General features: G+C 56.9%; 325 protein-coding genes, 3 tRNA genes and 5 pseudogenes (1 of these 333 only partly in view). 178 read left to right on the plus strand and 155 right to left on the minus strand.

From position 1 onward, the window contains the following. Both IQ265_RS03095 and IQ265_RS03100 read right to left on the minus strand, forming a co-directional pair. Positions 1-729, minus strand: a pseudogene (locus tag IQ265_RS03095) (ATP-binding protein) (it extends 2,178 nt beyond the left edge of the window). Next, complete coding sequence (locus IQ265_RS03100) at positions 726-2,033, minus strand: AAA family ATPase (RefSeq protein ID WP_194050740.1); 1,308 nt, start codon at positions 2,031-2,033, stop codon at positions 726-728. The pseudogene IQ265_RS03095 and the gene IQ265_RS03100 overlap by 4 nt, the downstream one beginning before the upstream one ends. Before the next feature lie 437 nt (positions 2,034-2,470). On the opposite strand from IQ265_RS03100, the gene IQ265_RS03110 reads away from it, so the two are divergent. Beyond that, positions 2,471-2,692, plus strand: coding sequence for a hypothetical protein (locus IQ265_RS03110; protein ID WP_194050741.1), 222 nt, complete (start codon positions 2,471-2,473; stop codon positions 2,690-2,692). A gap of 262 nt (positions 2,693-2,954) precedes the next feature. Here IQ265_RS03110 and IQ265_RS03115 read toward each other — a convergent pair whose 3' ends face one another. The 5 genes from IQ265_RS03115 to IQ265_RS03135 all read right to left on the minus strand — a co-directional run bounded on the left by IQ265_RS03115 (position 2,955) and on the right by IQ265_RS03135 (position 10,487). After that, positions 2,955-4,259, minus strand: a complete 1,305-nt coding sequence (locus IQ265_RS03115; RefSeq protein ID WP_194050742.1) for a glycosyltransferase family 4 protein — start codon at positions 4,257-4,259, stop codon at positions 2,955-2,957. 653 nt (positions 4,260-4,912) lie between these two features. Continuing rightward, complete coding sequence (locus IQ265_RS03120) at positions 4,913-6,289, minus strand: leucyl aminopeptidase family protein (RefSeq protein WP_228037530.1); 1,377 nt, start codon at positions 6,287-6,289, stop codon at positions 4,913-4,915. A gap of 128 nt (positions 6,290-6,417) precedes the next feature. Beyond that, positions 6,418-7,605, minus strand: a complete 1,188-nt coding sequence (locus IQ265_RS03125) for a M20 family metallopeptidase (RefSeq protein WP_194050743.1) — start codon at positions 7,603-7,605, stop codon at positions 6,418-6,420. Positions 7,606-7,812: 207 nt separating this feature from the next. Then, complete coding sequence (locus tag IQ265_RS03130) at positions 7,813-9,273, minus strand: FecR domain-containing protein (RefSeq protein WP_194050744.1); 1,461 nt, start codon at positions 9,271-9,273, stop codon at positions 7,813-7,815. A gap of 512 nt (positions 9,274-9,785) precedes the next feature. Continuing rightward, the gene (locus IQ265_RS03135; RefSeq protein ID WP_194050745.1) at positions 9,786-10,487 is read right to left on the minus strand and encodes an SOS response-associated peptidase; all 702 of its coding nucleotides are present in this window, start codon (positions 10,485-10,487) and stop codon (positions 9,786-9,788) included. 86 nt (positions 10,488-10,573) lie between these two features. Here IQ265_RS03135 and IQ265_RS03140 point away from each other — a divergent pair, with 86 nt between their 5' ends. Beyond that, positions 10,574-11,566, plus strand: a complete 993-nt coding sequence (locus IQ265_RS03140) for an SDR family NAD(P)-dependent oxidoreductase (protein ID WP_194050746.1) — start codon at positions 10,574-10,576, stop codon at positions 11,564-11,566. Positions 11,567-11,702: 136 nt separating this feature from the next. Here IQ265_RS03140 and IQ265_RS28495 read toward each other — a convergent pair whose 3' ends face one another. Next, entirely contained in the window at positions 11,703-17,015 is a 5,313-nt protein-coding gene (locus IQ265_RS28495) for a PAS domain S-box protein (RefSeq protein WP_228037531.1), read from the minus strand. Positions 17,016-17,671: 656 nt separating this feature from the next. On the opposite strand from IQ265_RS28495, the gene IQ265_RS03160 reads away from it, so the two are divergent. Beyond that, positions 17,672-18,583 (plus strand): DUF5996 family protein, encoded by a 912-nt coding sequence (locus IQ265_RS03160; RefSeq protein WP_194050747.1) that lies wholly within the window; start codon positions 17,672-17,674, stop codon positions 18,581-18,583. A gap of 89 nt (positions 18,584-18,672) precedes the next feature. On the opposite strand, the gene IQ265_RS03165 is transcribed toward IQ265_RS03160, so the two are convergent. Beyond that, a complete protein-coding gene (locus IQ265_RS03165; RefSeq protein WP_194050748.1) occupies positions 18,673-18,849 on the minus strand; it encodes a DUF4278 domain-containing protein in 177 nt (58 codons plus the stop codon). A gap of 275 nt (positions 18,850-19,124) precedes the next feature. On the opposite strand from IQ265_RS03165, the gene IQ265_RS03170 reads away from it, so the two are divergent. From IQ265_RS03170 to IQ265_RS03185, 4 genes are all read left to right on the plus strand, one after another. Next, entirely contained in the window at positions 19,125-20,933 is a 1,809-nt protein-coding gene (locus IQ265_RS03170; protein ID WP_194050749.1) for an ABC transporter ATP-binding protein, read from the plus strand. A gap of 98 nt (positions 20,934-21,031) precedes the next feature. Next, positions 21,032-21,448 carry an element excision factor XisH family protein gene (locus tag IQ265_RS03175; RefSeq protein ID WP_194050750.1) on the plus strand — a complete coding sequence of 139 codons (417 nt, stop codon included), beginning with the start codon at positions 21,032-21,034 and terminating at the stop codon, positions 21,446-21,448. Further along, positions 21,436-21,771, plus strand: coding sequence for a XisI protein (locus IQ265_RS03180; RefSeq protein WP_194050751.1), 336 nt, complete (start codon positions 21,436-21,438; stop codon positions 21,769-21,771). Before IQ265_RS03175 ends, IQ265_RS03180 begins: the two co-directional genes overlap by 13 nt. Before the next feature lie 31 nt (positions 21,772-21,802). Then, a complete protein-coding gene (locus IQ265_RS03185; protein ID WP_194050752.1) occupies positions 21,803-23,575 on the plus strand; it encodes an ABC transporter ATP-binding protein in 1,773 nt (590 codons plus the stop codon). Between the two features lie 329 nt (positions 23,576-23,904). On the opposite strand, the gene IQ265_RS03190 is transcribed toward IQ265_RS03185, so the two are convergent. Further along, positions 23,905-24,393: an orange carotenoid protein N-terminal domain-containing protein gene (locus IQ265_RS03190; RefSeq protein WP_194050753.1), complete on the minus strand. Its 489-nt coding sequence runs from the start codon at positions 24,391-24,393 to the stop codon at positions 23,905-23,907. Positions 24,394-24,659: 266 nt separating this feature from the next. Here IQ265_RS03190 and IQ265_RS03195 point away from each other — a divergent pair, with 266 nt between their 5' ends. Beyond that, positions 24,660-25,394, plus strand: a complete 735-nt coding sequence (locus IQ265_RS03195) for a Mut7-C RNAse domain-containing protein (protein ID WP_194050754.1) — start codon at positions 24,660-24,662, stop codon at positions 25,392-25,394. Between the two features lie 44 nt (positions 25,395-25,438). Here the strand turns inward: IQ265_RS03195 and IQ265_RS03200 are convergent, their stop codons facing one another. The 4 genes from IQ265_RS03200 to IQ265_RS03215 all read right to left on the minus strand — a co-directional run bounded on the left by IQ265_RS03200 (position 25,439) and on the right by IQ265_RS03215 (position 28,512). Further along, positions 25,439-25,654, minus strand: coding sequence for a hypothetical protein (locus IQ265_RS03200; protein WP_194050755.1), 216 nt, complete (start codon positions 25,652-25,654; stop codon positions 25,439-25,441). Positions 25,655-25,955: 301 nt separating this feature from the next. Further along, positions 25,956-26,648, minus strand: a complete 693-nt coding sequence (locus IQ265_RS03205) for a phosphatase PAP2 family protein (RefSeq protein WP_194051106.1) — start codon at positions 26,646-26,648, stop codon at positions 25,956-25,958. Positions 26,649-27,025: 377 nt separating this feature from the next. Next, positions 27,026-27,499, minus strand: coding sequence for a TspO/MBR family protein (locus IQ265_RS03210; RefSeq protein WP_194050756.1), 474 nt, complete (start codon positions 27,497-27,499; stop codon positions 27,026-27,028). A gap of 53 nt (positions 27,500-27,552) precedes the next feature. After that, entirely contained in the window at positions 27,553-28,512 is a 960-nt protein-coding gene (locus IQ265_RS03215) for an aldo/keto reductase family protein (protein ID WP_194050757.1), read from the minus strand. 473 nt (positions 28,513-28,985) lie between these two features. Between IQ265_RS03215 and IQ265_RS03220 the strand changes: the two genes are divergently transcribed. Beyond that, positions 28,986-29,399 (plus strand): hypothetical protein, encoded by a 414-nt coding sequence (locus IQ265_RS03220; protein ID WP_194050758.1) that lies wholly within the window; start codon positions 28,986-28,988, stop codon positions 29,397-29,399. Positions 29,400-29,603: 204 nt separating this feature from the next. Here the strand turns inward: IQ265_RS03220 and IQ265_RS03225 are convergent, their stop codons facing one another. Then, positions 29,604-31,250: a RecQ family ATP-dependent DNA helicase gene (locus IQ265_RS03225; protein WP_194050759.1), complete on the minus strand. Its 1,647-nt coding sequence runs from the start codon at positions 31,248-31,250 to the stop codon at positions 29,604-29,606. A 235-nt stretch (positions 31,251-31,485) separates the two neighbouring features. Continuing rightward, positions 31,486-31,680, minus strand: a complete 195-nt coding sequence (locus IQ265_RS03230; RefSeq protein ID WP_194050760.1) for a DUF2795 domain-containing protein — start codon at positions 31,678-31,680, stop codon at positions 31,486-31,488. A 246-nt stretch (positions 31,681-31,926) separates the two neighbouring features. Here IQ265_RS03230 and IQ265_RS03235 point away from each other — a divergent pair, with 246 nt between their 5' ends. Beyond that, the gene (locus IQ265_RS03235; RefSeq protein ID WP_194050761.1) at positions 31,927-33,657 is read left to right on the plus strand and encodes a glycoside hydrolase family 15 protein; all 1,731 of its coding nucleotides are present in this window, start codon (positions 31,927-31,929) and stop codon (positions 33,655-33,657) included. A 202-nt stretch (positions 33,658-33,859) separates the two neighbouring features. Here IQ265_RS03235 and IQ265_RS03240 read toward each other — a convergent pair whose 3' ends face one another. Then, positions 33,860-35,206 carry an IS4 family transposase gene (locus IQ265_RS03240; protein ID WP_194050762.1) on the minus strand — a complete coding sequence of 449 codons (1,347 nt, stop codon included), beginning with the start codon at positions 35,204-35,206 and terminating at the stop codon, positions 33,860-33,862. A 128-nt stretch (positions 35,207-35,334) separates the two neighbouring features. Continuing rightward, positions 35,335-37,821, minus strand: coding sequence for a phosphoketolase family protein (locus tag IQ265_RS03245; protein WP_194050763.1), 2,487 nt, complete (start codon positions 37,819-37,821; stop codon positions 35,335-35,337). A 230-nt stretch (positions 37,822-38,051) separates the two neighbouring features. Here IQ265_RS03245 and IQ265_RS03250 point away from each other — a divergent pair, with 230 nt between their 5' ends. The 5 genes from IQ265_RS03250 to IQ265_RS03270 all read left to right on the plus strand — a co-directional run bounded on the left by IQ265_RS03250 (position 38,052) and on the right by IQ265_RS03270 (position 49,068). Then, positions 38,052-38,606 (plus strand): GNAT family N-acetyltransferase, encoded by a 555-nt coding sequence (locus IQ265_RS03250; RefSeq protein ID WP_194050764.1) that lies wholly within the window; start codon positions 38,052-38,054, stop codon positions 38,604-38,606. Positions 38,607-38,885: 279 nt separating this feature from the next. Then, complete coding sequence (locus IQ265_RS03255; protein WP_194051108.1) at positions 38,886-44,990, plus strand: hybrid sensor histidine kinase/response regulator; 6,105 nt, start codon at positions 38,886-38,888, stop codon at positions 44,988-44,990. Next, the gene (locus IQ265_RS03260; RefSeq protein WP_194050765.1) at positions 44,987-46,681 is read left to right on the plus strand and encodes an ATP-binding protein; all 1,695 of its coding nucleotides are present in this window, start codon (positions 44,987-44,989) and stop codon (positions 46,679-46,681) included. The genes IQ265_RS03255 and IQ265_RS03260 overlap by 4 nt, the downstream gene beginning before the upstream one ends. A gap of 5 nt (positions 46,682-46,686) precedes the next feature. Next, positions 46,687-47,139: a response regulator gene (locus IQ265_RS03265; protein WP_228037534.1), complete on the plus strand. Its 453-nt coding sequence runs from the start codon at positions 46,687-46,689 to the stop codon at positions 47,137-47,139. A 3-nt stretch (positions 47,140-47,142) separates the two neighbouring features. Further along, entirely contained in the window at positions 47,143-49,068 is a 1,926-nt protein-coding gene (locus IQ265_RS03270; RefSeq protein ID WP_194050767.1) for a response regulator, read from the plus strand. A gap of 290 nt (positions 49,069-49,358) precedes the next feature. Here IQ265_RS03270 and IQ265_RS03275 read toward each other — a convergent pair whose 3' ends face one another. After that, the gene (locus IQ265_RS03275) at positions 49,359-50,042 is read right to left on the minus strand and encodes an SDR family oxidoreductase (protein ID WP_194050768.1); all 684 of its coding nucleotides are present in this window, start codon (positions 50,040-50,042) and stop codon (positions 49,359-49,361) included. Between the two features lie 195 nt (positions 50,043-50,237). Between IQ265_RS03275 and IQ265_RS03280 the strand changes: the two genes are divergently transcribed. Both IQ265_RS03280 and IQ265_RS03285 read left to right on the plus strand, forming a co-directional pair. Further along, positions 50,238-50,816 carry a hypothetical protein gene (locus IQ265_RS03280; RefSeq protein ID WP_194050769.1) on the plus strand — a complete coding sequence of 193 codons (579 nt, stop codon included), beginning with the start codon at positions 50,238-50,240 and terminating at the stop codon, positions 50,814-50,816. A gap of 702 nt (positions 50,817-51,518) precedes the next feature. Then, positions 51,519-51,761, plus strand: coding sequence for a DUF2811 domain-containing protein (locus IQ265_RS03285; protein ID WP_194050770.1), 243 nt, complete (start codon positions 51,519-51,521; stop codon positions 51,759-51,761). 11 nt (positions 51,762-51,772) lie between these two features. Here IQ265_RS03285 and IQ265_RS03290 read toward each other — a convergent pair whose 3' ends face one another. Together IQ265_RS03290 and IQ265_RS03295 are read right to left on the minus strand one after the other, a co-directional pair. Next, on the minus strand, positions 51,773-52,474 hold the full coding sequence (locus tag IQ265_RS03290) for a hypothetical protein (protein ID WP_194050771.1): 702 nt from the start codon (positions 52,472-52,474) through the stop codon (positions 51,773-51,775). Continuing rightward, a complete protein-coding gene (locus tag IQ265_RS03295; protein WP_194050772.1) occupies positions 52,471-53,112 on the minus strand; it encodes a ParA family protein in 642 nt (213 codons plus the stop codon). Before IQ265_RS03295 ends, IQ265_RS03290 begins: the two co-directional genes overlap by 4 nt. Positions 53,113-53,330: 218 nt before the next feature. Between IQ265_RS03295 and IQ265_RS03300 the strand changes: the two genes are divergently transcribed. Continuing rightward, positions 53,331-53,951, plus strand: coding sequence for a DUF1003 domain-containing protein (locus IQ265_RS03300; protein ID WP_194050773.1), 621 nt, complete (start codon positions 53,331-53,333; stop codon positions 53,949-53,951). Between the two features lie 84 nt (positions 53,952-54,035). Here the strand turns inward: IQ265_RS03300 and IQ265_RS03305 are convergent, their stop codons facing one another. Together IQ265_RS03305 and IQ265_RS03310 are read right to left on the minus strand one after the other, a co-directional pair. Further along, the gene (locus tag IQ265_RS03305) at positions 54,036-54,398 is read right to left on the minus strand and encodes a response regulator (protein WP_194050774.1); all 363 of its coding nucleotides are present in this window, start codon (positions 54,396-54,398) and stop codon (positions 54,036-54,038) included. A gap of 232 nt (positions 54,399-54,630) precedes the next feature. Continuing rightward, positions 54,631-55,533, minus strand: coding sequence for an ABC transporter permease (locus tag IQ265_RS03310; protein ID WP_194050775.1), 903 nt, complete (start codon positions 55,531-55,533; stop codon positions 54,631-54,633). Between the two features lie 365 nt (positions 55,534-55,898). Between IQ265_RS03310 and queG the strand changes: the two genes are divergently transcribed. Both queG and IQ265_RS03320 read left to right on the plus strand, forming a co-directional pair. Next, positions 55,899-56,867 (plus strand): tRNA epoxyqueuosine(34) reductase QueG, encoded by a 969-nt coding sequence (gene queG / locus IQ265_RS03315; protein ID WP_194050776.1) that lies wholly within the window; start codon positions 55,899-55,901, stop codon positions 56,865-56,867. Positions 56,868-56,931: 64 nt separating this feature from the next. Further along, complete coding sequence (locus tag IQ265_RS03320; RefSeq protein ID WP_347404905.1) at positions 56,932-57,816, plus strand: tetratricopeptide repeat protein; 885 nt, start codon at positions 56,932-56,934, stop codon at positions 57,814-57,816. Between the two features lie 132 nt (positions 57,817-57,948). Here the strand turns inward: IQ265_RS03320 and ppk2 are convergent, their stop codons facing one another. The 4 genes from ppk2 to IQ265_RS03340 all read right to left on the minus strand — a co-directional run bounded on the left by ppk2 (position 57,949) and on the right by IQ265_RS03340 (position 63,671). Then, positions 57,949-58,905, minus strand: a complete 957-nt coding sequence (gene ppk2, locus IQ265_RS03325; RefSeq protein ID WP_194050777.1) for a polyphosphate kinase 2 — start codon at positions 58,903-58,905, stop codon at positions 57,949-57,951. A 143-nt stretch (positions 58,906-59,048) separates the two neighbouring features. Then, entirely contained in the window at positions 59,049-60,185 is a 1,137-nt protein-coding gene (locus IQ265_RS03330) for a CO2 hydration protein (protein WP_194050778.1), read from the minus strand. An 18-nt stretch (positions 60,186-60,203) separates the two neighbouring features. Next, positions 60,204-61,826 carry an NADH-quinone oxidoreductase subunit M gene (locus IQ265_RS03335; protein ID WP_194050779.1) on the minus strand — a complete coding sequence of 541 codons (1,623 nt, stop codon included), beginning with the start codon at positions 61,824-61,826 and terminating at the stop codon, positions 60,204-60,206. 9 nt (positions 61,827-61,835) lie between these two features. Beyond that, the gene (locus IQ265_RS03340; RefSeq protein WP_194051112.1) at positions 61,836-63,671 is read right to left on the minus strand and encodes an NAD(P)H-quinone oxidoreductase subunit F; all 1,836 of its coding nucleotides are present in this window, start codon (positions 63,669-63,671) and stop codon (positions 61,836-61,838) included. Positions 63,672-64,447: 776 nt separating this feature from the next. Here IQ265_RS03340 and IQ265_RS03345 point away from each other — a divergent pair. The 6 genes from IQ265_RS03345 to IQ265_RS03370 all read left to right on the plus strand — a co-directional run bounded on the left by IQ265_RS03345 (position 64,448) and on the right by IQ265_RS03370 (position 69,302). After that, positions 64,448-64,756: a carbon dioxide-concentrating mechanism protein CcmK gene (locus IQ265_RS03345; RefSeq protein ID WP_026072292.1), complete on the plus strand. Its 309-nt coding sequence runs from the start codon at positions 64,448-64,450 to the stop codon at positions 64,754-64,756. Positions 64,757-64,897: 141 nt separating this feature from the next. Next, positions 64,898-65,236 (plus strand): carbon dioxide-concentrating mechanism protein CcmK, encoded by a 339-nt coding sequence (locus IQ265_RS03350; RefSeq protein ID WP_017296879.1) that lies wholly within the window; start codon positions 64,898-64,900, stop codon positions 65,234-65,236. A 6-nt stretch (positions 65,237-65,242) separates the two neighbouring features. Beyond that, on the plus strand, positions 65,243-65,545 hold the full coding sequence (locus tag IQ265_RS03355) for a EutN/CcmL family microcompartment protein (RefSeq protein ID WP_194050780.1): 303 nt from the start codon (positions 65,243-65,245) through the stop codon (positions 65,543-65,545). 168 nt (positions 65,546-65,713) lie between these two features. Continuing rightward, the gene (locus tag IQ265_RS03360) at positions 65,714-67,675 is read left to right on the plus strand and encodes a ribulose bisphosphate carboxylase small subunit (protein ID WP_194050781.1); all 1,962 of its coding nucleotides are present in this window, start codon (positions 65,714-65,716) and stop codon (positions 67,673-67,675) included. 64 nt (positions 67,676-67,739) lie between these two features. After that, positions 67,740-68,396 (plus strand): hypothetical protein, encoded by a 657-nt coding sequence (locus tag IQ265_RS03365; RefSeq protein ID WP_194050782.1) that lies wholly within the window; start codon positions 67,740-67,742, stop codon positions 68,394-68,396. Positions 68,397-68,567: 171 nt separating this feature from the next. After that, positions 68,568-69,302 (plus strand): BMC domain-containing protein, encoded by a 735-nt coding sequence (locus IQ265_RS03370; RefSeq protein WP_278002719.1) that lies wholly within the window; start codon positions 68,568-68,570, stop codon positions 69,300-69,302. Positions 69,303-69,363: 61 nt separating this feature from the next. On the opposite strand, the gene miaA is transcribed toward IQ265_RS03370, so the two are convergent. Beyond that, the gene (miaA, locus tag IQ265_RS03375) at positions 69,364-70,257 is read right to left on the minus strand and encodes a tRNA (adenosine(37)-N6)-dimethylallyltransferase MiaA (protein WP_347404914.1); all 894 of its coding nucleotides are present in this window, start codon (positions 70,255-70,257) and stop codon (positions 69,364-69,366) included. Between the two features lie 206 nt (positions 70,258-70,463). Between miaA and gyrB the strand changes: the two genes are divergently transcribed. After that, complete coding sequence (gyrB, locus tag IQ265_RS03380) at positions 70,464-72,404, plus strand: DNA topoisomerase (ATP-hydrolyzing) subunit B (RefSeq protein WP_194050785.1); 1,941 nt, start codon at positions 70,464-70,466, stop codon at positions 72,402-72,404. A gap of 16 nt (positions 72,405-72,420) precedes the next feature. On the opposite strand, the gene IQ265_RS03385 is transcribed toward gyrB, so the two are convergent. After that, a complete protein-coding gene (locus IQ265_RS03385; protein ID WP_194050786.1) occupies positions 72,421-73,143 on the minus strand; it encodes a GDSL-type esterase/lipase family protein in 723 nt (240 codons plus the stop codon). Positions 73,144-73,237: 94 nt separating this feature from the next. Beyond that, positions 73,238-74,059, minus strand: a complete 822-nt coding sequence (locus IQ265_RS03390) for a fatty acid desaturase (protein WP_194050787.1) — start codon at positions 74,057-74,059, stop codon at positions 73,238-73,240. Between the two features lie 141 nt (positions 74,060-74,200). On the opposite strand from IQ265_RS03390, the gene IQ265_RS03395 reads away from it, so the two are divergent. Then, the gene (locus IQ265_RS03395; protein ID WP_194050788.1) at positions 74,201-75,409 is read left to right on the plus strand and encodes a methionine gamma-lyase family protein; all 1,209 of its coding nucleotides are present in this window, start codon (positions 74,201-74,203) and stop codon (positions 75,407-75,409) included. A gap of 193 nt (positions 75,410-75,602) precedes the next feature. Here the strand turns inward: IQ265_RS03395 and IQ265_RS03400 are convergent, their stop codons facing one another. The 3 genes from IQ265_RS03400 to IQ265_RS03410 all read right to left on the minus strand — a co-directional run bounded on the left by IQ265_RS03400 (position 75,603) and on the right by IQ265_RS03410 (position 76,911). Beyond that, positions 75,603-76,085: a photosystem I reaction center subunit XI gene (locus tag IQ265_RS03400; RefSeq protein ID WP_194050789.1), complete on the minus strand. Its 483-nt coding sequence runs from the start codon at positions 76,083-76,085 to the stop codon at positions 75,603-75,605. A gap of 148 nt (positions 76,086-76,233) precedes the next feature. Further along, on the minus strand, positions 76,234-76,359 hold the full coding sequence (gene psaJ, locus IQ265_RS03405) for a photosystem I reaction center subunit IX (protein WP_194050790.1): 126 nt from the start codon (positions 76,357-76,359) through the stop codon (positions 76,234-76,236). Positions 76,360-76,410: 51 nt separating this feature from the next. Next, the gene (locus IQ265_RS03410) at positions 76,411-76,911 is read right to left on the minus strand and encodes a Photosystem I reaction center subunit III (protein ID WP_194050791.1); all 501 of its coding nucleotides are present in this window, start codon (positions 76,909-76,911) and stop codon (positions 76,411-76,413) included. Positions 76,912-77,105: 194 nt separating this feature from the next. Here IQ265_RS03410 and tsaD point away from each other — a divergent pair, with 194 nt between their 5' ends. The 3 genes from tsaD (at position 77,106) to IQ265_RS03425 (ending at position 79,172) form a co-directional block, all read left to right on the plus strand. Further along, positions 77,106-78,227, plus strand: coding sequence for a tRNA (adenosine(37)-N6)-threonylcarbamoyltransferase complex transferase subunit TsaD (gene tsaD / locus IQ265_RS03415; protein WP_228037537.1), 1,122 nt, complete (start codon positions 77,106-77,108; stop codon positions 78,225-78,227). 71 nt (positions 78,228-78,298) lie between these two features. Continuing rightward, positions 78,299-78,700 carry a protein disulfide isomerase family protein gene (locus IQ265_RS03420; protein WP_194050792.1) on the plus strand — a complete coding sequence of 134 codons (402 nt, stop codon included), beginning with the start codon at positions 78,299-78,301 and terminating at the stop codon, positions 78,698-78,700. A gap of 157 nt (positions 78,701-78,857) precedes the next feature. Next, a complete protein-coding gene (locus tag IQ265_RS03425; RefSeq protein ID WP_194051114.1) occupies positions 78,858-79,172 on the plus strand; it encodes a metal-sensitive transcriptional regulator in 315 nt (104 codons plus the stop codon). A gap of 18 nt (positions 79,173-79,190) precedes the next feature. Here the strand turns inward: IQ265_RS03425 and IQ265_RS03430 are convergent, their stop codons facing one another. Next, positions 79,191-79,712 (minus strand): hypothetical protein, encoded by a 522-nt coding sequence (locus IQ265_RS03430; RefSeq protein WP_228037538.1) that lies wholly within the window; start codon positions 79,710-79,712, stop codon positions 79,191-79,193. 60 nt (positions 79,713-79,772) lie between these two features. After that, a complete protein-coding gene (locus IQ265_RS03435) occupies positions 79,773-81,341 on the minus strand; it encodes an adenylate/guanylate cyclase domain-containing protein (RefSeq protein ID WP_194050793.1) in 1,569 nt (522 codons plus the stop codon). Positions 81,342-81,771: 430 nt separating this feature from the next. On the opposite strand from IQ265_RS03435, the gene acs reads away from it, so the two are divergent. From acs to IQ265_RS03450, 3 genes are all read left to right on the plus strand, one after another. Next, positions 81,772-83,739, plus strand: a complete 1,968-nt coding sequence (gene acs / locus IQ265_RS03440) for an acetate--CoA ligase (protein WP_194050794.1) — start codon at positions 81,772-81,774, stop codon at positions 83,737-83,739. Positions 83,740-84,965: 1,226 nt separating this feature from the next. Next, positions 84,966-85,346 (plus strand): AbrB family transcriptional regulator, encoded by a 381-nt coding sequence (locus tag IQ265_RS03445; RefSeq protein ID WP_194050795.1) that lies wholly within the window; start codon positions 84,966-84,968, stop codon positions 85,344-85,346. Between the two features lie 65 nt (positions 85,347-85,411). Then, on the plus strand, positions 85,412-86,212 hold the full coding sequence (locus tag IQ265_RS03450) for a CPBP family intramembrane glutamic endopeptidase (RefSeq protein WP_194050796.1): 801 nt from the start codon (positions 85,412-85,414) through the stop codon (positions 86,210-86,212). Here the strand turns inward: IQ265_RS03450 and cbiE are convergent. Beyond that, positions 86,195-87,478 (minus strand): precorrin-6y C5,15-methyltransferase (decarboxylating) subunit CbiE, encoded by a 1,284-nt coding sequence (gene cbiE / locus IQ265_RS03455; RefSeq protein WP_194050797.1) that lies wholly within the window; start codon positions 87,476-87,478, stop codon positions 86,195-86,197. The genes IQ265_RS03450 and cbiE overlap by 18 nt on opposite strands. Next, entirely contained in the window at positions 87,475-88,092 is a 618-nt protein-coding gene (locus IQ265_RS03460) for a precorrin-8X methylmutase (protein WP_194050798.1), read from the minus strand. The genes cbiE and IQ265_RS03460 overlap by 4 nt, the downstream gene beginning before the upstream one ends. Before the next feature lie 186 nt (positions 88,093-88,278). Between IQ265_RS03460 and holA the strand changes: the two are divergent. The 7 genes and pseudogenes from holA to IQ265_RS03495 all read left to right on the plus strand — a co-directional run. After that, positions 88,279-89,268: pseudogene (gene holA / locus IQ265_RS03465) on the plus strand (DNA polymerase III subunit delta); the annotation flags it as partial. Positions 89,269-89,466: 198 nt separating this feature from the next. Then, positions 89,467-89,994 carry a DUF4168 domain-containing protein gene (locus IQ265_RS03470; protein WP_194050799.1) on the plus strand — a complete coding sequence of 176 codons (528 nt, stop codon included), beginning with the start codon at positions 89,467-89,469 and terminating at the stop codon, positions 89,992-89,994. Continuing rightward, positions 89,994-91,028 carry a GTPase ObgE gene (gene obgE, locus IQ265_RS03475; protein ID WP_194050800.1) on the plus strand — a complete coding sequence of 345 codons (1,035 nt, stop codon included), beginning with the start codon at positions 89,994-89,996 and terminating at the stop codon, positions 91,026-91,028. Before IQ265_RS03470 ends, obgE begins: the two co-directional genes overlap by 1 nt. 165 nt (positions 91,029-91,193) lie before the next feature. After that, positions 91,194-92,612, plus strand: a complete 1,419-nt coding sequence (locus tag IQ265_RS03480; protein WP_194050801.1) for a GAF domain-containing sensor histidine kinase — start codon at positions 91,194-91,196, stop codon at positions 92,610-92,612. A gap of 203 nt (positions 92,613-92,815) precedes the next feature. Then, positions 92,816-92,956, plus strand: a complete 141-nt coding sequence (locus tag IQ265_RS03485; RefSeq protein ID WP_194050802.1) for a hypothetical protein — start codon at positions 92,816-92,818, stop codon at positions 92,954-92,956. A gap of 15 nt (positions 92,957-92,971) precedes the next feature. Next, the gene (locus IQ265_RS03490) at positions 92,972-93,721 is read left to right on the plus strand and encodes a response regulator transcription factor (RefSeq protein ID WP_194050803.1); all 750 of its coding nucleotides are present in this window, start codon (positions 92,972-92,974) and stop codon (positions 93,719-93,721) included. 118 nt (positions 93,722-93,839) lie between these two features. Next, the gene (locus IQ265_RS03495; protein ID WP_194050804.1) at positions 93,840-94,403 is read left to right on the plus strand and encodes an FKBP-type peptidyl-prolyl cis-trans isomerase; all 564 of its coding nucleotides are present in this window, start codon (positions 93,840-93,842) and stop codon (positions 94,401-94,403) included. Between the two features lie 117 nt (positions 94,404-94,520). Here IQ265_RS03495 and IQ265_RS03500 read toward each other — a convergent pair whose 3' ends face one another. From IQ265_RS03500 to hemF, 5 genes are all read right to left on the minus strand, one after another. Then, entirely contained in the window at positions 94,521-95,003 is a 483-nt protein-coding gene (locus IQ265_RS03500; protein WP_194050805.1) for a peptidoglycan-binding domain-containing protein, read from the minus strand. A gap of 126 nt (positions 95,004-95,129) precedes the next feature. After that, positions 95,130-96,671, minus strand: a complete 1,542-nt coding sequence (locus IQ265_RS03505) for an ABC transporter ATP-binding protein (protein ID WP_194050806.1) — start codon at positions 96,669-96,671, stop codon at positions 95,130-95,132. 25 nt (positions 96,672-96,696) lie between these two features. Continuing rightward, complete coding sequence (gene cobD / locus IQ265_RS03510; protein ID WP_228037540.1) at positions 96,697-97,797, minus strand: threonine-phosphate decarboxylase CobD; 1,101 nt, start codon at positions 97,795-97,797, stop codon at positions 96,697-96,699. Positions 97,798-97,804: 7 nt separating this feature from the next. Next, positions 97,805-98,098 (minus strand): HU family DNA-binding protein, encoded by a 294-nt coding sequence (locus IQ265_RS03515; RefSeq protein ID WP_035984599.1) that lies wholly within the window; start codon positions 98,096-98,098, stop codon positions 97,805-97,807. Between the two features lie 298 nt (positions 98,099-98,396). Further along, positions 98,397-99,431, minus strand: a complete 1,035-nt coding sequence (hemF, locus tag IQ265_RS03520) for an oxygen-dependent coproporphyrinogen oxidase (protein WP_194050807.1) — start codon at positions 99,429-99,431, stop codon at positions 98,397-98,399. Between the two features lie 440 nt (positions 99,432-99,871). Here hemF and IQ265_RS03525 point away from each other — a divergent pair, with 440 nt between their 5' ends. The 3 genes from IQ265_RS03525 to rodA all read left to right on the plus strand — a co-directional run bounded on the left by IQ265_RS03525 (position 99,872) and on the right by rodA (position 103,012). Further along, positions 99,872-100,360, plus strand: coding sequence for an SRPBCC family protein (locus IQ265_RS03525; protein ID WP_194051120.1), 489 nt, complete (start codon positions 99,872-99,874; stop codon positions 100,358-100,360). Between the two features lie 201 nt (positions 100,361-100,561). Then, complete coding sequence (locus IQ265_RS03530) at positions 100,562-101,626, plus strand: Mrp/NBP35 family ATP-binding protein (protein ID WP_194050808.1); 1,065 nt, start codon at positions 100,562-100,564, stop codon at positions 101,624-101,626. Positions 101,627-101,752: 126 nt separating this feature from the next. Next, positions 101,753-103,012: a rod shape-determining protein RodA gene (gene rodA / locus IQ265_RS03535; protein ID WP_194050809.1), complete on the plus strand. Its 1,260-nt coding sequence runs from the start codon at positions 101,753-101,755 to the stop codon at positions 103,010-103,012. A 46-nt stretch (positions 103,013-103,058) separates the two neighbouring features. Here the strand turns inward: rodA and IQ265_RS03540 are convergent, their stop codons facing one another. From IQ265_RS03540 to IQ265_RS03560, 5 genes are all read right to left on the minus strand, one after another. After that, positions 103,059-103,376 carry an AzlD domain-containing protein gene (locus IQ265_RS03540; RefSeq protein ID WP_194050810.1) on the minus strand — a complete coding sequence of 106 codons (318 nt, stop codon included), beginning with the start codon at positions 103,374-103,376 and terminating at the stop codon, positions 103,059-103,061. Next, complete coding sequence (locus tag IQ265_RS03545; protein ID WP_194050811.1) at positions 103,373-104,050, minus strand: AzlC family ABC transporter permease; 678 nt, start codon at positions 104,048-104,050, stop codon at positions 103,373-103,375. The genes IQ265_RS03540 and IQ265_RS03545 overlap by 4 nt, the downstream gene beginning before the upstream one ends. A gap of 174 nt (positions 104,051-104,224) precedes the next feature. Next, positions 104,225-105,046 (minus strand): AraC family transcriptional regulator, encoded by an 822-nt coding sequence (locus IQ265_RS03550; protein WP_194050812.1) that lies wholly within the window; start codon positions 105,044-105,046, stop codon positions 104,225-104,227. 519 nt (positions 105,047-105,565) lie between these two features. After that, positions 105,566-105,853 (minus strand): hypothetical protein, encoded by a 288-nt coding sequence (locus IQ265_RS03555; protein ID WP_194050813.1) that lies wholly within the window; start codon positions 105,851-105,853, stop codon positions 105,566-105,568. A 352-nt stretch (positions 105,854-106,205) separates the two neighbouring features. After that, complete coding sequence (locus IQ265_RS03560) at positions 106,206-106,619, minus strand: hypothetical protein (RefSeq protein ID WP_194050814.1); 414 nt, start codon at positions 106,617-106,619, stop codon at positions 106,206-106,208. A 292-nt stretch (positions 106,620-106,911) separates the two neighbouring features. Between IQ265_RS03560 and alaS the strand changes: the two genes are divergently transcribed. After that, the gene (alaS, locus tag IQ265_RS03565; protein WP_194050815.1) at positions 106,912-109,566 is read left to right on the plus strand and encodes an alanine--tRNA ligase; all 2,655 of its coding nucleotides are present in this window, start codon (positions 106,912-106,914) and stop codon (positions 109,564-109,566) included. Positions 109,567-109,709: 143 nt separating this feature from the next. Here alaS and topA read toward each other — a convergent pair whose 3' ends face one another. The 5 genes from topA to IQ265_RS03590 form a co-directional block, all read right to left on the minus strand. Next, positions 109,710-111,917, minus strand: coding sequence for a type I DNA topoisomerase (topA, locus tag IQ265_RS03570; protein ID WP_194050816.1), 2,208 nt, complete (start codon positions 111,915-111,917; stop codon positions 109,710-109,712). Between the two features lie 140 nt (positions 111,918-112,057). After that, the gene (locus IQ265_RS03575) at positions 112,058-112,822 is read right to left on the minus strand and encodes a hypothetical protein (protein WP_194050817.1); all 765 of its coding nucleotides are present in this window, start codon (positions 112,820-112,822) and stop codon (positions 112,058-112,060) included. 319 nt (positions 112,823-113,141) lie between these two features. Next, complete coding sequence (locus tag IQ265_RS03580) at positions 113,142-113,699, minus strand: hypothetical protein (RefSeq protein ID WP_194050818.1); 558 nt, start codon at positions 113,697-113,699, stop codon at positions 113,142-113,144. A 109-nt stretch (positions 113,700-113,808) separates the two neighbouring features. Continuing rightward, positions 113,809-114,378, minus strand: coding sequence for a type 1 glutamine amidotransferase domain-containing protein (locus tag IQ265_RS03585; protein WP_194050819.1), 570 nt, complete (start codon positions 114,376-114,378; stop codon positions 113,809-113,811). Between the two features lie 427 nt (positions 114,379-114,805). Next, a complete protein-coding gene (locus tag IQ265_RS03590) occupies positions 114,806-115,315 on the minus strand; it encodes a DUF1499 domain-containing protein (protein WP_194050820.1) in 510 nt (169 codons plus the stop codon). Between the two features lie 601 nt (positions 115,316-115,916). Here IQ265_RS03590 and msrA point away from each other — a divergent pair. Further along, positions 115,917-116,372: a peptide-methionine (S)-S-oxide reductase MsrA gene (msrA, locus tag IQ265_RS03595; protein WP_194050821.1), complete on the plus strand. Its 456-nt coding sequence runs from the start codon at positions 115,917-115,919 to the stop codon at positions 116,370-116,372. 5 nt (positions 116,373-116,377) lie between these two features. On the opposite strand, the gene gshB is transcribed toward msrA, so the two are convergent. The 4 genes from gshB to IQ265_RS03615 all read right to left on the minus strand — a co-directional run bounded on the left by gshB (position 116,378) and on the right by IQ265_RS03615 (position 119,099). Further along, the gene (gshB, locus tag IQ265_RS03600) at positions 116,378-117,337 is read right to left on the minus strand and encodes a glutathione synthase (protein WP_194050822.1); all 960 of its coding nucleotides are present in this window, start codon (positions 117,335-117,337) and stop codon (positions 116,378-116,380) included. Between the two features lie 75 nt (positions 117,338-117,412). Next, the gene (locus tag IQ265_RS03605) at positions 117,413-118,027 is read right to left on the minus strand and encodes a Uma2 family endonuclease (protein ID WP_194050823.1); all 615 of its coding nucleotides are present in this window, start codon (positions 118,025-118,027) and stop codon (positions 117,413-117,415) included. Positions 118,028-118,154: 127 nt separating this feature from the next. Next, entirely contained in the window at positions 118,155-118,544 is a 390-nt protein-coding gene (locus IQ265_RS03610; protein WP_194050824.1) for a RidA family protein, read from the minus strand. 117 nt (positions 118,545-118,661) lie between these two features. After that, complete coding sequence (locus tag IQ265_RS03615) at positions 118,662-119,099, minus strand: NUDIX hydrolase (RefSeq protein ID WP_194050825.1); 438 nt, start codon at positions 119,097-119,099, stop codon at positions 118,662-118,664. A gap of 108 nt (positions 119,100-119,207) precedes the next feature. Between IQ265_RS03615 and malQ the strand changes: the two genes are divergently transcribed. Continuing rightward, a complete protein-coding gene (gene malQ / locus IQ265_RS03620; RefSeq protein WP_194050826.1) occupies positions 119,208-120,716 on the plus strand; it encodes a 4-alpha-glucanotransferase in 1,509 nt (502 codons plus the stop codon). A gap of 49 nt (positions 120,717-120,765) precedes the next feature. Here the strand turns inward: malQ and IQ265_RS03625 are convergent, their stop codons facing one another. The 3 genes from IQ265_RS03625 to IQ265_RS03635 form a co-directional block, all read right to left on the minus strand. Beyond that, the gene (locus IQ265_RS03625) at positions 120,766-121,164 is read right to left on the minus strand and encodes a CBS domain-containing protein (RefSeq protein WP_194050827.1); all 399 of its coding nucleotides are present in this window, start codon (positions 121,162-121,164) and stop codon (positions 120,766-120,768) included. A gap of 720 nt (positions 121,165-121,884) precedes the next feature. Further along, the gene (locus IQ265_RS03630) at positions 121,885-122,478 is read right to left on the minus strand and encodes a peptidoglycan-binding domain-containing protein (protein WP_194050828.1); all 594 of its coding nucleotides are present in this window, start codon (positions 122,476-122,478) and stop codon (positions 121,885-121,887) included. A gap of 4 nt (positions 122,479-122,482) precedes the next feature. Then, positions 122,483-123,487 carry an AEC family transporter gene (locus IQ265_RS03635; RefSeq protein WP_347404906.1) on the minus strand — a complete coding sequence of 335 codons (1,005 nt, stop codon included), beginning with the start codon at positions 123,485-123,487 and terminating at the stop codon, positions 122,483-122,485. A 194-nt stretch (positions 123,488-123,681) separates the two neighbouring features. Here IQ265_RS03635 and IQ265_RS03640 point away from each other — a divergent pair, with 194 nt between their 5' ends. From IQ265_RS03640 to IQ265_RS03650, 3 genes are all read left to right on the plus strand, one after another. Continuing rightward, complete coding sequence (locus IQ265_RS03640) at positions 123,682-124,488, plus strand: M15 family metallopeptidase (RefSeq protein ID WP_228037541.1); 807 nt, start codon at positions 123,682-123,684, stop codon at positions 124,486-124,488. 290 nt (positions 124,489-124,778) lie between these two features. Next, positions 124,779-128,078: a DUF748 domain-containing protein gene (locus IQ265_RS03645; RefSeq protein ID WP_194050830.1), complete on the plus strand. Its 3,300-nt coding sequence runs from the start codon at positions 124,779-124,781 to the stop codon at positions 128,076-128,078. 98 nt (positions 128,079-128,176) lie between these two features. Continuing rightward, positions 128,177-128,875: an ATP-dependent Zn protease gene (locus tag IQ265_RS03650; RefSeq protein WP_228037542.1), complete on the plus strand. Its 699-nt coding sequence runs from the start codon at positions 128,177-128,179 to the stop codon at positions 128,873-128,875. 110 nt (positions 128,876-128,985) lie between these two features. Here the strand turns inward: IQ265_RS03650 and IQ265_RS03655 are convergent, their stop codons facing one another. Further along, entirely contained in the window at positions 128,986-129,579 is a 594-nt protein-coding gene (locus IQ265_RS03655) for a PAP/fibrillin family protein (protein WP_194050831.1), read from the minus strand. Between the two features lie 133 nt (positions 129,580-129,712). Between IQ265_RS03655 and IQ265_RS03660 the strand changes: the two genes are divergently transcribed. From IQ265_RS03660 to IQ265_RS03685, 6 genes are all read left to right on the plus strand, one after another. Continuing rightward, a complete protein-coding gene (locus IQ265_RS03660) occupies positions 129,713-129,964 on the plus strand; it encodes a DUF3134 family protein (RefSeq protein ID WP_194050832.1) in 252 nt (83 codons plus the stop codon). A gap of 178 nt (positions 129,965-130,142) precedes the next feature. Beyond that, positions 130,143-131,237 carry a phospho-N-acetylmuramoyl-pentapeptide-transferase gene (gene mraY, locus IQ265_RS03665; protein WP_194050833.1) on the plus strand — a complete coding sequence of 365 codons (1,095 nt, stop codon included), beginning with the start codon at positions 130,143-130,145 and terminating at the stop codon, positions 131,235-131,237. A 43-nt stretch (positions 131,238-131,280) separates the two neighbouring features. Then, positions 131,281-132,057, plus strand: a complete 777-nt coding sequence (locus IQ265_RS03670) for an isochorismatase family cysteine hydrolase (RefSeq protein ID WP_194050834.1) — start codon at positions 131,281-131,283, stop codon at positions 132,055-132,057. A gap of 262 nt (positions 132,058-132,319) precedes the next feature. Further along, on the plus strand, positions 132,320-133,021 hold the full coding sequence (locus tag IQ265_RS03675) for a hypothetical protein (protein WP_194050835.1): 702 nt from the start codon (positions 132,320-132,322) through the stop codon (positions 133,019-133,021). A 163-nt stretch (positions 133,022-133,184) separates the two neighbouring features. Beyond that, positions 133,185-133,523, plus strand: coding sequence for a P-II family nitrogen regulator (locus IQ265_RS03680; protein ID WP_017297513.1), 339 nt, complete (start codon positions 133,185-133,187; stop codon positions 133,521-133,523). A 536-nt stretch (positions 133,524-134,059) separates the two neighbouring features. After that, positions 134,060-135,409: a folylpolyglutamate synthase/dihydrofolate synthase family protein gene (locus IQ265_RS03685; RefSeq protein WP_194050836.1), complete on the plus strand. Its 1,350-nt coding sequence runs from the start codon at positions 134,060-134,062 to the stop codon at positions 135,407-135,409. Here IQ265_RS03685 and IQ265_RS03690 read toward each other — a convergent pair. Further along, a complete protein-coding gene (locus IQ265_RS03690; protein WP_194050837.1) occupies positions 135,393-137,261 on the minus strand; it encodes a metallophosphoesterase in 1,869 nt (622 codons plus the stop codon). The two genes, IQ265_RS03685 and IQ265_RS03690, sit on opposite strands and share 17 nt — an antisense overlap. A gap of 168 nt (positions 137,262-137,429) precedes the next feature. On the opposite strand from IQ265_RS03690, the gene IQ265_RS03695 reads away from it, so the two are divergent. The 12 genes from IQ265_RS03695 to IQ265_RS03750 all read left to right on the plus strand — a co-directional run bounded on the left by IQ265_RS03695 (position 137,430) and on the right by IQ265_RS03750 (position 148,728). After that, positions 137,430-138,305 (plus strand): hypothetical protein, encoded by an 876-nt coding sequence (locus IQ265_RS03695; RefSeq protein WP_194050838.1) that lies wholly within the window; start codon positions 137,430-137,432, stop codon positions 138,303-138,305. A 91-nt stretch (positions 138,306-138,396) separates the two neighbouring features. Then, positions 138,397-139,359, plus strand: a complete 963-nt coding sequence (locus IQ265_RS03700) for an RNA polymerase sigma factor, RpoD/SigA family (RefSeq protein WP_228037543.1) — start codon at positions 138,397-138,399, stop codon at positions 139,357-139,359. Positions 139,360-139,601: 242 nt separating this feature from the next. After that, the gene (locus tag IQ265_RS03705; RefSeq protein ID WP_194050839.1) at positions 139,602-140,186 is read left to right on the plus strand and encodes a hypothetical protein; all 585 of its coding nucleotides are present in this window, start codon (positions 139,602-139,604) and stop codon (positions 140,184-140,186) included. A gap of 469 nt (positions 140,187-140,655) precedes the next feature. Further along, positions 140,656-140,919, plus strand: coding sequence for a hypothetical protein (locus IQ265_RS03710; protein ID WP_194050840.1), 264 nt, complete (start codon positions 140,656-140,658; stop codon positions 140,917-140,919). Beyond that, positions 140,916-141,344 (plus strand): type II toxin-antitoxin system VapC family toxin, encoded by a 429-nt coding sequence (locus tag IQ265_RS03715; protein ID WP_194050841.1) that lies wholly within the window; start codon positions 140,916-140,918, stop codon positions 141,342-141,344. The genes IQ265_RS03710 and IQ265_RS03715 overlap by 4 nt, the downstream gene beginning before the upstream one ends. Positions 141,345-141,356: 12 nt before the next feature. Next, positions 141,357-144,101, plus strand: a complete 2,745-nt coding sequence (locus IQ265_RS03720) for a COR domain-containing protein (RefSeq protein ID WP_194050842.1) — start codon at positions 141,357-141,359, stop codon at positions 144,099-144,101. After that, positions 144,094-144,420 carry a DUF4258 domain-containing protein gene (locus IQ265_RS03725; RefSeq protein ID WP_194050843.1) on the plus strand — a complete coding sequence of 109 codons (327 nt, stop codon included), beginning with the start codon at positions 144,094-144,096 and terminating at the stop codon, positions 144,418-144,420. Before IQ265_RS03720 ends, IQ265_RS03725 begins: the two co-directional genes overlap by 8 nt. A gap of 1 nt (position 144,421) precedes the next feature. After that, positions 144,422-144,622 (plus strand): DUF2283 domain-containing protein, encoded by a 201-nt coding sequence (locus IQ265_RS03730; protein WP_194050844.1) that lies wholly within the window; start codon positions 144,422-144,424, stop codon positions 144,620-144,622. A gap of 12 nt (positions 144,623-144,634) precedes the next feature. Continuing rightward, positions 144,635-145,345, plus strand: coding sequence for a DUF4926 domain-containing protein (locus IQ265_RS30450; protein WP_194050845.1), 711 nt, complete (start codon positions 144,635-144,637; stop codon positions 145,343-145,345). A 158-nt stretch (positions 145,346-145,503) separates the two neighbouring features. Further along, a complete protein-coding gene (locus tag IQ265_RS03740; protein ID WP_194050846.1) occupies positions 145,504-147,723 on the plus strand; it encodes an AAA family ATPase in 2,220 nt (739 codons plus the stop codon). 250 nt (positions 147,724-147,973) lie between these two features. Then, entirely contained in the window at positions 147,974-148,243 is a 270-nt protein-coding gene (locus tag IQ265_RS03745; RefSeq protein ID WP_194050847.1) for a UPF0175 family protein, read from the plus strand. Between the two features lie 92 nt (positions 148,244-148,335). Continuing rightward, positions 148,336-148,728, plus strand: coding sequence for a DUF3368 domain-containing protein (locus tag IQ265_RS03750; RefSeq protein WP_228037544.1), 393 nt, complete (start codon positions 148,336-148,338; stop codon positions 148,726-148,728). 30 nt (positions 148,729-148,758) lie between these two features. Here IQ265_RS03750 and IQ265_RS03755 read toward each other — a convergent pair whose 3' ends face one another. Next, positions 148,759-150,453, minus strand: a complete 1,695-nt coding sequence (locus IQ265_RS03755; RefSeq protein WP_194050849.1) for an ATP-dependent DNA ligase — start codon at positions 150,451-150,453, stop codon at positions 148,759-148,761. 35 nt (positions 150,454-150,488) lie between these two features. Continuing rightward, on the minus strand, positions 150,489-151,454 hold the full coding sequence (locus IQ265_RS03760; protein WP_194051128.1) for a succinylglutamate desuccinylase/aspartoacylase family protein: 966 nt from the start codon (positions 151,452-151,454) through the stop codon (positions 150,489-150,491). 310 nt (positions 151,455-151,764) lie between these two features. Here IQ265_RS03760 and IQ265_RS03765 point away from each other — a divergent pair, with 310 nt between their 5' ends. Next, on the plus strand, positions 151,765-152,310 hold the full coding sequence (locus tag IQ265_RS03765; RefSeq protein ID WP_194050850.1) for an NAD(P)H-dependent oxidoreductase: 546 nt from the start codon (positions 151,765-151,767) through the stop codon (positions 152,308-152,310). Positions 152,311-152,742: 432 nt separating this feature from the next. Here IQ265_RS03765 and IQ265_RS03770 read toward each other — a convergent pair whose 3' ends face one another. The 3 genes from IQ265_RS03770 to IQ265_RS03780 form a co-directional block, all read right to left on the minus strand. Next, positions 152,743-155,658 carry an EAL domain-containing protein gene (locus IQ265_RS03770; RefSeq protein WP_194050851.1) on the minus strand — a complete coding sequence of 972 codons (2,916 nt, stop codon included), beginning with the start codon at positions 155,656-155,658 and terminating at the stop codon, positions 152,743-152,745. Then, positions 155,655-157,055, minus strand: a complete 1,401-nt coding sequence (locus IQ265_RS03775; RefSeq protein ID WP_194050852.1) for an extracellular solute-binding protein — start codon at positions 157,053-157,055, stop codon at positions 155,655-155,657. The genes IQ265_RS03770 and IQ265_RS03775 overlap by 4 nt, the downstream gene beginning before the upstream one ends. A 253-nt stretch (positions 157,056-157,308) precedes the next feature. Next, on the minus strand, positions 157,309-160,047 hold the full coding sequence (locus IQ265_RS03780) for a glucosidase (RefSeq protein WP_194050853.1): 2,739 nt from the start codon (positions 160,045-160,047) through the stop codon (positions 157,309-157,311). Positions 160,048-161,054: 1,007 nt separating this feature from the next. Between IQ265_RS03780 and IQ265_RS03785 the strand changes: the two genes are divergently transcribed. The 6 genes from IQ265_RS03785 (at position 161,055) to IQ265_RS03810 (ending at position 165,348) form a co-directional block, all read left to right on the plus strand. Then, positions 161,055-161,888, plus strand: coding sequence for an alpha/beta fold hydrolase (locus IQ265_RS03785; RefSeq protein ID WP_194050854.1), 834 nt, complete (start codon positions 161,055-161,057; stop codon positions 161,886-161,888). A gap of 156 nt (positions 161,889-162,044) precedes the next feature. Beyond that, complete coding sequence (locus IQ265_RS03790) at positions 162,045-162,671, plus strand: hypothetical protein (protein ID WP_194050855.1); 627 nt, start codon at positions 162,045-162,047, stop codon at positions 162,669-162,671. 194 nt (positions 162,672-162,865) lie between these two features. After that, positions 162,866-163,354, plus strand: coding sequence for an SRPBCC family protein (locus tag IQ265_RS03795; protein WP_194050856.1), 489 nt, complete (start codon positions 162,866-162,868; stop codon positions 163,352-163,354). Between the two features lie 155 nt (positions 163,355-163,509). Continuing rightward, positions 163,510-164,061: a hypothetical protein gene (locus IQ265_RS03800; protein WP_194050857.1), complete on the plus strand. Its 552-nt coding sequence runs from the start codon at positions 163,510-163,512 to the stop codon at positions 164,059-164,061. Between the two features lie 235 nt (positions 164,062-164,296). Next, positions 164,297-164,794 carry a GNAT family N-acetyltransferase gene (locus IQ265_RS03805; RefSeq protein ID WP_194050858.1) on the plus strand — a complete coding sequence of 166 codons (498 nt, stop codon included), beginning with the start codon at positions 164,297-164,299 and terminating at the stop codon, positions 164,792-164,794. Positions 164,795-164,964: 170 nt separating this feature from the next. Then, positions 164,965-165,348: a nuclear transport factor 2 family protein gene (locus IQ265_RS03810; protein ID WP_194051130.1), complete on the plus strand. Its 384-nt coding sequence runs from the start codon at positions 164,965-164,967 to the stop codon at positions 165,346-165,348. Positions 165,349-165,501: 153 nt separating this feature from the next. Here the strand turns inward: IQ265_RS03810 and IQ265_RS03815 are convergent, their stop codons facing one another. After that, positions 165,502-166,293, minus strand: a complete 792-nt coding sequence (locus IQ265_RS03815; RefSeq protein ID WP_194050859.1) for an IS5 family transposase — start codon at positions 166,291-166,293, stop codon at positions 165,502-165,504. A gap of 1,439 nt (positions 166,294-167,732) precedes the next feature. Between IQ265_RS03815 and IQ265_RS03820 the strand changes: the two genes are divergently transcribed. The 4 genes from IQ265_RS03820 to IQ265_RS03835 all read left to right on the plus strand — a co-directional run bounded on the left by IQ265_RS03820 (position 167,733) and on the right by IQ265_RS03835 (position 174,582). Further along, complete coding sequence (locus IQ265_RS03820) at positions 167,733-172,139, plus strand: PAS domain S-box protein (protein ID WP_194050860.1); 4,407 nt, start codon at positions 167,733-167,735, stop codon at positions 172,137-172,139. A gap of 227 nt (positions 172,140-172,366) precedes the next feature. Next, the gene (locus IQ265_RS03825) at positions 172,367-172,945 is read left to right on the plus strand and encodes a GNAT family N-acetyltransferase (RefSeq protein WP_194050861.1); all 579 of its coding nucleotides are present in this window, start codon (positions 172,367-172,369) and stop codon (positions 172,943-172,945) included. Positions 172,946-173,133: 188 nt separating this feature from the next. After that, entirely contained in the window at positions 173,134-173,964 is an 831-nt protein-coding gene (locus IQ265_RS03830; RefSeq protein WP_194050862.1) for an alpha/beta hydrolase, read from the plus strand. 66 nt (positions 173,965-174,030) lie between these two features. Continuing rightward, complete coding sequence (locus IQ265_RS03835; protein ID WP_194050863.1) at positions 174,031-174,582, plus strand: GNAT family N-acetyltransferase; 552 nt, start codon at positions 174,031-174,033, stop codon at positions 174,580-174,582. On the opposite strand, the gene IQ265_RS03840 is transcribed toward IQ265_RS03835, so the two are convergent. The 5 genes from IQ265_RS03840 to IQ265_RS03860 form a co-directional block, all read right to left on the minus strand. Next, positions 174,583-175,962, minus strand: a complete 1,380-nt coding sequence (locus tag IQ265_RS03840) for an SGNH/GDSL hydrolase family protein (protein WP_194050864.1) — start codon at positions 175,960-175,962, stop codon at positions 174,583-174,585. It abuts the gene before it with no gap. A 362-nt stretch (positions 175,963-176,324) separates the two neighbouring features. Beyond that, complete coding sequence (locus IQ265_RS03845; RefSeq protein ID WP_228037546.1) at positions 176,325-176,813, minus strand: GAF domain-containing protein; 489 nt, start codon at positions 176,811-176,813, stop codon at positions 176,325-176,327. A gap of 190 nt (positions 176,814-177,003) precedes the next feature. Further along, positions 177,004-180,117 (minus strand): efflux RND transporter permease subunit, encoded by a 3,114-nt coding sequence (locus IQ265_RS03850; protein WP_194050866.1) that lies wholly within the window; start codon positions 180,115-180,117, stop codon positions 177,004-177,006. 147 nt (positions 180,118-180,264) lie between these two features. Next, complete coding sequence (locus IQ265_RS03855; protein WP_228037547.1) at positions 180,265-181,374, minus strand: peptidoglycan-binding protein; 1,110 nt, start codon at positions 181,372-181,374, stop codon at positions 180,265-180,267. Between the two features lie 159 nt (positions 181,375-181,533). After that, positions 181,534-182,868 (minus strand): efflux RND transporter periplasmic adaptor subunit, encoded by a 1,335-nt coding sequence (locus tag IQ265_RS03860; protein WP_194050868.1) that lies wholly within the window; start codon positions 182,866-182,868, stop codon positions 181,534-181,536. A 176-nt stretch (positions 182,869-183,044) separates the two neighbouring features. Here IQ265_RS03860 and IQ265_RS03865 point away from each other — a divergent pair, with 176 nt between their 5' ends. Next, positions 183,045-183,587 (plus strand): PadR family transcriptional regulator, encoded by a 543-nt coding sequence (locus IQ265_RS03865; protein WP_194050869.1) that lies wholly within the window; start codon positions 183,045-183,047, stop codon positions 183,585-183,587. A 123-nt stretch (positions 183,588-183,710) separates the two neighbouring features. Here the strand turns inward: IQ265_RS03865 and cobA are convergent, their stop codons facing one another. Together cobA and IQ265_RS03875 are read right to left on the minus strand one after the other, a co-directional pair. Further along, positions 183,711-184,511 carry a uroporphyrinogen-III C-methyltransferase gene (cobA, locus tag IQ265_RS03870; protein WP_194050870.1) on the minus strand — a complete coding sequence of 267 codons (801 nt, stop codon included), beginning with the start codon at positions 184,509-184,511 and terminating at the stop codon, positions 183,711-183,713. Between the two features lie 156 nt (positions 184,512-184,667). Continuing rightward, positions 184,668-185,597 carry a sirohydrochlorin chelatase gene (locus IQ265_RS03875; protein ID WP_194050871.1) on the minus strand — a complete coding sequence of 310 codons (930 nt, stop codon included), beginning with the start codon at positions 185,595-185,597 and terminating at the stop codon, positions 184,668-184,670. A 366-nt stretch (positions 185,598-185,963) separates the two neighbouring features. Here IQ265_RS03875 and IQ265_RS03880 point away from each other — a divergent pair. Both IQ265_RS03880 and IQ265_RS03885 read left to right on the plus strand, forming a co-directional pair. Next, positions 185,964-186,034 (plus strand) — tRNA-Gly (locus IQ265_RS03880). 179 nt (positions 186,035-186,213) lie between these two features. Further along, positions 186,214-187,446: a site-specific integrase gene (locus IQ265_RS03885; RefSeq protein ID WP_194050872.1), complete on the plus strand. Its 1,233-nt coding sequence runs from the start codon at positions 186,214-186,216 to the stop codon at positions 187,444-187,446. 112 nt (positions 187,447-187,558) lie between these two features. On the opposite strand, the gene IQ265_RS03890 is transcribed toward IQ265_RS03885, so the two are convergent. Together IQ265_RS03890 and IQ265_RS03895 are read right to left on the minus strand one after the other, a co-directional pair. Beyond that, positions 187,559-188,605: a ParB/RepB/Spo0J family partition protein gene (locus IQ265_RS03890; RefSeq protein ID WP_194050873.1), complete on the minus strand. Its 1,047-nt coding sequence runs from the start codon at positions 188,603-188,605 to the stop codon at positions 187,559-187,561. Then, positions 188,602-189,387: a ParA family protein gene (locus tag IQ265_RS03895; RefSeq protein ID WP_194050874.1), complete on the minus strand. Its 786-nt coding sequence runs from the start codon at positions 189,385-189,387 to the stop codon at positions 188,602-188,604. Before IQ265_RS03895 ends, IQ265_RS03890 begins: the two co-directional genes overlap by 4 nt. Before the next feature lie 257 nt (positions 189,388-189,644). Between IQ265_RS03895 and IQ265_RS03900 the strand changes: the two genes are divergently transcribed. The 4 genes from IQ265_RS03900 (at position 189,645) to IQ265_RS03915 (ending at position 194,740) form a co-directional block, all read left to right on the plus strand. Then, positions 189,645-190,694, plus strand: a complete 1,050-nt coding sequence (locus IQ265_RS03900; protein WP_194050875.1) for a replication initiator protein A — start codon at positions 189,645-189,647, stop codon at positions 190,692-190,694. A 1,412-nt stretch (positions 190,695-192,106) separates the two neighbouring features. Next, on the plus strand, positions 192,107-192,871 hold the full coding sequence (locus IQ265_RS03905) for a hypothetical protein (RefSeq protein ID WP_194050876.1): 765 nt from the start codon (positions 192,107-192,109) through the stop codon (positions 192,869-192,871). Positions 192,872-192,955: 84 nt separating this feature from the next. After that, on the plus strand, positions 192,956-193,915 hold the full coding sequence (gene radC, locus IQ265_RS03910; protein ID WP_347404907.1) for a DNA repair protein RadC: 960 nt from the start codon (positions 192,956-192,958) through the stop codon (positions 193,913-193,915). Positions 193,916-194,551: 636 nt separating this feature from the next. Continuing rightward, positions 194,552-194,740 (plus strand): hypothetical protein, encoded by a 189-nt coding sequence (locus IQ265_RS03915; RefSeq protein WP_194050877.1) that lies wholly within the window; start codon positions 194,552-194,554, stop codon positions 194,738-194,740. Positions 194,741-196,364: 1,624 nt separating this feature from the next. Here IQ265_RS03915 and IQ265_RS03920 read toward each other — a convergent pair. The 5 genes from IQ265_RS03920 to IQ265_RS03940 all read right to left on the minus strand — a co-directional run bounded on the left by IQ265_RS03920 (position 196,365) and on the right by IQ265_RS03940 (position 200,468). Then, on the minus strand, positions 196,365-197,366 hold the full coding sequence (locus tag IQ265_RS03920; protein ID WP_194050878.1) for a hypothetical protein: 1,002 nt from the start codon (positions 197,364-197,366) through the stop codon (positions 196,365-196,367). A gap of 115 nt (positions 197,367-197,481) precedes the next feature. After that, entirely contained in the window at positions 197,482-198,345 is an 864-nt protein-coding gene (locus IQ265_RS03925) for a hypothetical protein (protein ID WP_194050879.1), read from the minus strand. A gap of 275 nt (positions 198,346-198,620) precedes the next feature. Continuing rightward, positions 198,621-199,142: a GNAT family N-acetyltransferase gene (locus IQ265_RS03930; protein WP_194051134.1), complete on the minus strand. Its 522-nt coding sequence runs from the start codon at positions 199,140-199,142 to the stop codon at positions 198,621-198,623. Positions 199,143-199,399: 257 nt separating this feature from the next. Next, on the minus strand, positions 199,400-199,858 hold the full coding sequence (locus tag IQ265_RS03935; protein WP_194050880.1) for a DUF6876 family protein: 459 nt from the start codon (positions 199,856-199,858) through the stop codon (positions 199,400-199,402). 94 nt (positions 199,859-199,952) lie between these two features. Further along, positions 199,953-200,468 carry a hypothetical protein gene (locus IQ265_RS03940; protein ID WP_194050881.1) on the minus strand — a complete coding sequence of 172 codons (516 nt, stop codon included), beginning with the start codon at positions 200,466-200,468 and terminating at the stop codon, positions 199,953-199,955. Between the two features lie 981 nt (positions 200,469-201,449). On the opposite strand from IQ265_RS03940, the gene mobF reads away from it, so the two are divergent. Continuing rightward, positions 201,450-204,002, plus strand: coding sequence for a MobF family relaxase (gene mobF, locus IQ265_RS03945; protein WP_194050882.1), 2,553 nt, complete (start codon positions 201,450-201,452; stop codon positions 204,000-204,002). A gap of 140 nt (positions 204,003-204,142) precedes the next feature. On the opposite strand, the gene IQ265_RS03950 is transcribed toward mobF, so the two are convergent. Then, a complete protein-coding gene (locus IQ265_RS03950) occupies positions 204,143-207,214 on the minus strand; it encodes a hypothetical protein (protein WP_194050883.1) in 3,072 nt (1,023 codons plus the stop codon). After that, a complete protein-coding gene (locus tag IQ265_RS03955) occupies positions 207,201-208,724 on the minus strand; it encodes an ATP-binding protein (protein WP_194050884.1) in 1,524 nt (507 codons plus the stop codon). The genes IQ265_RS03950 and IQ265_RS03955 overlap by 14 nt, the downstream gene beginning before the upstream one ends. Positions 208,725-208,971: 247 nt before the next feature. Here IQ265_RS03955 and IQ265_RS03960 point away from each other — a divergent pair, with 247 nt between their 5' ends. From IQ265_RS03960 to IQ265_RS04010, 11 genes are all read left to right on the plus strand, one after another. Continuing rightward, positions 208,972-209,439, plus strand: coding sequence for a hypothetical protein (locus IQ265_RS03960; RefSeq protein WP_194050885.1), 468 nt, complete (start codon positions 208,972-208,974; stop codon positions 209,437-209,439). Positions 209,440-209,460: 21 nt separating this feature from the next. Further along, positions 209,461-210,174, plus strand: a complete 714-nt coding sequence (locus tag IQ265_RS03965; RefSeq protein WP_194050886.1) for a mobilization protein — start codon at positions 209,461-209,463, stop codon at positions 210,172-210,174. After that, on the plus strand, positions 210,171-210,614 hold the full coding sequence (locus IQ265_RS03970) for a hypothetical protein (protein WP_194050887.1): 444 nt from the start codon (positions 210,171-210,173) through the stop codon (positions 210,612-210,614). Before IQ265_RS03965 ends, IQ265_RS03970 begins: the two co-directional genes overlap by 4 nt. A 76-nt stretch (positions 210,615-210,690) precedes the next feature. Next, positions 210,691-211,182, plus strand: a complete 492-nt coding sequence (locus IQ265_RS03975) for a hypothetical protein (RefSeq protein WP_194050888.1) — start codon at positions 210,691-210,693, stop codon at positions 211,180-211,182. Between the two features lie 7 nt (positions 211,183-211,189). Continuing rightward, entirely contained in the window at positions 211,190-213,190 is a 2,001-nt protein-coding gene (locus IQ265_RS03980) for a type IV secretion system DNA-binding domain-containing protein (RefSeq protein ID WP_194050889.1), read from the plus strand. Between the two features lie 445 nt (positions 213,191-213,635). Then, positions 213,636-213,971 carry a hypothetical protein gene (locus IQ265_RS03985; RefSeq protein ID WP_194050890.1) on the plus strand — a complete coding sequence of 112 codons (336 nt, stop codon included), beginning with the start codon at positions 213,636-213,638 and terminating at the stop codon, positions 213,969-213,971. A gap of 56 nt (positions 213,972-214,027) precedes the next feature. Then, complete coding sequence (locus IQ265_RS03990) at positions 214,028-215,287, plus strand: hypothetical protein (protein ID WP_194050891.1); 1,260 nt, start codon at positions 214,028-214,030, stop codon at positions 215,285-215,287. Next, the gene (locus IQ265_RS03995; RefSeq protein ID WP_194050892.1) at positions 215,280-216,023 is read left to right on the plus strand and encodes a hypothetical protein; all 744 of its coding nucleotides are present in this window, start codon (positions 215,280-215,282) and stop codon (positions 216,021-216,023) included. The genes IQ265_RS03990 and IQ265_RS03995 overlap by 8 nt, the downstream gene beginning before the upstream one ends. A 474-nt stretch (positions 216,024-216,497) precedes the next feature. Beyond that, positions 216,498-217,200 (plus strand): IS1 family transposase gene (locus tag IQ265_RS04000; protein ID WP_194050893.1). Its coding sequence is split into 2 segments (ribosomal slippage): positions 216,498-216,830 and positions 216,832-217,200, totalling 702 coding nucleotides; the frame shifts between segments, so codons are not numbered across the junction. An 836-nt stretch (positions 217,201-218,036) separates the two neighbouring features. Further along, on the plus strand, positions 218,037-219,698 hold the full coding sequence (locus IQ265_RS04005; protein ID WP_194050894.1) for a hypothetical protein: 1,662 nt from the start codon (positions 218,037-218,039) through the stop codon (positions 219,696-219,698). Between the two features lie 167 nt (positions 219,699-219,865). Then, entirely contained in the window at positions 219,866-220,708 is an 843-nt protein-coding gene (locus IQ265_RS04010) for a hypothetical protein (protein ID WP_194050895.1), read from the plus strand. Here IQ265_RS04010 and IQ265_RS04015 read toward each other — a convergent pair. Then, a complete protein-coding gene (locus IQ265_RS04015; RefSeq protein WP_228037549.1) occupies positions 220,625-221,842 on the minus strand; it encodes a DNA cytosine methyltransferase in 1,218 nt (405 codons plus the stop codon). The two genes, IQ265_RS04010 and IQ265_RS04015, sit on opposite strands and share 84 nt — an antisense overlap. Positions 221,843-221,855: 13 nt before the next feature. Next, positions 221,856-223,886 carry a TaqI-like C-terminal specificity domain-containing protein gene (locus IQ265_RS04020; protein ID WP_194050897.1) on the minus strand — a complete coding sequence of 677 codons (2,031 nt, stop codon included), beginning with the start codon at positions 223,884-223,886 and terminating at the stop codon, positions 221,856-221,858. Positions 223,887-224,033: 147 nt separating this feature from the next. Here IQ265_RS04020 and IQ265_RS04025 point away from each other — a divergent pair, with 147 nt between their 5' ends. Together IQ265_RS04025 and IQ265_RS04030 are read left to right on the plus strand one after the other, a co-directional pair. Continuing rightward, positions 224,034-224,249 carry a helix-turn-helix transcriptional regulator gene (locus IQ265_RS04025; protein ID WP_194051136.1) on the plus strand — a complete coding sequence of 72 codons (216 nt, stop codon included), beginning with the start codon at positions 224,034-224,036 and terminating at the stop codon, positions 224,247-224,249. A 296-nt stretch (positions 224,250-224,545) separates the two neighbouring features. Continuing rightward, positions 224,546-225,061: a tyrosine-type recombinase/integrase gene (locus IQ265_RS04030; RefSeq protein WP_347404908.1), complete on the plus strand. Its 516-nt coding sequence runs from the start codon at positions 224,546-224,548 to the stop codon at positions 225,059-225,061. A gap of 60 nt (positions 225,062-225,121) precedes the next feature. Here the strand turns inward: IQ265_RS04030 and qatD are convergent, their stop codons facing one another. The 4 genes from qatD to IQ265_RS04050 all read right to left on the minus strand — a co-directional run bounded on the left by qatD (position 225,122) and on the right by IQ265_RS04050 (position 229,687). Next, on the minus strand, positions 225,122-225,850 hold the full coding sequence (qatD, locus tag IQ265_RS04035; protein WP_194050898.1) for a Qat anti-phage system TatD family nuclease QatD: 729 nt from the start codon (positions 225,848-225,850) through the stop codon (positions 225,122-225,124). Beyond that, positions 225,847-227,166 (minus strand): Qat anti-phage system QueC-like protein QatC, encoded by a 1,320-nt coding sequence (qatC, locus tag IQ265_RS29805; protein WP_194050899.1) that lies wholly within the window; start codon positions 227,164-227,166, stop codon positions 225,847-225,849. Before qatC ends, qatD begins: the two co-directional genes overlap by 4 nt. Further along, positions 227,148-227,771 (minus strand): hypothetical protein, encoded by a 624-nt coding sequence (locus IQ265_RS04045; protein ID WP_228037550.1) that lies wholly within the window; start codon positions 227,769-227,771, stop codon positions 227,148-227,150. The genes qatC and IQ265_RS04045 overlap by 19 nt, the downstream gene beginning before the upstream one ends. Positions 227,772-227,899: 128 nt before the next feature. Then, positions 227,900-229,687: a KAP family NTPase gene (locus IQ265_RS04050; protein WP_194050901.1), complete on the minus strand. Its 1,788-nt coding sequence runs from the start codon at positions 229,685-229,687 to the stop codon at positions 227,900-227,902. An 835-nt stretch (positions 229,688-230,522) separates the two neighbouring features. Between IQ265_RS04050 and IQ265_RS04060 the strand changes: the two genes are divergently transcribed. After that, positions 230,523-231,437, plus strand: a complete 915-nt coding sequence (locus IQ265_RS04060) for a tyrosine-type recombinase/integrase (RefSeq protein WP_194050903.1) — start codon at positions 230,523-230,525, stop codon at positions 231,435-231,437. 95 nt (positions 231,438-231,532) lie between these two features. On the opposite strand, the gene IQ265_RS04065 is transcribed toward IQ265_RS04060, so the two are convergent. The 3 genes from IQ265_RS04065 to IQ265_RS04075 all read right to left on the minus strand — a co-directional run bounded on the left by IQ265_RS04065 (position 231,533) and on the right by IQ265_RS04075 (position 234,089). Further along, positions 231,533-232,153 (minus strand): hypothetical protein, encoded by a 621-nt coding sequence (locus IQ265_RS04065; protein ID WP_194050904.1) that lies wholly within the window; start codon positions 232,151-232,153, stop codon positions 231,533-231,535. Positions 232,154-232,362: 209 nt separating this feature from the next. After that, complete coding sequence (locus tag IQ265_RS04070; RefSeq protein ID WP_194050905.1) at positions 232,363-232,746, minus strand: DUF6876 family protein; 384 nt, start codon at positions 232,744-232,746, stop codon at positions 232,363-232,365. A 266-nt stretch (positions 232,747-233,012) separates the two neighbouring features. Next, entirely contained in the window at positions 233,013-234,089 is a 1,077-nt protein-coding gene (locus IQ265_RS04075) for a PDDEXK nuclease domain-containing protein (protein WP_194050906.1), read from the minus strand. 195 nt (positions 234,090-234,284) lie between these two features. On the opposite strand from IQ265_RS04075, the gene IQ265_RS04080 reads away from it, so the two are divergent. After that, positions 234,285-234,866, plus strand: coding sequence for a hypothetical protein (locus tag IQ265_RS04080; RefSeq protein ID WP_194050907.1), 582 nt, complete (start codon positions 234,285-234,287; stop codon positions 234,864-234,866). Here the strand turns inward: IQ265_RS04080 and IQ265_RS04085 are convergent. After that, positions 234,853-235,053, minus strand: coding sequence for a hypothetical protein (locus IQ265_RS04085; protein ID WP_194050908.1), 201 nt, complete (start codon positions 235,051-235,053; stop codon positions 234,853-234,855). The genes IQ265_RS04080 and IQ265_RS04085 overlap by 14 nt on opposite strands. 511 nt (positions 235,054-235,564) lie before the next feature. Here IQ265_RS04085 and IQ265_RS04090 point away from each other — a divergent pair. The 3 genes from IQ265_RS04090 to guaD all read left to right on the plus strand — a co-directional run bounded on the left by IQ265_RS04090 (position 235,565) and on the right by guaD (position 240,148). Then, positions 235,565-236,308 (plus strand): hypothetical protein, encoded by a 744-nt coding sequence (locus IQ265_RS04090; RefSeq protein WP_194050909.1) that lies wholly within the window; start codon positions 235,565-235,567, stop codon positions 236,306-236,308. Between the two features lie 13 nt (positions 236,309-236,321). Then, on the plus strand, positions 236,322-238,049 hold the full coding sequence (locus IQ265_RS04095; RefSeq protein ID WP_194050910.1) for a pentapeptide repeat-containing protein: 1,728 nt from the start codon (positions 236,322-236,324) through the stop codon (positions 238,047-238,049). Positions 238,050-238,783: 734 nt separating this feature from the next. Continuing rightward, positions 238,784-240,148, plus strand: a complete 1,365-nt coding sequence (gene guaD / locus IQ265_RS04100; RefSeq protein ID WP_194050911.1) for a guanine deaminase — start codon at positions 238,784-238,786, stop codon at positions 240,146-240,148. Between the two features lie 48 nt (positions 240,149-240,196). Here guaD and kaiC read toward each other — a convergent pair whose 3' ends face one another. The 3 genes from kaiC to IQ265_RS04115 all read right to left on the minus strand — a co-directional run bounded on the left by kaiC (position 240,197) and on the right by IQ265_RS04115 (position 243,406). Next, on the minus strand, positions 240,197-241,753 hold the full coding sequence (kaiC, locus tag IQ265_RS04105; protein WP_194050912.1) for a circadian clock protein KaiC: 1,557 nt from the start codon (positions 241,751-241,753) through the stop codon (positions 240,197-240,199). Positions 241,754-242,141: 388 nt separating this feature from the next. Further along, positions 242,142-242,456, minus strand: coding sequence for a circadian clock protein KaiB (kaiB, locus tag IQ265_RS04110; RefSeq protein ID WP_017301921.1), 315 nt, complete (start codon positions 242,454-242,456; stop codon positions 242,142-242,144). An 86-nt stretch (positions 242,457-242,542) separates the two neighbouring features. After that, complete coding sequence (locus tag IQ265_RS04115) at positions 242,543-243,406, minus strand: circadian clock protein KaiA (protein ID WP_228037551.1); 864 nt, start codon at positions 243,404-243,406, stop codon at positions 242,543-242,545. A 223-nt stretch (positions 243,407-243,629) separates the two neighbouring features. On the opposite strand from IQ265_RS04115, the gene IQ265_RS04120 reads away from it, so the two are divergent. After that, on the plus strand, positions 243,630-245,687 hold the full coding sequence (locus IQ265_RS04120) for a histidine kinase dimerization/phospho-acceptor domain-containing protein (RefSeq protein WP_194050913.1): 2,058 nt from the start codon (positions 243,630-243,632) through the stop codon (positions 245,685-245,687). Between the two features lie 175 nt (positions 245,688-245,862). Continuing rightward, positions 245,863-249,612, plus strand: coding sequence for an EAL domain-containing protein (locus IQ265_RS04125; RefSeq protein WP_194050914.1), 3,750 nt, complete (start codon positions 245,863-245,865; stop codon positions 249,610-249,612). Positions 249,613-249,633: 21 nt separating this feature from the next. Here IQ265_RS04125 and trpA read toward each other — a convergent pair whose 3' ends face one another. The 4 genes from trpA to IQ265_RS04145 form a co-directional block, all read right to left on the minus strand. Next, positions 249,634-250,422 carry a tryptophan synthase subunit alpha gene (gene trpA, locus IQ265_RS04130; protein ID WP_194050915.1) on the minus strand — a complete coding sequence of 263 codons (789 nt, stop codon included), beginning with the start codon at positions 250,420-250,422 and terminating at the stop codon, positions 249,634-249,636. Positions 250,423-250,628: 206 nt separating this feature from the next. Then, complete coding sequence (locus IQ265_RS04135; RefSeq protein WP_194050916.1) at positions 250,629-250,934, minus strand: DUF3007 family protein; 306 nt, start codon at positions 250,932-250,934, stop codon at positions 250,629-250,631. A gap of 5 nt (positions 250,935-250,939) precedes the next feature. Continuing rightward, a complete protein-coding gene (gene ndhL / locus IQ265_RS04140; protein ID WP_194050917.1) occupies positions 250,940-251,185 on the minus strand; it encodes an NAD(P)H-quinone oxidoreductase subunit L in 246 nt (81 codons plus the stop codon). Between the two features lie 191 nt (positions 251,186-251,376). Next, positions 251,377-251,883: an MOSC domain-containing protein gene (locus tag IQ265_RS04145; protein ID WP_194050918.1), complete on the minus strand. Its 507-nt coding sequence runs from the start codon at positions 251,881-251,883 to the stop codon at positions 251,377-251,379. 402 nt (positions 251,884-252,285) lie between these two features. Here IQ265_RS04145 and IQ265_RS04150 point away from each other — a divergent pair, with 402 nt between their 5' ends. From IQ265_RS04150 to IQ265_RS04165, 4 genes are all read left to right on the plus strand, one after another. Next, positions 252,286-253,212, plus strand: coding sequence for a hypothetical protein (locus IQ265_RS04150; protein ID WP_347404909.1), 927 nt, complete (start codon positions 252,286-252,288; stop codon positions 253,210-253,212). Then, entirely contained in the window at positions 253,209-256,943 is a 3,735-nt protein-coding gene (locus IQ265_RS04155) for a TonB-dependent receptor (RefSeq protein ID WP_194050919.1), read from the plus strand. Before IQ265_RS04150 ends, IQ265_RS04155 begins: the two co-directional genes overlap by 4 nt. After that, positions 256,940-259,018 (plus strand): OmpA family protein, encoded by a 2,079-nt coding sequence (locus IQ265_RS04160; protein ID WP_194050920.1) that lies wholly within the window; start codon positions 256,940-256,942, stop codon positions 259,016-259,018. Before IQ265_RS04155 ends, IQ265_RS04160 begins: the two co-directional genes overlap by 4 nt. 61 nt (positions 259,019-259,079) lie before the next feature. Then, on the plus strand, positions 259,080-260,765 hold the full coding sequence (locus IQ265_RS04165) for a DUF11 domain-containing protein (protein WP_194050921.1): 1,686 nt from the start codon (positions 259,080-259,082) through the stop codon (positions 260,763-260,765). Here the strand turns inward: IQ265_RS04165 and IQ265_RS04170 are convergent. Beyond that, positions 260,762-261,388, minus strand: coding sequence for a peptidase C15 (locus tag IQ265_RS04170; protein ID WP_194050922.1), 627 nt, complete (start codon positions 261,386-261,388; stop codon positions 260,762-260,764). The two genes, IQ265_RS04165 and IQ265_RS04170, sit on opposite strands and share 4 nt — an antisense overlap. Before the next feature lie 99 nt (positions 261,389-261,487). Here IQ265_RS04170 and hisH point away from each other — a divergent pair, with 99 nt between their 5' ends. From hisH to IQ265_RS04185, 3 genes are all read left to right on the plus strand, one after another. Then, on the plus strand, positions 261,488-262,132 hold the full coding sequence (gene hisH / locus IQ265_RS04175) for an imidazole glycerol phosphate synthase subunit HisH (protein WP_194050923.1): 645 nt from the start codon (positions 261,488-261,490) through the stop codon (positions 262,130-262,132). 3 nt (positions 262,133-262,135) lie between these two features. Next, positions 262,136-262,684 (plus strand): 16S rRNA (guanine(966)-N(2))-methyltransferase RsmD, encoded by a 549-nt coding sequence (gene rsmD / locus IQ265_RS04180; protein WP_194050924.1) that lies wholly within the window; start codon positions 262,136-262,138, stop codon positions 262,682-262,684. 150 nt (positions 262,685-262,834) lie between these two features. Then, a complete protein-coding gene (locus IQ265_RS04185; protein WP_194050925.1) occupies positions 262,835-264,097 on the plus strand; it encodes an MFS transporter in 1,263 nt (420 codons plus the stop codon). A gap of 104 nt (positions 264,098-264,201) precedes the next feature. Here IQ265_RS04185 and IQ265_RS04190 read toward each other — a convergent pair whose 3' ends face one another. The 4 genes from IQ265_RS04190 to IQ265_RS04205 all read right to left on the minus strand — a co-directional run bounded on the left by IQ265_RS04190 (position 264,202) and on the right by IQ265_RS04205 (position 266,985). Beyond that, on the minus strand, positions 264,202-264,417 hold the full coding sequence (locus tag IQ265_RS04190; RefSeq protein WP_228037581.1) for a UPF0175 family protein: 216 nt from the start codon (positions 264,415-264,417) through the stop codon (positions 264,202-264,204). 62 nt (positions 264,418-264,479) lie between these two features. Then, positions 264,480-265,841 carry a tRNA (N6-isopentenyl adenosine(37)-C2)-methylthiotransferase MiaB gene (gene miaB, locus IQ265_RS04195; protein WP_194050927.1) on the minus strand — a complete coding sequence of 454 codons (1,362 nt, stop codon included), beginning with the start codon at positions 265,839-265,841 and terminating at the stop codon, positions 264,480-264,482. A gap of 183 nt (positions 265,842-266,024) precedes the next feature. Continuing rightward, entirely contained in the window at positions 266,025-266,516 is a 492-nt protein-coding gene (locus IQ265_RS04200) for a transposase (RefSeq protein WP_194050928.1), read from the minus strand. A gap of 127 nt (positions 266,517-266,643) precedes the next feature. Then, on the minus strand, positions 266,644-266,985 hold the full coding sequence (locus tag IQ265_RS04205) for a helix-turn-helix transcriptional regulator (protein WP_347404910.1): 342 nt from the start codon (positions 266,983-266,985) through the stop codon (positions 266,644-266,646). Positions 266,986-267,013: 28 nt separating this feature from the next. On the opposite strand from IQ265_RS04205, the gene IQ265_RS04210 reads away from it, so the two are divergent. After that, positions 267,014-267,262: a hypothetical protein gene (locus tag IQ265_RS04210; RefSeq protein ID WP_194050929.1), complete on the plus strand. Its 249-nt coding sequence runs from the start codon at positions 267,014-267,016 to the stop codon at positions 267,260-267,262. Positions 267,263-267,414: 152 nt separating this feature from the next. Here IQ265_RS04210 and IQ265_RS04215 read toward each other — a convergent pair whose 3' ends face one another. The 4 genes from IQ265_RS04215 to IQ265_RS04230 form a co-directional block, all read right to left on the minus strand. Beyond that, positions 267,415-267,594 (minus strand): DUF4278 domain-containing protein, encoded by a 180-nt coding sequence (locus IQ265_RS04215; protein ID WP_194050930.1) that lies wholly within the window; start codon positions 267,592-267,594, stop codon positions 267,415-267,417. A 280-nt stretch (positions 267,595-267,874) separates the two neighbouring features. Continuing rightward, positions 267,875-270,010, minus strand: coding sequence for a cation:proton antiporter (locus IQ265_RS04220; RefSeq protein ID WP_194050931.1), 2,136 nt, complete (start codon positions 270,008-270,010; stop codon positions 267,875-267,877). Between the two features lie 469 nt (positions 270,011-270,479). After that, the gene (locus tag IQ265_RS04225) at positions 270,480-270,887 is read right to left on the minus strand and encodes a hypothetical protein (protein WP_194050932.1); all 408 of its coding nucleotides are present in this window, start codon (positions 270,885-270,887) and stop codon (positions 270,480-270,482) included. Positions 270,888-271,287: 400 nt separating this feature from the next. After that, positions 271,288-272,562 carry an alpha/beta hydrolase gene (locus IQ265_RS04230; RefSeq protein WP_194050933.1) on the minus strand — a complete coding sequence of 425 codons (1,275 nt, stop codon included), beginning with the start codon at positions 272,560-272,562 and terminating at the stop codon, positions 271,288-271,290. 281 nt (positions 272,563-272,843) lie between these two features. On the opposite strand from IQ265_RS04230, the gene IQ265_RS04235 reads away from it, so the two are divergent. The 3 genes from IQ265_RS04235 (at position 272,844) to IQ265_RS04245 (ending at position 276,552) form a co-directional block, all read left to right on the plus strand. Then, entirely contained in the window at positions 272,844-273,614 is a 771-nt protein-coding gene (locus IQ265_RS04235) for a sterol desaturase family protein (protein WP_228037552.1), read from the plus strand. Positions 273,615-273,792: 178 nt separating this feature from the next. Then, entirely contained in the window at positions 273,793-274,578 is a 786-nt protein-coding gene (locus IQ265_RS04240; protein WP_194050935.1) for a transglutaminase family protein, read from the plus strand. A 390-nt stretch (positions 274,579-274,968) separates the two neighbouring features. After that, the gene (locus IQ265_RS04245) at positions 274,969-276,552 is read left to right on the plus strand and encodes a B12-binding domain-containing radical SAM protein (RefSeq protein ID WP_194050936.1); all 1,584 of its coding nucleotides are present in this window, start codon (positions 274,969-274,971) and stop codon (positions 276,550-276,552) included. Between the two features lie 17 nt (positions 276,553-276,569). On the opposite strand, the gene IQ265_RS04250 is transcribed toward IQ265_RS04245, so the two are convergent. The 5 genes from IQ265_RS04250 to IQ265_RS04270 all read right to left on the minus strand — a co-directional run bounded on the left by IQ265_RS04250 (position 276,570) and on the right by IQ265_RS04270 (position 282,090). Next, the gene (locus IQ265_RS04250; protein WP_194050937.1) at positions 276,570-277,892 is read right to left on the minus strand and encodes a diguanylate cyclase; all 1,323 of its coding nucleotides are present in this window, start codon (positions 277,890-277,892) and stop codon (positions 276,570-276,572) included. 59 nt (positions 277,893-277,951) lie between these two features. Beyond that, entirely contained in the window at positions 277,952-279,076 is a 1,125-nt protein-coding gene (locus IQ265_RS04255; protein ID WP_194050938.1) for an EAL domain-containing protein, read from the minus strand. Between the two features lie 143 nt (positions 279,077-279,219). Further along, positions 279,220-279,462, minus strand: a complete 243-nt coding sequence (locus IQ265_RS04260; protein ID WP_194050939.1) for a hypothetical protein — start codon at positions 279,460-279,462, stop codon at positions 279,220-279,222. Between the two features lie 84 nt (positions 279,463-279,546). Beyond that, positions 279,547-279,924, minus strand: a complete 378-nt coding sequence (locus tag IQ265_RS04265; protein WP_194051144.1) for a response regulator — start codon at positions 279,922-279,924, stop codon at positions 279,547-279,549. 87 nt (positions 279,925-280,011) lie between these two features. Next, positions 280,012-282,090, minus strand: coding sequence for a response regulator (locus tag IQ265_RS04270; protein WP_194050940.1), 2,079 nt, complete (start codon positions 282,088-282,090; stop codon positions 280,012-280,014). 547 nt (positions 282,091-282,637) lie between these two features. Between IQ265_RS04270 and IQ265_RS04275 the strand changes: the two genes are divergently transcribed. The 3 genes from IQ265_RS04275 (at position 282,638) to IQ265_RS04285 (ending at position 292,916) form a co-directional block, all read left to right on the plus strand. Beyond that, positions 282,638-286,876, plus strand: coding sequence for a response regulator (locus IQ265_RS04275; protein ID WP_194050941.1), 4,239 nt, complete (start codon positions 282,638-282,640; stop codon positions 286,874-286,876). Between the two features lie 96 nt (positions 286,877-286,972). Continuing rightward, positions 286,973-288,100 (plus strand): ATP-binding protein, encoded by a 1,128-nt coding sequence (locus IQ265_RS04280; RefSeq protein WP_194050942.1) that lies wholly within the window; start codon positions 286,973-286,975, stop codon positions 288,098-288,100. Between the two features lie 43 nt (positions 288,101-288,143). Then, a complete protein-coding gene (locus tag IQ265_RS04285) occupies positions 288,144-292,916 on the plus strand; it encodes a PAS domain-containing protein (RefSeq protein ID WP_194050943.1) in 4,773 nt (1,590 codons plus the stop codon). 70 nt (positions 292,917-292,986) lie between these two features. Here the strand turns inward: IQ265_RS04285 and IQ265_RS04290 are convergent, their stop codons facing one another. Together IQ265_RS04290 and IQ265_RS04295 are read right to left on the minus strand one after the other, a co-directional pair. Beyond that, complete coding sequence (locus IQ265_RS04290; protein WP_194050944.1) at positions 292,987-293,850, minus strand: DMT family transporter; 864 nt, start codon at positions 293,848-293,850, stop codon at positions 292,987-292,989. Positions 293,851-293,885: 35 nt separating this feature from the next. Then, positions 293,886-294,521, minus strand: coding sequence for a class I SAM-dependent methyltransferase (locus IQ265_RS04295; protein WP_194050945.1), 636 nt, complete (start codon positions 294,519-294,521; stop codon positions 293,886-293,888). Positions 294,522-294,591: 70 nt separating this feature from the next. Here IQ265_RS04295 and IQ265_RS04300 point away from each other — a divergent pair, with 70 nt between their 5' ends. After that, positions 294,592-296,157: a metallophosphoesterase gene (locus tag IQ265_RS04300; protein WP_194050946.1), complete on the plus strand. Its 1,566-nt coding sequence runs from the start codon at positions 294,592-294,594 to the stop codon at positions 296,155-296,157. A 107-nt stretch (positions 296,158-296,264) separates the two neighbouring features. On the opposite strand, the gene cobU is transcribed toward IQ265_RS04300, so the two are convergent. From cobU to IQ265_RS04315, 3 genes are all read right to left on the minus strand, one after another. Beyond that, on the minus strand, positions 296,265-296,813 hold the full coding sequence (gene cobU / locus IQ265_RS04305) for a bifunctional adenosylcobinamide kinase/adenosylcobinamide-phosphate guanylyltransferase (protein WP_194050947.1): 549 nt from the start codon (positions 296,811-296,813) through the stop codon (positions 296,265-296,267). Between the two features lie 19 nt (positions 296,814-296,832). After that, entirely contained in the window at positions 296,833-297,423 is a 591-nt protein-coding gene (locus IQ265_RS04310) for a Uma2 family endonuclease (protein WP_194050948.1), read from the minus strand. Between the two features lie 78 nt (positions 297,424-297,501). After that, a complete protein-coding gene (locus IQ265_RS04315) occupies positions 297,502-298,914 on the minus strand; it encodes a serine/threonine-protein kinase (protein WP_194050949.1) in 1,413 nt (470 codons plus the stop codon). A gap of 237 nt (positions 298,915-299,151) precedes the next feature. On the opposite strand from IQ265_RS04315, the gene mgtE reads away from it, so the two are divergent. The 10 genes and pseudogenes from mgtE (at position 299,152) to IQ265_RS04365 (ending at position 312,445) form a co-directional block, all read left to right on the plus strand. Then, on the plus strand, positions 299,152-300,558 hold the full coding sequence (gene mgtE, locus IQ265_RS04320; protein WP_194050950.1) for a magnesium transporter: 1,407 nt from the start codon (positions 299,152-299,154) through the stop codon (positions 300,556-300,558). Positions 300,559-300,952: 394 nt separating this feature from the next. Next, positions 300,953-301,726 (plus strand): DUF502 domain-containing protein, encoded by a 774-nt coding sequence (locus IQ265_RS04325; RefSeq protein ID WP_194051146.1) that lies wholly within the window; start codon positions 300,953-300,955, stop codon positions 301,724-301,726. A gap of 109 nt (positions 301,727-301,835) precedes the next feature. Beyond that, on the plus strand, positions 301,836-302,510 hold the full coding sequence (gene nusB, locus IQ265_RS04330) for a transcription antitermination factor NusB (protein WP_194050951.1): 675 nt from the start codon (positions 301,836-301,838) through the stop codon (positions 302,508-302,510). A 305-nt stretch (positions 302,511-302,815) separates the two neighbouring features. Next, on the plus strand, positions 302,816-304,495 hold the full coding sequence (gene ftsY / locus IQ265_RS04335; RefSeq protein ID WP_194050952.1) for a signal recognition particle-docking protein FtsY: 1,680 nt from the start codon (positions 302,816-302,818) through the stop codon (positions 304,493-304,495). A gap of 238 nt (positions 304,496-304,733) precedes the next feature. After that, complete coding sequence (mfd, locus tag IQ265_RS04340) at positions 304,734-308,279, plus strand: transcription-repair coupling factor (RefSeq protein WP_194050953.1); 3,546 nt, start codon at positions 304,734-304,736, stop codon at positions 308,277-308,279. Between the two features lie 15 nt (positions 308,280-308,294). Next, positions 308,295-308,573 (plus strand): annotated as a pseudogene (locus IQ265_RS04345) (BrnT family toxin). Beyond that, the gene (locus IQ265_RS04350; RefSeq protein WP_194050954.1) at positions 308,554-308,784 is read left to right on the plus strand and encodes a hypothetical protein; all 231 of its coding nucleotides are present in this window, start codon (positions 308,554-308,556) and stop codon (positions 308,782-308,784) included. The pseudogene IQ265_RS04345 and the gene IQ265_RS04350 overlap by 20 nt, the downstream one beginning before the upstream one ends. Positions 308,785-309,187: 403 nt before the next feature. After that, on the plus strand, positions 309,188-310,291 hold the full coding sequence (locus IQ265_RS04355; RefSeq protein WP_194050955.1) for a DNA topoisomerase IB: 1,104 nt from the start codon (positions 309,188-309,190) through the stop codon (positions 310,289-310,291). 7 nt (positions 310,292-310,298) lie between these two features. Next, complete coding sequence (locus tag IQ265_RS04360) at positions 310,299-311,561, plus strand: sulfotransferase (RefSeq protein ID WP_194050956.1); 1,263 nt, start codon at positions 310,299-310,301, stop codon at positions 311,559-311,561. A 5-nt stretch (positions 311,562-311,566) separates the two neighbouring features. Then, on the plus strand, positions 311,567-312,445 hold the full coding sequence (locus IQ265_RS04365) for an S-methyl-5'-thioadenosine phosphorylase (protein WP_194050957.1): 879 nt from the start codon (positions 311,567-311,569) through the stop codon (positions 312,443-312,445). 48 nt (positions 312,446-312,493) lie between these two features. Here IQ265_RS04365 and IQ265_RS04370 read toward each other — a convergent pair whose 3' ends face one another. After that, on the minus strand, positions 312,494-314,200 hold the full coding sequence (locus IQ265_RS04370) for an SUMF1/EgtB/PvdO family nonheme iron enzyme (protein ID WP_194050958.1): 1,707 nt from the start codon (positions 314,198-314,200) through the stop codon (positions 312,494-312,496). Positions 314,201-314,517: 317 nt separating this feature from the next. Between IQ265_RS04370 and IQ265_RS04375 the strand changes: the two genes are divergently transcribed. Then, the gene (locus IQ265_RS04375; protein ID WP_194050959.1) at positions 314,518-314,787 is read left to right on the plus strand and encodes a hypothetical protein; all 270 of its coding nucleotides are present in this window, start codon (positions 314,518-314,520) and stop codon (positions 314,785-314,787) included. Between the two features lie 109 nt (positions 314,788-314,896). Next, a complete protein-coding gene (locus IQ265_RS29810) occupies positions 314,897-317,461 on the plus strand; it encodes a ligase-associated DNA damage response DEXH box helicase (protein ID WP_194050960.1) in 2,565 nt (854 codons plus the stop codon). A 60-nt stretch (positions 317,462-317,521) separates the two neighbouring features. Here IQ265_RS29810 and IQ265_RS04385 read toward each other — a convergent pair whose 3' ends face one another. From IQ265_RS04385 to IQ265_RS04400, 4 genes are all read right to left on the minus strand, one after another. Beyond that, on the minus strand, positions 317,522-318,043 hold the full coding sequence (locus tag IQ265_RS04385; protein WP_194050961.1) for an NAD(P)H-dependent oxidoreductase: 522 nt from the start codon (positions 318,041-318,043) through the stop codon (positions 317,522-317,524). A gap of 99 nt (positions 318,044-318,142) precedes the next feature. Next, positions 318,143-320,038, minus strand: a complete 1,896-nt coding sequence (locus tag IQ265_RS04390; protein WP_194050962.1) for a GTPase — start codon at positions 320,036-320,038, stop codon at positions 318,143-318,145. Between the two features lie 275 nt (positions 320,039-320,313). Further along, on the minus strand, positions 320,314-320,862 hold the full coding sequence (locus IQ265_RS04395; protein ID WP_194050963.1) for a GNAT family N-acetyltransferase: 549 nt from the start codon (positions 320,860-320,862) through the stop codon (positions 320,314-320,316). Between the two features lie 12 nt (positions 320,863-320,874). Next, on the minus strand, positions 320,875-321,744 hold the full coding sequence (locus IQ265_RS04400; RefSeq protein WP_194050964.1) for a class I SAM-dependent methyltransferase: 870 nt from the start codon (positions 321,742-321,744) through the stop codon (positions 320,875-320,877). Positions 321,745-322,252: 508 nt separating this feature from the next. Between IQ265_RS04400 and IQ265_RS04405 the strand changes: the two genes are divergently transcribed. Then, entirely contained in the window at positions 322,253-322,756 is a 504-nt protein-coding gene (locus IQ265_RS04405) for a GNAT family N-acetyltransferase (RefSeq protein WP_194050965.1), read from the plus strand. A 61-nt stretch (positions 322,757-322,817) separates the two neighbouring features. On the opposite strand, the gene IQ265_RS04410 is transcribed toward IQ265_RS04405, so the two are convergent. The 5 genes from IQ265_RS04410 to bchI all read right to left on the minus strand — a co-directional run bounded on the left by IQ265_RS04410 (position 322,818) and on the right by bchI (position 325,615). Further along, the gene (locus tag IQ265_RS04410; protein ID WP_194050966.1) at positions 322,818-323,222 is read right to left on the minus strand and encodes a hypothetical protein; all 405 of its coding nucleotides are present in this window, start codon (positions 323,220-323,222) and stop codon (positions 322,818-322,820) included. A 96-nt stretch (positions 323,223-323,318) separates the two neighbouring features. Further along, on the minus strand, positions 323,319-323,531 hold the full coding sequence (locus IQ265_RS04415; protein WP_194050967.1) for a hypothetical protein: 213 nt from the start codon (positions 323,529-323,531) through the stop codon (positions 323,319-323,321). Positions 323,532-323,537: 6 nt separating this feature from the next. Further along, positions 323,538-323,990, minus strand: a complete 453-nt coding sequence (locus tag IQ265_RS04420) for a tetratricopeptide repeat protein (RefSeq protein WP_194050968.1) — start codon at positions 323,988-323,990, stop codon at positions 323,538-323,540. A 9-nt stretch (positions 323,991-323,999) separates the two neighbouring features. Next, positions 324,000-324,500 carry a crossover junction endodeoxyribonuclease RuvC gene (gene ruvC / locus IQ265_RS04425; protein ID WP_194050969.1) on the minus strand — a complete coding sequence of 167 codons (501 nt, stop codon included), beginning with the start codon at positions 324,498-324,500 and terminating at the stop codon, positions 324,000-324,002. Between the two features lie 8 nt (positions 324,501-324,508). Further along, positions 324,509-325,615 (minus strand): magnesium chelatase ATPase subunit I, encoded by a 1,107-nt coding sequence (gene bchI / locus IQ265_RS04430; RefSeq protein WP_194050970.1) that lies wholly within the window; start codon positions 325,613-325,615, stop codon positions 324,509-324,511. A 389-nt stretch (positions 325,616-326,004) separates the two neighbouring features. Here bchI and IQ265_RS04435 point away from each other — a divergent pair, with 389 nt between their 5' ends. Next, positions 326,005-326,454 carry a MarR family transcriptional regulator gene (locus IQ265_RS04435; protein ID WP_194050972.1) on the plus strand — a complete coding sequence of 150 codons (450 nt, stop codon included), beginning with the start codon at positions 326,005-326,007 and terminating at the stop codon, positions 326,452-326,454. Positions 326,455-326,535: 81 nt separating this feature from the next. After that, complete coding sequence (locus tag IQ265_RS04440) at positions 326,536-327,318, plus strand: SDR family oxidoreductase (protein WP_194050973.1); 783 nt, start codon at positions 326,536-326,538, stop codon at positions 327,316-327,318. A gap of 294 nt (positions 327,319-327,612) precedes the next feature. Here the strand turns inward: IQ265_RS04440 and IQ265_RS04445 are convergent, their stop codons facing one another. Then, complete coding sequence (locus IQ265_RS04445; RefSeq protein ID WP_228037555.1) at positions 327,613-327,951, minus strand: hypothetical protein; 339 nt, start codon at positions 327,949-327,951, stop codon at positions 327,613-327,615. Further along, complete coding sequence (locus tag IQ265_RS04450; RefSeq protein WP_194050975.1) at positions 327,933-328,988, minus strand: ParM/StbA family protein; 1,056 nt, start codon at positions 328,986-328,988, stop codon at positions 327,933-327,935. The genes IQ265_RS04445 and IQ265_RS04450 overlap by 19 nt, the downstream gene beginning before the upstream one ends. A 291-nt stretch (positions 328,989-329,279) precedes the next feature. Between IQ265_RS04450 and IQ265_RS04455 the strand changes: the two genes are divergently transcribed. The 10 genes from IQ265_RS04455 (at position 329,280) to IQ265_RS04500 (ending at position 339,557) form a co-directional block, all read left to right on the plus strand. After that, a complete protein-coding gene (locus IQ265_RS04455) occupies positions 329,280-329,669 on the plus strand; it encodes a hypothetical protein (RefSeq protein WP_228037556.1) in 390 nt (129 codons plus the stop codon). Between the two features lie 23 nt (positions 329,670-329,692). Beyond that, complete coding sequence (locus tag IQ265_RS04460; RefSeq protein WP_194050976.1) at positions 329,693-331,051, plus strand: DUF4912 domain-containing protein; 1,359 nt, start codon at positions 329,693-329,695, stop codon at positions 331,049-331,051. A 275-nt stretch (positions 331,052-331,326) separates the two neighbouring features. Then, positions 331,327-332,616, plus strand: coding sequence for a glucose-1-phosphate adenylyltransferase (locus IQ265_RS04465; protein ID WP_194050978.1), 1,290 nt, complete (start codon positions 331,327-331,329; stop codon positions 332,614-332,616). A gap of 34 nt (positions 332,617-332,650) precedes the next feature. Next, entirely contained in the window at positions 332,651-333,169 is a 519-nt protein-coding gene (locus tag IQ265_RS04470) for an AAA family ATPase (protein WP_347404911.1), read from the plus strand. Between the two features lie 77 nt (positions 333,170-333,246). After that, the gene (locus IQ265_RS04475) at positions 333,247-334,974 is read left to right on the plus strand and encodes a peptide ABC transporter substrate-binding protein (protein ID WP_194051154.1); all 1,728 of its coding nucleotides are present in this window, start codon (positions 333,247-333,249) and stop codon (positions 334,972-334,974) included. 134 nt (positions 334,975-335,108) lie between these two features. Further along, positions 335,109-335,396 carry an MSMEG_0570 family nitrogen starvation response protein gene (locus IQ265_RS04480; protein ID WP_194050980.1) on the plus strand — a complete coding sequence of 96 codons (288 nt, stop codon included), beginning with the start codon at positions 335,109-335,111 and terminating at the stop codon, positions 335,394-335,396. Positions 335,397-335,483: 87 nt separating this feature from the next. Then, positions 335,484-335,557: transfer RNA gene (locus IQ265_RS04485), tRNA-Asp, on the plus strand. 263 nt (positions 335,558-335,820) lie between these two features. Beyond that, a complete protein-coding gene (gene ftsH, locus IQ265_RS04490; RefSeq protein WP_194050982.1) occupies positions 335,821-337,725 on the plus strand; it encodes an ATP-dependent zinc metalloprotease FtsH in 1,905 nt (634 codons plus the stop codon). A 563-nt stretch (positions 337,726-338,288) separates the two neighbouring features. Next, the gene (locus IQ265_RS04495) at positions 338,289-338,636 is read left to right on the plus strand and encodes a hypothetical protein (RefSeq protein WP_194050984.1); all 348 of its coding nucleotides are present in this window, start codon (positions 338,289-338,291) and stop codon (positions 338,634-338,636) included. A 108-nt stretch (positions 338,637-338,744) separates the two neighbouring features. Beyond that, a complete protein-coding gene (locus IQ265_RS04500) occupies positions 338,745-339,557 on the plus strand; it encodes a Nif3-like dinuclear metal center hexameric protein (protein ID WP_194050986.1) in 813 nt (270 codons plus the stop codon). Positions 339,558-339,742: 185 nt separating this feature from the next. On the opposite strand, the gene ftsH3 is transcribed toward IQ265_RS04500, so the two are convergent. The 3 genes from ftsH3 to IQ265_RS04515 all read right to left on the minus strand — a co-directional run bounded on the left by ftsH3 (position 339,743) and on the right by IQ265_RS04515 (position 344,164). Further along, entirely contained in the window at positions 339,743-341,584 is a 1,842-nt protein-coding gene (gene ftsH3, locus IQ265_RS04505; RefSeq protein ID WP_194050988.1) for an ATP-dependent zinc metalloprotease FtsH3, read from the minus strand. Positions 341,585-341,805: 221 nt separating this feature from the next. After that, positions 341,806-342,621, minus strand: a complete 816-nt coding sequence (locus tag IQ265_RS04510) for an aminotransferase class IV (RefSeq protein ID WP_194050990.1) — start codon at positions 342,619-342,621, stop codon at positions 341,806-341,808. A gap of 7 nt (positions 342,622-342,628) precedes the next feature. Continuing rightward, complete coding sequence (locus IQ265_RS04515) at positions 342,629-344,164, minus strand: N-acetylmuramoyl-L-alanine amidase (RefSeq protein WP_194050992.1); 1,536 nt, start codon at positions 344,162-344,164, stop codon at positions 342,629-342,631. A 140-nt stretch (positions 344,165-344,304) separates the two neighbouring features. Here IQ265_RS04515 and IQ265_RS04520 point away from each other — a divergent pair, with 140 nt between their 5' ends. Beyond that, positions 344,305-345,534 carry a DNA double-strand break repair nuclease NurA gene (locus IQ265_RS04520; RefSeq protein WP_194050994.1) on the plus strand — a complete coding sequence of 410 codons (1,230 nt, stop codon included), beginning with the start codon at positions 344,305-344,307 and terminating at the stop codon, positions 345,532-345,534. A gap of 748 nt (positions 345,535-346,282) precedes the next feature. Further along, positions 346,283-347,320, plus strand: a complete 1,038-nt coding sequence (locus IQ265_RS04525) for a WD40 repeat domain-containing protein (RefSeq protein ID WP_194050996.1) — start codon at positions 346,283-346,285, stop codon at positions 347,318-347,320. Between the two features lie 87 nt (positions 347,321-347,407). Here IQ265_RS04525 and IQ265_RS04530 read toward each other — a convergent pair whose 3' ends face one another. Further along, on the minus strand, positions 347,408-348,151 hold the full coding sequence (locus tag IQ265_RS04530; RefSeq protein WP_194050998.1) for a succinate dehydrogenase/fumarate reductase iron-sulfur subunit: 744 nt from the start codon (positions 348,149-348,151) through the stop codon (positions 347,408-347,410). Positions 348,152-348,320: 169 nt separating this feature from the next. Between IQ265_RS04530 and IQ265_RS04535 the strand changes: the two genes are divergently transcribed. Next, positions 348,321-348,677, plus strand: a complete 357-nt coding sequence (locus tag IQ265_RS04535) for a translation initiation factor (protein WP_194051000.1) — start codon at positions 348,321-348,323, stop codon at positions 348,675-348,677. Between the two features lie 14 nt (positions 348,678-348,691). Next, positions 348,692-350,740: a family 10 glycosylhydrolase gene (locus IQ265_RS04540; RefSeq protein WP_194051002.1), complete on the plus strand. Its 2,049-nt coding sequence runs from the start codon at positions 348,692-348,694 to the stop codon at positions 350,738-350,740. A gap of 1 nt (position 350,741) precedes the next feature. Here the strand turns inward: IQ265_RS04540 and IQ265_RS04545 are convergent, their stop codons facing one another. Next, positions 350,742-351,152: a cupin domain-containing protein gene (locus IQ265_RS04545; RefSeq protein ID WP_194051004.1), complete on the minus strand. Its 411-nt coding sequence runs from the start codon at positions 351,150-351,152 to the stop codon at positions 350,742-350,744. A gap of 315 nt (positions 351,153-351,467) precedes the next feature. On the opposite strand from IQ265_RS04545, the gene IQ265_RS04550 reads away from it, so the two are divergent. Then, positions 351,468-351,752 carry a DUF3493 domain-containing protein gene (locus tag IQ265_RS04550; protein ID WP_194051006.1) on the plus strand — a complete coding sequence of 95 codons (285 nt, stop codon included), beginning with the start codon at positions 351,468-351,470 and terminating at the stop codon, positions 351,750-351,752. 9 nt (positions 351,753-351,761) lie between these two features. Beyond that, the gene (locus IQ265_RS04555; protein WP_194051008.1) at positions 351,762-352,754 is read left to right on the plus strand and encodes a ligase-associated DNA damage response exonuclease; all 993 of its coding nucleotides are present in this window, start codon (positions 351,762-351,764) and stop codon (positions 352,752-352,754) included. A 48-nt stretch (positions 352,755-352,802) separates the two neighbouring features. On the opposite strand, the gene IQ265_RS04560 is transcribed toward IQ265_RS04555, so the two are convergent. After that, positions 352,803-353,417, minus strand: coding sequence for a hypothetical protein (locus tag IQ265_RS04560; RefSeq protein ID WP_194051010.1), 615 nt, complete (start codon positions 353,415-353,417; stop codon positions 352,803-352,805). Positions 353,418-353,538: 121 nt separating this feature from the next. After that, a complete protein-coding gene (locus tag IQ265_RS04565) occupies positions 353,539-354,513 on the minus strand; it encodes a DUF4349 domain-containing protein (protein WP_194051012.1) in 975 nt (324 codons plus the stop codon). A 152-nt stretch (positions 354,514-354,665) separates the two neighbouring features. Between IQ265_RS04565 and IQ265_RS04570 the strand changes: the two genes are divergently transcribed. From IQ265_RS04570 to IQ265_RS04580, 3 genes are all read left to right on the plus strand, one after another. Continuing rightward, entirely contained in the window at positions 354,666-354,944 is a 279-nt protein-coding gene (locus IQ265_RS04570) for a hypothetical protein (RefSeq protein WP_194051014.1), read from the plus strand. 11 nt (positions 354,945-354,955) lie between these two features. Next, positions 354,956-355,240: a MoaD/ThiS family protein gene (locus IQ265_RS04575; protein WP_194051016.1), complete on the plus strand. Its 285-nt coding sequence runs from the start codon at positions 354,956-354,958 to the stop codon at positions 355,238-355,240. 225 nt (positions 355,241-355,465) lie between these two features. Further along, positions 355,466-355,951, plus strand: a complete 486-nt coding sequence (locus IQ265_RS04580; protein ID WP_194051018.1) for a hypothetical protein — start codon at positions 355,466-355,468, stop codon at positions 355,949-355,951. A 272-nt stretch (positions 355,952-356,223) separates the two neighbouring features. On the opposite strand, the gene IQ265_RS04585 is transcribed toward IQ265_RS04580, so the two are convergent. The 3 genes from IQ265_RS04585 to IQ265_RS04595 all read right to left on the minus strand — a co-directional run bounded on the left by IQ265_RS04585 (position 356,224) and on the right by IQ265_RS04595 (position 361,721). Next, positions 356,224-358,041 carry an ABC transporter ATP-binding protein gene (locus IQ265_RS04585; protein WP_194051020.1) on the minus strand — a complete coding sequence of 606 codons (1,818 nt, stop codon included), beginning with the start codon at positions 358,039-358,041 and terminating at the stop codon, positions 356,224-356,226. Positions 358,042-358,163: 122 nt separating this feature from the next. After that, positions 358,164-358,802 (minus strand): DUF1294 domain-containing protein, encoded by a 639-nt coding sequence (locus tag IQ265_RS04590; RefSeq protein WP_194051022.1) that lies wholly within the window; start codon positions 358,800-358,802, stop codon positions 358,164-358,166. A gap of 123 nt (positions 358,803-358,925) precedes the next feature. Beyond that, positions 358,926-361,721 (minus strand): PAS domain-containing protein, encoded by a 2,796-nt coding sequence (locus IQ265_RS04595; RefSeq protein WP_194051024.1) that lies wholly within the window; start codon positions 361,719-361,721, stop codon positions 358,926-358,928. Positions 361,722-362,316: 595 nt separating this feature from the next. On the opposite strand from IQ265_RS04595, the gene cheB reads away from it, so the two are divergent. The 7 genes and pseudogenes from cheB to IQ265_RS04630 all read left to right on the plus strand — a co-directional run bounded on the left by cheB (position 362,317) and on the right by IQ265_RS04630 (position 372,111). After that, entirely contained in the window at positions 362,317-363,387 is a 1,071-nt protein-coding gene (cheB, locus tag IQ265_RS04600) for a chemotaxis-specific protein-glutamate methyltransferase CheB (RefSeq protein WP_194051026.1), read from the plus strand. A gap of 370 nt (positions 363,388-363,757) precedes the next feature. Then, on the plus strand, positions 363,758-364,597 hold the full coding sequence (locus IQ265_RS04605; protein ID WP_194051028.1) for a pentapeptide repeat-containing protein: 840 nt from the start codon (positions 363,758-363,760) through the stop codon (positions 364,595-364,597). Positions 364,598-364,600: 3 nt separating this feature from the next. Further along, positions 364,601-366,139, plus strand: coding sequence for a protein-glutamate O-methyltransferase CheR (locus IQ265_RS04610; RefSeq protein ID WP_194051029.1), 1,539 nt, complete (start codon positions 364,601-364,603; stop codon positions 366,137-366,139). Between the two features lie 457 nt (positions 366,140-366,596). Further along, complete coding sequence (locus tag IQ265_RS04615; protein ID WP_194051031.1) at positions 366,597-367,622, plus strand: chemotaxis protein CheW; 1,026 nt, start codon at positions 366,597-366,599, stop codon at positions 367,620-367,622. A gap of 76 nt (positions 367,623-367,698) precedes the next feature. Next, positions 367,699-369,156, plus strand: a complete 1,458-nt coding sequence (locus tag IQ265_RS04620; protein ID WP_194051033.1) for a methyl-accepting chemotaxis protein — start codon at positions 367,699-367,701, stop codon at positions 369,154-369,156. A 55-nt stretch (positions 369,157-369,211) separates the two neighbouring features. After that, a pseudogene (locus tag IQ265_RS29815) lies at positions 369,212-369,442 on the plus strand (Hpt domain-containing protein); the annotation flags it as partial. A 393-nt stretch (positions 369,443-369,835) separates the two neighbouring features. Beyond that, positions 369,836-372,111 (plus strand): annotated as a pseudogene (locus IQ265_RS04630) (hybrid sensor histidine kinase/response regulator). Positions 372,112-372,258: 147 nt separating this feature from the next. Here the strand turns inward: IQ265_RS04630 and IQ265_RS04635 are convergent. Further along, positions 372,259-372,657 (minus strand): response regulator, encoded by a 399-nt coding sequence (locus tag IQ265_RS04635; RefSeq protein ID WP_194051036.1) that lies wholly within the window; start codon positions 372,655-372,657, stop codon positions 372,259-372,261. Positions 372,658-372,851: 194 nt separating this feature from the next. On the opposite strand from IQ265_RS04635, the gene IQ265_RS04640 reads away from it, so the two are divergent. From IQ265_RS04640 to mtnC, 3 genes are all read left to right on the plus strand, one after another. Further along, a complete protein-coding gene (locus IQ265_RS04640) occupies positions 372,852-373,487 on the plus strand; it encodes a methylthioribulose 1-phosphate dehydratase (protein WP_278002716.1) in 636 nt (211 codons plus the stop codon). Between the two features lie 62 nt (positions 373,488-373,549). Further along, positions 373,550-374,101, plus strand: a complete 552-nt coding sequence (locus IQ265_RS04645) for a cupin domain-containing protein (RefSeq protein ID WP_194051039.1) — start codon at positions 373,550-373,552, stop codon at positions 374,099-374,101. Continuing rightward, a complete protein-coding gene (gene mtnC / locus IQ265_RS04650) occupies positions 374,088-374,801 on the plus strand; it encodes an acireductone synthase (protein ID WP_194051040.1) in 714 nt (237 codons plus the stop codon). Before IQ265_RS04645 ends, mtnC begins: the two co-directional genes overlap by 14 nt. Positions 374,802-375,119: 318 nt before the next feature. On the opposite strand, the gene ndk is transcribed toward mtnC, so the two are convergent. Together ndk and IQ265_RS04660 are read right to left on the minus strand one after the other, a co-directional pair. Continuing rightward, on the minus strand, positions 375,120-375,569 hold the full coding sequence (ndk, locus tag IQ265_RS04655; protein ID WP_194051041.1) for a nucleoside-diphosphate kinase: 450 nt from the start codon (positions 375,567-375,569) through the stop codon (positions 375,120-375,122). A 128-nt stretch (positions 375,570-375,697) separates the two neighbouring features. Further along, positions 375,698-376,279 (minus strand): hypothetical protein, encoded by a 582-nt coding sequence (locus tag IQ265_RS04660; protein WP_194051042.1) that lies wholly within the window; start codon positions 376,277-376,279, stop codon positions 375,698-375,700. Between the two features lie 253 nt (positions 376,280-376,532). On the opposite strand from IQ265_RS04660, the gene IQ265_RS04665 reads away from it, so the two are divergent. The 3 genes from IQ265_RS04665 to IQ265_RS04675 are packed head-to-tail and all read left to right on the plus strand — an operon-like array spanning position 376,533 to position 381,702. Continuing rightward, a complete protein-coding gene (locus tag IQ265_RS04665; protein WP_194051043.1) occupies positions 376,533-377,048 on the plus strand; it encodes a hypothetical protein in 516 nt (171 codons plus the stop codon). A gap of 52 nt (positions 377,049-377,100) precedes the next feature. Further along, a complete protein-coding gene (locus IQ265_RS04670) occupies positions 377,101-378,012 on the plus strand; it encodes a PHP domain-containing protein (RefSeq protein WP_194051044.1) in 912 nt (303 codons plus the stop codon). Between the two features lie 6 nt (positions 378,013-378,018). Then, positions 378,019-381,702 carry a CAAX protease gene (locus IQ265_RS04675; protein WP_194051045.1) on the plus strand — a complete coding sequence of 1,228 codons (3,684 nt, stop codon included), beginning with the start codon at positions 378,019-378,021 and terminating at the stop codon, positions 381,700-381,702. 357 nt (positions 381,703-382,059) lie between these two features. On the opposite strand, the gene IQ265_RS04680 is transcribed toward IQ265_RS04675, so the two are convergent. Beyond that, positions 382,060-382,482: a hypothetical protein gene (locus tag IQ265_RS04680; RefSeq protein WP_194051046.1), complete on the minus strand. Its 423-nt coding sequence runs from the start codon at positions 382,480-382,482 to the stop codon at positions 382,060-382,062. Positions 382,483-382,854: 372 nt separating this feature from the next. Here IQ265_RS04680 and IQ265_RS04685 point away from each other — a divergent pair, with 372 nt between their 5' ends. Together IQ265_RS04685 and IQ265_RS04690 are read left to right on the plus strand one after the other, a co-directional pair. Then, positions 382,855-383,490, plus strand: coding sequence for a DUF2726 domain-containing protein (locus tag IQ265_RS04685; protein ID WP_194051048.1), 636 nt, complete (start codon positions 382,855-382,857; stop codon positions 383,488-383,490). A gap of 134 nt (positions 383,491-383,624) precedes the next feature. Further along, positions 383,625-384,887, plus strand: coding sequence for a lipid-A-disaccharide synthase-related protein (locus IQ265_RS04690; protein WP_194051050.1), 1,263 nt, complete (start codon positions 383,625-383,627; stop codon positions 384,885-384,887). On the opposite strand, the gene IQ265_RS04695 is transcribed toward IQ265_RS04690, so the two are convergent. Beyond that, positions 384,857-386,203 carry a D-alanyl-D-alanine carboxypeptidase gene (locus tag IQ265_RS04695; RefSeq protein WP_347404912.1) on the minus strand — a complete coding sequence of 449 codons (1,347 nt, stop codon included), beginning with the start codon at positions 386,201-386,203 and terminating at the stop codon, positions 384,857-384,859. The two genes, IQ265_RS04690 and IQ265_RS04695, sit on opposite strands and share 31 nt — an antisense overlap. A 285-nt stretch (positions 386,204-386,488) precedes the next feature. Between IQ265_RS04695 and IQ265_RS04700 the strand changes: the two genes are divergently transcribed. From IQ265_RS04700 to IQ265_RS04710, 3 genes are all read left to right on the plus strand, one after another. Next, positions 386,489-387,154 (plus strand): Fe2+-dependent dioxygenase, encoded by a 666-nt coding sequence (locus IQ265_RS04700; protein WP_194051052.1) that lies wholly within the window; start codon positions 386,489-386,491, stop codon positions 387,152-387,154. 338 nt (positions 387,155-387,492) lie between these two features. Beyond that, complete coding sequence (locus IQ265_RS04705) at positions 387,493-388,779, plus strand: imelysin family protein (protein ID WP_228037559.1); 1,287 nt, start codon at positions 387,493-387,495, stop codon at positions 388,777-388,779. Beyond that, positions 388,776-390,185, plus strand: a complete 1,410-nt coding sequence (locus IQ265_RS04710) for a di-heme oxidoredictase family protein (protein ID WP_194051053.1) — start codon at positions 388,776-388,778, stop codon at positions 390,183-390,185. Before IQ265_RS04705 ends, IQ265_RS04710 begins: the two co-directional genes overlap by 4 nt. Before the next feature lie 59 nt (positions 390,186-390,244). Here the strand turns inward: IQ265_RS04710 and IQ265_RS04715 are convergent, their stop codons facing one another. Then, the gene (locus IQ265_RS04715) at positions 390,245-390,979 is read right to left on the minus strand and encodes a GAF domain-containing protein (protein WP_194051055.1); all 735 of its coding nucleotides are present in this window, start codon (positions 390,977-390,979) and stop codon (positions 390,245-390,247) included. A gap of 308 nt (positions 390,980-391,287) precedes the next feature. On the opposite strand from IQ265_RS04715, the gene IQ265_RS04720 reads away from it, so the two are divergent. Next, positions 391,288-391,506, plus strand: a complete 219-nt coding sequence (locus IQ265_RS04720; protein ID WP_194051057.1) for an NblA/ycf18 family protein — start codon at positions 391,288-391,290, stop codon at positions 391,504-391,506. 187 nt (positions 391,507-391,693) lie between these two features. On the opposite strand, the gene IQ265_RS04725 is transcribed toward IQ265_RS04720, so the two are convergent. Continuing rightward, positions 391,694-392,485, minus strand: coding sequence for a hypothetical protein (locus IQ265_RS04725; RefSeq protein WP_194051059.1), 792 nt, complete (start codon positions 392,483-392,485; stop codon positions 391,694-391,696). A gap of 303 nt (positions 392,486-392,788) precedes the next feature. Here IQ265_RS04725 and IQ265_RS04730 point away from each other — a divergent pair, with 303 nt between their 5' ends. Next, entirely contained in the window at positions 392,789-393,862 is a 1,074-nt protein-coding gene (locus IQ265_RS04730; protein ID WP_194051061.1) for a Fe(3+) ABC transporter substrate-binding protein, read from the plus strand. A gap of 165 nt (positions 393,863-394,027) precedes the next feature. Here the strand turns inward: IQ265_RS04730 and IQ265_RS04735 are convergent, their stop codons facing one another. The 4 genes from IQ265_RS04735 to IQ265_RS04750 form a co-directional block, all read right to left on the minus strand. Then, the gene (locus IQ265_RS04735; RefSeq protein WP_194051063.1) at positions 394,028-394,420 is read right to left on the minus strand and encodes a hypothetical protein; all 393 of its coding nucleotides are present in this window, start codon (positions 394,418-394,420) and stop codon (positions 394,028-394,030) included. 131 nt (positions 394,421-394,551) lie between these two features. After that, on the minus strand, positions 394,552-395,022 hold the full coding sequence (locus IQ265_RS04740) for a hypothetical protein (RefSeq protein WP_194051065.1): 471 nt from the start codon (positions 395,020-395,022) through the stop codon (positions 394,552-394,554). Positions 395,023-395,170: 148 nt separating this feature from the next. Continuing rightward, positions 395,171-395,350: a hypothetical protein gene (locus IQ265_RS04745; protein WP_194051158.1), complete on the minus strand. Its 180-nt coding sequence runs from the start codon at positions 395,348-395,350 to the stop codon at positions 395,171-395,173. 412 nt (positions 395,351-395,762) lie between these two features. Then, positions 395,763-395,849, minus strand: a tRNA-Ser gene (locus IQ265_RS04750). Positions 395,850-396,026: 177 nt separating this feature from the next. Between IQ265_RS04750 and IQ265_RS04755 the strand changes: the two genes are divergently transcribed. Continuing rightward, complete coding sequence (locus IQ265_RS04755; protein ID WP_194051067.1) at positions 396,027-397,331, plus strand: TldD/PmbA family protein; 1,305 nt, start codon at positions 396,027-396,029, stop codon at positions 397,329-397,331. Here IQ265_RS04755 and nei read toward each other — a convergent pair. Continuing rightward, a complete protein-coding gene (gene nei, locus IQ265_RS04760; RefSeq protein ID WP_194051069.1) occupies positions 397,318-398,148 on the minus strand; it encodes an endonuclease VIII in 831 nt (276 codons plus the stop codon). The genes IQ265_RS04755 and nei overlap by 14 nt on opposite strands. Positions 398,149-398,152: 4 nt before the next feature. Further along, positions 398,153-399,331: a tetratricopeptide repeat protein gene (locus IQ265_RS04765; RefSeq protein ID WP_194051071.1), complete on the minus strand. Its 1,179-nt coding sequence runs from the start codon at positions 399,329-399,331 to the stop codon at positions 398,153-398,155. A 217-nt stretch (positions 399,332-399,548) separates the two neighbouring features. Here IQ265_RS04765 and IQ265_RS04770 point away from each other — a divergent pair, with 217 nt between their 5' ends. Beyond that, a complete protein-coding gene (locus IQ265_RS04770) occupies positions 399,549-399,716 on the plus strand; it encodes an isochorismate synthase (RefSeq protein WP_194051073.1) in 168 nt (55 codons plus the stop codon). 65 nt (positions 399,717-399,781) lie between these two features. Here IQ265_RS04770 and IQ265_RS04775 read toward each other — a convergent pair whose 3' ends face one another. Further along, entirely contained in the window at positions 399,782-400,099 is a 318-nt protein-coding gene (locus IQ265_RS04775; protein ID WP_194051074.1) for a DUF2442 domain-containing protein, read from the minus strand. Positions 400,100-400,247: the final 148 nt, after the last annotated feature.

A 400,247-nucleotide genomic window follows, 5' to 3' on the forward strand; every position in this document is an offset into this window, starting at 1 on the left:
ARGKSGKANGYSKKCRACGKMKWKRKCGYTSMRRCMSAAGRYGNCGCGGCCCCGGAGAAAATCGAGACTGGCTTTGAGTTCGTCGCCCAGGCTGGTGTGGGTCTGGGCAATGTCGGCCACGGCAAACTCTAGCTCGGTGCGCAGGGCCGACCCCGGCTGATACTCAAAGGCCCCGGTGTGGTGGGGGCTGTCATCTCCCAGGGTGAGCATGGTGGCAAACAGAGCGTTGGCATTGGCGTGCAGCGCGTAGATTAGCTCGCCAGGTGGATACTCAAAGGGAATGGGAGCAGCGGCAAAGCTCTTGAAGTCGGGGGCGTTGCGGGTGAGACTGGCCAGGGTGCGATCGCTCACCCACAGCACTACCGGAAACGGCAGCGCTTTGGGAAAGGCGTTGCGGCCCAGATTGGCGGCCTTAAACACCGCCGCGACATTCTGCACCTGCTCTAGCCCGGTCACCATTAGGGCAAAGGGTGGGCTACCCAGGGGCTCGGCGGTTAGCGCCTGCAGCAGGGTGGTAACCTGGGCGGGCAGCGATCGCTCGACGACCGGGGCAGCGGTTTGCAGGTGGTCAACCACCAATCGCTGCAGGCGCGAGTAGTTGCACCGGGCCAGCACCAGCGAAAAGCGGTTGGGCCGCAGGGTAATCGCCCGCCGTAGCTCTGCCAAAGCGGCCTGGTTATGGGCCAAAATTTCGTCGGGGCTGGCGCTGCTGGGGGTGACGCTGTTCATGGCCGGGGCTGCTGGGCCTGCCAGCTACGGTAGCGATCGGCTTCAGCCAGCAGCGGGTTGAGGCCAAACCAGCGCCCCTGGGCGTCGCGGTACTCGTACAAAAACAGGCTGCGCACCAAAATGTTGTAGTCTTCGTCGCCCTGCACATCCTGGCGGGAGACCGCCTGCAAGAGCAGATCCCACTCGTGGTCGCTGACCAAGCCCATCAGGCTGTCGCGCTCGTTGCGAATCACGGCCTCCAGGGTGGCCCGCAAAAAGGGCGGGTCTTGCTTGCGCAAGCAGCCGTCCAGCAGTCGAATCAGGTTGCGCATGTGGCCGCCGCTGACCTGGCAGAGGCGATCGAGGGTGGCCATCTCATCAAAAACTTCGCCCACCGCATCGATCCGCTGGTTCACGTTCAGCTCAGGAAAGGCGCGAATCAGCACCATCTGCCGCAGCAGGGCCATGCCCGCCTCGTCAGAGTTGCCTTGGCGATCGCGTACGGGCACCATGGGCAACACCATGGGGTTAGTGCCAAACCGATTCGAAAGTCGCACCAGATCGTTGGAAAACATCAGCTCCAGCGGAATGGTATAGACCAGATGGCAGCCGAGCTGCTTGAGCTGTTCGCCGCGATCGACAAAGATGTACTCCGACTGCAGCCGCCCCTGGGATCGCAGGGCGCTATCGATGCGATCGAGGTTGTCCATAATTACCACCAGGCGGTTCTTGCCCTGCTGCTGAAGGCGATCGTTGGCCGGACTCAGCAGCTCATCGTTAATGGCGGTGATAATGCTGCGGGTGCGCGGCTCCAGGTATTGGCGCAGCTGGCTGCGCATATCGGGGCTTTGCTTAGCCGAAGCGGTAATGCTGGCAAGGCCCGCCGAAAAGCTCACGTCGGAGATTTCCATTGGGGTACGCAGGGTATCAGCCAGGTTTTGAAACAGACCTTGCAGATAGGTCGGCCTGGTGACAATGCCGATTTTGTCGAGGTGCTCACTAATGTTGTGGGCAATGCTGAGCAAGATGTCCGAGATTTCCACATCGGCCATCTCCAAATCGCGGTCTGACTCAAAATAGATCACCTCGTAGCTGCGCTGCGCTAACTTATCCTGCAGGCGAAACAGCTCCGTCGATTTGCCGCAGCCAATGTGGCCGGTAAACAGCTGCGTGGTGGGGCGATTGCGGGCCAGACGAGCGATCTTGCGCTCTAACTCTTGCACAATGTCGCCACCGCGCACGGTCGAAAAATCAATGTAGTAGCGCTTGCCCCGCAGCGGCTGGGTGGGGTCGCAGGCATCGTAAAACTGCTGTAAATCCAGCATGGGTCATGGCCGTAGGGTTGCCTACAGGGTATCGCACCGATGGTGAGAGCGGGCAATGTCTCAGCCAAGATATTGCTCGCCCGCAGCTGCTTTACTCACGACACCAACTCCGTCGTGCTTCTGTCGTGCCAATTTCTCCAGCGCCTCAAGCGGCTGCCAGCAGGTTGACTAGATCTGCTTTTTCAGGCTTTGAGAACCCCTCGATATCGCGTTCTTTGGCCATTGCCTTAAGCTGTTGCGTATTGAGTGACTTTAACAGGGCGCGATCGGTAACCCCCTTAGGGAGAAGCTCTGGGGTCAGGTGAAAGGTTTACTCTATCGCACTGAGCTTCTTACCAGCGGTGATACAGCAGCCAGGTTGGTAATTGGTTGCAGAGCCTTAGTTCACCAATCTAGTGCGGTAAGATGAGCCAGGTCAGTTACCCTTCATCAACTTCATGTCTATTTCTAAAACCGAGGCCAAGCAGCTGCTGGAGCGGATGATTTTTGATGCCACCGACCCCCAAGACTGGGTGCAGGATGTGTGGGGACTTAGCCCGCTGATGGGCGACAGCGCCGCCAAACTGCTAGAAGCCTTCTACATCCTGATCGACTGCTGCCCCGACGAGCAGCTCGATAATATGATCAAGGGGCTGTATCGAGATCGTCTAAAGTTTTAGCCGTCTAGCGCGGGTGATCTAACTATCCGCAAAGTACGTCTTTGCCTCGCATGAAACGCCGACTCTAGCCTCCAGCGTGCGCTGGGCTTTGACTTCTGGCCAGTCTCTGACCATCGCCGCAACACACCCTAGAGCATCGCTTAATTGTGGTTCCCTACCTATAGCAATCCGAGTTGATTCGTAAAGTTAGAACAAATGAATCGCCTGCACGGACAAGATTCCCGTGCAGGCGATTTTTCATACTGTAGCCAGGATCACTCCATTATTTTCGAGGCAGAACCGGCTCTGGCTTAACAGTCAACGAGGATGGGTGAGCTGCTTCCCGTTTGTAGTTACTAAAATCCAGGGTGTCTTTGTAATCCGAGGTGTTTCTACAGATCTTTTGAACGACGCTTTCCACCTGGGCCTGCCAACTCTTGGAATACGAGAAAAACTGCTTCCTGAGAGCCACAGCATTTTTCTGCTTTTGCGCATAAAAATCTTTGTCTGTCGCCAACCTCAAAATGGCATTGAAGTATTCCTCTACGCTGTCAGGAGAAACTTCCACTGCGGCCTCTCTAACCACAGACAGCGCCGGACAGACAGAAGAGGTAACAATCGGTCGCCCCACGATTACACCCTCCGCCACAACTTTGTTAAATCCTTCGACAAAGTCTTTGGTTGTTGGCACCACCACCACATGAGACGTTTCGTACATCTTGCGAAGCTTATCTCGCTTGCAGTGACCATGTACAATAAATTGATTGGCAATACCGGCTTTCAGCGCAGCAGCCTTGAGGTTTTCTACCTCGCCACCTGTACCACAGACGTTAAAAACACAGTTGGGCTTGGCCGCTATAAACTTTTTGGCAACGTCTAGAAGCAGGTAAACCCCTTTACTTGTCTCTACTCTGCCAGCGAACAAAACCTTAAAGGTATCGGTTTCAGAATTGTAGCTCTGAATCTTAATATCGTTTAGAAAGTCTTCTCTGTAGGTAGGCACAAATGTCCGAATAGGACGGCTTCTACCGTTGGTAATCTTGATAATCTGGTCTTTAATATCTTCGGAGACGACGCAAATTTCTACACAGCCATACTGAAAGAACCAGCTGTTCAGCTTCTGAATAATTCGTTGTACAGTAGTGAGCCGCTTGTACTTAGGCCACAGAGTACAGTGGATGGTGGGAATAATTTTGATGCCAAGCAAAGGAAGAATCCCTAGAAGAAACCAAAAAGTTCTATCCTGGGTGGCAATTAAAATATCAGCTCTAAACAAAATTGCTGAAACGATCAGCCTCAAGCCCGACCAAAACTGACCAGCGAAGTAGGCAATGCTACTTCTGAAATGATGCTTCAGGGATCTAAATTCAATTTTGAAGTTTTTGTCCTGAATCAAACCCTTCTTATCTCTAGATGAGATAAGCCAGGATTTCGCGTTGAATTTACTTGCCAACTCATAAAAATTTTGAGCATAGGTGATCGCAAAGTGAGAAGGATCATCCTGACCTAAAACCCAATGCATGTAGACGCTTGTGGCATCTACAGGACCTGAGGAGTAAAGTATTCTCAACTGTTTGTCAGAATTCATAGGGGCGATGGGGCGAGTTTTATGGAGGACTTTTATGCTACTACCTACGCAAATGCCGGTGTGTTAGCCATATAACATTTGGAGTTCAGTAGTGGCTTGCAGATTAGCACCTCGAGCAAGGCGATTTGACTGAAAAGCTTAATCTGGACGATTAGGTTCTTATTAAGCGAATCATAAAGTAAGGTTGACCTAACTAGAATTACTGCTAGCTGTGTTCAATAATATACAAAGCCTTGAAGACTACCATATATCTTTAGATAGGGCTTTGCATCTAGCTACAACATGACTCCGCTACTCTCATTGAGACCGACCAAGGACAACCTTTTTAAAGAGTAACGGTGAACCAAAGTGCTCCAACTTTTCTACCGCGTAAGCTTCTCAGGTTCTAAAGATAAAACCCGACGCTATAAACCAAATGACGGCTACTAAGAGGCAATGTTCGCCTACATTGACCACTTTACAATACTTCAAACTTTAGGTAAATAGTCTGTAAACATAACTGCCTCGCCTGCACTATCAGCCTCATTTGAGCTATGCAGCCCCCACGTTTTGGCCAAAGTAGGGGCTTTAAACTGCAGGGCTGTGGGGGGGCTGGGCGATGCTCTGGCCCAGCTTGATTGACCTACACATACTCCACAGTGCTCACTACGGAGCTAGGTTTGGGATGTGCTCTTTGCTACCTGCTGTCGAATTAGCTCAAACACGGCCCGTATCCCCATTGCCTCACCCCCCTCGGGGCGACCGGGCAAGGTGCGCACGTTCCAGGCCATCAGGTCGAGGTGCACCCAGGGAATTTCGGGTCGGGTAAACTCCTGCAAAAATAGGGCAGCGGTAATCGACCCACCAAAGGAGCTGTTAGAAATATTCGAGAGGTCGGCCACAGAGCTGTCTATCATGGCGCGGTAGGGCTGGTGCAGAGGCAGTTGCCACAGCGGATCGTCCACAGCCAGACCGCAGGCTAGTAGGGTATGGGCCAGCTCGGGTCGGTTGCTGAAGCAGGCCGGTAGCTCGGTGCCCAGGGCAACGCGGGCGGCTCCGGTGAGGGTAGCAAAGTCAACGACAAGTTGGGGAGCAGGGTCTTCGCAGACGGCTTCCCAGAGGGCATCGGCCAGCACCAGGCGGCCTTCGGCGTCGGTGTTGCCCACCTCTACCGTCAGCCCCCGACGCGAGGGCACTACATCTAGAGGGTGAAGGGCGTTGCCAGCAATGCTATTTTCGACAGCAGGAATTAGCACTCGCAGGCGCACGGGTAGCTGAAGGCCCATAATCATTTCCGCCAGGCCCAGGGCGTTGGCGGCACCGCCCATGTCTTTTTTCATCAGCTTCATGCCGGCGGCAGGTTTGATATCGAGGCCGCCTGTATCGAAGCAAACGCCCTTGCCCACTATGGTTACCTTAGGTGCATCGGGGTAGCCCCAGCCGATGTCGAGCAGCCGGGGAGCCTGGGTGTAGGCTCGGCCCACGGCGTGGATCAGGGGGTAGTTTTGGGCGAGCAGGTCTTCGCCGACGGTGACGCTCAGGTTGGCGGTGTGGCGATCGCACAGTTTCTGGGCCGCCGCCTCTAGCTGCTCTGGCCCCATATCGCCAGCGGGGGTGGTGATCAGGTCGCGCACCAGGGTGGTCGCGGCGGTGGTGGTAGTCACATAGGCCGCATCGGCCCCAGGGGGAGGGACCAGTTCGGCGATCGCAGGCGCAGACTGGTGCTTGTATTGGGCAAAACTGTAGCGGCCCAGGTTCCAACCCAGCCAGAGCTTAGTGGCCAGGTCTGCTGGCCACTCGTCGGCCAGGGTGTAGGTGTGGGGCGGCAGGGTTTTGGGCAGATTGCCCAGGGTCCAGGTATCCACCGGGTCGGGCTGACCAACTAAGACCTTAGCCAGGTTGCCCTCGGCGCTGGGCACCAGACAAACGGTGTTGGGGTCGGCCTTAAACCCGGTGGCCTGGGCCCAGGCCTGGCTGTCGGCATGGTCTTTGGCAAAATTGGTCTGGTTTACCAGATAAATGGGAACTGGTGTGAGAATCGGCGTTGACAACGGTTATCCTCCGGGAGTGGCACCCAAATCAATCAGTCTATCCGAAGTTTTGGCGCGGGGCGTAAGTCCAGTGCCGAACGGCCCTACAGGGTAGCGTAGACGGCTTAGCTCGGCCTGTGGCCTGACGGTTAGGAGACATCAGGCAGCTGCCAGTAGCGATAGCTGGTGTAGGCCATGGTCAGCACTCCCGCGACGATCGCCGATTCGTCGACTTCAAACTTGGGGTGGTGGAGCGGGTAGTTAATGGCGCGATCGGTAAAGCCCACCCCCAGGCGAAACATGGTGCCCGGAGCGTGCTCTAGGTACAGCGAAAAGTCTTCGGCCCCCAGCGACGGCTCGTGAATAATTTGCAGGTACTCGTTGCCCAGGGCCTCGCTGGCGCAGCGCGCGGTGAGTTCAGTCAGGGTGGGGTCGTTGAGCACCGAGGGCACCCCCCGGCGGTAGTGAATCTCGTACTTAGCCCCGTAGGCCTGGCAGACCCCCGCGACCACTGACTCAATCCACTGGGGCAGGTGGTTGCGAGTCTCAGGATGCAGCGATCGCACCGTGCCCAGCAGCCGAACTGTATCGGCAATCACGTTGGGGGCACGCCCGCCCTGAATTTGTCCAATGGTCAATACGATCGGGTGCAGCGGGTTCTGGGTACGGCTGATCGCCTGCTGGAGAGTAGTGACCACCTGAGACGCAATCCAGATGGCATCGATCGCCTCGTGGGGGCGGCCTCCGTGGCCCGACTCCCCCACAATCACAATCTCCAGATCATCGGCGGCGGCGGTGAGCGCGCCGTAGCGAATGCCAACGGCGCGGGCGGGCACCGAGGGGTACACATGCAGCCCCAACACCGCCGAAACCCCCTCCATCACGCCGTCTTCAATCATCCAGCGAGCGCCCTGGGCAGTTTCTTCGGCAGGCTGAAACAAAAACCGGGTGGTGCCCGGCAGCGGTAGATTTAGCTGGGCCAGCACCATGGCCACGCCCAGCCCAACGGTGGTGTGCACGTCGTGGCCACAGGCATGCATGATGCCCGACTGGGTCGAGGCAAAAGGCAGATCTACCCGCTCGGCAATGGGCAACCCGTCCATGTCGGCTCGAATGGCCAAAATTCTAGAATCTTCACCCCCCGGCAGCTCGGCCACCACGCCGGTTTTGCCCACCAGCTCCTGCACCCGCAGCCCACAGGATGAAAGCACTCCCGCTACGTAGGCCGCCGTTTTATACTCCTGCCCGCTGAGTTCGGGATGGCTGTGAATGTGGCGACGAATCTCAACTAAGCGAGGCGAAATGGCCTCAACAACGGATTTTATCTGGCTCAGCATGGGTTAGCACTGTCGGTAATGGCCACGTTTAGCCTAAAGCAGACCAGAGTTGATGTATAACATCAAACCAACCTGGTTTGCCGTGGCCAATTAGCCCAGACGCTCAGAACCCACCCGACAATGCCCTAGGTTCCTTGACCTGTGGCTTCAGGAACGGGGGTTTTGGATGAGTTCTTAGCTTAATCACTAACCCAGCTTAACCGGCCTCTATTTGTCGGGAGGGAAAAAAGGCCCAGGCTCGGCAGGTGGATTTGCGGGCACTCCACCGTTAAACGGCGGCGGATTGGCATTGCCAGGGCCATTACCAGGATTGCCAGGGCCGTTACCAGGGCCATTACCAGGATTGCCAGGGCCATTACCAGGATTGCCAGGGCCGTTACCAGGATTGCCAGGGCCGTTACCAGGATTGCCTGTGTCAGGGCCAGGATTTGTAACAGGGCCAGGATTCGTGACAGGACCAGGATTCGTGACAGGACCAGGATTCGTGACAGGACCAGGATTCGTGACAGGACCAGGATTCGTAACAGGGCCAGGATTCGTARCAGGGCCAGGGTTCGTAACAGGACCAGGRTTCGCAACAGGGCCAGGATTCGTGACAGGGCCAGGATTCGTAACAGGGCCAGGATTCGTAACAGGGCCAGGATTCGTAACAGGGCCAGGATTCGTAACAGGACCAGGATTCGTAACAGGGCCAGGATTCGTGACAGGGCCAGGATTCGTGACAGGACCAGGATTCGTGACAGGACCAGGATTGATAACGCCGCCACCCGTGACCGGTGGCTGAATGGACGATGGGCTTACCGGCTCGGTGGGAATAGCGGTAACCAGGCCATCCCCAGGGGTGAGTACCCCTCGGAGAATGGAGATGGGAGCAGCACCCGAGTTGGCGGGAGACAGAACCCAGGGTTGTTCACTGGCGATCTGGCTGGTGCTGTCAAGACCAATCAGATCAGGATTGAGGGTAACGGCGTCTGTAAAGGGGGATTGCTCCTCTAGCGCCTGCAGGGTCTCTTGGCGAACCTGCTCGAGGGCAGGGCCAAGGGGGGACTCAGCATTGGGGTTGTCTAGCTCCAGCCCTTCAACTAAGGGGCTGGTTTGGTAGAACATGGGGAGGTCGAACTCGACCACCTGCACCTGATTGTTTTGAATCAGGGCCATCTGCCCCCCATAGAGGGAGTATTCGGTGCCACCGCAGGCGGTGCTATCGCCGCCACAGCTGTTGGCGGTAATGGTCATTGGCCCGGCGGGGTTGTTGGTGAGGGCCATGACAACGGTCAGGTCGCTGTCTGGAATGTAGCGCACAACCACCGCCGAGCCTTGAATGCCGGTTACGGCGCTGGGGGTTTGAATGTTGGTGCGGCCTCGTCCGGGTGGAATGAGGAGCAGCACGGTGCCGTTGCTGAGCCGAAAGTTGCGAGTATTGGGCACAAAGCGGAAGGTCGCCCGTTCACCCACGCGGGCCAGCGAGCCATCGTTGAAGCGCAGGTCGGCCTGGGAAGCGGGGGCCGTACGCAGGGCATCGCCCACCGCCAAAATGTCCGACATTCTGGCCGTTCGAGCTTGCTGACCACGGGGGATGAACTCGACCCGGTTACGCAGCGCCTCAACATCGGCTCGAGTTAGGGTCACACTAGCCTGGGCGGGCAAGCTGACCAGCACCAGTGCCATGAGGGAGGCTAACCCAGTCACTCTGGAGGCAAGGTGGCTTGGGCCTCGTCGGACAAATTGGCTGATGTTCAGCATGGCATAACCGCAGTAACAGCTTTTTATTCTCTCAACACTCTCTACCGAATGCGATCGCACCGAAGAAAGCCACTATGGATGACGCTAGAGACACAACCCTTTTGACAGTCAGCAGAAACTCTACGTATATCTACTAGTGCTTTAATAACAGATCCGTGAGATTGACATAAAGTTCCTGACCAGAATTTTACTTCATCTTCATATACAGACTGCTCAGTGGTTGTATGTAACTATTTACACTTCTGTGAACAAGCCTGGTTCGTGAAATTCAGCCAAATCACCTAGCTTTAGCCTGCTGTTGCTGGGCCAAAGCTCAGTTCAAGCCCAGCAGTAAAACTCTGCCGAGAGAAAACTCCGAATCCCAAGCAGGGAAGGGATTAGAGCCTGGGTCAAAGAGCCAGTTTTCTACTGTAGAGATGCAGGTCAGCCCGCAGTTCTCAACCCAAATCGCCGTCCTCAGCATCTAGGGGTTCGATGCAGGCCGGAGTATCGTGCTGAGGTTTGTTGACCACTTTTGATACCGGATAGCGATCCATCGCCTCCGCTTCGTAGGGGCGCAGCATGGCCTGGAGAGCTTGGGGCTGGTAATAGCTGGGATCTAGCCAGGCAACATAGTCTTCGGGGGGCAAAATAACCGGCATGCGGTTGTGTATGGGCTCCATAAGCTCGTTGGGGTCGGTGGTTAAAATGGTGCAGGTTTGCAGCTCGCCGCCGCCGACTGGGTCTTGCCAGTGCTCCCAAAGCCCGGCGAAGGCAAAGGGCTGGTGATTTTTGAGAAAAATATAGTGAGGCTGCTTGGGTTGCTTGTCGCCCTGCCGCTGCCATTCGTAGAAGCCGTCGGCCAAGATCAGACAGCGCCGCCGCTTAAACGCCGCCCTGAATGAGGGCTTTTCAGCTACGGTTTCGGCCCGCGCGTTGATCATCCGGCTGCCGATCGCCGGATCTTTGGCCCAGCCTGGAATCAGGCCCCACTGCAAGAGGTGAAAATGCGGCTCGGGGTGCTCTGCGGTGGCAACCACTGTGGCCACGGGCTGGGTGGGGGCAACATTATAGCGGGGAGCTACGGGTGGAACGGCCTTGAGGTGAAACGCCGCCGCCAGATTCTCCCCCGTTTGATTGAGGCTAAACCGTCCGCACATGGGCTTTTTCCTCCACAAACCCCGACCATCTCCGTATCATCAAAGTGTAGCAAGCGCCCTTGGGAAACCACCTCTGGGAAAGTATCTTGAGAAACCACTTTGAAAAACCGCTGGTGGGCACTATTGCCCTGGTTACCGGAGCCACCCGGGGCCTGGGCAAGGGCATTGCCGTTGGCCTGGCAGAAGCGGGGGCCACGGTCTACCTGACGGGGCGCACCACCACGGCAACCGCCGAGTCGATGGGGTCGCTAGAGGAAACCGCGGCGGCGGTTACCAAGGCGGGCGGGGTAGCTCTGCCGGTGCAAGTTGACCACAGCGACGATGACCAGGTGCGCGCCCTGTTTGAGCGCATTGAGAGCGAGCAGGGGGGGCGGCTCGACCTGCTGGTCAACAATGCCTATGCTGGGGTGTCGGCGCTCAAGGCCGCCTACGGCAAACCCTTTTGGGAGTCTGAGCCCGATTTTTGGGATGCCTGCAACACCGTGGGGCTGCGCAGCCACTACGTCGCTAGCGTCTACGCGGCCCGCCTGATGGTGCCGCAGCGGCGTGGGCTGATCTGCACGCTCTCGTCGTGGGGCGGGCTGTCGTACATTTTTGGCGTGCCCTACGGGGTGGGCAAGGCGGCCTGCGATCGCATGGCGGCCGACATGGCCGTAGAGCTGAAAAAATATCAGGTTACGTCACTCTCGATCTGGCCCGGCATTGTCGGCACCGAGCTGATGACCCAGTTTGCCGCCGAGATGGGCCTGGGGGCGAACTCTGGGGGCGGGGCTCCGGCAGACTCAATCAAGGCCAATTACAACTGGGAAACGCCCCTGCTGACGGGCCGCGTGATTGCCGCCCTGGCGGCAGACCCCGAGGTGTCACGCCGCACCGGACAGGTGCAGATTGTGGCCGAACTGGCCCGCGAGTATGGGGTGGTCGATGCCGACGGGCACCGGCCCGCCTCGCTGCGATCGCTGCGGTTTGTGCTGCCCTCGGCGGTACCGGGGCTGCAACCTCACGCCGACCTGGTGCCCGACATTGAGCTGCCCTGGCCGTTTTTGCTGCTGGGGCCGCTGGGTTCCCCCAAGGTATAACAAGCCACGATTACAGCCCCAGCGATACGACCAACAAAACCCCCACCATACCCGCCAGCCACAGCACCGCAAACAGGCGCAATTTCAACGGCGAACCCGTAGGGTTAGATATGGCGAGCAGCAGACTCCCCAGGGATTACTGCAGCAACCCCACCAGCGCTTGAACTAGGGCGGCGGGCTGCACCGGCTTAGGAATGTGGCGCTGAAATCCAGCGGCTAGGGCTTGCGCCTGATCGGACTCACGGGCGTAGGCGGTAAGGGCAATCGCCGGAATTTGGCCGCCCTGCTCGGCGGGCAGCGATCGGATCTGGCGCATCAGCATGTAGCCATCCATCTCGGGCATGCCAATATCGCTGATCACAACCTGGGGCTGAACCTGCTTGAAGGTGTCGAAGGCGGCATTGGCACTGGCGGCCGAGCTCACCGTGGCCCCCGCCTGCTCCAGCAGGAAGACAATAAAATTACGGGTATCGGCATCGTCGTCGACCACCAAAACGCGGGTGCCGCGCAGATTCAGCACAGGTTCTTCAAGGCCGGCACTGAGGTCGGCATCAGGCTGGCTGGCCAAAGCCGGTAGGGTGACGGTAAAGGTCGCCCCCAACCCTTCGCCAGCGCTATCGGCTCGAATGGTGCCGCCGTGCAGCTCGACCAGATGGCGCACGATCGCCAGGCCCAGGCCCAGGCCGCCAAACTGCCGCGTCGTGGCGCTGTCGGCCTGGCGAAAGTAGTCGAAAATGAGGGGCAGAAAGTCGGGCGCGATGCCCTTGCCGGTGTCGGTGACGGTAATTTCGGCCTGGTTGGCGGCATTTCTGGCCAGCCGCACCACAATTTGGCCCCCGGCAGGGGTGAACTTGACTGCGTTAGACAACAAATTCCACACCACCTGCTGAAGGCGAGTGGCATCCCCAGAAACCAGGCCGATGGTGTCGTTTAGGTGCAGGTCGATGCGAATCGATTTGGCCTCTGCCGCCAGCCGTACGGTTTCGACGGCAGCGTGAATGGTAGCGGCCAAATTGACGGTGGTAGCGTTGATCTCAAGCTTGCCCCGCAGCATGCGCGACACGTCGAGGAGGTCGTCGATTAGCTCGGTTTGCAGTTTGGCGTTGCGCTCAATGACGGCCAGGGCCTGCTTGGTTTTGGCCTCGCTCAGGGTGCCGCTCTGCAGCAGGGTGGCCCACCCCAAAATGGGGTTGAGGGGCGACCTGAGTTCGTGGGAGACCACGGCCAAAAACTCGTCCTTGGTGCGGCTGGCGGCTTCGGCGGCGGCGCGGGCCGCTTGCTCCTGCAGCAGGAGCTGGCTGCGCTGGTGTTCTAGCTGCTTTTGGTCTTCGATATCGGTGGCGGTGCCAAACCACTTGATCACCTGCCCGTCGGCGTCTTTCATCGGTACCGCCTGGTGCAAATGCCAGCAATAGACCCCGTCGGCCCGGCGCATGCGGCCTTCGGCCTGGTAGTTGATGCCCTGCTGCTGAGCGATCGCCCAGTTTTGGGCCAAGATCGGCACATCGTCGGGGTGAATGACCGTCTGCCAGCCCTCGGTTCTCACCTGGTCGAGGCTCAGCCCGGTGAAGGTCAACCAGCGCTGGTTGGCATCGACAATCACCCCCTCGGCACTGGCCGTCCACACCAGCTGAGGAATAGATTCGGCCAGGTAGCGGTAGCGCTCTTCGCTCTGGCTGAGGGCGATTTCGGCCTGTTTGCGATCGCTCAAGTCGGTAATCAGGGCCACAAACCCCTCCACCCGGCCCTGGTCATTGAAGCGGGGCACATAGGTGGCCGTCAGGTAGCGAACATAGCCGTTCTTGAACTCGACCGAGCGCTCAAAAGTAACCTGCTGCCCAGCCAAGACCTGTTCCACATAGGGGCGAACCCGAGCATAGGCTTCCTCCCCCACCACCTCCTCAATGCGCTTGCCGTAGAGAGCTGAGGCAGGCTGGCCAAACCAGTTCTCGTAGCTCTGGTTGTTGAAGCGGTAGCGCTGCTCGGCATCGACAAAGGCAATCAGGGCAGGTACGGCGTCGGTCACCAGCCGTAGCTCGGTTTCGCGCTGGCGCAGGTTTTCCTCGGCCTGCTTGCGATCGTGAACATCAAAACACGAGCCGATATAGCCCAAAAATTCACCATCTGGTGAAAAGCGCGGTTCGCCTACATCAAAGATCCAGCGGTGAGTGCCGCCTCTGTGCCGGAGCCGGTACTCCATCTGAAACGAGGTGCGGGCGTTAAAGGCATTGGTATAGGTGCTTAGGCAGTGTTCAAAATCGTCAGGGTGAATGCCCTCAGTCCAGCCGTCGCCCATTTCTTGGTCGATGGTGCGGCCCGTAAAGGCCAGCCACGAATGATTGAAGTAGGTACAGCGCTTATCGAGGCCAGAGAGCCACACCATCATCGGGGCGGCATCGGTCATCTGCCGAAAACGGGCCTCACTCTCGCGCAGATTAGATTCGGTGCGCTTAAGCTCGGTGATGTCAACGGCGGCGGCGTAGAGCAGCTGCTCAGTGGGGTAGGGCTGAGCATTCCAGAGAAACCAGCGGTAGGAGCCGTCTTTGTGGCGGTAGCGGTTTTCAAAGGAGAAGGTCTCGCGGCCCACCGCAAACAGGCTGGCGTTTTCGGTCGCGGTTCTAGTCACGTCATCCGGGTGAACAAAGTCAATCCAGGGTCGAGCCGTCATTTCGGCGGGGGTCCAGCCCAAAATGCGCTCCAGCGTGGGGCTAACCCACTTAAAATAGCCATCGCTGCCGCTGACCACCTGCAGGTCTGAGCCCACTGCGAGAAATCGCTCGCGCTCGCGCTCGGCTTTCTGGCGTTCACGCAGGGCAGCCCGCTGCTCGCTGATATCGGTAAATAAAATGGCAAATTTGCGGCGCTGCGGGTCGTCTAGGGCAAAGGCACTGACGCTAAACCAGCGGCCCAGGGCCGCCGCCTCGTGCTCAAACCGACAGGGTTCCCCGGTTGCCAACACTCGGCTGTAGGTCTCAACCCAAACGTCTTCCAGATTGGGCACCAGTTCTTTCGCCGTTTTGCCCGCTATTTGCTGCATGCCGCTGAGGGTTTCAAAGGCTGGGTTAACCTCCAAAAAGCGGTAGTCTACCGGTTGGCCGCTGGCATCAAACAGCATTTCGCAAATGCCAAAACCCTCCTCCATCGACTCAAACAGGGTGCGGTAGCGCTCTTCACTGCGCCGCAGGGCCACCTGAGACTCCTGCCGCAGCTGCGCCAGTTTGAGGGTGGCCTCTACCCGAGCCAGCAGCTCGCGGGCCGAAAAGGGCTTGGTTAAATAGTCATCGGCTCCTGCGGCCAGCCCCTCCAGGCGAGCCTCTTCGCCGGCCCGCGCCGACAGCAAAATAATTGGTAGCTCTCTGGTTTGCGGGTCAGCCCGCAGCTGCCGCAGCAGTTCAAAGCCATCGATATCAGGCATCATCACATCGCTGAGCACCAGGTCGGGGGGCTGCTGCTGAATGGCCGCCAGCGCCGCTCTGCCGTCCCGCACGGTTTCTACCCCATACTGCTGGCTCAGCAGCCGCTTGAGGTAGTCGAGCATGTCGGCATTGTCATCGACGAGAAGAATGCGGGGAGAGGAGGAGAGGGGAGGGGAAAGTGAGGGGGAGGGGGAAGGTGAGGAGGAAGGGGAAGGGGAGGACTGGTTTTGGGGCCAGGTGAGGATGTCGTCTAAGTAGGGGGTAGATCCGATCGCGGTTGAGGTTTGGGTGCGGGGGGCATTGATGCGATCGGCGGGTAGATGGGCCAACCCGGTGGGCAGGGTGACGGTGAATTGAGTGCCCTGGCCCACCACGCTGGTCACGCCCAGGGTGCCGCCGTGCAGGTTGACCAAATCCTGCACCAGCGACAGCCCAATGCCCGAGCCTTCGTGGGTGCGGCCCCTGGCTCCCTGCACCTGGTGAAAGCGCTTAAAAATGTGGGGCAGTTCGGCGGCAGGAATGCCAATGCCAGTGTCGCGCACCTCCAGCAGAATGTGGTCTTGGCTGGGGCGCAGCACCACCTCGATCTCGCCCTCGAAGGTGAACTTAAAGGCGTTGGAAAGCAGGTTGAGCACAATTTTTTCCCACATCTCGCGATCGACGTAGGCGGGGGCGGGCAGGGGAGGGCAGTTGACCACTAGTCGCAGCCCGGCCTGCTCGATCGCGGCGCGAAATACCCCGGCCAGATCGGTGGTCAACAGGGCCAGGTCGGTGGGTTCGTAGACGGCCTCAATGCGGCCCGCCTCAATGCGGGAGAAGTCGAGCAGGGTGTTGACCAGCTTTTGCAGACGCAGGGCGTTGCGGTGCACCATCTCCAGGCGATCGCGCTGGTCGTCGTCCTGGGCCGCTCGAATGGCGTCTTCCATCGGCCCCAGCATCAGGGTCAGGGGGGTGCGAAATTCGTGGCTGACGTTGGAGAAAAAAACCGTCTTGGCGCGATCGAGCTCGGTTAGATACTCGGCCCGCTGTCGCTCTTCCTCGTGGGAGCGGGCGTTGGCGATCGCGGTAGACAGCTGGGCCGCCACCTGCTTAAAAAAGTCGCGGTAGGAATCATCTAAGCGACGGCGAGGGCTGGCCACCGCCACCAGCACCCCCGCGATCGGGGTTTGCCCCGGCACCACCAGCGGCAGGACCAGCGCCTCCTGGGGGGGCTCGGGCCAGGGGCTGCCGGGAATGTGGCCAAAGCGGCTGGCCAGATCGGCCACGGTTTGGGGCTGCCCCGTTTGGGTCACCAGGGCGATCGGCCAGCCCTGGCTATCGGCATCGAGGCTGACCTGCGCTGGGGCATAGGGCACCGCTGCGGCTGGCTCAGTTCCCTTGCAGAGGTGGGCCGTTTTGGCGTCGGCGTCGGCAATGTAGAGCAGCGCCAGTGGTATATCGGCCGGGTCTGAGCCCAGCACCCCTGCCACCAGGGCGCAGGTCTCCTCGACGGTTTTGGCGGCGGCAGTCTTGGCGGCAAGCTCGCGCAGCAGCTGGGCACGGCGATCGCTCAGCACCCGGTACGTGGTCTCGCTCACCACGTTTAGAATTCCCTCCACCCCACCGCTCTCCCCCTGAATGGGGTTGAAGGTGTAGTCGAAAAAGCATTCTTCGGTGTAGCCAAACCGATGCATCGCCAACAGCTCATCGCTGTGAAAAATGCCCTCCCCGGTGGCAAAGACATGGGCAAACTCAGGCCCAATATCGGCCCAGATTTCGGGCCAGACCTCCTGGGCTGGGCGACCCAGCGACCAGGGGTGCTTGTCGCCGACAATCGGTCGCCAGGCATCGTTGTAGAGCAGCAGGCAGTCTGGCCCCCAGTAGATGGCCATTGGAAAGCGGGAGTTTAGGCAAATGCTCAGGGTCGATCGCAGACTTTGAGGCCATTGTTGAACCGCACCAAAGGGTGTTTTTGACCAATCGTGGGCACGCACCAGCGCCCCCATTTCACCGCCGCCGCCAAACAACTGGTCAGCCACCTGATGCTGCGTCATCTACCTGGTTTCTCCCTTCTTCACCCACCCATGAGCTCTAAGCATAAAGGTCGTTAGCATTCAGTCGCCTCAAATCGTAGAAGCAAGACATCGAGGGAAAACAGCTAGCCTGTGGCTGCCCTGACCAATTTGCCGGCAGTGCCAAAGACCGGAGTGTGCTTCTAGGGAATCGCCAGGAGCGGCGCAGCCGAGAAGTATAGACGCCGAGCCAACTGACTCTAGAGCAACCCTAGAGCCCGCCGCGCTAACCCTAGGGTCAGCGGTCTCTAAAGCCAGAGAAGTTGGCACCATAGCCTTGTTCTCCCAGCGTTCAAGGGTTGAATGACCTCTCGCCGCTCTGCTGGCCAATGGCGGGCGCGAGTGATAGAGTTTGCGCGAGTGGTAACTGGTGCAGCTCACCCATAGGACAGCCAAACTTCAGGTGTTCCAGTGGCAAGGCTGCCCGCAGCACCATACCCCAATATCCCTTTATCGGCGGGGGCCGCTAATTGTAACGAAACAATTCTCAACCCAACTAAAGAAACAGGAATCTGCCTGGGGAGGGATAAGTGAATGGCCTACCCGCTATAGGCCAGCGCCACCGTAGGCCCCAAGCATCCCCTAGATCGAGAACTCATCTCAAATCACTGCCCTTAAACCCTCAGTTTGGAGACGCTATGCCTAACCGATGGCCAGATCTAGCTTTCGACGATTGGCAGGACACCTGCACCACGCTGCACCTGTGGACTCAGATCGTGGGTAAAATTCGCCTGGTGCAAACGCCCTGGATCAATCACTCCTGGCACGTGCCGCTCTACCTGAGCGCGTGGGGGCTAACCACCGGCCCCATTCCCCACCGTGACCAGATCTTTCAAATTGACTTCGATTTTATCGACCAGCAGCTGCGCATTGCCACCAGCGAGGGCAACCTGCGCACCGTCGAACTGCGCCCCCGGTCGGTGGCAGACTTTTATCGGGCGGTGATGGCCGCCCTCGCCGAGCTGGGTCTGGGCGTCAAGATCAATACCAAACCCAACGAAATCCCTGACCCCATTCCCTTTGAGCAGGATGAAACCCACGGGGCCTACGATGCCGAGGCGGCCCAGCGATTTTGGCGGGTGCTCTTGCAGAGCGATCGCATTTTTCGCGAGTTTCGATCGCACTTCAGCGGCAAGGTTAGCCCGGTGCATTTCTTTTGGGGCAGCTTTGACTTGGCAGTGACGCGGTTTTCGGGGCGATCGGCCCCTGAGCATCCCGGCGGTGTGCCCAACCTGCCCGACGATGTCGCCAGAGAGGCCTACTGCCAGGAGGTGAGCAGCGCCGGGTTTTGGCCAGGCACAGGGCTGGGCTATCCGGCTTTTTATTCCTACGCCTACCCGGTGCCGGAGGGATTTAAAGACGAACCCGTGCAGCCCGAAGCCGCCTTTTTCCACGACGGCCTGGGCGAGTTTGTGCTGCCCTACGACGCCGTGCGCCAGGCCGACGACCCCGATCAGGCGCTGCTGAGCTTTCTGCACAGCACCTACGAGGCCGCGGCAAAACGGGCCCAGTGGGACACCGCCGCCCTGCGCCAAACCTGGTTCAAGTAATTGATTTGGGAGGGCTGCAACAAAAAACCTCGCTGGCGACAGCGAGGCAGGAGGAAACACTGAGGTTGTCTGAGCGGAAAGGTTGGACTCTACCGGACGTAGCGAGTGCCGCGATAGGTCAAGGTGGCGGGCTGCTGGCGCTGGGCCACATCAAACTGCCTGCGGACGTAGGGCCGACCGAGGAAGGTGGCGGTTTCGTCGCTGGGGGCAGAGGCGATCGCAGGGGCAGAGGTTTCGTAGGGTTGGCCGCGATAGGTAAGCTGCATGGCTGTGGCTCCTGGTAGGGGGTGGTTTGGCTGACAACATTACTATCCCCCGTCTGCTTGCTTCGGCGGGTGACGGCGGTAGGGGCTGGGCAGTGATAGTTTGAGGCGGCGGATGTGATGCGATCGGGCCCTGGCGCTGACGGAGATCACGAGGACAGCCACAGCCGTTCCCTGAGCGGGGTTGTTCCCTTCGACTCCGCTCAGGGAACAACCCCGCTCAGGGAACAACCCCGCTCAGGGAACAACTCGCTCAGGGAACAACTCCGCTTAGAATGATGCAGACGCTGGAGGAGCAGGCGATTGTGCAGTCTCATCAAGACAATCAAGACAGGTCGTCTCTCAGTCACCTACAGCGGGTGTTGGGCAGTCTCAAGCGTTACCCCTGGCTGACGCTGGGGGCTTTGGTCAGCGCGCTACTGCTGGTGGCGGCCTACGCGGTAACGCCGCAGCTGTTTCGCTGGGCCATCGACCAGGGCATTGCCCAAAACAACCTGACGGTGGTGCTGCAGAGCGGGGCGGCGCTGGTGGCGGCAGCCCTGGCCCGAGGGCTGTTTAACTTTGGTCAGAGCTTCTGCGCCGAGGCCATGTCGCAGAGCGTAGTCTACGACCTGCGCAACCGCATTTTTAGCAAGATTCAAATTCTCAGCTTTAGCTACCACGACCAGTCTCAGACTTCGCAGCTGCTCACCCGCGTCACCAGCGATATTGAGCAAGTTCGCACCTTTTTAAGTACCAGCCTGGTGCAGGTGATTAGCGGCGTGGTGACGCTGGTGGCGATCGCCACCATTCTGCTGGTGATGAACTGGCGGCTGGCGCTGATTAGCCTGACAGTGGTGCCCCTGGCGGGGTGGCTGATGGCGCGATTCTTTAGCCAAAACAACCTGCTGTTTCGCCAGGTGCAGGAGCAGCTCAGCGACCTGAATGGCGTACTGCAGGAAAATTTGCTGGGGGTGCGGGTGGTCAAAGCCTTTGTGCGGGAGGAGGTGGAGCGCGATCGCTACACCCAGCTCAACAACGGCTTAATTGCCGCCAACATGAAAACCATTGTGGCGATTCGCAACACATTTCCGTTTATCTTTTTGGTCAGCAACCTGGTGATCGTGGCGGTGGTGGGCTACGGCGGCGCAGCGGTGATCGGCGATCGCTTTTCAGTTGGCGAGCTGGTGGCGTTTAATGCCTACCTGCTGCTGATTTTGCAGCCAATTTTGCTGATTGGCTTTGCCGCTCCGGCGATCGCCCAGGCGGCCTCCTCCGCCGAGCGGGTCTACGAAGTGATCGATGCCGCCATCGAAATTCGCGATCGCCCCCGCGCCATCCCCTTCACCACCTGCGGCGGCAGAATTACCTTTGAAAATGTCTCGTTTCGCTACCCCGGTGCCACCAGTCCGACTCTGTGCGACATCTCCTTTGAAACCAAACCCAACGAGCTAGTCGCCATTTTGGGCATGACCGGCTCGGGCAAAAGCACCGTCACCAACCTGATTCCCCGCTTTTACGATGTCACCGCTGGGGCGGTGCGCATCGATGGCCGCGACGTGCGCGACTTTACGCTAGAGAGCCTGCGATCGCGTATCAGCACCGTTTTTCAAGAAACCACCCTGTTTTCGGGCACCATTTTCTCCAACATCACCTACGCCAAACCCGAGGCTACCCTGCAGGAGGTGATCGAAGTGGCCAAGGCCGCCCAAATTCACGATTTTGTGGCCAGTTTACCCGACGGCTACGACACCATCGTTGGCGAGCGCGGGGTAGGGCTGTCGGGGGGGCAAAAGCAGCGAGTTGCGATCGCCCGCACCCTGCTGACCGATTACAACATTTTGATACTCGACGATAGCACCAGCGCCGTCGATGCCCAAACCGCCGCCCAAATTCAGGCCGCCCTCGACGACCTGATGCGCCGCCGCACCTGCACCGCCTTTGTGGTCGCCCAGCGGATCAGCACCGTGCGCACCGCCGATCGCATTCTGCTGATGGATAAAGGCCGTCTGGTCGCCCAGGGCACCCACGACCACCTGATGGCCACTAGCCCCCTCTACGGCGTGATTTTAGAATCCCAGGTCGGCGCTACTCCAGTTCTCACCTAAACTTGCCTGAATAGTCAACCCAGCAGATTTCTAGTGCCTCCCATTCCTGGCTCTACAATTGGAGGGCGTGATTTCCTCAATTGCCACAATCACCAGTAATGCCAGCCAGAGACCTCTTTCACGATGCCGTCCGTATAGCCCTGGAGAAAGACGGTTGGGTGATTACAGCTGACCCGCTTGTCTTAACCATAGGCTTACGCTCTGTATTTGTTAATTTGGGTGCAGAAAAACTTATTGCGGCTGAGCGTGGCTCAGAGAAAATTGCCGTAGAAATTAAAAGCTTTTTGGGGCCTTCGCCGATCAGTGATTTAGAAGTTGCTTGGGGCCAGTTTTTCCTCTATGCCAGAACGCTACAGCGGCAAGAGCCCGATCGAATGCTGTACCTTGCGGTCAATGAGACTGTATTTCAAACCGTATTTGCAGAAGAAGCTGGGTTACTCTTGCTAGCGGAGCCTGGTTTTCATCTGCTTGTATTTGATCCAATCACTGAGGAGATCATTCAATGGAAACCTTAGATCAATGGCGCACAACTCTAGAAGAAACTCTCCAGTACTACGCCGAGCTTTCTTGTGCTAAAGGCAATGTTGAGACCTACGTTATGGTCAGCCGCGACGGCAACCATTTTCTTTTAATGCACGAAGGCTGGCAGGGCAATAGGCGCATTCATGGCATCGTTGTACATGCTGAAATTCGCGATGGCAAAATCTGGATTCACTACGATGGCATCGAAGGCAGTATTACAGAAGAGCTTGTCACCGCTGGTGTGCCCAAAGAACGCATTGTGCTGGCGTTTCACCCCCCCTACGTTCGAGAGCATACGGGCTATGCGGTTGCATAGGTCTAGAACTGCCAGTGAGGAATGACTACCGATGACTCTTGCTACAGCTGCCCAGTCCCCAGCGGACGCTAAACCCAAGCTTTCGACGGTGGGGCGTTTTTTGCAGTATTTTGCGCCCTACCGCCAGGAGCTGCCTCTGGCGCTGCTGCTGGTGGCGATTGGGGCTACTACTCAGGCGATCGGGCCGCTGCTGATTGGCTGGGCGATCGACAACCTGATTTTGCAGGGCAACCTGGCGGGGCTGCTGTGGATGCTGGCGGCACTGACGGTAATTTACATCGTTGGCGTGTGGGCCATTCGGGGCCAGATCTGGCGCATGGGGGGCATTGTGCAGAAGCTGCTGGGGCAGCTGCGGCAGGATATTTTTGACAAAATTCAGAGCCTCCCGGTGAGCTTTTTCGATCGCAGCGAAGCGGGCGACCTGATGAGCCGCCTACTCAACGACGTAAACACGGTGAACCAGGCCTTTGGCCTGACGATTCCCCAGGTGCTGGGTCAGACCTTCAGCTTGGTGGGCATCATCATCGCGATGCTGTCGATCAATTTGCAGCTGGGGCTGCTGAGTAACCTGGTGGTGCCGCTGATGATTTTTACCACCGGGTTTTTCTCCCGCTGGGCCAGGGGGCGGTTTCGCGTCACCCGACAGACCATCGGCGACCTGTCGGCCAAGCTCGAAGAAGACATCGGCAGCGTGAAAGAGGCCCAGGCCTTTAACCGCACCCAGCTCAACATTGAAGAGTTTGACAGCCTCAACGCCGCCAACCGCAGGGCCAACGTGCAGGCGGTGGCGGTAACGGCGGCGTTTTTGCCCTCCATCGACTTTCTCAATACCCTGGCCACGGCGGGGGTGATGGCCTACGGCGGCTACCTGGCGGTAACCGGGGTGATGACGGTGGGCACGGTGACGGCGTTTTTGCTCTACGTGCAGCAGTTCTTTCGCCCGATTCAGATTCTCAGCCAGTTTTATACCCAAGCCCAGTCGGCCCTGGCGGGGCTCGATCGCATTTTTCTGCTGCTAGATGAACCCGCGACCCTGCAAGACGCGCCTAACGCTACTGAGATGCCGCCCATTGACGGGGAGGTGCGGTTTGAGGCGGTGGGGTTTGGCTACACCCCCAACCAGCGGGTGCTAAAGGGGGTAAACCTCTGTGCTCAGCCGGGGCAGATGGTCGCCCTGGTGGGGCCAACCGGAGCGGGCAAAAGCACGATCATCAACCTAATTATGCGGTTTTACGATGTGTCGGAGGGGGCCGTCAAGATCGACGGCATTGATGTGCGCGATGTCACCCAGGCCAGCCTGCGCCGCCAGATTGGCATTGTGCTGCAAGATAATCTGCTCTTTAGCGGCACCGTGGCCGAAAACATTGCCTTTGGCGCACCCCACGCCACCCAGGCTGACATTGAGGCGGCGGCCCAGGCGGCGAACGTACACGAGTTCGTGCGATCGCTGCCCCAGGGCTACAGCACCCGCCTGGGCGAACGGGGCGCGCCGCTGAGCCAGGGCCAGCGCCAGCTGGTGAGCATTGCTCGCGCGGTGCTGATTGACCCGCGCATTTTGGTGCTCGATGAGGCCACCAGCAGCATCGATACCCGCACGGAGGGGCTGGTGCAGGATGCGATCGCAACCTTGCTAAAGAACCGCACCAGCTTTGTAATTGCCCACCGGCTCAGCACCGTCACCCAGGCCGATCAGGTGCTGGTGATTCAGCAGGGCGAAATTGTCGAGCAGGGCACCCACGCTGAGCTAATGGCCTACGAAGGCATCTACGCCAATCTCTATGGTCTGCAGTTGGGTGCTGATTGAAGCCGGCGCTGAATCACTCAGGGCGTTGCTGAATTGAGGCAAAAATTTAGGCAGAGGCAAACGGTTGTTTATTCCCTCGGAGAGACATTGACTTTTTGACTCATATTGCAAACGTCCACGAATGAGGAAGGTTCAGCGTAGGGGCACTGCAGTGCAGTGCTCCTACCGAAGGGTTCCGCCCCTTGAAAGTGTCCTAACTCAATCGACTGCGGCCGTATCTGTGTACAGCAATTTCCAATTCAGCAGCGCAAAAAAAAGGACTGCCTCCGTGGAGACAATCCCTCTAGTGAGTGAAGCTAGTTAAGCGAGTTTTTCACCCGACGTTAAGCCTATACGCCAGAACCGCTGGCGGGCTCGCTGCCCATGCCTTCGGCGGCACTGCGCAGAATGGTGATTTGCTCTTCAAAGCCCATGGTTTTGAGGGCGGCCAGCAGGTCTTTGCCCTGGTCGGAGAATTCGTAATCGTCGGGCATGGGGATAATTTCGCCGCTGGTCATGCCCTGGGCCAGAAAGTACCAGAAGGCCAGCTTGGTGTTGGCGGCCAGAGAGCCATACTCCCGGCTGATTTGGTTGGAGTGGTCTTTGCGGGCGATCGCGCGCATGGTCTCGAGCTGCTGCTGCTGTTCTTGCTCCTTGACCTGGTTGTAGAGGCCGGTAGCAATTTCTGGGGAGGCCGAGCCAGGCGCAGCCGGGGTAACTGAGTCGCCCATCTGCTCATAGACGAACCACAACAGCGCTAGCTGATCGTCTACATCTAAGCGTTGAAAAACGGATATGGCTTGGTCAGAGTTGTTGACGGCGGCTGTGTAATTGGTCATAAAAAATCCTTTTTTACAATTGAGTAGCAATAGACGATAAGAAACACGTTTGACTATGCGTTCTGCGCCTTGACTGGCTGTGTGTAACTTAAGTTAATATTTGCAAGATCCCCTCTGTCGGGAGCAATAAACACGGCTAACCCATAGACAGGGAAAGCATCAGCCACTTGGGCATTAATCGCTTGAATTGAGTTGGTTCTGTACCGCTAAGACACGATTTTCATGGGATGGTTACGATGGTTGAGGTGCAGTACACAGGGATCTAGATGCAGCGGCTAGTCTTTCGGTTCTACGCCGAGCTAAACGACTTTCTATCGCCAGAGCAAAAACAGGCGGAGTTTGCCCACTGGCTGAAGGAACCGGCCTCGATAAAAGATGCGATCGAAGCCCTGGGAGTACCGCATCCAGAAGTAGATTTGATCCTCGTCAACGGAGTATCGGTGGGGTTTGACTATTTGACCCAGCATTGCGATCGCATTGCCGTTTATCCTCTCTCCAAAGCGCTTGAGGTCGGGTTTACGTCGCTGGTGCGCCCTGCCCCCCTGCCCCAAATTAAATTTGTGCTAGATGTGCATTTGGGTAAACTCGCTACCTACCTGCGATTGCTCGGGTTTAATGCCCTTTACCGCCGCGACTACGACGACGCAGAACTGGCCCAGATCTCCAGCCAGCAGCAGCGAATTTTGCTCACCCAGGACCGGGGGTTACTCAAGCGCAGCGTGGTTACCCACGGGTACATTGTGCGTTCTCACGTACCCGAACAGCAGGCCAAAGAGGTGTTAGATCGGTTTCATCTACACGATGCTGTTGCGCCCCTAGAGCGGTGCCCCCGCTGCAATGGACAGCTTGTTGCCGTCGATAAAGCCGAAATTAGCGATCGCATTCCGCCCCTAACTCGCCTCCACTACAACGAGTTTTCGCGCTGCCAAAGCTGTAGTCAAATCTACTGGAAAGGTGCCCACTACGATCGCATTCAGCAGCTCGTCGAGCGCGTCACTTGAGCAGCGGCCACGAGCATTTAGGCAGGCAATTACTAACTATGAGTTTAGGGGCTAACCGTAGGAGCGACGGTTTTGGCGGGGCTGGCTTGATTGGCCAAACGCTCCAGGGCATCGGCCTGGCGCTGCAATTGCTCGGTCTGTTTGTGCATCTCGTCAATTTGGCGCGTTTGAGACAGCGCGCGACTGGTATCGGGGGTAAAAAACTCGCAACCCGACACCAAAAAACAAACGAATAGCCCAACAATCAAAAAAATTCGCATACAGATTAGTTTTGCTTCAATTTGAGCTAAACCCATAGACCCAGCTGAGCGGCTATGGCGCTAAGCTCTAGGTTCAGCGTGCAGCAACTCGGCTTCGGTGAAACCTATCGTTGGGTTAGATCTGGTGAGTTTGGCCCGTCTTTGTGACCTGCCTCTAGGGGCTGTCATCAAATAGCCGCTGATGCTCCAAGAATCGGGGGTACAGCCCCTAGCCCTTTTTTGGGTCGGGCGTGGCAATGCTGATGGCATCAGGACTTTAGCCAGAATTGATGACACGCCCTGGAGCCATGGGGAGCGGGCGTTAATTTTTGAGCAGACGGGGCTTGATTAGGAGGGCTACGCCGACGGCCCAGGCGATCGAGGCCAGCCAGCCAGCTACGATATCGCTAGGGTAGTGCACGCCCAGGTACAGGCGGGTCCAGCCGATGGCCAACACAAACAGTCCGCCCAGGGCGGCCACCAGCCAGTTCCAGCGGCTGCCCCACAGCAAAATGACCAGGGCCGCCACAAAGGTCATGCTCGACATCGCATGACCACTGGGAAAACCGTAGTCATACTCTGGGGCAGGCGACTCCCACAGATTGGGGCGTACCCGTTGCAGCAGCAGCTTAGCGGAGACGTTAATGATGGCAGAACCGATCAGGGTGGTGAGGAAGTAGACGAGCGATCGCCAGTGGTGTCGCCGCCACAGCACCAGCGCAATGACGATCGAAGCGGGCGCTACCCCCCACCCAACGCCTAGCTGTGTTAGGTAGCTGGCAAAGGTGTCGAGTTGAGGGGTGGCCGTAGCGTGAATGCCCAGCAAAATCGGCTCATCCCACGGGAAGCCCCCTTCATTTTCCCAAACCTCTTCCGCCAGTTCACCAAAGATTTGGAGGGGAAAAAAGACCCCTAGCAGCAGCAGCAGCAGCAGCGATCGATAGTGGCCAATGAGCAGCGCTTTGACATAGCCAAACAGTGACTTGAATCGATCGCGTACGCTGGCCTGCTTCATCGGTGTGGTTTCGGTTAGCTGCTGGGGGCGGGGCCGCATCCTGCTGGCATTCCCCAGAGTTGACTGGACGAAAGCGCAGCGCCTCCAGGGTTGATGGCAATCGACCCTAGTGGATTGATCTGGAATGGGGCTTAGGGGCTCGCGCTGGAGCGCAAGCGACTCTACAACTTTAACTCAAGGTTAAGAGCGCCCCCAGTTTAACCCCGCCAGCAAACCTTAGAGGATTAAAGCGTCTTACTTTCTGTAGCGGACTTGGAATACCATCAAATTCCCCTTGAAAAGGGTGACTTTGTGCCCCATCTTTGCAAGGGGGCCAGGGAGAGCGGCAGGTGCAAAAAGCTACACCAAATCACTTTCTAAGTCCCCTCTTAAAGGCCCTAGCCGGCGTCGGGGTTGAGTTCTACCATTTGCCCAGTGGTGTAGGTGCCGACTGGGCTCCAGACTACATAGGGCAGCAGCAGCAGCGCGGCCAGCCCTGAGATCGGTAAAACCGTCAGCGCCAGCACAGTGCCCAGTATGACCCCAATGCCGCCAAGCACGGTGCCCACTTTGAGGCTTCTAAGCCGCAGCGTGACCGGAATGTAGGCGACGGTAATCAGCTCCACCAGCAGGTAAAAGCCCATCAGCAGCCAGGTTTTTGAAGTGCCGGGTTCGTCCTGCCAAACGAGGTTGGCCGAGACCGCGCCACAGGCAAAAATTACCGTCCAGATTACGGGAATGGCCGGTTCAAAAAACAGCCACCGGGGCCGATCGAGCCGCAGCCCCCAGGAGACATCGCGGGGCCGAATTAAGCTGCCCCCCAGGGCCACCAAAAAGGCGATGCCGCCAATGATCATCCAGCTTTTGAGCATGTTGTAATCCCAAACTCAACTACAGTAAATGGCTCCGGGCCGCCGCTAGGTGCCTATCGGGCGGCCACCTGATTGAGGGCTGGCCCCAGCACCATATCGATCTCGCGCAGCATTGGTTCATCGAGGGAGATGCCTGAAGCAGCGGCGTTGTCGACCACCTGCTCGGGGCGGCTGGCCCCCACGATCGCAGCGCTCACCCTGGGGTCGCGCAAAATCCAGGCCAGGGCTAGCTGCGCCATCGAGATGTTGAGCTGGTCGGCCAGGGGCTGCAGGTTTTGAACGGCGCTGAGCACGCGATCGCTCCTGAGATCCTGCATGAACCCGTTCATTTTGTCGTTGGCGGCGCGGGAGTCGGCGGGGGGTGCGGCACCGGGCTTGTACTTGCCCGTCAACACCCCCTGGGCCAGGGGTGACCAGACAATCTGGCCAATGCCGTTGTCGGCACAGAGGGGAAATACCTTTTCCTCGGGCTGCCGCCACAGCATGGAGTACTGGGGCTGGCTAGAGACAAACTTCTCCACATTGGGCAACTCTAGCGCCGCCTGAATCTGGGCCGGGTTCCATTCGCTAAAGCCGATGTAGCGCACTTTGCCCTGCTGCACCACGTCGGTCAGGGCCGCCATGGTTTCGTCTAGGGGGGTGTTGCTGTCGTAGCGGTGGCACTGGTAGAGGTCAACGTAGTCGGTGCCCAGGCGCTGGAGCGAGGCGTCGAGCTGCTTGTAAATTTGCGCCGCCGACAGGCCCTGATCGCTCTGCGACATGGGGAAGAAAACCTTGGTGGCCAGCACGTAGGAACTGCGATCGATGCCCTGCAGCACTTCCCCAAGAAGCGATTCGGCGGCACCGCGCCCGTAGACGTTGGCGGTGTCGATAAAGTTGATGCCGACGTCAAACGCCTTGTGTACACAGGCTTCGGCCTGCTGTCGCTCGACCCCGCCGCCGTAGGTGAGCCAGGAGCCCAAAGCAATTTCTGAAACGGTCAGGTCGCTATCGCCGAGCTGTCGATACTTCATAGCCAATCCCTATAGGTCTATATGCAAAAAAAATGATGCGGCACCGTGGCCCAAGGCCTAAACCTGCCGTCGTTCATCCGTCCCCCATTGAACTGCCACAACGTAATCGATTTGGTCTGCGCTTCGCATCGGCCTTCAGGGGCAACTGTTAACAATGCACGCCCGCTTCCCTAGGTGTGGCCCAAGTACCCCTCTCGAATGAGTGGGCCTCTATCGACAGCAGGGGTGACGCGAATGACTTTATCTCCTGCGAAAGAAAGAGACGATTGCGCTGTAAATCTGTCCCAAAGAGAGGGCTCATAGATAGCCCTATTGCTCCACCCTTAAAAATAGTATTGCAACGCCGCACCTAAGCATCTGCTATGACACTCGCCATTGGGCAGAGTGAGCAACCTGGAGTGGGCTAACCAATCCATCCCTCTAGATATAGGTTTAGCCGTTAGCGCACAGTTTCAATGAACTAAGCAAGCCCCATGAAAGCCCAGAAAACGTTTCCTCATCCCACTCGTTCCGCAGAACATTTTGGTAATCAAAGCTCTCAAAATCAATATCTGATTCAGGTGTCTGACCGAGGAAAGGCAGAAACGCAGGTCAAGCCACCCATCCAAGATAATGCCCCTGGCGGAGTTTTAACCATCTTAGGTCTATTTACCTTTGCCCTGGTGTTTTTCGCGATTAAGCATCTTCAGGGTGCTGAAAAGGCTAAAAACGGCTTAGATGATAACCCTCAGCTTCTTTTTTCCGCTCCTTGTTCAAAGTGTCGCTTCTTCAACAAAAACCCGTACCTCAAATGCACCGTTCATCCTCAGATAGCCAGCAAAATAGATGCAAAAAACTGCACTGATTTTTGGCCTGTTGATCAAGATAAGTTTCACAAAAAATGGTAAGGCTATTCTGCTGGCAAGGCCAGATCGGTCTTTGACAACGACCCTCGGGCTTGAGAAGATGCTTGATACCGGCGGTGTCCCACAGCCCAATGGTCGGACGTAAGCGGCTTTGGGCTGCCCTAACCGCATCTTGTTAACAGTTCAGTTGTGCCCGTGCGTCCTCTTTTGGTGGAGATAAACCGCGATCGCCAGCGCCCTTGCCAATTACTCGACCGGCTCCAGCAGGTGCTGCTCGGTGGCTAGCTCAATGTCAAGCGTCTTGTAGCCAACCTGGTCAAACAAAATTACAATCTTGTCGCCTTCGTAGCGCATCACCATGCCCTCGCCCCAGGATGGGTGAACCACCTGGCTATTCATAGCAAAGGGTTGGTCAACCCCTTCGTCGTCAACCACAATGCCCGCTTTACAGTTGTCGCAAAAGCCGCAGGGTTGATCGAGCGTTTCGCCAAAGTAGTTGAGCAAATACTCGCGGCGGCAGTCGCGTACTTCGGCATAGCCGCGCATCATTTCGAGGCGCGATCGCACGTGGTTATGGTACCGCTCCTGCGCTTGAATCGCTGCCTGGGCCGCTTCGTTGACATTGGGTGCGGCTTCACTCGCCACCGCTTCGCCCGTCGGCAGCATCTCAACCAGCCCCACCTCCACCAAGTGATTGAGGGCGGTGGCTACTTTCGACTGAGAAAGCCCCGTTTGCTCCTTCACCTCCTGGCGCTTTAGCGGTTCATTCTGGGCCTGAATAACGGTTGCCACCTGTTCTACCTGCTGCTCATCGACCTGGCCACTGCTAGCTAAAAAGCGGCGGATATTGAGGTCGTCAGCACAGTAAAACAGCAGCGCAAAGGCTTTATTGTCATCGCGCCCAGCCCGGCCAATTTCTTGATAGTAAGAATCGAGCGAATCGCTGATGGTGTGATGAATGACAAAGCGCACGTTGGGCTTGTCGATACCCATGCCAAAGGCGGTGGTGGCAACAATTACTTCCGCCTCATCATCCATGAAGGCAGCTTGAGCCTCCTCGCGATCGCTGGTTTTCATACCCGCGTGGTAGGCGATCGCCTTTACGTCTCGCTCTACTAGGGCATCAGCGATCGCTTCCGTTTGCTTGCGGGTGGCGGCGTAGACAATGCCCGGCTTCTTAGCCCGCGCGACCTGGTCAATTAGGGCAGCTTCCTTCTCGGCCTCAGCCTCAAATCGTCGTACTTCCAGCCAAATATTGGGGCGATCAAACCCCTGCACGACGACTTCAAAATCGCGCATATTCAGATGGTTGACAATCTCTTCTCGCACCGCTGGGGCGGCTGTTGCCGTCAACGCCAGCACCCGAGGATGACCTAGGCTGTCAATGACCGCTCCCAGCCGCAGGTAGTCGGGGCGAAAGTCGTGGCCCCACTCGCTAATGCAGTGGGCTTCGTCAATTACAAAAAGCGAGGGTTTGGCCTGTTGCAACCGCTCTAAAGTCTCTGGGTTGTTGAACTGTTCTGGAGCCAGAAAGATAAACTCCAGTTCGTCGTCGGCCAGCGACTCAAAGGCCTCTTTTCGCTCGGCACTGGTCACCGTAGAGTTGACCGCTACGGCGTCACCCACCGATTGCTCACCGATCGATTCTACCTGGTCTTGCTGGAGGGCCAGCAGGGGCGAAATCACCACCGTCGCCCCTGGAATTAGCGCTCCAGCCAGCTGATAGATAGCCGACTTTCCCGACCCGGTGGGCATGACGGCCAGCACATCGTGGCCCTTGAGCAGAGCCGCGATCGCATCTTCCTGCCCTGGCCTGAGTGAGTCGTGGCCCAGCTTAACTTTTGCCGTCTGACAAATTTGTTCCCTCGTCACCGATTCGGGTTGCAGGGCCATAGGGTGTAAAACTGTTTTTGTGGTTTGTTAGGTTTTGAAAAATGGCTTTAAGGAAAAGTAAGAGTGACTGTTTTTAGTGCAGCGTCAATCCTAAAAATTAGGGTTCATGTAGGTTGGGTGCAACGAAGGGTTCGCGCAGCGTCTTCAGAGGAGAAACCCCAACAGCAGCAAACCTCTGTTGAGTTCTGCTGGCGCTCCACCCAACCTAAAAACTCTATTGGTACACTTTCAGGCCTTACTCAATTTCGCCAATGGCTTTGCTGACATCGGCGGGCGTTTCAAACTCGTCTTCAGGCATATCTTCTAGGGTTGAGCAAACATTTTCGTCTGCGCCCTGCTGTTTGGCATGGTCAATCACATCCTGCTTGCTAGCCGGATACTCCATACCTTTCAGGAATTTTTGAACCTGAATTGGGTTAACCTTCGCCATGGTTATTCTCCTTATTTTCTATTGACACTGGTGCTGTTGTTTGTGTTTTCAAGGTACAGAATGGCTGACTTAGGTTCCCTCCCGCCAAAGGCACAATCTCTGGCTTGGTCGCCGCATCTTTTGACGTATGGCGAGCCAAAGCAGAGGGAATATGTCTTTGGTTGGAGGAAAACAGGAAGGCAGGCCCTTTAGGCTGGTGTCGTAGGACAGAGACGGATCGGTGCAGTGGATGGGGTAGGAAGCAGAGTGGGGGACTCCAGGTTTCCTGCAGTTCGAGACTTAGGCCTGATTGGCGATCGCCGCACGGCCGCCCTGGTCACTACCACTGGGGCGATTGTCTGGTACTGCCCCGGTCGGTTTGACTATCCATCGCTGCTGGCGGCGCTGCTCGACCCAGAGCGGGGCGGCGACTGGACCGTGCAGCTGCCCAACGCGACGGCCTCAGGGCGGCGCTACCTAGAAGACAGCGGCATTTTAGAAACGACTCTGGCCACCCCGGCGGGCGCGTTGGTTATCACCGACTGGATGCCGATGGGACACGGCACTCCCTGCGGCCTGTGCCGCCAGTTTTCAGCTGCCCCCGCCGATATGGCCGTTACGCTGTCGCCAGCCCCCGACTACGCCCGGCGATCGCCCCAGCTTCAGCCCCAGGGCCAGGGCATTCAAGTTGACGGGCAGCACTACCTGTACGCCTCCCATCCCCTCGCCATTGATGGAGCAACCGTTAGCTGCACCATTCCCCAGGGAGAGACCGGCTGGTGCCTGTTGGTCGCTGAGCCCCTGCACGGGCTCAGCGAAGGCGAAATCAAAGGCTGGCTGGGGCAAACCCTGGAGCGCTGGCGCGACATTGCCGCCCACGCCACCTATCACGGCCCCTACGAAAAGCAGGTGGCCGAGTCTATTCGAGCGCTGCGCCTGCTCACCTTTGAGGACAACGGCGGCATTATCGCCGCCCCCACCACCTCGCTGCCCGAGGTCATTGGCGGCGAGCGCAACTATGACTACCGCTACGTCTGGCTGCGCGATGCCGGAATGATTGTCAGCGCCCTCACCCGAGCGGGCAGCGACGGCACCGATGAGCGTCGCTTTTTAGACTTTATCTGCGGCTACGATCGCGATTCTGACCACCAGCCGCTAATGCCGTTCTCTACTCTAGATGGTGAGTCGCCCAGCTCAGAAACACCCCTCGATTTGGTTGGCTATCGCCACAGCGCCCCGGTCATGATTGGCAATGTGGCCAAAGACCAGCTCCAGCTCGACGCCTACGGCAACGTGCTGCTGGCGGCCAAGCTGATCTACAAGCACTTTGACACCCGCGAGCACTGGTCGCTGGTGGCCGAAATTGCCGATTTTTTAAGCGACCATTGGCACGAGCCCGACTACGGCATTTGGGAGGAGCAGGAAAAGCACCAGTACACCTCTAGCAAAGTAGTGGTGGCCTGCGGCCTAAGGTTTATCGCCGATGTGGCTGAAAGCGACGCCCAGGCCCGCCGCTGGCGCGAGGCAGAACAAGCGATTCGAGAGTTTGTGGCCCAGCACTGCCTCACCTCAGAGGGAGCCTACGCCGTTGTGGCTGGGGGAGAAGACGTCGATGTTACCGCCGCCCTGTTTCCGGTGTGGGCCTACACCGCAGCCGATAGCCCTGAAATGGTGGCGACGATGAAGGCGTTAGAGCGCGACTACGCCACCGGCCACCTCTATCGTCGCCATCTCAAAACCTTTGACTCTCAGCGGGAAGGAGCCTTTTTGGCCGGTACCCTGTGGGTGGCCCAGTACTGGGTTATGCGGCAAGATTTGCAGCGAGCCCAGGCAATTATGGATGCCGCTTTGGAATTTGCCAATGACCTGGGCCTATTTGCTGAAGAAGCCGACCCCCAAACCGGGGCCATGCTCGGCAACTTTCCGCAAACCTTTGTCCACGCCGCCTTTATTGGAGCCGCGATCGATCTCAAAGCCGCGATCGAACAAGCCCACTAGAGACGATCCGTAGGGTGGGCAATGCCCACCACCCCTCCCATTTGCCGACCACTAACCCTCATCACAGGCATGGGCAAGGTGAGATGGATTTGGGGTTTTCGATTAGTGGCTAGGGTTGATGGTGAGCAGTGCCCACCCTACAGGATGTCCTGCGAAAAGCTGGGGAGGGCAAACGACCGTCATTGGTGTCAACTTAAGCGTCTCAAGGTGGGACAACAGGGCAACAGCCTGGGACGTTTCCCCAAACTTCCGCCCACTGATGCTCGTATTGGCGATGACGTTTTCGCGTCGCTTTGACCAACCCTAACAACTGATGATGCTGTTGATAAAACGGAATTAATTCGGTGGTGTCATCGTGTAAACGGGCTCGACTGTAGTGATACAACCCCCGAAACACCATCTCGAGCGAAATCTTTTCTATCGGTTGGTGCAACGCGATGGCCACTTGGGCACAGAGGTCATTGAGCACTGCATAGAACATCCAAGTCGCCACGATTTGAATTTGAATGCCATTAGTATCACCGACCCAGACGTAGGCCAATCCCAACAACCGTTTAGTCACACAAAAGGCCTCTTCAATCCGCCATCGCCGACGGTAGAGGTCGCAGACCTGTTGGGCACTGAGGTGCTCTGGGTCAAGGACATTGGTCAAATAGCGATACCACGTGGTGCCCCACTGCACCGAGACCATCCGTACCGGATGACGGCAGGGGTTCGACCGGTACTGCCCCATGACGATAATTTCGTCACAGTAACGCTCTCCCCGACTCAGCACCCGCTGTCGAGTATGGGCCGTCTTCTCCCGTTGCCGGGTGACAAAATAACGCCCCGTCTCGGTGAACTGGTCAAACCAGGGAAAGGCGAAAAATCCCAGGTCAAAGACTAATAAGCCACCCACCGGCAGGGTCGTTAGCAGCCAGTCACCAAAGGCTTTGTCATTGGCTTTGGCCTTCTCGTCATACTGCATCGCCACCGGGCGATGGCTGAACAACTCCACCACCATCATCAGTTTGCCGGCCAGGAGGGTCGAGGGGTGCCCGCGCCAGGCTTTGAGTTGGCGACGCAGTTCTTCTAAGGTCGAGCCGTCGGCTATCCAAATCGCGGGAAATCGGCTCTGCAAGGCTTGCCACGGTTCCGACAGCACCGTCCCCGTCGGACGCGTCGCCAGTTGAGCCTGCACCTGAGTCAACAACTGACTCAACAGCGACACCGGCAGGGAGCGAAACCGTTTATCCAAGGCGGTTCGGCTGAGCGCCATGGGCTCAACCCACAACAACCCCTCCATCTGTAGCACTCGGAGCAATTCGCTCAGTCCGTTGATTTGCCGGTACACCAAACTCAAGACCACTGCTACCATCACCGGCAACGTCAAGATCCGGTTACGGAGTCGTTTATCGTCGGTGTTGCGTACCCCCGTCGTCGGTTTGAACGTGGCCGGCGAGAGCCATTGCCAAAGCTGGCGTTCTACCTCAGCAACAGGCGGACTGGGACACTGCGGGCGGCGGCGTAAGTCTGGATTGGCATCACTAAACGGGCGACTCTTGGCCATGAACTCAAGTCCATTCACAACCTACATACTCATCGTTATACTCCCTAGTCCCGCACTAAGAACCTTAAGTTTGCTCAATGACGGCCGTTTGCCCCTACCTAAACTTATGCTTCAATTCGGCAACCCACTCAGCTGCGGGACTGGGCGGCACCTTCGGCTCCCTTTTGGGCAGGACTACTGCTGCGATCGCTGGCTCTATCACCATCCTCCGATCGGCCGCTATCGGCGCTGTTGTAGTACTGCCAGGTCCAGTCCTCGACTTCGGCGAGGTCTTTGCCGTGGGTGGTGATGTAGTGCTTGTGTTCGATCAGCTTGTCGCGAATCATTTGTTTGACGTAGGCACCCGTTTTCTTCAGCTTGGGCACGCGATTGATCACATCTCGGGCCAGATTAAAGCGGTCTAGCTCGTTTAGCACCACCATATCGAAGGGGGTGGTGGTGGTGCCCTCTTCTTTGTAGCCGCGCACGTGGAAGTTGGCGTGGTTGGTGCGCCGATAGGTGAGCCGGTGAATCAGCCAGGGATAGCCGTGAAAGGCAAAAATGACGGGTTTGTCGGCGGTGAAAATCGAGTCAAAATCCCAGTCGGAGAGGCCGTGGGGGTGCTCGCTCTGGGGTTGCAGGGTCATCAGGTCAACCACATTCACCACCCGAATTTTGAGGTCGGCAAACTGCGATCGCAGAAAGTCTACCGCTGCCAGGGTCTCCAGGGTGGGCACGTCGCCCGCGCAGGCCATTACCACATCGGGTTCGCCGCCCTTGTCGTTGCTGGCCCACTCCCAAATGCCGACCCCAGCGGTGCAGTGCTTGATGGCGCTATCCATATCGAGCCACTGCAGCTCGGGCTGTTTACCGGCAATAATCACGTTGACGTACTGGCGGCTGCGCAGGCAGTGGTCGGCCACCGAGAGCAGGGTATTGGCGTCGGGCGGCAGGTAGACCCGCACCACCTTCGCTTTCTTATTGGTGACTACGTCGATAAAGCCGGGGTCCTGGTGGCTAAAGCCGTTGTGGTCTTGCCGCCACACGTGGGAGGTGAGCAGGTAGTTGAGCGAGGCGATTGGTCGCCGCCAGGGAATGTCAATACAGCTTTCCAGCCACTTGGCGTGCTGGTTAAACATCGAGTCGACGATGTGGATGAACGCCTCGTAGCAGGAGAAAAAGCCGTGGCGACCCGTGAGCAAATAGCCCTCCAGCCAGCCCTGACACATGTGCTCGCTCAGCACCTCCATCACCCGTCCGGTGGGGGCAACGTGGTCATCGGTGGGCAAAATTTCGGCGGTGGAGACGCGATCGGTGACCTCCAGCAGCGCGTTTAGCCGGTTAGAGTTGTTCTCGTCGGGGCTCATCACCCGAAAGTTTCGGCTCTCGGAGTTGCGCTGCATCACATCGCGCAAAAACTCGCCCAAAACGCGGGTTGACTCGGCCATTTCGGTGCCGGGGTTACTTACCTCTACGGCATAGTCGCGAAAGTTTGGCAGGTGCAGGTCGCGCAGCAGCAGCCCGCCGTTGGCGTGGGGGTTTGCGCCCATGCGCCGCTCGCCCACAGGAGCCAGCTCGGCCAGTTCTGGCACCAGCTGGCCCGCTTCATCAAACAGGTCTTCGGGCTTGTAGCTCTTCATCCAGCGCTCTAGCAGCTGAATGTGCTCCGGGTTACTGGCCATAGCCGAGAAGGGCACCTGGTGCGATCGCCAGTAGTCTTCGGTTTTTTTACCGTCTACCGACTCTGGCCCGGTCCAGCCCTTGGGCGATCGCAGAATGATCATGGGGTACAGCGGCCGCTGCTGAAACCCGTGCACCTGGGCCTCGCGCTGGATTTGCTTGATGTCGGCGATCGCCGCATCCAGGGTGCTGGCCATCAGCTGGTGCATGGCCTCAGGCTCAGACCCCTCGACAAAGTAGGGCTGGTAGCCGTAGCCGATAAACAGGCTTTCGAGCTGGTCCTGGGGCAGCCGGGCCAGCACCGTGGGGTTGGCAATCTTATAGCCGTTCAGGTGCAAAATCGGCAGCACGATCCCATCGCGGGCCGGGTTGAGAAACTTATTCGAGTGCCAGCTGGTCGCCAGAGGCCCCGTTTCGGCCTCGCCATCGCCCACCACACAGGCCACAATCAGGTCGGGGTTGTCGAAGGCGGCTCCGTAGGCGTGCACCAGGGCATAGCCCAGCTCGCCCCCCTCGTGGATTGACCCAGGCGTTTCGGGGGCGGCGTGGCTGGGAATGCCGCCCGGAAAGGAAAACTGCTTGAACAGCTGCCGCATGCCCTCGGCATCTTGCGAAATATTGGGATAAAGCTCGCTGTAGGTGCCCTCTAGATAGGTATTGGCCACCATGCCCGGCCCGCCGTGCCCCGGCCCGGCAATGTAAATCATGTTCAGGTCTTGGGCTTTAATCACCCGGTTCAGGTGAGCGTAGATGAAGTTCAGCCCCGGCGTAGTGCCCCAGTGGCCCAGCAGCCGGGGCTTAATGTGCTCTAGCTTTAGCGGTTCGCGCAGCAGCGGATTGTCTAATAGATAGATCTGGCCTACCGATAGGTAGTTCGCTGCGCACCAGTAGGCATGTAGCTTTTGAAGTTGCTCGGCAGTCAGGGGCTGTTGCTTGCTGGGCGTGGCTGCGATCATGCTAAATGCTCCTTGTAGGGCGACTTGGGGCGGCTATTTCTGGGCTATTTCCTGAACGGCAGACTGCTCCACCTCTACGCTCGGCCGATGCGGCTCCTCACAGGGTACAAAGCTGAACTCCTCCCTTCCTCCTACCGATGACAGTGTTGTGACCTAAAAATATCTGCTGCTAGATAGAGTTGTGCGAGGGCCGCCTCACCCAACCAACGTTATCAAAGGCTTTTGGGAAAATGCTGATACCAAATTATCAAATTCGTTCGGCTCGGCGCGAAGAGTTACCTCAGCTGGCGGCGATCGAGCAGTCAGCCGCTGCGCTGTTTGCAGATACCCCCTACGCCTTTCTAGTCGAGGCCGCGCCCCTGCCGTTTGAGGTTGTGCTGGAGCGGTTTCAAGCCGGGCAGGTGTGGGTGGCGATCGCCGATCAGGCGGCCGTTGTTGGTTACGCCGTCACTCAGCCGGTTGATCAAACCCTGTACCTGCAGGAGATTGACGTCGACCCAGCCCACGGGCGAAGAGGGATTGGTTCTGCGCTGATCAGCGCGGTTAGCCTGTGGGCAAACCACCAGGGCTACCCTGCGCTATCGCTATCGACTTTCCGCACCATTCCGTGGAACGCGCCGTTTTACGCCAGGCTAGGGTTTCAGCCCCTCGATGAGGCGGAGCTGTCGGCGGGTTTTCAGCACATTCGAGAGCAGGAGGCCCAGGCCGGATTACCGATCGGCGATCGCGTTATTATGCAGTGCCGTCAGCTGCCAATATTGCTTGAGAATCGCAAAGATACGTAAAAAAGCCTGAATTAAAGGCGGCCATCGGGTAGGCTTTGGAATTCCAACTATTCCCTTCCAGCTAATTCTAACCGTCCCGATTCAAGCCTAATTGCCCTCCATTCTCGCGAGATTAACCCGATGATAAAATTAGGGCAAGCCCTGTATTAAAAAGCTTACGTTGAGAGATGCCAAGCGTTTTGCTCTAAAGGTTTCTTAAAGGTTTCTTGGCCTGTTTTGCAGCAGCTCGACCCAGTGGGCGATCGCGATTTCTACCTATAGATAGGTGCTTTGAAGGTTTTGAAGAAAGCAGCGGCTAGCTATAGCCTCCAGCGGGTTATTCACGAAGGGGTTCACACCAGAGTTTACGCTGGAGTGAGGCTACAGAATCAGCAACCCGTCATCGTTAAGCGGCTTAGGGATGACTACCCGTCGCTCGAAGACATTACCCGGCTCAGGCACGAGTTTAAGATTTTAGACAGCTTAAACCACCCCGGTATTATCAAGCCATTGGGGCTAGAAACCGACCAAAATGGTCTGGCGCTGCTTTTAGAAGACTTTGGCGGCGTTGCCCTAAAAGACTATTTAAGCCAGCACTCTCTGGCGATCGCCGAGTTCCTTGCCATTGCTCTGCAGCTCGCCGATGCCCTCATCAACCTGCATCAAAACCAGATTGTTCACAAAGACATCAATCCCCAAAACATTTTGATTCAGCCCCAGAGTAGGCAGGTCAAAATCATCGATTTCAGCATTGCCTCTCGCCTCTCGCAGGAAAACTCGGCGGTCAGCAACCCCACGCTGCTCGAAGGCACGCTGGCCTACCTGTCGCCCGAGCAAACCGGCCGCATGAATCGCGCGATCGACTACCGCAGCGACTTTTATTCCCTGGGCGTCACCTTCTACGAAATGCTGACCGGGCAGCTGCCGTTTCAATCGACCGACCCGCTGGAGCTGGTGCATAGCCACATTGCCAAAACGCCCGTGGCCCCCAACCAAATTAATAGCGCCGTGCCACTGCCCCTGGCCGATTTGGTAATGAAGCTGTTGGCCAAAACCGCCGAAGATCGCTATCAGAGCGCGTCCGGTCTGAGGGCCGATCTGGTGAGCTGTCAAACCCAGCTGGAGCAAACTGGCGCGATCGCCGCCTTTCCTGTAGGGCAGCTCGATTGTTTTAGCCAGTTTCTAATTCCGCAGACGCTCTACGGTCGAGAAGCTGAAGTTGCCGCTCTGATGACGGCCTTTGAGCAGGTGAGCGCCGGGGCCACTGAGCTCATGCTGGTCAGCGGCTACTCAGGCATTGGCAAAACGTCGCTGGTGAATGAGGTTCACAAACCGATTTCTCGGCAGCGGGGGTATTTTATCAGCGGCAAGTTTGACCAGTTTAAGCGCAACGTGCCCTACGCGTCTCTGGCCCAGGCCTTTCAAGAGCTGACGCGGCAGCTGCTAACCGAAAGCGACGATCGCATCGCGGGCTGGAAAGCGAAATTGCTGCAGGCTTTAGGCCCAAACGCTCAAATTATTATCGACGTAGTTCCCGAGCTGGAGCGAATTGTGGGGCCGCAGCCCGAGGTGGCTCAGCTGGGGCCATCGGAGGCGCAAAACCGCTTTAATCGAGTCTTTCAACAGTTTGTTCGGGTGTTTAGCCAGCCCGACCATCCCCTGGTCATTTTTCTCGATGACCTCCAGTGGGCCGATCTGCCGTCGCTGAAACTGATTGAGCGGCTGGTGACCAATCCAGAAAACGCGTATCTACTGCTGCTGGGCGCTTACCGCGACAACGAGGTGAGCCTGGCGCACCCCTTGATGCACACCCTGGAGCAAATTCAGGCGGCGGGGGCGAGCGCCCGCAGGCTGGTGCTGCAACCCCTCGATCTGCCCCAGGTCAATCAGCTGGTGGCCGACACGCTGCACACCAGCCAGGCCCAGGCCCAACCCCTGGCCGAGCTGGTGTTTCGCAAAACCCAGGGCAACCCGTTTTTTCTTACCCAGCTGTTGAAGTCGCTGCATCAAGACCAGCAGCTCTGGTTCGATTTTGACCAGGGCCAGTGGCGGTGGCAGATGGAGGTGCTGCAGGGCATCGCCATCACCGAGAATGTCGTTGACCTGATGATCGCTCAGATTCAAAAACTGTCGGCTCAAACCCAGCGGGTGCTCAAGCTAGCGGCCTGCATTGGCGATAAGTTTGCCCTCGACGTGCTGGCCATTGTCAACCAAGCTTCCCAAACCGAAACCGCCGCCGATCTCTGGGAAGCCCTGCAGGCAGAATTTGTGGTGCCCCTCAACCAGTTCTACAAAATTCCGCTGGCGCTCGATGTCGAGACCCGTGCTGTAGAACGTTTCGAGGATCTCTTGCCCTCTGGCCCCGACGTTGCGATCGCCTATCGTTTTTTGCACGACCGGGTGCAGCAGGCGGCCTACTCGCTAATCCCTCAGTCGCAGCGGCAGGAAACCCACCTCAAGATTGGTCAGCTGCTGCTAAAAAACAGCTCACCCGAGGAGCGCAACGAGAATGTTTTTGCCATTGTCAACCAGCTCAACTACGGGGCCGACTTGCTCACCGCCGAGGCCGAGATCTACCAGCTGGCCGAACTCAACCGAGTTGCAGGCCAAAAAGCCAAAGCCGCCGCCGCCTACGACTCGGCCCTGCGCTACCTGCGGGTGGGGCTAGACCTGCTGCCCGCCAGGAGTTGGCAACAGCAGTACAACCTGACCCTGGCCCTGCACGAAGCCGCCGCCGAGTCGGCCTACCTGAATGGCGACTTTGAGCAGATGGAAGCCTGGACCGCCCTGGCCCTGGAGCGGGTGCGATCGCCCATCCACACCATGAAGATCTACGAGGTCCAAATTCAGGCCTGTATGGCCCAGGTGAAGCAGCTCGAAGCGGTCAAAATTGGGCTAGAAGCGCTGGCGCGGCTGGGGGTGACGATCCCTGAGTCGCCCAGCGAGGCCGATATTCAGCAAACCCTGGCCCACACCGCCGCCACACTGGCCGACAAGACTCCCGCAGATCTGCTGCATCTGCCGCCGATGACCGACTCTGAGAAGCTAGCCGCCGTGCGCATGCTCACCAGCCTAGGGTCGCCCTGTTACCAGGCGGCCCCGCACCTGTTTCCGCTGGTGATCTGCAAGCAGGTCAACCTATCGGTCGCCTATGGCAGCTCGCCCTTTGCCGCCTACGGCTACGTGTGCTACGGCGTCATTCTCAACGGCATTTTGCAGAACAGCGAGCTGGCCTACCAGTTTGGCAGCCTGGCGCTTCAGGTGGTAGAGCAATTTAGTGCAGTAGAGCTGAGGGCCAGCGTCAGCTTTGTGGCCGGGGCCTGCACGCTGCACGGCAAGGTTCACGTGCGCGAAACGCTGCCGCTGCTGTGGGATGGCTACCAAAGCGGTCTAGAAAACGGCCAGTTTGAATACGGGGGCTATGCGGCGATTCAGCACTGCCACCACGCTTACTTGATGGGGCAAGACCTCGGCCAGCTGGCCCCCGAAATGACCGCCATCAGCGATAACCTGGCCCAGCTCAAGCAGGACAATACCCTGGGCTGGAATCAAATTGTGCAGCAGGCGGTGCTGAATTTAACCAGTTCAGCAAAGCATCCCAACCTGCTGCAGGGCGAGGTCTACCAGGAAGCCGAGGCTCTGCCCCTGCTCAAGGCCGGCAACGATCGCACCGGGCTGCACTACCTCTACCTCAACAAGCTGATGCTCAGCTACCTGTTTGGCCAGTACGAGCAGGCCCTGGCCGATGCTGCCGAGGCCGAGCAGTATTTAGACGGGGTGAAGGCCTTTTTGGTGGAGCCCACCTTCTATTTTTACAGTTCGCTGGCCCACTTGGCCCAGTCGCCCGAGCGGCTAGACGTAGCGCTCAGCAAAGTTGCGCAAAATCAGGCGCAGCTGCGGCGCTGGGCCGACCACGCCCCCATGAACTTTCAGCACAAGTACGACCTGGTGGAGGCCGAGAAAGCGCGGGTGCTGGGCCAGCCCTGGCAGGCGATGGAGCACTACGATCGCGCCATTGCCGCCGCCCGCGAGCAGGGTTATAACCACGAAGCCGCCCTGGCCAACGAACGGGCCGCCGAGTTTTACCTGGGGCAAGGTCGCGATCGGGTGGCGCAGGTGTATCTGGCCGAGGCCTACTACGGCTATCTGCGCTGGGGGGCGATCGCCAAAGCCAATCAGCTAGGCGATCGCTACCCTCAGCTACTGGCCCAAACCGCCGAGCGAGAGGCGATCGCAGTGCCCGCGCGGATCACCCACACCAGCTCGACCAGTGGGCTACAGGGCTTTGATTTGGCCGCCATTATGAAGGCGTCGCAGGCGCTGTCGAAGGAAATTGTGCTGAGCGACCTGCTCACCACGCTGATGCAGATCGTGCTCGAGAACGCCGGGGCCGAGACGGGCCTGCTGCTGCTAGAGACAGCCGGGCAGCTGGTGATCAAAGCCTCAGGAACGGTGGATGAGGACGCGATCGCCGTCCACCAGAGCGACCTGGGGGAGGCCGACGCAGCCAAGGCCTTGTCCCTGCCCCTGTCGGTGGTCAACTACGTGGCCCGCACCCGGTTGGCCCTAGTGCTCAACGATGCCCACGAGGAAGACCTCTTTGCCAGCGATCCCTACGTGCAGGCGCGGCAGCCCAAGTCGGTTTTGTGTGCCCCCATTCTGCACCAGGGCAAGCTGACCGGCATGCTTTACCTGGAGAACAACCTCACTGCCGGCGCGTTTACCCAAGACCGGCTGGAGGTTCTGCAGCTGCTGGCCGGTCAGGCCGCTATTTCAATTGAAAACGCCCGGCTCTACGCCGATTTAGAAGAGGCCAACCGCACCCTGGAAGCCAACGTCGCCGCCCGCACCCTGGAGCTACAGCAAAACAACATTCACCTGCAGCAGGAGATTCAGGAGCGGCAGCGGGCCGAAGAGGCGGCTATGGTGGCAAGCCGCGCCAAGAGCGAGTTTTTGGCCAATATGAGCCACGAGCTGCGCACGCCGCTAAACGGCATTTTGGGCTACAGTCAGGTGCTCAAAAAACACCAGACCCTCACCGAGCAGCAGCAAAACGGGCTGAACGTGATTCATCAGTGCGGCGAGTACCTGCTGACGCTGATCAACGACGTGCTCGATCTCTCTAAAATCGAAGCGCGAAAAATGGAGCTGCACCCCAGCCGGTTTCACCTGCCCCCGTTTCTTGAGAACGTGCTGGAGATCTGCCGCATTCGCGCCAGCCAAAAGCATATTCCGCTCAACTACGAGGTGCTCTCGGCCCTGCCCCAGCACGTTGAGGCCGATGAAAAGCGGCTGCAGCAGGTGTTGCTCAACCTGCTGGGCAACGCAATTAAATTTACCGAGACAGGCGGCGTTACGCTGACGGTGGGATACGCCCACCTCTGGCCAACCGACGGCGATCCCCGCGAGCCCGAGGGGCAAAACCAGCCGGGCGATCGCTCGACAGCCAGCCCCCTGCGCTTTCAAATTAAAGACACCGGCATTGGGATTGCCCCCGAGCAGCTAGAGCAGATCTTTGACCCATTTCACTGCGCCCCGGCACCCAATCGCCGCAGCGAGGGCACCGGGCTGGGGTTGGCAATTAGCCGGCAGCTCGTACAGTTAATGGGTAGCGACATTCACGTAACCAGCCGCCCAGGCCAGGGCAGCCGGTTTTGGTTTGATCTCCACCTGGTGGCATTGCAGCCCAGCGACCGGGCAGCGGCAGCGGCGCAGCGGGCGATCGCGGGCTACCGGGGCGACCCACGCACCATTCTGGTTGTTGACGATAAAGACTACAACCGGGCCGTGCTGATCAACTTTTTAATTCCGCTGGGCTTTAGGGTGATTGAGGCGGCCGACGGTGCCGCTGGACTAGAGCAGGCCCGGCAGCATCGGCCCGATGCGGTGCTGGTCGATCTGGTCATGCCGCGGATGGATGGCTTTGAGATGACCCGCCGCCTGCGGCAAAGCCCCGAGCTACAGGCAATAACCGTCATTGCGGTGTCGGCCAGCGTGCTAGAGCTAGACCAGCGCCTGAGCCAGGCCGCCCAGTGCGACGCCTTTTTGCCCAAGCCCGTGCAGGAGGCCGCCCTGCTCCAGACGCTCCAGACCCACCTCAAGCTAGATTGGGTCTACGCCCCCGGCACGAACAGCCCCGTCGCCAGCCAGGGTGCCGCGTCCGACTCCGCCGCCGTTTCCCTCATCGCCCTGCCGATCGCGGCTATTCCGCCCGCCTCAGACCTCGACGCTCTGCTCGATCTGGCCCAGCGGGGCGACCTCAAGGGCCTGGTTGCCTACACCCAGCAGCTAGAGACGCTCAACTCGCAGTGGACACCCTTTGCCGCTCAGCTGAGGCAGTTGGCAATGAGCTATAAGGGAAGACAGGCGATCGCATTGATCAAACGCTACCAACCATCGACATGAGCGAGGACACCGCCAATACAGGCACCATTCTGGTGGTAGACGACACCCCAACCAACCTGGAGGTGCTGTTCGATTTTTTGAACAATGCCGGGTTCAAGGTGCTCTTTGCCGAAGACGGGGAAAGCGCCCTCGAAAAAGCTCACTATGCCGCTCCCGATCTGATCCTGCTCGACATTCTGATGCCGGGTATGGACGGGTTTGAGACCTGCCGTCGCCTCAAAGGCAGTCAGTCAACCGCCGCGATTCCGGTGATTTTCTTAACCGCGCTCACCGATACGCCCGAGAAGGTCAAAGGGTTTGCCCTGGGCGCGGTCGATTTTATTACCAAGCCGCTCCAGTACGAGGAGGTGCTGGCTCGGGTTAAGACCCATCTGCGCCTGCAGGCGCTGACCCAGCAGCTCCAAGACCAAAACGCCCGCCTGGAGCGCGAAGTGCAGGAGCGCACCCAGGCCGAAGCCGCCCTGCGCCAGCAAAATCAGCGATCGCAGCTGCTGGCCGGCGTCTCCCTCAAAATTCGCCAATCGTTGCAGATCAACGACATCCTGCAAACTTCGGTGACCGAGGTCAAAGCCATTCTTCAGGCCGATCGGGTGCTCATCTACCGCCTCTGGCCCGACGGCACCGGCAGCGGCGTGGCCGAGGCGGTGCAGCCGGGTCTGCCGGAGGTGATGGGGGTTGTCTTTCCCCAGGAGGTGTTTCCCCCGGAGTCTAGGGAGCAATACCGCCAGGGCCGCGTTCGCATGCTGGCCGACGCTAACCGGGATCAGCAGGTCGCCGCCTGTCTGGTCGATTTTTTGCGGCAGTTTTGGGTGCAGGCCAAGCTGGTGGTGCCGATCATCACCCAGGGCGACCTGTGGGGGTTGCTGATTGCCCACCAGTGCTCAGCCCCGCGCCACTGGACCACCTTCGAGAGTGAGCTACTCCAGCAGCTCGCCAACCAAATGGCTATAGCGCTCACCCAGGCCCAGCTCCTAGAGCAGGAAGTGCTCCAGCGCCAGGAGCTAGCCCGCTCCAACGACGAGCTGCAAAAATTTGCCTACGTTGCCTCCCACGACCTGCAGGAGCCGCTGCGCATGGTCACTAGCTACCTGCAGCTCCTAGAGCGCCGCTACAAGGGTCAGCTCGATGCCGACGCCGACGATTTTATCCAGTTCGCCGTCGACGGTGCCCTGCGCATGCGCACGCTAATTAACGACCTGCTCACCTACTCCCGCGTGGGTACCCAGGGGCGGGCCTTTGAACCCACCAGCAGCACCCAGGCGGTCGAGCGGGCGATCGCCAATCTCAAGGTGGCGATCGAAGAAAGCGAGGCCACCGTGACCTATCATGGGCTGCCCCAGGTGCAGGCCGACCCCACCCAGCTCACCCAACTTTTTCAAAACTTAATCAGTAATGGCATCAAGTTTCGCAGCGAAGCACCGGCCCGCGTTGCCATTGAAGCCAGTCAAAAGGAGGATGTATGGTTATTTTCTGTCCAAGATAATGGCATTGGCATTGACCCCCAATATGCTGACCAAATCTTTGTGATTTTTCAACGGTTAAACAATCGAATCGCCTACCCAGGTACAGGCATAGGGCTAGCGGTTTGCAAGAAAATTGTTGAGCGACACGGTGGTAAAATTTGGGTACAGTCTAAACCAAATCAGGGATCAACCTTCTACTTCACAATTCCAGCAGGGGGCATGAGCTGATGGTGATGGTTAAATCCGTTATTGAGTCCCTGAATCCCATTGAAATTCTGCTGGTCGAAGACAATCCTGGCGACATTCGGCTCACCCAGGAGGTGCTAAAAGAAGGCCAAATTTGCAATCACCTCAACGTGGTAGACGATGGCGAAAAGGCGATCGCCTTTTTGACCCACACTGCGCCCTACAGCCACGCACCCAACCCACACTTGGTCTTGCTAGACCTCAATTTGCCGCGTCGCAGCGGTCTAGAGGTGCTCGAAACGATCAAAACCAATGAGACGCTCAAGCACATTCCGGTCATTGTGTTTACCAGCTCCCACGCCGAGGAAGACATCATGAGCGCCTACAACCTCCACGCCAATTGCTACATCACTAAGCCAATTGACCTGGAGCACTTTACAAGAAGCATCAAATCCATTGAAGATTTCTGGTTATCTATGGTCGAGCTACCCTCGGAGTAAGCCATGGATTCCCAAGCCCCCATCCGCGTGCTGCTGATTGAAGACAACCCTGGCGACAGGCGTCTACTGCAGGAGCTGCTGCGGGAAACCGTCTCGGTTCACATTCAGCTCCACCACGCCGACAGCCTGAGCCAGGGCATACAACACCTCAAGGAAGCCCCCTTTGACATCGTGTTGCTAGATCTGTTTTTGCCCGACAGCCGAGGGTTTGCCACCTTTGAGCAGCTGCATCAGCAGGAGCGCAACGTGCCCATTGTGGTCACCACCGGCCTAAATGACGAAACGCTGGCGCTCAACGCGGTTCAGGCCGGCGCTCAAGACTACCTGGTCAAGGGCCAAATTACCGGCGAGCTGCTGGTGCGCTCAATTCGCTATGCGATCGAGCGCAAGCGGGCTGAGCAAAAAATTCGTGAGCAGGCAGCACTGCTCGATATCGCCACAGACGCCATTCTCGTTCGCGATGTGCAAAACCAAATTTTGTTTTGGAGCAAGGGCGCAGAACGGCTGTACGGGTGGACCAGCGCAGAGGCCCTGGGCCAGAAAACGACTGACCTTCTGTACGCCCTAGACGATTTAGAGCGAGTTCATCCCGCTCAGCAGCAGCTCATGCTTGAAAACGAATGGCAGGGAGAACTCAACCAGATTACTAAAACCGGCCAAAAAATCATTGTGGAAAGCCGCTGGTCTCTGGTGCGCGACGATGACGGCCAGCCCCAGTTTATTCTGATCGTCAGTACCGATGTGACGGCCAAAAAACAGCTCGAAGCGCAGTTTTTTCGGGCCCAACGCATGGAGAGTATCGGCACGTTGGCCAGCGGTATTGCCCACGATCTCAACAATATTTTGACCCCTGTGCTCACCACCGCGCAGCTTCTGCAAATGAAGTCTAGCAATTTAGATGAACGCAGTCTGCACATGCTGCAGGTGCTCGAGACCAACGCCAGACGGGGAGCCGAAATCATCAAACAGGTGCTGTCTTTTGCCCGTGGCATTGAAGGTAATGATACCGTCCTTCAGGTGGGGCATTTAATTCGAGAAATTCAACAAATCATCCGAGAAACTTTTCCCAAATCGATCGAATTAGAGGTAGATATTGCCCGCGACCTCTGGACTATTTCGGGTAACCCAACCCAAATTCACCAGGTGCTGATGAACTTGTGCGTTAACGCCCGCGATGCCATGCCCCAGGGAGGAAAGCTCGAAATTTCAGCCGAAAATTTGACCCTCGACGAAAACTACGTGCGCACAAACCTAGATGCCAGGGTGGGTAAATATATTGCCATTACCGTAGCCGATACCGGCTGTGGCATTGCCCCCGAACTGCTCGATCGCATTTTTGAGCCTTTCTTTACCAGCAAAGACATCGGCACTGGCACCGGGCTGGGGCTGTCAACCGCTCTAGGCATTGTTAAAAGCCACCGGGGCTTTATCACCGTGGTGAGCTCGTCAGAGTCTAGCTCGGCCGAAAAAGGAACCCAGTTCAAAATTTTTCTGCCGGCCGTGATTGCGACCCACCGCTCCGATATTGGTCCGTCAGAGGCCCTGGTTGGCAATCAAGAGCTGATTTTGGTTGTAGATGACGAACCCCCCGTTTGTGAGGTTACCAAAGCATCCTTAGAAGCCTACAACTACCGCGTTTTAACCGCCTGCGATGGTCTAGATGCGATCGCCCTCTACGCCCAGCACCAAAGCGACATCCAGCTGGTAATTATGGATATGATGATGCCGTCTCTAGACGGGGCGACCACGTTTCGAGTGCTGCAAAAAATCAATCCTCAGGTGCAGGCTGTTGCCGTCAGCGGGTTGCCCTATCACAACGCCAAACTGACCTCCATTGCCTCCCTTAAAGTTCAGGGTTTTCTACCCAAGCCCTACACCATTGAAGAACTGATTAAAGTCGTGCATACCGCTCTGCAACCAGACGCCTAAACGACCCGCTTACCTATTCGCTCCCTTCGACTCCGCTCCCTTCGACTCCGCTCAGGGACCAGACCGGCACGCATCGACTCCCTTCGGCTTCGCTCCCTTCGACTTCGCTCAGGGACCAGACCGGCACGCATCGACTCCCTTCGACTCCGCTCCCTTCGACTTCGCTCAGGGACCAGACCGGCACACATCGACTCCCGTCGACTCCGGTCCCTTCGGCTTCGCTCCCTTCGACTTCGCTCAGGGACCGGAGCGGCACCCATCCACCCGCCTACCCTCCCACTCCCTCACCCCTACCCCGGCACCGTCAGCGCCCGCCCATTGTCTCCAGGCTGAATGCTTAAGATGTACGGCACCGCCGCCTTGACCCAGGCCGCGATGGGGGTATAGGCAGCGGCATCCTCGCCGTAGCAGGTTTCCAGCATGGCGGTGTGAATGATGCCGGGGTTGAGGGCCACTGCCGCCATTCCCGGTGGTAAATCCTGCGATAGAGCCTGGGTCAGCCCCTCCACGCCCCACTTAGTCGCGCAGTAGGGGGCCACCCCTGGCGAGGTCGATCGCCCCCAGCCCGAGCTAAAGTTGACAAAAATGCCCGATCGCCGCTCGACCATAGGCGGGGCAAAGTGACGAATGACGTTGCAGGTGCCGCTGAGGTTGACGGCAATAACGGCGTCGCACTCGTCTGCGGGTACGGCCCACAGGGGGGCAGGACGGTTGACCAGCCCGGCATTGTTTAGCACCAGGTCGGGCAGGCCGTTGGCCGCCATAACGGCCTCAGCCCAAGCTGCCACCGCCCCATCGTCGCGAACATCGACAGCGCTGAACAGATGGGGACTGGGGTACTGGGTTGCCAGCTCGGCTACGGCCTCGGCGCGGCGGGCACAGCCCGAAACTCGATGCCCCTCAGCCACAAAGCCATCGACCATCGCGCGGCCCAGCCCCTGGCTTACCCCAGTAATAACGATGTGTTTGCCCATAAAGAAGAGATACGTATGGAAGAAATACGCGATTAGAAATACAGGTGCGTTCAACCCTAGTGGAATTGGCCCGGCTGCTAGATCCAGGCACTCAGCTATGGCTGAGCATGCCTTAATCTGGCCAAGGGCGCAAGGGGCGGCGATGCATCCATGGCAGGATAGGATGAACCGTTGGTCAAGGCAGGGCTAGGCCCCATGGCAGCAAAGACAATAGCAGCAAAAACAGTTAATAACTGGGCCTCCAGACTGCGGCGAGTGCCGGTAGTGCTGCTGCTCTGTACGGCCCTGCTGGGGCTATGGGGCCTGAGTTTGCCCGGTCCTAGCAGTGTTCTGTGCGATCGTGCCGCCCCCGGTCAGGTTTACTGCCGGGCTGTGCGGTCTCAGCTCTGGGCCTGGCTACCCCGCGCCCAGGGGTTTGCCCTGCAGGAGATTGCCATTGCCTCAGACCTGTGCGACAACACACCGCGCGGTGGGGTGCGCTTTTGCCATCGCCTCACGCTGCTGGGGTCGGGGCGGCAGCTCACGCTGCCCGAGGTACGCACGCCCCTGTCTGCCACCGCCCTGAGCGATCAGCTGCATCGGTTCATGGCCGGTGAAGGCAGTCCTCAGCTGGTCTGGTCGGGCGATCGCCCCATGTTTCCGTGGCGCACCCCCGCCATTGCCCTGCTGCTGGCCGCTGCCACCTGGGCCCTGTGGGATGTACGCTGGCCGCCCCTTTCGCCCTCACCCCTGGCCCTAGACGGAGCCAAGGGCAACACTACAACAAAAGACTAATCTGGTCCCACCGCCTCAGCCCTGCCGTTACGGCCTAGGGCAGTACTTTGGCTAAACGTCAATCCCTCTTGGCCAAAAACGTTACAAAACAAAATTTTTTCGCCTATTTTTCCCCGGCTTTTCCCCAGGCCTGCCGAGGTTTTCCCCAGGTTTTCCCCAGGCACTGACGGTGAACCAGGGCCTAGCACCGCTCTGTGGAAAACGGCACTCCAGCCTCCAGCGATCGCTCGATACCCAGCGATCGCCCCCTGCGCTCTGAAGGAATCTCCAAAACCCCCATCCCGCCGTAGGCACCCTGCACTACTAGCCCAAACGCGCTTCTAAAGCAAGATTGACAGCATCCGGAGAGTTCGGCAGAATGATGCGACTGGCACAGCCAAGACCCTTACTCAACGGCCTCTAAGACCCGACCTTAGGTCATCAACGGCGTGGATTGTAGGGCGCTGGCTTAGCCACGGGCAATGGTCGGCCCCAGGGTTTCGCTTCTAACGTTTTTACAAATTGACTCTACGTAAACATCGCGCCTAGGTGGGCAGGAGTTGTTAGCTCCCCCGCCAGTTTTCTGCGGGCAGTGGCGGCGAAAACCGCTCACAGCTCCTGCGTCAAACGGCCTTGGCCCGCTCCAAAAGTGCATTTATACTACCCCGTTTCACCCTTCAGGCTCCTTCCCGGTCCGCATCCCCTCAACAAAGGCAGCGCCCTATGACTCGCGACGTAACCACGCCCAAAGTTAGCCTCATGGCCGAAGTGCCCGAAGAACTGTACGAGGCGCTGCAGGTGTACCTAGACAAAAACCCCGCCTGGAACCAGCACCGAGTCTTCTGCGCAGCCCTGTCGCTGTTTCTGATGCAGAATGTCAGCGGCAATGGGCCGCGATCGACCGCTAAAGGCCATCGCGACGTCAACCGCATCTACCTCGACGCCCTATTCGACTACACGCCCTAGCCGCCGCTCAGCTAATCAACCCAACCAATGTCGGCATCGGTCAGCATAGGGTTGGGTTGCCCTTTTTGAATGGCATAGTCAGGTACGCCCCGGTGGTAGGCAGGTCTGTTGGCCTTAGGCTCCACCGGGCGGCGGGGCAGGATGTCGACCCCAGAAATGCGGTGGGGCGCTGGGGCTGCCGTTTCGGTCAGCTTCAAAATCGTTTTTTTCGCTTCGTCCAGCTCAGCCTGGGTTTTGGTCAGAGCGTCGGCCTTCGCTTTAGCAGCTGTCTCGGCCTGATCGAGGCTGTCTTTGAGTTCAAACAGTCGGCCCTGCTGGGTTTCTAGGTCTTTTTGCAGCCCGGCAACGGTTTTCTCCAGCTGGGCTTTATCTTTTTGGGCGGCTGCGAGGTCTTTTTCTAGAGCGCTGAGGCGATCGGCCATATCGTTAGCCGGGGGCTGGGGAGCGATCGCCGCTGCAGGCTGGTCTGGAGCGATCGGCTCAGCGGCGACCTCTGGCTCAGGCTGTGGCTCAGGTTTTGACTCGGGTTCTGTCTTAGACTCTGGCTCTGCGGCTGGTTGAGAAGTCGCCTTAGTGCGGCGGCTAGTTGCCGTACGCCGAGCCGAAGACGCGCGGCGGCTGGGCTGGGGAGCTGCTTCGGCCTCGGCGGCACCTGGGGCATCAGCCTTAGTCACTTCTTCTTTGAGGAGGTCGGAGAGGCGTTTTTTAGTCATGGCTGGTTCCAGTCTCGCTGTAGTTCTTCGGCAACTCGGCAGTAGTCAGAACGGGCCTCCTGGTTATTTTTGCCGCGCCACTTGAGGATGGACAGCCCCTCTAGGGCAGCCCGCTCGTGAGCTTTGTAGGCGCGAATAAACGCATTGCAGGCCGGAATTCTTAGCTCCAGCAGGGTGTTCTGAGCTTCAATGGCTTCGCCGACGCTGCGGGAATCCACCTTCGTCAACAATACTCGATGGGATACCCCGCTGGGCGCAACCGCTTCATTCACTGTAGTAATCAAAACGGCTAAATCCATCGGTGCGGGGGGCGTTGGCAACAGCAAATAGTCAGCCGATGGAATCACCGCTGCCAAAATCGCCGAGCCCAGCGCCGGGGGTGTGTCAACAATAATTAGGCTGTGGTCGTGCTCCTGACCTAACCGAGCCAGGCGGGCCGGGTTTGTTTGGGCCTTGACCTCAAAGCCCAGGTCAATTGGGCTGCGCCCGGTCCACCACAGGGCCGACCCCTGGGGGTCAGCATCTACCAGCAGCACCGAGTGGGTTTCGGCAAACACCGCCGCCAGGTTAACAGCGGTGGTGGTTTTGCCCACGCCGCCCTTGCCGTTAAACACCGCTAGCACAATCGGGCGAGCCAAAGTCACATCTCCCAAAGACTATTAGCAGGGCTAGATAGTCGCGCCATTCTCGTCTGAGCGGCTCTCGCCAACGTCCCAACCTACGGAATAGTACTCCAAGCCTGCGCCAATGACATCACCAAATCTCCCCAGTTTTTTCCCACCCGCCACATCTCCCTCACCCGCCCCATCTCCCTCACCCCTCATCCCTCCCCCCTCCCCCTGATAAAATACAAGCCATGGCCAACCCTACTTCACCCGCCGCCTCAAAACCGTCCGCCCATCAATCCAAAGGATGGTTTCGCCGTCCTAATCGGCGACGCATTTTAACTGCACCGTTACCGGACCCCATTGCTGAAAATATTGAAGCCATTATTGCCATTCACCGCCAGGAGTCTGAGGACCTCGCCCTTCCGGAGCGGGTGTTGGAGGTGGTGGCGTCGTGGTTCAGTCGACCCACGTTCCTATACCTCCTGCTGGGGGGGCTGGGGCTATGGCTGGCGGGCGACTGGCTCAACCATACAGACCTGCTACCGATCGCCCTGCCTACCTTTACCTGGGCTGAGCAGGGGCTAGATGCCGCCGCGCTGCTGATCTCAACCGGGGTACTGATTCGCCAAAACCGTCAGGAGAGTTTTGCCGAACAGCGCACTCAGCTGATGCTGCAGCTCAGTCTGCTGTCTGAGAAAAAAATTGCCAAAATTATTGCGCTGCTGGAGGAACTGCGCGAAGACCTGCCGGATATGGAGCAGCGCTACGACCCCGAAGCTGCCATTATGCAGCAGTCAGCCGACCCCCTGACCGTGCTGGAAGCGCTGAAAGAAACCCTGGAAACCGAAATATCGGCAGAGACCGAATAGTGTTCTGTCAAGCTTAAGTTTGTCGGTTGAGTGACGCGGAGTGTCACCCAACCGACGGGAACTATTTAGAATCGATGACAGGCCCTAGCGCAGCAGCTGCTTGACGGTGCTGATCATATCGGCTGGGCGAAAGGGCTTAGTGATGTAGGCGTCGGCCCCCTGCTTCATGCCCCAGTAGCGGTCGAACTCTTCGGCCTTGCTAGAGCAAATAATGACGGGAATATTTTGGGTGGCGGCGGTGTTTTTGATCCAGCGGCAGAGTTCGTAGCCATTCATGTTGGGCATGACAATGTCGAGCACCACCAGGTCGGGAGGGGTGGCCTGAATCATTTCCTGGGCTTCGACGCCGTCTTTGGCTTCTACTACCGTTAGGCCAGCTTTGAGCAACAGCCCGGCAATCATTTCTCGCAGGGTTGAGCTGTCATCGACAATTAGCACTGTACTCATTCTGATGCCTCGCTGACGGTAAGCAGACCGCCCATTGCTCCGTAGCTATTATGGCCAATTTGCGCAGACTCTAACACTTTCTCAAAACTATAGTGTGGGTCGGGTCGCTGTAGAGGTAGTGAACCGGTAACTCGACCTAAGGGGATACTGTTTCGATTGCGTTTTTGATCGTAATTGCTGGACCTAAAGCGCCCTTGTGGCGTAGCTTAACCAAGGCGGCGATGGCGCTATGCTATCGCAGCGAAAATTTGCGTACCGCTAGCAAACTGCCCATCAGCCCCACCAGGGTGCCCAGCCCCAGCAGCGAGGCTGGCAGCAAAATCAGCTGTTGGGGAGTAAGTCTTAGACCCTGCACCACAAACTGAATAAAATCGGCCTGCTGGGCGGCTAGCTCGGTCAAAAATCGCTGAATGGAAAACAGCAGCCCCCAGGCTACCGTAGCCCCCGCCAAACCAAAGGTAGCCCCCTGCAAAATAAACGGCAGGTAAATCCAGATTCGGGTCGCGCCTACCAGCTGCATAACCTCAATTTCGCGACGGCGGGCCAGTACAATTAAGCGAATGGTGGTGGTAATTACAGCGGTGGCGGTGAGCGTCAAAATAGTAATCACAAACAGACTGGCCCACCGGAGGCCGTCGTTGAGCTGAGCCAGGCGAGTGACGGCCTCATCGACGTAGCGCACTTCGTCAATGCCTTCAAGAGCCTCAAGCTGACTGGCGATCGCCGGTACCGACTCAGAATCTTTAGCCTTGACCTTCAGTTCATCAACCAGAGGGTTGCCCTTGAGCTGGTCGGTAGCCCCGGCAATGTCCGACAGGCCCAAATCGGCTACCAGCTCGGCCCAGGCCGACTCTTTGGTCACAGGAGTAACTGTGACCACATCGGGAAACGCTTCGACCACGGGCTTGAGATCGCTGGCTTGAAAGCCGCTTTGCAGGTAGGCCGACACCTCTAGCTGGCTGCCAAACTGGTTGAGCAGCCGCTCTAGCTGCCAGGTCGACTGCAGGCTGATGCCAAACAAAAACAAAAGTACGGTAATGGTGCTAATCGCCGCCCAGTTCATCCAGCCACCGCGCCGCAGCCCCAGCAGGGTTTCGCGCAGCAGATAGTCAGACTTGGTTAACAGCTTAAACATAGACACCCTTGCCTGGGTAAGTTGAGCCGATAGTAGCAGATATGGGGGTTAGCACCAGACCTAAACGCTAACTATGGCGCGATGCAGGTTAGCTAACGGCAGCATGGTACAAACTATGCCTAGATCCGATCCGTGTCAAGGGAAGTTTTTGATTCGCAACTTACGCAGCCCCTGTAAGCTAGCCTAGAACTGACCTCGGTCTGCCCTGAATCAAAGAGCAAATACTGCAGAATTTGTGGAACAGTCGTTCCGGCTGTCCACAGCCAGGCCGGATGCCTAACCCGCAGGAGTTGGATCTGGTTCAATTTTTAGGCAGGCAGGTTGCCAGGACAAGGACAGCTTACCAGGATCAAGAAACGTTACCGATGGCAGAATCCGCTGGTTCACCCGATCGCCAGGCCGTCATTGACCATGCCCTTGAGCTGGGGTTTGATTTAGTCGGCATTGTGGCCCTAGACGAATCCCCTAGCCACCAGGAAACGGCAGCGGTGGAGCACCTGCAGCGCTGGCTAGACCAGGGCTACCAGGCCGATATGGGCTGGATGGGCAACCCCAAGCGCCAGAACATTCGCCAGGTGCTGCCGGGGGCGCGATCGCTCGTCTGTGTCGCCCTCAACTACTACACCCCCCACCGCCACTCTGACGACCCTAGCCACGGCAAAATTTCCCGCTACGCCTGGGGCCGTGACTATCACCGCATTCTGCAAAAGCGGCTCAAACCCCTGGCCGACTGGATTACCGCTAGCGGCCACGGCGCTCGCTACTACGCCGATACCGGCCCCGTACAGGACAAGGCCTGGGCCCAGCAGGCGGGCCTGGGCTGGGTGGCCAAAAACGGCAATCTAATCACCCGCCAGTACGGCTCCTGGGTGTTTTTGGGTGAGCTGATCACGACCCTGGCCCTGGTTCCCGATTCGCCCCACATGCCCCACTGTGGCACCTGCACCCGCTGTCTGGAGGCCTGTCCCACCGGGGCCATTACCCAGCCCCACGTGGTCGATGCCAACCGCTGTATCGCCTACCACACCATCGAAAACCGGGCCGAAACGCTGCCGGAGGCGATCGCTCCCCATCTGAATAACTGGGTGGCGGGCTGCGACATCTGCCAGGATGTTTGCCCCTGGAACCAGCGCTTTGCCCAACCCACCGCCGTCGATGACTTTCAGCCCTACCCCGAGAATCTGGCCCCAAAACTGACTGATTTAGCTACCCTATCAGAAGCCGAGTGGGACCAGCGGTTTCGGGCTTCGGCCCTGCGGCGCATCAAACCGGCTATGTGGCGGCGCAATGCTCAGACGGCCCAAGCAGCCGCTCAGCAAAATCACCCCGGCTGATTTTTCAGCGTCCGCAACCGACGTACACTCTTATAGACTCGCTATTCACCCTACCGATTCTGCTGTGCTAAAACGCCTCTCTCTTCTGCCGCTGCTGACCCTCTGCGGACTGTTGGGCAATGCCCTACCCGTCCGCGCCCAGGCGCTCACTCCCTACGTGCTGCCGCTTGACTACGACCTGATGACCGAGCAGGGGCTGTTTTTGGCCAACGAAGCCCAGCAGCTGGCCGAGTTTCAGCAGTATGGGCGGGCCTTGGCCCTGGCTCAGCTGGCGGCTCAGCTCGCCCCCAACGACGGCCAGGTGTTGGCCCTGCTGGGCGGTCTCTACCTGCAAAACAGCGAGGTCGACAAGGCGCTGCCGCTGCTCGATCGCGCCCAAAGCCTGCTGCCTGAAAACCCACGGGTGCTGTTTGCTCTGGGGTCGGCCTATCTGCAGCAGGATGACCCCCAGCGCGCCGCCAGCTACCTGGAGCAGGGGCTAGCGCTAGAACCCGACAACCCCAGCGCCCTGTTCGACCTGGGCAACGCCTACTTTAAGCTCGACCAGTACCCCCAGGCGATCGCGACCTTTGAGCGATCAGTGGCCGCCGAGCCCGAGTTTTGGCCCTCGGTCAACAACATTGGCCTGGTGTTCTACGAGCAGGGCGACGCACAGAAGGCGGTGGAATACTGGCGGTCTAGCCTGGAGCTAGCTGCCAACGAGCCCGAACCCAAGCTGGCGATCGCCGTCGCCCTGCACGCCCAAGAAAACTGCGGTGTACCCGTGGTTAGAGCCACCAGCGCTGCCTGTCAGGAAGCCGTACGCCTGGGCACCGAAGCGCTGGAGCAGGACAGCCGCTACGCCGACCTTGAGTTTCTGCGCACCAACCTCTGGGGCGACAAGCTGATCGACTCCACCACCGCGTTCTTTGAGATTCCCGACATCAAGACCCTGCTGAGCGAGCTGTAGCTTCGACTCCGCTCAGCTACCGAGCTTCGACTTCGCTCAGCTACCGGTGGCTGAGCGGAGTCGAAGCCCCAACCATCAGTCGAAGCCCCAACCATCAGTCGAAGCCCCAACCATCAGCCGAAGCCCCAACCATCAATAGCGTTGGGGCACAAAAAATTGCTCGTTAATGGGCGATCGCACGTAGTCGTCTGGGGCACTGCGGCGCGGCGGCAGCTCTAGCGGCTCGGGAGTCATATCGACGTAGTCAATTTTGCTGAGAATGTGGCTGATACAGTTAAGCCGCGCCCGCTTTTTGTCGTCGGCTTCGACCGTAAACCAGGGCGCTTCGGGAATGTTGGTGTGGACGAACATGGCATCTTTGGCCTGAGAATACTCCACCCAGCGATCGCGCGACTCCAGATCCATAGGGCTGAGCTTCCAGCGGCGGGCCGGGTCGGTCAGGCGCGACTGAAACCGCCGCTCCTGCTCCTCGTCGCTGACCGAAAACCAGTACTTGAGCAGAATGATCCCAGATCGCACCAGCATGCGCTCAAACTCGGGGCAGGTCTGCATAAACTCGTCGTACTGCTCGTCGGTGCAAAAGCCCATCACGTGCTCAACGCCGGCCCGGTTGTACCAGCTGCGGTCGAAGCAGACAATTTCGCCAGCGGCGGGCAGGTGGGCAACGTAGCGCTGAAAGTACCACTCGGTTTTTTCGCGATCGCTTGGCGTCCCCAGCGCCACCACTCGGCACCCCCTTGGGTTGAGCGGCTCAGTAATGCGCTTAATGGTGCCGCCCTTGCCCGCCGCGTCGCGCCCCTCAAACAAAATTACAATTCTGGTACCGGTTTGCTTGACCCAGTACTGCATTTTTACCAACTCTACCTGCAAACGAGCCAGCTCTTTCTCATAAAATTTACTGGTTAATTTCGAGCTGCCTTCGGACTCAGACAGGTAGTGAAAAATAGGCCGTTCCAAGGCCTTAAGAGCCTCCTTTTTGAGCTGCTTAGTTTTAGACCTCTTTTTAGCGTTCTTTTTGCCTGGCTTTTGATCCAGATCTAAGGAATCATCCTTAGCCCCAGAATTGGCTTTACCACTGCGTTTGCTCATAGTCATATCCTACGTTTGGCGCTGCTACATTAACCGCTGCACTAAGCCATTGAGGCAGTAGTGAAGCATGAGTAGCTGTCGAAGCGGTATGACGACATAAGATCAGCATCAAACATTCAGACCCCGCTTACGCTAACCACCCCTTAGAGCTGAACCACCTCCAAGCGAGAGGTTGCTAGCCGATCCATCCATGCAGCCAAAAATTTGTGGTTGGCGGCCTGTTCTGCGGTATGGGTCGTATCGGCGGGGTGAGGCAGCAGCCCCTGCAGCGAAGCGCTAGTGACGCAGAACATCGATTTTTGAAAGCTCTGGCAAATTTTGACCCGCACGTCATCGAGTCCGCGCCCTTGGGATTGGTAGAAAGCGGTCAGGTAGTCGGGCAAAAAGTGGCGCATGTCCTGCATCAGCAGGGTGGGAGGAATCCCGGCCCCGCCGATCGGTAAGGGGTCGGCGTAGAGGGCACCGTAGTCAAAGCGACCCTGGTCGACCGAGATCTGGTTGGCCTGGGCGTTGTAAGAGACCGTGCCTAAAAACGGGGTGCCGCGAAAGAATACCGCCTCCACGTAGGGCACAGCCACATCCATCAGAAAGGTTAGCCCCGCCGCCTGGGGCAGCAGATCATAGCGCTTACCGCCGATTTCTACGGCGTAGGTGATTGGGTTAGCGGCAACCGCAACCAGCCCGGCTTTGATAAAGGCCACTACCTCAGGAATGGTTTTCACCTGGCCCGCGTCGTAGGCGTCAGACAGATCGATAAACAGGTCGCTCATCACCCGCCAAAACTGCCCTAGAGCGCTGTAGTAGGCGAGCTGGCGCACCTGCTCAGGCAAAAAGTCGGGAAAAAGGCCGTGCAGCCCTCGCATAGCTGGGTTAGATTTGATTTTGGCCGCGATCGCAGCCCCGCACCGCTGCAAAAAATCGTCGCTGTCGAGGTAGGCATCCATCTGGCCACCGCCGTGCCAGAGCATGGTTTTCATGCAGTACTCGGCGTACTCAAAGTTGATGCGATCGTGCCACCAGTGCCGCAGCAGCTGGGGCAGCGTAACCTTGCCATTAAAGTACTTAAAGAACGGAAACAGCACCAAAAACTGGTGGTCGGCGATGTAGATCAAATTTTTGGAGTAGGCGTCGAGCACGACCCCGTAGCTCTTGAGAATGCCGACTACCTCCAGCACGTTGGTCTCAGAGTCGGGCAGCAGGGCCTCGGCCCTCAGCAGCTTTTGAATGAAGGGCTCTAGGGGATGGGTGGGGGCGCTAGCCAGGGGCAGAGTTTTGGTCATGGCAGGGGGACCTGAGCGTTAGGGGTCAACAGGGACAGAGGCCGTCGGCAAGGGCAGAGTCAGGGTCGGGGCGATTAACGCAGTATCGGCGGCCAGGGCATCAGCCAGAGTGGCGGGCGGGCGAGCGGGGGCGAACTGAGTTCTGGCCTGCACAAACCCCTGGTAGGGCTCATGGAGCACCAGGGTAATGTGTTCGCTCCAGCGGGCGAGCCAGTTGGGCTGTAGGCCAAAGGCTACGATCAGGGCGGCCAGACCCAGGGCGGGGACGCGATCGCGCCAGCTGACCTGGGGCAGCACCAGATCAATCTGGGGGGTAGAGGTAGGGGGGGCGATCGCCAGGCGACCGAAAAAGGCCCGGTTGACCAGCAGCAGAAAGTACACCGCCGTCAGCCCTGAACCAACCATGCACAGCAGCGTCTGCACCGGAAAGATCAAAAAGCTGCCCCGAAACACCAGAAATTCCGAAATAAAGCCCACCATACCGGGAATACCCGCGCTGGCCATCACCCCCAGGATCATCATAGAGCCGACAAAGGGCAGGCCCCGCTCAGGGTTGAGCAAGCCGCGCAGTACCGTCAGATCGCGGGTGCCGGTGGCTTTGTACACCACCCCCACCAGCAAAAATAGCAGCGCCGAAATCAGCCCGTGGCTAATCATTTGAAACACCGTCGCCACAATGCTCAACGGGGTTGAGGCGGCGGCGGCCAGCAGCACGTAGCCCATGTGGCCAATCGAGCTATAGGCCACCATTTTTTTCATGTCGGTTTGGGCGATCGCCGCCAGCGACCCGTAGAGCACGCTCACGACAGCCCAGGTTGCCATCCAGGGGGCCAAAGCCATCCAGGCGTCGGGCAGTAGACCCAAGCCAAACCGCACGACGCCATAGGTGCCCAGCTTTAGCAGCACCCCCGCCAGCAGTACCGAAACTGGGGTTGAGGCCTCGACGTGGGCGTCGGGCAGCCAGGTGTGAAACGGAAACAGCGGCACTTTAATACCAAAACCCACCAGCAGCGCGACCAGCAGCGTCACCTGCTGAGCCAGGGGCAGGGCGGCCGCCAGACCGCTGTCGTAGTCAAAACTGGTGTTGCCCGACAGCCACACCAGCCCCAAAAACGCGCCCAAGATCAGCACCCCCGACAGGGCGGTATAGATCAAAAACTTAGTGGCCGCATAGCCGCGCCGCGCCCCGCCCCAGATCGCAATGAGCAGGTACAGCGGAATCAGCTCCAGCTCATAGAAAATAAAGAACAGCAGCAGGTTGGCGGCTAAAAATGCCCCGGCGACAGCGCTGTTAATCACCAGCAGCAGCACGTAGTAGAGCCGCACCCGATGCAGTTTGGGATCAGTAATGTAGATGGCCACCAGGCCCAGCAGGCTATTCACCACCAGCAGCGGCAGCGACAGACCGTCGAGGCCGAGGCGATAGCTCAACCCCAGCGGCTCCACCCAGGGCAGCAGCTCCTCAAACTGAAAGCCCGGTGTCGCCAGCTCAAACTGGGTCGCCAGCAGCCCCACCCAGCCCAGGGTAAAGGCTAGGGCCGCGCCGCTGATCAGCTTAGCGGTCTTCGACTCCAGCTTGCCGGGCCACAGGCACAGCACCAGGGCACCCACCAGCGGAATTAAAATTAGCGTGCTTAGCATGGCCAACGGTTACCAAAGCGTCCAGGTCATAAAAATTCCGAGCAGCCCTACTCCAGTGATAATAGTCAGCAGATAGAGCTGCGACTGGCCAGAGGCGCTGTATTTAAGGCCCTCACCCCCAAACAAAGAGGCTAAACCAACGCCGTTCACCAGTCCATCGACCACGTATTGGTCAAACCAGTTGCTCAACCGGGCCAGGCTTGATACGGCGGCCACTACAGTTTTGTCATACAGCCGCTCGGTGTAGAAATCGTAGGCCAGCAGGTCTTGGGCAATGCGCAGGGGACGGTTTAGCGATCGCGCCAGCGACTTCGACAGCGACACCCTAGATCCTGCGGCTACCCCTACCCACCCCGATACCAACATCAGGGCTGTAACCGGCGGGTTGATATATTCCCAGGGAGGCAGCAGCGTCAGCTTAGCCATGATCAAGGGCACCAAAAGCGTTACCACGGTGAGGGTGACCATGGGCACCGCCATCGGCCAAGGAACCTCCGGAGCACGCCGGGTCTTGGGCTGGCTATTGCCTAAAAACACCAGGCGAAATACTCGAGTCAGATTAAGGGCGGTGAGACCGTTGACAACAAAAAATACGCCCGCCAGCACTGGGTAGTCGCCGCTGAGAAAATCGGCCCCCATCCGCAGGCCCCAAAAGCAGCCCAGCGGCAACACCCCAACCATCCCCAGCGCACCGGTCACGTAGGCCAGGGTAGTGGCGGGCATTTTGCCACCCAGCCCGCCCAGCTCGGTCAGGTTTTGGCAGTTGGTCGTAGTGATAATTGACCCCACTGCCATAAAGATGAGAGCCTTGGCCACGGCGTGGGTAAGCAGCAGCGTAAACGCCACCCCAGGCCACTCGGTACCCACCGCAATAAAAACCAGCCCCAGGTAGGCGCTGGTGGAGTAGGAGAAGGTGCGTTTGAGATCCACCTGGGCCAGCGCCACCAGAGAGGCCCCGATCGCCGTCACCGTACCAATCACGATCAGGGTGCCTAGGGCCACGGGCGACAGCACCACAATCGGCTGCAGTCGAATTAGCACGTAGGCACCGCAGGTGACCACCACCGAATTTCTTAAAATAGAGGCGGGATTAGGGCCTTCCATGGCTTCATCGAGCCACAGGTGCAGCGGAAACTGAGCGCACTTACCGATGGGTCCAGCAATTAACGCCAGCCCCAGCAGGGTAGCCATCGCTGGCGAAAGCCCCTCCACCTTGACCCATTCGTACAGGTTGTTGAAGCTGAGGCTGCCCGCCAGCGAGGCCAGAGCCACCACCCCCATCAACAGCAGGACATCGCCAATGCGCTTAGTCAAAAACGCATCGCGGGCAGCGGTGACCACCAGGGGCTGAGCATACCAAAAGCCCACCAGCAGATAGGTCGACAGCGTTAGCATCTCCAGCAGCGAGTAGGAGACAAACAGCGACCCGCTCAGCACCAGCCCGCTCATAGCGGCCTCAAAGAAGCCCATCAGGCCGTAGAACCGGGCCAGGGCCCAGTCCTTTTCCAGGTAGCCCAGAGCAAACACCTGAGCCAGCAGGCTCAGGCCGGCAATCAACTCCAGAACACCTAGGTTGAGCACCGAAATATCAAGGGCCAGGGTAAGGTGCAAATCGGCAAAGTCAAACCACGAAAACAGGAGTTCCTGGGGCCCCTGATTCCAAATACCTCGAAAGGCCAATAGCCCGTGGCCAAACGCCAGCAGGGTCATGGCGATGTTTAGGTAGACCGCCGGACGGGGGCCAGTGCGGCGCACCAAACCCGTCGACCAGGGCAGCGATAGCAAAGCCCCGATCAGGCCATAGACGGGTAGCAACCAGCTGGTTTCTACAAAAAACTGGGTTATTCCGACGCTCTCTGACAACACCTTACCCTTTGCCCACCGGCGCTATTGACGTTCTCAATCCCAAGCTTTAACTCGAGCTCTACCTTGGGAGCCACCCTAGCTACAACCAGGGTGCTGTAGCCAAAATAAGCTAGACAACCCAAGAGCGAGCGCCCCCAGCCGCCCTGCCGCAGCAGACCGTTTCCACCTTCAAAATCTTCTAAACCAAAATCTTTTGGCAGAATCTCCGGCGGCAACGGCCGCATTACCAGGCTGAACCTTATCTAGCCTGGATGCGGCGAAAACACTGCAACCCGGGCCTCCAAGTCCGCTCTGACAACGCTTTGTTTGACATTCTACCTGATTCCCAATCGGCCTCTTGGCCCAAAAACGGTGAGTTTTTAGCCAATCTATAAAAATACTTAAAGTCAGCGATCGGTGAGCAAAACCCACCCGCAGGGGTTGACAAATTAAATCTTCCTAGGAGGAGGGCAAGTCTGAGAGTGATTGCTCACTTTCATCTGGTTGTGGATAGATTACGACAAAAAAAGCTTTGCGTCATAAGCTTTAATAATATTCAACATTAGCAACAATCATTGGGGCTTATATTGCAAAAGTGACTACGGACACCTATGCTTAATCTGTCATCAAGAATTTTTGGGCAACCCAGCGTTTTTGCTTTCCAGAGGCGATTCCCGGTTTTTTAATTTTTCGGGAGCTGTTTTTCGTGCCCGAATAACTGGTAAGACGTGTTAGGTAAACCCAGGGTTGTCTAAATATATAAGGAGATTTCGACTATGCCAATTGCTGTTGGAATGATTGAAACGCTCGGTTTTCCGGCGGTGGTAGAAGCGGCTGACGCGATGGTAAAAGCGGCTCGGGTAACCCTGGTGGGCTACGAAAAAATCGGCAGCGGTCGCGTTACAGTAATCGTGCGAGGCGATGTATCTGAGGTTCAGGCCTCTGTATCGGCAGGCGTTGAGTCAGCCAAGCGCGTCAACGGTGGCGAAGTGCTATCCACCCACATTATTGCCCGTCCCCACGAAAACCTCGAGTTTGTACTGCCCATCCGCTACACCGAAGCAGTAGAGCAGTTTAGAACCTAAGCTCTAGAGCGCTTCTTCAGGGTTTCAGGTTCGTGGTCCAAACGATATTTAGGTCTGCTCCAGTACTCAGAGCTATAGACAGCAGGTCTGGCTCGGCAGTCCATTAGGCGTCTCTTTCTCTAAAACAAAGGATACAAAAGAATGGCAATTGCTGTTGGCATGGTTGAAACGTTGGGCTTTCCCGCTGTGGTAGAAGCGGCTGATGCGATGGTAAAAGCGGCCCGCGTGACCCTAGTGGGCTACGAAAAAATCGGCAGCGGCCGCGTCACCGTTATCATTCGCGGCGACGTGTCTGAGGTACAAGCCTCGGTTGCGGCTGGCATTGAGAACGTCAAGCGGGTTAACGGTGGTCAGGTGCTTTCCACCCACATTATTGCCCGTCCCCACGAAAACCTCGAGTTTGTGCTGCCCATCCGCTACACCGAAGCGGTAGAGCAATTTAGAGAGAGCGTCAGCGGTATCCGCCCCTACGGCAGATAGGTCGCTATGCTCTTGGCTAAGGTTCGCGGCACGGTAGTCAGCACCTGTAAAGAGCCCAGCTTGAGTGGCACTAAGTTTTTACTGGTGCAGTTGATTAGCGAAACGGGCGACTTGCTGCCCGACTACACCGTTGCCGCCGATGTGGTGGGGGCTGGGCCTGGCGAATGGGTATTAATTACCCAGGGCAGCGGGGCCCGCCAGCATCACGGCTACGAAAATCGTCCTGTGGATGCGGCTGTTATTGCAATTGTTGATACCGTTAGTCTCGACAGCGGTAACCTCTACAACAAGCGGAATGATTTTAGCTAGACGCATTTGGGCATTACTTGGGAGCATCGCTCGGGACTGCTCAACGTGCTCTCAGGTATTCCAGACCGGGCTGGTCCGGTTGAATGGTGATTAGGCTAGCTCTTTGACTGCTTCGTTCGGGTACCGAATGCCCGATCGCTCAAGGGTTCTTTTGGAGGATGTGTAGCAATGGCGATCCGCACTCCAGCGGCATCTCCGACCCAGACGGCACTGGCACCTCGGATTCACCCTCTAGCCCAGGTACATGGGCAGGTGATGGTAGATCCAGGGGCCACGCTGGCGCCAGGGGTAACGGTGCAGGCCGACCCCAATGCCACAGTGCGGCTCGGCTCCGCCAGCGTTTTGCAGGAGGGAACCACGGTCTATGGTCGTACCCAGGGGCGAGTGCTGGGCGACGACCGCGTGTCTTACGCAGTCTGGGTGGGCGATCGCGCCTTTTTGGCCTACAAAGTCCTGGTGCAGAGCCCGGTCTACATTGGCCCCGACTGCTTCATTGGCTTTCGCTCAACGCTTTACAACGCCCGTCTGGGGGCTGGCTGCGTCGTAATGATGCACGCCCTGGTCCAGGACGTGGCCGTACCGCCGGGCAAACTGGTGCCCTCCGGGGCGGTAATTACTCAGCAGCACCAGGCCGATAGCCTACCCGATGTCAGCCCTGGCGATCGGGCACTGGTCAACGAGCTTTCAGAAACGTCGGGCGTTGCGACCCCGACCGCACGGCGCGAGCCCACCAGCTCCGCTTCCTCCTACCGCGCAGCAGACTCAAACGAACGTGATGGATTTGGCACTATGACTTCTCAACTGCTACCCCCCGACGTTGTCCAGCGGGCCCGTCAATATCTGGCCCAGGGCTTGACCATTGGTACCGAGCACGCTGACTCTCGCCGCTACCGCAGCGGCGTTTGGCAGACCTGCAGCCCCATTCAATCCAACCGAGAGTCTGAGGTGATGGCCGCCCTAGAAGCCTGTCTATCTGAGCACGCAGGCGAGTACGTGCGCATGTTTGGCATTGACCCCAGGGCCAAGCAGCGGGTTGCCCCGATCACAATTCAGCGGGCTGACGGTAAACCCGTAGCGGCTAACGGTAGCAGTTCGATAGCAGCGCCCTCCAGTCATGGGGGTTACCGTCCGGCTCCGGCTTCGCCGTCGTCCGGCGGTTCATCGTCCAGCGGCCCCCTGTCGCCAGAGGTGGTGCAGCAGGTGCGTCAGTACCTCAGTCAGGGTTACCGCATTGGCACCGAGCACGCCGATGCCCGCCGCTACAGTAGCAACGTGTGGCAAACCTGCTCTCCCATTCAGTCCTCCCGCGAGGGTGAGGTGTTTGGGGCGCTAGAGCGCTGCCTCTCGGAGCATTCTGGCGAGTACGTGCGTCTGTTTGGCATCGATCCCCAGGCCAAGCGCCGCATTGCTCCAATCACAATTCAGCGCCCCGACGGCAGGCCGGTTAGCGTAGGTTCGCCATCGGGCAGTTCATCCAGCTCTTCCTATGCTTCGGCTGGCTCTCACGGCGGTTCTGCCAAAGCCTCGGGCGATGTGGCTCAGCAGGTACGCCAGTGGCTCAACCAGGGATTTCATGTTGGAGCCGAGCACGCCGATGCTCGCCGCTACAACAGCAACGTGTGGCAGTCTTGCACCCCCATTGGCAGCACCCGCGAGGGCGAGGTAATGGCGGCGATCAATACCTGCATCGCCGAGCACCCCAATGAGTACGTGCGGGTCTTCGGCATTGATCCCAAAGCTAAGCGTCGAGTGTCTGCCGTTACCGTCCAGCGTCCGGGGTCTAAAGCTGCGCCTGTTGGGTCTTCTGGGCCGTCCTATTCGGCTCCGGCATCGAGTCCGGCATCGAGCAACGGCTCCGCGCCGATGGGTGGCCTTTCTCAAGATTTGGTGCAGCAGGTCAATCAGCTGGTTAACCAGGGCTACCGGCTCAGCCTAGAGCACGCTGACGTGCGCCGCTACCGCAGCGGCGCCTGGCAGACCGGTGGTGCTCTAGAGGGTAACCGAACTTCAGACGTGCTGGCGGCCTTAGAATCCCAGCTGCGCAATCACTCAGGTCAGTACGTGCGACTGATTGGCATTGACCCCAAGGTGAAAAAGCGCGTGCTCGAAGCGACTATTCAGCGCCCCTGAGGCCCTAGCAGTTCCTAACGTCAGTACCCCTGACACCCCACAACGCCCCATAAGGTAAAGATCGTTGACCGTGGTAGTACCCGCCCAGGCCAGTAACCCGTCTACCAACGGCCATATCCAAGGGAATGTGGATTTGGCACCGGGGGTAGCGGTGGCCCCCGGTGTGTTGCTGGGGGCAGCGCCGGGCTGTCGTTTGATCATTTCGGCCGGGGTCTGCCTGGGTGCTGATGTTGTGGTACAGGCCAGCCGGGGCGACCTGGTGCTTGAGCCTGGGGTGAGCTTGGGTAGCGGCGTGCTGGTCGTTGGCCACGGCTCAATTGGGCAGCACACCTGCATTGGCTCGAACAGCACGCTCATTAACCCTAGCTTGGGGGCTTCTCAGGTGGTGGCACCGGGCTCTCTAGTGGGCGATCCAAGTCAGCCCGCCCCAGACCCGCTACAGTCTTCTCGTAGCGGGCTTGGCGTTGGCGCGGCCTTTCCAACGCAGAATGGCGCTTATGTCGCCAGCGGATCGGGTAACGGTAGTCAGCCGGCCGGTACCCAGGGTGAAAAGGCTCACTATGGCGGTTCTAACGGCAATACCTCTAACGGCAACACCTCTAACGGCAGCCGCCTGAATGGGTCCTCGGTCTACGGCAAAGCCCAGGTAAATCACCTCCTGTCTACCCTATTTCCCCATCGTCAGGCGCTCAATGGCGCTACCTCAGAAGACAAGCCGTAGAATGGAGAAGCAGACACCCCTGTGCAGAGGCACCCTATGCAATCCGACGGCAAACTAGCCTCGCCCCTTGACCTCAAGTCTGGTGCGCCCAAACGGCTCACCCTGGCAACACCCGCCCCCAGGCCAGCGGAGGCCCAGCGGCGCGATAAGTATCGCGGGGCCGCATTAGGAATGGTGTCGACGGAGAGTTTTCCAGCGGTGGTGGGTACAGCCGATGCCATGCTCAAAGCCGCCGATGTGCTGCTGGTGGGCTACGAAAAAACCGGCGGCGGTCACTGTACCGCGATCGTGCGAGGAGGCGTTGCCGACGTGCGCATGGCCGTTGAGGCTGGCGTTGAAACCGCCCAGGAGTTTGGTCAGTTTGTCTCGTCGACCCTGATTCCCCGCCCATTGCCCAACCTGGAGGCGGTGCTGCCCATTTGCGCCCGCTGGGATGAACTGCGCAGTGAGGCCGGGGGCAAACTGGGTAGCCAGGCCATTGGTTTACTCGAAACGCGCGGTTTTCCGGCTATGGTGGGGGCCGCTGACGCCATGACTAAAAGCGCTGATGTGCAGCTGATGTCCCATGAGGCGATTGGCGAAGGGCTCTGCACAATTTTGATTCGAGGGTCGCTGCCTAATGTGGCGATCGCGATCGAAGCCGGTATGCACGAAGCCGAGCGCATTGGCGAACTCCATGCCGTTATGGTCATTCCTCGCCCCCTCGACGACCTGGTTGAGTCGCTGCCGGTTATGGAGCAGGAGCAGGAGCAGCCCGAACCCCTGCGCATTCCCCTCAACCTGGACGTCAAGCAGGAAGAGGTCGAAGCCGAGCCGATGCTGATCGAAGCCACAGAAGCAGAGGCCGAACCGATTGCCCTGGAGCTGACGGTAGAAGAGCGAGACTTAGCCGACGAAGAATTATGAGGGAGACGATAAAGGGATGAGGGAGTGCTCTTACCTGCCTTATCTTCCTAATCTTCTTTACCTACCCTATTGTCCTCGCCCATTCTTGCAACCTCTCCCATACCCGATTCACCAAATCTACGGCGTCGGCATCAAACCACTGCACTGCCGCCCGGTTGCGAAACCAGGTGCGCTGGCGCTTGGCAAACTGGCGGGTGTGCTGCACAATTTCGGCCTGGGCGGTAGCTAGAGAAACCTCTCCCTGTAGGTGGCGCAGCATTTCGGCGTAGCCCAGAGTTTGCAGCAGAGGTAGCTCGGGGCCATACTTCTCCACAAGGTGCCTTACTTCTCCTTCAAAACCAGCGTCGAGCATCGCTTGAGTACGTTGGGCGATGCGACGTTCTAGAGTTAGAGGGTCAGAGTCGAGGGCCAGATAGAGCACTGGGTAGGCGGGAGGGGCTTCCCCCTGGAGAGCGGTCATTGGCTGCCCGGTGACGTAGTACACCTCCAGGGCGCGAGCCGTGCGCACCGGGTCATGGGGATGAATGCGCTGAGCCGCCGCCGGATCTAAGGTCTTGAGCAGGGCGTAGCAGTGGCACTGGCCCAGGTCAGCTAACTGCTGGCGCAGGGCAGGCTGAGGAGCCACAGGCGGAATGCGCAGACCTTTGACCACCGCATCGATATAGAGCCCGGTGCCGCCTACCAGCACGGGTACAGTCTTTTTCTGATGAAAGGTTTGAATGAAATCCTGGGCCTGGCGCTGGTATTGGGCCAGGGTCAAGGTTTCGGTGGGGGCGCAAATATCAATTAAATAGTGGGGCACCTGCTGGCGATCGCGAGCCGAGGGTTTTGCGGTGCCAATATCAAACTCTCGGTATACTTGTCGAGAGTCGGCGCTGAGGATGACGCCTTGCAGGCGCTGGGATAGAGCGATCGCCAGGGCCGATTTGCCGGTGGCCGTAGCCCCACCGATCACCAGCAAAAATGGTACTATTGAACTATTGACACCGCTATTCAGGGACAATGAGTCTAGCTGAGAAAATTTTGGTGGTTGCATCCCTACTTCATTCTTCGCCTGCAGTTGCCTTAGAAACCTCTGTGGCCGCTTTGTGCTATAATTTTCTAGCGTTTTAGCCTGTCGGGCCGTCAGGCGGCTTGAAGCCCATTTTTGGAGCGTACAACATGACAACCGATTACGGTGCTGATCAGATTCAGGTGCTTGAGGGGCTTGAGCCAGTTCGCAAGCGCCCAGGCATGTACATCGGCAGCACTGGGCCTCGGGGTCTTCACCACCTAGTGTACGAGGTTGTCGATAACTCCGTAGACGAAGCCCTGGCGGGCCACTGCGATCGCATTGATATTTCTCTCAACGCCGACGGCTCGGTCAGTGTAACTGACAACGGGCGCGGCATTCCCACCGACATTCACCCCCGCACCGGCAAGTCGGCCCTCGAAACGGTGATGACCGTGCTCCATGCCGGGGGCAAGTTTGGCGGCGGCGGCTACAAGGTGTCAGGCGGTCTGCACGGCGTCGGCATTTCGGTAGTGAATGCCCTGTCGGAGTGGGTAGAAGTCACCGTATGGCGCGAGGGCAAGGTGCACAAGCAGCGCTTTGAGCGTGGTATCCCCGTTGGCGAGCTGGCGGTGGAGAAAATTACCGAAAAGCGTCAGGGCACCTCGGTCACCTTTCTACCCGACACCGAGATTTTTCACAACGGCACCGAGTTCGACTACGACACTCTGTGCGGGCGACTGCGAGAGCTGGCCTACCTCAACGCTGGCATCCGGGTGATCTTTACCGACTACCGTCTAGATGTAATTAAGGCTGACCAGCCCAAGGTGTCGACCTACTACTACGAGGGCGGCATCAACGAGTACGTGCAGTACATCAACAACGACAAGCAGCCCATCCACGACGAAATTATCTACATCTCCTCAGAGCGCGATGGGGTGCAGGTAGAGGCCGCCCTCCAGTGGTGTGTCGATGCCTACTCCGACAACCTGCTGGGCTTCGCCAACAACATTCGCACCATTGACGGCGGCACCCACCTGGAGGGCCTCAAGGCGGTGCTCACCCGCACCCTCAACACCATCAGCCGCAAGCGCAACAAGCGCAAAGACGCCGACTCCAACCTGGCGGGAGAAAACATTCGCGAGGGGCTGACGGCGATTATCTCGGTGAAGGTGCCCGACCCCGAGTTTGAGGGCCAGACCAAGACCAAGCTGGGCAACACCGAGGTGCGCGGTATTGTCGATTCGCTGGTGGGCGAAGCGCTGACCGAGTACCTCGACTTTCACCCCAACGTGGCCGACGCCATTCTTGAAAAGGCGATTCAGTCGTTCAACGCCGCCGAGGCAGCGCGGCGGGCGCGGGATCTGGTGCGCCGTAAATCAGTGCTTGAGTCGTCGACCCTGCCCGGCAAGCTGGCCGACTGCAGCAGCCGCGACCCCAGCGAGTCTGAAATATTTATTGTGGAAGGGGACTCGGCGGGCGGCAGTGCCAAGCAGGGGCGCGATCGCCGCTTCCAGGCCATCCTGCCGCTGCGGGGCAAGATTCTCAACATTGAGAAAACCGACGACTCTAAAATCTACAAAAACACCGAAATTCAGGCTTTGATCACTGCCCTGGGCATGGGCATTCGCGGCGAAGAGTTTGACTCGTCGCAGCTGCGCTACCACCGCATCTGCCTGATGACTGACGCCGACGTCGACGGTGCTCACATTCGCACCCTGCTGCTCACCTTTTTCTACCGCTACCAGCGCGACCTGGTCGATCAGGGCTACGTCTACATCGCCTGTCCGCCCCTGTACAAGGTGGAGCGAGGCCGCAACCACTGGTACTGCTACAACGAGCGCGAGCTGCAAAATCTGATTACTAACGAGTTTCCGGCCAACGCTAACTACACGGTGCAGCGGTTTAAGGGTCTGGGCGAAATGATGCCCCAGCAGCTGTGGGAAACCACCATGGACCCCACCACCCGCACCATGAAGCGAGTGGAGATTGAAGACGCCGCTGAGGCCGATCGCATCTTTACAATCCTGATGGGCGATCGCGTTGCCCCCCGCCGTGAGTTTATCGAAACCTACGGTCCCCGCATGAAGCTCGAAGACCTCGATATCTAGGCGGCTTGCCCCCCACTCAACGGGGCTGCCAATCGGATAGACTAGCGGGCCGATTGGCTTGCTCCAGCAGCGGCTGCAACCCTTCGGCCACGCGATCGGCCAAGATTTGGTGGCCAGCCTGATTGGGATGAATTTGGTCGTACAGATAGCGGGTGTCGTTGAGGCCTTCCAGCACCCCAGGGATGAGGTAGGCCTCAGTCTCGCTGGCGACCCGCTCATACATAGCTTCGTAGTCGCCGTTGAAGGGATAGACATTCATGCCCAGTAACACCACAATCGCTCCCTGCTGCTGGAGGTGGGTCACAATCTCACGCAGATTTTGCTCGGTTTGAGCGAGGGGCACCTGCTGTAAGAAGTCGTTGCCGCCCAGTCCTACCATCACCAGCCAGGGGTCGGCGGCGAGCACATCCCGTTGTAGACGGTCTAAGGCCGTTGCGGTAGTGTCGCCCCCTCGCCCCAAATTGACGATGGGAAGACCTAGCCTTTGGCTAAGCAGGCTGGGGTAAGCCGCCTGTGGCCCCACTCCGGCCCCCGCCGTGATACTGTCGCCAAAGGCAACCACTTGCGCACCAGCGCCGCGATACAGGTTGTTGACATCCGCCCTAGCGGCGGTGTCCTGCTGTTGTAGCTGGGGTTGAGCGACGCGTTGGTCAGACGGCACTCTGGGGCCATCGCACCCAGTCAGCACCAGCAGCCCAAATCCCCCCATTACAAACCAGACTTTAAGTATCTTTCGCATCGGCAATTAAGTAATCGGCTAAAAAAATAGGACACCATGCCATGAGGGTGTCCTAAACTGGTTGACGACCGCTAGCGATTAGATTAGCTAACCACTAGCTATCGGTAGTGCCAGCCAGTTTTACCTTTTTAGCTAGACCTACCGTTTCTAAAAACCGAATGGTCATCCAGGTCATGTCAACTTCCCACCACTTCAGGCCGTGACGGGCCGAATACTGGTAGGCGTGGTGGTTGTTGTGCCAGCCTTCACCGTAGGTCAGCACAGCCACCCACCAGCAGTTGGTCGATTTGTCGTCGGTTTCGTGGCTGCGGTAGCCAAACTTGTGGGTGGCGCTATTCACCAACCAGGTGCAGTGATACACCGCCACCAGGCGAACAAAGATTCCCCACAGCACAAAGGGCCAGCCACCCAGGGCGTAGAGCACAACCCCCAGGCCAACTTGAAGCAGCAGAAAATACTTTTCGCAGAATAGATAAAACGGGTCGTCTTTAATGTCGCGGATGAAGCGGTCAACATCGTGTCGCGCGGGCACATCCCGCAGCATCCAGCCCATGTGGCTCCACCAAAATCCCTTGTTGGAGTCGTGGTGGTCAAGGTTTTGGTCAGAGTAGGCGTGGTGGTGCCGATGTAGGCCCACCCACATAATGGGGCCGTGCTGGCAAGCCAGGGTGCCACAAAAAACAAAGAAGTATTCTAGCCACTTGGGCACCGTAAAGCTGCGGTGGGAGACCAATCGGTGCCAGCCCAGGGTAATGCCGAGGCAGCCAGTAAACCAGTGCAGCAGCAGCGCCACACCGATCGCGGCCCAGGAGAAATTGCCGGGCAAGAACGCCAAAGCAGCAATACTGTGGACAGCAATCATAAATAGGAGAGTGACCCAATCGCGGGACAAACGCTCAGTAGTTACAGCAGTCATGCAAAAGTCTCAGAATTTGGACAGGAGCCCGAGCAAGAACTTTGGACAAGAGTTTTGCTCAAGCAGAGTAAATTTAGGGGACAATAATTACCCCTGTTTATTAACGAAAAAATTTAACCATTGCAACAATCAAACCCCAAGATGCCGCCAGAATCCATCCTCCTTCCGATTTTTTATGGAATTGACGCCCAGGTCAAGCAGAACCTAGCGCGGGTGCTGGCAGCGTTTCGGCGACACCGGGTAGGGAGTCACCACTTCAGTAGTGTATCGGGCTACGGCCACGACGACATCGGCCGAGATACCTTTGACCGCGTGGTTGCCGATGTTATGGGAGCGGAGGCAGCTCTGGCCCGATCGCAGTTTGTCTCTGGCACCCATGCGATCGCCTGTGCCCTATACGGCGTTCTTCGCCCTGGCGATGAAATGCTGGCGGTGGCAGGCACCCCCTACGACACCCTGGAAGAAGTAATTGGTTTACGCAGCGCAGGCCAGGGGTCTTTGGCCGAGTTTGGGGTGTCCTATCGAGAGTTACCGCTAAGCGCCACCCACACAATTGACTGGTCTGCCCTGGCCCACGCAGTGGGGCCAAAGACCCGACTGGTACATATCCAGCGATCGTGCGGCTATAGTTGGCGCTCAACCCTCACCATAGCGGAAATCGAGAAAATCGTGCGGGTAGTTAAAGATCAAAACCCGGCCACCGTCTGTTTTGTCGATAACTGCTACGGCGAATTTTTAGAAGACCGAGAGCCCACCGCCGTCGGGGCCGATTTAATCGCCGGGTCGCTGATTAAAAACCCTGGCGGCACGATTGCCCCTACCGGCGGCTACGTAGCGGGCCGCGCCGACCTGGTGGCGGCTGCCGCCTGTCGCCTCACCGCCCCCGGCATCGGAGCCAGCGGCGGCTCTAGCCTCAACCTCAACCGGCTGCTCTATCAGGGGCTCTTTCTTGCCCCCCAAATGGTGGGCGAAGCGATGAAGGGCAACTATTTGTTAGCGGCCACCTTCGAGGCTTTGGGCTACCCCGTCAACCCCGTCCCCAGCGCCCCCCAGCGTGATGTCATTCAGGCCATTCGCCTGGGTTCACCCGAAAAACTGATCGCCTTTTGTAAGGCCGTACAGCAGCATTCTCCCATCGACGCCTACGTAGAACCTGTCCCTGCCGCCATGCCGGGCTACGACAGCGAACTGGTTATGGCCGGTGGCACCTTTATTGACGGCAGCACCTCAGAACTCTCCGCCGACGGCCCCCTGCGAGAGCCCTACATTGTCTACTGCCAGGGGGGCACCCACTGGACCCATGTGGCCCTAGCCGTGGAGGCCGCCGTGGAGGCGATTGGCCCGTTGTAGAACGGCTTTTAGCCGTAGAGCGGGCAGACCCCGTTTTGCCCGACCCCAGGATTCAGCGTAAAAAAACCATCGGGAGCACAACCGCCCCAACAGACTACGCCTGACTGTCCATATTGCACTTAAAAGCGCCAGGGGCGATGGATTGCAGTCCACCACCCCTGACGCTTACAGAATACGGATTGCAGAGGCAAGCTTAGCTATGACCACCGCTAACTAGGGTAGTCAGAATAGGCAAATTAGCCGCCAGCAGGTAGGCGAAGGTAGCTCCGCCAATGCCGCCGATTAAAAAGCTGCCGGCAAACTCGCTCCAGCCCTCGTCCGTTTCGAGGCTAGCGGGAGGGGGGAATGGGCTGGTGGCTCTAGTAACGGAGTGGTTAAGGCCAGAACCTGAGTAAATTGAGAGGCAGGCGGTCAAAATGACGATCAGTCCCGCGGCGCTCAGCAACCCGGCCAAGCCAGGAATGTCAGAATCGCGCAGGGGGCCGAGCAGAGCAAAGGGACCGTAGAGGAAATAACCGTGGGCCATGCCAATCTCTAAACCGCGCCGCTGGGGGGAAAGCCCCTTCCGGTAGGCGGGCAGATTGCCAATGAAGGCTTTGGAAAATCCAGAGGAATTAATCGGCGTTTCTAAGTTGCCGATTTGTGGATCCCCAGCGGGCTGAATAGCTTCTGTCATAGGGGGTTTCTCCAACTCAAATAAAGTCACAGCAAATGGAAAAGACGGTTTTTAGACGCCGCTAAGTCTCCAAAAACCATCTTTCAAGCAGCATACTCAAAGTGACCGCAAAGCGTCCTGAGCAGGACGACTGAGCAAAATCTCTACCCTAAGGATGCAGCAGCAAATCGGGAAAGAAGCGGTTGAACTCAATCAAAATACCGGCAGTAATCACCAACCAAACGGTGGCGAGCACCGGAGCAGCCGATAGATACCGAAGCAGGTTGTTGTCCATGGTCTAATTAGTTCTCCTGGAGCGTTGTTCTGGGAGCAAGCGAGGGGTTACCTAGCGAGGAGATACGGTGATCTCGTCGTCTTTGGCAAACATGGCCCCACTGACAATGTCTTTGAAAGCGGTCAAGGGCCAGGCAAACCCAGTCAGAGCAGTCTTGATGGCCAGGGGCACATCAATAATGATCTCCTTGTCTTCGGGGTTCTTCTGACCACGTACCGTGATCAGGTAAGCCCGACCAACCCAGCCAATCCAGCCCGCGATGTACAGAAATAGCAGGCTAGGAATCAAAAACTCTCCGGCATGGGCCAGGTCGCCGTCTACCACCAGGTGGGGCAGACCGTCGCTGCCGCACAACAGAGTAGAGCTACCGTAAAAGTCGAACCGAGCCTTTGCCGAATCTGTTTTGGCATTGGCGGCCCGCTTTAGAAAAGCTTCATTTTGGCCACAGGGGGTGAGCCCGGCCACATTGTCGCCAGCTAGGCTAGCGGAGGCCGGGGGGGCAAACCCGAACCAGAGAAACACTACAAGCGCTACAGCAAAAAACCGTCGCATAAACTGTTCCTTTTAATTACCTAAGAAACTAGGGCGATTTGAACGCAAAGTTAAGTTTTTTGAACAAAAATTCACCCAACTTGGTCGCCATAATACCGCGCAGCCGAACCACCGTAAAGCTAAGATCGATGGGGTGTTTACATCTCTACAAATTACAACCCGGCTTACGTTAGTTCCTCCTGAGCGGCAATCCAATGGCGACAATCTTAGCTCTAGAAACCAGCTGTGACGAAACGGCCGTGGCGGTGGTGCGCGATCGCACTATTCTGAGCACCGTCGTCGCGTCTCAAATCGACATTCACCAGCCCTATGGCGGCATCGTGCCTGAGGTGGCCTCGCGGTACCACGTCGCCACCCTGGGCGAGGGTCTGCGCATGGCGCTGGAGCAGGCTGGGCTGGGCTGGGCCGACATCGATGCTGTGGCCGCCACCTGCGCACCGGGCCTGGTGGGGGCGCTGCTGGTGGGGCTGACCGCCGGCAAAACCCTGGCTATGGTGCACCACAAGCCGTTTTTGGGGGTGCACCACCTGGAGGGGCACATCTACGCCAACTACCTGGCCAGCCCCGACCTCCAGCCGCCCTACCTGTGCCTGCTGGTATCGGGAGGGCACACCAGCCTCATCTACGTCAAAGCCTGCGGCCAGTACCAAACCCTGGGCCAAACCCGCGACGATGCAGCGGGCGAAGCCTTTGATAAAGTCGCCCGGCTGCTGGGGTTGGGCTACCCCGGCGGCCCCGCGATCGATAAACTGGCCCAGGCCGGTAACCCCAAAGCCTTTCCCCTGCCCGAAGGCAACATTTCGCTGCCAGAGGGAGGCTTTCACCCCTACGACTCCAGCTTTAGCGGGCTAAAGACGGCGGTGCTGCGGCTGGTCGAAAAACTCAAAGCCGAGGGGGTAGACCCGCTGCCCGTCGCCGACCTGGCCGCTAGCTTTCAGGCCACGGTGGCCCGCAGTCTGACTCGGCGAGTGGTGGCCTGTGCCCAGGCCTACGGCCTCACCACGGTGGCGGTAGGCGGTGGAGTGGCGGCCAACAGTGGCCTGCGCCAGCAGCTCCAGCAGGCGGCTGAGGCCCACGGCCTGCGGGTGATCTTTCCGCCCCTGAGTTTGTGTACCGACAACGCCGCCATGATCGGCTGTGCCGCCGCCGACCACCTCAACCACGGCCATCGGTCGAGTCTGGGGCTGGGAGCCCAGTCGCGACTCGACCTGGCGCGAGTGATGGAACTCTACGGTTCCAACCCAGAGTGCGCATCTGGCGGCCCATTGGCGGGGCTTGGCGCTACACTGGGGGAGCAGCGGCGCGTTGCCCTATAGCGCTACGGGTAGCGCTGGCCCATAGTGTTGATCACGGCGTTGAGTTTAGGTTCAGCATTACGATGAGTTCTATGGTTCAACTTCATCCACTACGGCGCTGGCCTCACGCTGTGGGGCTAGGCGGCCTTGCTTTAACGGCGCTCGCATTTGGGTGTAGCCCCAATTCCCCAAATGCCGCTGACCCTAGCAGCTACGAAGCCCAGCTGGCCCAACACCTAGAGGCCACCGACGGAGTCATGTATGGGGCCTACTGGTGTCCCCACTGCGCCGACCAGAAGGCTATGTTCAAAGCATCTGCCGAGCGGCTGCCCTACGTAGAGTGCGCCGCCGATGGCGATAACCCCCAGCCCGAGCTTTGCCAGCAGAAGGGCATTCAGGGCTACCCTACCTGGGAGATCGGCGGTCAGCTGTACCCTGGGGTGCGATCGCTCGATGAACTGGCCGAGCTGTCAGGTTTTTCGGCCCCTCCCTAGGGTTTTGCGATCTCGGCAGGCCCCTCGTCAACCCATCGATAGTTTTAATTAACCCTGATCTGCCGCTGTCACTCACTCCTCATCACTCACTCCTCTATAGTCGCGTACCGAGCCCATACAGCCGTTGCATAACCCTAGCTCCCATCCCCACCCGCACCTGCACGAGGTCGATGTCACCGCTGACAGCAGCGCTCATCCCCACGTGCACGACCCCGAGTCGCTGCGACGCATTGTCAACCGGCTAGCCCGCATTGAGGGCCACATTCGCGGCATTAAAACGATGGTGCAGGAGAGCCGACCCTGCCCCGACGTGCTGGTGCAGATAGCGGCAGTGCGGGGAGCGCTCGATCGCGTCGCCCGGATCATTCTCGATGAGCACCTGACCGAGTGCATTGGTCGCGCCGCCGTAGACGGCAACATTGAAGAAGAAATTGCCGAGCTAAAGGCAGCCCTCGATCGCTTTTTGCCCTAGCCACCTAAGCAGGTACACCTAAGCGGGTACAAAGCGCCCGTGCTCGCGCAGCAGGCGACGCTCAAACTGACGCACCCAGTGGCTAAAGCGATCGCTCTCCTGGGCCGTAGCAAAGGTCAGCGGCTGGCGCAGCAGCAGGGCAACGTATTCTTCTTTGGTCCGCACTACGACGGCGGTTTGCTGCTCTAGCTCAATGCAGATGTGCGAGAAGCCGTCCAGCTTGAGGGATGACATCAGCAGAGACTTTAGCCCTAGCGCCTGAAATACGAGCTGCACCCAGCTGGTGCTTTCGTTGTCGGCGGTCACAAAATACTCCTGGGGTAGACCGCTGAAGTCAAAAATTGCCACCCCAACAATGTTTTCCAACATTGCCTCCTGAGCGGAGAGGGAAGACGCGGGCTGCGCCGGTACAGATGCCTTAGCCGTAGTCATAGACCCATGCAGGTGACATAAGAATACTGAGCGAAACAGGTCAGTGAGGGCTGAACTGTAGAGGAACCCCAACAGGCTTAGCATACCCGGCTGAGCCTTCGAAATCATGGTTAAAAATGCGGTTTGGAGAACTCAAGCGCCGCTAACCGGGCACGGTGGGTAGGGCGATCAGCCATACTGCGGTGTCGTGACCAGACTCTTTTGGCGCAAAAAATAGGTGCGCATGTGCCCTTTACCCTTGACCCACACCTCCCCACGCGGGTCGAGGTCGTGGGTGTCTTTGAGGCAGCGGTAGGTGGTCTCAGTCACCTGAATCTGCTCGGCCACCCCACAGGCCTCCATGCGGCTGGCGGTGTTGACCGTGTCGCCCCAGAGGTCGTAGATAAACTTTTTGGTGCCAATTACCCCGGCGACCACCGGCCCAGTGTTGATGCCAATGCGCAGCCGAAAGGACTGGCCCGTGCGATCGCTAAAGGCCTGGGCCATGGCCTGCATATCGAGGGCCATGTCGGCCACGGCCTGGGCATGGTCGTCGCGCTCGTGGGGTATGCCCCCAACCACCATGTAGGCATCGCCAATGGTTTTAATCTTTTCGAGCTGGTGCTGCTCGGCCAGATGATCAAACTGAGAAAAGATATCGTTGAGCAGCGCCACCAGGTCCTGGGGACTGAGGTGCTCGGAGAGCTGGGTAAACTCGACAATATCGGCAAACATTACCGTGACCTCGGCAAAGTGGTCGGCGATGGTGTTGCGCCCCTGCTTGAGTCGAGTGGCGATCGGCAAGGGCAAAATATTCAGCAACAGCTGCTCCGATTTTTCTTTTTCCTCCTGCAGGGCCTGACGAGCCTGCTCGCGCTCGGCCACCACACCCGCCAAGATCAGCGCCGTAAATGTCAGCACGCAGATGTAGGCCTGCAGGTGCAGGAGGGCCAAATTGTGACCTGGAGAAGACCCAACCGTTTGAACGATTCCCCAGGTGGCAATCACGGTAACTGCAGCGGAACCTAGAGCAGCCCAAAAAGGTCCTAACCGCAGCGCTGCCCACATCACTACCGGAAAAAGCACGTAGCTCAAGTCGTACTGGCGATCGGAGCCGTAGAATACATACCAGCTCAAAGCGATCAAGACGACCAGCCATAGCCCAACTAGAGGTGGCGCGTAGAAATTGCGAACCCGCTGTATACCTTGGTGCCAGGTAATCATCAGGGGAGTAATTAAAACGGCCCCGGTCACGTTGCTAATCCACCAGCTAAACCAGGCTGTGGGATAGGTCGCCCAGAGCATAGGGGTCATGAGACAAAAGTAGGTGATGCCTACCGTAGCGCTGAAAATGGCCGGAGCCACAGCCCCCAGGCCAATGAAAGCTCCGACATCTTTAATACGGGTGAGAGTGGTAATGAAACCGACCCGACGCAGCAGCCAGAGCCCAATCAGCGGCTGGAGCGTATTGTTGGCGGCAGCAACAAAATGCCAGTGCCAGGCCAGTTCGGAGGGGGAGGTAAGGGTAAACAGGAGTGAACCCAGGGTTATCCCCGGTGCCAGGGTAGCCCCCATTAGCAGTGCAACACCCTGGCTATAGCCCGCTGGCGGCCAGATGGGCAGGACAGGTTCCCCATCACCAAATAGAAGGCTGAACTGAAGGCTGAGTCTGGCGACAATGAAATACCCTACCGCCACGGCTAAAATCCTGGGCCACCCTCGTCCGAAGCGCTCGACCGACGATAAAACATTAGCCATTGATAACCTTAATGGAAATTACGACCCCTTCAGACGACTGGCTCCGGTCCACTGGAGCGCTTCGGCCTTTAGCTGGTTCAACAGTGGTAATAATGACTTTGATTAAATCAGTAGCGGGGCCAAAATCAGCCGCTCTACATTAAGTCTTAGTGTTATCTGTTTTAGGATGAGCTTTAGCCGTTGGGTCTTCAGCCCGCCCGCCCCTGGGTCTACCTTCACCGAAGTCGGATTAAACTTCGCATTGGTTTAGCTCTGTGGCCCCAGGAGCAAGGCTTTTTCTAGCTTTAGGCTGACAGGCCAAAAAACGTTAAGGAAACCATAGTCGCTGTTCAAAGGGTCGCTAAAAATCGTATGGTTTTCACAGGACACCGCCCCTCTACAGCGGCTTTCATCTACCCTATTTGTGTTCGTAAGCGACTCAGCACTGTCTATGGCTTCCCCCACCATCGAATCGGTTCTACACGAAAACCGCCTCTTTCCCCCATCCGATGGGTTTGTACAAGATGCCTCGATCAAGGGCATGGAGGAGTATCGGGCTCTGGCTGAGCGGGCGGCGGCAGACCCTGCTCAGTTTTGGGCCGATTTGGCCAGTCAGGAGCTGCACTGGTTTAAGCCTTGGGATACGGTGCTCGACTGGCAGCCTCCCTTTGCCAAGTGGTTTGTGGGCGGCAAAATCAATATTTCCTACAACTGTTTAGACCGCCACCTGACCACCTGGCGGCGCAACAAAGCCGCCCTGATTTGGGAAGGGGAACCGGGCGACAGTCGCACCCTCACCTACGCGCAGCTGCACCGGGAGGTGTGCCAGGTAGCCAACGTGCTGAAGGGGCTGGGGGTGCAAAAGGGCGATCGCGTCGGCATCTACATGCCGATGGTGCCCGAGGCGGCGATCGCTATGCTGGCCTGTGCCCGCATTGGTGCCCCCCACACCGTTATCTTTGGCGGCTTTAGCGCCGAGGCCCTCAAAGATCGCCTCAACGACGCCGAGGCCAAGGTAGTGATCACCGCCGACGGCGGCTTCCGCAAAGACAAGGTGGTGCCGCTCAAAGCCGCCGTCGATCAGGCTCTAGAGGGCGGCGGCGTACCCAGCGTCTCTAGCGTGCTGGTGGTGCAGCGCACCAAAGAAGATATCTCGATGGTGGAGGGGCGCGACCACTGGTGGCACGAGCTGCAGGCCACCGCCTCGGCCCACTGCCCGCCTGAAGAAATGGACGCCGAAGATCTGCTGTTTATTCTTTACACCAGCGGCACCACGGGCAAACCCAAGGGGGTGGTGCACACCACGGGCGGCTACAACCTCTACACCCACACCACCTTCAAATGGGCCTTCGACATCAAAGACACCGATGTCTACTGGTGCACCGCCGATGTGGGCTGGATTACCGGCCACAGCTACATTGTCTACGGCCCGCTGTCGAATGGGGCGACCACGATGATGTACGAAGGGGTGCCCCGGCCCTCAAACCCCGGCTGCTTTTGGGATGTGATTGAGAAGTACGGTGTCACCATTTTCTACACCGCGCCTACGGCCATTCGCGCCTTTATTAAAATGGGCGACGCGCTGCCCAAGGCCCGCGATCTGTCGTCGCTGCGGCTGCTGGGCACGGTGGGCGAACCGATTAATCCCGAAGCCTGGATGTGGTACCACCAGGTGATCGGCGGCGAGCGCTGCCCGATAGTTGATACCTGGTGGCAGACGGAGACCGGCGGCTTTATGATTACGCCGCTGCCAGGGGCGATCGCCACTAAACCTGGCTCAGCCACCCTGCCCTTCCCCGGTATTTTGGCCGACGTTGTGGATTTGGAAGGCAACCCCGTGGCCCCCGGCGAGGGCGGCTACCTGGTGATCAAGCACCCCTGGCCCAGCATGATGCGCACGGTCTACGGCGACGACGATCGCTTTCGTCGCACCTACTGGGAGCACATTGCCCCGGTCGATGGCCAGTATCTCTACTTTGCTGGCGATGGGGCGCGTAAAGACGCCGATGGCTACTTTTGGGTGATGGGCCGCGTAGACGACGTGATCAATGTGTCGGGTCACCGCCTGGGCACCATGGAAGTGGAGTCGGCGCTTGTCTCGCACCCCGCCGTGGCCGAGGCCGCTGTGGTGGGCCGCAAGGACGAGGTCAAGGGCGAAGACATTTTCGCCTTTGTCATTTTAGAGGGCCAGTACAGCCCCAGCGACGAGCTGAAGCAGACCCTCAAGCAGCACGTGGTGAACGAAATCGGCGCGATCGCCCGCCCCGGCGAAATTCAGTTTGCCGATGCTCTGCCCAAAACGCGATCGGGCAAGATTATTCGCCGCTTTTTGCGCAATTTGGCCAGCGGCGAGGCGATCGCAGGCGATGCCTCCACCATGGAAGACCAAAGCGTGCTCGATCAGCTGCGCCAGAGCTAACGCTGGTGTCCTGAGCCTTTTGGTCAGAACTGATGACCTGTACAAGCGCGAGTTGTGCCAAACCCAATTGATATTGGGATTAGCTCCGGTGCGTCGCGCCTGGCGGTGACGCACCCCACCAATCATTGAAGGTACCAACCTAACCAACCTAGCGACACCAATCAGGGGGGAAGTATTGGTTGAGAACTGCCCGTGAGAACGCTCTGCGACAGAACTTGATGCGAGGGTGTTGACAACGCCAACCCGCACAGTAACCGCCTCTGCTCAGGCTTGGGGTTTGTGGACGAGCAATTCAAATTCGATGCCTCAGTTCATCCCCAAGAAGCAGTTTGTCAGGCGTTCAGCTAGCTCCTGAGCAGATTGCGAGTGCTTAAACAAAACTTGGGAGTTTTCACGGATGCCGAGCTGCTCTTGGTGTAGATACCCGTGATCGACCAGCTGAATTTCCCTTTAGAGAAAAGCGCCTGCGATCGCGCTTCTATAGCCTGTTTCTCTAGAGCCGCTCCAACATCGTCAGGCGACAAACTTGCTTTTGGCAGTAGCGAAAGGCCGCCTCAAAACGCTGACAAGTTAACCTTAGCCATCTTTGATCAACAGATCTACGCCTTAGGATAGATGCCGCTGTGCCTGCCCTAGAAAATTGAGTCTTTGAAACCTGATTACTGCAGAAACATGATATTGACCTCTCGCCGAAAATTTTGTTGGGAACGATTGACTGACGCCATCAATGCCATTGACTTAAAGCTCAACCCCTGATGTTTAGAGACCGGATAGCTTAAGCAGAAAGCCACTTCTGACCGGAAAGCAGCTCAACAGCTATGAAATGAAGAATAGAGCCAGAGCTACTAGATTGGGCCGCTACTGCGTACAAATCAGTTCAGTACTGGTCAACCCGAAAAAATTTGAGCTGACTCAGCATTTGCCCTGCCGCTGTAGGGCAAACTAACGGTGCTATGGCCGCATTCAAGCAGAAGCTTTTCTCAAGTCGTCTAGCCAAAGGAAAATCAATGGTATGTGGAGATAATCAGCAAAAGCTCGTCAAAACTATTTGTTATTTTCGGGTGACAGCTTTTGACGCTATGACTATAATTGGTGGTGTGAACGGGCAGATTTGTTTGCTAATATTCATTTGCTATTGCTTACTGGTTGTTAACCTTATTTGCGGGTTGACCCACTATTTTTCATTTTCTAGCTTCACGTCTTACCATAAGGATTTCTACTGAACAATGGCCGAAAAACCCACACCCCTGACCGGTAAAGCACTGCTGCAGAAGGTCAAGGACCTTTCCAACCTCACCAAGCGCGAAACTGCCAAAGCATGTGGTTACTACACCCTTACTAAAGACAATCAGGCGCGGGTCAATCTGTCTGGCTTTTACGATGCGCTGCTAGAGGCCAAAGGCATCAATCTTGATCCTGAAAGCAGCAGGGATGGCCGAGGGCGCGAACCCACTTATCGGGTGAGTGTCCACAAGAATGGTCAAATTGTTATTGGGGCTACCTACACACAAGAAATGGGCCTCAAGTCTGGCGATGAGTTTGAAATTAAGCTGGGCTACAAGCACATTCACCTCAAGCAGCTTGATGCCGACTCAGACGAAGAATAGTACGGGTCTACTATGCTGAATTTGACGGTGAACATGTTGGCGATCGCCCATCTAATTGTTTTTTTTTGAGCTGGATCGCCCTGGGCATTCCAGCTAGTTTGCTGGTTGCTCGTATTGGTCAAATTCCGCTGACGTATCCGGTTGCGCCTCAGCACAAGCTGCCCCTGCTGCTGCCGCTATACCTATTAGCGCCGGTAGCCGTCGAGGTGCATCGCCGCCTGGAGGCGGGGGCCTGGTCTGACTACGGCATTGCCTGGAATCAGTCCTTTGGCTGGTTGATGGTGGTGGGCTTTGCGATCGCGGCAGGTGGCGTAGTTGCGCTCGTCGCGCTACAGCTGAGCTTAGGCTGGCGCAGATGGCGATCCCCAATTGCTCCACCACATTCTGAGGTGCCAGGGCCTAACCCCGAAAGTGCAGGTCCTTCGCCGGGGGTAGTGCTGCTTGCAGTGCTGCCCCTGGCGCTGTTTGTGGGCTGGATTGAAGAACTGGTCTTTCGGGGCGTGCTGGTGAATGGGCTGGCGCAAGCTTGGCCCGTTTGGCTGATGGCGATCGCCGTCAGCCTGATTTTTGCCGTCTCTCACCTGGTGTGGGATGGCCCCGCCGGAGCACCTCAGCTGCCCGGCCTAGCGGTGATGGGGGCGGTGCTGCTGCTGGCCCGCTGGGTAGCTGGGGGCAGTCTGGGACTGGCCTGGGGGCTGCACGCAGGCTGGGTGTTTGCGATCGCCGCGATCGATGCCCTGGCCTTGCTCAAGCCCGGTCAAGACGGCCCCCTGTGGCTGGTGGGGCTACCCGACCAGCCGCTGACCGGGGTACTGCCCCTGGGGCTGCTGGGGCTGACCGGACTAGGGCTATGGCTGTTTGGGTGACAGCGAGATCAGCGTAATCGGCGTCAGCGGCTGCCAGCGGGTGAGCGAGCCAACCCGCACACCATGCTGGACCTGAATTTGGCGCAGTTGAACCGACCATGGCTGTGGGCTGGTGGCGGTGCCATCGGCCCAGGCGAGTACCGCGCCTATGTGCTCCAGGGTGGCCAGGGCCAGGACGATGTGCCCCTGAGGCCGGAGGCGGCACGCCCCCAGGTCGAGAATGTTGCTCAGGTGACCGCCGCTGCCGCCGATAAAAATGCGATCGGGGTCGGGCAAAGCGGCTAGCGCTGCGGGCGCAGCACCATAGATGGGGTGCAGGTTGGGGCTGCCCAGGTGGCGCTGGTTCTGCTGAATCAGGCTGTGGCCAGCGGCGGTTTTTTCGATCGCATAGACCTGGGCCGTAGGGCAGAGCCGACTGAGTTCCACGCTGACAGAGCCGGTGCCCGCGCCAACATCCCAAATCACCTGCTTGGGCCTGGGGTCTAGGTCGGCCAATATTTGAATGCGAATGTCGCGCTTGGTGATTAAGCTGGGGCGATCGCTAAAGGTGGCAAAGGCGCGATCGGGCAGACCCACCAGGGGTAGATCGTCCTGGTCAAAATCGACCTGCCACCGCTGCAGCACCACGACATTGAGGCGGGCAAAGGTTGCTGAAGCAGCCTCCTCCAGCGCAAACTCGCGCACCTGTTCGTCGTCACCACCCAGGTTTTCGCACACCCACAGTCGGTAGGAACAGGGCAAGTCTAAACCCAAAACGAGCTGCCCTAGGGCGGCTGGGGTATGGGTAGGGTCGGTCAATACCGCAATCAGCTCGTCGCCTCGGCGCAGGGCGGCGATCAGGGTGTCGGTCGAGCGGCCATGGGCGCTAATTAACGTGGCTCCCTGCCAGGGCAGCTTGAGCCGACCAAAGGCCAGCTGCACCGCGCTCAGGTGGGGGTGAAAAGCGAGACTTTCAGGAGGCAAGTGTTTTAGCAGGAGCCGTCCCAGGCCAAAAAAGAGCGGGTCGCCCGAGGCCAGCACCACGGCAATACCGGATTGGCCGCTGGTCAACCACTGGCGCAAGCGGTCGAGGGTGCTCTTGAGGTCGTTGAGGGGCCACCGCTCGGCCTGCCCATCGGGGAAGTAGCTGAGCTGGCGATCGCTCCCTACCAGCACCACCGCCCGTTGGACTAGGGCCAGGGTGACCTGAGTCAGCCCCGCCTGCCCATCGAGCCCCACCCCGACCACGTGAATTGTAGGCGCTTTTGAGTTATCCGCTGAGGTCATGGCTGCTGCTCCCAAGCCAGCACCAGCAGGGCATTGAGCATAGCGGCCGCCACCGCTGAACCACCCTTGCGCCCATCGACACGAATTTGCGGCACGGCGGTCTGAGCCAGCCGCTGCTTGGAGGCCTCCACCGCCACAAAGCCGACCGGAGCACCGATCACCAGAGCGGGCTGGGCCTGGCCAATGTCAATGCGATCGCACAGCGCCATCAACGCCGTGGGCGCATTGCCAATCACCACCAGCGCGTTGGGGTACTGCTCCAGACACCGCAGCAGCCCCGTCTCGGTTCGGGTGCGCCCCGACTCCGCTGGCTCGCCCACCGCCACCGCCGTCAGCAGCGGATTTTGAAACGTGCGCTCCACCATCCCAACCACCCCCTGGCGCACCATCGTCACATCCACAATAATGGGGCCAGCTGTGGAAAGATGTTGGAGGGCAGCGGCGATCGCTCCCTCGCCAAACACCACCAAATCCTTAAATTCAAAATCAGCGGTACTGTGAATCATCCGCCGCACCACCGCGTACTCCGCTGGGGTAAACCTATGCGCCCCAAACTCCTGGTCTATTAACGCAAAGCTTTCTTCTAAAATTGGGCTTTGTACCAGCTCTGCCATAGATCCAACAATCCCGTCTTTAGAACTGCTCCCCGCAGGAGGTTTTATCATCCCACGATGCCCSGCRSGAASARRAATRSWWKGTTCAANAANTTYKSRRTYMRRRATKNNNTYGANNASYTTGMAKTYSTCSYCYATYMRSNCAYCKCSYYCYTYRSYMAYYSWYYCANCCWYYYYCTYYSMRYGCCCGCCTACTACTTCTGGGGCGACGACGACTTTGCCCTCCAACAGGCTATCCACGACCTGCGCCAGCGCACCCTCGACGAGGCCTGGGCCAGCTTCAATTACGACATCATTTCTGCTGACACCGCTACTAGCCCCGCCCAGGCGCTGAATCAGGCAATGACACCCCCCTTTGGGCAGGGGCAGCGGCTGGTGTGGCTGCAAAACACCGGCCTGGGTCAGCGCTGCCCCGAGGCGGTGCTGGCGGAGTTTGAGCGCACGCTGCCCCAGCTGCCCGACACCACGGTGCTGCTGCTCACCAGCACTGCTAAGCCCGACGGGCGAGCCAAGTTCACTAAATTTTTTAAGACCTGGGGTGAGATCCGCGAGTTTGCAACTATTCCGCCCTGGAAGACTGACCAAATTCGCCAGCAGGTGGTAACTGTAGCTCAGGCCCGAGGGATGTCTCTGGAATCTGCCACCGTCGACCTGCTGGCCGAGGCAGTGGGCAACGACACCCGACAGCTGCACCTGGAGCTAGAGAAGCTGGCTCTCTACTGGGGATCTCGCCTGCATCCCATTCCACCGACCGTAGCGACAGAATTGGTGACCATTTCTACCCAAACCAGCCTGAAGCTGGCCCAGGCGCTCAAACAGGGCGATACCCCCACGGCCCTGGCTTTAGTCAACGACCTGCTCGATCGCAACGAGCCTGCCCTGCGAATTGTCGCCACCCTGGTCAGCCAGTTTCGGCTGTGGCTGTGGCTGAAGGTGCTGATTCAGGCCGGAGTGCAGAGCGACGCCGAGGTAGCCGCCGCCGCTGAGGTGGCCAACCCCAAGCGCATTTACTTTTTAAAGCAGGAGGTGCGATCGCTGAGTTTGACCCAATTGCATCGCAGCCTGCCTTTACTACTAGAATTAGAGTCTGATCTAAAGCAGGGCCGGGATGAACGCGCTACTCTACACACAAAAGTCATAGAACTCTGCCAAGGGCTAAAGCCTGGGGGTGCATAGTCTAAGACCTGGAACTAGTGCGGGTGCTGCCCCGTCTGGGCTGAGAGCCCGTCCAGATTAACTATCTAGGCGACATACCGGGGTCGGCACTTCAGAGCCCAAGCAGATGTTTTCAATCCTTAAAACACGGTTATTGGAGCACGGTCATTGGAGCACGGGGCCATTCTGGTTAATACCAGCACAGGAGAAAAACACATAATGATTCACCGATTTATTCACCGTTTACCACTTGCAAACCCCGGCCGCAGTGCCGTTATTGCTGCGGCTGTGGCCAGTCTCAGCCTGCTAGCGGGGGCAGGGGCGCAACTGCCAACGGCGGCGGGCAACATTACCCTAGGAGCCGCCTGGGCTCAAGATAGCGGCATTCCCCAGGAACAGGTGATTGGCTACGCCACCTCGATCTTGGAGATGGATACCCCCCGCAACGAGGCGCTGAGCCAGATTCGAACGCTGCTAACCGGCACCGGGCAAGACCTCGCCAGCATCGATATGAGCTGCACTGGCACCGCCAACCTCAACCAGCTGCCCCGCAATCTGCGCAACAGCGTACGCACCATTGTGGTCAACTACTGCAACAAGGCCAGCGACATTGTAGAAGCCAACGGGTTAACGGCACGTCAGTTCAACGCGATTACAGCCGCCTATCCTCAGGATCCGGCCCTGGCGGAGCAAATTCGAGCGGCCATGATTGAGCTTCAGCAGTCTGCCAACGGCGGCACCCAGTAATGCAATTTATCGATCAAGCTGAGGTTGAGGTCATTGCGGGCGACGGCGGCGATGGCATTGTGGCGTTTCGGCGCGAGAAGTACGTGCCCGCCGGGGGGCCAGCTGGAGGCAATGGCGGCCCCGGCGGTTCGGTGTACCTAAGGGCCACGCCGCAGCTGCAGACCCTGCTCGATTTTCGCTACGCCCATCGGTTCAAAGCCGACAACGGCCAGCGAGGTGGCCCCAAGAATATGACCGGGGCGGCCGGGGCCGATCTATACCTGGAGGTACCCTGCGGTACGGCGGTGTATGACGTTGAGACCGACGAGCTGCTGGGCGACTTGGTCACTGCCGACCAGGTGCTCTGTGTGGCCGAGGGGGGCAAGGGCGGGCTGGGCAACCGCCACTTTTTAAGCAATCGCAACCGGGCTCCAGAGCACGCTCTACCGGGCTTACCGGGCGAAGAGCGCCGGCTTCGCCTGGAGCTCAAGCTGCTGGCGGAGGTGGGCATTGTGGGCCTACCCAACGCAGGCAAGTCAACCCTAATTTCAGCCCTGTCGGCGGCTCGCCCCAAAATTGCCGATTACCCGTTTACTACCCTGGTACCTAACCTTGGGGTAGTGCGCCGCCCTACCGGCGATGGCACCGTTTTTGCCGATATTCCTGGGCTAATTGAGGGGGCACACCAGGGGCTAGGGCTAGGGCACGAGTTTCTGCGCCACATTGAGCGCACCCGGCTACTGCTGCATGTGGTTGATGCCACTGCCGAGCACCCGCTTGACAACTTTCACACCATTCAGCAGGAGCTAGAGGCCTACGGCCGCGACCTCAGCGATCGCCCCCAAGTGCTGGCCCTCAACAAAGTGGATGCCCTCACCCCTGAGGTGCTAGGCGAACTGATGGGCCAGTTTGAGGGGCTGGTGCCAGGGCCAGTGTACGGCATTTCGGCGGTGGCCGGTACGGGGCTGGGGCCAATGCTGCAGCAGATCTGGACCCTGCTCGACCAGATGCCGGTGGAGGCCGTCACCTCCGAATTGCCCCAGGCCCTGACCTAGACTCGCCCACAGGGTACGACTCAGGCCGCAGCGATCGGATCGAATCATAGATAGCCAATTCTCTAGCTGGCTAATAAAGATACCGTTCGCTGCCGCCTGCCGTTACTTGAGCTGCAGTCTTAGGGCACCTTAAGCCTGTGTATCAGCAGGGGTTAGGCGTTGGCCATGGGCGTTTCTGTATTTCCGGTGCAATCTGAGGGGGAAGCCGCAATGGGCGACGATCAGCCCGGGGAGGCGATCGTTTCGCCAGGCCCCGCCTGCCCGCTTGGTCTGGCCTGGGGTGAACGGCTGCAGCGGCGCAGCCAGGCGATCGCAGCGCTTCAACTAGACCAACCCCGCAGCATTCCCGCCTGGGATGAAGCCGCACAGGTGGCCGCTCGTTTTTTGGGGGTGCCGCTGGCCGTAGTAACCGTGGCCAACGGCTCTGCTGAGCAGATCCATGCCGCCGTTGGCCTGTCGTCGCTGGGGGTAGGGAACCCTCTGTCGCAGCATCGACAGCTGCCCCTCAGCAGCGGGTTGGGGGTCTACATTCTCGACAGCGAACAGCCGTTGGTCGTGCCCGACACCGCCGAAAACCCGGTCTTAGCCCAAAGCGAATTGGTGGGCACCTACGGCATTAGAGCCTACTGTGGCGTGCCGCTGATGACGGCCCAGGGCATCTGCCTCGGTGCCCTGGCGGTTATGGATGTGCGCCCCAGACGGTTTAGTGGGCAAGACCTGGGATTTTTGGCCATGGCGGCCCGCTGGGGCATGAGCGAATACGAGCGCCAGAGCGCAACCGCCAGAGCAGTCCTGGCCCCGCCCGGCCCAGCAGGGCCAGTGGGTCTAGAAACCATTGTCGATCGGGTGCGCCTCAACCTGCTGACCCAACTCACTCAGGAGCTGCGCAGTCCACTGACGACGGTGCTGGGCATGAGTACGATGCTGAGCCGGGAGATCTATGGCCCCCTAACCCCCAAGCAGCGGGAGTACACCGACATTGTGCACCGCAGCAGCCAAACCCTAATGACCCTGGTCGATGAGCTCATTGACCTCAACCCCACAGAGGCGGAACGCGCCGAGCTAGTGCCTACCGCCGTCGATATTGAAGCCCTTGGACAGCAGGTGGTTGCAGCCCTCACCCCGCTGGCCGAAAAACACGTGCAAACCCTCACCTTGACCGTGGAGCCAGGGGAAACCCACTGGATACTAGACCAGCGGGTGGTTAAGCAGATTTTGTATCACCTAATGGTTAGCATGATGCAGGGAGCTGGAGACAACAGTACCCTGCGCGTTCACGCCTGCCGACGGGGCCAGGGCCTGGCCCTGGGTCTGTGGTTGTCTAACCCCTGGTTGGGGGAGGGGCTACCGACGAAGGTGGTTGAGATCCTGCATGCTTCGGCGGCCCCATTCGCCCCTGGTAAAATTCCTCGTCCCCTGCTGGGGCTGCTGCTGAGTCAGCACCTAGCCCAGCGCCACGGCGGTCAGATTAAGGTGCAGGGCAGCGGCGACAGCAATCGACTGGAGGTGCTGCTGCCCATGCTAGACGCCGCTGCAACTCGCCCAGACGCCAGCCGCGATGCCGAAGCAGGGGCGACACGTTAGCCCAGGGCCGGCGAGTTTACGTAAGCTTAACCAGAATCCGATGTTTCCTTAAGCTGAATCCGACACCATTAACGATTAGTGCAGACCTTAGGGCGCTGGCGGTGGCCATAGCCAAGGGCCAGGGTAGCGTCAAGTCGATCGCCCCCATGAAAGAGCCTGGAGGGGATGTATTGCCTTGGCTCGGCAGCTGAGGACGTAGGTTAATGGCTGAAAAGCTCAAACTGGGACGCTACCAGGCGCGCCAGCGTCCTGCCGAAGCCGACGTTTGGTGTAAAGCCGACGGCGATGGAGGCGATCGCCTCTGCGATCGCCAGCGCTTTGGGGTCTGCCCGAGTCGTTATTAGGCGCTTGGCCCTGCTGTGCAAAACGTAACCCCTGCTCTATCACCGCTGTCGGGCGGGCAAGAGCGCATTTTGATCATCGACGACGAAGATTTGATTCGTGAAACCGTGGCCATGGCGCTCAACGAGCAGGGCTACCAGGTAATTACGGCTGAGTCGGGCCAGCGGGCCTTAGAGCTAATTTTTCCGGCCGCTAAAGAGGGTCTGGCGGGGTTGAGGGTTGACCTGGCAATTGTCGACCTGATGTTGCCTGGGGTAAACGGGCTCGATATTTGCCGCCTGATGCGTCACCACAACCTGGATATTCCCATTTTGATATTGAGCGCCAAGGGAGCGGAGATGGATCGGGTGGTGGGGCTAGAGGTGGGGGCCGACGATTATCTGCCCAAACCCTTTGGCATGCGAGAGCTAATTGCCCGCTGTCGAGCCCTGCTGCGGCGACAGCAGTGGTCAACGGCCAAACCCGATACCGCCGTCTTGACCTACAAAGACATTGTGCTGTGTACCACCGAGTTTAGGGTAACGGTGGCGGGCAGAGAGGTGAGTCTGTCGCCCAAGGAGTTTCGCATTTTAGAACTGTTTATTCAGAGTCCTAATCGGGTCTGGTCGCGAGAAGAACTGATTCAGGCGATTTGGGGCACAGATTTTGTCGGCGATCGCAAGACCGTAGATGTGCACATTCGCTGGCTGCGAGAAAAAATTGAGGTTGACCCGGCCAATCCGCAGTACGTGACGACGTTGAGGGGATTTGGGTATCGGTTTGGGTAGGCGTGTGAGTGGGAGGATGGATAAGTGAGAGGGGGGATGGGTAGATGGGTGGGGGAGTAGGGGAGGGGGGATTGCTATATGATCGGGGGAAAGACAATGCTTGGATGGGAGGTCAATTGTGCGAGAGATTTTGATTAGCCTGGGGGTTTTAGCAGCCTGTTGCGTGGTGCTGCTAGTGGCTCAGTTTACCGGCTCTCAACCTGAGGCGATCGCCTCAGGCCTGAACCGCGCCGAGGTGGCTGAAGCCGCCACTACCCTGAGTGAGCCGGTGGCGCAGATTGCCCAAGCTGCCGCCGATTTAGCTCCCGACATTACCCCTGAAACCGCTATGCCCGCAGAAGATTTAGTGACTACCGACTCCGGTCTTCAGTACGTCGATGTGGTCGAGGGCACCGGGGCGATGCCGCAGCCGGGGCAGCGGGTCACCGTACACTACACCGGCACCCTCGAAAACGGCACCAAGTTCGACAGTTCGCGCGATCGCGGCCGCCCCTTCACCTTTCAAATCGGCGTTGGTCAGGTCATTAAGGGCTGGGATGAAGGCGTTGGCACCATGCGAGTGGGCGGTCAGCGCAAGCTGGTGATTCCCGCTGAGCTGGGCTACGGTAGCCGGGGCGCAGGCGGAGTCATTCCACCCAACGCGACGCTGCTGTTTGACGTTGAGCTGCTGCGCATCGGCTGATTTATACCTCTATAGGGGCATAGGTCAACGGTGGAGGCGATCGCAATTCATGCGATCGCCTCCACCGTCCGTTTTAGCCATCGCTGGTGGACCGAGCACAACGACGGTGCCCCAGATCTAACAGCCCGACTCTAAAGACTGCTGAAAATTGCGCAGGGCGCGCTGGGTCTTAGGCCCGGCTACGCCGTCTACGGGGCCAGGGTCGTAGCCGCGCTTGGCCAGCTGCTGCTGCACCTGGCGGGTGCCCTCGGTCAGGCTTTCGTCGAGTTCTTCGAGCAGCTCCAGGGCCTTGTCGCCGGGGTTTGCGGCATGGGTCAGATCGAGCAGCTCCCGCAGCCGCGACTTCAAGTTTTCGTTGACGGAAGCGTAAACCCGAGTGGCGCTACCCAGCCCAATGGCGTGGTCGATAAAATGGTCAGCTTCGTTGATCCAAAAGTCGAGGCGACCGTCGGTTTCGGCCATGGCCAACAGCTGATCGAGGCGCTGGCTTTCGGCATCGCTCAGGCTGGGACGGGCCGCTAGCTGACAGTATTCGCGCACCAGGGCCAGGCAATCGGCGTCGGCAATTCCTGGAATTTGAGGCGTTAACGGTTCACCCATGATCTGACTCGCGTGTTTCGGGACGGTATCAATACGATCTGTACAGCCTGTACAGCTTATTCAGGGTTGGATCTGTAGTTTACCCGCTGAGAGGCCAGGGTAGCGAGGGGGAAATCCCCACAAACCCTAGTGCCCAGCCATTTTGTGGCCAATGTCGGTAACGTTAGCCTGCTCAATGGGGCTGCTATAGACAAACTGCCCCTCGCTAATCACCAAAATGCGATCGCTGAGGGCCAGCAGCTCATCGAGGTCTTCGCTAACCAGCAGCACCGCCACCCCCCGGTTGCGGGCCTCCACAATGGCGTTGTGAATCTGATCGACAGCGGAAAAATCAAGGCCAAAGCAGGGGTTGGCGGCAATCAGCACCCTGATGTCGGGCGCAGACAACTCCCGCGCCAGCACCGTGCGCTGCACATTGCCCCCCGATAGGTTTTGAACTGGGGTTTCGGGGGAGGGGGTTTTGACGCGAAACGTTTCAATCAGCCGCTGGGCCGCCTGGCGAATTGCGCCGAGCCGCAGCCAGGTCCAGCGGGCCTGGGGCGGGCGATCGAAGGTGCGCAGGGCTAGGTTTTCGGCCACGCTCATGCCGGGAACGCAGGCGTTGCGCAGGGGTTCTTCAGGCAGGGCACAGACCCCGTGGCGCACCATTTCGGTGCGGGTGGCGCGGTAGGGTTGGCCAGCTACACAAATCTGGCCCTCGGTGGGCGATCGCTGCCCGGCTAGCACCTCCATCAGCTCCCGCTGGCCGTTGCCTGAGACCCCAGCAATACCGACAATTTCGCCGCTGTGCACGGTCAAATCGAGGGGGCCAAAGGCGGTTAGACCGTTGTCCTTTAAGGCCCCTAGCCCCTTCACCTCCAGCCCTGCCCGCCGCGCCACCACATCGGTTTTAACAACGGTTTTAGTGGCGCGCTCGGCCCCCAACATCAGGCGGGCCATATCGGCCACGGTGAGGTCGGCCACGGCCCCGTGGCCCGCCAGCTGCCCCCTGCGCAGCACCGTCACCTCGTCGGTAAAGGCCAGCACCTCGCGAAACTTGTGGGTAATCAACAGCACGCTGAGGTGGCCCGCCTGAACTTCCTGGCGCAGCAGCCCCAGCACCTCGTTGGCCTCGTCGGGGGTGAGCACCGAGGTCGGCTCGTCGAGAATGAGAATGCGGCTTTGCAGGTAGAGCTGCTTGAGAATTTCGAGCTTTTGCTTTTGGCCCGCCGCCAGCTGCTCCACGGGCAGGTCGAGGTCAACTTGAAAGGGCGATCGCGCCATGAAGGCGCGCAGGGCGGCGTACTCCTGCTTCCAGTTAATCACCGGGGTGCGATCGTAGCGGCTGAGCACCAGGTTTTCGGCCACCGTCATGGCGGGTACCGAGGTAAAGTGCTGGTACACCATCCCAATGCCGCAGCCGTGGGCATCCTTGGGGCTTTTAATCGGGTAGACCCGGTCGTCGATCAGCACCTGCCCGGCGGTGGGGGCGTAGAAGCCCATAATGCACTTCACCAGCGTGCTCTTGCCGGCTCCGTTCTCGCCCAGCAGGCCGTGAAAGGTGCCGGGCTTGAGGGTGAGGGTAACGTCTTTGAGGGCCACCAGGCTGCCAAACCGCTTGGTCATGTTGACCACCTTGAGTTCGGGGGGTGGTTCGAGGTGCAGCAGCGGTGGGACAAGGGTGGTCATGGCAAAGGCTGTGCGATTGCGAGCATCATACCGCTATCCCCTGGCTCAGAGCTGTTAGCAAACGGGCATTTTCGGCCTCGGTGCGCACGGCAACTCGAAAATAGGCTGGCCCCAGTTCCGCAAAGCTCAGGCAGTCGCGAATCAAAACCTGGTGGTGACGCAGCAGCAGCCCCTGAAGCAGCGGGGCTGGGGTCGTGGTTTTGACCAGCAGATAGTTGGCGGCCCCCGCCAGCGGTGATAGCCCAGGCATAGCCTGCAATCCGTTGAATAAAGCCTTTCGAGCCGGGGGCAACCACTCCCAGGTGCGCCGCTGAAAGGCAATATCGCCCACCGCCGCGATCGCCGCCGCCGCCGCTAGAGCATTCACCGGCCAGGGGTCGCGCCAGCGCTGCCAGCGGAGCAGGCGATCGGGGTGCCCCAGAGCATAGCCCAGGCGCAGACCGGGCAGCGTATAGAACTTGGTCAACGACCGGAGCACGACCAAACTGGGGTAGCGGCCTAGATAGCGAATCACGGACGGCTGCTGGTTAGGGGGCACAAAATCCATAAAGGCTTCATCCACAACCACCGTGGCATACCGCTCTAGCAGCGGCTCCAGCTCAGCCAGTGTGAACAAACGCCCGGTGGGGTTGTGGGGATTGTTGATCAGAATGCTGGTGTCCTTAGGCTCAGGCCAGGACATCGCCAGATCGAGGCTATCTATTCCCTCTAAGGACAAAGGCCAGGGCCGGACAGCAACGTCGAATGCCGCCAGGGCACGCCCGTAGTCACCGAACGCGGGGGTAAGCAGATGACAGTCTGTGCCTGCTTCCGCCAGATCGCGGGCGGCCCAGGTTAGCAGTTCGGCCGCCCCATTCCCCGGCAATACCCAGTCGGGGGGCAGCTGGTGATGGTCGGCCAGGGCGTGGCGCAGATTGCTATAACTGGGATCCGGGTAGTGGCGCAGCTGCCCCAGAGCCTCGGTCATCGCCTGCATAACCGACTCGGGTGGCCCCAGTGGGTTAATGCTGGCCGAAAAATCAAGTAAAGAATCGGGGGAACAGTCAGCGATCGCCGCCGCCCAGGCCAAATTTCCCCCGTGAACAGGTCGATTTGAAGGTGTGTGAGTAGACGATGTTTGAATCAAGAGGCGTTTACTTAGCCACCTTTTCCTTGAACAACTTGCCCGCCGAAAACGCAGGCACCTTCGTCGCCGGAATCACCATGGTGTCGCCGGTTTTGGGGTTGCGGCCTTCCCGCTCTTTGCGCTCGCGCCGTTCAAAGGAGCCAAACCCTACCAGGGTGACTTTTTCGCCCGCCGCTACGGCTTCAATGATGGCGTCGATGGTGGCAGAAATAACCAGATCTACCTCCTTCTTGGTCACGGGCTTGTCGCTACTAGAAGAGGCCTTCTCAGCCACCGTATCAACGAGTTCAGCTTTGTTCATACCTGTCTCCTATGGGCAAAAAACAATGGGATCCAGTCGCATTCCAACGATAGGCCCAGGGCGTAAACAACAGTCCCGGCAGCCAGAATGGCTGAAACCCCTGTCAATCCAGAATTTCACTGCCTCATTCTAAGGGCAACCCCCAAAAAGTGGATCGCCAAAACCTTTAATTTATGTGGATTACGGGGTTTTTTAAGAAAGTTAAACAACTGAATGCCCCAGGCCGTCTATCAAGTAGACCACCTGGGGCAAGGGCTAAACACCTTATTAGATAAGGCGTTCATAGCTTTTGGCTGATTTAGCCCGCCGGGCCACCGGCCCAGTTAACCCAGTCCTGAGGCTTGAGAAAAACGTCGTATAGCCGCGCCTCCGGGCTATCGGCAGCGGGGGTGTAGCCGTACTCCCAGCGCACCAGGGGGGGCAGCGACATCAAAATCGACTCGGTACGGCCATTGGTTTGCAGACCAAAAATGGTGCCCCGGTCATAGACCAAGTTGAACTCCACGTAGCGGCCCCGGCGGTAGAGCTGAAACTGCCGCTGGTGGTCGCTGTAGTCGGTACCGTGGCGACGCTCCACAATGGGCACGTAGGCGGGCAAGAAGGCATTGCCGCAGTCGCGGGCAAAGTTAAACAGGTCGTCCCAGCTGCGCGACGGCAGTTCGCCAATGCCCTGGCTGGTCTGGTCGGCGGCTTTGCCCGCGTCGGGACCGCGATAGAGCATGCCCTGCCCGTCCTGGTAGTCGAAGAAAATGCCGCCTACACCCCGAGTTTCACCGCGGTGCTTGAGGTAGAAGTATTCGTCGCACCAGGGCTTGAATACGGAGTAGTACTGAGGATTGTGGCGATCGCAGGTCTGCTTCAGCGTCTGGTGAAAGTGCACCACGTCTGCGTCGAAGGGGTAGTAGGGGGTGAGGTCGATGCCACCGCCAAACCACCACACCGGACCAGCCTCAAAGTAGCGATAGTTGAGGTGCACCGTGGGCACGTAGGGATTGCGGGGGTGCAGCACCATGGAGGTGCCGGTGGCATAGAAGCGGTGGCCTGCCGCCTCGGGGCGCTGCACCAAAATCGACGGCGGCAGGTGGTCGCCCCACACTTCAGAAAAGTTTACGCCACCCTGCTCAAATATATTGCCCTGCTTAATCACGCGCGATCGCCCGCCGCCGCCCTCGGGCCGCTCCCAGGCATCCTGCTGAAACTGAGCACCGCCGTCGAGGGCCTCTAGCCGCTGGCAAATGCTGTCCTGGAGCTGCTTCAGCATGGCGCTGACGCGATCGCGAGAATCTGCCGGAGGAGCGGTGGTAATGGGCTTAGAAACAGGGGTAGTGGTCATGGCATCGGGAAAACAATACGTTATGTCGGCACCGGGTTGAATATGTCACACTGTGGAATGGCTTTTATGCGGAGCTTAGGATCCATTTTTTCGCCGTCGCTGGATTTTTCGCCCTGGTTAGCACCCCTAAATAATGAGCTGCAGGCCCAGGCAACACCATCGACTGTACCCAGTTTTCTCACGCTACCGTGAAACCATACCCAACACCCAAATCATCCATCAGGTTGAGAAAAATGTTTAGAAACGCAACGCTCTGTAACGAAAGTCCCGGTTAGCCCAACCCCTTGTCGCCCCGCGACGTCTTGTCCCCTTGCCCGCCATGTTTTTTTTGCCCACGTCCCTAATTCATCGCTGCTGTCAGGTGCTGACCTGGGGACCTCAGCCTGGAGGCTGCTGCCGTGTTTAGAGCCTGGTCCTTTCCCCGTCCGTTTCTCACCCTGATGCAGCTGATTCAGCACTGGGTACAGGTGCAGCAGCAGCTCGAAAAGTCTTACCTTGCCGTCAGCAGCGCCTCGGTAGACGTGCTCTGGCAAACCATTATGAACCTGGCCGATGTCTCCTGGCATCCGCTGCTGACCAGCACCAACGCGCCCCGAGGGCTGAAACCCAAGCCAGGGCTAATCTACCGGGCCTTTACTCGCTTCTGCCCGGTGCCGGTGGACATTTTTGTGGAGCGGGTGCAGCCCCACGAGCTGATCAGCGTGCGGGTGTTGCCCATCCCAGGATTAGAGGAACGGGTCACCTATCACCTCAAGTCGACCGTGCGGGGCACCCAGATTTCCTACTCGGTGACCCTGCGGGGGTGGCTGTCGCCCCTGGCCTGGTCGCTGCTGCGCCCCTACGCGGCCAGAGTGGCTTCGGCCCTGGCCGAGGCAGCTGAGCACCCCGATCTTTTAGATAGCCGCAATTCTCGCTCCCAGGCCTGGTAAGGCTCAGGCCTAAGCACTTGTGCTCAAGGGGGACAGTGCGGCTTAAGATAGTGAATGGCCTACGTTGACCTTGCTCGGGCGAGGTGGTGGGCCTTGCCCACCCTGCGGCATCCCTGGACGTCGATACCCCAAGGGGTCGCCAATGCTGTCTGCCTTTTCCGCTGAACATTGCCCTGTACCCGGCCCAACTCCCCCAACTCCATGAGCCTAACCCTCTCCGAAGTTTCTGTTCTAGACGTGCTGCGCCCCGTACAAGACCCGGAGCTGCAAAAGAGCCTGGTGGATCTCAATATGATCCGCAACGTAGCGATCGATAACGGCACCGTGAGCTTTACCTTGGTGCTGACCACCCCAGCCTGTCCCCTGCGCGAGTTTATTGTGGAAGACTGCGAGAAAGCGGTCCGTACGCTGCCGGGGGTTGAGACGGTGAAGGTGGATGTCACAGCTGAAACACCCCAGCAGAAGGGTCTGCCCGATCGCACTGGCATTGGCGGCGTCAAAAACATCATCGCGGTTTCTAGCGGCAAGGGCGGCGTGGGCAAAAGCACCGTAGCGGTAAACCTAGCCGTAGCGCTGGCTCAACTGGGCTCAAAAGTTGGCCTCATCGACGCCGACATCTACGGCCCCAACGCGCCGATTATGATGGGCCTGAGTGAGGCCCAGGTGGTAGTTAAGCAGGGCGAGGTACTCGAACCGGCCTTTAACCACGGCGTCAAGCTGGTATCGATGGGCTTTTTAATCGATCGCGATCAGCCGGTGATCTGGCGTGGCCCCATGCTCAACGGCATTATTCGCCAGTTTCTCTACCAGGTGGAGTGGGGCGAGCTAGATTATCTGGTGGTCGATCTGCCCCCCGGTACGGGTGACGCCCAGCTCACCCTGGCTCAGGCGGTGCCCATGGCCGGGGCGGTGATTGTCTCTACCCCCCAGTCGGTGGCGATTTCAGACGCTCGCCGAGGGCTGAAAATGTTTCAGCAACTCCAGGTGCCGGTGCTGGGCATTGTCGAAAACATGAGTGTGTTTATTCCCCCGGATGCGCCCGACAAGCGCTACGACATTTTTGGCTCCGGCGGCGGCGAGCTGTTGTCGAAGGAGCTGGGGGTGCCGGTGCTGGGCTGCATTCCGCTAGAGATGGCGGTGCGCGAGGGGGGCGATGCGGGCATCCCCATTGTGGTGCAGCACCCCGACTCAGAGAGCGCTAAGGCTCTGCGAGCGATGGCTCAGCAGGTGGCGGCTAGGGTATCTGTGGCCGCGCTAGCGTCTTAGATGCAGAGTTTAGGGTAGAAGGTATAGGGGTTTCAAGGTTGTCCCCTGCACCTTAAACCCCATACCTTGCACCTTCTACCGCTTGTTCTTGGCATAATCGATTGGGTGAACGGGGAGTCAACGGCGATGTTTTTAACCGATGTGCAGAAGCAGTGGCGATCGCTGCTGGTGGGCTGGCAAGGCGTTGACTGGGTACTGTTTGCCCTACCCGTAGTGCTGACTGTGTTTGGGGCAATCGTGATTCACAGCACCCAGATCAACACAGACAATACCGGCTACGGCCTCAACCACGCGGTGCTGGGGGCAATGGGTCTGGGCGTAGCGCTTTGGATTGCCCGCAGTCGCTACGAGTACCTGCTCAACTGGCAGTGGATTATCTACGGTGTCATCAACGTGCTGCTGGTCGCGGTGATGTTCATTGGCACTGTGGGAGGGGGTGCTCAGAGCTGGCTGGGCGTGGCTGGATTTTATCTGCAACCTTCAGAATTTGCCAAACTCAGCATCATCATTACCCTAGCGTCTTTGCTGAGCCGCCGTGATGCGTCTAGCCTATGGGGCTTGGCCAGCGCACTGTCAATATTAGCGCTGCCCTGGGCGCTGGTGTTTATTCAGCCCGACCTAGGCACATCGCTGGTGTTTGGGGCGATTACTCTGGCCATGCTCTATTGGGCCAACTGTAACCCCGGTTGGCTGGTGCTGCTTGTGTCGCCCCTGGTGGCGGCGATTTTGTTTCACCTGATGCTGCCGAGCTGGCTGGTATGGAGCCTGGGCATGGGGCTAATTGCCTGGTTTACGCTACCCTGGCGCTGGTTTAGCACCGTAGTGGCAACGGCGGTCAACCTGGTGGCGGGCAAGCTGGGTGATATTTTCTGGAATCTGCTGCAAGACTACCAAAAAAACCGCCTGGTGCTGTTTCTCGACCCCGACAAAGACCCCTTGGGCGGCGGCTATCACTTGATTCAATCGCGCATTGCGATCGGGGCTGGCAAAATTTGGGGGCAGGGACTGGGCCAGGGTTCACAAACTCAGCTCAACTTTATTCCTGAGCAGCACACCGACTTTATCTTTTCGGCGATCGGTGAAGAGTGGGGCTTTGTAGGGTCGATGGTGGTGATTGCCGTCTACTGGCTGCTCTGCTTTCGCCTGGTGATTATTGCCCAAAACGCCAAGGATGACTTTGGTTCTCTGCTGGCGATTGGCGTGCTGGCGATGATTGTGTTTCAGTTAGTAATCAACATTGGCATGACCATCGGGCTGGCTCCGATCACGGGCATTCCGCTGCCCTGGCTGAGCTACGGGCGAATGGCGCTGCTGACGAACTTCATTGCCCTGGGCATGGTGGAGTCGGTGGCCAACTTCCGCCATCGACTGCGGTTTACGGATTAGGGTTATGGGGAGGGGCGATCGCCTGTAGCTAAGTCAGGTTTTGCCCCTAGGGCAAGCCATAGCTAGACACCAGCCCAAAAGCAGCACAACCTAGAGCGATACAAACCACCAGCGGCAGTTGCTTGAGGTTGGCCGCCACCACAACGGTGCTGGCGGCTACGGCGGCAAGCGTTGTCTGCCCTGTCCCTGACTGTCCTATGCCCGTCAGGCTCGAAACACTGCTCACCGCCATGACCAAAATCACCGCCAAAGGCAGGTAGCCCAGCCAGCGCAGCTGCACCACCTGGGCCGATACCCAAAGGCCAGTGCTGCGCATGGCGTAGGTGCCCAGTCCGGCAAGAAAAATGACCCAGCCCATCGTCATGGCCGATCCTCCGATAGAGTTTGCAGGCCCGGCAGTCGCGAGACCACCAGGGCGATCGCCACAATCGCCAGCAGCAGCCCGGTAGAGCCGAGGGGTTGGGCGATCAGAGTGATGGCTATGCCTACGGCGATCGCAATGGCGGCATCCCGGTTCCAGTGGCCTTGCAGACCGCCGCACAGCAGACAAATAAACAGGGCTGGCAGGGCAAACTGGAGCCACCGCTCGGGCAGCTGCAGCCCCACCCAGCAGCCCAGAGCCGTGCCCGTCACCCAGGCTCCCCAGCACGACAGGTGAATGCCCAGGTAGTAGGGGAACGGGTGGGAGCGATCAGATAGCTCTAGGGCGAAGGTTTCGTCGATCATCCCGTGGGTCAACAGCCACTGCTGCCAGCGGCCAAATTTGCCGTAGAGCTTTTGGGCCGCCAGGCTCATGGGAATATGGCGCAGGTTGATGATGAAAATGGTGAGCAGAATGCTCCAGCCCGACAGCCCCTGGCGAAAGGCTTCGACGGCGGCAAACTGCGCGGCCCCAGCAAACAGCCAGGCCGACATGCCCAGGGCGGCGGTAGCGGGCAGCCCCGCCTGCACCGAGATCGCTCCAAAGCTCATGGCAATGGGCAAAAAACCGGCCACAATGCCCAGGGCGCGGCTGCACCCCTGCAAAAATTCTTTCATAGCGCTGATAGGTAGGTGGGGGAGAATAGATAGAAGACGTTGGGGGGGACAGTGCAAGGTCTACGGTGCAAGGTCTACGGTGTACGGGTGCAAGGCCCGAAACCCAAAACCCGAAACCCAAAACCCACAGACCGCAAACCGTTTGTGGGCTTAGCCTATCGCCGGTTGATCGCTCTAATCTTGAACAAAATTGCGCTGTTGGTACTGCCCTGGCGTCACCCCCCAGGTGCGTTTAAACTGCCGAGTCAGGTGGCTCTGGTCGGCAAAGCCGGTCAAGTGGGCCACCGTTGCGATCGCCCTGCCCTGGCCCAGCAAGCGCTTGGCCTGCCGCAAGCGCACCTGGTTGAGGTAGCCGTGGGGCGGCAGCCCTACCTGCTGGCGAAACACTCGCAAAAAGTAAAAGGGGCTGAGGTGGGCGATCGCCGCCAGCTCGTCCAGCGAGACGTTCTCGCTATAGTGCGCCTCTAAGTATTCGCGCGCCTGGGCGATCGCGCGGGTTTCGCGGCCCGGCGATCGCCAGCGGGGCTGTTGGTCTGCGTGGCGGGCAACCAATTGGGCAAAAGTCCACAGCAGGCGCGAGTCTTGTTCGAGCCGGGGGACATTTTGCTCTAGGGCCTGGTGCGATCGCAGCATCCACCCCCGCAGAGACGGGTCATGCACCACTGGCTCTGGAAAATAGATTGCGCCCGCCACAGTCTCCGCTATTGAGCGCTGCAGCAGACTGACCGCCGGGTAGAGCATGCGATAGGTCCAGCCCGAGGCGTCGGCCGCGTGGCCCGTGTGGGGTTCGCCGGGGTTGATCAATACCACGCTGCCGGTCGGTGCCCTATGGGTCGCCCCACGATAGGCAAACACCTCCGTGCCCTGCTGAATCACACCCACGGCAAAGGTGTCGTGGGTGTGGCGAGCAAAGCTGTGGCGAATGTAGGTGGCCCGCAGCAGCTCCAGATCGTCGGCCTCGGGCACCTGCCAAAACTTCACCGTTTCTCGAGTCATCGATGCTGCCCCTGCTGCGATCGCGGCGTTCCTATAATCTTGCCTACAACGATCTGACCTGGCAATCCTCGCAACCCGCAATCGGCGGTCAAAATAGAAGTTCAGGTAAGGTTAATTACTCCCCTTGCCCTGAACAGCTAGCTACTTTGGCGAAGATCCACTAAATGGTGCATCGCTCGTGGTTGCAAATGCGATGGCTGCAATGGCCGCAAGCACACCAAGACTACTGACATCGATCCACTGACTGGCGAAGCTGTTGCTCTGTTTAACCCTCGCCAGTAAGCCTGGCATGAGCACTTTGTCTGGGATATAGATGCCGCCCAAGGGGTAGGGCAAACCTCTTGCGGTCGTGCCACGATTAAAGCCCTATCCCTAAATCGCCCAGGCGTCGTGAACTTGCGGAGACTTTTAACCTCAGCGGGTTTACACCCTCCTGTACAGATGAGGCTTACTTGACTAAAAGCTTGTCATCGGACCCCCAGAGTATTCGCAAACCTGAGGGTCTGGTTGATTGTCAGTCTACCTGTCTATCTGTCTATCGCGCCTCAGCAGACTAAACACTTCGCCTTGCTCTGGAGTAATCAGAATCCCAGACGGTGGGATTGTCACGAACTGGCTCCACTCTCGCTGCTCGGCGTACTGGAGCAGATGCAGGTAGTTGATAACCCCTCGCACCCCCTCGGGTGAGCCAATCACCAAATGGCGCAATCGCTCGCGCCCTAGCTGGGTTTCTGGATTTGACAGCAGCAGTGGATTGGTCGCCTCACCCCGACGGGCCGACGACACCAGATAAGGTAAACACAACATAGTTCAGGGATTCCTTTTCTAAGTAGGTAAGGAATCCCAAAAACTTGGCCGCCCCAGACATGTGCAGTTCGGGGCGGCCAGGTAAAATTTACCTTAGCCTCCGAGACTGGGTGATCAGTCGACGGGGTTAGCCGCTGGTTGGTGTTGGTAGCACCTTCCAGTGGCGTTAGACCAAATTTTTGGGAAGCTCAGACTGCACGCACACAGCCATAGCTGAGTAACGTACTCCATTCAGGTCTCTAAATCAAGTCAAAATTGCTACAGAGCTTGAAATTCCAGTTCAGTATTCGCCACCTCCTCGTTCCAACGCAGAGCACTGGAACGAGGGACAGCAAAGCGTTGGCCATCGCCCTCAGCGCTCCCCAATCTGCCCACCCTCGATCTTAGCTTCCATCAGCGCTATAGCTGGCTCGTAAAGTTGCAGCCCTAGCAGCACCAGGCGCACCAGCATTTGGTCGGGGTAACGCTGGCTTTTTGTCGCTAGCTCCACAATGCGATCGGTCGGAATGTATGGATTAAACAGGATCAAGTTGGCCTGTAGCTCGCTCAGCAGCGATCGCTGCTGAGCTTGGGCGCTGGCTCGCAGGTGCTGCCCAATATCGCTGGTCAGCAGCAGCTCCAGAATTTCGGCCACAAAGGGCGATCGCTTGCGGCCCCCCTCTACTTCACACTGGGCCTCAATGGCCGCCAGCAGTTCTGCTGACATGTAGAGCGTGGGGCGACAGCCGCCCTCTAATGCATTTGGCTGGGCTTGGTCGTGGGACATGGCAGTAAATCGCTAGCTAGCGGCCTGGTTAGGGCGATCGCGTGACTCAGTTACACAAATATCTACTCCAGTTATCTTCGCAATCCGCAATCATCGGTCAAAATAGAAATTCGGGCAGAGTTGATTATTCAACCTAAAAGTTGATTAAGTCAGATGAGGTTGATCCTTCCTGCCCTAAACACATTCCTTGGCGAAGATCCACCAGATGGTGCATGGCTGCGCTAATGCACCCTACGGTTAACCGACTCGCCTACCCATCCACCCCCTACCCATCCACCCCTTCCCCCGTCCCATGGCAAAGTCCCCCAGCTCAATCTCCACTAAAATGACCGGCGCGCAGATTCGCCAGACGTTTCTGGAGTTTTACGCGGCGCGGGGCCACGCCATTAAACCAAGCGCGTCGCTGGTGCCCGAAGACCCCACCGTGCTGCTGACGATCGCGGGGATGCTGCAGTTCAAGCCCATCTTTTTGGGCCAGCGGGCGGCAGATGTCGATCGCGCCACCACCTCGCAGAAGTGCATTCGCACCAACGACATTGAGAACGTGGGCCGCACGGCGCGTCACCACACCTTTTTTGAGATGCTGGGCAACTTCAGCTTTGGCGATTATTTTAAGGAGCAGGCGATCGCCTGGGCCTGGGAGCTGTCTACCGAAGTCTTTAAGCTACCGCCCGATCGCCTGGTGGTCAGCGTGTTTCGCGAAGACGATGACGCCTTTGCTATCTGGCGCGACCAGGTCGGCATTCCCGCCCACCGCATTCAGCGCATGGATGAGGCCGACAACTTCTGGGCCTCTGGCCCCACCGGCCCCTGTGGCCCCTGCTCGGAGATCTACTACGACTTTCATCCTGAGCTAGGGGATGACAAGATTGATCTCGAAGACGACTCGCGCTTCATCGAGTTCTACAACCTGGTGTTTATGCAGTACAACCGGGATGCCGAGGGCAACCTGACACCGCTGCAAAACCAGAACATCGACACCGGGTTGGGACTGGAGCGGATGGCCCAGATTTTGCAGCAGGTGCCCAACAACTACGAAACTGACCTGATCTTGCCGATTATCAAGACGGCGGCGGATCTGGCTGGGTTGGATTATGCCAAGGCTGACGAGAAGACCAAAGTTTCGCTCAAAGTGATTGGCGACCACGTGCGGGCGGTGGTTCACATGATTGCCGACGGCATTACCGCCTCCAACGTGGGCCGGGGCTACATTTTGCGGCGGCTGATTCGGCGGGTGGTGCGCCACGGGCGGCTGATTGGTATTGAGGGCGGGTTTATTAGTAAAGTGGCTGAGACGGCGATTCAGCTTGCGGAGGAACCGTTTCCCAATACGCGGCAGCGCGAGGCCCAGATCAAAGCCGAACTCGATCGCGAGGAAGCCCGCTTTCTGGAAACCCTGGAGCGGGGCGAGAAGCTGCTGGCCGACATTCTCAAGCGCGAGAGCGGCTCGAAGACCAAGCAGATTGCGGGCACCGATGCCTTCGTGCTCTACGACACCTACGGCTTTCCGCTAGAGCTGACCCAGGAAGTGGCCGAAGAGCAGGGGCTCACGGTCGATGTGGCCGGGTTTGAAACGGCGATGGAAGAGCAGCGCCAGCGCTCCAAAGACGCCCATGAAACCATTGACCTGACCGTGCAGGGCAGCCTGGACAGCCTGGCGGAGCACATTCACTCGACCGAGTTTTTGGGCTACAAAGACACCAGCAGCACCAGCACAGTCGAAGCGCTGCTGGTCGGCGGCGAGTCGGTGCAGGCGATCGCGGCGGGCCAAGAGGCTCAGGTGGTGCTGAACCAGACGCCGTTCTACGCCGAGTCGGGCGGTCAGGTGGGCGACCGCGGCTACCTGTCGGGTGACGACCTGCTGATTCGGGTCCACGATGTGAAAAAAGACGGCGATTTCTTCGTCCACTTCGGCAAAGTTGAGCGGGGTTCGCTGAACGTGGGCGATCAGGTGTCGGCGCAAATCGATCGCGCCTGCCGTCGCCGCGCCCAGGCCAACCACACCGCCACTCACCTCTTGCAGGCAGCGCTGAGGAAATTGGTTGACCCCGACATTTCGCAGGCCGGTTCGCTGGTAGCCTTCGATCGCCTTCGGTTTGACTTCAACTGCCCCCGCGCTCTGACCCCTGAGGAAGTGCAGCAGGTGGAAGAGCAGGTCAACACCTGGATCGCCGAGGGCCACCAGGGGGATGTCACCGTGATGGCGCTGGAAGAGGCTAAGGCTAAGGGCGCGATCGCCATGTTTGGCGAAAAGTACAGCGCCGAGGTGCGCGTGATCGACTTCCCCGGCGTGTCGATGGAGCTGTGCGGCGGCACCCACGTCAGCAACACCGCCGAGATTGGCCTGTTCAAAATCATTTCCGAGACCGGGGTGGCCTCAGGCACTCGACGGATTGAGGCGGTAGCTGGCCCCGCCGTACTGGAGTATTTGAACGTGCGCGATGCGGTGGTGCGCGATTTGAGCGATCGCTTTAAGGCCAAGCCGGAGGAACTCAGCGATCGCGTTACCATCCTGCAAAGCGACCTCAAGACCGCGCAGAAAGAGCTGGAATTGCTGAAGTCGGAGCTGGCGGTGCTCAAGTCTGACCAACTACTGGCCAGTGCCGAAGCGGTGGGTGCCGTCAAAGTTATTGTGGCGGAGCTGGAGGGGGTCAGCGCCGAAGCACTCAAGACCGCCGCCGAGCGCCTGCTGCAAAAGCTGGGGGCCGGGGCCGTGGTGCTGGGGTCTGTACCTGAGCCCGAGAAGGTTAGCCTGGTGGCAGCCTTTAGCCCTGAGGTGATTGAGCAAAAGCTCCAGGCGGGCAAGTTCATCGGCGGCATCGCTAAAATCACGGGCGGCGGCGGCGGCGGGCGACCTAACCTGGCCCAGGCAGGCGGGCGCGACGCCAGCAAGCTGCCTGAGGCGCTGGAGAGCGCTAGGGCACAGCTGCTAGACGCCCTGGGCTAGGCTCGGCTTCTTTCAACAGTCGATTTAGTTTGGATACTCTGGCAGGCGGAATCCTCTGGTAGGGGCGTAGCATGCTACGCCCCTACAGAATTTTTGGTTATGGAGTCGGGTTTACCAAATCGGATTTCCATAACTCCTGTGCGCTAGTCCAGGCGTCGCTTCCCTGAAGGAGCGGCTGTAGCGTCAGGCTCGGCTATGGTCAGGGTGCCAAACTTGGGCGACCAGAACTCGCCTCGGCTCTGGAAAAAGGCGACCTCTTTGCACTTGCCGCGCCGATTTTCGAGCAGCGAGCAGCGCAGCATGACTTTGTCTTGCCCGTCTTTGGTATAGGCGTAGCGCTCTAACAGGGCACCGCAGATGGGGCAGGGGTTATCGGTAAACTGAGCTGGTTGGGTAGCCTGGCGCGGCAACTCGTAGCGCTTGGCTTTGGCATTCCAGAACATGACGGTGCCGCAGCCGGAGCCAGAGCACTTGAGAAAGTGCTTGGTCTTGAGCTTTTTGGAGCGCGACGGCACTTTGTTCATCGCCTCCCCACAAGTGGGACACTTAGTTTTGGTAGGCTTTGCGCTGGAGGATGCGGGTTGAGCGGCGGGCTTTTCACCGGGGGTGGGCGGCTTTTCGGCAAAGGTGGGCAGGGAGAGCAGCTGCGATTTGGCTTGGGCGATCGCAGGCCCAAAGTAGCTCCGGTTCCAGCCGATCAGGTAGGTTTGCCACTCCTGCTCGCCCGCTGCGATCGCATCCAGGGCCGTCTCCATCTGGGCGGTAAACTCTGGCTGAATTAGGTCTGGCAGCAGCGTTGCCAAAGCGCCGTCTAGCTCTAGCCCCAGGGCGGTCGGCTGCAGCTTGCCCTGGAGCAAGTCTACGTATTCTCGCTGGCGCAGGGTTTTGATGGTGGGGGCGTAGGTGCTGGGTCGGCCAATACCCTTCTGCTCCATCAGCTTCACCAGCTTGGGTTCGCTGTAGCGGGGCGGCGGTTGGGTTTGCTTGGCATCGGCCTGAGCCTGCTCTAGCTGCAGCGACTGCCCCTGGGTCAGCGCTGGCAGTACAGAGTCAGCGCTGAGGTTGTTCCAGTAGCGGGTGTATCCGGCGAACTCCAGCACCTGCCCTCGGGCTTCCCAGTAGGCCTGGCCCGACTGGGTGACAATGCGGGTCTTGCGGAGACGAGCCGGGGCACACTGAGAGGCCACCGCCCGGTTCCAGATCAGCTCGTAAAGGCGAAACTGCTCGGCGGTGAGGTCGCGCTGGAGCTGCTGGGGCAGGTGGTTAACGTCGGTGGGGCGAATCGCTTCGTGGGCCTCTTGCGAGCCTTTTACCGCCCGGTGCTGAGTGGTCTGGCGCGGCACGTTGGTGGGGTCGTGCTGCTGGAGATACTGCTGCACCGAGGCCCGAAAGGGGGCCGAGAGGATTATAGAATCGGTGCGCATGTAGGTGATGTGCCCCTTTTCGTAGAGGGCCTGGGCCACCTTCATAGTGTGCTCGGGGCTGAAGTGCAGCTTAGAGCCCGCCGCCTGTTGCAGGGTTGAGGTAACAAACGGGGGCGGCGGCGATTGGGTGGCTTGCTTGCCCTCAATTTGGAGCACTTGGTGAGGGTGGTTTTGAGCGATCGCCACCAGTTCATCGGCCCGCTGCTGGGAAGTCACCCGTTCCGACTCTTTCTCGGCTCCCTTCTCAAGCCCTTTCTCGTCGGTTTCCGAAGCCGACTTTCGCTGCGGCTTGGGACTGCTGCGGTAGAAGGCTTTGAACCCCTCGCGGTAGCTTACCCAAACGCTCCAGTAGTCTTGGGGCGTAAAGGCCTGAATCTCACGCTCGCGCTTGCAAAGCAAATGCAGGGCCGCACTCTGAACTCGACCCATCGATTTTGCCCCGTTGTGCAACGGCCACACCACGTGACGACTGCCGGTGTAGCCAACTAGCTTGTCGAGGCAATCGCGGGCGCGACCGGCATCCACCAGGTTTTGATCGAGGGTGCGAGGCCGGGCGATCGCGGCTCTCACCGCTTGGGGCGTAATCTCGCTGTAGACGACGCGCTGGGGATGGCGCAGGTTAAGCGCCTGCTGCAGGTGCCAGCCGATGGTTTCTCCTTCGCGGTCGGGGTCGGTGGCGATGTAGACGCGATCGGCCTTTTTGACCGCCTGGCGCAGCTCAGCCAGCACCTTCTTAGCGCGGTCGTCGCGGGGCTGGTAGCGACAGGCGATTTCGGTTGCGCCCAGGTCAAAGCCCAGGGCATCGTCACCGTCGTTGGCCAGTTCGCGGATGTGCCCCATGCTGGCCTTAATCACCCAGTCTGGGCCTAGAATTTGCCCCAGCTTCTTCAGTTTGCCGGGGCTTTCAATCAACAGCAGGTTTGACATGGCCACCTCATCTTGACCCTCAGGTTCAATAGTACACTTGAACTTGAGTTTTTTGGTGGTGTCTCCTAGGAGCCCGGACAGAGGGGCGATCGCGATGGAGCGGTCAGAAATTGCGCGCCCAGCCCCCACACTAACCTCGCCTAAATGGCCAGCAGCAGCATGGTGTAGCCCGCTGCCCCAATCGCAAAGGAGCCGAAGTGGCTTTTGCGCTCTTCCGGCAGTTCTTCTTTGAGCACGTTGAGAATAATGCCGCCCGCCAAGAAGGCAAAGAGAACCGCAAGGGCCGCCTGGTGAATCTTGGTACTCGCCCCGATCGCCCAGCCCACCAAAATAGCCGCCGCCAAAACCCACCGCCCGGTGTGGTCATAGTTGTGCCTGTGGTCCTGCCGCAGACCGTAGTCATTGACCACAAAATGCAGCCCCATGGCAATGGCAAAGGTAAACAGACTGGCCAGATCCGGACTTTCTCGATGTATCAGCAAATAGCCAATCAGGGCGTTGTACAGAGCAAAAGAGGCCATATGAATGCCGAAAACATGGCGTTCGGCCACATCCCCTTCTCCCTCGGCTTGATTTTGCTGCCGCGATTGCTTAATCAGCCGTTCCAGCCCATAAAAGACAGCGACCCCCAGCAGAGCAATCAAGTACACGTGGTTTTCTACAAATAAAAGCTGTCGATTCAGCGTTGCTTGAATGGATTCTTGCTGTTCGTGGAGTTCAGGCAAAATGTGAATGAAAACATAGGCCACCGACACGCCGCTGCCAAACGAGAGCCAGCGACTGCGAGGAACCGCCCGTAAAAACCGCAGATTTTTAGCCAACAGGTGAACAACCGCTAGCCCAGCTGCAGTCAGCCCTGAGAGGGTGACGAGGCTCACCTCTGCGCTAGTAACGTCTGGCGGCATGGCTTATCCTCTTTTTTCGCCTTGACTCGCGCAATGAGTCCTGTATAACGTTTGGTACCAGATCCTAATATAACTACCCCCGGTTGGTAGGGGCGTTGCAGTGCAACGCCCCTACGAGGTACCTATTTTGGATCGGGGTTTCTCATACCGGATGGGATAAACCGTGGCTCTGGTTTTGCCGGCCCTCAACAACGACGGTAGTGCAAGCACAAAGGCTTTTTCTAAAACTATTGAATAACGCTGGGAATTTTTGCCTTGTCCCCTAGCCTTATTTTGCACGGTTAAACATCTGTGTGCTTAACGCGTCTACTGCCCAAGGCTAGCTATTCAACAGGCTTTGAACCTGCTGAATCAAAATTTGATTGCCTATCTCTTGGGCAATGCTCAGCCCGGTTTGGAGGTACCCCTGAGCCAGAGCCGATTGCCCCAGCTGAGTCGCCACCTGACCGGCGCTAACCAAAGCTTCAACTTCAGCAGCTCGGTTAAACCCAACGGCGAGGGCGTCGATTTGCTGCTGGTAGTAGCTAAGGGCAGCGGCTAAATTGCCGCTCTCCAACGCCGCATTGCCGAGTTCTGCGTAGACAAGGCCCAAAAAGGAAGCCGTTTGCTGAATTTGATTTGGATCAGTGCCCTGTAAGTAGGCCGCCAGCGACGGTTCGAGCAGGGCCGCGGCTCCCGTCAATTCTCCCCGGTTGTAGAGAAGGGCGGCTCTTTGGCGCTGTAGTGCGGCCTGCTCGATAGGCGTCTGAGCCAGTAGCCCAGGCGCTACCTCGGTAAGAACCACCCTAGCTGGAGTGCTAGCCGCCTGCGCGGGCCAGGCGGTCACCAAACCAACGAGCGGAAAACACATTGCGATCGCAGCTGCGCCATTGACCATTTCGACAAACTCAACTCAGCATCAATAACCATACCTGTTGTTAATGCTAGCTCAGCACCAGTTTGTGAAGGTAGCGCAAGCCGATGACTGTGGTTTAACCGCAGAGGCATTACGCCGACTGGGCCTGGGCCAGGTGTTTGCCCTCACAAAATTCCTCCACGATCTTGCTGTTAAAAGCGGGCAAATCGTGAGGGTTGCGGCTGGTAACTAAACCCTGATCGACTACAACCTCTTGATCCACCCAGGTGGCACCGGCATTGCTGAGGTCGGTCTTTAAGGAGGGCCAGGATGTTACCCTACGCCCCTTAACAACGTCGGCTTCAACCAGGGTCCAGGGGCCGTGGCAAATTGAGGCAACGGGCTTGCTGTCGGCAAAAAACGCCCGCACAAATTGAACCGCCTGCTCATTGGTTCTAAGCTGGTCAGGATTCAAAACCCCACCCGGTAGGACGAGCGCGTCGTAGTCACTGGCTTTGACCTGATCAAGGGTGCGATCGACCGTTACTTTGTCACCTTTGTCGTGGTGGTTCCAGCCTTGAATAGAGTCTCCCTCGGGAGCAATAACGTGAACCTGGGCTCCGGCGGCTTCTAAAGCCTGTTTCGGCTCGGTTAGTTCTACTTGCTCAAATCCATCGGTGGCTAGAATCGCTACCCTGCGGTTTTTAAGTTGTTCAGCCATGCTTATTCTCCTTGAATATCGGGTTTAGATTTCCAATGCTCTCGGTTTAGCTTGCTTCGGTTCACGCCTTCGACAATTGACGGGTTTAAGCTATCGAACGCATCCTTGCGGCTACAGTTCACTGCTTGGTTTAAAGGCAGAAATTCTGTGACATCTACCAACTTGGGTACTTAGGTCTACGCTGACCCACCACTCACGTCATTGGGCTAGAACCGGCAGTGTCAGGTTGAGAGCCACTTTTAGCTTAGGCAACCAAACCGGGAGTAACGTCTAGCCCTAGGTGGAGTTGCTTAGTACGGCGTCAATCGGTACGGCCACAGGTTGCTCCACACTGTGCTGGGGCATGCCAACTTCACCGACTCCACTATGGGCCAGCTCAGCGTCCCTCTGGGCCTTTACCCTTGGGAGAGCGCAACCGCAATCCTGCTTAGATTCCTAAATCTTTTAGTGCAAGCCGAATTTGCTCTAGCCGTCGCCGATTTACGCCCAGGTCAGATTCTCCTAACCGCGCGGCCGATCGCAGGTGAATGAGATGCTCTTCTGAGGGCAAATAAAACTCCAAATCATCGACAAACCCCAGCAGACGACTGGTTGATTTGGCGCGAATGTAGTCATCGGTTTGCGCCACAACCTCAGTTCGAGGCACGACCTTTAGCACCTTGAGCAGCAGGTCGCGAGCCGTGGCGCGATCGCCGGTATAGTCAATGGGCGCGATCGCATGGGCTTCATCAGCACCCTGGCTTACCCAGCAGTTGGGAGTTTGCGGGCAGGGCGACAACTGGCCATTCTGGACGCCTAATTCTGGCGTTTCGCCAGCAAACTGTAAGCCTGGCAATGCCCCTAACTCTGGAGCTACGGGGGTTGCAGCCGCAGCGGGCATGGCTACTGGCGTCAGCCATAGGGCGATCGCGAGCAAGCCAGCAAAAATAGTAAACATAGGAGACCTAAACGCACGGTGAGCTGTTTCCTAGCCCATCTTACGGGACATGAACGAAACGAGTCATGCTTTGTCAGTGTCCTTAGAACTATGCTGGCTGAGCAGAATCATTACATGAAACATCTCTTGAAGGGAGAAAGCCAAAACCGACCCGAGGTATCCCCTTCGACTCCGCTCAGGGGGCGGTTACCATGCTTTTTCCCTAACCCCCGCCCCTGGCTCCTTTGCGGAAAGAGCGGCTCGATGGCCCTACTGTTTCCAGGGCATCCAAAATAGGTTTACCACTGCAATTGAGATGCCCAAGATGGCACTAAACATCAAAACCAACTGCGGGGCCTGTAACAAAACAAGCCCAGTTGCCAGAATGACAAGAACGAACGAAATTCTATCCATGATCACAACATAATGTAGATTCTTCAGGAGAGGCATGGGTGATAACCCCTACGGTTTTATTAGGACAAACCTATAGGGGAAAAACAGAAGTCGCAAGCAAGCGAGTTAAAGACCGTAATTGTGGGGGAGCTAAAGCTTCTTTGCTGCAGTTAAAGGTGGCAACTAAAGGTGGATTAGACGTGAACGTTCTTCTAAAGGTTCTAAACCGATGACTGCTACTGTTGAACTCGCCACCTTTGGGGCCGGGTGTTTTTGGGGAGTAGAAGCCGCTTTTCGCAAGCTCGACGGCGTGGTCGATACTTCTGTGGGCTATATGGGCGGCCACTTCGAGCACCCCTGCTACTTGGATGTGCTGTCGCGCATTACTGGCCATGCCGAGGTCTGCCAGGTGCAGTTCAACCCCGCCGAAATTTCCTACGGAGCGCTGCTCGATACCTTTTGGCGCATCCACGACCCCACCAGCCTCAACCGCCAGGGGGGCGATCGCGGTGAGCAATACCGCTCGGTAATTTTTTACCACACCGCAGAACAGGGCCAAGCGGCTCGCCTGGCCAAACATAAACTGCAAGACTCAGGCCACTACCCTAAACCCATCGTCACCCAAATTGAACCCGCCAGCGCCTACTGGCTCGCCTCAGAAGAACACCAGCAGTACTTTGGCTAATACACTTACCCCTGCTCGACCCAGGCGATCACCTGGTCGCCCAGGCGCACGTCATTGAGGCGATCGATTTCGCGAATGCCGGTGGGGCTGGTGACATTGACCTCGGTGAGGTAGCCGCCGATCACGTCGATGCCCACAAAGTAGAGGCCGTCGCGAACGAGGGTGGGGGCCAATTGGCGGCAGATATCAAGTTCGCGATCGGTGATGTCTGCCTTGGCTACCCGACCGCCCACCGCCATATTGCCGCGAAACTCGCTGCCGGTAGGAATGCGATTGACCGCGCCAATGGGCTCACCGTTGAGCAAAATAATTCGTTTATCGCCGTCTTTGGCAGCGGGTAGGTAGGTCTGCACCATCACCGGCTCTTTGCCCTGCTGGGTGCTGATTTCGACCATGGAGTTGAGGTTGCGATCGCCCGCCTGCAAAAACAAAATGCCCTCTCCAGCCTTGCCGCCAAGGGGCTTGAGTACCGCCGACCCCCACCGCTCCACAGTTTCGCGAATCACCGCCTTGCTCTGGCTAACGATCGTTTCTGGAATGGCCTCGGTAAATTGCAGGGCATACATTTTTTCGTTAGCCGCCCGCAGCCCGCTAGGGGCGTTGATTACCTTAGTTTTAGCCGGGTCTACGTAGTCGAGAATGTAGGTAGCGTAGAGGTAGGGCACCGTCACGGGTGGGTCAGTGCGCATAAACACTGCATCCATATCTTCCAGCGGACGCTGTACCGCCTCACCCAGCTCAAACCAGGGAGTGGCAGCGGCCCAAAGCCCGTCGACAAGCTGCACGGGAGTCAGCTTTACCGGCTGCATCAGCGCCAGCGCTTTACCAGCCACCACGCTGAGAGCACTGGCCGCCATAATCCAGACGTCGTGGCCGCGCACCTGGGCCGCTTCCATCATGGCAACGCTGGTATCGTGGCCGGGGTCGAGGCGGTGAATGGGGTCGATAATGAAGGCAACTTTCACAGGGGATGCTCAATACTCCAAGTAGAGTTCTAGCATCCCACGCACCAGTTAAGCATAGGAAATGGCTGATTGATGCTACTCGGCTCCCAGCGCAAGCAGCTCATCGACGGTCAAATCTAGAGTTGGAAAACCCGACGACTTGATCCGCTGCTGCCCCTGAAACGATCGCCCTCGGTAGCCATCCTGCGGTACCCGCGCCAGCACAGTGACCTCAGCGGCGGTGGGGTCTACAATCCAGTATTCGGGAACGCAGCGCTGCTCATACTGCTGGCGCTTTTCGATGTAGTCGCGCCGATAGTTGTCGTCGCAGGGGCTGGGGTAAGCGCCAACGACCTCGACCACCAGCAGCGGATTTGACATCTCAAGGGTAATGGCGGTGCGTTTGCCCTCTAGCTGATCGACCAATTCGGGGGTAAGCACCATCAGGTCAGGAAAGCAATTTGAATGGGAAGTGTCGGGTAGGGTCTGCACCTGAAGGGTCAAGTCGTGGGTGCGAACCAAATCTCCATCGACCTCCTGTTTAAGCCGTTTGGCCAACCCCAGGGTAAGGGCGACGTTGTCGCTACTGTCATTGCGTTGGGGAAGCATCTCAGTGGGTACCTCGTGGGTCGGCTCCTGGCGCAGTTGGGCAGGGGTAGCCTGAGCAGAGTACTCAGCAGAGGTTAGAGGTTGGCTTTGACCTGAGAACATGGCAGAGAGCCTGCTGAGCCTACCTCTAGCAGCCTAAACCTTAAAAAGTCTCAAGGGCTCTGTCGTGGGTATGGCTCTCGGCACACCCAGGGCTGGTTTTTGTTTTGTTGCAATGGCGGTACTTGCCCTACAGCACCGCAATGCATTCAATCTCGACGGCGACATCTTTGGGTAGGCGCGATACCTCGACGCAGGCGCGGGCCGGAGCGTTATCGCCGCCGAAATACTTGGCATAGACCTCGTTGACGGTGCCAAAGTCATTCATGTCTTTGAGAAACACCGAGGTTTTGACCACATTGTCGAAACTGGCCCCCGCAGCGGTGAGAATGGCCTTCAAATTGGCGATCACTTGCTCAGTTTGAGCTACCACATCGCCTTCACCCACCAGCGCACCCGTGGCTGGATCGAGGGCAACCTGACCTGAGACAAAGAGCATTTGCCCGCTCACGGCCACGGCCTGGTTGTAGGGGCCAACGGGAGCGGGGGCGGTGGGGGTGTTGATGATGGTGCGCTGCATGGGGGTGGGAGGGTAGGTGGGTGGATGGGTAGGTGGGTGAAGAATGCAAAATTCAAAACGGGAATTGGCTGTGAATTTTGCACTTTGCACTTTGAATTTCGAACTAATTAGCTGCCATTAGCTGCCAAACTGGGGCCTGCGCCCGTAGAAGCGGTACTGCCAATAATCTCGCAAAATGCGATCGTGATCAAAGCAAAGATTTTTGGGCGTTTCCCAGGGGTTGATGATGGCGGCGGTTTTGGCGTCATCGCCCGCGACGGGGTCGGTGGTGGCGGTGGCTAAAAAGACCACGCTGAGGGTGTGCTTGCGGGGGTCGCGATCGGGGTCAGAGTAGACGGCAAACTGCTCAACTAGCTCGATGGTGAGACCGGTTTCTTCTTGGGCTTCGCGGCGGGCGGCGGTTTCGACGCTTTCGCCGTAGTCGACAAAGCCGCCGGGTAAGGCCCAGCCCAGGGGCTCGTGGTGGCGCTCGATGAGCACGATGGGGCGGTGGGGGTGGTGCAGTAGCTCAATAACTATATCGACGGTGGGAGCAGGGTTACGGTAGGCGGTCATGAAACAGTGACCTTATATAAAATTCGTTGAACCTAAAATAACTCTCTGGGTAGCCGTCTTGCCCTTGAAGGCCGTGTTAAAGTCAACTGGAATTTCACCGAGGGAGCTATGCCCTTTCCCAGAGCCAGCGGCATTTTGCTGCACCCCACGTCGCTGCCCAGTCGGTTTGGTATTGGCGACCTAGGCCCAGAAGCCTATCGTTTTATAGATTTTTTAGCGCATACTCGCCAGCAGCTCTGGCAGGTGTTGCCCCTGGGGCCGACGGGGCACGGCAACTCGCCTTACCTGTGCTATTCGGCGATGGCGGGCAACCCGCTGCTGATCAGCCTGGAGGTGCTGTGCGATCGCGGTCTGCTCTATCCCGATGAACTCCACGAGCTGGAGCACCTGCCCGCTGAGTGGGTGTCATTCGATGAGGTGATTCCAGCCAAAACGCGGCTGCTAGAGCGGGCTGCCAATCGGTTTAAGGAAGTCGCCTCCGACGAAGACCACGCGGCCATGGCTCAGTTCAGCGAAGAGTGCCATTTCTGGGTCGATGAGTTTGCGTTCTTTATGGCCCTGAAAGATGCCCACGGCGGCGCGGGCTGGACGGAGTGGCCCAGCGCCCTGGCGCGGCGCGAACCCGAAGCGATGGATCAATGGCGCGAAAAGCTGGCCAACGAAATTTTTTGCCACAGGTTTTTGCAGTTTGAGTTTTACCGCCAGTGGCAGTCGCTGCGGCAGTACGCTCGCGATCGCCAGATTCAGATCATCGGCGACATTCCTATCTATGTGGCCCACGACAGTGTCGATGTATGGGCCTACCCCGACAACTTCATGCTCGACCAAGAAACGCTGGCTCCAGCGCTGATGGCTGGAGTGCCCCCCGACTACTTCAGCGAGACCGGGCAGCTCTGGGGCAACCCCACCTACAACTGGGACGTGCTGAAAGAACGAGAGTTTAACTGGTGGATTCAGCGCGTCAGCGCGCTGCTGGGCTATGTAGACATTATTCGGGTTGATCACTTCCGGGGCTTACAGGCCTACTGGGGCGTGCCCGCTGGCGAAGAGACCGCCATCAACGGCCAGTGGATTGAGGCCCCCGGTACGGAGCTGTTTGAAACTGTGCGCCAGAAGTTCGGCACCCTACCGGTCATGGCCGAGGACCTGGGCATGATTACCCCTGAGGTCGAGGCACTGCGGGACGAGTTCGAGTTTCCGGGCATGAAGATTCTGCACTTTGCCTTTGGCGGCGACAGCACCAACCCCTATCTGCCCTTTAACTACGTGCCCAACAGCGTGGTCTACACCGGCACCCACGACAACGACACCACTGTCGGCTGGTTTGAAAAAATGCCCGACCACGAGCGCGAGCGCCTGATCGAGTACATCGGCTGTCTCAGCCCTGAGGGCGTTCACTGGACCCTAATTCGCCTGGCGCTGATGTCGGTCTCTAACCAGGCGATCGTGCCCCTGCAGGACGTGCTGGGCTACGGCAGCGACTGCCGCATGAACACCCCCGGAAAGTCTGACGGCAACTGGGGCTGGCGCTACCGGGCTGAGGTGCTAACCGATGAGGTGCGCGATCGCCTGCGGTGGCTGACGGAGCTGTCCAATCGAGTTCCATTAGAAGGGTAGGGCAAATGAGGCCGTAATCTCGGCCTCGTCTGCCCTACCCTTTTCCTTCCTAGTGGCTTAGGGTCAGCACCGGAATGCCCCGCATCAGAATATCAGTGACAGAAATCACCCCCAGCAACTCGCCATCCTGAACGACCGGGGCGCGCTGTACCCCAGTGTCGGATAGCACCTGAGAGGCTTCTTGAATGCTGAGGCCGGGAGTTAACGAAATGCAGGGCTGGCGCATAATATCTTGCACCAGCACCTTTTCGGGGTCGTGGCCGCGGGCGACAACGGTGTAGACAATATCGCGCTCGGTTACCATACCCAAGGGCATATCCTGGGCGCGGTGCTCGACTAGGAGCGATCGAATCTGCCGATGCTGCATCAGGTGTATGGCCTCGGCCACAGTGGCCCCGCTGGCAATAGTGGTGACGTGAGGGGTCATGATGTCGGCAACGGTCAGCATAGGACTCTCCAGGAAACAGTAGATAGGGGTGAGAAAGTAAACCCTGCAACATTCTGCACGGGTAGCGCAGACGGCAGATAGGCCTTAATACAGGCAGAGAGTAAACGTTCAGCACTTAGTCAGAACCTACCGATCGCGTGCCGTCCAAGGGCGGTCAACCAAGGATCACTACGGCGTCGCTTGGCGGCGTATCTTTGGCCCGGTCAACTAGACGGTGAATCGGCGCATAAATTCTGCTCAGCCGGCATTGCTATGCTGACCTATTTGGTCAAATTGGCGAGCTATCTATAGGTTTATCTATGGGTTATAGATCAACCCAAGCAATGCCTGAGCCTGTATCAATCCTATTCATGGTGACCTCTGGGGCAGGGCACCCCCCTCATTTTTGTACCTTTTCTTTAGATTTGGCCCTCGGGCCAGCCAAGAGTATTACGGGCGATTCGTATCATCTGTAACAAATTTCATTCGGTTGAAATACACCGCAATACTCCCCTCTACTTTTCTCATCTAGGGAGATACAGAGTGAAACTTGGCCAGCTAGATACCGAGGAGATCTAGAACTCGGCAAGGGTATACCCCATACTGAATCCGCTTTGGCTAACCCCCGGTTGGGTTGGGCAAACGCCGTTTGCCCCTACGCAAGCCGCCTGTTGAGAACGGCGAATACTAGCCTGCCATGCCTGTCCTGCTACCGCTGCTTGTTTTCAAATTCGAGAGAATTTACTGAGGCCCCTTACCAGAGCAGGAGGGCTGGGGGGGCCGTCGCCGTCGGGACAGCCGCTGCCGAAACACCTGCTGGTGCTTGAGGCGTCGGTGCAGGTAGGTTAGGGCACCACCCGCGATCGGCACCAGGGGCATAAGCGCCAGCCACAGAGCAGATGGAGGCGGTGCAGGCCGGGCTACCACCAGGGGAGTAAAGGCGAGGGTTTGAGCCCCGAGTGCCGGACTGGGCAGCGTCAAAATGCTCTGGCGCAGAGCGGCATTTAGGACGGGCCAGGTTTGGGCACCCATAGTGCCGTCGGCGGCAATGCCCTGCTGCTGCTGTAGCGATCGCACCGCTGCAGCCGTATCGGCCCCGTAGAGACCGTCGATTGGCCCCGAGTAAAGCCCTAGATTTTTCAGCTCTCGCTGCAGCTGGCTAACTCGATCGCCGCGATCGCCTGGCCGCAGCAGGGGCCGGGGCGATGCGTCTTGCACCTGAGCCAGACTAGGCGCTGCACAGCCCAGCGGCACGTTGCCCCAGGCCATTACCCCAGCCAGGGAAAAAACCAGCAAGCCGCTCCGGCAAGCGGGCGTTGGCCATCGGGTGGTCATGGTATTACTCCCCAGAAAACGCCCACAGCCAGAGGGGCAAGGTCAACAGCAGACTGGCCGAACTCAGCCCTACACAGGTCACCGACAGATCGCGATCGAGGTCGTAGGCCTCGGCCAGCACTAGGTTTGAAAACGCGCACGGCATACCCGCCTGCAAAATCATCACCAGCCGGGGCGGGCCATCTACCCCCAGCAGAGTGAGGCCGATACCCACGGCCAGGGGCAGTACCAGCATCTTAATCGCCACCGCCACGGTTGCCAGGTGCAGGTGGTGCCATGAGCTAAGCTGCTGAATCCGCAGCCCCATCAGCACCAGCGACAGCATCACGATGGCCCAAGCAAATTGGTATAGCCCCTGGTCGAGCCAGGCGGGTAGGGCGATCGCTTTTAACCCCAGGCCCAGGCCAAAAGCCAGAATAATTGGATTTTGCCCCACGGCGCGTAGCCTGGTTAACCATTGCCGCTGCCGAAGCTGGGCCGATAGGTACCGTTGCCCGCCCATCTCGGAGGCCAAAATCGCCCCTAGCCCGTAGGAGCCGAGCAGGGTGCCCAGGGCGTCATAAAACAGAGCCCAGCCAAACACCCCCACCCCCAGCTGGGGCAGCAGCAGCACCACCGGGTAGCCGATATAGCCCGTATTGCCCAGCATAGCCGCCAGCGAAAAGCTGCCCTGGGTGGGCGGTGGCCACTGAGCCTGAGGCGTACGGCGAATCCACAGACGGCTACACAATAGCCCCAGCAAAATGGCGGCCCAGGCCACTACCGGAGCCAGGTACAGGTTGCCCGACAGGTCGGCCCGCCGCATAAACCCAACAATGCTGAGGGGAATGCCCAGCCAAAACAAAAACCGCCCCAGCCGCAGGGGCACCTGCTGATATAACCCCAGGGGGTTTGCCGAATCGGGCGAATCGGCGGCAAAGCGCTGCAGCAAAGCCCCCAGGGCGATGCCAGCGCAAATGCCCGCTCCAATTGGCCCATACAGACGCATCAATACCTCAAGCGATGGCACAATAGCGGCCCTCAATAACTCCGGTTACTCTGCTGCACGTACGTTGCCCTCGACCTCTGCACCCACCCTGTACCCACACTCTGCCCTGCGATTGTGACAGGTGAGGCCGGAGTTTGGCGTCAGCCTGACTCAAGAGGTTGCGATCGCAGCGTTGCGGGCCATAATGGGTAGAGCTTTGCCGGAAGCGAATGACCATGTCTCCCCTTGACGATATTCCCCAAGCGGCCCGCGACGTACCTCTATACTCTACGGAGTCAGAGCAACCCTCCTGGCTGCGGCGCACTCGACTGCTGCGCCGAACCCTGGGCCTGGCTCTGCTGGCTCTGGCCGCGGGGGGTCTGGTGGCCTGGTACCAGACCAGCGGGTTTTCTGCCGCTGAGTTTGCTCAGCCTTTCGAAACCATGATCAATCGCTCCGCCGCCGAAACAGACGGAGCCGCCCCCGCCGCCAGCGACCTGGAGGAAAACCGCGCTGTTGCCACACAGCTGGCCCCCTCTAGCCGCACCCTGCTCAACCACCGCGCCTACGACGAAGCTCCTGCCGAAGAGCTCGTTACGCTATCTGCCAACGCCAGCATTCGGCTGCGCTCCACGGCGGCGGCCGAGTACGAGGCCATGACCCGCGCCGCCGCCCGCCAGGGAGTCAGACTGGTGCCGCTGTCAGGCTTTCGCTCCCAGGCGGAACAGGAGCAAATATTCTTTGGCCTCAAGGCCGAGCGCGGTCAGGATGCCCAAACCCGCGCCGAGGTGAGTGCCCCGCCCGGCTACAGCGAGCACCACACCGGCTACGCTATCGATATCGGCGACGCCAACCAGGCGGGCACCAACCTCAATGCCGACTTTGAGAACACTCGCGCCTATGAGTGGCTGGACACCAACGCCGTGCAGTACGGCTATGAGCTGTCGTTTCCGCCCGACAACTTTCAGGGGGTGGCCTTCGAGCCCTGGCACTGGCGCTTTGTAGGCGATCGCATCAGCCTGGAAACCTTCTATCGCGAGTAACGCGAGTAGACCGCGAGTAAACTGGCGTCAGTAGATCTGTAGATTTAAACAGCAAATCAACTGGCGCCGTCAGCCTACCGCAACCGTCCCCTGCGCGAAGTCGCTGGCGAAGCCACCCCAGAAGGGCCAGGAGACAACTCAAAAGGGCGTTGGCTGAGCGGAGTCGAAGCCAGTGTAGGGTCAAGGACGCTGACGTTTCCTGTGGCCTAGGGATGGTCTGGGCCTAAAGGTTTTACGGCATTTTCAACTGTCACTGACATAGTTTTAGCTATTCTGCCTGGCGCTGATATATGACCCTTGCACGTCAAAAATTTTCTGGGTATAGGCCAGCAGAATGGTTAAAAACAACGGCAAAGGCGGTAGCCCCCTGGGCCATCATTGGCGCTGTTCTCAGTGGGGTCTTGGGGCTTAGAGGCCTTCACTCCACAGCAGAACAAACCCTCTCAGACGCCCTCGGGCGATCGGTTGAGCTGGGCGGCCTGCGCGGCGTTTCCCACCGCGGCCTCTGGTTGGGCAAAACCGTTATTCCCCCGGCCGAGGCCGAGGCGCTGGCTGGGCAAATCGACGCGATCGCGATCGCCTTTAACCCGTGGGTACTGCTGACTCGGCGTGAATGGCAGGCGGCGATAACCCTGGTGCGGCCAGAGTTTTCGGTGGTGCTGTCCGAAGATGGGGCCTGGCCCAGCCTGAGCCAAGACAGCGGGGCCGCCTCCCATCGCTCGGTCAGCCTAGAGACTCTCCGGATTGAGTCGGGCGCGCTCACCCTACACACCTCCAGACCAAACCCCACGGCCTCCGGCCAGCGCTTGTCCCTGACGCTGCAACAAATTCAGGCCAGGGTTCGCCGTTCTGATCGGCCCCAACCTGGTCAGGTTGCTTTTGAGCTGGCTGGGCAACTTGGGCCGGGCCAGGTTCAGACCAGCGGTACGGTTGATCTGAGGCAGCGATCGCTCCAGGCCAGTGTGCAAACGCAAAACCTGCCCCTGGCCAGTCTCAATCTGGCCCTGCCCTCGGCAATCACCCTGCGGGCAGGGGCGCTCAACAGCGACGTCAGCCTGTCTACCCCTCTGCCCAATGCCGCCAAATCTCCCCTGGCCGCCCTCAACCTGGAGGGAACAGTGGTGGTGCAGGATAGCCAGGCCCAGCTGGGCCAGCTATCAGCCCCGGTTGACCCGCTACACACCACGCTGACGTTTCAGGGCCAGCGGGTGAGCCTGAGCGACACCCATCTGCAAATCGGCCCCCTGACGATCAGCGCAGCGGGTAGCTTAGACTCTAAAACCGGCTACGACCTAAGCGCTCAGGTGCCACCCGTGGCTAGCGACCAGTTGCGGGCCGTTGTGGGCGATCGCCTGCCCGTAGACCCCAGCCAGCCCTGGCAGTGGCAGGTCTGGATCACAGGGCCATTTGATGAACCTACGGTGGTAGTGCAGCCCGACCCGGCCCTGACGCCGCCCGGTCGACTGCCGATCGACCTGGGCCTGACGGCGGTGACGCTGGGCATGCAGGCCCAGGCGCTGCCCACCCGCGACTGGATTGGCCCAATTGAAGGGGCAACCTATGAGTTTCGCAACGATGGGGCCTGGTTTACCCTCAGCGATGGCACGGTGGTGCCGCCTTTGTCTGAAACCGCTTACCAGCGGGCCAGCGGAGCTCTGGGCAGTGGCCTGCGCCCCGCCCTCGATCGCAAGTTTTTTTGGTTCTTGCAGACCAACCCCTACGTCACCGCGATCGCTGCCGACCTGGCCCAGAACCAACTGCTGGGCTACCGCCAGGGCAGCCGCTTCGACACCGATCGCTTCTTTTTAGATTATTTTGTGCCGGTCTACGCCGAGTCGAGCCAGGCGGCAGGGCTCGACCCTGGCGAGCCCCTGTGGATGCTTGACCACTCCCTGCGCACCCTGCACGACCCGCTGCTGCGCCACCCCGATGCCAGCCCCATTACGGCGGGGTCGGGCACCGTCGGCTCGTTTTGGGCGGGTGAGCAGCTGTTGTCGATGCAGCAGTTGCTCACCCGCCCGCTGCTGGCGCAGCCAGGGCAAACGGGGCAGCTGGCCCGTCTAGCGGTGCTCAAGCAGCTCAATGCCTCCACCTCGCTCGACAGTCGGCGGCTGTCGAGTAGCCCAGAGCTAATGTCCAAGATACCCAACGTCACCTTCGGGGCCGAGGAGGGGGCGATCGCCCTGGCCCTGGGCATGATGCGGTTTGAGGGCGAGGGCATTTACCCTGAGTCGTTGCGATCGCTAGCCGCCTCGATTGAGCAAAACGAGCTCGACAAGCACGCCCTGCGCACCGCTATCACAGGCAAAATGCGAAGCTTAGCCACCGAGAACCGGGCGGCCCTGAGCTTTGCCCTGCTGCAGTTTAGCGATCGCGACTGGGCCGCTGTGGGTATGGGCAAGCAGCTGTTTCCTGGCGGGGCAGGCCACCTCACGGGCGGCAACACGCTGTCGGTGCTGGTGTCTCGCCAAGAGAAGGCGGGCTACAGCCTGGCTGCGGCCTACCAAAACAGCCGCCTGCTGCTGCTCGAAATGCTGTCTGGGGCAGACCGGGCAGCGGGGGGCGATCGCATGGTGTTTGCGGTGCTCAAAGACCACGCCTTTAGCCCCCGCTTTTGGCAAATTTTGGCTCAAAAAGAACCGCTGCTGGCCGCCCGGCTGGGGGCGATCGCTACCGATATCAGCGGCTACCGGCAGCTGGCCCAGCAGGGGGCCACGCTGCACGAGGCCTTCTATGCTGCGCTGGTTACCGCCAACCAGGATATTGGCGTCAGCGCTACGCTCAAGCAGGCCGTGGGGTTTCAGGCCCACCTGGCCCGCCTGCTCGACCAGGCCTTTGCCCCCGCCAACCCCAGCGATTTGCGCTACCGTGCCTTTCGCCGCAGCCTCGCCATCTATCTCAGAGAAGCCCCCGATATTTCGGTCTATGGGGGCAGCGAGGGGGCTCTGCGGGCCTACGGCCAGGAAACCCTCAACGTGCAGGAGCTGATCGCCGTCGATGTGGCCGATGCCCCTCGGGTTCGGGCGCTGGCCCGCCTGTACCAGGAGGCTCTGGCCAACGGCCTAATCACGGAATGGGACGCCGCCGGGTTTCAGCGCATTTTGCTGACGGGGGCGCTGCTGGCGGCGGGGGTAGAGCGCCCCGCATTACCCGCCGAGCTGCGGGACGTGGGCTTTCCCAGCGCCCAGTTTCGCCGCGACCTGCTGTTTGTGGTGGGGGTAGAGGGCATTCAGGTGGAGGCGACCCGGCTGGGCATTCAGGCCCACGACCATCGGGTGGGCTTTCAGCCGGTGGCCCGGCCCAACTATCGCGCTCCTGGGTTGAATGGAGCCGATTCAGCCAGCTGCCCCACTGAACCCTACGTGGCCGCGATCGCCCTCGGTGCCGCCAGCGCCTTCGTTTGGGATGCCGAGGCCCAGCGGGTAATCCTGCGGCGGGGTAGTACCCGCTGCCCCCTGCCCGCAGACTGGACGGCGCTGTTCTTCCCAGCCCTGCTGGAGAGCATACCGATTGAGCACTCGGAGTCGGGGCGCGATCGCCTCCAAACCAGCCTGCAGACCGCCAAACAGCTAGAAGCCGGGATCTTCTGAGTTCTTGGCCCTCGCTCCCCATCCTCGCTACCATAGAGCAACGCCGACCAGCGGCAGATGCTGCTGGGGCCTATCCATACGTATCGATTGATGGAGTGATGGGAGACGACATGCGCGACACCACCCTCAACACCATTGCCATTGTCATCTTTGGGGTGACTATGGCCAGCCTGCTGGGGCCGATTATCGACCTGTCGCCAGGCGTGGTGGCGGTGTTTGCCGCCGTGGGGCTAGGGGTATTTAGCCTCGATCAGCTGGGCCTAGGTGGCCGCATCGGCGATATTTTGATGGATACGGTGGCCTGGGCCTCGCCTGAACACCGCCAGCGGGTGCTACACCACGAGGCTGGGCACTTTTTGGCGGCGGTGCTGCTCGACATTCCGGTTGAAGCCTACACCCTTAACACATGGGAAGCCTGGAAGCAGGGCATTCCCGGCCAGGGCGGTGTGGTGTTTGGCCCCAGCGACCCAGCGGCCTTGGCCCGCCTCACCCCTCAGAGCATTGACCGCTACTGCCAGGTGTGGATGGCGGGCATTGCCGCCGAGCAGATGATCTACGGCGACGCCCAGGGGGGCGGCAACGACACCGCCACGCTGGCCCTGTTTTGGCAGACCCTGGGGCGATCGCCCGCCGAAGCCCCGCTCAAACAGCGCTGGGCCGCGCTTCAGGCCAAAACTCTGCTGGAGAAGCACCGCGACGCTTTCGATGCATTGGTAACGGCTATGGGCGATCGCGCCCCCGTAGCCGACTGCTGTGCCCTGATCGAGCAGCACCGTGCTCAGCTAGAGGCAGCTTAGGCGACTTTTGCCAAGGAGTTTTTCAATGGTGGGCAGTGTCCACCCTACAGCGGCTACAGTCGCTGGCTTTAAGCTGGTATCTTCCTCACCGGAAATCCTGCTAGCTATGGTTATACCTTTTGCAGTACAAACAGGCTGCCCTGGTTGCCGCGCCCAATTCGCAGATCGTCGTCGAGGTAGGTGACCTCCAGCCAGCCCGACTGGCGATCGGGGTTAATGCTGAAATCGATGCCCTGCAGCAGAGAAAACTTAGGGGTGGTTTGCATGGTCTCAATAAATTGGGCCACCGATTGGTAGCCCAAAGCCTGCCGCAGGCCCACAACACCCCGCACAAAGCGCACATTCACCCGTTGGGTAGAGACTGGCTCTAAGCTGGCGGCCACCGCCACCAGGCCCGACAGCAGGGGCGGCCCGTTTACCTCAGCAATGTTGTAAATGCGGTTTTCGGCCAGGCGAATCGACTGGTAAATGGGACCAAGGGAGGCCAAAGGCACGCGATCGATGTTCAGCAGCTCGCGGCTAGTGGTATAGAGCAAGCGCCAGTCGCCGCTGAGGCGATCGCTAGCCTGCAGCGGCTCAGGCGTAGGGTTGCGGCCCTCCAGGGTAGCGGCAGCGGCCTGAATTGCAGCGCGATCGCCAGGGCTGCCATTAATACCTCGATTGATCCCAGCGACAGCGTCTAGTAGCTCAGCTTTGCCCAACATGGCCCCAGTCCCCCAGCACTATCTCCGCAGCCAAGAGGCATGATACGGCAAAACTCCAAGCGCAACAGAAAGGGCGGCAGGCATAATGTCTCTGCTAGGATGGAATGTCTGCGTCTTGCTATAGGCCACCGCTATGTCTGAAAAGTATTACAACCCCTCTTTGCGCCAGGTGCCCCGCAGCGCCAAGGCTCCCATTCTGCCCTCCTCCGGTAACTCCTCCATTCTGCACTGGCTAGAAGACATTGGCCGTCTACGCAGCCGCGATGTGGTCGAAAATATCCCCGATGAGGCCGAAAACGAAGAAATTTCAGATCTGATGGGCAACGACGACAGCTTTGAGGACGATGACGACACCGATCTCGCCCTCGACGAGGACGACGACTAGCCGCCGCTCCCAAATAGACGCCAGTCAAATCTGTCGTTAAGTGTTGTTAAACTTCGCGTCTTAGTGAGACCATTCATTTAGACTTCCTGACTATTTCCTGCCGCCAGTCGTAGTCAATTGGAAGATCATCCAGTAGACTCCTGTTGGTGTGTGGTGTGATGCAATTGAGGAATTGTTAGTGGATGCGAAGTTTTTGGCATCGAAGCGGCTGTCTCTAAACGGCCAAACGTTATTTTGGCTGCTGGGCCTCGGTCTCAGCGCCGCTGCCGTCGGTCTAGACAGCCTTTTTGGGAACGCCGTTAGCCTGGGTGCGTCTATTACCGTGCCCTTTATCGTGGCGGCGCTGGGCAGCAGCCTGCTGGGGTTTACGGCCGTTCCCCTGCTGCGGGCCCTCAAAACCGGCCAGTTTATTCGCCAGGAAGGCCCCCAGGGTCACCTTAAGAAAGCGGGTACTCCTACGATGGGGGGTGCCTTTTTTGTGCCCGTCGCGATCGCGGTAGCCCTGTTGGCGACGGGCTTTGCCCGCGATGCCGTCGCCGTGTCGCTGCTGACGCTGGCCTACGGAGCCATTGGCTGGGTTGACGACTGGCAGGTGATTCAGCGCCGCTCGAATAAGGGCATTTCTCCCCGTGCCAAGCTGGGGCTGCAGATTGCGGTGGCCGTGCTGTTTTGCCTGTGGGTGCTGACCAGCCAGCCGATTAGCCTAACCACCGTAGCCCTGCCCCTGGGCCTGGGGCTACCCCTAGGGTTTTTGTTCTGGCCGCTGGCCGGGTTTGTGCTCGTGGCCGAAAGCAACGCCACCAACCTCACTGACGGCCTCGACGGGCTGATGGGCGGCACGGGCGCGATCGCATTTATGGGTCTGGCGGCCATTGTGGCCCCCACCCATCCCGATTTGATGGTCTTCTGCGCCGCAATGGCCGGGGCCTGTCTGGGGTTTTTGCTGCACAACCACAACCCCGCCCGCGTTTTTATGGGCGATACGGGGTCGCTGGCGCTGGGCGCGGCCCTGGGCGCGGTGGGCATTCTCAGCGGCAACCTATTTGCTCTGCTGGTGCTCACCCTGCTGTTCTTTGCCGAAACCCTGTCGGTGATCATTCAGGTGGCCTACTTTAAGGCCACCAAAGGCCCCGATGGAGTGGGCAAGCGCTTCTTTAAGATGGCTCCTCTGCACCACCACTTTGAGCTATCCGGCTGGTCTGAAATTCAGGTGGTGGCGGTAGCCTATGCCGTCACAGCAGGGCTGGCGCTGCTCGCCCTTCAGCTGCTCTAGCCCACCGCGCTCTACCAGTCGGCCGCCCCCAAACCAGGTCGCTATGGACATTTCAAACCTGCGTCCCCTGGGCAGCCCTCCCAACGCCTGGTGGGTCAACGACCACCTTGCTGATATCAGCCGCCAGGAGCTACAGCCCCGGCTAGCGGTTTTGACTACCCAAACCAAGCAGGTGCGGTTTGACCTCAGCAAAACGGCCTGCCTGGTGGTCGATATGCAAAACGACTTTTGCCACCCCGACGGCTGGCTAGCCAGCATCGGGGTCGATGTTACGCCAGCGCGTCAGGCGATTGTGCCGCTGCAAACCCTGCTGCCCCTGCTGCGATCGGCCCAAGTGCCGGTGGTATGGGTTAACTGGGGCAACCGCGCCGACCTTTTAAACATCAGTGCCGGGCTGCGGCACGTCTACAATCCCACTGGGGCAGGGGTTGGTTTGGGCGATCCACTGCCCGCCAACGGTGCCCCGGTGTTGACTAAGGGCAGTTGGGCAGCGGCGGTTGTCGATGAGCTGAAGGCCCAGCCCCAAGATATTTGGGTCGATAAGTATCGCATGAGCGGCTTTTGGGATACGCCCCTCGACAGTATTTTGCGCAACCTGGGCAAAACCACCCTGCTATTTGCCGGAGTAAACGTGGACCAGTGCGTGATGGCAACCCTGCAAGACGCCAACTTCCTGGGCTACGACTGCATTTTGCTGCGCGACTGTAGCGCTACCACCTCGCCCGAGTACTGCGCCCAGGCCACTATCTATAACGTTAACCAGTGCTTTGGGTTCGTGGCTGACAGTGCTGCGATCGCCGCTGCCCTAGGAGTCAGCTAGTCAGCGCTCGTCGCTCGAGCTGACTGGCAAAACCGCAGGCGGTGGCGCATCTTCAAGTAATACACGTAAACTATGAGCAGGGAACGGGCCAGAGCCGCTCTTTCCCAAACAGTCGTGTTTGCCCTGATATATCTTCACCTGCAGGCCCAGCGGCAAAACTTTTTTTGATTCAGCTGGTGCACTCGCGCTAAATTGAACTACCCTTGGGCAGACCAATTCTCACCCTTGTTTTTCAGTCTTCAACGCCCCTTCTACCGTCATCATGAACGCACCTTATTCTTCCGAATCTGCTTATCCAGGGGTGGTTGCCCCAGAGGTACCCCAGGGCAATCGGCAGGCTCCGTCAGTACCTATTTCGGTGTACCGCGAGCTCGCCACAGAACTGCGGGCCACCCAGGCGATGGTCGACTCGCTCAATCAACAAAACCAGCAGCTTACCCAGCAAAACCAGGTGCTGCGCCAGGAAATGATTCGCTTTGCCGACTCGGCGGCCCGCCTCAAGCAAGCCATCGAGGTCAGCCAGCCCCAGCCGCTCGATATGGCGAGCGGTGGGCGATCGCCCCTAGAGTCCCACTTCAGCGCCGAAGCCCAGGCGATGGCCCCTGCCTACCCAATGGCCCTGCCGTCAATGCCCGATGACGACGAAGCCACAGCGTCACTGCCGGAACGGCTGTCTGAATCGGTAGGGGAAGGGGTTTCTACCCTGGCCAGCCAGATCACCCAAATTGTGAAGAAGCCCAAGGCTAAGAAGTCGTCTAAAAAGCCACCTCAACGGCCACAGGCAGGCGTGCCTCAGCGGCTCTACACCGAAGAGCGCCTCGACCCCAACCGCCCCGGACAGCTGAGCCAGCGCCCCTCAGACCTGAGCGGGCTGTGGCTGGCCGCAACCATTTTGCTAATTGTTATTAGCGCCTTCGGGGCCGGTTTTCTGATCATGAAACCGCTGCTGAATACGTCGCGCTAGAGCCTCGCGCTAGGGCTTTGCCGCTGAATAGGCCAACTGTTGAACCCCAGCCACCGCCGTCTCTTCTACAATTTTGTAGCAAGCGATGCAGTATTCTAGGGGGCAAGCCCGATACACATAGACCGAAGCTAAACGAAAACCGCTGAAGCACCCAGTTTGATCTATGAAAAAAATAGAAGCTATTATTCGCCCCTTTAAGCTAGACGAGGTCAAGATTGCCCTGGTCAACGCTGGTATTGTCGGCATGACTGTTTCGGAGGTGCGCGGCTTTGGTCGCCAAAAGGGACAGACCGAGCGCTACCGGGGCTCAGAGTACACCGTTGAGTTCCTGCAAAAGCTCAAGATTGAAATTGTGGTCGAAGAAGCCCAGGTCGACATCGTCGTTGACAAAATTATCTCCGCCGCTCGCACAGGCGAAATTGGCGACGGCAAAATTTTTGTTAGCCCCGTAGACGAAATTGTCCGCATTCGTACCGGCGAGAAAAACACCGAGGCCGTCTAGCCCGCCTGGATGCCCCAACTTGTTGAAAACGTCCCTAGGCGCAGCGAGGTGCTGCGCCTTTTTAGTGAGGATGCGGATTAAAAGATTTTAGGCAGTTGCTCGATTCACCTTCTCATACCAATCGTTCATGCCGTAAGCCCGGCCCCCCAACGATAAGAAACCATAGCCATCCCTAGCCCCTTTGGGGCGGCTTCGCCAACGACTCCGCTCAGGGAACGGTTATTGTCAAGGCAAATCGGATCGTATGACTCCAACTCTAAAGAGGCCAAACTGTAGAGGCAAATGCCATTTGCCCGATCTCGTATCGGTTTCCCGTCAGGGTTTCTAAGCTGGACTTAGGATTAGAAATATGGGGTGTTGCTGAATTGAGGCATGAATCTGGGTAAGGGCGAACGGCTGTTTGCCCCTACGAGAGATGTTGCATTCCTGGTTTATACCTGTATTCAACCTTCAATTACCTTCTCAAGGTTTGGATCGAGGTGTTGCCTGCGATTTGGTAAACTCTCTACTCCAATACAAATCCAATACAAAAATTGTTGCCCGTGGTGCAATCCCCAGGTTTTCTACTAGACCAACAGATTCAAGCGCTGCTCGACCCCTTTGGGCGGTTTGGGGTCGAGCTGGGCCTAGAGCGCATTCAGCGCCTGCTGGCGGCCCTGGGCGACCCTCAGACCCAGGTTCCGCTGGTGCATGTGGCGGGCACCAACGGCAAGGGGTCGGTATGTGCCTACCTGGCGGCAGTGCTGCAGGCGGCGGGCTATCGGGTAGGGCGCTACACCTCGCCCCACCTGGTGAGCTGGCGAGAGCGAATTACGGTCAACAACACGCCGATTCAGAGCCAAGATCTAGTTCAGCGGCTGCATCAGGTGGTGGCCGCCATTGACCCAGCCCAACCTTCACCCACCCAGTTTGAGGTGTTTACTGCCGCTGCCTGGCTGCACTTTGCCCAGGCTGGGGTTGATATAGCGGTGATGGAGGTGGGCCTGGGGGGGCGACTCGATGCCACCAATGTGGTGGATGCCCCCCTGGTCAGCGTGATTACCTCGCTGAGCCGAGAGCACTGGCAGCGCCTTGGCCCCACCCTGGCCGATATCGCTTTTGAGAAAGCGGGGGTGCTTAAATCGGGGCGTCCAGCAGTGATTGGCCCCCTGCCTCCCGAAGCGGCGGCGGTGGTCAAGGCGCGCCTGGCTGAACTTGACTGTCCGGTGGTGTGGCCCGCCCCAGCGGTACCGCTTGAGCACGGCCGAGCGCGCTACGGCAGCGGTGATGATGCTATCACCTACCCATTGCCGCTGCTCGGTGCCCACCAATTAGTCAACTCGGCCCTGGCGATCGCCGCCCTGCACAGCCTGCGCACCCAGGGCTGGCAGATTTCAGATGAAGCCATTGTTCAGGGCATGGGCCAGGCTCGCTGGCCCGGACGCTTGCAGTGGGTGACCTGGGGCCAAAACTCCGCAGGCTACCCGCTGCTGCTCGACGGTGCCCACAACCCCGCCGCCGCCGAAGTACTGCGCCGGTATGTCGATAGCTGGTGGGCTAGCCAGCCCGCGCAACCTGAGGGAACGCAATGGCTAATGGGTATGCTCGCCACTAAAGACCACCGCGATATTTTTGCGGCCCTGCTGCGCCCCGGCGACACCCTGCACCTGGTGCCCGTGCCGGGGCACGAAACGGCAGCACCAGAAGATTTGGCGGCGATCGCGCGATCGGTCTGCCCCAACCTAGCCCGTTGTGAGATCCACAATTCCCTCAACGACGGGCTCACCGCCCTGGGGCGAACCCCCAGCCAGCTCAGGGTGCTGTGCGGCTCACTGTATCTGATCGGCCACTTTCTGGCCACCGAACCCTACCAAGACCAGCCCTGGCCTTTCACCGACCCAGCCTAAACTCATCAAATTTCACTACCGCCGAGTTTGGCTGCCGGGTGTCGAAGTAGTAACTGCTGACGGTGCCCCTCTCGGTTTCAAACACGCTAAAGACAGTGATGTCGTTGCTGGCGATGTAGGGCAGGGGTTGGCCGCTGTCGTCGCGCAGGGGGGCGAGGGTGGGCACCACGGGTCCTAAGCCGTTGGGGTCGCCCTGGGCCACGTAGTCGGTGGGGGAATAGGTCACGGTCGAACCCTCTATAGCTTCAGGCGGCACTGGGCGAGCGGCATCTTTCCAGAAAGCCCCGTAGGAGTTGCCGACGTTCGAGGTTTCGAGGTAGTGGGTGCCCTGGGGCGACACAAAGCGGTTCCACAGGTGTGAGTGGCCGTAGAACACCAGGTCTACCCCCGCCTGCTCCAACAGGGGTACCAGGTCGCGGGCAATGTAGTCGTCGGCGCGGGGGTACTCGTAGCGCACGGCGGTAAGGCGACCAGCCCCGTCGCGATCGTAGCGGCGCACCGGATTGGTAAAGGCGGGCACAATGTTGTCGCCCAGGCTGTGGGGCGGGTGGTGCATCATCACCACCTTGTACCTGGCCTGGCGAAAGGCCTCGCTGGCCAGCTCTTGCTCTAGCCACTGGTACTGCAAACTGCCCCGCTCGATCGGTTCAAAAATGTGCTGACCATGGCCCCAGTTTTGTGGGGTGCCCAGGTCGGCTTCGCGCTCCTGGTAACGGCCCCGAGTAGTGGCATTAAGCTGGTAGGGCCGCCAGATCTGGGTGACATAGAGCGACACCAGGCGAACGTCGCCCAGGGTAATGGCGTAGTAGCGGCTGGTGGTCTCGGGGCGATCGGGGTTGGGCACCTGGGTCACCGGCAGGCTAAACAGGGCCTCGTAGGTCTCACTGTTGAAGGAATTGTCAACAATCCACTGGCGGCGCAGCTCGGGGTCGCCGCTGGGGTTAAACAGGTCGGCATTGGCCTCGTAGAGGCTAACCGCCGCCTGGCGGGGCACGGGCTGGTTAAACTGTTCCCCCAGCGGGGCGGTGGCGGCAAAGCGTCCCATTATTTCGTGGTTGCCCAGGGTTGGAAACAGCGGCGCGTGCTGAATAATTTCGCCGCCTCGGTAGCGCACGGTGCGACCATTGCGCTCCAGGGCATAGCTGGTGTTGCCCTGCAAACAGGGAAAAAAGCCGCAGCCCCGGCTGTCGTCAAACCACTCAGAGGCGCGATCGGGAATGTTGATCAGATCCCCCGCAAAAAACACCGCGTCCACCCGGCCCAGGGTTTCCTCCACCTTTTGCAGGTTGGCGGCGGTCATGGGCATGTTCTGGTGGTCAGAGGTGAGTAAAATTTTGAGCGGCTGTCCGGGGATGGGGGCTCCAGCCAGGGTAAAGACGCGGCTTTCGGCCACAGTACCGTCTGCTCCGGTGCTGGCCACACGGTAGGGCACCCGCTGCCCTGGCGGCAGCCCGCTCACTTCGGCCTCGTGCCGCCAGATCGGCCGCTGCACCGTTTGCTGCAGGTCAGCAAAGTTGGGGTGATCGAGCCGAGACTGTCCATCTTCTCGGGTGCGGGTCAGCTGGGTGGTGAGCGCTGGGGCCTGGTTGGGTAAGTTAGCGTCAGGGCGCTGATCGGGTACCCCCCACCGCACCTGGTGGTCTTGGCCCTCAAACTCGGTAAACCACACCACCCGCACCGTACCGGGGGTGGGGTACTGCAAAAATGGGTCGGTCAACAGCTGGGTGGGCACGGCAGTAACCTCGGAGGATGGAACAACTGGCGATACGCGAGGCTCTAGGGCAATCAAAAGAATGGCCGTTAGCACTAGCAACAGGCCCGCTGTCAGTAGGGTCAGGTCTTCTCGTCGCATTGTTCTGAGCCTTTTTTGCTAGAGCCTTGACAGCCCTAGGTTAACGGCAAATAACGACAATATAAAAACTGTCTGTCCACTGTTAACGCCACTGAAAAGTTGTGCCACCTTTAGAGAGCCTAAAAGAGCAAACGCTGACTATACTGGCGCAGAGCAACGGACATGACTATGGCATTTCCTCTCAAATTTAGGGCGGGCAAGCGCTTCCTCCGCTGGTCGGGCGGGGGAGCCCTGGCCGTAGTCTCGATAGGAATGCACGGCCTGCTGCTGGGGATGCCGATGCCTGGGAGTGCTCCCGAAGCCAACGACGACCTGACCGAACTCAGCGACCCAGCGGCAGTTATGGATGTGGTGCGTCTGCCCGCATCCTCAAAATCGATCGCTGAGGGGGGAGCGCTGGCCCCAGTGCCCGCTACCCCAGCCGCTCAAGCGTCTCAACCGGCGCGATCGCCTGTGGCCTCTGCACCTGCGGCCCCTGCACCTGCAGCACCTGTGCCTGCCACTCCGCCTCCAGCCAAACCCCAGACGGCTCCGCCGCCCCAGGCCGCCCCGGCTTCGCCCCCAGATGTTTCGACCCTGCAGCCCCTGCCCGCAGAGCCACCCCCGCCTACCCTAGACGATCGCCTGCGCGACCCGGCCCAGTACCAGTTCAACCAGCAGGCCAAATCACTGAGCACCGATGACGTCAATTTTCACCTGGCCGTTGTGCCGCACTGGCTCGAAACCGAAAGCCAGGGCCTCAGCGATAGTCAAGTGCCAATCCTAGGCCAAAAACTGGCCCCCCTGCAGGTTCCCTATGCGCTCAGTACCTGCCTGGTGCCACCGCCTGCCGAGGGCCTGGTGGGCGTGATTGTATCGGCCACCGGAGAACTGGTGAAAGAGCCCGTGCTGCTCGACAGTACAGGCTATACGGTGCTGGACGAAAAGGCCTTAGAACTGACGTTACAACGCACCTTTGAACCCCAGTCTGGGGCATTGCCCAACCCCCAGGCCCACTGGCTGCCGGTGCAGGTGCAGTACGACGGGGTCAATTGCACGCCTTAAGGAAATCTTTAGCCCCCCCTCAGGGTAGAGGCACCGAAGCTCAGACATTGTCATAGTGGCATCTAAGTCGATTGCCGCTACTGATGTTCCCATGGCTCAAGCTATTTCTACCTCCAGTAATTCTGTTCAGGCATATCTGAAGGAAATTGGTCGCATTCCCCGGTTAACCCGCGATGAAGAAATTTCTTTGGGCAAGCGGGTGCAGCGGTTAAACCAGCTCAACGCGATCGCCGCTAAGCTGGCTAAATCGTCGACCGACGAACCCTCACTAGAGGATTGGGCTGCTGCCGCCAACCTGTCGGTGGACGACTTGAATCAGGATTTAGAGGCTGGAGAGGCGGCCCGTCGCCGCATGGTAGAGGCCAACCTGCGCCTGGTGGTCTCGATCGCCAAAAAATACACCAAGCGCAACCTCGACCTGATGGATCTGGTGCAGGAGGGCACCCTGGGCCTGCAGCGAGGGGTAGAGAAGTTTGACCCCACCAAAGGCTTTCGCTTTTCGACCTACGCCTACTGGTGGATTCGTCAGGCTGTCACGCGGGCGATCGCAGAAAAAAGCCGCGCCATTCGCCTGCCTATTCACATCTTTGAAAAGCTGACCAAAATCAAGCGCGCCCAGCGCCACCTGGCCCAGGAGCTAGGCCGCACCGCCACCCTTGAAGAAGTGGCCAACCATCTAGACATGCCCATTACCCAGGTGCGCCAGTTTTTGTCGCAGTCGCAGCAGCCAATGTCGCTCAATGCCATGGTGGGCGATAAGGGCGACACCGAGCTAGCCGATATGCTGGAAGACGACCAGGGGCGATCGCCGGAAGACTACGCGGCCCAAAACAGCCTTCAGCAAGACATCTTTCGCATTCTCGATCGCCTCACCCCTCAGCAGCGTGAGGTACTGGTGTTGCGCTTTGGCCTCGGCACTGGCGAAGGGCTGTCGCTCTCGAAGGTGGGCCAGCAGCTCAACGTCAGCCGCGAACGGGTGCGCCAGATTGAGCGCGATGCAATCAAAAAACTGCGCTACGCCCGCCACGATTTGAAAGCCTATCTGGCTGGCTAAAGGTCCAGCTTCGATCGACCTAATTGATGGGCAAGGGACATAGTCTCTTGCCCATTTTTGCGATCGGCCCATTTTTGCGATCGGATAGTCTTACCGTATCTCAGGCAACCGCTAACTCATTCAGGTTAAATACCTAAAGAATGTTAACTTTACGCCACTGCTTTTTTGTGGCTGATATTTGCATCTTAAATGGGGGATTACTAGAGAGCAACATTTTCTAGAAGCCGGAGCTGTTATAGGGTATGCAATATCCCTTAGAGATTACGTTTAAGATTTGGACGATCGCGCCTAAGATCACCGTTACAGATGCTAACGGAAACGTTGTATTCTTTGTTAAGCAAAAGTTATTTAAGCTAAAAGAAGCGATTGGTGTGTTCGCGGATGAGGCCCAAACTAAAAGACTTTACGACATAAAAGCCGATCGCATTATTGATTTTTCGGCTCGCTACAATTTCACAGATAGTAACGGCGCAGTAATCGGGGCCGTTAAGCGAAAGGGAATGCGATCGCTGTGGAAAGCCCATTACGATATTTTTAACTCTGTAAACAGCGACCTGCACATTCAAGAAGAGAATCCCTGGGTTAAGGTGCTCGATTCGCTGTTTCAAGAAGTGCCTATTCTAGGAGCTTTGAGCGGCTATGTGCTCAACCCTAAATACCTGGTAAAACGCAGTGATGGCACTGTTGTTATGCGGCTCGAAAAGCAGCCGTCGCTTTTGTCTCGCAAGTTTATTGTTAAGCCGATCGATCAACTGTCGCCTCAGGAAGAAACTCAGGTGCTGCTCAGCCTAATCATGATGATTCTGCTGGAACGGGCTCGCGGTTAAGGCTTTAGCTGTCAATAGGTTCAAGTGGCGCACCCACCCATAGCGAGAATCTCGTTATGGGTGGGTGCGTTGCGGCTTAGCGGCAGTTTGTTGACCATCGACCTGGTTGATTTACCCGTGGTTGCTAGACGGATCTGTATGGGTGGGCAATGGGTTACGACGGGACGATACGTTAACGGCTGGTGGCATGAGAGGATGGTTGCCTAACCAACCCTACAAATAGCATCTTTCTAACAATAATCTTGTACCCCTTCCACCCTACCCAAATGGCGGCTATAAAAGGGGAGACCCCCGCCTGCTCAATCCAAATTTTAAAATCATCAATCTAAAATCGCCATGACCCAGGACGAGCTGCTGCAACTGATTGACCAGGCGGCCGCCGAGGGTTGGACAGAGATGGACCACTCCGGACAGGGTGTCTTCAGGTTTGGGTAGCTCCTACAATAGGTTTAGTAATTGTACTCCGCCCATGAACACCAAGCTGGTAAACTCCATTCTCCAGGTCATTGAGTCTCTCTCTGAAGCGGAGCGGCGCTTGCTGTACACTAAGCTGGATCGCAAAGCAGCCTGGAAAGTTAGCCAAAATCGTTTGCGTCACTTGCATCAACGCCTACGACAAACCAACGGTGGCGATATGGCCGATCTCCCCATTGCAGATTTGCTTCATCAAGAACGCCAACAGCGTGAGCATATATTGCTCAACAGTGTCTCTCCAGAGCCTAATGCCCCATGAGTCTGGGTAAGGTATGTGTAGATGCTAGCTTTGTGGTGCGGTTGCTGGTTGTAGATCCTGACGAATCCCCCTATCAAGCACTTTGGGATAGCTGGGTAGAAGCCGGTGTGGTAATTACAGCGCCTACCCTCATTCTGTACGAGGTTACGAATGCCCTGTATCGGTTGGCTAAAGCAGGACAGTTTTCTATAGAGGTTGCCTATGAGTTTTTGGAGATTGCCCTGGGTCTAAACATCGAGCTTTATGGGAATGCCAATTTACATGGACGGGCTTGGCAAATCACTAATCAACTCTCGCTGCCAGCAACTTACGACGCTCACTATTTGGCCCTGACTGAGATATTAGCTGCTGAGCTGTGGACGGCGGATCGCCGCCTTGTCAATGCAGTGCGCGATGTCTACGACTGGATTCACCTTGTTGCCTAAGGTACAGCCCCCATGACCCAAGACGAGCTGCTGCAACTCATTGACCAAGCCGCTGCTGAAGGCTGGACAGAGCTAGATCTCTCGGGCCAGGGGCTGACGGAGTTGCCCCCTGAAATTGGCAAACTCACCCAGCTTGAAAGCTTAATTCTGGGAAAGGTTGAAAAATGGAGTAATCCAAAGGGGCAACCGACTCCCAAGCTGCTTACCAATGCTCTCAGTTCCCTACCATCCACACTAGCGAATTTGAAGCACTTGAAAGTGCTAGATTTGAGCGGTAATCCTCTAGAACAGTTGCCAGAGATTATTTTTCAGCTCAAATCACTCACGGACCTTACCGCGATCGCTGTTAATTTATCTAAGATTCCCGATTGTATCCAAGGGCTCACCAACCTAACGACACTTTCCCTCTCTAGCAATCAAATCACGGCAATTCCTGAGCACATTGGAGCACTCACCAGTCTGACGACACTTTCTTTCTCTAGCAATCAAATCACGGCAATTCCAAAAAACATTGGAGCACTCACCAACCTAAGGGAACTTTTCCTTTATAGAAATCAAATCACGGCGATTCCTGAGTGCATTGGAGCACTCACCAACCTGACGGCGATTTATCTCTACAGTAATCAAATCACGGCAATTCCTGAGTGCATCGGAGCACTCACTAACCTGACGACACTTTCCCTCTCTAGCAATCAAATCACGGCAATTCCTGAATACATCGGAGCGCTCACTAACCTGACGATACTTAATCTTCACAGAAATCAAATTACGGTCATTCCCGAGTGTATGGAGGCACTCGTTAATCTCACGCAACTTTCCCTCTCTAGAAATCAAATTACGGCAATTCCTGGGTGCGTGGGAGCACTCATTAATCTTACGCAACTTTATCTCTCTGACAATCAAATTAGGGTCATTCCTGAGTGCATTGGTCAGCTCTTGAATCTTGAAAAGCTAGACCTTGAAAACAATAAAATCGAAACTTGCCCTGATTGGTTAGAGAGGTTGTCCCAGCTAAAAATTCTAGACTTGCGCCGTAACCCTCTACCCATTTCCCCAGAGATTTTGGGGCTAGCAGAATCTAGTGATGCTCCTGGTTCCGTTGAGGATATTTTTAACTATCTGCGCAAACTTCGTGGCGGTGATGTTCGACCTCTCAACGAAGCCAAGCTTCTCCTAGTTGGCCAGGGCAGCGTTGGCAAAACGTCTCTAGTCAAGCAGCTGATGGAGAGCACATATAACCCCAATGAGCCCCAAACCGATGGCCTTACCGTTTGCACCTGGGGTGTCCACGTTAACAGCAAAGACGTGCGCCTCAACGTGTGGGATTTTGGCGGCCAAGAGATTTACCACGCCACCCATCAGTTTTTTCTCACCAAGCGCAGCCTGTATGTGCTCGTCTGCAACTGCCGCACTAGCGAAGACGAAAACCGCATTGAATACTGGCTCAAGTTGATCCAAAGCTTTGGCGGCGAGTCGCCCGTTATCATTGTCGGCAACAAAAAGGATGAGCAACCCTTCGACGTCAACCGCAAAGCCCTTCGCGAAAAATATCCCAACATCTGCGCCATTCTCGAAACCTCTTGCCAAACCGGCGACGGCATCGATGATTTGCGGGCTAAAATCACTGAAGAAGTAGGCAAATTGCGCGATGTCTACAACCTGCTGCCCCTCTCCTGGTTTGAGGTTAAAGAAAAGCTCGAAGCCCTAGACAAAGACTTTATTAGCTACAGCGAATATATCGGCATCTGCTACCAGAACAATATTCCCGAAGAGCAAAACCAAACCCAGCTCATCGACCTGCTCCACAATCTGGGCCTGGTGCTCAACTTCCGCGACCACCCCATTCTCCACAGCACCAACGTGCTCAATCCCGACTGGGTTACCCAAGGTATCTACACTCTGCTCAGCGACGAAACCCTCAAAATCCAGGGGAAAGGCATTCTCGACTACGACGACCTGAGCCGGGTGCTAGAGCCAACCCGCTACCCCCCCGAGCGTCACCGCTACCTCACCGAACTCATGCAGGAGTTTCAGCTCTGCTTTGAGCTGCCCGACTGCCCCTGCCCCCGCTTTCTCATCCCCGGCCTGCTTCCCAAAGACGAACCTGAAGACACCGGGTTAGAGGGCGACACCCTAGAGTTTCAATACCACTACCGCATTCTGCCCGAGAGCGTACTGTCGCGGTTCATTGTGCTCAGCCACGAAAAAATCCACGAGCAAACCTGCTGGCGCAGCGGCGTCATGCTGGAATATTGCGAAGGCGACGAGATCTGCAACATTGCCCGCGTCAAAGCCGACCCAGAAGACAAAAAGATTTTCATCTCTATTAGTGGGCGCGAAACCACCCGCCGCATTTTTCTCGCTCTCATCCGCGACACCTTTACCAAAATCCACAAGAGCTTTGCCGATTTAGAAGTCACCGAATGGGTGCCCGTCCCTGGTCATCCCGACCATCCCCCCCTCGACTACCAAGAGCTGCTGGGCCTGGAGGCCATGGGCGAACAGACTGTCACCATCGGCAAACTGCGTCTGCGCCTCAACCTGCGCCAGATCCTCGACGGCTACGAACCCGTGGAAGCCCGCCGCCAGCGCGACCTTAAAGAACGCGGCCTCGACATCGAAGAGCGCTACGGCGATATTCACCTCAACATTCACCAGGGCAATCGCGCTACCCATCAGCACGGCAGCGGCGATAATGTAGCAGGTGACCTGGTGCAGGGCGACAAACGCACCCACCCCAAGGGTGCGTATGTCTGAAGCCTCGGCGTTGCCTACGCTTCAGACATACGCCAAAGCAAGCAGCAGCAGACTTACAGGCCCCATACAAATTTTCTGGACCAAGCACGCCAAGGAACGTCAACAGCAATGGCAACAGCGATTAGGCATTACTCGCGAGGAAGTTGAAGCAGTTGTAAGAAACCCACAGCAGATCGTTATTGAAGATGATATTTCTGTTGCTCAAGCAATGCGAGGCAAGGGGCTATTGCGGGTTCCCTTCGCTGATGTGGCTGGCACAAGACGCATCATCACCCTGTACTGGACCAATCAAGTCAATCGCTACTGGCAGGAGAACTAGCATGAACGTCAAATACGATGCCGAAGCCGATGTGCTGATTTTCATTATGAAAGATGTGCCACCCTGCGACGCTATCTCTGAACCGGGGGGAGTAATTGTTAGCTACGACGAAAATGCTGAACCAGTGAGCATCGAGTTTCTTAACGCTTCAAAGCGCAAACTCTTTAACCCCAGTGAGACTGTTCTTCAAGTTCTTAGTTGAGCGATCGCAGTAATGCCTACATCTGTATTTCAATTTCAACTGCTGGATGTGGTTGCTCTCAAAGAAGACCTACCTGCCCATCACCTAGCGGCTGGCCAAGTCGGTACCCTGGTCGAGAGCTTGGCCCCCGATGTCTACGAAGTTGACTTTAGCGACGATGATGGCCAAACCTACGCCATGGTGCCTCTACACACCAGCCAACTGCTCAAGCTCCACTACGCTCCCGACAACACTTCTTTAGAGGCTTTGATCATGGCAAACACCATTAACCAGCACGGCAGCGGCGACAACATCGCAGGCGACAAAGTTATGGGTCAAAAAATTGGCACTCAGGTCAACGGCGGCAATATCGGCAATGTAGTCAACGAAGCCGGTGGTAATGCCCAAGTTACCGCCGCAGGTTTTACCCAAACCAATGGCACCAGCACCGCCGAGCTGCTGCAACTGATCGCTAGCCTGCGCCAAACCGCCGTTCAGTTGCCTCCTGCTGTGCAAGAGGACATTGTTATTGACATTGACGATGTTGAAGCCGAGATCCAAAAGCCTGTAGACCAGCGCAGCATACCTCGACTAAAAAAGCGATTGACGGCCCTTCTGGCAGCGGCCTCGATGATTGCTGGGGGAGTTACGGCGGCTAACACCTTTGCCGACGAGGTAATAGAGCTAGGTAGTAAAGTCGGCATTGAGCTACAACTGCCCGCCGCCCCAACAGACCAGCCGTAGGGATTCACGGCCCAAGGGTCGTGCTGTAAAAGAACCAAGTCTTCACCAGGCCGCACTGCACTGTCTACCGATAAGTCATAGCCCGCAGTCCCGGCGGTACCATAGAGCAACGGTGCGGCGCGATCGCCGTCCGGGGTGTTTCGCCAGCCCTGCCTTGCATGGATCTCTTCGACCACAGCCGCCAGGCCCAGATCGCCCGCGATGCGCCCCTAGCGGCGCGGCTGCGACCCCGCACCCTTGATGAATTCATTGGCCAAGATGCCGTGGTGGGGCCGGGGCGACTGCTGCGGCGAGCAATTCAGGCCGATCAGCTTTCCTCGCTGATTTTTTTTGGTCCACCGGGCACGGGCAAAACCACCCTGGCCCAGATCATTGCCAACACCACTAGCGCCCACTTCATTGCGCTGAATGCGGTGCTGGCGGGGGTGAAAGATATTCGCGAGGCGATCGCAGCCGCCCAGGACCTGCGCGGCCAGTACGGCAGGCGCACGATTCTATTTGTCGACGAGGTACACCGCTTCAACAAGGCCCAGCAAGATGCGCTGCTGCCCTGGGTCGAAAACGGCACGGTGATTTTGATTGGGGCGACCACCGAGAACCCCTTCTTTGAGGTCAACAAAGCGCTGGTTAGCCGATCGCGCATTTTTCAGCTCAAGCCGCTGGAGGCCGCAGACCTGTACCGAGTGGTGGAGCAGGCGCTGACGGACAAAGAGCGGGGCTACGGCGATCGCCCCGTTCAGCTTGACCCCGATGCGATCGACCACCTAGTGAATGTGGCCAACGGCGACGCCCGCGCCCTGCTCAACGCTCTGGAACTGGCCGTCGAGACCACATCCCCCGACGAATCGGGCCAGATCACAATCACTCTAGCGGTGGCAGAAGAATCGATTCAGCAGCGGGCGGTGCTCTACGACAAAGAGGGCGACGCCCACTTCGACACCATCAGCGCCTTTATCAAAAGCGTGCGTGGCTCCGACCCCGATGCGGCCCTGTACTGGCTGGCCCGCATGGTCTACGCGGGCGAAGACCCCCGCTTTATCTTTCGCCGCCTGGTAATTTTGGCCAGCGAAGATATTGGCCTAGGCGACCCTCACGCCGTCACCGTGGTAACTAGCTGCGCCGCCGCCTTTGACCGGGTGGGCATGCCCGAGGGCCGCTATCCCCTGGCCCAAGCCACGCTGTATCTGGCCACTGCGCCCAAATCCAACAGCACCATGGGCTTTTTTGACGCCCTGGCCGCCATCGAGCAGGAGCGCGAACGTGAGGTGCCCAACCCCATGCGCGACGGCAACCGCGACAGCAAAGGCTTCGGCCACGGCAAAGGTTACCTGTACCCCCACGCCTACCGCGACCACTGGGTCGAGCAGCAGTATTTGCCTAGCGGCTTGCAGGGGCAGGTGTTTTACCAGCCGTCAGACCAGGGCTACGAGGCGTCGATTCAGACCCAGGTGGCCCAGCGGCGCGAGGCCCAGCTGGCGGCGATGGTGGATGGCGGCGGCGCGCTGCCCGAAGCGCTTACCTACAGCCCCGACGACCCGGCCCGCGATCGCTGGCTCCAGCGCACCCTCAGCCAGGCAGGTGAGCAGTTGGGGGAAGTGCGCGATCGCATTTTTGCCCTAGCCCTGGCCCAGCGCCACCACCGCGTGCTCGACCTCAACGCCCGTACCGGGCTGCTCACCTGGGAGGCCCTGCGTCAAGTGCCCGAGGGGGGCGTCTACGCCCGTGTGCATACCGCTCAGGATCAGGCAGCGCTCGAAGAACAGGCGGCCCAGCTGCCCGAACTGATTCGTCCTGTGTTTGTGCATGCTGACTACGAAGCGCTAGCCGCTTACCTCGCCGCCCACACCCCAGGAATCAGCTTTGAGCGCATTGTGGGCCGCAATGCCTTTGGCCAGGTAGTAAATCGAGATAGATTCATCGACATCGTGCAGCAGTTGCTAGCTCCCGATGGCGTGGTGGTGCTGGCCGAAACCATCCCGCGCCACAGTCAGCGCATTTCGGCTTTGGTAGATGTCACAGGCTTGAGCAAAGCCCTGGTCAAGCGCTGGCACCAGGCCGAAGATGCGATCGCCACCTCCACCACTGACCCCCGCTTTAACTGGCAGGCCGACACTCTACAAACCCTCTTCCGCAAAGCGGGCTTTACCGTTCAGCTGACGGAGGATGTTTTGCACAGCAGCATCTATGTGTCGGCGGCGCTGTTGCAACGGTGGTTTGTAGTGGGCGGCACCCCGCCTAGCTATCGCGATCAGCTGGCCGAGCACCTGCCTGAAAAAGATGTGGTGACTATTCAGCAGAGTTGCCAGCGGCAGTTGCAGGGAAAGACGGTGCAGTGGCGATCGCCCCTGGTCTACCTGGTAGCTAAGATCAGCCTATAACGTCAGTGGTAGTCAACGATCGATTTTCAGCAACTCCTCAGTCGACTCTAGCGTATCGGCTGCGATCGCAGGTTTATACTTTCGCCAGCGCAGAAATGCGAGGAAAGCGCACTGAAATGCCCGGTTTGTGATGAGTCATTGCGGTAAGGCTTGGATAAGAATGCACTTCTCTTCTCGTCCTATGGGGAGATGGTCTGAAAGCTATGCTAGTAATGACTCCCCTATCCTCCACTGCCAGCTAGGCTTACCCATGAATATCACTATCCCCGTTCCTAGTGACATTGAGCAGCGGCTGCAAGCGCACCTGGGTAGCCTATCGCAAAAAGCTCTAGAAGCCGTAGCTGTTGAGGCTTACCGTTCAAAGCTCATCAGTGCAGCCGAAGTCCAACAGATGCTTCAACTGCCGTCAAGGCTCACTACTGATGCCTTGCTTAAGAAACATGGAGCTTACTTACACTACACAGAGGCCGACATAGAGCACGATTTAGAGGCTGTCGATCGCGCTTTGACCAAGTCCTAATGGTGGTTTGCGACACGTCACCGATCTGCTACTTAATCTTGATCGGTGAAACCGGTCTACTGCCGCAGCTCTTTGATTCAGTAACGATCCCTATGGGCGTTAAAGATGAGCTGATGGCAGAGCAAAACTATGTCCTGATCCAGTCGTGGATTGCTGCACCGCCTGACTGGGTAACTATTCAGCTAGTGCCCCAATTGCTCGACAATCTGCCAGCCAAACTGGGTCGAGGTGAGCGAGAAGCTATATCCTTGGCGGCCAGCCTGCAAGCAAGCCTGATGATTTTGGACGATTGGGAGGCCAGGCAAGCTGCATTAGCTCAGGGCTTGACGGTCACGGGGCTACTGGGCGTCTTGTTCAAAGCCGGAACAGAAGGGTTGCTAGACTTTCCCAATGCCATTGGCCGATTGCAGCAAACGTCCTTTCGAGCTTCGCCCATCTTGATTCAACAATTCCTGGATCGGTACGCTCAAGTGATGGGGCAGTAATCGTAAATGTGCATCCAGGGATGGGGCTGTTTACCGAAAGAATGCTAGCAACTCCTGCGCCGACTCTAGCGTATCGGCTTCGATCGCAGGTTTGTCCTTCCGCCAGCGCAAAATGCGGGGAAAGCGCACCGAAATGCCCGACTTGTGGCGAGTCGATTCTGCAATGCCCTCAAAGCCAATCTCGAATACCTGAATCGGCTCCACCGATCGCACTGGCCCAAACCGCTCCGTAGTGTGGCGGCGAATCCACTTATCGAGCGCGTCAATTTCGGCGTTGTCTAGACCGCTGTAGGCTTTGGCGAAGGGCACCAGGGTCTCGCCCTGCCACAGCGCAAAGGTGTAGTCGGTAAACAGGTTGGCCCGCTTGCCGCTGCCCGCCTGGGCGTAGATCAGCACCGCGTCGAGGCTCATGGGGTCGACTTTGTACTTCCACCAGTAGCCGCGCTTGCGGCCCACCAGGTAGGGGCTGTCGATCGCCTTCACCACCAGCCCCTCGGCTCCCTGCTGGCGAGAGTTTTGGCGTAGTTCTGCCAGTTCCGCAAAAGAGTGAAACTCAAGGGGGACAGACTGGTGCAGGTTGGGGGCGGTATGTACCCCCAGCAGGGCGGTGAGGGATTGGGTGCGATCGCCCCAGCTTTTCTCCCGAATGTCAATGCCGCCGAACTCCAGCAGGTCGTAGGCGATGAGGTGCACCGGGCTTTCCTCCATCACCTTTTTGCTGACTTTCTTGCGGCCCAGGCGCTTTTGCAGGTGGTTAAACGACAGCGGCATGCCGTCCTGCCAGCAGAGAATCTCGCCATCCATCACAATGCCGTTGGGAAAGGTGGCCATCATCGCCTCGATCTCTGGGAATTGCTCAGTGACCAGGTCTTCGCCCCGCGACCAGACAAAAACCTGGTCATCCCGCTTAATCACCTGGGCGCGAATGCCGTCCCACTTCCACTCCGCCCGCCAGCGATCGAAGTCTTCGCCCTGGAATTTTTCCTCGTCCAGGGAGGTGGCTAAAAAGAACGGGTAGGGCTGGCTGGGGGCATTCTGCGTCGCCTCTTCACTGGTGAGGGTGGTGTAGAACTCGACGGTGGGGCTAAAGTCGCCCATTAGGCGGTGGGCCAGCACCGCTTCAGAAACGCCCGTGGCGGCGGCGAGCCCCTTGATCACCAGCTTTGCCGATGCGCCAACCCGAAAGGCCCCGGTGAGAATTTTGTTGAGCACAAAGATCTCGGTGTTATCGAGCGCTGCCCACCAGGAGACAATTAAATCCCGGCGTTCTTCATCGGTCTCCATCGCTTTGAACATTGGGATCACCTCCTCCATCCACTGGTGCAGGGGGATGGAACTGGAGGAATGGGATTGGGAATCGCCATCAACCTCGGTAGGGGCAAACGGCCGTTTGCCCCTACAGGGAATAGCGCTATTTTTAGGGGACTGTCCCGCCAAATCTACATCGCGCAGCAGGAGGGCGATCACCTCTGCCGAATCACCTACCTGGGCGTAGCAGTCTTTAAACAGCCATTCAGGAATGTCAGAAATTTGCAGAAATACGTCCCGCAGCACCCGTGAGGTCACCGTGCGGCGGCGGGTTTTGCCCAGCAGCAGGTAGAGCGCCCAGACTTTGTCGGCGGGTTCGGCCTCTTGCGCTTGAAAATAGGCTTGCAGCGATCGCACCTTTTCATTGGTCGAGGTGGTCGCATCGATATCTTGAAAAAGCTGGGTAAATCGCTGCATGGCTGGGCGGATGGGCAGGCGTCGCTTTGCTCATCCTACTGTTCTTGCTCGATCTCTGCCCTCACGCTGGCGACGTGGACTAGGGCATCGCCCTGGTTGACCAGCGGGTTTTGGCCGTGACCGATGACGATGCCCGCCATCGGGCTGCGCACCTGCACCGGCTTGTCGCCAAAGGTATCGCTGATAAAGCCCAGGGGCTGGCGCTGCTTGACCTCGTCGCCCAGGGCGATCGCTCGGTGCCAGATGCCGCCGCGCGAGGCGCGCACCCAGCGGGTTTCCCGCACCTCGAGGGTGGGCGGTTGATCGGTGGCAGGCGGGGTGTACATGCCCAGGTGAGCCATCGCCCGGTAGATGCCATCGACCCCGGTTTGAATGGCGACTTCATCAAACCGCAGCGCTTCGCCCGCTTCGTAAAGCAGGGTGGGAATGTGGCGCTTGGCGGCGGCCTGGCGCAGCGAACCGTCGCGGTGGGAGGCGTGGATCATCACCGGAGCCCCAAAGGCTTTGGCAAAATCGTAGGTGGCCGGGTCGTGCAAGTCAGCCCGCACCTGGGGCAGGTTGATGCGGTGAATCGCCGCCGTGTGCAGGTCAATGCCGTGGGTGCACTGGCTGACCACCTCGCGCATAAACAGGGCCGCCAGCCGACTGGCCATTGAGCCCCGCGCTGAACCTGGAAACGAGCGGTTGAGATCGCGGCGATCGGGCAGGTAGCGCGACTGCTCTAGCAGGCCAAAAATATTCACCACTGGCACCGCAACCACTGAGCCAGCCAGGCGGTTGGGCCGCAGCGCCTTCGCTACCCGGCGAATGATATCAACCCCGTTGAGCTCGTCGCCGTGGATAGCGGCGCTGAGCCACAGGCGCGGCCCCGGCTGTTTGCCGCTAATTACCGTCACCGGCAGCGACATCATGGTGCCGGTGGTCAGGCGGGCCACCGGCAGGTCGAGCCGCACCCGCTTGCCCAGGGGAATGGTCTCGCCCCCGRTGGTAAGGGGGGCCAGGGGAACGGCGGCAGGGGTAGTCAACGGCGGACCGGCGACTCCGATGCGCTGAAGAGAATCTGGTGAGGGTTTGCCCAAGGGAACCTCCGCCGGAAGGAGGAGTAGCTTGCCGTCACTATAGCCAATTAGCTACAGGATAAATAGGGAATTGAGGAATTGGCCGCAGGATTTTAGCGTCAGCACCCCAGGGCGAGGCCCGACCTTCGCTTTGCGGACGGCGAGACCTTAACTCAGCTTCCCTTGACAAATTGCCACAAAACTTATTAAGTTGAAGTCATAACGAATACGACTAAGCAGCTAGGAGGTCTTTATGGTGAAGTTTGTGGGCATTGCCGGCAGTTTGCGACCCAATTCCTATAGTCAGCTGGCGCTGGGGCTGGTTTGCGATCGCCTGCGCGCCCTGGGGGCCGAGGTTAACCTGCTCGATCTGCGCGAGATGAACCTGCCCCTCTGCCACGGCGGCAACGACTACCCCGACCACCCCGATGTCGAGCGGCTGCGCCAGGCCTTTCTGGAAGCCGACGGCTTTGTGCTGGTAACGCCCGAGTACCACGGCAGCGTCAGCGGCGTGCTCAAAAATGCGCTGGATTTGATGAGCTTTGACCAGCTCGATGGCAAAGTGGCCGGGGCCGTCAGCATTCTTGGCGGACAGTCGAACAACAACGCCCTCAACGACCTGCGCACCATTCTGCGCTGGGTACACACCTGGGTAGTGCCTGAACAGGTGGCGATCGGTCAGGCCTGGCAAGCCTTCGACGACCAGGGCAAAATCGTCGACGCAAAACTCTCCCAGCGGCTAGACAGCCTCGCCCAGAGCCTGTACGACAACACCCGCAAACTGCGCGGAGTTGACTGAGACCAAATCCTGTCTGTATACCCCCGATTTGTAGGGGCATTGCAGTGCAATGCTCCCTACCAGGTACCGGTTACGAATCGGGGTTGTGTGACTCGGATTTGCTCTATAAATAGCCGTCCCTTCGACTTCGCTCAGGGATCGGCTATCGCTGTTTTTATCGTTGGGGGTGCCGCGCTAGCGGCATGGACGATTGGTATGAGACTCAACCCTACCAGCCCAGGAGGGCCGTGACTCCTGGGCGAGAGGGGGCTAGAACCTGACCGGCATCCTTACAGATGCGGAAGGCTTTGACCTGAGCCAGCGCAGCCCGCCTGCGGAGGTGGTGTCGCGGTACGCCTGGTCGAAGTTTTTGCCCTGGCGATCGCGCCCTGGGGTGACATCAGTGCGATCGGGGTATAGCCATTGGCTACGGTAGTCGATAATGGCGGCTGTTCAGGCAGATCTATGGCCCTGCCGCTGTATAAACAATTCGGCCTGGTCTGGGGATAACGGCGACGCAATCCAGTAGCCCTGAATAGCGTCACAGCCCAACTGCCCCAGACAGTGGCGCTGAAACTCAGTTTCGACCCCTTCGGCAACCACCTTCATGCCCAGCGACCTGGCTATTTGAATAATTGCTTTGACGATGCTGATATCGTCGTGGTCAATGTCAATATTTTCGACAAACGACTGGTCAATTTTTAGGGTGTTGATCGGAAACTGCTTGAGGTAGCTGAGGGATGAATAGCCGGTGCCAAAGTCATCAATGCTAATGTCAATGCCGTACGCTTGAAAACTGGACAGCGTCGACAGTACCCCCTTGACGCTCAACAACAGCAGGCTCTCGGTCACCTCTAGCCCAAGGTTGGTGGCGGGTAGCGATGTCCGCTCCAAAATGGCCTTGATCTGCTCAAAAAACTTGGGTCGCTCAAACTGCGCCGCCGCCACATTCACATTCATCTTCAGCCCCTCAACCGCCGGAAACTGGCGACGCCAATCGGCCATTTGACGGCAGGCCGCCTCAAAGATCCACTCGCTGAGCGGAATAATCAGCCCCGTTTCCTCCGCCAGGGAAATAAATTCGCCGGGGTGAATCAAGCCTCGCTGGGGATGCACCCACCGAACAAGCGCCTCAAACCCCAGCAGCCGCTGGGTGGCCAGGTGGACAATGGGCTGGTAGTGGAGAATGAAGTCTTGGTGCTCTAGGGCCTGACGCAGCTGCGTTTCTAGCTCAAATAGCTGAATCGCGCTGGCGTGCATGGTCGGGTTAAAAATTTCATAGCCCGACGACTGCCCCCGAGCCTTAGCCCGATACATGGCGTTGTCGGCATCGCGCAGCATATCTTCGCCCCGCTCATAGCTGGGGCTGGCCAGGGCTATACCCAAGCTCACTGAGGTGAAAACCGTGTGGCCCATCAGCGTAAACGGCGCTTTGACATCGGCTTGAATGCGCTCGACCACGTGGATAGCTTCCATTAGGCTGGTAATGTGCTCCAGCAGAATTACAAACTCATCGCCGCCCAGCCGGGCAACCGTATCGCTGGCCCTGACGTGGCGCTGCAGAATGTGGGCAATCTGCAGGAGCAGCTGATCGCCCACCAGGTGCCCAAGGCTGTCGTTGATTACTTTGAAGCGGTCTAGATCGATAAACAAAACCGCAAACAGCTGCTCAGGGTAGCGCCTGGCCCGCTGCACCGCCTGCTCCAGACGCTCGGTAAACAGGGCGCGGTTGGGCAGGCCCGTGAGGGCGTCGTGCAGAGCCTGGTGGCGCAGTTCTTCTTCGGCTAATTTGCGATCGCTGATGTCGATAAAGGTCACCACCACCTGGGTCAGCCCCTGAGCTTCGTCAAAGGTAGGAAACGCATTGACTAAGACCCAGGTGCAGTCCTGGGTCTGGGGAGAACAAATGCCCAGCACGAGGTTTTGCAGCGGGCGTTGGCTAGCGATCACCTGCGTCACGGGGTAATGCTCGGGCGTTAACGCTGCGCCAGCTTCATCCACAAAGGCCCAGGGGTAGTCAGTCTGCTGGCCCACCATGACCTCCATCGGCATCCCCAGCAGCTGCACCGCCATCTGATTACACATCACAATGCTGGTGTCGGCGGCGTGGACAATTACCCCAGCGTGGAGATGGTCGACCAACAGGCGATAGTTGGCCTCGCTGTGGCGCAGTTTTTGCAGGGCAATCTCTAAGGATTGGGTTTGCTGCTGCAGCGTTTGATTGGCGGTGGCCAGGGCCGTGGTGCGCTCGTCGACCCGTTGCTCCAGGGTGTCTAGGGTTTGCCGCAGCTGGCTCACCATGTGGTTAAACGCCTGGGCCACCGCCGTAAACTCGTTGTCTCCCCTGAGCCGCAGGGGCTGGCTGAGGTCGTGCTGGGCAATGCGCTCGGCGGCGATCGCCATCAGCGTTAGAGGGGTCATAATTCGCCGCCTCAGCACAACGCTGGCCCAGATGGCCAGGGCCAGGGCCGTGAGGGCCGTAGCCAGAAGGGCCGCACTGCTTTGGTTAGCGGTGTTGTCTAGCTCGAGGCGGGCCGCAGCGGCGCGGGTGGCCGAGCGATCGCTAACGGTTTGAATAATGTCGTTGATGTCGCGATTGACGTTGGCCGCAATGATGCGGTTAACCTGCACCTGCTGATCGAGAAACAGCAGGGTGTTAAGGGAGAGCATATAGGTTTGAATTAGCGCCTGGGCCGCAGGGTCTAACGTTCCTGCTGGCAAGCGATCGAGGGTAGCACCCAGCTGGTCTAGCCCCGATTGCAAGTCGTCGAGATAGGCTGGGTCTTGGGTATTTAAGTAGGCCTGCTGCTCGGCCATTAGCTGCCACACCAGCCCCCGCAGAACCGCAACGCCTGAGGCCTGGCTGTCGCTTGGCAGGGTGGCGATCAACTCCTCCAGCTGCTGGTGAATTTTATGGTTGAGGCTATCCTCTGCAATTCGGCGAGTGGTGGTTTCAAAGGCCGACTCGTAGTTGTCAAAGAGCGAGTCTAGCAGGGCAAATTCTTCGGCCAGCTCAGGGTTTTGCGCCTCTAGTGCCCTCAGGTCGGCTAAATTTTGGCGGGCCTGGGCCAGGTAGGCCTGGTTGGTCTGCACATGCACCTGGGCGGTAGCATCCATATTGCCCCCTTGCCAGGTATCAAAGAAAGCTTCCTCAGCCTGTCGAGCCAGCAAAAAATTGGTTTTTAACTCCAGGCTCCACTCCCGCAGCTGCGCGGCGTTATCGAGGGTGGTCTGGCTGCGGGAGCGAAGCCGTTGCAAACTGCCGTAGCCAATGGCGGCACTGAGACCGTGGAGCAGCAAAATCACGCCAAACCCCAGCGTGAGCTGGGCTCGAATGGTTTTGAACCACCGCAGGCGACCAACCCTCATGGCGACCCCTCAACCTGAGCGATCAGCTGCACCACGGTGGTTTGCAGCTGGTCGACGGCCAGCTTGGGCTCTGCCCCATCGTAGATCTGGTGAATGGTTGCGGCAATGGCCAGGGCCATCTGGTTCCAGCGGGGGTGCAGCACCACGGTCGGGCGGGAGGTCTGCATGGCAGTTTGCACCGCCAGGGCGTAGTCAAAGTTGATGGCCTCGGTGTAGACAGACGGTGTCAGCCAGCTCGAAAACCGCGGTGCCCCGCCGGTGGCAACGGCAATTTTGGCCTCCATCTTGGGGCTGGTGGCCCACTGAATAAACAGCCAGGCGGCCTGGGGCCGGCTGGAGCGCTGGGGAATGCCGAGCCCCCACAGCCAGTGGCCCGTCAGGCTTTGGCGGTGAACCCGAGGCAGTACGGTGTAGCCCACCTGACCGGCGATCGCAGAGGTATCATCCTCGAAGTCAGGCCCAAACAGACTGGCATCGATGTAAAACGCCGCTTTCCCCGCCTGAAAGAGCTGGGTGGCCTCGGGCCAGTCCATCTGTTTAATGTCGGGTGGCCCTGCCTGCATCAGTCGGGCATAGGTGGTCAACCCCTCAACAATGCGAGGATCGGTGAGGCGGGGCTTTTGCCAATCGCCGTCAAACCACAGGTTAAAGGGCAGCGAGGTCGAGTCGGTGCCCCAACCGTTGAGCACAATTCCCGTCACCGTATCGATAATGGCGTCAGAGCTAACCCCGCGCATCACGGCCCCAAAGGCCCGCCCGCTTTTGTTGATTTGACTGGCGGCCTGCACCAGTTCAGCCATAGTTTGGGGCACCTGACCCGCCAGCAACTGACTCACCAGGCGTTTGTTGTAGAACAAAATGTACGCCTCAAAGGTGGCGGGAATGCCGTATAGCTGCTGGTCGTCACTCGCCGGTGGGTACATGGCCGCCAGCCGAAACCCTTCAGGAAAGTCAAACAGGTTATAGCCCGCCGCCGTCAGGGTGGGGTCGTTGATAAAGGGGGTCAGCGGCAGCAGCAGATCGTCTCCCCACAGGCGGTAGGCGGTAGAGTCCATCGGCAAAAAGAAGGCGTCTGCCGACATCGGGCTAGCCCGCAGGGTGGCTTCCATCTCGATGAAGTACTCTGGTTCCGCTACGATGCGAGTCTTTAGGGTGATGCCGGTCAAGGCCTCAAACTCTGGCAGGTGGGGCTGCAACCCCGTAGTCCAGGGATGGTCGTCTAGCAGTAGTGCAATCTCAGTACCGGCAAACCGACGCCAGTCGAAGGGGGTGCCAGAATTAATCGCAGATTCATCGGTAGGGGGGCGGGCCGCTGGACGGCAGGCCGCAGGCAGGCTTGTCAACAGCCCCGACGCTGCCGCCAACTGCATAAACCGGCGGCGACGGAGAACACCCATGGACCGAGCAAATGACTCTGGCATTACAGCAGCGATTGAAAGGAACAATGATCACGATGAGGTGCACTCGGCTGTTTCCTTAAGCATGCCCCCAAGCTGGCCAGTTGCAGAACCCGAACGGACAGGGAGCAAAAGATGAGACCTGGGCGATCGCCGCCAGTCAGCAATAGCCCCCTAACCGGATAACCAGCTAGGGGGCCTATTTTTTCACAAGGGTAACCCCAGTCGGGGAAACGTTAAGTTGATTAAACTCTTACCGAGACGCCGGGTCAGAGTACAGGGCTAGCTTTCCGGGCGCAACGGTGTTGAGCACGGTTTCGGGAGTAAAGTAGCCCAGCGCCTGAATGATGCGGGCAATGCAGCCCGTCCAGCCGGTCTGGTGGCTGGCCCCAATGCCCGAGCCATCGTCGCCGTGGAAGTATTCGTAGAACAAAATTAGATCTCGCCAGTGGGGGTCGGTTTGAAACTTCTCGGCCCCGCCGTAGACCGGGCGGCGACCGTTTTCATCCTTAGTAAAGATGCTGACCAGGCGCTCGCTGATGCACTGGGTAATTTCAAACAGGGTTTTGTAGTCGCCCGACCCGGTGGGGTACTCCATCTTGAAGTCGTCGCCGTAGTAGCTGTAGAGCTGCAAGAGCGCCCGAATCAGCAGCAGGTTGACGGGCATCCAGATCGGCCCGCGCCAGTTGGAGTTGCCGCCAAACATACCGGAGGTGGAGTCGCCGGGCACGTAGCCAACTTTGTACTCCACCCCGGCGTGGTAAAAGCAGTAGGGGTGTTCTAGGTGGGTGCGCGACAGGGAGCGAATGCCGTAGTCGCTCAAAAATTCGCCCTCGTCGAGCATGCGGCTGAGCACTCGGCGCAGCTTGTCTTCGTTGAGAATTGAGAGCATGAAGCGGTGGTTATAGCCCTGCTTGACGGGCAGGTGCACGTTGCCCACCAGCTCGGGGTGGCGAGCGATAAACTTGTTGACCCGCTCCCGCAGCCGGGGCAGCTCGGTAAAGGCCTCGCGAGGAAAGACGGCGACGGCCATCAGTGACAGCAGACCCACCAGCGATCGCACCTTCAGCCGGGTCGAGTTGCCGTCGGGTAACCGCAGCACGTCGTAGAAAAAGCCGTCTTCTTCGTCCCACAGCTCGTCGTGGTGAATGCCGATGCGATCCATCGCCCCGGCGATCCACATGGTGTGCTCAAAGAACTTGATCGCCAGGTCTTCGTAAAGGTGGTCGTGCAGAGCCAGCTCAATGGCAATCTGAAACATGCGCTGGCTGAAGAACACCATCCAGGCGGTGCCGTCGGCCTGCTCTAGCCTGCCCCCGGTGGGCAGCGGCGAGCTGCGGTCAAACACGCCAATGTTGTCGAGACCCAAAAAGCCGCCCTCAAACAGGTTGTTGCCGCCCTCGTCTTTGCGGTTGACCCACCAGGTGAAGTTGATCAGCAGCTTTGAAAAGGCGTACTTGAGAAACTCCAGGTCGCCCTGGCCGTTGTTGCGCTCGCGATCGCGCACGTAGATCTCCCAGGTGGCAAAGGCGTGCACGGGCGGGTTGACATCGCCAAAGTTCCACTCGTAGGCCGGAATCTGGCCGTTGGGGTGCAGGTAGTCTTCGCGCAGCATCAGCATCAGCTGGTCTTTGGCAAAGTCGGGGTCAATCAGGCTGATGGGGATGACGTGAAACGCCAGATCCCAGGCGGCGTACCAGGGGTACTCCCACTTGTCGGGCATCGACACGATGTCGTCGTTCATCATGTGGAACCACTCGTTGTTGCGTACGTGGCTCTTATCGATCACAGGCGTCCAGGGGGTAACGCCGCGCTCCCGCAGCCACAGGTCGAGGTCGTAGTAGAAGTACTGCTTGGTCCACATCATGCCCGCCAGCGCCTGACGCATGACGTTGGCGCGATCGCCATCGGCCATCACCGCTGGCGGAATCACCGTGGCGTAAAACTCGTCGGCCTCGCGCAGTCGGGCCGCAAACTGGTCGTCAAAGTAGGCCCCAAAGGGGTCGCCCACCACCTCAGGGCTGCTCTTGGTCAGCCGCAGCTTCACCACCACCGTTTCGCCCGCCCCCACGGTGAGCTGGTAGTGGGGCGACACTTTCGTGCCCACCCCATCGGGGTTGACCAGCTCGGTTTTGCCGTCTACCACGTAGTTATTGATGCCGTCTTTGACGTAGGGGCTGGGGTTTGGCTGGCCAAACACCCGCTCTGCGTTGGTTTCGTTTTCGGTAAACAGCAGCGGCACCTCGGCATCGCAGTAGAAATAGTAGTCGCGCATCAAGTCGGTCAACTCTGGGTTGTTGACGTGGGCCTGCACCACCCCATTGCCCAGGGCCTTTAGCACCGACTTGTCGCCGGTTTCGGTCCACGACCAGGTGTTGCGAAACCACAGGGTGGGCAGCAGGTGCAGCGGGGCCGCCTCCGGCCCCCGGTTGGCCACGCTAATTTTAATCAGCACGTCCTCGGCATCGGCCTTGGCGTACTCTACAAACACGTCGAAGTAGCGATCGTCGTCAAAAATGCCCGTATCCAGCAGCTCGTACTCTAGCTCGTAGCGGCTGCGGCTGCGGTTGGTGTTGACCAAATCTTCGTAGGGGAACGCCTGCTGGGGGTACTTATAGAGGTACTTCATGTAGGAGTGGGTCGGCGTGCTGTCGAGGTAAAAGTAGTACTCCTTCACGTCTTCGCCGTGGTTGCCCTGGCTATTGGTGAGGCCAAACAGCCGCTCTTTAAGAATGGGGTCTTGGCCGTTCCACAGGGCGAGGGCAAAGCACAGCAGGTTGTGGTCGTCGGTAATGCCGCCGAGGCCGTCTTCGCCCCAGCGGTAGGCCCGCGATCGCGCCTGGTCGTGGGGAAAATAATCCCAGGCGTTGCCGTCGGGGCTGTAGTCTTCGCGCACGGTGCCCCACTGGCGCTCGCTCAGGTAGGGTCCCCACTTTTGCCACGGGGCGAGTTGGGCACGGGTTTCTGCTAGGCGATTGGCTTCTGCGCTCACGGTGCTGTCCTGCCTGACGAAAGTAGCTAGATTTTTGCCTGATTCCCTGGGGCGCTTGAGAAATCTCAAAAAAATTTAAGCCCCAGGGTAGAGGCTTAGAGCCATATTCCCTAAACTTTCTATGAATCTTCTATGGCTGATGTATGGCTGATGGGGTCGTCTCCGTAGGCAGCCCTATTCAAACCAAAAAGAAGCCCCCAAAGATAGTCTTCGGGGTGATAGCGCATCTAATTTCAGAGGCAGTGATTGCCAGCTGTGCCTGTTTAACGATCAGAGGGTTGTGTTTAGCGATCGCAGGGCGCAGATTACGACCAGGGGCGCGCGTTCAAGGTATTCAAGCATCAGTTCTGTTTCCTTTGTTGTTGTAGAAGAAAACAGAACGCGAAAACCCAGCCAACCGCAGTCAAAGTGCAAACTGAGGGAGCTAGGGTACCATGAGCCTAACCTCGCAATCTGCGTGTGAGATTTGCGGGGTTAGCTGTCTGTTGGTGTTGCAACCGCCCTCAGACAGCGCCAAGATTTTTGAGTTCTGTGAAGTCACCGCTCTGCTCGAACGGCTTAACGTAAAAGAGTACTGATACAAACGCTCCCCGTCAACCGTAGAGCGGCAGAGGCATTGCTGATGAAGATTTTCTTAAAGCACCTGAACAACACCTCTGAGAGATCCTAATTATGCCAATCAAGATCTGCATAACACCCCATTTCAGGGAGATAACCTGATTAGGTTCTGCATATCACCCCGTTTTAGGGAGTTATACAGATAATTTTCGGCATAAACCCCCTCCTGGAGCCGATATTCAACTCAAGTTCTGGCTAATTACCCTAATCAGGGGTGTTATGCAGAGTGCAGAGGCAGAAATCGGGCTAAACACAAGTTAGGTAGCTTAAGTTTCTGGTGAGGGCGTGGCTGAGAGCTATCTATTAGCGTCTGAAATCGAAGCAATCTTAGAAAGATTGATAAAAGCGTAAAATTTGGGAGTACACGTTACAAGTTTAGCAAGGTCGAGATGGATCGAACTGAGCAATTGCAAGACCAGTATGCCAAAGTTGGGGCTGTAAACACGCGGTATTGGCAAGCGGGTGGTTCGGGCAACCCAGTCATTTTGCTTCATGGTGGTGGTGGCTACATCGAGTTGTGGAAGCACAATATTTTTGAATTAGCCACGCATCATCGTGTTTATGCGTTTGATATGGTCGGTGCGGGACGGTCCGATAAACCGGATGCGGATTATACCTTTGATTCCATGGCTCATTTCACGCGGGATTTCATGAAGGCTTTAGACATCCCGAAAGCGAGTTTGCTTGGAACTTCTGCGGGTGGAGGAGTAGCACTCACCTTTGCACTGAACTTTCCAGAGTTAATCGATCGACTGATTCTGGTTGGCAGTGCTGGTCTGGGTAAAGACATCAATTTTCTGTTGCGAATCTCAACGCTTCCAGGTTTAGGCAAATTATTTAGTTCGCCAAGTAAATCAGGCGTAGCAATGTTGTGTAAACAGGCGGTCTATGACTCAAACCTCATTACCGATGAAATTGTCGAGGAGTTTTATCAAATGGCGACACTTCCTGGTGCGGCGGAAGCAACTTTAAGCGTTGGTCGTTCAAACTTCAACATTTGGGGACAATTTCACCAGTCGATTACTGAAAGATTAGGGACTATTGTGGCTCCGACCCTAATTGTTTGGGGTAGACAAGATCCGATGGTTCCTGTAACCCATGCTCAAAATGCCGCTAAACTCATCCCAAATGCTCGGTTGGAAATTATTGAAGAGTGTGGTCATTGGAGTTCGATTGAGCATCCCCAAAAATTCAACCAACTAGTTTTAGGGTTTCTGTCGTGATTTGTAGATTGGTTGCTAGTTACCAGCTACCTAACACGTCATGGCAGCGGACAGGCGAAAGCCGCTGGTGCTGATTTTAGGTTATCTGCCGCCGCTACATTTTGCCGTTGGCCTGCTCAGCCGATAAAATGTAGAGACTCTATGTAGGAGTGGACTATGAAACGCTATGCTGTGGTCACAGACATCCGCACTGGGGAAGTTGTTAGTAAAAATCCTGTTCCTGATTTAAACAACTTTATAAAATCTAAGCAAGTTGAATACCCTGAGCCACAGTACAGTCTGTCTCTTGCCGAAGAATATCCTTCTAAAGAATCGCGTACGTTTATTGTTGTCAAACAGCTTGGAGAGGTTATTTACCGAGCTTGGTACTGCCCACAGAACTGGACTTATGTACAAAGCAGATATCCAACTCCCATCTACAACGTTCAGGTTATTGAGGAGCCAGCGGAAACTAAGTGTACTTATCTGCTAGTTACAAACACACAAACTCAAGAGGTCGTGAAACAATTCCTGGCTGACAGCTGGACCCAAAATGGTCAGCCCAAACTTGAACATTTGGCAAAACGTTATCCACCTCTACACTATAAAGTCAGAGTTCTTGAGGAAGAGCCTACAGGTTCCCGCTCCTACCTAGTTATTGCTGATACTCAAACAGGATCCATTGTTCAAAGAATTGATATTACAAACGGTAATTTTCGATCTATTTATGAGGAAGGGCTTGAACTAAAAGTACAGTACCCAGAACCTCGTTATTGTGTGGATGATGTAGTTGATGTTAAGTAGTGCGATCGCCGATCTTGCAGCGATTGTGTCGTTTTTGCGGCTTTAAGGACTAACAACCTTGGTGCAGCGAATGAGCTCAAGCCTCTTGTAGTGTTGCAAAGATTCTGGCGACCGCTGACCAAGATCGTTAGCCTGCTCCATGCTTGAATTAAAAGAGATGGCGATTGCTGCGTTGTTCTATATCATGGTTCAATATGCAGATCCAGACCGATGCACAAGTCATTGTAAATGCAAGGATTGAAGCCGTTTTTGATGCGTCAACAGATTGCCAGAATCTACCGAGGTTCTTCACTGGCTATAAGGAGATCCCTGCGATCACTAGTGCGAAAACTGTAGATGGACTGCCCCTTCATGAAGGAAGCATACGAATTGTTGATAACAGTGATGGATCATCTATTGAGGAAGTTATTGTCTCATTGAAAAGGCCTAACACGCAGAGATATGAGCTAGTCAAAGGATTTAAGCCACCATTTTCTTGGTTAGTCCGGGTTGCATCTGGAAATTGGTCATACGAAACTCTAGATACTAAAACAAGGGTTGTATGGAGTTTTTATTTTGAGATTCCTAATATTTTTGCTTATCTCGTGTTTCGCTTGGCAGTGCAACGCCCATTTCAACAAGCCCAAGAAATTTGTCTTAGAAACTTGAAGAAGTATGTTGAGGATAATGGGGATAGCATATAGGCTAACAACCCAGATGGAGCGGACTTGCAAGACTATCTATGAATGATGAAGTATGCTTTGTAGCTGCTCATTTGGAACGTTAGGCTGCATCGTTTAAGTTTTTCACACAAAGTCACGGAGAACGCCTATGGATCATGTGTCGCTGCTGTCCACTAGTGGCTCTAAAAGAATACAGAATTGACCGTACTGCCTATCTTTATGAGACTATTAAGTACTACTTTGACGAGCCAGACGCTATTTTTGTCGGTGAGTTCAATGGCTGTCTGGTTCTTATCCATCATGAGCTGACCTGGTTGCTGTTAGAAGAATCGCTGGGCGATCGCGCAGTCAGAATCATTAACTTTTTCAAAAACTCTGAGATAGTCGCTATTGCGGAAAACGGAACATCCTACAGTTTTGGATATGCGTTAATCCGCAATCAGCAACGCATTCGTCTCAAGATTGGTGATGACGGCGAAATTTTGGAAGATGTTGGCACAGCACTTGACGCCGAGAAGAAATTACTTGCAGATATGAACAAACGCGGACAGTACCAAGGGCTAGTAGAGGAAAATTTGTATGAAGGAGACACAATCGAGCAGGCTCACCAACTCGCTCAGTTTGAAGTTTGTTGGCGAGTGCCCAACGTTCTCTTTGAGCAATACCTTCATCAAAAGCTTGACTGGCTGTCAGATAATCTTATATTGACCCGGTGCTTACCAACTTAGAGTGAAAAATCAGATTTTGTTATTAGACTGCCCTGGAGAAGCAAGCGATCGCAATATAACAATCTCATGCACCGGAACGATTTAGTATGGTTGGCTAGTAGCAAAGGTTATCAGCATTCGGTGATTGCGAACGCTGGGCTGCTCAATGATCGGTAGAGACAGCCCTTAAAAGCTATTTGTGAGCCTCTAATGTTAGGTTGGTTCTAGTTTTAGTGACGTGATATCCTGGTTTCTGATGCAAGCTAACTTTACGATTCGTACTGCTAGGCCTGAAGACCGACCAGTTCTTGTCACATTAATGGAATTGCTTCAAGATGCTGAGCATGAGTTGCATCTTAACAGATCACTGGGTGCTGAGATTGGTGATGCCCACTTTGCGTATCTTGAAGAACTTGTTAGAGAACAGAATGGTCAAATATATGTTGCAGAGTCCAAAGAAGGCATTCTTGGTTTTGTTGTTTGTTTCGTTGAGAAATACGATGAGGGGGATCTGCATGTTGTCGAATCAGAGCGAGAATATGGTTACATTTCCGACTTGTATGTTGTTTCGACAATGCGAAAGCGCGGAGTTGCTGCTGCTTTGATGCAGGCGGCTGAACGACATTTTCTGAATTTGAATTTGAAAGTTGTTAGAGTTGGTTTGTTATGCAGCAATGAACCCGCAGCCAAGTTCTATCGGAAAGCTGGATATCAACCGTATGAGATTTTGTACGAAAAGCGGTTCAATGAGTAATCGCAGCACAACAACGCTGTTGCAGCGAACTAGCAGGTTCACTTGGTGTTGCATTAGGTTGATCAGCTGCCGCTGAACAGCAATGGTTGGCCTACTGCGCGGTTGAATGCGATCGCTGTACACACTGCAATCAATGTTAGGCTTTGTCCAACCTCATGCATTCACCTCCTATGTTCGATCAATCGGCACCAGAGATCGAGCCACTACGCGCAGCGTACGCAGCCTTTAACGCGCACGACATTGATGCCGCCCTTGCCCTCATGACCGCCAATGTAGCTTGGCCGAAAGCATTCAAAGGCGGCTTTGTCCGTGGCCCCGAAGCAGTCCGGGCTTACTGGACGGAGCAGTGGAGCGAGATCAATCCCCATGTTGAGCCAGTGGCCTTTCACCGAGAAGATGATGGGCGGGTCTTGGTCGAGGTGCATCAGGTTGTGCGCGACTTGGCCGGTACTGTGCTGGCCGATGAGCACGTTGGCCACCGCTTCACCCTTGAGCACGGCTTAATTCAGGCGATGGAAGTTTGTCCACTGCCAGCATCTAGCCCTGGTGCCTAGCCACGCGCTTTAGCGAACTACAGATGAGTTGGGTTTTCTCTTTCAGAGCGATTGTAAATTTCCTGTAGATACTGTTTAGGCTACTAGGCGTTTGGAGACGGCATCGTTGAGAAGCTTTAGAGGACGTTTGAAAAGGGGTAGGGGTGTAGCCAATTAGGCCAAGCGCCTAAGCATGATGCGAATCATGGCAATTTGGAGCATGGCCTCAGCGTTTTCAGGCAACTGCTCATAATCCTGAACCAAGCGACGCGACCAACGCCACCAGCCAAAGGTGCGCTCGACCACCCAGCGTTTTTTGAGCAGAACGAAGCCCTTTGATTCCTGAGGTCGCAATACAACGTGAACGATCAAACCCAAGGTATCCATCGCCCATTGCAGAAAGTTGGGGCCGCTGTAGCCGCCGTCAACCCAGACTAGATAGACCCGCGCCACGGTTTTACCCAGCTGATGGAGCTTGTGCAGTACCTGTTGACCACCCRCCCGTTCAGGAACACTGGCGGCGGTGACCACAACGGCCATCATCAAGMCCAGAGTATCGACCACGAGATGCCGCTTTCGTCCTTTAGTCGCTTTTGCTACGTCATAGCCCACCGAGCGATGCACCATCGGTGCGGTGGCCACGCTTTGACTGTCCAAAATGACTTCCGATGGGCTCTCGGGACGGTCATGAGCCGCGCGAGTCCACCCTCGCAACCGCTCATGGAGAGTGTCCCAGGTGCCGTCTTTGACCCAGTTACGGTAGTAGGTGTACACCGTTTGCCAGGCCGGAAAGTCGCCGGGCAAATCCCGCCAACTACACCCTTGAGCTACCAGATAGAAGATTGCGTTGAGCACGGCCCATAGACAGACCGTTCGGGGGCGCCCTCCCGGCTTCGCTGCTGGCAGCAAAGGCTCAATCAACTCAAACTGGTCATGGGTCAAATTGCTGGTGTAGGCTTTACTCATCGCTCTCACAGGGCTGTAGTGTTCGTAATCTCAGCCTAGACCGTGTGAGCTTTTTTACTGCCCAGTCAACTTTTCAAACGTCCTCTTAAACAAGAGGCGATCGCTACAAGCAGCGGTATTGGTTAGACCGCCTCAGAGCAAGGGATGAGTTTAATGATGAAAATTTGGTTATGAGCTTATCTGTGGAGCAACAATGCCTCTCACGGCTCGTCTACAGTATCGGTAGCCTATAGACTTGGAGAGAAATACTGTTTATGCAAACGACTCTTCGGCCTCGTACATTAGCCTTAATAACTGCATTTGCATCACTTGCGCTCGTAGCTTACGTCCTTGTGGTTAGCATTGTTCCACGGCCCACAGTTAACAATACTGATGTAATTTCTGGTCGAGTAACCAAGATCATGAATGGCGGCATCAACGATGTCGTTATCTCTCTCGAAGGTGATAACCGTATCTACTACATCAACCGTGGGCTAGAACGTGGAATCGACTTCAACCAATTCACCCAGCAACTCGAAGGAGAGCAAATCGAGTTACACGTAATTCGGCTGAAGTGGTCTCCTCTTAACCCCTCCCGTCAGGTAGTACCCATTGGGCGTGTGACACTTGGACAAAAGGTTTTATTCACAGACTTTTAAGAAGCGATCGCGTAGAAGGTCAGCTGCGTAATTTGCCCAAGCTTTCGGGTTTTCCTGCTGATTTTGGAAAAACCCTGGGCCACGTTAGAACTGCCGTCGCGGGTTAAGTTATCTCTGGCTCATCCTTAACTTGAGAAGAGGTGAGATAGGTAGGCCATGAAGCCGTGATTGCTTCGCAACGCTGCACGAACGTTAAACGCAGCCGTCCCTAGTACTTGGCTAGTGAAGCGAAGTTGTGAGCCTTTCGGCGGGCACCGCCAACGGTTTGGCGTTCTCCCTCTAGAGAACGCCAAACCGTCTACAGACCGATCCCTAACCCCGCTGGGGCGGCTGCGCCAACTCTGTTCGAGGGACAGTCACTGTTAAGCTGTCAAGTCAGAGCGCTAAAGCTCGATCGCTCAAAGGCGCACTCTGCCGCCTGCTGCCAAACTTGACCTACCCGCAGCCAGCGAACCTGTGCAAACTGCCCAAAGGGATAGCTATACTAATTTTCTCTACCCTTTCTTTACGCTACGGATTACGAAGACACTTTAGCTCTTTGAGTATTTGTACTGGTTCAAAATTCTATACAAAGGTAAATCATATTCTTTAGAGTCTTAACGTTGCGCAATATGGCTGCCAAAATATTGGGATACTGAGCTTCTAGGCCGCTCCAAAGAGCATGATACGGCTTAACCTGTCCACTCAGTCTAACGGAGCTGATACAATCCTAATTAATAAGACTGACTAATCGCCATTATAAATCTTCAAATACCGCACTTTGCCGACTTGCCGCTATTCCTGAAAACTGGATTTCTACGTATGTCAATTCACCGCACTGTCTTGGTAATTGCTGACTCAGAGAGGAGCAGCAACGACTACGGAAGGCAGCTGCAGCAGGATGGGAATGTGGCCTACAAGATTTTATCGGAGCAGTCTACGCTTCCTCAGCTTTCTCAGCAGATTGACGGCATTCTTCTAGAGTTTTGCTCTCCTCAGTCCAACCGAATGCGGCTGCTGCGTCAGCTTAAAGAGCAAATGGGCGATCGCTGTCCGCCCATTGTTGTAGTCGACAGCGGCGACACAAAAATTGCCGTTCAGGTGTTCAAGAGTGGCGCAGCAGATTACCTGATTAGAGATCAGACTACTCCCGATGATTTGCGCTTGGCTATGCGCAGTGCGATCGAAAATGCCGAGCTGCGACGAAAACTGCAGCGCAGCCAGGAGCAGTTTCAGGCCTCCGTTGAGACCATGCTCGACTGCTTTGGTATCTTCTCGGCCATCCGCAATGAGGCGGGGCAAATCGTAGACTTTCGAATTGACTATCTCAACCGGGCCGCGTGCGAAAACAACCGAATGTCCAAAGACATGCAGCTGGGGCGAGGGCTGTGTGAACTCTTGCCCGCCCATCGCGAATCGGGGCTGTTTGACGACTACTGTCGGCTAGTCGATACTGAAACGCCGCTGATCAAAGAGGCGCTGCTCTACGAAGACACCTACACTGGTGGGCAGCGGTTGGCGCGGGCGTTTGATATTCGGGCAACCAAACTGAACGATGGCTTTGTGGCCTCCTGGCGGGATGTCACCGATCGCAAGCAGTTGGAGCTAGAGCTGAGCCAAACGATCGCCGATTTGCAACAGCAGCAGCAGCGCTCACAGCGGCTAATTGATACCGCTCCCATTGGCATTGGCGTGGGCAGCGCCGACGGAAAGGTGAGCGTGGTCAACAACGCCATGCTGCACCTGCACGGGCTAACGCGGGAAGAATTTGAGCACCAGGGCATGACCCTGCGGAGCTTGATTCCGCTCCAGCAGGCTGAACCGAGCGACCAGGGGGCGCAAACACAGCCCCAGGGCTTTACACCCCCGGTAGAAAAGGAGCTGCTCCGTCACGATGGAACGCGGCTGCCGGCCTGGATTAGCAGCACCCAGGGGCTCGATGGCACGGGTGAACAGGTCGCGTTTGCGATCGATTTAAGCCAGCAAAAACAGGCGGCTGCCGCCATTCAGCAGCTCAATCAGGAATTGACCAACCGAGTTACCGAGCTGCAAACCCTGCTGGAAGTGAGCCCGGTCGGCATTGCGATCGCCACCGATGCCGCCTGTACTCAAATGCAGAGCAATGCCTACCTGCGGCAGCTGCTTGGGGTAGAGCCCGAGAACAATGTTTCAAAGAGTGCGCCCGACCCCCATCAACCGCCCTATCGCACCTTTCAGGCGGGCCAAGAAATAGCCCCTGAGAACTTGCCAATGCAGATTGCTGGCAGAACCGGGGTAGAGGTGCGCGACGTAGAATTTGACATTTTGCTGCCCAACGGCACCCTGCACCAGCTGCTGTGCTATGCCACGCCCCTGCGGGACGATCAAAACCAGGTCAGGGGTGTGATCGGCGCTTTTCTAGACATCACCCACCGCAACCAAGACGCGGCCGAACTCAAAGCCAGCCAGCAGCGGTACCGAGAGCTGGCCGAAGCAATGCCCCAAATGATCTGGACAGCCGACGCCGCCGGAGTGGTCAACTACCGCAATCAGCGCTGGTACGAGTACACCGGGCTGAGCGAAGCGGAGTCGATCGGCACGGCGAGAGCAAATGCCGTTCACCCCGATGACCGCGATCGCGCCCTGGGGCAGTGGCGCGAGGCGATCGCCCAGGGAGAATCTTTTGAAACAGAATGCCGCTTTCGCCGCCGGGACGGCCAGTATCAGTGGTTTATCTGCCGAGCCGTGCCCACGCGAGACCCCCAGGGGCACATTACCGGCTGGATTGGCACCATTACCAATATTGACGACATCAAGTGCAGTGAGGCCCTGGTACAGCGGCAGCTGGCGGAAATTGAAGCTATTTATAAATCGGCCCCCGTTGGGCTAAACGTGCTCGACACCGAGCTTCGCTTTGTGCGCATCAACCAGCGGCTAGCCGACATCAACGGCCTGCCCATTGACGCTCACATTGGGCACAGCGTGCGAGAGCTGTTTCCTGAGCTAGGGCGCACCGTTGAGGAACTGCTGTACCCCATTCTAGAGACGGGCGAACCGCTGCTAAACGTCGAAATTCAGGGAGAAACGCCCGCGCAACCGGGTGTAAAACGCACCTGGCTAGAGCACTTTTTCCCTTTGAAAGCTGGCCAGCGAGTGATTGGTATCAGCACGGTTTGCGAAGACATTACCGAGCGAATTCAGGCAGAAGCGGCCCTGCGCCAGAGTGAAGAGCGCTTCCGCGATATGGCCGACAACGCCCCGGTCATGATCTGGGTAACCAACTCCAGCGGCCACTGCACCTATCTCAATCGGGGCTGGTATGAGTTCACCGGGCAGATCGAGGAAACGGCGCTTGGGTTTGGCTGGCTCGACGCGGTGCACCCCGCCGACAGCGAATCGTCTAAAGCTATTTTTTTAAGCGCCCACGCCCGCCGCGAACCCTTTCGCTTAGAGTATCGGCTGCGCCGTCAGGATGGTGAATACCGCTGGACGATCGATGCGGCCAACCCCTGGTTTGACAAGGATGGGGAGTTTAAAGGATACATCGGCTCTGTGATCGACATTAGCGATCGCAAACGTGTAGAAGCCGCCCTGCACGAAAGTGAGAACCGCCTGCGCCTGACTATGACCTCAGCCGAACTTGGCACGTGGGACTTTAACCCCAGCAGCCAAACCCTAAAGTGGGACGACCAGTGCAAGGCCATGTTTGGGCTATCGCCCAGGGCTGAGATTAGCTGGGAGGTTTTTTTGGCCGGACTGCACCCGGAGGACCGCGATCGCGTTCATCAAGTTGTGCTGCAGTCATTCAACCCCGAAAGCAACGGGGATTACAACATTGAGTACCGCACCGTCGGCCTAGAGGACAACATCGAACGCTGGGTCGCAGCGAGGGGCAAAGCATTCTTCAACTCAGCCGGAGTTGTCACCCGCTTCGTCGGCACTATTCTCAACATTACCGACAAAAAGCGGGCTGAAGCCGAGCGAGAACAATTGCTGCGGCGCGAGCAAGCCGCCCGAGCCGCCGCCGAACGCGCCAATCAAATCAAAGATGAGTTCTTGGCGGTGCTCTCCCACGAACTCAGGTCGCCTCTGAACCCCATTCTGGGCTGGACGAACCTGCTACAAACGCGTCAGTTTGATGCCGCAAAAACCGCCGAAGCCCTGGCCATTATTGAGCGAAATGCCAAACTACAGACGCAGCTAATCGATGACTTGCTCGACGTTGCCAAAATTTTGCGGGGCAAACTCAGCCTGACAATGACCTCGGTCAATCTATCTGCCGTAGTCGATGCGGCGATCGATACCGTCAAAACAACGGCTGTAGCCAAGGGCATCTCGCTTCATGCTCAACTACCTAACGTGGGTCAGCTGTCTGGAGATGCCGCCCGTCTGCAGCAAATTGTTTGGAACTTGTTGTCTAACGCCATTAAATTCACGGCCAGAGGCGGACAAGTAGACATTCGGCTAAAGCACATCACCCTTCACAACGAAGCCCCAGACCAAGAGAACTCTTCAGCCTCAGGGGCCCATGCCCAGTTTCCCTACGCCCAAATCACCGTAACTGACACCGGTAGGGGCATTTGTCCAGACTTTCTTCCCCACATTTTTGAATCCTTCCGGCAGGAAGACGCCTCCATTACTCGCAATTATGGCGGCCTAGGGTTGGGCCTGGCGATCGTTCGTCAGCTGGTTGAGGCTCACGGCGGCAGCATCGTGGCTGACAGCGCGGGGGAAGGCCTGGGAGCCACCTTTACGGTTCGATTGCCCTTGCTAAGTGTTGAACCCAAAACCCAGCCGACCGCTAAGCTACTCCCACAGGATCTCAATCTCTCCGGAATTCGAGTTCTGGCCGTTGATGATGACCCCGATGCGCGCGAGCTATTGACGGTTTTACTCACCTACTACGGCGCAGACGTGCTGACCGTTACCTCGGCGGCGGCAGTGCTGGCAAATATCGAGTCGTTTCAGCCCGATGTGTTGGTCAGCGATATTGGCATGCCTGGAATCGATGGCTACACCCTGCTCCAAAAGCTGCGGGCTTTACCCGCCACAAAAGGAGGACAGATTCCGGCGATCGCCCTAACAGCCTATGCCAGAGAAGACGACCACCAGCGCTCCATCAGCAGTGGGTATCAACGGCACGTAACCAAGCCCCTTCAGCCAGAACAGCTTGTTCAGGCGGTAATGGCACTGGCACACCAACCACGACACCAACCCAACCCAGAGCAGCACTCGGGGCCTGCCACCTAACTCACTGTGCCCCATCGCTAAACCGTAGCGCTAGCGATGGGGCACAGTGGCCGAGCCGACAAAACGTACGACGAGGCACGCATAATCGCTCAATAGAAGAAGCTACGCAGATGGCAACGATCCAATACATTGTTATCCTGCTTCGTTCCTTGGCAGGGCATTCCTATTAGCCCTCAACATCAATCTACTTGCATAACGAATTCGCTTTAAAGTTATCAATCAGTTAAATGGCGATTTTAAAACCCTCAACACAGTTTTTGGCGAGTGGGGCGGACGTAACTATTCGGAGTGCTGCGCCAAAAGATGCAGCTGCCACACTGAGCCTGTTTCGCTCGATTGTCGAAGAGAAGGTCTATACATTGGCGGAATTAACCGAGTTAACGACGACGGTTGAAGACGAACAAGCTGCGATCGCTGAAGACCAAGCCTGTCCAGGAAATCTTTGTCTAGTTGCAGAAGTTGATGATGAGATTGCCGGGATGATTCGCGCCGAATCAGGGGCATACCGACGAACACGGCATTTTGCCGATATTGATTCAATGTGGGTGAGAGCTAGCTGGAGAGGATGCGGGATTTCAGATCTATTAATGTTTTCTCTACTAAAGTGGGCAGAGCAACATTCCGTTTTGGAGAAGCTTGGATTATTTGTGTTCTCAACCAATACAAGAGCAATCAAGTTTTATGAAAAGCACGGTTTCGTCATTGAGGGAAAATACTCACGCGATATGAAGTTTGGCGAGGGTAACTATGTGGACACAGTTGCAATGGGACAGTTAATCAAGCCACGTGATGTGCCAGCAAAATAACAAGCCGTTGGAGCAGCATATTTAGTCTCTTCGCTGCGTTGACAATTCTCTTGCTGCCGCACAACTTGGTCGTTGGATAGCAAGAACTAAGAAAATTACGGTTAGCCGTAGCGCTTATCTCTCTTTAGAGAGTCCCGTGAAGTATTAAGGCTTGTTACAGTCACAGGGATGGTGAGAATGGCAAGCGCATGTTTTTCAACCAGGCTTCGGCATCGCGATTTCAACTGGATGAACATTCTGTTGAGCTAGAGAATTGCAGTATTTTTTATACGCAGGGTGGGCTGAAGTCAGATTCAGTTCCCATTCTGTTTCTACACGGCTGGGGAATCTCTGCCGTGCCTTATCACGAAGTTTTGAACCTGCTGGCGCAGCACCATTTCGTAATTGCTCCTGATTTGCCCAGTTTTGCGCGATCGCCCTACCCCAACCTGATTGCAGACTACGACGGCTACGCCAAATTTTTGCTTTCGTTTCTAGACGCTTTGAATCTTCAACAAGTACACCTAGTAGGGCACTCGCTGGGAGGAGGAATTGCCATTACTCTATCTGCGCTTGCTCCAGATAGAGTAAAAAGCGTGGTTCTAGTAGATAGTACGGGCATTCCGACGGTATCTATCCCGGAGATAGTACCAAGAAGAGCAATTGAAATGACAGCCCAGTTGCTTCTGCCAAGGCTAAGATTAAAACTGGTTGATATTCCTCAAGTCTTCACCTACAACCTTTTGTTCAATACAGGAAATGTCATTCAAGCGCTGCTGCTTTCGCTACAGGTAGATTTGAAACATCTGTTGCCAAAAATCGAAGCTCCTTGCCTGCTGCTATGGTCAGAAAAAGATCTAACCGAACCAATGAGTGTCGCGCGGGAAATGGCGGCATTGATTCCAGATTCCAGACTAGCGATCGTAGAGGAAGGCTGGCACGAATGGGGGCTTTGGTATCCCCAAAAATTTACATCGCTCATACTTGACTTTGTTCATCAAGTCGAGCGGACTGATGCAGTTGCAATGGGTCGTTTTTAAGCAGGGAGCAGTCAGGATTTCGCTAAGTACAGCTGTTAAGTTTGCCGTGCTTCAGGAGTATCAAGCTTGGAAGTAATCCAAACCGAACGTCTGGTGCTCCGCTGGCTCTCCACAGAAGACGCCGAGTTTATCTACGAGCTGGTGAACGATCCCGAGTGGCTTCGGTTTATTGGCGATCGCGGCATCCGAACGCTCGAAGCTGCTCGCCAGCACATTCTGCAGGGGCCGATCGCCATGTACGGCCAGCTCGGTTTTGGGCTGTACCGGGTAGAACTGCGGGAGAGCCAGGTCCCGATCGGCATTTGCGGATTGATCAAGCGAGACTCTCTGGAAGACGTGGATTTGGGTTTCGCGTTTCTTCCACAGTTTCGTTCCCGTGGCTATGCCTACGAGGCTGCCGCCGCAACCCTGGAATACGGAAGGCAGCGACTCGGCCTCTCTCGGATTGTGGCGATCGTTTCCCCAGACAACCATGTCTCGATGCAGCTTCTACAGAAGCTCGGCCTGCAGCTGGAGCGAAAAGTCCAGCTGGCAAGCGGTGTTGAGGAGGTGTGCCTCTTCGGTCCGACTCTGACACAGCCTTCTGCGTTAGGAGCGGACAAACCGCCTTCGTTATGATCAAAGCCCGTAGGGCTGGGGCTGCAGGGCTACCTGACTGGCGATCGCCTCGTAGAGCCGGTCTGATATGAGCGTATAGGCTTCATCGGTTAGACCCGCTGGGCTTTGAAACGCTTGCCCCGCAAAGTTTTCGTAGATGGGGTAGAAGTTTAAGACCTGAGCATTGGCCGATTGCTGACTGGCCTGATTGGCAACGGTGGCTAAGCCTGCAAACCCGGTGCGCATTTGCTCCAGGTAGGCATTGTCTAGCTCGGCTAAAATCGCCGCTTCTTCTGGCGTTATCGACTCTTGCTGACGAGTCGAGATTTCGGGCTCGATGCCGATGATCAAGCGCTTTTGATTAGCCGCCGCCCAGCTCACCATCTGCCGCACGTGGCGACCGTAGCGATCGATGCGCTGTTCGAGTTCGGCCTGGTCGGCGGGGAGGCGATCGCTCAGAGTGGCATCCAGCGTGGGTGAGTAGAGGTTGAGCGGTGCGGCCTGGCGCGGCGCGGCCTGCTGCCGCTGCAGAGCGTAGCGCTTAACGCCCTGCACCACGTAGAGCTGATCAAACCAGGCCTGCGTTTGCTCACTTAGCTGCGTCCCCAACGACTGCCTTTCGCCGGTCAAATATTGCTCCAGGCCCGGCACATCGCTGCCCCGGTCAGCGCTGGGCAACATCAAGTCGGCGTAGCCCCCCATCACCACCACAAAGTCTGGATTGTAGGCGGCCACCCGCTGGGTCAGCATGGCCAGATCATTGCCCGAGGCGTAGCCAGGTACCGCCGCATTCACAACTCGGTACTGCCCATCGCGAATACGCGGCGGCAGCGCCAGGGCTTCTTGCACCTGGTCGGCCCGAAAGGGCAGCGCACTGGGCTGAAACTGACTGGGGTTGGCCCGCTGCTGGGCAACTTGATCGTTGAGGCGGGTTTCTAGCTTGCTGGCAAAGGTGGTCTGGTTGTTGGAGCTGAGCTGGCCAAAGGCCGTCGAGCCGCCGAGCACAAAAATTCTGATCTCTCCTGCTGGCTTGGTGCTGGGCACGGCTTCTTCGTCTCGAAACCCGCTGTCGTTGATTTGCCAAAAGCTGCTCTGTTGGTTACCCGCCAGCCGGTAGCCCAGCAGGGGGTCGCGAACGGCGTTTAACTCGCCGTCGTCGGGCAGACCCGTGTAGGGCTGGCCGGTTCGGCTGATAAACCGCAGGTGGTAAGCATCTCTGACATCAGAGGTTTGACTGGCGGTAAAGCGATCGCTGGTGCCCGTAGCGTGGGTCAACACCCGCGTGAGAAACTCAATGCCAACAGGAATGCCAATTAGCAATAGAAGAAACAGCGCCCACCGCAAGCGGCGACGCGGTGATTTTCTCTTGTATTGGTAACTGCTGTACATAAACTCCGCCACTCTCAAGTCCGATACATCAACAGGCAAATTAGCAAATTGATTGTAGGCGATCGCTGCCCATTCACCCTGATGCCCCTCAAATTACGTTTCGACTGGCTCCCATTCAGACGTGCAGCCAGCCGCGTAAAAAAACTAACCCCTTAACTAGACCTAGAAGCCGAAGGGGCAATTTATGTTCCGCCAGGGATCAAATTGCTCAAGATCTACACAAACCCGGCACGGCTCAAACCAAATCCTGAATGAATACCCTCGATTTGTAGGGGCGTAGCATGCTACGCCCCTACGGAGTGCCTGATTATGACTCGGGGTTCACCAGATTAGATTTCCTATCAGTGGCCCACCCTGCCCAGTTCCGGAGACGGCTACGCCTCTACACCGCCCCGCACCGAGGGAGCGATGGCCAGCGTTTCTGCCCCCTGCTGCATAGCGGCGATATCGGCCTCAGACCAGGGGCGAACCGACTGGCAGTGATGCGCGACGAGCAACCCCCACAGGCCCTGGGGAATGAGCACGGGCACTACTAAATTGGCCCGTACCCCCATGCTGCGCAGAAAATCACGGTGACACTCGGCAATGGGTTCGGTCTCAATATCTGCGATCGCCCGCACCCGCCCGGCCAAATACAGCGCGGCATATTCGTCGTTGAAGCATTCATCTGGCCCGGTAGCGCCAAAGATAGAAAACTGCGGATCGCTCAAAACTTCGAAGGTGACCCGCCCTTTCCACTGACTGTAGAAGTAATACAGGAGCACTCTGTCAACCCCCAGCTTTTGCTGCAGATCGCTCGTCACCTGTCCGACCAAGTCGTCGCGCTCAAGGGTTGTATAGATGCGGGCAACTACTCGCCGCAAGCCCGAACTCGCCCGTAGTTCTGCATCAGAATTCAGTTTTTCTGGAAAGGGGGGTTCCACGAATCGAGTTACTGTAGCGGTCGAAGCAATTGTATCGATAATCTGAATAAGCTTGGCCCAGGGCTAACTATAACCTCTAGTAGACCGACCCAACAGCCTCAACCTATCCGAATCAAAAGCCCTGGGGCAACTATCCGTTAGACATACTTTCTGCTGCTGTAGGCACTAGCTCAGCGGGAGCTTTAGTGACGGGGGCCGGGCTCCAGCGGGTCAGCAGGCGGTACGCCGAGGGAATGTAGTAGAGGGCCAGCAGGGTTGCGCCGCCGAGGCCGCCTGCGATCGCGATCGCCAGCGGGGGCCAAAACCCAGTGGGGTCAATCATCAGCGGCACAAAGCCAATGATGGTGGTGACGGTGGTGGCAATCACGTGGCGGGTGGCGTGAAACACCACGGCTTCTACCGCCTGGGGATGGCCTAGCTTGGCTTCGGGGTGCTCACGCAGGGCGGCCAGCACCACAATCGAGTCATTGATCGCCAGGCCAATCAGCCCCAGGGTGCCAAGGATGGCGGTAAAGCCAAAGATCGAGCCAAACAGCTTCAGCGCCAGGGCGGCAAGACCCACTGAGAGAATGGCAACCGTGCCAATTAGCGCCGCCAAGCCAAACGAGTTGAACGACAGCACCAGGGTGGCGGTCATCAAAATCATCAGCACGCCAACGGTGGAGAGCAGGTTGCCAACGGCGGTGCCGCGGGCGTCGGCCTCGCCACCGTACTCGATGCGGTAGCCGGGGGGTAGCTCAAACCCCTGGGCAGTGAGCCGCTGCTGAAAGGCGGCCAGTACGGTACTGGGCAACGAACCAGCGGTAATAAAGCCCTGCACCGTGTTGATGCGCTGGCCGTTGCGGCGGCTAATGCTAGCGATGTCGGGCACCAGGTCGAGGGAGGCGATCGCATCCAGGGGCAGATTGCCTGCGGTGGTGACCATATCGAGCGAGGCGATCGCCCCCAGATCGCCCTGCTGGTCTTCCGGCACCCGCACCCGCACCGGAATGTCGCGGGTGCCATCCAGCACCGAGCCGCCCGTTCTCCCATCGAGAGCGGCATTGAGCTGGCCCGCAATACTCTGATTGTCGAGCCCTAATCGGCGGGCCTGGGCTTCATCCACCATTAGGGCCAGCTTGGGCAGCGCCTCGGTCAGCGTGGCGCGGGTGTGCACCACGTTGGGCACCTGGGCTAGTTCGGCGCGGAGGCGATCGCCCAGATCCCGTAGCCCTGTTAAGTCTGACCCATACACCCGCAGCTCAATCGGCGCGTCGAAAGGTGGCCCCTGCTCTAGCTGCTTCACCAGCACCTGAGCCTGGGGAAAGGCCGCATCCATTTCGCGCTGTAGGGTTTGAATGGTTTCTCGCAGCCGCTCCGTGCCCGCCAGCTGCACAATGCCCTGGGCGTAGTTTTGGGCATTGCGGCGATTGTCGAGCACGTTGTAGAAAAAGGGCGGCGCGCTGCGGCCTAAAAACCAGTGCACATCGTCAATTTCTGGATGGGTCAGGGCCAGCTCCCGCGCCTGGCGAATTTGGGCCTGGGTCGCGCTCAGCGCAGTCTGGGTGGGCAGCTCAAATTCAATTTGAAACTGGTTGCGGTTGGTGGGCGGAAAAAACTGCTGGGGCAGGGTGGCAAACACCGCAAACCCCATCACCGGCAAAATCAGCGACAGACCCACCCCCAACCAGGGGCGGCAAAACACTGCCCGCAGCGTCCACCGATAGCCGTTGGCCAAAGCGACATTGGAAAACCCCTGCTCCAGCCAGGTCCAGCGCTGGGGCAGCGGGTTCCACTGGTGCAGTCGGCCCGCCAGCGCCAAAATCACCGTCAGCGACAGAGCCAGCGAACTCAGCAGCGCCAAAATCACCGTGAGCCCGATGGTGCCAATGAACTCGCCCACGCCCCCTGGCGACGTGGCGATGGGAACAAAGGCCAGCACCGTGGTCAGCGTGCTGGCCAGCAGCGGTACCAGCAGGTGCCGCACCGTCTGCGCCACGGCCTCGGCGGGCGGCATGCCCTGGCCCAGCCGCCCCTGCACCTCATCCACGGCAATGATGGCGTTGTCGATCAGCAGCCCCAGGGCGATGATGATGCCCGTCACCGACATCTGGTGCAGGGGCACGCCGAGCACTTTCATGGTGCCAAACACCATCAGCGTGGTCAGCGGCAGCGCCAGCCCCACCAGCAGGGCCGACTTCCAGCCCAAGATCAGCAGCGATACGCCAATCACCAGCACCGACCCTGTGATCAGGTTATTGACCACGCCGTTGAGCCGCTGCTGCACGTACTGGCTCTGGTCGAGCACAACTTGCAAATCCAGCCCCTGCGGCAGTTCGCGGCGAAAGTCATCCAGTACCCGCTGCGCCTGCACGGCCCACTGGTCGACCCGCTGGCCCGACTCCACTTTGGCCGCCAGGGCGATCGCCGGGTGGCCGTTTACCAAAGCCAGATCCGGCGGCGGATCCTGCACCGCTCTGGTGACGGTGGCCACATCCCCCAGTCGCGCCACCTGCCCCTCGACCCCAGCCCGAATGGGAATGGCGCGAATCTGCTCCAGGGAGCTGAGGCTGCTGTCAACTTCGAGCAAAAATTCGCTGCTGGCGCTGCGGTACTGCCCCGCCGAAACTTTGGCATCGCTGGCGGCAATCTGCTGAGCCAGCCCCTGGGCCGTCAGCCCCAGTTGCGATAGCTCCGTGGCGGCAATATCCACCCGAATTTCTTCGTCCGGTTCGCCAAACACATCCACCGTCTCGGTGCCAGGAATGGCTCGCAGGCGATCTTCTAGAGCTGCCGCCAGCCGCCCCAGAATCGCGTAGTTGGGCGCGTCATCCCGCGTCCAGGTCAGGCCCACAATCAGGGCGCTGGCCTTGGTGGAGCTGTCGGCGTACTCGGGCACCGAGGCGGCGGCGGGCAGATCGGCCACGGCATCGTCTACCTTGCTGCGCACCTTAGCCCACACCGGGTCTACATCGGGGATGGTCTCCTTCAGTTCTACCGTAATCACCGAAATGCCGCTGCCCGAGGTCGATCGCAGCGACTCAACTTCCTCCAGCTCAAACAGGCGATCCTCAATCTTTTCGGTCACCAGGGTCTCGACTCGCTCTGGGGTAGCTCCCGGCAAAAAGGTGGTGACGCGAGCAAAGCGCTGCACAATCTCAGGGTCTTCTAGGCGCGGCAGGGTGAGAAAGGCCGAGAGACCCCAGACGACGATCAGTACCAGGGTGAGCAGCAGCAGCTGGCGGTTGCGGTAGAAGAGGTCCATGGCGGGGTGGATGGGTGGGAGGGTGGATGGGTGGGAGGGTAGGAGGGTGGATGGGTGGGGGCAGACGGTGTTTGCCTGGGTTTCTTAGCGGGTGGGGGGTGTACCCGTGTGGCCGTGCTGGGGAAATAAAAGAAAGATTTATGCCATTCAAACCCCTAGGCTGGCGCGGGTGCGGGAGCCGACAATGCCATCGACGGTTAGGCCACGGCTGGCCTGAAACTGGCGCACGGCGCGATCGGTGGCAGGGCCGAAGCTGCCGTCGGCGGCAAGGGCAATTCCAGCGCGGGCTAGAGCCTGCTGCACGGCGCGCACATCTGCCCCGGTGGTAAGGGGGTTGGTGAGCCGCAGCAGCCGATTGGGCGACGGTGCGGGCGACGGCGGCGCAGGTGGAGTCGGCTGCCGCTGCAGAAAGGCCCAGGTTTGGGGGCCGACAATGCCGTCGGCGAACAGGCCCTGCGATCGCTGAAACTGTTCTACCGCCTGCTTGGTGGCTGGGCCAAACACCCCGTCGGGGGTAATCTGTGCTCCCCAGCGCACCAGGTCAGCCTGGAGCTGCTGCACATCCTGCCCGGTTAGGTAAGGGTTGGCCAAGGCCAACAGGCGAGACCCTGGAGTCACGGCAGAGCTACCGCCGCCGCCCCCCGAACCGCCGCCCGTACCGCCTGCCGATACGGTAGGCCGATTGGCCAAATAGGTCTGGGCCTCGCGGCTGAGCCTAGAACCAGGCACAGAAGTCCGGCCGCCGGCTAGATATCGTTGCCCGGCGGCGCTGAGGGCCACCCCCGGCGTACCGGCCAGAAATACGTTGGCCTCCGAGAGACGGCGGCGCAGTAGCCCCTCTTCCACATTGGTGCCGGGGTTGCGGTAGAGAATTAGAGCTGCTTCAACGTTCTGCCAGTCCTGATTGCGCAGCACCCGTGAAATGGTTTCAAAGCCGCTGGCTCCGTAGAAATTGGCCCCCAGATTGTAGGCGAAGCTCAGAATTGCGCCCTGCTGGTTGGCGTTCAGGTTGCTCCAGCCGGGAATGCGCTGCTGGGGCGGCAGGTAGGTGTTGGCCACCTGCGTGATCAGGAGTTCGTCGGCTTCTTCCCGGCTAATGCGATCGCCCAGCTTAAAGGGCTGGCCATTGCGATTGCGGGTCGAACCCCAGCCGATGGTAATGGGCAAGTTGCCAGTTTTAGGATCTGGGTAAGCTTGCAAACTCAGGCCCTCAAAGGTTTTGATCAGGTCTAGTCCTGGCGTTGGCACCCCGGCCATAGCATTTACCTCGCGTAGAAAGTTGTACGAACTTACCGCAAGTGTATCGGCTCTCTGCAATGTCCTACCGCCGTTCGAAAGTCGGAAAAAGCGCCTGGGGGTTGACCTACCGAGTAGCCCGGTGCGGCCGGTTACAGAAGCTGGCATAGGAAAATGCCCTTAGTTAGAAACGCTGACCGCCTGACCGGGCACCACCCGATGGGTGCCAGCGGTAATGACGCGATCGCCCGCATCGACCAGCCCCTGCACCAGCACCCGATTGCCCTCGGTGTGCACAATCTCCACGGGCTGGCGAGCCACTGCGGCGGCATCTTGGCTGGGTTCAGCCACATATACTGACCACAGCCCTTGCTCCCCCTGCACCAGGGCGGTAGAGGGCAGCCAGAATCCGGCGGTGGGCTGGGTGTCTTGTAGAACAAGTCGGGCGGTTTGGCCCAGGGTGAGATCCTCGGCGATGTCTAGCTGCAGCACGACCGTCACCGTGCGACTGGTCGCTTCCAACTCGGGCAGCAGGGCCGTGACGGTTGCCGGGAAAGTACGGTTGCCCACCTGCACGGTCTGTGCGCTGCCCACGGCTATGGTTTGAGCGCGATCAGCAGGCACCCCAATGCGGGCCTCGGGTGCCTCCCCTTCGCTGAGCTGCAGTACGGTCTGGCCGCCGCTGACCACCACGCCTTCGTCGATGGGGCGATCGCTGATTCGACCGCTAAAGGGGGCCGTAATCACCGTTTTTGACAGGTCCACATCCACCGATTGAATCTGGGCCTCTAGCTGGCGCAGGCGGGCGGTCTGCGCCGCAATCTGCTCGGGGCGAGTGCCAGCCAACAGCTCGTTTAGCTCGCTTTGGGCCTGGGCCAGCCGGTTTTCTAGCGCTCCGGTGCCAAAGGTTTGCTGGTCGAGTTCTTCACGCGAAATCGCCCCTCGGTCGTAGAGATCGACGCGGCGATCGCGCTGGGTCTGCGATAGTGCTAGCTGCTGCTGCAAGTCGCCCACCGCTGCCTGGGCCGCCGCGATCGACTGTTGGCGGGGGCCATTCTGCAGTTCGTTTAGGGTGGCTACGGCCTGGTCGCGCTGGGCGACGAGCTGCTGGCGCTGGGTTTCTAAACTGCGGCGATCGAGGCGAGCCAAGGGTTGACCAGCGACAACGCGATCGCCCTCCCGCACCAGCACCGCCACCACCGTACCGCCCTGCTCAAACCCCAGAGCGCTACTGCGCTGAGCCACAAGTTCGCCCGTGTACTGGCGCTCCACGGTATAGCCCTCGACCGGCACGAGCGCGACGGTCTCGACCGGCAACGGCGGGGCATCGGCGATCGCGTCGGTCGGGCTGAGCTGCCGCAGGCCCACCCCCACCGCCAGGGGCACCGTCACCAGGGGCACCACCCACCAGCGCCGCCGCCGCCACCCGCGTCGCCTGACTCCATCGTTGGCCGTAGCTGGAGCGGGGCGAGGCTGGGCAGAGACTAAATCAACTGAAGCGGGAGCGTCGGTCATGGCGGCACCTTTGACTAGAGAGGTGAGCAAAATGCGGAGCCAGGTGTGCCCTAGACAACAGAGCACTATTCAATAAGTAGGTATTCAACAAATAGATATTCAAATTGTTGAATACTATGCCCAAAGGGTATACTCAAACAGTTGAGTATGTCAATGGGCAAACAAGCCCCTACCCCATGGCCCTGTCCCACACGATTTTGGCGGTGCTCTCCCGTGAGTCTCTCAGCGGGTACGACATCAGCAAGCGGTTTGAAGAAAGCGTCAGCTGCTACTGGCAGGCCAGCCAGCAGCAGATCTACCGCGAGCTGAGCAAAATGGAGCAGCAGGGCTGGGTCACCCACGAAACCGTGCCCCAGGTGGGCAAGCCCGACAAAAAAATCTACGGCATTACCGACCCTGGCCGGACTGAGCTAGCCCGCTGGTACGCCGAGCCCAGCGAACCCACCCCCATTCGCGAAGACCTGCTGGTGAAGGTGCTGGCCGCCCCCTTTGTGTCAGAACCCCTTCTCATTCAGGAGCTGCACCGTCGCCGCCAGCTACACGCCGCCAAGCTGGCCGAGTTTCAGGCAATGGAGGTGTTGTATAAGGCGATCGCCCACCCGCCCAAGACCGAGCAGTTCCGCTACCTCACCCTGCGGCGGGGTATGCGCTACGAGCAAGACTGGATCGACTGGTGCGACGAGGTGCTGGACTTTTTGAAGGCCGCTGAACAGCCCTAGGGGCTGTTTTTAAGTAACTGCCGATAGCCTACGAATCAGCGGTTACAGCCCCCAGTCTGTTCTTGGGGTCAGACGTGGCCACGCTGATAGGGTAGAGACTGTAGCGATAATTGATGACACGACCTAGGGCCAAATGGTGCCGGTGGGGCGGCAGTGGTTAAATACCTCGTGCCAGCTGACGACATGGCCAATTACCGCGATCGCTGGCGCTTCAAAGCCGGTCTCAGCCACCTGGGCCACAATTGTCGCAAGGGTGCCAATCAGTGTTTCCTGGTGAGGGTAGGTACCCCAGCGGATCAGGGCAACGGGCGTATCGGGGCTGAGGTCGGCGGCCAGCAGTTCGGCGGTAATGGTGCCGAGGTTGTGAATGCCCATGTACACCACAATCGTTTCAGACCCCTGAGCCAGGGCGCGCCAGTTGACCTGCGGGCGGTACTTGCCCGCCGACTCGTGGCCGGTGACAAAGGTCACCGACGAACTCTGGCTGCGGTGGGTTACCGGAATGCCCGCGTAGGCCGGTACCGCCACCCCAGCAGTAATGCCTGGCACCACCTCGACCGCAATGCCAGCCGCGACTATGGCCGCCATTTCTTCGCCACCGCGCCCAAACACAAAGGGGTCGCCCCCCTTTAAGCGCACGACCACGGCATGGGTTTTGGCCTGGTCCACAATTAGCTGGTTGATCTCCTCCTGGGCCAGGGAGTGACGGCCTCGGCGCTTGCCCGCATCGATGACAGTGGCCTGGGGGTTAATCATCGCCAGAATGGGAGCGCTGACCAGGGCATCGTGAATAACAACATCGGCCCCCTCCAGCAGCCCCTTACCCCGCAGCGTAAACAGGCCCGGATCGCCAGGGCCAGCTCCCACCAGATATACCTTGCCGTAGGGTTGGCCCCTATGAGGCCCAGAAGCGGCTGACACCATAAGCGTGCTTAGAACTCAACCAGTAGTGACGAAAGGGACGGCGCGATGCCTTAACTATTTCTTAAGAATAGACCGTTGTTGGCTAGGGGGCGATGGTCCAAGACCAGCCACTTGGGACCATCACCCCCAGTAGCGGGGCTCCAATCATGTCTGGGCCTATGACACCATTGAGGAATGAATTCCGTGGCGGAAGGCCACTCGCTGCATCGGAACCGGGGCCTGCTGCCCCCAGGCGGGCACCCGGTCTAGGGCCAGGTCGATGACCAGGCGGGCGAGTTCTGGCGAAGGCCCCAGGGGCGGCAGCAGGTGAAACCCCATCTTCGGAAAGCGCTCGGCCAGATCTTCGGTAAGGTGGGTAATCGCATCGGTGGTGGTACCCGCAAACAGGAAGTAGGGCAAAATTGCAACCCGCTGTACCCCAGTCTGCATGTGGTGAATGATCTGAGCCTCTAGGCTGGGGGCAACGGCCCAAAACGCCGCCGTTCCTCCCAGCGCCTGGGCCATGGTACAGATGGCGTCGTTGCCCCCTGGTCGGCGGCTGCCGTGGGCCAGCAGAATGGGAGTTTTGATCGCCGTTGTCTGCAGCTTTTGGCGCAAAAGCCCTTTCAGGCCGGGGTGGCTGCCCAGGTGGGAGCAAACCTCCAAAGTCACACTCGGCAGCGCCTGGCGAGCCTGCTCGACCTCAGCCGGAATATCCTCCATAACATGCACCCCGGCCAGCAAAAACAGGGGCACCAGTCGCACCCGCTGCGCCCCGGCGGCACAGGCCCGACGGCTAAACTCAACAATTTGTCGGTGCAGGGGCAGCGCCTCGGTCTCTAGGCAGGCCGTTCCGACCAGTGGCCCATTCACTGCGTCGGGCACCGACACCTTGGCCCGGTAAAGGCCAGCTGTGCCTAAGAAAGAAACGTCTTGGCCCGGTTTCTCCCCGTCTGGGGAAGTACTGCGCCGCAGCAGCAGCGATGCCTCACCGCTGGCCAATCGGGCGGAGGCAGAGCGTCGGCTATCGCTGCGGTCTTTAGATCGGCTGCCGGTTCCCCAGAGCCCGGCCTCCTGCGATCGCACGAAGTGAGCTAAGCGCTCCATGGCCTGCCCGGGTCGGGGGTCGCGGCTACCGTGAAAAACCAATAAATATGCTGTCGATGCAGATGCAGACACAGGCAAACCCTAACTTGTTAAACAACAGCAGCCAACCAGTCCCTACCACCCAACCTAACCCTGAGACATTGCTTGTCCCCTCGTTCACCCCTTAGGACTCCGTTGACCGAAGACAACCCGTCCCGTCACTAGCCGACGGTTAAGTGCCCCATTATAAAGATTTAGCCCAAAGCATCCGGTATCGTATCCATCAAAAGGGGCTGAGATGGTTAGCCTACCCGCTATCTCAGTCCATCGGTGGGGCGTCACAAACGCTCAGCGGGCAGATACCTGTGGTAATATAACAACTGGTTCGCGGGTGTAGTTTAGTGGTAAAACCTTAGCCTTCCAAGCTAATGATGGGGGTTCGATTCCCCCCACCCGCTTTAACTATTAAAACCCCTGAATGCTAAGGCTTTCAGGGGTTTTAACGTTTTTAGGCCCACCAAAAAGTTAGTGCCATTGTTCTAGTTTTTGCTTGACGTTGGGCAGGGTTGGGCAAGGTTGACTAGTTTATTGGGGTAGGATTGGGGTAATTCGCTCCATCCCCTACCCCATTTCTCCCATGTCGTTCAATACTTCTCACCAAGGCCCTCCGAGTGGTTTAAGGAACGCTGAACCTCGTCGGCGCAAATCTTCTAAAGGAACCGTTCAGGTCAAAACCTCTAATGGCCGTTTGCAGCTGGTCTTCACCTACCAAGGCAAACGGAGATACCTATCGCTCGGGTTTGAAGATACCCGCGAAACGCGGGAATTGGCGCAGATGCGAGCCAATCAAATCCGGCTCGATATCATCTCGGGAAACTTTGATGAGACCCTGGCTAAGTACAAGCCAGCTTCTGCCCTTTCAGTCAATGAACCTGAAGATGAGGATCCACTACCGGTTCCGTCCCTAATGGAGCTTTGGATGCAGTATGTGGAGTACAAGCGGCCCCAGTGTTCGCCCAACACCATGTATCACGTCTATGGCACCTACACCGGCTATCTTGAGCGCATCCCGACCCACGAACTTAAGAAAGCTGCTGAGATCAGGGATTATGCTCTCCAGCAAATTCCGGTTGAGTCTTGCAAGCGATTTATCGTTCGCTTGAATGCTTGCTGTCGGTGGGCGCTTAAGTCAGGCTCTATCACTGAGAATCCCTTTGAGGGTATGGCTCAAGAAATTAGGCCTCCTAAGGCCCAGAAGAATGATGAAGACACGGACGTCTTCCCGTTTAGCCCCAAGGAAAGAGACACGATTCTCCAAGCGATTGAGGAGAACGCATTCTGTAACAAACACTCCGGGTATAAGCACTCCTTCTACTACGGTTACATCAAGTTTCTCTTCCTGACAGGGTGTCGCCCAAGTGAGGCGATCGCGCTTCAGTGGAAGCATATCAGTAGAGACCTGAAGACTATTACCTTTGAGCAAGCAATCATCAGCACGAAGGAAGGGCAACAGCTGCGCGAGGGGCTAAAAACCCAGGAAAGAAGACGGTTCCCCTGTAATGGGATTGTTCAGCAGCTCCTGGCTCAGATAAAGCCACAGGGTTCGGATCCAGAAGCCTTGATATTTCCAGGCTACTCTGGAGGCATATTAAATACGCCATCATTTCGAAAGACGGTGTGGAAGCCAGTCCTCAAGGGACTCGGTATTGAGTACCGTAAGCCTTACCAGACCCGCCATACCTTCATTACTCTCGCTTTAGAGAATGGACTTGATGCGAAAGATGTAGCTCGTTTAGTGGGTAACTCGCCCGAGGTGATCTACCGCCATTACGCGGGTAATAAGCGCGAACTCTTTGTGCCCGAGTTCTGAGAAAGTGGCCGAAACCAGTGCCATTAGAGGAACTGCGTCCCGTAATTGAGCCCTTGCCTTAAGTGATAGCACCCTTCATCCGACTCCTCGCGGTCACGACGCTTCTTCGGAGCTACGTCGCTCCGGATTCCCCAAGCAGTGTCTCTATCTCTCCCAGCAGTCGTTCCAATTGTTTCCTCTTAAGAGATCGCTCTGGCAGATTAATTCCTGTTTTCAGCCGCTTAGCTATACCAGCGAGCCTTTTTACAAGGGAGTTCTCCCCTACCCCTGCAAGTGAGCTTGATTCATCCGAATCCACCATCGCTGCTTTTACGCGATCACGGATTTCTCTAAACGACAGCTTTCCTTTGAGTGCTTTCTCAAGGAGCAATTTTCGATTGGAGGCGTCTTTGACCTTGAGTAGTTCCAGGGCAACAGAGTATGAGAGCCCTCGCTCCAGATGAGCTTTTTTGAGGTCATCGGGCAAGGTAAGCGTCCGTAAATTTTTGGTTCGGAATGTTTGAAGCTCTACCCCAAAAGACGAAAGCACCGCCTCTATCCTCCCCAGCTCATCGCTCGGAGCGACGTCGCTCCGAAGGCCACGCTTATCGGAGTGGCCCTCTGTTCGGATAATGGCGAGTACCCTTTCCTTTGGGATTTTTAACTTCACCTCAATGAGCTTCAGGATCCCTTCGGTCTCCTCGAGCTTACTTAGGTCTTCTCTCTGAAGGTTTTCGATGAGGGCAAACTCAAGAGCTTCTTCGTCAGTGTACTCATCAACGATGCAGCGAACTTCGGTCAGCCCAGCGAGCTTCGCCGCTCGCCATCGTCGCTCGCCAGCAATGAGTTCCCAGGATCCATTGCCCAAAGGGCGAACGTTAATCGCGCCGCGAAATCCCTGCTCCGTGAAAGAAGTAGCGAGATTAGTGATACCTTCCTCTGAGAAGAACTGGCGGGGCTGAAAGACTCCAGGCCTTATCGCGTCCACAGGAAGCCACCGGGTATCTCTATCGTCATTCGTGGTGGCACCAGGTTTAGTAGCTTGCAGCGGCTGAGCTTCATCCTGCTCTTGCGCCCCAGGTGGCGCGGCGTGGGCCAGTGAACCAGAAACGAAAGAGGAGAGAATCCCTCTACCAGCCAGACTAAATGAACCGGTATCCGCTTTCTTCTTATTCTTCATAGGCTGCTTTTCACCAACGCTTTCGCGATCACTTCCAACGGTTCGAGGGCGGGATGTCGAGGAGCATACTGGGCAAGGGGTAGGTGTTCGGCAGTTGCGTTGGCAAAGTCAGTGCGTCGTGGAATAGGGGGAAATACCCTTGCTCCCTTGAAACTTGGATTGTCTTGTAGGGAAGCGAATACCTCTTCAATAGTTTGTAGTGCTCGTCTCGATTGAGATGTTCTTTCGTCATACATAGTCGGGATGGCACCAGTTACCTTGAGGCTGGGATTAACTTGCCCCGCAATTTCATGCGTGGTCTGAAGCAGGTTAATGGTTGCCTCAACCGACTTGTACTCGGTCTGGATCGGGATCAAAAGAAAGTCTGCCGCGACAAGGCAGTTAACTGAAAGAAGCCCAAGGGAAGGGGGGCAGTCGATCAAAACAAAATCGTAGCGAGACGCTTTTTTTGTGATCAAGTCGGACAGCTTGTATTCACGCCGAAGTTCTGAGGCAAGCTGCAACTCAGCTTGTGCAAGAAAAATGTTTGCAGGAACAAGATCGCATCCACAAATATCTTTTTGTATCGGCAACGGCTCACGCTTAAGTAAGCTGTGATAGATCGTTTTTTCAAGGTCAAATGGAGCGATGCCTGTGAACGTTGTAAGTGATGCCTGAGGATCCATATCAATCAGGAGCACCCGCTTCTTATGCTCAACCGCGAGGTGGTATCCAAGATTCATGGTCAATGTTGATTTTCCAACCCCACCAGACATGTTGAAGAGGGCAATTATATGCGGCATTGAGGCCCTGTTGCTTGGCACATAGTCTCGTGGGGTTGGGAATTTGAAAACACCACTGGGGTAAAGAGATCGCTCTTCATCAATTTCTTTTTTCGTTCGGAGCGACGTCGCTCCGAAGATTATGTCGCTGACAAACTATAGTGGTTCTCTATTGAATCACCAATAGGGATAACCATAGCTTTAGAGATTTCGTGGTTCCGGTTACAGTGATAAAATAGCTTGAGGATTAAAGAAAAGTAAGCTACAGGACGGGGTCTATGGCACTACGCAAGCCCCCTCAGCAAGATGCCCAGCTAGAGCTTTTCTCGGCGGTTTTTACCGACATTGTGACCCGAGATATTCAGGACGCAATGGAGGTTCCGTTTCTTAGTCTCTCTAAAAAGCCTCGGGTAGCTCCCATTATCTATCGCGGGAAAGGCGTTGAGATTACCGTTACTGGTGGAGCACCGTACGGTATCGCAAACATTTGGGATTGGGATCTCATTATGTGGCTTTTGTCACAGGTCAGAGAGGCAATTGATAAAGGGCAAGCAGTCTCACGACAGGTCAGATTTCACCGCCATGCTTTCCTTAAAAGCGCCAGGCGAGATGCAGGAGGAATACAGTACAAGCGGTTAGAAGATACAATTGCTCGCCTCAAGAACACCAACGTAGTTACGACCATTCGGTCATCTGAACGACAGACCGTCATGTTTAGTTGGCTTGATTATGTTCATATTGATCGAGACGATCGCGGTCGGCTCAGAGATGTGACCGTAGTGCTCCCCGAGTGGCTCTTTGAGGCAGTACGCGACCGCTCTCTTATTCTTTCACTTCACCCTGATTACTTTCTGCTTACGGGGGGCATTGAGCGCTGGCTATACCGCTTTATCCGCAAGCAAGCAGGAAATGGCGCTCAAGGATGGAAGTGGCGGCTTGAAACGCTCTATGAACGCTCAGGAAGTTCTCAACGCCCATCCGATTTTGCAACAGCCATTCGAGATATTGCAAAGCAAGGGAAGCTTCTTGATTACGAAATACAAATTCAAAAAACGAATTCTCAAGAGCTTCTTTTTGCTCGTAAGGAAGGGACTCCTGCGAAGGCTATTCCTGAGACCCTGCCTTTACCTCAAGCACAGTTTCTCTGCTTGAAGACAACCACGTATGAGAAGGCAAAAAAGATTGCCCCAGGGTATGACATCTACTCGCTTGAAGATGACTGGCGACAGATGACTAAGAAAAACGACATTGTGCTCAATGACCCTGACGCGGCGTTTCTTGCGTGGTGTAGGAAGGTGGCACAGAAGCCTGTTCGGGTGGCTCGATAAGGACTCGGAGCGATGTCGCTCCGAGATACAGAAGCAGTTTTATTAATCTCGACGTAAAAGGCCTTGCTTTAAAGCATTCATGTTATTTGTTCTTCTTCATACCTTCCTCTCAGATTCTTCTGGAGGGAAACGCATGGCTACGTTCACCGTTTCGAGGTTTTCTAGCGCCGTTCTTGATGAGCAGTTCTTTCGCGTAGTACTCAAGCCGGTTAGCTTCTAGTGGGTACCTACACTTTGCCCACTTTTTACGCGGAGAGACGTCGCTCCGATGCTTGCTTCATGGTGCACGGCACGGTCTATTACCCGCACATTAAAGGGCTAATAATAGTCACCTGCCATGACACAAGCTGACCATCTTAAGAAACGACAAAAACGTTGTTCCAATGAGAGAACTTAGGCCACGGCTCCTGTGGATAACCTCAGATCACGATACGGTCTATCACCCGCATTCAATACGGTCTATTACCCGCAAGAACACGGTCTATTACCCGCACAGACACGGTCTATTACCGGAAAAAAGCGGTGTATTCGATAATGAAATCAATCAGTTGCTGACCCTTAAACTCTCTTAAACATATTAAACTATCTTCTTAAACGGGCTAGGCCCCTGTGGATAACTTCGAGGGAGACGGCCCTCAAGTAAGTAAGATTTTTTTATTTTTCGGAAGATAGGGGAAAAAGACAGCCTGAATGAGGAAAATCTTTGAACACAAGAACTTTGGAACAGAAAATTCAACGTATCTCTAAGTTATGCTTCAGGGTTATCAAGTTCTTTGCTTTTAGAAACGCTAGAATGCCTCTTAAGGCGCTCTAAAAGAGAGCTGTTAGGGGTGAGGGTAGGGATGAACGTGAATCACAAGCCACAGCGCTTCTGAGCGCCTCCCTGAACATTGGCCTTTTTTGAAGAAAACACGGTCTATTACCCGCACATTACTCCCTATGTATTACGTTGTAGGGATCCAAGCTTCTCCTGATGCTCCTCAACATAACTAATCACCAGTACAAAGAAGCGCTGAGGAAATGAAATTAACGTACTTTTGGCATTAAAGAGACGCTAAAATGATGTTTTTGTATTTCTATGGATCGAATTCTGTTGCCAGTAGGCACGGTCTATTACCCGCAAAGGCCATGTTTATTATCACCTGGGAAACACGGTCTATTACCCGCAAGCGTGAACTTTCTGCCAAGGATGGAAAGCGTCTACAAGCTGCCTAATTCGAGACTGTTCCACACCTAAATAATGTCTTAAAGTGAAGGCGGTTTTAGTCAACAAGGAATTCCGCAAGAAGCTAATAAACATGAAAAAATTTACAAAACATCGGTTTGAAGTTTGATTTTTTTACTTGCTAGCTTGTGGAACACTCACTAATTTTGACGCAAAATTACTTTGTCTGTGCAGCGTTGTCCTTTAGATGAAAGAAGGAGTTCAACACGCAGTTTTAACACTTAGACAGCGAGGGCTTTCCACCCCTGAAATCTGTCAGCAACTATCCCTTGATAGCGATTCGGTCATAGAAATTCTGCTTCAGGGACCGGTTGTTCCCAAACCGGTCACGGTTACATCGCTCAAGCGACCAGTTGGTCGACCGCAGAAACTTAAAGAGCGTGATCTACTTGCGAGCATCACAGAGGCAATAGTCGGCAGGAGAAAAGAGCCCGACTACCTTTGGACATTCCCCGACCTGCTTCAGGTTGTACGGCGTACCCTTCAGATAGATATCTCTCAAGACACGCTCCGTCGATATCTCACCAGCTTAGGTTTTACGTTTGACCACCAACTCAAGCAGGTCGTTGGTTCTTTAGTGTCTCCCGACGAGATAGCCGCGTTCCCAAAAGGAGCAATGCTCTATGTTGTGAGCCACCAGCTCCACCAGCTAGGCGAAGATGTGTCGAGTCGCCAGACGGCAACGCTTATTATTGGGGTCACTGCGTTTAATCGTATTGCTGTGATGGCAAGGCCTCAAAGCCGACTGTCACCAGGAATGTTGGCCGCGTACTTACGCGGGTTATTAGCCCTCCATCCCGACCGCAACATCGCCGTAATTTTAAGCGGTCAGGGAGTGTACCGAAGTGTCATGAGCGATCGCGCTCTCCTTCAAGAGCAGCGTCTTAAGCTCTATCTGGCCAAAAAGGGCCGGGCTGGAGCGTTCCCGATGTCTAGCCTTAAAAATAACTAGGAGAAGGGGCCAAAGTTTGGTAATAAGCGCTCTAGCAGCAAGGTTTGTACCTAATCCGTACACAGGAATCCTTCACCTAGCTATATGCCAGAACCGTTGGCACCAGACAAAGAGGGCCGCGATCAGGTTGAGGAATGGAGTCAGCTTTCTTTTTTTGGTGAAGAAGAAAGTTCATCTGAGGGATCTACTCGTTACGCTGCAACAGAACTGTCAGGGCCACGCGAGCACTCCCTTCGTATCCAAGACATGTACGAGGAGGATCGCCCTCGGCAACGGCTCGCCGCTTATGGCCCTAAGGCACTTTCAAATGCCGAACTCCTCTCAATTTTGCTCGGCAGTGGGCATCACAGCACGGGGCTTTCAGCAGTTGACTTAGCGCATTCGATTTTAGGGGAGTTAAGCCAGGCAGGTGAGGACGCCCTAAGGAGGCTTCAGCATCTCTCGATGGAAGAGCTTCTGGCCATGCGAGGAGTTGGGCCAGCGAAGGCAGCAATAGTGATTGCGGCAATTGAATTAGGAAAACGAGCTTTCATCCAGCCCACTCAGGTGCGAACCCGTGTTGATGATCCGAATGTTGCTGCGTCCCTGCTTTCCCACGATCTGATGTGGGAAACAGAGGAGCGGTTTGCTGTACTCATGCTCAACGTCAGGCATCACTTTCTGGCCAAGCGCGTTCTTACCATCGGTTCTCAAACAGAGACCCTTGCTCACCCACGAGATATTTTCGGGGAAGCACTCCGACATCGGGCGGTTCGAATCATTGTGGCCCACAACCACCCTTCGGGTGCTCTCGAACCGAGCCCTGAAGATTTAGCCCTCACTAAGCAGCTGCTTCAGTGCGGCAAAATTTTAAGCGTCCCAGTGCTCGACCACCTTATTCTGGGGGATGGTCGGTTTCAGAGCTTGCGGCAGACCACAACACTTTGGCAGGACTACCCCCAAGAGAATACCGGAGAGGATCACTCATCCATTCACGAGCGTTGGGGAAGTTTGCTTGATGAAGGAATGAGCATCCCACCTGGTTCCACAGTTAATGACGATTAAGGGGAGGCCTGCCACTCGCCGCCGCTGGTTTACCGCCTTCACCAGATCTCGGAGCTGCCCTATCACTCCTGGGAAGCGATAGAAGGGGAGGGCGCTTAACCTTGATTCCAAAGTCGAGCGATCGCTTAAAGCGTGTAGGTGGATGCGCTTTGAGATAGCAAGCCACACGTGCTGCCTTATCTGAACAACGACCACTCGCGATCTATCCACCCCGATCGCATAGGCTCCGATGTGAAGCGGTGCTTCTCTGGCATCGTAGCTGCGGAGCTTACCAAATTGCTCATGAGTTCCCTCAGTAGCAAGCAGTACAAAGGTGTGTTCCCACCGCACATACTGCACCACGGCCAATCCGCGTCGCCGTTGCCTCATCCGGGTGGTTCGGCAGGCAGTGACGCCGTAAGCTTCCCTGAGCTTGGCATCGAGCGTTTGTGGATCGCGCTCGGGTGGAATAAAACGAAGTGCCCATCGGTAATAGCCGTAGCGCATGTAATCGATCGCTATCCGCCGTAAGAAGAAGCCGAGTGTTGGCACCGCCTGTTTCATCACCACTTCAAAGCCTCCACAAAGTGAGAACTCTTGGTTAGGAAGGAACGGACTGATTAAGGGCTCAGTCCGCAAAGCCAAAACCCTTCGTGTGTGAATCCTTCTAGCAGCGCTACCGTTTATATCTTTCAAAACCCTTTCCGCTTGTTTCCGAGCGGCGTCGACGTTTCTAAAACCTTTTCGCCAGCACTCCACGAGCGCACGACGGATGTGATCATCAACATCGGCATTGCTCAAAAGTTGAGAACCGCGCAGACAAACCGCCGCACCCACCTTCCATAAGCTGTAACAGTTACTAAAAATGCAGGTACTTAGTTAGCGCATCGAAAAAACCATCGTTGTTTACAAATCAACTACAAAGCTGCACGAAGTAATTAGCTAGCCGCTGGGCTGTATTTCAGGCCCACCGGCTAGCCCACAAAAAAAGTTCAACATGTAGAGAGGTAAAACCTCCTCAGAGCTTTCGTAGTCACACGTGTCGCTAGATCGGAGTCACCAACTCGATCAATAAATCTCGACACCGTGAATGCCCTTGGGACTGCCTTGCCCCGCGTGCACCTTAGCCATTTATAAAGGCCAAGCACCTACTTGCTCCACACTCCCAGTCTGGTCATTTTGAATCACCTGAGTGACAAATTGCTCAGGCACCGAATGAGCCACCATCCGGCCTGCCAGACTTTCCCCGATTAGCACAAAAGATTGCTTGAAGAGTCACGTTGGTAGTGGATTGCTATCCACAGGGCTAATACTACACGGGCGAATTGAATCCGCTCCCATTTCAGGTTTCCTCGTGCGGAAGGCAGAAGTGACCACGAATTACCATGTAGCGCCTTTTCCACGGTTCGGCATCGTCTCTCCACAAACTTACCGACAAGGGTTTTCACCCCTTTCACAGTTGAGCTATTCGCCGTCGTCATTTCTGGCGAACGCCGGAGGTGTCTTCCTCCGATTGGCGTCATCGCTGAAGCGCCAAACTCCCTGCGCCGGATAGGGTTGCCCACCATGTGCTGCGTTTTTAGCAGCATTTAGGCCAAGCCCCCCTATGGGGATTAGTTAATCAACATCACCCACTTTCTCTTGTACGGCCTCACCGTTTTATTTGGTGAGGTTTGTCTCGGTCGCCCTACTTCCTTGAAACCTGTGTAAATGGCATGGGATAGAACAATTGGATTGCCCCGTTTTTGGCAAACGGTATTACTCAACTGAGCCTCCCTCGAACTGGACAAACAAGTCTCCTCGTATCCAGCTCCAAGAGTTTCGACAACGGTACAGGTGGCTACCTGTCTTCTTTTATCGAGGGATGGTTAGTCCCTTAACCGAAGTGTTGCCGTTACCCTCTACATGACGTGCACTTCTTAACTATGTTTAGCGAAAAAGTGCAGCTTCGCTTGTCGAAATAATGAAATTTAAGCGAGGGCGCAATAACTTTTTTTGAAACGGTGATTTGAAGTGTGTTTCAGAGAAGACGCTCACAAGCACGAAAAAAAGCCGCCCTTTGTGAAAAGGCGGCTTTGGGGAGCAAGGGTCTGTACTCACTCGGCATAAGCACTACATCAAAGTCCGGGGTTATATACCTCAGGTTTACCGAGCGGCACCATCACAGGATCGGTAGCTGTTTTGTTGTCACCATTTTCAGGCGTTGGACGATTACTGAGGACTCGGACAAAGGTAGTTCGTTGTGAACCAAGGTTTGCACGCGCTGAGTAGCGATAAAGCCGCGAAGTGTAATTCTTGGTTTGTTTTCGCAGCGAATGCGTCTAGAGTTGTGATTTCAAATGGCAGGGTGATCTTACACAGTGCCATAAACGCCGCCGATATGACGAACAGGCTTGCAAACTGAGTATCAATTTAGGAAAGAAGGCTTTCGGATGGCAAGGTAAGCTCCTGAGAGGGGGTAACGGCAAAGCTAATGGGCGGATGGAGGCTTACTAGGGCCGGAAGCCGTCCTGTTAAGCGATAAGTTAGATCCTAGAGGTGACAAGATGACAATTCGCCCACCTATACTGCTAACTGCTAATTCAAGTCGCTCCATATCGCTCGGGGCATCTGGTAAGAAGAGGACAATGCCGCATTTAATGCCGCCGACAAGTAAGTACTGTTCTACTTGAGCAACCGCATTTGCATAACTCTGACGCAAAAGGCGTCTCTTGAGTTCAATTACAAGACGTTCCTCTTCACGGGCAACCAATAGATCGGCTCTAAAGTGCTTCTCTGTGTCTAATCGTGCCTCCGTTAGTACGCTCAGTTCTGGCGCAGCAGAAGCCAGGAACCCATGGAGCGCGCCAATTACTTGTGATTCAGTCGGTTTTCCGGATAACGAATTAGAGGAGGGCAGATGAATAGCACAGAACTGAGCAAGAAGATCTGTCACACGTACTAAGAGATCGGCATTCATCGTTTCTGCAAGGTTAGCTGCCAGTTCCACCTTTTTCGCTTCTGCTTCCGCTTGAGAACGTATATATGCCAAACGCTCAGCAATCTGATCTAGGAGCAGGCATGCGAAAGCAGAAACGGAGACTATCGCGAGGAATGCTTCGCTTTCGTCGAAATCCAGCTTGTAGTCGTGTGCAGAAGGGTTGCGCCACTCAGTACGGTACGTCGTTAACTGACGTAGAACTCGGCTACGAAATATGTTGTTCTTCTCGAGATAGTTTTCAATATCGTACGGGCGCTTCTTTGCTGGGTTTTGTCCTGCAAGTACACGGTATGCCTCTTTGACACTTCCTTCGAACGCCTGATTGGTTCGATAGATAGCGTCAGTAAAGGCAGTATCATCGTCACTTTCTTGCCCACGCGCGAGATGGCGAAAGGCTGTCTCTATGTGCAGTAGAACCGCCTTCAGTCCGGGAATGTATTCACCTTCTTCAAGAACAACAATCTTCTTTCTCAGTGTGTCTACGAGATCCATGGATTCTGAGGTCTAACTGTTCTGATCGTCGGTTGCTAACATCTTTGCATCCTACCCAAACTGATTCGGTCAATACGCTGCACCAAGATTGTTAGGCCTTGGGTACAATCCATCTTCATAGTCGTTTAGGCGGCCAACCCTCAGGTGACCAAGGTCTAGATTCACCATACTTGCGCATATTTCGTTCGTGCTTATAGTCAAAATATGATGAAACTACACTCACATATTTACCTTTGTGAAACTTCCACTTTGGCTTGTTATCAAGCACTTCAACAAAAATGTCTCCAGTCATCGACAAGTCATAGCCATGAAAGTACATGGTAAGCGCAACGTCATAAACACGAAACATTAATCGCCCAATTTTTTGTAATTCTTTGGCGGTTTCGAATCCAAGTGAACGCCCTCTCTTAACCATATCCAACCGCTCTTCTATTTGTCTGCGAGATAGGTGAACATAAGCGCAACAATCTCGATAAATATCATATATTTCATCAATAAACTGCTTTGCATCATCTGGATGAAGTGCGGATAGTTTTAACTCTTCTCTCACATCGATTGAGGAGTTAACATTTGTCTCTAGAAAAGTTAAGCGCTCTGATAGCTTTGCGAGAGACTCTATACCTTCTGTATGCTGATCGACGTAGAGATATTTAACTGAACTCTCAATTATATATCGCAGTTCACGTTTAACGGGGTTAAGCATTCCTTGTTGAACTAAATTCCATATAGCCAAGATTGATTGGGCTAGATCATCGGTAGAGCGGATAGTCAGCGAATTCTCGGAGTACTCACCTGCTCGACCGCTGTACATCAAGCAAAGGCGGAGCAACGTAATGACATCGTTAGTCATCCTCTCTATGAAAGATAGCTCACTTTGATAAGTAGGTGACGCAACCAACTCTTCTTGGGCTTTTACCTTGACAGCGTATTCTGCCTGTCTTTGCTCCCAAAACTCATGAAGTGGATCGGTTTCAGACATTCTTGAGATCCTAATAAAATCTATTCGATAATAGACAAAGAAAAAGAGGACTAGCGAAGTCCTCCAATTATAGCAATCCGAATTGATTCATACAGGCGGAAGGAGCCTCTTGCCTGTGCAGGCGGGACACATGCACTACGGATTTTCAAGATCCACGCAGGATCGCTATATGTATTAAGCGTAAGATTTGCTAGGTAAGACCTTACACTAGTATGAGATGTTAACTATTTCTACACCAAAATGAGTGCAGTGAAGAGGTTCACTGCAACGTCTTGTTAGCCGTCGACGGGCTCCGCCGGGGTGTCGATAACAAGCTGATAAAAAGCAAGATCAAGCCACCGATTAAACTTGAAACCCACGTGTTTTATTGTACCTGCATGCGAAAAGCCAAGCTTCTCATGTAGAGAAATACTTGCAAGATTCGTGGCATCTATGCCCCCAACTATTACGTGATACTGTTGGCTTCTTGCTTCTTCAATCAAACGCTGCATAAGCGCCATGCCGAGACCTTTTCCACGATGCTCTTTATGAATATAGACCGAGTGTTCTATAGTGTACTTGTAAGCGGGCCAACTACGAAAAGCCCCATAACTGGCAAATCCCAGCAGTTGATTGCTATCGTCGTGAACACCAATTACCGGGTATGAACCTGCGTCCTTCGTTTTGAACCACGAGACCATGCTCTCAAGAGTGCGTGGTTGGTAGTCGTACAATGCTGTCGAATTAACTATTGCCTCATTCAATATGTTGAGGATTGCTGGTGCGTGCATATCATAGGTGCAATGTATGTAACGCATCCGTGCCTCAGAATAGCTAACTTTGAGTTGAGTGCCAGATATGCTAGACGAACCCATTCACTCCCAGCATAATCCAGTACATCTACCAGACAATACATAGTTTTAAGGCATCAAGCAGAATGTTTGCTGTATAACACCCGTCATATTTGGATTATCCAGCATCTGCCTGTACCACTGTCCCAACCGCCATGATTGCTCAATCGAGCAGGCACAAAAAAGCCGCCCTTAGTGAAAAAGGCGGCTTTGGGGTGGAGTGGCTAATACTCGCTTGGTAGAAGCAGTATTCCGTAGTTGGCATTGCCGCGTGGCCCATCCTGCACAGGATCATAGTTCCAATAGTTGCCTACATGAGCGAGATAGAGCCGAACTTCTTTCAGTGGAAAGTCGGTGTAGGGGATCTTTTGTCTCACCACCACATCGTCTGAATCTCGTTCACAGATAGCAACTGCTGATGAATTCTCATGTACCGTAAGAGTCCAAAACTGCATTTCAAGGAGCACCGGATCGTTTCTTACCGCAGGCTCTATTTGCCATGAGGCAATAAGATCAAGCAGCCAATAGGCTTCACCGTGTTGGGCCAGATACTGCACTCCGTCGGTATAGAGGAACGGATGAAACGGGCTGCCGCTTCGCCAATACTGCATGGTTCCTGTGAACTGACGTAGATCGTTCTCCGTAAGAAGCGTGGTGTCTCTTCTTGGTTTATTCGTTGTCATAAGTGCTCTCCTTCTTCTACAAAAAGAGGGCGAGACAACCTGCATCATGCAGATTGCCTCACCCTCGGTTACTCATTTTTTTGGGTTGGTTTATTCAGGCTTCGAGCTTTTGGCGCTTGTCGCTCTCAAACTCGCGATAGCCATATTTTGTTGCTAGTTCGCTAAAGTCGCCGCCGCTGTGCCGATGGCGGTAAGAACCTGCGTGCCAGTACCATTTCGCTCGCTTGTTGTGCCACCGGAGGCCGTGGGACTTAAGGCTGTCTTTAACCGGTTTTGTTTCGCCGTCGATCCATATCCATGTGCCCACAAGCATGACTCGAATGTTGGGCAAGCTTAGTCCAAGGATCTCATCGAGCTTGTCTATGACTGCCTGCTCGACTGCCTGGTTGTAGTAGTAGGTGTGCTCTCCTTCTTCTCCTCCGGCGGTCTTTTGTGATGTGGTACCGTGACATTTGCGAAGCGCTTCGTGGTACTCGCGGTTAAGCACCTTCATCGCTTCAGCGTCACCGCCCCGGTCAGGATGGAGATTCATTGCGAGACGGCGGTAGCGAGCTTTGATCTCTTCGACGGTGGTTGCACCGACGAAGTATTTTGTATTGCAGTTATTCATAAAATTTCCTTTGGGATTAAAAATAGAAATGGGGCATCCACTCCGGTTAAAGAGTGAAAGCCCCATTTGCTTTACGTTGTTGGTTTGTGGTGGTAGCGAGGAAGAAGAACTAAGGCCTGTCTCTTTTGCTCCTCCAGCAGAGATGTTAAGCCGTGCCGATTGCGCGTTCTCTTAAGAACCGAAGCAGAATCAGGAGTGATTCTCCAATGTGGTTCTCAGAGGCAGTTCCTTCACACCGCGCGAATTCGTACTCCTCCAAATCATCTGCGAGGTAGTGAAGAATCCTTTGCAATGCTTCAAATATTTTCGTATCGTCCATATTGATTCCTATAAAAAGGAGCTATCAACTAAGGGGTTAGTTGATAGCTCACGGGGTTATTGTGGGGTTGCTATTCCATTTTTATGTGGGGTAGCAACTTTTTTTGTATCAGCATCAAGAAGCCTTACAAGAAGTCTCTTCATATCGTCGATATCAGAGTTCATTCGTGTTGAGCGTTCTGTCAGTGAATCAATACGTCGTTCAATACCTCGTAGGTTTCTTCCGGGGAAAACGCTTCGAGCAATGCTACGAAAGCGTCTTGACCACCGAGAAAACCAGTGTGGCATAAACCACCGAAGTACTATTCCAACAATCATTCCAGCTCCAAAAATCAGAGTCCGGTGCATGACGGTTGCTGTTTCTATTTCCATCTTTCTCTCCATTAAACGGAATCCTGACCACATCCTTGTGAAACAAAGACTCCAGTTGTTTTTCTTCACCTCCATGCGAAGAATCTTTTTCTAAAACTAAAATGTGAACCAGTTGAGTGAGTTCCTCAGGAGAAACCCTGGGAATTGCCGAGAGGAATATCTAATCGGAGCTAAGGCAAGTGATGCTTTTTGGGAACGGATTCCTCTCAAATGATGCAATCGATAGCGAGGCAAAAATAAGCATCACAGAAACGTCTTTATTCTAGCAGCGAGCGTTACGATTGTGGGAAATTGCGACAATGTTTTGTCATGCTTTCAATTGCAAAGATGGGACGCAAAAGTAAGTACTACTATGTGAACCTCGCTCAATCTTCTTACGAGGCATCGAGTGCTTTGCCTGGAGAACCCCCAGCAGTGTGGGGAGGCGATGGGGCGCGGCAACTAGGTCTATACGGGGCAGTGAATCGCGCAGAGTTCTTTTTGTTGTTTGATGGGTTTTCGCCTGACGAGGAAACAAAGCTTGTTGAGAATGCTGGAGGCAAGCGGCGTGTACCGGGGTGGGATCTGGTCTTTACCCCGCCTAAGAGTGTTTCAATCCTATGGGTTGTTGTGGATCCAGCACTCCGTGCTGCTATAGAGCGTCTCCACCACCGAGCGGTTGAGGCTGCGATCGCATACCTTGAAAGCCGCGCCCGACTGCTTACCCACGATGCGCCTCCAGCGGGGCTCGTGGTTGCTTATTTTGAACATGGTTCAAATCGCGCAGGGGAGCCTAATCTTCACACCCATGCTCTTGTTCTCAACGATGGGGTGGCCCACAACGGAGCGACAGGCCCCATCAATTCAAGGGTGCTCTATCAACACAAGATGGCAGCAGGTGCCATCTACCGAAGTGAATTGGCGGCGCTGCTGCAAGCAGAGCTTGGTCTTGAGCTTGTGCGTTGTCAGAGCTGGTTTGAGCTAACGGGGTTTTCTCGCACCGAGGGGCGATACCAAACGCTTATGAACCTATGGTCGAGTCGTCGTAAGGCAATTGAAGCGATGGCTCCGTCTACCGCTGCTCAGGCCCAGGCCGTTGCCTACATGACCCGCGAGAAGAAGGGGTATGTCCCGCCACGGGATGAGTTACTTCAGATGTGGCAAGAGGTCACGGTCCAGCACGGACTAAGCCAGCGCAGGGCAATGAGGTTTATTGTTCCTGAGGGAAAGAAGCAGATGACGCTATGGCAGCGGTTTCAGGAGTGGCGCACGCTCAGGGAGGCGAGAAAGATAGTGGTCATGCACCAGAGCCACTTTAGCCGCAGAGATTTAGTAACCGCGATTGCCGTTGCGGCCCAAGCCCGAGGGCTAAACAGCGTTGATGTTCTACGTCTTACCGATACCTGCCTTAAGCACCGGCAGGTGATGTCTATTGGGGTAGTCAAAGATGAGGAACGATTTACCTTCAAGCGGCTCTACCGCCTGGAGCAGTCGCTCCTTAGTCAGGCTACTAAATTGGCTGTGACTCCTGGAATGCGCGTGTCGCACCGCCAGGTGGAACGAGCAGGAACGGGTGAAAGATTGAGTGTGGAACAGCGGCGAGCCCTTCACACGCTTACTGAAGGCGGGAAACTTAAGGTGCTAAGCGGCATCTCCGGCACCGGGAAAACCCATACACTCATTGCGGCTGCCAAGGCGTACCGGAATAGCGGCTACACCGTGGTGGCGGTATCACCATCGAGACAGGGGGCGGAACACGTAAAGGAATCAGGGCTGGAATCACAAGGGGTACTCTCAAAGCTCTTGTACGGAGAAGTTGCGCGAAGCATAACTGTGTACAAACTCTTCTATGTAATTGATCGGGCAAAAGAAGGTAAGCGGCGCTACGGGAGTCGCGCCTATGCAAAGGATCCACTCTCACGCAAAACCGTGGTCATAGTCGACGAGGCGCAGGCATTAAGTGCCGCTCAGATGCTTCGGCTGCTAAAAGAGGTAAGCCGTGCTGGTGGGAAGCTCATCATCAGTGGTGATATAAAAGCGCCCCAAGCATTTGAGCACAGTGGTGCCTTCAAAGCCCTGGCCCAGAAGATTTCATCCGCAACAGCTACTCTGACTGAGATTAAGCGGCAGGATCCGTCACTATCACAAAATTTAGTTCAAGGTATTGGAACTGGCAAAGTAGCCACGGTGGCTAATCTCCTGCGGGATGAGACGATCTTTCATCTCTCAGAAACGAGGGACGAGGCACAGGCAAAGCTTATTGCTGATTGGTTGACGCAAGCGACGGCTTCCCCGAAAGACAATCTGATCATTGTCGATACTAAGGAAGAGGCAGCAGACTTAAACACTATGGCGCAGGCAGCACTTCGGAAAGTTGGGGTGCTGTCAAATACGGCGATAAAGACAAAGGCTTCATACTTTCGGGTGGGCGATCGCGTGATGTTCCATGAGACATCGCCTACATACGGAGTTACAAAAGGGAACACGGGCACCATTGAGCGCGTGGAGTTACTCACCAAGGTTGCGGTGATACGACTTGATAGTGGAAAGACGAGGCTGCTTAATCTCAGGCACTACAAAAGTCTCACGCTTGCCTATGCTCTTACCCCCAGTGAGGCAAAGCATAAGGAGGTGCGCCGCAGTTTCGTACTTACCCAGGGGCGAGGACAGGATGTTTCTTTGGTTCAAGTGTCACGGGCAAAGGGGTCTACTCAAATCTACTCCTATGCACCGCAAAGGATCGATGAGCCGAATGCCCCGGAATGGGAACTCGGACGAAAAATGGTTTACCAGAAGGAGAATGAGCTTTCGATAATTGCTGAGAAGGAGGCTAGGAAAGAGTCGTTGGGCCAAGGGCAGCGGTAGGGTAGCAAACCTTTGAGGTGATCCTTAGAGTTTTATTAGGATCATTGTTCGACTTTTCGAAAAGCTCATCCAACTTGAAATGGTCAACAATCTCTAAATAGGGCTTCTCAAAAATTACACGCTACTCTCTATAGCTGAGCTTAGCTTTGCTTCCTGCGTGAAGCCCGGAATACGGCGGCAACTTCTTCATACGGATTACCAAAGCCCGAGGTTGTTTTTGGCCAAGAAGTTAATGATTTAATGATTAAATCACCTTTAACCATACACTCCATCGCTTCCCTGCTTTGACCAGATTGGCGAAGAACATCCTCAAGGAGATCATATGTAACAGCCAACTCAAAGTTGAACCGTTGCGAAAATCTTTCTTGACTATTTATTGTCCAGAGTAGCCATTTCACAGAGTCATCAAAGTCGCCTCTCTCTAAAAGGAACTTGCCTATCTCCCGAACCAAATAGGCGGTATCAGGGTGTCTCATCCCAAACAACTCAATTTTTTCTTCCAGTGCTTCTAGATATGATGAATTTGCCTGAGAATACTTTTCTTGCTTGGCATAATTGCGAGCTTGCTGAAGTGAGGAAATTAAAGGTTCGACTCCCTCTAACTTAAGGAAATGAACTTTGCCTGACTCTTCTCCAACTAAAATAGAGACCCCATCAGATGCTATAGCACAACTAAGCAAACAACCATCCTCTTTGAAACTGGTAATAGCCTCACCGGACTCTGTGTTCCAGACTTTAACTGTTTTGTCCCATGAAACAGATATTAGAGTTTGATCATCGGGAGCTAAAGCAATTGCATTTATTCCAGCGCTGTGGCCATAAAACGTAGTTAATTCTTGTCCACTATCTAAATCCCAGACCCTAATCGTGCCATCTTGGGAAGCGGTTATAGCACGTCTACTGTCAGACGTAACTACTACAGAACTGATACTTTTAGTATGCCCGGATAGAGTACGGAGTTCTCTTGTAGAGTATAGGTCCCAAACCTTTACCGTGGTGTCGTCGGAACCAGAGAGGATTGTTTTCCCATCCAGAGTTGCCGCCACAGATCGCACAGGTCCCTTATGCCCTTTAAGACGACGTACAGATCCCTGCGCAAGATCTAAAATATGTACGAAGGGCACATCAGCATAAAGGCCTTCTTGAATACCTGATTCAGTGGTAGATCCACCAAAGAAATTATTAAGTTCAAGTTCAGGAAAAGACATCCCAATAACAAGTAATAGTCCATCTCTAGTAACGCAACAGTCTTCAACCGATGCGTTGTGAATTCCATTTTTATATCGATAATTAACTATCGTTGAAGTTTCATTCTTTTTTGAGAGTAGTTCACACGCTAACACTCCACCACTTACGGAGATAATAACAGATCTGTCATTGGGAGTTGTTGCAACTGCGCGTATAGGAGGATTTCCCCTACCGCCTAACTCAATTTTTCTACCAAAGTAGCAAAGCTCAGTGATGCTCCTACCACTCTGCTCAATTTGCTTACTCATTTCCCTTGTAGAGAGAACTGACGAAAAGGAACGCACATCGGTCTCTGCTAATGCGGTGCCAATTGGACCAATATCGCTGATGAACTGGCCATTCCTTGCATTCCAGATTTTTACCTTATTATCCCAAGAAACAGAAAAAGCCCTTTCACCGTCATCAGCTATTTTTATGGCTGTAACCTTATTTCCATGTTCAACACTACTAGGGTCGAGCCCAGGCATCTGTGAGAAATTCCATATTTTAATGACTCCATCGGCGGAGCCAGTAATGAGAAGATTAGAATCTGCACTCAGACATAGAGCATTGACGTAGGTATCGTGTTTTGGAAAGGCTTTTATCTCTGTTTTAGAATCCAGATCCCAGATCCTTACAGTTAAATCATGGGAACAAGAAATAGCCTTATTCGCACCAGACGAAATTGCAAGCCCATATATGGTTCGTGTATGTCCTTTCCAATCACCTATGAAAGTTGTATTGAGGGTTTTGCCATCCTCTAACTTCCAAACCTTTATAAATAATCCAGAATTCGAAATAAGAGTTCGTCCATCTGGGCTTACAGCTAACCCCCAAGTATAATCATTGTGCCCATTTTCTAATGAGCTTAATTCAGCCCCTGTTTCTAAATTCCATATTTTGATTAAAGTCGGCCTATCGTCTTGCAAGCCTATAGGCTCACCGCCGAGATCATAACTGACCGAGATATGTAGTGATGAACGTTTAAGATGAGCCTTAGCATTTATTTGGGGTGCTCTAGAAATGCCGGTGTTAAGCATCACTCCATCTTTGGAAATATTTGATATTCCCTTCGCCTTTCCTTCGGCAGAAATAATGTATTTATTGTCAGGAGATACTGCTACAATATGAACGCTTTTTTCATGGCCACTCAATTTTTTAATTAAAGTACCATGCTCTAAATCCCAAACGTTGACAGACCCATCGCTTGAGCCGGAGATGGCTTTGGTGCCATCAGATGTGATTGCTACTGAGTTGATTGAACTCACGACAATTTCTTGAAGTTGCGAACCGCTTTCAATATCCCAGACTTTAATAGTTTCATCACTCGAAGCTGAAACTAATTTTTGATTGTCGGAAGTTACCTGAAGTGAGTGAACAATTCCTGTGTGTCCTTTGAGTGTTCTTAGTTCTACGCCAGCTTTAATATCCCAGATTTTTATATCGGTATCCCAAGATGCTGATATAAGCCGAGCTCCGTCCGAGGTTATAGCAAGGGCCTGAATCATATCCTTATGCCCTGTAAGTGTACGCATTAAGGGGCTATCTGCTTGAGGCAAAGAAGGAGTTTGATGCCTTAACCAAGGATTACCCTGTAAGGTTTTTTGCCGTTCTATGTCAGCAAGAAGCAATTGGATATCTGGACCATTAGAGGTTATTAATCGGCTCAAAAGTTGTCCTGCAAGGCTTTGCGTGTCTTCATTAACTATGTCAGCGGACAGTCGTAAGGAATTCTGAACTGCCAAAAGGTTCTCGCTCCTTTGGTTAGGCAACGAGAGAGCAACTGTAGACATCAGGTCGTAATCATCGATTAAGGGTTGGACACCCTCCTTTTCGGCCTTGAGCTCGATGAAGGCAAAGTCTGTAAGGATTTTGTAGAGCCCTTCAGCCTTTTTTGCTTTGGCAAGGAACTGGGGGAGAGCTCGAAGAGTGACTCGTTTTTCACTAGCGGGTAAGTTTTCGAAACGATCTCTAAAGCTGCTCATCTCCGTATACGCCTTCCCATAAACTATTAGTAATTTGGAGCATGATCTCTTCAAGCATTACCCCTGCTGCTTGAACAATATCTTTTCGGTAAAGGAAATCAGAAAAACTTAAATGGTAGACTGAATAGCAAAGCTCATCTTCGATGTTCTGGGTGAGAAGAAATTGCCGAAAATCGTGCGTTAACACCTCCTGGACCGTGAGCACATCATCACCAGAAATTCTGGATATGTGGTCTATTGAAACAGCCTGCTCGATTGTCGCTAGAACGTAAACGATTCTGATTTTCGAACGCGGCAGTGGTTGTGCAGTCATACCCATAAGCTGCCAGTGAGTTTCGTAGTAATTCTCTAGCCCTGATGGCAGATGCTGGATACTGAGATCTTGGTATCTTCCCTGTTCAATATCTCCTAGAACATAGAATAGATACATAAAGTTGAGTTCGCTCTTGAGTCTCAACTGAGTGACGAAATCCTCCTTGTCTAGTGCTTGGAGGTGAAGCCAGTGTTGTATGGATGTACGCTCAGATTGAGCTCGAATATAGAGTTCAATATCCTGAGAGGATTCTGCTGTATATTCCGAGCCCATTAAATCAATTATCTTATGCGGCACGAATACATGAAACGGAAGTGGGACGTCGCTACGTTGTGTCAAAAGGACGTAAACATTAGCAGGAAGGTATTGAGGAAGATAAAGAACGTTAGCGCCAGAAGATTGACTAGCTAAATTGACCTCATCTAAAGCATCAATGGCAATGAATACTGGGGATTCTGGAGCCCTTTGGGCTGCCTGTTCTAAAAGATGATTAAGAAACCGTCCATCCTCAGTTGCGCCTGGCGGCAACGGCAGATTGTTATTAACGCCATATCTTTCAATCAGCTGAACACAGATGCTTTCGAGGAACTGCTCGGTACGAGTAATTCCGTCAGGTCTTGAGTTGAAATGAGCAATACAGCCAGTACGCTTGACATATTCGGCAAGAATAGCACTTTTCCCAACACCAGGCTTGGCTTTAATCGAGATGTATCCGCAGGGATTTGCAGTAAAAAAATCGTCTATCGCATCAAATATATATTGCCGACCAACGAATTCCGATGTCTTCCTCTCAACAAGAGTGCGAAAGATGCCCGATATATAAGGATCAATCTTACCCCAATCGTGATCCTTGCTTTCCTGCTCTGCAGATTCGTAGTCTGCTTTTTCAAGCACGAGTTTCATTGCCAAAAAGAACCCTTTCAAGGAGCTATAGTCCACGGGTTTATATTTGAGAATCCGAGTGATAGTTGACTGGGCAAGGCTAGAACCTTGCTCCTCACAGTAACGAGTGACCTCAGCCCCGGTCGTTTTCAAAATTTCTTCCGAGCGAAGCAGCTGATCGAGGCGAGCCGTTAGACGATCTCTACCAAACTTACTAAGAATTAGCCCACGTCTTCGTTCCATGCCGCATAGGTCAGCGAAGGTACCTTTCATATCTTCAGCGGGGACGGCGAGATTCCGGACACCAATTGTCAAGGTATGGAAGGTAAAGGGGTATTCGGAGAAACCCCTAAGCAGTGGGCATCGGAATAAGGGAGGTGTGAGTTAAGTGATTAAAACTCAGTCAGCTTACTCACCTAACTTAATTCTACGAGCACCGTAGTTGTGGATCTAATAGGTTCATGCCACCAATACGTTCCTCCCCTATTCCAGGGAGTGCTTCTTCCCCAGGTGGCGTGAATCGTTTCAGTAGTTCAGTCACAGGAGACATGATCCGCATGCTATGGACAAGAATTCAGACGCCCTTCCCAATGGCAGTCAGCACAATGAACATCTGTTTATTGAGGCGCTGGCAGCGCTGCCAGAGAAGCCAATGGTACGCCGGAGGCAGAACACTGCCTATGACCTGGTGCTCCGCTGCTATGCGTCTCTGAAGCAGGCAAAGATGAAGGGCCACTCTTATGAGGACCTTGCAGCGCTGTTTGAAAGAGATCTAAGCAGGACAATAACTCCTGGAACGCTTAGGAAGTACATGAACCGGGCAGCAAAAGTCCTAACTGGTGAGAAGGTGCCGGATCCAGGAGAGGCTGATCATGCTAGCACGACAAGCTCTGTTCCAATCAAGCATGCTCCCCAAAGCGTTCCGCTACCAAAGCGTGCTGAGCCAAAGCCAGCAACGCTGCCAAGACCAGCACTGTATGGCCGAGATCCTCGTGCCCAAGCGAGCGAAGACGAGTTTGAGAATCTGTAGTCACGTGATGGAGGTGGACCTATGGTTCCACGGTTTAGTAATTCACGCCTCCACTTTGTGGGAGGCCGTAAAGGGGGCGTCGGGAAGAGCTTCTATACCCGTCTGTTGATTGAATCCCTTAGAAGCAAAGGGCGGGAATTTACCATTGCTGAGTGCGATCGCGTGAATCCTGATGTTGGCCGCATTTACAAGGAGCTAGAGGAGGTCATCCTTGCCTATTTCAGCGAAGATGAACGAAAGCGCAGTAAGGCCGATGCGCTCTTTGCTGAAGCTCAGAAAAAAACCGTCGTTGCCAACCTCCCTGCTCAAGTGCACCAGGCAATGCTTGCCTGGTTTACCGACGATGCACTGTATGAACTAGCAGAACGTGAGGGGGTATCGTTCTGTCACTGGTACGTTTCTAACGGCGGGTACGACTCTGTTCAACTTTTCTACAAAACGGTTGCTGACCTGGGCGAGTGGATGCCCCACGTATTCGTGAGGAACTGGGGGCTCTGCGACGACTGGTCACATGTTGATCAAGATCCAAAGTTTCAGGCACTCATTGAGGATCATTCGATCCCGGTGATCGATCTGCCGAAGTGTTCCTATCTGGAGCGAAATTTCATTGAAGCGCACCAGCTAACTCTCTCCGGAGCGGAGAGTCACAAAGACCTGACGGTGGTATCGCGACAGCGCATCAAGCACTTTCTTCGGCAAACGTTTCAGCAGATTGAGCAGGCGGGGATGTTATGAACCATAAGCCTCTTGGTGATATTCCCGATGAAGAGCTCGCTACCCTCGACCTTGTGCTTGAAGGCGTTGATCTAGACACCAAACTGAAGGTGTACCGGATCCTGGAGAAAACCCAGATTGAGGCAGGTGATCCAATGTTCCTTGTGCTGCTTTCGCTCACCCATGCACGGGTGGCGATCGCACCTATCCCGGATGATCTACGAGGTCTGGTGGACGACGTAAAAGCCCATCTAGTCACGCTCCAATCCCTTAACCGGAGGCAGATTGAGGATTGTCTGGATGTGGCAGCTGAAATCAATGTGACAGCTAAACGACTCAGCAACCAAATGGTGCAGCACGCATCTAGCGGTACCTCCTCGCCAGTATTTTCCTTCCAGTGGGCCTTCTTTGGAGCAGTGAGTGGAAGTGTGCTGATTTTCGTGCTTCAGCGATTTTTGTAGCGCCTGTCGATTCGGCGCAAGCGACGGCTTGCGCCCAACATTCTTCTAGCTATTCCCGAATTATTAAGGAGGTCTGATGTTTGCACATGTCATCAGGCGGGCGCTTTTCGTGGCCGGAATGCTCCTGCTTGCCTATTACGTCTACCCCCGCATGGGCGGGTTTACCGAAGGCCTTGCCCTGACAGAAGGAAAGCTTTTTGGCTTTTTTCCCCTCATGTGGCTCGATAACCAATGGGTGCATGGAGCACTTCTGCTGTTCTGCGCCCTCTGGCTCTACCGATACCTTGAAGGGTTTTCAGAAGAACTCGCGATCGCTCGATACCGCTCGTTATCTCAAGTCATCAGCTGCGCCGCGCGGTGGCTTATTGCCATGGTGCTCTGGCTAATTCTTGTGCTGCTTGAACCAGTGCTGATGTTTCAGGCGCTCACCACCTGGACCACGCTCCCGCTGTGGCTTGTGTGGGTGATTGTCGTTGTCTTTTTTTTCTTAGCCACGGGGCTTGGGCTCCGTTACCCGGCCTACATCGTGGCGAGTGTTCGCGAACAAATTATCCGAGAAAGGTTGTAACACTATCATGCTCAAACTAATGGTGTGGCTGCTGACAGCTGGTTGGCTCTATATCAGTACCCCCAGGCTCTACGATCTCTGGGTTCTGTGGATAAGCAAAAGCCTCAACAACGCAGATTTAGCGATGTGGAACGGGGGAGGATGGATCTCCCATGCTTGTGCCCTGATGATTACGGCCCTCTACATCGGCGGATTGTGTGAGGTGGTTCATGTTGGACTACTGAAAGGTAGAACCAAAGTAATTTCTGAGATTGAAAAGATACTCCTGCCGTTTCTGGTGCTGCTGCTGGGATGGTGGGGAACCCAGTTTGTCGTTCGTCTATTAATTCAGGGGGTACCTGCTTCTCTAAGCTTTCTGATAGCAGCTTTTGTGACGGCCCTTGTCGGTAGTGTCGTGCTCGTGCCTGCGCCACTGCCGTTATTAGCGTCAGGAACAGTTCGAGGCCGATCGCTACGGCAATCCGCAGAGCTTCAGCGAATGTGGAAACGCCGGGGACAAAGGCAAGTTAAAGGACTTATCCCTTGGGGAGGAGCGTTTATCGCTAAGGAGAACGAGGCGCTCCACTTCATCCTGATTGGTAACACCGGAGCCGGGAAATCTACCTGGCTTGAGGTGATGATGACTAAGACCTTGGCTGGCATTGGCTTTAACCCAAACTACCGAGCCATTGTGGTCGATGCTAAGGGTAACTTGCTTCCCTATTTAGAAGCCCTGGGGCTTGGAGTCGGGGAGGACGGGCCACTCTATGTGATTTTGAATCCTCTTGATAAGCGAGCCGCTCGGTGGGCGATAGGCAAGGACATTAATTCTCCTGGCAAAGCTCACGAGTTTGCCCGCACTGTGATTCCGGAGGCGAAAGGAGATAACCAGTTTTTTCCCCGAACTGCTATGGCACTTCTGGTCGCCGTCATTGTCTCACTGCAACGGGCTAAAGGGGAAAGGTGGACACTGCGAGACCTCATCAATGCTTTCTCAACGGCTGCGATCGCTCACACCTTGATCCAAAGATGGAATCCTCGACCTCAAGACCTAGACGATTATTTCAAGGTCAAAAAGGGCGAGCGCAATGACATTTTCATGTCAGTTCGGGCTGAACTTGATCAGTTTCATTTGATTGCAGCCTGCTGGGAGGTAGCGACTAGTGAGTTTTCGATCACAGAATGGATACGCGGTGAATATGTGCTGGTGTTGGGCTCCGATTACGAATACCCCGATGCCCTCAAGACGATTAATGCCTTACTGTTTTCTTCCATTGCAGCTCGGCTAAAGCAGTTGCCCGATGATCCGGAACGGCGGGTATGGCTCTATATTGATGAGCTAATTGCTACCGGAAAGTTAGTCGCCCTTGAACAACTGCTCCAATTGGGACGATCGAAATCGGTCTGTATGGTGAGCAGTGTGCTAAACATGGCCTCTTTTGTTGAGGAGTTTGGCGAGAACATAGCCAAATCTATCTGGGGGCTGTCGCGGCACAAGGCGATGTTTCCAATGGATAGTGATTCTGCAAAATACATCAGCGATGCTATTGGTAAACACGAGGTGATTCAGACCACCTACACACCCCAGGTGCCGAATCCAGATAAACCACCCTCAAGCAGCGGTGTCTCCTACCAGCGCTCAGAGCGCACAACCATATTGCCGCAGGAACTAGATGAACGAGAGCTTCCTATACCGGGGCCAAAAAACGGCTTGAGTGGTTATTTTAGCCTTCCTGGAGAGGGTATTCACTACCATACCTATTCTTGGCAAGAAATCACGAGAATGCGGCCAGAGCGGCTAGGTGATGATGATGGTGGTGTGGTTGGCTATGACCGCATTGATGAGCGATTTGTCGCGACTATTCCGACTCCGTGGACTAAAGAAGAACTGGCACAACTTAAGCTAAATCCTCCAGACACAGCAGGTGGAGATGCGCCGCGATCTACCAAACCACGTGGGCCACAGAAGCCTGGAGATAATTCAGGAGCCAAGCCTCCACGGCCCATCAAGAAAAAGCCTAAGGAATAGATTCGTCAGGCATTGGAATTGGAAACCGGAAGATATTTGGGAATGGTAGAAGAGCTTTGTCAGCTCTTCTGGCGACACCTAAAAGGAGCATGTAAATAAGGAAACGGGGGCGGAAGTTAACTGACTTAAGTTAACTCCCCTAACACGAGGCCTCTAGCTATTCACCTATGAGATTCTTCTCTCCATGCCACCAAAAGGTGCATCTAGCTACGGTCAACATGAAATTCCCTTCTCTTAAGCCACTTCTAGTAAATCATTCTGAGAGGACGCCCCATGGAATAATTCCGAACAATATTTTCAGAAATTTCCGGACACCTGATAGTTCTCGAAAGAACGCTTAAAAAGCCCGCTATTCCTTCACTCTAACGATTTTGGTGCTGCCTGCGATTATGGGGCAGCAAAAGCTCAACCATGCTTCTGACAACACTTGTAGAAGTTTGCAGCCATGAAAAAGACAATTTCATCGGAAACGATCAGCTTTCGCATTGATAGTCACTTAGCCGATGAGGTGAAGCGAAAAGCCACAGAGGCAGGAGCATCGAGCATTCACTTTTATGCGAGAGAGCTGTTCTTATCTGCACTAGCAGACCTCGCCATTCAAGACGAAGTTCATCAATTGCGCGAGGGCCTTAGTGAAGTATCGCAGGAGCTTTTAGAGCTTCGACATGACCTCCAGCTTCTTCTTGTGCGAGTCGTCTTTGTGCTCACTGAACTTTCAGTCGAGGAGGTCGAAGGAGCGCTGTTTTCCGACTCGCCGCTAGGGGATGAGTCAGAAGCATGACGAAAAGTTTTCTACCCGTCGATCGCTAGTTGTTCCTATAAATTCAGAGGTTCCCCATGACAGATAGAGATAGATCTGGTTTAGCGTTTTCATCGGATGGTGATAGTTCCAGTCAGAATGGCCATCACCCTGTACAGAGTGATCAGGCGCTTGAAAGTAACGGCTCAGATACTGGTGATGCTCGGTTTGTTGAGGCGCGTCTCGATTCTGAGTTTCGAGATAAAGTCAGGAATTTAAAGGCACCCCGTTTGGCTGAGCAAGGCCGAGAGGCGTTGCTCCAGCATCTCTGGGTGCGGTCCAGTGAACTGCACGGGCGAGCATCTACTAGGGAGATTCGAGAGCGCTCAGATCTCACCGGGGCGTTTGGTACCGGGGCGAATTTGATCAATCTTATTCTTACCCAACCATTTTTTGTTGCCCTCAGTGGTCCAATAGTGGGTACCGCGATTAGCGTTGGAGTCTATTGGTTATCCAATCTCAGTCAGAAAATAGCGGTCAGAACTGCGGATGAACGGAGGCCGTGGGGTAATCGAGGGTACCTGGGCTTTGTGCTGCTGAGCATTTTGCAAACTGGTTTAAGTCCTTGGGGGACAGCCTTACTCCTGTTTCGATCGGATCTGAACAACCAACTGGCAGAGCGTGTGGTTGTAGAGTTTGTGAACTCGGACGTGCAGTTTGAGGTAGAGGCGGCTAACGAGAAGAAGGAGCTTGCTTCGGATAAACAAGAAGAATGTGATGACCTCCTTAAGGAGTACAACCAGAAGAAGAACGCTGGTGATCTTGCCTATGACAGGCCTTACATTCTTGCGCTCGGCAAGTATATGGCAAATGAACCTGCCGACCGATGGGACGGAAAGCCAATTGCCTCACTTCCTGCCTGCCCAGCAGCGAGGCGGTTAGAGCTAGAGGCTAATGCTCAAATGGAGCAGGCCCAAGAGTTAGTAAGCAGGCGTAACGCTGAAATGCGAACAACCTACGGTGATAGCTACGTTACCTATCTGAAGGTTGAACGGCCTGATCTATTTGAAGCGTATTTTAATAACTCGCTACTTGGTACCCGCATTCGATCAGGCGTTACCGAGTTGGCAGAGGCCCAGGCGTTGGTGGTTTCGGGCAAGTCTGGCCCAACGCTCGTCATGATCGTGTTCACATTATTAAGCGCCATTACGAGCTACACCGCTTTAACGCTTACGTATCACCACAGCAAGGATCCACTGGTACGCCAGTCATGGTCTGCGCTTGCACTAAGCAGACAGCACCAGGTTGTGACTGGACAGAAAGAGAACAGCCTCAGCAGGAGCGATCGCCATGAATAGCAATAACTCGATGCAAACGGACAGCCCAGGTGATGAGGCCTTGCTTGAGCAGGTTCTCATTGAGCTGGTGAATAAGAGCAGTGCGAAAGGCGGAGTGTTGGATGCTGACATAGTCGAGGCCTACTACCGAGAGGGCTATATCCCTTCTGCTAATTGTGATCGGATGTTGGGTGAACTTCTTTTGGAGGGGCCAGGGCAATATCTAGGCGTTATTGTCAGAGGGCTCAACGAGCGATGTGATGCGTTTAAGTGTCAGTTGTTGGCGCTCAGGGATGATCCAGACCGGAGAACAGCAATCTCACGTTTGGGCGATATATCAAAGGGGCGCTACTGGCTGCTTCAGTTATTTCTGAAGGGCTACCCTCGACCTCCGTTCTCGATTATCCAGCACGTGCTGCCAGTCCGATACGAGGTAATAGTGCATTTTTGTTCGCAGCGCCCGGAGAAGCAGATTCAGGGGTATCTGTGCGATCTGATTCTAGAGCTCCCTGCGATCGAGGAGTACTTGATGCAGCCAGAGGCTACTCCTTACCGAAATCCGATCTCGCGGTTTTTCGGCAGCCGCTGCCAGGCAGCAAAACGGCGACGATTCCTACGTTCTGTTAATCGGCTCATTGTCGCTTCAGAAAGCCTGCGCGGCTATCTCATCACCTACCTCGAACCCTACCTACTTACCCTGCACTTTCAGCAGGAGTACCAAGAACACTCAGACCACCTCATCAAGGATGAGTTTTAACCCGTGTAGTTCTGGTCAGTAGGTTACAAGCCAACAAGGTGCATTCAGTAGCGTGGGGCAGTTGCTTACTGCCCCTACGCTTTCCATCACATCCCATTGGGGCAAGGAAGAAGTTGCCATGGGCAAGCATCCACAGAATTTACGTAATACGAAAAGTTCAGCCGCAGAGCTAAAACCAGTCTGGGTAAAAACGGCAGACGCGGTAAAGCTCGTAGGGTTATCGTCCTCCTGCCTAAAGAATTACCGATTAAGACAGGGCTATCTGATCGAAGGGATCCACTGGGTCTATACGAACTCAGGCCGTCGCATGATCCTCTACAACGTGGAGCTACTCTGCGATTGGGTGGCTAACAGAGCTTGTCCAGAGATTCATCTTAAAAAGATCGAGGCGTACTTAAAGAAACAGAGTCGTAAGAGATAGAGAGGATAAAATTCGGCGTTGCATAATTGAGAGATGAGTTAGGGTAATCTGCGATGCAATGTCCAGACTGTGGAGCCACTCACATCCGTAAGAATGGCAAGAGGAAAGGTAAACAAAACCACATCTGTGTAGCCTGCGGTCGTCAGTTTGTTGAGGCCTATGAGCCTCACCGAGGGTACTCGGATGAGGTCAGACGCGAATGCCTCAAGATGTACGTTAATGGCGCTGGGTTTCGAGCCATAGAACGGGTCAAAGGGGTGCACCATACGACGGTCATTACTTGGGTGAAGCAAGTGGGCGAACGCCTCCCCGATGCTTACGCCCCTGAAACGACCCCAGAAGTCGGCGAACTCGACGAGTTAGAAACCTTTGTAGGCTCAAAAAAACAAGATTTGGCTGTGGACCGCCGTTGACCACTTCAAGCAAGGGATTTTGGGTTGGGTCTTAGGTGACCATAGTGCCGAGACGTTTCAACCGCTCTGGACGCTGGTAGCTCGTTGGCAGYGCTACTTTTATGTCACRGATGKGTSGACGGTSTACCCCARCTTTATTCCAGCGGGCGATCAGATTGTCAGCAAGACCKACATGACTCGSRTCRAGGGAGAGAMYWCYCGATTACGGCACTATCTAGCCCGCTTGCATCGCAAAACGCTTTGCTACTCCAAGACCGTGGAAATGCTGGCTCACTCTGTTCGATTGTTACTTCACTACCTCAAGTTCGGCGATGTCCCAGTCCCGTCAAGATTCATCTCTTGATTCAGCAACGCCTAAAATTCACTCATTTACTAGCAATCTGAAGCTCTGTGAGCTGATTCAATCATGGCTGGAATAATCAACGATGAAGATATGGCTAACGAAGCCTTATTTGAGCAACAAGTATGTTAAGGCGCTTATGCGAGGACAAAAATACTGAGACCAGCGAAGGATCAAGAATCAATCAGTTGCGAACTCTGAATATAGCAAGACGAGGGAACAATAAGCCCATTTCGGTTAAGCGGCTTACCCTTGTTAGCGAAAATTTCCACCCCATTTTATAGTTAAGGGTCTCATCATCTAATGAAGTGCCTGTGTGTTTAATTTTGCAAAATGTAAAAAGTACTTTTAGATCTAGCAATATGGTGAGTCCTAAAGCGCTTTGGTGGGTACCTTAGAGATGCAGTGCGGTGGAACTACCATACGTAAACGGCCCTAATGGATGTAGTTGATGCGTTAAGAATGGTTAAGCCGTCATCTAGTACTAAGAAGTATTAGTGCTTGGTGCACTTGTAAACCGGATGTATGACACTCGATATCTTCATAGATGAAAGTGAACCTTAGAGATAAATTTTCCATCACTCAATCGCCAATAAATTTGTATGCAAAGCTTCTCCAATTTAGCAAACAGTCAAAGATTATGATTGTTTGCGACTAACTCTTTCAATTGCTAAACACTGGTGATTTGGGAGTATCAGTCAAGTCCGTTTTTATGGCCTAGATTAATTTTTGCCTATTCCGCGAGAAATTCCAAAAACGATTCTTACTACTAAAGGTTAATCATGCCATCGCATATGTCTGTCCAAACAAATGCAACTGTACGAAATCAGCAAATTGAGATGCTGATTTCCTTTATAATGAATAGATTTGCTGACCAATTAAAGGAATCTGGCCGCATTATCAGCTATGAACCTTGTATTCGGCAAGTGCTTGTTGAGAGGGAAGATTGTAAGGATATTTTCGATTTCTTATTAGAAATAGAACTTGAGGATTCTAGCTCACAATCTGCGGTAAAAATGGAACTCTGGGGACAAGTGACCTGCTATAAGGGTAACAAATTAAGAAAACCAGAGCCTAATAAAACATATGAAATTCGTGAAACCATTGTTGAAGGTTTAGGATTACGTAGGTCGCTTCAAGAACAGCAGGCTTCCTTTCGAACGATCCATATAACGGTAGGACCAACTGATTATACATACGGCTGGTTTGCAGACGCAAAACGTTCTGCCTATGACTTATCTTTGTATCCCAGTGCTCAAATAGACAGTCAGGCCTTATTTAAAGAGATGAATATACTTTCCAGTAGTTCTCGAACGGAGGAGGATTATGACCTTTTACTGGCTAATATTATAGATAACTCTGACTCACAGGTTGGGAAGTTTATAGCAGAAACTCTCAATGAGTTATGTAACTGGTTTAATCTAGGAATGCCGATTAGCCAGATGGCTGACGCTCAATCGGTTTTGCTAGACCAATTATATCAATCTACAAAGGCGAAGGTGCTGGAATCCATTTCAGCCTCGAAGAGGGGTGGAAAGGGTATTAAGGATACAGCAAAAAAAGTTCTGTTAGGTGAAGATACCGCAGATCCATTGATGTTAAAAACGATGAGTAGGCTGTGGTCTGGCAATCCATTTCTTCAAGCTTCCCTTGAAGCTGAATCTAGTTGGGAGAACTGGGTCTCTAAGGAAATCCCTGAACCAGAACCGGGGCAATTATTGGAGCAATATATATGCACCTTGTGGCGTAGGGTTGATAGTTCTCGATTAATCCTTAGAAGACTTCTTCTCAGGATTCACTCCAAGGATACCATTGAGTACATTCAGGATACTGATATAACTGGATTGACAGAGCACAATTTATATGGTGGTGCGCATAGCGCAAGCCAATCATATCTTATTTCTTCCTATATTGCCACGAAATTTCTGAATTCAGGGATAGATTCTCCTGAAAAACTAAAAGACATACTAAAATCCAGAGAGTCAGTAGCCTTACTAAAAGCTTCAAGAAGATTTGAAGCAGGAAATGGAACAAATATTAAACCAAGCTTCTTCTATGTAGAGGAAGCTCTTTCTGATCAATATGACGTGGTTGATTTTGAAAGAACAAACCTTGAAGCCCCAATATCCTATTATAAAGAGTTTGGATCTTCTAGCGTCAAGCCTTATCAAAACATGAAAGTAATTTGTGACAAACGAAGATGCCACCCTATTGCTATATTGAAAGCTAAATACTTTAGAAATCAGGAGTTTGCAAGACGCGCAAAGGAAGAATCATTTGTAGGTATCACTACTAAATATAAGTATGTTGAAGGCGAGTTTTTAGAGCGCTATCAGAATATTCCACTAATTATGTTTGTTGATATGTCTCAAGAACTAGTTCCTCCAGCTTATGCTGTATGTCGTCTAGTCACAGCGGGATGGGACGTCTATTTTTCAATTCAGGAATTGAAAAATTTCTTGTCACAGTTGAACTCAATTCCAGAGGAAAAAACGGACTAAGATCCAATTCTTCTTTATTACCTCCAGATTAGACGGCGAATGTCAAAGAACCTCCGGCTTAGTTGTGGCTAAGCTCTCACGGTTTGGCCTTTTGGGAATCGGAACTATAGAATTTGGATTTGGTATAGGGTCGCTCTTTTAATAGGTTAAATGCTGGTAAAGGTCTGATGGAAAATGGATTTCTTGCAGAGGTTGCTTCTGCTCTCGTTCCAAATTATTTGGAACTATTTAATTGGGGCGATATTTGGACAAGGCCTTTAGAAGAGGGAAGCGCTTTTGAGTGGACTGCTTTAGCAGCCATAGTTTCGCAGGCCGAGAAAAATGGTTGGAAATATTCATTCCCAATTCTTAGATATTCCTGGGGTCGAGACTTCTTTACAGTGCGGAATCAGATTCCAAAACAATTTGGAGCACAGCCTGGGTATTCTAGCCAACTCATAGATCAAAATCTAAAATATCGGTTTCTTCAGTCATTGGTTCCAAAGGTGGAGCTTTCTAAAGCAAATTTGTTTTATAGTTTATTCCGCGAAGGTTGCTCTTATCATGAGGTGATGAGCAATCAGGACTATAATGAGCGACCAGATATTATGTTTATTCCTGGCCGCCCAAAAAGTGATTTCCCAATGCTTATTAGGAGAGATACTTGCGTCGATTTTCAATTTTGTTTCAATGACGGATTGGAAGTTTTCGGTAAGCTAAGAGTTTTACAATCACCGATAGTACGTTGCATAGAGAGACACCCAGAAGGGGCCTCTGTACCTGTTCATGGAATTGTTGAGTGCAGTGTTAATAAGTCATTGGCAGTCGCGACTGGTCAGCTCGAAGGGTATATCAATCTCTTCTCAACTCCCTTGACAGAATCATCTGTATTTCTAGTAACTGGTAATGAATTACCTGAGTGTCGGTGGAACAAATTTTCAATTCCTTTATACACTGCTGACACTTTGCTGATAGAGAACAGTTTTCGAGGATTTGCGGATGAAACTCTGTCGCTCTTTGGGCTTATTTAAATGAGCAAAGATTGCAGAAAATAGCTGTTTAGCAAAAAATGGCGGCACCGCATTTCCAATTTGCTTACCCTGTGCATACGGGTTTCCTGAAAATTCAAACCAGTCAGGAAACGATTGTAGTCTAGCTTGTTCGCGAACTGATAGACGACGTGTGCCTATTAGTTTTTCTATAGGCCTATTAACTACAGGTGCTTTTTTGAAATTCTGGATCCATTGAGGGGGCGCTTCTCTCATCAACTCTTGAAAAGGATTGCTAGTTAGTCGGTAGCAAAACTCAACTTCAGGAACAGGACCAGGAGAAAAAGCACCATCAGCAGGAAATTCGCAGATAGCAAACTCATCACCTCGGATACGAAGTGTGAATGCAGGATCAGTGTAAATATTGCGATTTCTAGGACCGCGCATTTGTGAATTTGCTCGATGAGAAAAATAGTTTCCCATAGGCCAGGGAAGGTCACTTAGTGCATCAAACACAGATATGTATGGTTTATTTAGTTCTATAAGGGATAACTGATTTGTTCTCTTTGAACTTAATACTTTCTTACTCGAAGCATGGTTTGCATCAGGCCACTTAAAGGAGATTCCTAACCGATTACCCACAAAAATCGCCCTTTTCCTTGACTGCGGAACTCCATAGTCAGCCATATTTATTACTTTGCAATCTAGCTCATAGCCAATTTTCCGAAAGTCCTCATATATCTGCTGTAAAACAACTCCCCCTCCAATGTTGGTTATTCCTTGAACATTTTCCATAACTATCCAAGGCGGTTGAAAGTGATCTACAAGTCGGATGAAGTGTTTATACAATTGATTACGTGGATCATCAACAAAACGAAGGCCGCGTGCTAATGAAAAACCTTGACACGGGGGACCGCCAATAATGACATCAACCTGGTCTATGGCTGAACTAGGATGCCACTTTTCGATATCGTTGCAGCTCGCTTCTTGGCAGATGGGAAACATCTGTCGGTAAGTTGTGATGAATTGGTGATCGCAGTCAACAGCAGCTACAGGGATACCACCTGCTTGACAAAATCCAAGAGTCAAGCCACCTGCTCCGCAAAATAGGTCTATGCATGTTGGGGCATACTTTTTGGAGTTGATCGAATAATTCGGAGAGGTTGTTGGGTGCATTTGAATTGGGACTTCAGATAATTGACAGAAAAGAAGCTGGTACAGAATAAGCCGTCAACACCAGCTCATCTAAGCATTCTAAGTTTCTTCTTGAGCGCTGTCCTAGAACTATTTCTTGTGTTAAGACTTGTATTTTTTCTCTTAGTGTTCTGGAACATCTATTTTCATCAGGAATCGGAAATTTTTGAACGTACGTTTTTTTGAATCGAAGACGACCACCGTTTTTAGGGTTGCCAATTCTGTTGCATTTTTGCCGGAAATAAAAATGCCCCACGCTACTGTTAAGTAAACCGAGAAGAAAAAAGTCAGCTGATGGAATGAAAAAAGCACCATCTGGAATTATAAAGCCTTTATCGTCGTAGGCAAATCTACAGTCTGAGGAAATGTCAGGAAAGAGGATCTTAGGCTCAAAGAAAAGCTTGTAATAACTGCACTCACGGAGACCATACCAAGTTGAATGGCCTTGGACATCACTTCTATTCTTTAGGATTTCCTGATGACTTTTAAGGTAATTCATCAGCTCGCTTTTTTTGGGAATCTCCTCATCTTTTCTAACAATAATTATATGTGAATTATCCCAGTCAGAAGACCATTTTCGGATACTTTTAGGTTCTAATAATGGCTTTATAAAAGGAGAGCTTAGATTGTCACTTAAAAGTCTTGAGGCAACATCTTTGTCTAAAATGTATGCTTTTCTATAACCTGTCTTAATGCCAGATAAAATTGCATTAGTGTATCGTCCTAAAGGAATACTGGACTTCTCCAAGAAGGAGACAAAATCCAATGCCTTTGAGTCTCCTATATTCCAACTTTCGGAATTTGCATTTGTTGAGTGTAGTTTTCGGTGTTTAGTTAATCCAGTTAATATGGGGGCTTCCTCTGGAAGTTCTGTATACTCAAATGCCTGAAAAACCTCGTCTCCTTTTTTTTTCGAAAGGGCATAAATAGAAGCGTGAATATTAATAGCTGGAAATATAGGAAGTTCACAAAAGTCGAACAAATATCTTAAGGAGGCGTTTTCGGCAATGAAGCTTCTTATCTTATATCCTTGCTTACTCCTCTGAAAGCTTGCAGGAGAAATATAGCATAAGACTCCTTCCTCTTTAAGGGCAAGGAGTCCATGCGCTATAAAGTATATGTATAAGTCAGCAGCTCCATTGCCAACTGATGGATAAACCTCTTTGAGTGATTTTTTGAGAAGTTTTTCAATTCGATCTCCTCTGACATATGGGGGGTTGCCAACAACAATATGCGGTGGTTTGATACGATTATTCGTCTCTTTAAAGATAGTTTCTTGCTCTTCTACAAGTTCAAGAGCATTTGCAGTGAAGTATTTAGGGCCAATTTCTTTTGCGGCCTCAAAGGAAATATTAAGTTTTCTGCAGATTTCAAGATTTGTTCTTATTGAAGATGCGACAACAGCCAAGGGATTATTGTCAACTCCTTGAATATTACTTAGTAGTGCTGTTGATATTGGAATATCTAGTTGTGTGAGCAGATGAATGATTGACAATGGAAATACTCCGCCACCAATGCATGGGTCATACCAAATAGTAGCTTCTAAGATTTGGTTTGCTGTTCTTTTAGTACTCTCTTTGTATGACTTCTTGTTCCATAGATAATCTATAAGCTCTTCTTCAGGCACATTGGATGACTCCCTCAGCCAACAGAGTGCTGATAGACGTACCATATCCAGTGCGACTACAGGGGGAGTGCTTACAAATCCGTTCTCTTCAACGTGCCCCTCAATTAAGCTGATTTCGTATACTAAGCGGCTAAACAGGTTAGGGGTTAGTTCACTATTGCTGGTTGGGAAAAGAATATTGGTATTTAAGTTTTTGAGTGATGGAAATTGTGTAAGAAGTTCAGACACCTCTTTGCTTGGCTGTTCTCGGTTTGCTGAGAAGCGAGCAATCTCCTCCATGAGTTGGGTTATTTCTTGCGAAGAAAAATTACTTTCCTTGCAGAGCTTAGCTATTTGCTGAGCCAGTGTTATTTCTGATTGTGAGGACTCGATCCAATTCACTCTTGAAAACGTCTTCATAAGCCAATACTTAAGAGCTACCACGCTTGATGGCAGTTAGGCAGTATAACTAGATATGGTGTTGTCAGTATACCACTTAACTATCTAGTTGTGAAGCTAACATCGCAACTAGCTAACAAGGTAAGATTATTGTGGCTACTTAAATTTATGAAGGTAATTTGCTATTTGGCGAAGTTAATGGAGGAAAGAGGCTTGAGTCAGGCAAGCCTAGCGGAAGCTACCGGACTGAGTCCCAATACTGTAGGGAAGTTATATCGCAACCAGTTCAGCCGAATTGATATGGAGACTATTGTGACCTTATGTAAATACTTAGGTTGCCAAAGCATCAGTGAACTTATCGAGATTGAAGCTGCTGACCGCTAAATCCTTTTGATAGATTTAGGAATTGGATGCAGCTTGCTAGTAATAGCTGTGCGAACTCGGCAGTTCCTTAAAGAGTTGAAGCTTTACTTTCCATAATTAATAGAGATCTATCCGGTGCAGCGTGACTGAACACGACGTATGAGTAGGTAGTAGGGAAGCCGTTTATTCAGGTGAATCGGTGATAGGTTGGGATCCCAAGGCTAGAGAGTGAAGCATCGAGTGAAGCGCGATAAGACGCCGGTGCTCAGCGAGAGGAGGGGAAGGAGCTTCTCTCAAGTATCGACACCGACCACATTGTGGACCTGCACGATCGAGCGCTTATTGCAGCAATGTTTTTTAGCTTTGCCCGAGTTAGTGCTGTGCTTGGGATGAACATTAGTGACTATTTCTCAAAGGGCAAGCGGTACTGGTTCCGGCTCCACGAAAAAGGCGGCAAGTACCACGAAGTGCCGGTGCATCATACCGCTCAAGAGTACCTCGATCTCTACATGGATGAAGCAAATCTCTGGGAAGAGAAAGTTACTCCCCTCTTCCAAACTGCACCCCGACGCTCTCGCACACTTACTGGTGTTCGGTTACAGCGTCAGGAAGCCTGGGCAATGGTGAAGCGCCGTGCGCTTGCAGCTGGAGTCAGCACTGAGGCGTGTAATCATACGTTTCGTGCGAGTGGTATCACCAATTTCCTGCGTAACGGTGGCAGCCGCGATAATGCTCAGAAGATAGCAGCGCATGAAGATATTCGGACGACTGCGCTCTATGATCGGCGAGAGGATATGATTAGCCTCGATGAAATAGAGAGGATACGACTTTAGTTTAGGGTAAAGGGTTTATCGATATGTTACTTAGATGACCGACGCGCTTTTTAATAACAATTAACTGCTGCAAAGAAGGCTTTTGAAATTATTAAAAATAACCTCTCTTGATTCTTCTTCCCTAAGTTTCCAAATATCAGAAATCTGTTTAATTGATAGCTCAGCATCCCAAGGGAAGAGTGGTTTTCTGGATATTTTAGCAAAAGGACCATCAGTTTCTGTTAATACATGATCCATTGGTATTTCCGAGACTAAAGACATACCTTTTTTTGTGGCCAGCATGGCAGGACCAACCGAAAACCAACATCCCATGTCGATGGCTCTTTTTAATTCTTTCTTGGTACCACTAAACCAATGCAAAATCGGAGTTCCTGCTATTCCTTCTAATTCATCAAGTACAGCATTGGCGCTTAAACGACTATGGATACTCATGTAGCGGCCACCTTCACGATCTATACTCTTAAGAATATGTCGAAAAACTTTAAGCTGAATATTCCAGTGTTCTTTATATTCTTTGCTGCCATCTAAGCCTATTTCGCCTATGTACTTAGTGCTAGGAAGCAGGGCATCAAATAGCTCAACCTCGTGAGCACGTTGGTGAGCTATTTGAGGGTGTAATCCTAATGCAGTACGAATTCGCTGACTGTCCTCAGCTAGTTTGCTTGTTCCATTCCAAGCTTTGGGAGTGGTAGTGACTGATAACACATAGATTCCTCTCTCTTTGCATTCGGCTGCAACTTTATACGGATCTGAATACAGATCTAGGTGACAATGCATGTCAATAATCATGCTATACCCTCTGCTTGTAGAAGTGATTCGACTTCATGAAGTCCGTTCAAAAAGACTTCTTGAAAGGCTGTAAATTCACTAGGAAGTAAAGGGCCGCTATCGGCAATCCAGGAACCTAAATTTTTATTCGATTTTTGCGCGATCGCAATTGATATCGCTAACAGATCGTCTCTCCGATTAGTTTCACCCAAGACATCTTTAAGGTTCTTAAACGTATACTCATTAGCCTCATTGAAATTAATTTTATGCAATGCTGATCGACGAATTATACAAGGCACGCACACTCCGCACTGCTGATTCTTTCGCTTCCAATGACTGCAAGACACTGTAATATCAATAATATTCGCTAGCAGTCTTTTGTTGAGACATTCTGCTGCCATTTCGCCTTTTGTTTTGAATTGGTAGGGATTGCTAATACGACAGGGTATTTCTGCTTCATCGAATAGCTTTTGAATACATGCAATAAAATATGGATGCGTTGTTCGTGTGCTAAGAGAACCAATCCGTCTCGACGTCAATGGAGCGTTCAATGAAATAAAGCCATTTTCAGGAACAATTAATTCAACGCTTTTTTGTTGATTTACAGCCTTTATTGCAAAAGCACCAACAGCCCCAAGTGCAAGAAAATTAAAACTCCGTGTTCGCATTGTGATGTCGGTCTTGCCATTAAATGATATCGGGTTTGCATTGACTGCAAATCGCGAGTATCGGCCAGAAAAAAATTGAGCAATTTCTTCCTGGCGGCTCTTATCGCCTGTGTAGGAATGGCTCACCAATAATGGTGCTCTTCTTTGCTCAAAGAGATCTATAGCACCTATAGCTGAGTCTAGACCGCCTGAGAAAAGGCAAGCACAATCTAAATTCCTCAATTTCACAAGATGAAACCTGTCGCGCCGACGGTAGGGAAATGGTGGTGAATATCCGCCATTCTGGAAATTGAATTTCCAAATATCACCGCTCAAAAAATGGAGTGCTGATTGAAGCTCTCCTTTTAATGGCTGCCATCGATCAGGCTCGCACAGTGGTAGATGAATAGAAATATCCCGTGTCCATCCATCGGCAGAGTCACTGCGTAGGACAAACGTATCTGCGGCTGTTACAGCTAAAGCAATGGTTAGAAAGTCCATAACTTGAGCGGGTATTCTCACCCCGAGACGCTTGACCTTTTCAGTAACCTGATTGCCTATGACAGCGACATCGCCTCTCCCTCTTCCACTCAATCCATACATTTGTACTGGCAGCAGCTTCTCACTTGCAGGGGGTAGCAAGCTAAGGTCATGGTGAAAGACTAATAGTGTCACTGGTAGTCCTCCCATTCCTTCCAGGCGTCAATAATGGCCTGCCGCTCAATCTGAACCATTTGCTGCCGGGAAAGTGACCTAATGTTGCCAGCGAGCCTCGGGGCCATATGCTTATCAACTACTACTTTTATCAATTCGCGTAATTCTATTTCTGCACGAATTGCTTGAATCGGAGTGTCAGCTTTATTCCAGGCTTTACCAGCATTATGTACTATCTGCAGGAAAATACTTTCTGCTAGATAGCCAATCATTGTATTGACGATCACATCATCGGTGATGGACGCAGGATCGAATGTTTCCACTCCATCCAGAGCTTCCGCTAGGGCGTGATTTATTGCGGCACGAATTTTTTCGGAATCCCCATCTACTGGAGTTAATGCCTGAGCAATGGTAGAGATTGCTAATTCACAGGGAAGACCTGTCAGGTTCCTGAGATCAACGGTGCGTTCGCCTGGTTCAGCAGGTGCGCCACTTAATGTGCCGTAAAGTCCGCCGCCAGCCCGTGAGACACTACCCATGCGCCTAGCAGCACTTCCGCTACCACCAGTTGCTTCGCGGGCATAGTGACCTAGGGCGTGCTGCAAATCGTTGCGGTTGCCACTGGACACAAAGCTGCCCATGGCTTGTCTAAAAGGTTTAAATCTCGCGTCTTGCGGTGCAGGTACAGGTTGTCCTGGTTGGTCATCTGCCCAAGGTGGCACTAAAGGAGATCTGCCACCTGGACCTGTGCTTGATTGTGACGTTCCCACTAACTACCCTCACTGAACCATCTTTCATCCTTTAGTGACGTTTTCATCCACGCTGGCGGCTTATTACCTGACTCCAGTTCACCAAGATATCGAACAAATATTTTGGCTGTCTCGGGTGAGTGCCTTGCCAAAAGACAAGCCCCAGCAAAACCTTTTGGCTTGCGTGACCAGTCGGAGACTTTCCTTAAGTGGGTAATTACGCCCTCCATAACCGGTATCTGCTCTTCCAATGGCAAGGTGCCAAGGACATCTCCTGCTGTTGGTGAGCTGGTATTCTCAGTATTCACGAGTACGCTAAGAACTTCACTTCCTACAGGAGACAGTCCAACTACATAAGCACCAATGGGCATGGTTTCTCGGCACAAGTAGATGGCGGCTCGCAAGTCTACCTCACTCAACTTTGGTTCGAGCTGAGCCCACTCAGCGATAAAGGCTTCTGTAGTCGGATTAGCAATCCACGTCTTGGGAACGTCACTTGGAATTTTACCACCCTCTTCTTCGAGCTGTTTAAGTATGGTAGGCTTGCCCTGTTCAGCGTCTACTAGACGATAAAAATCTGCGGTTGCACTTGCGCCTACACATCGCTCAAAGATTACGAGCTTTGTGATGATTGCTTCTTCTAAGGGCATAGAACGGCGACGAGCAATTTGAGAACGCATTTTTACGACGTTCAGTAGACGTTTTACAATCCTTGGATTCCCATGGATGATTGGAGAGTTAGCTAGCAGCGGGGCTATCCGGTCTGCACGGGCGAATGCCTGAGCTAGATCCCCCTCCTCTGACTCGCCAGTCAACCTTAAGGCATCCTGCCGTGAGATAGGGGAATTTTTCCACGACTGTTGTAGGTCTTTCTCAAGTCCATCGCGGAGGGATTTCAGTCTTTCCTTAGCAAGACCATGGTCTATAGCGAAGAGCATGAACAAGTAAGAACGAACTTCTCGTAATCCTGCTTTAGGTACTCGGATGGGAACCTGAATCAGCTTGTCCAAATAATCAATTTGGTGTCTATCAGATGCTCCCTTAAAGTGATCGGCTACGGTTGAGCGTATCATTTCCTCGTCAGCCGCGATGATGAACGCGGTGTTATCTAGGAACAAGAACAACCTTATGGCTTCAAGAGTATGAATGGTGTTAGTGGGTAAGCACCGATCAAGGTTGTCGATAATCACTACTAAAGGTCTGCCAAGCTCTTTAAGAATCTCACTGTATTCTTTTCGAAAGTCATCGATCTGCTGAGGGGGACTCTTTTTGTCCGTGGCGCTTAACAAACCTCCCACCTGTTCTTTTGCTTCGTTGGCAATATTGCCAAGATTTTTATATTCGTCTTGGGTCTGAATCCCATCAGATGCATCGCCAATTGCAGCAACGCCACGAGCCAAAAGACCACCGGTCGGAATACCAGCAAGAAAGGCCGCACCTTCAGCCAGCAGAGCCATTGCTCTAAATCCGTTCACGCGAGCGAGGAGACTGCGGGCCTTTTTGAATACGGGTTCATTTCCTGCAGCAGTTTTGGTCAATGCCGTTGCGATAGCCTCTAGCATCGCGGCTCGGACATCGTCATATCCCTGGTACAACCAGACATCGAACCTAATGACGATCCAGCTTTCTTCGTCCTTTGCTAAGCGATGTTCTATCAAGTTCAAAAGGGAGGACTTACCTGCACCCCAGTTGCCGAACACTCCTATTGAAACTGGCAACATGCCGTCTGAAGTAAGAATATCGACTGCTAGCTGGGAGACTTCGTCGAAATTAAGGTAATCTACTTCGGTTTCCTTATCTGACCACAAAGCTATTTCTCCCTGTAATGATTTGCTCTATGTCTCTATATAGTCAGTGAGAAGTATTCCACCTAATATATTGTTGTTTGCTTAGTCTGCAAACTCCGCCGTCACCAACTCACTCTCTAACTGAAGCTGCTCAACCGATGACATGCTCTGCTGAAGCGCTTCCGGCAGCGCATTCCCATCTCATATGTCGCTACCCTGATGGCTGACTTATACCCCATAGCGTGTAATGGACAAGCGACTGCTTCCGAGGTCGGCAGAGCTTAATTCAATGGAAAGCACTATAGCAGCCCTGCATAAGCGTTCCCACACTCTGGGCAAAACTTTGCTCTCAGCAGCACCGGCTCCCCGCAACACTTGCATGCACAGGTAAGTCCCTCTCCGCACCGCAGACAGAACTTGGCATCAGCAAAACCCCACCTGCTATCGGGCGAAGTACCAGGTGTCCAGCACCTGAGGCAGACCTTGTTGGAGTGCGGTGCCTCGACTGAAATCCCCAAACCGGCAGCCCGAAGATATTCAACCGGCACGGCAAGTGCGGTGGCGATTCGCTCGACAACCTGCCCTTTTAGTTTCTGCCCCTTCACGGTGCCATTTTCCAAGCGAAGAATGGTGGTGAGGTGCACTTGTGCACGGCGAGAAAGCTCGGTTTTGTTCATGCGCCGGGCTTTGCGCACTCGCTCCACATATGCCCCGAGGGTTTCCCTTTGAGGAGGAGTAAGCGTGGTGGTAGTTGTGGGTACTGCCATGGGGGAGTCTCACCGCCGATGTGGAGGAATTGCGCTTTCTACATCGCTCTACATACGGCATACTCACTCCACCATCAAGGGGGATGTTTATGGCCACACCTCGCACCGTGGCGCGGGTCGCACGTGAGCTGCTTGATAGCCCCGATCTTTGTCCACGGACTAGGAAGCTCTATGAGGGAATCCTTGCAGGGCTTGTGGCGCAGTGCGGCAGCATCTGGATAGGACAGGTCACTCGCGAGCAGGTTGAAACATACCTGAAGAGCCTAACCCGCTTAGGCGTGCGCACCCATCACCTCCACCAGACGGTGATTCACCGGTTGTTTAGTTTTGCCATCGAGCGAGATTTCTCAGAGAAAAACCCGGTCATGCTTATCAATCGCCGTAAGCCCGATCCAACCAAGGGCGAACACCGAAGTGACGAGGCAGTAAAGTACCTCACCCAAGCGCAGCTTAAGACCCTCATACGTGCTGCAAGCACAAACCCTCGACTCTCCGCTCTCCTATGGATCCTCTATGAAAGTGGTGCTCGAATCGCAGAAATACTCGCATTAAAGCTCAAAGACGTAGACCTGGCGGAGCGCCAATTTGATGTGATTGGCAAAGGTAACAAAAAGCGGTTGTGCTTTTACGGCAAACGGGCAGCCAGTGCACTCAAAGGTTACATTGAGCGCGATCGCCACAGCCCATCCCCTGCGCTATTCACAGAACGACTCACGCGATCGTGCCAGGTGCGCCCCCTCTCCTACGCCACCGCTTACCGAGACTTGAGAGAAGCAATCGACCAATACGAGTCACTCAAAGGCACCCGCTTCCACGACCTACGCCACACCTTTGCTACCGAGCGAGCCCAGATAGTCCCATTGGAAATCTTACGGGCGCTCCTTGGGCACGAGAAGATTCAGACGACGCTTATCTACCAAAAAATCACCTCGCGAGTGGCGAGGGAGAGCGCCGAGGAGGCGCTTCAAAAAATAGCGAAATCATGGAGCGGTACCGCTGCCTAATGTTGCGTTATTGAGAAGGCTTGCACGGACCGCAAGACTATGGCCAATAGTCTACAAAATAGGGACGAGGTAGGTGCGTCGCCTGCTACAAGCTATCACCGTCCATACTCCGTAATGACCTGCTCCAAAGTTGATTCCACTCGCTTTGGAAATCCCACTCCGTGCTTCTTCTCATCGGCAAGGTAGACAAGGCACCGCCGTTCATCCGAGGGAATAATCGCAGCGTATTTATCGAGCCATTGGTTGAGGTGTAGGTCGAGCTGATGGAGATCCTCGGCGAAGTCACGTCGGGCCTGAGTGCTGGTGCTACTGCTATGAAGAAATTGGCCGTTAGCATCGATCCACCGTTGCATGTCCTCATTCACTCTGTGGAGCGAGTTCATAGTGGTGCTCCGCAAAATAGCGTGTAGCTCGCGCTCCTCCTTCTCCATATGTTGGAACGCATCCGTAAACGCATTGTCGTAGCCAATGCCACGAGGAACGCTATTTTCTCCAAGCCGTAGGCGCAGGAGCTTGAGAAGCCGTTTAGCTTGATAGTTTTGACTACGGAAGATGCTGCCTGCCTCACGGAGAAGGTTTCTCAACGACTCAAGTTCGCGTAACTCATGCTGCCCAGCTGATCGACGGGCTTGCCACTCATCCCAACCATACTTTGCAAGAAACCCGAGCATTCCTGCAATCGCTGCAACCAGAGCTTCACTTAACCAATCGGGCATACCCGCACCTTCTGCCTGTGTAAGCAGTTATTGTAGAAGCTCTGTTCTTGAGAGAAGCACGAATCAATACACTTGGCAGCCCTAGGACTTTCTAATCATTCAACGATAGGATTTCAGGTACAGAGTCAAAAATCATGCAGGGCTAGAATCCAAAAACCTTTTGGCTCGGCCACGCCCTGCATTGTGTTTATGATCCTAATGAACCTCATCTAGTACTCAGAAGGCAGTAAAATCACGCCGTCCTGGCAATAGAGGGTGATTGAATTGAGCGGAAAGTCAGTGAACGGAATGTCCAATGTAATTGCCACATCATCTGAATCGCGCTCACAGATAAGCACCGCCGATCTATCGGTATTGACGGTCAGCCTCCAGAATTGAATTTGCTGGAGCATCGCATCATGGAGAATGCGAGGGTCAAACTGATAAACCGCGATTAGATCAATCAGCCAGAATGCATTTCCTCGCTCAGCTAGGTACAGGACTCCATCGGTGAGCAACACCCCCAAAGGGTGGGCGTACCATTGTGACGTACCTGTAAACTGTCGAAGATCACTTTCGGTGAACCGATACTCACTACCTTCTTCTTGGGGCATGGAAACTATCTCCTCCGTAGATAACAGTGTCCACAGAGGGCATGGAGAACCTTTGGTTCTAAACCATTGGCACTTTGCCCTGCATGGTTTCTATTCCATGCACAAGCACCGTCTACCCATAGCTATTTACTATGGAGCCTATGGAAAAAATCTGTGAGTCTTCAAGATAAAATTTTACTCTCGGCAAAAATACTAGCCCTTTCAAATCATACAGAGGTTTAATTTGAAAGGTTCTTACAGAGTGGGTAGCCAGGAGCTACTGCGTATTATTCAGGTAATGTTTCTGCTCCGTCTTCTTCTTTCTTCTCTTCAAATCGTGCGGCCACCGCTTCTAGCTCATTCTGGAGTTGTTTGACGGAGGGAAGCTCTCGGCTCACTGTTTCTGGGAGTGTGTCGGTAAGGGCGTATGTAGAGACTCCAATTGGTTTGGTCATTCCCTGGAGCGCATAGTGGACAACTGCCTGCCTATGCGAGCGGCAAAGGATGATGCCGATAGTTGGATTATCATTCGGGTGGCGGAAGGTGCCATCAATAACGTTTACATAGAAGTTGAGTTTTCCTGAATGCTCCGGTTGAAACTCTGTTGTTTTTAGTTCTATTACGACGTAGCAACGGAGGCGCACATGGTAGAAAAGAAGGTCAATTAAAAATTCATCTCCTTCTACTTCGATGCGATACTGACGCCCCATAAAAGCAAAGCCGACTCCAAGTTCGAGAAGGAATTTTTGTATATGATTAACGAGGGCTTTTTCTAGATCTCGCTCGGCAGCTTTCTCTTGAAGACCTAGAAATTCAAGATTGTATTCCGACTTCAGTAAACTTTGTGCGAGGTCAGAGTGTGAAGGTGGAAGCGTTTCGGAGAAATTGGTAATTGCTCCTCCCTGGCGAGCAAAAAGATTACTCTCAATCTGGTGGATTAAAACGTTTCTGCTCCACCCGTTCTCAATCGTCTTTTGGATGTACCAGACTTGTTGCTTATGGTCCTTGACCTTGTCGAGAATGGTGCAGTTATGGAACCAGGGGATTTGTGCAGCAAGCTGCTGCACAATTGCTTCATCGGGGTAGTTCTCCGCAAATGAGCGCATATATTTGAGATTTCTGGGAGACAATCCTTTCATCTCTGGGAATTCAAGTTTCAGGTCGAGTGCTAGTCGCTCGATGACCTTGCTCCCCCACCCTTGCCCTTTCTGACGATCCAGAATCTCTTGCCCAATATGGTGATAAAGGAGAACAAGCTCCTTATTGACGGCTAGAGCGGCTTTAATCTGTCCCTGGCGAATCCGCTGCTTGAGGCCCGTTAGAAAAGCTTCATACCCTTCAATGACCAGATCAGTTTCGCTCACGGTCTCGTTCCCTGGTTATCACTTTTCAGTCTTCTTCTCTCTTAACGGTGTTGGAGCAATATGCCAATCTTTTGTAGCGCATTCCCACCTCGCCCCCCTCCTTGGCAGGTGGTCGATTTTTGTTGACGGCAAATTCCTATACTTTACTCTTGAAGGCCTAAAACGCTCTATTACCAACCAACCAGCGCGAGTGGCATGGGTAGTGGCATAGTACAACCCGGAGATTTTGCTGACCTCTTGATGGTCGCGATCACGTTTATCGCCACGGTGGCTAACATCCTGCTGTGGTTTACGACTCGGGCGACTTTGAAGGTGTTAGTTGAGCAAGTACGGCACCAGTTTGCTACTAGCTATAGCGTTGCCCAAGGAGATGTTATCAGCGCCCATCGGGAACTTTTCTTCGGCATCCTCAATAACCCACCGCTCTTGGAGAGCTTCACGAAAGCAAACGGCCTCGATACGAAAGCATGGGAGATTGAGAAGATCTCAGAGTTCCTCATCAACCAGGTGCTTATCGGCTACGTCAATTTTAAGAATGCGATCATCAGCGAAATCTACTTTGAGGGCTTCAAGCAAGATGCGCGATCGCTTTTTCGATACCGAACCGTGTGCCAACACTGGGCGCGGGTAAGCAACGTTCATTCAGACGACTTCCGCCAGTTTGTAGAAAATGAGCTCCTTCTACATGAGAGTGTAGCCAAGGAAAAAGTGGCTCCCCCAAGTACGGAAGAGCCACTCAGCAGTAATCAAGAGCTTTTAATCGTTAGCCACGGATAAACGCGATGAGCTCTGGGGTGAGTTCAACTACATCCTCATGGCCAGCAAGAGCAAGGCTGTCTCGGGCAGCGCCACTGAGGCGATTCCCTTGCACGAACATCCGACCTTGCTCGTCGCTGTAGAGCGCGGGACACATGCCACTGTTGCAGGGAACAAAAAGGGTTGAAAGTTGCTGCGAACCAGACATAGGAATTCCTCCTGGGAAAACGTGTGAATAACAAACGAATACAGGATCCGGAACTGGCCTATTTCTCCTCACTCAGGGCCAGAGGTTAAGGCGGGTCGCCTTGTGGGCCATGATAGCACGATGGCATCAAGTGGATGCCAAGTGAATCCAAAAGCATCAAATGCCTTCCTGCCGTAGCTCAGGGATACCATGGTGTTGAGCTGTACTATGGTCAATGCTTTGTGAGTCAGCGCGATCGCATCTCTGTTGATGTCAGTGATATTCGAGAACAAGTTGAGACATGCCGCGACGATGTGGCTTGGACAGAACTTCCACTTGCAGCAAAGCTCCGTGTTCTCATCAAAGAGCGGCTAGCTCAGTTGGTAGATGAGAATCAGGGGAACTCAGAAGTTAATGTTCGGCAGGAACCATAATATTTTCATGAGTGTGTAATCTAAGACTTTGAGTGCTTTTACTTACTTCTGGTAAAATTTAATGGTTGGTACAGATTAAAGGGATGTTTTTTCTGCCCATGAATGTTCATGGCTTGACTGAGAATCGTTGTGCTGACTGTCTCTTTTTGGCTTTGCGAGTGGACAAAGCCGATACCTCATCCGCATGGGAAGTTCCCCTCCATCTAACTCTTAACTTTAATGAGCAGTGGGAGAACATTGCTTTAGGTCGAGTGAAATTTGGCTTAAGAGGCGGAGAACTAACATTAACCGTTAACAACGGTCGTGTTCCTTATAGCTCAAGATTTTTAGTACAGGATCTTGTTGTGTCTATAAAGAAAGGCTTAACTATATCTAGCAATATTGAAACTCAATATGATGGTGAGGGAACCCTTTCAAAGGAAGGAATTGTAGCTCGGTTGAGTTCCTCTACTAAGAAGAACTCCAGCAAAGTTGAGGTTGAGGAAGTCAATTCATGCCAGGTTTCTACGAAAGGATCTGAAAAACAGCCTAAATGGTCTTTTCGGTTGAGATCGCTGGATGAATTAGTCTTACTAGGGCTCATCGAGAACTCCTTATGCTATGTCCACATAGAAGATGAACCTTGCAATGTTGAAGCTCGATTCGAGGTTTCTAAATGGGATGTCTGGATTTTGGACGCCGAAGGAATATGGCCACGAGATATCAGTGCTAACAAGAGAGCATTTATAGAAAGAGAGATTGTTTTTCATCTCCTTAGCTCCAAACTTCAACCATATCTCAGCCGCATAGTATTACCCTTAGTAAACTCCCTTCCTGAGAAAGATCTAGAACAGTCCTATTAGAAACTGTCGAACTATGGATGAGCAGCTATTCAACCGTATTCAAAACATAATTGCTGCGGAAACAGATAACTTCTTGGAATTGGCAGCTATAGTCGATAGAGATCCTCTGAAAGATTTTGCAGGGGCAAATTTAGAGGGGGTGAATCTTCAAGGAGAGAACCTAGAGGGAGCCGATTTTTCGAAGAGTAGACTCTCTGGAGCGAATTTACGTGGTGCTAACCTTCGGAGAGCAAACTTGGAGGGAGCCTGCCTCATACAAGCAAATTTAGAGTCTGCTGATCTGAGAGGCGCGAACTTATCAAATGCAGATTTGACTGAAGCTAATCTCCATGGAACCTTTTTGACTGCTGCAAATTTGGAAGGAGCAATCCTACCATTAGTTAGCATAATCACAACAGAGATAAATGCCGAAGGTGAAGCTTCAGATTTAGTAGGTGCAGAGGTTGTGCAATCAGGGAATACCCTTCGTGTTACTGGGGGACGCTCTTGGGACTTATTAGAGGATTCGTCGCATTTCGAAAATCTCTCTCCTGCGTCTTCTGAGAATATTGTCTATCAGCATCTTCAGTATTGGCGAAAACAAGAATCTCCCAGTCAATTGATTAATCGTTTTCGCCAATTGTTTTTTGATACCAATAATTATCCCGATGCTTTAGTAGCTCAAGCTTTAATCGATCTATCTAAGAATTCTTCATCAGATCGAGAATTCAAATACATTATCAATCGCTGCTTCTACACTTTGATTAACTTTTGGTACACCAGGCCAGAGGACCACTGGGCTATATCAGAACTAATTAGTTTGCTTGAGGAGCCTATTAAAGTTTCATATGTACAGGACAATGATTCTAGATTGAAGAGCTTAATTCGTGATTTTACATTGACGGAGCAGTACTCGGCTCTGGTTCGGTTGCAACAGCTCTTTCTCAATAATGGGCTGGAACAACCTACCCTTACATCCATTGAGAGTAAGCCTTTGTTTTATTTGCTAAGTCACTATCCATTCCTCTACGACAGCACATTGCTCACCAAAGACAGCGGTCAGATTCAAAAGCAACATATTGCTGAGATGCGCCGTAAGGTAGAGCTTGATTTGAGTATTCAACTTGCTCGGTTTCATTCCTCGCAAATTGGCCAAACTAGGCACATTAGTATTCGCAATCCTACTCTTTTAGAACCATCAGCTCTGAACGAAGCGCTTACATATTACACAAGTAAGTTTGACGGTACTCGTAGCATTAAGGATGAGTCGCGTTATTTTGCTGCATACAGTAAAACAACTCGATCCTTCCGTGACTTCAAAGATGAATTTGTTGATTACTTAATCAACCCCATTGCGGCCGTAGAGTCCAAGTACAACGACAACCACTTTACCCGTAGTCTCCGTCAGTATTTAAGGGAAACCCTTTCGGAGTTCGACGCTCAACAACTCAACAGTTTTATTTTGGTAGAAACCTGCCGCCGTCTTCTCAATTTCTTAGTAGTCGACAGCCCGCAACGGCCAGTATTTCGTAACTTCCGACACTTGCTGAATGATATTGGCTATGTTTTGACTACAGGCATGCTGCTACGGGTAGTACTCTTTTGTTCAGCAGTTAAACCGTGGCTTGAGCGCTGTTTCTCGATAATCTTTAACATTCATGAGAAAGAAAAATGCCAGTCTGTCCCTTGGGTGGTAAATAGTCTAGAGCATACTAATATTGCTTTAATTGGTAACTTTGGGAATGCTGGCCTCCAGTTTTAGTGTTTAAAGGTATGGCATAAATCAGCATGGGCTCGGATTATACTCCCCAAAAAGCTATTCTACGCTTATGATGCAGCGCATAAGACTTGGTCTATAGCGCATCCTAGAGGGCACATAATTCTTAACAAAAACTATTGGGGTAAAATTGGGGTAATGGAAATTTCCGAACCCTGAAATGCTTGAAAATCCGTCATTTCACGTAGCCTTCCAAGCTAATGATGGGGGTTCGATTCCCCCCACCCGCTTTTTCATTTTTGCCTAGGCTTATTTAGGCAGGTTCAGGCCATCAGTTCGGTAATGGCTGGTTGCTCTAGTGGGCCTACCCGCTGAGACATCGGTTGTGCTCAACCCTGGCGAAGCGATCGCCTAGCTTTCTGCGTGAGTAGGCAGCATATCCTTAAATAATTCTTGGTTGGGTTAAGTGAACCTTTTGAGGTATTTGCCAACCCCTCGCCTATGATTTTAGTAACTGAAAAGCATTGAAAGAATGAATGCTTTCATTAGCTTTTATGCTTGATTTCAGGCAGTCAACCAGCGCACACTGAGGGGTAGTTCACGGTTTCTGGCCCAATAACGTCTTTCGCAAAAAACACATTCAATCTGCTAAAAATCAGCCAAACATTTCTTTTTAAGATTTCACGTCTGAGTTCAGTGAAAGATGAACGAAAAATGCTTTGGCATTGATGTAGGGTTAAAGCGCGGCACAAAACCGGCAGTAGAGGCTGAAAATATCTATGGGGCAACCACTGGCATCATCCGGTTTTCGAGGCGGCACTGTGGCTGTCAGAGGCGCACTGCTAGACTTTGTGAATGACCCCTTCTACGAGTCTGAGGCCGAGGCGGTGCGCTACATTGCCGACGGGCTGCTGCTGGTGCGGGAGGGAAAAATTGAGGCAGCGGGCAGCTACGCCGATTTGGCGGCAGACCTGGGCGATCGCCCCCTGATTGACCACACTGACCGCCTAATTACCCCAGGCTTTATCGACACCCACATCCACTACCCCCAGACGGGCATGATGGCGGCCTATGGTGAGCAGCTGCTGGAGTGGCTCAACCGCTACACCTTCCCGACCGAGCGCAAGTTTGCCGATGCCGACTACGCGCGGCAGGTAGCCGAGCTATTTCTCGATGAATTGCTCAAGAACGGAACCACCACCGCCCTGGTGTTTGCGGCGGTGTTTCCGGCCTCAGTGAATGCCTTCTTCGAGGCTGCCGAGGCCCGCCACCTGCGCATGATTAGCGGCAAGGTGATGATGGATTGCAACGCCCCCCACTACCTCCGCGATACGGCCCAGTCCTCCTACGACGACTCCAAAGCGCTGATTGAGAAATGGCACGGACGGGGGCGGCTGCTCTATGCTGTCACCCCACGGTTTGCGGGCACTTCTACCGAAGCCCAACTGAAGCTGGCGGCAAAACTGTTAGACGAATTTCCCGATGTCTACCTGCACACTCACCTGTCCGAGAACGTCAGCGAAGTCGCCTGGATTCAAGAGCTGTTTCCCCAGTACGCCGGATATCTAGACGTGTACGACCAGACAGGGCTGGTGCGGGCGCGATCGCTGTTTGCTCACGGCGTGCAGCTCACCGATGCCGAGTTTCAGCGGCTCTCCGAGGCCAAGGCGGCGATCTCCTTTTGCCCCACCTCTAACCTGTTCCTCGGCAGCGGCCTGTTTCGCATCGAGCAGGCCAAAAACCCAGAGCACCCGGTCAAAGTGGGCCTGGGTACCGACGTGGGGGCAGGTACCAGTTTCTCAATGCTGCAAACCACCAACGAGGCCTACAAGGTGGCCCAGCTGCGGGGCCAGAAGCTCTCGGCTTTTAAAGCGCTGTTCTTAGCTACCCTGGGCGGGGCCAGGGCGCTATGCCTGGAAGATACATTGGGCAGCTTTGACCCCGGCAAGGAGGCCGACTTCGTGGTGCTCGATCCCCAGGCGACACCGCTGCTAGCCCTGCGCAATCAGGGGGGGATGCCCGAGACGCTGGCAGCATTGGAGGACTTGCTGTTTTCGCTGGTGATTATGGGGAGCGATCGCGCTGTCACCGCCACCTATATTTTAGGAGAGCAGACCTACCCGTCTAAAGTTGATAGCCTCTAAAAAACATTTTTGTGGGATAGCCGTCCGGCTGTCCAACTCCCTACCCCTCTACAGTTCCGAGTCGCCCTGTACGCCCTGAATAATTCGCGAGAGCTCGCTCTTTTCATCCACCGCGATGCGAGTGGGCGAACCGCTGATAATCCGCTCCAGATTGCGGAAGGAGTCCTTAATATCCGGCCCCTGGCTGTTGATGGTGTACTCGCGAATGCCCTTGTCGTGCCACGAACCGCGCATTTTAAACACGTTGATCGCCCGCGACAGTTCGCCCCGCACCTCCACGTACTGCAGCATCAAAATGGTGTCGGTAATGGTCGAAATGTGCGACTCGGTAATCGAGTGCAGCCCCATAAACTGCTCAGTGGTGTTGGTGAAAAAGCCGGTAATTTCTTCCTGCTTGGCAAACCCCGTCACCCCAATCACAAACTGCCGAAAGGAGTTGTTGCTGACGCCGCGATCGAGGGCTGAGAGCGAATCGATTGCCACCCGCGACGGCTTGAACTGAGAAATTTCGGTTTTGATAATTTGCAGGTGGTCTTCTAGACCCGCCGACTCGGGGTAGGCGCAAATAATTTTTAGTAGCCCCTGCTCTTCCATCGCCTCAAAGTCGACCCCCCAGGAGTAGGCGTTGCGGGAGAGCTGGGCACGCGACTCTTCGTAGGCAAACAAAATTGCCCGCTCGCCGCTCTTGCAGCCGTCCACCAAAAACTTGCTGACCAGCAGGGTTTTGCCCGTGCCCGTCGCCCCGGTAGCCAGAATAATCGAGTCTTTGAAAAAGCCGCCGCCGCACATTTCGTCTAGGGTGGGCACCCCCGACGACACCCGCGCATTGGACGATCGCTGAGTCAACTGCATGGCCCCCAGCGGGAAGATATTGACGCCGTCATTGGTGATGGTGAACGGGTACTCCCCCTTCATGTGGGTGGTGCCCCGCAGCTTAAGAATCTCAATGGTGCGGCGGCGGCGCTCTCCCTCCAGAGCGTTGCGCACGATCACCACGTTGTCAGAGACAAACTCTTCCACCCCAAAGCGGGCCACCGGGCCGTACTCGTCGAGGCGTTCAGTGGTCATTACGGTGGTCACACCCATCAGCTTCAGGCGGGCCACCAGGCGAAAGATCTCGCGCCGCACCACTGAGGCCGCGTCGTACTGCTGAAACACCGCCGTCACCGAGTCGATCGAGACCCGCCGGGCCTTGTACTTGCGAATGGCGTACTGGATGCGCTCAATCAGCGCCGACAGGTCAAAGTTGCCCACCACATCCTGGCCCTCGGGGTCGGGGGAGGCGTCAAGAATAAACAACTTGCCGTCGTCGATCAGGCGCTGCAGGTCCCAGCCAAAGCTGTAGGCGTTTTGAATAATATCTTCGGGCGACTCTTCAAAGGTGACAAACACCCCAGGCTCGTCAAACTCGGTGATGCCGTTGTAGATAAACTGCACCGCGAAGAGGGTTTTGCCGGTACCCGAGGTGCCACTCACCAGGGTCGATCGCCCCGCCGGCAGGCCCCCGTGGCTGATATCGTCGAAGCCCTCTATGGTTGTGCGTATCTTCTGCACGCCGACGGGCCGCACAGAGGTCTGCAGTTCGGTCTGGTCAGAGTCTGTCATGGGAGATGGTTACAGATATCGGGCAGAGTGACGGCCCTTAATAACTTACAGGACATCCTGAGGATCAAGCATACCCTGAAGCGGCTACCCTAAAGGATTTTGAGCCTGTTGGGCGATCGCCTTAGACGACGATAGTAGGCCACCTGCGGGGAGCAAACGGCTGATCTCGGCAGCTACCTTAACTCTAGAATTCGCTACTCGATCTGGGGTTCCCTAGCCTGCCTACGCTCCCGCGTCAAAGGTGTTTAGAGGGCTAGCGGCAGCCGGTTACAAAACGCCGTGGTTGACTTGACCCGTTGGCCCACCCGAGCAGCAGCATCCTTCAGGGTTAAAGGGAGGCAGCCTGGCTCCAGGTCTATCCCCTAGAGCGCGGCCGTGCTGTCGACGGCTACCCGTAGATATCGTCTTCGCGCAGCTCATCGTAGAGCAGGTCGAGGCCAATCAGCACCCGTTCGCGGTCAGACAAATCGCCGATGATTTTGCGCACCGGCGGCGGCAAAATTTTGGCCAGGGTTGGAGTTGCTAAAATCTTGTCTTCTTCGGCCAGCTGTGGATTCTTGAGCACGTCAATAACCTTCAAGGCGTAAACTCCCTGAAATTCTTCTTCCAGAATGTTGTTGAGGGTTTTGAGGGCGCGAATGGAGTTAGGAGTGTTGCCCGCAACGTAGAGCTTGAGAATGTAAGTCTTTTTAACGGAGCTCATGGAACGCTTTGGTTGACAGGGACATGGATGATTGTATCGGGCGGGAAGCATTGGGGTCGCATAGCCTTTCACTTCAGGCTTACGAGTTAAGATTCACGGGGAATCGATCGCCGGTACATTTCGCAGAGATGGGCAATCACATCGATCAGGGTGAGACGGTAGTCAAGCAGAATTTCTTCGCTCCGCCCCTCCAGCTTAAGCTGCTTGGAGAAGCTATCCATCAGCTCCATGTGAATTTCAACAATTTGGGCCACCGAGATGTCGGACATAAAAGCCTGATCGACAAAGTCATCGATCAGCTGGTTGAGGTTGAGGTTGTGGTTGGTGGCGAAGTAGGCCAAGACAATTTTGCGGTAGTCGCTCTTGAGTTGGGCGAGCAAAGTCTGGCGGTCTTCCCGGCTCAGGTGGCGCAAAAACTGGCTGGGGTTGCGTTTGTAGTAAACCCCCAGGTAGCCTAGCCGGGCCTTGAGTTTTTCGGTGAGCTGGTGTTGCTGATTGCTAAGGCTGGCGGCCAGAGGGCTAACCTGGTCGGCAGGTGCAGCGTTGGAGGCAGCTGAGTCGGGCTCCGGCAGGCGTAAAAACTCCTGAATGGCGGCCTGAATGGCGCGCTCGACCTGGGGCAGCGCCCCTAGGGAATGGTGCACCACAGTGCCCGGATAGTGGTCTGACTGGGGCACAGGTCGAGCGATCGCTTCTGGATCGGTAACCAGTACCACCACCGGCAGCACCAGCTTGAGTTCTTGCAGGGCGGGTCTGAGGGCGTCTTGCCAAGCCTGCTCGTCAACCACCAGGCAGTCGGGAGGCTCAGGACGGCTCTGGAGCCAGTCTAGGGCATCGCCAATCAGGGCCGTCGGATGTACTACGTATCGGCTCGGATCCAGATTTAAATCGGGAGCCTGCTGATCCTGATCACCGTGGGTCAGGCGATAGATCTGAAGGGGAGAAACCAAGGGGGAACAGGTAATGAGCAGGACAACGGAAAGAACAGTAGGGTGACACACCCTAGGGTAACCAGCGACAGTGTTTCTCAAGCCGTCGTCTAGACGCTGGTGAACAAAGGCAACACTGCGGTGAGAAGGTGAGCAAAAACCGGGATATTGTCAATTGTAAAGGGTGGTTGCCAGAATACAGCCCGCCCCCAAATTTGGAATCAAACCCCTAGGGGATTAGCCCATGGCGCTGCCGCCCCTCAACTACTTTTTAGCCCCTGTTCCAGCCTACGGCCTGGTCACCCCCCTTGGCGAGATTGCCCAGGCTTTGGGGCAACCCACAGGAGCGATTCAGGGCGGCGCGGCGGCACCCAGCCACATCATTGTGGTTGACGACGAGCATCGCCCCTTGGGTGCGGTAGCCCTAGGGCAGCTGTGGGCCAGCCATCAGGGCCAGAGTATTTCGTCTGAGGCCAGTGCTGAGCTGCGGCTGTTTGACTGCCAACCCTGGCTAGAACCAGTAGTCGAAGTTTTTACCAACCAGACGTTGGATCTCGCAACGCTGAGCAACCTGGGGCGACTGGCCCAGGGCATGCCCTCGCGGCCTTTGGTCGTGGTCGACCCTGACGGCCAGTATGTGGGGGTTTTAAACCCGATTCGGCTGCTCGGCTGGCTGGTTGAGGCTGAATCGGGCTCGCCCGAACCTGGGCTAAACAAGACCAAGTCGGGTAAGACCCTAGCCCCTGACTCGGCTCGGGGAAGCAGTGGGCAGCGGGCCTGGGTGCTAGAACTGAGCCACGCCCTCAAGACCCCCATGACGACGCTGCTGGGGCTGTCTACCCTGCTGCTCGACAGTCGGGTGGGGGCACTAAATGAACGTCAGTTTCGCTACGTCAGCCTGATTCAGCAGGCCATTCGTAAGCTCACCGGCCTGGTCAACCTGCTGATCGACTGGATGCGGCTGGAGGCGGGTCAGATTAGCCTCAACCTGGAACGAGTCTACCTCCAGCCCCTGGCCGACGAGCTGGTGCCCAGCTTTTTGAGTGCCCAGCCCGCGCTCAAAGCCTCGGCGACCTGGGCCGAAGACTTTACCGTTTGCCTGGCTACCGCTGAGGGTTGGGTGCAGGCCGACCCGCTGCGCCTGCGTCAGAGCCTGCACTACGTCTTGGGCTACCTGATTGCCCACGGTGCGCCGCCGGCCGGTCTGATCGTCGAGCCGTGGGGCAGCTGGCTGAGCCTTACCCTCTGGAGCCCGACGGCGATCGCTAATCCAGGGCCACCCCTGGGGGCAACAATGCCTGCTGAGGGGCGATCGCAGCCCGCCCTGCAGCCCGACCCTGAATCGCTGGAGGGGCTGGGTCTGGGTCTAGCCCGTCGATTTAGCCAGCTCCAGGGTGGGGAGCTGAGCGGCCACAGCACGCCTAGCTGGGGTAGCCGCATTACCCTGCTGCTGCCTGCTCCGGCGGCTAGCATCAGCGAAACCGTGCTGGTACTGCTGAGCAGCACCAACGAAGCCATTATTGAGCAGATCTACAGCAGCCTGCGAGGTAGCCCCTACCGCCTGGCGGTCGCCCCCAGCTGCCAAACGATGGCGGCCCTGCAGGCTCGCCTGGCTCCCCCCTGTACCTTAATTCACTGGGAGTCGCTGGCCGACACTCCAGCGGCCCCCGCCGATTGCCTAGCTCTGGTGCAGCGTTTAGCCCCGGCTGGGGCAGTCAGTCTGAGGTCGGCCAGGGTAGACCCCGACAGCAGCCCCGGTCTCGATTCAAAATCTAATTTGGATCAGGCGGCGACCCCTGGGGCAGCCTTGACCAAGACACTCTTTACCGAAACCCTGGCTCAGGGGCTCAGGCCGACCCTCGATCAAATTTGCCTAACTCCGCCCGTTTCGCTGTCGGCTCTCAAGGGGCTGACCATGCTGCTGCTGCGGCCAAGTGAGGCAGAGGGCGTTTTGCCACCGCTGGTGCAGACCTGGCTGCAGCGGTACCACTGTCGCCTGCTGCAGGTCGATGATCTGCAGCAGGCCAACTTGCTCAGTCGGGTATGGCAGCTCCAAGCCGTTATTTTGGATGGGGCGGTGCCGGTCTCGATCGCCTACCTGCAGGCGCTGGCCCGCCAGCCGGACCTGGCTCGTCTGCCCTTGGTAGCCCCAGTGCCTCCCGTCGATTGGGAAGCGGCCCAGGAGCTGAATCTGCCCCTGGTGGCCTGCCCAGAATTACTCACCCAACCGCTACCCGAGGCCCTGGTGAGTCTTATGCAGGCGATCGCGCTGGCCCGCCACAGTGACTTGAGCGGTGCCTAGATTGACCCAGACTGGCCAACGCTGCAACGCCACCTGACCTGATGCAAGCCCTCAGCAATGGCCTTTGGTGGTCGGTAACGGTCGCTAGAGTACAGCCAGACATCGTTCCTAGAGGTAATTTGGGGCATATTAAACCAACAACCGTGGGGCACCGAACCCACCCTGCCGATGACCTATGCACGATTCTGAATCTCGTTGCCCTGACGCCACAGTTGGTAATCGTTCGGCTCGGCTTACTTCCACCCCCGATTGTGGGCTGTACTGGCTTATCCTGGCGCTGCTGGGCCAGGGTCGTTTGCCGTCTGGCAACCCCGCTGCTCCCCAGCGCCTAATCGACGTGATGCCGGGGATTGTGTTTCAGGCCGATGGGGATGCCAACTGGTCAATGCGCTACCTCAGCGCCGGGTGCTACCCGCTGACCGGTTACCAGCCAGCGGAGCTGCTCAGCCCAGACAGCGCGGTATCTTACAACACAATTACCCATCCCGACGATCTGCCCCAGGTGCTGGAAAGCATTCAGCGGGCGAGCGAGTCTGGTCAGGCCTACGAGGTGGAATACCGCATTCGCACCCGCAGCGGCGAGGAAAAATGGGTGTGGGAAAAGGGAGCCGCCGTTGTGGGCGACCAGGGCGAAATCATTGGCATTGAAGGCTTTATTACCGACATTACGCCCCTAAAGCAGTCGGAGGCTGCCCTGCGTCGGGTAGAGCAGGCCCTAGAGGCCCGCGAAGACCTGCTAGAGCTGGTGCTCGACAGCATTCCCCAGCCCCTCTTTGGGAAAGATAGCCAGGGCTACTACCTGGGCTGCAACCAGGCCTTTGCCGAGGCTGTGGGGCTAGCGGCCCCGGCCGATATTGTTGGCGGCACCGACGGCGATTTGCCCTGCCTCAGTGCCGAAGAAGCGGCCTACCGCAGCGCCCGCGATCGCCTGGTGATGACCCGGGGCATGGCTGACCTCCACGCCATTGAACCTCAAACGCACCCCAACGGTCAGCTGGGTTGGGTTGACTGCAGCCGTCTGCCCATGCGCGACTCCACAGGCACCGTGATTGGCGTGCTGTGCACCTTTGAAGATATCACCCAGCAGATTGCCGACCAGGAAACGCTCAAGCGACGAGAGCAGGTTTTGGCCACCCTGGCCGAAATTCAGCGGCAGCTGTTGGCCTGGCAGTGGGGCTGGCAGGAGCGCCCCATCACCCACATTTTTGCGGCCCTAGGCGAGATCTCGGGGGCCAGCCGGGTCTACTACTACGAACTCAAGGAAGGCTACGAACCTCAGGGCACCTGCGAAGCGCCGGGGAGTCAGTCATCGCGGTCTTTGACCCTGGTGCAGCGAGTCGAGTGGTCGGCTCCTGGCATACCGTCTACCGCCAGCGATCCCAGATTTCAAACGATGCCAGTCGAGCCGGTCTTTGCCGACTGGCACACCACCCTGGTGCAGCGGCAGGTCATTAACCTGGTTGAGGGCGACTTTTCTGATCTGCAGCGCCAGGTGCTGACCGCTGCCCCCAGCTACGTCAAGTCGCTGCTGCTGCTGCCCCTGGTGATTCAAAACCAGCTGCGGGGGGTGATGGGTTTTAGCAACTGCACCACCCCCCGCCCCTGGAGCGACGCTGAGGTTGACCTGCTGCGGGTCGTGACCGCTGACTTGGCTCTGGCCCTGGAGCGACGGCAGACCGAGCTGTCGCTGATGCGGGCCGAAACTAAGTATCGCAGCATTTTTGAAAACGCCGTTGAAGGCATGTTCCAGAGCACGCCCCAGGGCCAGTATTTGACCGTAAACCCCATGCTGGCGAGGCTCTACGGCTACCATTCGCCTCAGGATTTAACTCAAAATTTGACCGACATCAATCAGCAGCTCTACGTGCAGCCCGGTCGTCGCCAGGAGTTCATCGATCTAATCTGGGCCAACGGGTCGGTGCTGGGGTTTGAGTCTGAGGTGTACCGCAAAGACGGGGCCGTGATTTGGATTTCGGAGTCGGCGCGGGCCATCTACGACGATCGCCAGGTGCTGATTGGCTACGAGGGCACCGTCGAAGACATTACCGATCGCAAGCGGGGAGAGGCAGCCATTTTGCGCCGCGATCGCCTGCTGCAGGGGGTAGCTGAGGCCAGCCAGTGCCTGCTTACCACCGCCGACGTGCAGCAGGCGATTCCCCAGGTGCTGGCCCGCCTGGGCCAAGCCGCCACCGCCGATCGCGCCTACGTCTACACCCACCATCCCCAATCGGTGACGGGCGAACCGGCCATGACCCTGCGCTACGAGTGGACCACCCCTACCACGCCCTCTGGCCTGGGCCAGCCCTACCTGCAAGACCAGGGCTATCGCACCCTGGGTCTAGAGCGTTGGCTGTCTCTGCTGCTACAAGGGAAATCAATTTGTTCTCTGACCCGTCACATGCCTCCCGCCGAGCAGGCCGTGCTGCTGAGAGACGGCATTCTATCTGTTTTGATGGTGCCGATTTTTATCGATGCTAAGCTGTGGGGCTATATTGGCTTCGATGCCTGCCAGCAGGAGTGGGAGTGGAGCGCCAGCGACGAGTCGATTTTGGTAGCGGTGGCGGCGAGTCTGGGCGGAGCTATCAAGCGCCAGCAGACCGAGGCGCAAATGTGTTACCAGGTGTACCACGACACCCTGACCGGGCTGCCCAATCGCGCCTTTTTTGACCAGCATTTGCCCCAGGCGATCGCCCGCACCAGCCAGAGCGAGCAAATGCTGGCGGTCATTTTTCTGGACCTCGACCACTTCAAAACCATTAACGATACCCTCAGCCACGCGGTGGGCGATCTGCTGCTGCAGCAGGTAACCCAGCGCATGAGCACCGCCCTGCGCACCGAGGATATTGTGGCCCGCTGGGGCGGCGATGAGTTTACCCTGATTTTGCCCAACCTGACCAGCCCAACCGATGCCGCCAAGGTGGCTCAGCGCATCGCCGACCAGCTAACCCCACCCTTTTTGCTGCAAAACCACGAGCTACACGTGACGGCCAGCCTGGGCATTGCCCTGTTTCCCCAGGACGGGCAGGATATGACTACCCTGCTGCAAAACGCCGACGCCGCCATGTACCGGGCCAAGCAGCAGGGCCGCAATAACTTCCAGTTTTACACCCAGGGCCTGAGCACCGAGGCTGCCCAGCGGCTCAAACTAGAAAGCTTTTTACACCACGCCCTGGGCCGCGACGAATTTGTTCTCTACTACCAGCCCCAGGTGAATGTGGCCACGGGCGAAGTCGTGCAAATGGAGGCCCTGCTGCGCTGGCAGCACCCCAAGCTGGGGCTGGTGGCTCCCTGCCAATTTATTCCTTTGGCCGAAGAAAATGGCCTAATTGTCCCGATTGGCGAGTGGGTGATGCGCACCGCCTGCACCCAGGTCATGGCTTGGCATCGGGCCGGGCTGCCCCTGGTGAACTTGGCGGTAAACCTGTCGGCCCGGCAGCTGCAGCATCCCAACTTGGTCAACAGTGTGGCCACCGTGCTGAAAGAAACCGACCTGCCTCCCACCTACTTGGAGCTAGAAATTACCGAGACCGCCGCCATGGCCGATATGGCCACCTCCATTGAGCGGCTGCAGGACCTGCGTCGGCTCGGCGTCAAAATCTCGATGGATGACTTTGGCACCGGCTACTCCTGCCTCAGTCACCTGAAACAGTTTCCCCTCGACGGTCTCAAGATCGATCGCGCCTTTGTCAAAGACCTGCCCCACAGCCCCGTAGACCAGGCCATGGTCAGCGCCATTATCGCTATGGCCAGGGGGCTTTCGCTCAGCCTGGTGGCTGAGGGGGTAGAGACCACCGCCCAAAGCCTGCGTTTGCATGACTTGGGCTGCACCGGCATGCAGGGCTACCTGTTTGGGCGACCCCAACCCCCTGAGACGGCGACGACCTATCTGCGCCCTGCCTATGCCCAGACCTGGCAGCGGGCGTAGGGGCGATCGCAGTACAGCAGTCTAGGCCACAGCGGCCTTGAGGCGACGGCAGAAGTCACCGATGGTGGATAGGGCGGCCTCTGGGGTATCGCCAGCCAGCCGCTTAACAAAGGCGCTGCCCACAATCACGCCGTCGGCTCCCCAGGCTTTGAGCTGTTGGGCCTGGTCGGGGTCTGAGACGCCAAAGCCCACGCCAATGGGCTTATCGGTAGTTTGCTTGAGACCGCTGATCAGGTCTTTAACCCGGCTTTGCAGCTCGCTGCGGGTGCCCGTTACCCCAGTGACGCTGACCAAATATACAAACCCCTGGGCCTGGGCTGCGATCGCCTGAATGCGATCGGGCGGTGAGGTGGGGGCCACCAGCAGGGTGACGTCGATACCTGCCGCCGCCGCCGCCGTCAGCAGCGCCTCGACTTCTTCTAAGGGCAGGTCGGGAACGACCAGTCCGGCTACCCCCGCCGCCGCCACATCGGCCATAAAGCGATCGATGCCCCGGTTGAGAATGGGGTTGTAGTAGGTAAACAAAATTAGCGGTGCCTGCAGCTGTAGCCCCTTAACCATCGAGAGCACGGCATCGAGGGTGACCCCTTTCTCAAGGGCGCGGGTGGCGGCCGCCTGAATCACCGGGCCATCGGCGAGGGGGTCGGAGTAGGGCACCCCCAGCTCGATGAAGTCGGCCCCGTTTTGATCCAGCACCCCCAGGGCCGCGGCGGTCGTTTCTAAATCGGGGTCGCCAGCGGTAATAAAGGGAATCAGGGCGCATTCGCCCCGCGCTCGCAGGTCACGGAAGCGATCGGAAACAAGGGCCATAGCGGGGTACCGAAGACGTAGTCCTAAGAGAGGGGCCAAAGGGCTGGGGCAAATAATTCACCCAATACAGCACTCTAGGGCAAGAGTGGCACCGCGTCTATGGTTCAGGGCTATGGTCGGGGAGTGGCTGAGCAATAGTGACCCAAAACCACAGCGGAGGACTGGCTCGGTAGCGAGGTCAGATCCCGAAACTAGCCCCAAACCCTCTACTTGGCATTCTCCTGGTCCAGCTTTTCCTGCAGGGCGGCCAGCTGCTCTGGGCTCAGCTCGTCGAGCTGGCGCTGGAGCACCGCCGACTCGTAGTCATCCATTTGCTGGTTGAGGGTCATGTTGCGGGTGACCACCCGCAGCAGGTAGCTGGCCAACCAGGCGACCACACCGCCCACCATTACCGCCTGACTCCAGATACCAGCGGAGATGCCGTCGAGGCCAAACAGCCGAAAGCCCAAAAACAGCCCACCCCCGGCCAGAAAAATGCCGAAGCCAACGGCAATTACGTCGATGCGTCGCATGCTGCCTAGGCCTTAATATCGCGCGGCTGGGGGCGGAAGTTTAGAAAGGGGCTAAACAGCAGCATGCCGGGGAAAAAGACAAACACCAGCCCGTACAGCAGGGTGCGCTCGATAGACCCGGCAATGTACCAGCGCCGCCGCACGTAGAAGAGCAGAGCCAGGGGCACCACCAGCAAATAAACTCCGACGACGCCAGCGTACAGCCCCGCCGTCAACAAAAAATCGCTCGATAGCGCCGTTGGTATGGTCATGGTGATTAATCGCTAACCCAGCTGAGTGTCATGTTTGCAAGGGTGGGATGACCGAAATCCCGTCCACCTTAAATCATAGGGCTTGTGAAGCCACAACTAAAGCCCCATATCTAAAGCTCCCTATCTAGCCATTCTATAGGGGTTCTTAGCAAAGGAGAACGGCTGGGGCAGACATGGACACAGACTAGACCCTAGGAACCAGTACCCAATGGCCTAGACCGCAGCCCGGCGCTCGTCACCGTGACGCAATCGCCCGTAGTCAACTGGCCCGGCAGCAGCACCCGTGCGTACAGCCGACTGCTGCCGGGGTGGTGGGTTTGGCTAATGCGGCTGTAGCGGCGATCGCTAAACCACCGCATGATAGTGCGGCAGGGCGGGGCGTAGTCGGTAACCTCAACCCGCACCTGTTCTCCAAGCTGAAGCTGGCTACCTGGCCCCAGAGCCGCCCAGTCTAGCCCGGCCAGGGTGAGGTTTTCGCCAGCGCTGCCGGGGCCAATGGGGTGACCTTCTAGGCGCAGGGTTTCGATCACCTCCAGCGACCACAGGCACAGGGCGCGATCGGGTCCGCCGTGAAATTTAAGATTGCGCTGCTGGTCGCCGCTGAGCCCAGCGGCGGTAGCTTGGGCCGTAGCGATCGCCAGCTTCGGCACCCCACCCGGCGAAACATTGATCTGCGCAATTCGACCCGTGTAGGTCATGGCGTTATGCCTCAGCGTTAACGGTAGGATTCTGGGCCAACAGGGGTTTAAGCCTGACATTAGCAAAGCATAGCCAGAGCTGCTCTTATGAATTCCATATAACCTCTGTGATAGTTTCTAGCTCAACTTGCGACGGCCTAGGGCCAAGGCTGCCTCGGCGGCCTTGGCCCTAGGCCCTGCGGGGCGCATTGAGCAAATCCGGACCCAATTAAAAAACTTAACAGAGAATTTATGGGTATTTACGGATGCGCTTGGTATGATTTGGCGAGTTTGACGACACGAAGTATTCCTTTTGGTCGTTGACGCAAGGGCTTAAAGCCCACCAGGAGTGGATCGAAGGCACAGGTGGGCCAAGCCCAACCGGGGTGTCAGTGGTGTGACGAGTAGTCTCAGAGGGGTGGTGTGAGACGTAATCAGCGACAACTGTACCGGGGGCTGCTGTTCTTGCTAGCCCTGGTTTTGAGCTATTGCCTGAGCCATGCGGGGCCACCATCAACGGTGGCGCAGGCTCAGAGTCGAGTATTTGTTAACCAGGCGACGGCCCAGTTTGACGGCCCTGAGGGGCCAGTGACCGTCACCTCCAACGAAACCCGCGTTGGCGAAGACATTGTGCCCCTGAGCATTGTTAAGACCGCCGATCGCGCCGCGGCAGAGCCTGGGGATGTGGTGGTCTATCGGCTGCTGGTTACCAACCCTTCGAGTCGAGCGGCAACCCCGCTAACGATTACAGACCAGCTGCCCCGGGGTCTGATCTACGTGCCCGACTCGGTGCAAACCACACCCCTGCAGCCCACGCAGCAGGTGACCACCGACAGCAGCCTGACGCTGACATTCCCGTCGCTTGAGCCGGGGGCCTCGGTGTCGATCGCCTACGGGGTGCTGATTACGCCCGACGCGGTGCGCGGTGATGGGCGCAACGTGGCCCAGGCCTCAGCCCCAGGGTTTGCGCCGGTATCGGCACCGTTCCAGCTGACCATTCGCCCTGGCATTGTGTCCGATTGCGGCACGATCTTGGGACGGGTATTTGTGGATAAAAACTTTGACGGGCAGCAGCAGCCCGGTGAGCCTGGAGTACCTAACGCCGTTGTCTTTATGGATGATGGCAACCGGATTTTGACCGACCCAGACGGGTTGTTTTCGCTGGCCAACGTGCTGCCGGGCTACCGGGTTGGCACCCTCGACCTGTACAGTCTGCCGGGCTACACGCTGGCCCCCAACCTCTACCGGATTGAAGACAACAGTGCCTCTCGCTTTGTGCGTCTGTCACCGGGTGGTCTGGGCCGTATGAACTTTGCCGTTACACCAACCTTTGGGGAGGAGCAGTCATGATGCCTTTGGCTTCTCGTTCACTGGCTTCTCGTTCGCTAGGTTTGGGCCTGCTGACAACCCTGGCCGGATCTTTTGGGCTGATGCTACCCGGCCACGCTGCCCCCGACACCTTGGGTACAGCGGCAGATCTAGACCTCTCTGGGGGATCGGCGGCCGTGGTTGAAACTCCGGTCGGAGCGTCTGCCCCGGAGCGTTCCACGCTAGAAAACCTCACGCCAGAAAACTCCACCACCGAAGTGGTTCCGGGCAACACCCTGGAGCTGACCCTGCCCAGGCCAGCGGTGACGGTTCCGGCGGCAAAACCCGCGATCGCATCCCCAACCTGGGCCGACCCTGAGGCGGCGATCGCGGCGGCTACTGTACAGCCCCAGGGGCAGCTGCCCGCAGTCTTAGAGGCGGAACCCGGCGGGGCAGTGCCGCTGGCCAATCGGCGCGAAAATGCCGAACTCTTTGACTTTCGCTTTGGCGGTGACCAGCTACCGCTCAACCCGCCCTCGACCCAACCCCTGACGCCGGTAGGGCCTGGGGCTGAGGCGATGTACACCCTCACCCTGGCTCCCGAGAGCGAGACCCAGATTCCGGCCAACGGGCGATCGACGCTCACCCTGGTGGGGGCGGTGACGACAGATGAGGGCAATCCCCTCGCCGATGACGTGGTGGTGACGCTAACCAGCACAGCTGGGGAGTTTGTCGGGGCCGACTACGATGCCGATCGCGGCGGGTTTCAGGTGCTGGCCCGGCTGGGGCAGTTTGAGGCTCAGCTGCGATCGCCGCTCGATGCTCGGCCAGCCACCGTGCAGGCCTTTGTCAGTGCGCAAACCCTGCGGGACATCGACCCCAGCCTGGCCCGAGACTATCCCACTCTAGAAGCCACCACCCAGGTGAGCTTCTACACCGATCTGCGCCCCACCATTATTTCTGGGGTAGTTGATTTTCGCGTGGGCCGGGGTGGCACCAACTTCCTGGGCAGTTTTAGAGACTTTCTCAACCCCGATTCCCTCAGCGATGACGTGGAGGTGAGCTTTACCACCGGGCTATTTGCCACCGGGGCCGTGGGCGACTGGCTGTTTACCGGGGCCTACAACAACACGCGCGGCCTCAACGATCGCTGCGATGGCAGCAGCCTCTACCGCGATGTGCAGGCCTGCGACCAGACGTATCCGGTCTACGGCGACAGCTCCACCACCGACTTCCTCACCCCCTCCATCGATAGCCTGTACCTGCGCTTTCAGCGCGACTCACTGGTGCCCGACGCTGAGCCAGACTACTTTATGTGGGGCGACTACGGCACCCAGGAGTTCGCTGGCGAGTCGCAGCAGTTTACGGCCACCGTGCGAGAGCTGCACGGCTTTAAGGGCAACTACACCTTTGGCAACGGCCTGCAGCTCACCGCCATGTACGCCGACAACGTGCGGCCCTTTCAGCGCGACACCATTGCCCCCGACGGCACCAGCGGCTACTACTTCTTGTCGCGGCGACTGGTACTGCGGGGCAGCGAGAATGTGTTCATCGAGGCCGAGGAGTTTAACCGCCCCGGCACCGTGCTCGAACGCACACCGCTGTACCGCGGCGTCGACTACACCATCGACTACGATCGCGGCACGCTGCTGTTCAATCAGCCAGTTAGAGCCGTCGATCTCAACCCCTTAGGCGTTACCCTGGTGCGGCGTATTGTCGTCACCTACCAGGTCGAAGATGCCTCAGCACGCGGCAATCTCTATGCCGGTCGCCTGCAGTACCGTCCCAACGGTGACGACGGCGGTGTCGTCGGGGCCACCCTGCTCAGCGAGGACCAGGGAGCCCAAGACTTTACCCTCTACGGCTTTGATGTGCTCTGGCCCCTGGGTGATCTGGGCCAGGTGACTGGAGAATTCGCGCGATCGACGTTCAACGCTGGGGCCACCAACAACCAGGGCAATGCCTACCGCATCGAGCTCAGCGGTACCCCCTTTGAGGGGGTGACGGGGCAAGCGTTTTACCGTTCCACTGACAGCGGTTTCAACAACACTGCCACCAGCACCTTTCGCCCTGGGCAAACCCGCTGGGGCGGTCAAGTGCTGGCCCAGGTCGGGCCTCAAACCCAAATTCGCGCCCTGGTCGATCAGGAGCGTAACCTGGGCACCGCCACTGCCATTCAAACCTCCGCCGCTGGGCTTCTGAGACCGGGCCAAACCGCCATTCAGGGCGGACAAATCGACAACACTCTAACCGAGCTGCGGGCCGGCATTGTGCAGCAGTTTGGCAGCGCCACCCTGGGCATTGACTTCGTCAACCGCAACCGCGACGATCGCATTGCCAATACCTCGGCCAACGCCAACCAGCTGGTGTCGCGGCTAAACCTGCCGCTGACCGAAACCCTCAGCGCCCTGGCCCAGAGCGAGCTGAACCTGGGCACCACCGACCCCCTCTACCCCACCCGCAATACGGTGGGCCTGGAGTGGGCAGTACAGCCGGGGGTGAGTTTGCGGCTGGCCCAGCAGTTTTTGTCGGGGGGCAACGGGCCGAGCTCGATTACCAGCCTCGACACCCTAGTCGACTACGAGCTGGATGACAACACCACCCTAACCAACCGCTACTCACTGCTGGGGGGCTACAACGGCATTACCGGGCAGGGGGCGATCGGCCTTAACCACCGCCTGGTGCTAGCCCCCGGACTGCGGGCCACCTTCGGCTTCGAGCGCATCTTTGGCGATGGCTTTAATCTCACCGGGGCGGGCCAGCAGTTTGCCCAGCCCTTCGCCGTCGGCCAGGGGGGCTCATCGTCCCTGGGGCTGCTGGCCTCTACCGTTTACTCAGTGGGGCTGGAGTACACCGACAACCCCGACTGGCAAGCCAGCGGCCGCTTTGAGTATCGTGATTCGCCGGGGTCAAGCAACATTGTGCTGGGGGCAGCGGCCGCTGGCAAGATTACCGACTCGCTCACGGGTCTGGCCCGGTTTGATCTGGCCAATTTTGCTAACCAGACCATCACCGATGCCCTGGGCAACTCCAGCAGCCTGCGCCTGGGGCTAGCCTACCGCAACCCGGTCAGCGATCAGTTCAACGGCCTGCTCAGCTACGAGTACCGCCGCAACCCTGGCAGCACCCCAGACAGTATTCTGCAGGGCACCAGCTCCGAGGCCCAGGACCACACCCTGTCGCTGGAGGGCATCTACGCCCCCAGCTACCGTTGGGAATTTTATGGCAAGTACGGCCTGCGCTACAGCACGGCCAACCTGGCCGAAGACTTTGGCTTCTCCAACAGCATTCACCTGGCTCAGGCGCGGGCGACCTATCGGTTTGCCTACCGCTGGGACGTTGGAGCTGAGGTGCGCTGGCTGGGGCAGCCCGCCGTGGGCTACAACGAGACTGGCTTTGCCCTGGAGGCGGGCTACTACCTCACCCCCGATGTGCGGCTGGGCTTGGGCTACAGCTTTGGCGGTGCCAATGACGGCTCGTTTGTGGGCGGCGGCGGCTACCGCTCGGCCAGCGGTCCTTACTTTGGCATTACCGCTAAGGTCAATCAGTTGTTTAACGGCTTTGGGGTGCAGCCGGTGTCGCCGCCCCAGCAGCAAGACTCTTACGTAGATGAGGCAGCCCTAACCGACATCCCCGAGCCCCCAGTAGGCGAAACCGAGGTGCCCGAGCCCGGCGTAACGCCCGAGGCACCCCCCGATGTGTTTCAGCCCGAGACCACGCCCGAGGCACTCCAGCCCGAGGCAACAGACACGGCCCCAGGAGGTGAGGAATGAAGCAGCAGTGGTGGATAGGATATGGTGCCGTCGCCCTGACTGTGCCGGGGCTGGCCCTAACGGTGCCCCCCGCAGTGGGGCAATCGGCGCTGGCGGGCTACAGCGTGCGGGTCACCAGCGCGGGCGATGGGCCGGTGCAGCCCGACGAGGGGCTGACGCTGCGGGAGGCCGTCGAGCTGGCCAACGGCACCCTCACCCCTGAGCAGCTGAGCGAGGCCGAGCAGGCCTTTGTGCAGCCCTTGCCCACGGGACAGGGATCACGGATTGGCTTCGATCTGCCAGCGGGGCAGACCACCATTGCCCTGGTGGACCTGCTACCTGAAATTATCGCCCCGGAGCTAGTGATCGACGGCACGACCCAGGCAGGCTACGACGCCAGTGCCGGACTAGATCCTAAATTTCCGCCTGCGCCTGTGGTCAGTCTGACGGTGGCTGAGGGCAGCGAAGTGGCTCGCGGCCTGACCATTGCCGCCGATGGCGTAACCGTGCGAGGACTTAGCCTCTACGGATTTCGCACCAGCGATCGCGCCACCCAGACCACGCCGCCCGCCGATATTTTCATCAGCGCCCTGGCCCCGCCGGTCGACTCAAGCCCCCTCAGCCCGGCGCTGGAGCTGTTTCGCATAGAAGATGCCGAAGCCGCGCCCAGGGGCGTGGTGATTGAGCAAAATTGGTTGGGACTGCCCCCCGACGGCGAGTTTCCGGCGGTGCCGTCGGCCTTTGGGGTGTCGGTATTTAATGCGGTAGAAACCACCATTCGCAATAACCGAATTCAAAACCACGACGGTAGCGCCATTATCACGGGCTTTCGGGCCGACGGGCTGCAGGTGAGCGAAAACGCCATCATCGGTAACGGCCTGGCTGGTATGCCCGACGCCATTCGCCTGGAGGGGGCGATCGCCAGTAGCGCCATTACCGACAACCTAATCTGCGCCAACGACGGCAGCGGCATCTATTTATTTAAGACAGAGGGGGCAACCCAGATCACAGGCAATGCCATTCAATACAACGGTCGGCGGTTTGAGCGCGCCGCCGTGTACCTGATGGGCAACGACCACCAGCTCAGCGACAACTTCATTGGCTATCAGCCGGGGCCGGGGGTAGCGGTGACGGCCTACCCGCTCAGCCTCCGCAACCAAATTCGCGGCAATCGCTATGCCGGACTCGACGGGCTCTCCATTGACCTCAACACCCAGGGCAATACCGGGGTGCAGGACTTTCAAAAAGGAGACGGCCCCAACCCGCCCCGCAACTCTTACCACCGCCGACGCGAAACCGGCAACGCGGCCATCAACTCCCCCGAGTTTGACGCCTATAGCTTTGCCAGCGGGGCCGCCGAGGTCACCCTAACCGGTACGGCCGACCCGGGCACCGAGGTTGACCTCTACCGCATTGCTGAGGAGGGCTTCCCCTATAGCCCCTTGAGCGAGTCCCTGGGCACCGTGACCGCCAGCCCTGAGGGCACCTTTAGCGCCAGTCTGGCCCTGCCGCCAGGTACCAGGGTGAGCGCGATCGCCTCCGACCCCGAGTGGGGCACCTCAGAACCGGCTCCTGTCGCCGCCGTGCTGGCCGCCGATGGCACCCTGCCCGATCTGCCCGCCACCCCGGTCGAGCTGCCCACCTGCGCCGCGCCCGTGCCGCCCCCCGCACCCGTCGAGCCGCCGCCGCCGCTCGAGCCGCTGGTGTTGACCGTACCCCGCAATATTCACTTCGCCCTCGATCGTTCAGACATTAGCCCTGAGAGCGCGGTAATACTCGATCAGATCGCAGCGGTCATGCTGGAGTATCCCTTCCTGACGGTGGAGCTGCACGGCCACACCGACCCCCGCGCCAGTGCCGCCTATAACCTGGCCCTGAGCGAGCGCCGCTCCCTCGCCGCCCGCAACTATTTAGTTCGCCAGGGCGTGCCCCCCGAGCGCATGCGAATTGTGCCCTTTGGTGAGACCCAGCGGCGCAGCCAGGGCAGCGGCCGAGTCGAGTACGCCCGCGATCGCCGGGTGGAGTTTGTCTTTACCGACCTGCGCGGCCTCGACATCATCTTCCAAGACCAGGAGGCCGACCTCCAACTGGAGTAGGCTCAGCAGCGACCGCCAAAGCTCTGCCCGTTTTATTTCATGCTCGCTATCTCTACCTGTTATGCGTCAGTTCTTTGAGCTTATTTTTCAGTCCTCTACGCCACGCCGCCGTCTGCGGCGCTGGCTGAGCCTGGTGCTGGTCTTAGTTTTGGTAACGGTAAACTTGGTGGGCTGGCCCGCCCCAGCTCAGGCTCAGGTTGCTACGTCTCTCGACATCAATGGGCTATTTACAACAACCGTGCCCGGCACACCATCCAACTACAATCCAGCCCCTTTTGCCGACCCCTGCACCTCCTCTGCTGCCCAGGGATTTCCAGGCTGTGCTGGAGCAACCACCAATTTGTCCTTTGGGCAAGGGAATGAGCTTGTGTTGCAAGCGGTTACTGCTGGGCCTGGGCGAGAACGCTTTGAACCCGCCACCGAGATCATCCCTCCAGCCGGCTTACCCCAGCGGATTGTGTTTCGTCGCAACGGTGCTGTACCCATTCCGCCACCGCCAGCTGCACCTACAGGAACACTAGGTTCAAGAGAGCAACTTTTCTTTGAGGCGATAACGGCGACGACGGGCACCATTAGTCTGGCCCCTTCGGAACCTCCGCCTGGGCCGGGAGGAACAGAATTTGCCATACTCAGTCGGGTCATTAACCGTGGTATTGACAACGTGTTCAATAACATTGGTTTTGTTGACCAAGACCACCGCAACAATATTGAGCGCGTTGACTATCTGATTGGCAATCCCGGTGTTACCCTCACAGCGGAGGAGGCTGATAACGTTGGGTTTTTAATTCTGGAACGGGGAGGCAATGATGCCTTTGGAATCGCAGCAGTTACGGGTTTAGATGCCGGCGGAAACCCTACCAGTTATGGCCCATTGAGGAAAGCTGCCCCAGGTGATTGGGGCCCACCAGGTGTCAATGTTGGTGTGCGATATCCATCAGTAGTTTTGCGTAAAGATACTCCAGCAACAACCAACCCTGACTTCCGACCTAGCCACCAGGTGGAGGAGCAGGACGTTCGCGGGATTGTATTCCCAATCAGCTTTCTTCTACCCCCTGGCCAAAGTACCCAGCCGTTCTTTGGGTACTCTCTCTTTGCCAACGATGTAAACGGTACCCCTGACCAGCTCGTAGACTTTACTAACCAGGCCGTATTCCCCCTTGGTACCGGGAGTGGTAGCTTAGCTGGAGGGCTGGATCTGGTTGCCGGGGGCTTTGGTTTAGTACGGCGAGTGACTTCGACTGTGCCAGCGGGCAATCTAGCCCTGCTGAAGCGCATTACCAACTTGTTTGGCCCTGCGCCATTGCCCGACTTCAATCAGGTAGTCGGCGATGGTACAGCGCTGACACTGCTGCAAAACAACGGCCTGGGCCAGGGCCTTGACGTCATCGATGACCCCCCGGTACAAACGAGCAACGGCATTGAGTACACCGTTTACTTCGCTAACCCTGGAGCTGGGAATGCTAATAACGTCGTGCTGTGCGACCAAATTCCCATTGGTACGACCTTCAACCCCAACAGCTTTGGAACTGGTCAGGGCATTCAGGCGATCGCCTCTTCGGCACCGGCTGGCCCTGTGGTTAACTACACCAATGCCAATGACGGTGACCCTGGCCAGTTTGTTGCCCCTGGGGCGGCATTGCCACCGTTCTGTGGTACCAACCAGGGTAACGGAGCTGTCGTGGTCAACGCGGGCACCATTGGCAGCAACCAGGTGGGGCTAATTCGGTTTAGAACCACTGTCGACTAGGCTGTTTTTCTAGATTCATCACATTTTAGGTTTAAGCGGCTGGTCAGCTTGGCCAGCCGTTTTAGTATCAGCGCCAGGTCGTGGGCCAGCAATGGCTGAGTCGCCGAGGTGAGCGGCGGAACATGTACAAAGAGGGCCTGCATGGGCCAACGGTACTGCGCGATCGCCCCCAAAAGCCGATAATACAGGTGGTTGCAGACGTAGGTGCCCGCACAGTCGCTAATGCCCGTGAGGTGGGTGCCCGCCATTAATTCCTCCAGGGGCAGCAGGGTCTCTAGAGCCAGGTCATTCCCCTTGCCGTAGCGCTCCAGGTGCAGGTGGCTGCGCCCCTCGGCCATACCGCAGCACACCACCACGGGCGACTGCAGCTCAACCAGCTTGGCCATCACCCGAATCGGGGCCAGCTCAAAACTGACCGGAATGTGGCGCAACACAGTAGTGCCAGAGGGAATTTGCTGGCACTGCTGCAAGTGGGCCACCAGATCATCGGCAGCATTGGAGGGCTGGTGGGCGCGCCAGGGGGCGAAGGTGGTGAGGAGCATGGGGAGTAGATGGGTAGATGGGTGGATGGGTGGATGGGTGGATGGGTGGATGGGAAAGTCTGCTGGTTCAACGTTAGCCAAAATCCAAAGTTCAAAATCCAAAATTCWCCCAGGTCTGCCAGGTAGGATAGAGGCTGAACGAACCCCACGCCTTAGAAATAGAACAGAGCAGGAGAGTGTATGGCTAACATTGCCGTAATTGACTATGACATGGGCAATCTGCACTCGGCTTGCAAGGGGCTGGCGCTGGCCGGAGCGACGCCGACCATTACCGACGTGGTGGCTGACTTGGAGGCTGCCGATGCCCTGGTGCTACCCGGCGACGGGGCCTTTGACCCGGCCATGCGGCACCTGCGCGAGAAGGGGTTGATCGAGCCGATTAAGCGAGAAATTGCGGCGGGTAAGCCTTTTTTGGGCATTTGTCTGGGTCTGCAGCTGTTGTTCGACGGCAGCGATGAGGGAGTCGAGCCAGGGCTGGGGCTAATTTCGGGCCGTATTCGCAAGTTCAAAAAAGAGCCAGCTATCACCATTCCACACATGGGCTGGAACCAGCTGACCCTGACCCAGCCCGACTGCCCGCTGTGGCAAGGGGTTAAGGATGGCGACTGGGTCTACTTTGTGCACTCGTATTATGCTGAACCTACCAACCCAGCGGTGAATGCGGCGACAACCACCCACGGTACTCAGACGGTAACGGCGGCGATCGCCCGCGACAACATCATGGCCATGCAGTACCATCCCGAAAAGTCGGCCCCCGCTGGCCTGACCATGCTGGCCAACTTTGTCGCCCTGGTGCGGGCTCAAACCCCTGCGGCTGTGGGCTAGCCTATGCTGCGCATCTACGGCAACCGCGCTCTCAAAACCCTGCCCGGTAACGATACTCGGCCCACTGCGGCGCGGGTGCGCGAGGCCCTGTTTAACATCTGGCAGGGGCGCATTGCCGACTGTCGCTGGCTCGACCTGTGTACGGGCAGCGGGGCGATGGGGGCCGAGGCGCTGTGTCGCGGTGCGGCAGAGGTCGTGGGCATTGAGAAGTCGCCCGAGGCCTACGCCATTACCCGCGAAAACTGGCAAAAGGTGGCTCAGCCCGACCAAACCTTCAGCCTGTTTCGTGGCGATGTGGTGAAGCAGCTTTCGCGGCTACACGGGCAACCCTTCGACTGCATTTACTTTGACCCGCCCTACGACAGTGAGTTGTACATGCCGGTACTGGAGCGGCTAGTGGCCCTAAACCTGCTCCAGCCCACGGGAGAAATTGCGGTAGAGCACCGCCCCGATGCCTGGAGGCCCGTGGCGATCTCTGGCTTGGATCTGGTGCGGCAAAAGCAGTATGGCACTACGCATCTGGCGTTTTACCGACCGGACCTGCTCCCCTAACGCTAAAGCAGCCTGCCGATCGAGCGTGAGGTCGGGCGGCGTTGCCTTGTAGATAGAGGGAAACCTTGGTAGACTCTACTCGTTGCGCAAAGTCAAGATTTCTTGACTTTTGGGGCGCTGCGGTCACGGTCTTTCACCTATTTCAGTTTCATGGCTAAGCACAATTCAGGCAACTCGGTCTTTCCCCATTGGGAGGAGGCCGACCCAGCGCTGCGGCTGCGGCAGCACAACCGCCTCTTCACGCTACTGGCGATCGCCGCTGGGCTGGTCTTTCTTCAGGGCTATATGATTGCCCCCCTAATTCCTCGCCTGGCCGAAATTTTTGATGTCTCTGCCCAAGAAATTGGCTTCATCGTGCCTGCCTACATGCTGTCCTACGCGGTGGCGGCGCTCTTCTACGGCATTCTCTCCGATCGCTTTGGTCGCTGGCCGCTGATTCGCATTTCGCTAATTATTTTCATTGTCTGCACCGCCCTCACCGCTACCGCCCAAACGGCAGGTCAAATGAGCTTTTGGCGGTTGCTCACTGGCCTGGGCGCGAGCGGGGTCATTCCGCTCACCTTTGCCTTAGTTGGTGATCTGTTTCCGTATAACCAGCGCGGGGCCAAACTGGGTTTGATATTTGCGGCGATGGAAGGAGGCATGGCCGCCGGGTCTGCGGGGGGCGCTATTTTAGAACCCTTTGTGGGCTGGCGAACCCTGTTTTTGGGCACGGCTACGGCGGCAGCCCTGGTGCTCTGGCGGCTGCGGCGCTATGGTGCCCTGTTTGATGAGCCTAAAATCGCCAAGCTGCCTGCGATCGCCACAATTTTTGCCGGGTACCGGGCTGTATTGTCCAATTTTCGCGGCGCTCGCACCTACGCCTATGTCCTGTGGAACGGGGTCTATCACTCCGGCGTTTACACCTGGCTGGGCCTCTACATGACCCAGCGCTACGACATGGATGCTCTAAGTATTGGTCTGACTATTTTGGGCTACGGCATTCCGGGGCTAATTTTTAGCCCGCTGATTGGCAAGGCCGTCGATCGCTGGGGCCGCCGCTGGCTGATACCCCCAGGCTTGGCCATGGCCGCCTTGGCTGGGCTGTCGATGATTCCCTACATTCCTCCCATCGGGACGACCACCGCGATTCTGGTGCTCTCGCTGGGCTACGACCTGACGCAGCCGCTGTTTGTGGGCATTGTTACCGATTTGGGCGATGGCAAAAGCCTGGGGCAGACCATGGGGCTCAAGGTTTTTGCCCTGTTTACGGGCTTTGGCCTGGGCAGCCTGCTATTTGGCGAAGCGCTCCGCTGGGGGTTCACGCCCGCCCTGGCTATATTTGCAGGCTTGCAGCTGGTGGCCGCGATCGCGGCCATTCCCCTATTTTGGCCAGAAAAGCCTCAGCCCATATCTCAGCCAGCCTCAGATTAAAGGCCAATCGGTGGCTGCGCGTGTAGTCTGTCGGTGAGGCTATAAAGCCAGTGTTTTGGGTAGGGGCGGCCCAGAATTATCACTAACGATGATATCCGGAGCCATTAGGCACTTAGCTCAATATCAAGATTTTCGGCACTATCTACCAATGCCGAAAACCCATACTGGGGCAGCAACTCATCGAAAGACCGACGCGTCATGTTTAGAATTTGGCATGCCTGGTAGGCCGACACTTTACCCGTTGAGTACAGCACAGCCACCAAAGCTTCTTTGACATACCTTTGATCCACGTTCACCGGGTCCGGCCGTTCAAGCTGCATCTGCACAGAAGAGTATCCCTACTTGAGCCATCCAGCCCTTATGACTAATCACCCCGCTCAACTTAGCCAGCAGCAACTAGTGTCTGAATCGGTTCCCCAGTGAGGCTAAAGGGGCGCACTTCGGTAATTTTGACCTGCACTAGCTCGCCTTTGAGCGCAGCAAAATCGCCCGCGAAAAAGGCTAGCCGGTTGCCGCGGGTGCGGCCCATCACCTGGGTAGGGTTTTTGGGGTTGATGGCTTCGACCAACACTTCTTCGATGCGGCCCGCGTAGCGCTGCGATCGCTCTGCCGCCTTCGTATTCACCAAATGGTTGAGGCGCTGGAGGCGATCGGCCTTGACCTCTTCAGACAGCTGGTTGTCCCACAGGGCGGCGGGGGTGCCGGGGCGGGGCGAATAGGCCGCCGTATTGAGCTGGTCAAAGGCGATGTCGTTGACCAGATCCAGCGTGTGCTGAAACTGTTCCTCAGTTTCGCCGGGGAAGCCCACGATCGCATCGGCGCTGATCGCCGCATCGGGCATGTAGCGACGCACGGTATCGATGATGCGGCGATATTTTTCGTGGGTGTAGCCCCGCGCCATCGCCTTCAGCAGGTCGTTGTCGCCCGACTGAAAGGGAATGTGGAAGTGCTCGCACACCTTGGGCAGCTCGGCGCAGGCGCGAATCAGTCGCTCGGTAAAGTAGCGGGGGTGGCTGGTGGCAAAGCGAATGCGCTCAATGCCGGGCACGTCGTGGACGAAGTACAGCAGGTCGGTAAAGGTGTGCTGGTGCCGCCCGTCGACGGTGGAGCCGGGCAGGTCGCGCCCGTAGGCATCGATGTTTTGGCCTAGCAGCGTCACTTCTTTGAACCCCTGGCGGCCCAGTTCTTCCATCTCGGCGCGGATGGCCTCTGGCGTGCGCGACTGCTCAACGCCGCGCACACCGGGCACTACGCAGTAGGTGCAGCGCTCGTTGCAGCCGTAGATCACATTCACCCAGGCGGTAATGGTGCTGTCGCGCCGGGGTTTGGTGATGTCTTCCATAATGTCGACCTCTTCGGTGGCGACGACCTGGTTGCCATCGAGCACCTGCTCTAGCAGGTCTTGCAGACGGTTGGCGTGCTGCGGCCCCATCACCAGGTCAAGTTCGGGCACCCGGCGCAGCAGGGCTTCGCCTTCTTGCTGGGCGACGCAGCCAGCCACAATCAGCGTCAGGTCGGGCTTTTCGTGCTTGCGCTTGGCCTGGCGGCCCAGGTACGAGTAGACTTTTTGCTCGGCGTTGTCGCGAATGGTGCAGGTGTTGTAGAGCACTACATCGGCATCGTAGGGGTCGTCAGTCCAGGTGAGGCCCATGGTGTCGAGAATACCGGCCATACGCTCGGAGTCGGCTTTGTTCATCTGGCAGCCGAAGGTGGTGATGTGATATTGACGAGCAGAACCGGCCATAGGTTTGGGCTTAAGCAGCAACAACGCAGTTTCCCATTTTAGCGCTATGGCTCTGCATCCTTTCGCCTGTAGGAGCGATCTGAGGCAATAAGGGCGCTTATGATGCCTGGACTAGGTCGCCATCAGGCAAATGCCAACAAGTTTGTAGGGTGCATTCGCGCAGCAATGCACCACTCAGCGTATCTACCGCTCCTCTTGCGAATACCGATGCACACTTGAAAACGCCCAATCCGTTGGGCACTCTACCAACCCATGCTTCACCGGGTTGTTGTGAATGTACTCACAATGGCTCACAAAATCCTGCTCATCTCGAATGCAGCTCTCCCAATAGCGCCGCTGCCACAAATTCCCTTCCCTACGCCGCTCCCCCGATGGGCTTTTCTCAAATGGCAGCGCTAACTCCTGGCCGCAAGCTTTTGTCACCATCAGCTTGATCAACCGCCACCGCTTAGCGTAGTCGATGTCCTTGTCAGGCAATGTCCAAATGCAGTGGAAATGGTCGGGCAAGAGCACAAAAGCATCAATGGTAAAAGGATACTTCTGCCGTACTGTGATGATGGCGTGACGTAAGGACTGCCTGCCCAAGCCGGTGCAGAGCCAGGGATAGCGTTGATAGGTAACGTGGGTGAAGAAGAAGCTGCCGCCGGGTTGGTGGCAACGTCGGTAATTGGGCATGGAAGCGGGGGATGCACTTTGTATCAAGGTGCCCAACGGTAGGCGAAGCCTCAAAGTGGTGCATTGCTGCGCGAATGCACCCTACGGTTGGTGGAGATTGCGGAGCCTTGCCTGAGTGCTACGCACCCTAGAGCTGATCGTGGTCTTGGTTTTTGAGCATATTGCCCAGATAGAGGTGGACGAAAGCTTTAGCAGCCTCGCTGTTTAAGCCTTTAAGCGCTTCTACAATATCGGCTACGGTCTCGGCAGTGGGATCGCGTTCTTCGTGGAACCATTTGTAGATGGCCGATCGCTGCAAGCCCATTTTAACGGCAAGGCTATTTTGGCTAATGCCGTACTGCGTTAGGACTTCTCGTAGCGCTTTGCCTGCTCTTCCCATGCCCCCATCGTCCCAAAGGAGCAGAGCATCGTAAATGTAATCGCAAGAGATGACATTCTCTAGAGAGGTGCTGTATGATGCGATTGTCATCTTAAGCGATTACATCTAGGGTATTCTTATGCCGCAAGCGTTCATTCCTTCAGCGCTGTCTAGCCCTGCACTGCAAGTCACCATTGAGCCTGCTGCCGAGCCGGGACGTGAGGTCATTCGCATATTGGTTGTCGGCAGCGCCCACGGCGTAGAGCGCCTCATCCACGAACTCTATCGCCTCGGCTTTGCCGAAGTGCGCGAATGGAGCAAGCCCGAGCCCACCGGGCGCATCAACGAAATCATGCGCGTGCTCACTCGCTATGTATTAGCGGACTAAAGCAAATGGGCCGAGGTCAGCGTTGCTCGCCCCAACGCCCTTAGCCAACCAAATGGTTGTTAAGAGCGCCCAGGGCACGGTTGAGCAAGTCGTAGCAAGCCAACAACGATGGCGCGTCGCCTACGGCTGTTGTACAAGCTAGAGCTAGAAAACTAGCGGGTATAGCGATGTCCCATGAAGTTTAATTCTTCGGTGGGCTGTTGTCGCTGAGTAACATTGAACTGCTTAACCCGAGAAGAACGACCGAGAAAGGTAACGGTTTCTTGGGTTTCGGTAGTAGCGATCGCGGGAGTGCTAGCGGTGTAGGTTTTGCCGAGAAAAGAGAGTTGCATTGGGGGCTCCTGAAAGGTTACTGGTAAGTGCAATAGGAAAGCAGCGAGGAAATTGATCGTTGTCTCTCTGCCGCTCTATTGAAAGAAACAGCCCAGTGCCTTTGTTTTTCTCAAGAAAATGAGTGTTCTGCGTTGGCAGAACAGGTGACTCGAATCACACAGACGGTGGGATAAAATGCTGCCGCAAAAGTCGACGGCAGTGCTCACTCTGCAGCCAGATCTCCCTACTTTTGATTGGCGTGCCTACCGATTCTTTTGAATGCGCCTCGGGCTAGCGGCTTTAGGTCGCGGCGGGTTTAGAGCGCAGCTTGAAAGCAGCGCGATCGCGGGGAACAGGGCGATCGCTGCGCTGTGGATGCGGCTCACCGACCAAAATGACCGAGCCAGACAGCTGATCGACCAGGGGCGTGGTGCTAGCCCCAACGGTGAGTCCATTGCCAACCCGACGACGCTGCAGGCGCAGCATGACCAAATCGTACTGCGACGCCGTCTTGACGATCGTAGATACCACGTTGTCGCCTGCCAAGAGCTGAATCTCGATTTCAACATCGGTGGTCGGCAGGCGCTTGACCAGCAGTTCTAGCTGTTTGGCCAGGCGGTTGCGCTGCAGCTCCGACGCCCGTGAACCATGTACGTGGAGCAACGTAATTTTGGCCTGATTGCTGCTGGCCAGCACCTGGGCAAACCGCAGCGTGCGCAGCGCCGCCGGAGACAGGTTTTCAATGGGCAGCAAAATGTTCTTGCAGTTGGTAAGCGACCCTAGCAGGCGGGCGACGACCACCGGGCAGTGGGCCGACCAGAGAATTTCATCTTGAATGTTGCTAAACAACCGCCCTCCCAGCCGCGATCGCGTGCCCATACCCAGCACAATCAGGTTGGCATTCTCTTCGCGGCTGAGGTGAGAAATGGCCTGGGCCACGTTGTACTCAATTCTCAGGCGAGGGTCAATCTCAGCCTCCAGGGTGGCGCTAATAGACTGGGCGGCCTCCAGTCGCTGGCGGCCGTGGGCGATCGCTCGACCCAGCTGCGGCGAATCCATTTGGGGCTGCGCCAAAGCCACCGCCAGCGGGATAATGCGCCCGTTTTCGTAGCGGGCGACGGCGGCGGCTAGTTCAATCAGCCGCTGCTCGGTCTCAGGGTTATAGACCGGCACCACCACCGTAAACGACTCGGGAATTTCGCTCGGCGGGGGCAGCCAGTCGAGCACCTCGGTTTCGATTAGAACGTCTTCTTCAATCAGCCGTTTGCCCGATCGCGCGGTGACCAACGGACCGACAATAGCCGTGACCAACATCAGCAAAATAACGCTGTTAAAAACTTCCGAATTAATAATTTCGGCCTCATAGCCCACCAGCGCCGCCGCCAGAGTTGCCGCCACCTGAGGAATCGACAACGACCACATCGTCAGGGTTTCGGCCCAGCTGTAGCCGTAGAGCATGCGAGCACCAAACGAGGCCAATCCTTTGGTCAACAGCAGCATGCCAACGACGATCAGCGGTAGCTCAAACGATCGCAAAATGTCGCCAAAGGCCTGCAGGTCGAGCAGCAGCCCCATGGCCACAAAAAACATTGGAATAAACAAGACGCTGCCCAAAAATTCTGTTTTTTCCTTCACGGGGCCGTCGCCAATCACGCTGTTGATGGCAAGACCCGCCAGAAAGGCCCCAATGATGTTTTCGACCCCAATTAGCTGGGCCACCAGGGCGCAGAGAAACACAGACAGCATCACAAACAAAAACTGGTTGCCCTCGTCTTTGCCCGTTTTGCGAAAGAACAGCTTGCTGAGCTGTTTGAGGCCCACCAGCACCGCGATCGTGTAGAGGGCCAGCGAGCCCAGCAATGTCGCCAGCTTAAGTGCCGAAAAATCGCCCTGGTTAACCCCCAAACAAATGGCCAGCACCAGCAGCGACCCAATATCGGTAAAGATGGTCGCCCCCACGGTGACCGTCACCGCTTCATTACCCACAATGCCCAACCGCTGCACGATGGGGTAAGCCAGCAGGGTGTGGGAGGCCAGCAAAGAACCAATTAGGACCGCCGCCAGCCAGCCAAAGTTAAACAGCAGCCCGATCGCAATACCGCCCGCCAAGGGAATGGCAAACGTCAGCATACCAAAGGCTAAGGAGCGATCGCGGGTGCGCTGAAACAGAGCCATATCGATTTCGAGACCGGCCACAAACATGAGGTAAATTTTGCCAATCTCTGCAAACAGCGACATGATCTCGGAGTCAGGGTTGAGCCACCCCAACCCGCTGCCGCCAAACAACACCCCAGCCATAATCAGCCCGACTAGGCCCGGCAGCCTGAAGCGCTCAAACACAGGCGGCGTAACCAGCACGATCGCCAGCAGCAGCACAAAGGTCGTAATCGGTTCTCTAAGCGTTTCAGAAACAGGTTCTACCAGGAAAAGCGCCATAGTGCTGCCTAACATAGAGAGAGCCAGGCCTCTAGAGACCTGGCTGCGGGGGTTACGTTTGATTGAGGTTGTTCTACTAAGATTCGGGCTCCCCAGCTAATCTGTCTCTCTACCCAAAGAAAGACTTTTGCCGACTGGGTTCCCGGGGCCAAGCGGCCCCATTGGCACCGAGAAAACGATGCCCTTTAAGAGGGGTAGCGTTTAATGCAAGGTGCGGGAGCCGCCAAAGTTCGCCCGCTGTACCAACCGCCGAGCGCCCAAACGTTTGCCATGTCGCTTGCCATTTCGCTATCGGTAAGCCCCCTTGCCCACGACAATTTCAACGCTGCTGAAGTGGGTGTAATTCAGTTCACACGCTTACCACCATGACAGCATAAAAAACACGCCCAGTGGTTGCCAAACTTAGCGGAAACAGACCACTGGGCGCAAGCGCAGAGTAAGAATTGGTTTAGACCAGCCGAGGCTATCCCTACTTGTTGTAGGGAGGCGTCAAATCGTCTACGATTTCGTTCTCTTGAGTAATTTCTTCTAAGTTGAGCTTGTCTTTAACCTTTTCACCAACCGAACCTTCTGCCTCAATTTCTGTGTCGGCATTGGCCGACACTTCACTTTGCCACTTGCGACGCTGTTCGCGCATTTCCTCAAGCCTCGATTCAGAGATCTTCGGTTCTTCGCCATCAAACGAGGCTTCGGCCGCAAAGCGAGACGACGCGGCTAGCGCGATCAGGGGGCTGGAGTTTGGTCCCAATTCTGGAGTCGTAGAATTTGCCAGCGCTGCGGTTTGGGAAAAGCCAAACAGCACCATTACACTCACCAACAGCACAGAAAGGCGTTTGGCAATAGCTTTCAGCGAGGCATAAAACGTACGATCTGCCATGATTTTTTATCCTTCCAAAAAAGAAATTAGGTTGAGGTTAACGGGTCATCGGCCACCAGGATTTAATCCGCAAAGGAAGCTGCCTCCCATGCAGGCAAAACCCTGTTTACGAGAACGATATCAGCCATTTTTTGCGAAAACCAGTTTTCGCAGGGCACAAAGCGAGTTCGCTAACTCTCCGATTTCAGTAGCGTAAGCAAAAGCGTTAAATCTAACGTCCCTCTCCAGATAGACCCAACCCCCAAACCAGTCACACATAACGAGGCAGAGAAAAACCACCTCTGAGGTCGAAGTTCTACTGAAGCTGTTAAATAGGCCGTTAGACCAAGCTAAGTTTATAAATTAGAGCAAAAAGTTAAAGCCGACTTAGGACGTTGCGAGGCCTGTGAGTTGGGTTGATCTATGTAGGGTTGGCATAGAGTGCCCAGGCTAAAAAACGCTCGGTGTAGTAGAGGGCCAGCTGATTGCCAACGCCGCTAAACAGGATGTCAAAGGCATGCTCAGCCCAGGGAATCTCAAGCCAAACGGCTTGATTGCCGGTGGCTCGAAGCTGGCGATACAGCTGATAGCCATACTTAGCCTGCACCACATGATCGCGCCCCGCGTAGACCAGCAGCGTGGGGGGCAAACCAGGCTGCACATAGCGAATCGGCGACGCCTGACGGTAGAGGTGAGGAACCTGGTTGGGGGTGCCGCCCAAAAAAGCTCTGAGTACGGCACGGGTATCAATGGGATCTGGAATTGGGGGCTCTGCGTAGCCGACGGTCAGGTCTACCGGGCCATAATAGTTGATCACAGCTCGAATCGGTAGGATAGGGGGCTGTTGGTAGGCGGCGATCGCGGCCAGCTGTGCCCCAGCCGATCGGCCTAGCAGCGCCAGGCGGGTGAGGTCAGCGCCCAGCTCTGCCCCGTGGGTTTTCAGGTAGGCGAGGGCCGCACGCACGTCTTCAATTTGAGCAGGAAAGGGATGCTGCGGCGCATGGCGGTAGTCAATCGCGACTACCGTATAGCCCTGGGCCGCCACGTAGCGGCTAAAGATCTCGTGGCTGTCGGGGCTGCCCCCCTGCCACGCGCCCCCGTAGATGACCACCAGGGTAGGGTAGGTGCTCATTGCCGATGGTCGGTAAACGTTGAGCCGCAGCGGAACGCCATCCGGGGTAGCAAATACCAGTCCCCGCTTGATTGAGAGGGGTTCGGGGGCAGGGATAATACCCCTAAAAACATCCTGAAGCCGAAAGGGCCGGGGGCGAAGCTTTTCCTGAAGCGGCGGCGGAATTTGAGCCAGGTAGTTTGGCCCCAAAACTGCCCGCATTTCAGCCGCGATCGCATCACTGGTGCCAGCAACCTGCATCAGCGGCAGCAGGCTCAAGATCAGCGCAGTGGCGCAAAGGCCCAGGGCGATTCGCAAAGCAATCCCTGCCGAAATTGCAGATGCTCTTGTCCGGCGATGGGTAACCCAGACAGCTATGGCGGCGATCGCGCTCAAACCCGCCAGCCAGGGGCTAACCTCCGGTGCCCCCACGCCCAGCGGCAGCAGCCATCGGGTGGGCGCTGGCACAACAATCCAAAGGCTCAAGCCAAGACTGACCCCGACCAAAAGCCAGGCCAAGACTCGACCGCCACGGACAAACCATGGGATTGACCGCTGCTGAGCGGCTCGCTGGGCGGCAGGCATAGGTTTCTTTCACATTCCTTCGCAACTAAAGGCTCTCACAACCCAGGGCTGCCAGTAATCTCAGTTTGGAGGGGAATGGCCGTATTTTCAATCCGCTGCTCAGTCAGCTGCCCAAGCGGAGCGAATGAGGTTACGGGTAGATGATTATCGCGATCGCCTGCCCGAGTCGATATGTACCCACGCCCCCTCCATCGAGAGAATTTGCGCCCAGCTCAAGAAAATTGCTGCATTATGCACTAGTAAGAGACATTTGTTACGCGCACAGTAAGGAACAAAAGCGGTTGAGAGAACGCTCCTTTGAGTTTTACAGCATTGCCCTGTGGGGAATAATTTTGTGCCGCTACTTTCTTGTGGCGGGACTCGCCTACTGGTTTTTTTATTCACCGATTGGTCGAGCGTTTAGTCGCCCTAAACGCCAGTCGCCATCCTGGCAGGTAATCTGGCACGACATCAAGCTCTCTGCGATCGCGGCGGTGGTCTTTGCCCTGGCCGCGGCCTTTGTTCTCTCCGCCTATCAAGAGGGCGCAACCCGTCTCTACGTCAATCCGCAAGACTACGGGCTGTGGTATCTGGGGGCTAGCTACGCCGCAGCGCTAGTGCTGCAAGATACCTACTTTTACTTCACCCATCGGCTGTTTCATCACCCCAAGCTATTTGCCTGGCTGCACCAGGGACACCACCGATCGCGCTATCCCACCCCCTGGACCTCCTTTGCCTTTGACCCCCTAGAAGCCGTAGCTCAAGCCCTATTTTTGGTCGGCATTGTCTTCGTGCTGCCGCTGCATCTCATCACCTTGATTGCGGTGATGATCACCATGACCCTGTGGGCCGTGCTCAACCACCTCGGCCCCGACCGCCTGCCGACAGTTTTTCCGCACCACTGGCTGGGGCGCTGGGTTATCGGCCCAGCCCACCACTCCGTACACCACCTCAAGTACACCGTGCACTACGGGCTGTACTTTACCCTTTGGGATCGGCTGCTGGGCACCCAAGACCCCAGGTATGTGCAGATGCTAAACCATCATTTACCCAATAGCCCCGACGCCCACTAGCGCCCCCCCTCTTCCTCTGCCCACGCCGACAACGCGGTTGTTGAGAACGGGTCGGACGAAAATCTTTAAAACCCGCCATACTCTAACTAGCCATCTCGACAAGTTGGGTATCGTCCGTGTGAGCAGCGGTGGCTTACCCTTGGCGCGATCGCAATCATACTATGCTGCTGGAGAGCCAATGCGACTAAGTGCAGGATGCGAGCTTTTGTATGAGGCGACCGAGCCTGCCCCGCTGATCCTGATGCTGCAGCCGCGCAGTGGAGCCGCTCAGCAAGTTATCTCCGCTGACTGGCAGCTAGAGCCCCAGGTGTCGATGACCGACTACATCGATAGCTACGGCAATTTGTGCCAGCGGCTAGTAGCTCCTGAAGGACAGTTGCGAATCAAGAGTACCGTGACGGTTGACACCGCCGATGCGATCGATGTTCAACCCGGAGCGGCGTTTGTGCCGGTGCAGGACCTACCCGACTATGTGCTCCAGTTTCTCCTGCCCAGCCGCTATTGCCAAGCCGATTTACTCGGTGAACTGGCCAACCAAATTGTTGGCGATATTGAGCCTGCCTACGACCAGGCAGACGCTGTTCGCCACTGGATTCACAGCCACATTGAGTACCGTTACAATACCAGCGACGCCTCCACCTCTGCGATAGACACTGAAAAAACGCGCGTGGGCGTTTGCCGTGATTTTGTTCACCTGGGCCTGGCCCTATGTCGTAGTTTGACGATTCCCGCCCGGATGGTGGTGGGCTATCTCTACCAACTCGACCCAATGGATCTGCACGCCTGGTTTGAGGCCTTTGTGGGCGATCGCTGGTACACCTTTGACCCCACCCAGCCCACACCCCGAGGTAACCGCATTGCGATCGCCTACGGTCGAGATGCCGCCGATGTTGCCCTTGCCACTCAGTTTGGTCAAATTAATCTGACCGAAATGAATGTTTGGGTAGAACCAGCTCAACAATAGCCAGTATTAGTAAATATTTATTGCCCTTCAGCAAAATTTATTTGAGACGGGTTTATTCACTACAAAAATGTGGCCAAATGTTCTGTACTTGTGGGCACAACCTCAGTCAGTAGTGGCCATTATTTTTCTTTTTCAAAAATATTTGAAACTTACTTTTTGCCTCTGTCTTTTGATAGGTGCTCACAGCTAAAGAGCCCCCTTAATCTACTGAGGCATGCGCAAAAATTCGCGGCTAGCAGCCTGTGGCATAGCCAAATTCTTCTTAGTAGGTTAAATAACTTTGTTGCAGTGAAAGCCACGGCTGAGGACGGTATTAAGCAACCAGGATTAGCCCAGGCCGAAGCATTCAGCGCCACAGCCCTAGGTACTCTTACCCCACCTCATAAACCTATGAAAGCACTCCTGCTTTACCCTAAATTTCCTCAGTCCTTCTGGTCCTACGATCGCTTTATGGAACTGGCCGGGCTAAAGGCCACCATTCCGCCGTTGGGTATTATCACAGTTGCAGCGCTGCTGCCCACCGACTGGGAAATTCGCTTTCGCGATCGCAACGTCACTCCCGAAACCGATGCCGACTGGGCCTGGTGCGACCTGGTAATTATTTCCGCCATGCTGGTGCAAAAATCAGACTTTCAAGCGCTGATCAAAACGGCGGTGCGGCTGGGCAAGCGCGTGGCGGTGGGTGGCCCCTACCCCACTTCGGTGCCCCAAGATGCCCTCGACGCGGGCGCTCATTTTTTGGTTTTAGACGAAGGCGAAATGACCGTGCCTCAGTTTTTGGCGGCCCTGGAGCGGGGCGAAACCGAAGGCACATTTCGCTCCCTCGAAAAGCCCGATGTTACCCATAGCCCGGTGCCCCGTTTCGACCTGCTGGAGCGAGATGCCTACCTGATGATGGCGATGCAGTTTTCGCGCGGCTGCCCGTTTAACTGCGAGTTTTGCGACATTATTTCGCTCTACGGCCGCAAGCCCCGCACCAAGGAGCCAGAGCAGGCCCTGACCGAGCTGCAAACCCTCTACGATCTGGGCTGGCGCGGCTCGCTGTTTATCGTTGACGACAATTTCATTGGCAACCAGCGCAATGTCAAGCGCTTTTTGCGCGCGCTCATTCCCTGGATGCAGGAGCATCGGTATCCCTTCACCTTTATTACTGAAGCATCGGTCAATTTGGCCGAGGACGACGAACTGCTTCAGCTCATGGGCGAAGCCGGATTTTACGCTGTCTTTCTTGGCATCGAAACTCCCGATCAAGACAGCCTGCAGGTGACGCGCAAGGTGCAAAATACCCGCAACCCGCTGGTTGAAGCCTGCCGCAAAATCAACGATGCGGGCCTGCTGATCTACGCCGGATTCATTCTGGGCTTCGACGGTGAGCGGGCCGGAGCAGGCGATCGCATTCAGGCATTTGTCGAGCAAACCAGCATTCCCCAGCCCATGCTGGGTCTGCTGCAGGCTCCACCCAATACCGCCCTTTGGAACCGGCTCAAACAGGAGCAGCGGTTGCTCGACGAGCACAGCCACCCCACGGGCGACCAAAACACCTTGATGAACTTTATTCCCACCCGCCCGGTCGCCGAGCTAGCCCACGACTATGTCGCCGGATTTTGGCAGCTCTACGAACCCAGCCGTTACCTAAACCGCTGCCTGCAGCAGTGCCTTCAAATTCGCTCTCCCAAGCGCCGTCAGCAGGTCATGCACTTTCCCGTCCACAAAGGGCTACCCCTGTTTGCCAAAATTCTTTGGTACCAGGGCCTTCGCCGGACCGAAATTCGCCGCCAGTTCTGGCACCAGCTCTGGATCATTGTGCGCCGCAAACCGCAAATGCTCAATATGTATCTGGGGCTGTGCGCCGCTGGAGAGCACTTTTGGGAATATCGAACCCTGGCTCGCCAGCGCATCGCTGAACAGCTAGGCTACGATCCGCTGCAAGCGCCCAGGGTAGAAACTCCAGCCCTGAGCCTGGTCAGCCAGTGACGGGTTGCCTGCCTGGGTTAGGCCAGCGGTGACTCGTCTAGGGCGGGGTCAAACACCGCGTACTGCGATCGCCCGGCGGCCTTGGCCCGGTACATAGCCCGATCGGCATGGTGCAGCATGGCCTCAACGCTGTCGTACTCGCCATCGCTGTAGGCAATGCCAATGCTGGCGCTAGACAACACTTCGCGATCGTCGAGCCGCAGGGGTGTCGCCAGGCTCTGCTGAATCTGGTTGGCTAGCTCAGCGGCGATCGCCACCGACGAAATGTCGTGCAGCAGAATGGCAAACTCGTCACCCCCCAGCCGGGCTACCGTATCGTAAGCGCGCAGCCCCGCCTTAAACTTGAGCGCGATTTCAATGAGCAGCTGGTCACCCACCAGGTGGCCCAGGCTGTCGTTCACCACCTTAAAGTTGTCGAGGTCAACAAACAGCACCGCAAAATTGTAGGTGGCGCTGCTCTTTTTGAGTGCGATGGCCTGGGCGGCTTTTTCCATAAACGCACTGCGGTTGAGCAACCCAGTCAAACTGTCGTGGATGGCATCGGCCAACAGCGCCTGCTCCAGACGCTTGCGCTCGGTAATGTTGCGAATAATGGCGATGTGCTCCCCCGGCCCGGCGGGCACCAGCCTAACTTCGCAAAAAAGCGGCTGGTTGTTCAGGGTAATGGCGGCTTCAAAACTTTGCAGCGATCGCGTCTTGGTGGCCCGCTGGCTGTAGCCAAACAAATTGACAATAAAGCTGGCGTCAAAGCATTCGGTCAACAGCTGGCCTACGGCGCAGGTCAACCGACACAGGTCGGTGTCAATAGAGGCCTGAACCTCCAGGACGCGGCCACTCGTGTCAAAGCGCAGAATGAGGTCAGGGAAAAACTCGATCAGGCCGCAGCTGGGCTGCCCCGCCTGCCTCCCAATCGCCTGGGGCAGAAAAGACAGGGNCACCGGGGCGGGCGGGGGCGACGCCGGGGCGGGCCGAACCGCGACCAGCCGGGCGCGCACCCCCCGACCAAAAACAATCGAGTCGCCGGGACTGAGGTGGCCTGCCACCAGCGGTTGGCCATTGATGGTCAGGCCGCTATCGCTGAAGTTTTCGCCCCCGTCGCTGGTTTGAAGGTCGCTGGTTTGAATGAAGTAGTGATCGCCCAGCCACACCAGGCTAGCGTGGTAATGAGAAACGCCCTGGGAGGCCAAACGAATATCGTTGTAGCAGTCGTGGCCGATGGAGTAGTAGCACTTGTTCAGCGGCACGATTTGACGGCGTTTGCCATCTTGAATCAGCAGGGCCAAATGCGGTCGTTCTGTCGTCGTTCCCTCGCAGGGCGTCTTGCGGGCGTTAGTCATCATGGCGGTAGAGCACAGGGAGAAACAGCACTTAAACAACGAGGCTTGATTTGAGGTGATGACTAACTCGAAACTGAGGCTGGGCTAAGCGGTGCCAGACAAAGTGGAGCCGTGCCGTTTAACGCCTGACGCAGCAGCAGCCCGGTCATGCTGGTGCTGTCGAGGGGTTTTGAGAAGTAGTAGCCCTGCATTTTTTGGTAGCCCAGCTCCTTGAGGCAGATCAGGTCTTCCAGGGTTTCAACCCCTTCGACAATGACGTCGAGCTGCAGCCGCTCGGCCAGCATCAAAATGGCCTCACTCATGGCCCAGTTTTTGTTGCGAATAAACGACCGATCGATCTTGAGGGTATCGAAGGGCAGATCTTGCAGCCGCCCCAGTGACGAGTAGCCAGTGCCAAAATCGTCGATATAAAGCTGAATGCCGAGCTGCTGCAGCTGGGCTAAGGTAGCCAGGGCCAGGGCCTTGTTCTCTATCAAAGCGCTTTCGGTCACTTCGAGCTTGAGGCTACTGGGGGTGATGTGGTTTTGCTGCAGAATGTGGCTAATGTGGTCGACCAACTGCGGCTGGAGCAGCTGCACCGCCGACAGGTTAACGCTCACGCTCAGGGGCAGCAGACTCGGAAACTGGGTCTGCCAACGGTGCAGCTGCTGGCAAGCCTGCTCCAGCAAAAACAGGCCAAGGCCATTGATCAGCCCCGCCTTTTCGGCCAGGGGAATAAACACCTCGGGAGAGATGGCCCCCCGCTGGCCGTGCTGCCAGCGGGCCAGGGCCTCAAAGCCAATAATTTGGCCTACCTCATCGTGTTTGTCGACGGCCACAATTGGCTGGTAGGCCAAGTAAATTTGCTGCTGCTCGACGGCCTGGTGCAGGTCGTTTTCAAGCTGAAGCAGCTCCATTTCGGCGGTAGAGAGCAGGGTGAGCAGCGGCGCGGGCTGGCTCTCCAGGGCATTGGCCAGGCGGGTCAGGCGGTCGGCGTTGTTGATGGCGATCGCCAGCAGCCTCTGGCCATCGTCGGAGAGTGAGCCCGACTGCTGATAGCCCAACAGCTTGAGCGCCCCCTGAATTGAGGCGAGGGGGGTGCGCAACTCATGGCAGATCAGCAGCGAGACGTCGTCAAAGGGGGGCGTTGAGCAGTCGGCAAACTCACGCAGGTCTTGACTGGATCGGGCCGGGGTAGGATGTGCCATGGAAGATGCTCAACACCATAAAAAATATAGATTTAGGGGGCAGGAGACAGACCAGACTAAAACGGTCTAACGCTTCGGGGGAGAAGCTGTGAGGGCCAGGGGGAAGGCTTTGTGAAGGAAGGCTTGGCGGGAGAAAAAGGGGACTAGTTCAGATGCGATCGCATTTCGACCCATACCGTGTAGTGTGTCTTTGAGACAGTCACGCACACCTTAAAACCCTTATTGCTTTCCTGAGTAGCGCGGTGGTAGGCCTCTGAGCGATCGGCCAGGGCAAACTGGTATCGGCTGACATAGAAGTCATTGCGGTAGAGCATGCCTTCGTGGATGCCCTCATTCCAGAATTTGAAGGCCGAGATCAAATCCTCGACCACGATCAGAGGAAGCATGGGGCGTTAGGGAAGACGTCTCTCTTAACATAGAGGTGGAATGTGGCAACTCTGTGAACGCCACCGCCCGGTTCGAGGCAGCGGTTATTGCCACCCCAGCACCGACTCAATTTGCCCCCCCAACAACCCTGGATCAAAGGGTTTGACCAGCACCGCCCGCGCCCCTGCCGCCACAAAGGTCTGCTGGGTAGCCAGCCGCAGGGTGGCGGTTAGTAAAATCACAGGAATGTGGCAGGTATCCGTATTTTTGCTGAGCTGCTGTAGGGTGGCTAGACCGTCGGTCTTGGGCATTACCACATCCAGCAAAATAGCATCGGGGTGATAAGTCGATGCCAGCCTGACTCCCTCTTCTCCCGAAGCGGCGGTGGTAACCTCCCACTGCCGGGTAATTTCTAGGCTGGCCTTGGCAATCTCGCGCACGTCGGCTTCGTCGTCGATGATCAAGATGCGTTTGATGGTCATGGTAAAACGTCCTAAAAACAAGGCCAGCGGCCGGGGCGAGGTGGGCAGTAATGGGGCAATCATGGAGCAGCAGGTGAGGGGCTAGCTCTACGAGGGCTGCCCTCTGGGGTTGGTGAGCGGCAGAGAGCCCCGCCGCTGACAGGCCATTTGGTAAAGCTCGGCGAGGCGGCAGCCATCTTCAGGATAAGTAGCCCCGCTCAGGTAAAGCCCAGAGCTAGCAGACCTGACCCCAATCGCCGTTGCCAGGGCCGACTCAAGGGCGGGCCTCAGCTGTGCCTGGGTGGTGGTTAAATCGGTATCGAGTACGCCGACTAAAATCTCTGACTTGCTCCAGCAGGCGATCGCATCGCCGCTGCGCACCCGGCCTACCAGGGCCTGGCCCAGGGCGCTGAGCAGGGGTTGGGCCAGGTGGGCGGGCTGGGCCACCTCAACCCGTACCAGGCTGAAGGGCTGTCCGTAGCGCTGGGCCAGGTGCAGCAGCAGGTCCAGCTCAATTGTGCCCTTTTGGCGGTTGGCTAGGCCGGTGGTGGGGTCGGTGCCCGCTAGGGTTTGCAGCAACCGCCCCCGCTCCAGCCGCTGAAACAGGCGGTTGATTAGTTCTGGCTCCAGAATAGGTTTGGGCAGATAGTCGTCGGCCCCCGTTTGGTAGAGCCGGTAGATAGTGGCAGGATCCCGACAGGCGGTGAGGAACAAAACCGGCAGGGTCTGCCAGCGATCGCCCTGGCGCAGCTGATGGCAAAGGTCTAGCCCGCTCAGGTGGGGCATGTCGAGGTCGAGCAGCACCAGGTCGGGGGGGCTCGCCTCCAGGCTGGCCCAGAGCTGGCGCGGGTCGTCTAGGGGCACAACATTGAGGCCCCAGGGCGGCAGCAAACGCTGCAGCTGGGCGAGAATAGCGGGGTCGTCGTCAACGGCCAGCACCCGGTAGCGATCGCCCGAGGCGCGATCTAAGCCGTGCAGGGACAAGCTGCCCACAGGGGTAGACGCTGGTGCTGGGGCGACCCCGCTAGGCCCCGCCTGCACCTGCTGCTCAAGCTGATCAACCAGGGCAACAAAGAGTGCTCCCTCAGCTAAATTGGGTGCTTGCAGCCAGTCCTCCAGTCGACGGGCCAGGTGCGAGCCCTCCATAAATCCAAATAGACCCAGCGACCCGGCCAGTTTGTGGGCGGCGGTGCGGGCGGCGGCCTGCACCGGCTCTGACAGGTGGCCAGCCCTGAGGGCAAAGGCCGCCTGACGCAGAGCCGCCAGGCGATCGTCAATGGCAGGCCGAAATCGCTCAAAGGCGGCGATCGCCGCTGCCCGTGCCGCCTGTTCCTGCGCTGCCCTGTCTAGGTCGGGCGCAGCCAAGATCGGGGCTGGTGCTTCAACGGGGGCGGGCACGGCAGGCCGATTGATTACGCCCTCTGGCACCCCCTCTGGCACCCCCTCTGGCACCCCCTTCGGCGGGGCTGGGGTGGCACTCTCAAACGTCTCAGCTGTCTCCGGAGCCATTTCGGGCGGCAGGGGTCTGAGACGGTAGCCCATGCTGTAGACATTCTCAATGACGTCGTCGCCTCCGGCCTGCTTGAGCTTACGCCGCAGCCGCTTAATGTGGGTACGAATGGTCTCTTCGCCAGGGGCTTCGTCAGCACTCCACAGCCGCTCCAGCAGCACCGTGTTGCTAAAAATGCGGTCTGGGTAGCGCAAAAACAGCTCCAGCAGGCCATATTCCTTGGGTGAGAGCACCACCGGTCGATCGGCTATGGTCACCTGGCCTGCGTTGGGGTTAAGCTGCAGCGATCCCCAGCGCAGGCTGAGATCGCACACCGCTGGGGGACGGCGCAGCAGCGCCCGGATGCGAGCCGTCAGCTCCCCTAGGGTGTAGGGTTTTACCAGGTAGTCGTCGGCCCCGGCATTTAGCCCCTGCACCTTATCGGTGCTGCTGCTGCGCCCTGTCAGCAGCAAAATTGGCCCAGCGTAGCCCGTCTGGCGCAATCGCTGGCAGAGCGAAACCCCATCGAGGCCCGGCAGGTCGATGTCTAGCACAATCAGGTCGTAGGGAGCAGCCGTGGCGTATTCCCAGCCCAACAGCCCGTCGCCAGCGGTATCGACCACATAGTTTTGGCTGGCCAGATCGCTGGTAAGTTGTCCGATTAGAATATCGTCGTCGTCAACGAGAAGGAGTTTCATGGCGGCATCAGGCCCTAGCGTGGGCAGCCCAGTGGCGAGGTATTAGCCCAAGTTTCCTGTCCAAATGTTTTCTTCCGGATTGTTCTGGCCCAGGCCATAGGAGTGTCTGGCTGGCAGCCCTGACCCAACTCCAGCGACAGTTCCCGTCTTGCCCCAGCGGCAGCTCCAGTTGCTACGGTTACCACCCTGGCCGACGCCTATCACAGAGCGCAAACCCTGCCGGGCTGACCCGTCACAGCTATGTCACAATTGTTCGCCACAATGAAGCAATCCTTACAGTTGAAGCACTGAGTTAAATCATTGTATAAGCGGTCAGAAGTTCCTGACGGTTCAAAGCGTGGTCTGTAGTTGTGGCTATGGCATTCCCTATGTTGCCCTGGTTACTCTAAATACTGGCATCCGATGTTCAATCTGGCATTGTCACGCTTGCCCTCTGCCCTTTCATCCACCTGTTGGTGGGGCGGCTGTCGTTTAACTCGACGCTTTGGGCAAACGTAGGCTAAATAGGGAATGTTGGCTACATGATTACTGATCTCACCCCTACTCCATGCTGCGTCCTGCCCCTGCTCCGTCCGCGCCCGATCGCGCTGCTGCTGGCGTCACGCTGCTAATCGTAGACGACTCCCTCGAAAATCTTCGGTTTCTGGCCCAAACCCTGGCCGGACAGAGCTATGGGGTCCGCTGCGCTAGAAGTGGGGCCATGGCCCTGAGGGCGGTCAAAACCACCCAGCCCGACTTGATTTTGCTCGATATCCGCATGCCGGAGATGGACGGCTATGAGGTGTGCCAGCGGCTCAAGGCGGACCCTAGCACCGAGGCGATTCCGATCATTTTTCTCAGCGCCCTCGACGAAGCTCTCGACAAGGTGCGAGCCTTTGCGGTGGGGGCCGCCGACTATTTAACCAAACCCTTCCAGGTAGAAGAGCTGCTGGCCCGCGTTGCCAACCAGCTCACCATTCGTCATCTGCAGCAGCAGATGACGGCCCAAAACCAGCAGCTGCAGCAGGAAATCTGCGATCGCAGCCAGGTTGAGGCCAGCCTGCAGCAGATGACGGCGCGACTGGCCACGCTCATTGAGCACCTGCAGGTGGGGGTAATTTTAGAAAATTTGGCGGGTCAGGTGGTGATGGTCAACCAGCCCTGCTGTAGCTTGTTTCGTCTGGCCATGCCCCCCGCTGCGCTGGTGGGGGCCAGCAGTCAGGCCTTTGTGCAAAACAGCGTTGGGCTGTGGGGGGACCCCGTCGCTTTTAATAACCGCATTGAGGCACTGCGGGCCGCGCAGCAGCCCTTCGTCGCCGAAGAAATTGCCCTGGCCGATGGCCGCACCCTAGAGCGCGACTACGTGCCCCTGATGGGCGATCGCGGGCTTGAGGGCCACCTCTGGCAGTACCGCGACATCACCGCTCGCAAGCAGGCCGAGCAGATTTTGCTCAGCAACTCCCAGGCGCTCAACCACTTTAGCCAGAGCCTGAAGCAGCTTCACCGCCTGAGCCTGACTCAGTTTGACAGTTTTGACGCCCTGCTGGCCGACTACCTCGACACCGGCTGCCAGGTGCTGGGGTTTACCGGGGGGCTGGTGGGCAAGGTTGAAGGTCCCGMCTTTGTCGCCCAGGCCATGGTGGCCGACCTGCCAGAGCTAGGGCCAGAGCTGCGCTGCCCCCTCGACGACACGCTCTGCAGCCTGGCTATTCGACCGCAGCAGACCGTCAGCTTTACCGACATTAGCAATCGCCCCGAGCTGAGCCAGCGTCCGCTGCCTCGGGCGCTGCGGCTCAAGTCGTACCTGGGTACCCCCATTGTGGTCGAGGGCGAGGTTTACGGCAGCCTGTGCTTTTTTAACCCCGCGGCCCGTCCCCAGGGGTTTAAACAGCACGAAAAAGAGATTATTGAGCTGATGGCGCAAAGCATTGGCAAGGTGATTAGCACAAACCGCCTGGAGCAGCAGCGGCAGCGGGCCAAGGCCAAGCTCCAGCAGAGCGAGGAGCGCTGGCAGCTGGCGATTCAGGGCAGCAACGCCGGCATCTACGACCTCGACTTTCGCAACCAAACGGCCTTTTTTTCAGAGCGCTACAGAGTACTCCTGGGCTACACCGACGCCACCGACGCCACTGCGGATCACAGGGGGCTCAGCGATGACGACCTGCGTTGGGAGTCGCGCATTCACCCCGACGACTTAGATCGGGTGATGGCGGTGCACCATGCCTACCTGATTCAGCGCACCCTGCCCACCTACGAAGTCGAGTATCGGCTGCGCTGCCGCGACCAGAGCTACAAGTGGGTGATCTCGCGGGGCCAGGCCCTCTGGGATGAGCAGGGGCAGCCCATTCGGCTGGTGGGCTCAACCGGCGACATCAGCGATCGCAAGCAGGCAGAGGCGGCCCTGCGCCAGAGCGAAGAAAAATTTCGCCAGCTGGCCGAATACATCGACAGTGTTTTTTGGATCTACGACCTCGAGCCCCGGCGGTTTAGCTACGTGTCGCCCGCCTACGAGAGCATCTGGGGACGCCAGCGCAACGACCTTTACGCCCACCCCGCAGCCTGGCTGACGGCGGTGCACCCCGACGATCGCGATCGCGTAGTTCGTCGTCTGCCCCGCAGCCAAACCGCAGCCAGCCTGGCCTACTTTAGCTACGACGAAGAGTTTCGCATCGTGCGGCCCCAGGGAGAGTCGGCCTGGGTGCGGACGCGAGCGTTTCCCATTCGCAATGACCAGGGCGAGGTGTACCGACTGGTGGGGGTAGCCGAAGACCTGACCCAGGTGAAGCGCCAGGAAGAGTCGCTGCGGCTGATTGTCGAAGGCACCGCCGCCAAGACGGGCCGCGATTTTTTTGAGTCGCTGGTGCGCTACCTGGCCGATATTTTGCAGGTGCGCAACGCCATTGTCACACAGCGATTGCAGAGCGATCCAGCGCGAGTGAGTACGCTAGCTTTTTGGCAGGATGGTCGGCTGGGCGATCGCGTAGAGTACAGCCTGACGGGCACCCCCTGCGAGCGGGTGGTCGCCGGTGAGGTCATCTATGTGCCCCAGCGGGTGCAGGCCCTCTACCCCAACGACGCCGAGTTGACGGCGCTGCAGGCCATTAGCTTTTTGGGCATTCCCCTAGTAGATGCAGCTGGTCATGTGATTGGTCACCTGGCCGTAATTGACGACAAGCCCATGGTCGAAGACCATACCCGCGAGCTAATTTTGCGCATTTTTGCCGCCCGGGCAGCGGCGGAGCTAGAGCGTCAGCAGGCCGAAGATGCCCTGCGCCAGGCCCGCGAGACCGCCGATGCCGCCAACCAGGCCAAAAGCACCTTTTTGGCCAACATGAGCCACGAACTGCGCACCCCCCTCAACACCATCATTGGCTTTGCTCAGCTGATTACCCGCGACTGCCAGCTCGAGGCCCAGGCCCAGAACTACCTGGCAATTATTAGCCGCAGCGGCGAACACCTGCTGGCGCTGATCAACGACGTGCTCGAGATGTCAAAAATTGAGGCGGGCCGCATTTCGCTGCACGTCACCACCTTTGATTTGTCGTACCTGCTGGCCAGCCTGGAAGCCATGCTCACCCTCCAGGCGGAGGCCAAGGGGTTGAGCCTCAGCTTTGACTGCGACCCAGCGATCCCCGCCTACATTGCCACTGACGAGGGAAAGCTGCGCCAGGTGCTGATTAACCTGCTGGGCAATGCGATCAAATTTACCCAGGCTGGCCAGGTCAGCCTGCGGGTAAGGAGCCTGCAGCCCGTGCCCGCTGCCTTAGCCGCCGCCTACCCAGAGACCAACGGGGCGCTAGAGTTTGCCGTCGTCGATACCGGCCCCGGCATTGCCCCCGAAGACCTCAACCGGCTGTTTGAGCCGTTTATGCAGAGCGCGGCGGGGCTGCAGTGGTCGGCGGCCAGTCCGGGGTCGCCACACCAGGGCAGCGGTCTGGGGCTGCCCATCAGTCAGCAGTTTGTGCAGCTGATGGGGGGAGAACTCACCCTCGATACTCAGCTCAACCAGGGGACGACCTTTACCTTTGCGCTGCCGGTGCAGCGGGTCGAGCGCTCGGCGGTGTTTCCGGCCACCGATGCGGCTCCGATTTTGGGACTGGCCGAGGGGCAGCCCCCGTGGCGACTGCTGGTGGTCGAAGACCATCCGGCTAACCGCTATTTGCTGGTGCGCCTGCTCACCTCGGCCGGGTTTGAGGTGCAGGCCGCCGCCGACGGCTACGGGGCCGTGGCCCAAACCCAGGCCTGGCACCCCCACCTGATCTGGATGGACATTCGCATGCCCGGCCTCGACGGCTATGCCGCCACCAGCCAGATTAGGGCGCTAACCCTCGATCCGGCCCCGGTGATTATTGCCCTCACCGCCAGCCCCTTTGAGGAGGAGCGAGCTAGAATTTTGGCCGCTGGGTGCGATGATTTTGTGCGCAAGCCCTTTCAAATGCAGGGGCTACTGCAAAAAATTGCCGCCTATCTGCCGGTGCGCTACCGCTACGCTGAGGTCGTAGATGCGGCGGTTTGCTACCCTGAGGGGCCAGAGGTGGCGCAGCCAGCCACCCCCCCGCCCGAGCGTGCTGAGCTGCGGCTATGGCTACAAACCATGGCCGCCGACTGGCAGCGGGCTTTGGGTCAGGCCGCGATCGCAGGTTCCGACGATCGCCTAATTGAGCTGCTGGGGCAGATGCGCGATGCGCCAATCAGCGTCACCCAAACCCTAACCAGCTGGGCTCAAAACTTTGAATTCGACCGCATTCTCGGCTGTTTGCACGCTGAAGTTGATGATCCTTCACCGACAGCGCCAGGGAATAAATAAACCGTCAAACACCAGAGCTGCGGCGCGGCTGGGGTATGCGCAGCGCTACAGCAAAGGAATCAGACCATGCTTACGAGGCAGACACAGGAGACCAGTATGAACTCCCCCACCGATGCGGGCGTTAAGGGCGATATTTTAATTGTGGATGACACCCCCGACAACCTGCGGCTGCTGTCGGCCATGCTGGGGCGGCATCAGCTGGGGGTGCGCAAGGCGCTGACTGGGCAGTGGGCGATCGCAGCCGCCCGGGTGGCCCCCCCCGACCTGATTTTGCTCGACATCAAAATGCCGGAGATGAGCGGCTATGAAGTGTGCGAACGGCTCAAGGCCGACCCTACCACCCAGGCCATTCCAATCATTTTTATCAGCGCCCTCGACGATGCCATTGACAAGGTCAAAGCCTTTGCCGCCGGTGGGGCCGACTATATCACCAAGCCCTTTCAGGAGGCCGAAGTGCTGGCCCGCATTGCCCACCAGCTTGACCTGCGACGGCTCCAGGGGCAGCTGGTGGCCCAAAACGAAGAACTGGTGCGCTCAAATCGAGAGCTGGAGCAGTTTGCTTCCGTGGTTTCCCACGATTTGCAGCAGCCCCTGCAGAGTATTTTGGGCTACACCAAGCTGATCGGCCTGGCCTGTCCAGAGATCCAGAAATCGCCTGCCCAGCCCTACCTGGAAAATATTTTGGATGCCAGCGGCCGCATGCAGCAGATGATTCAGGACTGGCTGGCCTACGCCCAGGCGGGGCAGGCTCAGCCCCTGATGGCTCCAGTCGACGGCAACGCCCTGCTCGACCAGGTGAAGCTCAATCTAAAGGTAGCCCTTGCCGAGACCGGGGCCGACCTCGTCTACGGCGACCTGCCCAGGGTGATGGGCAACGATGTGCAGCTCATGCAGCTCTTTCAAAACCTGATCAGCAACGCGCTCAAGTTTACCCAGCCCGACACCCGGCCCGAGGTTAGCATTTCGGTAGAACCCCAGCCCCAGGCCTGGCGATTTGGCGTTCACGACAACGGCATTGGCATTTCGGCCGAGCACCTGGGGCAAATTTTTGAGGCCTTTCACCGCCTCCACGACACTCGAACCTACCCCGGCAGCGGTATTGGCCTGGCCACCTGCCAAAAAATTGTGGAGCACCACGGGGGCCGCATTTGGGCTGAGTCGCAGCTGGGCCAGGGCACTACGTTTTACGTTGTTCTACCAGCCGTCCCTGGCGATGTCAGTTAAACAGCCGCTGGCACTCCCCTACCCCTTGCGCTAAATTTTTCCCATGAGCACGCTCACTATTCTCTGCCTTGTCGATGCTGCTGCCCCACTGCTCGATCAACTGACCACCGAATTTTCAGACTGTAGCGTGAGGCAGGCCGCGACGACGGCGGCGGCAGCCGCCTGTGTGGAGCAGCTGATGGCTGATGGCGGCGAGGTGGCGGTGGCGATCGCCACGTCGGCGTGGCTGGGAACCAGAGCGCTTCAGACCGTCTGTGACCACTTTCCCCAAGCGCTGGTAGTGGTGCTAGATGAGGGATCTGAGGGTTCTGAAACCGCCGCGCCCGCCGTAGCCCAGCCCGCCGTCTACCGCCGCCTGGGCTACCCCGGCTCTGAGCCCGAGCTGATGTTTACGGTGACGGCAGCCCTGGGCTACTACCGTCAGGGGCAACAGCTGGCTCTAGGACAGGCCGCCCTGGCCGAGGCCAACCGACAGCTGATGGCGGTGCAGCGACGGATGTCGGCCCTGGCGGTGCAGCTCGACTGGGGGGTGTCTAGTCTGGGCGATCGCGCCCAGGCCGAGCAAACCCTGCGGCGCAGCCAGAGCAGCCTGGCCGAGGCCCAGCGCATCGCCCACCTGGGCAGCTGGGAGTTTGACCTGGCCAGCCAGAGCTTGACCTGGTCGGCGGAGCTGCTTCGCATCTACGGCCTCGACCCGACCCAGCCCGTCCCCAGCTATGACCAATGGCGACAAAGCATTCCCGCCGCCGACTGGCCACCCCTGCAAGCGGCCATTGAGCGGGCAATCGCCACCGGGGCGGCCTATGAGGTTGAGCACCGCATCGTGCGGCCCGATGGCGCTGTGCGCTACGTCTTGGGCCGAGGGGAGGCCGTCTATGACGACCAGGGCCAGGTGGTGCAGCTGCGGGGCACGGGCCAAGACCGCACCGATGCCCGCCTGGCCGAGCTGGCCCTCAAGCAAAGCGAAGCCCGCAACTGGGCCATTCTCTCGGCGGTGCCCGACCTGATGACTGTGATGAGTGCCGAGGGCAAGTACCTCGATTTTTCGGCCAATGGCTTTACGGGGAACCTGGTGCCGCTGGCGGCCCGAGGGCCAGTCGGCGCTACCATTGCCGAGGCGCTGCCCGCCGAGGTCGCGCGCCAGTGGCAAGAGACCATTGCTCAAACGCTGGCCACCGGCACGACCCAGTTTTTTGAGCAGCAGCTCAGCTTTGGCGATCGCACCCAGTACGAGGTGGTGCGCATGGTGCCCTACCAGGCCGACCAGGTGCTGGTGCTGGTGCGCGATATTAGCGATCGCAAACGCGCGGAGGCGGCGCTTCAGCACAGCCAGGAGCAGCTCAGCCTGGCCCTCAACCTGGGCCAAATTGCCGTCTGGACCTGGGATGTAATCAGCGATCGCCTCAGCTGGAGCGACATCGCCTACAATCTGCTGGGCCGCAGCGTCAGCTCCCTTGAGCTTACCTACCAGGACTGGCTGGCGGCGCTGCACCCCGACGACCGCGCCGCCAGCCACGCCGCTGTAGAGCAAGCCCTAGCCAATCGCCAGCCCTTTACCATCGAGTATCGAGTGCTGTGGCCCGACGGGACCGAGCGCTGGATGGCCGATCGCGGTCAGGCGGTGTATGGCGAAGGGGGCGAGATTGTGCGGGCGGCGGGGGTAATGTACGACATCACGCCGCGCAAGACCGCCGAGGCCGCCCTTCAAGCCAGCGAAGCCCGCTTCCGAGAGCTGGCCGAAACGGTGCGGGAAGGTTTTTTTGTCTTCGATGCACTAACGCTGCGCTACGAGTACGTCAACCCCGCCTACGCCGCTATTACCGGCGCTGCGCTAGAGACTATTAACAGCCAACCGCAATGGCTCACGCGGGTGCATCCCGACGATCGCGATCGCATTGCGGCCCTCGCGGCCCGAGAGCTGCAGGGGGAGGCGATCGACTGCGAGTATCGCTTTTTGCACCCCAACGGGGAGCTGCGCTGGCTGCGCTGCCAGGGGTTTCCCCTGACCGATGACCGGGGTGTGGTCGTGCGCATTGTCGGCACCATCGACGACATCACCGAGCGCAAGCGCACTGAGCTAGCCCTAGAGCAGGCCGAAGAGCGCTATCGCCGCGCCACCCATGCCGCCAGGGTAGGCGTGTGGGAACTCAACCTCGCCACCAACACAGGCTACCTCGACCCCAGCGTCAAGTCTTTGCTCGGGTACCGCCCCGAGGCGGTTGATGACAACCTAGACCAGCGGCTCACCATGATCCACCCCGAGGATCGAGACCCGCTGCAGGCAGCCATTCAGGCCTGCCTGCAGGGTGAGACAGCAGAATTTGTCTTTGAGTACCGCATGCTGCATCAAGACGGATCGGTGGTCTGGGTGCTGTCGCGGGGGCAGCTGCGCCACGATGCCCAGGGCCAGCCCGTAACTTTTTTAGGCACCACCACCGATATCACCCCGCTCAAACACGTAGAGCTAGCCCTCAAACAGCTCAATGAAGAGCTAGAACAGCGGGTGCAGCAGCGCACCCAGGAGCTGCAAACCCTGGCGGCGGTGGTTGAAAACAGCACCGACTTAATCGGCACCGCCAGCCTCAGCGGTACCGCGCTCTACCTCAACCGGGCTGGCCGCCGCCTGGTGGGGTTAGAGGATGTGCCCGTGGACGGTCAGCTCATTAGCACACTTCATACCGCCGAAACTCGGCTGCGGCTGGAGCAAGAGGTGCTGCCTGCGGTGATGAGAGAGGGGGTGTGGCGGGGCGAGTCTGCCTTTTGCCACGAGCAAACCGGCGAGGCGATCGCTGTGGAGCAGGTGGTGTTTTTGGTGAAAGATCCCGACACCCAGGTACCCCTATGTCTGGCCACCATCTGCCGCGATATTCGCGATCGCAAGCGCAGCGAAGCCGAGCGGAAACAGGCCGAAAACCAGCTGCAGGAACAGGAGCAGTTTCTGCGCAGTATCTATGAAGGCGTTAACCAGCCGATTTGCGTTTCTGAAATTGCGATCGACGGCACGGTGAGCGTTTTGGGGCTCAACCCAGCCGCCGCCCAGCTCTTTGGCAAACCCAGTGCTGAGCTGGCCGGCAAATCGCTAGAAGCGGCCTTTGGCCCCGACGAGGCCGCCAATATCTTGCAGCGCTACCGATACTGCATTGCCACGAACCAGCCCCTGACCTTTGAGCGAGCGATCGCGGTCGAGGGCCAGGTGCGCTGGCTGGTTGGCACCTACAACCCAATCTCCGATGCGTCGGGTCGGGTCTACCGCATTGTGGGCAGCATGTACGACATCACCGACCGCAAACGAACCGAAGAAGCACTCAAAACCCTCAACCAGGAGCTAGAGCAGCGGGTGCAGGAGCGCACCTGGGAACTGGAGCAGGCGGTTGCCATCTCGGAGGCGGCCAGCCAGGCCAAAAGCACCTTTTTGGCCAATATGAGCCACGAGCTGCGCACCCCCCTCAACGCCATTTTGGGCTTTGCCCAGCTAATGGCCCGCGACCCTACCCTCAGCGACGACCACCATCGGGCGTTGAGCATTGTTAACCGCAGCGGCGAGCACCTGCTAATGCTGATCAACGACATTCTCGAAATGGCCAAAATTGAAGCTGGCCAGGTCAACCTCAGGGTTTCTAGCTTTGACCTCGACGCCCTGCTGAGCACCCTCAACGATATGTTTTTCCTGCGGGCTCACGACAAAGGACTGACCCTGACCCTCGATCGCCACCCCGCCCTACCCCGCCACTTCAAGCTTGACGTGGCCAAACTGCGCCAGGTGCTGATTAACCTGCTGGGCAACGCCATCAAATTTACCCCCCAGGGGCAGGTGACGCTGCGGGTCGCGCCGACCTACGCCATTGCGGCTGCGCCGCCACCCGGCACCATTCTAACGGTGACCTTTACCGTCAGCGATACCGGCATTGGCCTGGCTGCCGCCGATCGCGATCGCCTGTTTGAGCCCTTTGTGCAGGCCAGCCGGGGGGCGGTGGGGGGCACCGGGTTGGGCCTCTCAATCAGCCGTCAGTTTGTGCACATGCTGGGGGGCGATATCACCCTTGAGAGTGAGCCGGGGCAGGGGTCTACCTTTGCCTTTACCCTGCCCATGCCGGTTGTTGAGGCGACGACTGCGGTCCCCACCCCGGCCAGGACACAGGTAATTGCTCTGGCGGCGGGGCAGCCCCGCTACCGGCTGCTGGTCGTCGACGACTACGAAGACCATCGCTACCTGCTCAGCCAGCTGCTGCAGTCGGTGGGCTTTGAGGTGCGCGAGGCCACCAACGGCGCAGAGGCGATCGCCCTCTGGCAGAGCTGGCAGCCCCAGCTGATTTGGCTCGATATGCGGATGCCCGTGCTCAGCGGCTACGAGGCGGCCCAGGCCATTCGTGCCCAGGAGCAGGCCCAGGAGCCAGACAGAGCCCAGCCCCGAACCATTATTATTGCCCTGACCGCCAACGCCTTTGAGGACGATCGCGCCCGAGCCCTCGACAACGGCTGCGACGATTTTGTGCGCAAGCCCTTTCAGGCCAACCACCTGCTGGCCAAGCTAACCGAGCACCTGGGCGTGCAGTACACCTACAGCCCCCCGGCGCTGAGCGAGCCTCAGCCCCTATCGACCTCCGAGGCGATCGCCCTCTTGGGCACACTGTCTAGCCCTCTGCTAGACCAAATGCAGCAGGCCACCCTCCAGCTCGATGGCGACCAGCTGATCCAAATCATGGCTCAGTTCTCTCAACCCCAAACGCCGCTAGCAGCCTGGCTGACCCAGCAGATTGACGACTTCGCCTTTGACACCATTCACGATGCGATTCAGCAGGCCAAAAGCGAGGTGTAGCTGCCCCATTCAGCGTTGAACCAGGGGGCCAACCCAACAATGGAATGGCTCTACTGATCGATCCCACGCCCTAGCGGTTGGTCAAAACCACCCCGGCAATGACCAAACTGCCGCCCAGCAGCAGCGATGAGGTGGGAGTTTCGTGCAAAAACAGGGCTGCCAGAGCGATCGCAAACACTGGCACCAGGTTAATAAACACGCCCGCCCGCGCTGGCCCGAGCTGGCGCAGGCCGTCGTAGTACCAGCTAAACCCCACCGCCGAGCCGAGCACCCCCAAATAGACCAACCCGCTCCAGGTGGTGACGGTAGCGGTGGCAATCGCGCCAGCTAATCCCTCCCCTAGCGCTGGCCCCAGCAGCATGACGGCCCCGACCATACAGGCGTAGGTGGTGGCCGCAAAGGGTGAGAGTTCGGCCATCACGGCTTTGCCCAGCAGGGTGTAGCTCATCCAGCTGATCACGCAGCCCAGCATAAATAGCTCGCCCAGACCCACATCGCCCCGCAGCAGTTTTACCGGGTCGCCGTCGCTGATCACCACCGCCGCCCCCAGCAGCGAGAGGCCAATGCCCGCCAGCTTGGTGCGGGTCAGAGGGTCTTTGAGCCAGAGGGCGGCCCCGAGGGCGATCGCCACCGGGTTGAGCGCAATAATCAGCGCCGCCCGCCCCGCCTCGACGGTCTTTAGCCCCGAAAAGAAAAACACGTTGTAGGCAAAAATGCCCGTCAGCCCCAGCAGCGCGATCGGCAGCCACAGCTTTTTGGGAGGCCGGGGCAGAGAACCTTCGATGACATAGGTGAGGATGAGCAGGGCTAGGGATGCGATCGCAAAGCGACAAAAGGCAGCAGAAAAGGCCCCCATATCCTGCACCACCAGCCGCCCCGCGATGAAGGTGCCGCCCCAGAGCGCCATAGTAATCAACAGTTTCAGGTAGGTCATAGACAATGCTGCTCGGCAACCTGCTGGCCCTATATTCAATCGGTCATGCCCGGCGGCTGGCACTTGGTTGCAACGCCTTGATAAAAGTAGCCTGCCACCTTCGGTATCTTCTCGGCGTAACCAGCGTCTAGTTCCACCTGGTCAAACTGCTGCTCGATCAGCTGGCGCATGTTGCGGTTAATGTGGCACCCTCCAGCAATACGTTTTTGCAGAGGCGTTAGCCGGTTTTGCCAGGTTTGAATGCCGGGTTCAGGGCTGAGGCCGTGCTCAACAAAAAAGAACCGGCCACCGGGCTTGAGCACCCGATGAATTTCGGCTAGGGCCTGCTCAATATCAGGAATGCTGCACAGCGTGAACGTGCTGACTACACTATCAAAGGTGCCGTCTGCCATGGGCAGCGCCTCGCCGCTCAACATGCGATGATCGACCGTAATGGGTGAAGCCTTGATGCGCTTTTGGGCCAGGTGGTGTACCCCTGGGCTGGGGTCTACGGTGACGATCTGGCGCACGCGATCGGGATAGTAGGGTAAATTTAACCCGGTGCCGAAGCCGATTTCGAGCACCTCGCCGCTAACCTCGGCCAGCACATCTCGCCGGTAGCGCTCCAGCGTAGATCCAGTCATGGACAAGTCGATCAGGTAAGGCAGAATTCTTTCGTTGTAAAGGCCCATTGAGCTATGCTCCTGTCGGTCTAGCGCCATCCATGCTACGGGGTTATTCTACACACCGCACCTAAGCACTATGTCTTTCAAACTGATCACTGAACCGTCGATTGAAACTAAAATTCGCTGCATGCAGCAGCGGGTGCGATGGCAGCATCCCCAGCTAGTCGAGCGAGGTATTGACCAAACCCGCCTGGTCATCGACGATCGCGGCGTAGATGACGACACCTTCTCGTTTTTGGTGGTGGGCGACAGCGGCACCGGGCGGCACCGCCGCAGTAGCCCCCAGCGGCAGGTGGCCAAGCAGCTGCTGGCCTATGCCGACTCGGCCCGGTTTATGCTGCACACGGGCGATGTGGTGTACCTGGTGGGTTCGCGCGACCAGTACCAGTCAAACTTTATTAAGCCCTACCGGGAGTGGCTGGTGGGGGGCGACGACTACCGGCACTTGCCCTACGATCGCATGGTGTTCAGTAAACCCATCCTGCCGGTACTGGGCAACCACGACTACTACGACCTGCCCACCGTAGTCGGGCTGCTGTCGGGCATCACTGGGCCACTGCGCTTTGCCCTGCGCTCCTACCTGGACCTAGACGTGAGCTGGCGCGGCTCTCACCGGGGAGACGCCTACGCTAGAGCGTTTTTAGACTATTTAAAGGCGGTGCCGCAGAACGGTTTGGGCAAGCATTTAGATACCCACTACACCAGCTCTGTAGATGACCCGGTGGGGGGCAGCCGCGCGCTCACCTATCGCCCTGGCGAGTTTACCCGGTTGCCCAACCGCTACTACACCTTTCGCTACGGCGGCATCGACTTTTTTGCCCTCGACTCCAATACCTTTAACCAACCCCTACCTGTTGTTCACGACCGGGCCAGTCGTCAAGAGCTGCAGCAGCAGTGCCAGCAGCTTGAGGCCAAAAAGGCCGACCTGCTGCGGCAGGCCGGGGCCGAAGTCCTCAGCCTCGACGGTGAAGATCCTCAAGAAGACATCACCGAAAAGATCGAATCGATTGACGAGCAGCTCAACGACATTGCCAAGCAGCTCGACAGCGCTCGCATTTCCACTGTGGATGCTGAACAGCTCGATTGGGTGCGCGATCGCCTGATTGCCTCCTGGCAAAACCCAGCCGTGCGGGGGCGCATTGTGTTCTTTCACCATCCGCCCTACGTCACCGAAGCGACCAAGTGGCCCCAGGGACAAACTCTGGCGGTGCGCCACCACCTGCGCCAGGTGCTCAACGCCGTCGCCGCTGAAGTCGGCGATATCGCCCAGGGTCGTCCCCTGGTCGACCTGGTGCTCAATGGCCATGCCCACTGCTTCGACTATGTGCGTACGGGCGACACCGGCCACGGCGATGCCCACATACCCTGGGTAGTCTGCGGCGGCAGCGGCTACAGCCTCAGGCGGCAGCGCCCAGAAGGCCCTGAGCTCACCGAAACCGTTGACGGCACCGCCCGCACCATCGCCAAGTCACACCTATACCTGGGCCGCAGCGGTAAGGGCAGCCAGCTCAAGCGGCCCTACTCGGGCCTGCGAGTGGAGGTATCGGGCGGCAGCCCGCCGAAGCTGACTCTAACGCCGCTGGTGGCGGAGAAGTTTGACGGCCATTGGAAGGGGTTTGAGATGGAGGCGTTTGAGGTGTGAKGGAGTGGATGAGTGGGCGGGTGGATGAGTGGATGGGTGGGCGAGTAGGCGAGTGGGCGGGTGGATGAGTGGATGGGTGGATGAGTGGATTGGACCCTCCTACCCTCCTACCCCCCTACCCCCCTACCCAGCTGCTTCACATCCACGGCGTACCCCGCGACGACCAAATACACGGCTCCAGCGGTGGTGCCTACCCAGCGGGTGAGGTGGCCGAGGCGATCGCGGAACAGCCGCCCAATGGGATAAGCGGGCACCACGCCCCAGCCGGTTTCTTCGGAGACCAGCACGACGGTAGCGGGGGTCTGCCGCAGGCTCTCGATCAGGGCGTTAACGGTGGCTTGCCAGGTGGCATCGTCCTGCTCCAGCAGATTGGCCAACCAGGTGCCGAGGGAGTCGATTAGCAGGCAGTCTTGGGCGGTGGCGGCAAGAATGGCTTCGGGCAGGGCAACGGGCACTTCTCGCAGGTGCCAGTGGGCGGGGCGGCGATCGCGGTGCAATTCCACGCGCTTTTGCCAGTCCAGATCCGCTGGGTCAACGCTGGAGGTGGCAATGTAGGTGACTGACTGGCCCGACTGGGTGGCTAGGGCTTCGGCCCATTCGCTTTTGCCCGATCGCGCCGGGCCAGTGACTAAGAAGATGCGATCGTTTGCGGTCAATGGGAGTACTGTTTCTAAATTAGGCTAGGGACGCTGAAAGTATCTGTTGAGCTGTGAGAGTCAAGCCTGGTAGCACCGAGCATTGAACGGTCTGGCTGCCCGTGAATACTTCATCGTCGTAGCGGCCCGATTGTAGACGGCCAATCGTCACTTGATTTTGTAGGGGGTCAACAATCCAGTATTCAGGAATATCTAAAACGCTGTATTCGCTGTGCTTAGTGCGGTAATCAGTGGCAACGGTAGAGTCGCTGACCACTTCCACCACCAGTAGCGGGGGTGGGTCAGTCAGCTCAATCACGGCTTCCTTGGCTCGCAAAGCCTCCCATTGCGCCGTCGGTAGCAGCACTACGTCGGGAATGCGAGAGGTATCCCAGCGAGTGCCACGGGGAGAGCGTACTCCAATGCGCATATCCTTGGCTGTCCAGGGTTGGCCCAACCGCTGCGCTGCGGCTTTGAACTGCTCAGTGAGAAACTCTGCGATCGCTCCGTGCAGCCCAGTACCTATACCCATGGGCACCAAATCCCCATCCACCAGCTCGTAGCGGGTGCCACTGCCATCGGCGTAGGCCAGGTAGTCTGCAAAGGTTAGTTTCTGAGTTGTAACCGCCATGGGTGATGACCTAGAGGCGCTGGTTTCAGTGTAAATCAGCGAGCGCGGGACGATTCCTAAACGGCAAGATCCCAGGCGCTACCCCAAATCCCAGGGTCCTTGAAGAACTCTGGGATTTTGCTCAGCCTGGTGCAAAAAAGCGTCAATTTCATCCACTAGCCAGGCTTTTTCTACCTCCGTTAGGGGAGTGCCAAACTTGTGCTGGTTGAGGTCGTCTAGCAGGGCGATGGTATAGACGGGGCGATCGCCCTCGGCCTCCACGCCAGAGCCAGAATGCCCTGTTCTCACTTCTACCCTTACCAGGTCGGCGGTGTTCCCCGTCATCTGGTGTCGCCAGTTCCACAGGCGACGGGTGAGGGAGAAGCGCTGCTGGTCAATGCTCAGACGCACGTGAGCCATCAAAGAATTTACAGCGGCGGAAATCAGGCCAAAACCCAAAACCCCAAAGGGGGCCACCAGCAGCAGCACAAAACCTTCTCCCTCTAGAATCAACGCTCCTAAAACCAGCAGTACGAACCCGTTCCAAAGCAAGCTGAGCAGAGCTAGCCCAGCGGTTTTGCCGCGCAGCCCCGGCGGTGGGATAGTAATCACTAATTCTTTTGGAGACTTGTACACCTGCACGCGAGTGCCCGCTGGAGGGCGAAGGTCGAGGGGCCGAGGCGCGGCGGCGGTAGCCAGGGAGGCAGGCTGGGTCAGGGCCGCCAGCGCCACCTCAGCCGAGGCAAAGCGGTCTTCGACCAGGGGGTCAATCAGCTGGTCGAGCCAGTTGGCAAAGGCGTTTGATACCGATACATAAGGACGAAAGTTAATGCGCAGGCGCTCCTGGGGCAGGTCGGCGGGCGACTGGTGGGTGAGCAAAAACAGCAGCGTTGCCCCCAAACTGTAGAGATCAGTAGCGGGTACGGCCTGGCCGCGAAACTGCTCAGGAGCCATATAGCCGTAGGTGCCTACCACCGTGCTGCCCTGGCTAAGGCTATGGCGGTAGACGGTTTGTACCGCGCCAAAATCGACCAGATAAATGTGGCCATCGTCGCGGCGAATGACGTTTTGGGGCTTAATGTCGCGGTGAATGACGGGCGGGCTGAGGCCGTGGAGATACACCAGCACCTCCAGCACCTCGGCGGCGATGCGGCGGGCTTCGGCCTCATCGACCCGGTTCCCGGCCTCAATCCAGTCGGCCAGGGAGGTGCCATTGGCCAAATCTTGGGCTAAATAAAACCAGCGGTTGTCGGCAGTATCGACCTGAAAAAAGTCGATGTACTGCGGAATAGCAGGGTGGTTGAGGGTTTTGAGAATGCGGGCCTCGCGCTCAAACAGCTCAATTTTCTTCCAGTCCTGCAGGCCGCGCAGGGAGAGCGCTTTGAGGGCAATGGTCTGGCCCGTTGCCAACACCTCGGCGGCATAAGTGGTACCGCTGCTGCCCTGGCCCAGGGGTTGCAGAATGCGGTAGCGTCCGTCAATGATTTCGCTGCTGGCTCGGGCGAAGGTCATGGTGGGGGTTTGGGTTTAGAATGGCCTAGGCCTATTATTATGCCGCTGGCCCAGATTATGCCGCTGGCCCAGGCTGGCCACTGCTGGAGCACATTCCCTGGCTAAACCAAAACAGGTCAATTGCAGCCCTAAAATCTCTGTTTGCCAGTGTTTAATGGGGCTGAGAGAATAATCCTGCTGGTTTAGCTTCTCTGGGAGACCGGGGGCCACTAGACTAGTGGCAGTTGTTTAGCCGAGATGCAGTCGTTGACCGATGCGCAAACTACACCACTTCCCCTCACGGTAGACCGCAGAGAGCTGCAAGAGCTGGTGCGATCGCAGCTACAAGTACTGCTGGAGCAGGGCAACTTGCCAGGGGCCAAAGCCCTCCTGGTGCCGGTGCAGCCTGCCGACATTGCCGAGGCCATTGAAGAGCTGCCCGAGGCCATGCAGGCGATCGCCTTTCGGCTGCTGGGCAAGGGCGAGGCGATCGAGGTGTACGAAAACCTCGACACCAGCATTCAGCAGGCCCTAATCGAAGACTTTAAGCGCCAGGACGTGCTCGACATCGTCGACAAAATGTCGCCCGACGACCGGGCCAGGCTGTTTGACGAGCTGCCCGCCAAATTTGTGCGCAGCCTGCTGGCTCAGCTCAGCCCCCAGGAGCGCGAGGCCACCGCTCAGCTGCTGGGCTACGAGGCCGGCACCGCCGGGCGCATCATGACGCCGGAGTATGTCGCCCTCAAGGAAGGCTGGACGGTGCTGCGCGCCCTTGACTACATTCGCAGCCGTGCCTTCGTCAGCGAAACCATCTATTACCTGTTTGTCACCGATGCCGCCCGCCGCATGACCGGCATTCTCTCGCTGCGGCACCTGGTCACGGGCCAGCCCGAGCAAACCATCGGCGACCTGATGACCCGTGAGGTGATTTCGGTGCGCACCGACACCGACCAGGAGGAAGTGGCGCGTCTGGTGCAGCGCTACGACTTTTTGGCGGTGCCCGTGGTCGATACCGAAGAGCGTCTGGTAGGCATTATTACCGTCGACGACCTGATCGACGTGCTCGAGGCTGAAACCACCGAAGACATCTACACCCTGGGCGGCGTGCAGAGCGGTGGCGACAGCTACTTTCAGTCAAACCTGTTTGATGTGGCCCGCAAGCGGGTGGTGTGGCTCTCAATTTTGCTAGTCACCAACACCGTCACCACCGCCGTCATTCGCAGCCAGGAAGACATTTTGCAGCAGGTAGTGGCCCTGGCGGCCTTTATTCCACTCTTGATCGGCAGCGGCGGCAACGTGGGGGCGCAGTCGTCTACGGTGGTAATTCGCGGTCTCAATACCCAGGAGATTAGCTCTAAGCAGGCGCTCTCGGTGATCCGGCGGGAGGCGATCGCCGGTACTGTGCTGGGCCTTATGCTGGGGGTAGTGGTCACGGTGTGGGCCTACCTGCTCCAGGGCGATCTGTTCGTGGCCATGACCGTGGGCATTAGCCTAGTAGCCATTTCTATTTTGGCTTCTACGGCTGGAGGTGCGTTACCCCTGCTATTTGATGCCCTAAAATTTGACCCGGCCCTGATGTCGGCCCCATTTATTACCACCATTGTCGATGTGCTGGGGGTGCTGCTCTATCTCACCCTGGCCCGCCACCTGCTGGGGCTAGCTTAGCCCGGGGGTTGAGGCAGGAGAGTTAACGGTCAGTTCTGGTGCTTGAGTCCTGCCCCGTCTGGTTATGTTAGCCTCGCTACCCATTTATCCTAGGATAGAGGCACAGTGGCTGATTTCTGGCCCACAATCTGATCACGGAGCTGTACTTTTTACCCGCTTTCCGATACAAATGTTTACAATGCTTGGGTAGGGCGATCGCGGTTCAGGTCGCCTGACTGCCCATACTCGATAAACACCTTTTACTCACTTAAATTAAACCTACTAAAAGCTCAGCCGCCGTTCTACGTTTGTAGCCTCAGCCATCCCTAGACATCATTTTGGGATTATGGATTTAAACGGTTCGCCTACCCTGAATAACCCACCGCTATCGAGCCCCGATCACCCCGAGCCCTCCGTGCTGCAAAAGATCAAGCAAGACCTCAAAAACGATCTCATCGCCGGGCTGCTGGTAGTCATTCCGCTGGCCACTACAATTTGGCTGACGATCACTATTTCGGGCTGGGTGGTGCGTCTGCTGACCCGTTTTCCCAAGCAGCTGACCCCCTTTGACGGCCTCAACCCGGTACTGGTCAACTTCATCAACCTGCTGATTGGTCTATCGGTGCCCCTGCTGGCGATTTTGATCATTGGCCTGATGGCCCGCAACATTGCGGGGCGCTGGCTGCTGGATGTGGGCGAGAAGGTGGTGCAGTCGATTCCGCTGGCGGGGTCGGTGTACAAAACCCTGCAACAGCTGCTCCAGACCGTTTTCCAAGATTCCAGCACCCGCTTTCGTAAAGTAGTACTGGTGGAGTATCCCCGCAAGGGCGTTTGGGCGATCGCCTTTGTGACTGGTGCCATGACCGCCACCGCCGCACCTAGCGCCTCAAACATGCTGAGCGTGTTTGTACCCACCACCCCCAACCCCRCCAGCGGCTGGTACGCCATCGTGCCCGAAACCGACGTGGTGAACCTTTCCATCTCCATTGAAGATGCTTTTAAGGTGCTGCTCTCGGGCGGCATTGTTGGCCCTAACCTGGCCTCAGCTGTGCCCGCCGATCGCGCTATGGCCCTGGTCAACGAAGGCGATAGCCCTATTTCTCTAGGCCAGGGCGACAGCGAAATGGACTCTGAGCTAGCCGACTACCCCCAGCAACTTTCCGTCTTGCCGATCGAAGAAGATTGCTAAGATATAGCCTGGCTCTAGCCTGGCCACCCCTTGCTGCGCCTAAAACTGCCGCCAGGGCAGCTTTGCCGGGGCCAGAATTCTGCACCGCCGCTTCTGGGAGACATTGACTATGCAAGCTCGCCGTATGGCTCGCGAGTTGGCCCTGCTGGGCCTGAGCCAGCTTTCTGAGCAGACTGGCAAACTGGTCATGCAAGACTTCGAGAAGCTGCTGCTGGCCGCCATTCAAACCCTGACCGCCGAGGCTAAAGACGCCCTCGAAACCGCCTCCGACGAGCTAAAGCGGGGCAACCAGTATCTGGTCGACAGCGGCACCCGCGCCAGCGATGTAGAAAAGGGGCGGACCATGGTTGAAGATGCGATCGCCCTTACCCAAACCGCCATCAATCGGTTGGCCCACGCTGTAGAGCTGCCCGAGTTTATTCGCCTCAGCAACCAGTCTGAGATCGAAGCCTTTGCCCTGGAGCTGCTCAGCAACACGGCTAAACACCAGCACGATGTCGATACCGTGCTCAATGAGGCGATGGTGGCCTGGAACCTCAAGCGCCTGGCCCGCATCGATCGCGACATTTTGCGCCTGGCCGTGGTCGAAATGAACTACCTGGGCACCCCCGACCGGGTCGCCATCAACGAAGCGGTAGAGCTAGCAAAGCGCTACAGCGACGAAGACGGCTATCGCTTCATCAACGGCGTGCTGCGCCGGGTGGTAACCCGTGGAGAGGCGGCAGGGGTAGAGCATGAGGGCGTCGAAGAGAGTGGAGCGACGATGGATGGTTCGGTAGTGTAGGCGCGTGAATAGATGATGGTCCCTGAGCGAAGTCGAAGGGATGGTCCCTGAGCGAAGTCGAAGGGATGGTCCCTGAGCGAAGTCGTTTGTCCTGTGGACAGGCTTCGCCAACGCGCTAGCGTCTCCCGTAGGGAGAAAGGGGGTGGGGATGATCCTTGAGCGGAGTCATTTGTCCTGTGGACAGGCTTCGCCAACGCGCTAGCGTCTCCCGTAGGGAGAAAGGGGGTGGATTGGCGAACCCTCTGGTTAGGCCCTCAGGACGATACTATTAAAAACAGTAACGACATCCGCAAGGTAGCTCTGATATGTCTGGGTTCAACTGGTTTCAGCGCAGTTTCGACAAGTCTAAAAGCGCCGAGGCCGACGCTAAAGCCGCCGAAGCCAAGGCCCCAGAAGCTGAAGCGCCAGAAGCCGCGAAAGAGTCTGCCGCTGCTGGCCCGCCAGTGTCGTCAGAAGACTACCTGAAGTGGGCTAAAGCCGCCTACCAGAATATTCAAAAGCAGCAGAGCGAAGCAAAGCCCAAGGAAACCTCTGAGGAGCCATCGCCTGAGCCTTCGGTAGCGGCGGCTGGGGTTGAGGAAACGGTTGCTGCCCCAGTGGTAGACCCTGAAGCGGCGGCTGCGGTGGGCGAGGCCGAAATCGCTGAACCCCCAGCTGTGGCTGAGGATCCGGTGATCGCAACAGCGGCAGTCCCTGCAGAAATCGCTGTAGAATCTTCCGAACCCATTGCTTCCCCTGACGTCGAAGTTCCTGCTGCTGAAACCACAGCTGAAACCACAATGGGCGAGGCAGAAGCACCCGCTGTCGAGGCGATCGCACCCGATCCTGCCGCTCCTCGTCCCTTCTGGGCCCAGGCGGAGGAAGAACGCCAGCAGCGCCTGGCCCAGCTGGAGGCCACTGCGATCGCAGAACCCGAGCCAGAACCCGAGCCCGTCGCCGTCGTTGCGCCCCCCCCGGCCCCCATCCTGCCCGATATTGACCTCGACGAAGCCTTTCTCTGGTCGGCGGAGGTGCTTGCTGCCCAAGGCCGACGACCCGACGAGGTTTCGGCTGAAGAAATTACCTGGCTCAACAAGCTGCGCCAGGGCCTCAACAAAACCCGGCTCAGCCTGGTCAACCAGCTGAAGGCCATCGTCGGCCAGGGGCCGCTCAACGACGATGCGGTGATAGAAATCGAGGCTCTGCTGCTGCAGGCCGACGTGGGTGTCGCCGCCACCGACAAAGTAATCGCAGCGCTGCAGGAGCGGATGCGCCAGGAGGTGCTGCCGCCCGACCAGGCGATCGCCTACCTGAAATCCATTCTGCGCGACATGCTTGACGCCCCCCTGGGCAACACCCACAACCTCACCTTTACCCCCGAAAAAGGCAGCTTCAACATCTGGCTCATGACCGGGGTCAACGGAGCGGGTAAAACTACCACCATCGGCAAGCTGGCCCACATTGCCAAAAAGTCGGGCTACAACACGCTAATTGCCGCCGCCGATACTTTCCGGGCCGCTGCTGTAGAACAGGTCAAAACCTGGGGCGCGCGCAGCGGTGTCGATGTAATCGCCAACCCAGGCCAAAACACCGACCCGGCGGCGGTGGTCTACGACGCGATCGCGGCCTCCCAATCCCGCAACATTGAGCTATTGCTGGTTGATACCGCCGGACGTCTGCAAAACAAAAAGAACCTGATGGATGAACTGGCTAAAATTCGCCGTATTGTCGACAAAAAAGCCGCCGATGCCCAGGTCGAAGCTCTGCTTGTGCTCGATGCCACCCTGGGCCAAAACGGCCTACGCCAGGCCGAAGTCTTTGCCGAAGCCGCCAACCTTAGCGGCGTGGTGCTGACCAAACTCGACGGCACCGCTAAAGGCGGCGTTGCCCTGGCGGTAGTTGAGCAGCTCGGTCTGCCAATTCGCTTTATTGGTGCCGGCGAGGGCATCGAAGACCTGCGGCCCTTCTCCAGCTACGAGTTTGTCGAAGCGCTGCTGAGCGGTTGAGCCTTTAGCGGCGCGGCCACAGAATTTTTGGTGGCTGTTCGCTTGTAGCCCATCCCTTTGCAGTGGCTAAGGCTTTTGCCCACGGGCAGCGCGCTATTCAAGGGAATCGGCTGCCATGATAGGCTGTCGATTATTACAATAGGTAAACGTGAGGCGGGCTTGTCATCGCCGCTCGCATATCCCCTGACTGCAAAGTTGAGGGGTACTTGTGCTTCCATTTTTTCTGGCGCTGCTGACCATGGCTTTCTCTTCTGTTACCCGTGCCCTCCAACGCTCACCCCTCACAAGCGAACTGCTAACCAAGCTCGACCAGCAGGGAAAGCTGGTGCTCAACGGCGTCGCCCGATTGCCCAAGGGATTAGTTTCCTCTGCCCTGGCCCAGGCCCAAAGTCGCCCTCTGCTGGTGATTACCGCCACCCTCGAAGAAGCCGGACGCTGGGCCACGCAGCTCGAAGCCATGGGCTGGGACACGGTGCACTTTTACCCCACCTCCGAAGCGTCGCCCTACGACCCCTTCGACCAGGAGTCGGAAATGACCTGGGGCCAGCTCCAGGTGCTGGCGGATCTGTTGGCGCTAAAATCCTCGGGCGAGGGTTCTCGCAAGCTGGCGATCGTTGCTACCGAACGCGCCTTGCAACCCCATCTGCCGCCGGTCTCCGCCCTAGAACCCTACTGCCTAAGGCTGGAGCTAAAGCAGGAAATCAACTTCAAGGAACTGGGCCAGCGGCTAGCCACCCTGGGCTACGAGCGGGTAACGGTGGTAGAAACTGAGGGCCAGTGGGCGCAGCGGGGCGACATTATCGACGTGTACCCCGTGGCATCGGAGCTGCCGGTGCGGCTAGAGTTGTTTGGCGACGAGCTAGAGCGACTGCGGGAGTTTGACCCCGCCACCCAGCGATCGCTCGATGCGATCGACCACCTGGTGCTTACCCCCACCCAGTATGGCCCAGTGATCATTGAGCAGTTGAGGGCGCAGGGCAAGCTGGAGGGACTACTGTCTGAAGCAGCCCAGGAAGGCTTAGAAAGCGGTATTTTGCCTGAAGGCACTCGCCGCTGGCTGGGGCTGGCGTTTTCAAACCCCGCCTCGGTGCTCGACTATCTGCCCGAAAATACTCTGATGGCGGTGGATGAGGTAGACCAGTGCCAGGCCCACAGCGATCGCTGGCTAGAGCACGTCGAAGATCATTGGCAGGAGGTCAGGGGTGGGGAGTGGGGAGATGGAGAAGATGAGGGTGATGGAGAGGATCAATTCAAAATTCAAAATTCAAAATTCAAAACTTTAGAACTCCCCAAAATCCACCGCTCCTTCACTGACGCCCTGGGCGACGCCGACGTATTCCCGCGCATTGACCTATCCGAAATCGCCGAGGCCAACAATGGCCTAAACCTGGCCAGCCGCCCGGTACAGGCGATTCCCCACCAGTTTGGCAAGCTGGCGGAGACGATTCGCAAGGAGTGCGATCGCAAGTATGCTGTCTGGCTCGCTTCCGCTCAGCCCTCGCGATCGGTGGCGCTGCTGCAGGAGCACGACTGTCCGGCCCAGTTCATCCCCAACCCCAGGGATTTTAATGCGATCGACAAGCTGCACGCCCAGCACGTGCCGGTGGCGGTGAAGTACTCAGGCCTGGCGGAGCTGGAGGGCTTTGTGCTGCCCACCTTCCGCATTGTGGTGGTCACCGATCGCGAGTTTTTTGGCCAGCACACCCTGGCGACCGGCGGCTACGTGCGCAAGCGCCGCCGCGCCGCCTCCAAACAGGTCGACCCCAACAAGATGAAGCCGGGGGATTTTGTCGTCCACCGCAGCCACGGCATCGGCAAATTTCTCAAGCTCGAAAGCCTGGTGCTCAACAACGAAACTCGCGACTACCTGGTCATTCAGTACGCCGACGGGCTGCTGCGGGTGGCCGCCGACCAGGTGGGCTCCCTCTCCCGCTACCGAGCGGCCAGCGGTCAGGCCCCGGTGCTCAACAAAATGACCAGCACCGCTTGGGAGAAAACCAAGGGCCGGGCCAAAAAAGCGATTCAAAAAGTCGCAGTCGACCTGCTCAGGCTCTACGCCCAGCGAGCCAAAATGGAGGGCTACGCCTACCCCGCCGACATGCCCTGGCAGCAGGAGCTGGAAGATTCCTTCCCCTACCAGGCCACCCCCGACCAGCTTAAAGCCGTGCAGGACGTGAAGCGCGATATGGAGAGCGATCGCCCCATGGATCGCCTAGTTTGCGGCGACGTGGGCTTTGGCAAAACCGAAGTTGCCCTGCGGGCCATCTTCAAAGCCGTCACCGCTGGGCAGCAGGTGGCCCTGCTGGCCCCCACCACCATTCTCACCCAGCAGCACTACCACACGCTGAAGGAGCGCTTTGCCCCCTACCCGATTCAGGTTGGCCTGCTCAACCGTTTCCGCACTCAGAACGAGAAAAAAGAGATCTTGCAGCGGCTCAAAACCGGCGAGCTCGACGTAGTGGTGGGCACCCACCAGCTGCTTGGCAAAGGCGTATCCTTCAAAAGCTTGGGCCTGCTGGTGGTCGACGAAGAACAGCGCTTTGGCGTCAACCAAAAAGAGCGGATCAAATCGCTTAAAACTCAGGTGGATGTGCTCACCCTCAGCGCCACCCCCATCCCCCGCACCCTCTACATGGCCCTGTCTGGCGTGCGCGAGATGAGCCTGATCACCACGCCGCCGCCCTCGCGCCGCCCGATCAAAACCCACCTGTCGCCCCACGATCCCGAAGCCATTCGCACCGCCATTCGCCAGGAGTTAGACCGGGGTGGTCAGGTCTTCTACGTAGTGCCCCGTGTTGAGGGCATTGAGGAAACCTCCGCCAAAATTCGCGAGATGGTGCCCATGGCCAGAATTGCGATCGCCCACGGCCAGATGGACGAAGGCGAGCTGGAATCGACGATGCTTACCTTCAGCAACGGCGAGGCCGAAGTGCTGCTTTGCACCACCATTATCGAGTCGGGCCTCGACATCCCCCGCGTCAACACTATTCTCATCGAAGACGCCCATCGCTTTGGTCTGTCGCAGCTCTATCAGCTGCGGGGCAGAGTCGGGCGAGCAGGCATTCAGGCCCACGCCTGGCTGTTTTACCCCAAAAAATCCCTCACCGACAAAGCCCGCCAGCGCCTTCGCGCCATTCAGGAGTTCACCCAGCTTGGCTCCGGCTATCAGCTAGCCATGCGCGACATGGAAATTCGCGGCGTCGGCAACCTGCTGGGGGCCGAGCAGTCAGGTCAGATGGATGCGATTGGCTTTGACCTCTATATGGACATGCTGGAAGAAGAAATCGCCGAAATTCGCGGTCAAGACATTCCCAAAGTCGAAGACACCCAGGTCGATCTCAACGTCACCGCCTTTGTGCCCAACAACTACATCCCCGACCTGGAGCAGAAGATGGGAGCCTACCGCTCTTTGGCCTCAGCCAGCAGCAAGGTAGAACTCGTGCAGATTGCGGCGGATTTGAGCGATCGCTATGGCCCCATTCCCCACGCCACCGAGCAGCTGGTGCGCATGCTGGAACTTAAGCTAGTCGCCAAAGCGGCAGGCTTCTCGCGCATCAAGCCCGAGGGCAAACAGCACGTAGTGCTGGAAACGCCTATGGAAGAACCTGCTTGGAAGAAAATCAGCGAGAAACTGCCCAGTCACCTGAAGTCGCGCTTTGTCTACAGCGGCGGCAAGGTGGTGGTGCGCGGTCTGGGCGTGCTCAAGCCCGAAAAACAGCTGGAGAGCTTGACCGAATGGCTGGGATATTTGCAGGGGGCAGTGCCAGAGCCGCTAGCTAGCTAAACTGAGGTTGATGCTATGGAGTTTGAGTAGGATTCGCCCAAAGCAGCTAGCAATCTTCAGAAGCACGGTGTTAGCTTTGAGGAAGCCCGAACTGTCTTCGCAAGTTCTCTAGCCGTCATTTTCGAGGATGAAGCCCACTCAGTTCATGAGCAGCGTGAGATTACCATTGGCCATTCCCAACGGAACCGATTGCTGCTAGTTGCCTTTGCTGAACGACCGGGAAAGATTCGTATCATTAGTGCCCGTTTAGCCACTCGATCAGAGCGTGAGGATTATGAACGAAATGGCCTCTAACCCTATGCCAAGTTCTGAAGATGTTCTGCAGCCGGAATATCGCTTTGACTATCCAAAAGCGAAGCCCAACAGATTTGCCGTTGGGAACGATGTGAAAAAGCTTAAAGTTGTTGTTTTAGATGACGACGTAGCCCAGGTGTTCACGACCCCTGAAGCTGTTAACAAAGCACTTAGAGCGTTTATTGAAGCGATGCCGCAGCCACAAACTTAGTGATTGAGTTGAATCAAGCAAGTAGCTGCCAGTGCCTATAGTTTAAGCACTCCGTTATTTTATGGAGGGGCGAGGCTTGATGCAGTTGTATTTAGCGCTGCTAAATACGATGAGGCTCAAACCTGGCTGCTGGAAGATGAATACGAGTCAGTTGAAGGACGACTTGCTGCATCAGAATTACAGGTTTGTTCAATTTTCCACCCAGTCATTGAGCATCACCTACGCCCCTGCAAAAACCTCAGCATCGCCCCCCTTGCTAAGTGGTGGAAGTCATTTATCCTCCCTTAGAACTGAACTCAAGCTAGAGCCAACCAGCCTTTAGCCCCTTCTAAGCTAAGGGAAATGCCTAACCAGTGCGTTTGTAGCTGGTAGGAAATGATTCTTTGCCTGGTTTAGAACCTACATGGTTAGCGCTTCGCGTCAGCTTGCAGATAGTGCAGATGCCGATTTGGCATTGCCTCCAGTCATTATTGAAGAACCGGCCCAGGCGGCTAAATCGGCTGGGCTACGCTACGTCAGCGACGATCGCCCTGGGTTGGGGCGACGGCGGTGCGGCAAGGGGTTTACGTATTTAGACCGCAAGGGCGATCGCATCTCCGACCCCGACGAGCTAGAACGGCTCAAAGCCCTGGTGATTCCCCCGGCTTGGGAGGAGGTGTGGATTTGCCCTTACCCCAACGGCCATCTGCTGGCCACTGGGCGCGACGCCAAAGGTCGCAAGGTGTACCGCTACCATCCCGACTGGCGTGAGGTTCGCAACAAGACCAAGTTCGACCGCCTGATTCCCTTTGGCTACGCCCGTCCGCTAATCCGCGAGGTGACCGATCGCGATCTGCGCCAGCGCAACCTAACGCGGGAAAAGCTGCTGGCCATCGTGGTGCAACTGCTCGAGGCCACCGTCATTCGCATTGGCAATGACGAGTACCGCGAGCAAAACCAGTCCTTTGGGCTAACCACCCTGCAACAGGAGCATGTGGAGGTGGGCTCAACCACAATTAGCTTTCACTTTATTGGCAAAAGCGGGGTAGAACACGAGATTGAGCTGAGCGATCGCCGCCTGGCCCGAGCGATCAAGCGCTGCCAAGAACTTCCCGGTCAGCAGCTATTTCAGTACCTAGATGACGACGGCGAGCGTCGCACCATTGACTCTGACGATGTCAATCGCTATATACAAACGATTACCGGCGAAGACTTCACCTCTAAGGATTTTCGCACCTGGGCCGGCACCGCCTACACCGCCAAAATTCTCAACGAACTGGGCGAAGCTACCTCCAAAACCCAGGCTCAAGCCAATATTCGCGAAGCCATCAAAGGGGCCGCCCAACACCTGGGCAACCGGGTTGCTACCTGCCGCAAATTTTACGTGCACCCCACCGTGATCAAGGCCTATGAGGAAGGCTGGCTGCTGGAGGTCTGGCAGGAGGCGGCCCAAGCCCCCAGCGATTTTGACCTCACCGACGATGAAAAAGCCCTGATTGCGGTTCTGGGTCATCCTCAGCAGCAGTAGGTTAGCGATGGATGCGTCTCAGTCGCCTATTTTTATTGTCGGTGCGCCGCGATCGGGAACCACGCTGCTGGCTACAATTTTGGCCAGCCACAGCCAGATTAGCTGCGGACCAGAAACTCATTTTTTTCCGTATTTAGAGGCGAACTATCAGCACTTGGCTGCGGTGCTTGGGGATGCGAACTGGCCGACGAAAGCAGCTAAGTTTGTGGGTGCGATCGCCGTTGAAGATCACCCCATTGCCGATCTGTTTGGCGTCACGCCCGAGGCCATCTATCGCTATTTGGCCACTCGCAAACCTTCGCTTCAAGCTCTCTTAGAAAGCTTGACCGAGCAGCACAGAATAACCCTGGGCAAGCATCGCTGGGCCGAAAAAACCCCTAACCACATTCTGCATTTGGCCACCCTGCGGCGGCTATACCCAACCGCAAGGGTAGTGCGCATTATGCGCGACCCCCGAGATGTCGCGCTTTCGATGGCGGCAAAGCTACCCTGGACCAGTGACGTGCCTCTGCACAGTGCCTACTTAATTGAGCGCTGGTATCGCCAGAGCAAGGCTTTTTTTGAGCGCGATCGGTTGGCCTATACGCTGCAATACGAAACCTTAGTTGCTCAACCAACCGAGACGCTGCAGCAGCTGTGCCGCTTTCTGCAGGTACCGTTTGAATCGGCTATGCTCAACACTCAAGCCGCCGCCCAGCACACCGCCCCCGCCCATGAAACCTGGAAAAATCAGGTGGCCCAGGGGCTAGACTCATCCCGCTGTTTGGCCTGGCAACGGTGTTCGCCCCAAAGGGCGGGCCTTGGACCATCGCCCGACGCTTCCCTGCAAGCCATTAGCGCTGTCTGCCAGGAGATCATTCAAGACTTTAACTATCGCCCGCTTGAATGTGGCTTAACGCAAATTTTTGCCCAACACACTAGCGAGCGCTTTGTGCGCGATCGCCATCAGGAAATAGACCGGCTTTTGGCCCACAATCAGCTTTTGGTGCCCTGCGATTCGCTTAAATTATCTGTCGGCGATCGAGTGATCTACTGTGATGTGCCGATTAGCGGCTACAACCACGGCAAGAGCGTGAGACGATGTTTGCAGTTTTGCCTGACGCTGGTGACCCTGCGGCTAAAGGGCGTATCGATAGAATTCTGCAGTTTTGGCCCTGGCCCTGTAGCCGAAAAAAATTGGTTTGGCCAACTGGCGGCGCACCTGCTCAAGCGTCTGGGTTCGCCCACAGAACTGTTGGCTATGATAGGGCAGTCCAGCTCTCGACAGTAACTACCATGGCGGCACAGGCTCAGATTGGCATCATCGGCGGCAGCGGCCTCTATCAAATGGAAGCCCTCACCGACATTGAAGAAATTCGCATCGATACCCCCTTTGGCGCACCCTCCGATGCCATCATTTTGGGCACGCTGGACGGCACTCGCGTGGCGTTTTTGGCTCGCCACGGGCGCGGCCACACGCTAATGCCCACCGAACTACCCTTTCGGGCCAACATCTACGCCATGAAATCGCTTGGGGTGGAATACTTGATTTCCGCCTCCGCCGTGGGTTCGCTTAAAGAGGCCGCCAAACCGCTGGATATGGTGGTGCCTGACCAGTTTATCGATCGCACCCGCAACCGCGTCAACACCTTCTTTGGTGAGGGGCTGGTGGGCCACATCACCTTCGGTGACCCGGTATGCAACGCTCTAGCCGGGGTGCTGGCTGATGCGGTCGAAAGCTTGGATCTGCCCGATGTAGATTTGCACCGGGGCGGCACCTACGTCTGTATGGAGGGGCCAGCGTTCTCCACTAAAGCCGAGTCGGAGCTGTACCGCAGCTGGGGTGCCACCATCATTGGCATGACCAACCTGCCCGAGGCCAAGCTGGCTCGCGAGGCCGAGATTGCCTACGCCACCCTGGCCCTGGTTACCGACTACGACTGCTGGCACCCCGACCACGACAGCGTCACCGTCGAGATGGTGATCGGCAATCTGCAAAAGAACGCCGTCAACGCCCAGCGGGTGATTCGTGAAGTGGTCAACCGCATTGCCGCCAACCCGCCCGAGTCGGAGGCCCACTCGGCCCTCAAGTACGCCATCATCACCCCGCTCGACAAAGCGCCCCAGGCCACCCTCGACAAGCTCAGCTTGCTAATCAAGAAGTATCTGCCCTGATGCAGAAACCCGGTTTTTTTAGAAAAACCGGGTTTCTTTAACTCAACGCTAGGCGGTTTCGCCAACGATGCGAAAGCCCACCTCGTTGCTGCGAGTATCGGCCTTGCGGCCCGATCGAAACGCCGATCGGCACTGCTGGGGCGGGCTTTGCCACGAGCCACCCCGCGCCACCTGCCAAGTGTTGTCTGCGCCGTCGCGACCGACCGAGCACCATTCCAGCACGTTGCCGTGCATGTCGTAGAGACCAAAATCGTTGGCTTTGCCAAAGGCCCCCACTGCCGTGGTGGTGCCACGAAACTGGCCCGGTGGCTCTTGGCGGTAGGGCTGGGTGCCGTTGTAGTTGGCCAAGTCGGTGGTCAGAGTTTGGCCGGTGTGGAAGGGAGTGGTGGTTTTGGCGCGGCAGGCGTATTCCCACTCGGCCTCGGTGGGGAGGCGGTAGCGCTGTAGACCGGTGGCAGTGGGAGAGGCGTTAACCAGCTGATTGAGCCGATCGCAGAACTCCACCGCCTCAGACCAAGATACCTGTTCCACCGGGCGATCGTTGCCGGTAAAGTAGGCCGGGTTGGGGTTGAGATCCAGATTGACCCTGGGTAGCTGCGCCACCGCCCGCCACTGCCCCTGGGTAATGGGGTGTACGCTCATCCAAAATGACTCGACGGCGGCAATGGTTTGAGAGGGCTGCGAAGGGTCATGGCCTGGCTCGGTGGCGGGAGCCCCCAGCACAAACTGCCCCCCCACAATCGACACTAGCCGCAGGGTGACTGGGCCAATCGGGGTCTCTAGCCGCAGGGCCTGGTGGGAGGGGGTAGAAAATTTAATCTGCGATCGCCCCATGCCAAACTCGTCAACGCTCACCGATTCATAGCTGTACAGCTCACCCGAATTCCAGGTTTCCAGGGCAGGGGGCTCTGGGTCAGGAGTTGCTAGCTCAGGGGGCTCCAAGTCAGGGGTTGCCTCCAGGTCTAATGGTTCTGGGGCCAGCTCTTCCCCTTGCTCTAGAGCCTTTTGAATGCGATCGGGCAGAGCGGCCAGGGTGGGTAGAGCCTCAGAAACATCCCTGGGGGTTAGGGCCTGTAGGGCTGGCACCTGCTGACGCACCGCCATTGCCGTGCCGCCTCCCAGCAGCCCTAACCCTGCCATTCGCAGCCAGCGCCGCCGCCCCATAGGTCGAGCCGCCGCCCCTTGAGCGGTTTTATTAACGGTAGCCAGGGCGGCGGCCAGCTCATCGACCAGGTTGGGCACTGGCTTTGACGGAGTAGGTGGGGTGCTGCCCACGGCCAAACTGCCAAACACGCCTTCAATGCGCTGAATCAACCGATCCATGTCGTGGTGAAAGTCGGGATCACAGCGAACCACCGTGCTCTGGCGATGCACCAAACCTCGCATCCCATCGGGCAGGGCGGCATCTTCGGGCAGGGTAGCCCCGCCTACCAGTACCGGAATGACAAGGCGATCGCGCCGCAGAGCCGCCTCAATTTCCATGCGTACCCAGTCGGAGGAATTGGCCAGTTTAGGTCTGCCGTGGGCATCGGCAACCTCTAGCCACTGAGGGTCAATAATGGCCAATAGCACCGGACAATGGCAGACCTCTTGCTCTAAATGGTGGCGAAAATTCACCCCAAAAGGAACCGAATTGACATCTTTAAAGACGCTATTTTCGCCAAAGCGAGCCACTAGCCGATCATAGATTCGCCCTGCAATATCAATGCTGGTCAGCCGACGGTAGGAGATAAAAATAGACTTGGCGTTAGTCATAGGACATTAGTTGCCGAAGGAAGATTGCACACCTGGAAGCTAGGATGAGCGCCGTCAGCAAAAAGATTCCCGCCTTGGGAGGGTTGTCAAATTCCTCACACAGCCGGCGCTGATATGTAAATCTTTTACGGTAGCCCCAGGGGTAAGACCCCCTACGCGCAGCGGCAGAGGAATAGCTTGACTACGTTGAAGCACCCTGTTTTTTCTACCTGTTGCGCCAAATCTAGAGTTGACGACTCAACCCTGGGGCCGATTGAGAAGCCTCGTGAAAACAGAACAATCAAGGTAGCCCAAGCAACCCGACAGGGGGACGTACCATGACTGCTAAAAATCGCGACAGCAACAGCCAAGAGAGTGTTGGACTAGACAGCGCCATGAAGCCCCTCGACCCCAATGCGGCTCGTCAACCTCTGGGCGACGACGTGCTAAACGAAATGCAGCCAACCCACGAATCTAACCCTTCCGAAGATGAAATAGGGGAAACCCCAATAGAAGACATCGATGCGATCGCACAAGAAGGCAGTGGCTCAGGCGATCGCGACGTTTTAGATCGTCAAGTTACTGCGGCCAATCGCTCTGCAAGCTAGTGGTCAGTGGCCAGAGCAAGCTTCTAACGGTTGCGTCAGTGAGCGATTCAGTCTCGACGCCGGTGGCTGCCTTACAATCGGTAGGCTGCCCCGCTGCTAGGAGCCCGCTGTGACGGCTGATCCGCGCCTTTCACCCATTGCCCAATACTTCACCGTCCGTGGCTGGCAGCCCCTCACCTTTCAGGCTGAGACCTGGGCTGCTTACCTGACGGGCCGCAGCGGGCTGGTGCAGGTACCCACCGGGTCAGGCAAAACCTACGCCGCTGTCATGGGGCCGATCGCCGAGATGGTCGCCCAGCCCAAAGAGGGCTTGCAATTGCTCTATATCACCCCCCTGCGTGCCCTGTCTCGTGACATTGAGCAGGCGATCAAAGCGCCGATCGAAGCAATGGGCTGGGGCATCACCGTCGAGTCGCGCACGGGCGATACTAGCTCGTCGCGCAAGACCAAGCAGCTCAAGAACATGCCCAATATCCTCATCACCACGCCCGAGTCGCTAGCGGTGATGCTGTCTTACAAAGACGGAGCTAAGCGGTTTAGCACCTTACAGGCGGTGGTGCTAGACGAGTGGCACGAGCTAATGAGTTCAAAACGGGGCACCCAGGCGGAGCTGTGTCTGGGGCATTTGCGATCGCTCCAGTCTACCCTCCGCACCTGGGCCATCTCAGCCACTTTGGGGAACCTGGAAGAAGCGGCTCAAACCGCCGTGGGACTGGGCACCGAACCTGTAATCATTCGCTCGAACCTGAAGCGCGACACGGTGATCAAAAGCATTCGCCCCGAGTCGGTCGATACCTTCCCCTGGGCGGGGCACCTGGGGCTGCGCATGTTTGAAACCCTGGTGGAGGCGCTCGATATCAAAAAATCTACCCTGATTTTTACCAACACCCGCAACCAGGCCGAGCGGTGGTACCAGGCGCTGCATTTTGCCCTGCCGGAGGAGAGCGATCGCATTGCCCTGCACCACGGATCGATTGATGTCAAAGAGCGGGAGGCGATCGAAGCCGGGGTAAAATCTGGCGACATTAAATGGGTAGTCTGTACCTCATCGCTGGATCTAGGCGTCGATTTTCAGCCGGTGGAGCGGGTGGTGCAGATTGGCAGCGCTAAGAATCTGGCGCGGCTGTTGCAGCGGGCAGGGCGCAGCGCCCACGTGCCCGAAGGGACCTCAGAAGTATTCTTTTTGCCCACCAATGCCCTAGAACTGCTGGAGATCTCCGCCTTTCGCCGGGGGCTAGAGCTGGGCGATATGGAAACCCGCCGCCCCCAGTACAAGCCCTACGACGTGCTGGTGCAACACTTGGTCACCTTGGCGTGTGGCGATGGCTTTGAGCCGCAAAAGACCCTGGAAAATTTGCGCCAAACCGTCGCCTATGCTGACCTCACTGACGAAGAATACCAGTGGATTTTAGATTTTATCGAAAACGGTGGCCAGTGTTTGGGGGCCTATCCTCGCTACAAAAAAGTGGTGCGTGAGGAGGGGCTTTTCAGAATTAGCGACGCGAAACTGGCCCGCATTCACCGCATGGGCATTGGCACCATTACTTCCAACACGCCGGTCAAGATTGTCTATACCAACCGTAAGGAAATTGGCACCGTCGAAGAATCGTTTGTGTCGCGGCTGAAGCAGGGAGACGTGTTCTTTTTCGCCGGGCGACAGCTGGAATATTTTCAAATGAAAGACATGGTGCTTTACGTAAAGGGCACTCGCAAAAAATCGACCGTGACCCCTACCTGGGGCGGTGGGCAACTGGCAATTTCAGATACGCTCAGCCATCATTTGCGCCGTGAGGTGGAATGGGTGCGATCGTCGCTCTCTAGAGATTCTAGCGGTACAGCTTTCTCCAAGTCAGTGACGGGCACCACTGGCAGAACTCGATCCCCCCAGCCTCTCGCCACGGACGATTCCTCCAATACCTCCTTTAGAACGGGGGGCAGGGGGGATTTGCAGGAACTTCCCAACGACGAAATACTCACCATTACCCCCATTCTCGAAGCCCAGCAGCGGCTTTCTACCCTGCCAACCGCCGATGAGCTACTAGTAGAAAGCTGTAAAACCCGCGAGGGACAGCATCTCTACGTATTTCCCTTTGAGGGCCGCTTTGTTCATGAAGGGCTGGGGTTTCTCTGGGGCTACCGCTTTGCCAAGCAAAAGACGGCGACATTCACAATTTCGGTCAACGACTACGGCTTTGAAATTCTCGGCCCTAAGGGCTATCCCTACCAAGATCTTTTCTCCAGCGACTTCTTCAGTCTGGAGAATTTGGAGGACGATATTCGCGCCAGCCTCAACATTTCGGAGCTGACCCAGCGCAAGTTTCGCGGCGTGGCTCAGGTGGCGGGGTTGGTGTTTAAAGGCTATCCGGGGTCGCGCAAAACCTCTAGCCAGCTTCAGGTCAGCACATCGCTGCTCTACGAAGTATTTACTAAATACGAACCCAACAACCTGCTGCTGAAGCAGGCGGAGCGGGAGGTGCTGCAAGACCAGCTGGAGACCCACCGATTGGCCAAAACGCTCAGTCGACTAGATCAGCGATCGGTGGTTTGGAAAGACACCCAGCGTCCCTCACCCCTGGCCTTCCCATTACTGGTGGAGCGGCTGAATTCTCGCATGTCAAATGAGACGCTGCTAGAGCGCATTCAGCGCATGAAAGAGCAATGGGATAAGAAATAACTGGCTTTGACTCCTTCGGAGCATAAGCTGCTGCTTGTCCCTAGCCCTGTGGAGTCGGCTCTAGACCTTGGCAGGGACTCCCACGTAGGCAGATTCGAGGGCGCTAAGCTGGCTAACTAGGGCAGTGATGGTCTCGGGATTGGCAGCTTTTTGGGACGTAGACAGCAGTTCGCGACCCAGCACAGTGCAGCCCAGATGGGAAAACTGCAGGCGCATAGCCACTAGCAACTTTTGGCCACCGCCACCGCTGTGGGTTGCCAGGGCTACGGGCCGATCATTAAACAACGCTCGAAAATCGTCGGTGCTGACCGATAGCCAGGCGATCGCATTACTTACCACCGGCGGAATCGAACCGTTGTACTCCGGGGCGCAGATCACGAGGCCCTTATGTTGCCTCAGCGCCTGAGCCAGCTTAGATAGGCCATCGCCGGGGCCATTGGCTTTATCGAGCGAGTTGTACAGCGGTATTTGCAGATCGGGCAGGCTCATGACCTCTGCGGTTAGGCCCTGGTGGGTCGCTTCGGCCTCAAAAGCGTGAGCCAGTTCAAGGTTGTTGCCGTTGGTGGCAGATAAGATCAGCATTGTTCTTAAAAGGCGAAGGGGCAGAGGGATGCGTTTTCAATTTACCACCGGCGCTAGGTCTCTTCATCGGTTCAAAGGTAAGTCAGGGCGAATTGCGGTTCAGCGGGTGTCGTACTGCCCCAGATAGTGCTCGACTCGCTGGCGGGTGGCATCCACCGGCAGCCCCTGGCTCCAGTATTCGACCATGGCGTGGCCAAAGGCCCAGGCGGCGCGATCGGGCTGGTCGTTGTGGTCGAGCAGCAGCGGCCATAGGGCGAGTAGGTCTAACTGAGCCTGGTCGGGGCCGATCACCTTAAACAGGTCGTAGGCGAGCTGGAGCTTGCCCAGCACTACGGGCAGCTGCTCCACCGGAATTTGCTCGGCCAGCAGGTAGGCCAGGGCCGGGGAGCCAGTGGTAAGGGTGGCAAGAAATTTCAGCACCGGGCTTTTGAGAAAGGCGGTCACCCCCTGGGTGGTGCTCATCTGCAGGCGGTAGCGATCGATCAGGCGGGCCGAAGCTGTGATCTTGGTTTCGCGATCGCGCAAAAACCGGGCCAGCCGCAGCTCCTTAGCCGGGTCGATCAGATCGACTAGGGCGGTGGACAGGGCATCGGTGTTCCAGGCGGGGCGATCGCCGTCGCGGGTGACCAGGGGCAGAATGCGATCGCACAACTCCCCCAGCTGCTCCTGCCGGTAGCGGGTAGCCTCACGAATGGAAACTTCCTTAGGGCGACTGCCCCACTGCCAGTCGTAGGGGGGTTGCCACTCCCGCAGGGGCCGCAGCCGATCCACCTGCGTTAGGGCCGTAATGGCGGGCAAATCGGGCACCTCTTCGCGCATGTCGTGGAGCAGATCGGCATCCATTTGCAGGGCCGGGTCGAGGGCGGGGGTGACCAGCAGCAGCAGGTCGGCCTCGCGGGCGCAGTCGAGCAGCTGGTCGCGGTAGTCGGTGCGATTCACCTGCTCGTAGCCCGGAGAATCCCACAGGGTAAGAGTTTCGCCTCCATCGCCTTGCCAGCGGTAGGTGCTGATGGTGTCGGTGCTGGGCAGCACATCCACTTCCGCCAGGTCGGCGTCAAACAGCGTGTTGATTACGCTGCTCTTGCCCGCCCCGGTGCGCCCCACCAGCAGAATGTTGACGGGCTTGATGGCCACGGCCTCCACCGGCTCGGCCTGGTCAAGGATCTCCCGCAGGGTTTGGGTCTGGGCTGTCGGTAAGGGTTTGGCCGGGCCTGGCATCGTCGGCAGTTCGCCGCCGTAGAGAGCCACCGACTGGCGGTACAGGTTCCGCAGGGTGGCCTCTCGCAGTAGGGCGTTTAGATTGCCCAAGAGCTGCTGGTTGGCCAGGTTATTGGTCGGTTCGCTCAAGGTGCGGGCGGCGGCAGCGGCGGGGTTGATCAACCACTGCGCCCAGTTCCAGGCCTGCCACAGCTTGCGGGCCGAGGGTTCCACCTGGCGGTAGACCTCATAGCCCTGCACCGCCTGGCCCACGGTCACCTGGCCCAGCACCGGGGTGAGGGTGTCAATCCAGCGATCGACATCATCTACGGTGCCCCGCAGCAGGCCGTAGGCATCGGGCAGATAAATATTCAGCAGCGGATACTTTACGCCGGGATGGTGGGCGTTGGCCACCGCTGTCACCACCTCGCGGCAGCGCTCCCAAAAGGGGTTCCAGTCTTCCCACACCGGGGGGTCTTGCTGGGCGGCAACAAGAATGTCTTCCAGGGCGGCGGCGGCGGCAGCGGCGTTAGGGATGCCGACGGGGGCTTCTGCCTCAGTCACCTCATCCAGCTCCTGCTGCACCTGCTCCAGGGCCTCTTCCATTTGCTTGAACACGGGCTTGGTCCAGCGGGCCAGCAATCCTCGCCACAGCACCAGCATGAGGATGATCACGCCCCAAATCCAGTTCAGGCCCCAGGCGTGAATTTGTACACCTGCTGCGGTCAAGATAAATCCCGCGATCGCCACCACGGGCAGCGCCAGCACCGCCCACTGCCAGGTTTGAAGTCGCACCATGGCTCTGTCCCTACCTATCCAACGTCTTTAGTGTAAGCAGGGTGCGCTAAAACCCAGCTCACACATCACCAAACGTTAGCCAGAGCGTGGGGGTTTACAACAAATCCGAATTGCATAACCCAGATTCCAAACAGGCGGTTTGCGTAGGGGCAAACGGTGTTTGCCTAGCCTAACCGGGGCTAGCCAAGACGGACTCAGTATTACACCTGTCTTCTCAATTGGTTCAAGGCTGGACCAGCGGCGGCTGAAGGCTTACTCTAGCCAGCTTCTGGAGATTATTTAGTGGGTTGCAGAGCGTAGTAGAGCAAGGGGTGATCATTGACTACGGCTTGCCCTGTGCGCACCATCCCCAAACGCTCCAGAACCTGAATAGAGGCGATGTTGGGTTCATCAACATCAGCCACCACCTGCTCAAGTCCTAACTGATCGAAGGCGTAGCTCAAAACCGCCGCCGTTGCTTCTGTGACATAGCCTCGGCCCCAGAGCTGAGGTCGGGTGCCAAAGACAAGGCTGGGCGGCTGATCGGGAACGGCGATTAGCCCAGAGAATCCGGCAATCGTCAGGGATGGGTCTGAGGGAGCGATCGCCTCCCCCGATCGCTCAAGCAACGGGCGCTCAAAAAACAGCCACAGCCCGTAGCCCTGCTGGGCAAAGCTCTCATCGCTGGCCACCAAGAAGTCGCTGGCCTCCTGGCGGGAAAGGGTACGATCGTCAAAGAGAAACCGCCGCACGGCTGACTCGTTCCACAGCGATCGCACCAAGTCGAGGTCGGCCACAGTACTGGGCCGCAGCATCAGGCGCTCAGTGTGCAAAACCTGGGTCATGGCTTCTGCGGGCTAGGCGGGTTGAGGCAGGGGGAGGTCATCGGACTGGCGCTCGCCCTCGGGCTGCTCTATGCGCTCCGCCACCGGCAGCGGCTTGCGGCCATAGCTCAGCTGGTTGAGCCAAAACACATCCTCCGTGCGCACCCGCTCAAACCCGGCATAGCCAAGCCAGGCATCCACATTGCCCTGGCCGTAGTCGCGAATGAAGGGTTCCTCAAAAATGGTGCTGAGCCAGTCGGCGGCCCGCAGAGTGCGCTGGTTGCCGTCGAGCACCAGCATTTGCCCCCCAGGGGTCAGCAGCCGAAACGCCTCTGAGAGAATAGTTTTGGCCACTGCCGGGGGCGTTTCGTGGAAGAGCAGCGTGGCGCACACCACATCAAAAGAGGCCGCAGGCAGCCCCGTAGCCATGGCGTTACCGTGGCGAAATGCCACATCCACTGCCGCAGCCTTAGCTTTGTAGTCGGCCATCACCAGCATCTGGGGCGACAAATCCAGGCCCATCACCTCCGCATTGGGAAAGTGCCGCTTCAGCATTAGCGTGGTGGTGCCGGTGCCACAACCCAGGTCTAAAATTCGCCGAGGCTCACCGTTGATAGCCTTGACCAGACTCTCGCGCACCCAGGTCTCGCCGGGGGGCAGCACGTATTGGGTAATGGGGTCGTAGGTGAGGGCGGCATCGACATTTAGGTAACCGTTCTTGATGCCGTGGAAGTTGCTGATTTTGTAGTAGTTGGGGTACACCACCTGGGGGTTGGTAAACTGGGCCACCCCGGCCTCCCAGTCGATACTGTCGCGCAGCCGCAGCAGGGCATCGCGATCGACCAGGTGCGAAAAGATCGGCGCTAAGAACTGCTCAAACAGGGTTTTAGACTGGGATGTCATAGGTCAATATCAACGCCGCGCAAACTCCCCTCAGCCTAGCAAGTTCGTTTCTCGCTGGCCAGGGTAAAAGATACAAGCCAATCCACCACGGACTTTGCTCAAAAAGCCCTAGGGCTGTGGAAATGTCATAATTTGAGGCACCAGCGGTACTGATATGCCATGGCCACTACTACCCAGCGCCCGACCCTATTGGACATTCCAGAATATTGGATTGTAGACCCGCTGTTGGATTAAGTTGACCATCTGCATCTTTCTGGAGGGACGGTACGAGGCCACAAAATACCAGGGCCAGACTGTAGTTCAGCCGTCAATTCTTCCAAAGCTAACCTTAACCGTTGAGAGCATTCTGGAAGGCTAGCTTCGCCTGATCTGATAAGTGCTTGAATATTGCGTTGGTCTGGTAGCTGAGGACATAAGCTGATAGTTGAAAAGCTCAGCGCTGGGACACTACCGGCGCGCAATTGTTTTATATAAAGCCGGTGCTCACTATAGTCTGTGTCGAACGTCCATGGAGCAACATAATGTCTTTGCGCTACCGGGCTATAGGTTGAGGGTAGGTTCTAGCCTCGATCGCGCCACCGTGGTCAAGTTCATGGAGCGCACCTACAGCGAGCTGAATCCCCACCAGCCAATTGGCCACCTTGCTGACACCGTCGATCGCTTTCTCAGCCGCGCTACCCCCCTCTGGTGGATCGACGAGGCCATTGCTGACCACGCTGCTGGCCCGGTGGCGGGCCTCTGGCTGGGGCAGGCCACTGACCAGCGCACGGGGTTGCTCCATCCCTACGCGTTGCTGCTCTACGTGGTTCCCGCCCATCGACGGCGTGGTTTGGCTACGGCCCTGCTCAAGGTGGCCCACCATTGGGCACAGCAGCAGGGGCACAGGCAGATTAGCCTGCAAGTCTTTAGCGACAATCAGGCGGCCCAGGCGCTCTACACCAGCCTGGGCTACCAGAGCGAAGCGATCCTAATGAAGAAGGAGCTGCCCGAGGAGAAGGTGGAGGAAACCTGAATTTGCTGTTTGCGATCGCTCAGCCCATCTTGCATTATGAAAAGCGTATTACAAGGAAGATTTAGCGAATATCTGCTTGCCCTTCCACCAAAGCTCGATATATGTTTTTGCGAGAATTCCCAGATTGGCGGGCCTGGTCAATATTTTCAAGTAAATAGTTAGTGATTGGCTTGCAGGACGGAATCAACTGAAATAACTTGTTACTAAATTCTTCATTTGGCCGGTTCGACAGAATCTCAAAGTCTTCCGGTGACAAAGAATAGCTGCCATCATTACTTGAACAGTACTCAAGATCGCGACTCAAGTGCTTAACTCGCAACAAGCTAGCTTCTTTATGCGATACGACTCTCATCGATTCCCACATAGCTCTTTCAGAATCGTTCATCAGCAACATCGGATCATTACACCCTGAGGTAATGATCGCGAGCGAAAATACCACTGGGGTAAAGGACAACGCTGAAGTCATAAGAGACGCAAGTTCATCTAATTGTCTTATTCATTTAAGCACAATTCACTTGCTTCTCCTGTCCTTTAGCCACTCTACGAAATCTTGATGATCCATCTAGCCATAACTTCGACTAACGCTATCAGGATTTTCATCAACCCAGTCTAATTTCTCTTGAACAGAACCAAAAAATTCACTCTCTTCATCATTTAGAGCAGAGTTTGGTACCTCATCAAGATAAAAGTCATAATAATCTTTCTCAAATTCAGGAACACCATACTTGCCAGCTACTAAGGTATTTATCATAGACAATAATTTATATTCATTCATGGCTTTCTATTCAACGTTTCTCATAAAAGCTTTGAGGTATTCATAGTATTTAGGATTTTCGTCTTCGAAGATTTCTTTGCCGCCACCCAAGTATGCTCTCGCTAGTTCGTCCCTTGCTTTGTCAAGGTTATTTAACTCAAATAACGCCTGTCCCAACCTTAAGTGTATAAATGCATTGCCAATTGCTTTTGGGCAATACATTGCCTCCTCTAAAGCACGTAGAGCATTTATGTAGTCTCGTGCAAGAAAATACGTGTCTCCGATTGCGGTCAGCAACCAAGTGGAGGCTTTGTAGTTCTCAAAGGGTTCAGGGATTAAGTCAAATGCTTTGTGATACTGCTCTATGGCCTTTGAGTACTCTTTTTTCTCTAAGTAACTATTGCCTATCTCTGACAACTCACGGATATGTTCATAAATATCATTATCGATCCCACCATTAGCAGCCTCGTCACCATCCATAGCACCACCCTAGCGCTGATACCAGGCCGCCAGCGCCAGCGCCAGCCCATCCGCCGCATCGTCAGGGCGAGGGATGCGGTCTAGACTCAGCTCACGGGCCACCGCCTGCTGCACTTCAGCCTTGTCGGCATTGCCGTAGCCCGTTAGCGCCTGCTTCACCTGGGCTGGGGTGAACTCAACAAAGGGTAGGCTGTGCTGGGCCAGCACCAGCATCACCACCCCCCGCGCCTGGGCGACCAAAATTGTGTTGCCCATGCGATAAAAAAAGAATTTTTCGATCGCCACTAAATCCGGCTTGTACAGCTCTAGCAAGCTGTGCAGATCGGTGTAGATAGTGCAGAGGCGATCGCCTACCGGAGTCTTGGCCGGGGTTTCAATCACGCCAAAATCGACCACTGCGGCTTCGGCATGGGTGCCAGCGGCTTGGGGGGCCGAAAGATCGGCCCCGTCGATTACCCCAAACCCTAGAATGGCTAGCCCTGGGTCAAGCCCGAGAATGCGCTGACCCACGGCGATGCTTACCGAGCCCCCACGGGCTGGCGACCGTTGACCGCCGCTTCGTCAGGGTCGGCCAGGCCGAAGACCTTGCAGAACACTTTCTCAACCTTGTAGCCCGAGTCGATGCTCTCTAGGGGGTCTTTGCGCAGGCGGTGGCGCAGGCAGAGCACAATCACCCGCTTGATGTCGTCGAGGGTGACTTCAGTGCGGCCCTCGTAGGCAGCGATCGCCTTAGCGGCCCGGTTGGTAACGATGTCGCCCCGCAGGCCGTCCACGTCCAGTTCGGCGCAGACTTCGGAGATGCGCACCCGGTCCTCGTAGTCGAGGGTGACTGAGGGCAGGCGCTTTTGGGCCTCAACCAGCTTGGCCTGGAGGGCTTCCTGCTCGGCCTGGTGCTTGGTCAGGTAGGCAGCGGGGTCTTGGTCAAACTCCGAGCGCTGCTCCACAATCTGCACCCGCAGCTCGGGGTCGCGCACGGTGCGAATTTCGGCGTGCATCCCGAAGCGATCGAGCAGCTGGGGCCGCAGTTCGCCTTCCTCGGGGTTGCCCGAGCCCACCAGCACAAACTGAGCCGGGTGGCGAATGGAGATGCCCTCGCGCTCCACGGTGTTCCAGCCCGAGGCGGCGGAGTCGAGCAGCACATCGACGAGGTGGTCGTCGAGCAGGTTAACCTCGTCTACGTAGAGAATGCCGCGATTGGCCTTGGCCAGCAGACCCGGCTCAAAGGCTTTGACCCCCTCAGAGAGGGCTTTTTCGATGTCGATGGTGCCGCAGACCCGGTCTTCGGTAGCGCCCAAGGGCAGATCGACCATGGGCACTTTTTTGAGCGCTACGGGCAGGTCGTCGGTGCCGCGCTCGGCCCATACGTCACGATCCTGGGGTGAGCGGCTGAAGGGGTCATCGGCTACGACCTCGATCTCGGGCAGCAGGTCGGCTAGGGCGCGAATGGTGGTGGATTTGCCGGTGCCGCGATCGCCCATGATCATCACCCCGCCAATTTTGGGGTCGATGACATTCAGCAGCAGGGCCAGCTTCATGTCGTCTTGGCCGATCACGGCGGTGAAGGGAAATACCGCGCGGCGGGCGGGGGCAAAGGAGGCCGAAGGGGTCGCAACAGTAGAATTCACAGGCGTTTCAAAAGATGACGGCAAATTTTTAGAATAAATTCCATTGTGCCACAGTACCTGCGCCCCTTCGGCCCAGCCCGACGCACAAAGAGCGATTGCTTACCACTATTGGCCATAGGCCGACCGGGAGGACTGTTGTGGATGCTGCCCGCAAATCACATACAAGGCGGCCGAAGCTCAAGAGAACTTGAGCCGCTGAACCCAGGTGGACAGGTGGTTAGACCGCCATAGGCCTGCCTTATCATTCGTATGAGGAATATTCGGGGGAAAGTTTTCCTCTAAATACAAGTCATGCCTTGAAAGAAGTTGCAGCACGAGGTTGACAACGACAAATTTTACACATAGAATTGAATAGTTCATAGATTGAACTTTTTAGATTCTGAAGCACTGTGGGCAAAGCAGACGAGTTAACGAAATATATTGCCACTCTTGCTGACCTCTTCGAGGTGGCGCAGGAGAGTTCAGGTGGAGCGGTTAACCTTAATAAGCAAGAATGTCGTGTCATTAATGTTGTTGGGCAGGCCCAGCCGCTTATGATGCGTGAGATTGCTGAAAGAGCCAAACTCAGCATCACTAACACGACTGGAATTGTGGATAGGTTGGTCAAAAGAAAGTGTCTGCGCCGCGATCGCTCTGACGAAGATAGACGAATAGTCAAAGTTTCTCTTACACCCGAAGGAGAGAAGATTTATGCACTAGAGATTGAGAATTATCGGAGGGTTAGTCAAGCTATTCTTGATGGTTTAGATGACCCAGAACAACAAGAGATGCTGCGGATGATGCGAAAAGTAGCAGTACATCTCAATCAGCAAAAAGCCGATCTGCTGAGAAGTTTTTAGTTTTTTTAACCATAAAGTTCAATTTTTGAACTTTTCAACAAATGAACTTTATGGTTCATCAATCAAATTAGGAGAAAAACCATGCAATATGTTGGAAAAACTGCTCTTATTACTGGCGCATCCAGTGGAATTGGAGAATCGTTTGCTCACGAATTAGCAGAACGAAAAATGAATCTTGTTCTTGTAGCCCGCTCGGAAGGCAAGCTACAGGCTCTAGCAACCCAACTTCGCGATCGCTACAGCATCAATGTCGAAGTCATTGCGGCCGATCTCAGCCGCGAAGGAGAAGGCTTTCGGGTTTATGATCAGGCGCAAGCAAAACAATTGCATGTTGATATGCTCGTTAATAACGCTGGCTTCAGCACTCACGGAGCGTTCGAGTCGATTTTGCCTGATAAAGACCATCGGCAAGCCATGCTCAACGTGGTTTCTATCGTTGATTTAACTCATGCGTTCATTCCAGGCATGCTGGCGAAGGGTGAAGGCAGCATTATCAATATTGGTTCGACAACAAGTTTCTACCCACTACCTCATCAAGCCGTATACGCAGCCACTAAAGCATTTGTCCTTTCATTCAGCGAAGCATTGTGGATTGAGTACCGCAAACGAGGAATTAAAGTGCTAGCTTTATGCCCAGGTGCAACAAATACAGATTTCTTCAACGCAATGGAACGTGATGTTGTGGCTGGGAAACATTCCCCGCAGAAAGTCGTTCGCGTTGGACTATCTGCTTTGGAGCACAATAGGCATTATGTGATTCCCGGTTTTAAAAATTCCATGGAGTCAAACATTTTGCCGCGCCTACTGCCGCGTGCGGCGATGGCGACTCTAGTTGAAAGTGTAAGTCAACGTGCCTTTAAGTAAATCGCCGACAAAGGCCGCATAACAATCCGGTTAGAGCGGACTTTAGAAATAAGGTAATTCTGTAGCAAGAGTTGTCGGCAGTCGCTCAACCGGAACGTTAGAACGAAGAGTTTATTACTCGATACAACAGTTTGGCGTTTCTAGCTCTTTCTTAGATTAAAATGCACTATCTGTTGAACAAACTGTCGCATTAAGCACTGGATTGCCTCAACAAGAGCACAAAAAAGGTGCGCCAGTATTCTCCATGACGCACCTTAATAGATGAACTGAATTGTTACCAGCATTCTGCTAATTTCAAAGCGCTAACAGTTGATCCAACGCATCTAGCGCCTCGCACTTAGGAGTATTAGGGGTCGATCGCCTGGTCTGAGGGGGTTGTGTTTCACCATAGTTGGGAAGAGTAGCTTCCCGAACGGCAAAACTATCTCCCCCTTCGGCGGGGCGACCGTAAAGGTAGTCGTCGCAGTAGCGGCGAAACACGGCTTCTACAGCAGCGCGAGCGTTCTTAAGGCCCCACTCGGCAGCGATGCGATCGGCTTTTTCGAGCACATCCGGGCTGAGGCGAACTTTGTTGTCTTGGCGGGTGCGGTGACTCGCCATAGGAATGTTTTGGGCTACTTGGTGGTCATGCATAGTTGAGTGTCACCGGTCATCAAAAACAAGCCGCGAACGTTGGCAAATTGAGGGTCGCCCATGACGGCGAACAGATCGTGCCCCTGGAGGCGATCGGCGATCAGGTGAGAACCGCCGCCGGTTACTAAAAAGCGGGTGACCCTGGGCATGTAGGGGGTGTACTGGGCTTTTACGGTTTGAAAAATGCCCTTAAACCACGGGTCGAGATACTCGTCGAGCCAGTCGGCCCAGGCCAGGCCGGTATCGGCGTAGGCGTGGTCAAAGCGAAAGCCATCCATGACAATGCAGGGGTCGGCGCTGCTGCCCAGGTGGTCGGTGAGGCGGTGGTCGAAGCTGATGGCGGTGGCCAACTCATAGGTGCCGCCGCGATCCATGATGTTTTCGTCGATCACTTCGCCGTCGGCGTCGACCAGGCGGGTGAGCCAGGTGCCGCCGCCAATATCGACCACAATGGTGTAGCCCTGGCCGGGGATAATGCCCTGGGCCTTAGCGTAGTGGTAAGCGCCCATGCCCTCGCGGCCCACCTCGACCGATTCCACATTGACGCGAAACTCGACGTCGTTGCGGACGAACTCGTGAACGCCGAGCAGCTGAGCCTGAATGTCTTCGCCATTGCGGGCCGGGTCAGGGGTAGATACGTGGAGATTGAGGCTGTAGTCGGCTACGTCGCCGGGCAGGGGCTCCAGGCAGGCGTAGAGGTGCAGCTTGGCCAGTTCTACTTTGTTTTCAATCACGGTTTGCTGCTGACGGCGGTACTTATAGGCCTGGGCACCAAAGTGGTAGCGACGGCCATCGGGCAGCTCGATCAGGGGAGAAGCTTCCGAGAAGCTAACCGCATCGCGCCCCTGGGGGAGCTGGTAGCGCACCGAGCGAATGGCCTTGGGATGACCGCTGCCGGTAAAGAATTTGAGGTCGTAGTTGCCGGCATCGAGGGCGAGCACTACGCCAGTGCCAGCCGTTTGAGTGCCGCGAGCCTTGGCCGAAGACCGGGTCGCACCAGCGGCGGAACGGCTGCGGGGGGCGGTAGTCGTGGTCATAGGAAACTCTCGTGGGGGTATCAGGACAGCGGGGTTTTGGGTTACCGTCTTAACCGTTGCCCGGTTGTCAAAAACAGAGCGATCGGGAACGGTTGTACCCATAAGTACGCATGAACCAATATTAATGCACCTGTACTGTTCTGGCAAGGGCGTGTTTAGATTTAAAACAGGTCAGCATTCCTTAAAAGTTTTGGGGTGTTTGTCGGCGGTTCGGGCGATCGCCCTACAGTCTCTATAGCAAAACCCCTCTCGTTACTACCCTTCCCTCGTTTTTTAATGGAGGCCCTGGCCATGGACGGGTGCACAGTTACGGATCTAACGGTTCATAGCAAGCACAACTGCCTGCAATTCGGTCCTGAGCAGATGGAAGCCCTGCAGCGAACGGGGGTGTCGGTGCGTTTAGAAGCAGGCACCAACATTGTCAAAATTCGCTCGGGTTCCTTTGGCTACGGGGCAGACGATCGGCGCAATGAGCCGGTGGTGCTGCTATGGATCTACGGCGGTAGGGTAATCAACCAAAAAACCAACGTAGCGGTAAGCGCCACCTGGGTTTCGCTCAACGGGTATGACGATGCCCTGGTCATGGAAGTGGTAGAACCAGCTACCCTCTGCGCCTTTTTCTTTGACACCTATCTAGAGGACAACGACGAAGAACTGACCCTCTCGATCGTGCGAATTTAATGGAGTGGAGAGGGAGAATCACGATGGCACCTCGATCGCTTGCTTGGGCCTTTTCCCTGGCTCAGGCCGGGGTGCTGCTGGTAACGGCGACAATTTACCCGACCACAGAGCGGGCACTGACCCAGGGCGATCGGCTCCCCGCCGTTTTGTCTATAGGGATTGAGCTACCAGCGGAGGTGCCGTGTTGCTCCCGTGCATTCAGTGAATCAGTGGCAGCAGAGCGGCTAGGGTTGGGGCAACTGGGGAATAAGGTTCTAGACCTAGCGGTGTCAACGGTGATACCCCCAGCGGTGGCCGCCTCAACTCCACCTGCGATCGCCAGCCAGGAGTCTGCCGCTACGGCTAGCCCTGCGCCAGAGACGGCTCCGTTCTGGTGGCTGCTGGGCATACCCGCGTTGGGCGGCCTGCTGTGGTGGCTGCTGAGCGATAAAGGTGCTCCGATCGCCGCCGCTTCGGCCTCCCCTTTAGCGGCTGCCGCTGATCTCCCCAGCCGCATTGTTCTCACCCCGCGCACCTGTCGCCGCGCCTACGCCTACTGGGAAGTCGCCGATGAGGTGCAAGCCGAGGCCCGCGATCGCGGTGGCCGCGACCTGATGCTGCGCCTGTATGACGTCAGCAATCGCGACGCCGATCGCCACCCCCCTGCCCGCATCGAGCAGTACCCCGTCAGCGAAGACCGCCAAGACCTGCACCTGCCCATTCCCCAGGGCGATCGCGACTACCAAGTCGAGCTGGGCTACATAACCGGCGAAAACCACTGGCTGCCCCTGGCCAAGTCGGCTCCGGTGCGGGTTCCGGCCTGTCTGCCGGGTGAAGACGCAGGTACGGCGATTCCGGCTGCGGTCTCGGCCCCAGAATTGACGACGGCTGCTCCCATGCCTCTTGCTGAGGCTGCCGTCGCCGGATTGGTCGGCATTGCGGCGGCACCCGCACTGGTGGTTCCTCCCCTATCTGAGGATGCGGTTGAGGATGGGGACGCTGATGCTGGCCCTGCCCTCTGCGCGATCGAAACCGTGACGGTGCACAGCCACCGTAACGCCGTCTCGCTCCACGGCGGCCAAATGCAGTACCTGCAAGATCAGGTTGCCGCCACCTACAGCCTCGACCCCGGCTCCTACATTCTGCGCATCAAAGCGGGGGCGTTTAGCTACGGCGACGACAGCCAGTCCGGCGAGCCCTTGGTGCTGCTGTGGATCTACGGCGGTCGGGTCTCCAACCTCAAAACCAATGTCTGGGTAAATGGCACCTGGTCTACCCTCAACGGATACGCCGACACCCTCTCTTTAGAGGTAGACGAACCCGCCCATCTCTGCGCTTTTTTCATCGATACCTTCCCCGACAACAACACCAGTGCCGTTACCCTCTCGGTTATTCGGCTGTAGGTGCAGAAATGCGATCGCAGAGCCAATTGACTGGACCGTTCAAACCCTACAGCCGCTCAGCCCACATCTCCCTCCACTGCGCCCTCGGCAGCCCAGGGCTCAAAGTTAAGCCCAGCCTATCAGGATTATCAAAAACCACTATCGTGTTGCAGGTCACATTTCAGCACAATCTTTCCTGATCCCCCTTGTCAAGTGGTACCCTCGGGCTCACACTGTAAATGTGAAACAGAGTGGCGTAAAACAGGCCAGTTTGTGGGGCTTATCGAGGAAAACTTGTGAAATCAGTTCTGGCTATTATTCTCGGTGGCGGTGCCGGCACCCGCCTTTATCCATTAACTAAATTTCGGGCTAAGCCAGCGGTTTCTCTGGCGGGCAAATACCGTTTAATTGATATTCCCGTCAGCAATTGCATCAATTCAGACATTAACAAAATTTACGTGCTGACCCAGTTCAACTCCGCCTCGTTGAACCGACACATCAGCCGCGCTTATCAATTTTCACAGTTTACCGAAGGCTTTGTAGAGGTTCTGGCTGCTCAGCAGACACCTGAAAGCCCCAGCTGGTTTCAAGGCACCGCCGACGCCGTGCGCAAGTACCTGTGGCTGTTTGACTCCTGGAACGTAGAGGATTTCATCATCTTATCTGGGGATCACCTCTACCGCATGGACTACAGCCTGTTCGTGCAGCGCCACCGGGCCACCAACGCCGACATTACGCTGTCGGTAGTGCCCATTGGCTACAAACAAGCCTCCGATTTTGGCCTGATGAAGGTCGACGGCACCGGGCGCGTGGTCGACTTTAGCGAGAAGCCCAAGGGCGAGGCTCTAGAGCAGATGAAGGTCGATACTACCTCCCTCGGCCTCAGCCCAGAGCAGGCGGTTGAGAAGCCGTTTATCGCCTCTATGGGTATCTACGTGTTCAAAAAGCAGGTGCTGATCGATCTGCTGCGCAAAAATCTTGACCAAACCGACTTCGGCAAAGAGATTATTCCGGCCTCGTCCTGTGATTACAACGTGCAGGCCTACCTCTTTGATGGCTACTGGGAAGACATCGGTACCATTGAAGCCTTTTACGATGCCAACCTGGCGCTGACTCAGCAGCCCCACCCCGACTTCAGCTTCTACCACGAAGACGCGCCCATCTACACCCGCGCCCGCTACCTGCCGCCCAACAAGCTGCAGGACTGCCACATCACTCAGTCGAGCATTACCGAGGGCTGCATTCTCAAAAACTGCCGCGTGCACCATTCGGTGGTTGGCCTACGCCAGCGCATCAACGCCGACTGCGTGATCGAAGACTCGCTGCTGATGGGGGCCGACTACTACGAGCCGCTGTCCGAGAGCAGCCAGCACCTGACCCGAGGCAAAATTCCGATGGGCATTGGCGAAGGCTCGGTGATTCGCCGCGCCATCATCGACAAAAACGCCCGCATTGGCCGCAATGTGCAGATCGTCAACAAAGAGAATGTGCAGGAGGCCGAGCGCGAAGATCTAGGCTTCTACATTCGCAGCGGCATCGTCGTCGTGCTGAAGAACGCGGTAATTCCCGACGGCATGATTATCTAGTATCGGCCATGCGGTGACGCACAACGCGATCCCTGTGCCCCTGTTGATGCTGGTGGGTATTCCCGGCAGCGGTAAATCAACCTGGGCCAGGGATTTTGTCTTGGCCCACCCTCGCTACCGCATTGTCTCGACCGACGCTGTGCGCGCCGAACTCTACAGCGACGAAGCTGTACAGGGTGACTGGCGGCGAATCTGGCGGCAGGTCGTGGCCCAGTGGCAGCAGGGCGTGGCGGCGATCCAGCGAGGAGAGCTAGATGGGGTGATTTACGATGCCACCAATGCGCGGCGGCGAAACCGGCGAGAGGCGATCGCCGCCGCCCGCCAAATCGGCTTTACCTCCATCACCTTGGTCTGGTTTGATGTGCCCCTGAGCCTAGCGATCGATCGCAACCGGGGGCGATCGCGCCAGGTACCCACCAACATTATTGCAACTATGCATCGCCAGCTTCAGGGCGCACCGCCATCGGTAGCCGAGGGGGTCGAGCAGGTTCTGCTTTTGCGGCCAGGTTTGTATCCTAAATCACTCTTTTCATCCTCCGACCCGCTACGCTAATGCCTGGGGATCGCGGAATTGCCCAGGGCTTGTCGCTCCGAGTTTCGCACCACCTCAAAATGTTACTGGGTTTGCTGATGAACGCTCGCGCCGTCGCCGCCGCTGGTCTGTGTTTGCTGCTGTTTACCGGGTGCCGTACGGCTCCAACCCCACCCCAAACCGAGGCTGGAACCGAGACATCCGCCGCCAGCGACGACACCCTGCGCCTGCTCTACTGGCAGGCTCCCACCATTCTTAACCCCCACTTTTCGAGCGGTTTCAAAGACTCTGAGGCCAGCCGCATTACCCTAGAGCCCTTGGCCAGCTTTGATGCCGACGGCAACATGGTGCTGTTTTTAGCCGCCGAAGAACCCACCCTCGACAACGGTGGCGTAGCTGCCGACGGCACCTCCGTCACCTGGAAGCTCAAGGAAGGCATCACCTGGTCAGACGGCACCCCCTTTACCGCCGAGGATGTGGCCTTTACCTACGAGTTCATCGTCAACCCTGAGGTAGCCACCGTCAACGCCGGTACCTACGAGCTGGTCGAGAGTGTAGAGGCCGTGGATGATACCACCGTTCGGATCACCTTCAAAGAGCCCAACCCAGCCTGGTACCTGGTCTTTACCGGCACCGAGGGCATGGTGCTACCCAAGCACATGTTTGAGGCCTACAACGGCCCCAACGGTCGCGAGGCCCCCGCCAACACCATGCCTGTGGGCACCGGGGCTTACCGGGTTACCAGCTTTACCCCCGGCGATGTAATTGTCTACGAGGCCAACCCCAACTACCGCGATGCCAACCAGCTTGCCTTTAGCCGGGTCGAGCTCAAGGGCGGCGGCGATGCCACCTCGGCGGCGCGGGCGGTGCTACAAACCGGCGATGTCGACTACGCCAACAACCTCCAGGTCGAGGCCGCCATTCTCGAACAGCTAGAGGCCGCCGGGCAGGGGCAAGTTGTTACCAACTTTGGCTCGCTGGTCGAGCGGATTATCTTTAACTTCACCGACCCCAACCAGGCCACCGCCGACGGTGAAACCTCCAGCGTAGAGTTTCCTCACCCCATGTTTAGCGATCGCCTGGTGCGCCAGGCCATTAGTTTAGCCATCGATCGCGACACCATTGCCGCCCAGCTCTACGGCCCCACCGGCCAGCCCACGACCAACTTTTTGGTGGCCCCCGGCCCCTTTGCTTCAAGCAACACCAGCTACGACTACGACCCCGAAGCCGCCGAAGCCCTGCTCGATGCCGCCGGCTGGATCGACAGCAACAACAACGGCACCCGCGACAAAGACGGCCAGGAGATGCAGGTAGTCTTTCAAACCTCGGTCAACCCCGTGCGTCAAAAAACCCAGGAAATTGTCAAGCAATCTCTAGAGCAAATCGGGGTCGGGGTAGAGCTAAAAAGCATTGATGCCAGCGTATATTTTTCTGGCGACCCGGCCAGCCGCGAAACCCTCGATCGCTTCTCAGCCGACCTGCAAATGTTTGCCACCGGCAACACCAACCCCGACCCCGGTGCTTACATTCAGACCTACACCTGCAACGAAATTGCCCAAAAGGCCAACAACTGGTCTGGCAGCAACTACGCCCGCTACTGCAACCCCGAGTTTGACGCCCTCTGGCAGCAGGCCGCCGCCACCCTGGACCCCGAAGAGCGGCAGGACCTCTTTATTCAAATGAATGATCTGCTGATCAACGATGCAGCGGTGCTGCCTATTGTGCACCGCGCCGATGTCTCTGGCGTGAGCAATCGCCTCACCGGCATAAACCTCACCCCCTGGGATCTCAGCACCTGGAATATCGCCGACTGGAGCCGACCCTAACCCTCCCTTCGACTCCGCTCAGGGACCGACTCCTCCCTTCGACTTCGCTCAGCCCCCCCCTTCGACTTCGCTCAGGAACCGACCCCCCTTCGACTTCGCTCAGGAACCGACCTTCACTCATCCACCTCCCACCCATGCCCGAAATTCGCTTCCAAATCCAGTGGCCCGATGGCAGCCAAGACACCTGCTACTCACCCTCTCTAGTGGTGAAAGACTACTTCGCTCCGGCTACCACCTATCCACTGGCCGACTTCGTGGCGCGATCGCGCACCGCCCTGACCATTGCCAGCGATCGCGTGCAGGCCAAGTACGGCATGCCCTGCAGCCTGGCCTTAGGGCAGCTGCACCAGATCGAAGCTACCGCCAGCCGCTATGAGCACCTGCCCACCCCCACGGTGACAGTGCTGCAGTTCGTCGAATAACGGGTTGCAGAGAAAAATTTTAGAAATTCCCCAAAAGCGTTTGACAAAAGCCCCCCCAGGCCGCAATATAGAGATTGCCCAGCGCAAGGGCCTGTAGTTCAATTGGTTAGAGCACCGCCCTGTCACGGCGGAAGTTGCGGGTTCGAATCCCGTCAGGCCCGTTCTAGTTACAAATTCACCCGCAACTGCTGCCGGAACGGCGGAAGTTGCGGGTATGGGCACAACCCAGGCTGCGCCTACGAATCCCGTCAGGCCCGTTTCTCAATCAAAAAGTAGTGCGGTGTAAATGTACATTTATACCGCACTACTTTTTTAAGCTAAGGCTGGGCGGTCATTTCAGAACCGGGAGGTTAGACTAAGGAAAAGCCTATCCGGTATCTGAGGATACTAGCCCTGGGTATAGTCTCGCTGAGTTAAACCGTCTATGTCCCTACGTTTCTCTGGTCAGCAAAAGTCCCTGCGTCCGCGTGCTGGTGCCGCCGCCACTGGTCTGGTCACTGTTGGCTGGGTCTTGCTGCAAAGCCTGATGCCTTTGCCCCCTGCCCTGGCGCAAGCCGAATCGGAAGGGCTGTCCTACGGGCAGTTTTTAGAAAAGATTGAGCAGGGCGAAGTTGAGCAGGTTGATTTAGACGAAACTCGGGGCATTGCTTACGTACGACTAGAGGGCGACGCCGAAGACGCCGAACCTCAGCAGGTAGCCCTGTTCGCCGGAGAGCGCAACGCTGAGCTGATTCGCCGTCTGCGGGCCAACGATGTCGATGTTGAGATTCGCGACTCATCGGGCAGTGGGGCGCTGGCCTGGTTGGCGACTAACTCGCTGCTGGCCCTGATTTTAATCTTTGGTCTACTCATGCTGCTGCGGCGCTCGGCATCGGGAGCAGGCAACGCCATGAGCTTTGGCAAGTCGAAGGCTCGCTTTCAGATGGAAGCCAAGACTGGCGTAGTATTTGACGACGTAGCGGGCATTGAAGAGGCCAAGGAAGAGCTGCAAGAGGTTGTTACCTTTCTAAAAAGCCCAGAGAAGTTTACGGCCATTGGCGCGCGCATTCCCAAGGGGGTGCTGCTGATTGGTCAGCCTGGCACCGGTAAAACGCTGCTGGCCAAGGCGATCGCGGGTGAAGCCAGCGTTCCCTTCTTCAGCATTTCGGGCTCAGAGTTTGTCGAAATGTTTGTGGGTGTCGGCGCATCGCGGGTGCGCGACCTGTTTCGCAAGGCTAAAGAAAACGCTCCCTGCATTGTCTTTATCGACGAAATTGACGCCGTTGGTCGCCAGAGAGGGGCGGGTATTGGTGGCGGTAACGACGAGCGCGAGCAAACCCTCAACCAGCTGCTCACCGAGATGGATGGTTTTGAGGGCAACAGCGGCATTATCGTAATTGCGGCTACCAACCGGGTAGACGTGCTTGATATGGCGCTGCTGCGTCCGGGCCGGTTTGACCGCCAGGTGGTGGTCGATCTGCCCACCTACAAGGGGCGGCTGTCGATTCTAGAGGTTCACGCCCGCAATAAAAAAATTGAGCCCGAGGTTTCGCTGGCTGCCGTAGCGCGCCGCACTCCTGGATTTTCGGGGGCAGAGCTGGCTAATTTACTCAATGAAGCCGCTATTCTCACCGCCCGCCGCCGTAAAGAGGCGATGGGCATGGTCGAAATTGAAGACGCGATCGATCGCATTACCATTGGCCTCAGCCTCACCCCGCTACTCGACAGCAGCCGCAAGCGCATGACCGCCTACCATGAAGTGGGCCATGCCCTGCTGACCACCCTGCTCACCCACTCCGACGAGCTGAACAAGGTGACGATTATTCCGCGATCGGGAGGAGTCGAAGGGTTTACTCAGTCGCTGCCCAACGAAGACATCATCGACAGCGGACTCTACACCCGCAACTGGCTCATCGATCGCATTACCGTAGCCTTGGGGGGCTTTGCCGCCGAGGCCGAAGTCTTTGGCGACGACGAAACCTCCACTGGAGCCAGCGGTGATATTCAGCAGGTCACTAACCTGGCCCGCCAGATGGTGACCCTCTACGGCATGTCTGAGCTTGGCCCCGTGGCCCTAGAGAGTATGGATAACCAGGTATTTTTGGGCCGCAACCTGATGCCCCGCAACGAGGTGTCAGAAGAAATGGCCAGCAAAATTGATGCCCAGGTGCGCGGCATTGCCCTGAAGTGCCTCGATCGCGCCCGCGCCCTGCTGCGAGAACATCGGGTTTTGATGGATCATCTGGTGGATGTGCTGCTAGAGCGCGAAACAGTTGATGGCGAAGAGTTTCGCCAGATTGTCAGTCAGTACACTCAGATTCCTGAAAAGTTTCTGGTCAAAGCTGGCTAGTCGGCGTCAACACTAAAACTTAGGGTTCTCGTAGGTTGGGCAGAACGAAGTGTTCGCGCAGCGTCTCCAGAGGAGAAAACCCAACAGCAGTCAGCCTTGTTGGGTTCTGCTAGCACATCATCCAACCTACAAAGTTAGTTTTGACAGACCACTAGGCTGCCGTTTCGGCTGTAATACCAAACCCTAAATGAACACCCCCGATTTGTAGGGGCGTAGCATGCTACGCCCCCACGGGGTTCCTGGTTGTGAGTTGGGGTTTACCAAATCGGATTCCGTACAAAACGCTGCTGTCTACTGCCAACCTCAGCCGCTCTGGCTGAACAGCACCGCTTACGACTTAATGTAGGCGGTGCTGTGGCGTTGCGCTTAACCCCCTATTTTGCAGACCTCTCTCTCCTTAGAGAGACTTATCCTTTCAAAATCTACACCCTGCTTCTATTTCTGAAGAACGATTCACGACCGAGGAGAAAACCGGTAAAAAGGTGAAGCTCTGGCCCGCAGGTGTTGCTAAACAACGCTTGCCTCTATCAGGGCCGACTTCTCTTCCGATTAGGAGACTGATGATGAAATCCTTTGTTTTGGCTATGTCTTGGCTCCGTAAGGCTGCGATCGCCTTGGCCTGCGTACTGATATTGTTAACCGCCACCCCCGCTGCTTTGGCTAATAGCAGCACCCCGAGCCGTCCTGACGAGGGCACCGCACCGCTCAACGGCATCTACAGCGAAGCGGAGAAGTCTGTACAGCCCGAGAATGCCCTCGACGGCGACAAGATGATCGACCGCGCCAACAAGGGCCTGAACGAAGTACAGAAAAATGCCGATACTAACCAGATGAATCGGCCTGAGAACTCTGGCCAGGCTACGGCACCGATCGAGAAAATTAAGGATGCCCTGAGCAACATAGTCAACTAAAACGCTGACCTTTTGCAAACCTGACCGATGCCGTTGGCCAGAGGGTAGCACGGTAAACTGAAAGGGTTTCCTTTCAAACCTTAGCTACTCTGCCCAGCGGTGTTTTTTATGGCCCTTGCGATCGCAGACCTGATTGCCAAACTCGAAGCCTGGGCCAACCCGGCCTGGCAAGAAAGCTGGGACAACTGCGGTTGGCAGGTGCAGCCGGGGGTGCTAAACGCTCCCGCCAACGTGCTGGTGTGTCTCACCCCTACCCTAGCGGTGATGGCCGAAGCGCTCAAGCTGCGCGAGCAGGGCACTGGCATCAACCTGATTTTGGCCCACCACCCGCTGATCTTTAGCCCGCTCAAGGCCATTACCCAAGGCGACCCGGTAGGAGATATGGTGCGCCAGGCGATCGCCCACGGCATTGGCATTTACACCGCCCACACCAACTTTGACCAGGTACAAAACGGCACCGCTGACCTGCTGGCCCAGGTGCTGCACCTGCAAAATTCAGAACCCGTGGTGCCGACCCAGGCCGGGTTGGGCTACGGACGGGTGGGCGATCTGACGCCTGCGGTGAGTTTGAAAGAGCTGCTGGATCTCATTCAGGCCAAGCTCTCGCCGCCTTGCCTGATCTACTCACCTGCAGCTGACCTAAGCCAAAAAATTGATCGATTAGCGGTTTTAGGCGGTTCTGGAGCTAGCTTTATGGCGGCGGTAGCCAAGACTGGAGCCCAGGCCTACCTGACCTCCGACTGCAAGTTTCACCAGTTTCAGGAAGGGCGCGATCGCAACCTGGTGCTGATTGACGCGGGCCACTACGCCACCGAACGCCCCGCCTGCGATCGATTGGTGGAGATTGTGCAGCAGTGGGGTGCCCCCTGGGCGCAGCTCAGCGGGCAAGACGAAGATTTTCGCCAATTTTGGCGCAATTAACCAAATTCAAGTTCAACTACCCCGGCTTAAAACAGGTATTCCGTGGGAGCAAACAACCATTTGCCCTTAACCGTCGGGGCTAGACAACCAGGCTGTAGCAGGAATTACTCACAAAAAAGGGGATGCCCAGTGGACATCCCCTCTTTTGCAATTGAGCAGGCTTCAGCGTGAACTACACGTTTGAATTACACAATTGACGCCATGCTGACATCGTTGGTAGCCAGCAGATGTTGCAGCTCTTCCGAATCCACAGTTTCTTTGTCAACCAGCATGGTAGCTAGCTGATCGAGCACGTGGCGGTTGTTGACAAGCACCTGCTTGGCGCGGGTGTAGGCCTGGTCAACCAGACCCCGCACTTCGGAGTCGATGGTGGCGGCGGTTTCTTCAGAGAAGTCGCGCTCGGCGGTGATGTCGCGCCCCAGGAACATGTTGCCCTGCTGACGACCCAGAGCTACCGGGCCGAGTTTGTCGCTCATGCCGAAGCGGGTAACCATCTGACGGGCGACGCGGGCGACCTGCTGCAGGTCGTTAGAAGCCCCGGTGGTGACTTCTTCTTCGCCAAAGATGATCTCTTCAGCGATGCGGCCGCCGAGGGCAACGGCCATCTGATTTTGCAGGTAAGAGCGGGAGTAAAGGCCCGACTCTAGACGATCTTCGCTGGGGGTGAACCAGGTTAGACCACCAGCGCGACCGCGGGGGATGATGCTGATTTTCTGTACGGGGTCGTAGTCAGGCATGAGCGCGCCAACTAGAGCATGACCGGCTTCGTGGTAAGCCACCAGCTCTTTGCGCTTTTCGCTCATCACGCGGTCTTTTTTCTCGGGACCGGCCAAAACGCGATCGATCGCATCGTTGACCTCATCCATCGAAATTTCGGTGAGGTTGCGGCGGGCGGCGAGAATGGCGGCTTCGTTCAGCAGGTTAGACAGGTCGGCTCCGGTAAAGCCAGGGGTACGCCGAGCAATCTTCTGCAGATCGACATCCTTAGAGAAAGTTTTGCCGCGAGAGTGAACGTTGAGAATTTCGAGGCGACCAGCGTAGTCGGGGCGATCGACCACCACCTGACGATCAAAACGACCGGGGCGCAGCAGGGCTGCATCGAGCACGTCGGGGCGGTTGGTGGCGGCAATAATAATGATGCCGGTGTTACCCTCAAAGCCATCCATTTCGGTGAGCAGCTGGTTGAGGGTCTGCTCACGCTCGTCGTTGCCGCCGCCGAGACCTGCACCCCGCTGACGACCAACGGCGTCAATCTCGTCGATAAACACGATGCAGGGAGCGTTGGCCTTGGCCTGCTCGAACAGGTCGCGGACGCGGGAGGCCCCCACACCGACAAACATTTCGACAAACTCAGAACCAGAGATGGAGAAGAAGGGCACCCCTGCTTCGCCCGCAACGGCTTTAGCCAGCAGGGTTTTACCAGTACCGGGAGGGCCAACCAGCAGCACACCCTTGGGAATTTTGGCTCCGACGGCGGTGAAGCGATCGGCGTTCTTGAGGAAGTCAACGACTTCAGTCAGCTCTAGCTTGGCTTGCTCGATACCAGCTACATCACCAAAGGTGACCTGGGTCTGAGGCTCCATCTGCACACGAGCCTTGGATTTGCCAAAGTTCATCGCCTGGTTGCCGGGGCCGCTCTGGGCCCGGCGCAGCACAAAGAACAGCACCCCCAGCAGCAAAACTGGAATCAGCAGGGTGCTAAAGGCCCGCACCCAAACGCTATCGTCGCTCTGAGGCATGACGACGATATCGACATTGTTGGTTTCCAGGGTGCTGATTAGCTCCTGGTCGTTGGGCAGGTTAACAATTACCTGACCGTTGCCTTCGGGGTCGGTAAAGCGAGCGCGAGTGCGATCGGCGCTAATGCTGACGCGCTCGATCTGGTTGTTTTGCACCGCGTCTAGAAACTGGCTGTAACGCCAGGTCTGGGTTTCAGGGCCAGAACCATCAAAAATAGCGGTCGCCAGCGCAATCACTACAACGACCAGCAGGGCGTATAAACCTGCATTTCTCCACCGTTTGTTCACCGGGCTATTGCCTCCACTAACTTCTTGGGACGAACCGTTTCTAAGAAACGGCTCTTTAAGGCTGAATCTTAAACAAGCCGTATTAATTAGAAGGATATTAACTTATGTTAACGTCATCTGTCGGAATGGACCAACTAAACCTAATCCAAGTCCAGAGCGAAGTTTGCCGGTTGGCGTAGGGCAATTTCGCGCTGGACCTGGTACAGATGTGAAACCAGACGCTAATTTTCCCGAAATGCAGCCCGCAAAGCCTCTAGGACTGGTTGCTGTGGGTTAATTTCCAGTCTACTGCGATCGCTCAAAACTGTGTGCCCCAGCACGGTGTGGATCGGCACCACCTGTACCGCTGAGTTGCTGTAGGCCAAGGCCTCAAAGCGCTGAATTACCCCCGGTGGCCAGGGGGATTGGTTGACCTGTTCTCCCCGCTGCTTGAGGTGCTGAAGCAGGCGGGCGCGAACGATGCCCGGCAGCAGCCCCGCCCCCAGACCAGGGGTATGCCACTGGCCATTGGCCCAGCCCCAAAGGTTGCCGGTGCTGGTTTCGAGCCACTGGCCCCGCGCATCGACCAAAATGGCCTCGCGAGCACCGTGCTGCTGGGCCGCTTGTAGAGCTAGCCAGGCACCAAGGTAGTTACCGGTTTTGTAGCTGGGCACAGGCCGCTGATATCTCTCTCCACGGGCAACCCAGACCGTAATGCCCTGGCTCTGCATCTGGTCTAAATCGGCGGGTAGGTTGCGCCCGGTCACCAATTCACGGCCATCGGGGAAGCCGGTGATTCTTAAAATAGGACAGTTCTCTAGTAAGGCTTCGGCTCCCTGGCGCACTCGGTTGCGATCGGGGGTGGGCCAGCCAAAGGCCGTAGCAGCCTCCACAATGCGCTGCCAGTGAGCGACCCAGTCGGTAAGGGGATGATCTAGCCTGCTGCCGTAGACTCGCAGGGTAGTAAACACCGTGGCTCCGTAGAGTAAAGCGGGCTCATTTGTGGGTAGAGCAATCTCACTGCCATCCCAGAGCCGCCCGTCGAACCAGTAGGTCATCTGCTCCCTACAGCCCCTGCTGAATGTATTGCAGAATGCCGTTGGCGATCGCCTGGGCCATGGTTTCGCGCCAGGCGGGGTCGGCCAGCCGGGGAGCATCTTGAGCGCCGGTGACAAAGCCGACTTCCACTAGGGCGGAGGGCATGTTGGTGGCCCGCAGTACGTAGAAGCGGGCCTGTTTAACGCCGCGATCGCGCATTCCCGTCGCTGCCAGCATACTGGCCTGGAGGGCCGCTGCCAGTCGCCGCCCGCTCTCGGATGAGTAGTAGGTCTCAATGCCATTGACATCGGGGCGGCTCATGCTAATGGCATTGGCGTGAATACTGACGAACAGGTTGGCTTGGGCCCGGTTGGCAATATCGGCTCTAACTTGGAGATCCAGCGTCGTATCCTGCTGACGAGTCATTACCACCACCACACCTTGGGCTTCGAGCAGCGCCGCTACCCGCTGGGAAATCGGAAAAATTACCTGCTTTTCCTGCAGACCGCCGATGCCGACTGCCCCAGGGTCGCGACCGCCGTGGCCGGGGTCGATGGCTACCACCACCCGGCCACTGGGTACCGAGGGCAGTGCGGGCGGCTCCACAGAACGGGTGGGAGGGGGGGTAGGGGTAGCCGGGGGCGGGGTTTGAGCTGGCGGTGGTGGAGTCTGGGCCTGAACCGTAGGGGCTGGGGTGCTGGGGGCGGTAGCTAGGGGTGGCGGCTCGTCGGAGACACTGCCAATGGGCACGCCGCTGGGGGGTAGCACAATGACGCCGCTGTTGTTGCGCAGGGCGCGCCAGTCGGGGCTGGTGGGGCCAAGCTTGAGCGTAATGCGGGTAGAAGGCGGGTTAGTTGTCTGCTGGGCAATATCCCAGGCGATGATGCTGTAGCGGTAGTTGGGCAGGTCGTCGGCCCGAAGGGTGCTGGCGACGGTGGTGTTGGGCAGGTCGATGATGGCAAAGCGATTGTCGGCATTGTCGTTGGTGAACTGCACCGTGGGCGTTGGAGCGGTGCCGCTCATCCTAATCAAAAAGCCGTCGCCAGTGGTAACGATGCCCGTGAGGGTGGCCGCTGCTCCGGTGCCGGTATTGCCGTCAACCCGGTTAGCCGTCGCCGTTGGCGCTGGAATGGCACCTGTGGGGGCAGCTGCTCCCTGACTGGGGGTGGGCAGCTGTACCGCCCATTGGTTGGGGCGAATGCCCTGCACTCGCACATCTTGGGGGTTAAGGCTGTAGCCTGGGGCAATTTCAATCACTAAGCGGGCCGTCTGGCGATCGAACTGTCCTGCCCGCACTTCACGAATGGCACCGCCTACGGCCTGACTGGTGTTAGTGCTGCCTAGCTGAGTGTTGGGCAGGTCAATCACGATTCGGGTGGGGTTGACCAACAGCTGTGCCTGGGGCTGCACCTCGCCGTCGGTCGTAAACACCAGCTGATTGGTTTGGGCATCAAACCACCAGTACTGAAGGGTTGCGGCCCTAACTGGGGCCGCTACAATCAGCGCACCGAGGGTTGCTAACGCTCCTGAGGTGACCCCTAAGGTGAGCCATCTTGACGCCATAAGCACGACCACAACACAACCAACACACAAGCCACACGACAGTATACCGATGGGGGACAAAGTGGCATCCGTAGGCCGCCGATTCTAACGAAAAATTCTGGCAAGAGGTGCTAGTATAGGCGTACCAAATTTTCCATACCATGCTCGACCTGATGAAGCTGGCCCGGCAGATGCAGGGCATTAGCCAGCACCTCAGCCAGGAGGCCGCCGCCGCCCAAGAGCGAGTAGCGGCGGCCCGTAGGTTGCTGGCGATCGCCGCTACCCGTCAGGCCGAGCTACTGACTCAGGCCGAAACCTGGGGCGATCGCGCCCCCTTTACCGCCGCTCAGCCTACCGAATCGCTTCAGCTTCGCGCTACTGTAGCCGCCGCCCCCGAGGCCCACACGGTGCTAGCCACCGACGGGTCGCAGATCTCCCCCAGCCACCACGAGATCGCCTACTGTTATTTGATCAACGTGGGTCGGGTGGTGCTGCACTACGGCCAGAGCCGATTTCCATTGCTCGACAGCCTGCCAGAGGTGGTGTATCGGGCCGAAGACCTCTACCTGTCGCGCCAGTGGGGCATTAGCACCGAGGAGTGGATGGGCCACCGCCGCACTGTGGCCGAGGCGGTGGTGCTGGCCGAACTGGGGGAAGCGGTTCACGACAGCTTAATGGTCACCGGGTCTGGATCGGAACTGGTGCCGGTGCTGGCCCTGGTCGACGGGTCGCTGATCTACTGGTTTTTAGAGGCGCTGCCCGCTGAGGCGCGCGATCGCATTCTGCCGCCCATTCTCGACTCGTGGGAGCGACTGCGGCGGCAAAACATTCCCCTGGTGGGCTACCTCAGCGCTAGCCGCAGCGGTGAGGCGATGAACTTTTTGCGGTTCGCCGCCTGCCCATTTCTGCAGCCCGACTGCCAAACCCACTGTAGTAACGGTGGGGACGGCGAGCACAAAAACCAGGCCGACCGCGCCCCCTGCGGCAGTTTCTTGCCCTTGCGCGATGCCACCTTTTGGGCCACCGAGCTAGCCCCTGGGGAACGCAGCCCCTTTTGGTACAGCACCGCCAGCATTCTGGATCTCTACGGTGACCACCGCGTCTCCTTCTGCTATTTAAATGTTGGCCCCGAGGTAGCACGGGTGGAGGTGCCCCAGTGGGTGATGGCAGATGAGACCCTGTGTGAAACGGCGCTCAGTATGGTGCTAACCCAGGTGCAAAAAGGCTACGGGTATCCGGTGGCGCTGGCGGAGGCCCACAATCAGGCGGTGGTGCGGGGGGGCGATCGCACCCGCTTTTTTGCCCTACTTGAGCAAGAGATGATCCGCGCCGGACTCAAGAATGTTGGCACCTCCTACAAGGAGGCCCGCAAGCGCGGCAGCATTGCCTGAGCCTAAACCATCAGCGCAGAGTATCCGTCTTCAGGAGCAGCTTCGCGATCGGCGGATGTAGCAAGCGTCAGCTTGATCAAGACGGCTGCGCTTCTGATAGCATCTCCAGATTGAATGTGTTGAGCTTTTTAGCTATCGACTGATGTCTTTGGCTACTGGACCAAGCAATATATCTCATGATTTTCTAACTGTAAGACGGTATCCCAAAGATAGATTTAAGGGTTGATCCTTACAATTTTTGTATAGCTCCTGAACGAGCTTTACAGCAGTTTTGATGGCTTAATTTTAGCTGTACTAGACACCTAGCGTCCGTAAGATGCTCAGCTTGTTTTCGTACTGTACTTAGTCAAACTTGCGGTTAGGTTTGTAACAATTCGCACTTCCGCAATGCCTTTGTCTAGAGGCTACGCACCCCTACGGTCGCTCCTAGGCAGGCAACAAGCACAAACATTTTGCGAACTTGAGCCACAAATCTCGTCAGCGACTAAACCCTTGGGAGTAGACCGAGTTTCGCGTACGTCAACCCTGCCGGAAGTGTGTCTTTTGAGATAGGGCTAAAACAATACCAGGAAGATTAAATTATGAATTTAGTGCCTCGACTAGCATCTGAACAAGTAAGTAGTCCAGATATTAAGCAGCATTTCGGAATAGGATGCTGACAGGGTGTAGTCGACGGTGGTTTTTGCAGGCCAAGATTAATTTGCGCCTAGGTTCACCGTTGTTAACGACCGATAGAGCCCCTATGTCGATGCGTACCCTTGTCATGCCCTCTCAGCCCCCCGAATCTTTCTTTCAGGGTGGATCGAATCGTGATCCAGCCACCTTTGAACTGGTGGATATGGCCACTGCCCTCAACCGGGCTGCCGAGGCTTCGACTCGCTCGGCCTCGGCCCGTACCCCCAAGTGGGGTTGCAGCCGGGTGTTAACGGGCCACAGCAGCTGGGTGCGATCGGTGGCGGTGAGTGCCGATGGCAACTTTGTGATTAGCGGCAGCGGCGACAAAACGGTGCGGGTCTGGAATCTGGCGACTGGCCACACTATGCAGGTGCTCGACAACCACCGGGCCTGGGTGCGGGCGGTTGCCGTCAGCCCCGATCGCACCTGCTTCGCCAGCGTCAGCAATGACAATACCGTTCAGCTGTGGGATTTCACCACTGGGGAAGCCCTGGGGCAGCTAGAAGGCCACAGCAGCTGGGTGCGGGCGGTGGCCTTCAGCCCCAGCGGCAAATACCTGTTTAGCGGTAGCCAAGACCACAAAATTTGCGTCTGGCGGCTCAGCGATCAGTCTCTCATTCATCAGTTCAATGGCCATACCCACTGGATTCGTGCGATCGCCGTTAGCCACGACGGCACCACCTTGATCAGCGGCAGTCAGGACAAAACCCTGCGCCTGTACCGACTGAAGGGCAAAGGCAGCAACCACGTGCTCAAGGGCCATACCGGCGAAGTGCTCTCGGTTGCCGCCAGCCCCAACAACTGGCTACTGGCCAGCGCCAGTGCCGACTGCACCGTGCGCTTTTGGAAGCTTAACAGCGGCCGCCAAACCACCTGCTTTAAAGCCCACCCGGCCCCGGTCAACAGCATTGCCTTTAGCCCCGATGGTCAGCTGCTGGCCACCGCCAGCAACGACAGCACTATTCGCCTGTGGGATATGCAGCAGGGCCGCCTGGTCACCATTCTGACCGGGCACCAGGGCTGGGTGTGGGGGGTCGATTTTGCCCCCGATGGCAAAACTCTGGTCAGCGCTGGCTGGGACGGCACCGTGCGCGTCTGGCAGGAAGAGTAGCGTTTTGAATTTTGAACTTTGAATTTTGAACTTTGAATTGATTAGACAAGCCGAGCGCTCAACCCTTAAAACTTGCTCTTCTTGCTTCTAAAAACCCGTTACGGCCCGCAGGTACTCGCGGCGCATGGCAGCGATCGCATCGATTGAGATTCCCTTCGGGCACACCGCCTGACATTCGCCGTGGTTTGAGCAGTCGCCAAAGCCCTCGGCCGCCATTTGGTTGCCCATTGCCAGCACTCGTCCCTGCCGCTCGGGGTGGCCCTGGGGCAGCAGGGCCAGGTGGGCCACTTTGGCCGCCGTAAATAGGGAGGCCGAGGCATTGGGGCAGGCGGCAACACAGGCCCCGCAGGCAATGCAGGTGGCGTAGTCAAAGGCGGCATCGGCGTTGGCTTTGGCCACAGGGATGGCGTTGGCCTCCGGGGCCGACCCGGTTTTGACCGAGATGTAGCCGCCCGCCATAATGATGCGATCAAATGCCGCCCGGTCAACCACCAGATCTTTGATCACCGGAAAGCCCTTAGCCCGCCAGGGTTCGATGGTGATCTCGTCGCCGTCTTTGAAGTGCCGCAGGTACAACTGGCACGTCGCCGTTTGGGGCAGCCCACCGTGGGCTTTACCGTTGATCATGACGCCGCACGAGCCGCAGATACCCTCACGACAGTCGTGGTCAAACTCCACCGGGCTGGCCCCAGCGTGGATGAGCTGCTCGTTGAGCACGTCGAGCAGCTCCAGAAACGACATGTCGGAGTGGGCATTGGCTACAGTGTAGGTCTGAAACTGGCCAGGAGTATCGGCATCAGCCTGACGCCAGACCTTGAGGTGAAGGTGCATAGGGGTGGGGTAAACGGCCTAATTCTACTTACAGTGTAGCGATCGCAGGGGAGGGATTTAAGGTTTCAGGTGCAGGGTTTTAGGTGCAGGCCGACCTTAGGCCTACAGCCCTGAACGTTAGCCCCACTTCCCCCGAGATGTTATAAATCAGGCAGTCTACTGAACGGTTATGGCTAAGGGTAAGTCTAAATCTGGGGCAGGTTCGGGGGCGACCGACCGCCACGTCTACCGCGAGTTTGGCCCCGCCGACCCAATGGCGCGGGGAGTGCCCGATCGCCCACCCAATCAGCAAACGGTGCGGGTACAGGTCAGCCGCAAGGGGCGCGGCGGCAAAACCGTGACGGTGATCACGGGCTTTCAGCACAGCCCGGCCACCCTGACGGCTTTGGCCAAGCAGCTCAAGGCCCAGTGCGGCACGGGCGGCACCGCCAGGGAGGATACCATTGAGATCCAGGGCGACCACGCCCAAAAACTAGTTGAACTCCTGGTGGCGAAAGGTTATCAGGCTAAACGGAGCGGAGGTTGAGGGGCATGAGGTGGATGGGTAGGGGATGGATGCGATCGCTCCTGTGTTTTGGAGCGACCCTGCTGCTGGTGCTGGGCGGGCCGGGGGTGCTGCCGCTGCTGGCGAAAACGGACGGGGCAGCTGTGCCCGAAACGCCCGCCGCCGCAACCAAGCAGATTTTGCCTAGGGAAAACCCCAGCGAAAACCGGCCCCTGATTCCCCCACAGCGGGTGATTCCGGTTGACATTCAAAACCACTGGGCCAAAGACTGCATCACCGCCCTGGCTCAGTTGGGAATTGTTACCCCCGATCGCAGCGGCCTGTTCTACCCCGATGAAGCCATTCTCTGGGGCGACTACGTAGCTCTGCTGAACCAAATTAACCCGCCCRCCCAGCCGGGCAGCTGGGCCAACCCGCTGGAGCGAGCCCTGGGCCTGGAGACGGCCCCCACGGTAGCCGCCCACTACCCCGACCAGTACTTTCAGCGCGATCGCCCCCTGGTGCGGGCCGAGGGCATCATGGCGCTGGCAGCCAAGCTGGGAGCCAATTACGAGCTAGCCGCTAATACCACCATTAACGCCAGCCTAGAAGACGGTCGCCAGGTGCCCGAGTACGCCCGCGAAGGCGTTGCCGCCGCCCTCACCCAGGGCGTGGTGGTGAACTACCCTCAAGCTAACCGCCTCAACCCCACCCAACGGCTAACCCGGGGCGAAGCCGCTGCCCTGGTGTGCCGTGCGGCCTCAAACCCCACCCTGCGCCAGGCCATTGACCCCGCCTGGGTGGCCCAGGCCCAAGCGGCGGCGGTACCCTCGCCGCTGCGAGAACTGCGCGGCGTCTGGTTGACCAACATCGACAGCCAGGTGCTATTTTCAACCGAAGCGCTGCAGTCGGCGGTGAACCGTCTGGCCGACCTCAACTTCAACACGATCTATCCCGTCGTGTGGAACTACGGGCATACCCTCTACCCCAGCGCGACGGCCAAGCGCGAGCTGGGGGTGAGCCAGCACCTCTACGGCGACCTGCGCGCCCCCGGACCAGCCTCCGAGAGCGATCGCGACATGATGCGGGAGGCGATCGAGTTTGGCCACGCCCGAGGCATGGCGGTGGTGCCCTGGTTTGAGTTTGGTTTTATGGCCCCGGCCAACTACGAGCTGTACCGGCGCCATCCCGACTGGTTTACCCAAAAACAGGCCGCCTCGGTTTCGGCCCTGCCCAAAGCGGGGGCAAAACCCTCGGCGTCGGCCAAGCCTGATCCCCAAGAACAGCTCCAGGCCGGTGACCTGGCCCGCGAAAAACACCGGGCCGACCAGTGGCTTGCCCAGGTGGACGAGTTTCTGCCCGACGACGTGCCCCTGGCCGACCCCGGCATTTGGATGGAGGGCAACGTCATTCCGCGCCGCTGGATGAACCCTTTTCACCCCCAGGTGCAAAAGTTTCAGCTGGAGCTGATCAATGACCTGGTTACCAACTATGAAATTGATGGCTTTCAGTTTGACGACCACCTGGGCCTGCCGGTCGATTTTGGCTACGACCCCTTCACCATCAACCTCTACCGGGCCGAGCACGACGGTCGGGCTCCGTCGAATAACCCCCAAGATCCCGAATGGATGGCCTGGCGGGCCAATAAAATCTCCGACTTTCTAGGAGAAGTGTACAAGCTGGTCAAGGCCCGCCGCCCCAACGCGGTGGTGTCGATTTCGCCCAACCCCTACCCCTTTGCCTACGCCAACTACCTGCAAGACTGGCCCACCTGGGTGAATCGAGGCATTGTCGATGAGCTGGTGGTGCAGGTCTACCGCAGCGACCAAAACCGCTTTATGTGGGAAATGAACAAACCCTCTATGCAGGCCGCACGGCGCAAGATTCCGGTCAGCATCGGCATTCTCAGCGGGCTGCGGGCCGCCCCGGTGAAAATGGACTTTATTACTAACCAGATGGCGGCGGTGCGCGATCGCGCCTACGCGGGCATGTCGTTCTTCTTCTACGAGTCGCTGTGGATTTCGCCACCGCCCGAGACCGCCACCCAGCGGGTTGAGCAGCTCCAGCAGGTCTTTGCCAGCCAGGCGGGCCGCCCTGGTCGGTAGGCTACACCGAGTACAGCACCACATTCTCCTGCTCGTTGGGGTCGTTGCGGGCCACGATCGCCTGGGCGGGTTCGGTGTCGCTCAGGTTAGTGGGCTGGTGGGGCACCCCCGGTGGAATGTAGAGGAAGTCGCCCGCCTCGTTGACGACGGTTTTTTGCAGCCCTTTGCCATAGGCCGTTTTGACCCGGCCCTTGAGGATGAAGATGGCGGTTTCGTAGTCTTTGTGGAAGTGGGGTTCTGCGGTCGCCCCCGGCGGAATAATCACTAAATTCATCGATAGGCCCTGGGTACCGGCCGTAGCGGCAGAAATGCCGACAAAGTAGGGCAGTTTTTGCACTGTGGCGGTGTCGTGCTGGGGCCGCACGGTAACAATCTCGGCATCGGCTGGAGTCGAGGTAGCTGAATCAGCCATGGAAGTCTCCTTTAGAAGGTAAACCAGACGGGCAAGCCAACGTCAGTAAATCAGTAAACGGCAGGCTGATGAGAGCTTAGGTTTAACCATGCCGTCACCCTGGGCAAAATCTACTTCTAATGGTGAGGTGAAACGTCGTGGGGTAGCGAACTACCCTAAAGGTTGCCCAATCGGTCGGTCTGCGGCTTGAGCGGCACTAGAAACGTCAGTGCTGCGGTATGCACAACTAACAGTCTGGGGGGTGCCCCAAAAGATGCATCGAAAGATGCCCTGTAGGATGGTAGATACGTCTTAACCTTGAGCGATCGCTACCCGATGCCCCCCAAATATAGCCGACCTGACCAGCTACCAGACCAGCCCCCCGAAGGCATGAGTCCAGAAAAATATGCCCACCTCAGGGCCGAAGCCCAAGCACCCTACAAAGGCTTGCGCAAGTTTATCTATGGGGCCGTGGGGGCCTCGGGAGCGATCGGGGCCTTTGTCTTTTTCACCCAGCTTTTGGCTGGGCGGGATGTGAGCAGCGCATTGCCCAACCTGGCGGTGCAGCTGGGGGTAATTGCCCTGGTGGTGGTGCTATTTCGGTTAGAGAAAAAAGACTAGCGGGTTGTTATGGCGCTGATTACCGTGCGCCCCGAGGGGCTGTACTGCGAAAAAGGTGACTTCTACATCGACCCCTGGCGATCGGTGCAAACGGCGTTGATTACCCACGCCCACAGCGACCACGCCCGATCTGGCTCTGTGCAGTACCTGGCGACGGCTCAGTCGGAGGGCATTCTGCGCAGGCGGCTGGGGGACGATATTCAGCTGCAGGGGCTGACCTACGGCGATCGCATCAAGCTGGGGGAGACCTGGGTATCGTTTCATTCGGCAGGACACGTGCTGGGCTCGGCCCAAATTCGAGTCGAGCACAAAGACGAAGTGTGGGTGGTATCCGGCGACTATAAGCGCTGTGCCGACCCTTCCTGCACCCCCTTCGAGGTGGTGGCCTGCGACACGTTTATTACCGAGGCCACCTTTGGTTTGCCCATTTACCGCTGGGAGAGCGGTGCCGAGACGGTGCGCCGCATCTACGACTGGTGGCAGGCCGACCCGGAGCGGCCGTCAATTTTGTTTTGCTACGCCTTTGGCAAGGCCCAGCGGGTGCTGAGTGAGCTGACCAAGCTGACCAATCGCCCCGTCTACGTCCATGGTGCGATTCACGTGCTGACCGAAATTTACCGCGAGCAGGGGGTGGCCATGGTGCCGACGATCTGCACGTCCGAACTACCCCGCAGCCACGAATTTAGGGGTGAGCTAGTTCTTGCGCCCCCCTCGGGCCACCGCTCCACCTGGATGAAGCGCTTTAAGCGTCCGCAAACCGCCTTTGCCTCGGGCTGGATGGCGGTGCGCGGTGCACGGCGGCGGCGGGGCTATGAGCGCGGTTTTGTGCTCTCGGACCATGCCGACTGGCCAGGGCTAATTCAAACGGTGAAAGATACCGGCGCTAAAACGGTGTACGTCACCCACGGCCAGTCAGACGTGGTGTCGCGCTATCTGCAAGAATCGTTAAACCTGGAGGCAATGCCTCTAACCACCCTGTTTGCAGGAGAGGAAGACATCTAGATGGAAGCAACCCCCTGGCTCGATGCTGCGATGGGCGGACTGGCCCTGCTAATTTTGCTGGGGGGTCTGTGGATGCTCCTGAGCGGCGTGGGCGATATGGATCGGTGAGGGCGGTCGACCCAGGGCTTTGGTGTAGGTCACTAGCTTACTCGCGCCATAGAGAGCGGTGATTGCAAACATGCCCACCGCCACCCAGTTTTGCAGGTGCTGGGCAATCCACAGGCAGGCCAGAGTCAGGGCGATCGCATCTAAGCTCAGCACATCGAGGCGCGATCGCCAGCCTGCCGCCTGAATCGGTTGGGAAGCGGTCGGCTCCAGCCGCAGGGTCGCCACCAGGTTAAAGCTAATGACGCTGAGCAAAATGATCGCCATGCCCCAGCCCAGGTATCCGATCGCTGCGCCGTAAAACCCCACCAGCTGGCCCGCAACAGTCCAAATGACCACTTGCCTAAACCGTTTGAGACGCGGATCGCTTAGGCGCTGCTCCACCGCCTCAACATTTCGTAAGTCGACTCGGGCCATGTGGGCCTGCTCAAAGATGGCCAGCAACAGCGCGATCGCCAGCACCCGGTGGGGCCAGGGGTGAGGCTGCACCGCCTGGTAAAGTAGCCCCGCCGCCGCAGGCATAAACAGCGCCGCCGCCAGGGCAGGAGAAAATTTCATCGTCAATGCACCACCCGGTGGAGCGTTTCACCTGAACGGGTTCAAGCATACCGCCAGATCCAGCATTTATGCTTAGCCCCTGGGCCTATTTTTCATCCGGTTTACTCCAAAAAGGGAATTTTTAGCCATTATCGGTCTCAGCCACACTGGGCTGAGCCAGACGGCTGTGCCAGAGACGGTAGCTGCCATAGCCCACCGCCGCCAGCAGCGCCCAGTAGGGGCTAAAGGCTAGTAGCCACAGCCCTAGCTTTAGCCCGCTGACAGTAAAGGTTTTCACCGATTGAGTGGCGGCTTCCCAGGTGTTGCCCAAGGTTTCGCCCACGGGCCGCAGTGGGGTGACCTGAGTGACCGGGCTTTGCAAGACCAGGTCAATCTGCGAATAGGCCACCTGACGCTTGAGGTTTTGCTGCTGGGCGGCCATCCGCTCAATCGATTCGCGCACCGTACTAAGTTCCCGCGCCACCTCCAGCACGTGGGAAATTTCCCCCGATCGCTCCATAATTTGCAGCAGCGCTGATTCCGACTGGCGCAGATTCTTCAGTCGGGCTTCGAGATCCACCAGCTGGCTCGATACATCCTCGGCGGTAAGCGACTGCTGCTGCACGGTGCCAAGGGGGCGCAGGGCATTGAGCACCGGATCTAACTCCGCCTGAGGCACTCGCAGCGTCAGTGAGACCTGCTGGGCAGCCCCTTCAGGAGACCGGTGATCTTGCAGACTCAGCACATCTCCTTTAGCCTGCTGAACCGTAGTTCGCACCTGGTTTACAGCTGCGTCAATGTCGGTCAAGACCAGGGTGAGGCTGGCCTGCTTGACCAACTGGGGGGTGGGTTGGCCAATATCGCTGGGAACCGGCTCAATGATGCCGCTCTGCTTAGCCATGTCTGCAGCACCGGGTGCTACAGTCGAGGCGATCGCCTGGCTTTCAGCAGAAGGCGCAGCCCCGCCCATCGCCACATCGGCCTCGGTGGACATGGCCTCTTGCCTGAGCACAATTTCGGGTACCTCGGCACAGCCGCCAATGAGGGTGGCCCCCAGGGCGATCGCCAACAGGGCAGCACGATGGGTACGCAGTAGAGGTAATGCAGAGCGGGTCATGGGGTTGCCTCAGCCAAACTCGAATGGTCTTACTATCACCTGAACCCAGTAGGGCCAAGAGTGACGTTACCAATACTGAAACCAGAGGGAATGCTGGGGTCTGCCACTCCGCTAATACTTGATTTAAAATTTGAACCATACCAGGAGCATCTATGACCACAGCCCCCGATCGCGAGCCTACCTTAGCAGACATTGCCCAACAGCTGAGCGATCTACAGCGGGAGCTAGAGAGTAGTCGTCAAGACTTAAAAGCCGAAGTTCAACGTTGGGACGAGCGCTTCTTTCAGTTTCAGCGGGATAATCTAACCACGGCGCGCACCATCATTGTTACGGCGGGAAGTGTGGTAATTTTATCGCCGGTGCTCCAGGCCTTTGCTCCGGCAATTCAAACAGTAGTGTCTAGGCTGGCCGGGGTGGATGTCGCCCAGTAGTGCTGGGCAAGATGTTTAGGACAGGAGCGATCGCCCCAGTGCCAGACCCCATTACCGTCACCGTCAAGCTCTTTGCCATTTACCAGGAGGCCTACGGGGTAGCTGAGGTGCAGTGGCAGTTTCCTGCTGGGTCAACGGTAGGGGCAGTGCGCGATCGCGCCCTAGCCGAGCACCCTAAGCTAGAACCCTGGCGCGATCGCACTCGCCTAGGCCTCAACCTTCAGTTTGTTGCCGATGATACTCTGCTGCACGACGGCGACGAGGTGGTGCTGATCCCCCCCGTGAGCGGCGGCTAGCGCTAGTACAGGCGACCTAGCGCAAATTTCCTGTTTTGCAAAAAATACTTCAAAAAACGTTAGAGTCGCCGCATCCGGTGCAGGGCAGGCGATCCCCAATCTTTTTGTTTTTAAAGAATTGCAGAAAGCCCAAAAAGGTTCATCGCACTCCGGACATTTCCATACCCATAGCGTAGAGTAAATCGTATAGCCCCCACATCTAGCGTTTGTGTTGGAGCGCTCGCCATGGATTGGTTTCCTCGCCGTCACGCCGTTGTCTTAGCCCGCAGCAGCCCCGGTCGCCTCGCCTACCTCGAAAAAACGGGGGTTGTCGTACCCCAGCGCACGGGCCAGTCGCCTCGATTGGAGGTGCTTTACTCCTGGGAACAAATTCTGGAAATTCGAGCCATTAGTCGTCTGCGACAGCATTTATCGTTTCAAACCATTCGCAAAATTCTACAGTACTTTGACGACCACGGCGTCAGCCGCACCCTGCGCGACAAGCACCTGGTGATTAACCACCACGGGGTCAGCTGGGTACAGCCGGGTGCGATCGCTCCCCCCCAGGTGATTCATCTGGTCGGCCACGGGTGCAGCTTTATGGGGCAGTTTGTGCTGGCCCCCGTTGAGGCTGACGCGTCAGAGCTAGGGGTTGGCGGCGAAGCTGCTAGCCCTACTGCCCCTAAAGTAGTGAACATTGAGCATTTCAGGCAAAAGGTGCGCCCGCGCTAGCGCCGGTTTGGGGTTGGTAGACGTTTCCCAGCAGCCTGTAGGTATGTTTAGGGCAGCCATCCTGTTCACCACTCAAGCTATGAAAAAGCTTGAACGGCTTGGGAGTTATGCGTGCGATCGCCCTCTTGCCGGTGGGTCACCGCAGCAGTTGGCCTATTGTTTGAGAATTCCTGTGGAATAGCCATCCCGGCCGTTCACTCCTCACTCACCTGTTGCCAAAATTCAACCTATTGCTGAAAAGCCCCTGGATGAATTCACCCAGGGGCTTTTGCTTAGCTGACCAGTTCGCCGGTTTCCTGCAGCACGTGCAGGCGGTGGTAGATGCCGCCGTGGGCCAGCAGCTCCTCGTGGTTACCCACTTCGGCAATGCGGCCCTCCTCTAGCACTACAATCTTGTCGGCCTCGCGCACTGTACTGAGTCGGTGAGCGATAATCAGCGTGGTGCGGGTGCCGAGAATCGATCGCATCGCCAGCTGAATCGATCGCTCCGACTCGTAGTCGAGGCTAGAGGTGGCCTCGTCAAATACCAGCACGTCGGGGTTGACCAGCAGGGCGCGGGCAATGCCCAACCGCTGCCGCTGTCCGCCCGAGAGGCGTACCCCTCGTTCCCCCACCACGGTGTAGTATCCCTTGGGCAGACGGTGAATAAACTCATCCACCCGAGCAATGCGGCTGGCTTCATTCACCTGTTCCATAGTGGCGGTGGGGTTGCCGTACCTGAGGTTGTCGAGCAAGGTGCCGTTAAACACGTCCACTTCCTGGTGCACGATCGCCAGCCGCTTGCGGTACCCCGTCACATCTAGGTGGCGAATGTCTTCGCCATCGATCAAAATGCGGCCGCTGTGGGGGTCGAAGTAGCGAAACAGCAGCTTGACCAGGGTCGACTTACCGGAGCCAGAGCGCCCCACCAGCGCTACGGTTTGGCAGGGTTCGATCAGCAGATCGATACCTTGCAGCACCGGCTTTTGATCGTCGTAGCCAAAGCTTACCTGGTCAAAGTGCACCTTGCCGGTGAACTGGTAGGTGGGCAGGCTTTCCGGGGCATCGGTCAGATTTACCGCGTCAGCGCCCAGGGGCTCTTCCATAAACTCGTGGAAGTGCAGCATTGAGGCGTAGCGGCGGGCAAAGACTTCGGCCACTTCGCTAATCGGTTCTAGCTCCGAGTAGGCCATACTCGACACCGTCAGGGTGGTGATAAAGTGCCCCAGCGAGATGTGACCCTGCAGGGTCGCCAGCAGGGTCATCACCAGCAGGCCAAACACACAGCTTTGGATGATGAGATCCTGCCAGGTACCGAGAATGACGTAGCCCTTGTGGATAACGCGAATCACCACAGCAAACTCGCGCTGCAGGCGCTGACTCTGCCGCCGCAGCTCGTCACTCTCCGCCGCAAAGGCCTTCACCGTTTTGATGTTGGTGATGATCTCCGAGGTGCGGCTTTCGGTGTTCTCCATGTAGGTATCGAGGGCCTGCTCCTTTTTGTTCAGGCGAATCAGATCCTTCAGGCTGAAGCTAAGAATGCCGATAAACGACACCAAAAAGACCAGGGCAATACGCCAGTCAATCCACCAGATCAAGACAAAAATGCCGGTAATGCGTACCAGCTTGGGAATCAGCTGTCCGGCGATTTCGGGGTAGGTCCAGGTGTGGTTAGACAGTCCCCGCGCTACCCGCCCCGAGATCCGGCCGGGGTTGTTCAGGTCGTAGAAACCCAACGGCAGGGTGAGCAGCTTGCGAATTACCGTGTGGGTATGGTCGCGCCGGGTGCGCAGGGCAATATCCCAGTGGAACCAGTCGGCCAGCCAGGGCTGAATCGGGGCGCGGACCACGGTGGCGAAGAAGATAATGCCCAACAGGAGGGCGATGGTCAAGCCAGGCCCAGCCGGGTACCTCACCACGGCCGCTACCCAATCGACCACCCCCTGACTAAGGGGATCGATGGGCTGTTGGGAGAGCACGTTGAGAATTTGGCCAATACAGTAGGGCACCGCCAAATCTACTACCTGAAACAAGCTGCTGGCGGCAATGCTCCAGATCGCCGCTCGGCGGTAGCGACTGTAGTATCGAATGACCTGTCGAAAGGAAGCCATGACGGTAACCGTCCTGCGATCGAGTACATTGTAGTATACATACTACAACACAGGATTACAGATTCTGCAAGGCCTTCTTGATTGGCAGATCGGGTTAATGGCCCTGTTTGGCCACACGCTAGCTACTTGAGGCCAAACCCCAGCCAGACCAGCCATGCGAACTGGTGCAGCACAACAATTAGCCAAAACTCAAACTGATATGACGGCTTTATGCTCTTATGCCGCAGAACTCGCTGGGCGACATACCCACCCGGCCAGCCGCCAGCCAGCTCACAAACATGCAGCGTTTGTTCAGAGGTGCGCCATATTTTTTGCCTAGCGCGGGTTTTGTCGTCGGCGTATAAAACGAAAGTAAACACACTCATTACGGGGTAAAGCAACAGCGGCCAGTAGTTTCCAGTGACCCAGTTAAAATGGGTTGCCCCCGCCAAAGGCAGGCTCAACAGCAGCAGCAGCTTGACGAGCAGCAAAGCCAAGCCGGTTTTGGGGCCAGGCTTATCGCCAGGTCTAGGTTTCTTTAAAGGCGGCTCCGATCGCTTTTTTAAGCCCCGTATAGAAGCATTGACGGCACGGGTTTTGCCGTCCGAATTGGTTGTGCAGTAGTAATAAATAGTGTCATTAATGCGCGGGCGGCGGGGTGAGTCTTTTAGCTCAGAAATGTGTAGAAAAACTTCTTTACCCCCGTCATCGGGCTGAATAAAACCAAAGCCGCGATCGTCCTTCCATATTACTAGCTTGCCGCTGTATAAATCAGCATTCATAGTTGAACAATTTCATAGCTTCCCTCGTTAGCGCTACGGCTGCCCCTTTAATTAGGCTGAAACAGTATTAAAGGTGAATTTAAGCATTTAACATAGGCGGCATAATTTAGCTTCTTTAACCGCTCAATTCGAGCGTGGTACCAGCGCCAAAACTGCCTCAATCAGCTCAGCGACTTCCATGGGCTTGGGTAAGTGCTTTTGAAACCCGGCGGCAAAAATTTTTCGGCGGTCTACTTTAGTAGTGTAAGAGGTCAATGCGATCGCCGGTACCTGACCGACGTGGGGCATGTCTCGCAGCCGCTGCATCAGCATGTAGCCATCCATGCCGGGCATGCCAATATCACTCACCAAAACATCGGGCCGGGTTTCAGCGATCGCGACAATCGCGTCGGTAGCAGAAGATAAAGCCGTCACCTGAGCCCCATACTGCTGTAGCGTTGCGGTGATTAAATGGCGGCTGTCGGCATCGTCCTCAACAATCATGACGTGAATGTTGTGCAGGTCATCAAAGCCAGCCCGTTGGGGAAGGGGGAGAGGCTCCTCGACCGCGTTCAGCATCACCGGCAGCCGCACGGTAAAGTCGGCCCCCTGCCCCTCACCCAGGCTTTCGGCGTGAATAGTGCCGCTGTGCATTTCAACAATTTGATGGGCGATCGCAAGCCCCAGCCCCAGCCCGCCAAAGTCGCGGGTGGTGGTGCTATCGGCCTGTCTAAAGCGGTCAAAAACGTGGGGCAAAAAGGCTGGGTCAATCCCTTTGCCGGTGTCGCTAACGCAAAGTTCAGCCCAATCGTCAGCGTAGGCTAACCGCACCATCACCTGGCCACCCTCGGGGGTAAATTTCACCGCGTTAGACAGCAAGTTCCAAACGACCTGCTTAAGCCGGTTGGGGTCGCCCAGCACTTTTAAGGGAGCCGCATCTAGCTCAGCTTGAATCTGCACGCCCTTGGTCTCGCCCACGGAGCGCACCGTTTCGAGGGCATCGTCGATGATGGCGGGTAGCGAGGTGGGCAGACTATTTAAGATCAGCTTGCCGCGCAAAATGCGCGAGACATCCAGCAGATCGTCAATCAGCTGAGACTGCTGGCGGGCGTTACGCTCAATGGTTTCGAGGGCGTATTCGGTCTTGGCTTCGCTTAGCTGAGTGGTGCGCAGCAGCTTGGCCCAGCCCAAAATTGGATTGAGGGGCGACCTGAGTTCGTGGGAGAGCACCGCCAAAAACTCGTCCTTGATGCGGTTGGCGTTCTCAGCGGCTTCGCGAGCCACGCGTTCTTGTTCGAGCAGCCGGGCGCGCTGGTCTTCGAGGTGCTTTTTGTCGTCTACATCGGTAATGGTGCCCACCCAGCGGGTAACTTCGCCGCTGCTGTCCTGCACCGGCAGCCCGCGATTGATAAACCAGCGGTAAACGCCGTCATGGCGACGAATGCGCTGCTCGAGGTCAAACGCTTCGCCCTTTTCTAGGGCCTGCTGCCAAAGCTCCATCGCGCGCTGCTGCTCATCGGGATGCACCGTCTGCGTGCCGGCCGTGCCCAAGGCGGTATTCCTGGGCAGGCCAGTGTAGTCGTACCAGCGCTGATTCCAGTACTTCACGCCGGTTCGATCGGCCATCCAAACCATTTGGGGCATGGCCTCAGCCAGCACCCGGTAGCGTGCTTCACTCTCTCGCAGGGCATCTTCGGCCTGCCTGCGAGCCGTGATATCAATGCCAACCATTGTCACAATCCAGCAGTTTTGGGCCTCATCTCGGCGAGAGGTGAGGCTGTCTGCTATCCACCGCACCGTTTCATCTTTGTGCAAAAACCGATACTCCACCGTGATCGGCCGCTGCTCAAACACAGCCGCAAACATCGCCTCGGCATTCGCCGCCCAGTCCTCAGCAAAGGTGCGGGCCATCCAAAGCTCGGGGGTCAGCTCGTCTAGGGTATAGCCAGTCAGGGCTTCGCACCCCACCGAGCGGTAGTCTAAAACGTAGGTGCGGTCGGCAAAAAAGCGGCACCGAGCAATGGAGGCGGGGGCCGTATCGAGCAAACTGTCGAGCTGGTCCTGGGAAGCTTGCAGGGCTTGCTCTAGCGTCTTGCGATCGCCAATGTCAACCCGCAGCAGCGACACCCCATCGCCAAACGGGTAGACCCTATTTTCGAGCCAGCGCCCCTCGTCGGCGCAAAACAGCTCAAAGCTAGTGGCGGTTTGCGCCTCGACCGCCCCGTGCAGCTTCTGGTAAAACGGCGTGGCCACCGCCTGGGGAAACACCTCCCAAATCGATCGCCCCAGCAGAGCCTGCCGAGGGGTGTGCAGGGCGGTGACGGCGCGATCGTTGACGTAGGTAAAACACCAGTTTGAGTCAAACATCATGAACTCATCGCTGATGCTGGTTAAAACATTCTCCAAACTCCTGGCAATCGTCTGAGCCTCTGCCCGCAGGGTCCGCTCGCGGCGCTCACCCAAAATCTTTTGCGTTGTCTCATTGATGGCAATAAAAATGCCGCCCACCCGGTTCGACTCATCCCAAATGGGCGTATAGGAAAAGGTGAAATACCCCTCCTCAGGCTGACCGTTGCGGTTTAAAACCAGAGGCTGATCCTCAGACCAGGTGGCTTCGCCGGTTGCCATCACCCGATCGAGCAGCGGCCCCGCAAAATCCCACACCTCCCGCCAGCAGTCGGCCCCTCGCTGGCCAATGCCTGTGGGATGCTTATTGCCCGCGATCGGAATGTAAGCATCGTTATAAAACTGAATGTATTCAGATCCCCACAAAATCTGCATGGGAAACTTGGAAGCAAGCAAAATTTGCAGCGCCACCTTAAGACTCTGCGACCATCCTTCGATTGGCCCCAGTGGGGTATCCGCCCAGTTAAATGCCTGAATGAGCGATCCAGTTTTTCCTCCATTGCGCAGGAAGATTAACTTGTTGGATGATGTCATCTTGTGAACTGCAGCGGCTTTGAGGTTTGCAGGTTGGCAAGATAGAAGGCGGCGATCGCGCTTCGACTTGTAGTGATTATTGTAGAGATTCAGCCCGCTCTATAGAGCCACCCGTAGTTAGCACAGGCTTACTACAGACAAACTATACCCAGCTTAGAGAATCCTGCTCACCAACCGAATGGCTAGATTACAGTGCTCAAATTAACTATTGTTTTACTGCATCAAGAATTACAACACCTATCTCAACCATCACCACGGTTATCGAGTGCGGCCTCTCCTGTCGTCCTTTTTTTAACCTTAAAGAGAATCGGGAAAAAGTCTTTGCTCAGGATAGTAAGCCCAAATCTCTCACGTCCTGCGCATACCATTGAGATTGATTTTATAGACGCTTGTTAATAATCGATAGTCTATCGCAATCCTCCGGGCCTATCTGCCTCTTCCCAACGGCCGCTGCTCAACCGCCCCCGTCTCAGCAGCGAGGTAGGGTGCAGGGGGGCGAAGAAAGCTATATGCTTTAGAACCCCACTGAGCTGGATTAACCCTGGCCTCCAAACGCTCTAAAAGCGACCCCCCAAAGATATTTAGAGATATTTAGATGCCCGCTGGCCCGATTCGGTTACTGCTAGTAGAAGACTCGCCCGTTGCCCTAGCTCTTTTGCAGCGCATTTTTCGAGATGCCCCCGATATGGAAGTAGTCGGTGTGGCCCGCAATGGTCAGGAGGCGCTAGACATCATACCGACGGTCAAGCCCACCCTAATTTGCACCGATTTACACATGCCCAAGATGAACGGGCTAGAGCTGACCGAGGAGGTGATGGCCCGTTTTCCCTGCCCCATCCTAGTGATCAGCGCCTCAGTGCAGCCAGAGGACACCCAGACTGTATTCCGTATTCTAGAGGCTGGAGCGCTCGATATTTTTCCCAAACCCCGTACTGGCCTGGCCTCAGAGTACGAAAAGGCCAAAGCCAATCTACTGGCCAAAGTTCGAGTGCTGGCAGGGGTAACGGTCTTTACCCATCGGCGGCGCAGTGCTGCCGCTGCCGCGCTGTCCCTGCCCCCTCAGCCAGCGGTTCGCCCCATCGATATCCGCACCCCTCGGCTACTGGCGATCGGGGCCTCAACCGGCGGACCCCAGGCGCTGCTGGCCATTCTGCAGCCGTTGCCCAAAACGTTTCCGGTCCCGATTATCTGTGTGCAGCACATCAGCAGCGGGTTTTTGCGGGGGCTAGTCGACTGGCTCGACAGCAGCTGCGCCCTGCGCGTGACCATTGCCAACCCTGGCGATACGCCGCAGCCCGGCGTGGTGTATTTTCCCCCCGAGCAGCACCACCTGGAGATCAATGCCAGGGGGCAAATAGTGCTCTCCCAGGGTACGCCAGTGGCCGGGCACTGCCCCTCGGTAACGGTGATGTTTAAATCGGTGGCGGCCCACTACCGGCGGCAGGCAGTGGGGGTACTGCTGACGGGGATGGGGCGAGACGGGGCCGATGGGCTGCAGTCCCTCGCCCAGGCGGGGGGCCTTACCATTGCCCAAGATGAAGCCAGCTGCGTGGTGTTTGGTATGCCTAAGGAGGCGATCGCCCTGGGGGCCGCCCAGCGGGTACTGCCGCTGAGCGCGATCGCACCCTACCTGCTGAGCCAGGCCTTTCTAACCCTGCCTGGATAGATCGGCGGTCTACCGGTGAAGGCGATCGCAGGACAGGTCTAACAGCGTAGTTTCACCAGGGGTCTGAGGAAATTACGCAACTATGTAAATAAGTGTTAATAAGCCCTCCTTTTGGGGAAAGTTGAGTGCGAGCTAGGCTTCCATCGCACCGTCCTGGGTGCGGGTGCAGAGTCTAATTCAGGGTCTACTCGCTTCACCAAGAGACTGGCTATGCTCTTGGCGGGCAGGAAATGGCCTAGAGGCCCCTCAACCGCTCATGGGTTCAGTGCACCGCTGAACACTCCCGGTCAAAGGCTGTTCTGACATCGTCACGCTACGCATGGCCTTTCTAGCCAGCCGTCACTATGCGTAACTTAGGGAGCACTAACCAATGGCAAACACCGAGCACTTAAGCATTCTAGAGAAAGGAGTTGAAACCTGGAACGCCTGGCGCATTCAGAACCCCAGCATTCGCCCCGACTTTCAGGGGGCAGATTTAGGCCGATTGCATCTGCCCGGTGTCGACTTTCGCCACGCCAACTTCTACGAAGCCAACCTGAGGGAAAGCGTTTTTACCCGCGCCAACTTTGAGTCGTCGACCCTGTACCGCTGCGACCTCTGTATGGCCGATCTCAGCAGCGCCAATCTCAGCATGGTGGACTTCTACAAAACGAACCTCTACACGGCCAACCTCAGCCACGCCAATCTGCGGCACTCGCACTTCTACAAAGCCGACATGCAGGAAACGCTGCTGACTGATGCCGATCTGGGGGAATCTAATTTTTATGAAGTCGATATGCGAGAGGCCATTTTGCAATCGGCCAGCCTGGTCAGAACGACGTTTTACTACTCCAACCTCTGCAACGCCAACCTGTGCCAGAGCAACCTAAACTGCGCCAGCCTGATGGGGGCCAACATGGCCAAGGCCAACCTGCGCCGGGCTAGCTGCGTGGGCACCAACCTGTTTCGAGCGATATTGACCGGGGCCGACCTGACCGAAGCCGACCTGCGCGAGGCCGTTTTGCGGCTGGCCGACCTCAGCAATACTTCACTCGAAAACGCCAACCTGTTTCGGGCCAACCTATCCGAAGCCTGCCTCGACTACGCCCAGCTGGCGGGGGCCAACTTTAAGAAAACCAACCTGTGGCGCGTCAATCTGGGCCAGCTCATTTTGACCCACCCCGGCCACGATAGAGACGCCATCACCATCGACTCTAGCGCTTTGAACTAAGCCATGGATGACCTGATTCTCAAGCGCATTAGTGGTTTAATCAGCCAGCACTCCGGCATTCACATTCGCGACCAAGACTATAGCTCCCTTGCAGAAAAGGTATGGCGGCGGGCCAACAGCCTGCACCTAACGTCGCTGGCTGACTATCACACCTACCTGCTCAACGAACTGGAGAACGGCAAGGGCTCATTGGTCGGGTCAACCGTAGGAGCAGTTTCCACTTCAGAGTGGCAGGAGCTGTACTCGATTTTGACCATCAACGAAAGCTATTTCTTTCGTGACAGCAACCAGTTTAGGCTCTTAACCGAGCGCATTCTACCCGACATCATCAGCCGCAAACAGGCGGCAGCAGGTCCAGGGGCTAAGCCCAGTTTGCGCATCTGGAGCGCGGGCTGCTCAACCGGAGAGGAGCTGTATTCGATTGCGATCGCCCTCGACGAACTCAACTTTCCGTGGGACCACTGGGATACGCTGCTTATCGGCACCGACATCAGCAAAGCCGCTGTGGACGGCGCTTGCCTAGGACTCTACGGCAACTGGTCCTTTCGGCAAATGCCCGCCAACCTACAGCAAAAATACTTTCATTCTCATCGCCAAATTCATCAGATTTGCGATCGCCTGCGGCAGCGGGTTACCTTTCAGTGCGGCAATCTGCTCAGCGACCCCTGCCCCCACCCGGCCAGCAGTTTGTGCAATATAGACCTCATCTTTTGCCGCAACGTGTTTATTTATCTCGACAGTCAGGCGATCGGTCAAATTATTCAAAAGTTTCACCGGGCGCTGGTGCTTCAGGGCTACTTGTTCACCGGCCACACCGAGCTTTACAGCCAAGATACTAGCCGGTTTAAAACCCTCAGTTTTTCAGAATCTATCGTTTACCAAAAGCAGCCGGAGTCGAGACTAGCTCCCCCTCAGCCTGTTCAGGCCGCAACAATTCCTGCTCTAGAACCGCAGCGAGCGATCGCTGCCCTCAAAGCCAAAAGTCTAGCTCAAACCACGCCTCGCCCCGAAGCTGGGGTTACACACCAAACCCAGGTCGACCTAGAAAAAGCGCTGCGACAAGCCGAAACACTGCTTGAGCAAGAGGCCTACACCAGCGCTATTTGTAGAGCCGAAGCCATTTTTAAGGCCCATCCTAGGTGCGATGCTGCTCGCAAAATTGCCGCCCGCGCCTACGCCAACACAGGCCGCCACGAGCAGGCCAAGCACCTATGCCTCCAGGTCATTCGTCGCCACCCTTTGAGCGTAGAGATGCACTATTTGCTGGCCCAAATTGCTGAAGATCAAAACGATCTAGACGGGGCAAAAGTACACCTCCGCAAAATTATTTACCTAGACGCCAGCTTTGTTAAAGCCTATCTCGACTTGGCCAGCATCTACGAGCGTGAAAAACAGCCCGACAAGACCCAAAAAATGCGCAGTCACGCCCTCATGTTGTTAGCCAAACTGCCCCCCGAGGCTCGGCTAGACCATTACAGTGATACAACCGTTGCCCAGTGGCAACACCATCTAACCTCAAAAATTGGCAATTCAGAAACTTGACCCTGTAAAACATCCTCAACTGTACTCAGCTCACTGCCCTAATGGTGGGCACGCGCTGTTTTGCCCATCCTACGCAGATTCTAGGTTTAATTGTGCTTTCCTACCTATAGAAACTTGGCTTGATTAGGGTGCTAGCTCACCTGGTAGCGTTCCACTACCGCACTTCTTAGCTATTGCCTATAGCCAACGTCAGTAGGGTTAGGATGGGCCAACGTTTCTAAAGCAATGGCTATACGCCAGCTCGCCACTCAAGTTTTCGCTCCTGACGGTTACCAATGTTCTGAATGAACTGGCCGCCGCTGTACCTCCTCAACTACCGAATCAGCGCAGTGTATTGCTGCTGATCTGCCTTCTGCGGGAATGCTAAGCCCGGCGACCCTGCTTCCTTGGCCGGACATTGGGCTCGCCGCCTGTGCTTCATCGCTCTGTGCCGCATCTTCTCGCTAAGTCATCTGTCATGAACTCTACCTCCTACCTGCTTTTTGCCCTAGGCGATACCCCCTACGGACTGGCGGCCGAAGTAGTACAGGAAATCTTTTTGCTGCCCGCCCTGACCTCGGTGCCTGAGGTGGGGCCAGAGGTCGTAGGCGTGCTCAATCTGCGGGGCCAGCTGCTACCCGTGTTAAACCTCAGGCTGTTTTTGGGTCATCCCACTCAGCCCAATAGCCTGGGCCAGGCCGTAGTTCTGGTGCAGCACCGGGGTCAACGGGTGGGGCTGGTGGTTGACCACATCCAAAACGTAGAGGCGATCGCCCCCCACAGCATTACTACAACTCTAGAAACCCCCTACATCGGCAACACCGAGCACTCGCTGACCGCTGGATTAGCGCAATACGCCGACAGCGTGATTATTCTGCTTAACCCGGCGGCGCTAGTGCAGGGCGCAGCAGACGTGGCCCCCGCTGGTGCAACGCCACGGGCAGAGACAGAGGGCACAGCCAACCGATTTATGGCTCAGTTCGAACCGGTTGAGCAACAGGTATTGCGAAGGCGAGCAGCCGAACTGGCGCAGCTTTTAGCCACAGAAAACGCCTCCGACCAATCGGCCCTGGCCATTGTCAGCCTGGCAGGAGAGCAGTTTGCCCTGGGGCTAGAAACGGTGCACGAGTTTACAAATGTTTCGCAAGTAACACCCATTCCCTGCTGCCCATCGCACATTGTCGGCAACATGAATTTGCGTGGTGAAATTTTAACCCTAATCGATGTGCGGCGCTTCTTAAACCTGCCTCCTGCCGCTGCTGCGCCGCCGCACAAAGCCGTCGTTATGCGGTTGGGTTCGCTGGTAGCTGGGGTGGTTGTCGACGATGTTTTTGATGTGGTCTATGTGAATGCGTTAGAGGTGGCGGTTATGCCCACCGCTGTTCACTCCAACGAAACCCCCTACCTCAGAGGCGTAGCCCGCTACGGCGATACCATGATGAGCCTTTTAGACTTACCCACGCTGCTGACCCAAGGTGAGCTAGTAGTCGATCAGTCAGGTTAAATCGACTCTCTCAAGCGATTGACCATTTTTATTGTTTAACGTACGCCTGCACTTGCCACCCCTACGGAGATACACCATGAAAAAACACAAGATTTGGAAACTACGCCACTGGATTGTACTGGGCTACTCGGTACCCGTTGTGGCGCTGATCCTCTCTGCGGGCATCACGGTGGTTAATGTGCGTCAGCTGGCGACGACTCTTGAGGAAGTGAGACGGGCCAGGGAAATTAAGGAAAGCGTTGACCACGTCAACCTCAATGTTCAAGTTATGGCCCGCGCCACTCGCGGCTATTTGCTGCAAAGAAATCCTACGTCTCTACTAGATTTTAATAAGGCAAAAACCGACTATGCAGCCCTAATTGAACAGCTGAATACTCAGATTATCCACGACGCTCAGCGGCAAAACTTGACCGAAGTAGACGCGCTTATTAAGCAGTTTATCGAACTGCATCAAGGCATGATCAACTTGGTCAACGAGAACCAGAGCCAGGCGGGCGTACAAGCCTGGCGAGAGAGCAACGGTCGCGCCTTAACCAGCGAAATCGACAGCTTGCTCACGGCTATGGAAGAGCTAGAAAATGAGATTGTGGCCACTGACGAGGCCAGCCAGGCTGCGGCCCTACGGCGATTGCAGCTAACGCTAATTGGTGCGGCAGCCCTGTCGGTGATTTTGTCGACGCTGATTGGCACGCTGATTGTGCTCAAAGCCTCGCGGCTGATGAACCAGGCCGCTGGCGATATTGCCAGCTCGGCCAGCGAGATTGCCGCCAGTGTTGAGCAGCAGGAGCGCACCAGCAGCCAGCAGGTAGCCTCGGTGAGCGAAACCAGCACCACCATGGATGAACTGGGGGCCTCGTCGCGGCAGTCGGCAGAACAGGCTGAAGCCGCCGCCGCCGGAGCCCAGCAGGCGCTAGCGCTGGCTGAAGGAGGCACTCTGGCGGTTGAGCGTAGTTTAGAGGGCATGACCGCCCTGCGGGAAAAAGTGGATGCGATCGCCGATCAAATCCTTCGGCTCAGCGAGCAAACCAGCCAGATTGGCGGCATCTCTGGCCTGGTGAGCGACCTGGCCAATCAAACCAACATGCTGGCCCTTAACGCTGCCGTAGAGGCCGTGCGAGCCGGAGAACACGGTCGGGGTTTTGCCGTAGTGTCAGGTGAAATTCGCAAATTAGCTGACCAGAGCAAGCGGTCAGCCGAGAAAATCAACGCCCTGGTAGCCGACATTCAAACCGCCATTAACTCGACGGTGATGGTGACCGACGAAGGCACTAAAAAAGTAGAAGAAGGGGTCAAAATTGCCGCAGAAACCGCCGACGCCTTTGCTGGGGTCGCCGATGCCGTCAACAATGTCGTGCTCAACAGCCAGCAGATTTCCCTCAATATCAAGCAGCAGGCCGTGGCCATTCAGCAGGTGGTAAGCGCCATGAACAGCCTCAACATAGGCGCACAGGAAACCGCCAGCGGCATCGGCCAAATCAAAATTGGTACCCACCAGCTCAACGAGAGCGCCATTCAGCTCACGGTAGCCATTTAGCCCCAGCGCCCCATCAGGGCTTCACATAGACACCAGAGGGAAGCACCCTACCATGATGATTGATGACGTCGAGCTGCGCGATATTTTTAAAGTCTCTAGCGCCGAGCGCCTGCAAGCCCTCGACGACGGCCTGCTGCGCCTCGAAAAACACCCCGACGACCAAGAGGTCTTAGCCGACCTGATGCGCGAGGCCCACTCTCTGAAGGGGGATGGGAACATGCTTGGCGTTACCGACCTGGGCAAGGTGGCCCACCAGTTTGAGCACGTGCTGGGAGCCATTAAGCGGGGCGAGCAAACCCTCTCCTCAGACCTGTTCGATCGCTTAGCCCACGGCCTGACGGCTATGGGGCAAATCGTTCATGAAGCGGTTACCGGCGAACCGGCCCAGGTCAAGGTGTTTTACGTGATTGCCGACCTGATGGGAGCCGAGCTAGCCTCCTCCTCCACTGAGACCGAGCACACCTCAGCCGGTGAAGCTCCCCAAAATACCCCCCAGAATACGCCCCAAAACACGACTAGGAATGCGACGGATGGCACTGTTGACGACATTGTCGATGTCATTTTTGTTAGCCCTGAAGTGGCAACCGATCGCGACATTGGCTGGCCTGTTGGGATAGCGGATGAGATCGCCAGTGGGGCGATCGCCCTTGGGCAGGCCACAGACCGCAGCGATCGCTACATTGACGACGACGAACTGCGCAGCATCTTCAAAAGCACCAGCGAAGAGCACCTGCAAGCCCTCGATGACGGTCTGCTGCACCTCGAAAAATACCCCGACGACCAGGCCCTGCTCGAAGCCCTACTGCGCGATGCCCACTCTCTCAAGGGCGACAGCACCATGCTGGGCGTTGGTGATTTAGGCAAAATCGCACACCAGATCGAGCACCTGCTCGGCCTGGTCAAGCGCAACGAAGCGCCCCTGTCGGCCGATCTGTGCGATCGCCTGGCCCACGGCATGGTCGCCATGAAGCAGCTTGTCCATGAAGCTACCACTGGCGAACCCACCAACGTCAACGTCTTCTACGTACTCGCCGAACTCATGGGCGCATCCCAANNGNCCMSCCAMYSNCRCSMTMSSYYNCCWCWYCWSSSMTARCMWMMMYACCTCCCTCACCCTCACCCCCCGCATGCTCCCTCACCCCCAACCCCGACACCCTCCTCACTGAAACCTCTAACTACCGCATTGATACAATCCGGGTACCCACCCACAACCTCGATTTGTTGATGAACGACAGCGGCGAGCTAACGGTGGCCAAAACCCGTGTTGCCCACCGCCTGACCGAGATCGACGCCATCACCAACCTGTGGGAAGAGTGGAGCCGCGATCTGCTCATCAATCGCTTTTTGTTCCACGAGGCGCAGCAGGGCAAACCCGTGTGGCCACAGCTCGAAGGCTTCCACCACCGTGCCGAGCAGCGGCTAGAACAACTGGGCACCCTGGCCGCTCAGATCAGCAGCGCCCTGCACGAAGACACCGATCGCCTGGAGCGAATCACGGGCCGCCTGGAGGAGGGCATTCGCACCCTGCGACTGATGCCGCTATCGACCATCTTTAACCTCTTTCCCCGATTGGTACGCGATCTCGCTCGTCAGGAAGGCAAACAGGTAGAACTTGTCATCGAAGGCGGCGACACCCGCGCCGACAAGCGCATTCTCGAAGACATGAAAGACCCCCTGCTGCACATGATTCTCAATGCCATTGACCACGGCGTTGAACCTCCGGAGGAACGGCGACGACAGGGTAAGCCCGAGGTCGCCACGATTACCCTGCGCGGCTCTCAGACCGCTACCAGCATTGTGCTGGAAGTCAGCGATGACGGACGCGGGCTCGACCTCAACTCTATAAAACAAACCGCCGTGCGCCGAGGGCTATACCGCCCCGAAGAGCTAGAACTACTGACTCCCAACCAAGTTCGATCGCTGATTCTCAGCCCCAGCTTTTCGACGCGTACCAGGGTGACTGAGATCTCAGGCCGAGGGGTGGGGCTAGACGTACTGCGCACCAACGTCGAGCGGCTGAAGGGCACCATTGAGGTACAGTCTACGCCGGGACAGGGCTGTACCCTGCGCGTGCAGTTGGGCACCACCCTGACAACCGCCCACGTGCTGCTGGTGGGGGCGAGCGGCCAAACCTTCGCTCTCCCCGTAGAGTTTGTGCAGACCACCTGCCTGGTGCAAACCAGCGATGTTTTTACCCTGGAGGGCCACAGCACCATTGTCTACGAAGACCACCCCATCTCGGTAGTGTGGCTGTCTGATCTGCTGAATCTAGCCAAGCAAACCGCGCCTGAGGCCCCTTCCCGTCGGGCGCACCAGCGGCTTTCCTGCATTATTGTGCGGGTGGGCCAGGACCGCCTGGGCGTTTTTGTCGATGCTCTGATCGATGAGCAAGACGTGGTACTCAAGCCCCAGAGTCAGCTGCTCAAGCGGGTGAAGTACATTTCTGGGGCCACCATTTTGGGGACCGGCGACGTGTGCCTGGTGCTCAACCCTCAAGATTTGATGTCGGCCGTGCGTCACCGGGCCGGGGCTTCAGCCTTGCCGCAGGAGGCTCTGACTCCGGTTGACTTACCCAGTGAGCCTCGGCCCAAGCGCATTTTACTGGTCGAAGACTCGATCGCGACCCGCACCCAGGAGAAACGCATTCTTGAATCGGCGGGCTATGAGGTTGTCACCGCTGTAGACGGCATGGATGGCTTTAAAAAGCTTCAGTCGCGGGACTTCGATGCCGTTGTCTCAGATGTGCAAATGCCCAATCTCGACGGGCTGGGGCTAACCCAGCGCATTCGCCAGCACCGGGAATACAACGAGATTCCGGTAGTGCTGGTAACGACTTTGGCCAGCGATGACGATCGCCGTCGAGGAGCCGAGGCCGGGGCCAATGCCTACATTCCCAAGGGCAGCTTTACCCAAGATCTGCTGTTTGAAACGCTGAATCGGCTGATTTTAAGCTAGTTTTGGGCCTTTACAAAGGCCATTGAAAAGCGATCGCTGATGTGGGGCAAGCGGTGTTTACCTCCATATCAGCGATCGCCCAGTTGAGTTCAATTGAGTTCGGTGAAAGACGACCCCAGCAGGCCAGTGCCAAGACCAAACAGAACGCTAGTTGTCGTCCAGCGATTGCGGCAGCAGCCTGCCCATAACGGCCTTGAGCCGCTCAGGTTCGCAGGGCTTGGTGAGGTAGCCTGAGGCTCCGGCCATGCGGGCCTCTTGGCGGTCGGCCTCGGTGTCGCGGGAGGTGACCATAACAATGGGCAGGTTCTTAAACCGGGGCAGGCTGCGTACGGTACGGCACAGCTCAAAGCCATCAATACCGGGCATCGAGATGTCGAGCAGCAGCGCTTCAACCGCTTCTTGATAGATCACAGAGAGGGCATCTACCGCGTTGTCGGCCAAGAGCACCCGGTAGCTGGTATCTAAAGCTCGTTTTATCATTTGCTGGCTAATTAAGCTGTCATCTACCGATAAAACAGTTTGCTTTGTGGCAACACAGGTGGACATAAGTCGAACAACCTCTTGGGGTCAACACGGGCGCTTACCTATAGTTATGCCCAAAAACTCCACCTTTTCATAACGTACTTATACTTAATGGCACAGTATTTAGCTGAGTATCTCAACATTCCCCAGCCGCCACAGTCTTTATCGTCAAAACTTTGGTGTTATAGTGCTGATTTTGCAGAATTGGGAAGGATCGGTTGAGCATGGAGTTTGACGCGATCGCGCGATCGCTAGCAGAGGCGGGCCGCTACTTGGCCAGCCAGGGTTGGGCACCGGCCACCAGCGGCAACTACTCAGCCCGACTAGACGATGGGGCGATCGCCATTACCGTGTCGGGGCGCGACAAAGGCCAGCTCACCCCAGACGACATTATGGCGGTTAACCTTGAGGGCCAGCCCCTCAGCCCCGGCAAGCGGTCTTCGGCAGAGACGCTGCTGCACACCAGCCTGTATCAGGTGTATCCAGCGGTGGGGGCTGTGTTGCACACCCATTCAGTCAACTGCGTCAGCCTGTCGCGCTGGCTGCTGAGGCAAGGCCACAATAGCCTGGTATTGACTAACTACGAATTGCTCAAGGCCTTTCCGGGCATTACCACCCATGAGGTAGAGGTTGCCGTGCCCATTGTGGCCAACAGCCAGGATATGGTGACCCTGAGCGATGCGGTACTGGCCCAGCTTGAGGCTTTGACAACCCCGGTGGGGTACATCATTGCGGGCCACGGGCTGTATAGCTGGGGGGCGACGGTGGCCCAAGCCCGGATGGCGACCGAAGCCCTGGAGGTACTGGTTAGCTGCGCCCTTCAAGACCTGTTACTTAGCCAAAAACTGAGTTAGCACCTTTAAACTTAGAGATATAGCCAATTCTCTAAACCACCCTCTGACCTAAAGGACAACTGATGACCCTACTCCGCATTTTTAGCGACCAGGATGGTGCGACACTGCTGGACGAATATCGGGATGCCGAGGCGATCGCCTCGGCCCTGGCCAGCGCTGGCGTGCGCTTTGAGCAGTGGCAAACCCAGTCGCCCCTGCCCCAGGACGCCGAACCCGAAGCGATTTTGACCGCCTATGCCAAAGACATCGATCGCCTCAAGGCCGAGAGCGGCTACATCACCGCCGATGTCATTCGCATGCACCCGGAGCATCCGCAAAAAACTGAACTGCGACAAAAATTTCTCGAGGAGCACATCCATAAAGAAGACGAGGTGCGCTTTTTCGTGGAGGGGCAGGCCGTTTTCTATCTGCACCTAGGCGATAAGATCTATGCCACCCTCTGCACGGCTGGCGACCTGATCGGCGTACCCGCCAACACCCCCCACTGGTTTGACATGGGCGAAGCCCCGCAGTTTGCCGCCATTCGCCTGTTCTGCAACCCCGAGGGTTGGGTGGCCCATTTTACCGACAGCCCCATCGCCAAAGGATTTCCTAATTACCATGCCTTTGCTTGACCAGCAGCCCCTAGGGGCAATCGTACTGGATATCGAAGGCACCACCACCGACATTGCCTTCGTCAAAAACACCCTGTTTCCCTATGCCGAAGCGCGGCTAGAAGCTTTTATGGCCGATTTAACGCCCACGGCTGAGGGGCAGGCTATTTTGGCCCAGGTGCGAGCCGAGGTTGGCAACGAGGATCTGTCTATTGACGACTGCATTGCTCAACTTCTGACCTGGGCCAGGGCCGACCAAAAAGTAACCCCGCTCAAAGCGCTACAGGGCATGATTTGGGATGAGGGCTACCGCACCAAAGCCTACTACAGCCATATCTATGACGATGCCGCTGCCTACATTCAGGAGTGGCATCGGCGGGGGGTGCCGCTCTATATCTATTCGTCAGGTTCGATCGCGGCGCAGAAACTGCTGTTTGCCAACACTATCGTCGGCGATCTTACCCCCTGCTTTAGCGGCTATTTCGACACTACCACTGGCGCTAAGGTAGACCCTAATTCTTACCAGAAGATTGCCGAAACTTTAGGAATACTTCCCCAAGAGCTGCTGTTTTTGTCGGATCATCCCGGCGAGCTGGCGGCAGCGCGACAGGCCAGTTGGCGAGTCTGCGCGGTACAACGCCCCGGCACGCCCGATTTTGAGCCAGACCTACAGGCCATAAAGCACTTTGGAGAACTGCCGATCGCCTTTAGTGAGGCTTAATGCTGAATTCACGTTGGTTAGCCCACGGTTGGGCTGGGCAAACACCGTTTGCCCCTACGTAAGCCGCCGACTTAGAACCTGGTTTATGCGATTCGGATATGCTCTAGCTTGCTCTAAAAATAGCCGTCCCTTCGACTCCGCTCAGGGAACGGCTATGGCTGTTTTCATTGTTGGGATGCCGCACTAACGGCATGGGTAATTGGTATGAGACCAGCTTTTCAACCAGGATCCGATACGCGTTAGAAAAAAACATCGCAATGCCTGGAAGGAACACTGCGATGTTTTGGGCCTGATCGTTCTAAGTCAGGATTGTTTTGACTACTCGTAGAGCCAGCCCTTAGCGGCGGGTTCCCAGCTGACCAGCTCGGCATCGCTAAACCACAGGGCAATCTCGGCCTGCGCGGTTTCGGGCGCATCGGAGCCGTGGATGATGTTGCGGCCGACGGTGACGCCTAGGTCACCGCGAATGGTGCCGGGTTCGGCCTCTAGGGGCTTGGTTGCGCCGATAATTTTGCGGGCGGAGGCAATTACGCCCTCGCCTTCCCACACCATGGCCACAACCGGGCCAGAGGTGATGAAATCAACCAGACCGGCGAAAAAGGGGCGCTCGCGGTGCACGTCGTAGTGTTTTTCGGCCAGTTCGCGCGAGACCGCCATAAACTTCATGCCGACCAGGGTAAAACCTTTGGTCTCAAACCGGCCGATGATGTTGCTGATCAGGCCGCGCTGAACACCGTCAGGCTTGATCATCAAAAAAGTGCGTTCCATAGATACCTGTTCCTAATGCGTGGTGAAAGGGTTGGTTGCGAAAGCGTCTGTGGTTGAAAGACCTTTTCTATGCTGGGAAACGGTGGCCACTTTGTAAAGGATTTGGCCAAAGTTTTATGGTTTGAGCCCTAGGCATTAAGGTTGGGCCAGTAGCGATCGCGCTCTGCATCATACCGCCAGCCGCAGCCGTCGGGGTCGCGATCGCGGCTCCACTGCCCAAAATGGGGCTGGCTGTGATGGTTGACTACATCGGTGACGGTGCAGCCCAGCCGCTGGGCCAGGTCGGCGGCGGTCAGCGAGAGGGCGAGCGGGGCGGCCCTGACCGCCGCTGTATTCGGCGAGCGAAAGGTGTAGAGCACGTCCCCGGTGGAGGTGGGCTCAAAGTCGCCCCAAAACTCCTCGGCGCGCTGGTCGAGAAACTGGCGGGCTTCGCGGCCGGTAATCTGGGCTGCGATCGCAAAGTCGAGCACGCTCAAGCGGCCCTGGTGAGCAGCAATTTGAGCATAAAACACCCGGTGCAGCGCCTTTTCTCGCGCCTGCCGCCGCCGCCAGAGCCAAACTGCACCACCTACGAGCCCGCCGACCACGAGCCAGGGCAGCAAGAGCTGAATCAGCAGTACCGTGGCCAGGGCGGCCCCGGCCATGATTAGGGCCATCAGCAGGCGATATTCGAGCCCGGCACCGGAGCTGTGGAAGGGCCGCAGGGGCATACCGTCCTCAGAATTGGTTTAGAGAGCAAAGCGGGTTTGCCCAGTAGTGCAAACCCAAGTAGTGCGGCACTTCAGTAGTGTGGCCTTTGATTTTAGCCACCGGAGCAGCCTGGGGTCAGCTAAAATGCTGTCACGTCCAGTTGCACTGGGTTTACCTGCTGGTTTTGCCAGACCGTTTTGGCCGACCGCTCGGTTTAAGTCAGCCGGGTAAAGCCGCCCTGGTGTTTCTTCCTATGCTGCCACAGCCGCCCCCATGCTGACCTTTGCTACCCCTACTGACGAAGCCCTGGCTGCCCAGCTCATGCAGCCCTGCCTAATTCGTGTAGTCGACAATATTCGCAAGCACACCGAAACCCTCGACTGGCGCAGCGACTACCTGGAGCAGGTGCGCTGGCCGGGAGATACCACCGCCGCCCAGCGGCAGCAGGTTCGCGATCTGGCCGCCCAGCTAGAGGGAGCCTCCCCGGCAGAAGCAGACGCCATTCGCCAACAGCTCGGTCAGCTACCCACCCCAGTGCCCGGCTACGAGCTGCAGCTCACCCAGGGCGCTGGCGCAGCGGAGGAGCCTCGAACCGCTACCCTTGACGTGTGGGAGCTGTGTTTTGCGGTGTGCTTTAGCGACTACCGCCCCGACCAGCCCGTGACCGTTGATCCGGCGCTGCTCGACCCTGACGGCGAGATCAACTGGCTCACCCTTGACGAAAAGGCGAAGGCCCTGGTCGAGCAGACAATTGGCCAGGCTATTGGTCAGGCCAGAGCCACGGCGTAGGCGGGCCATACGGCACAATGGAAGATATACCCCGACGCCTAGTGCTACTACAATGCTCGACCTGCACAGCCACACCACGTTTTCAGACGGCACGCTAACCCCAACCGAACTGGTGGCAGCGGCGATCGCCGCCGGGGTAAAGGCGCTGGCGATTACAGACCACGACACCCTGGCCGGGTGGGATGAGGCTCTTGAAGCATCAGAAAAGGCATCAAAAGAGGCATCAGGCGAGACCCTGGAGGTGGTGCCAGGGGTAGAGCTAAGCACGGTAGAAAACGGGCGATCGCTGCATATATTAGGCTTTTACCCCAACCGCACCCGGTTAGAGCCGCCCCTGAGCGAACGCATTGCAGGTCGCCGCCGCCGCGCTCAGCAAATGGCTGATAAACTTGCTGCGCTGGGCTACCCCATCGAACTGCCTGCAATGTCGGGCAGCATGGCCCCAGGCCGCCCCCACCTAGCGACAGCGCTGGTCAAGGCTGGCCACGCCACCACCAAGCGAGAAGCCTTTGACCGCTGGCTGGGCGACCACGGCCCCGCCTACGTGCAGTACGAAAAATTTTCGGCCGCCGAGGGCATTCAGCTGCTGCGAGACTGCGGTGCGGTGCCGGTGTGGGCACACCCTTATTTATTTAAAGGGTCGACTGTAGATGCCCTCATGCTCAAGCTGGTAGAGGCGGGGCTGATGGGTGTTGAGGTGTACCATCCCCACCACAGCCCCAGCGATGTGCGGCGTCTAGAGGAGTACTGCCACCGCTACGGCCTGCTGATGACCGGCGGCAGCGACTACCACGGCCCCTCAGAGTCCAAATCTTCAAAATCTGCGGGCAAGGGCGGCGCTAATGCCAAGCAGCCATCTAAAAAACAAACCGATGCTCCTGTGGGGTTAAACCACCTGCAGCTTCCTCTGGCGCTGCTAGAACCGCTGAAGCAGGCCGCAACGGGTTTGGCCTACCATAAATGACCCGATATGAATGACCTGACGTTTGACACCCTGGGTCGGGCGCTGGCGGGCATCTTAACCCTCGACCCTGAGGCATTTTTGGCCCTACGCCGGTTTCCGACCGATACCGTTGACGCCCTGGCGCTGGCGGTGGTGTTTGTGGCCGGGCTGTCTCAGGCGGTGGCTCAAAGCATTATTTTGTTTGTCAATCGGGTGAAACCCCTGCGGTTTGGGCTGAGTCTGGTGCTGGCGGCGCTGCTGTTTGTGGCGGGCTATCTGTTTTGGGCACTGAGCATTTGGCTGGCCAGTCGCTGGTTTTTAGATCAGGCCATTCCGTGGCAGGCGGTGACCGACAGCCTGGCCTTTAGCTACCTGCCGCTGGTATTTAGCTTTTTTGGCGCGATGCCCTACCTGGGGGTGCCGGTGCTGCGGCTGCTGCTGGTGTGGAACCTGCTGGCGGTGGTGGTGGGCTTTGCGGTGCTAGCCAATCTCACCGCCATTCAGGCGGTGAGCCACGTGGTGCTGGGCTGGGTTGTGCTGCTGGTGCTGCAGCAGACCGTGGGGCAGCCCGTTGTCAACCTGGGGCGGTGGCTTACCAATCGCACCGCCGGGATGAAGCTGGTGGTCAACCGCGACCAGCTCAAGACCTTAATTGCGGCTTATTCTCCAGTGGTAGAGCCGATGGAGACCATAGACGAAGATCGCTCTGGCAAATCGATCGCGCCACCGACCGTACCGAGTTCTGCTGAGGCGATCGCGGCGAATCCATTGTTGCCTGCGGCCCTAGAAGAACTCTCTCAGCGGCGATCGCGGCGGCTAGACCTGCTGTGGATTTACCTGGGGCTGGCCCTGCTGGCCCTGCTGGTGGCCCTGAGCCTAGAACCCCTGCGAGCGGTGATGACCACCTGGCAGGGGCAGAGCCGGACGGCTCGCTGGCTGGCCGACTTGCTCTGGATCGGTGCGATCGCGCTGGTGGTCGCCGCCATGCTGGCCCCCCTAGAAGCCCTGGGCTGGTGGGCTGGCTGGTACGGCGATGGGGTCGATACGCTCAGCCCCGAGCCGGTGAACGAACCAGATGGTGGCCCGGCCTACCCGCGCCGGTTTATTGTCTACCTCGACGGCATTAACCAAGCTACCGCCGATTATCAGCCCGCCGTCGCCCGCTATCTCGACGAGCTGAGCCACCACCTGCCCGCCAATATTGCCCTGGTCAAAGGGCTGATTCCCTACTCGGTGCTGAACCGATCGCTGACCCAAGACCGACCCCTAGCCTTCTTTTGGCGCGGCATTGAGTCGTTGACCAAGCGCCTCGGCCCCTGGGTTGGGATGGTGATCAACCTGCGCAACATTTTGATTGTGGCAGTGTCTGCAGACCAGCGCTTTGGCCCCATCTATAACCAAGGAGTGGCCCAGCAGGTCTACGAAAGCCTGGTGCAGGCTGGTTACCCCACCGCAGGCGGCATTCCCCTGACGCTGATCGGCTACAGCGGCGGTGGCCAGATCGCCCTGGGTATTTTGCCCTTTCTAAAACAGGCCCTGGGAGCACCAATTGAGGTTATTTCTCTGGCGGGGGTGATCAGCGGCAACGGGCGCGCCACCGAGGCCGAGCAGATCTATCACCTGGTGGGCACCAAAGACCCCGTCGAGCGCCTGGGGCCTGTCATGTTCCCCCGCCGCTGGAAGGTCGTGCCGCTGTCTTACTGGAACCGGGCCAAGCGCAAGGGCAAAATTACCCTCATTAGCCTAGGACCGGTGGGCCACCAGACACCGGGGGGCGTACTGGACGACCAGGCAATTTTGCCCGATGGTCGCAGCCACCTGCAGCAAACCCTCGATCTCACCCTCAATATTTTGGTGGGCGACCTGCGCCAGCACCTGAATATTCAGCGAATTCAGGTGGTTAAGCTGGGCAATTACTACCACTTTCAAAGCGCGGCCTTTAACCACCCCAGCTACTACCCGGTGCAGCAAACCCTGCCCGCCCCCTGGTACCGCCCCGTGGGCGACTGGGTAGGACGGCTAGTGCTGCCCGAGCCGGAACAACGTCCCCATCTAGACGACGTGTGGATCGAACTGCTGCACACGCCGCCCGCCTACCGTGCCTGGCTAGGCCAGCGAGTGCCCCTGCGTTGGCAGGGTGAAACCGATCTTAAAAAAAGGTTTCAGGCTGTTACCCGCGACATTCACTTCAGCGCTGAAGCCGAGGATTCTCATCGTCAGGGGCTAATTTTGCCCACCCGCCTCAACCATTGGCGACTGGTCACCCCCCTCGAGTCGCTAGCAGGGGCTCACCCCATTGATGACATTATTATCAAACTGCCGGAGCCCGTGATGGTAGACCAGGGCTTGCCCCCTCATCCCCCCACCGTCTCATCTGCCTCGCCCACCCAATCCCTCACCCTCACCATCGTCTACGAACCAATCCAAATCTCTGGCTCCTATACTGCTCTGGTGCAGTTTTTAGGCCCAGCCGATGATGCCCTAGAGCGCTACCGGGTGGTTCACTACAACACAGCCACTCATGCCTTTGACGGGCTAAGCGAAACGGTGCGGCTGCCTACGGTGGTGTCCGACGACAACGGAGTAGCCCCCTTTACCAACGCCGGGCTGGAGCGATCGCCCCAAAACAGCACTGGCTGGTATATCTATGGCGCTCAATCCCACGATGGCGAGTTTGTGGTGCAAGCGCTGCGGCCCCGGCATCTGTTTCAGCTGCAGCCCGATCGCATGATTACTAGCGATCGCCAGGGTCGGCAGTACCTGCGCCGCGAGTCGTGGAGCAATCTAGAGCAGAAAAAGGGCACGGCCGAGTCGATATTAATTGACCCCAAAGCCCCTACTGAGCGAGCTGCCATTGCCCAGTGGCAGGAAGGCGATCGGGCGCTGCTGGTGCATGTCTACGGCGGCATTGGTGGCCAGAAGCGTGAGCCCGCTGCTCAGGGGCCCATCTATTTTGGCCACTTCGCCTACGGCATTGCCACTGTGGTGCGCGACCCCCTGGCCAACGAACTACAGTTCGACATCCACTATCACCAGGTTTACACCCACAACCGGCGCGGGCTGGTGGCGGGCACCCTAGACTGGTCGCTGTATATGGGCGATCGCCAGTGGGGTTTTATGGGCACCCGGCCCGTGTCGGATATTTTGATCAAGCTGCCCGCCTATACACAGCCCTTCGACTTTGGCGGTCGGCCCTGGTCGGCGCTCGATGACCTGCGCCTGGAGCTAGAGCTGATGACGGCCCGCTACCGCACGGGCGATGGCACGGGCGTCACCTATGTTGGCCCCGCCAACAACTGCGCCCAAGACTCTAACCAGGCCATGTATGCCAGCGCCATTCATATAGAAGCCGCAGTCATTGCCCACTGCGCCACCCTCAAAGCCTGGGAAGCCCAAAACCCCGACCAGGCCAAGCAGTTTCAGCAGCTCCTTAAGCTGCGCCGCAACCTTCAGCAAAAGCTGTTGCCCTTCGGCAGCGCCCGAGCTGACTGGGCAGACGAGCAAGAGTCTTTGGGCAGCAACCTGTCAGATTTCCCGCTTAAAACCCTGGGGCGAGGCCTCCTAAGCTGGCGCACCATGCTGCCCCGCAAAGCCAGTGACACCATGACCCAGCTCTGTCTAAGTCATGGAGCCGCCCTCTGGGTACTGCGCACAAACCAAATTGGTGGCCACGATCCCGATATTTCACCCCTGGCCCCGTTTACGCTGTAGGCCTAAGGGAACCAGGTACGAACTATCGCTAACCCATCCTACGTTTGAATTGGCCCACCCACTTTAATACGCAGGTCGTTCAGCACATACAAACGCGGCTTATTGGTAGCAGTGTCCGCAACGCGTAACTTGAGATTGCCACTGACACAGCCTGCCCTACTAATTCGTCATAGCTCTTCTGACTTGCCTCAGTAGGTTATTCATCCATCTCAAATCTTGTTGCTTTCAAAACGACCCAGAGGTAACTCAGCTATTTAGGATATAGCCATCGCCTAGAATGTGTTCACGACACCAGTTCTTTTGAACGGTGGCAGAAAATCGATCGCTGCTTAACGGAGCACAGCACAAGATTGAAGTTTATTGGCTCATTTCAAAGCGACTTCGCAACAGGGCTTGGAGCCCAATCAGCTCAAAGACCATGAAACTGCAGACAGCTATAGCACCTGAAACAATCAATGTGACTCCTATCCAAGAGAGCGCATCTCTAATCCAAGCTAATAGCAACAGGCTGCCAACTATCCAAAAAACCTCAATTCCGATCACTAGCCAAACTGCAATAGGTACAATTTGTCTCGTGCAGGCCACACCACAAACATACAACCCAATGCCTAGTACACACAGCCCTAAAACTCTAAGTGCCTCTTGTGGCGAATAACCAAGTAAAGAAACAGCATTGTTCATGAGGACGTGAGCCAGCGAGTCTGCAGCAACTGTTAATATCGCTCCATAAGCAAAGCATACAGTGCTGTCGATGAGAAGAATAGTTCTGAGAGACGGCATAAACGAACTCCTTTCTGCACCTTCAATTGCCGAGTCGTTACCGAACTTATATTCACAGTAAATTCTAGCTTCTAAAAATTTGACTGACTCAGCAGGTAGTTCTGTAACGATGTTTCACACGGCTAATGAGGCAAGCTGCCTATATGCTAAGCGCTGGCCCTACTAGATAAGCCCCCATACTTTCTGCAACCTCGCAGAGCAGTTTAGCGCTGCAAAGCAGACTGCACTTTTAGGTCACCCATGTGGGGCTGAAGTCTACCTCCAGAGCAGGGCAGATCAAGACCTTCGGCTCCTTATTAACGGGATTGGGCAGCCCAAAGCGCTGAACCTGGGCATTCTAGCCTTGCCATTTGTATAGAGGGGTTGCCCAAGGTGTCGTTATTTATTGTCTTGCTGGTCATTGGTGCAGTGGTTGTGGCCGGGTTCTCAGTGCTCGTCAGTAGCCAGGGCGCAACGACAAAATCATCTGCCCCTGGGCAACCCGCCTCCGCCTCAGAAACCGGAACCGCCCAGACCCACACCTACAGTCGTCAAAAATTTCTGTTTACCAAAGCCGAACTCAGCTTCTACCGTGCTCTACAGGCGGCGACGATGGAACAGTATCAAGTTTTGGGCAAAGTGCGCGTGGCCGACGTACTCAAGCCCCAGACCGAAAACCGAGGTGACTGGCAACGGGCATTTAACAAAATCTCAGCCAAGCACTTCGACTTTGTGCTGTGCGATCGCGACAGCTTCAGGGTCTTAGCCGCCGTGGAGCTAGACGACAGCAGCCACCAGCGTGTTGATCGCATCAAACGCGACGACTTTCTCAACCAGGCCGTCAAAAGCGCTGGGCTACCCCTGATTCGCTTTCCAGTACAGCCCGCCTACGAGCAAGAGGCTCTTCAGCAGCACATCGCCCAAACCCTAGGACTACCCCAGCCCGAGAAAGTCAAGCCAAAGACCAAGCTAGCAACGCCCACCGCCAAACCAAAGCCAAGACCAAAGACCCCTCCCACTCAACCCTAACCCCAGCCCCCCACCTACCCATCCACCCATCCACCCGCCTACCCATCCACCCATCCACCCACCTACCCATCCACCCACACCCTGCGCCCTATACATTTTCTGTTAGGGTTGTGGGTGGCATTGAATCCGCAATGATGAAGCTACTCTGCATTAGCAACGGCCACGGCGAAGACGGCATCGCAGTTCGCGTTCTCAAACAGCTGCGTCAGCTGCCGGGTTCGCCCAGCCTGGCGGCCCTGCCCATTGTGGGTGAGGGCCGCGCTTACGAAAAAGCAGGTATTCCCATTCAGGGGCCGACCCAGGCCATGCCCTCCGGCGGCTTCATCTATATGGATCGCCACGAGCTGCTGCGCGACTTACAGGGGGGGCTGGTGGGGCTAACGTTGGCCCAGCTTAAGACCGCGCGGCAGTGGGCCAAAAGCGGCGGCAAAATTTTGGCGGTGGGGGATATTGTGCCGCTGGCGATCGCCTGGCAGAGCGGGGCCGAGTACAGCTTCATCGGCACCGCCAAGTCAGAATACTACATTCGCGATGAGCACCACCGCCTGCCCGGACGCCCGCTTTTGGAGGGTTGGTCGGGCTCGGTATACGTGCCCTGGGAACGGTGGCTGATGGCGCGTCCTCGCTGCCAGGGGGTGTTTTTGCGCGACCAGCTCACCGCCGATACGCTGCGATCGCTGGGGGTGCCCGCCCACTACCCCGGCAACCCGATGATGGATGAGCTAGAGACTCGCGCTGAAAAACTGACTCAAATCACCGCCACCTTTCCCCCGGCTCCGGCGCGGCTCACGCTGGCGCTGCTGCCCGGCTCGCGTGCGCCTGAGGCCTTTGACAACTGGCAGCGCATGGTGGAGGCGATCGCGTCGGTAATGGAGACCTTTGGCGATCGCCAAATTCGGCTGCTGGCCGCCCTGGCTCCCTCGCTAAACCTGGCCGCCTTTAAAGACGTGCTGCTCGACGCAGGCTGGCAGCCGGTCGCGGGCGAGTACCCCACATTTCAGCGCGGCAATGGAATGCTGGTGCTAACCACCAACGCCTTCGCCGAGTGCCTGCACCTGGCCGATGCGGCCCTGGCTACCGCAGGCACCGCCACCGAGCAGGCCGTGGGTCTGGGTAAACCCGTCGTCACTTTCCCCGGCTCCGGCCCGCAGTTTACCTACGCTTTTGCCGAAGCCCAGTCCCGGCTGCTCGGCCCGTCTATTCTGCTGCTCAGCCAGCCCAGCGAAGCGGGGGCTGCCCTACAAAGGTGCCTGGCCGATGCCCCTCGGCTGCAGCAAATCGCTGAGAACGGTCGCCGTCGCATGGGACCACCGGGGGCGGCGGGGGCGATCGCTGAAGCCCTGCACCAGCACTACGCCCAGCCGCCCTATTCCGACGCCACCTCTTGGGCTGCCTGATTGCGGCTGGGGTCGCCGTAGCGAAACGGTCCGGTCTGCATTCGCACCTTGGTACGCAGTTCGGCGGGCGCTTCGGCGGCTCCCCAGTGGGCCTGAATCGCCTGCAATAGCTGGTCTTGCTGCACCCGCAGGTCAGGAATATCCCAGCCTTTGTTGATAATGGCAAACCAAACCGGCCCTTTCTCGGCGGTGGGCACCATTCCTGCCAGGGCGCTGACCTCGGCCAGGCTGCCGGTTTTAACGGCGGCAGTGGGGGGCAGACGGCGATCGATCAGCGTGCCAATATCCTCCCCCGCCACTGGCATCACGTCTGCGACCGAAAAGCCCTGGGCACTTAGCTCGCGCTGCAGCGCCACCGTCATCGCCACCGCCACTCGGGCCGACATCTGGTTCTCAACCCCCAGACCCGAGCCATTGGCCAGGCTGAGTTCCCCCGCCGGTAGTTCGGCCGCTGCGATCGCCTTCGCCATTACCTGCCCCGGCCCGCCCGCCAGCTCACCCACCAGTTCAGCCATCACGTTGTTGCTGTAGATATTCATCGCCTTGAGAATGGCCACCAGCGGCAGCGACTGGTGCCGCACCACCCACTCGATCGGCACATTCTCCAGATCAGCCGCCGGAATCCAGCGCGCGTCGCCGTCGATTTGCAGGTTGGGCTGGGGGGTGCCGGGGGCCAGGTTGCCGTAGGCCTGCCGAGCTTCTCCAGTCCAGGTGGCAACCGACATAGCCTGCTTCAGGTCGGCCAGAGAATCGGCCCGTTCCTCCTCAAAATTCATGGTGAATGGGCCAGTCACCAGGACTTCCCCCGTCACTCGCTGAATACCCAGCTCCTGTAGGCGGTTGGCCAGCGCAATGCCTTCTTCCCACACAAACAGCGGGTCGCCGCTGCCCTGGATGACCAGATCGCCGTTGAGCACGCCATCACTCTGCAGCGTGCCCCGCAGGCCAACCAGGGTATCGAAACGGTGGTCGAGGGGCCAGGTCTGCAGCGCCGCCAGCGTGGTGGCCAGCTTGGTCAACGAGGCGGCGGGCATGAGTACGCTGCCCCGGTGCTCGGCCACCACGCTCTGGCCCACCTGAATCCAAATGCCCTGGTCGGGCACAGACCACCCCTGCCGCCGCAGTCCGGCAACATAGTTAGCCACGATCGCCTCTACTACCGGGTCGCGAGCCAGTTCGGCAATCCACGGCGACTGCCACTCAATTTGCAGGGCAGTGGGGTTAAGGCCCGAGGGCTGCAGGGGCTTGGGTTCTCCCGTGCCCAGCAAAATCGAGAGCAACCCCAGGGGCAGGGTCAATAGCGGTAGGGCAGCCACTGGTTGCGAGTCCTCCACGCGGTTATGGCCAAAGCGATCGGCCGGGGTTCCCCGACTAAGATACACCAGTTGGTTGGAAGTGGATGGGTAGGCGGGTAGAAGGGTGGATGGGTAGGCGGGTGGATGTGAGTAGCCGTAGGGTGAGCAATGCCCACCAGCTTTAACCCTGTGCTATTCGGATTAGGCACCGCCCACCAGCCTTAACCCTGTGCCATTCGGATTAGAGTGTTAAACCTGTGGTGTTTCAGGTTCTCATACCCTAACCATTTTTAAGCCGGTCTTTCTATGATTGTCTGCATTGCTGACCTGTTGAGTGCCGATGAGGTAGCCCGCCTTAGGGATGGCCTGGCTCAAGCCGAGTTTGTGCCAGGGGAAACGACGGCGGGCTGGCACGCCAAGCTGGTCAAGCAAAATGAGCAGGCGGCGAAACAGGCGGCGGTTGAGCCGTTAAAGGTGATGGTGCGGCAGGCACTGACCCGCAATGCGCTGTTTCAGGCCGTGGCCTGCCCCAGGATTGTGCATTCTCTACTGTTTAGCCGCTACGGTGCGGGCATGAGCTACGGGCGGCACACCGACAACGCTCTAATGGGGGGCGCTAGCTTTTACCGCTCCGACCTGTCGTTTACGGTGTTTTTGAGTGAGCCCGAAACCTACGACGGTGGCGAACTGGTCATTGAGGGGGCCGACAGTGAGCAGCCCTACAAGCTGGCGGCGGGGAGCGCCATTGTGTACCCCTCCACCACGCTGCATCGGGTGGAGCCGGTGGTGACGGGCGATCGCACTGTGGTAGTGGGCTGGGTGCAAAGCCTGGTGCGCGATGCTGCCCGCCGCGAGATTTTGTTCGATCTCGAAACGGTGAAGCGCACAATATTTGCCCAAACCGGCAAGACCCCTGAGTTTGACCTCTTAAGCAAAACCACCGCCAACCTGCTGCGTCGCTGGGCCGAGTAGGGGTACAGAGCAATCGCCCTCGACTCTACAGGAACCATTATCAATAAAAAAGCCTGCGATCGCGCACTGCACCGGGGTGATGTACATCACGAAGCTTCCCCCTGCTCTCTTTTACAATGCGGAGCTTGGGCAACCAAAAGCTGCGGGAATCTAAAACCTCAGCTCGGTTGTATTGCCAACGTCCACTGGGTTAGAACAGGTTCGACGCAGGGGTATTGCACGGCAATGCCCCCACCGAAGGACTTTGCCTGACAACAGGTCTTGCCTTAGTTCTATTTGACAGTGATTTGCATTTGAAATACAGTCTAAGACTATCGTTTCAACTTGATCTGGGTTTTATGAACGCTCGATACAAGGCTGTAGACCTGTTTTTGGCTGCGGGGTTGATAGTTGCCGGAGCGCCAGCGGTCGCAGGCGCAGAGGTTATGCCGGGGGCAACCTCTGCGAGCAGCCGTGCCGATGCCACTCTGGTGGGCCAGGGTGCTGTCTGCCAACCCGTTGCTATAGATGGCGGCGGTGAAGGCGGCGCTGAGGGTAGCGAGGGCGGCGAGGGCGGCGAAGGCGGCGAAGGCGGCGAGGGCGGCGAGGGCGGTGCCGCAGTACCCGCTGAGGCCGTGGTGCTAGCGCCCGAAGAGCAGTTCAGCGATCGCCAGATCATTACCGACTTTGTCGATGCCTTAGTTGTCCCCAACTACGAGCAGCTCACCGAGCGATCGGGCGAGCTGTCTGAGGCCATTGCCGCCTTTGTAGAAGAGCCCACCGAGGAGACCCTGACCATCGCCCGTCAGGCCTGGTTGGCGACCCGCCAGCCCTGGGAGCAGAGCGAAGCCTTTGCCTTTGGCCCCGCCGCCTCGCTGGGGCTCGATGCCGAACTCGACGACTGGCCCCTCAACGAAACCGACGTGCAGGCGGTGCTAGAGAGCGAGAATGCCCTCACCCCCGAGTACGTAGCCGGTTTGCAAACCAGCCAGAAGGGCTTCCATGCGATCGCCTTTCTGCTGTTTGGCACCGATGCCGACAAGCCCCTTAATGCCTTTACCGAGCGCGAGCTAGAGTATCTGTCCGCCATTGGCCCAGTGTTCGACCAAACCGCCAACGCCCTGCTCACCAGCTGGACTGAGGGCATCGACGGGTTTCCGGCCTACCGCAGCGAGTTCGTCGAGGCGGGTGAAGACAGCGGTGCGTACCTGAGCGTGCAGGCCGCCGGAGAAGAAATTGTGCAGGGCATTCTCGGCATTTTAGACGAGCTGGCCAACGTCAAAATTGGCGAGGCGCTAGACACCCAAAACCCGTTCTTGCTAGAGGCCCGCTTTGCCCAAAGCTCGCTGCAAGACTTTCAAGACAACCTGCTGAGTGCTCAAAATGCCTACACGGGCAGCTTCGCGGCGGGCGATACCCAGGGCAAAGGGCTACAGACATTTGTGGCCTCGGTCAATCCGGCCCTCGATGCCGAGATTCAGGCCCAGATGGAAGAGGCTCAGGCGGCGGTGGCCGCTATTCCCGGCCCGATCGAAACCACTCTGTGCGACCCCAGCGCTCGGCCCCAGATCGAAACCGCCCAGGACAGCATTTTGGCGCTGTTTGAAACCTTCGAGCAGCAGGTGCTGCCCCTGGTACAGCAGTGATCTACTCCTGGCTCAGCCCTCGATACCGGGGGCAAACCTGGCATCGTCAGCTAGTCCTTGGGTTAGTGGCCCTGGTCGCGGGTGTTACTCTCTCGGCCCTGCTGCGATCGCCCGCCTATTCCCAAACCCCTCGCCCCCAGGCGGGCGGCGACACTACCGTCTACAGCCGCACCTCCCGCGCCTTTGAGCAACCCGCCCCTAACCTAGATGCCTACTGGGCCGAGCGCCACGCCGTGGGCGATCTCGCCTTTGAGGCCGCCTTTGTCACCGCACCGGCCCAGGTCAACCCCGGTCTTGGCCCGCTGTTTAACGGCACCGCCTGTGCCGGGTGCCACATCAAAAACGGGCGCGGTCTGCCAGAAAAAGGGCAGCGGGCCGTGCGTGTCAGCCAGCTGGAGCCGGGCCACGGCACCGTTACCGATCCCTTCACCCAGGAGGCCGAGTCACCGGGTGCCAATACGCCTGCGGTGCCCGGCATTGGTCTGCAGCTGCAGGAGCAGGGGGTGTACGGCCACGCCCCCGAAGCCATCGTGCAGCTAGACTGGCAAGAGCAGACGGGCACCTACGCTGATGGCAGCGAGTATCGGCTGCGATCGCCCCAAATTACCCTGCTGCACCTCGACGACACCCCCTGGCCAGCGGGAATTGCGATCTCAAACCGGATTGCACAGCCCGTATTTGGGGCCGGTTTGCTGGAGGCGGTGCCCGAGGCCGAGATTGTGCAGCGGGCCGACCCGAGCGATCGCGACGGCGACGGCGTATCGGGTCGCCCCAACCGAGTGTGGAACGTGGTAGACCAGCGCCCCACCCTGGGCCGCTTTGGCTGGAAAGCCAATACCCCTACCCTGTTGCAGCAGTCGGCAGCGGCCTACGTCAACGACATGGGCATCAGCAACCCCCTCTTTCCCGAGGCCGATGGCCAGACAGACATTGACACAGACACCCTAGAAGCCGCAGAAGCCTACGTGCAGACCATTGCGGTACCCGCCCGCACCCTCCTAGATGACCCGAGGGTGCAGCAGGGAGAGCGCTTGTTTTCAGCGGCCAACTGCACCGCCTGCCACCTGTCCGAACTTCGCACCGGCACCCACAAAATTCCGGCCCTAGCCAACCAAACCATCCACCCCTACACTGACCTGCTGCTCCACGACATGGGGCCTGGGCTGGCCGACGGGCGGCCCGACTTCGAGGCCACCGGGCAGGAGTGGCGCACGCCACCGCTGTGGGGCGTGGGGCTAACCCAGACGGTGCTGCCCTTCGCGGGCTTTTTGCACGACGGTCGCGCCCGCACCCTAGAAGAAGCAATTCTCTGGCACGGCGGGGAGGCCGAACGGGCAAAAGAAACCTTTCGGGCCATGGCCGCCGCCGATCGCGCCGCGCTGATTCGGTTTCTGCGATCGCTCTAAGCTAAGCGTCAATGCAGTTGTCTTCGCCTTCGCTAAAATGAATCGGGCAGCCAGCACGCCTACTCCTCGATAAAGGTGTCTTCTGCCTCTAGGTCGGGTAGCAAAACGCTGGCCACCTCGGGAAAATGCCTTTTCATACAGTTGTCGCAGACCCCGTGGGTAAAACCGACATCGGAGTGTTGTTGAATAAACGCCTCCACGGTTGACCAGTAGCCCTGATCGCTGCGGATGCCCTTGCAATAGGAGCAAATGGGAATCAAGCCGGCCATGGTCTCCATTTTTTCCAGCGCCTCGGCCAGTTGTGACGACACCCGCTGTAGCTCCAGCTGCATCACCACCTGACGGGCTAGAGCTTCTAACGTTTTGATTTGATAGTCGTTTAGGGTTCTGGGTTTGCGGTCGATGACGCACAGCGTACCCAGGGCCTGACCACCGGGCGAAATCAAAGGAACGCCCGCATAAAACCGAATGCCAAGCTCACCCGTCACCAGCGGATTGTGGGCAAACCGTTCATCCTCGGCGGCATCATTCACAATCATGATGGCCGGGCTCAATATGGCATGGGCGCAAAACGAAACGTCTCGGTGGGTCTCCTGCGCGACAAGACCCACCTTAGATTTAAACCACTGCCGCTCTGCGTCAACCAGGCTAATCAGGGCAATGGGTACATCGCAGATATAGGCGGCCAGCGAGGTGATGTCGTCGTAGGAATGCTCAGCAGGCGTATCTAAAACCTTGTACTGCCTGAGCGCCTCGAGTCGATCAGCTTCTTGGGTTGGGGTTTTGGCTCTCATCGAACTGCCGCACTGCCTTATTTGATTTTATAAACGTCATTTTAGAAAGCTCCCCCAGGAGCATGTAGCTTATAGACGAAGACTTGACAGTGCTTAACGTGTGTCGCTGGGCTGACCTCACTCCGGCAAACTTAGCTGCGAAGAAGCCTGCGCTTAGAGAGCCGATCAAACGGCGGCACTATGGCGTCGAAAGCTTAAAGGAGGAGGGGCAAGACCAGCCTGATACCACGCAAGACAGAGATATCTACAGAACCTTTAATAAAGTGTTACATTCATAGATATGAAGTCCCATTAAAAGGAATGTCACCATGGATATTCGTCAAGAATTGCCCCTGGAGCAACAGTTTGAACTTCAGGTATTTGAGCAGCAGGTGCGATCGCTCTCCCAAGAAGATGCCCAAACCCTGCTTGTGCAGCTAAAAGAGTCAATGCTGTACCAAAGCACCACGTTTCGGGAAATTCTTAAAACCACCTGGGGAATTGGCAAAGGCCCTGACTTCGGGCAAGAAGCATTGGCAGAAGGATAATTGCCTAGATTAGAAACACCAATGTTCTCAAAGCAACTTATATTTGGGGCTCCCACTAGTCACTAGCCCGGCTTTCTTCAAGCACTTGAAAAAAGCCGGGTTAATAATTTTGGGTTGAGCATCGAATTGCTTTTCGGCCTAAGGGGTAGACCTAATTGTCAGTATTCGATTGTTATATTAAAACCAACTAAGAGCGCTGAAGGGCCAGCACCTCGTCCGAGGTCATTGGCTCGGCAGTCATGGTGTAGAGAACGCCGTCGCGTACCGACACCAAATTTAAGTAGTAGCTAGCTTCTCCCGGTTTGCTGACGGCGTAGACTCTGACGCCAGAGTCGATGGAGAGCACGTCGCCCGTTACATTGCTGAGGGTGTAGCCCTGGGCCTCTAGCCGCTCTTGGAGAGCACTGGCAGCCCCACGCCAGCTGCTGCTAACGGGGCTGCGCCAGCAGTCGGCCATCCCTTCGCAGGCGGCCTGAGCGCCCTCTAGGTGAGGGAAGTTGGGGTAGGCAGCAGGKGTTTCGGGTTCAGATACGGTTGGCGGCGGCGGTGGGGTAAACGCGGCGGGTTCGGGGGGAATCGCCGTAGGCGAGGCCGGGGACGACTCTACTGGGGCGACCGGCTGAGGGGCAACTGGCCGAGGGGCGACCTGAGGGGCGGGCTGCATCCTCGGTGCAACGACATCGGGCTGAGCCGGTGGCTGGGCTAAATTTTCGGCGGGGGGTGCTTCTGCCGTGGCAGATTTGGGCAGCACCGTTACCGCAACGTCTTTTAATTCGGCAGGCGCTTCATCTGTGACAGCGACAGGCTGGGGTTCGCCCGTGGGGCCTGGTACCACGAGCACCAGCAGCACACCGTGGGCCGCTAGAGAGGCGAAAACACACAATGGCCCCAGCCAAGCGCGCGCTTCGCGAAGCGATCCATGCTGTTTAGCAACGGTGCGGCGTAGGGTAAAGGTCGAGGGAGCCAGTCTGGGAGCCATTGTCGAAAGGGTGCGATCGCAGGTGCGGTTAAGCTAACAGGACTTATTCTTCTTAGGCCATTCTAAGGCTATTCTTCCATTGTCTCAAGTTCCTGCTTTTGAGGCAGCTAGGCTGGCAGAGAGGCCAGTCATCAACGGCAGGAGTGTCAAAACTGTCCACTACAGCGTTGGCTTTAAACTCTAGCTTTATCAAGAAAGGCTTTCAATAAGCTGTACAATGCGATCTGACTTCTCAATAGTTTGAGGCGTTCGCCTGAGGTGCCTGAGACTCTGTTGAGACTTAATTTTTTGAGGTAACACCCTATGAAACTAGGAAGACGTACATTTTTGGGGGCGGGTGCTGCCGCTACCGCTGTCGCCCTGGGTCAGCTGCGCCAGCGCCCCGCCAATGCTCAGTTTGGTTTTGGCCGGGGTCGAGCCGTCAATCTTTACTCGGCCCGCCACTACGACACCGACGACCAGCTTTACGAAGGGTTCCGTGAGGCCACGGGCATTCGCGTCAACCTGGTTGAGGCCGAAGCCGACCAGCTAATCGAGCGGATCAAGAGCGAAGGGCAAAACAGCCCCGCCGACATTCTCATGACCGTCGATGCCGGTCGCCTCTGGCGCGCCGAGCAGGAAGACCTGTTCCAGCCGGTCACCTCCTCAATCTTGAACGAGGCGATTCCTGAAAACCTGCGCCACCCCGATGGGCTGTGGTTTGGCCTCACCAAGCGGGCGCGAGTGCTGGTATACAACAAAGCTACCGTAGACCCCGCCGAGCTTTCCACCTACGAAGACCTGGCCGATCCCAAATGGCGCGGGCGCATTTTGGTGCGTAGCTCGACCAATATCTACAACCAGTCGCTGGTAGGCTCAATAATTGCCGCCCACGGGGCCGAAGAAACCGAGGAGTGGGCACGGGGCCTGGTGGCCAACCTTGCCCGCAATCCGGAAGGGGGCGACACCGATCAGATCAAGGCGGTGGCGGCTGGTTTGGGCGATATCGCGATTTCTAACACCTACTACTTAGCCCGCTTGGCCAAGTCTGACAAGCCCGAGGAGCAGGCGATCGCTGAGCAGATGGGCGTATTTTTCCCCAACCAGGGCGATGGTCCTAACGGGCGCGGTACCCACGTCAATATCAGCGGGGCCGGGGTGGTCAAGACCGCACCCAATGCTGAGGCGGCGGTGCAGTTTCTAGAGTACCTGGCTAGCCCCGAAGCCCAGCGCATTTTTGCCGAAGGCAACAACGAGTACCCTGTGGTTGAGGGCGTGGCGGTTGACTCGGTGGTGGCCGGTTTTGGCGACTTCAAAGAAGACTCGCTGAATGCCTCGGTGTTTGGCCGCAACAACCCCGAAGCCCTGCGCATTACCGATCGCGCTGGCTGGGCTTAAGGGCTTCAGGGGTCAGGTGCCTTGCTAGATCCCAGGGGCTTTGCTTCTCATCGGACAGGCACTTGGCCCCTTCAACTAAACCTCTTGTCGCATCAGTCTCTATTAAAAATAGAGACTGATTTTTTTATTGAAGAAGGTTGGGCTGCGATCGCATTGATTACCCCTCTAAATCTCAACGCGAAACCACAGAACGACGTCTGAAAACATGGCCGACCCTAGCACAACGCGAAAGTCAATGAGGTTTTCAAGTGATTCACCGGGAATAAACTTATTGCCGTCAACGGCTTCGTGCAGCGATCGATAGACCTTTTGATCTAGCGTTCTAGATTCAACTACCTTACTGGAAGGGATGTTTTCGTCGCCCTGAAGATCGTTAAGGGCAATGATATATTTAACCGAAGTAGAAAGGGGCAGCACTTTGTAGGTCAAAATCGGTTTTGCTAGCAGGGTGCCTTTGACAAAATTATTGGGCAATTCAAATTTACGCACGCGCTTGACCTGATCAGCTTTTAATTCAAAGGGCTCGTCTTCAAGCAAAATGTAATTTGCAACTTGCATAGCTCGTCCTCAATGTATGGGCTTGTATGAGCTAGTTACACCGAGCGATCGCCCCATTCCGGACGGTCTTTTATTGTTAAGAAATTACCCACCTATCCGAGCAAAATTGTGGCGGCGGTGGTTTTAACAATTCAGAAAAGCCACTCAATGCGGTCAGGAATTGCGGGCCGGGCGGCTTGATAGTGGGTTTCGCAGAGGAGGTAGTCGCTGGTGTAGGTGGGCATACGCTTGAGCCCGAGCTGATGATGGTGAGGATCTGCTTCGCGTAGAAAGGCGTGTAGGGCCAGAATGCCGAAACGCTCGGCTTCGGTGAGCAGACTATCCTTCAAACGATCGAGTTCGGCACCAGAAAATTCGCCCTCAAGCAGAGTGCCGGTGGCGGCTTTCATGGCATCCAGGGATTGCTGGATGTTCCAGTCGTTCATTGTGGTTTCGCCAGAGTAGAGGTTGGTCGCAGGCACGGCGAGGGGCGGCACGGTTTTTAGCACCCGCGAGACGCGGTTATCACAGGGCGCAACTTTGATCACCCAGTCGCAGGGAGCTTCAAACTCATAAACACCCACATCGGGCTGATGAATTCGGTGCTGGCATCGGCTTCGCACCAGAGATGCAGGCGATCGCGCTGGTCAAAGAGCTACCGTCAGTTGCCGTCAGTGGGTTCTAGGGTAAATAGGCAAAGGCCTGCTTTGGCTTCGTTGGCGATCGCCCGCATGATGCCCATTCCAATTCACCTCATGAGCCATGTGCTGTTCACGCTAGCGGCAGCTTTGCTGCATCCAGGCCGGAGGTGGCGATGCCGTGCTTCTTTCCCGTCGCCGGGTCTTTCTTCGCCAGCCACCGCTTCCGATCCATTGAGCAAAAGCCGTAGGTGAGCAGGAAGCGATCGCGCAGCCTCTCCAAAGGAGAATCGCGCCCAAATTCATCGATCACCGGGTCACTGAATAGCCTGAATGGGAGAAACTTGGCTTGGGCAATTCTTGGGCAGTCCTGCACTCAAATATCCGAAAGCCTGACAAAACAATTCTTTTACGTTATAGAAACTGTCTCAAAAAAACTACAGCATTTCCAGTAAGCCAGGGCTAGCCGAGGTTCAGACAGTGGCTAGAGTGGAGCTATAGCTGTTTGAGCAAGTATTAGACCTCAGCTATGCCTTGTTCTGAAGCCCCATCACCCGACAATATTTGTCATCCTAGGTGTCCTGCTCTCCCCAGGCTGATATATGGTCTTTGCAGGGCAACAGAATAGCCCATAGAAGGTACAAACTACCCACACTCAGCTTAATTTTTCTAAGCTAAGTGAGGCAAGGGGAATGCCGCAAGTTTTTACGGGAGCTGGCGCTCAACGGAGAGGGAGGGATTCGAACCCTCGTGAGGTGTGACCCCCAAACAGTTTTCGAGACTGCCGCATTCAACCACTCTGCCACCTCTCCAAGGGGCTTTGCTATTCTACCGCTGAATCGGATCTACAGACGACTCTACGGCAAAAAAACGGTAAAAAAGGCAGCCTCAGAGGCCGTTTGGCAGGTTGTTTGAAGCCGCGCCCTTTGCAGGGGTACCGCAATCCGGGAAGATGAAGTAACTCTGTTCGCCCCCGTTAACGGACTGCTATGGTGCCTGGTCTTTCTGACGATTTGCTGGCTGAGAAACTGATCGACCTGGCCCTAAAGCGGGGAGCCGAAGCGGCGGAGGTGCTGCAATCGCGATCGCGATCGCGCCCCGTATTTTTTGAAGCCAATCGCCTCAAGCAGCTCGAAAGCTCGGCTGCTCTGGGCACGGCCCTGCGGCTGTGGGTGAATGGACGACCGGGGCTAGCCGTGGCCTACGGCAATGTGGACCCCGAGGCGATCATCGATAAAGCGCTGGCCATCAGTGCCCTCAACGACCCTGAAACCGTTGATCTGGTGGAGGGCAGCCGCCGTGCGTACCCGGATATGGGCCAGGAGGTGCCGGTGGAGCAGCTGATCGAGTGGGGCCAGGGCATGATCGATTGCATTCGCAGCGCCTACCCCGAAGTAATTTGCGGCGTTGACGTCGAGTGCGATGTCGAAACCACCCGCATTCTCAACACCAAAGGGCTCGACTGCCGCTACAGCGACGCCACCCTGAGCAGCTATTTGTCGGCAGACTGGGTGCGGGGCGACGATTTTTTGAGCGTGAGCGACGGCCAAACCCAGCGCGATCGCCTCAATGTCGAGACACTGACCCAGCAGGTGTTGCAGCGGCTGGCCTGGGCTGAGCAATCGGCGGAGGTCGAAACCGGGCGCATGCCCGTGATCTTTACCGCCAAGGCTGCCGACATGCTGTGGAGCACGCTGCAGTCGGCGCTCAGCGGCAAACGGGTGCTGGAGCGATCGTCGCCCTGGAGCAATGCCCTGGGCGAGCAGATGACATCGTCGCGCATCACCCTGCGGCAAGACCCCGAAGCGGGGCCGTTTAGCTGCCCCTTTGACGACGAGGGCACCCCCACCCAGCGATTGGTGTTTATCGACAAAGGGGTGGTGACGCTGTTTTACAGCGATCGCGCCGTGGGCCGCACCTTGGGGGCCGAGTCTACCGGCAACGGCTTTCGCCCCGGACTGGGCAGCTACCCCACCCCCAGCCTTTACAACACCCTGGTGCAGCCGGGCACAAAATCGCTAGATGAGCTGATTGGCAGCGTTGAAAACGGCGTGCTGGTCGATCAAATTTTGGGCGGCGGGGCAGGCATTGCCGGAGATTTTTCGGTGAACATCGACCTGGGCTACCGCATTCACCGGGGGGAGCTGGTGGGTCGCATTAAAGACACCATGGTGGCGGGCAACGTCTACAGTGCACTCAAAGACAACGTAGAACTGGGCAGCGACGCCGACTGGAATGGCTCATGCTACACCCCTTCGGTGCTGCTCGACGGGCTTTCGATTACGAGTGGTTGACCGGCTGGCACTGGGGGCAAATGTAGCAGCGTCGCCCCCCAATCACAATTTTGGCGATCGCCGTGCCGCAGCGGTAGCAGGGTTTGCCCTGGCGGCCAAAGGCCCAGTGGCGGTAGTCGCGGCGGCGGTAGCCGGTCTGCTTGAGGTGGGCGGCCAGAGCCAGGTCGTTGGTAATGCCGTTATGGCGATACGACTGTTGAGGCAGGGCCAGGGCGGCCTCGGCAAAGGCGGCAATTTGCTCAGGAGTGCAGTCTACGGGCCGTTGAGCGGGGTGAATGCAGGCCACATACAAAATTTCGGTGCGCAAATAGTTGCCAATGCCACCGAGGAAGCCCTGATCGAGCAGCAGGGTGGCAAACTGGCGGCGGCGAAATGGGGCACTCAGGGTTCTGGCTTCTACGTCAGTGGGGGTGACGGTAGCATCGAGGGTATCGGGGCCGAGCTTGGCGATATAGGGGTGGGTGAGCACCGCATCGGCACTCAGCACCTCGATATCAGAAGCGCTGTAGAGCAAGGCCCACCGCCGCGAGGTCTGCACCGAAAAGCGCAGCTGGCGGCGACTGGCCGGAACGGCATCGGGCTTACAGATCACCCAGATGCCGTAGAGCTGGTTGTGGCTGTAGACCGCCAGCCCATTGTCGAATCTGGTAACCAGGGCTTTGCCGTAGGGTTTAACCGCCGTCACCGTGTGACCAACCAGCTCATCCTCGTAGGGTTTGAGCCGATCAAAGGCGAAGAACACATCAGAGGCGACTTCGCCTGCGATCGCCCGCTGAATTTTATCGGCAGCGCGGCGAATTTCGGGGCCTTCGGGCATGGGGTTACCGCTGGTAGCCCCAAAAGTCCATCAGTTCGCGGGCGCGGGCAGCCCCTTCGGCATCGCCCTGGCGACCGTAGAGAATGGCGGCCAGCTCCAGATTAGAGAGGGCCTGGGCCTCTAGCCCCTGACCGTGGAGCGCCAGACCCAGGTTGTAAAAGGCGGCGGGGTCATCGGGCAGGGCATCGACCACCTTGCGGTAGGAGAGCACCGCCTGCAGGTACTGCTCGCGCTCCAGCAGCAGTTCGCCCAGCAGGGCATGGGCCGCGACGAGCTCGGGGTCGAGTCGCACCGCCCGCAGCAGGTAGTCAAAGGCGGCCTCGCGATCGCCCTGCTGGTAGAGCACGTAGCCCATCTGGTGCTGAGCATTGGCGTTTTGAGGTTCGACCCGCAGCGCCTCGCGCAGGTTTTTGGCGGCCTCGGCGTAGTTCTCTTGCAGCAGGTAGATGTTGGCCACGCTGACGTGGAGGTCGCCGTCGTTGGGGTTGGCCCGCAACCCCTGATTCAGGTAGGTGAGGGCCTGGTCGTAGTTTTCTTGCTGAATGTAGAGCGAGCCTAGCGCCTCGTAGACCTGGGCATTGTTAGGGGCAATGCGGGCCAGGCTCTGGTAAGTTTCTAGGGCAGCGTCGTAGTCGCTGCGCTCGATTTGAATGCCGCCAATGCCCAAGTGAGCGTTGACCTCACGAGGGTTGGTGCCCAAAATTTCCCGATAGGTGGCCAGGGCAGCGTCGAGCTGGCCATTTTTGTACTGGCTATGGGCCAGGCCGTAGCGAAAGGCCAGGTTACCGCCGTCAAGGGCGATCGCGCTGCGGTAGGCATTGATCGCCTCGCCGTAGTTGCCCTGCTGCACATAGAGGTAGCCAATGCCTGAAAACAGGCGGGGATTTTGACGATCGATGGCGGCAGCCTGCTGATAGGCCGCGATCGCCCCAGCGTAGTCGCGGGCCGATACCTTGGTTTGGCCCTGGCGCAGCAGGTCATCCACCTGCTCCTGCTGAGCGGCGCTGAGGCCGTTGCTGCTGTTCTGCGCGACCCACAGCGGCGGCACGGGTTCTGGGGCCTGGCCAAACTCGTTGAGAGCTGGGGATGGCGGCACTGGGGCAGCAGCTTGAACGTTGGGCATGACCACCCAACTGCCCATTAGCCCACTCAAAATTGCGATCGCCGCGTGACTGCGTTTCACAGGAAACTCTCCTTACTGGTAGCCAAGTCGTTAAGGGTCCATTCCATATATTACAACTTGCCAACCGCTGTAAAGAATGGTCACTGTCGCACCGCCAGCCTCGGGTGATCCCGTAGCATTTAAGTATCAGGGTACACCAAATAAGAAAGCCCTGACCCGCTACACGCATCGCTACAATCTGCTTACATCAACATCCTTAAGCCGCGAGGTGCCAGTCATGAAAGGTCTGAATCTCTCAGTATTTGGCTACTTTTTTGATGGGTTAATGCAATATTTTGCCGAGCCCGTCGGCAGAATCTTTGGCCCCGACGACGACAACTATCCCAAAACCGGGGTACAGCCCTTTGATGGCGACACCTACGCCCAAACGGTCGAAACTCTCTAGACAAAGCCCAATGTTTACAACTTATTCTGTATCCAAAGCCCGCTTGCTAAGGCAGTAAGCGGGCTTTAGCATTTATGGGTAGACTGCTGTGCAGAATGCTCTGGAGCGATGCCGGTAGGGTTTAGGTCTCCATCGGCTTTAAGTGCTGTGCTGTGTCTCCAAAGCTCGTATTCGCTGATATCAATGTCTTCATTCCAAACGATTCCGTACCCACCTGGCTCAAGGGTAAAGCTCTTGAAGAAGGTAGGCTGCCGAAGGAGTGCAAATATTGGTTTCTCTAAAAGAGGGCTGATGTCGTAGTCTTTGATGGTTTGGTTGGTGAAGGTGACTCTGAGGATGCGATCGCTAATCGCTTCAACTTGACAGATTTTTGGATATTCCATGCCTGTATCCGACCTTACTTCAGAGGACGTTTGAAAAGTTGACTGGGCAGTAAAAAAGCTCACACGGTCTAGGCTGAGATTACGAACACTACAGCCCCGTGAGAGCGATGAGTAAAGCCTACACCAGCAATTTGACCCATGACCAGTT

Origin of the sequence: Nodosilinea sp. LEGE 06152 (assembly GCF_015207525.1) — a bacterium.
Taxonomy (GTDB): Bacteria; Cyanobacteriota; Cyanobacteriia; order Phormidesmidales; family Phormidesmidaceae; genus Nodosilinea.

What these genes read in the sequence shown, in the direction of transcription:
- IQ265_RS03100 (WP_194050740.1), bottom strand. Translation starts at nt 2,033, where the DNA reads ATGCTGGATTTACAGCAGTTTTACGATGCCTGCGACCCCACCCAGCCG.
- IQ265_RS03110 (WP_194050741.1), top strand. Translation starts at nt 2,471, where the DNA reads ATGTCTATTTCTAAAACCGAGGCCAAGCAGCTGCTGGAGCGGATGATT.
- IQ265_RS03115 (WP_194050742.1), bottom strand. Translation starts at nt 4,259, where the DNA reads ATGAATTCTGACAAACAGTTGAGAATACTTTACTCCTCAGGTCCTGTA.
- IQ265_RS03125 (WP_194050743.1), bottom strand. Translation starts at nt 7,605, where the DNA reads ATGCTGAGCCAGATAAAATCCGTTGTTGAGGCCATTTCGCCTCGCTTA.
- IQ265_RS03135 (WP_194050745.1), bottom strand. Translation starts at nt 10,487, where the DNA reads ATGTGCGGACGGTTTAGCCTCAATCAAACGGGGGAGAATCTGGCGGCG.
- IQ265_RS28495 (WP_228037531.1), bottom strand. Translation starts at nt 17,015, where the DNA reads ATGACGCAGCATCAGGTGGCTGACCAGTTGTTTGGCGGCGGCGGTGAA.
- IQ265_RS03160 (WP_194050747.1), top strand. Translation starts at nt 17,672, where the DNA reads ATGCCTAACCGATGGCCAGATCTAGCTTTCGACGATTGGCAGGACACC.
- IQ265_RS03165 (WP_194050748.1), bottom strand. Translation starts at nt 18,849, where the DNA reads ATGCAGCTTACCTATCGCGGCCAACCCTACGAAACCTCTGCCCCTGCG.
- IQ265_RS03170 (WP_194050749.1), top strand. Translation starts at nt 19,125, where the DNA reads ATGCAGACGCTGGAGGAGCAGGCGATTGTGCAGTCTCATCAAGACAAT.
- IQ265_RS03175 (WP_194050750.1), top strand. Translation starts at nt 21,032, where the DNA reads ATGCCAGCCAGAGACCTCTTTCACGATGCCGTCCGTATAGCCCTGGAG.
- IQ265_RS03180 (WP_194050751.1), top strand. Translation starts at nt 21,436, where the DNA reads ATGGAAACCTTAGATCAATGGCGCACAACTCTAGAAGAAACTCTCCAG.
- IQ265_RS03185 (WP_194050752.1), top strand. Translation starts at nt 21,803, where the DNA reads ATGACTCTTGCTACAGCTGCCCAGTCCCCAGCGGACGCTAAACCCAAG.
- IQ265_RS03190 (WP_194050753.1), bottom strand. Translation starts at nt 24,393, where the DNA reads ATGACCAATTACACAGCCGCCGTCAACAACTCTGACCAAGCCATATCC.
- IQ265_RS03195 (WP_194050754.1), top strand. Translation starts at nt 24,660, where the DNA reads ATGCAGCGGCTAGTCTTTCGGTTCTACGCCGAGCTAAACGACTTTCTA.
- IQ265_RS03200 (WP_194050755.1), bottom strand. Translation starts at nt 25,654, where the DNA reads ATGCGAATTTTTTTGATTGTTGGGCTATTCGTTTGTTTTTTGGTGTCG.
- IQ265_RS03205 (WP_194051106.1), bottom strand. Translation starts at nt 26,648, where the DNA reads ATGAAGCAGGCCAGCGTACGCGATCGATTCAAGTCACTGTTTGGCTAT.
- IQ265_RS03210 (WP_194050756.1), bottom strand. Translation starts at nt 27,499, where the DNA reads ATGCTCAAAAGCTGGATGATCATTGGCGGCATCGCCTTTTTGGTGGCC.
- IQ265_RS03215 (WP_194050757.1), bottom strand. Translation starts at nt 28,512, where the DNA reads ATGAAGTATCGACAGCTCGGCGATAGCGACCTGACCGTTTCAGAAATT.
- IQ265_RS03220 (WP_194050758.1), top strand. Translation starts at nt 28,986, where the DNA reads ATGAAAGCCCAGAAAACGTTTCCTCATCCCACTCGTTCCGCAGAACAT.
- IQ265_RS03225 (WP_194050759.1), bottom strand. Translation starts at nt 31,250, where the DNA reads ATGGCCCTGCAACCCGAATCGGTGACGAGGGAACAAATTTGTCAGACG.
- IQ265_RS03230 (WP_194050760.1), bottom strand. Translation starts at nt 31,680, where the DNA reads ATGGCGAAGGTTAACCCAATTCAGGTTCAAAAATTCCTGAAAGGTATG.
- IQ265_RS03240 (WP_194050762.1), bottom strand. Translation starts at nt 35,206, where the DNA reads ATGGCCAAGAGTCGCCCGTTTAGTGATGCCAATCCAGACTTACGCCGC.
- IQ265_RS03245 (WP_194050763.1), bottom strand. Translation starts at nt 37,821, where the DNA reads ATGATCGCAGCCACGCCCAGCAAGCAACAGCCCCTGACTGCCGAGCAA.
- IQ265_RS03250 (WP_194050764.1), top strand. Translation starts at nt 38,052, where the DNA reads ATGCTGATACCAAATTATCAAATTCGTTCGGCTCGGCGCGAAGAGTTA.
- IQ265_RS03260 (WP_194050765.1), top strand. Translation starts at nt 44,987, where the DNA reads ATGAGCGAGGACACCGCCAATACAGGCACCATTCTGGTGGTAGACGAC.
- IQ265_RS03265 (WP_228037534.1), top strand. Translation starts at nt 46,687, where the DNA reads ATGGTTAAATCCGTTATTGAGTCCCTGAATCCCATTGAAATTCTGCTG.
- IQ265_RS03270 (WP_194050767.1), top strand. Translation starts at nt 47,143, where the DNA reads ATGGATTCCCAAGCCCCCATCCGCGTGCTGCTGATTGAAGACAACCCT.
- IQ265_RS03275 (WP_194050768.1), bottom strand. Translation starts at nt 50,042, where the DNA reads ATGGGCAAACACATCGTTATTACTGGGGTAAGCCAGGGGCTGGGCCGC.
- IQ265_RS03280 (WP_194050769.1), top strand. Translation starts at nt 50,238, where the DNA reads ATGGCAGCAAAGACAATAGCAGCAAAAACAGTTAATAACTGGGCCTCC.
- IQ265_RS03285 (WP_194050770.1), top strand. Translation starts at nt 51,519, where the DNA reads ATGACTCGCGACGTAACCACGCCCAAAGTTAGCCTCATGGCCGAAGTG.
- IQ265_RS03290 (WP_194050771.1), bottom strand. Translation starts at nt 52,474, where the DNA reads ATGACTAAAAAACGCCTCTCCGACCTCCTCAAAGAAGAAGTGACTAAG.
- IQ265_RS03300 (WP_194050773.1), top strand. Translation starts at nt 53,331, where the DNA reads ATGGCCAACCCTACTTCACCCGCCGCCTCAAAACCGTCCGCCCATCAA.
- IQ265_RS03305 (WP_194050774.1), bottom strand. Translation starts at nt 54,398, where the DNA reads ATGAGTACAGTGCTAATTGTCGATGACAGCTCAACCCTGCGAGAAATG.
- IQ265_RS03310 (WP_194050775.1), bottom strand. Translation starts at nt 55,533, where the DNA reads ATGTTTAAGCTGTTAACCAAGTCTGACTATCTGCTGCGCGAAACCCTG.
- queG (WP_194050776.1), top strand. Translation starts at nt 55,899, where the DNA reads ATGGCAGAATCCGCTGGTTCACCCGATCGCCAGGCCGTCATTGACCAT.
- ppk2 (WP_194050777.1), bottom strand. Translation starts at nt 58,905, where the DNA reads ATGAGCAAACGCAGTGGTAAAGCCAATTCTGGGGCTAAGGATGATTCC.
- IQ265_RS03330 (WP_194050778.1), bottom strand. Translation starts at nt 60,185, where the DNA reads ATGACCAAAACTCTGCCCCTGGCTAGCGCCCCCACCCATCCCCTAGAG.
- IQ265_RS03335 (WP_194050779.1), bottom strand. Translation starts at nt 61,826, where the DNA reads ATGCTAAGCACGCTAATTTTAATTCCGCTGGTGGGTGCCCTGGTGCTG.
- IQ265_RS03345 (WP_026072292.1), top strand. Translation starts at nt 64,448, where the DNA reads ATGCCAATTGCTGTTGGAATGATTGAAACGCTCGGTTTTCCGGCGGTG.
- IQ265_RS03350 (WP_017296879.1), top strand. Translation starts at nt 64,898, where the DNA reads ATGGCAATTGCTGTTGGCATGGTTGAAACGTTGGGCTTTCCCGCTGTG.
- IQ265_RS03355 (WP_194050780.1), top strand. Translation starts at nt 65,243, where the DNA reads ATGCTCTTGGCTAAGGTTCGCGGCACGGTAGTCAGCACCTGTAAAGAG.
- IQ265_RS03360 (WP_194050781.1), top strand. Translation starts at nt 65,714, where the DNA reads ATGGCGATCCGCACTCCAGCGGCATCTCCGACCCAGACGGCACTGGCA.
- IQ265_RS03370 (WP_278002719.1), top strand. Translation starts at nt 68,568, where the DNA reads ATGGTGTCGACGGAGAGTTTTCCAGCGGTGGTGGGTACAGCCGATGCC.
- gyrB (WP_194050785.1), top strand. Translation starts at nt 70,464, where the DNA reads ATGACAACCGATTACGGTGCTGATCAGATTCAGGTGCTTGAGGGGCTT.
- IQ265_RS03385 (WP_194050786.1), bottom strand. Translation starts at nt 73,143, where the DNA reads ATGCGAAAGATACTTAAAGTCTGGTTTGTAATGGGGGGATTTGGGCTG.
- IQ265_RS03390 (WP_194050787.1), bottom strand. Translation starts at nt 74,059, where the DNA reads ATGACTGCTGTAACTACTGAGCGTTTGTCCCGCGATTGGGTCACTCTC.
- IQ265_RS03395 (WP_194050788.1), top strand. Translation starts at nt 74,201, where the DNA reads ATGCCGCCAGAATCCATCCTCCTTCCGATTTTTTATGGAATTGACGCC.
- IQ265_RS03400 (WP_194050789.1), bottom strand. Translation starts at nt 76,085, where the DNA reads ATGACAGAAGCTATTCAGCCCGCTGGGGATCCACAAATCGGCAACTTA.
- psaJ (WP_194050790.1), bottom strand. Translation starts at nt 76,359, where the DNA reads ATGGACAACAACCTGCTTCGGTATCTATCGGCTGCTCCGGTGCTCGCC.
- IQ265_RS03410 (WP_194050791.1), bottom strand. Translation starts at nt 76,911, where the DNA reads ATGCGACGGTTTTTTGCTGTAGCGCTTGTAGTGTTTCTCTGGTTCGGG.
- tsaD (WP_228037537.1), top strand. Translation starts at nt 77,106, where the DNA reads ATGGCGACAATCTTAGCTCTAGAAACCAGCTGTGACGAAACGGCCGTG.
- IQ265_RS03420 (WP_194050792.1), top strand. Translation starts at nt 78,299, where the DNA reads ATGGTTCAACTTCATCCACTACGGCGCTGGCCTCACGCTGTGGGGCTA.
- IQ265_RS03430 (WP_228037538.1), bottom strand. Translation starts at nt 79,712, where the DNA reads ATGATTTCGAAGGCTCAGCCGGGTATGCTAAGCCTGTTGGGGTTCCTC.
- IQ265_RS03435 (WP_194050793.1), bottom strand. Translation starts at nt 81,341, where the DNA reads ATGGCTAATGTTTTATCGTCGGTCGAGCGCTTCGGACGAGGGTGGCCC.
- acs (WP_194050794.1), top strand. Translation starts at nt 81,772, where the DNA reads ATGGCTTCCCCCACCATCGAATCGGTTCTACACGAAAACCGCCTCTTT.
- IQ265_RS03445 (WP_194050795.1), top strand. Translation starts at nt 84,966, where the DNA reads ATGGCCGAAAAACCCACACCCCTGACCGGTAAAGCACTGCTGCAGAAG.
- cbiE (WP_194050797.1), bottom strand. Translation starts at nt 87,478, where the DNA reads ATGACCTCAGCGGATAACTCAAAAGCGCCTACAATTCACGTGGTCGGG.
- IQ265_RS03460 (WP_194050798.1), bottom strand. Translation starts at nt 88,092, where the DNA reads ATGGCAGAGCTGGTACAAAGCCCAATTTTAGAAGAAAGCTTTGCGTTA.
- IQ265_RS03470 (WP_194050799.1), top strand. Translation starts at nt 89,467, where the DNA reads ATGATTCACCGATTTATTCACCGTTTACCACTTGCAAACCCCGGCCGC.
- obgE (WP_194050800.1), top strand. Translation starts at nt 89,994, where the DNA reads ATGCAATTTATCGATCAAGCTGAGGTTGAGGTCATTGCGGGCGACGGC.
- IQ265_RS03480 (WP_194050801.1), top strand. Translation starts at nt 91,194, where the DNA reads ATGGGCGTTTCTGTATTTCCGGTGCAATCTGAGGGGGAAGCCGCAATG.
- IQ265_RS03485 (WP_194050802.1), top strand. Translation starts at nt 92,816, where the DNA reads ATGGCTGAAAAGCTCAAACTGGGACGCTACCAGGCGCGCCAGCGTCCT.
- IQ265_RS03500 (WP_194050805.1), bottom strand. Translation starts at nt 95,003, where the DNA reads ATGGGTGAACCGTTAACGCCTCAAATTCCAGGAATTGCCGACGCCGAT.
- IQ265_RS03505 (WP_194050806.1), bottom strand. Translation starts at nt 96,671, where the DNA reads ATGACCACCCTTGTCCCACCGCTGCTGCACCTCGAACCACCCCCCGAA.
- IQ265_RS03515 (WP_035984599.1), bottom strand. Translation starts at nt 98,098, where the DNA reads ATGAACAAAGCTGAACTCGTTGATACGGTGGCTGAGAAGGCCTCTTCT.
- hemF (WP_194050807.1), bottom strand. Translation starts at nt 99,431, where the DNA reads ATGACCACTACCCCTGTTTCTAAGCCCATTACCACCGCTCCTCCGGCA.
- IQ265_RS03525 (WP_194051120.1), top strand. Translation starts at nt 99,872, where the DNA reads ATGCAGCTGATTCAGCACTGGGTACAGGTGCAGCAGCAGCTCGAAAAG.
- IQ265_RS03530 (WP_194050808.1), top strand. Translation starts at nt 100,562, where the DNA reads ATGAGCCTAACCCTCTCCGAAGTTTCTGTTCTAGACGTGCTGCGCCCC.
- rodA (WP_194050809.1), top strand. Translation starts at nt 101,753, where the DNA reads ATGTTTTTAACCGATGTGCAGAAGCAGTGGCGATCGCTGCTGGTGGGC.
- IQ265_RS03540 (WP_194050810.1), bottom strand. Translation starts at nt 103,376, where the DNA reads ATGACGATGGGCTGGGTCATTTTTCTTGCCGGACTGGGCACCTACGCC.
- IQ265_RS03545 (WP_194050811.1), bottom strand. Translation starts at nt 104,050, where the DNA reads ATGAAAGAATTTTTGCAGGGGTGCAGCCGCGCCCTGGGCATTGTGGCC.
- IQ265_RS03550 (WP_194050812.1), bottom strand. Translation starts at nt 105,046, where the DNA reads ATGACTCGAGAAACGGTGAAGTTTTGGCAGGTGCCCGAGGCCGACGAT.
- IQ265_RS03555 (WP_194050813.1), bottom strand. Translation starts at nt 105,853, where the DNA reads ATGTTGTGTTTACCTTATCTGGTGTCGTCGGCCCGTCGGGGTGAGGCG.
- IQ265_RS03560 (WP_194050814.1), bottom strand. Translation starts at nt 106,619, where the DNA reads ATGTCCCACGACCAAGCCCAGCCAAATGCATTAGAGGGCGGCTGTCGC.
- alaS (WP_194050815.1), top strand. Translation starts at nt 106,912, where the DNA reads ATGGCAAAGTCCCCCAGCTCAATCTCCACTAAAATGACCGGCGCGCAG.
- topA (WP_194050816.1), bottom strand. Translation starts at nt 111,917, where the DNA reads ATGTCAAACCTGCTGTTGATTGAAAGCCCCGGCAAACTGAAGAAGCTG.
- IQ265_RS03575 (WP_194050817.1), bottom strand. Translation starts at nt 112,822, where the DNA reads ATGCCGCCAGACGTTACTAGCGCAGAGGTGAGCCTCGTCACCCTCTCA.
- IQ265_RS03580 (WP_194050818.1), bottom strand. Translation starts at nt 113,699, where the DNA reads ATGGTCAATGGCGCAGCTGCGATCGCAATGTGTTTTCCGCTCGTTGGT.
- IQ265_RS03585 (WP_194050819.1), bottom strand. Translation starts at nt 114,378, where the DNA reads ATGGCTGAACAACTTAAAAACCGCAGGGTAGCGATTCTAGCCACCGAT.
- IQ265_RS03590 (WP_194050820.1), bottom strand. Translation starts at nt 115,315, where the DNA reads ATGTTTACTATTTTTGCTGGCTTGCTCGCGATCGCCCTATGGCTGACG.
- msrA (WP_194050821.1), top strand. Translation starts at nt 115,917, where the DNA reads ATGACTGCTACTGTTGAACTCGCCACCTTTGGGGCCGGGTGTTTTTGG.
- IQ265_RS03605 (WP_194050823.1), bottom strand. Translation starts at nt 118,027, where the DNA reads ATGTTCTCAGGTCAAAGCCAACCTCTAACCTCTGCTGAGTACTCTGCT.
- IQ265_RS03610 (WP_194050824.1), bottom strand. Translation starts at nt 118,544, where the DNA reads ATGCAGCGCACCATCATCAACACCCCCACCGCCCCCGCTCCCGTTGGC.
- IQ265_RS03615 (WP_194050825.1), bottom strand. Translation starts at nt 119,099, where the DNA reads ATGACCGCCTACCGTAACCCTGCTCCCACCGTCGATATAGTTATTGAG.
- malQ (WP_194050826.1), top strand. Translation starts at nt 119,208, where the DNA reads ATGCCCTTTCCCAGAGCCAGCGGCATTTTGCTGCACCCCACGTCGCTG.
- IQ265_RS03625 (WP_194050827.1), bottom strand. Translation starts at nt 121,164, where the DNA reads ATGCTGACCGTTGCCGACATCATGACCCCTCACGTCACCACTATTGCC.
- IQ265_RS03630 (WP_194050828.1), bottom strand. Translation starts at nt 122,478, where the DNA reads ATGACCACCCGATGGCCAACGCCCGCTTGCCGGAGCGGCTTGCTGGTT.
- IQ265_RS03640 (WP_228037541.1), top strand. Translation starts at nt 123,682, where the DNA reads ATGTCTCCCCTTGACGATATTCCCCAAGCGGCCCGCGACGTACCTCTA.
- IQ265_RS03645 (WP_194050830.1), top strand. Translation starts at nt 124,779, where the DNA reads ATGACCCTTGCACGTCAAAAATTTTCTGGGTATAGGCCAGCAGAATGG.
- IQ265_RS03650 (WP_228037542.1), top strand. Translation starts at nt 128,177, where the DNA reads ATGGGAGACGACATGCGCGACACCACCCTCAACACCATTGCCATTGTC.
- IQ265_RS03655 (WP_194050831.1), bottom strand. Translation starts at nt 129,579, where the DNA reads ATGTTGGGCAAAGCTGAGCTACTAGACGCTGTCGCTGGGATCAATCGA.
- IQ265_RS03660 (WP_194050832.1), top strand. Translation starts at nt 129,713, where the DNA reads ATGTCTGAAAAGTATTACAACCCCTCTTTGCGCCAGGTGCCCCGCAGC.
- IQ265_RS03670 (WP_194050834.1), top strand. Translation starts at nt 131,281, where the DNA reads ATGGACATTTCAAACCTGCGTCCCCTGGGCAGCCCTCCCAACGCCTGG.
- IQ265_RS03675 (WP_194050835.1), top strand. Translation starts at nt 132,320, where the DNA reads ATGAACGCACCTTATTCTTCCGAATCTGCTTATCCAGGGGTGGTTGCC.
- IQ265_RS03680 (WP_017297513.1), top strand. Translation starts at nt 133,185, where the DNA reads ATGAAAAAAATAGAAGCTATTATTCGCCCCTTTAAGCTAGACGAGGTC.
- IQ265_RS03690 (WP_194050837.1), bottom strand. Translation starts at nt 137,261, where the DNA reads ATGCGACGAGAAGACCTGACCCTACTGACAGCGGGCCTGTTGCTAGTG.
- IQ265_RS03695 (WP_194050838.1), top strand. Translation starts at nt 137,430, where the DNA reads ATGGCATTTCCTCTCAAATTTAGGGCGGGCAAGCGCTTCCTCCGCTGG.
- IQ265_RS03700 (WP_228037543.1), top strand. Translation starts at nt 138,397, where the DNA reads ATGGCTCAAGCTATTTCTACCTCCAGTAATTCTGTTCAGGCATATCTG.
- IQ265_RS03705 (WP_194050839.1), top strand. Translation starts at nt 139,602, where the DNA reads ATGCAATATCCCTTAGAGATTACGTTTAAGATTTGGACGATCGCGCCT.
- IQ265_RS03710 (WP_194050840.1), top strand. Translation starts at nt 140,656, where the DNA reads ATGAACACCAAGCTGGTAAACTCCATTCTCCAGGTCATTGAGTCTCTC.
- IQ265_RS03715 (WP_194050841.1), top strand. Translation starts at nt 140,916, where the DNA reads ATGAGTCTGGGTAAGGTATGTGTAGATGCTAGCTTTGTGGTGCGGTTG.
- IQ265_RS03720 (WP_194050842.1), top strand. Translation starts at nt 141,357, where the DNA reads ATGACCCAAGACGAGCTGCTGCAACTCATTGACCAAGCCGCTGCTGAA.
- IQ265_RS03725 (WP_194050843.1), top strand. Translation starts at nt 144,094, where the DNA reads ATGTCTGAAGCCTCGGCGTTGCCTACGCTTCAGACATACGCCAAAGCA.
- IQ265_RS03730 (WP_194050844.1), top strand. Translation starts at nt 144,422, where the DNA reads ATGAACGTCAAATACGATGCCGAAGCCGATGTGCTGATTTTCATTATG.
- IQ265_RS30450 (WP_194050845.1), top strand. Translation starts at nt 144,635, where the DNA reads ATGCCTACATCTGTATTTCAATTTCAACTGCTGGATGTGGTTGCTCTC.
- IQ265_RS03740 (WP_194050846.1), top strand. Translation starts at nt 145,504, where the DNA reads ATGGATCTCTTCGACCACAGCCGCCAGGCCCAGATCGCCCGCGATGCG.
- IQ265_RS03745 (WP_194050847.1), top strand. Translation starts at nt 147,974, where the DNA reads ATGAATATCACTATCCCCGTTCCTAGTGACATTGAGCAGCGGCTGCAA.
- IQ265_RS03750 (WP_228037544.1), top strand. Translation starts at nt 148,336, where the DNA reads ATGGGCGTTAAAGATGAGCTGATGGCAGAGCAAAACTATGTCCTGATC.
- IQ265_RS03755 (WP_194050849.1), bottom strand. Translation starts at nt 150,453, where the DNA reads ATGCAGCGATTTACCCAGCTTTTTCAAGATATCGATGCGACCACCTCG.
- IQ265_RS03765 (WP_194050850.1), top strand. Translation starts at nt 151,765, where the DNA reads ATGGTGAAGTTTGTGGGCATTGCCGGCAGTTTGCGACCCAATTCCTAT.
- IQ265_RS03770 (WP_194050851.1), bottom strand. Translation starts at nt 155,658, where the DNA reads ATGAGGGTTGGTCGCCTGCGGTGGTTCAAAACCATTCGAGCCCAGCTC.
- IQ265_RS03775 (WP_194050852.1), bottom strand. Translation starts at nt 157,055, where the DNA reads ATGGGTGTTCTCCGTCGCCGCCGGTTTATGCAGTTGGCGGCAGCGTCG.
- IQ265_RS03785 (WP_194050854.1), top strand. Translation starts at nt 161,055, where the DNA reads ATGGATCGAACTGAGCAATTGCAAGACCAGTATGCCAAAGTTGGGGCT.
- IQ265_RS03790 (WP_194050855.1), top strand. Translation starts at nt 162,045, where the DNA reads ATGAAACGCTATGCTGTGGTCACAGACATCCGCACTGGGGAAGTTGTT.
- IQ265_RS03795 (WP_194050856.1), top strand. Translation starts at nt 162,866, where the DNA reads ATGCAGATCCAGACCGATGCACAAGTCATTGTAAATGCAAGGATTGAA.
- IQ265_RS03805 (WP_194050858.1), top strand. Translation starts at nt 164,297, where the DNA reads ATGCAAGCTAACTTTACGATTCGTACTGCTAGGCCTGAAGACCGACCA.
- IQ265_RS03810 (WP_194051130.1), top strand. Translation starts at nt 164,965, where the DNA reads ATGTTCGATCAATCGGCACCAGAGATCGAGCCACTACGCGCAGCGTAC.
- IQ265_RS03820 (WP_194050860.1), top strand. Translation starts at nt 167,733, where the DNA reads ATGTCAATTCACCGCACTGTCTTGGTAATTGCTGACTCAGAGAGGAGC.
- IQ265_RS03825 (WP_194050861.1), top strand. Translation starts at nt 172,367, where the DNA reads ATGGCGATTTTAAAACCCTCAACACAGTTTTTGGCGAGTGGGGCGGAC.
- IQ265_RS03830 (WP_194050862.1), top strand. Translation starts at nt 173,134, where the DNA reads ATGTTTTTCAACCAGGCTTCGGCATCGCGATTTCAACTGGATGAACAT.
- IQ265_RS03850 (WP_194050866.1), bottom strand. Translation starts at nt 180,117, where the DNA reads ATGGACCTCTTCTACCGCAACCGCCAGCTGCTGCTGCTCACCCTGGTA.
- IQ265_RS03855 (WP_228037547.1), bottom strand. Translation starts at nt 181,374, where the DNA reads ATGGCCGGGGTGCCAACGCCAGGACTAGACCTGATCAAAACCTTTGAG.
- IQ265_RS03860 (WP_194050868.1), bottom strand. Translation starts at nt 182,868, where the DNA reads ATGACCGACGCTCCCGCTTCAGTTGATTTAGTCTCTGCCCAGCCTCGC.
- IQ265_RS03865 (WP_194050869.1), top strand. Translation starts at nt 183,045, where the DNA reads ATGGCCCTGTCCCACACGATTTTGGCGGTGCTCTCCCGTGAGTCTCTC.
- cobA (WP_194050870.1), bottom strand. Translation starts at nt 184,511, where the DNA reads ATGGTGTCAGCCGCTTCTGGGCCTCATAGGGGCCAACCCTACGGCAAG.
- IQ265_RS03875 (WP_194050871.1), bottom strand. Translation starts at nt 185,597, where the DNA reads ATGGAGCGCTTAGCTCACTTCGTGCGATCGCAGGAGGCCGGGCTCTGG.
- IQ265_RS03885 (WP_194050872.1), top strand. Translation starts at nt 186,214, where the DNA reads ATGTCGTTCAATACTTCTCACCAAGGCCCTCCGAGTGGTTTAAGGAAC.
- IQ265_RS03890 (WP_194050873.1), bottom strand. Translation starts at nt 188,605, where the DNA reads ATGAAGAATAAGAAGAAAGCGGATACCGGTTCATTTAGTCTGGCTGGT.
- IQ265_RS03895 (WP_194050874.1), bottom strand. Translation starts at nt 189,387, where the DNA reads ATGCCGCATATAATTGCCCTCTTCAACATGTCTGGTGGGGTTGGAAAA.
- IQ265_RS03900 (WP_194050875.1), top strand. Translation starts at nt 189,645, where the DNA reads ATGGCACTACGCAAGCCCCCTCAGCAAGATGCCCAGCTAGAGCTTTTC.
- IQ265_RS03905 (WP_194050876.1), top strand. Translation starts at nt 192,107, where the DNA reads ATGAAAGAAGGAGTTCAACACGCAGTTTTAACACTTAGACAGCGAGGG.
- radC (WP_347404907.1), top strand. Translation starts at nt 192,956, where the DNA reads ATGCCAGAACCGTTGGCACCAGACAAAGAGGGCCGCGATCAGGTTGAG.
- IQ265_RS03920 (WP_194050878.1), bottom strand. Translation starts at nt 197,366, where the DNA reads ATGGATCTCGTAGACACACTGAGAAAGAAGATTGTTGTTCTTGAAGAA.
- IQ265_RS03925 (WP_194050879.1), bottom strand. Translation starts at nt 198,345, where the DNA reads ATGTCTGAAACCGATCCACTTCATGAGTTTTGGGAGCAAAGACAGGCA.
- IQ265_RS03930 (WP_194051134.1), bottom strand. Translation starts at nt 199,142, where the DNA reads ATGCGTTACATACATTGCACCTATGATATGCACGCACCAGCAATCCTC.
- IQ265_RS03935 (WP_194050880.1), bottom strand. Translation starts at nt 199,858, where the DNA reads ATGACAACGAATAAACCAAGAAGAGACACCACGCTTCTTACGGAGAAC.
- IQ265_RS03940 (WP_194050881.1), bottom strand. Translation starts at nt 200,468, where the DNA reads ATGAATAACTGCAATACAAAATACTTCGTCGGTGCAACCACCGTCGAA.
- IQ265_RS03950 (WP_194050883.1), bottom strand. Translation starts at nt 207,214, where the DNA reads ATGAGCAGCTTTAGAGATCGTTTCGAAAACTTACCCGCTAGTGAAAAA.
- IQ265_RS03960 (WP_194050885.1), top strand. Translation starts at nt 208,972, where the DNA reads ATGGACAAGAATTCAGACGCCCTTCCCAATGGCAGTCAGCACAATGAA.
- IQ265_RS03965 (WP_194050886.1), top strand. Translation starts at nt 209,461, where the DNA reads ATGGTTCCACGGTTTAGTAATTCACGCCTCCACTTTGTGGGAGGCCGT.
- IQ265_RS03970 (WP_194050887.1), top strand. Translation starts at nt 210,171, where the DNA reads ATGAACCATAAGCCTCTTGGTGATATTCCCGATGAAGAGCTCGCTACC.
- IQ265_RS03975 (WP_194050888.1), top strand. Translation starts at nt 210,691, where the DNA reads ATGTTTGCACATGTCATCAGGCGGGCGCTTTTCGTGGCCGGAATGCTC.
- IQ265_RS03980 (WP_194050889.1), top strand. Translation starts at nt 211,190, where the DNA reads ATGCTCAAACTAATGGTGTGGCTGCTGACAGCTGGTTGGCTCTATATC.
- IQ265_RS03985 (WP_194050890.1), top strand. Translation starts at nt 213,636, where the DNA reads ATGAAAAAGACAATTTCATCGGAAACGATCAGCTTTCGCATTGATAGT.
- IQ265_RS03990 (WP_194050891.1), top strand. Translation starts at nt 214,028, where the DNA reads ATGACAGATAGAGATAGATCTGGTTTAGCGTTTTCATCGGATGGTGAT.
- IQ265_RS03995 (WP_194050892.1), top strand. Translation starts at nt 215,280, where the DNA reads ATGAATAGCAATAACTCGATGCAAACGGACAGCCCAGGTGATGAGGCC.
- IQ265_RS04005 (WP_194050894.1), top strand. Translation starts at nt 218,037, where the DNA reads ATGCTGATTTCCTTTATAATGAATAGATTTGCTGACCAATTAAAGGAA.
- IQ265_RS04010 (WP_194050895.1), top strand. Translation starts at nt 219,866, where the DNA reads ATGGAAAATGGATTTCTTGCAGAGGTTGCTTCTGCTCTCGTTCCAAAT.
- IQ265_RS04015 (WP_228037549.1), bottom strand. Translation starts at nt 221,842, where the DNA reads ATGCACCCAACAACCTCTCCGAATTATTCGATCAACTCCAAAAAGTAT.
- IQ265_RS04020 (WP_194050897.1), bottom strand. Translation starts at nt 223,886, where the DNA reads ATGAAGACGTTTTCAAGAGTGAATTGGATCGAGTCCTCACAATCAGAA.
- IQ265_RS04025 (WP_194051136.1), top strand. Translation starts at nt 224,034, where the DNA reads ATGAAGGTAATTTGCTATTTGGCGAAGTTAATGGAGGAAAGAGGCTTG.
- qatD (WP_194050898.1), bottom strand. Translation starts at nt 225,850, where the DNA reads ATGATTATTGACATGCATTGTCACCTAGATCTGTATTCAGATCCGTAT.
- qatC (WP_194050899.1), bottom strand. Translation starts at nt 227,166, where the DNA reads ATGGGAGGACTACCAGTGACACTATTAGTCTTTCACCATGACCTTAGC.
- IQ265_RS04045 (WP_228037550.1), bottom strand. Translation starts at nt 227,771, where the DNA reads ATGGGCAGCTTTGTGTCCAGTGGCAACCGCAACGATTTGCAGCACGCC.
- IQ265_RS04060 (WP_194050903.1), top strand. Translation starts at nt 230,523, where the DNA reads ATGGCCACACCTCGCACCGTGGCGCGGGTCGCACGTGAGCTGCTTGAT.
- IQ265_RS04065 (WP_194050904.1), bottom strand. Translation starts at nt 232,153, where the DNA reads ATGCCCGATTGGTTAAGTGAAGCTCTGGTTGCAGCGATTGCAGGAATG.
- IQ265_RS04070 (WP_194050905.1), bottom strand. Translation starts at nt 232,746, where the DNA reads ATGCCCCAAGAAGAAGGTAGTGAGTATCGGTTCACCGAAAGTGATCTT.
- IQ265_RS04080 (WP_194050907.1), top strand. Translation starts at nt 234,285, where the DNA reads ATGGGTAGTGGCATAGTACAACCCGGAGATTTTGCTGACCTCTTGATG.
- IQ265_RS04085 (WP_194050908.1), bottom strand. Translation starts at nt 235,053, where the DNA reads ATGTCTGGTTCGCAGCAACTTTCAACCCTTTTTGTTCCCTGCAACAGT.
- IQ265_RS04090 (WP_194050909.1), top strand. Translation starts at nt 235,565, where the DNA reads ATGAATGTTCATGGCTTGACTGAGAATCGTTGTGCTGACTGTCTCTTT.
- IQ265_RS04095 (WP_194050910.1), top strand. Translation starts at nt 236,322, where the DNA reads ATGGATGAGCAGCTATTCAACCGTATTCAAAACATAATTGCTGCGGAA.
- guaD (WP_194050911.1), top strand. Translation starts at nt 238,784, where the DNA reads ATGGGGCAACCACTGGCATCATCCGGTTTTCGAGGCGGCACTGTGGCT.
- kaiC (WP_194050912.1), bottom strand. Translation starts at nt 241,753, where the DNA reads ATGACAGACTCTGACCAGACCGAACTGCAGACCTCTGTGCGGCCCGTC.
- kaiB (WP_017301921.1), bottom strand. Translation starts at nt 242,456, where the DNA reads ATGAGCTCCGTTAAAAAGACTTACATTCTCAAGCTCTACGTTGCGGGC.
- IQ265_RS04120 (WP_194050913.1), top strand. Translation starts at nt 243,630, where the DNA reads ATGGCGCTGCCGCCCCTCAACTACTTTTTAGCCCCTGTTCCAGCCTAC.
- IQ265_RS04125 (WP_194050914.1), top strand. Translation starts at nt 245,863, where the DNA reads ATGCACGATTCTGAATCTCGTTGCCCTGACGCCACAGTTGGTAATCGT.
- trpA (WP_194050915.1), bottom strand. Translation starts at nt 250,422, where the DNA reads ATGGCCCTTGTTTCCGATCGCTTCCGTGACCTGCGAGCGCGGGGCGAA.
- IQ265_RS04135 (WP_194050916.1), bottom strand. Translation starts at nt 250,934, where the DNA reads ATGCGACGCATCGACGTAATTGCCGTTGGCTTCGGCATTTTTCTGGCC.
- ndhL (WP_194050917.1), bottom strand. Translation starts at nt 251,185, where the DNA reads ATGACCATACCAACGGCGCTATCGAGCGATTTTTTGTTGACGGCGGGG.
- IQ265_RS04145 (WP_194050918.1), bottom strand. Translation starts at nt 251,883, where the DNA reads ATGACCTACACGGGTCGAATTGCGCAGATCAATGTTTCGCCGGGTGGG.
- IQ265_RS04155 (WP_194050919.1), top strand. Translation starts at nt 253,209, where the DNA reads ATGATGCCTTTGGCTTCTCGTTCACTGGCTTCTCGTTCGCTAGGTTTG.
- IQ265_RS04160 (WP_194050920.1), top strand. Translation starts at nt 256,940, where the DNA reads ATGAAGCAGCAGTGGTGGATAGGATATGGTGCCGTCGCCCTGACTGTG.
- IQ265_RS04165 (WP_194050921.1), top strand. Translation starts at nt 259,080, where the DNA reads ATGCGTCAGTTCTTTGAGCTTATTTTTCAGTCCTCTACGCCACGCCGC.
- hisH (WP_194050923.1), top strand. Translation starts at nt 261,488, where the DNA reads ATGGCTAACATTGCCGTAATTGACTATGACATGGGCAATCTGCACTCG.
- rsmD (WP_194050924.1), top strand. Translation starts at nt 262,136, where the DNA reads ATGCTGCGCATCTACGGCAACCGCGCTCTCAAAACCCTGCCCGGTAAC.
- IQ265_RS04185 (WP_194050925.1), top strand. Translation starts at nt 262,835, where the DNA reads ATGGCTAAGCACAATTCAGGCAACTCGGTCTTTCCCCATTGGGAGGAG.
- IQ265_RS04190 (WP_228037581.1), bottom strand. Translation starts at nt 264,417, where the DNA reads ATGCAGCTTGAACGGCCGGACCCGGTGAACGTGGATCAAAGGTATGTC.
- miaB (WP_194050927.1), bottom strand. Translation starts at nt 265,841, where the DNA reads ATGGCCGGTTCTGCTCGTCAATATCACATCACCACCTTCGGCTGCCAG.
- IQ265_RS04200 (WP_194050928.1), bottom strand. Translation starts at nt 266,516, where the DNA reads ATGCCCAATTACCGACGTTGCCACCAACCCGGCGGCAGCTTCTTCTTC.
- IQ265_RS04205 (WP_347404910.1), bottom strand. Translation starts at nt 266,985, where the DNA reads ATGACAATCGCATCATACAGCACCTCTCTAGAGAATGTCATCTCTTGC.
- IQ265_RS04210 (WP_194050929.1), top strand. Translation starts at nt 267,014, where the DNA reads ATGCCGCAAGCGTTCATTCCTTCAGCGCTGTCTAGCCCTGCACTGCAA.
- IQ265_RS04215 (WP_194050930.1), bottom strand. Translation starts at nt 267,594, where the DNA reads ATGCAACTCTCTTTTCTCGGCAAAACCTACACCGCTAGCACTCCCGCG.
- IQ265_RS04220 (WP_194050931.1), bottom strand. Translation starts at nt 270,010, where the DNA reads ATGGCGCTTTTCCTGGTAGAACCTGTTTCTGAAACGCTTAGAGAACCG.
- IQ265_RS04225 (WP_194050932.1), bottom strand. Translation starts at nt 270,887, where the DNA reads ATGGCAGATCGTACGTTTTATGCCTCGCTGAAAGCTATTGCCAAACGC.
- IQ265_RS04230 (WP_194050933.1), bottom strand. Translation starts at nt 272,562, where the DNA reads ATGCCTGCCGCCCAGCGAGCCGCTCAGCAGCGGTCAATCCCATGGTTT.
- IQ265_RS04240 (WP_194050935.1), top strand. Translation starts at nt 273,793, where the DNA reads ATGCGACTAAGTGCAGGATGCGAGCTTTTGTATGAGGCGACCGAGCCT.
- IQ265_RS04245 (WP_194050936.1), top strand. Translation starts at nt 274,969, where the DNA reads ATGAAAGCACTCCTGCTTTACCCTAAATTTCCTCAGTCCTTCTGGTCC.
- IQ265_RS04255 (WP_194050938.1), bottom strand. Translation starts at nt 279,076, where the DNA reads ATGGCACATCCTACCCCGGCCCGATCCAGTCAAGACCTGCGTGAGTTT.
- IQ265_RS04260 (WP_194050939.1), bottom strand. Translation starts at nt 279,462, where the DNA reads ATGCTTCCTCTGATCGTGGTCGAGGATTTGATCTCGGCCTTCAAATTC.
- IQ265_RS04265 (WP_194051144.1), bottom strand. Translation starts at nt 279,924, where the DNA reads ATGACCATCAAACGCATCTTGATCATCGACGACGAAGCCGACGTGCGC.
- IQ265_RS04270 (WP_194050940.1), bottom strand. Translation starts at nt 282,090, where the DNA reads ATGAAACTCCTTCTCGTTGACGACGACGATATTCTAATCGGACAACTT.
- IQ265_RS04280 (WP_194050942.1), top strand. Translation starts at nt 286,973, where the DNA reads ATGAACTCCCCCACCGATGCGGGCGTTAAGGGCGATATTTTAATTGTG.
- IQ265_RS04285 (WP_194050943.1), top strand. Translation starts at nt 288,144, where the DNA reads ATGAGCACGCTCACTATTCTCTGCCTTGTCGATGCTGCTGCCCCACTG.
- IQ265_RS04290 (WP_194050944.1), bottom strand. Translation starts at nt 293,850, where the DNA reads ATGACCTACCTGAAACTGTTGATTACTATGGCGCTCTGGGGCGGCACC.
- IQ265_RS04295 (WP_194050945.1), bottom strand. Translation starts at nt 294,521, where the DNA reads ATGGGCCTTTACAACGAAAGAATTCTGCCTTACCTGATCGACTTGTCC.
- IQ265_RS04300 (WP_194050946.1), top strand. Translation starts at nt 294,592, where the DNA reads ATGTCTTTCAAACTGATCACTGAACCGTCGATTGAAACTAAAATTCGC.
- IQ265_RS04310 (WP_194050948.1), bottom strand. Translation starts at nt 297,423, where the DNA reads ATGGCGGTTACAACTCAGAAACTAACCTTTGCAGACTACCTGGCCTAC.
- IQ265_RS04315 (WP_194050949.1), bottom strand. Translation starts at nt 298,914, where the DNA reads ATGACCTTCGCCCGAGCCAGCAGCGAAATCATTGACGGACGCTACCGC.
- mgtE (WP_194050950.1), top strand. Translation starts at nt 299,152, where the DNA reads ATGCAGTCGTTGACCGATGCGCAAACTACACCACTTCCCCTCACGGTA.
- nusB (WP_194050951.1), top strand. Translation starts at nt 301,836, where the DNA reads ATGCAAGCTCGCCGTATGGCTCGCGAGTTGGCCCTGCTGGGCCTGAGC.
- ftsY (WP_194050952.1), top strand. Translation starts at nt 302,816, where the DNA reads ATGTCTGGGTTCAACTGGTTTCAGCGCAGTTTCGACAAGTCTAAAAGC.
- mfd (WP_194050953.1), top strand. Translation starts at nt 304,734, where the DNA reads ATGGCTTTCTCTTCTGTTACCCGTGCCCTCCAACGCTCACCCCTCACA.
- IQ265_RS04350 (WP_194050954.1), top strand. Translation starts at nt 308,554, where the DNA reads ATGAACGAAATGGCCTCTAACCCTATGCCAAGTTCTGAAGATGTTCTG.
- IQ265_RS04355 (WP_194050955.1), top strand. Translation starts at nt 309,188, where the DNA reads ATGGTTAGCGCTTCGCGTCAGCTTGCAGATAGTGCAGATGCCGATTTG.
- IQ265_RS04360 (WP_194050956.1), top strand. Translation starts at nt 310,299, where the DNA reads ATGGATGCGTCTCAGTCGCCTATTTTTATTGTCGGTGCGCCGCGATCG.
- IQ265_RS04365 (WP_194050957.1), top strand. Translation starts at nt 311,567, where the DNA reads ATGGCGGCACAGGCTCAGATTGGCATCATCGGCGGCAGCGGCCTCTAT.
- IQ265_RS04370 (WP_194050958.1), bottom strand. Translation starts at nt 314,200, where the DNA reads ATGACTAACGCCAAGTCTATTTTTATCTCCTACCGTCGGCTGACCAGC.
- IQ265_RS04375 (WP_194050959.1), top strand. Translation starts at nt 314,518, where the DNA reads ATGACTGCTAAAAATCGCGACAGCAACAGCCAAGAGAGTGTTGGACTA.
- IQ265_RS04385 (WP_194050961.1), bottom strand. Translation starts at nt 318,043, where the DNA reads ATGCTGATCTTATCTGCCACCAACGGCAACAACCTTGAACTGGCTCAC.
- IQ265_RS04390 (WP_194050962.1), bottom strand. Translation starts at nt 320,038, where the DNA reads ATGGTGCGACTTCAAACCTGGCAGTGGGCGGTGCTGGCGCTGCCCGTG.
- IQ265_RS04395 (WP_194050963.1), bottom strand. Translation starts at nt 320,862, where the DNA reads ATGACCCAGGTTTTGCACACTGAGCGCCTGATGCTGCGGCCCAGTACT.
- IQ265_RS04400 (WP_194050964.1), bottom strand. Translation starts at nt 321,744, where the DNA reads ATGACATCCCAGTCTAAAACCCTGTTTGAGCAGTTCTTAGCGCCGATC.
- IQ265_RS04405 (WP_194050965.1), top strand. Translation starts at nt 322,253, where the DNA reads ATGGAGCAACATAATGTCTTTGCGCTACCGGGCTATAGGTTGAGGGTA.
- IQ265_RS04410 (WP_194050966.1), bottom strand. Translation starts at nt 323,222, where the DNA reads ATGACTTCAGCGTTGTCCTTTACCCCAGTGGTATTTTCGCTCGCGATC.
- IQ265_RS04415 (WP_194050967.1), bottom strand. Translation starts at nt 323,531, where the DNA reads ATGAATGAATATAAATTATTGTCTATGATAAATACCTTAGTAGCTGGC.
- IQ265_RS04420 (WP_194050968.1), bottom strand. Translation starts at nt 323,990, where the DNA reads ATGGATGGTGACGAGGCTGCTAATGGTGGGATCGATAATGATATTTAT.
- IQ265_RS04440 (WP_194050973.1), top strand. Translation starts at nt 326,536, where the DNA reads ATGCAATATGTTGGAAAAACTGCTCTTATTACTGGCGCATCCAGTGGA.
- IQ265_RS04445 (WP_228037555.1), bottom strand. Translation starts at nt 327,951, where the DNA reads ATGCATGACCACCAAGTAGCCCAAAACATTCCTATGGCGAGTCACCGC.
- IQ265_RS04450 (WP_194050975.1), bottom strand. Translation starts at nt 328,988, where the DNA reads ATGACCACGACTACCGCCCCCCGCAGCCGTTCCGCCGCTGGTGCGACC.
- IQ265_RS04455 (WP_228037556.1), top strand. Translation starts at nt 329,280, where the DNA reads ATGGACGGGTGCACAGTTACGGATCTAACGGTTCATAGCAAGCACAAC.
- IQ265_RS04460 (WP_194050976.1), top strand. Translation starts at nt 329,693, where the DNA reads ATGGCACCTCGATCGCTTGCTTGGGCCTTTTCCCTGGCTCAGGCCGGG.
- IQ265_RS04475 (WP_194051154.1), top strand. Translation starts at nt 333,247, where the DNA reads ATGAACGCTCGCGCCGTCGCCGCCGCTGGTCTGTGTTTGCTGCTGTTT.
- IQ265_RS04480 (WP_194050980.1), top strand. Translation starts at nt 335,109, where the DNA reads ATGCCCGAAATTCGCTTCCAAATCCAGTGGCCCGATGGCAGCCAAGAC.
- ftsH (WP_194050982.1), top strand. Translation starts at nt 335,821, where the DNA reads ATGTCCCTACGTTTCTCTGGTCAGCAAAAGTCCCTGCGTCCGCGTGCT.
- IQ265_RS04495 (WP_194050984.1), top strand. Translation starts at nt 338,289, where the DNA reads ATGAAATCCTTTGTTTTGGCTATGTCTTGGCTCCGTAAGGCTGCGATC.
- IQ265_RS04500 (WP_194050986.1), top strand. Translation starts at nt 338,745, where the DNA reads ATGGCCCTTGCGATCGCAGACCTGATTGCCAAACTCGAAGCCTGGGCC.
- IQ265_RS04510 (WP_194050990.1), bottom strand. Translation starts at nt 342,621, where the DNA reads ATGACCTACTGGTTCGACGGGCGGCTCTGGGATGGCAGTGAGATTGCT.
- IQ265_RS04515 (WP_194050992.1), bottom strand. Translation starts at nt 344,164, where the DNA reads ATGGCGTCAAGATGGCTCACCTTAGGGGTCACCTCAGGAGCGTTAGCA.
- IQ265_RS04520 (WP_194050994.1), top strand. Translation starts at nt 344,305, where the DNA reads ATGCTCGACCTGATGAAGCTGGCCCGGCAGATGCAGGGCATTAGCCAG.
- IQ265_RS04525 (WP_194050996.1), top strand. Translation starts at nt 346,283, where the DNA reads ATGCGTACCCTTGTCATGCCCTCTCAGCCCCCCGAATCTTTCTTTCAG.
- IQ265_RS04530 (WP_194050998.1), bottom strand. Translation starts at nt 348,151, where the DNA reads ATGCACCTTCACCTCAAGGTCTGGCGTCAGGCTGATGCCGATACTCCT.
- IQ265_RS04535 (WP_194051000.1), top strand. Translation starts at nt 348,321, where the DNA reads ATGGCTAAGGGTAAGTCTAAATCTGGGGCAGGTTCGGGGGCGACCGAC.
- IQ265_RS04545 (WP_194051004.1), bottom strand. Translation starts at nt 351,152, where the DNA reads ATGGCTGATTCAGCTACCTCGACTCCAGCCGATGCCGAGATTGTTACC.
- IQ265_RS04550 (WP_194051006.1), top strand. Translation starts at nt 351,468, where the DNA reads ATGCCCCCCAAATATAGCCGACCTGACCAGCTACCAGACCAGCCCCCC.
- IQ265_RS04555 (WP_194051008.1), top strand. Translation starts at nt 351,762, where the DNA reads ATGGCGCTGATTACCGTGCGCCCCGAGGGGCTGTACTGCGAAAAAGGT.
- IQ265_RS04560 (WP_194051010.1), bottom strand. Translation starts at nt 353,417, where the DNA reads ATGAAATTTTCTCCTGCCCTGGCGGCGGCGCTGTTTATGCCTGCGGCG.
- IQ265_RS04565 (WP_194051012.1), bottom strand. Translation starts at nt 354,513, where the DNA reads ATGACCCGCTCTGCATTACCTCTACTGCGTACCCATCGTGCTGCCCTG.
- IQ265_RS04570 (WP_194051014.1), top strand. Translation starts at nt 354,666, where the DNA reads ATGACCACAGCCCCCGATCGCGAGCCTACCTTAGCAGACATTGCCCAA.
- IQ265_RS04575 (WP_194051016.1), top strand. Translation starts at nt 354,956, where the DNA reads ATGTTTAGGACAGGAGCGATCGCCCCAGTGCCAGACCCCATTACCGTC.
- IQ265_RS04580 (WP_194051018.1), top strand. Translation starts at nt 355,466, where the DNA reads ATGGATTGGTTTCCTCGCCGTCACGCCGTTGTCTTAGCCCGCAGCAGC.
- IQ265_RS04585 (WP_194051020.1), bottom strand. Translation starts at nt 358,041, where the DNA reads ATGGCTTCCTTTCGACAGGTCATTCGATACTACAGTCGCTACCGCCGA.
- IQ265_RS04590 (WP_194051022.1), bottom strand. Translation starts at nt 358,802, where the DNA reads ATGAATGCTGATTTATACAGCGGCAAGCTAGTAATATGGAAGGACGAT.
- IQ265_RS04595 (WP_194051024.1), bottom strand. Translation starts at nt 361,721, where the DNA reads ATGACATCATCCAACAAGTTAATCTTCCTGCGCAATGGAGGAAAAACT.
- cheB (WP_194051026.1), top strand. Translation starts at nt 362,317, where the DNA reads ATGCCCGCTGGCCCGATTCGGTTACTGCTAGTAGAAGACTCGCCCGTT.
- IQ265_RS04605 (WP_194051028.1), top strand. Translation starts at nt 363,758, where the DNA reads ATGGCAAACACCGAGCACTTAAGCATTCTAGAGAAAGGAGTTGAAACC.
- IQ265_RS04610 (WP_194051029.1), top strand. Translation starts at nt 364,601, where the DNA reads ATGGATGACCTGATTCTCAAGCGCATTAGTGGTTTAATCAGCCAGCAC.
- IQ265_RS04615 (WP_194051031.1), top strand. Translation starts at nt 366,597, where the DNA reads ATGAACTCTACCTCCTACCTGCTTTTTGCCCTAGGCGATACCCCCTAC.
- IQ265_RS04620 (WP_194051033.1), top strand. Translation starts at nt 367,699, where the DNA reads ATGAAAAAACACAAGATTTGGAAACTACGCCACTGGATTGTACTGGGC.
- IQ265_RS04635 (WP_194051036.1), bottom strand. Translation starts at nt 372,657, where the DNA reads ATGTCCACCTGTGTTGCCACAAAGCAAACTGTTTTATCGGTAGATGAC.
- IQ265_RS04645 (WP_194051039.1), top strand. Translation starts at nt 373,550, where the DNA reads ATGACCCTACTCCGCATTTTTAGCGACCAGGATGGTGCGACACTGCTG.
- mtnC (WP_194051040.1), top strand. Translation starts at nt 374,088, where the DNA reads ATGCCTTTGCTTGACCAGCAGCCCCTAGGGGCAATCGTACTGGATATC.
- ndk (WP_194051041.1), bottom strand. Translation starts at nt 375,569, where the DNA reads ATGGAACGCACTTTTTTGATGATCAAGCCTGACGGTGTTCAGCGCGGC.
- IQ265_RS04660 (WP_194051042.1), bottom strand. Translation starts at nt 376,279, where the DNA reads ATGCCCCTGCGGCCCTTCCACAGCTCCGGTGCCGGGCTCGAATATCGC.
- IQ265_RS04665 (WP_194051043.1), top strand. Translation starts at nt 376,533, where the DNA reads ATGCTGACCTTTGCTACCCCTACTGACGAAGCCCTGGCTGCCCAGCTC.
- IQ265_RS04670 (WP_194051044.1), top strand. Translation starts at nt 377,101, where the DNA reads ATGCTCGACCTGCACAGCCACACCACGTTTTCAGACGGCACGCTAACC.
- IQ265_RS04675 (WP_194051045.1), top strand. Translation starts at nt 378,019, where the DNA reads ATGAATGACCTGACGTTTGACACCCTGGGTCGGGCGCTGGCGGGCATC.
- IQ265_RS04680 (WP_194051046.1), bottom strand. Translation starts at nt 382,482, where the DNA reads ATGCCGTCTCTCAGAACTATTCTTCTCATCGACAGCACTGTATGCTTT.
- IQ265_RS04690 (WP_194051050.1), top strand. Translation starts at nt 383,625, where the DNA reads ATGAAGCTACTCTGCATTAGCAACGGCCACGGCGAAGACGGCATCGCA.
- IQ265_RS04700 (WP_194051052.1), top strand. Translation starts at nt 386,489, where the DNA reads ATGATTGTCTGCATTGCTGACCTGTTGAGTGCCGATGAGGTAGCCCGC.
- IQ265_RS04705 (WP_228037559.1), top strand. Translation starts at nt 387,493, where the DNA reads ATGAACGCTCGATACAAGGCTGTAGACCTGTTTTTGGCTGCGGGGTTG.
- IQ265_RS04715 (WP_194051055.1), bottom strand. Translation starts at nt 390,979, where the DNA reads ATGAGAGCCAAAACCCCAACCCAAGAAGCTGATCGACTCGAGGCGCTC.
- IQ265_RS04720 (WP_194051057.1), top strand. Translation starts at nt 391,288, where the DNA reads ATGGATATTCGTCAAGAATTGCCCCTGGAGCAACAGTTTGAACTTCAG.
- IQ265_RS04730 (WP_194051061.1), top strand. Translation starts at nt 392,789, where the DNA reads ATGAAACTAGGAAGACGTACATTTTTGGGGGCGGGTGCTGCCGCTACC.
- IQ265_RS04735 (WP_194051063.1), bottom strand. Translation starts at nt 394,420, where the DNA reads ATGCAAGTTGCAAATTACATTTTGCTTGAAGACGAGCCCTTTGAATTA.
- IQ265_RS04755 (WP_194051067.1), top strand. Translation starts at nt 396,027, where the DNA reads ATGGTGCCTGGTCTTTCTGACGATTTGCTGGCTGAGAAACTGATCGAC.
- nei (WP_194051069.1), bottom strand. Translation starts at nt 398,148, where the DNA reads ATGCCCGAAGGCCCCGAAATTCGCCGCGCTGCCGATAAAATTCAGCGG.
- IQ265_RS04770 (WP_194051073.1), top strand. Translation starts at nt 399,549, where the DNA reads ATGAAAGGTCTGAATCTCTCAGTATTTGGCTACTTTTTTGATGGGTTA.
- IQ265_RS04775 (WP_194051074.1), bottom strand. Translation starts at nt 400,099, where the DNA reads ATGGAATATCCAAAAATCTGTCAAGTTGAAGCGATTAGCGATCGCATC.